General features: G+C 69.0%; 380 protein-coding genes, 2 tRNA genes and 2 riboswitches (2 of these 384 cut by a window edge). Of the genes, 208 read left to right on the top strand and 174 right to left on the bottom strand.

All coding sequences use genetic code 11. The annotated features are described in order from the left end of the window. On the top strand, positions 1-622 hold the 3' portion of the coding sequence (locus tag AC1RL8_RS06700) for a LysR family transcriptional regulator (RefSeq protein WP_492684294.1). It extends 287 nt beyond the left edge of the window; 622 of the gene's 909 nt are visible here — the last part of the coding sequence; its start codon lies off the left edge, out of view; its stop codon occupies positions 620-622. A gap of 16 nt (positions 623-638) precedes the next feature. Here the strand turns inward: AC1RL8_RS06700 and AC1RL8_RS06695 are convergent, their stop codons facing one another. From AC1RL8_RS06695 to AC1RL8_RS06685, 3 genes are all read right to left on the bottom strand, one after another. Next, positions 639-1,082, bottom strand: a complete 444-nt coding sequence (locus AC1RL8_RS06695) for a cupin domain-containing protein (protein ID WP_492684293.1) — start codon at positions 1,080-1,082, stop codon at positions 639-641. 51 nt (positions 1,083-1,133) lie between these two features. After that, on the bottom strand, positions 1,134-1,751 hold the full coding sequence (locus AC1RL8_RS06690) for a cysteine hydrolase family protein (RefSeq protein ID WP_492684292.1): 618 nt from the start codon (positions 1,749-1,751) through the stop codon (positions 1,134-1,136). 107 nt (positions 1,752-1,858) lie between these two features. Then, positions 1,859-3,067, bottom strand: a complete 1,209-nt coding sequence (locus AC1RL8_RS06685; RefSeq protein WP_492684291.1) for an AGE family epimerase/isomerase — start codon at positions 3,065-3,067, stop codon at positions 1,859-1,861. Between the two features lie 340 nt (positions 3,068-3,407). On the opposite strand from AC1RL8_RS06685, the gene AC1RL8_RS06680 reads away from it, so the two are divergent. From AC1RL8_RS06680 to AC1RL8_RS06645, 8 genes are all read left to right on the top strand, one after another. Beyond that, positions 3,408-4,178 (top strand): ABC transporter ATP-binding protein, encoded by a 771-nt coding sequence (locus AC1RL8_RS06680; RefSeq protein WP_062474077.1) that lies wholly within the window; start codon positions 3,408-3,410, stop codon positions 4,176-4,178. Then, positions 4,178-4,885: an ABC transporter ATP-binding protein gene (locus AC1RL8_RS06675; RefSeq protein WP_062474075.1), complete on the top strand. Its 708-nt coding sequence runs from the start codon at positions 4,178-4,180 to the stop codon at positions 4,883-4,885. The genes AC1RL8_RS06680 and AC1RL8_RS06675 overlap by 1 nt, the downstream gene beginning before the upstream one ends. Positions 4,886-4,922: 37 nt before the next feature. Beyond that, positions 4,923-6,122, top strand: a complete 1,200-nt coding sequence (locus tag AC1RL8_RS06670) for an ABC transporter substrate-binding protein (RefSeq protein WP_062474073.1) — start codon at positions 4,923-4,925, stop codon at positions 6,120-6,122. A gap of 31 nt (positions 6,123-6,153) precedes the next feature. Then, positions 6,154-7,350 (top strand): ABC transporter substrate-binding protein, encoded by a 1,197-nt coding sequence (locus AC1RL8_RS06665; protein ID WP_062474071.1) that lies wholly within the window; start codon positions 6,154-6,156, stop codon positions 7,348-7,350. Between the two features lie 45 nt (positions 7,351-7,395). After that, the gene (locus AC1RL8_RS06660; protein ID WP_062474069.1) at positions 7,396-8,271 is read left to right on the top strand and encodes a branched-chain amino acid ABC transporter permease; all 876 of its coding nucleotides are present in this window, start codon (positions 7,396-7,398) and stop codon (positions 8,269-8,271) included. 10 nt (positions 8,272-8,281) lie between these two features. Continuing rightward, complete coding sequence (locus AC1RL8_RS06655) at positions 8,282-9,268, top strand: branched-chain amino acid ABC transporter permease (protein ID WP_172438368.1); 987 nt, start codon at positions 8,282-8,284, stop codon at positions 9,266-9,268. A 107-nt stretch (positions 9,269-9,375) separates the two neighbouring features. Further along, positions 9,376-9,825: a cupin domain-containing protein gene (locus AC1RL8_RS06650; protein ID WP_492684290.1), complete on the top strand. Its 450-nt coding sequence runs from the start codon at positions 9,376-9,378 to the stop codon at positions 9,823-9,825. 30 nt (positions 9,826-9,855) lie between these two features. Next, positions 9,856-10,725, top strand: a complete 870-nt coding sequence (locus AC1RL8_RS06645) for a hypothetical protein (protein ID WP_492684289.1) — start codon at positions 9,856-9,858, stop codon at positions 10,723-10,725. A gap of 21 nt (positions 10,726-10,746) precedes the next feature. Here the strand turns inward: AC1RL8_RS06645 and AC1RL8_RS06640 are convergent, their stop codons facing one another. Both AC1RL8_RS06640 and AC1RL8_RS06635 read right to left on the bottom strand, forming a co-directional pair. After that, positions 10,747-11,838: a lipocalin-like domain-containing protein gene (locus AC1RL8_RS06640; protein WP_492684863.1), complete on the bottom strand. Its 1,092-nt coding sequence runs from the start codon at positions 11,836-11,838 to the stop codon at positions 10,747-10,749. Between the two features lie 8 nt (positions 11,839-11,846). After that, positions 11,847-12,926, bottom strand: a complete 1,080-nt coding sequence (locus AC1RL8_RS06635) for a PLP-dependent cysteine synthase family protein (RefSeq protein WP_070063094.1) — start codon at positions 12,924-12,926, stop codon at positions 11,847-11,849. A gap of 98 nt (positions 12,927-13,024) precedes the next feature. Here AC1RL8_RS06635 and AC1RL8_RS06630 point away from each other — a divergent pair, with 98 nt between their 5' ends. The 6 genes from AC1RL8_RS06630 to AC1RL8_RS06605 all read left to right on the top strand — a co-directional run bounded on the left by AC1RL8_RS06630 (position 13,025) and on the right by AC1RL8_RS06605 (position 30,825). Next, on the top strand, positions 13,025-15,532 hold the full coding sequence (locus AC1RL8_RS06630) for a penicillin acylase family protein (RefSeq protein ID WP_492684288.1): 2,508 nt from the start codon (positions 13,025-13,027) through the stop codon (positions 15,530-15,532). A 299-nt stretch (positions 15,533-15,831) separates the two neighbouring features. Continuing rightward, positions 15,832-16,464 (top strand): STN domain-containing protein, encoded by a 633-nt coding sequence (locus tag AC1RL8_RS06625; protein ID WP_492684287.1) that lies wholly within the window; start codon positions 15,832-15,834, stop codon positions 16,462-16,464. 3 nt (positions 16,465-16,467) lie between these two features. Then, positions 16,468-16,995 (top strand): RNA polymerase sigma factor, encoded by a 528-nt coding sequence (locus AC1RL8_RS06620; protein WP_492684286.1) that lies wholly within the window; start codon positions 16,468-16,470, stop codon positions 16,993-16,995. Positions 16,996-17,067: 72 nt separating this feature from the next. Next, positions 17,068-18,060: a FecR family protein gene (locus tag AC1RL8_RS06615; protein WP_492684285.1), complete on the top strand. Its 993-nt coding sequence runs from the start codon at positions 17,068-17,070 to the stop codon at positions 18,058-18,060. Between the two features lie 407 nt (positions 18,061-18,467). Then, entirely contained in the window at positions 18,468-30,158 is an 11,691-nt protein-coding gene (locus AC1RL8_RS06610) for a filamentous hemagglutinin family protein (protein ID WP_492684284.1), read from the top strand. Then, on the top strand, positions 30,145-30,825 hold the full coding sequence (locus AC1RL8_RS06605; RefSeq protein ID WP_492684283.1) for an RNA polymerase sigma factor: 681 nt from the start codon (positions 30,145-30,147) through the stop codon (positions 30,823-30,825). The genes AC1RL8_RS06610 and AC1RL8_RS06605 overlap by 14 nt, the downstream gene beginning before the upstream one ends. Positions 30,826-30,829: 4 nt before the next feature. On the opposite strand, the gene AC1RL8_RS06600 is transcribed toward AC1RL8_RS06605, so the two are convergent. Continuing rightward, positions 30,830-33,415 carry an FtsX-like permease family protein gene (locus AC1RL8_RS06600; protein ID WP_492684282.1) on the bottom strand — a complete coding sequence of 862 codons (2,586 nt, stop codon included), beginning with the start codon at positions 33,413-33,415 and terminating at the stop codon, positions 30,830-30,832. A 74-nt stretch (positions 33,416-33,489) separates the two neighbouring features. On the opposite strand from AC1RL8_RS06600, the gene AC1RL8_RS06595 reads away from it, so the two are divergent. Then, a complete protein-coding gene (locus tag AC1RL8_RS06595) occupies positions 33,490-34,920 on the top strand; it encodes a serine hydrolase domain-containing protein (RefSeq protein WP_492684281.1) in 1,431 nt (476 codons plus the stop codon). A 12-nt stretch (positions 34,921-34,932) separates the two neighbouring features. Here AC1RL8_RS06595 and AC1RL8_RS06590 read toward each other — a convergent pair whose 3' ends face one another. The 3 genes from AC1RL8_RS06590 to AC1RL8_RS06580 are packed head-to-tail and all read right to left on the bottom strand — an operon-like array spanning position 34,933 to position 37,037. After that, positions 34,933-35,832, bottom strand: coding sequence for an ADP-ribosylglycohydrolase family protein (locus AC1RL8_RS06590; protein ID WP_492684280.1), 900 nt, complete (start codon positions 35,830-35,832; stop codon positions 34,933-34,935). Next, positions 35,829-36,404, bottom strand: a complete 576-nt coding sequence (ybiA, locus tag AC1RL8_RS06585) for a riboflavin biosynthesis intermediates N-glycosidase (protein ID WP_492684279.1) — start codon at positions 36,402-36,404, stop codon at positions 35,829-35,831. Before ybiA ends, AC1RL8_RS06590 begins: the two co-directional genes overlap by 4 nt. Positions 36,405-36,416: 12 nt before the next feature. After that, positions 36,417-37,037 carry a DUF4291 domain-containing protein gene (locus tag AC1RL8_RS06580; protein ID WP_492684278.1) on the bottom strand — a complete coding sequence of 207 codons (621 nt, stop codon included), beginning with the start codon at positions 37,035-37,037 and terminating at the stop codon, positions 36,417-36,419. Between the two features lie 115 nt (positions 37,038-37,152). Between AC1RL8_RS06580 and AC1RL8_RS06575 the strand changes: the two genes are divergently transcribed. Further along, on the top strand, positions 37,153-37,869 hold the full coding sequence (locus AC1RL8_RS06575) for an NUDIX hydrolase (RefSeq protein ID WP_492684862.1): 717 nt from the start codon (positions 37,153-37,155) through the stop codon (positions 37,867-37,869). Between the two features lie 12 nt (positions 37,870-37,881). Here the strand turns inward: AC1RL8_RS06575 and AC1RL8_RS06570 are convergent, their stop codons facing one another. The 5 genes from AC1RL8_RS06570 to AC1RL8_RS06550 form a co-directional block, all read right to left on the bottom strand. Beyond that, positions 37,882-39,114, bottom strand: a complete 1,233-nt coding sequence (locus AC1RL8_RS06570; protein ID WP_095949052.1) for an RNA polymerase sigma factor — start codon at positions 39,112-39,114, stop codon at positions 37,882-37,884. After that, the gene (locus AC1RL8_RS06565) at positions 39,111-39,485 is read right to left on the bottom strand and encodes a YciI family protein (RefSeq protein WP_062478473.1); all 375 of its coding nucleotides are present in this window, start codon (positions 39,483-39,485) and stop codon (positions 39,111-39,113) included. Before AC1RL8_RS06565 ends, AC1RL8_RS06570 begins: the two co-directional genes overlap by 4 nt. A gap of 150 nt (positions 39,486-39,635) precedes the next feature. Then, entirely contained in the window at positions 39,636-40,997 is a 1,362-nt protein-coding gene (locus tag AC1RL8_RS06560; protein WP_492684277.1) for an NAD(P)H-dependent oxidoreductase, read from the bottom strand. Positions 40,998-41,002: 5 nt separating this feature from the next. Beyond that, positions 41,003-41,878, bottom strand: a complete 876-nt coding sequence (locus AC1RL8_RS06555) for a phytanoyl-CoA dioxygenase family protein (RefSeq protein ID WP_492684276.1) — start codon at positions 41,876-41,878, stop codon at positions 41,003-41,005. Next, complete coding sequence (locus AC1RL8_RS06550) at positions 41,875-42,579, bottom strand: GntR family transcriptional regulator (protein ID WP_492684275.1); 705 nt, start codon at positions 42,577-42,579, stop codon at positions 41,875-41,877. The genes AC1RL8_RS06555 and AC1RL8_RS06550 overlap by 4 nt, the downstream gene beginning before the upstream one ends. Positions 42,580-42,694: 115 nt before the next feature. On the opposite strand from AC1RL8_RS06550, the gene AC1RL8_RS06545 reads away from it, so the two are divergent. Then, complete coding sequence (locus AC1RL8_RS06545) at positions 42,695-43,651, top strand: threo-3-hydroxy-L-aspartate ammonia-lyase (RefSeq protein WP_492684274.1); 957 nt, start codon at positions 42,695-42,697, stop codon at positions 43,649-43,651. Between the two features lie 6 nt (positions 43,652-43,657). Here AC1RL8_RS06545 and AC1RL8_RS06540 read toward each other — a convergent pair whose 3' ends face one another. The 3 genes from AC1RL8_RS06540 to AC1RL8_RS06530 all read right to left on the bottom strand — a co-directional run bounded on the left by AC1RL8_RS06540 (position 43,658) and on the right by AC1RL8_RS06530 (position 46,285). Then, entirely contained in the window at positions 43,658-44,308 is a 651-nt protein-coding gene (locus tag AC1RL8_RS06540) for an ABC transporter ATP-binding protein (protein ID WP_492684273.1), read from the bottom strand. After that, a complete protein-coding gene (gene miaA, locus AC1RL8_RS06535; RefSeq protein ID WP_492684272.1) occupies positions 44,305-45,291 on the bottom strand; it encodes a tRNA (adenosine(37)-N6)-dimethylallyltransferase MiaA in 987 nt (328 codons plus the stop codon). The genes AC1RL8_RS06540 and miaA overlap by 4 nt, the downstream gene beginning before the upstream one ends. Positions 45,292-45,355: 64 nt before the next feature. After that, positions 45,356-46,285: an AraC family transcriptional regulator gene (locus AC1RL8_RS06530; RefSeq protein ID WP_390342784.1), complete on the bottom strand. Its 930-nt coding sequence runs from the start codon at positions 46,283-46,285 to the stop codon at positions 45,356-45,358. 204 nt (positions 46,286-46,489) lie between these two features. Here AC1RL8_RS06530 and AC1RL8_RS06525 point away from each other — a divergent pair, with 204 nt between their 5' ends. From AC1RL8_RS06525 to AC1RL8_RS06515, 3 genes are read left to right on the top strand one after another with little or no spacing between them, the layout of a single operon-like run. Beyond that, entirely contained in the window at positions 46,490-46,837 is a 348-nt protein-coding gene (locus tag AC1RL8_RS06525) for a c-type cytochrome (RefSeq protein ID WP_492684271.1), read from the top strand. A 37-nt stretch (positions 46,838-46,874) separates the two neighbouring features. Then, complete coding sequence (locus AC1RL8_RS06520; RefSeq protein ID WP_070063074.1) at positions 46,875-47,348, top strand: (2Fe-2S)-binding protein; 474 nt, start codon at positions 46,875-46,877, stop codon at positions 47,346-47,348. A 13-nt stretch (positions 47,349-47,361) separates the two neighbouring features. Further along, positions 47,362-49,626: a xanthine dehydrogenase family protein molybdopterin-binding subunit gene (locus AC1RL8_RS06515; protein ID WP_492684270.1), complete on the top strand. Its 2,265-nt coding sequence runs from the start codon at positions 47,362-47,364 to the stop codon at positions 49,624-49,626. Between the two features lie 31 nt (positions 49,627-49,657). Here the strand turns inward: AC1RL8_RS06515 and AC1RL8_RS06510 are convergent, their stop codons facing one another. Then, complete coding sequence (locus AC1RL8_RS06510; RefSeq protein WP_447745695.1) at positions 49,658-50,650, bottom strand: alpha/beta hydrolase; 993 nt, start codon at positions 50,648-50,650, stop codon at positions 49,658-49,660. Between the two features lie 215 nt (positions 50,651-50,865). Next, entirely contained in the window at positions 50,866-51,669 is an 804-nt protein-coding gene (locus AC1RL8_RS06505; RefSeq protein ID WP_492684269.1) for a helix-turn-helix transcriptional regulator, read from the bottom strand. 103 nt (positions 51,670-51,772) lie between these two features. Here AC1RL8_RS06505 and AC1RL8_RS06500 point away from each other — a divergent pair, with 103 nt between their 5' ends. Beyond that, positions 51,773-53,347, top strand: coding sequence for an MFS transporter (locus tag AC1RL8_RS06500; RefSeq protein ID WP_492684268.1), 1,575 nt, complete (start codon positions 51,773-51,775; stop codon positions 53,345-53,347). Here AC1RL8_RS06500 and mutL read toward each other — a convergent pair. After that, positions 53,331-55,226 (bottom strand): DNA mismatch repair endonuclease MutL, encoded by a 1,896-nt coding sequence (gene mutL / locus AC1RL8_RS06495; RefSeq protein ID WP_492684267.1) that lies wholly within the window; start codon positions 55,224-55,226, stop codon positions 53,331-53,333. The two genes, AC1RL8_RS06500 and mutL, sit on opposite strands and share 17 nt — an antisense overlap. A 248-nt stretch (positions 55,227-55,474) precedes the next feature. On the opposite strand from mutL, the gene AC1RL8_RS06490 reads away from it, so the two are divergent. The 3 genes from AC1RL8_RS06490 (at position 55,475) to AC1RL8_RS06480 (ending at position 59,807) form a co-directional block, all read left to right on the top strand. Further along, entirely contained in the window at positions 55,475-57,265 is a 1,791-nt protein-coding gene (locus AC1RL8_RS06490; RefSeq protein ID WP_153283101.1) for an IlvD/Edd family dehydratase, read from the top strand. 321 nt (positions 57,266-57,586) lie between these two features. Next, the gene (locus AC1RL8_RS06485) at positions 57,587-58,408 is read left to right on the top strand and encodes a fumarylacetoacetate hydrolase family protein (RefSeq protein ID WP_492684266.1); all 822 of its coding nucleotides are present in this window, start codon (positions 57,587-57,589) and stop codon (positions 58,406-58,408) included. Between the two features lie 46 nt (positions 58,409-58,454). Further along, complete coding sequence (locus AC1RL8_RS06480) at positions 58,455-59,807, top strand: MFS transporter (protein WP_492684265.1); 1,353 nt, start codon at positions 58,455-58,457, stop codon at positions 59,805-59,807. Positions 59,808-59,811: 4 nt separating this feature from the next. Here the strand turns inward: AC1RL8_RS06480 and AC1RL8_RS06475 are convergent, their stop codons facing one another. Both AC1RL8_RS06475 and AC1RL8_RS06470 read right to left on the bottom strand, forming a co-directional pair. Then, positions 59,812-60,750, bottom strand: a complete 939-nt coding sequence (locus AC1RL8_RS06475; RefSeq protein ID WP_062478516.1) for a LysR family transcriptional regulator — start codon at positions 60,748-60,750, stop codon at positions 59,812-59,814. Continuing rightward, positions 60,747-61,256, bottom strand: coding sequence for a GNAT family N-acetyltransferase (locus AC1RL8_RS06470; protein ID WP_492684264.1), 510 nt, complete (start codon positions 61,254-61,256; stop codon positions 60,747-60,749). Before AC1RL8_RS06470 ends, AC1RL8_RS06475 begins: the two co-directional genes overlap by 4 nt. Before the next feature lie 49 nt (positions 61,257-61,305). Here AC1RL8_RS06470 and AC1RL8_RS06465 point away from each other — a divergent pair, with 49 nt between their 5' ends. After that, the gene (locus tag AC1RL8_RS06465; protein WP_062478522.1) at positions 61,306-61,971 is read left to right on the top strand and encodes a DedA family protein; all 666 of its coding nucleotides are present in this window, start codon (positions 61,306-61,308) and stop codon (positions 61,969-61,971) included. Between the two features lie 72 nt (positions 61,972-62,043). Here the strand turns inward: AC1RL8_RS06465 and AC1RL8_RS06460 are convergent, their stop codons facing one another. Then, positions 62,044-62,334 (bottom strand): YMGG-like glycine zipper-containing protein, encoded by a 291-nt coding sequence (locus AC1RL8_RS06460; RefSeq protein ID WP_223301444.1) that lies wholly within the window; start codon positions 62,332-62,334, stop codon positions 62,044-62,046. A 129-nt stretch (positions 62,335-62,463) separates the two neighbouring features. After that, the gene (locus tag AC1RL8_RS06455) at positions 62,464-62,892 is read right to left on the bottom strand and encodes a helix-turn-helix domain-containing protein (protein WP_070063064.1); all 429 of its coding nucleotides are present in this window, start codon (positions 62,890-62,892) and stop codon (positions 62,464-62,466) included. 84 nt (positions 62,893-62,976) lie between these two features. Between AC1RL8_RS06455 and AC1RL8_RS06450 the strand changes: the two genes are divergently transcribed. Then, the gene (locus AC1RL8_RS06450) at positions 62,977-63,846 is read left to right on the top strand and encodes a class I SAM-dependent methyltransferase (protein WP_492684263.1); all 870 of its coding nucleotides are present in this window, start codon (positions 62,977-62,979) and stop codon (positions 63,844-63,846) included. Continuing rightward, positions 63,839-64,339 carry a DUF2938 domain-containing protein gene (locus tag AC1RL8_RS06445; protein WP_492684262.1) on the top strand — a complete coding sequence of 167 codons (501 nt, stop codon included), beginning with the start codon at positions 63,839-63,841 and terminating at the stop codon, positions 64,337-64,339. Before AC1RL8_RS06450 ends, AC1RL8_RS06445 begins: the two co-directional genes overlap by 8 nt. A gap of 1 nt (position 64,340) precedes the next feature. Here the strand turns inward: AC1RL8_RS06445 and AC1RL8_RS06440 are convergent, their stop codons facing one another. Both AC1RL8_RS06440 and tsaE read right to left on the bottom strand, forming a co-directional pair. Next, entirely contained in the window at positions 64,341-65,846 is a 1,506-nt protein-coding gene (locus tag AC1RL8_RS06440) for an N-acetylmuramoyl-L-alanine amidase (RefSeq protein WP_492684261.1), read from the bottom strand. Further along, positions 65,843-66,337: a tRNA (adenosine(37)-N6)-threonylcarbamoyltransferase complex ATPase subunit type 1 TsaE gene (gene tsaE / locus AC1RL8_RS06435; protein WP_492684260.1), complete on the bottom strand. Its 495-nt coding sequence runs from the start codon at positions 66,335-66,337 to the stop codon at positions 65,843-65,845. The genes AC1RL8_RS06440 and tsaE overlap by 4 nt, the downstream gene beginning before the upstream one ends. On the opposite strand from tsaE, the gene queG reads away from it, so the two are divergent. Continuing rightward, the gene (gene queG, locus AC1RL8_RS06430) at positions 66,323-67,405 is read left to right on the top strand and encodes a tRNA epoxyqueuosine(34) reductase QueG (protein WP_062473511.1); all 1,083 of its coding nucleotides are present in this window, start codon (positions 66,323-66,325) and stop codon (positions 67,403-67,405) included. The two genes, tsaE and queG, sit on opposite strands and share 15 nt — an antisense overlap. Here the strand turns inward: queG and arsC are convergent. The 10 genes from arsC to AC1RL8_RS06380 all read right to left on the bottom strand — a co-directional run bounded on the left by arsC (position 67,402) and on the right by AC1RL8_RS06380 (position 78,279). After that, positions 67,402-67,782, bottom strand: coding sequence for an arsenate reductase (glutaredoxin) (gene arsC, locus AC1RL8_RS06425; RefSeq protein WP_062473487.1), 381 nt, complete (start codon positions 67,780-67,782; stop codon positions 67,402-67,404). The two genes, queG and arsC, sit on opposite strands and share 4 nt — an antisense overlap. A 31-nt stretch (positions 67,783-67,813) precedes the next feature. Beyond that, a complete protein-coding gene (locus AC1RL8_RS06420; protein ID WP_492684259.1) occupies positions 67,814-68,515 on the bottom strand; it encodes a glutathione S-transferase family protein in 702 nt (233 codons plus the stop codon). Between the two features lie 50 nt (positions 68,516-68,565). Then, positions 68,566-69,078 carry a 6,7-dimethyl-8-ribityllumazine synthase gene (locus AC1RL8_RS06415; protein WP_492684258.1) on the bottom strand — a complete coding sequence of 171 codons (513 nt, stop codon included), beginning with the start codon at positions 69,076-69,078 and terminating at the stop codon, positions 68,566-68,568. Between the two features lie 113 nt (positions 69,079-69,191). After that, a riboswitch (FMN riboswitch) is annotated at positions 69,192-69,350 on the bottom strand. Positions 69,351-69,448: 98 nt separating this feature from the next. Then, complete coding sequence (locus AC1RL8_RS06410; protein ID WP_492684257.1) at positions 69,449-71,629, bottom strand: TonB-dependent siderophore receptor; 2,181 nt, start codon at positions 71,627-71,629, stop codon at positions 69,449-69,451. Between the two features lie 314 nt (positions 71,630-71,943). Further along, positions 71,944-73,038 carry a DNA glycosylase AlkZ-like family protein gene (locus AC1RL8_RS06405; RefSeq protein WP_492684256.1) on the bottom strand — a complete coding sequence of 365 codons (1,095 nt, stop codon included), beginning with the start codon at positions 73,036-73,038 and terminating at the stop codon, positions 71,944-71,946. A gap of 48 nt (positions 73,039-73,086) precedes the next feature. Then, entirely contained in the window at positions 73,087-73,965 is an 879-nt protein-coding gene (locus AC1RL8_RS06400) for a sugar phosphate isomerase/epimerase family protein (RefSeq protein WP_492684861.1), read from the bottom strand. A gap of 8 nt (positions 73,966-73,973) precedes the next feature. Next, positions 73,974-75,161 (bottom strand): dihydrodipicolinate synthase family protein, encoded by a 1,188-nt coding sequence (locus AC1RL8_RS06395; RefSeq protein WP_492684255.1) that lies wholly within the window; start codon positions 75,159-75,161, stop codon positions 73,974-73,976. Positions 75,162-75,177: 16 nt separating this feature from the next. Beyond that, positions 75,178-76,353: a Gfo/Idh/MocA family protein gene (locus AC1RL8_RS06390; protein WP_369629435.1), complete on the bottom strand. Its 1,176-nt coding sequence runs from the start codon at positions 76,351-76,353 to the stop codon at positions 75,178-75,180. Between the two features lie 130 nt (positions 76,354-76,483). After that, complete coding sequence (locus tag AC1RL8_RS06385) at positions 76,484-77,467, bottom strand: tripartite tricarboxylate transporter substrate binding protein (protein WP_492684254.1); 984 nt, start codon at positions 77,465-77,467, stop codon at positions 76,484-76,486. A gap of 155 nt (positions 77,468-77,622) precedes the next feature. Then, a complete protein-coding gene (locus tag AC1RL8_RS06380) occupies positions 77,623-78,279 on the bottom strand; it encodes a TetR/AcrR family transcriptional regulator (protein WP_095946946.1) in 657 nt (218 codons plus the stop codon). 95 nt (positions 78,280-78,374) lie between these two features. On the opposite strand from AC1RL8_RS06380, the gene AC1RL8_RS06375 reads away from it, so the two are divergent. Continuing rightward, positions 78,375-80,099 (top strand): thiamine pyrophosphate-binding protein, encoded by a 1,725-nt coding sequence (locus AC1RL8_RS06375; RefSeq protein ID WP_492684253.1) that lies wholly within the window; start codon positions 78,375-78,377, stop codon positions 80,097-80,099. Here the strand turns inward: AC1RL8_RS06375 and AC1RL8_RS06370 are convergent. Beyond that, on the bottom strand, positions 80,065-80,358 hold the full coding sequence (locus AC1RL8_RS06370; protein ID WP_492684252.1) for a hypothetical protein: 294 nt from the start codon (positions 80,356-80,358) through the stop codon (positions 80,065-80,067). The genes AC1RL8_RS06375 and AC1RL8_RS06370 overlap by 35 nt on opposite strands. Before the next feature lie 94 nt (positions 80,359-80,452). Between AC1RL8_RS06370 and AC1RL8_RS06365 the strand changes: the two genes are divergently transcribed. Further along, complete coding sequence (locus AC1RL8_RS06365; protein ID WP_492684251.1) at positions 80,453-81,232, top strand: helix-turn-helix domain-containing protein; 780 nt, start codon at positions 80,453-80,455, stop codon at positions 81,230-81,232. Positions 81,233-81,272: 40 nt separating this feature from the next. Here AC1RL8_RS06365 and AC1RL8_RS06360 read toward each other — a convergent pair whose 3' ends face one another. Next, the gene (locus AC1RL8_RS06360) at positions 81,273-81,716 is read right to left on the bottom strand and encodes an SWIB/MDM2 domain-containing protein (protein WP_062473465.1); all 444 of its coding nucleotides are present in this window, start codon (positions 81,714-81,716) and stop codon (positions 81,273-81,275) included. 155 nt (positions 81,717-81,871) lie between these two features. Further along, positions 81,872-82,801 (bottom strand): DMT family transporter, encoded by a 930-nt coding sequence (locus AC1RL8_RS06355; protein WP_492684250.1) that lies wholly within the window; start codon positions 82,799-82,801, stop codon positions 81,872-81,874. 35 nt (positions 82,802-82,836) lie between these two features. On the opposite strand from AC1RL8_RS06355, the gene AC1RL8_RS06350 reads away from it, so the two are divergent. Both AC1RL8_RS06350 and aceA read left to right on the top strand, forming a co-directional pair. Further along, complete coding sequence (locus tag AC1RL8_RS06350; protein ID WP_492684249.1) at positions 82,837-83,259, top strand: gamma-glutamylcyclotransferase family protein; 423 nt, start codon at positions 82,837-82,839, stop codon at positions 83,257-83,259. A 205-nt stretch (positions 83,260-83,464) separates the two neighbouring features. Continuing rightward, entirely contained in the window at positions 83,465-84,796 is a 1,332-nt protein-coding gene (aceA, locus tag AC1RL8_RS06345) for an isocitrate lyase (RefSeq protein WP_492684248.1), read from the top strand. 99 nt (positions 84,797-84,895) lie between these two features. On the opposite strand, the gene AC1RL8_RS06340 is transcribed toward aceA, so the two are convergent. Then, entirely contained in the window at positions 84,896-85,864 is a 969-nt protein-coding gene (locus AC1RL8_RS06340) for a GlxA family transcriptional regulator (protein ID WP_307589126.1), read from the bottom strand. Positions 85,865-85,985: 121 nt separating this feature from the next. Here AC1RL8_RS06340 and AC1RL8_RS06335 point away from each other — a divergent pair, with 121 nt between their 5' ends. The 11 genes from AC1RL8_RS06335 to AC1RL8_RS06285 all read left to right on the top strand — a co-directional run bounded on the left by AC1RL8_RS06335 (position 85,986) and on the right by AC1RL8_RS06285 (position 95,384). Next, positions 85,986-86,300 (top strand): putative quinol monooxygenase, encoded by a 315-nt coding sequence (locus AC1RL8_RS06335; RefSeq protein ID WP_492684247.1) that lies wholly within the window; start codon positions 85,986-85,988, stop codon positions 86,298-86,300. Positions 86,301-86,317: 17 nt separating this feature from the next. Next, positions 86,318-87,115 carry a thioesterase family protein gene (locus AC1RL8_RS06330; RefSeq protein ID WP_492684246.1) on the top strand — a complete coding sequence of 266 codons (798 nt, stop codon included), beginning with the start codon at positions 86,318-86,320 and terminating at the stop codon, positions 87,113-87,115. 216 nt (positions 87,116-87,331) lie between these two features. Next, positions 87,332-89,239, top strand: a complete 1,908-nt coding sequence (gene thrS, locus AC1RL8_RS06325; RefSeq protein WP_139702243.1) for a threonine--tRNA ligase — start codon at positions 87,332-87,334, stop codon at positions 89,237-89,239. Between the two features lie 101 nt (positions 89,240-89,340). After that, positions 89,341-89,964: a translation initiation factor IF-3 gene (gene infC, locus AC1RL8_RS06320; RefSeq protein ID WP_082818065.1), complete on the top strand. Its 624-nt coding sequence runs from the start codon at positions 89,341-89,343 to the stop codon at positions 89,962-89,964. A gap of 153 nt (positions 89,965-90,117) precedes the next feature. Beyond that, a complete protein-coding gene (gene rpmI, locus AC1RL8_RS06315) occupies positions 90,118-90,321 on the top strand; it encodes a 50S ribosomal protein L35 (protein WP_007832497.1) in 204 nt (67 codons plus the stop codon). 24 nt (positions 90,322-90,345) lie between these two features. After that, complete coding sequence (rplT, locus tag AC1RL8_RS06310) at positions 90,346-90,705, top strand: 50S ribosomal protein L20 (RefSeq protein WP_007832499.1); 360 nt, start codon at positions 90,346-90,348, stop codon at positions 90,703-90,705. A 112-nt stretch (positions 90,706-90,817) separates the two neighbouring features. Further along, positions 90,818-91,894, top strand: a complete 1,077-nt coding sequence (gene pheS, locus AC1RL8_RS06305; protein WP_056579739.1) for a phenylalanine--tRNA ligase subunit alpha — start codon at positions 90,818-90,820, stop codon at positions 91,892-91,894. 45 nt (positions 91,895-91,939) lie between these two features. Next, a complete protein-coding gene (pheT, locus tag AC1RL8_RS06300) occupies positions 91,940-94,381 on the top strand; it encodes a phenylalanine--tRNA ligase subunit beta (RefSeq protein WP_492684245.1) in 2,442 nt (813 codons plus the stop codon). 2 nt (positions 94,382-94,383) lie between these two features. Further along, positions 94,384-94,758, top strand: coding sequence for an integration host factor subunit alpha (locus tag AC1RL8_RS06295; protein ID WP_095747662.1), 375 nt, complete (start codon positions 94,384-94,386; stop codon positions 94,756-94,758). Positions 94,759-94,822: 64 nt separating this feature from the next. Then, positions 94,823-95,281, top strand: coding sequence for a MerR family transcriptional regulator (locus AC1RL8_RS06290; RefSeq protein ID WP_492684860.1), 459 nt, complete (start codon positions 94,823-94,825; stop codon positions 95,279-95,281). Between the two features lie 26 nt (positions 95,282-95,307). Beyond that, a tRNA-Pro gene (locus tag AC1RL8_RS06285) sits at positions 95,308-95,384 on the top strand. A 362-nt stretch (positions 95,385-95,746) separates the two neighbouring features. Here AC1RL8_RS06285 and AC1RL8_RS06280 read toward each other — a convergent pair. Next, positions 95,747-97,087: a M20 metallopeptidase family protein gene (locus AC1RL8_RS06280; RefSeq protein ID WP_492684244.1), complete on the bottom strand. Its 1,341-nt coding sequence runs from the start codon at positions 97,085-97,087 to the stop codon at positions 95,747-95,749. Positions 97,088-97,324: 237 nt separating this feature from the next. Between AC1RL8_RS06280 and AC1RL8_RS06275 the strand changes: the two genes are divergently transcribed. The 4 genes from AC1RL8_RS06275 to AC1RL8_RS06260 all read left to right on the top strand — a co-directional run bounded on the left by AC1RL8_RS06275 (position 97,325) and on the right by AC1RL8_RS06260 (position 101,361). Further along, positions 97,325-98,284 carry a Bug family tripartite tricarboxylate transporter substrate binding protein gene (locus AC1RL8_RS06275; protein WP_492684243.1) on the top strand — a complete coding sequence of 320 codons (960 nt, stop codon included), beginning with the start codon at positions 97,325-97,327 and terminating at the stop codon, positions 98,282-98,284. Next, a complete protein-coding gene (locus AC1RL8_RS06270; RefSeq protein ID WP_492684242.1) occupies positions 98,285-99,043 on the top strand; it encodes an SDR family NAD(P)-dependent oxidoreductase in 759 nt (252 codons plus the stop codon). It abuts the gene before it with no gap. A gap of 108 nt (positions 99,044-99,151) precedes the next feature. Next, positions 99,152-100,345 carry a CaiB/BaiF CoA transferase family protein gene (locus AC1RL8_RS06265; RefSeq protein WP_492684241.1) on the top strand — a complete coding sequence of 398 codons (1,194 nt, stop codon included), beginning with the start codon at positions 99,152-99,154 and terminating at the stop codon, positions 100,343-100,345. An 11-nt stretch (positions 100,346-100,356) separates the two neighbouring features. Then, positions 100,357-101,361, top strand: coding sequence for a Bug family tripartite tricarboxylate transporter substrate binding protein (locus tag AC1RL8_RS06260; RefSeq protein ID WP_492684240.1), 1,005 nt, complete (start codon positions 100,357-100,359; stop codon positions 101,359-101,361). A 105-nt stretch (positions 101,362-101,466) separates the two neighbouring features. On the opposite strand, the gene AC1RL8_RS06255 is transcribed toward AC1RL8_RS06260, so the two are convergent. Continuing rightward, the gene (locus tag AC1RL8_RS06255; RefSeq protein ID WP_492684239.1) at positions 101,467-102,429 is read right to left on the bottom strand and encodes a Bug family tripartite tricarboxylate transporter substrate binding protein; all 963 of its coding nucleotides are present in this window, start codon (positions 102,427-102,429) and stop codon (positions 101,467-101,469) included. Positions 102,430-102,566: 137 nt separating this feature from the next. Here AC1RL8_RS06255 and AC1RL8_RS06250 point away from each other — a divergent pair, with 137 nt between their 5' ends. Then, positions 102,567-103,448, top strand: coding sequence for an SMP-30/gluconolactonase/LRE family protein (locus tag AC1RL8_RS06250; RefSeq protein ID WP_492684238.1), 882 nt, complete (start codon positions 102,567-102,569; stop codon positions 103,446-103,448). Here AC1RL8_RS06250 and AC1RL8_RS06245 read toward each other — a convergent pair. Next, positions 103,445-104,353 carry a LysR family transcriptional regulator gene (locus AC1RL8_RS06245; RefSeq protein WP_369629385.1) on the bottom strand — a complete coding sequence of 303 codons (909 nt, stop codon included), beginning with the start codon at positions 104,351-104,353 and terminating at the stop codon, positions 103,445-103,447. The two genes, AC1RL8_RS06250 and AC1RL8_RS06245, sit on opposite strands and share 4 nt — an antisense overlap. A 102-nt stretch (positions 104,354-104,455) precedes the next feature. On the opposite strand from AC1RL8_RS06245, the gene AC1RL8_RS06240 reads away from it, so the two are divergent. From AC1RL8_RS06240 to AC1RL8_RS06195, 10 genes are read left to right on the top strand one after another with little or no spacing between them, the layout of a single operon-like run. Next, on the top strand, positions 104,456-105,547 hold the full coding sequence (locus tag AC1RL8_RS06240) for an LLM class flavin-dependent oxidoreductase (RefSeq protein ID WP_492684237.1): 1,092 nt from the start codon (positions 104,456-104,458) through the stop codon (positions 105,545-105,547). Positions 105,548-105,568: 21 nt separating this feature from the next. Beyond that, a complete protein-coding gene (locus AC1RL8_RS06235; RefSeq protein WP_492684236.1) occupies positions 105,569-106,507 on the top strand; it encodes a flavin reductase in 939 nt (312 codons plus the stop codon). Between the two features lie 28 nt (positions 106,508-106,535). Continuing rightward, entirely contained in the window at positions 106,536-107,696 is a 1,161-nt protein-coding gene (locus AC1RL8_RS06230) for an acyl-CoA dehydrogenase family protein (protein WP_492684235.1), read from the top strand. A 3-nt stretch (positions 107,697-107,699) separates the two neighbouring features. Continuing rightward, entirely contained in the window at positions 107,700-108,809 is a 1,110-nt protein-coding gene (locus AC1RL8_RS06225) for an acyl-CoA dehydrogenase family protein (protein ID WP_492684234.1), read from the top strand. Next, positions 108,806-109,573, top strand: a complete 768-nt coding sequence (locus tag AC1RL8_RS06220) for an enoyl-CoA hydratase/isomerase family protein (protein ID WP_492684233.1) — start codon at positions 108,806-108,808, stop codon at positions 109,571-109,573. The genes AC1RL8_RS06225 and AC1RL8_RS06220 overlap by 4 nt, the downstream gene beginning before the upstream one ends. Position 109,574: 1 nt before the next feature. Further along, a complete protein-coding gene (locus tag AC1RL8_RS06215) occupies positions 109,575-111,707 on the top strand; it encodes an acetate--CoA ligase family protein (RefSeq protein ID WP_492684232.1) in 2,133 nt (710 codons plus the stop codon). After that, entirely contained in the window at positions 111,704-112,462 is a 759-nt protein-coding gene (locus tag AC1RL8_RS06210) for an SDR family NAD(P)-dependent oxidoreductase (RefSeq protein ID WP_095745986.1), read from the top strand. Before AC1RL8_RS06215 ends, AC1RL8_RS06210 begins: the two co-directional genes overlap by 4 nt. Then, on the top strand, positions 112,459-112,839 hold the full coding sequence (locus tag AC1RL8_RS06205) for a VOC family protein (protein ID WP_492684231.1): 381 nt from the start codon (positions 112,459-112,461) through the stop codon (positions 112,837-112,839). Before AC1RL8_RS06210 ends, AC1RL8_RS06205 begins: the two co-directional genes overlap by 4 nt. Further along, entirely contained in the window at positions 112,836-113,381 is a 546-nt protein-coding gene (locus tag AC1RL8_RS06200; protein ID WP_062473409.1) for a nuclear transport factor 2 family protein, read from the top strand. Before AC1RL8_RS06205 ends, AC1RL8_RS06200 begins: the two co-directional genes overlap by 4 nt. Beyond that, complete coding sequence (locus AC1RL8_RS06195; protein ID WP_492684230.1) at positions 113,381-114,610, top strand: SDR family NAD(P)-dependent oxidoreductase; 1,230 nt, start codon at positions 113,381-113,383, stop codon at positions 114,608-114,610. Before AC1RL8_RS06200 ends, AC1RL8_RS06195 begins: the two co-directional genes overlap by 1 nt. Before the next feature lie 34 nt (positions 114,611-114,644). Here AC1RL8_RS06195 and AC1RL8_RS06190 read toward each other — a convergent pair whose 3' ends face one another. The 5 genes from AC1RL8_RS06190 to AC1RL8_RS06170 all read right to left on the bottom strand — a co-directional run bounded on the left by AC1RL8_RS06190 (position 114,645) and on the right by AC1RL8_RS06170 (position 119,906). Further along, positions 114,645-116,111 (bottom strand): amidohydrolase family protein, encoded by a 1,467-nt coding sequence (locus AC1RL8_RS06190; protein WP_492684229.1) that lies wholly within the window; start codon positions 116,109-116,111, stop codon positions 114,645-114,647. Between the two features lie 52 nt (positions 116,112-116,163). Beyond that, positions 116,164-116,925, bottom strand: a complete 762-nt coding sequence (locus AC1RL8_RS06185) for a sulfite exporter TauE/SafE family protein (protein ID WP_492684859.1) — start codon at positions 116,923-116,925, stop codon at positions 116,164-116,166. Positions 116,926-116,927: 2 nt separating this feature from the next. After that, the gene (locus AC1RL8_RS06180) at positions 116,928-118,178 is read right to left on the bottom strand and encodes an MFS transporter (protein WP_492684228.1); all 1,251 of its coding nucleotides are present in this window, start codon (positions 118,176-118,178) and stop codon (positions 116,928-116,930) included. An 83-nt stretch (positions 118,179-118,261) separates the two neighbouring features. After that, positions 118,262-119,149 carry a polysaccharide deacetylase family protein gene (locus tag AC1RL8_RS06175; protein ID WP_095745980.1) on the bottom strand — a complete coding sequence of 296 codons (888 nt, stop codon included), beginning with the start codon at positions 119,147-119,149 and terminating at the stop codon, positions 118,262-118,264. Positions 119,150-119,174: 25 nt separating this feature from the next. Then, positions 119,175-119,906 (bottom strand): fumarylacetoacetate hydrolase family protein, encoded by a 732-nt coding sequence (locus AC1RL8_RS06170; protein ID WP_492684227.1) that lies wholly within the window; start codon positions 119,904-119,906, stop codon positions 119,175-119,177. 122 nt (positions 119,907-120,028) lie between these two features. On the opposite strand from AC1RL8_RS06170, the gene AC1RL8_RS06165 reads away from it, so the two are divergent. Then, complete coding sequence (locus AC1RL8_RS06165) at positions 120,029-121,006, top strand: AraC family transcriptional regulator (protein ID WP_255221086.1); 978 nt, start codon at positions 120,029-120,031, stop codon at positions 121,004-121,006. 183 nt (positions 121,007-121,189) lie between these two features. Here the strand turns inward: AC1RL8_RS06165 and AC1RL8_RS06160 are convergent, their stop codons facing one another. From AC1RL8_RS06160 to AC1RL8_RS06130, 7 genes are all read right to left on the bottom strand, one after another. Continuing rightward, a complete protein-coding gene (locus tag AC1RL8_RS06160; protein WP_492684226.1) occupies positions 121,190-121,615 on the bottom strand; it encodes an acyl-CoA dehydrogenase family protein in 426 nt (141 codons plus the stop codon). 183 nt (positions 121,616-121,798) lie between these two features. Beyond that, entirely contained in the window at positions 121,799-123,094 is a 1,296-nt protein-coding gene (locus AC1RL8_RS06155; RefSeq protein ID WP_492684225.1) for a porin, read from the bottom strand. Positions 123,095-123,167: 73 nt separating this feature from the next. Further along, positions 123,168-124,781 (bottom strand): AMP-binding protein, encoded by a 1,614-nt coding sequence (locus AC1RL8_RS06150; protein ID WP_492684224.1) that lies wholly within the window; start codon positions 124,779-124,781, stop codon positions 123,168-123,170. 1 nt (position 124,782) lies between these two features. After that, a complete protein-coding gene (locus tag AC1RL8_RS06145; protein ID WP_492684223.1) occupies positions 124,783-125,781 on the bottom strand; it encodes a Bug family tripartite tricarboxylate transporter substrate binding protein in 999 nt (332 codons plus the stop codon). Beyond that, complete coding sequence (locus AC1RL8_RS06140; RefSeq protein WP_492684222.1) at positions 125,778-127,019, bottom strand: thiolase family protein; 1,242 nt, start codon at positions 127,017-127,019, stop codon at positions 125,778-125,780. The genes AC1RL8_RS06145 and AC1RL8_RS06140 overlap by 4 nt, the downstream gene beginning before the upstream one ends. Next, the gene (locus tag AC1RL8_RS06135; protein ID WP_492684221.1) at positions 127,016-128,008 is read right to left on the bottom strand and encodes a fumarylacetoacetate hydrolase family protein; all 993 of its coding nucleotides are present in this window, start codon (positions 128,006-128,008) and stop codon (positions 127,016-127,018) included. The genes AC1RL8_RS06140 and AC1RL8_RS06135 overlap by 4 nt, the downstream gene beginning before the upstream one ends. Positions 128,009-128,020: 12 nt before the next feature. Further along, entirely contained in the window at positions 128,021-128,821 is an 801-nt protein-coding gene (locus AC1RL8_RS06130; protein WP_492684220.1) for a cyclase family protein, read from the bottom strand. Positions 128,822-128,916: 95 nt separating this feature from the next. Between AC1RL8_RS06130 and AC1RL8_RS06125 the strand changes: the two genes are divergently transcribed. Further along, positions 128,917-129,603 (top strand): TetR/AcrR family transcriptional regulator, encoded by a 687-nt coding sequence (locus AC1RL8_RS06125; RefSeq protein ID WP_492684219.1) that lies wholly within the window; start codon positions 128,917-128,919, stop codon positions 129,601-129,603. A gap of 210 nt (positions 129,604-129,813) precedes the next feature. Here the strand turns inward: AC1RL8_RS06125 and AC1RL8_RS06120 are convergent, their stop codons facing one another. From AC1RL8_RS06120 to AC1RL8_RS06110, 3 genes are all read right to left on the bottom strand, one after another. Next, the gene (locus AC1RL8_RS06120; protein WP_492684218.1) at positions 129,814-130,173 is read right to left on the bottom strand and encodes a hypothetical protein; all 360 of its coding nucleotides are present in this window, start codon (positions 130,171-130,173) and stop codon (positions 129,814-129,816) included. A 1,115-nt stretch (positions 130,174-131,288) separates the two neighbouring features. Continuing rightward, the gene (locus AC1RL8_RS06115; RefSeq protein ID WP_492684217.1) at positions 131,289-131,813 is read right to left on the bottom strand and encodes a hypothetical protein; all 525 of its coding nucleotides are present in this window, start codon (positions 131,811-131,813) and stop codon (positions 131,289-131,291) included. 52 nt (positions 131,814-131,865) lie between these two features. Beyond that, positions 131,866-132,147 carry a DUF6959 family protein gene (locus AC1RL8_RS06110; RefSeq protein ID WP_492684216.1) on the bottom strand — a complete coding sequence of 94 codons (282 nt, stop codon included), beginning with the start codon at positions 132,145-132,147 and terminating at the stop codon, positions 131,866-131,868. A gap of 249 nt (positions 132,148-132,396) precedes the next feature. On the opposite strand from AC1RL8_RS06110, the gene AC1RL8_RS06105 reads away from it, so the two are divergent. Beyond that, entirely contained in the window at positions 132,397-132,717 is a 321-nt protein-coding gene (locus tag AC1RL8_RS06105) for a hypothetical protein (protein WP_492684215.1), read from the top strand. 595 nt (positions 132,718-133,312) lie between these two features. Next, positions 133,313-133,450 carry a hypothetical protein gene (locus AC1RL8_RS06100; RefSeq protein WP_493196446.1) on the top strand — a complete coding sequence of 46 codons (138 nt, stop codon included), beginning with the start codon at positions 133,313-133,315 and terminating at the stop codon, positions 133,448-133,450. Between the two features lie 174 nt (positions 133,451-133,624). On the opposite strand, the gene AC1RL8_RS06095 is transcribed toward AC1RL8_RS06100, so the two are convergent. From AC1RL8_RS06095 to AC1RL8_RS06085, 3 genes are all read right to left on the bottom strand, one after another. Continuing rightward, the gene (locus AC1RL8_RS06095) at positions 133,625-134,587 is read right to left on the bottom strand and encodes a homocysteine S-methyltransferase family protein (RefSeq protein WP_095745914.1); all 963 of its coding nucleotides are present in this window, start codon (positions 134,585-134,587) and stop codon (positions 133,625-133,627) included. A gap of 192 nt (positions 134,588-134,779) precedes the next feature. Further along, complete coding sequence (locus tag AC1RL8_RS06090; RefSeq protein WP_492684214.1) at positions 134,780-134,899, bottom strand: LuxR C-terminal-related transcriptional regulator; 120 nt, start codon at positions 134,897-134,899, stop codon at positions 134,780-134,782. Between the two features lie 137 nt (positions 134,900-135,036). Continuing rightward, positions 135,037-135,633 carry a TetR/AcrR family transcriptional regulator gene (locus AC1RL8_RS06085; protein WP_492684213.1) on the bottom strand — a complete coding sequence of 199 codons (597 nt, stop codon included), beginning with the start codon at positions 135,631-135,633 and terminating at the stop codon, positions 135,037-135,039. A gap of 136 nt (positions 135,634-135,769) precedes the next feature. Between AC1RL8_RS06085 and AC1RL8_RS06080 the strand changes: the two genes are divergently transcribed. Then, a complete protein-coding gene (locus AC1RL8_RS06080) occupies positions 135,770-136,711 on the top strand; it encodes a DMT family transporter (RefSeq protein WP_492684212.1) in 942 nt (313 codons plus the stop codon). A gap of 69 nt (positions 136,712-136,780) precedes the next feature. Here the strand turns inward: AC1RL8_RS06080 and AC1RL8_RS06075 are convergent, their stop codons facing one another. Genes AC1RL8_RS06075 through AC1RL8_RS06060 form a run of 4 tightly spaced genes read right to left on the bottom strand, consistent with a single transcriptional unit; the run spans position 136,781 to position 140,700 of the window. Continuing rightward, positions 136,781-137,914 carry a glycosyltransferase family protein gene (locus tag AC1RL8_RS06075; RefSeq protein ID WP_492684211.1) on the bottom strand — a complete coding sequence of 378 codons (1,134 nt, stop codon included), beginning with the start codon at positions 137,912-137,914 and terminating at the stop codon, positions 136,781-136,783. An 8-nt stretch (positions 137,915-137,922) separates the two neighbouring features. Further along, positions 137,923-138,684 carry a hypothetical protein gene (locus tag AC1RL8_RS06070; RefSeq protein WP_492684210.1) on the bottom strand — a complete coding sequence of 254 codons (762 nt, stop codon included), beginning with the start codon at positions 138,682-138,684 and terminating at the stop codon, positions 137,923-137,925. Then, positions 138,674-139,672 carry a hypothetical protein gene (locus AC1RL8_RS06065; RefSeq protein ID WP_492684209.1) on the bottom strand — a complete coding sequence of 333 codons (999 nt, stop codon included), beginning with the start codon at positions 139,670-139,672 and terminating at the stop codon, positions 138,674-138,676. The genes AC1RL8_RS06070 and AC1RL8_RS06065 overlap by 11 nt, the downstream gene beginning before the upstream one ends. Beyond that, positions 139,669-140,700: a glycosyltransferase family 2 protein gene (locus tag AC1RL8_RS06060; protein ID WP_082818004.1), complete on the bottom strand. Its 1,032-nt coding sequence runs from the start codon at positions 140,698-140,700 to the stop codon at positions 139,669-139,671. The genes AC1RL8_RS06065 and AC1RL8_RS06060 overlap by 4 nt, the downstream gene beginning before the upstream one ends. A 96-nt stretch (positions 140,701-140,796) precedes the next feature. Here AC1RL8_RS06060 and AC1RL8_RS06055 point away from each other — a divergent pair, with 96 nt between their 5' ends. Both AC1RL8_RS06055 and AC1RL8_RS06050 read left to right on the top strand, forming a co-directional pair. Next, positions 140,797-142,137, top strand: coding sequence for a UDP-glucose dehydrogenase family protein (locus AC1RL8_RS06055; protein ID WP_492684208.1), 1,341 nt, complete (start codon positions 140,797-140,799; stop codon positions 142,135-142,137). A 61-nt stretch (positions 142,138-142,198) separates the two neighbouring features. After that, entirely contained in the window at positions 142,199-143,221 is a 1,023-nt protein-coding gene (locus AC1RL8_RS06050) for a hypothetical protein (RefSeq protein WP_492684207.1), read from the top strand. A 134-nt stretch (positions 143,222-143,355) separates the two neighbouring features. Here AC1RL8_RS06050 and AC1RL8_RS06045 read toward each other — a convergent pair whose 3' ends face one another. After that, positions 143,356-144,006 carry a TetR/AcrR family transcriptional regulator gene (locus AC1RL8_RS06045; RefSeq protein WP_492684206.1) on the bottom strand — a complete coding sequence of 217 codons (651 nt, stop codon included), beginning with the start codon at positions 144,004-144,006 and terminating at the stop codon, positions 143,356-143,358. Positions 144,007-144,240: 234 nt separating this feature from the next. Here AC1RL8_RS06045 and AC1RL8_RS06040 point away from each other — a divergent pair, with 234 nt between their 5' ends. From AC1RL8_RS06040 to AC1RL8_RS06025, 4 genes are all read left to right on the top strand, one after another. Beyond that, on the top strand, positions 144,241-144,378 hold the full coding sequence (locus AC1RL8_RS06040; protein ID WP_493196435.1) for a hypothetical protein: 138 nt from the start codon (positions 144,241-144,243) through the stop codon (positions 144,376-144,378). Continuing rightward, complete coding sequence (locus AC1RL8_RS06035) at positions 144,375-145,487, top strand: DUF3800 domain-containing protein (protein ID WP_492684205.1); 1,113 nt, start codon at positions 144,375-144,377, stop codon at positions 145,485-145,487. The genes AC1RL8_RS06040 and AC1RL8_RS06035 overlap by 4 nt, the downstream gene beginning before the upstream one ends. Positions 145,488-145,583: 96 nt before the next feature. Beyond that, positions 145,584-147,560, top strand: a complete 1,977-nt coding sequence (gene mrdA / locus AC1RL8_RS06030) for a penicillin-binding protein 2 (protein WP_492684204.1) — start codon at positions 145,584-145,586, stop codon at positions 147,558-147,560. Positions 147,561-147,687: 127 nt separating this feature from the next. Next, entirely contained in the window at positions 147,688-150,075 is a 2,388-nt protein-coding gene (locus AC1RL8_RS06025) for a DNA polymerase II (protein WP_492684203.1), read from the top strand. Between the two features lie 13 nt (positions 150,076-150,088). Here AC1RL8_RS06025 and AC1RL8_RS06020 read toward each other — a convergent pair whose 3' ends face one another. The 4 genes from AC1RL8_RS06020 to AC1RL8_RS06005 all read right to left on the bottom strand — a co-directional run bounded on the left by AC1RL8_RS06020 (position 150,089) and on the right by AC1RL8_RS06005 (position 153,888). After that, entirely contained in the window at positions 150,089-150,652 is a 564-nt protein-coding gene (locus AC1RL8_RS06020; RefSeq protein WP_492684202.1) for a hypothetical protein, read from the bottom strand. Positions 150,653-150,725: 73 nt separating this feature from the next. Beyond that, positions 150,726-152,786 carry an elongation factor G gene (gene fusA / locus AC1RL8_RS06015; RefSeq protein ID WP_492684201.1) on the bottom strand — a complete coding sequence of 687 codons (2,061 nt, stop codon included), beginning with the start codon at positions 152,784-152,786 and terminating at the stop codon, positions 150,726-150,728. 134 nt (positions 152,787-152,920) lie between these two features. Continuing rightward, a complete protein-coding gene (locus AC1RL8_RS06010; protein ID WP_062471967.1) occupies positions 152,921-153,385 on the bottom strand; it encodes a hypothetical protein in 465 nt (154 codons plus the stop codon). Positions 153,386-153,678: 293 nt separating this feature from the next. Next, a complete protein-coding gene (locus tag AC1RL8_RS06005) occupies positions 153,679-153,888 on the bottom strand; it encodes a hypothetical protein (RefSeq protein ID WP_492684200.1) in 210 nt (69 codons plus the stop codon). Between the two features lie 179 nt (positions 153,889-154,067). Between AC1RL8_RS06005 and AC1RL8_RS06000 the strand changes: the two genes are divergently transcribed. Next, positions 154,068-154,472, top strand: coding sequence for an OsmC family protein (locus AC1RL8_RS06000; protein ID WP_492684199.1), 405 nt, complete (start codon positions 154,068-154,070; stop codon positions 154,470-154,472). A gap of 24 nt (positions 154,473-154,496) precedes the next feature. Here the strand turns inward: AC1RL8_RS06000 and AC1RL8_RS05995 are convergent, their stop codons facing one another. Continuing rightward, positions 154,497-155,177 (bottom strand): GNAT family N-acetyltransferase, encoded by a 681-nt coding sequence (locus tag AC1RL8_RS05995; protein ID WP_492684198.1) that lies wholly within the window; start codon positions 155,175-155,177, stop codon positions 154,497-154,499. A gap of 140 nt (positions 155,178-155,317) precedes the next feature. Further along, positions 155,318-155,716 (bottom strand): hypothetical protein, encoded by a 399-nt coding sequence (locus tag AC1RL8_RS05990; protein ID WP_062472018.1) that lies wholly within the window; start codon positions 155,714-155,716, stop codon positions 155,318-155,320. A gap of 1,080 nt (positions 155,717-156,796) precedes the next feature. Here AC1RL8_RS05990 and AC1RL8_RS05985 point away from each other — a divergent pair. From AC1RL8_RS05985 to AC1RL8_RS05965, 5 genes are read left to right on the top strand one after another with little or no spacing between them, the layout of a single operon-like run. Continuing rightward, positions 156,797-169,036, top strand: a complete 12,240-nt coding sequence (locus tag AC1RL8_RS05985) for a cadherin-like domain-containing protein (protein ID WP_492684197.1) — start codon at positions 156,797-156,799, stop codon at positions 169,034-169,036. Between the two features lie 55 nt (positions 169,037-169,091). Continuing rightward, a complete protein-coding gene (locus AC1RL8_RS05980) occupies positions 169,092-170,996 on the top strand; it encodes a TolC family protein (RefSeq protein WP_492684196.1) in 1,905 nt (634 codons plus the stop codon). Between the two features lie 14 nt (positions 170,997-171,010). Continuing rightward, a complete protein-coding gene (locus AC1RL8_RS05975) occupies positions 171,011-171,808 on the top strand; it encodes an efflux RND transporter periplasmic adaptor subunit (protein ID WP_369646535.1) in 798 nt (265 codons plus the stop codon). A gap of 28 nt (positions 171,809-171,836) precedes the next feature. Next, positions 171,837-173,189 carry an efflux RND transporter periplasmic adaptor subunit gene (locus tag AC1RL8_RS05970; protein WP_492684195.1) on the top strand — a complete coding sequence of 451 codons (1,353 nt, stop codon included), beginning with the start codon at positions 171,837-171,839 and terminating at the stop codon, positions 173,187-173,189. Beyond that, positions 173,183-175,306, top strand: coding sequence for a site-2 protease family protein (locus AC1RL8_RS05965; RefSeq protein WP_492684194.1), 2,124 nt, complete (start codon positions 173,183-173,185; stop codon positions 175,304-175,306). Before AC1RL8_RS05970 ends, AC1RL8_RS05965 begins: the two co-directional genes overlap by 7 nt. A 60-nt stretch (positions 175,307-175,366) precedes the next feature. Here the strand turns inward: AC1RL8_RS05965 and AC1RL8_RS05960 are convergent, their stop codons facing one another. Continuing rightward, entirely contained in the window at positions 175,367-175,501 is a 135-nt protein-coding gene (locus AC1RL8_RS05960) for a hypothetical protein (protein WP_260684871.1), read from the bottom strand. 149 nt (positions 175,502-175,650) lie between these two features. Between AC1RL8_RS05960 and AC1RL8_RS05955 the strand changes: the two genes are divergently transcribed. Beyond that, positions 175,651-176,148 carry an arsenate-mycothiol transferase ArsC gene (locus AC1RL8_RS05955; RefSeq protein WP_070061203.1) on the top strand — a complete coding sequence of 166 codons (498 nt, stop codon included), beginning with the start codon at positions 175,651-175,653 and terminating at the stop codon, positions 176,146-176,148. A gap of 6 nt (positions 176,149-176,154) precedes the next feature. On the opposite strand, the gene AC1RL8_RS05950 is transcribed toward AC1RL8_RS05955, so the two are convergent. Next, a complete protein-coding gene (locus tag AC1RL8_RS05950) occupies positions 176,155-176,475 on the bottom strand; it encodes a hypothetical protein (RefSeq protein ID WP_062482657.1) in 321 nt (106 codons plus the stop codon). A 266-nt stretch (positions 176,476-176,741) separates the two neighbouring features. Here AC1RL8_RS05950 and AC1RL8_RS05945 point away from each other — a divergent pair, with 266 nt between their 5' ends. Next, on the top strand, positions 176,742-176,999 hold the full coding sequence (locus tag AC1RL8_RS05945; RefSeq protein ID WP_062482654.1) for a hypothetical protein: 258 nt from the start codon (positions 176,742-176,744) through the stop codon (positions 176,997-176,999). A 235-nt stretch (positions 177,000-177,234) separates the two neighbouring features. On the opposite strand, the gene AC1RL8_RS05940 is transcribed toward AC1RL8_RS05945, so the two are convergent. Next, the gene (locus AC1RL8_RS05940) at positions 177,235-177,606 is read right to left on the bottom strand and encodes a hypothetical protein (RefSeq protein ID WP_095745878.1); all 372 of its coding nucleotides are present in this window, start codon (positions 177,604-177,606) and stop codon (positions 177,235-177,237) included. Positions 177,607-177,840: 234 nt separating this feature from the next. On the opposite strand from AC1RL8_RS05940, the gene AC1RL8_RS05935 reads away from it, so the two are divergent. From AC1RL8_RS05935 to AC1RL8_RS05870, 14 genes are all read left to right on the top strand, one after another. Then, positions 177,841-178,563 carry a secretin and TonB N-terminal domain-containing protein gene (locus AC1RL8_RS05935; protein ID WP_492684193.1) on the top strand — a complete coding sequence of 241 codons (723 nt, stop codon included), beginning with the start codon at positions 177,841-177,843 and terminating at the stop codon, positions 178,561-178,563. Positions 178,564-178,568: 5 nt separating this feature from the next. Next, complete coding sequence (locus tag AC1RL8_RS05930; RefSeq protein WP_095745876.1) at positions 178,569-179,129, top strand: RNA polymerase sigma factor; 561 nt, start codon at positions 178,569-178,571, stop codon at positions 179,127-179,129. Then, on the top strand, positions 179,116-180,117 hold the full coding sequence (locus tag AC1RL8_RS05925) for a FecR family protein (RefSeq protein ID WP_492684192.1): 1,002 nt from the start codon (positions 179,116-179,118) through the stop codon (positions 180,115-180,117). The genes AC1RL8_RS05930 and AC1RL8_RS05925 overlap by 14 nt, the downstream gene beginning before the upstream one ends. Positions 180,118-180,270: 153 nt before the next feature. Next, a complete protein-coding gene (locus AC1RL8_RS05920) occupies positions 180,271-193,923 on the top strand; it encodes a filamentous hemagglutinin family protein (RefSeq protein ID WP_492684191.1) in 13,653 nt (4,550 codons plus the stop codon). Positions 193,924-194,181: 258 nt separating this feature from the next. Next, positions 194,182-195,840 (top strand): ShlB/FhaC/HecB family hemolysin secretion/activation protein, encoded by a 1,659-nt coding sequence (locus AC1RL8_RS05915; protein ID WP_492684190.1) that lies wholly within the window; start codon positions 194,182-194,184, stop codon positions 195,838-195,840. Positions 195,841-195,920: 80 nt separating this feature from the next. Continuing rightward, positions 195,921-197,726 carry a DUF2341 domain-containing protein gene (locus AC1RL8_RS05910; RefSeq protein WP_492684189.1) on the top strand — a complete coding sequence of 602 codons (1,806 nt, stop codon included), beginning with the start codon at positions 195,921-195,923 and terminating at the stop codon, positions 197,724-197,726. Between the two features lie 12 nt (positions 197,727-197,738). Beyond that, complete coding sequence (locus tag AC1RL8_RS05905) at positions 197,739-198,152, top strand: ExbD/TolR family protein (RefSeq protein ID WP_062474100.1); 414 nt, start codon at positions 197,739-197,741, stop codon at positions 198,150-198,152. A gap of 10 nt (positions 198,153-198,162) precedes the next feature. After that, a complete protein-coding gene (locus AC1RL8_RS05900; protein ID WP_492684188.1) occupies positions 198,163-198,906 on the top strand; it encodes an energy transducer TonB in 744 nt (247 codons plus the stop codon). Then, positions 198,903-200,762, top strand: a complete 1,860-nt coding sequence (locus AC1RL8_RS05895; protein ID WP_492684187.1) for a putative porin — start codon at positions 198,903-198,905, stop codon at positions 200,760-200,762. Before AC1RL8_RS05900 ends, AC1RL8_RS05895 begins: the two co-directional genes overlap by 4 nt. A gap of 13 nt (positions 200,763-200,775) precedes the next feature. Continuing rightward, complete coding sequence (locus AC1RL8_RS05890; RefSeq protein WP_492684186.1) at positions 200,776-201,501, top strand: hypothetical protein; 726 nt, start codon at positions 200,776-200,778, stop codon at positions 201,499-201,501. Further along, complete coding sequence (locus tag AC1RL8_RS05885) at positions 201,498-202,445, top strand: peptidylprolyl isomerase (protein ID WP_390343087.1); 948 nt, start codon at positions 201,498-201,500, stop codon at positions 202,443-202,445. The genes AC1RL8_RS05890 and AC1RL8_RS05885 overlap by 4 nt, the downstream gene beginning before the upstream one ends. Before the next feature lie 35 nt (positions 202,446-202,480). Further along, a complete protein-coding gene (locus AC1RL8_RS05880) occupies positions 202,481-203,032 on the top strand; it encodes a YbjN domain-containing protein (protein ID WP_492684185.1) in 552 nt (183 codons plus the stop codon). Positions 203,033-203,043: 11 nt separating this feature from the next. Further along, the gene (locus tag AC1RL8_RS05875; RefSeq protein WP_070061194.1) at positions 203,044-203,328 is read left to right on the top strand and encodes a hypothetical protein; all 285 of its coding nucleotides are present in this window, start codon (positions 203,044-203,046) and stop codon (positions 203,326-203,328) included. Positions 203,329-203,396: 68 nt separating this feature from the next. After that, the gene (locus AC1RL8_RS05870; RefSeq protein WP_492684184.1) at positions 203,397-204,413 is read left to right on the top strand and encodes a phosphotransferase enzyme family protein; all 1,017 of its coding nucleotides are present in this window, start codon (positions 203,397-203,399) and stop codon (positions 204,411-204,413) included. A 9-nt stretch (positions 204,414-204,422) separates the two neighbouring features. On the opposite strand, the gene AC1RL8_RS05865 is transcribed toward AC1RL8_RS05870, so the two are convergent. Next, the gene (locus tag AC1RL8_RS05865; RefSeq protein WP_492684183.1) at positions 204,423-205,106 is read right to left on the bottom strand and encodes a class I SAM-dependent methyltransferase; all 684 of its coding nucleotides are present in this window, start codon (positions 205,104-205,106) and stop codon (positions 204,423-204,425) included. 110 nt (positions 205,107-205,216) lie between these two features. Between AC1RL8_RS05865 and AC1RL8_RS05860 the strand changes: the two genes are divergently transcribed. Continuing rightward, positions 205,217-205,672 (top strand): GNAT family N-acetyltransferase, encoded by a 456-nt coding sequence (locus tag AC1RL8_RS05860; protein WP_492684182.1) that lies wholly within the window; start codon positions 205,217-205,219, stop codon positions 205,670-205,672. Positions 205,673-205,714: 42 nt separating this feature from the next. On the opposite strand, the gene AC1RL8_RS05855 is transcribed toward AC1RL8_RS05860, so the two are convergent. Further along, positions 205,715-206,914, bottom strand: a complete 1,200-nt coding sequence (locus tag AC1RL8_RS05855) for an MFS transporter (protein WP_492684181.1) — start codon at positions 206,912-206,914, stop codon at positions 205,715-205,717. 419 nt (positions 206,915-207,333) lie between these two features. Here AC1RL8_RS05855 and AC1RL8_RS05850 point away from each other — a divergent pair, with 419 nt between their 5' ends. Together AC1RL8_RS05850 and AC1RL8_RS05845 are read left to right on the top strand one after the other, a co-directional pair. Beyond that, positions 207,334-208,743 carry a DUF2130 domain-containing protein gene (locus AC1RL8_RS05850; protein WP_095745864.1) on the top strand — a complete coding sequence of 470 codons (1,410 nt, stop codon included), beginning with the start codon at positions 207,334-207,336 and terminating at the stop codon, positions 208,741-208,743. Between the two features lie 29 nt (positions 208,744-208,772). After that, positions 208,773-209,180 (top strand): GNAT family N-acetyltransferase, encoded by a 408-nt coding sequence (locus AC1RL8_RS05845; RefSeq protein ID WP_492684180.1) that lies wholly within the window; start codon positions 208,773-208,775, stop codon positions 209,178-209,180. Positions 209,181-209,198: 18 nt separating this feature from the next. Here the strand turns inward: AC1RL8_RS05845 and AC1RL8_RS05840 are convergent, their stop codons facing one another. Then, positions 209,199-209,723 (bottom strand): Lrp/AsnC family transcriptional regulator, encoded by a 525-nt coding sequence (locus tag AC1RL8_RS05840; RefSeq protein WP_369629300.1) that lies wholly within the window; start codon positions 209,721-209,723, stop codon positions 209,199-209,201. A gap of 92 nt (positions 209,724-209,815) precedes the next feature. On the opposite strand from AC1RL8_RS05840, the gene AC1RL8_RS05835 reads away from it, so the two are divergent. Beyond that, positions 209,816-213,424 carry an indolepyruvate ferredoxin oxidoreductase family protein gene (locus tag AC1RL8_RS05835; protein ID WP_492684179.1) on the top strand — a complete coding sequence of 1,203 codons (3,609 nt, stop codon included), beginning with the start codon at positions 209,816-209,818 and terminating at the stop codon, positions 213,422-213,424. 86 nt (positions 213,425-213,510) lie between these two features. Beyond that, on the top strand, positions 213,511-213,867 hold the full coding sequence (locus AC1RL8_RS05830) for a hypothetical protein (protein ID WP_492684178.1): 357 nt from the start codon (positions 213,511-213,513) through the stop codon (positions 213,865-213,867). Here the strand turns inward: AC1RL8_RS05830 and AC1RL8_RS05825 are convergent. After that, positions 213,845-214,801 (bottom strand): LysR family transcriptional regulator, encoded by a 957-nt coding sequence (locus tag AC1RL8_RS05825; protein ID WP_369646554.1) that lies wholly within the window; start codon positions 214,799-214,801, stop codon positions 213,845-213,847. The genes AC1RL8_RS05830 and AC1RL8_RS05825 overlap by 23 nt on opposite strands. A gap of 134 nt (positions 214,802-214,935) precedes the next feature. On the opposite strand from AC1RL8_RS05825, the gene AC1RL8_RS05820 reads away from it, so the two are divergent. The 7 genes from AC1RL8_RS05820 to AC1RL8_RS05790 all read left to right on the top strand — a co-directional run bounded on the left by AC1RL8_RS05820 (position 214,936) and on the right by AC1RL8_RS05790 (position 222,123). Continuing rightward, on the top strand, positions 214,936-216,177 hold the full coding sequence (locus AC1RL8_RS05820) for a metal-dependent hydrolase family protein (RefSeq protein ID WP_492684177.1): 1,242 nt from the start codon (positions 214,936-214,938) through the stop codon (positions 216,175-216,177). 65 nt (positions 216,178-216,242) lie between these two features. Continuing rightward, positions 216,243-217,433, top strand: coding sequence for a M24 family metallopeptidase (locus AC1RL8_RS05815; protein ID WP_492684176.1), 1,191 nt, complete (start codon positions 216,243-216,245; stop codon positions 217,431-217,433). Positions 217,434-217,474: 41 nt separating this feature from the next. Further along, positions 217,475-218,449 carry a Bug family tripartite tricarboxylate transporter substrate binding protein gene (locus AC1RL8_RS05810; protein ID WP_487848537.1) on the top strand — a complete coding sequence of 325 codons (975 nt, stop codon included), beginning with the start codon at positions 217,475-217,477 and terminating at the stop codon, positions 218,447-218,449. Then, on the top strand, positions 218,446-218,904 hold the full coding sequence (locus AC1RL8_RS05805) for a GAF domain-containing protein (RefSeq protein ID WP_492684175.1): 459 nt from the start codon (positions 218,446-218,448) through the stop codon (positions 218,902-218,904). Before AC1RL8_RS05810 ends, AC1RL8_RS05805 begins: the two co-directional genes overlap by 4 nt. Beyond that, positions 218,901-219,881 carry a tripartite tricarboxylate transporter substrate binding protein gene (locus AC1RL8_RS05800; protein ID WP_492684174.1) on the top strand — a complete coding sequence of 327 codons (981 nt, stop codon included), beginning with the start codon at positions 218,901-218,903 and terminating at the stop codon, positions 219,879-219,881. Before AC1RL8_RS05805 ends, AC1RL8_RS05800 begins: the two co-directional genes overlap by 4 nt. Positions 219,882-220,284: 403 nt before the next feature. Further along, positions 220,285-221,337 carry an Lcl C-terminal domain-containing protein gene (locus tag AC1RL8_RS05795; RefSeq protein WP_492684173.1) on the top strand — a complete coding sequence of 351 codons (1,053 nt, stop codon included), beginning with the start codon at positions 220,285-220,287 and terminating at the stop codon, positions 221,335-221,337. Between the two features lie 225 nt (positions 221,338-221,562). Beyond that, positions 221,563-222,123, top strand: a complete 561-nt coding sequence (locus AC1RL8_RS05790) for a dihydrofolate reductase family protein (protein ID WP_492684172.1) — start codon at positions 221,563-221,565, stop codon at positions 222,121-222,123. 215 nt (positions 222,124-222,338) lie between these two features. On the opposite strand, the gene AC1RL8_RS05785 is transcribed toward AC1RL8_RS05790, so the two are convergent. Continuing rightward, entirely contained in the window at positions 222,339-223,136 is a 798-nt protein-coding gene (locus tag AC1RL8_RS05785) for an IclR family transcriptional regulator (RefSeq protein WP_240531139.1), read from the bottom strand. Between the two features lie 109 nt (positions 223,137-223,245). On the opposite strand from AC1RL8_RS05785, the gene AC1RL8_RS05780 reads away from it, so the two are divergent. From AC1RL8_RS05780 to AC1RL8_RS05695, 18 genes are all read left to right on the top strand, one after another. Then, the gene (locus AC1RL8_RS05780) at positions 223,246-224,403 is read left to right on the top strand and encodes an acyl-CoA dehydrogenase family protein (protein ID WP_492684171.1); all 1,158 of its coding nucleotides are present in this window, start codon (positions 223,246-223,248) and stop codon (positions 224,401-224,403) included. After that, positions 224,400-225,539 (top strand): acyl-CoA dehydrogenase family protein, encoded by a 1,140-nt coding sequence (locus AC1RL8_RS05775; RefSeq protein WP_492684170.1) that lies wholly within the window; start codon positions 224,400-224,402, stop codon positions 225,537-225,539. The genes AC1RL8_RS05780 and AC1RL8_RS05775 overlap by 4 nt, the downstream gene beginning before the upstream one ends. Before the next feature lie 33 nt (positions 225,540-225,572). After that, a complete protein-coding gene (locus AC1RL8_RS05770) occupies positions 225,573-226,541 on the top strand; it encodes a Bug family tripartite tricarboxylate transporter substrate binding protein (RefSeq protein ID WP_492684169.1) in 969 nt (322 codons plus the stop codon). Then, positions 226,541-227,758 carry a CaiB/BaiF CoA transferase family protein gene (locus tag AC1RL8_RS05765; RefSeq protein WP_492684168.1) on the top strand — a complete coding sequence of 406 codons (1,218 nt, stop codon included), beginning with the start codon at positions 226,541-226,543 and terminating at the stop codon, positions 227,756-227,758. Before AC1RL8_RS05770 ends, AC1RL8_RS05765 begins: the two co-directional genes overlap by 1 nt. A 210-nt stretch (positions 227,759-227,968) precedes the next feature. Beyond that, positions 227,969-228,115 carry a hypothetical protein gene (locus AC1RL8_RS05760; RefSeq protein WP_174254357.1) on the top strand — a complete coding sequence of 49 codons (147 nt, stop codon included), beginning with the start codon at positions 227,969-227,971 and terminating at the stop codon, positions 228,113-228,115. Positions 228,116-228,131: 16 nt separating this feature from the next. Beyond that, entirely contained in the window at positions 228,132-228,716 is a 585-nt protein-coding gene (locus tag AC1RL8_RS05755; protein ID WP_159271400.1) for an A24 family peptidase, read from the top strand. A gap of 33 nt (positions 228,717-228,749) precedes the next feature. After that, on the top strand, positions 228,750-229,589 hold the full coding sequence (gene cpaB / locus AC1RL8_RS05750; RefSeq protein WP_447745318.1) for a Flp pilus assembly protein CpaB: 840 nt from the start codon (positions 228,750-228,752) through the stop codon (positions 229,587-229,589). A gap of 88 nt (positions 229,590-229,677) precedes the next feature. Then, complete coding sequence (locus AC1RL8_RS05745; protein WP_492684858.1) at positions 229,678-231,141, top strand: type II and III secretion system protein family protein; 1,464 nt, start codon at positions 229,678-229,680, stop codon at positions 231,139-231,141. Between the two features lie 11 nt (positions 231,142-231,152). Beyond that, a complete protein-coding gene (locus AC1RL8_RS05740; protein ID WP_492684167.1) occupies positions 231,153-231,446 on the top strand; it encodes a hypothetical protein in 294 nt (97 codons plus the stop codon). A 134-nt stretch (positions 231,447-231,580) separates the two neighbouring features. Further along, positions 231,581-231,796 carry a Flp family type IVb pilin gene (locus AC1RL8_RS05735; protein ID WP_159271403.1) on the top strand — a complete coding sequence of 72 codons (216 nt, stop codon included), beginning with the start codon at positions 231,581-231,583 and terminating at the stop codon, positions 231,794-231,796. 109 nt (positions 231,797-231,905) lie between these two features. Continuing rightward, positions 231,906-232,082 (top strand): Flp family type IVb pilin, encoded by a 177-nt coding sequence (locus tag AC1RL8_RS05730; protein WP_159271404.1) that lies wholly within the window; start codon positions 231,906-231,908, stop codon positions 232,080-232,082. A gap of 45 nt (positions 232,083-232,127) precedes the next feature. Further along, complete coding sequence (locus AC1RL8_RS05725; RefSeq protein ID WP_307585242.1) at positions 232,128-233,399, top strand: pilus assembly protein TadG-related protein; 1,272 nt, start codon at positions 232,128-232,130, stop codon at positions 233,397-233,399. A 5-nt stretch (positions 233,400-233,404) separates the two neighbouring features. Beyond that, positions 233,405-233,863, top strand: a complete 459-nt coding sequence (locus AC1RL8_RS05720) for a TadE/TadG family type IV pilus assembly protein (protein WP_492684166.1) — start codon at positions 233,405-233,407, stop codon at positions 233,861-233,863. After that, positions 233,860-234,288 carry a TadE/TadG family type IV pilus assembly protein gene (locus AC1RL8_RS05715; protein WP_159271407.1) on the top strand — a complete coding sequence of 143 codons (429 nt, stop codon included), beginning with the start codon at positions 233,860-233,862 and terminating at the stop codon, positions 234,286-234,288. The genes AC1RL8_RS05720 and AC1RL8_RS05715 overlap by 4 nt, the downstream gene beginning before the upstream one ends. A 19-nt stretch (positions 234,289-234,307) precedes the next feature. Continuing rightward, entirely contained in the window at positions 234,308-235,459 is a 1,152-nt protein-coding gene (locus AC1RL8_RS05710) for a CpaE/TadZ family protein (RefSeq protein ID WP_492684165.1), read from the top strand. Between the two features lie 42 nt (positions 235,460-235,501). Beyond that, entirely contained in the window at positions 235,502-236,881 is a 1,380-nt protein-coding gene (locus AC1RL8_RS05705; RefSeq protein ID WP_492684164.1) for a TadA family conjugal transfer-associated ATPase, read from the top strand. A gap of 9 nt (positions 236,882-236,890) precedes the next feature. After that, positions 236,891-237,880 (top strand): type II secretion system F family protein, encoded by a 990-nt coding sequence (locus AC1RL8_RS05700; RefSeq protein WP_492684163.1) that lies wholly within the window; start codon positions 236,891-236,893, stop codon positions 237,878-237,880. 12 nt (positions 237,881-237,892) lie between these two features. After that, entirely contained in the window at positions 237,893-238,807 is a 915-nt protein-coding gene (locus tag AC1RL8_RS05695; RefSeq protein ID WP_159271410.1) for a type II secretion system F family protein, read from the top strand. Between the two features lie 48 nt (positions 238,808-238,855). Here the strand turns inward: AC1RL8_RS05695 and AC1RL8_RS05690 are convergent, their stop codons facing one another. From AC1RL8_RS05690 to AC1RL8_RS05670, 5 genes are all read right to left on the bottom strand, one after another. Then, on the bottom strand, positions 238,856-239,551 hold the full coding sequence (locus AC1RL8_RS05690) for a response regulator (protein WP_095745836.1): 696 nt from the start codon (positions 239,549-239,551) through the stop codon (positions 238,856-238,858). A gap of 32 nt (positions 239,552-239,583) precedes the next feature. Beyond that, positions 239,584-241,272, bottom strand: coding sequence for a sensor histidine kinase (locus AC1RL8_RS05685; RefSeq protein ID WP_492684162.1), 1,689 nt, complete (start codon positions 241,270-241,272; stop codon positions 239,584-239,586). Positions 241,273-241,619: 347 nt separating this feature from the next. After that, positions 241,620-242,771, bottom strand: coding sequence for a calcium:cation antiporter (locus AC1RL8_RS05680; protein WP_492684161.1), 1,152 nt, complete (start codon positions 242,769-242,771; stop codon positions 241,620-241,622). A gap of 8 nt (positions 242,772-242,779) precedes the next feature. Further along, positions 242,780-242,962 carry a hypothetical protein gene (locus AC1RL8_RS05675; RefSeq protein WP_139140231.1) on the bottom strand — a complete coding sequence of 61 codons (183 nt, stop codon included), beginning with the start codon at positions 242,960-242,962 and terminating at the stop codon, positions 242,780-242,782. After that, entirely contained in the window at positions 242,959-243,156 is a 198-nt protein-coding gene (locus AC1RL8_RS05670) for a hypothetical protein (protein WP_492684160.1), read from the bottom strand. Before AC1RL8_RS05670 ends, AC1RL8_RS05675 begins: the two co-directional genes overlap by 4 nt. A 596-nt stretch (positions 243,157-243,752) precedes the next feature. On the opposite strand from AC1RL8_RS05670, the gene AC1RL8_RS05665 reads away from it, so the two are divergent. From AC1RL8_RS05665 to AC1RL8_RS05650, 4 genes are read left to right on the top strand one after another with little or no spacing between them, the layout of a single operon-like run. Continuing rightward, on the top strand, positions 243,753-244,454 hold the full coding sequence (locus AC1RL8_RS05665) for a DUF3348 domain-containing protein (protein ID WP_492684159.1): 702 nt from the start codon (positions 243,753-243,755) through the stop codon (positions 244,452-244,454). Positions 244,455-244,478: 24 nt separating this feature from the next. Continuing rightward, positions 244,479-247,301, top strand: a complete 2,823-nt coding sequence (locus AC1RL8_RS05660; RefSeq protein ID WP_492684158.1) for a DUF802 domain-containing protein — start codon at positions 244,479-244,481, stop codon at positions 247,299-247,301. 1 nt (position 247,302) lies between these two features. Further along, on the top strand, positions 247,303-247,965 hold the full coding sequence (locus tag AC1RL8_RS05655) for an OmpA family protein (RefSeq protein ID WP_492684157.1): 663 nt from the start codon (positions 247,303-247,305) through the stop codon (positions 247,963-247,965). Further along, a complete protein-coding gene (locus AC1RL8_RS05650) occupies positions 247,958-248,614 on the top strand; it encodes a DUF2894 domain-containing protein (protein WP_492684156.1) in 657 nt (218 codons plus the stop codon). The genes AC1RL8_RS05655 and AC1RL8_RS05650 overlap by 8 nt, the downstream gene beginning before the upstream one ends. A gap of 4 nt (positions 248,615-248,618) precedes the next feature. Here AC1RL8_RS05650 and AC1RL8_RS05645 read toward each other — a convergent pair whose 3' ends face one another. The 6 genes from AC1RL8_RS05645 to alkB form a co-directional block, all read right to left on the bottom strand. Next, positions 248,619-249,014 carry a VOC family protein gene (locus tag AC1RL8_RS05645; RefSeq protein ID WP_492684155.1) on the bottom strand — a complete coding sequence of 132 codons (396 nt, stop codon included), beginning with the start codon at positions 249,012-249,014 and terminating at the stop codon, positions 248,619-248,621. A gap of 42 nt (positions 249,015-249,056) precedes the next feature. Beyond that, positions 249,057-249,434 carry a YkvA family protein gene (locus AC1RL8_RS05640; protein WP_492684857.1) on the bottom strand — a complete coding sequence of 126 codons (378 nt, stop codon included), beginning with the start codon at positions 249,432-249,434 and terminating at the stop codon, positions 249,057-249,059. Positions 249,435-249,448: 14 nt separating this feature from the next. After that, the gene (locus tag AC1RL8_RS05635; protein WP_492684154.1) at positions 249,449-249,784 is read right to left on the bottom strand and encodes a YnfA family protein; all 336 of its coding nucleotides are present in this window, start codon (positions 249,782-249,784) and stop codon (positions 249,449-249,451) included. Between the two features lie 29 nt (positions 249,785-249,813). Next, positions 249,814-251,496 carry an alpha/beta fold hydrolase gene (locus tag AC1RL8_RS05630; RefSeq protein ID WP_492684153.1) on the bottom strand — a complete coding sequence of 561 codons (1,683 nt, stop codon included), beginning with the start codon at positions 251,494-251,496 and terminating at the stop codon, positions 249,814-249,816. A 165-nt stretch (positions 251,497-251,661) separates the two neighbouring features. Then, entirely contained in the window at positions 251,662-253,479 is a 1,818-nt protein-coding gene (locus tag AC1RL8_RS05625; protein ID WP_492684152.1) for an ABC transporter ATP-binding protein, read from the bottom strand. A 7-nt stretch (positions 253,480-253,486) separates the two neighbouring features. Further along, positions 253,487-254,143, bottom strand: coding sequence for a DNA oxidative demethylase AlkB (alkB, locus tag AC1RL8_RS05620; protein WP_492684151.1), 657 nt, complete (start codon positions 254,141-254,143; stop codon positions 253,487-253,489). Between the two features lie 191 nt (positions 254,144-254,334). Between alkB and AC1RL8_RS05615 the strand changes: the two genes are divergently transcribed. The 14 genes from AC1RL8_RS05615 to AC1RL8_RS05550 all read left to right on the top strand — a co-directional run bounded on the left by AC1RL8_RS05615 (position 254,335) and on the right by AC1RL8_RS05550 (position 289,711). Continuing rightward, positions 254,335-255,003 carry an STN domain-containing protein gene (locus AC1RL8_RS05615; protein ID WP_492684150.1) on the top strand — a complete coding sequence of 223 codons (669 nt, stop codon included), beginning with the start codon at positions 254,335-254,337 and terminating at the stop codon, positions 255,001-255,003. Between the two features lie 7 nt (positions 255,004-255,010). Further along, positions 255,011-255,565, top strand: coding sequence for an RNA polymerase sigma factor (locus AC1RL8_RS05610; RefSeq protein WP_070061142.1), 555 nt, complete (start codon positions 255,011-255,013; stop codon positions 255,563-255,565). Continuing rightward, a complete protein-coding gene (locus AC1RL8_RS05605) occupies positions 255,565-256,575 on the top strand; it encodes a FecR family protein (protein ID WP_492684149.1) in 1,011 nt (336 codons plus the stop codon). Before AC1RL8_RS05610 ends, AC1RL8_RS05605 begins: the two co-directional genes overlap by 1 nt. Before the next feature lie 140 nt (positions 256,576-256,715). Beyond that, positions 256,716-269,225, top strand: a complete 12,510-nt coding sequence (locus AC1RL8_RS05600) for a filamentous hemagglutinin family protein (protein ID WP_492684148.1) — start codon at positions 256,716-256,718, stop codon at positions 269,223-269,225. A gap of 90 nt (positions 269,226-269,315) precedes the next feature. After that, entirely contained in the window at positions 269,316-270,062 is a 747-nt protein-coding gene (locus AC1RL8_RS05595) for a S1 family peptidase (protein WP_492684147.1), read from the top strand. 33 nt (positions 270,063-270,095) lie between these two features. Continuing rightward, positions 270,096-270,560 (top strand): YbaB/EbfC family DNA-binding protein, encoded by a 465-nt coding sequence (locus AC1RL8_RS05590; RefSeq protein ID WP_307585171.1) that lies wholly within the window; start codon positions 270,096-270,098, stop codon positions 270,558-270,560. 28 nt (positions 270,561-270,588) lie between these two features. After that, a complete protein-coding gene (locus tag AC1RL8_RS05585) occupies positions 270,589-271,920 on the top strand; it encodes a trypsin-like peptidase domain-containing protein (protein ID WP_240531137.1) in 1,332 nt (443 codons plus the stop codon). Between the two features lie 108 nt (positions 271,921-272,028). Then, entirely contained in the window at positions 272,029-272,751 is a 723-nt protein-coding gene (locus AC1RL8_RS05580; protein WP_492684145.1) for a TonB C-terminal domain-containing protein, read from the top strand. Between the two features lie 10 nt (positions 272,752-272,761). After that, on the top strand, positions 272,762-273,298 hold the full coding sequence (locus AC1RL8_RS05575) for an RNA polymerase sigma factor (protein WP_492684144.1): 537 nt from the start codon (positions 272,762-272,764) through the stop codon (positions 273,296-273,298). A 73-nt stretch (positions 273,299-273,371) separates the two neighbouring features. Further along, complete coding sequence (locus AC1RL8_RS05570; RefSeq protein WP_492684143.1) at positions 273,372-274,337, top strand: FecR family protein; 966 nt, start codon at positions 273,372-273,374, stop codon at positions 274,335-274,337. A gap of 139 nt (positions 274,338-274,476) precedes the next feature. Further along, positions 274,477-287,088, top strand: a complete 12,612-nt coding sequence (locus tag AC1RL8_RS05565) for a filamentous hemagglutinin family protein (RefSeq protein WP_492684142.1) — start codon at positions 274,477-274,479, stop codon at positions 287,086-287,088. Between the two features lie 13 nt (positions 287,089-287,101). Further along, entirely contained in the window at positions 287,102-287,659 is a 558-nt protein-coding gene (locus tag AC1RL8_RS05560) for an RNA polymerase sigma factor (protein WP_492684141.1), read from the top strand. Between the two features lie 60 nt (positions 287,660-287,719). Further along, positions 287,720-287,947: a hypothetical protein gene (locus AC1RL8_RS05555; RefSeq protein WP_070061133.1), complete on the top strand. Its 228-nt coding sequence runs from the start codon at positions 287,720-287,722 to the stop codon at positions 287,945-287,947. Between the two features lie 138 nt (positions 287,948-288,085). Beyond that, complete coding sequence (locus tag AC1RL8_RS05550; RefSeq protein ID WP_492684140.1) at positions 288,086-289,711, top strand: phospholipase D family protein; 1,626 nt, start codon at positions 288,086-288,088, stop codon at positions 289,709-289,711. Positions 289,712-289,723: 12 nt separating this feature from the next. Here the strand turns inward: AC1RL8_RS05550 and AC1RL8_RS05545 are convergent, their stop codons facing one another. From AC1RL8_RS05545 to AC1RL8_RS05530, 4 genes are all read right to left on the bottom strand, one after another. Beyond that, the gene (locus tag AC1RL8_RS05545) at positions 289,724-290,230 is read right to left on the bottom strand and encodes a murein hydrolase activator EnvC family protein (protein WP_062480281.1); all 507 of its coding nucleotides are present in this window, start codon (positions 290,228-290,230) and stop codon (positions 289,724-289,726) included. A 113-nt stretch (positions 290,231-290,343) separates the two neighbouring features. Next, positions 290,344-290,832: a CreA family protein gene (locus tag AC1RL8_RS05540; protein WP_492684139.1), complete on the bottom strand. Its 489-nt coding sequence runs from the start codon at positions 290,830-290,832 to the stop codon at positions 290,344-290,346. Positions 290,833-290,843: 11 nt separating this feature from the next. Next, complete coding sequence (locus tag AC1RL8_RS05535; protein WP_062480276.1) at positions 290,844-291,395, bottom strand: NUDIX hydrolase; 552 nt, start codon at positions 291,393-291,395, stop codon at positions 290,844-290,846. A gap of 20 nt (positions 291,396-291,415) precedes the next feature. Continuing rightward, entirely contained in the window at positions 291,416-292,117 is a 702-nt protein-coding gene (locus tag AC1RL8_RS05530; RefSeq protein WP_492684138.1) for a fumarylacetoacetate hydrolase family protein, read from the bottom strand. Between the two features lie 166 nt (positions 292,118-292,283). On the opposite strand from AC1RL8_RS05530, the gene AC1RL8_RS05525 reads away from it, so the two are divergent. From AC1RL8_RS05525 to pgeF, 3 genes are read left to right on the top strand one after another with little or no spacing between them, the layout of a single operon-like run. Then, positions 292,284-293,192, top strand: coding sequence for a tetratricopeptide repeat protein (locus tag AC1RL8_RS05525; RefSeq protein WP_492684137.1), 909 nt, complete (start codon positions 292,284-292,286; stop codon positions 293,190-293,192). A gap of 23 nt (positions 293,193-293,215) precedes the next feature. Then, a complete protein-coding gene (gene maiA, locus AC1RL8_RS05520; RefSeq protein WP_062480269.1) occupies positions 293,216-293,854 on the top strand; it encodes a maleylacetoacetate isomerase in 639 nt (212 codons plus the stop codon). A 14-nt stretch (positions 293,855-293,868) separates the two neighbouring features. Further along, the gene (gene pgeF / locus AC1RL8_RS05515; protein WP_492684136.1) at positions 293,869-294,621 is read left to right on the top strand and encodes a peptidoglycan editing factor PgeF; all 753 of its coding nucleotides are present in this window, start codon (positions 293,869-293,871) and stop codon (positions 294,619-294,621) included. Here the strand turns inward: pgeF and AC1RL8_RS05510 are convergent. After that, complete coding sequence (locus AC1RL8_RS05510) at positions 294,553-294,855, bottom strand: hypothetical protein (RefSeq protein WP_493196445.1); 303 nt, start codon at positions 294,853-294,855, stop codon at positions 294,553-294,555. The two genes, pgeF and AC1RL8_RS05510, sit on opposite strands and share 69 nt — an antisense overlap. A gap of 132 nt (positions 294,856-294,987) precedes the next feature. On the opposite strand from AC1RL8_RS05510, the gene phaC reads away from it, so the two are divergent. Further along, positions 294,988-296,760 carry a class I poly(R)-hydroxyalkanoic acid synthase gene (phaC, locus tag AC1RL8_RS05505; RefSeq protein WP_492684135.1) on the top strand — a complete coding sequence of 591 codons (1,773 nt, stop codon included), beginning with the start codon at positions 294,988-294,990 and terminating at the stop codon, positions 296,758-296,760. Between the two features lie 61 nt (positions 296,761-296,821). Continuing rightward, a complete protein-coding gene (locus AC1RL8_RS05500; protein WP_062480264.1) occupies positions 296,822-298,000 on the top strand; it encodes an acetyl-CoA C-acetyltransferase in 1,179 nt (392 codons plus the stop codon). Between the two features lie 106 nt (positions 298,001-298,106). On the opposite strand, the gene AC1RL8_RS05495 is transcribed toward AC1RL8_RS05500, so the two are convergent. Both AC1RL8_RS05495 and AC1RL8_RS05490 read right to left on the bottom strand, forming a co-directional pair. Beyond that, complete coding sequence (locus AC1RL8_RS05495; protein WP_307585140.1) at positions 298,107-298,292, bottom strand: hypothetical protein; 186 nt, start codon at positions 298,290-298,292, stop codon at positions 298,107-298,109. A gap of 532 nt (positions 298,293-298,824) precedes the next feature. After that, positions 298,825-299,736 carry a LysR family transcriptional regulator gene (locus AC1RL8_RS05490; RefSeq protein WP_159271438.1) on the bottom strand — a complete coding sequence of 304 codons (912 nt, stop codon included), beginning with the start codon at positions 299,734-299,736 and terminating at the stop codon, positions 298,825-298,827. A 149-nt stretch (positions 299,737-299,885) separates the two neighbouring features. Between AC1RL8_RS05490 and AC1RL8_RS05485 the strand changes: the two genes are divergently transcribed. Genes AC1RL8_RS05485 through AC1RL8_RS05465 form a run of 5 tightly spaced genes read left to right on the top strand, consistent with a single transcriptional unit; the run spans position 299,886 to position 304,923 of the window. Continuing rightward, positions 299,886-300,869, top strand: a complete 984-nt coding sequence (locus AC1RL8_RS05485) for a tripartite tricarboxylate transporter substrate binding protein (RefSeq protein WP_492684134.1) — start codon at positions 299,886-299,888, stop codon at positions 300,867-300,869. 35 nt (positions 300,870-300,904) lie between these two features. Continuing rightward, on the top strand, positions 300,905-301,795 hold the full coding sequence (locus AC1RL8_RS05480) for an HTD2 family dehydratase (RefSeq protein ID WP_492684133.1): 891 nt from the start codon (positions 300,905-300,907) through the stop codon (positions 301,793-301,795). A 24-nt stretch (positions 301,796-301,819) separates the two neighbouring features. Further along, positions 301,820-303,001 carry a CaiB/BaiF CoA transferase family protein gene (locus AC1RL8_RS05475; protein ID WP_492684132.1) on the top strand — a complete coding sequence of 394 codons (1,182 nt, stop codon included), beginning with the start codon at positions 301,820-301,822 and terminating at the stop codon, positions 302,999-303,001. After that, the gene (locus AC1RL8_RS05470; RefSeq protein WP_492684131.1) at positions 302,998-303,888 is read left to right on the top strand and encodes an HpcH/HpaI aldolase/citrate lyase family protein; all 891 of its coding nucleotides are present in this window, start codon (positions 302,998-303,000) and stop codon (positions 303,886-303,888) included. The genes AC1RL8_RS05475 and AC1RL8_RS05470 overlap by 4 nt, the downstream gene beginning before the upstream one ends. 30 nt (positions 303,889-303,918) lie before the next feature. Beyond that, a complete protein-coding gene (locus AC1RL8_RS05465) occupies positions 303,919-304,923 on the top strand; it encodes a tripartite tricarboxylate transporter substrate binding protein BugD (RefSeq protein ID WP_492684130.1) in 1,005 nt (334 codons plus the stop codon). Positions 304,924-304,950: 27 nt separating this feature from the next. Here the strand turns inward: AC1RL8_RS05465 and AC1RL8_RS05460 are convergent, their stop codons facing one another. The 3 genes from AC1RL8_RS05460 to AC1RL8_RS05450 all read right to left on the bottom strand — a co-directional run bounded on the left by AC1RL8_RS05460 (position 304,951) and on the right by AC1RL8_RS05450 (position 306,634). Then, on the bottom strand, positions 304,951-305,397 hold the full coding sequence (locus AC1RL8_RS05460) for a GNAT family N-acetyltransferase (protein WP_492684129.1): 447 nt from the start codon (positions 305,395-305,397) through the stop codon (positions 304,951-304,953). Beyond that, on the bottom strand, positions 305,394-305,906 hold the full coding sequence (locus tag AC1RL8_RS05455; RefSeq protein WP_492684128.1) for a CinA family protein: 513 nt from the start codon (positions 305,904-305,906) through the stop codon (positions 305,394-305,396). Before AC1RL8_RS05455 ends, AC1RL8_RS05460 begins: the two co-directional genes overlap by 4 nt. 80 nt (positions 305,907-305,986) lie before the next feature. Then, a complete protein-coding gene (locus tag AC1RL8_RS05450) occupies positions 305,987-306,634 on the bottom strand; it encodes a DJ-1/PfpI family protein (RefSeq protein ID WP_492684127.1) in 648 nt (215 codons plus the stop codon). A 204-nt stretch (positions 306,635-306,838) separates the two neighbouring features. On the opposite strand from AC1RL8_RS05450, the gene phbB reads away from it, so the two are divergent. Both phbB and AC1RL8_RS05440 read left to right on the top strand, forming a co-directional pair. Next, positions 306,839-307,576 (top strand): acetoacetyl-CoA reductase, encoded by a 738-nt coding sequence (gene phbB, locus AC1RL8_RS05445; RefSeq protein ID WP_062480872.1) that lies wholly within the window; start codon positions 306,839-306,841, stop codon positions 307,574-307,576. 157 nt (positions 307,577-307,733) lie between these two features. Continuing rightward, positions 307,734-309,077, top strand: a complete 1,344-nt coding sequence (locus AC1RL8_RS05440; protein ID WP_062480874.1) for a dicarboxylate/amino acid:cation symporter — start codon at positions 307,734-307,736, stop codon at positions 309,075-309,077. Positions 309,078-309,134: 57 nt separating this feature from the next. On the opposite strand, the gene AC1RL8_RS05435 is transcribed toward AC1RL8_RS05440, so the two are convergent. Beyond that, complete coding sequence (locus tag AC1RL8_RS05435) at positions 309,135-309,734, bottom strand: tetratricopeptide repeat protein (protein WP_492684126.1); 600 nt, start codon at positions 309,732-309,734, stop codon at positions 309,135-309,137. A gap of 105 nt (positions 309,735-309,839) precedes the next feature. Further along, positions 309,840-312,098: a catalase/peroxidase HPI gene (katG, locus tag AC1RL8_RS05430; protein ID WP_492684125.1), complete on the bottom strand. Its 2,259-nt coding sequence runs from the start codon at positions 312,096-312,098 to the stop codon at positions 309,840-309,842. A 183-nt stretch (positions 312,099-312,281) separates the two neighbouring features. Here katG and AC1RL8_RS05425 point away from each other — a divergent pair, with 183 nt between their 5' ends. Further along, positions 312,282-313,985: a cation:proton antiporter domain-containing protein gene (locus AC1RL8_RS05425; RefSeq protein WP_095745794.1), complete on the top strand. Its 1,704-nt coding sequence runs from the start codon at positions 312,282-312,284 to the stop codon at positions 313,983-313,985. Positions 313,986-313,989: 4 nt separating this feature from the next. Here the strand turns inward: AC1RL8_RS05425 and AC1RL8_RS05420 are convergent, their stop codons facing one another. Beyond that, the gene (locus AC1RL8_RS05420; RefSeq protein ID WP_070061115.1) at positions 313,990-314,397 is read right to left on the bottom strand and encodes a hypothetical protein; all 408 of its coding nucleotides are present in this window, start codon (positions 314,395-314,397) and stop codon (positions 313,990-313,992) included. A 151-nt stretch (positions 314,398-314,548) separates the two neighbouring features. On the opposite strand from AC1RL8_RS05420, the gene AC1RL8_RS05415 reads away from it, so the two are divergent. From AC1RL8_RS05415 to AC1RL8_RS05370, 10 genes are all read left to right on the top strand, one after another. After that, positions 314,549-314,770 carry a hypothetical protein gene (locus AC1RL8_RS05415; protein ID WP_062480886.1) on the top strand — a complete coding sequence of 74 codons (222 nt, stop codon included), beginning with the start codon at positions 314,549-314,551 and terminating at the stop codon, positions 314,768-314,770. Positions 314,771-314,851: 81 nt separating this feature from the next. After that, positions 314,852-315,134: riboswitch (cobalamin riboswitch) on the top strand. A gap of 131 nt (positions 315,135-315,265) precedes the next feature. Beyond that, positions 315,266-317,449 carry a TonB-dependent receptor gene (locus AC1RL8_RS05410; protein ID WP_492684124.1) on the top strand — a complete coding sequence of 728 codons (2,184 nt, stop codon included), beginning with the start codon at positions 315,266-315,268 and terminating at the stop codon, positions 317,447-317,449. Positions 317,450-317,459: 10 nt separating this feature from the next. Further along, the gene (locus AC1RL8_RS05405; protein ID WP_492684123.1) at positions 317,460-318,998 is read left to right on the top strand and encodes a PepSY domain-containing protein; all 1,539 of its coding nucleotides are present in this window, start codon (positions 317,460-317,462) and stop codon (positions 318,996-318,998) included. 73 nt (positions 318,999-319,071) lie between these two features. Continuing rightward, positions 319,072-319,749: an energy-coupling factor ABC transporter permease gene (locus AC1RL8_RS05400; protein ID WP_492684122.1), complete on the top strand. Its 678-nt coding sequence runs from the start codon at positions 319,072-319,074 to the stop codon at positions 319,747-319,749. A 112-nt stretch (positions 319,750-319,861) separates the two neighbouring features. Beyond that, positions 319,862-320,926, top strand: coding sequence for a cobalamin biosynthesis protein CobW (gene cobW, locus AC1RL8_RS05395; protein WP_070061111.1), 1,065 nt, complete (start codon positions 319,862-319,864; stop codon positions 320,924-320,926). A gap of 4 nt (positions 320,927-320,930) precedes the next feature. Continuing rightward, on the top strand, positions 320,931-324,743 hold the full coding sequence (cobN, locus tag AC1RL8_RS05390) for a cobaltochelatase subunit CobN (RefSeq protein WP_492684121.1): 3,813 nt from the start codon (positions 320,931-320,933) through the stop codon (positions 324,741-324,743). Next, on the top strand, positions 324,740-325,798 hold the full coding sequence (locus AC1RL8_RS05385; RefSeq protein ID WP_492684120.1) for a magnesium chelatase ATPase subunit I: 1,059 nt from the start codon (positions 324,740-324,742) through the stop codon (positions 325,796-325,798). The genes cobN and AC1RL8_RS05385 overlap by 4 nt, the downstream gene beginning before the upstream one ends. 191 nt (positions 325,799-325,989) lie before the next feature. After that, the gene (locus AC1RL8_RS05380) at positions 325,990-326,436 is read left to right on the top strand and encodes a vWA domain-containing protein (RefSeq protein ID WP_492684119.1); all 447 of its coding nucleotides are present in this window, start codon (positions 325,990-325,992) and stop codon (positions 326,434-326,436) included. Positions 326,437-326,569: 133 nt separating this feature from the next. Next, positions 326,570-326,977 (top strand): RidA family protein, encoded by a 408-nt coding sequence (locus AC1RL8_RS05375; RefSeq protein WP_492684118.1) that lies wholly within the window; start codon positions 326,570-326,572, stop codon positions 326,975-326,977. 90 nt (positions 326,978-327,067) lie between these two features. Beyond that, on the top strand, positions 327,068-327,364 hold the full coding sequence (locus AC1RL8_RS05370) for a DUF1090 family protein (protein ID WP_492684117.1): 297 nt from the start codon (positions 327,068-327,070) through the stop codon (positions 327,362-327,364). Positions 327,365-327,382: 18 nt separating this feature from the next. Here AC1RL8_RS05370 and AC1RL8_RS05365 read toward each other — a convergent pair whose 3' ends face one another. From AC1RL8_RS05365 to AC1RL8_RS05345, 5 genes are read right to left on the bottom strand one after another with little or no spacing between them, the layout of a single operon-like run. Next, the gene (locus tag AC1RL8_RS05365; RefSeq protein WP_492684116.1) at positions 327,383-327,937 is read right to left on the bottom strand and encodes an SET domain-containing protein; all 555 of its coding nucleotides are present in this window, start codon (positions 327,935-327,937) and stop codon (positions 327,383-327,385) included. Then, the gene (locus AC1RL8_RS05360; protein WP_492684115.1) at positions 327,934-328,800 is read right to left on the bottom strand and encodes a GNAT family N-acetyltransferase; all 867 of its coding nucleotides are present in this window, start codon (positions 328,798-328,800) and stop codon (positions 327,934-327,936) included. Before AC1RL8_RS05360 ends, AC1RL8_RS05365 begins: the two co-directional genes overlap by 4 nt. A gap of 13 nt (positions 328,801-328,813) precedes the next feature. Continuing rightward, positions 328,814-329,740 carry an ABC transporter substrate-binding protein gene (locus AC1RL8_RS05355; RefSeq protein WP_492684114.1) on the bottom strand — a complete coding sequence of 309 codons (927 nt, stop codon included), beginning with the start codon at positions 329,738-329,740 and terminating at the stop codon, positions 328,814-328,816. A gap of 22 nt (positions 329,741-329,762) precedes the next feature. Continuing rightward, positions 329,763-330,614: a PA4780 family RIO1-like protein kinase gene (locus tag AC1RL8_RS05350; protein ID WP_492684113.1), complete on the bottom strand. Its 852-nt coding sequence runs from the start codon at positions 330,612-330,614 to the stop codon at positions 329,763-329,765. Continuing rightward, positions 330,611-331,711, bottom strand: a complete 1,101-nt coding sequence (locus tag AC1RL8_RS05345) for a GNAT family N-acetyltransferase (RefSeq protein ID WP_492684112.1) — start codon at positions 331,709-331,711, stop codon at positions 330,611-330,613. The genes AC1RL8_RS05350 and AC1RL8_RS05345 overlap by 4 nt, the downstream gene beginning before the upstream one ends. Positions 331,712-332,059: 348 nt before the next feature. On the opposite strand from AC1RL8_RS05345, the gene AC1RL8_RS05340 reads away from it, so the two are divergent. Beyond that, positions 332,060-332,872 (top strand): ankyrin repeat domain-containing protein, encoded by an 813-nt coding sequence (locus tag AC1RL8_RS05340; RefSeq protein WP_492684111.1) that lies wholly within the window; start codon positions 332,060-332,062, stop codon positions 332,870-332,872. 3 nt (positions 332,873-332,875) lie between these two features. Here the strand turns inward: AC1RL8_RS05340 and pdxR are convergent, their stop codons facing one another. Next, positions 332,876-334,297, bottom strand: a complete 1,422-nt coding sequence (pdxR, locus tag AC1RL8_RS05335; RefSeq protein WP_492684110.1) for a MocR-like pyridoxine biosynthesis transcription factor PdxR — start codon at positions 334,295-334,297, stop codon at positions 332,876-332,878. 96 nt (positions 334,298-334,393) lie between these two features. Between pdxR and AC1RL8_RS05330 the strand changes: the two genes are divergently transcribed. The 5 genes from AC1RL8_RS05330 (at position 334,394) to AC1RL8_RS05310 (ending at position 337,506) form a co-directional block, all read left to right on the top strand. Then, positions 334,394-335,137 carry an NAD-dependent epimerase/dehydratase family protein gene (locus AC1RL8_RS05330; RefSeq protein ID WP_492684109.1) on the top strand — a complete coding sequence of 248 codons (744 nt, stop codon included), beginning with the start codon at positions 334,394-334,396 and terminating at the stop codon, positions 335,135-335,137. Further along, complete coding sequence (locus AC1RL8_RS05325; RefSeq protein WP_159276347.1) at positions 335,134-335,667, top strand: cupin domain-containing protein; 534 nt, start codon at positions 335,134-335,136, stop codon at positions 335,665-335,667. The genes AC1RL8_RS05330 and AC1RL8_RS05325 overlap by 4 nt, the downstream gene beginning before the upstream one ends. 62 nt (positions 335,668-335,729) lie before the next feature. After that, positions 335,730-336,065: an SMR family transporter gene (locus tag AC1RL8_RS05320; protein WP_062481473.1), complete on the top strand. Its 336-nt coding sequence runs from the start codon at positions 335,730-335,732 to the stop codon at positions 336,063-336,065. Positions 336,066-336,068: 3 nt separating this feature from the next. Then, a complete protein-coding gene (locus AC1RL8_RS05315; protein WP_492684108.1) occupies positions 336,069-336,878 on the top strand; it encodes an APH(3'') family aminoglycoside O-phosphotransferase in 810 nt (269 codons plus the stop codon). A 247-nt stretch (positions 336,879-337,125) separates the two neighbouring features. After that, positions 337,126-337,506, top strand: a complete 381-nt coding sequence (locus tag AC1RL8_RS05310) for a helicase SNF2 (protein ID WP_095947133.1) — start codon at positions 337,126-337,128, stop codon at positions 337,504-337,506. 126 nt (positions 337,507-337,632) lie between these two features. Here AC1RL8_RS05310 and AC1RL8_RS05305 read toward each other — a convergent pair whose 3' ends face one another. Both AC1RL8_RS05305 and AC1RL8_RS05300 read right to left on the bottom strand, forming a co-directional pair. Next, positions 337,633-338,022, bottom strand: a complete 390-nt coding sequence (locus AC1RL8_RS05305; RefSeq protein ID WP_062481469.1) for a DUF427 domain-containing protein — start codon at positions 338,020-338,022, stop codon at positions 337,633-337,635. 95 nt (positions 338,023-338,117) lie between these two features. Then, complete coding sequence (locus tag AC1RL8_RS05300) at positions 338,118-338,936, bottom strand: NAD(P)H-dependent oxidoreductase (protein ID WP_492684107.1); 819 nt, start codon at positions 338,934-338,936, stop codon at positions 338,118-338,120. A gap of 88 nt (positions 338,937-339,024) precedes the next feature. Here AC1RL8_RS05300 and AC1RL8_RS05295 point away from each other — a divergent pair, with 88 nt between their 5' ends. Together AC1RL8_RS05295 and AC1RL8_RS05290 are read left to right on the top strand one after the other, a co-directional pair. Then, positions 339,025-339,918: a LysR family transcriptional regulator gene (locus AC1RL8_RS05295; protein WP_492684106.1), complete on the top strand. Its 894-nt coding sequence runs from the start codon at positions 339,025-339,027 to the stop codon at positions 339,916-339,918. Between the two features lie 49 nt (positions 339,919-339,967). After that, positions 339,968-340,363 carry a hypothetical protein gene (locus AC1RL8_RS05290; RefSeq protein WP_260684859.1) on the top strand — a complete coding sequence of 132 codons (396 nt, stop codon included), beginning with the start codon at positions 339,968-339,970 and terminating at the stop codon, positions 340,361-340,363. A gap of 63 nt (positions 340,364-340,426) precedes the next feature. Here AC1RL8_RS05290 and AC1RL8_RS05285 read toward each other — a convergent pair whose 3' ends face one another. Continuing rightward, positions 340,427-341,848, bottom strand: a complete 1,422-nt coding sequence (locus AC1RL8_RS05285; protein WP_492684105.1) for an FAD-binding oxidoreductase — start codon at positions 341,846-341,848, stop codon at positions 340,427-340,429. Between the two features lie 103 nt (positions 341,849-341,951). Here AC1RL8_RS05285 and AC1RL8_RS05280 point away from each other — a divergent pair, with 103 nt between their 5' ends. After that, entirely contained in the window at positions 341,952-342,668 is a 717-nt protein-coding gene (locus AC1RL8_RS05280; protein ID WP_492684104.1) for a winged helix-turn-helix transcriptional regulator, read from the top strand. 18 nt (positions 342,669-342,686) lie between these two features. On the opposite strand, the gene AC1RL8_RS05275 is transcribed toward AC1RL8_RS05280, so the two are convergent. Then, positions 342,687-343,073: a VOC family protein gene (locus tag AC1RL8_RS05275; RefSeq protein WP_492684103.1), complete on the bottom strand. Its 387-nt coding sequence runs from the start codon at positions 343,071-343,073 to the stop codon at positions 342,687-342,689. A gap of 152 nt (positions 343,074-343,225) precedes the next feature. Beyond that, positions 343,226-343,927 (bottom strand): phytanoyl-CoA dioxygenase family protein, encoded by a 702-nt coding sequence (locus AC1RL8_RS05270; RefSeq protein WP_492684102.1) that lies wholly within the window; start codon positions 343,925-343,927, stop codon positions 343,226-343,228. 123 nt (positions 343,928-344,050) lie between these two features. On the opposite strand from AC1RL8_RS05270, the gene AC1RL8_RS05265 reads away from it, so the two are divergent. From AC1RL8_RS05265 to AC1RL8_RS05255, 3 genes are all read left to right on the top strand, one after another. Further along, positions 344,051-344,560 (top strand): hypothetical protein, encoded by a 510-nt coding sequence (locus AC1RL8_RS05265; protein ID WP_492684101.1) that lies wholly within the window; start codon positions 344,051-344,053, stop codon positions 344,558-344,560. 59 nt (positions 344,561-344,619) lie between these two features. After that, complete coding sequence (locus tag AC1RL8_RS05260; RefSeq protein ID WP_492684100.1) at positions 344,620-346,101, top strand: ankyrin repeat domain-containing protein; 1,482 nt, start codon at positions 344,620-344,622, stop codon at positions 346,099-346,101. Between the two features lie 80 nt (positions 346,102-346,181). Continuing rightward, positions 346,182-346,613 carry a VOC family protein gene (locus tag AC1RL8_RS05255; protein WP_447745094.1) on the top strand — a complete coding sequence of 144 codons (432 nt, stop codon included), beginning with the start codon at positions 346,182-346,184 and terminating at the stop codon, positions 346,611-346,613. 31 nt (positions 346,614-346,644) lie between these two features. On the opposite strand, the gene AC1RL8_RS05250 is transcribed toward AC1RL8_RS05255, so the two are convergent. The 17 genes from AC1RL8_RS05250 to AC1RL8_RS05170 all read right to left on the bottom strand — a co-directional run bounded on the left by AC1RL8_RS05250 (position 346,645) and on the right by AC1RL8_RS05170 (position 360,047). Beyond that, positions 346,645-348,756, bottom strand: coding sequence for a hypothetical protein (locus AC1RL8_RS05250; protein ID WP_447787658.1), 2,112 nt, complete (start codon positions 348,754-348,756; stop codon positions 346,645-346,647). A gap of 145 nt (positions 348,757-348,901) precedes the next feature. After that, the gene (locus AC1RL8_RS05245) at positions 348,902-351,409 is read right to left on the bottom strand and encodes a TonB-dependent siderophore receptor (RefSeq protein ID WP_492684099.1); all 2,508 of its coding nucleotides are present in this window, start codon (positions 351,407-351,409) and stop codon (positions 348,902-348,904) included. 130 nt (positions 351,410-351,539) lie between these two features. Continuing rightward, positions 351,540-352,535: a FecR domain-containing protein gene (locus AC1RL8_RS05240; protein WP_492684098.1), complete on the bottom strand. Its 996-nt coding sequence runs from the start codon at positions 352,533-352,535 to the stop codon at positions 351,540-351,542. After that, positions 352,532-353,056: a sigma-70 family RNA polymerase sigma factor gene (locus AC1RL8_RS05235; protein ID WP_070061085.1), complete on the bottom strand. Its 525-nt coding sequence runs from the start codon at positions 353,054-353,056 to the stop codon at positions 352,532-352,534. Before AC1RL8_RS05235 ends, AC1RL8_RS05240 begins: the two co-directional genes overlap by 4 nt. Before the next feature lie 73 nt (positions 353,057-353,129). Further along, positions 353,130-353,501 (bottom strand): VOC family protein, encoded by a 372-nt coding sequence (locus tag AC1RL8_RS05230; RefSeq protein WP_492684097.1) that lies wholly within the window; start codon positions 353,499-353,501, stop codon positions 353,130-353,132. Between the two features lie 57 nt (positions 353,502-353,558). Further along, positions 353,559-354,158, bottom strand: coding sequence for a hypothetical protein (locus AC1RL8_RS05225; RefSeq protein WP_492684096.1), 600 nt, complete (start codon positions 354,156-354,158; stop codon positions 353,559-353,561). A 19-nt stretch (positions 354,159-354,177) separates the two neighbouring features. After that, on the bottom strand, positions 354,178-354,387 hold the full coding sequence (locus AC1RL8_RS05220; RefSeq protein WP_070061083.1) for a DUF4287 domain-containing protein: 210 nt from the start codon (positions 354,385-354,387) through the stop codon (positions 354,178-354,180). Between the two features lie 55 nt (positions 354,388-354,442). After that, positions 354,443-354,859: a VOC family protein gene (locus AC1RL8_RS05215; protein ID WP_492684095.1), complete on the bottom strand. Its 417-nt coding sequence runs from the start codon at positions 354,857-354,859 to the stop codon at positions 354,443-354,445. 87 nt (positions 354,860-354,946) lie between these two features. Next, positions 354,947-355,597: a hypothetical protein gene (locus AC1RL8_RS05210; protein ID WP_492684094.1), complete on the bottom strand. Its 651-nt coding sequence runs from the start codon at positions 355,595-355,597 to the stop codon at positions 354,947-354,949. Positions 355,598-355,617: 20 nt separating this feature from the next. After that, positions 355,618-356,022: a hypothetical protein gene (locus tag AC1RL8_RS05205; protein ID WP_492684093.1), complete on the bottom strand. Its 405-nt coding sequence runs from the start codon at positions 356,020-356,022 to the stop codon at positions 355,618-355,620. Next, complete coding sequence (locus tag AC1RL8_RS05200; RefSeq protein WP_492684092.1) at positions 356,019-356,885, bottom strand: tetratricopeptide repeat protein; 867 nt, start codon at positions 356,883-356,885, stop codon at positions 356,019-356,021. The genes AC1RL8_RS05205 and AC1RL8_RS05200 overlap by 4 nt, the downstream gene beginning before the upstream one ends. Positions 356,886-357,252: 367 nt before the next feature. Then, positions 357,253-357,501: a DUF1272 domain-containing protein gene (locus AC1RL8_RS05195; RefSeq protein WP_390343294.1), complete on the bottom strand. Its 249-nt coding sequence runs from the start codon at positions 357,499-357,501 to the stop codon at positions 357,253-357,255. 66 nt (positions 357,502-357,567) lie between these two features. Continuing rightward, the gene (locus AC1RL8_RS05190; RefSeq protein ID WP_492684856.1) at positions 357,568-358,077 is read right to left on the bottom strand and encodes a GNAT family N-acetyltransferase; all 510 of its coding nucleotides are present in this window, start codon (positions 358,075-358,077) and stop codon (positions 357,568-357,570) included. Positions 358,078-358,143: 66 nt separating this feature from the next. Then, positions 358,144-358,593 carry a GNAT family N-acetyltransferase gene (locus AC1RL8_RS05185; protein ID WP_492684091.1) on the bottom strand — a complete coding sequence of 150 codons (450 nt, stop codon included), beginning with the start codon at positions 358,591-358,593 and terminating at the stop codon, positions 358,144-358,146. 20 nt (positions 358,594-358,613) lie between these two features. Next, positions 358,614-358,937, bottom strand: a complete 324-nt coding sequence (locus AC1RL8_RS05180) for a hypothetical protein (protein ID WP_492684090.1) — start codon at positions 358,935-358,937, stop codon at positions 358,614-358,616. 4 nt (positions 358,938-358,941) lie between these two features. Further along, positions 358,942-359,469, bottom strand: coding sequence for a P-loop nucleotide/nucleoside kinase family protein (locus tag AC1RL8_RS05175; protein ID WP_492684089.1), 528 nt, complete (start codon positions 359,467-359,469; stop codon positions 358,942-358,944). An 83-nt stretch (positions 359,470-359,552) separates the two neighbouring features. Continuing rightward, positions 359,553-360,047: an Lrp/AsnC family transcriptional regulator gene (locus tag AC1RL8_RS05170; protein ID WP_174250212.1), complete on the bottom strand. Its 495-nt coding sequence runs from the start codon at positions 360,045-360,047 to the stop codon at positions 359,553-359,555. Between the two features lie 65 nt (positions 360,048-360,112). Here AC1RL8_RS05170 and ilvB point away from each other — a divergent pair, with 65 nt between their 5' ends. Beyond that, complete coding sequence (gene ilvB, locus AC1RL8_RS05165) at positions 360,113-361,900, top strand: biosynthetic-type acetolactate synthase large subunit (protein WP_492684088.1); 1,788 nt, start codon at positions 360,113-360,115, stop codon at positions 361,898-361,900. Between the two features lie 111 nt (positions 361,901-362,011). Here ilvB and AC1RL8_RS05160 read toward each other — a convergent pair whose 3' ends face one another. The 10 genes from AC1RL8_RS05160 to aptA all read right to left on the bottom strand — a co-directional run bounded on the left by AC1RL8_RS05160 (position 362,012) and on the right by aptA (position 374,593). After that, entirely contained in the window at positions 362,012-363,370 is a 1,359-nt protein-coding gene (locus tag AC1RL8_RS05160) for an NHL repeat-containing protein (protein ID WP_492684087.1), read from the bottom strand. Between the two features lie 260 nt (positions 363,371-363,630). Further along, positions 363,631-365,352 (bottom strand): hypothetical protein, encoded by a 1,722-nt coding sequence (locus tag AC1RL8_RS05155; protein WP_492684086.1) that lies wholly within the window; start codon positions 365,350-365,352, stop codon positions 363,631-363,633. Positions 365,353-365,375: 23 nt separating this feature from the next. Further along, entirely contained in the window at positions 365,376-366,014 is a 639-nt protein-coding gene (locus AC1RL8_RS05150; RefSeq protein ID WP_492684085.1) for an FMN-binding negative transcriptional regulator, read from the bottom strand. Positions 366,015-366,024: 10 nt separating this feature from the next. Next, positions 366,025-367,014 carry an alpha/beta hydrolase fold domain-containing protein gene (locus AC1RL8_RS05145; protein WP_492684084.1) on the bottom strand — a complete coding sequence of 330 codons (990 nt, stop codon included), beginning with the start codon at positions 367,012-367,014 and terminating at the stop codon, positions 366,025-366,027. After that, on the bottom strand, positions 367,011-368,672 hold the full coding sequence (locus tag AC1RL8_RS05140) for an ABC transporter ATP-binding protein (protein WP_492684083.1): 1,662 nt from the start codon (positions 368,670-368,672) through the stop codon (positions 367,011-367,013). Before AC1RL8_RS05140 ends, AC1RL8_RS05145 begins: the two co-directional genes overlap by 4 nt. Continuing rightward, positions 368,669-369,484: an ABC transporter permease gene (locus AC1RL8_RS05135; protein ID WP_062473185.1), complete on the bottom strand. Its 816-nt coding sequence runs from the start codon at positions 369,482-369,484 to the stop codon at positions 368,669-368,671. Before AC1RL8_RS05135 ends, AC1RL8_RS05140 begins: the two co-directional genes overlap by 4 nt. Continuing rightward, a complete protein-coding gene (locus AC1RL8_RS05130; RefSeq protein ID WP_139706261.1) occupies positions 369,481-370,425 on the bottom strand; it encodes an ABC transporter permease in 945 nt (314 codons plus the stop codon). The genes AC1RL8_RS05135 and AC1RL8_RS05130 overlap by 4 nt, the downstream gene beginning before the upstream one ends. A gap of 15 nt (positions 370,426-370,440) precedes the next feature. Continuing rightward, complete coding sequence (locus tag AC1RL8_RS05125) at positions 370,441-372,045, bottom strand: ABC transporter substrate-binding protein (protein WP_492684082.1); 1,605 nt, start codon at positions 372,043-372,045, stop codon at positions 370,441-370,443. A 38-nt stretch (positions 372,046-372,083) separates the two neighbouring features. After that, positions 372,084-373,181 (bottom strand): C45 family autoproteolytic acyltransferase/hydrolase, encoded by a 1,098-nt coding sequence (locus AC1RL8_RS05120; protein WP_492684081.1) that lies wholly within the window; start codon positions 373,179-373,181, stop codon positions 372,084-372,086. Positions 373,182-373,234: 53 nt separating this feature from the next. Then, complete coding sequence (aptA, locus tag AC1RL8_RS05115) at positions 373,235-374,593, bottom strand: omega-aminotransferase AptA (RefSeq protein WP_492684080.1); 1,359 nt, start codon at positions 374,591-374,593, stop codon at positions 373,235-373,237. A gap of 164 nt (positions 374,594-374,757) precedes the next feature. On the opposite strand from aptA, the gene AC1RL8_RS05110 reads away from it, so the two are divergent. The 3 genes from AC1RL8_RS05110 to gabT are packed head-to-tail and all read left to right on the top strand — an operon-like array spanning position 374,758 to position 378,283. Next, positions 374,758-375,705: a GntR family transcriptional regulator gene (locus AC1RL8_RS05110; RefSeq protein ID WP_083259157.1), complete on the top strand. Its 948-nt coding sequence runs from the start codon at positions 374,758-374,760 to the stop codon at positions 375,703-375,705. A gap of 14 nt (positions 375,706-375,719) precedes the next feature. Continuing rightward, positions 375,720-376,958, top strand: coding sequence for a serine hydrolase domain-containing protein (locus tag AC1RL8_RS05105; protein WP_492684079.1), 1,239 nt, complete (start codon positions 375,720-375,722; stop codon positions 376,956-376,958). A 35-nt stretch (positions 376,959-376,993) separates the two neighbouring features. Next, positions 376,994-378,283 (top strand): 4-aminobutyrate--2-oxoglutarate transaminase, encoded by a 1,290-nt coding sequence (gabT, locus tag AC1RL8_RS05100; protein ID WP_062473195.1) that lies wholly within the window; start codon positions 376,994-376,996, stop codon positions 378,281-378,283. Positions 378,284-378,287: 4 nt separating this feature from the next. On the opposite strand, the gene AC1RL8_RS05095 is transcribed toward gabT, so the two are convergent. After that, on the bottom strand, positions 378,288-378,671 hold the full coding sequence (locus AC1RL8_RS05095) for a response regulator (protein WP_062473196.1): 384 nt from the start codon (positions 378,669-378,671) through the stop codon (positions 378,288-378,290). A 236-nt stretch (positions 378,672-378,907) separates the two neighbouring features. Between AC1RL8_RS05095 and AC1RL8_RS05090 the strand changes: the two genes are divergently transcribed. From AC1RL8_RS05090 to AC1RL8_RS05075, 4 genes are all read left to right on the top strand, one after another. After that, positions 378,908-379,705 (top strand): acetoacetate decarboxylase family protein, encoded by a 798-nt coding sequence (locus AC1RL8_RS05090; protein ID WP_492684078.1) that lies wholly within the window; start codon positions 378,908-378,910, stop codon positions 379,703-379,705. Between the two features lie 46 nt (positions 379,706-379,751). Continuing rightward, positions 379,752-380,567: a helix-turn-helix transcriptional regulator gene (locus AC1RL8_RS05085; protein WP_492684077.1), complete on the top strand. Its 816-nt coding sequence runs from the start codon at positions 379,752-379,754 to the stop codon at positions 380,565-380,567. 31 nt (positions 380,568-380,598) lie between these two features. Next, positions 380,599-381,594, top strand: a complete 996-nt coding sequence (gene dusA, locus AC1RL8_RS05080) for a tRNA dihydrouridine(20/20a) synthase DusA (RefSeq protein ID WP_070061066.1) — start codon at positions 380,599-380,601, stop codon at positions 381,592-381,594. A 164-nt stretch (positions 381,595-381,758) separates the two neighbouring features. After that, positions 381,759-382,544 (top strand): IclR family transcriptional regulator, encoded by a 786-nt coding sequence (locus tag AC1RL8_RS05075; protein ID WP_062473201.1) that lies wholly within the window; start codon positions 381,759-381,761, stop codon positions 382,542-382,544. Positions 382,545-382,683: 139 nt separating this feature from the next. Here AC1RL8_RS05075 and AC1RL8_RS05070 read toward each other — a convergent pair whose 3' ends face one another. Beyond that, complete coding sequence (locus AC1RL8_RS05070) at positions 382,684-383,331, bottom strand: GntR family transcriptional regulator (RefSeq protein ID WP_062473203.1); 648 nt, start codon at positions 383,329-383,331, stop codon at positions 382,684-382,686. 130 nt (positions 383,332-383,461) lie between these two features. Between AC1RL8_RS05070 and scpA the strand changes: the two genes are divergently transcribed. Genes scpA through AC1RL8_RS05035 form a run of 7 tightly spaced genes read left to right on the top strand, consistent with a single transcriptional unit; the run spans position 383,462 to position 392,348 of the window. Continuing rightward, a complete protein-coding gene (scpA, locus tag AC1RL8_RS05065) occupies positions 383,462-385,627 on the top strand; it encodes a methylmalonyl-CoA mutase (protein WP_307693159.1) in 2,166 nt (721 codons plus the stop codon). Positions 385,628-385,638: 11 nt separating this feature from the next. After that, positions 385,639-386,112, top strand: a complete 474-nt coding sequence (locus AC1RL8_RS05060; RefSeq protein ID WP_492684076.1) for a GNAT family N-acetyltransferase — start codon at positions 385,639-385,641, stop codon at positions 386,110-386,112. 44 nt (positions 386,113-386,156) lie between these two features. After that, positions 386,157-387,155: a methylmalonyl Co-A mutase-associated GTPase MeaB gene (meaB, locus tag AC1RL8_RS05055; RefSeq protein WP_447748775.1), complete on the top strand. Its 999-nt coding sequence runs from the start codon at positions 386,157-386,159 to the stop codon at positions 387,153-387,155. 59 nt (positions 387,156-387,214) lie between these two features. Beyond that, positions 387,215-388,759 (top strand): acyl-CoA carboxylase subunit beta, encoded by a 1,545-nt coding sequence (locus AC1RL8_RS05050; RefSeq protein ID WP_062473211.1) that lies wholly within the window; start codon positions 387,215-387,217, stop codon positions 388,757-388,759. 21 nt (positions 388,760-388,780) lie between these two features. Further along, entirely contained in the window at positions 388,781-390,829 is a 2,049-nt protein-coding gene (gene accC, locus AC1RL8_RS05045) for an acetyl-CoA carboxylase biotin carboxylase subunit (protein WP_492684075.1), read from the top strand. After that, on the top strand, positions 390,829-391,866 hold the full coding sequence (gene bioB, locus AC1RL8_RS05040; protein ID WP_070061063.1) for a biotin synthase BioB: 1,038 nt from the start codon (positions 390,829-390,831) through the stop codon (positions 391,864-391,866). Before accC ends, bioB begins: the two co-directional genes overlap by 1 nt. Continuing rightward, on the top strand, positions 391,863-392,348 hold the full coding sequence (locus AC1RL8_RS05035) for a VOC family protein (RefSeq protein ID WP_056580047.1): 486 nt from the start codon (positions 391,863-391,865) through the stop codon (positions 392,346-392,348). The genes bioB and AC1RL8_RS05035 overlap by 4 nt, the downstream gene beginning before the upstream one ends. Here the strand turns inward: AC1RL8_RS05035 and AC1RL8_RS05030 are convergent. Beyond that, positions 392,338-392,835, bottom strand: coding sequence for an Lrp/AsnC family transcriptional regulator (locus AC1RL8_RS05030; RefSeq protein WP_062473217.1), 498 nt, complete (start codon positions 392,833-392,835; stop codon positions 392,338-392,340). The genes AC1RL8_RS05035 and AC1RL8_RS05030 overlap by 11 nt on opposite strands. A 116-nt stretch (positions 392,836-392,951) precedes the next feature. On the opposite strand from AC1RL8_RS05030, the gene yedA reads away from it, so the two are divergent. Beyond that, entirely contained in the window at positions 392,952-393,869 is a 918-nt protein-coding gene (gene yedA, locus AC1RL8_RS05025) for a drug/metabolite exporter YedA (protein ID WP_492684074.1), read from the top strand. Between the two features lie 6 nt (positions 393,870-393,875). On the opposite strand, the gene AC1RL8_RS05020 is transcribed toward yedA, so the two are convergent. The 4 genes from AC1RL8_RS05020 to AC1RL8_RS05005 all read right to left on the bottom strand — a co-directional run bounded on the left by AC1RL8_RS05020 (position 393,876) and on the right by AC1RL8_RS05005 (position 397,972). Beyond that, complete coding sequence (locus tag AC1RL8_RS05020; protein ID WP_492684073.1) at positions 393,876-394,511, bottom strand: LysE family translocator; 636 nt, start codon at positions 394,509-394,511, stop codon at positions 393,876-393,878. Then, positions 394,508-395,140, bottom strand: coding sequence for an RnfABCDGE type electron transport complex subunit B (locus AC1RL8_RS05015; RefSeq protein WP_492684072.1), 633 nt, complete (start codon positions 395,138-395,140; stop codon positions 394,508-394,510). The genes AC1RL8_RS05020 and AC1RL8_RS05015 overlap by 4 nt, the downstream gene beginning before the upstream one ends. A 19-nt stretch (positions 395,141-395,159) precedes the next feature. Beyond that, on the bottom strand, positions 395,160-396,620 hold the full coding sequence (locus AC1RL8_RS05010) for a polyhydroxyalkanoate depolymerase (RefSeq protein ID WP_492684071.1): 1,461 nt from the start codon (positions 396,618-396,620) through the stop codon (positions 395,160-395,162). 155 nt (positions 396,621-396,775) lie between these two features. Then, complete coding sequence (locus AC1RL8_RS05005) at positions 396,776-397,972, bottom strand: amino acid aminotransferase (protein ID WP_369646673.1); 1,197 nt, start codon at positions 397,970-397,972, stop codon at positions 396,776-396,778. 105 nt (positions 397,973-398,077) lie between these two features. Between AC1RL8_RS05005 and uvrB the strand changes: the two genes are divergently transcribed. The 10 genes from uvrB (at position 398,078) to AC1RL8_RS04955 (ending at position 406,740) form a co-directional block, all read left to right on the top strand. After that, entirely contained in the window at positions 398,078-400,195 is a 2,118-nt protein-coding gene (gene uvrB / locus AC1RL8_RS05000) for an excinuclease ABC subunit UvrB (protein ID WP_062473228.1), read from the top strand. A gap of 238 nt (positions 400,196-400,433) precedes the next feature. Then, positions 400,434-400,970 carry a Fe-S cluster assembly transcriptional regulator IscR gene (gene iscR, locus AC1RL8_RS04995; protein WP_056580055.1) on the top strand — a complete coding sequence of 179 codons (537 nt, stop codon included), beginning with the start codon at positions 400,434-400,436 and terminating at the stop codon, positions 400,968-400,970. An 88-nt stretch (positions 400,971-401,058) separates the two neighbouring features. Beyond that, entirely contained in the window at positions 401,059-402,279 is a 1,221-nt protein-coding gene (locus AC1RL8_RS04990) for an IscS subfamily cysteine desulfurase (protein WP_492684070.1), read from the top strand. Positions 402,280-402,329: 50 nt separating this feature from the next. Further along, positions 402,330-402,752: a Fe-S cluster assembly scaffold IscU gene (gene iscU / locus AC1RL8_RS04985; protein ID WP_062473231.1), complete on the top strand. Its 423-nt coding sequence runs from the start codon at positions 402,330-402,332 to the stop codon at positions 402,750-402,752. Between the two features lies 1 nt (position 402,753). Then, positions 402,754-403,077, top strand: coding sequence for an iron-sulfur cluster assembly protein IscA (gene iscA, locus AC1RL8_RS04980; RefSeq protein WP_007828190.1), 324 nt, complete (start codon positions 402,754-402,756; stop codon positions 403,075-403,077). Positions 403,078-403,140: 63 nt separating this feature from the next. After that, the gene (hscB, locus tag AC1RL8_RS04975; RefSeq protein ID WP_492684069.1) at positions 403,141-403,659 is read left to right on the top strand and encodes a Fe-S protein assembly co-chaperone HscB; all 519 of its coding nucleotides are present in this window, start codon (positions 403,141-403,143) and stop codon (positions 403,657-403,659) included. 6 nt (positions 403,660-403,665) lie between these two features. Beyond that, positions 403,666-405,528: a Fe-S protein assembly chaperone HscA gene (gene hscA / locus AC1RL8_RS04970; protein ID WP_492684068.1), complete on the top strand. Its 1,863-nt coding sequence runs from the start codon at positions 403,666-403,668 to the stop codon at positions 405,526-405,528. 16 nt (positions 405,529-405,544) lie between these two features. Next, a complete protein-coding gene (gene fdx / locus AC1RL8_RS04965; protein ID WP_070061051.1) occupies positions 405,545-405,883 on the top strand; it encodes an ISC system 2Fe-2S type ferredoxin in 339 nt (112 codons plus the stop codon). Further along, a complete protein-coding gene (gene dnaQ, locus AC1RL8_RS04960) occupies positions 405,883-406,590 on the top strand; it encodes a DNA polymerase III subunit epsilon (protein WP_095745690.1) in 708 nt (235 codons plus the stop codon). The genes fdx and dnaQ overlap by 1 nt, the downstream gene beginning before the upstream one ends. A gap of 75 nt (positions 406,591-406,665) precedes the next feature. Further along, positions 406,666-406,740, top strand: a tRNA-Val gene (locus AC1RL8_RS04955). Between the two features lie 120 nt (positions 406,741-406,860). Here AC1RL8_RS04955 and gmd read toward each other — a convergent pair. The 19 genes from gmd to AC1RL8_RS04860 are packed head-to-tail and all read right to left on the bottom strand — an operon-like array spanning position 406,861 to position 438,220. Then, entirely contained in the window at positions 406,861-407,898 is a 1,038-nt protein-coding gene (gene gmd, locus AC1RL8_RS04950) for a GDP-mannose 4,6-dehydratase (protein ID WP_492684067.1), read from the bottom strand. Between the two features lie 35 nt (positions 407,899-407,933). After that, entirely contained in the window at positions 407,934-409,421 is a 1,488-nt protein-coding gene (locus AC1RL8_RS04945) for a mannose-1-phosphate guanylyltransferase/mannose-6-phosphate isomerase (protein WP_095947183.1), read from the bottom strand. Positions 409,422-409,481: 60 nt separating this feature from the next. Continuing rightward, positions 409,482-410,228 (bottom strand): LuxR C-terminal-related transcriptional regulator, encoded by a 747-nt coding sequence (locus AC1RL8_RS04940; protein WP_070061303.1) that lies wholly within the window; start codon positions 410,226-410,228, stop codon positions 409,482-409,484. 40 nt (positions 410,229-410,268) lie between these two features. Beyond that, entirely contained in the window at positions 410,269-411,378 is a 1,110-nt protein-coding gene (gene galE, locus AC1RL8_RS04935) for a UDP-glucose 4-epimerase GalE (RefSeq protein ID WP_492684066.1), read from the bottom strand. Then, the gene (locus tag AC1RL8_RS04930; protein WP_492684065.1) at positions 411,375-412,646 is read right to left on the bottom strand and encodes a glycosyltransferase WbuB; all 1,272 of its coding nucleotides are present in this window, start codon (positions 412,644-412,646) and stop codon (positions 411,375-411,377) included. Before AC1RL8_RS04930 ends, galE begins: the two co-directional genes overlap by 4 nt. Then, a complete protein-coding gene (locus tag AC1RL8_RS04925; RefSeq protein ID WP_492684064.1) occupies positions 412,643-413,911 on the bottom strand; it encodes a polysaccharide biosynthesis protein in 1,269 nt (422 codons plus the stop codon). The genes AC1RL8_RS04930 and AC1RL8_RS04925 overlap by 4 nt, the downstream gene beginning before the upstream one ends. Then, on the bottom strand, positions 413,908-414,864 hold the full coding sequence (locus AC1RL8_RS04920) for a hypothetical protein (RefSeq protein WP_492684063.1): 957 nt from the start codon (positions 414,862-414,864) through the stop codon (positions 413,908-413,910). The genes AC1RL8_RS04925 and AC1RL8_RS04920 overlap by 4 nt, the downstream gene beginning before the upstream one ends. A gap of 25 nt (positions 414,865-414,889) precedes the next feature. Continuing rightward, a complete protein-coding gene (locus AC1RL8_RS04915) occupies positions 414,890-415,843 on the bottom strand; it encodes a hypothetical protein (RefSeq protein ID WP_492684062.1) in 954 nt (317 codons plus the stop codon). Continuing rightward, positions 415,840-416,931 (bottom strand): glycosyltransferase, encoded by a 1,092-nt coding sequence (locus AC1RL8_RS04910; RefSeq protein ID WP_492684061.1) that lies wholly within the window; start codon positions 416,929-416,931, stop codon positions 415,840-415,842. Before AC1RL8_RS04910 ends, AC1RL8_RS04915 begins: the two co-directional genes overlap by 4 nt. Before the next feature lie 24 nt (positions 416,932-416,955). After that, a complete protein-coding gene (locus AC1RL8_RS04905) occupies positions 416,956-418,269 on the bottom strand; it encodes a hypothetical protein (RefSeq protein ID WP_492684060.1) in 1,314 nt (437 codons plus the stop codon). Between the two features lie 19 nt (positions 418,270-418,288). Next, positions 418,289-419,266, bottom strand: coding sequence for a GDP-L-fucose synthase family protein (locus AC1RL8_RS04900; protein ID WP_492684059.1), 978 nt, complete (start codon positions 419,264-419,266; stop codon positions 418,289-418,291). Between the two features lie 37 nt (positions 419,267-419,303). Next, complete coding sequence (locus AC1RL8_RS04895) at positions 419,304-419,984, bottom strand: sugar transferase (protein ID WP_159276456.1); 681 nt, start codon at positions 419,982-419,984, stop codon at positions 419,304-419,306. Beyond that, positions 419,981-422,260, bottom strand: coding sequence for a polysaccharide biosynthesis tyrosine autokinase (locus AC1RL8_RS04890; RefSeq protein WP_492684058.1), 2,280 nt, complete (start codon positions 422,258-422,260; stop codon positions 419,981-419,983). Before AC1RL8_RS04890 ends, AC1RL8_RS04895 begins: the two co-directional genes overlap by 4 nt. Before the next feature lie 43 nt (positions 422,261-422,303). Then, positions 422,304-423,482, bottom strand: a complete 1,179-nt coding sequence (locus tag AC1RL8_RS04885) for a polysaccharide biosynthesis/export family protein (RefSeq protein ID WP_062473261.1) — start codon at positions 423,480-423,482, stop codon at positions 422,304-422,306. A gap of 28 nt (positions 423,483-423,510) precedes the next feature. Further along, the gene (locus tag AC1RL8_RS04880; protein WP_492684057.1) at positions 423,511-424,434 is read right to left on the bottom strand and encodes a hypothetical protein; all 924 of its coding nucleotides are present in this window, start codon (positions 424,432-424,434) and stop codon (positions 423,511-423,513) included. Then, positions 424,427-425,248, bottom strand: a complete 822-nt coding sequence (locus AC1RL8_RS04875) for a serine aminopeptidase domain-containing protein (protein ID WP_062473265.1) — start codon at positions 425,246-425,248, stop codon at positions 424,427-424,429. The genes AC1RL8_RS04880 and AC1RL8_RS04875 overlap by 8 nt, the downstream gene beginning before the upstream one ends. After that, entirely contained in the window at positions 425,245-426,018 is a 774-nt protein-coding gene (locus AC1RL8_RS04870) for a 4'-phosphopantetheinyl transferase family protein (RefSeq protein WP_492684055.1), read from the bottom strand. Before AC1RL8_RS04870 ends, AC1RL8_RS04875 begins: the two co-directional genes overlap by 4 nt. A gap of 2 nt (positions 426,019-426,020) precedes the next feature. Then, positions 426,021-431,018, bottom strand: coding sequence for an amino acid adenylation domain-containing protein (locus tag AC1RL8_RS04865; RefSeq protein WP_492684054.1), 4,998 nt, complete (start codon positions 431,016-431,018; stop codon positions 426,021-426,023). Then, on the bottom strand, positions 431,015-438,220 hold the full coding sequence (locus AC1RL8_RS04860) for an amino acid adenylation domain-containing protein (RefSeq protein WP_492684053.1): 7,206 nt from the start codon (positions 438,218-438,220) through the stop codon (positions 431,015-431,017). The genes AC1RL8_RS04865 and AC1RL8_RS04860 overlap by 4 nt, the downstream gene beginning before the upstream one ends. 1,248 nt (positions 438,221-439,468) lie before the next feature. Here AC1RL8_RS04860 and AC1RL8_RS04855 point away from each other — a divergent pair. The 4 genes from AC1RL8_RS04855 (at position 439,469) to AC1RL8_RS04840 (ending at position 441,946) form a co-directional block, all read left to right on the top strand. After that, positions 439,469-439,591, top strand: coding sequence for a hypothetical protein (locus tag AC1RL8_RS04855; protein WP_062479916.1), 123 nt, complete (start codon positions 439,469-439,471; stop codon positions 439,589-439,591). Positions 439,592-439,626: 35 nt separating this feature from the next. Further along, positions 439,627-440,730 carry an NAD(P)/FAD-dependent oxidoreductase gene (locus tag AC1RL8_RS04850; protein WP_492684052.1) on the top strand — a complete coding sequence of 368 codons (1,104 nt, stop codon included), beginning with the start codon at positions 439,627-439,629 and terminating at the stop codon, positions 440,728-440,730. Between the two features lie 133 nt (positions 440,731-440,863). Further along, positions 440,864-441,160: a glycine zipper domain-containing protein gene (locus tag AC1RL8_RS04845; RefSeq protein ID WP_056580064.1), complete on the top strand. Its 297-nt coding sequence runs from the start codon at positions 440,864-440,866 to the stop codon at positions 441,158-441,160. 84 nt (positions 441,161-441,244) lie between these two features. Beyond that, a complete protein-coding gene (locus AC1RL8_RS04840) occupies positions 441,245-441,946 on the top strand; it encodes a phage holin family protein (RefSeq protein ID WP_492684051.1) in 702 nt (233 codons plus the stop codon). 28 nt (positions 441,947-441,974) lie between these two features. On the opposite strand, the gene AC1RL8_RS04835 is transcribed toward AC1RL8_RS04840, so the two are convergent. Further along, positions 441,975-443,054, bottom strand: coding sequence for a quinone-dependent dihydroorotate dehydrogenase (locus tag AC1RL8_RS04835; RefSeq protein WP_492684050.1), 1,080 nt, complete (start codon positions 443,052-443,054; stop codon positions 441,975-441,977). A 40-nt stretch (positions 443,055-443,094) separates the two neighbouring features. Here AC1RL8_RS04835 and rpiA point away from each other — a divergent pair, with 40 nt between their 5' ends. Then, entirely contained in the window at positions 443,095-443,799 is a 705-nt protein-coding gene (gene rpiA / locus AC1RL8_RS04830; protein WP_062479923.1) for a ribose-5-phosphate isomerase RpiA, read from the top strand. A gap of 40 nt (positions 443,800-443,839) precedes the next feature. On the opposite strand, the gene AC1RL8_RS04825 is transcribed toward rpiA, so the two are convergent. From AC1RL8_RS04825 to AC1RL8_RS04805, 5 genes are all read right to left on the bottom strand, one after another. Further along, on the bottom strand, positions 443,840-444,469 hold the full coding sequence (locus AC1RL8_RS04825; RefSeq protein WP_223301335.1) for a glutaredoxin family protein: 630 nt from the start codon (positions 444,467-444,469) through the stop codon (positions 443,840-443,842). A 59-nt stretch (positions 444,470-444,528) separates the two neighbouring features. Next, positions 444,529-446,577: a M3 family metallopeptidase gene (locus AC1RL8_RS04820; protein ID WP_492684049.1), complete on the bottom strand. Its 2,049-nt coding sequence runs from the start codon at positions 446,575-446,577 to the stop codon at positions 444,529-444,531. Between the two features lie 129 nt (positions 446,578-446,706). Then, positions 446,707-447,558 carry a bifunctional methylenetetrahydrofolate dehydrogenase/methenyltetrahydrofolate cyclohydrolase FolD gene (gene folD / locus AC1RL8_RS04815; RefSeq protein WP_062479931.1) on the bottom strand — a complete coding sequence of 284 codons (852 nt, stop codon included), beginning with the start codon at positions 447,556-447,558 and terminating at the stop codon, positions 446,707-446,709. Positions 447,559-447,638: 80 nt separating this feature from the next. Then, a complete protein-coding gene (locus AC1RL8_RS04810) occupies positions 447,639-448,274 on the bottom strand; it encodes a response regulator transcription factor (RefSeq protein WP_056580071.1) in 636 nt (211 codons plus the stop codon). Continuing rightward, the gene (locus AC1RL8_RS04805) at positions 448,271-450,811 is read right to left on the bottom strand and encodes a PAS domain-containing sensor histidine kinase (RefSeq protein ID WP_062479933.1); all 2,541 of its coding nucleotides are present in this window, start codon (positions 450,809-450,811) and stop codon (positions 448,271-448,273) included. Before AC1RL8_RS04805 ends, AC1RL8_RS04810 begins: the two co-directional genes overlap by 4 nt. Before the next feature lie 183 nt (positions 450,812-450,994). Here AC1RL8_RS04805 and aceE point away from each other — a divergent pair, with 183 nt between their 5' ends. Both aceE and aceF read left to right on the top strand, forming a co-directional pair. Beyond that, positions 450,995-453,724 (top strand): pyruvate dehydrogenase (acetyl-transferring), homodimeric type, encoded by a 2,730-nt coding sequence (gene aceE / locus AC1RL8_RS04800; RefSeq protein ID WP_492684048.1) that lies wholly within the window; start codon positions 450,995-450,997, stop codon positions 453,722-453,724. Positions 453,725-453,769: 45 nt separating this feature from the next. Continuing rightward, positions 453,770-454,935: the 5' portion of a dihydrolipoyllysine-residue acetyltransferase gene (gene aceF / locus AC1RL8_RS04795; RefSeq protein ID WP_492684047.1), read on the top strand. It continues 490 nt past the right edge of the window; 1,166 of the gene's 1,656 nt are visible here — the first part of the coding sequence; it begins with the start codon at positions 453,770-453,772; its stop codon lies off the right edge, out of view.

Below are 454,935 nucleotides of genomic sequence, written 5' to 3'. Positions count from 1 at the left end.
CAACGCGCCGATGTCCTTCGGGCTGGAGGAACTGGCACAGTGGCTGCCAGCCTTTCTCGACGCCCACCCGCAGGTCAAGGCCGACCTCGTGTGCAACGACCGCTTCGTCGACCTGATCGAAGAGGGCTTCGACGTGGGATTGCGACTGGCATATGCACTCTCGGACTCGACGCTGATCGTCAAGCGCCTCGCGAGCTTCGAGGAATGGTGGGTGGCATCGCCCGCCTACCTGCAGCGGCGCGGCACGCCGCGCACGCCCGCCGACCTGGCGGCGCACGACTGCCTCAACTATTCATTGGCCGCGAAGGCCGCCCAGCCCAGCTTCACCGCGTCGGACGGCAGCGTCCACACCGTGGATGTGGGCGGGCGGCTGCAGGCCAACAGCGGGCTCGTGCTGCGCAGCGCCGCGCTGGCCGGCACGGGGCTGGCGGCGTCGCCGGCCTTCCTCGTGCGCGACCCTGTGGCGCGCGGCGAGCTGGTGCGCGTGCTGCCCGAATTCCGCCAGCAGCCGCTCAACCTGTACGCGCTGTATCCGCAGAACCGGCACCTGTCGCCGAAGGTGCGGGCGTTTGTCGACTTTGCCGCTGCGCGCTACCTGCCCGCGGACGGGCAGGGCGACTGAGCGCAGCAGCCGCGCCTTACTTCGCCGCAGTCGGCACCAGGTCGAAACGGTCGCTCTGGTACTGGAACAACAGGCAGTTCGCGCCCGGTTCGCAGCCGCTGCGGTGCGGCAGCCGCGCCGGCAGCAGGTAGTACGAGCCGGCCGGGTACTGCACCTTCTTGCCGTCATCGAAGATCGCGTAGAACACGCCCGAGAGCACGACGGACGGGAGCGCCTGCGTGTGGCGATGGTGCGGGTTGTCGAAGCCGGCCGGGAATTCGACAAAAGCTTCGTACGGGCCATTGCCCGTCAGGTTGCCGCGCACGTTGGCGTAGCGGATGCCGCCCGCGAGGGCCTGCCATTGCAGCGTGTCGGCCGGTGCCGAGATCGGCGTGCGGGGTGCCGGCGTGGCGGCAGTGGCGAGGCCCGACGCGCTCAGGGCGCAGGACAGGGCGAGGAACAAGGCAGAAGAGCGTTTCATGGTCATGGATCGAAGAGGGTGGATTCGTGGGTGCATGTGAAGGGCAGGGCGTCAGCGGCCCGCTTCCAGCAGTTGCAGCACCTCGTCGGTCGAGCGCACCTCGGCCACCACATCCGACACGCCGCGCAGCGCCGCGCGATGCAGCTCGCGGTGGCCCAGCACGCCGCCTTCCTCCAGGTCGAGGTCGCGCGTCGCGCAGGCATCGCCCACGATGAGGCTCTGGTAGCCGCGCGGTGCGGCGTCGAAGGCCGTGGCCGACACGCACATGTGCGTCATGAGGCCCGTGAGGATCAGCGTCGTGATGCCGCGCGCCTGCAGTTCGGCCTCGAGCGTGGTGCCGGCGAAAGCACTCGGCGTGGCTTTGCGCAGCACCGTGTGCTGTGGGGCAGGGCGCAGTTCGTCGTGGATGTCGAAGGCGTGGCTGCCGTCCGCGAAGATTGGGCTGTCGGCGGGCGCCACGTGCTGCACATGGAACACCGGCACCGCATGCCGGTCGGCGGCATCGATCAGGCGCCGCGCCTGGCGCAGGGCGGCCAGGCCGTCGGGAATGGGCATGCGCCCGTCGAAGTACTCGTTCTGGAAATCGATCGCGACCAGCGCCGTGCTGGCGGGATCGAGGCGGTTCGTCGGCACAGCGCCGGTGAGGCTGCGAATGCTGGGGTGCTTCATGCGTTCTCTGCGTGAGTGAAAGAAGGCCTGAAGCGTAGGCAGCCCGCGGGCTGCGGGGTAGGGGCGCCGCCGCACAAGATTTGTGCGGATATTGAAGGGTGACGCGGCTATTTGACGCCGTGTCCCAGCGCCTTCAGCACGTCGTGGCACGCGCCCATCGTGTGGTAATCGGTCTTGCCGGCCGGGCTCTTCTCGTCACTGATCTTCGCGTTCTGCGGCGTGAGGATGCGATACCACGCACCGTGCGCGTGGTCGACGAAGTGGTCCCAGCTGTAGGCCCAGATCCGGTCGTACCAGTCCCAGTAGCCGGCGTCGCCCGTGCGCACCGCGAGCAGGGCGGCGGCGGCGAAGCTTTCGGCCTGCACCCAGAAGTACTTGTCGCCGTCGCACACCGCGCCGTCGGGCCCGAAGCCGTAGACCAGCCCGCCGTGCGCGGCGTCCCAGCCGCGCTGCATCGCGGTGTCGAAGAAGTGGCGCGCGCGCGGAACGATCCATTCGGTGCCCGGCGCGTCGGGGCCGAGGTGGCCCTCGAGCTGCAACAGCAGCTTGGCCCACTCGGTGAGGTGGCCGGTCTGGAAGCCCCAGGGCCGGAAGATGTTGGTCTTGTCGCCGCGGTTGTAGTCCCAGTCGACCGACCAGTCCTCGCGGTAGTGCTCCCACACCAGCCCGTCGGCGAGCGCGGCCTGCCGGCCCGTGATGCTTTCGGCCAGCGTGCGCGCGCGCTGAAGGTAGAAGGGCTCGCGCGTGGCGTCGTAGGCCGCGAGCATCGCCTCGCAGGCGTGCATGTTGGCGTTCTGGCCGCGGTAGGGGCCGACCTGCCAGCTCGGCGTCGCCTCGTCGGCGTACAGCTGGTGCGCCGGTTCCCAGAAATGCCGTTCCATCAGATCGCGGGTGTGCGCGAGGCCGGCGCGTGCTTCCTCGACGCCGGCCATCAGCGCATGCGCGTGCGCCAGCAGCACGAAGGCCAGGCCGTAGCAATGCTGCGTGCCGTCCTGCACGGTGGCTTGATGGCCATCCCAGTCGATCTGCCATGCATAGCCACCATTCGGCTGCGCATGCGCGGTCTGCAGGAACGCCAGGCCGTGGCGCACCGCCGCGAGGTCGTCGGGCCGGCCGAAGCGGCGCCACGCCATCGCGTGGTTGAACACGAAGCGCGTGCTGCTCACGAGGTGGCGCGTGCGGCGGTCGTACACGGTGCCATCGTCGGTGAAGAAATGGAAGAAGCCGCCCGAGGCATCGCGGCTGCGCGGCGCGTAGAACGCCAGCGTGTGGGCGATGTGGTCGGCAAGGAATTCGGGTGAGCGGAAGTTCGGCATGGCGGTGATGGATTCAATCCGGGTGAAAGCGCATCGTTGCAGCGCAGCGGGCACGCCAGTTTTTCACGAAGCGTGCATGCGTGCTCGACATCCTCATGATGGTGCGCGTGCATGCATCGCGCGTTTGCAGGTGTGCGTGCTGCGGTGCGCAATGTCGTCGGGACGACAGTCGCTCGCACAGAGGGGGCGCACTCTGTGAATGGTTGCAGTGCAGCATAGGCATTTGCCCCAGTATGCAATTGCATAGCAGCCACCAACAATCGGTCCGCGCTCGATGGTGGCGCATTGAGATGGACCGCATGACCGATTTCTTTTTTCCGCACACGGACGACGCCGCGAGATGAGCGACGTCATTCTTGAAACACGCCAGCTCACCAAGGAATTCAAGGGATTCACCGCGGTCAGCAAGGTCGACCTCTCGGTGAAGCGCGGTTCGATCCACGCGCTCATCGGCCCCAACGGTGCCGGCAAGACGACCTGCTTCAACCTGCTCACCAAATTCCTCGAGCCCACGGCCGGCACGATCCTGTTCAACGGCCACGACATCACGGGCGAACGCCCGGCGCAGATTGCGCGGCGCGGCGTGATCCGCTCGTTCCAGATCTCCGCCGTGTTCCCGCACCTCACGCTGCTCGAGAACGTGCGCCTGGGCCTTCAGCGCAAGCTCGGCACCTCGTACCACTTCTGGAAGAGCGAGAAGTCGCTCAAGCCGCTCGATGCGCGCGCCCGCGAACTGCTCGCCGAGGTGGGCCTCGAAGAACTGGCCGACGAACAGACCGTGAACCTGCCCTACGGCCGCAAGCGCGCGCTCGAGATCGCCACCACGCTGGCCATGGAGCCCGAGCTGATGCTGCTGGACGAACCCACGCAGGGCATGGGCCACGAAGACGTGCACCGCGTGGCCGAGCTCATCAAGCGCGTGTCGGCCGGACGCACCATCCTGATGGTCGAACACAACATGAGCGTGGTCTCGACCATCGCCGACACCATCACGGTGCTGCAGCGCGGCGCCGTGCTGGCCGAAGGCCCGTACGCCGAAGTCTCGAAGAACCCGCAGGTGATGGAGGCCTACATGGGCACCACCGACGGCGAAATGCAGGGGGCTCACTGATGACCGCTGCACTCGAAATCAAGGGCCTGCAGGCCTGGTACGGCGAATCGCACGTGCTGCACGGCGTCGACATGGTCGTGCAGCCGGGCGAAGTCGTCACGCTGCTGGGCCGCAATGGCGCGGGCCGCACGACGACGATGCGCGCCGTGATGGGGCTCACCGGCGCCCGCAAGGGCAGCATCAAGGTCAACGGCGTCGAGACCGTCTCGATGGCGACGCACCGCATCGCGCACCTGGGCATCGGCTACTGCCCCGAAGAGCGCGGCATCTTCGCCAGCCTCTCGTGCGAAGAAAACCTGATGCTGCCGCCCGAGCTCAAGGGCGCGGGGCAGGGCATGTCGGTCGACGAGATCTACGCCATGTTCCCCAACCTGGCCGAGCGCCGCCACAGCCAGGGCACGCGCCTGTCGGGTGGCGAGCAGCAGATGCTGGCCGTGGCGCGCATCCTGCGCACCGGCGCCAAGCTGCTGCTGCTCGACGAAATCTCCGAAGGCCTGGCGCCCGTCATCGTGCAGGCGCTGGCCCGCATGATCACCACGCTGCGCGCCAAGGGCTACACCATCGTCATGGTCGAGCAGAACTTCCGCTTCGCCGCGCCGCTGGCCGACCGTTTCTACGTGATGGAGCACGGCCGCATCGTCGAGAAGTTCGGCGCTGCCGAGCTCGAAGCCAAGATGCCCGTGCTGACCGAGCTGCTCGGCGTCTGAGTTCTTTCACCCCTTCTTGCTACTGCCGGAGACACCCATGAAAAATCAGCTCACCGCTTTCGCCCTGGCTTTCAGCGCACTGGCGCTCGCAGCGTCCGCCCAGGCGCAAGGCCAGGACAAGGTCAAGATCGGCTTCATCACCGACATGTCCAGCCTGTACGCCGACCTCGAAGGCAAGAACGGCGCGCTGGCGATCCAGATGGCCATCGACGACTTCGGCGGCAAGGCGGCCGGCAAGCCGGTCGAGCTGCTCACCGTCGACCACCAGAACAAGCCCGACATCGCCGCCTCGAAGGCGCGCGAGTGGATCGACACGCAAGGCCTGAGCATGGTCTTCGGCGGCACCAACTCGGGCGTGGGCCTGGCGCTGGCCAAGGTCGCGGCCGAGAAGAAGCGCGTGTACTTCAACAACGGCGCGGCCTCGTCGGCGCTCACCAACGAACAGTGCTCGCCCTACACCGTGCACTACGCCTACGACACCGTCGCGCTCGCCAAGGGCACCGGCGCCGCGGTGGTCGACGGCGGCGGCAAGACCTGGTTCTTCCTGACGGCCGACTACGCCTTCGGCCACGCGCTCGAAGCCGACACCTCCACCGTCGTGAAGGCCAAGGGCGGCACGATCGTCGGCGCGGTGCGCCATCCGCTCAATGCGTCCGACTTCTCGTCGTTCCTGCTGCAGGCGCAGAACTCCAAGGCGCAGATCCTGGGCCTGGCCAACGCGGGCGGCGACACCGTCAACAGCATCAAGGCGGCCAAGGAGTTCGGCATCGGCAAGACCATGAAGCTGGCCGGCCTGCTGATCTTTTTGAGCGACGTGCACAGCCTGGGCCTGAAGAACACCGAAGGCCTGCAGTTCACCACCAGCTGGTACTGGGACCTGAACGACGAGACCCGCAAGTTCGCCAAGCGCTTCTTCGACAAGACCAAGCGCATGCCCACCGAGATCCAGGCCGCCGACTACTCGGCCACCATGACCTACCTCAAGGCCGTGGACGCCGCCAAGACCGACGATGCCGACAAGGTCATGGCCGAGCTCAAGAAGATGAAGCTCAACGACTTCTTCGGCACCGGCCAGATCCGCCCCGACGGCCGCTACGTGCACGACATGTACCTGATGCAGGTCAAGTCGCCCGCCGAATCGAAGACGCCGTGGGACTACTACAAGCTCGTGAAGAAGCTGCCCGGCGACACGGTGTTCACCACCAAGGCCGAGTCCAAGTGCACGCTCTGGAAGTGACACCACCGAACACCCCACAGGAACAATATCCATGAAGACCACCACATTCGCTCTCTCCGCCGTTTTCGCCGCCGCCGCGCTGGCCGCCGGTGCCGCCCAGGCACAGGACAAGGTCAAGATCGGCTTCGTCACCGACATGTCGAGCCTGTACGCCGACGTCGAAGGCAAGAACGGCGCGCTGGCGATCCAGATGGCCATCGACGACTTCGGCGGCAAGGTCAACGGCATGCCCATCGAGCTGCTCACGGCCGACCACCAGAACAAGGCCGACATCGCCGCCTCCAAGGCGCGCGAGTGGATCGACACGCAGGGCCTGACCATGCTGTTCGGCGGCACCAGCTCCGGCACGGCCCTGGCCATGGCCAAGGTGGCTCAGGAGAAGAAGCGCGTCTTCGTCGTGAACGGCGCCGGCAGCTCGGCGCTCACCAACGAACAGTGCTCGCCCTACACCGTGCACTACGCCTACGACACCGTCGCGCTCGCCAAGGGCACCGGCGCGGCCGTGATCGGCCGTGGCGACAAGAGCTGGTACTTCCTGACCGCCGACTACGCCTTCGGCCAGGCCCTCGAAGCCGACGCGACCAAGGTCGTGAAGGAAAAGGGCGGCACCGTGCTGGGCTCGGTGAAGGCGCCGCTCAACACCTCCGACTTCTCGTCCTTCCTGCTGCAGGCGCAGAACTCCAAGGCGCAGGTGCTGGCGCTGGCCAATGCCGGCGGCGACACCATCAACAGCATCAAGGCCGCGAAAGAGTTCGGCATCACCAAGAGCATGAAGATGGTGGGCCTGCTGGTGTTCGTGACCGACGTGCACAGCCTGGGCCTGAAGAACACCGAAGGCCTGCTGCTCACCACCAGCTGGGACTGGAACCTGGACGACAAGACGCGCGCCTTCGGCAAGCGCTTCTTCGAGAAGACCAAGCGCATGCCCACCGACATCCAGGCCGCCGACTACTCGGCCACCATGACCTACCTGAAGGCCGTGCAGGCCGCCAAGACGGTCGATGCCGACAAGGTCATGGCCACGCTCAAGTCCACGCCCATCGACGACTTCTACGCCAAGGGCAGCATCCGCGCCGACGGCCGCTTCGTGCACGACATGTACCTGGTGCAGGTCAAGTCGCCGGCCGAATCCAAGCAGCCGTGGGACTACTACAAGGTGGTCCAGAAGTTGAAGGGCGAAGAAGTCTTCACGACCAAGGCCGAAAGCCGCTGCGCCCTCTGGAAGTGACCTCCCGCGGGCGCCCTTGCGGCGCCCGGGTTCGTTGAAACGCTTATGAACATTTCCCTTCCCGCCTTGTTGAGCCAGCTCCTTCTGGGGCTGGTCAACGGCTCGTTCTACGCCATCCTGAGCCTCGGGCTGGCGGTGATCTTCGGTTTGCTCAACGTCATCAACTTCGCGCACGGCGCGCTGTTCATGCTCGGGGCCGTCCTCACCTGGATGGCGATGGAGTACCTGGGCGTCAACTACTGGGTGATGCTGATCGCCGCGCCGGTCCTCATCGGCCTGTTCGGCGTGGTCATCGAACGATTGCTGCTGCGCTGGATCTACAAGCTCGACCACCTCTACGGCCTGCTGCTCACGCTGGGCCTCACGTTGCTGATCGAAGGCGTGTTCCGCTCGGTCTACGGCGTGTCGGGGCTGCCCTACGATGCGCCCGAGCTGCTGTCCAGCGCCACCGACCTGGGCTTCATGGTGCTGCCCAACTACCGCGCCTGGGTGGTCGTGGCGTCGCTGGTGATCTGCTTTGCGACCTGGTACGTGATCGAGAAGACGCGCCTGGGTGCCTACCTGCGCGCCGGCACCGAGAACCCGCGCCTGGTGGAAGCCTTCGGCGTCAACGTGCCGCTGATGATCACGCTGACCTACGCCTTCGGCTGTGCGCTCGCCGCCTTCGCCGGCGTGCTGGCCGCGCCGGTGATGCAGGTGTCGCCGCTGATGGGGCAGAACCTCATCATCGTGGTGTTCGCGGTGGTCGTGATCGGCGGCATGGGCTCCATCATGGGCGCCATCCTCACGGGCCTGGGCCTGGGCGTGATCGAGGGGCTCACCAAGGTTTTCTATCCCGAGGCTTCTTCGACGGTTGTGTTCGTGATCATGGTCATCGTGCTGCTCATCCGCCCCGCCGGCCTGTTCGGCAAAGAGAAATAAGGCGAGCGGCATGAACATGAAAAAAATCTCCACCGTCGTCTACGCGCTGCTGCTGGTCGCCCTGGTGCTCGCACCGTTCTTCGGCGCCTACCCGGTGTTCGTGATGAAGCTCATGTGCTTCGCGCTGTTCGCCGCGGCCTTCAACCTGCTGCTGGGCTACACCGGGCTGCTGTCCTTCGGCCACGCGGCCTTCCTGGGCGGCTCCGCGTACGTGGCGGGCCATGCGATCAAGGTCTGGGGCCTCACGCCCGAGCTGGGCCTGATCGCGGGCACGCTCACCGGCGCCTTGCTGGGCTGGCTGTTCGGCGTGCTGGCCATCCGCCGCCAGGGCATCTACTTCGCGATGATCACGCTGGCGCTCGCGCAGATGATGTTCTTCGTCGCGCTGCAGGCCAAGTTCACGGGCGGCGAAGACGGCCTGCAGGGCGTGCCGCGCGGCAAGCTCTTCGGCGTCGTCGACCTGTCGAACGACCTCACCATGTACTACGTGGCGCTGGTGATCGTGGTCGCGGCCTTCCTGCTGATCGTGCGCACCATCCACTCGCCGTTCGGGCAGGTGCTCAAGGGCATCAAGGAAAACGAGCCGCGCGCGCTCTCGCTGGGCTACGACGTGAGCCGCTTCAAGCTGCTGGCCTTCGTGATCTCGGCCGCGCTGTCGGGCCTGGCCGGTTCGCTCAAGACGCTGGTGCTGGGCTTTGCCACGCTGTCCGACGTGCACTGGACCGCCTCGGGCCAGGTCATCCTGATGACGCTGGTGGGCGGCCTGGGCACGCTGTCGGGTCCCATCGTGGGTTCGGCGGTGGTCGTGCTGCTCGAGAACAAGATCGGCGAACTCGGCAACTTCCTGGCGCGCATCACGACCGTCGACTGGTTCAACACGCTGGGCGAGTCGGTCACCATGGTCACGGGCCTGATCTTCGTGATCTGCGTGCTGGCCTTCCGCAAGGGCATCATGGGCGAGATCATCGCCTTCATCGAGCGCCGCCGCGCGAAGTAGCGATGCCGGTGGCGCGGCGGCGGGGAGGTTACCCTCCCTGCGGCGCCACCGCTTGTGCCCCCTGTGGCCGGGGCGCAGAATCCGGCTCCCACTTCGAGGAGCCGGCCATGGCCCTTCTTCCGTACTTTGTCCTCACGCCCGAGCGGCGCGAAACGCCCTTGAACGTGCTCGGCACGCAGGTGACGGTGCTGGCGTCGAATGCCTCGACGCAAAGCTACGGCGTCACCTTCCAGCGCGGCGACGAAGGCACGGGCCCGCCACCGCACAGCCATGACTGGGACGAATCGTTCTACGTGCTCGGCGGCGAGGTCGAATTCCTCTGCGACGGCCAGGCGCATCGGTGCCAGCCCGGCACGCTGGTGCACGTGCCGCGCGGCACGGTGCACGGCTTTCATTACGGCAAGGGCGGCGGCCAGATGCTCGAGATCACGGGGCAGGACGCGATGGCTGCGCAGATGTTCGCGGCGATCGATCGCGAGATTCCGGTCGGGCCGGCGCCCGACATTCCGAAGCTGCTGGCGTTGCTGGCGCGCAATGGGGTGACGGTCTCGGCGTGAGTCGCGGCCCTCATCGGCACTGACAAGCCGATGCTGTCCAAAACCACCGGTTCCCGTGGCGACGCCGCATGCAGCGCTCGGCACAATCATCCGCACCCGGCCGCACAGGCCTACACCGACAAGAAGATGGAGGAGACCCCCATGCGCAGACGGCTGCTCGCACTTTTCGTGGCGCTCGCGCTGACAGGGTGCATGACCCCACCGCCGCTGCCGCCGAACGGCGGCCAGCTCGCGAAGGGCGCGAAGGTCGGCCTGCTGGTGCGCATCCCCACCGCCTCTGCGGAACACATGCACGTGGGCACGACCGTCTTCAACAATTTCTCGACCACGTACCCGTTCCCCTGGAACCCCACGGCCAAGGTCTACGAGGCCTTCACGTCGGAGCTCGAAAAAGCCGGCTTCCAGGTGGTGCGCCTGACGAGCTTTGCCACGACCTCCGTCAACGCGCTGGCCGTCTTCAAGCACGATCGCTGGATCGCGAATCCTGCGCAAGCGTGGGCGACACGCAAGCTGAAGGACGACCAGATTGCCGCGGTGGTCCTCGTCGAGGCGACGCGAACGCAGGCGCGCATGGAGTGCACCGGCGGGCCCTGTGGCGAGAGCGTCATGCAGAACTCGGGCCTCTTCACGCGCGGCATGCTGGGGTCGACGCGGTACTACGCGGTGCCCGCGATCGAAGCCAAGGTCTTCGTCATGGACCCGCCGCTGAATCTCGCGGCCTACGAGCCGATGCTCGCCCAGCAGCGGCAACGGGTGCGGCAGCTCAAGGATTTCCAGGAACCGCGCGACCTCAAGCGGTTGAGCGCTGCCGAGTTCGCGCCCGTCGCTTCGGCGATCGACGACCACGTCCGCGCGTTGTCGCGCAACACGGCGCAGGCGCTGAGCAAGGGCGTGAAGTAACCCATCGCGCCGGGCTTCGGCTCACAGCCGCAGCGGCGCCGCGTACCCCGTCATCTCGAGGTACCCGCGCCCCACGCGCTGGCCCTGCTGCGCATCGCGCAGCTCGCTCAACCCTTCCCAGTACACGCCGCCCGTGGAGCCGCGGCTGTCCAGTTCCTGGTCGTCGAGCAGGGCCTGCACCTCGAAGCGGCCCGCGGGCGTGTCGATGCGCCAGTGCGTCGGGTAGCTCGCGCGCGTGCGCGGGCTGGTCCAGCTGCGCAGCGCGTCGAAGCGCACCTCGCCGGGCTGGAAGATGCGCGCCGCGCCGCCCTGCGGGCGGAACGAGCCGCCCGACCACAGCGCGCTGCCGTCGCGGCGGCGCAGGTGGAAGGCGGTGAGCGCGCTGCCGTCGTCGAGGTTCATGCCGATCCAGTCCCAGCCCACGGCCTCGGGGTGCATCAGCGCCTCGCTCCATTCGTGGTCGAGCCAGGCGGTGCCGGTGATCTCGAACGGCGCCTGGCCCTGCAAGGTGAGGCGGCCCTGCGCCTGCAGCTGCGGCTCGCTGTAGTAGTAGCTCGCCTGCTCGGGCTCGGGGCCTTTGCGCGACAGGCCTTCGCGGCCCTGCAGCAGCACGGGCTGCGACGGCGCGAAGCGCAGGTCGAGCGTGAATTCGCCGGCGGGGATGCGCGCGGTGTAGGCGCCGCTGCCGGCGTCGCGCACCAGCGACCAGTCGCGCAGCCGCACGTCGGTGTCGGCCTCGCTGGCCGAGGCCACGTCGAAGCCCGCGCGTGCGATGCGCTGGTCGTGCCGCAGCACGCGGCCTTCGAGGTCGGTGACGGCGGCGTGCGCGAACACCAGCTGCTTGGCGGCGAAGGCCGAGCGCATGGCCTGCGTGGCGTCGACGCGCGAGCGGAAGAAGGTCACCTGGAAACCGAATGCGCGGCCCGCAGCCGTCTGGCCGTGGCCGGTGATGTACCACCACTCGGTGCGCAGCTCGGGGTGGCTGCCGAAGTCGCGCGGAAACTGCAGCGCCTTCGCGGGCAGGGCCCAGCCGGCGTGCGGCGCGCCCGAGGCGGCGAGCGCGGCCAGCAGCAGGAGCTGCCGCCGCGCGATGAGGCCGCCGGGTGCGCGCATGGCCATCGTCAACCCGCCACCAGCGCGTCGATGCGTTGCTGCGCCGGCGCGATGTCGCCGAAGGCGTTGCGCACCCAGTCGGCGTCGTGGTAGCTCGGCAGGTAGCGTTCGCCCGCGTCGCACAGCAGCGACAGGATCGACCCCTGCTGGCCGGCCGCGCGCATCTCGTGCGCCACGGCCAGCATGCCGACGAAGTTGGTGCCGGTCGACGGGCCGACCTTGCGGCCCAGCAGCGCCGACAGCGCATGCATGGCGGCCACCGAGTCGAGGTTGGGCACTTCGAGCATGCGGTCGACCAGCGTGCGCACGAAGCTGGGCTCCACGCGCGGGCGACCGATGCCTTCGATGCGCGAGCCGGGCGCCGTGAGCGTGGCGTCGCCGCTGCGGTGGTAGGCCGAGAACACCGAGCCCTCGGGGTCGGCCACGCACACCTGCGTGTCGTGGCAGCGAAAGCGCAGGTAGCGCCCGATGGTGGCGCTGGTGCCGCCGGTGCCGGCGCCCACCACGATCCACGCGGGCACCGGATGCCGCTCGCGCGCCATCTGCTGGAACATGCTCTCGGCGATGTTGTTGTTGCCGCGCCAGTCGGTCGCGCGCTCGGCGTAGGTGAACTGGTCCATGTAGTGGCCGCCGGTGCGCTCGGCGAGCGCGCGGGCCTCGTCGTACACCTGCGCGGCGTGGTCCACGAAGTGGCAGCTCGCGCCGTAGAAGGCGATCTGCGCGACCTTCTCGGGCGAGGTGCTGCGCGGCATCACGGCGATGAAGGGCAGGCCCAGCAGCCGCGCGAAGTAGGCCTCGCTCACGGCGGTGGAGCCGCTGGAGGCCTCGACGATGGTCGTGCCTTCGCGCACCCAGCCGTTGCACAGCGCATACAGGAACAGCGAGCGCGCGAGCCGGTGCTTGAGGCTGCCGGTGGGGTGCGTCGATTCGTCCTTCAGGTACAGGTCGATGCCGTGCGCGGCCAGCGCGGGCAGCGGCAGCGGAATGAGGTGCGTGTCGGCACTGCGCTGGTAGTCGGCTTCGATGCGGCGGATCGCGCCGGCGAGCCAGCTGTCGCAGGAGGAGGTTGAAGGGGTGGTGGGCTGCATAGCGCGCCAGTCTACAAGTCATGCCTTGTAACCCGGCGGGTGACAGAAATCGGGATACTGCCCGCTGCCAATCCACAACAAGACCGGAGACGAACTGCATGAAGAGAATGAACCATCGGCTTTCCCTGGGCGCCGTGTCGCTGGCGGTCCTCGCCCTCGCAGGGTGTGCGTCCAATGCCCCGGGCGTGAACACGCCCACGCGACCCTCCTCATCCTTCGCGGTGCCCGGCCTCGAGAAGCCCGCCGAAGTGCTGGTCGACCGCTGGGGTGTGCCGCACCTGTACGCCGGCACGCTCTACGACGCCTTCGTGGCGCAGGGCTTCATCGCCGCGCGCGACCGGCTCTGGCAGATGGACCTGTGGCGCAAGCGCGGCCTGGGCGAGATGGCGAAGGACTTCGGCCCCGCCTGGGTCGAGAGCGACCGCGCCGCGCGCGCCGTGCTCTATCGCGGCGACATGTACCGCGAATGGCTGGCCTACGGCTCCGACGCCAAGCGCGTGGCCGAGGCCTTCACGGCCGGCGTCAACGCCTACGTGGCGCAGGTGCGTGCGCAGCCCGCGCTGCTGCCCACCGAGTTCGCGCTGCTGGGCTACCAGCCGGCCACGTGGTCGCCCGAGGACGTGGTGCGCATCCGTCACCACGGGCTCACGCTCAACTTCACGTCGGAGGTCGACCGCGCACGCGCCTTCTGCGCCGGCGCGCCGGGCGCCAAGGCCGACTGGCTGCGCCGCGAGCTCGATCCGCCGGTGACGCCGAAGGTGCCCGAGGGCTTCGATCCCTGCAGCCTTCCGGCGGCGGAGTTGCGCGCGGCCTACCTGCGGGCGACCGATGCGCCGCGCTTCACCAAGGAGAACACGCGCGTGGGCATGAACGCGGGCGCGTCTTCCGCGCCGGTCGCGCTGCTGCCGGGCAGTGCGGAGGCGATGGCCGCGAAGGCCGAGCAGGACGAAGCGGCGCAGGGCGACCCCACGGCCGCCTACGGCAGCAACAACTGGGTCATCGCGCCGAAGCTCACGTCCACGGGCCGGCCCATCCTGGCCAACGACCCGCACCGCGCGCACGGCGCGCCGAGCCTGCGCTACATGACGCACCTGAGCGCGCCCGGCATGGACGCCATCGGCGCCGGCGAGCCCTTCCTGCCGGGCCTGTCGATCGGCCACAACGGCACCATCGCCTTCGGCCTCACGCGCTTCTACATGGACCAGGAAGACCTGTACGTGTACGAGCTCAACCCGGGCAACCCCGAGGAGTACCGCTACCAGGGCCGCTGGGAGCCGATGACGCGCGTCACCGAGCGCATCGCGGTCAAGGGCGAGGCCGCGCCGCGCGAGGTGGTCAACACCTTCACGCGCCACGGCCCCGTGCTGGTCGCGGAGCCCGGCAAGCGCCGCGCCTTCGCCTTGCGCGCCGCCTGGCTGGAGCCCGGCATGGCGCCGTACTTCGGTTCGATGGATTACATGCGCGCGCGCAACTGGGACCAGTTCCGCGCCGCCATGAACCGCTGGGGCGCGCCGGGCGAGAACCAGGTGTATGCCGACAGCAGCGGCAACGTCGGCTGGATTCCGGGCGGCCTCACGCCGATTCGCCCGAACTGGGACGGCCTCCTGCCCGTGCCGGGCGACGGCCGCTATGAATGGTCGGGCTTTCGCAACGGCGACGAGCTGCCCTCGGAGTTCAACCCCGCGCGCGGCTACGTGGTCACGGCCAACGAGAACAACGTCCCGCCCGACCATCCGGCTGCGAAGAAGGGCGTGGGCTACGAGTGGAGCGATGCGGCCCGCGCGCGCCGGCTCAAGGAACTGTTCGCGGCCAAGGTGGCGGCGGGTTCGCGCTTCACCATCGAAGACTCGGAGCGCATGCAGAACGACATCGTCGCGACGCCGGCGCAGCGCGTGCTGAAGCTCTTGGCCGGCCAGCGCAGCGACGACGCCCAGACCGCGGCGGCGCTGCGCCTGTTGCAGGGCTGGGACGGCGCCATGGACCGCGACAGCGCAGCCGCCGCGCTGTACGAGGTGTGGAGCAGCAAGTTCCTGCGCCAGGCCGTGCTCAAGGCCGGGGCGGGCGATGCCGCTGCCGCACTGGCCGCACCCGGCGACAACACGCGCATGGTGCTGCTGCTGGAGAACCCGTCCGGCTGGGTGAGCAACGCGCAGCGCGACGCCTTGCTGTTGACGACCTTGCCCGCCGCCATGCAGGAGCTGTCCGCCAAGCTCGGGCCCGACCCGGCGGCGTGGAAGTGGGGCGCCTTGCACCGCGCCGAGTTCCGGCATCCGCTGGGCGGCGTGGTCGATGCGGCCACGCGCAAGAAGCTCGAGGTGGGCGACTGGCCGATGTCCGGCTCGTCGTTCACGCCGATGGCGGCCACCTACCGCGCGAACGACTACAAGCTGACCTCGGGCGCGTCGTTTCGCATGGTGCTCGACGTGGGCAACTGGGACGCTTCGCGCGTCATCAACACGCCGGGCCAGTCGGGCAACCCCGACAGCCCGAACTACCGCGACCTGGCGCCGCTGTGGCTCGAAGGCAAGTACGTGCCGCTGGTCTACAGCCGCGGCGCGGTCGAGAAAGAAACGGTGGAGCGGATCCAGCTGACGCCGGGGCGCTAGCAGGACCGGTCACGCAAGAGGGCGCTGCCCCGCGCCCCGCGGCGGCGCGCCCGGCCCTGCCGGTCGTCACGCGGTCGTCATTCGCCGATGTGATGCTTGCAGGAGTTGAAATACTGCCCACAAGCTTGCTGACACGATCCACTTCTTCCTTGTTGACTTCAGCGCATGGTGGTCGTGGGCGAGTGGTTGGACGGGGCTTGGGCCGGGGCAGGGACGACAGGCTCGTGCGGGCCTTTGTCTCTGGCCTCACGTGCACGGCAGTGTGCGTCTGCATCGCCTGGGGATCGACAGCGAAGGCCGTGGCCACAGGCACCGAGGTGCAGTCGGCAGATGCCGCCACCCGCGCGTCGCCCGAAGCGCAGATGCTCGACTTCGACCTGCCGGCGCAGCCCTTGGCGGCTGCCCTGGCGCAATACGCCGCGGTGTCGGGGCGATCGGTGATGTTCATCGACGAGTGGGTGGCGGGGCGAACGTCCGCCCCGGTGCGCGGGCGCCATACGCCGCATGCCGCCTTGCGGGCCTTGCTGGCCGGCACGGGTTTCACCGCGGATGACGTGGACACGCAGCTTTCCGGTGCCTTCATCCTGAAGCGCGTCACAGCGGCGCCCGGGGTGGCGTCGACTGGTGGCTCGCCACGCGGGTACGACGCCCTGGTCCAGGCCCGTGTCTGGGACGCGCTGTGCGCCGATCTGCGTACGGCCCCCGGCCACTACCGCGCGATCCTGCAACTGCAGGTGACCGCGTCGGGCCGCATCAGCCAGGCCCGCCTGGTGTCGTCTTCGGGAGACTCGGGGCGGGACGCCGCCATGCTCGCGGCATTGGCTCCTCTGAAGATGGACCATCCTCCGCCGGCGGACCTGGCGCTGCCGCTCACGCTGGCCATCCTCCCGCACGACGTGTTGCCCGGGCCCCGCTGTGCCACGGTGCACTGACGCATGACGGAGAACGTCATCCCGCTGCTGCGCAGCTTCCTGGTGCAACGCTACGAGCAGCTCAGGCAACGCCTGGCCGTGCGGCTGGGCAATCGCGAACTGGCGGAAGACGCCCTGCACGAAACCTGGCTGAAGCTGGAGCGCAGCCAGCCCATGGCGGGCCCCATTGCCACGCCCCAGGCGTACCTGCTGCGCATGGCGGTCAACCTGGCGATCGACGTCCGGCGCGCACAGAGCCAGGTCTTGCTGTCCGACGACATCGAGATGCTGATGAACGAGCTGCCGGACCCGACGCCCGGTCCCGCCGAGGTCGCCGAAGCCCGTTCGCAGCTGGAGGCGCTGGACGGCCTGCTGTCGCGCCTGCCGCCGCGCCGCCGCGAGATCCTGCTGCTGGTTCGCCTGGAGGGCTGGTCGCAGCGGGACGTGGCCACGCGGCTTGGCATTCCTGTGCGGACCGTCGAGTACGAACTGAAGGCCGCGCAGGATCTTCTGTTCTCGCGACTGGAACCGCGCCCTGGCAGGTCTTCATGACGGCACGAAGAAATAGTTTGCGGATTGCGGCGTCGGCAACCGTCTATCAAGTACGGGGCCCCTGAAACCCACATGACGACGCACCCTTCACCACCGACGCTTCCCGAGACGCTGCGCGAAGACGCGCGCGCGTGGGTGCGCAAGCTGCATTCGGGCGCCGCAACGCAGTGGGAGGCGCAGGCGTTCCGCCGCTGGCGCGACGCGAGTCCCTTGCATCAGGCGGCGTTCATCGAGGCCCGGCAGCAGTGGCGCGTGCTTCAACCCGCGCTGAACCGGCTGGTGCGCACCGACGCCGAAGCGGCGAGCCTTCACCGCGAGACCCTGCGCAAGCCCGCGGCGAGCCGTCGGGCCTTCCTGGGCGTGGCCGGCGCAGCCGCCGCGGCCGGTGTCGCGGGGGTGGCGGTCTATTCGCCCTTGGGGTTGTGGCCCACGGCCAACGAGTGGAATGCGGACTGGCGCACAGCCGCCGGCGAGCAGCGTGCGATCGCGTGGTCCGACCAGATCGACGTGACCTTGAACACCCGCACCAGCATCCGCCGGGTGGCCTCGGACGACCAGGCCGAGGGGCTGGAATTGCTGAACGGCGAAGCGGCGATCGAGATGCTGCCCAGTGCGCGCACCTTCAGCGTCGTGGCCGGCGCCGGCCGCAGCATTGGCGAATCGGCGCGCTTCGAGATCAGCCGCCTGGAAGGGCGGGTGTGCGTGACCTGCCTGGCGGGACGCGTGCGCATCGAGCATCCGGCCGGCGACCGTGTGCTGCTGGCACGCCAGCAAGCGGTCTACCGCGATCATTCCATCAGCGGCATCGCCGCCGCAGACCCCGAGGTGGCTTCTGCCTGGCGGCGCGGTGAACTCGTGTTCAAGCAGACTCCCTTGTCGGCGGTGCTGGACGAGATCAATCGCTACCGCCCCGGGCGTGTGGTCCTGATGGTGGATTCGCTGCGGGGGAAAACGGTCACCGCGACCTTCAAGCTCGACCGACTCGATCTGGCCTTGCTCCAGATGCAGCGCTCTTTCGGTTTGAACGCCCGGTCGCTCCCTGCCGGCGTGCTGGTCCTGAGCTAGCGTTGGCCACCGGGGTTGGGTGGTGACCCCGTCTCGATGTCGCGGCTTCCCATGGTTGGCGTGCGCAGCCACTGTGAAGCTTTCGTGACTTTGCCGAGGTGCAGCGCGTCCACGCTGTTGATCTGCAAGGACTTTCCGGACCGAGGCCGCAGCAGCAGGCGCGCGCCCACAACGAGGCCAAAAATATTCTTCTGGAATTCGACGTTTCCGTCCCGTCAAGAAACTGACGGCTCCTGTTGCCTTGGCTTTCGATCGCCATCGCAGGGGCTTCTTGAATGGGGCGTGCCTGCACGGCGCGCGCAGCCCCTTCGGCACAGGCTTTACTTCGGCGGGAACGAGAAATGACCATCAGTGGGTGCAACGAAAAGAAGCGACCAGCGCGTGCGGCGCAGCAGGTTTTCAGGAGGGTGCCCCTTGCGCGGGCCATCGCGGTGGCGCTGGCTGCCGGTGGGGTCCTCGGCAGCGCGCACGCCCAGCGGGCGTTCAGTCCGGCGTGGTTCGCCGACAAGGGTGCGGCGCAGGCGGGCGCGATCGCCACGGGCAAGCTGCCGAACGGCGCGCCGGCGTCCAGCCTGATCCACCCGACGCAACCGTCGTCGGCGGCGAGCCAGCAGCTGCAGACGTCCATCACCAACCTGAACCTGGCCGCGCGCGCGATCGCCGCGCAGCAGGCGCAGCAGACACAGAAGCGGGCCGAGGCGCTGGCCAGCGGCGAGTCCGCGCCGGACGGCCTGGCCGAAGGCGGCCTGAAGGTCGACACGAATTCGCTGACCGCCGGCTGGCTCAACGCCAGGGACCCCGTCCAGTCCGCAGCCAACGGCAGGACCACGGTCACCATCGAGCAGACCGCCGACAAGGCCATCCTGAACTGGGAGACCTTCAACGTCGGCAAGAACACGACGGTGAAGTTCGACCAGCGTGCAGGCACCCACGCCAAGACCGGCGCCAACGAGTGGATCGCGCTCAACCGCATCAACGACCCCAGCGGCCGACCCAGCCAGATCGCCGGCCGCATCGAGGCCGAGGGCAGCGTCTACCTCATCAATCGCAACGGCATCCTGTTCACCGGCAGCAGCCAGGTCAACGTGCGCAACCTGGTCGCCTCCAGCCTGAAGCTCAGCGACGAACAGTTCAAGGCCGGTCTCAACACGCGCCTGGGCGCGAAATCGGGTGACCCCGGTTACTGGAGCGGCCTCGAAGTGGGCGTCGGGATTCCCACCTTCGGCGAGAACTCCAAGCAGATGCCGGCCGATTCGAACGTGCAGTTCGCCGACATGGGCCCGGCCTTCGATCCGGGCAAGCCGCCGGGCGACGTCAAGGTGCTGGCCGGTGCGCAGATCACGGGCCAGGGGGGGCACGTGCTGATGTTCGCACCCAAGGTCAGCAATGCGGGCAGCATCCGCACGCCGAGCGGCCAGACGCTGCTGGGCGCCGGCGAAAACGTGTGGCTGGAAGCCAAGGAAATCAGCCCCACCGTGCGCGGCTTCGATGCCGTCACCTCGTCGGTGCGGCCCTGGCTCTTTCCGGCCAAGTTCCTGATCAATCCGCAGACAGCGCCCGCCTTCCAGCCCTATCTCATCGGGCGCATCGTGTCCGACATCCTGCCGCTGATGGAGCAGCGCGCGGCCCAGGTCGGCTACAGCGTGCACAACACCGGCATCGTCCAGGCCGACCACGGCGACATCACCATGGTGTCGCGCGAGATCCACCAGGGCGGCATCCTGCAAGCCAGCACCGCGCTGAACAACCGCACGGGCTCCATCCGCCTGCGCGCCTGGGGCCAGGGCGTGCACAACATCGACATCAACCTGGCGGCCGACGTCCCGCGCCTGACGGCCTGGTCGGGCGGCACGCTGACCCTGGGGCCGGACAGCATCACCCAGGTCGTCAACGACTGGCAGGACACCACGCGGATCGAAAGCGGATCGCTGGCCAACCGCTACCAGCCCGGGCGCATCGAGCTCTACGGCAAGACGATCGACGTGCAGACCCGTGCCCAGGTCACCGCCGCCGCGGGCCACATCGACATCCAGGCCCAGGCCAACCCGGCAGCCCTGCAACGCAACACCCAGGTGGGCGACGGCAGCCGCATCCTCATCGGTGAACACGCCACCGTCAGCACCGCGGGTCTGATGCAGATGCCGGTGGACATGGCCAGCAACTTCGTCGAGGCCGAACTGCGCATCAACGAACTGCGCGACTCCCACCTGCAGGCGAACACCTGGCTGTACGGCCGGAAGGTCATCGTGGATCGACGCAGGTCGGGTGCCTTCAAGGGGCTGATGGCGGGCGTCGAATGGGTCACCGACGAGTCCGGCAAGGCGCTCAAGGGCATCTGGGTCGGCACCCCGTTGGCGGACGTGACGGGCTGGGTGGGCAACGGCCTGGTGGGCTTGTCGGAGCTGGCGGCGCGAGGCGGCGACATCACCATCCAGTCCAATGGCTCGGTGATCACGCGGCCGGGCTCCATCCTGGATGTGTCCGGCGGCTCGGTGCGCTACAGCGACGGCTGGAACACGGAAACCTTGCTGCGCGGCGCGGACGGGCGCACCTACACGATGTCGTCCGCGCCGGCGGACATGACCTACACGGGCATCGCGGGCCAGTACCTGCACGCGCATGCGCGCTGGGGCGTCACGCAGACCTATGTCAATCCGATGTTGTCGGGGCGGCGCTGGGAGCCGGGCTACGAGGAAGGCCGCAATGCCGGTTCGATCGACATCCGTGCCGGCAGCGCCTTCATCCTGGAGGGTGAGTTCAGGGGCTCGGTGCAGCCCGGCGACCGGGTGCAGGAAGTGGCCGAGCTGCCTCGGGCCGGCCGCCTCACGGTGGGTTCCAACCGGGCGCAAGAGGGCATGTGGACCCTGGGCCAGGTCGTCATCAGCGACAAGCCCGCGTTGCTGCCGGCGGGCTTCAGCATCGACAGCCCGCTGGGCAAGGACGCCTTCCTGACCGAGCCCGAAGGGCAAGCCCCCGGTGCCGGCGCGGGTGTGGGCCGCACCACCTGGCTGTCCGCCGCGGGGCTGAGCCATTCAGGCCTGGGCGCCATCGAGTTGAACCTCAACACCGGCTTCGTGCTGGAAGACAGCGCGGTGGTGACTCTGCAGCCGGGGGCGCGCTTCACGGCCGCGGTCTACGACGGCCAGGGCATCCCCGGCAACTTCGACATCCAGGGCAAGCTCATCGCCCCGGGCGGCTCCATTGCCCTGAGCGCCGGCGGCAAGGCGGACAGCGTGCTGCGCCTGGGGGCGAACAGCCTGCTGAGCGTCGCGGGCCAGTGGGTCAACGACACCGGCCAAGGCGTCACGCTGGGCCGCGCCATCCACGGCGGCTCGATTGCACTGGGGACCCCGATGAAAGAGGGCCTGGGCACGGTGTACGGCAACGTGGAGGTGGCCGCCGGCGCGACGCTGGACGTGTCCGGCGGCGGCTGGCTGTCCGGTGTCACGGCGGGCGGAAAGGCCGGCAAGGTGAAGGCGGGCAACGGCGGGGCCATCAGCCTCACGGCGTTCGACAACACGGCGCTCGAGACGCTGGACCTGCGCGGCTGGGCCGGGGGCGATGCGTCCCGGCTCACGCTCACGGCGATCGGCGACGTGCAGGTGGGCGGCGCCGCGCCCGCGCCCGCGGCCGACGCAACGGGCGGCAAGGCATCGGGCGCGGCCAAGCCGTTGCACCTGCCGCAGACCCTGTACACCGAGCGCGGCTTCGGCACGATCGGCATCCGTTCGCTCGGCGGGGACGTCGTGGTCGCGGAAGGCGCACAGGTGCACATCCAGCCCACGAGCTGGGACATGCCCGCCGCGGTATCGACGCTGCGCACGCTGCCCAGCGGCAGCGCATTGGGCGAGGTGCTGGCCCCCAAGGCACTGGACGAACTGAGCGAACAGCGCCGCGCCGCGCGCGCGCCCGGCGGCCTGTCGCTGGCGACCGGCGCGACCGGCGGCGGCATCCGCATCGACGCGAACGCCAGCATCCAGACAGAAACCGGCGGCGCGATCTCGCTGGACGCGGACGGGTCCGGGCAGGCTTCCGTGGTGGTGGCGGGCCGCCTTCAGGCGCCGGCCGGGACGCTGAACATCCGCGCCAAGAACACCTTGACGCTGGCCGACGGGGCCGAGCTGCTGCTGCCCGGCGTGGCGCAGATCTTCCACGACCCGGCCATGCGCCTGCCCCAGGGCAAGGTGCTGCCGGGCGGCACGGTCACACTGAGCGCCGGCACGCTGGATGCGCAGGCCGGTGCGCTGATCGACGTGTCGGGCGCGCGGGGCACGGTGGCGTATTGGGACCGCGGCACGGGGGCGCTCGGCGCCCTGCGGCGCGTGGAGCAGGAACTGGGCAGCGACGGCGGCGCGGTCGTGATGGAGGCCGCCGCCGGCGGCGCCATGAATGCCAGGCTGCGCGCGCACGGCGGCAATGCCCAGGCAGCGGGCGGGTCCTTGTCCATCACGGACACCAGCGAGGCCGGGCGTGCGTCCGGGGACCTGGTGGCGCCGGACATCGGCTCCTTCCTCTACTACAAGAGCCCCACCGGCACGTACACCTTCAACGGAGAAAAGTACGCGCGGATCATCGGCACCAGCGGCAACCTCGACGTGCGCGACGAGTACGCCGGCGACGTCAAGATGAGCAGCGCCATGCGCACCGCGATCAACACCACGCTGCCGACGTCGGTGTCCAGCAGCAAGGGGCTCGTCCTCGACGCGGGCGCGGCGCTTGCCGCGGGACCGGGCGCCGACAGGGCGCCGTGGGAACACGACGCCACCATCGACAAGCGGGTGGTCGAACTGCTCAACAAGTACTTCTGGAGCGGCACCGGAACGGCGCTGAGCCACAAGATCCACATCGGCAACATCGCCACCTCGGACGGCACCCTGCATGTGTCGGCGAAGGCGCTGCAGGACACGGGCTTCTCGGCGGTCGACCTGCGTTCCACGCAAGTGGGCGTGCAGCTGGCCGGCGGCGTCGATCTGAGCGTCGCCGGTCGCCTGGGCATCACCGCCCCGGTCATCCAGAGCGACGGGCTGGGCGGCGTGGTGCGCTTGCATGCCCACCATCTGCAACTGAACCCACTGACAGGTGCGGTGGGCGCGGTCGGTGCGGTCGGCGCCACGCCCCGCAATGCGGGCGAACTGATCCTGTCGGCCACCCAGGCCATCGACATCGCAGGCAGGGGTGCGAAGGGCGAGTCCGCATCGCCCGTCGACGTCAAGCTGCGCGGCTTCGAACGCACGGTGCTGGACACCGGCGACCTGCGCTTCGTGGCAGGGGCCTACAGCGAAGGCGGCACCGACTACGACGACCCGCAGCTGCGGGCCACGCTCGACGTGGGGGGCGCGCTGGAGATCAAGGCCGCGCAGGTCTACCCGGCCACGGCCGTCACGGCGCGAATCAACTCGGACCACTCCATCACCGTGCGCGGCAACGGGAGCGCCGCGGCGCCTCTGTCGGCCGGCGGCAGCCTGACGCTGAACGCGCCCGTCATCGAGCAGGACGGCGTGCTGCGCGCGCCCTTCGGGCAGATCGCGCTGAATGCCGGCGAGCGCCTGACGCTGGGCACGAACAGCCTGACCTCGGTGTCCGGTGCGGGCCTGGACGTGCTCTACGGCAGCCTGCGCAACGCCGAGTACTGGCTGGACCCGGCCAACCCGCAGGGCCGCAATCGTGCCAATGCCGGCGATGCCAATTCCCTGGACGAAAACCGCTATCTGTCGTCCCTGCCGGAAAAGCGCGTGCTCCTGCAAGCGCCGGATGTGGCCATGGCCGCGGGCGCGGTGGTGGACATCGCGGGCGGCGGCGATCTGCATGCGTGGGAGCACGTGCCCGGCTCGGGCGGCTCGCACGACGTGCTGACGCTGCCCGGCATGTACGCCGTGCTGCCGGGCTACCAGGGCCTGTCGCCCGTGGCGGGCGGTGCAGCGGGCCAGAAGGTCTGGCTGGCCGGCGGTGGCCTGGGGGCCGGCTGGTACACGCTCCTGCCGGCACGCTATGCGCTGCTGCCCGGCGCCTTCGCGGTGCAGAGCACGGGCCAGGCCTTGCCGGCGTGGGCCGCGTCCCGCGGCGAGGTGGTGAGCCTGCGCGACGGCTCGACGATCGTGGCCGGACGGGAACAGAACACGATCAGCGGCGCGCGCGATGCCACGGCCTCGGGCTGGCGCGTGCTGCCCGCCAGCCTGGTGCGCAAGGTCAGTGAATACAACGAAGCGCGGGGCAACGCCTTCTTCTCGTCGGATGCGTTCAAGCTGACGCAATACCGCCTCACGGGGCAGGACGTCGTGACCCCGCGCCTGGCGCGCGATGGCGGCGCTGTGGTGTTCAAGGCCGACCGCGCGCTGACACTGGACGGCGAGCTGCGCGCGCAACCCGATGCGGGCGGGCGTGGCAGCCTGGTGGACATCGCCGCCGCGAAGATCGCCATCGTCGGCGCGGGGCAGGACAGCAGCGACCTGCGCGCCGACGGCTACCTGGTCGTGGATGCCGGCAGCCTGACGCGCTTCGGCGCGGGCAGCCTGCTGGTGGGCGGCACGCGCACGGGCAATGTGCGCGGCCTGCAGGTGGACGTGGCCGCCAGCGACGTGGTGCTGCGCAACACGGAAGGCACCGCGTTGAGCGGCCCGGAGGTGATCCTGGCCGCGGCGAATGCGGTGTCGATCGAGTCGGGCAGCGTGCTGCGCGCGCACGGCGCCGCGTCGGGCGACGAGGCGAACCTGGTGCTCAAGCCGCAGGTGGCGGCCGTGTGGAGCGACAACAACACGCCGAACGACACCAGCGACGACCACATCGTCACACCCTCCAAAGACTGGGGTGCGCTGGTGCGCGTGAGCAGCGGCCAGGCCGTGCGGGCGCTGCGCGAGAACGTGGACACCACGGTCGGCGGCCAGGTGCGCATCGGCGCCGGTGCGCTGCTGCAGGGCGGCGAGGCGCTGCTGCTCGACGCCACCAACAACACCGAGATGGCCGCGGGCGCGCAGTTGTCGGGCAAGGCCTTGTCGGTGGCCGCGAGCCGCATCGGCATCGGCGGCGGCAGCGGCGGCCTGGTGCTGGACGCCGACGCCCTGGCGCAGCTGTCGCGCGCGCAGTCATTGACGCTGCACAGCTACGGCAGCCTGGACTTCTATCGCTCGCTGGACATGCGCGGCCTGGCGCAGGTGGTGTTCGACGCCGCAGCCCTGCGGGGTCATGGCGCCGATGCCGTGCAGGTGCAGGCCTCCCACCTGACGCTGCAGAACACGGGCGCGTCGCTCGGCAGCGCGGGCACAGGCAGTGGTCGCCTCGCGCTGTCGGCAGACGAACTGGTGCTGGGCGCGGGCGACAAGACGATGTCCGGCTTCGACCAGGTGCTGCTGTCGGCCAGCCGGCGCATCGCCGGCGAAGGCACCGGGAGCCTGGACGCCGGGACGGCGGCGCTGACGCTGCGCACGCCGGTGCTGCAAGGGGTGTCCGGCGCTGACCAGACCCTGCGAACGCAGGGCCAACTGGTGTTGCAGCAAGACGCGCAACTGGATGCGCAAGAGATGGCGGCACTGGGCCGCGCCAGCCTGGGCGCGCGCCTCAACCTGTCGGGCCAGGGCGTGACCGTGGCGCTGCCGGTGCTCGCGCTGGGCGGCAGCATTGCGGTCGATGCCGGCACGGGCAACCTCACGGTTGCAGAGTCGGGCCGCCTGCACGCGGGGGGCCTGGAAAAAGTCTTCTTCGACGCGGCCCAGTACGTGGACGCGGGCCAGATCAGCCTGGCGACGCGGGGCGGCCTGATCGACCTGGCCCCGGGCAGCCTGCTGGACCTGTCCGCCCATCCGCGCGGTGGCGACGCCGGCCGCCTGACGGTGGATGCATCGGCCGGCGGGCGGGTCCACTTCGGTGGCACTGTGCAAGCGCAGGCCGGTGCCGGCGGCAACGGTGGCAACTTTGCGCTGGCCATCGATCGGCTGGACGATTTCGGCGCGCTGGCGCGAACGCTCAACGATGCGGGCTTCAGCCGCTCGCGCCAGTTCCGCGTCCGCCAGGGCGACCTCACGATCGCGGGCACCACGCGCGTGGCCGACTTCGAAGTCATCACCGACCGCGGCGTGATCTCTGTCGACGGCACGGCGCGCGTCGAGGCCAACGCGGCCTACGGCGGCAGCATCCGCCTGGTCGGCGGGGCGGGGCTGACGATGCAGCCTGGCGCGGTGCTGGCGGCCCATGCCACCGACGCCATCGATGGTCTGGGCAGCAGCCGCATCGACCTGGAAGCGGTCGACGGCCAACTGAACCTGGCCGGCGGCACGCTGGACCTGAGCGGCGGCGAAGGCGGCAAGCTGCGGCTGCGGGCGCAGCGCACTGCAGGCAACGACGGCCTGAACGTCACGGCGCTGAACGCCGCCGTGCAGGGCGCGCGCTCCGCGGTGCTCGAAGGCGTGCGCCGCCATGCCAGCACGGACGGCACGGTGGAATCCGTGGCCCCGCAGGCGATCGCCGAGGCCAATGCCTTTGCAGGCCACACCGGCATCCTGGCGAGGCTGGGTGGCAACGCCGCCGCCTACACCTTGGCGGCGGGCATCGAGATCACCAGCCCGGGCGACCTGACGCTGGGCCGCGACTGGAATCTGTTCGACAGCTTCGGTGCGGCGCACCGCGAAGGCACGCTCACGCTGCGCGCCGGCGGCAACCTGAACATCGATGGCCATCTGAGCGACGGCTTCGACGTGGCGGGCCGCGACAACGGCGCGGGCCGGGCGGCGCGGCTGCAGCAGGCCGCGTCGTGGAACCTGCGCCTGGTGGCGGGCGCGGACCTGGGGTCGGTCGATGCACTGGCCACGCGGCCATCGGGCGCGCTTGCAGCCGACACCGGCACGATCCGCGTGGGCACGGCCGGCACCGAGTCGGGCGCCGGCAAGCTGGTGCGCACCGGCAGCGGCGACCTGACGGTACGCGCCGGGCGCGACCTCGTGCTGGCGCACAAGGAGTCCGCGCTGTACACCGCAGGCCGGGCCGAGGCCGATCCCACCTTGGGCGGCGGCTTCGACACCGCCAGCGTCGATGCCCAGTACGGCACCGCAGGTGGCCACGTGGATGTCGCGGTCCAGGGCAGCGTGCGTGCGCCCACCGCGCAGGGCGCGCGCTCGGACCAGATCCTGACCGAATGGCTGTTCCGCCAGGGCCGCTATGGCGGAGATCTCAGCAGTCCCACCGGCTACTACGACGCGTACAACATGGGCGAGAGCTGGGCGCCGGTCATGTCCGCCCGGGGCCAGCAACCGAGCTGGTGGGTGAACCACGCCAGCTTCCAGCAGGGCCTGGGCGCGCTGGGCGGCGGCAACGTGAAGCTGTCGGCGGGCGGCGACCTGGTGAATCTGGTGGTGGCCTTGCCCAGCACCATGCGCGTGACGGGCGGGCGTTCCGCCGGCGATGCCGCGGCCTCCGTCGTGACGCGCAATGGCGGGCAGCTGCAGGTGAGCGCAGGCGGCGCCTTGAAGGCCGGCCAGTACTACGTGGGCCGCGGCGCCGGCGAGATCGACGCAGGCACGAGCGCCGCCGGCTATGTCATGACCGGCATCTCGAGCAGCTGGCCCAACACCGCCTATTCCTACGACATCGCGCCCGTGCTGGCGCTGTCGGACGCCACGCTCAAGCTGCAGACGCTGGGCGACCTGGTCCTGCAGACCGTGATCGACCCGATGCAGATACGCCGTGCCTACGTCGACCAGGCCGACCGGGACACCAGCGGCGCGTCCAGCCATGCGATGTTCATGAGCAGTCAGACAGAGCGCAGCGCCGTCAGCCTGGTGTCCACCGGCGGCAACGTGCGCCTGGTCAACCAGTCGGAATTCGTGGCAGGAAACGACACGGAGAACACCACCAGGCTGGTGAGCGGCATGACGGACACCAAGCTCCAGACGGACATGGTGGGCCTGTACCCGGCCAAGGTCAGCGTGTCGGCCCTGAGCGGCAACATCGACGTCGCGGGCCTGCTGGCGATGGCGCCGGCGAACAGCAGCGACCTGTCTTTGCTGGCCGCGAAAGACCTGCGCTTCCTGCGCGGCAGCAGCCTGCAGAACACGGGTGCCATCGTCATGACCCAGACCACGCTGGACAAGTGGCCGTCGATATTCCGGCCGTGGATGGGTTTCACGATCACGCTGGGCGGGGCATCGGCGTTCGGCGCGCCGCTGAAGTCGGTCTATGGCGGCTTCTCGGTGACGAACACGTTCCTGACCAACAGCCTCAATGGCATGGAGCTGTTCGACAACCCCGATGTGCTGCCGATGCAGGTGCATGACTTCACGCCCAGCCGCTTGTACGCGGCGACCGGTTCCATCAGCGACCTGAATCTGATCGCGTCGGAATCGGTGCACGTGCAGGCCGGTACCGACATCCGCAACTTCGAGCTCAGCGCGCGCAACCTGCGCCCCACCGACACCACCATGCTGGCGGCGGGCAACGACATCCTGGCTGTCGCCAACAGGCTCCTGTCGCACCGATATGCGCGATACAGCGGCGACGCGGCGGCCTACTACTACGACAGGGGCAGCCGCACCGCGCTGCAAGGGCCGGGATCCCTGCTGCTGCTGGCCGGGCGCGACATCCAGGGCAACAACCTGTCGCTGTACACCAATGCCAATCGCTATTGGGACTACGTGTCGGCAACGCCGCTCGGCGAAGAATCGAACGTCATCAAGGCCCTGCCCGCCGAGGGCGCCGGCATCACCCTGATGGCCGGCATGAACAAGGCCGCCAGCTACGACGCCTTCGAGCGGGCCTACCTGAACCCGGCCAACGTGGCCGCCATGCCGGACTATCTGAAGACCACCCTGGCCGACGGCACCGTGGCGCCGCTGTACCTGAGCGACGGGGTGGAAAACCGCGGCGACCTGGCCAAGTTGGCGCGCCGGGGCCTGGTGTCCTTCGTGGAAGGCATGCTCGGTGCCGACAAGGTCGCCAGCCTCACCGGCACTGCGGACGGCAAGCTGAGCCCGCAGCAGGCATGGGAGCAATACCGGCAACTGCCGCCCCTGGTGCGCGAGCAGTTCCTGCGCCAGGTCTTTGTCTACGAACTGCGCGAAGGAGGGCGCGACCAGAACGGGGGCGATGGGCAGAACGGCCCGATCAACGGCGGCTACCGCCGCGGTTCCGCGGCCATCGACACGCTGTTCCGCGGAGCGACGGCCGAAGGCCAGCCCGTTCGCTACGCCGCGGACCTGCCGGACAACTGGCGCAGCAGCTGGTCCGGCGTGGGCAGCATCGCCGCGACCCGGATGGCGGCGCGCACCCACCAGGGCGGCGACATCAACGTCTTCACTCCCGGCGGCGGCCTGCAGGTGGCGGGGCTGGGCGCCGTGGTGCCGGACGGATACGGCCTGGTCACGCTGGCCTCGCCGGGGCAGGTCAATGTGTTCACCGACCGGGACATCATCGTGAACCGTTCGCGCATCCTGTCCTTCGTCTCGCAGGCCGAGCCGCTGGGCAGCGACCAGGTGTTGTGGTCCAGCCAGGGCGACATCGACGCCGGCCGCGGCGCCAAGACCGTGCGCATCCCGCAGGCGCCGGAAGTCACGTCGGACGCGGACGGCAACATCACCGTGCAGGAAAAGCGCGACATGAGCGGCGCCGGCATCGGCACCGTGGGCGAAGGCGACGTGGACCTGGTCGCGCCCCGGGGCACCATCGATGCGGGCGATGCCGGCATCCGGGTCGCGAGCAACCTCAACATTGCCGCACTGCAGGTGCGCAACGCCGACAACATCCAGGTCAAGGGTGAAACGACCGGGCTGCCGGTGGTGGCCGCGGTGAACATCGGGGCACTGACCACCGCTAGCGCGGCGGCGTCGGCGGCGGCCATGGCGGCGCAGGAGTCCATGCGCCAGGAGCGGGCCGCGGCACGTCAGAACCTGCCCTCGGTCTTCACGGTGCGGGTGCTGGGCTTCGGCAACGACAGCCTGCCGCCGGGCGGTGCGGGTGCATCGTCGCCGCCACGCCCCGGTGCGCAGGCGGGCGCTGCGCCTCGGTACGACCCTGCCAACCCTGTGCAGGTCTTTGGGCACGGCAACCAGTTCGACGCATCGGTGATGTCGTTGCTGACCGACGCCGAGAAGAGCAGGTTGCGTCATGCCGGCAAGTAAGACGATGGCCGCGGCTGAGTTCGATCCCGGTCCTTGTTTTCAAGAGCCATACGCGGGTCACGGCGAGCCCACCAGCGTGGCGCTGCGGGCGTTCCTGACGGCGAACTACACGTACCTGCATCGCCGCTTGGCCCGCGATCTCGGCTGCTCCGACCAGGCCAGCGAGTGCCTGCACGACGCCTGGCTGCGCCTGGGCGAGATGACGGCATCGGAGCCCGTGCGCAGTCCCGGGGCCTATGTCTATCGAACGGCGCGCAACCTGGCCATGGATCGCCTGCGCAGCGATCGGTCCTGGCAGTACGTGGGCGAATGGGACACGGCCCTCGATCTCCTGGCCGATCACGCGCCCGGCCCCGATGCCATCGCCGAGGCGCGTTCGGCCGTGGAGGCCGTCGAGCAGGCGATGCAGCGGCTTTCGCATCGGCATCGCTCGGTGCTCGTGGCACTGCAGATCGAGGAGATGACCCGCCAGGACGTGGCAGACCGGCATTGCATCTCCCTGCGCCGGGTGGACACGGCGCTTCGCCAAGCCCTGGACTACTGCGCGCATGCGTCCGGTCACACCGTGCGGGCGGAAGGCGCTTCGCCCCGACGCGGACTTTCGCGGCGATGGCAGGAGAAAGTCGTCGCGCCGCTGCGCGCCGGCGCGCCGCGCGCGCAGACGTGAGGCGCTACCAGTCCTCTTTCACCGCCAACACCACATCGCGCCCCGCCGCGGCGCGCCCGGCCATCCACGCCGTGAACGTGCCGGCCGCCACCACGGCCGCGCACAGCGCCAGCAGCCGCACCCAGGGCACCAGCAGGTCCATGCTCCAGTGGAAGCTCTGCGGGTTCACCACCTTCACCAGCACCACCGACACGGCCAGCCCGAGCAGCAGCCCGGCCACCGCGCCGATGGCGGTCCAGGCCGCGCCTTCGCCGGCCACCACGGCCAGCACCTGCCGCCGCGTGAAGCCCAGGTGCGCGAGCAGCCCGAACTCCTTGCGCCGCGCCAGCACCTGCGCGCTGAAGCTGGCCGCGATGCCGAACAGGCCGATGGCGATGGCCACGGCCTGCAGCCAGTAGGTGACGGCAAAGCTGCGGTCGAAGATGCGCAGCGAGGTCGCGCGGATCTGGCCGACCGAGGCGAGCTCCACGGCGCCGTCGCGTGATGCGCGCGAGGCGAGGGCGCGAACGGCCGCCTGCACTTCCGTTTCGGACGCACCGGGCGCGAGCCACAGTGCGACGTCGCTCACGTCGTGCTCTCCGGTGATGCGCTCGAAGTCGCGCGCGTCCATCGCGATCGCGCCGAACTGCCGCGCGTAGTCGCGCCACACGCCGGCCACGAAGAACACCTGCGGCGTCGCCGTGCGCATCGCATCGGCCAGCGGCGAAAACGCCGTGCCCGGCTTCGCGCCGTACAGCTCGACCATCGGCTCGCTCACGTAGATGCCGGTCTGCCCGGGCGGCACCGGCAGCGCCTCGCCCACCAGCGGCAGCCCGCGCACCACGCCGCCTTCGAGGCTGCGCGCGATCAGCGTCACGGCGGGCTGCGCGGGGTCGAGCTGCAGCGACTGCGTGCGCAGCGTGCCGGTGCGCGCCACGCCGGGCAGTTGCGCCAGCGCCTGCACGAAGGCCGGCGCGAAGGTCGCGGTGTCGGTGCTGCTCGTGCCGCCGCTGTTGCCGCTGCCGCGCCCGCCCGAGGTGGCGCGCACGTACAGGTCGGCCGGCAGCACCACGTCGAGCCAGTGCGTGACCGACTCGCGAAAGCTCGCGACCATCACCGTGAGCGCCACCGCGAGGCTCAGGCTCGCGACCACGCCGCTCACCGCCACGGCCGCCGTGCCGCGCATGCGGCGCGCGCGCTCGACGGCAAGCATCGGCAGCACGCGCCGCGCAAACGCCGGTGCCACGCGGTCATACAGCAGCGCGATGAGCCAGGGCAGGGCGGTGATGCCGCCCACCAGCAGGCAGGCCACCGACAGGTACGCCGCCACCGGAATGCCGCCGATGGCCGGCAGGTTGGCCAGCGCCGCGCCCGCGCCGATGAGCCCGAGCGCGAGCCAGTGGTGGCGGCCCTGCGCGGGCGCCGCGCCCAGGCCCTTGAGCGTCTGCGCCTCGGGCAGCGCTTGCGCGGCGCGCGCGGGCCACCAGCCGCCCACCAGCGCGGCCACCACGCCGAGCCCGCCGTACAGCAGCGCGGCGCCACTGCTCCAGTGCAACCGGGGCGCCACGCCTTCGAAGTAGCCGCCGCCCAGGTCGCCGCCCAGCACGCGCAGTGCGAAGGCCGCGAGCGCGGTGCCGAGCGCCAGGCCGGCCGCGCTGCCGATCAGCCCGAGCACCAGCGACTCGGCCAGCACCAGCCGCAGCCGTCCGCGCGGCGTGAGGCCCAGCACGCCGAGCAGCGCGAACTGCTGCGCGCGCTTGGCCACGCTGAGCGCGAGCACCGAGAACACCAGGAACGCGCCCGTGAACAGCGCCACCAGCGCCAGCACCGTGAGGTTGACGCGGTAGGCGCGCGACAGGTTGCTCACGCGCTCGGCCGCATCGCCCGGCTCGGCGAACTTCAGGCCCGCCGGCCAATCGGGCGACTTCTCGAGCGCGGCCACGAAGGCCGCGCGGTCGGTGCCCGGCGCCAGCCGCAGGTCGATGCGGCTCAACTGGCCGAGCGGGCCGAACAGCTCCTGCGCAGCCGCGATGTCCATCACCGCCAGCGCCGCGCCGCCGGCCGTCACATGGCCAGAGACTGCGAGGCGCTGCCACGCGGCGCCGCTGCGCAGCTGCAGGCTCTCACCGGTCGCGGGCTGCAGCGGCAGCTGCAACGCCTGGCGCGCCGCCGCGTTGAGGAACACATGGCCGGGCGCGAACAGCGCGAAGCGGTCGGCACCGGCGGCCGACTGAGGCATCAGCGCGGGCGCGATGGTGGGCAGCGCGAGCGCATCGACGCCGATCACGCGCAGCGGCACCTGGCGCCCGTCGTGGGCCAGGGCCAGGCCCTGGAACTCGAGCACCGGGCTCGCCAGCGCCACCTCGGGCCGGCGCGCGAGCCGGCTGAACACGGCCTCGTCGAAGCTGCCCTGCGCGGCGCGCACCTCGAGGTCGGGCTGGCCGTTCACCGAGCGCACCGCGCTGGAGAACTCGTCGAGCGCCGACGCGTTGATGAGCTGCACCGAAAACGCCAGCGCCACGCCCAGCATCACGGCCAGCACGGCCGCCGCGTTGCGCCAGGGGTGGTGGCGCAGTTCCTGCCAGGAGAAAGTCGAAAGCAATGCACGCATGGGGTCATTGTGGCCGCCGTGGCAGGATGGCGGCTCTTTCGACGATGACGACTTCACGCCCGAGGATTCCGACGATGCGGCTTCTGCCCTCCGCCTGGTGCCGCCGCTGGCTGGCGCCCTGGCTTCTCGTGCCCTGGCTCGCGGGCGCGGCGAGCGCGCAACTCGCACCACCGTCCGCACCGCTCTCGCTCGCCAGCGACCCCGCCGTGCTGGCCCGCACCGCGCTCGGCGCCGAGCGCGGCACGCTGGTGGTCGGCGTGCTGCGCGGCGACAAGGCCGCCTACGGCATCGCCCACAACCCCGAGCCGCTGGTGGCGCGCGCCATTGCGCCGGCCAGCGCGGAGCAGCCGATGTTCGAGATCGGCTCCGTCACCAAGGTCTTCACCGGGCTGTTGCTCGCGCAGGCGGTGGAGCGCGGCGACGTGGCGCTCGACGACAGCGTGGGCAAGCTGCTGGCCGGTCATGCCGAGGGCGTGCCGCCCGCCGTGGCCGCGATCACGCTGCGGCAGCTCGTCACCCACACCGGCTGCCTGCCCGTGATGGCCGACGGCGTGACCGGCGGCGGCGCGCTGGCCGAGCAGTTCCGCAGCTTCGACCTGCCGATGTTCTGGGCCGCGCTCGCGCGCATCCACCTCACGGGCGTCGCGGCGCCGTGCGAGGCGCGCTACAGCAACTTCGGCATGGCGCTGCTCGGGCAGCTGCTGGCGCTGCGCTACGGCACCTCGTGGGGCGAGCTGGTGCGCGCGCGCATCACCGAGCCGCTGGGCATGAACGACACCGTGATCCCGCTCGGCGACAAGGCCTCGCGCATGGCGCCGCCGTTCGCGGGCGACCAGCGCCAGCGCCGCTTCGACATGCATGCCTACGCGCCCGCCAGCGCGCTGCGCTCGACCGCCGCCGACATGCTGGCCTTCAGCCGCGCCATCCTCGCCGGCGCGCACGGCCCGCTGGGCCCGGCCGCCGCGCGGCTGCTCACGCCGCTCGCGCGCTACGAGGGCGCCGAGATCGGTTATGCCGTGATGGTGCGCGGCCCCGAGACCGGCCGGCGCACCTACTACCACGCGGGCGTCACCGAGGGCTACCGCACGCTCTGGCTGCTGGCGCCCGACACCGGCGAGGCGCTCATCGTGCTCGCCAGCAACCAGCGCGCGCCGCTGCAGCCCGTGATGCTCGCCATCGGCAAGAGCCGCTACCCGGTGCCGACGACGGAAGTGCCGATCGATCCGAAGCGCCTGGCCGACTACGCGGGCGAGTTCCGCGTCGGCAAGGCGCAGGTGCTGGGCTTCACCGTGCGAGATGGGCGTTTGCTGGCGCGTGAATCGGGCAAGGGCTACAACGGGCTCACGCCCACGGGGCCTGATCGTTTTGCGGTGACGGCCATCGGCGCGCAGTTCGTGTTCCGGCGTGGGGATGGTGGCGAGGTGATCGGCGTCACGCTGACGCAGGGTGGCAGCCGGCTCGAAGGGCGGCGAGTTGGGGCCGCCGCTGCCGTGACGTCGGATTGAGCGCGGGCGCGTTCAGCGTTGCGCCAGCGCGAGCAGGTCGTTGGCTATCTGCGTGATCTCGTCGCGCATCACGAGCTGGCGCAGCCAACCGGAGGGAATGCCGTCCACGCCGTAGAAGGCGCCTGCGATCTGGCCGCAGATCGCCGCGGTGGTGTCGGCATCGTCACCCAGGTTGGCGGCCGCGAGTACCGCCTGCTCGAACGAGTCGGTGTGCGCGAAGCACCAGAGCGCTGCTTCGAGCGATTCGACGCAATAGCCCGAACCCTTGATGCGTTCGATCGGCTTCGAGGCGTAGTCGCCGCGTGCCAGCGCCGCGACTTTTTCGCTCAAAGGTGTCAGCGGCGCGGTGGCAAGGATCGCCGCCTTGCTTTCGCCTTGCAGCGCTGCGCGCAGTTGCAACGCGAAAAGCTGCGAGCACTCGATAGCCTCCTGCGCGCCGTGCGTGGTGCGTGTGCTTTCGCCGGCCTGCCGCCACGCCGCTTCGGTGCTCGCTGCGTAGAACATCGGCACCGGCGCGAGCCGCATCAGCGCGCCGTTGCCTGCCGTGCGCGGATCGGGGTCGCCCGCGAACGGATCGCCCGATGCGAGGTAGCGGGTGAGGGCGCCCGACACCGTGAAGCCGATGTCGAAGCAGCTTCCCGTGCTGCTCATGTAGCCCACGCTGCGCCAGTTGCAGTAGCGGTTCATCTGGTCGGTGGCATCGAAGCCCTGGCAATGGATCAGGCTCGCCGCGAGGCACAGCGCCATCGAGGTGTCGTCGGTCCATTCGCCGGGGATCAGGCCGAAAGGGCCGCCGCCGCGCATGTCGGTGACGGGCTCGAACGTGCCGCGCGTGCGGAACTCCAGCGTGGTGCCCACCGCATCGCCGCAGGCCAGCCCGAGCAGGCACCCTTGGTAGCGCGCCGCGTTCATGGGGCCGCCCTCAGTTCGTCGCGGGCCGCCATCAGCGCATAGCCCAGCAGGTTCAGGCCTTTCCAGGTGCGCGGGTCTTGCGCCGCCGCGTCCGTCGCAGCGAGGCCGATGCCCCAGATCGCATCGACAGGGCTCGCCTCGACCAGCACCTGCCCGCCGGTGCCGAGCAGGTACGCGCCGAGCGCCGCGTTCTGCGAGAACTTCGCAACGTTTCCGCGCGTCACGAGGTCGAAGCGCGCTTCGAGCCAGGCCGCTTCATCGAAGTTGCCGATCTGGCGCCCCAGCTTCTTCGCTTCGCCGGGCGTGCGCGCGGCGATGATCTTTTCGCAGGTGGCCGCGTCACCGAAGAGCCGCGCCTTGCCGGCCATCATGAAATGCTCGGCGGTACGGTAGGTGACGCCTTCGACAGTGAAGGGCGCCTCGTACCATTGGCTGAAGCAGCTCTTGCCGATGCTGCCGTCCTTCGGGACCTGGTGGCCCCAGAAGAACAGGCAGTCGATCTTGTGGCCTTGGGCGATGTGCGCGAGCAGGTCTTCGTTGCTGCGCAGCGCGTGGGGTCTGTTCGTCGTCATTCCTTGTGGTCCTCAGGATTCGAAGCCGAGCACATGCTCGACCGGCAATTGCAGCCCGGGGTTGTCGTTCTGCGCCATCGGGCGTTGAGCGTCCACGAAGGCGCGCATGTCGATCACCTCGAGCAGTTCTTCCTTCGCAAACGCGGCGAGCGTTCGGCCCCGCAGGCCCAGCTGAATGGCGCGGCGTTCCAGCTTGTTGCCTGCCGGTGCGTGGTCGGGGTCCCATTGCAGGCGAATTTCGGAACGGTTGACCGCCTCCTGCCACGCATCGCGATCAGGATAGCGCTCGGCATCGAAGGTCGAAGGGACGGCCTCGCGCACCACCCGTTCGAAGAACGCACGGCGCAGCCGCAGCCCGAGCGTGACCTCCTGGCCTTCCTTGGTGCCCCAGCCGGAGCGATACATCATCCAGAGGAAATTCGGTTTGATCCAGCTCATCCGTGAAAGGCTGAAGTCCGGTCCGTCGAGACGGCCGTGCCGGATCGCGTATTCGCCGATGGCGGGGCGGTAGGCCTGGTAGACGATGACGGACTGGGCATCGTGATGCGCCAGGATGTGCTTTCCGTCCTGCGGCCAGCGCTCGCGTTGGGCGAGATGGGGCTCGGTGGGAAGCGGCGTGGTCTGCTTGTTCATTGTTCTGGGTTCCTCTCGTTGTTGTTCTTCTTGCGATCTCATTGAGTTGCTCTGTACAACTAATGATGGGTTGTATAGTACAACTAATAAATCCGGAGTCAAGCTGATCGTGACCATGCCCGCCTCAACGTTCCCTGCCTTGACCTTTCCCCGCCCGTTGGTCACTGTCGATGTGGCGATGTTCACTGTGCTGGACGACGCATTGCAGGTCTTGTTGGTGAAACGAGCGGCCGACAGCAACGAGCCGTTTCCTGGCAAATGGGCATTGCCGGGCGGCTTCATCAACACCAATGAAGATGCTTCGTTGCTCGATTGCGCACTGCGCAAGCTGCGTGAGAAGACCGGCGTGGTCACGCCCTATCTCGAGCAGCTCGGGAGTTGGGGCGGGGCGCAGCGCGATCCGCGCGGGTGGTCGGCCACGCACTGCTTCTATGCACTCATTCCGGCGCAGGCCATGCAATTGCGCAGCGGCGCCAACGCCGCCGAGGTGGCGTGGTTCGAGGTCGATGCGGCCTTGCGCAAACGTCTGGCGTTCGACCACGGAGAACTGCTCGAGGCGGCCGTTGCACGTCTGCGCAGCAAGGTGGAGTACACCTCGCTGCCGGCCTTTCTTCTGGAAGAGCCTTTCACCTTGCCGTCGCTGCAGCACGCCTATGAGGTCGTGTTGGGCCGTGACATCGACAAGAGTGCCTTCCGCAAGCGGATGCTGGACGGTGGGTTCATGGAAGAGGCGGGCATGGTAGCGGGCAGCCTGGGCCGGCCCGCCATGGGCTACCGGCTGCGAGACCGTTCGCAGGCCGCGTTGTTTCCGCGCACTTTCAATGCGCGCTGAGCGCGCATTGCCTCAGGCCCGTTCCGACATCGCGTGCAGGTACGCCCGCACCGCGCCATTGCTGCTCAACCCGATCGCCCGGTCGTAGGCCTGCCGCGCTGCCACACGCGCGCCACCGGCCGCGAGCAGGTGGGCGCGTGCGGCCCAGAACGGCTGGTAGCTCGCCACTTCGTCCGACGGGATCGCATCGAGCGCGCGCAGCCCGGTCTCGGGCCCGCGCGCATTCGCCAGCGCACACGCCAGGCTGACCTGCGCGCCGATGCTGGGTCGCAGCGCGAGCAGGCCCTCGTACAGCGACACCAGCACTTCGGGCGGCACCGGTGCACCCGCACGGCGCTCGCAGTGGGCCGACTGGATCGCGGCCTCGAGCTGGTAGGGCCCGAGCGATTGCATGGCCGACGCGATGCGCAGATGGTGCTCGGCCTCGGCCAGCAGCGCGTGGTCCCAGCGCGTGATGTCCTGCTGGTCGAGCGGCACGTAGGCGCCGGCCTCGGTGCGCCGCGCCGCGGTGCGCGCCTCGCAGAACAGCATCAGCGCGAGCAGGCCCAGCGGCTCGGGCTCGGCGGGCAGCAGGCGGCACAGGATGCGGCCCAGGTCGATGGCCTCGGTCGTCAGGCCGCGGGGCAGGGCGTCGGCGCCGTCGACGTCGTCCCAGCCGGTGCCGTAGGCGGCGTAGATGCCGTCGAGCACGTCGCGCAACCGGTGCGGCAGGTCGCGTGCCTGCGGGTATTCGAAAGGAATGCCGGCCGCGCGGATGCGGGCCTTGGCGCGCACCAGCCGCTGGCCCAGCGCGGACGGCGAGGTGAGGAAGGCGCCGGCCATGCGCGCGGCATCGAGGCCGAGCACGGTCTGCAGCATGAGCGGCGCGCGCGCGGCGGCGTCGATGGCCGGGTGCGCGCAGACGAACAGCAGGCGCAGCCGCTCATCGGGCACGGTGGCGGCATCGGGGTCGGCCTCGTCCATCTCGCCGGCGAGCAGAAGCAGCGTCTGCGTGGCGTCGTCCTGCACGCGGCTGTGGCGCCAGGCGTCGAGCTTGCGGTGCCGCGCGACGCTCAGCAGCCAGGCGTCGGGCTGCACCGGCACGCCATCGGCGGGCCAGCGCTCGAGCGCGCGGGCGAAGGCGTCGGCCAGCGCGTCTTCGGAGGCCGCGATGTCGTGCGTGCGGGCAGACAGGATGGCCAGCAGCCGTCCGTACGACTCGCGTGCCGCGCGTTCGGCGGCGTGGTGTGCCGCCGGAGTGGTCACGTCTGGCTCGCGCCCGCCGCTGCGGTGGCGGTGAAGACCGGCCGCACTTCGACACCGCCGCTGGCGGCGCAGGGCGCACGCGCGGCCCATTCGAGCGCGGCGTCGAGGTCGGGCACGTCGACGACGAAGTAGCCGCCGAGCTGCTCCTTGGTGTCGGCGAAGGGGCCGTCCTGCACCTGGCGCTTGTCGCCGCGCACGCGCAGCGTGGTGCCGGTCATGGGCGGCAGCAGGCCGTGGCCGCCGAGCGAAATGCCCGACTGGCGCACCGCGTCGGCATACGCGACCCAGCTGGCGCGGTAGGCCTGCGACGAGGCGTCGTTGCGTTGTTCGAATTCGGCGGCGGGTTGGTAGAACATCAACATGTACTGCATGGTGTTTCTCCGTGAAGGAAAAGCTTGCCGAGCAAGAGCGCTCACCACAATGACGGCCCGCAACCGGTCATTTCGACACCGGACCGGTGCCGAGCAGAAGATTCTTGATCTGTTCGCTCTTTGGCGCAACGTGGGCGCCAGGCCCCGCGCTCAGGCCGCGTGGGCGCGCACCGCGGGCGTGAACAGCGTTTCCATTTCCTGGCGCAGCCGGTAGGCGGCGGTGGTGGTGTCCATCGCCACGTCGGCCCAGCTCAGGCTCTGGCCCTTCTTCACGGAGCGCACGAGCTTGACGTTGTGCGCCAGCCCGAGCGGCAGGCCGCCCAGGCGCAGCGAGCGCTCGGCCGGCAGCAGCTTGCCCCAGACGGTGTAGCCGCCTTCGCCGTCGAGCATCTCGCCCGCGGCGAGGTCGCGCTTGGCGGTGGCGACCACGTCGGCGTTCCAGCCGGTGGCCACGCCGGTGGGCTCGCCGCGCAGCGCCACGCTGGCGACCGACATGCCCACCTCGAGCCCGATCAGGTGCCAGCGCTTGTACAGCGTGAAGTAGCGCCCGCTCGGGTCGGTGTGGGCGTTGTATTCCTCGAAGCAGTTCTTGATGTAGTCGGTCTCGGCCTCGACCGTGACCCACACGCCCATGCGGATGTCGTACGGGATCTTGCGGCCGTCGGCCTCGAGCGACGAGATCACCTCGACCATGCCCTTGCGCTCCAGCACGCCGCCTTCGCTGCGCGGACGCGTGACGAAGGGAATGTCTTCCACGCTCGCGGGCGGGTAGAGCAGGCCGTCGGAGGGCACGCCCAGGCCGGTGGCGTTGGCCACGGCCGAGCTTTCGATCGATGGCTTGGAGCCGTCGAGAAAACTGTTGAACATCTTCGGGTTCAGCCCGCCGCGCTTCGCCTGCTCGGGCGTGAGGCCGTAGTTGCCCCACACGGTCTCGGGTGTCGATTCGGTGAAGTGCGGCAGCCACTTGTGGCCGCGCCCGGCCGCCACCACCGGAAAGCCGCAGGTGCGCGCCCAGTCGACCAGGTCGCAGATCAGCGCGGGCTGGTCCCCGAAGGCCAGCGAATACACCACGCCGGCCTGCTGCGCCTTGTGCGCGAGCAGCGGGCCGCAGAAGGCGTCGGCCTCGACCGTCACGTTGACCACGTGCTTGCCGTGCGCAAAGGCGTCCAGGCAATGGTCGACCGCGGCGACCGGGTTGCCGGTGCACTCCACCACGATGTCGATGCTGGGCTCGCGCGTCACGGCCTGCCAGTCGTCGGTGATCCAGGTGGCGCCGGTCTTCAGCGCCTCCTGCACCGCGCCGGCGTTGCTGCGCTCGGCCTGCCAGCCCACGCGCTCCAGGTTGACGCGCGCGGCGGCGGGCGAGAGGTCGGCAATGGCGACCAACTGCACGCCGGGCGTGCGCGGAATCTGCGCCAGGTACATGGCGCCGAACTTGCCGGCGCCGATCAGGCCGATGCGGATGGGGCGGCCTTCGGCGGCGCGTTGTTGCAAGCGGGTGTGCAGGCTCATGGCGGTCAAGCTTCCACGGTTTCGATCAGCTCGGGCGAGGTGCGCAGCGCGCTCTCGGGCAGGCCGTCTTTCCACGGCACCTCGACGGGGTAGGGCGTCAACAGGCAGTCGTCGGGCAGCACCTCGATGGGCGCGAAGTTTCTGTGCGCGATGTACTCGGGCCGCTGGTGGCGGCGGATGTGGTTGCTGACCGCGCACAGGCTCAGGTACACCGCCACGCGGTTGAAGGGCGAGAGGTTGCTGCCCGAGGCATGCACGAGGCAGCTGTGGAACAGGATCATCGAACCGGCCGGCCCCTTGGGCGAGACGATGCCGCCTTGCGTGCCGCCGGCGCGGTCGACCAGCTGGCGGATCAGGTCGTTGTCGACCGTCCACAGCGGGTAGCTGGTGGTCGTGAGGTCATGCCTGGCATCGACCACGCCCTTGCGGTGGCTGCCCGGAATGAACATCAGCGGGCCGTTGTGCTCGGTCACTTCGTCCAGAAAGATGGCCACGTTCATCGCGCGCTCGGTAGGCATCAGGTCGTCGTTGAGCCAGGTGCCGTAGTCCTGGTGCCACTGCCACACGTCGCCTTCGAAGGCCATCTTGCCGTTGATCTTGAACTGGTGCATGTAGACCGCCTCGTCGAACAGGTCCATCACCGGCTCGACCATGCGCGGGTGCCGCGCCAGCCGTGCGAAGGGCTCGCTGATGAGGTGCGCCGCGAAGTTCGTGCGCACGGCGTCGGAGCCTTTCTCGCGCACGTTGAAGGCCGCACGCTTGCTGTACAGGTCGGGCACCGCCTCGGTCAGCACCTTCGTCTCTTCGGGCGAGAAGTGGCCGGGGAAGAACAGGTAGCCGTCGCGCTCGAACTGCGTGCGTTGCTCGGGGGTCAGCTTCATGCCTTGTCTCCTTTTTTGGTGGGGGATGCGGATGCCCTGCGCGCCAGCTGCTGCGCGAGCCGCTCGGCCAGCGCGTCGCTGGCGCGCGAGACGTGCTCGTCGCTCAGGCGCGCGGCGCGTTCGACGTCGCCGGCGGCAATCGCGTCGGCAATGGCTTCGTGCTCGTCCCACAGCGACTCGCGCTGCGGTTCGGCCTGCAGCACCGCGCCCATCGCGCGGCGCAGGTGGCGCCAGTGCGGGTCGGCGCTCTGGCCGATCAGCGGGTTGCCCGAGGCGGCGTAGATGGCCTGGTGAAAGGCCACGTCGGCATCGATCATGGCTTCGACATTGCGCCCGCGCGCCGCGCGCCGGCCGCGTTCGATGAGCTTGGGGTCGATGCGAAAGCGCTGTTGCGCCGCCAGCCGCGCGGCCAGCACGTCGAGCGCGCCGCGCACCTGGTAGACCTTGCGCATCGCCTCGGCCTCCAGCGGCGCCACCAGCACGCCGCGACCGGGCGCGTCCTGCACGAAGCCGTCCTTCTTGAGCAGCCGCAGCGCCTGCAGCACCGGCTGGCGCGACACCGCGAGCCGCGCCGCGATGTCCTCCTGCGTGAGCCGCTCGCCCGGCGCGAGCGCACCGCTGCTGATGGCGCCGAGCAGGGCGCGGTAGACCTGGTCGACGAGGTCGGGGGCGACTTCGATGCTGAGCAACTGGGCGGGCATGACGGGCCTTTTCTGAACTCTGTATACAGAGTACGGACTTCGGCGGCAGGGCGCATCCCCGGGTTTTTACCCATCGGGGCTGCAAGGAACGGCGTGCCGCCGCTAAGCTCGACCCATGCAACTCCCTACCTACGACGACGTCATCGCCGCGGCCGCGCGGCTCGAAGGCCATGCCCACCGCACGCCGGTGCTGCAATCGACCACCGCCAACGCGCGCTGGGGCGCGCAGTTCTTCTTCAAGTGCGAGAACTTCCAGCGCATGGGCGCGTTCAAGTTCCGCGGCGCGTTCAATGCGTTGTCGAAGTTCGACGCGGCACAACGCAAGGGCGGCGTGATCGCCTTCTCGTCGGGCAACCACGCGCAGGCCATCGCGCTGTCGGCACGCCTGCTGTCGATGCCGGCCGTGATCGTCATGCCCAAGGACGCGCCCGCCGCCAAGGTCGCGGCCACCAAGGGCTACGGCGCCGAAGTGGTGATGTACGACCGCTTCACCGAAGACCGCGAGGCGCTGACCAAGCGGCTCGCGCAGGAGCGCGGCATGACGATGATTCCGCCCTACGACCACCCCGATGTGCTCACGGGGCAGGGCACGGCGGTGAAGGAACTCATCGAAGAGACCGGCCCGCTCGATCACCTCTTCGTGTGCCTCGGCGGCGGCGGGTTGCTGTCGGGCTCGGCGCTGTCGGCGCGTGCGCTGTCGCCCGCCTGCAAGGTCTACGGCGTGGAACCAGAAGCCGGCAACGACGGCCAGCAGTCGCTGCGCGCCGGGAAGATCGTGCACATCGAAACGCCCAAGACCATCGCCGACGGCGCGCAGACGCAGCATCTGGGCGAGTACACCTTCGGCATCATCAAAAGGGATGTCGACGACATCTTCACCGTCACCGACGAGCAGCTTGTCGAGGCGATGCGCTTCTTCGCCGAGCGCATGAAGATGGTGGTGGAGCCGACGGGGTGCCTCGCGTTCGCGGGCGCGATTGCTGCGGCGAAGGCCATCGAAGGCCAGCGCGTGGGCATCGTGATCAGCGGCGGGAACGTCGATCTGTCGCGCTACGCGTCGCTGATCGGCTGATTCTTCTCAGGCCCGGATACCGCTCACCGTCAGGTGCAACAACCGGTCCGCACGCGCCGCCGCGCTCTCCGAGTGCGTGACCAGCACCAGCGAGGCACCGTGCTCGCGCGTCTGGCCGATCAGCAGGTCCATCACCTTCGCGGCGGTGGACGGGTCGAGGTTGCCGGTGGGCTCGTCGGCGAGCAGCAGCGCGGGCCGGTGCACGAGCGCGCGGGCGATCGCCACGCGTTGCAACTGGCCGCCTGAGAGCGTCTGCGGCAACCGCGCGCCCATGCCGGGCAGGCCGACGGCCTCCAGCATGTGGGCCACGCGTGCGTCTTCGCGCGGGCGGCCCAAGAGCATCAGCGGCAGCGACACGTTCTGCGCCACGTCGAGGTGCGGCAGCACGTGGAAAGCCTGGAACACGAAGCCCACATGCTGGCGCCGCCACAGCGCGCGGGCCTCGCCGTCGAGCGCACCGATGTCGGTGCCGTCGTGCGACACGCTGCCTTCGTCCCAAGTGTCGAGGCCGGCCATGCAGTTGAGCAGGGTCGACTTGCCCACGCCCGATTCGCCGACGATGGCGACGAACTCGCCGGGCGCGACCTGCAGGCTCACGTGTTCGAAGACGGGCGCATCGCCGTAGTGCTTGCCGAGGTTGGAGAGGTGCAAGGTCATGCGGGCGCCGCCCCGCGTGCGATCCGCGCGATGTGCTGCACGGCGGCCTGCACCGCGTCGGGCGCGTCGCAGGCGATCACGGTGCGCTGCGGCATGCTGCGCAGCCAGGTGATCTGCCGCTTGGCGAGCTGGCGCGTGGCGGCGATGCCGCGCTCGCGCAGCTCGCCCAGCGCCTTGGCATCGGGCGGTGCGTCGCCGCAGGCGTCGAGCATCTCCCAGGCCTGGCGGTAGCCGACGCAGCGCATCGAGGGCAGGTCGGGCGACAGGTCGCCGCGCGCGCGCAGCGCCTTCACCTCGTCGAGAAAACCGGCCGCGAGCATCGCGTCGAAGCGTTCGGCGATGCGCCCGTGCAGCCAGGCGCGGTCCTCGGGTTCGAGCGACACGAGCACGCCGCCGTCGACGGCCTTGGCGGCCTTGGTGTCGCTGGCATGGAAGCTCGACAGCGGCTGGCCGCTGCTTTCCCACACCTCGAGCGCGCGCTGGATGCGCTGGCTGTCCTGCGGCGCGAGTCGCGCGGCCGTGACGGGGTCGACTTGCGCCAGCCGCGCGTGCATGGCGGGCCAGCCGAGCGCCGCGGCTTCGGCATCGAGGCGCGCGCGCACGGCGGGGTCGGCGGCGGGCATGGCGTCGATGCCGTCGAACAGCGCCTTGAAGTACAGCATGGTGCCTCCCACGAGCAGCGGCAGCGCGCCGCGCGCGCGGATGGCGTCGATGAGCCGCGTGGCGTCGGCCACGAAGGCGGCGGCGCTGTAGCTGTCGCGCGCGTCGAGGATGTCGATCAGGTGGTGCGGCACGGCGGCCTGCTCGGCGGCGGTGGGCTTGGCGGTGCCGATGTCCATGCCGCGGTAGACCAGCGCCGAGTCGACGCTGACGATCTCGACCGGCTGCAGCCGGGCCACGGCCAGGGCGACGGCGGTCTTGCCGGACGCGGTGGGGCCGGCGAGCGCGATGTAGCGCGGGGGAACAGGGGAAGCGGGGGGCATGCGTCGAGGGTAGCAAATGGCACGCGCCAGCCAGCAGCGCGGGGCTTGCCTGCGACGCCGTGCGTCAGGCGACGACGGTTGCGTCCCGCATCCGCCGGATGTCGCGCAGCGGCGGCGCACCGAACAGGCGCGCGTACTCGCGGCTGAACTGCGAGGCGCTTTCGTAGCCCACGCGCACGCCGGCGGTGCCGGCATCGATGTTCTGGTTCAGCATCAGCTGCCGCGCTTCCTGCAGGCGCAGCTGCTTCAGGTACTGCATCGGGCTCATGCCGGTCACGGCACGGAAGTGCTGGCGGTAGGTCGACGGGCTCATGTGCGCCGAAGCGGCCAGTTCGTCCGCCTGCACGGGCTTCCTGAAATTCATCTTGAGCCACGCCAGGCTCTGCGCCACCTGCTGGCTGGGCGAGCCGACGGTCATGAGGCGCTGCAGCTGCGGGCCGTGGCGCCCGGCGAGCAGGCGCACGACGATTTCCTTCTGCAGCAGCGGCGCGAGCTGGGGAACGAGCCGGGGCTCGGCCAGCAGCTCGACGAGCCGCGTGACGGTGCCCAGCAGCGTCGCGTCGAGCGCGCCCAGCGACAGGGCGCGCTGGTTGTGGGGTTCCCTGGACGGCGGCGGCAACGCCATCTCGGTCGCCACCTGCACGATGGCGCGCGGATCGAGCCGGATCATGAGGCCCAGGAAGGGTTGCGCCGCGCTGGCGCGGGTGACGTGCGCCACCACGGGCAGGTCGGCCGTGATCAGCAGCGACTGCCCGGCGCCGTATTCATAGATCTCGTCGCCGAGCGCCGCGCGCTTCTGTCCGCCGACGGTGATGCCCAGGCCGAAGCCGTAGATGCAATGCACGGGCTCGGTCGCGGCGCTGCGGCGGTGCAGCGAGAGTTCGGGAATGGCGGTGGCGTGGTCGCCGTCGTTTCGGGCAATGCGCCCGACGGCCGCGGCCAGGGCACCGAGGACGGCCGAATCGTCTGGCTGCGTCGGCTGTAGCACTTCCATCTGAATCCTTTCGGGTGCTTGCGCAAAGTCTAGCGGGCGCTTCTCATGCGCTTGGCGTTTTTGGCGCAGTCTCGTTGTTTCAGGCAAGAACGCGCGCGGATTGGGCAAGTGGCGGCGGGCGCTTCGTCGGACACTGGCCGCCGTGAAGTCCTGCCGCGCGCGGCGCGAGGACCGTGCTTCCCCTCCACGATGATGAAAAAAGAAATGACCCACGACGAACGACATCCGCATCGCATCACCGCCTCGCTCGTGGCCGCACTGGCCATCGGCGCGAGCATGGCCGGGTCCGCGCCCGTCTTTGCCAGCACCGCGCTGGCACAGAAGTACGCGTGCGTGGCCTGCCACCAAGCCGCCGTGAAGGTGGTGGGCCCCTCCTGGAAAGAGATCGGCGCGCGCTACGGCGACGGCAAGGGCACGGCCGCGCAGCTGGCCGCCAGCATGAAGGCCGGCAGCTCGGGCAAGTGGGGTGCGATGCCCATGCCCGCGCAAGCCCAGGTCCCCGACGCGGACCTGCAGGCGCTCGCGCAATGGGTGCTCGACGGCGCCAAGTGAATTCGACCCATCCCACCTACCCACGGAGAAAACCAACATGAGCGCGCTCCACGTCAACGGCCGTGACCACACGGTCGACGCCGACCCCGGCACCCCCATCCTCTGGGCCCTGCGCGACACGCTGGGCATGACCGGCACCAAGTTCGGCTGCGGCGCGGCGCTGTGCGGCGCCTGCACCGTGCACATGGACGGCCAGGCCATCCGCTCGTGCATCACGCCCATCGCGGCGGCCGAGGGCAAGAAGATCACCACCATCGAAGCCGTGACCGGCGGCAACGACCGCGTCGGCGCGGCCGTGCATGCCGCGTGGGTCAAGCACGACGTCGCGCAGTGCGGCTACTGCCAGAGCGGCCAGATCATGAGCGCGACCGCCTTCCTGCAGTCGCTGCCCAAGGGCAAGCAGCCCAGCACGGACGAGATCGACTCGGCCATGGCCGGCAACATCTGCCGCTGCGGCACCTACGCCCGCATCCGCGCCGCCGTGGCCGATGCGGCCAAGACCCTCGCCTGAAGGAGCCGACGACATGCTGCCCCACATCGACTACAACGACCTGCCGCGCGCGCTGCAGCGCCTGATGGCCCAGCCTGCGACCGATGACGCCGACGCGGCCGCCACGCTGCCGCGCCGCAGCTTCCTGAAGATGGCCGGCGCCGGCGGCCTCGTGCTCGGCGCCTTTCCGCACCTGGCCATGGCGCAGGCCGACGGCCCGGCCAAGGCCGGCGGTGCGCTCAAGCCGACGCAACAGCCCTCGGCCTTCGTGCAGATCGCGCCCAACGGCGAGGTCACGGTCACCATCAACCGCCTCGAGTTCGGCCAGGGCGTGCAGACCGGCCTGCCGATGATCCTGGCCGAGGAGCTCGACGCCGACTGGGCCCTGGTGCGCAGCCGCAACGGCACCAACGATGCCGCCTACGCCGACCCGCTGTTCGGCATGCACCTGACCGGCGGTTCCAACTCGATCAAGAACAGCTACACGCAGTACCGCGAACTGGGCGCGCGTGCGCGGGCCATGCTGCTGTCGGCCGCGGCGCAGCGCTGGAAGGTCGACGTGGCCACGCTGCGCACGCAGGCCGGCACCGTGATCGGCCCGGGCGGGCGCAAGGCGGGCTACGGCGAGCTGGCCGAAGCAGCCATGGCGCTGCCGGTGCCCGAGACGGTCACGCTGAAGAGCCCGAAAGACTTCCGAATCATCGGCCGCCCGACCACGCGCCTGGACGCACGCGCCAAGAGCAGCGGGCGACAAGACTTCGGCATCGACGTGAAGCAGCCCGGCCAGCTGACGGCCGTGGTGGCGCATCCGCCGGTGTTCGGCGCCCGCCTGGCCTCGGTGGACGACAGCGCGGCGCGCGCCGTCAAGGGCGTGAAGGCCGTGCTGCGCATTCCGCTGGACCGCGGCGCCGAGGGCGTGGCCGTGGTGGCCGACGGCTACTGGCCGGCCAAGCTGGGCCGCGACGCGCTCAAGCTGCAGTGGAACACCGATGCGGTGGAGAAGGTCGACAGCGACAAGCAACTGGCGCAGTACCGCGAACTGGCCGGCCGCCCCGGCAACCGCAAGTTCGACGCCGACATGGCGCCGTTGGCCGGCGCGCCGCACAAGCTCGAGGCCGAGTTCGTGTTTCCCTACCTGGCCCACGCGCCCATGGAGCCGGAGAACTGCACCGTGAAGCTGTCGGACGGCCGCGCCGAGCTGTGGGTCGGCACCCAGTCCGCCGACCTCGACGGCCAGGCCGCGGCACGCACGTTGAAGCTCGACCCCGCGCAGGTGAAGGTGAACGTGCAGATGGCGGGCGGCGGCTTCGGCCGGCGCTTCGTGGGCTCGAGCGACTTCGTGGTCGAGGCCTGCGAGATCGCCAAGGCCGCGCGCACCGCCGGCCTGAAAGACGCCCCCGTGCGCCTGCTGTGGAGCCGCGAGGACGATATCAAGGGTGGCTACTACCGTCCCATGCACCTGCACCGCGCGCGCATCGGTTTCGACGAACGCGGCAAGATCCTCGCGTGGGACCACGTGATCGTGGGCCAGTCCATCACCGCGGGCACGGTGTTCGCCGGCTCCATGGTGAAGGACGGCATCGACGCCACCGCGGTGGAGGGCATGCGCGATCCGTACCCCGTGCCGATGCGCCTCACGGTGCACCACCCGCAGGTCAACGTGCCGGTGCTGTGGTGGCGCAGCGTGGGCTCCACGCACACTGCCTTCGTGATGGAGACGCTGATCGACGAGATCGCCCGCACGACCAAGCAGGACCCGGTGGCCTACCGCATGAGCCTCTTCGGCGACAAGCACCCGCGCCACCGCGCCGCGCTGCAATTGGCGGTCGACAAGAGCGGCTACGGCAAGAAGAAGCTGGCCGAAGGCCGCGCCTGGGGCGTGGCCGTGCACGAGTCCTTCGAATCGGTGGTGGCCTATGTGGTCGAAGCGTCGGTGAAGGACGGCCAGCCCGTGCTGCACCGCGTGACCTCGGGCGTGCACTGCAACCTGGCGGTGAACCCGCGCAGCGTGGAAGCGCAGGTGCAGGGCGCGGCGGTGATGGGGCTGTCGACCTGCCTGCAGGGCAGCGCCATCACGCTGAAGGACGGCGTCGTGCAGCAGGGCAACTTCGGCGACTTCAGCGTGGCGCGCATCACGCAGGTGCCCGAGTTCGACGTGCACATCGTGCCCAGTGCCGATGCGCCCAAGGGGATGGGGGAACCCGGCCTGCCGCCGCTGGCGCCTGCCTTCGCCAACGCCGTGGCGCGGCTGACGGGCAAGCCCTTGCGCCAGCTGCCGTTCGACCTGGCCTCGGCCTGACGCGGGAGCGGAACCGCCTGAAAAAGGCGGGCTAGATGGCGGCGGGGGCGGGCGTGTGCGCCTCGCCACGCACCTCTTGTGGCGACAGCGCCGCGGAAGGCAAGGAAGGCGGTGCAGGCCGCGGTGACACCAGCCGCGGCTGCGGCCGGCTGTCTGCCACGGTGCTGCTGTCCTCGGGCTTCATGCGAAACAGCTGCGACAGCGCGGCGCGGTACTGCGTCGCGCCCACCGAGTTGGTGTTGTGGTGCGAGCCGCCCTCGACCAGCACGAACATCTTGGGCACCGTGGCCGCGTCGTACAGCTTGCGCCCGAGCGTCGGGTTGATCAGGCTGTCGGCGGTGCCGTGCACCACGAGCAGCGGCGCGCCGATGTCCTTGACGGTGCGAATCGCCTCGAAGCGCTGCGTGATGAACGGGCCGAAGGGCAGCCAGCCCCACTTGAAGCTGCTGGCCACGTCGGCGATGGAGGTGAAGGTGCTCTCGACGATGGTGCCGCTCTCGTCGTTCACCGTGGCCGCCAGGTCGATGCCGATGGCGCCGCCCAGCGAGTGGCCGAAGATGTAACGGTGCTGGCGCGGATGGCGTGCGGCCAGCCAGGTCCAAGCGGCGCGGGCGTCTTCGCGGGCCGAGGCTTCCGAGGGCAGGCCCTTGGAGCTCTTGCCGAAGCCGCGGTAGTCGATGGCCAGCACCGAGAAGCCCAGCTCGTGCATGCGCTGGATGCGCGGCGCCGAGCCGGCCACGTTGTAGCGCGCACCATGCAGGTACAGCAGCACGGGGGTCTCGGTGGTTTCGGGGGCGCCGCCGAGCCACAGGCCGTGCAGGCGCGCCGGTTCACCGGTGATGGACGACTGGAAGTCGATCCAGACATCCTGCATGCCTTCGGTCATCTGGGCCGAATTGCCCCAGCTGCGGTCGCTGGGCTGGAAGATCCATTCGCGCTGGCGTTCGTCGAGGGTCGAACAGCCGGCTGCCAGGAGGGCACAGAGCGAAAAGATGGACGCGAGGAGGGGCCAGCGTTTGATCATGGGGTGGAGGGACAGCGAAAGTCGGCCGAAAGTTCATCTGCTTGCTTTCTGAAACGCGTCGGCATCGCGTGTCAGCTCCCCCTGTGCAGCGCTCGCCGGCGCCTGGCACGAGACCATGCAACGTGCGTGCCCGCACCGTGGATGACGCCACAAAACCCTCGAAAACCCTCGAAATGGGCGCTGACGGCGCTTATCTGCCGTACAGGCCCCCGTGTTCAGCCCGGCGCCGGCTGCACGAAATACACCACCATCCGCAGGTGCCGGTGCGTGTCGACCACCAAGGTTTCGTGGTGAAACTCCAACGGTCCGCTGTCGGCCATCTGTACGCATCCGAGCCCGCGCCGGGCGGGCGCGCTGTCGGGGGTGTCCCACCAGCGGCGGAAGTCGGGCGAGAGCGCTTTCAGGTCCGCGACCAGGCCCCGCATGGCCGGATCGTCGGGCGCGATGGCGAAGTCGTATCGGAATTGCGCCAGCAGCCCGGGCGCATCGTCGCGCCAGGCGGGCAGGCGCGGGCGCAGTTCGGGGTCGGCGAACACTATGCGAAGGAGGTTGCGCGCCTCGCGCTCGCGCGCGCTGAAGCCGAAGAGCGCGTCGGCCGCGGCGTTCCAGGCCACCACGTCCCAGCGCAGGTTGAACACGTAGGCGGGGCGGGTGGGCAGCTCGTCCATGAGCTGCTGGATGCGGGGCGTGACCGACGCCTGCTGATGGGCCTCCGGCGGCGGCGGGCGCTTGTGGGCCAGCAGGAACAGGTGGCTGCACTCGGCGTCGTCCAGCTTCAGGGCATGGGCCACGCCGAGCAGGAATTTCTGTGACACCTGGATCTCGCGCCCCTGCTCGAACCAGGTGTACCAGGTGAGCCCCACGCCGGCCATCACCGCGACCTCTTCGCGCCGCAGGCCGGGCGTGCGGCGCCGCCCCTGCGAGGGCAGGCCCACATCGGCGGGCGTGAGCTTGCGGCGGTGCCGGGTCAGGAACTCCGACAGCTCGTTCTTGGTGCGGCTGAGGCTGCGTTCGATCAAGCCTGTTGTCTCCAGTAATAGGATAAATGCTTAAATTGTAATGTGATGATCTTGTCCTGAAGATGGGGCTTCCGCAACCCGAACGCGCACCCGGAGGCCTCTTTTGACAGCACCTTGCGATTCACTTTCTCTTTCCCACAGCCCTCCCGCTGCGAGGCGCGAAGGCCGCGCAGGCGCCCGCGAATGGACGGGGCTCGCGCTGCTGGCGCTGCCGACCTTGCTGCTCGGGCTCGACCTCACGCTGCTGCACCTAGCCCTGCCCGCGCTGGCCCTGGACCTGCGCCCCACGAGCGCGCAGGCGCTGTGGATCGTCGATGCCTACGGCTTCATGATCGCCGGCTTTCTCGTCACGATGGGCACGCTGGGCGACCGCATCGGGCGGCGCAAGCTGCTCATGGTGGGGGCGGCGGCGTTCGGCGTGGCGTCGGTGATCGCGGCCTGTTCGACCAGCGCCAACCAGCTGATCGCCGCGCGTGCCGTGCTCGGCGTGGCGGGCGCGACGCTGATGCCGTCGACGCTGGCGCTGATCAGCAACATGTTCCTGCACCCGCACCAGCGCGCGCTGGCGATCGGGCTGTGGGCGACCATGTTCGCGCTCGGCATGGCGGCCGGGCCCGTGGTGGGGGGCCTGCTGCTCGCGCACCACGGGTGGGGCGCGGCCTTTCTGGTCGCGCTGCCGGTGGTCGGGCTGCTGCTGGTGGCGGCGCCGTTCCTGCTGCCGGAGTACCGCGCGCCGCAGCAGGGGCGGCTCGATCTGCCCAGCGTCGCGCTGTCGCTGCTGGCCTTGCTGCCGGTGGTCTACGGCATCAAGCAGGTCGCGAAGGACGGGATCGGTGTCGGGGCCGTGCTGGCGCTCGTCGGCGGGCTGGCGTTCGCGCTGGGGTTCGTCCGGCGGCAACGGCGGCTGCGCCATCCGCTGATCGATCTCGACCTGTTCGCCAGCCGGGCCTTCAGCGTCGCGCTCGTGGTGTTGCTGGTGGGGCTGGTCGGTGTCGGCGGCACGATGCTGCTGGTGACCCAGTATCTGCAGCTGGTGGCGGGTCTGTCACCGCTCGCCGCCGGGCTGTGGATGGGCCCGCCGGCGCTCGCGATGCTGGTGACCGGCATCACCGCGCCGCTGCTCGCGCGGCGCATCCGGCCGGGCCATGTGATGGCGGGGGCGCTGGGGTTGTCGGTCGTGGGCTACCTGGTGCTGAGCCAGCTCGATCGCACGCCGCATGGCATCGCACTGGTGACGGCCGCGTTCTCGCTCGTGTACCTCGGCTTGGGCACGATTGCCGCGCTGGGCACCGACCTGGTCGTGGGCGCCGCGCCACCCGAGAAGGCGGGGTCGGCCTCGGCCTTGTCCGAAACGGTGCAGGAGCTGGGCCTCGCCGTGGGCATCGCCACGCTGGGCAGCCTGACGACGGCGGTGTATCGCACACGGATGGGCGACCCGATCGATGGCATGGCGGTGAACCTTCAACGCGCGGTATCGGACAGCCTGGCCGGCGCCACCGCGGTGGCACGCGAACTGCCTGCGGGCGTGCTGGAGCAGGCGCAAGCCGCCTTCCTCGCGGGACTGAATGCAGCCGCAGCCACCAGCGCCGTCAGCATTGCGATCCTGGCGGTGCTGGCCGCCGTCACGCTGCGGCATGTCGGCGTGGCCGCCGACGACGGGCTCAGCGCCCGCGCATGAACAGCGAATCGAGCTCGCGGATCGACAGCTGGCGCCAGGTCGGCCGGCCGTGGTTGCACTGGTCGGAGCGCTCGGTGGCTTCCATCTGGCGCAGCAGGCCGTTCATCTCGTCGATGGTGAGCTTGCGGTTGGCCCGCACCGCGCCGTGGCAGGCCATGGTCGACAGCAGCTCGTTCTGTGCGCGCTGCACCACGGTGCTTGCGTCGTGCTGGCCCAGCTCGGCGAGCACGCTGCGCGCCAGCTCCACCGGGTCGCCGTCGGCCAGCGTGCCGGGCACGGCGCGCACCGCCAGCGTGCGGGCCGAGAAGGGCGTGATCTCCAGCCCCAGCGTGGGCAGCACCTCGGCGCAGGCCTCGGCCGTGGCCACTTCCTGCGGCGTGGCGGCGAAGGTGGCCGGGATCAGGAGCGGCTGGCTCGTGATGGCCGCGCCGTCGAGTTGGGTCTTGAGCCGCTCGTAGACGATGCGCTCGTGCGCCGCGTGCATGTCGACGATCACCAGGCCCTGGCTGTTCTCGGCCAGGATGTAGATGCCCTGCAGCTGGGCCAGCGCGCGGCCCAGCGGCCAGGCGTCCTGGTTCATGACCGGCGCTGGCATGGGGGCCAGGGCCTCGCTGTCGGGCAGTCCGACCGGTGCGCGGAACGACATCGCCGGCGCCTCGGTCTGCCACTGCGACGGGGCCGTGACCGGCGCATGCCCCTGTTCCTCGGTGCGCCGCGGCCACATCGCCTCGAAGTCGCCGGCACCGCGCTCGCGCGCCTGGAACGGGATCGCGGGCTGCGACCAGCTGGCGCTCGGCGGCAGCGGGGTCTGCTTGAAGAAGGGCTGCGGCGGCACATCGGCCGGTGCCAGGGCATCGCCGGCGCGCGGCGCGGCCAGGGCGTCCTCGATGGCGTGGCGCACCGCCTGGTGCACCTCGCGCCCGTCGCGAAAGCGCACCTCGATCTTGGTCGGGTGCACGTTGACGTCGACGCGCGCGGGGTCGATCTCCAGGTACAGCACGTACACCGGCTGGCGCTGGCCGTGCAGCACGTCTTCGTAGGCGCTGCGCACCGCGTGCGACAGCACCTTGTCGCGCACGAAGCGGCCGTTGACGTAGAAGAACTGCTGGTCGTTGCGCGAGCGCGCCGCGTCGGGAATGCCGGCACGGCCGACCACGCGCACCGGGCCGCCTTCGCGCAGCACGGAGACGCTCTGCGACACGAAGTCGTCGCTCAGCGCATCGGCCAGCCGCTGCTCGGGCGTGGCGGCGGCGCGCCATTGTTCGATCAACTTGCCGTCGTGCCAGACCGAGAAGCCCACCTCGGGCCGTGCCAGCGCATGGCGGCGCACGGCCTCGATGCAGTGGGCCAGCTCGGTGGCGTCGGTCTTCAGGAACTTGCGCCGCGCGGGCGTGGCAAAGAACAGCTCGCGCACCTCGACCGTGGTGCCCACGGAGCGTGCCACCGGCCGCAATTCGCCCGTGCCGCCGTCGAGCACGAAGGCGCTGTCGGCGCCGGTGAAGCGCGAGAGGATGCTGAGCTCGGCAATCGCGTTGATGGCCGCGAGCGCCTCGCCGCGAAAGCCCATGGTGCCGACCGTTTCCAGGTCGCTCAGGCTCGCGATCTTGCTGGTGGCGTGGCGGCGCAGCGCCACCGTGAGTTCCTCGCGCGGAATGCCCAGGCCGTCGTCTTCCACCGAGATCAGCCGCACGCCGCCCGAGGCCAGCCGCACGGTGATCTGGCGCGCGCCGGCGTCCAGCGCGTTGTCGAGCAGTTCGCGCACCACCGAGGCGGGGCGCTCGACCATTTCACCGGCGGCGATCTGGCTGATCAGCTCGTCGGGGAGTTCACGGATCGGGCGGCGTTCGGCGGGGGGGAGGGAGGAGGGTAGGGCACTCACCGGAAACATTCTAAAAGCGGGGCGCATGTCGGGCGGTTGGCGGGGTATCGGGGTGTATTTGGCGCGCTTATACCGATCCTCAACCGATCTCATTGGCTTTGGCGAAGGCGAAAACCTAAGCTCCCTCTCGCCAACGTATTCGCACAACAAGAACGCACCGGAGACACCCAATACACCGCCATGGCCCGCCGCCATGCCGCGCAGGGGGCCGCCGCGCGCGTTCGCCGACCACCCTGAAAGCCGACGCCATGACGACACCCCGCCCCCTGCGCTCCGCCGCCTGGTTCAACAACCCCGAACACAGCGAACTCTCGGTCCTGCACCTGGCCTGGTTCCTGAACTACGGCCTCACCCGCGAAGAGCTGCAATCGGGCAAGCCGATCATCGGCATCGCGCAAAGCGGCTCCGACCTCACGCCCTGCAACCGCCACCACCGCGAGCTGTCGCTGCGCGTGCGCGAAGGCATCCGCGAGATGGGCGGCATCGCGATGGAATTCCCGATGCACCCGATCCAGGAGAACGGCCGCCGCCCCACGGCCGCGCTCGACCGCAACCTGGCCTACCTGGGGCTCGTCGAGATCCTCACCGGCTACCCGATCGACGGCGTGGTGCTGACCACCGGCTGCGACAAGACCACGCCCGCCGCGCTGATGGCCGCGGCCACCGCCAACATCCCCGCCATCGTGCTGTCGGGCGGCCCGATGCTCAACGGCTGGCACGAAGGCCAGCGCACCGGCACCGGCACCACGTTGTTCAAGGCGCGCGAGCTGTTCGCCAAGGGCAGCATCGACTTCCCCGGCTACATCGACCTCGTGGGCTCCACCGTGCCCTCGGCCGGCCACTGCAACGTGATGGGCACGGCCTCGACCATGAACGCCCTGGCCGAAGCGCTGGGCATGAGCCTGCCCGGCTGCGCGGCCATTCCCGCGCCGTACCGCGAGCGCGGCCAGATGGCCTACGAAACCGGCCGCCGCATCGTCGACATGGTGCGCGAAGACCTGAAACCCTCGGACATCCTCACGCGCTCGGCCTTCGAGAACGCGATCGTCGTCAACTCGGCCATCGGCGGCTCGACCAACGCGCCCATCCACCTCATCGCCATCGCCAAGCACGCGGGCGTCGAACTGAACATCCAGGACTGGGAAACGGTCGGCCTCGACGTGCCGCTGCTGCTCGACATGCAGCCCGCCGGCAAGTACCTCGGCGAGGAGTTCTACCGCGCGGGCGGCGTGCCCGCGGTGGTCGCCGAGCTGCACCGCCACGGCCTGATCCGCACCGACGCGCGCACCGTCAACGGCCACACCCTGGCCGTCAACTGCGCCGACGCGCCCGTGAAAGACGCCGACGTGATCCGCCCCTTCGATCAGCCGCTGCGCGAGAACGCCGGCTTCCTCGTGATGTCGGGCAACCTGTTCGACAGCGCGATCATGAAGACCAGCGTCATCTCCGACGAGTTCCGCGCGCGCTACCTCAGCAAGGCCGGCGACCTCGACGCCTTCGTGGGCCGCGCCATCGTGTTCGACGGCCCGGAAGATTTCGAAGCCCGCATCGAAGACCCGTCGCTGGACATCGACGCGAGCTGCATCCTGTTCATGCGCGGCGTCGGCCCCATCGGGCACCCGGGATCGTCGGAAGTGGTCAACATGCGCGCGCCGTCGCATCTGCTCAAGAGCGGCGTGTCGGCCTTGCCCTGCATCGGCGACGGCCGGCAGTCGGGCACCTCGGGCTCGCCGTCGATCCTCAACGCCTCGCCCGAAGCCGCCGCAGGCGCGGGCCTGGCGCTGCTGCAGACCGGCGACAAGGTGCGCGTGGATTTGAAGGAGCGCACCGTCAACATGCTCGTCGACGACGCCGTGCTGCAAGCGCGCGCCCGTGACCTCGAAGCGAAGGGCGGCTACCCGATTCCCGCGAGCCAGACGCCATGGCAGGAGATCCAGCGCGCGATGGTGGACACGCTCTCTGAAGGCATGGTGCTGAAGCCGGCGACCAAATACCAGCGGGTGGCACAGACGGCGGGGATTCCGCGTCGGAATCACTGAGGACGGTTGCTGTTCAGGGCGCGATCCCGCCGACGGGTGCCTTGCTCCGCGAATGTCCTCCGGCCTTCGGCCTCCCCCTTGATTTCGCTGCGCAAGGCACCCATCGACGTGATCGTCGAGCCGAGCGGTTGTTGACCGGCGCGCACCAGCGATGTGTCCCGTGCTCAGGACACTGGGTGCTTCCCGCAGCGAAATCAAGGAGGAGGGGCGAAGCCCCGGGGGACATTCGCGGAGGGAAGTACCCGGTGGCCTGAGCACACGCCCTGAATGAACCCGCCCCCGCACCCAGAATTTTTTAAATCAGAAGAGAAGGAGTCAGACATGAAGTGGATGAGCGTTCAAACGCCGCAGGGCCCCCGCGTGGGCTACATCAAGGACGGCGCACTGCAGCCCGTCAATGTGAGCCGTATGCAGGAGATCGTCGAAGGGAAAGCCTGGAGCGATGCAAGCAATCCGATCCCGCTCGCCGACGTCAAGCCCACGCTGCCGTTCGCACCGAGAAACATCATCTGCATCGGCGCCAACTACCGCGACCATTGCATCGAGACCGGCCTGGCCATCCCCGAGAAGCCCGTCGTGTTCGCGAAGTTCAGCAACACGCTGGCCGCCGATGGCGACGCGATCACCTGGCCCGAAGGCTTCACCGAGAAGGTCGACTGGGAAGCCGAACTCGGCGTCGTCATCGGCCAGCGTGCACAGGGCGTGAGCGAGGTGGACGCGCTCTCGCATGTGTTCGGCTACGTCGCCGCCAACGACGTGAGCGCGCGCGACGTGCAACTGGGCGAGGCGCAATGGGTGCGCGGCAAGTCGCTCGACGGCTTCTGCCCGCTTGCGCCCACCGTCGTCACGCGCGACGAAGTGACCGACGTGCAATCGCTGGGCATCCGCTGCCTCGTCAACGGCGAGGCCGTGCAGTCGTCCAACACCAGCGAAATGATCTTCTCGGTCGCGTTTCTCATCGCGTACCTCTCGCGCGCCATCACGCTCGAACCCGGCGACCTGATCCTCACCGGCACGCCCGCCGGCGTCGGGCTGGGCCTGAAGCCGCCACGCTTCCTCAAGCGCGGCGACGTGGTCTCGGTCGAGATCGACGGGCTGGGTTCGGTGACGAACCCGGTCCACGGCGCGGTCGCACGCGGCTAGCCTCGGCGGCTTTCAGACAGACATACCTATTCAGGAGACAACAACAATGACAACCACGAGTCCCTACGGCGAGCTGGTCACAGGCGCCATCCACAAGGCGCGCTGGCGCCTGCTGCCCATGCTGATCGTCATGTACATCATGTCGATTCTTGATCGCGTGAACGTCGGCTTCGCCAAGCAGGCGCTGCAGATCGACACCGGCCTGAGCAACGGCGCCTTCGCGCTCGGCGCCGGCATCTTCTTCGTGAGCTACGCGATCTTCGAAGTGCCGAGCAACGTGATCCTGTCGCGCGTGGGCCCGCGCATCTGGCTGTGCCGGATCATGGTCACCTGGGGGCTCGTGGCCTCGGCCATGATGTTCGCGACCACCGAGACCTCCTTCTACGTGCTGCGCTTCCTGCTCGGCATCGCGGAGGCGGGCTTCTACCCCGGCGTGCTGCTCACGCTGACCTACTGGTTTCCCGCCAAGGTGCGTGCGCAGGCCAACGGCATCCTGCTGTTCGGCTTTGCGGGCGCGCTCGTCATCGGCGGGCCGATCTCCGGTGCGCTGCTCGACATGAACGGCATCGGCGGCCTGAAGGGCTGGGAGTGGATGTTCCTCATCGAGGGCCTGATGGCCGTGGTGGTGGGCATCGTGGCCTTCTTCGTCATCGTCGACCGGCCGCACAACGCGCCCTGGCTCACGACCGCGCAGCAGAACGCACTGCAGGCCGTGCTCGACCAGGAAGCGGCGGAGAAGTCGGCCGACAGCCCGCAGACCGTGTGGCAGACGCTGTGCAATCCGCGGGTCATGTTCTTTGCGCTGAACTTCTTCATCGTGCAGATCGCCGCCTACGGCCTCATCTTCTATCTCCCGACCCAGGTGGGGCAGATCCTGGGCCAGAAGATCGGCCTGCTGGTCGGCTTCGTCACCAGCATCCCGTGGCTGTTGGCGCTGTTCGTCGTGTACTTCGTCACGCGCTGGTCCGACCGCCACCACGACCGCCGCCGCGTCACCGTGGCCATGCTGTACACGATCTTCGGCGTGTGCGTGTGCCTGTCGGCGCACGGCTCACCGATCTTCGCGATCGCGGCGCTGTCCATCGGTGCGTCGACCTACCTGTCGGGCACGCCGATCTTCTATGCCTTCCTGTCGGAGCGGCTGTCGGGCCTGGGCATTGCCACGGGCATCGCGCTGGTCAACTCCATCGGCAACCTGGGCGGCTTCGTGGCGCCCAACCTGCGGACCTACGTGGAGCAGAACCACGGCGGCTCGGCCGCGGGGCTGTACACGCTGGGCAGCGCGGCGCTGCTGGCTGCGCTGATGCTGGCGCTCATGCCGAAGGGCTGGCGCGTGGCGAAGAAGGGCGGGGCTGCGGCGGCGCCGGCGGCCGTGCTCGACGGCCGGGCGCGCGCCTAGCCGTTCAGAAGGCCTGTCGCCAGACGCGCGACAGGGCCTGCCACGCGCAGTCCACCTCCGGCCGCTTGAGCGCGCCGGCCAGGCAGACAAAGCGCAGGTCGCAGCCGATGCTCACGCGGTCGGCAATGACCAGGCCGTCGCGCTGGCTGGCCTGCAGCGCCAGTGCATCGCGCGCCAGCGAAATGCCCACGCCGGCGCGCACCAGCGCCAGCATCGACATCTCCTGGTCGGCCTGCGCGGCCTTCTTCAGCACCAGCTTGTGGGCCTGCAGCACCGGCGCCAGCAGCCGCGAATGCGAGGAGGTCGCCGGTGCCAGCACCCACGGCAGGTAGGCCAGCTCGGGCCAGTCGCGGCCCAGCACCTGGGGCGCCCAGCCGCTCGGGCCGATCACCTGGTAGTTGAAGCGCGCCAGCACCTGCGAATGGAACAGTTCACCGTCGTGGCGCCGTGAGGCGGCGCTGGCCTGCGGCAGGTCGGTGGCCTCGGGGTCGCCGAGGTAGAAGCCGATGTCCAGCTCCTTGTTCAGCAGTTGGGCGAGCACGTCGCCGCTCGTGCCCTGGTGCAGCTCGGTCTCGAGCTCAGGCGCCAGCGCCACCAGCTCGGTGAGGAAGGGGCTGAGCCGAGTGAAGTCGGGGTCGAGGATGGTGCCGATGCGCAGCGAGCCACGCACGCCGCCCTTGAGCCGCTCGGCGGCCACCGCGAAATCGTTCAGGCTCTCGAGCGCATGCTCCGCGTGGTTGAGCAGCGCCGCGCCGTCGCGCGTGAGCAGCAGGCCGGTGGGCGTGCGCTGGAACAGCTCCAGCTCGACCAGCGCGCCCAGTTCCTTGAGCTGCAGGCTCACGGCCGGCTGCGTGAGGAACAGGCGCTGCGCGCCGCGCGACACCGAGCCTTCGCGGGCCACGGCCACGAAGGCCTGCAGGAGCCGGGGCTCGATCTTCTTCATGCCGCGCCGGGGAAAGGCTGCAGCTGCTTGTACATGACGAAGGCGTCCACGAAGCCCAGCTGCGGATGCCTGAATGCGCCCGGCAGCGTGCCGACGATGGCGAAGCCCATGTGCTGCCACAGTCGCACCGCGCGCTCGTTGGTGGAGACGACGAAGTTGAACTGCATCGCCAGGAAGCCCATGCGCAGGGCCTGCTGCTGCGAGTGTTCGCACAGCGCCGAAGCCACGCCCAGGCCGCGCGCCGCCTCGGACACCACATACCCGCAGTTGCTCACGTGCGCGCCCTGGCCGGGCTGGTTGGGCCGGATCACATAGGTGCCGAGCACGGCGCCTTCGTCGCTGCAGGCCACGAAGACCTGGGTGGGCACCTTCGTCCACGAGTGGCGGGCCTGTTCTTCCGTCACATCGGGCGGGTAGGTGTAGGTGTCGCCGCGGCGGAACGTCGGTTCGAGAACGGCCCAGATGGCGGGCCAGTCGGCATCGAGGGCTTCGCGGATCTGGATCATGGGGTGATTCGGAAAAGGTGCGACATGCCAACAAGGATAATCCGCGCCCATGGAAATCATCAGCTTTCTCGTCGACTTCATCCTTCACGTCGACAAACACCTCGAGGCCTTCGTGGTCGCCTATGGCCCCTGGGTCTATGCGCTGCTGTTCCTGATCGTGTTCGTCGAGACCGGCGCGGTGGTCATGCCGTTCCTGCCGGGCGACTCGCTGCTCTTCATCGTCGGCGCGCTGTGCGGCGTGGGGCTCATGAGTTTTCCGCTGGCCTGCGGCATCCTGATCGCGGCGGCCATCCTGGGCGACCAGTGCAACTACTCGATCGGGCGCTACTTCGGACCCAAGGTGTTCCAGTGGGAGAACTCGCGCTTCTTCAACCGCAAGGCCTTCGACCAGGCCCACAGCTTCTACGAACGCTACGGCGGCATCACCATCGTGCTCGCGCGCTTCATGCCGTTCATTCGCACCTTCGCGCCCTTCGTGGCTGGCGTGGCCGAGATGAACCGCGCGAAGTTCACGGCCTACAACGTGGGCGGCGCGCTCATCTGGGTGCTGGGCATCGCCACCGCGGGCTACTTCTTTGGCAACCTGCCGTTCGTGCGCCAGCACCTGGACAAGATCATCTGGGCGCTGATCTTCGTGCCCGGCCTGCTGGCCATCTTCGGCGCGTGGCGCGCCTCGAAGGCCGAGAAGGCGCGGGCGGCGGCATCGCAGGCCTGAGCCGTTCCCGGCTCGCCCCAGAAAAAAACGCGCCGGAGGGCGCGTTTTTTCGTTGAGGGTTGGAAGGATCAATCAGTAGCGCGGCCCGTTGTCCGGGTAGTAGCCACTGCCGCGCGGGTAGCGTTGCTGGTTGTAGTAGTTGCGCTCGTCGACGTTGCGGCCCACCTGGTTGCCGATGATGCCGCCGATGGCCGCGCCGCCGAGCGTGCTGCCCGTGTTGCCGCCGATCGCATGGCCCACCGCTGCGCCGCCGAGTGCGCCAATGCCGGTGCCGAGGTTCTGGTTCGGACCGCTCGCACAACCTGCCAGCGTCATGACCGAAGTGGCAGCTGCAGCGGCGATCCAGAGACGTGTCTTCAACATGAGGTCCACCTTTCGAGAGTGATGGCTCATCATGGTCAAAAGTATGCATTTCGCGGTGTAGGAGCCTGCCGCGCTTGCCTGTGCGCAGGGGCGCGTGTTGCGGAACGCAACGCCTGAAAGCACGTGTGGCTAGGGGGTTCGCGGCTTCGGCGTCTTCTTCTTCGGGGCTTCCAGCGCGCCCGACGACGCGGCCCGCAGGATGCGGCGGAAGGTGGGGCATTCCATGTGGCTGGGCGCGGGGCAGACCGCCGCATGCCGCAGGCCGTCGCGCATCGCCGTGAGCTGGCGGATCGTGCGATCGAGGTCCTGCGCCTTGTCCGCGAGCACCTGCCGGTCGATGCGCGGCTTGCCTTCGGGCGAGAACATGTGGCCGATTTCCTCCAGCGAGAAACCGGCGGCGCGCCCCAGCGCGATGAGCGCCAGCCGCTCCAGCACCTCGGGCGCGAACACGCGGCGCAGGCCGTGCCGGCCGGTCGAGGCGATCAGCCCTTTTTCTTCATAGAAGCGCAGCGTCGAGGCGGGAACGCCGGCGCGTTGCGCGACTTCCGAAATGTCCATGTGCCGGCCCCTCTTGACTTCAAGTCGACTTGAATTGGCACAGTCTAGCCTTCGCCGCTTGAAGGCACCTGAAGGAAAACGATCATGGACGACACATCTCCCGCCAATGCTGAACAGGCCGCCCTGTGGAACGGCCACGCCGGCAGCGCCTGGGTCCGGACGCAGGCCGTGCTCGACGCGATGTTCCAGCCGCTCGAAGCGCGGTTGAGCGACGCGGTGCGCGCCGTGGGCGCCCACCGCGTGCTCGACGTGGGTTGCGGCACCGGCCGCACGACGCTCGCCGTGGCGCGGCAACTCGGCCCGACCGGGCAGTGCCTCGGCGTCGATATCTCGGCGCCGATGATCGAGGCGGCGAAGGCCCGCGCGGCGCGCGAGGTGCTTCCATCGGCCCGCTTCGTCTGCGCCGACGTGCAGGGCCACGCCTTCGAGCCCGCCGCGTTCGACACGGTGATCTCGCGCCTGGGCGTGATGTTCTTCGACGACCCGGTGCGGGCCTTCACGAACCTGCGACGCGCCGCGACCGACGGCGCGGCCCTGCGCTGCATCGCCTGGCGCGGCGGGGCCGACAACCCGTTCATGACCACGGCCGAACGCGCTGCCGCGCCGCTGCTGCCCGGCCTGCCGCCGCGCCAGCCGAACGCACCGGGCCAGTTCGCGTTTGCCGATCGCGCGCGGGTCGCGGGCATCCTCGCGGCGAGCGGATGGGGCGAGGTCGACATCCAGCCCTTCGAGGTCGAGTGCGCGTTCCCCGCGACGGCGCTGGCCGACTACTTCACGCGGCTCGGGCCGGTCGGCCTGGTCTTGCAGGAGGTGGACGCCGCGACGCGCGCGCAGGTCGTCGAGACGCTGCATGCCGCCTTCGCGCCCTATGTGCAGGGCGACGACGTGCGCTTTGTCGCGGCCTGCTGGATGATCGCGGCGCGCGCACCGGGGCAGGAGCGTGGCCATGTCTGAGGCCGTCGAATGCGCGTTGCGCACGCTGTGGATCGGCGCCGGCGCGACCGTGGTGATGGACCTGTGGGCCGTGCTGCGCCAGCGCCTGTTCGGCATTCCCGCGCTGGACTACGCGCTCGTGGGCCGCTGGCTCGTGCACCTGACGCGCGGGCGCTTCTTTCACGACCCCATCGGCAAGTCGCCGCGCGTGGCGGGCGAGGGCGTCATCGGCTGGAGCGCGCACTACCTGCTCGGCATCGGGTTCGCGGCCGTGCTGCTCGCGGGCTGGGGATTGGCATGGGCGCGCCAGCCGACGCTGGTGCCTGCGTTGATCGTCGGCATCGGCACCGTGCTCGTGCCGTTCTGCGTGATGCAGCCGGCGATGGGGGCGGGCTTTGCGGCGCGCCGCACGCCGCGCCCTGCGATGGCGCGGTTCCAGAGCCTGATCACGCACAGCGTCTTCGGCGTCGGTCTTTACCTGGCCGCGTGGGTCGCCCGCGTGGCGGGCTCCTAGCCTAGAGCTGCCGGCTGCGCGCGAGCGGCGGGTTCTGCGCGAAGTAGCGCTGGATGCCGCGCATCAGCGCGTCGGCCAGGTTCTCCTGGTAGTCGGCGCGGCGCAGGTTGGCTTCTTCCTCGGGGTTGCTGATGAAGGCGGTTTCGACCAGCACGCTCGGGATGTCGGGCGCCTTCAGCACCGCGAAGCCGGCCTGCTCGACCTGTGCCTTGTGCAGCCGCGCACCGATGCCCTTGATCTCGCCGAGCATCGCGCCGCCGAGCTTCAGGCTGTCGTTGATCTGCGCGGTGGTGCTCATGTCGAGCAGTGCGCGCTGCACCTGGGCTTCGTGGTTGCCCACGTTCACGCCGCCGACCTTGTCGGCGTCGTTTTCCTTGTTGGCCAGCCAGCGCGCGGCGCTGCTGGAGGCGCCGCTCTGGCTCAGCGCGAACACGCTGGCACCGCGCGCGGCGGGCGTGGTGAAGGCGTCGGCGTGGATGCTCACGAACAGGTCGGCCTGCACGCGCCGCGCCTTCTGCACGCGCACGCCCAGCGGCACGAAGAAGTCGGCGTCGCGCGTGAGAAAGGCGCGCATCGGGCTGCCGTTGACGCTGGCCGCGTTGATGCGCTCGCGCAGGCGGTGCGCCACCTGCAGCACGATGTCTTTCTCGCGCGTGCCGTTCGGGCCGATGGCGCCGGGGTCTTCACCGCCGTGGCCGGGGTCGAGCGCCACGATGATGATGCGGTCGGTGCGGCTGGCCGTGGCGCGCGGCGGCGGGCCGGGCGGCGTCACGGGCCGGGCCGGGGGCGCCGCGGCCACGACGGGCGGCGGTGCCGGCGGCAGCGGCATGCCGCCGGGCGGCAGGGCCGGTGCGGGGCCGGAGGGCGCGGGGCGCGCGGCCTGCTGCGCCATCAGGTCGCCCAGCGGGTCACCGGGCGGCATGGCGGGACGCACGGGCGCGGGGGCCGTCGACGGTGCGGCGGGCGTGGGCGGGGCGGTGGCGACGACAGGGCCGTTGCTGGGGGCGGTGGTGCTGCCGCTGCCGTTCTTGGGCGCATCGCGCAGCCGTTCGGCGATCAGCGCTTCCATCGGGTCGATGGCCTGCTCGGGGTACAGGTCGAGCACCAGCCGGTGCTTGTAGGCGGCCACGGGCGCCAGCGAGAACACCTGCGGGCGCACGGTCTGCTTCAGGTCGAACACGATGCGCACCACCTTCGGTGCGTTCTGCCCGATGCGCAGGCCGTTGATGTACGGGTCGCCGGGCTTGATCTTGCCGACCAGGTCGCGCAGCTCGGTGTTCAGGTCGATGCCCTCGATGTCCACGGCCAGCCGGGGCGGGCTGCCGACCACGAGCTGCTGCGAGTTGAGGCGGGCGTCGGACTCGATGGTCACGCGGGTGTAGTCGGCGGCGGGCCACACGCGCACGGCGAGGATGCTGGCGCCGCGCGCGATCTGGTGCACGCCCAGCATCAGCGCGATGCTGCCGCCCTGCAGCAGCACGCGCCGTTTCAGGCCGGTCGCCTTCATGCGGCCAGGCACGCCAGCAGATCGCTGCCGCGAGGGGTGTTCGCCAAGAGGGTCACGCTGCGGGTGTCGTTGGTCATTGCTTCTATTTTAATAGCTAGGTCGGCAGGTGGGGTGCGCCCCGCGGCGTTTTCCGGCCACTCGGCCAGCTTGAGGCCCGGGCCCGCGAAGATGTCGCGGAAGCCCGCGTCGTCCCATTCGCGCGGGTCGGCGAAACGGTAGAAATCGAAGTGGTAGATGGCCAGCCCGTCGGGCGCCTCGTGCGGCTCGACCACCGCGTAGGTGGGGCTCTTGATGCGCCCGGTGATGCCCAGCGCGCGCAGCAGGTGGCGCACGAAGGTGGTCTTGCCGGCGCCCAGGTCGCCCTGCAGCGCGATGAAAGCGTCGCGCAACGCGGGCGATGCGGCGAGCGCGCGCGCCAGCGCGTCGGTGTCGTCTTCGCCCTGCCAGCGCAGGGTGCGCGTTTCTACAATCGGCAAGTGATCGTCAGCCATCCACTCGTTGCTCGTATTCAGGCCTTGGCCCGGGAACTCGGATTCTCCCAAATCGGAATCGCGGGCGTCGATCTGTCGAGCGCCGAAGACGGTCTGATGCAATGGCTGGCCCATGGGTTCCATGGAGAAATGCAATACATGGCAACGCACGGCACGCGCCGCGCGCGGCCCGCGGAGCTGGTGCCGGGCACGGTGAGCGTGATCACCGCGCGCATGGACTACCTGCCGCGCGACACCGACGCCGAGTGGCAGGCCATCGAGTTCGACCGGCTGCGCCGGCCCGGCGAGGCCATCGTGTCGCTGTACGCGCGGGGCCGCGACTATCACAAGGTGCTGCGCAACCGCCTGGCCAAACTGGCCGAGAAGATCGCCGAAGAGGTCGGCCCCTTCGGCCACCGCGCCTTCACCGATTCGGCGCCGGTGCTCGAGGCCGAGCTGGCCTCGCGCAGTGGCCAGGGCTGGCGCGGCAAGCACACGCTGGTGCTCGACCGCGACGCGGGCTCGATGTTCTTCCTGGGCGAAATCTACGTCGACATGGCGCTGCCGCCGAGCGAGCCCGTCAGCGCGCACTGCGGCAGCTGCAGCGCCTGCATCGACGTGTGCCCGACGCGCGCCATCGTCGCGCCGCAGCGGCTCGATGCGCGCCGCTGCATCTCGTACCTCACGATCGAGCACGCCGGCGCCATTCCGGTGGAACTGCGCCCGCTCATGGCCAACCGCATCTACGGCTGCGACGACTGCCAGCTGATCTGCCCCTGGAACAAGTTCGCGAAGAAGAGCACGCTGCCCGACTTCGACGCGCGCGAGGGGCTCACGGGCCGCACGCTGGCCGAGCTGTTCGCGTGGAGCGAGGAAGACTTCTTGCGCCGCACCGAAGGCAGCCCGATCCGCCGCATCGGCCACGAGCGCTGGCTGCGCAACATCGCGGTGGCGCTGGGCAATGCGGTGCGCTCAGGCGAGGGCGGCGCGAAGGAAGCGCTGGCCACGCGCGCCGGACATCCGAGCGAACTGGTGCGCGAGCATGTCGCGTGGGGGCTGGCGCAGCAGCCCGAAGATCAACCGATTTAAGCGGGAAGAATCTCGCGCACGCGCTCCCAAGGCCGGCACATGAGCGTGCCACGTGGCGACACGACGATGGGCCGTTGCAGCAGGATCGGGTGCTCGACGATCGCGTCGAACAGCTGGTCGTCGGTCAGTTTCTCGTCCGCCAGCTTCAGTTCTTCGTAAGGCGCTTCCTTCGTGCGCAGCAGGTCGCGCGCCGTCAGGCCCATGGCCTTCGCCAGCTCGCGCAGTTTCTTCTTCGAAGGCGGCGTTTCCAGGTAAAGGACGATCTCGGGCTCCACGCCGCTTTCGCGGATCAAGCCCAGCACGTTGCGCGACGTGCTGCAGTTGGGCTTGTGGTAGATCGTCATCGGGTAGGCGGTGGTCGGTGTGCGTGCGGTCATGGCGTCGATTATGAGAAGAGAAGAACGGGCCTCAGCTTGTCTCTTCGTCCGCATCCATCGAGAACGGAAAGCGCGCCGCCCAGAACGCCGCCAGCCGCGGGTCGGCGTCCACGCGCCGCACCACGCGCGCCATGCGCGGCGCCACGCGGTAGAAGCGCCGGCGGGTCGGCGTCCAGCGCGACACCACGGTCACGTACAGGTCGAGCATGCTGAGCTTGTCGCCGAGCAGGTAGGGCGCGGGTTCGTCGATCTGCGCGTCCATGAGGTGCCAGCAGTGCGCGATGCGCGCGGCCGTGCGCTCGAGCACCACGGCCTGCGCGGCGGCATCGGCCGCGAGACGCGACGGCTCGTCGCGCACCCAGAACATCGAATAGATCGAGGCCGGCAGGTAGACCATCCAGCGCAGGTACTGCGCGCGGCGCGGGTCGCCGGGCGCGGGGCAGAGCCCGGCCTCGGGGTAGCGGTCGCCCAGCCAGATGAGGATGGCCGCGCTCTCGGTCATGACTTCGCCCGAGGGCAGCACGAGCGCGGGCACCTGCTGCATCGGGTTGACGTCGGTCAGCCGCTCGCGTTCGGACTCGCCTTTCCAGGGGGCGATGTCGATCGTGTCGACCTGCGCGCCGATCAGCGTCAGCGCGGCGTGGATGGGCGTGGCGCCCGAGCCGGGCGCCCCATAGAGGGTGTAGCGGTCGGCTGCTGCTGCTGCGACCGCCGGGGCGGATGGAGAGGCCATCCGCGCAGGTTACTGCAGGCGTGCGCCTCTTGCCAACCCGCTCAGGCGGCTCAGGCGGCCAGCAGCGCGTCGACCTTGTCCAGCGCCTCGAGCGTCTTGAAGCAGGCCTCGGCCACTTCCGTGCCCTTGATTGCGAAGTGGCGGTGGAAGTACTTGCGGTGCTCCACGTGCTCGTGGAAGTGGTGCGGCGTGAGCACGGCCGAGAAGATCGGCACGTCGGTCTCCAGCTGCAGCGACATCAGCGTGCTGACGACGGTGTTGGCGACGAACTCGTGGCGGTAGATGCCGCCGTCCACCACCAGCGCGCAGCCGATGATGGCCGCGTACTTGCCCGAGTTGGCCAGGCGCTTGGCGTGCAGCGGAATCTCGAAGGCGCCGGGCACATCGAAGATGTCGATGAGCTCACGCGCCACGCCGAGCCGCGCCATCTCTTCGAGAAAGGCGTCGCGTGCCTGGTGGACGATGTCGGCATGCCATTGCGCCTCGACGAATGCGATGCGCTGGCCGCGCGGCGAACCCGACGCGGTGACGGCAGAAAGGGGAAGGTCGTTGATCTGACTCATGGTGTGCCTCTTGAAAGCAGGTTTCCTGAATCAGGGCGCACGAAACCACAGGCCCGCTCGCGCGCCGGTTTGCCCAAAAAGAGCAAAGCAAGGCGCGCGGGCATGCCCGCATTTCGCGCTCTCTTTCATCCGGACTGTGACCGTCGGCTTCGGAATCGCACCGAAATCTGCTGACCCTCGAACCTGTGGCAGGTCCGAGGCGCTCGCGGGCTTGTGCAACTTTCGTTGCCATCACCGCCGGTGGGGAATTGCACCCCGCCCTGAGAACGCTTGCCGTCCGGCGAACCGGACGACGGCGCGATTCTAGAAGCCCCGTGCAGCGCGGGGTTGTCACCCGCGCGCCAGACCTTCGCCCGCGCGGGGATTTTCTTCAGAAGCGGTACGTGGCGCTCGCGGTCAGGGTACGGCGCTGGCCGTAGAAGCAGTCGCCGCGCGCCAGGCAGGTGGTGATCTGCACCTTGTCGGTCAGGTTGGCCACGTTGAGCGCCAGGCGCAGCGGGCCGTTGTCCCACGCGAACATCGCGTCGAACAGCGTGACCGCGGGCACGGGGTTGTTGTCCATGCCGTCGTACGACTTGCCCAGGTAGCGCACGCCGCCGCCGGCCGAGAAGCCGTGCAGGCCGCCGATCGAGAAGCGCTTCGTCACCCAGGCCGAGGCCGTGTGCTTGGGCACGCCCGAGATGCGCTTGCCCAGGTCGGAGCCGTTGCTCTTCGACACGCGCGCGTCGGTGTAGGCGTACGAGGCGATCCAGTCCCAGTCGCGCGCGATGCTGCCCTTGTACTCGAGCTCCAGGCCCTTCACGTGCACTTCGCCGAGCTGCACGCTGTTGAGCGGGTTGGTGGGGTCGGTGGTCTTGCGGTTGGTGTCGCGCAGGTCGTACACCGCCGCCATGAACGAGGTGCGCTGGCCCGCGGGCTCCCACTTCACGCCGGCTTCCCACTGCTTGCCGCGCTGGGGCTTGAAGGGGTTGTTCGACGTGTCGACGCCGCCCAGCGGCAGGAACGATTCGGCATAGCTCAGGTACGGCGCCCAGCCGCCGTCGGCCAGGTAGACCAGCCCGGCGCGCTTGGTGGTGGCCTTGTCGTCGGCCGCCGCGGCGGGGCGGCCTTCGGTGTCGGTGGTGGCCTTGTCGTGGCGCAGGCCCAGCAGGCCGATCCAGCGGCCGTACTTGACCTGGTCCTGCACGTACAGGCCCGCCTGCTTCTGCACCACTTCGGGCGCGCGCGTGTAGCTGGTGGGGGCCGTGTAGTTGCCGTACACCGGCGCGTACACGTCGAGCGCGCCCGCACGGCCGCGGCCCGAGAGTTTGGAGGTGGTGTTGCGCTGGAAGTCGGCGCCCAGCAGCAGCGTGTGCTCGACCTCGCCGGTCTTGAAGTGCGCCTCGGCCTGGTTGTCGAGCAGCAGCATCTTGCCGCCGTTGATGTCGCTGCTCAGGTCGCGCTCGATGGTGCGCTGGTCGGCGTTGAACACCGGGCGCGCCGGACGGCCCGTGAGGCGGTTGGCCGTGAAGCTGGTGTACGAGGTGTTGTACCAGACCTTGCTCTCGGTCGAGCGCAGGTTCTGGCGCACCGTCCAGGTGTCGTTGAGGCGGTGGCTGAACAGGTAGCCCAGCGAGGTGCTGCGCGTGTCGAAGCGGTCGAAGCCCGGCTCGCCGGTGAAGGTCGAGGTCGGGATGCGGCCGTACAGCGAGGGCAGCAGCGTGCCCTGCCACGGGAAGAAGCCGATCAGCGAGCCGCTCTTGTCCTTCTGGTAGGACGCCTGCAGCGTGAGCGAGGTGTCGGCGTTCGGACGCCAGGTGAGCGAGGGCGCGATCGCGATGCGGTCGTCCGACACGTGGTCGACCTGCGTGCCGCTGTCGCGGTTCACGGCCACGAGGCGGTACATCCACTTGCTCTCGGGGTCGAGCGAGCCGGTGAAATCGGCGGCGATCTGCTTGCGCGCGTTGTTGCCCAGTTGCAGCTGCACCTCGCGCTGCGTCTCGGCCTGCGGACGCTTCGACACGAGGTTGAGCACGCCGCCGATGCCGCCCTGGCCGTACAGCACCGACGAGGGGCCGCGCAGCAGCTCCACGCGCTCCAGCATGTACGGGTCGGGCCGGCTGGCGTTGTAGGTGCCGTAAGTGCGCTGCAGGCCGTCGAGGTACTGCACGGCGTCGCCGCCGCGGGCCTTGAACGAATCCACGCGGCTGTCGAAGTAGCTCGACACCACGCCGGCCGTGTAGTTGGTGGTCTCGCGCAGGGTGAGCGCGCCCTGGGCTTCGATCTGGTCGCGCGTGACGACCGAGATGGCCTGCGGCGTCTCGATCAGCGGCGTGTCGGTCTTGGTGGCGGTGCTGCCGCGCCTGGCGACGAAGCCCGTCACGGGGCCGGTGGCGGTCTCGCCGGCATCGCCCGAGACGGTCACGGTGGGCAGCGCCTGCCGCGCTTCGGCAGCGGCGGTTTCTTGCGCGTGGGCATGTGCGCTGGCGGCGAGCGCCACGGCGGTGATCGCGAGCGTGGCATAGCCCCGCCGCGTGCGCGGCGTTCCGGGGCGGCGATTCTTGAGTGTCATGTGCAGCTTCTCCTGTGTCCTGCGTCGGATGTGTCTAGGGCGGGGGAGTGGCTGCGGCGCGGTCAGGCGCGCCATGGCTTCTCGGGTGCGATCGAAAAAAACGGAAACGAACGAGCGCGTGCCGTGGCGCATTCCGAAAGGAAAGCGCATCCGGCTGGTGTTGTGTGTCTACGGCGTCGTGGGGGCAGTGGCCGGGGGCGACGACGGGATGTGTCGTCGCTCGGGCTGCTGCGTCTTCGTTCCTTCGAAGACGGCTGGCGGGCTCGCGGCGGGCGCGGGCGGCTGGCTGAGGCGCGCGATTATAAAAGGCCGCGTCAGCGGCCTGCGAGGAACTGCGTCATGCGGTGCAGTTCCTCATCGAGGCCCGCGCGGAAGGCCGCGCCGTGCGGCTTCTTCGCGTCGGCATAACCGAAGGCCGGCTGGAGGCGGCCTTCGGGCGCACTCACGTTGGCCCAGCCGATCACGCGGTCGTGCCACAGCATCGGCAGCGCGTAGTAGCCGAACTGCCGTTTCGGCGCGGGCGTGTAGGCCTCGAACTTGTACGTCCAGCCCCACAGCAGCTCGAAGCGGCGGCGGTCCCACACCACCGGGTCGAAGGGCGCGAGCAGTCGCACCGCATCGTCGGGCGCATGGCGGCGCGAGGCGGGGTTCTCGTCGGCGGGCCAGTACCACGTCGTGCCGTCGATGCGGCAACTGGCCAGCTCCTCGCGCGCCAGCCGCAGCGCCGCCTGGGTCTGCGCGGCCAGGTGCGGCGCGCCATAGCCGAGCAGGCGCACGAGGTACGTCAGGCTCGTGGCCGGCAGCGGCGCGTACTTGCGCACCACCAGTTCGATGAGCGCCGCCGCACGCTGCGCGCGCCCGGCGGGGCTGTCGTCGGCGGGCGGATGGCTCACCGCTTCGTAGACCCGCGTGCCGCTGTCGCGCCGCACCACGCGCAGCAGGCCGCGGTAATGCATGCCGTCGAGCAGGTGCGTGGTGGCGTTGCTGGAACCGCCCCAGTAGTTCTGGATGCGGCCGTGCGCAAAGTGCTGCTCGACCTGGCGCGGATGCACCGGCCCGTGTTCGCGCACATAGGCCAGCACGTCGGCAGCCTTGCGGCGCGTGTCGGCGTCCCAGGCTTTCTTGGCCTCGCGCGGATGCATCAGCGCCAGGTGTTCGCGCGGCAGGAAGCCGTAGTTGACGAAGCAGTCTTCCTCGATCGCGAGCCGCGCGTAGCGGCTTTCGAGATCGCCTGCGCGGTAGTCCTTCACGCGGTGGCGCAGCGTGAGGTCTTGCGCACGCGCGGGCGCGCGGATCGGGTCGGCCTGCACGAAGCCGAGCTTGCGGATGGCGGCGGGGAGCGTCGTCGGCGTGAAGAGGGTGCGCGCGACGGCGTAGCGGCGCAGGTCGTCGAGGGTCGGGTCAGCCATGGGGCGGATTGCAGCACAAGCGGCTGCCTTTCGCTTCGGCCGGATCGATCAGACCGCGCTGCGGTGTCGCTCGATGCAGACGTCGAGCGTCTCGGCGCCGGGGCGCTGCCACCAGTCCAGGTTCGAGAAGATCTCGACCTCGCTGAAACCCGCAAAGCCTGCATCCTCGACCCAGCCGCGGATATTCTTCAGCTCGACCACGCCATCACCCATCATCCCGCGATCGGAGAGCAGGTCGCGCGTCGGCGTGAGCCAGTCGCAGACGTGGTACGCCAGCAGCCGTTCGCGGCCGGCGCGGGCGATCTGCTGCTGCAACTTCGGGTCCCACCACACGTGATAGATGTCGAGCGCCACGCCGAGCATGCCGGTCTTGCCCGCATCGAGTTCGTCGCACAGGTCGAGCGCATGCTCGAGCGTGTTGATGCACGCGCGGTCGGCCGCCTGCATCGGGTGCAGGGGTTCGATGGCCAGTGGCATGCCGACCTCGCGCGCGTAGTCGAGCGATGCAGCGATGCCGTCGCGCACCTCGCTGCGCGCGCGGGCGATGTCCTTGTATGCGGCCTTGCCATCGAGCGCGCCGGGCAGGGCGCCGACCACGAGCACGAGGCAAGGCGCATCGAGCGTCTTCGCCTCGTCGATGGCGCGGCGGTTGTCGTCGAGTGCGGCCTTCAGGCCGGCCGCGTCGGGCGCCGGAAAGAAGCCGCCCCGGCAGTAGCCCGAGAGGCCGATGCCGTGCGCCTTCAACTGCCTGGCCACCTTGTCGAGCCCGACGGCCGCAACCTGGTCTCGCCATGGACTGATGGCGCGGATGCCGCGTTCGGCGCACTGGTCGATGAGGCGGTCCAGCGGCACCTCGGCGCCCGATTGCTTGCGGATGGTCGCCGTGTTGATCGACAGCCAGTCGTGGTTCTGCGAGAAATCGCGCATGGTCGCCATCAGCCTTCCACGCCGTGCAGCGCCAGCAGCGTCTTCATGCGCCGCACCGCGAGTTCCGGCTGCTCCAGCAGGTTGGCTGCATCCGCGAGACGGAACAGCTCCGCGAAGTGCTGCAGCGAGCGCGTGCTCTGCTGCCCGCCCACCATCGTGAAGTGCTTCTGGTGGCCGTTGAGCCAGGCCATGAAGACCACACCCGTCTTGTAGAAGCGCGTGGGCGCCGCGAAGATGTGGCGCGACAGCGGCACCGTGGGGCCGAGGATCGCGTGGAACTTCTCGGTGTTGCCTTGCGCGAGTGCGCCGAGCGCGGCACTGGCCGCAGGCGCGATGGCGTCGAAGATGCCCAGCAGCGCATCGCTCTTGCCATGCGTCGGCTCGCTGCCGAAGTCGTCGCCGGCGATCAGTTCGGCGTAGTTGAAGTCGTCGCCCGTGTACATGCGCACACCCTTCGGCAGGCGGCGGCGCATCGCGATTTCCTTGTCCTTGTCGAGCAGGGAAATCTTGATGCCATCGACCTTCTCTGGATGCGCCGCGATGATGGCCACGGCGGTGTCCATCGCCGCATCGACATCCTTCGTGCCCCAGTAGCCCGCCAGCGCCGGGTCGAACATGTCGCCCAGCCAGTGCAGCACCACGGGCTGCTTCGCCTGGCGCAGGATGCGGTCGTACACGCGCTCGTAGTCGGCGGGGCTCTTCGCCACGCGGGCCAGCGCGCGGCTGGCCATCACGATCAGCTTGCCGCCGAGCGCCTCGATGGCGGCCATCTGTTCTTCGTAGCCGCGGATCACGTCGTCGACGCTCTTCACGTCGTCGATGTTCAGGTGGTCGGTGCCGCAGCCCGAGGCGACGAGCGCGCCGGGCATGTCCTTCGCGGCATCGAGCGAGCGGCGGATCAGCTCGAGCGAGGTGGGCCAGTCGAGGCCCATGCCGCGCTGCGCGGTGTCCATCGCCTCGGCCACGCCCAGGCCCAGCGAGAACAGGTGGCGGCGGTAGGCGATGGTGGTGTCCCAATCGACCGCGCATTGCAGCCACGGGTCGACGGCCGCGAGCGGGTCGGCCACGACGTGGGCGGCGGAATAGGCGATGCGGTTGAACTTCACGCCCGCGTCGGGCTTCACCGGCGCGGTGCCGCGCAGGGCGTAGGGCGCGAGCGCGCCGCTCGCGGTGGGAAGGGTCAGCGACAGGGCCATGGCTTTGTCTTCTTCCTCAGACCTTCAGCGTGGGCACGTCGATCCAGCGGCGCTCCTGCCAGGACGCGAGCGCGGCCTCGACCAGCTGCACGCCCTTGGCGCCTTCGGGCAGCGTCCACTTGTAGGGCGCGTCTTCCACCACGTGGCGAATGAAGTGTTCCCACTGGATCTTGAAGCCGTTGTCGTAGACCTGCGAGTCCGGAATTTCCTGCCACTGGTCGAAGAAGTTCATGGTCTGCTTCTCGTCGGGGTTCCACACCGGGCGCGGCGTGGCCACACGCGACTGGGCACGGCAGCTCGACAGGCCCGCCACGGCCGAGCCGTCGGTGCCGTCGACGTGGAAGGTCACGAGGTCGTCGCGGCGCACGCGCGTGGCCCAGCTCATGTTGAGTTGCGCGATCACCGGCTCGCCGTTGTGGCCCGTGAGTTCGCAGGTGGCGTAGGCCGCGTCGTCGGCGGTGGCCTCGTAGGGCTTGCCGGCTTCGTCCCAGCGCGTGGGGATGTGCGTGGCGCCGATGCACGACACCGACTTCACCTCGCCGAACAGGTTGTCCAGCACGTAGCGCCAGTGGCACATCATGTCCAGGATCATGCCGCCGCCATCTTCCTTGCGGTAGTTCCAGCTCGGGCGCTGGATGGGCTGCAGGTCGCCCTCGAACACCCAGTAGCCGAACTCCAGGCGCACGCTGAGCATGCGGCCGAAAAAGCCCGCGCGGCGCAGCATGTCGAGCTTGCGCAGGCCGGGCAGGAAGAGCTTGTCCTGCACGGCGCCGTGCTTCAGGCCCGTGGCCTTGCCGGCTTCGTCGGCCAGGCGGGCGATCTCGACGGCCTCGTTGAGGTTGGTGGCGATCGGCTTCTCGCAGTACACGTGCTTGCCGGCGCGGATGGCCTTGGCCAGCAGCGTGGGGCGCATCTGCGTGGTGCCGGCGTCGAAGAAGACGGTGTCGTCCTTGTTCGCGAGCGCCTGGTCGAGGTCGGTGCCCCAGCGCGGGATGTTGTGGGCCTTGGCGAGTGCTTCCATCTTCTCGGCGTTGCGGCCGATGAGGATCGGGTCGGGCATGACCTTGTCGCCATTCGACAGCGTGACGCCGCCTTGCGCGCGGATCGCGCAGATGGAGCGGATCAGGTGCTGGTTCATGCCCATGCGTCCGGTGACGCCGTGCATGATGATTCCGAGACGTTGGGTGGCCATCGTGGGTTCCTTGGGGAGATGCAGGGGAAAAGAGAAAGGGGCTTCGATCGGCGTGGCGCGTGGCAACGCCGGGGGCAGGCCGGGCTGCCCCGCGTGCACGACGCGGCGCGAGACCTCGGCGTGTCTGCTGTTACTGCTGGACCGCGAGGCCGGCGGCCTTCACGAGCTGCGCGTTGCTGGTGATCTCGTCCTTGATGTAGGCGTCGAACTGCTCGGGCTTGAGCGTCCAGGCATCGGCGCCCAGCTTGAGGAAACGCTCCTTCACCTCGGGCGTGGCCAGGGCCTTGACCACTTCGTCGTGCAGGCGGTTGACGATGTCGCGCGGGGTCTTGGCGGGCGCCATCATGCCGATCCAGAAGTTGAACTCGGAGCCGGGCACGCCGGCCTCGGTGGTGGTGGGCACGTCGGGCAGGGCGGCGGCGCGCTTGGGCGAGCCCACGGCCAGTGCGAGCAGCTGGCCTTCCTTGATCTGGCCGATGACGGGTGCGATGGGCGAGAAGTAGTAGTCGACGCGACCCGACAGCACTTCCGTCACGGCCTCGCCCGATCCCTTGAAGGGAATGTTGGTGGCATCGATCTTCGCGGCCATCTTGAACTTCTCGGCGTTCAGGTGCGTGGCGCTGCCCTGGCCGGCCGAGGCGAAGTTCATGCTGCCGGGCTTGGCGCGCGCGGCGGCCAGCAGCTGCGGCAGGGTCTTGATGTTCTTGCTGGGCGAGATGACCAGCGCGTTGGGCAGCGACGAGATCGGCGTGACGCCCGCGAAGTCGTGCACCGTGTCGAAGGGCAGCTTGGCGAAGGTCGACGGGCTCACCGTGTGTGACGACGAATGGATCATGACCGTGTAGCCGTCGGGCGCGGCGGTGGCCACCGCCTGCTGGCCGATGGTGCCGCTGGCGCCGCCGCGGTTCTCGATGATCAGTGCCTGGCCCATGCTGGTGCCCATCTTGTCGGCGATGGCGCGGGCAATGATGTCCGTCGTGCTGCCGGCGGCGAAGGGAACGATCACGCGGATCGGCTTGGTGGGGTAGCCGTTCTGCGCGGCCGTCAGGCCCGGCAGCAGGGCGGCCAGGCAGGTCAGCGAGGCCAGGAGGGTGGTGCGTGCAAGTTGCTTCAAGGTTGTCTCCGCGCGGTCGGGCCGCAGTTCTTGAGTCATCAATTCACCAGTGGGTGAATTATTGAATTGTAGGAACGGCTGCGCCGCAGCGTCAACCGACGCTGCTTGGTGAAAACCCGGAGGCGTGGAAAAGGGCGCCTGCAGTGCCCGAAGGCTCAGTGCAGGACGTAGCCCAGCACGAGATCGGTCATGTGCGAGAGGCGTTGCGCCATCGCCTTGGGCGCACGCAGGTCACGCCCGAAGATGGCCGACAGCGTGTGGTTGTTCGAGAGGTAGAAGTAGCACAGCGAGGCGATCGAGATGTACAGCTGCACCGGGTCGACGCCGGCGCGAAAGAGGTTGTCCTTCTTGCCGCGCTCCAGCACGGTGTCAAGCAGCTGCACCAGCGGCGAGTTCATCTCCTGGATGCGGTCGGAGCGCTTCAGGTGCGCCGCGCCGTGCAGGTTCTCGCTATTGAGCAGCGTGATGAACTCGGGATGCTCCAGGTAGTAGTGCCAGGTGAAGGACACCAGCTGGCGGATCGCCTCGACGGGCTCGATCTCGTCCAGGTGCAGGCGCTGCTCGGCGGCGCGGATGTCGGCGTACACGCGCTCCAGCACGGCCAGGAACAGGTCGTCCTTGCTGCCGAAGTAGTAGTAGATGAGGCGCTTGTTCAGGCCTGCGCGCTCGGCGATGCTGTCCATGCGCGCACCGGCCAGGCCGCGTGCGGCGAACTCGTCGCGCGCCGACGCGAGGATGGCCAGCTGCGAGCGGTCGGCGTCGCGCGAGCGCGGCTCGAGCGTTTCGGGCAAAGAGTCCTTGGGGGCCTTCATGACGCGAATTTAACCAATTGGGGAATTAAGACAAGGCGTGGAAGGCAGGCACACATAATCGCCGGAGACATTTGCAACTGAGGTTCGAACTTTCCATGAGTACATCACAACCCGCGGGCCACCTGATCGTCGAGTGCCTGGTCGAACAAGGCATGCAACTCGCCTTCGGCGTGCCGGGCGAGAGCTTCCTGGCGGTGCTCGACGGCTTCCACGCGTACCGCGATCGCGCACGCTTCGTGGTGAACCGGCAGGAGGGCGGCGCGGCCTTCATGGCCGAGGCGCACGGCAAGCTCACGGGGCGCCCGGGCGTGTGCTTTGTGACGCGCGGGCCGGGCGCGACCAATGCCTCGATCGGCGTGCACAACGCGTTCCAGGACTCGACGCCGATGGTGCTGTTCGTGGGCGACGTCGGCAGCGACTTCCGCGACCGCGAGGCCTTCCAGGAGGTGGACTACGCCAGCTTCTTCGGGCCGAGCACCAAGGGTTTCGCCAAGCGCGTGGAGCGCATCGATGACGCCGACCGCATTCCCGAGTACATCGCGCGCGCCTTCGCCACCGCGATGAACGGCCGGCCGGGCCCGGTGGTGCTGGTGCTGCCCGAGGACATGCTGCGCACCGAGACGGCGGCACGGCCGCTGGCGCGCGTGGAGGCGGTCCAGCCGTGGAGCGACCCGGGCGCGCTGCGCACGCTGCGCGAGCTGCTGCTGAAGTCGCAGCGCCCGCTGCTGATCGCCGGCGGTGGCGGCTGGACGCCGCAGGCTGCGCAGGCGCTGCAGCGCTTCGCCGAGAACTGGCGCCTGCCGGTCGCGAACGCCTTCCGCTTCCAGGACACCTTCGACAACCACCACCCGCAGTACGCGGGCGACGTGGGCATCGCGATCAACCCGAAGCTCGCGCAGCACGTGAAGGATGCCGACCTGGTGCTGGCCATCGGCCCGCGCCTGGGCGAGATGACGACGGGCGGCTACACGCTGCTCGAAGCGCCGAAGGCGAAGCAGACGCTGGTCCACATCCATGCGAGCGCCGAGGAGCTGAACCGCGTCTACCAGGCCGACCTGGCGATCAACGCCGGCATGAGCGCCGCGGCGCGCAGCCTCGAGGTGCTGAGCGCGCCGCCCTCGCTGCCATGGGAAGCCTGGACGCAGCAGCTGCACGCGGACTACGAAGCCTGGCTGCAGCCGCAGGCGCTCGCCGGCATGCCGGCCGAGACGCCGCGCGGCGCGGTCGACATGGCGGCCGTGGTGGCGCTGCTGCAGAAGCACCTGCCGGCGGATGCGGCCATCACCAACGGCGCCGGCAACTTCGCGAGCTGGGTGCACCGCTACTTCCGCTACCACGGGCTCGCCAAGGGCGCCAAGACGCAGCTGGCACCCACCAGCGGCGCGATGGGCTACGGCGTGCCGGCGGGCATTGCCGCGAGCATCGCCACCGGGCGCGTGGCCTTCACCATCGCGGGCGACGGCGACTTCCTGATGAACGGGCAGGAGCTGGCCACGGCCTCGCAGCACGGCGGCAAGAGCATCGTCGTGCTGCTCAACAACGGCATGTTCGGCACGATCCGCATGCACCAGGAGCGCGAGTACCCCGAGCGCACCAGCGGCACCGCGCTGCGCAACCCCGACTTCTGCGCCCTGGTGCGCGCCTACGGCTACGCGGCCGAGCGCGTCACCGAGACGGCGCAGTTCGAAGCGGCGCTGCTGCGTGCGCTGGCGGCCGACACGGGCACGCTGATCGAGATCCCGCTCGACCCCGAAGTGATCACCACGCGCGGCACGCTGGCGTCGATCACGCGCGCGGCGAAGCAGCAGGTGCAGGGCTGAGCGTCACGCGATGGCGGGCCACCTCGTCGCGCAGCGCGGGCGAGCGCAGTTCGAAGACGTCGAACAGGCCGAGCGCGTCGAGCGTGGGAATCAGCGCCGCGAGGTCGTCGCGGGCGACGCGGCGTTCGTCGGCCGTGGCGGTCGGGTCTTCGAGCACGCGCGCATTGGCGAGGAAGGCGCCGACCGAGCCCTTGCGCACGGTGTGGCCGTCGATGACGGTGAAGTCCTGTCCGTCGGGAATGATGTCTTGCGCTTTCATGGGGATTCCTTGGTGGAGATGCCTTCGATGCTAGGCAGCGGGGCGGTCCCCGGCTTGTGGCGCGGGGCCAATCGATACCGCGTGCGGGCCAGTCATGGCGGCTGAATCGCCCGCCACGCTCTGGCGCTACGCGCACGAGGCGCCGCGCGTCACGGGCTATCACGCGCACGAGACCGGCCAGCTGTTCGCGCTGCGCGAAGGCCTGCAGGTCATCGAGACGCCCGCGGGGCGCTGGGTGCAGCCGCCGGGATGGATCGGCTGGATCGCGCCGCGCTGCGCCCATGCCGCGCAGAGCTTCGGGGCCACGGCGGGATGGCACCTGCACATCGATGCGTCGGTGGCGCAGGCCTTGCCGGAGGGGCCGCATGTCTTTGCCGCCACGCCGCTGGTGCGGGAGTTGGTGGCGCGGCTGATGTCGCTGGAGTCATCCGACGCACTGCTGGAGCCCCGCCGCGCGCGATTGGTGGGGGTGCTGGTCGACGAGTTGGCGGCCGGCGGGCGCGAGTCGCTGCACCTGCCCATGCCGCAGGACCCACGGCTGGTGGCGATGGCGCGTGCGCTGGCAGACGAACCGGCGCTGCCCGACAGCATCGACGACTGGGCCGATCGCATCGGCATGGCCCGTCGCACGCTCACACGCCGCTTCGCTGCCGAGACCGGTTGGAGCTTCGCGCAGTGGCGCCAGCAAGCGCGTTTGTTGAAGGCGGTGGAGTTGCTGAGCCTGGGCGAGTCGGTGACGGCGGTGGCGTTGACGGTGGGCTACAGCTCGGTGAGCGCCTTCATCGAGGTCTTCCGCAAGCACTTCGGCTGCACGCCCGCGCGCTTCTTCGAGGCGGGCGAGGGCTTGCTGCAGGCGAAAAAAAAGCCCGCATAACGCGGGCTTTTTGACTCAGGAGCACGAGGCCCCCGAACGCTTACTTGACGTGCTTGCCAATCAGCGCAGCCAGTTCGAACATCGAAACTTGGGCCTTGCCGAAGATTTCCTTCAGCTTGGCGTCGGCGTTGATGTTGCGCTTGTTGGCCTTGTCTTGCAGGTTGTTCTTCTTGATGTAGTCCCACAGCTTGCTCACCACAGCGGTGCGCGGCAGAGGCGTCGAACCGACCACAGCGGCCAGTGCCGGGCTGGGGGTCAGGGCCTTCATGAACGCAGCGTTGGGGGTGCGCTTCTTGGCGGGAGCGGCCTTCTTTGCAGGAGCCTTCTTCGCCGGTGCAGCCTTCTTTGCAGGAGCAGCCTTCTTGGCGGGCGCCGCTGCCTTCTTGGCCGGTGCGGCCTTCTTTGCAGGAGCCGCAGCCTTCTTTGCGGGAGCGGCCTTCTTTGCCGGAGCTTTCTTGGCCGGAGCCTTCTTTGCAGTTGCCATGGTTGATTTCCTTTTTTGGTTGAACGTTCACCAATGAAAAACTTGCGTCTCCAGTGGCAATGCGGATGCTAAATGAGAAAAAACGCGTTTCCAAGGGAAAAAGCGCTTTTTTCATTGGGAGCTGTTGTTTTTTCAGAGGGGAGAAGGGACGTTGTTCACGTTCGTCGCCCCGGCCACGTCGCCAGCACCACGCCCACGAGGGCGATCGCGAAGGCAAGCAGCTGCGGCGAAGTGAGGTTTTCCCCGAGCACGAGCACGCCCACGAGGGCCGCGCTGACGGGCAGCAGCACAGTGAAGACACCCGCTTGTGCCGCTGGTACGTGGCGAAGTCCGGTCATCCACAGCCACACGGTCCAGATGCTGGCGGCCAGTGCGTAGGCGACCAGCAGCGCCCAGGTGCCGAAGCGCACGGCGGTGAAGTCGAACTGCAGCGCGAACCAGATGCCGAAGGGCATCGACAGCACGAAGCCCCACAGGTTGATGAGCGACGCGATGCGCTTGGGCCCCAGCTTGCCGGTGAGCGACTTGCCGATCACCGCGTAGGCGGCCTCGCAGAGCACCGCGCAGAACACGAGCAGGTTGCCCAGCCAGGGCATCGACGGCGCACCGGCCGCGCTGCCGGTGGCGGTCGGTGCATGCGTCGGCGTGAACGCGAGCAGGCCGATGCCCAGCGCCGCGCAGGCAATGGCCAGCCCGATGCGCGCCGTGATGCGCTCGCGCAGGAAGAGCCAGCTGGCCACCGCGACCACGGCGGGGATCGACGCCATGATCACGCCCGCCGACACGGCGCTCGTGAGGCTCACGCCGAACAGCATGCAGATCGAGAACAGGAAGTTGCCGAGGAAGGACTCCAGGAAGACGAGCCCGCGCGTGCGTGCGCTCATGGGCGGCTCGTCGGGCGTGGGCTGGAGCCAATGCGGCATGGCGAGCGCCGCGATGCCGAAGCGCAACCAGGCCAGCAGCAGCACCGGGAAGGCGGCCACCAGTGGCTTGGAGAGGGCGACGTAGATGCCGACGAGCGACATGCTCAAGGCCAGGCAGCCGTAGGCCACGAGGCGGCCGGAGGTGGATGCGGCGGGGTTCAATAGACTGGGCGCTGGTTGTTGATCGGATGGATTCGATGATGCCCCACGTTCTTGTCTACGGCACGCTGCGGCGCGGCGGGCGCAACGACATCGCGCGCTACCGGCCGGCGCCGGTGTTCGTCGGCGAGGCCGTCATCGCGGGCACGCTGTACGACCTGGGCGCGTACCCGGGCGTGGTGCTCGGCGGTGCGGGGCGTGTGAAGGGCGAGGTCTACCGCATCGCGCCGGAGGTCGAGCGCGAACTCGACCGGCTTGAGGAAGTGGCCGACGACGATTCGGGCGAGTACATCCGGCGCCGCGTGCGCGTGGCGGTGGGAACGCAATCGATCGACTGCCTGGTCTACGAGATCCATCCGACGCGCATCGCGGGCCGTCGCGTGATCGACGGCGGCGACTGGATCGCGCATGCGGCGGACATCGCGGCGGAAGCGCGTTCGTTTTCACAACCGAAAGAGTGATTCCGCATCGCGAAAACTCGAACTGCTGCGCCGCAATATTTTTTCTCGATATGAGAAAAATAATTTCTCATTGAGAAATATCTCTGTAAGTTGTTGATTTTGTTGGTTCAAAAATATGTCTTCTATAAGACATAAGAGTCCGCAATCGGATTACAGTAACCCCACGGCCGCAACGCCAACCTTCAATCAACCTCACGGAGTGACCATGCCCCAGACCCTGAACGAACAACTGAGCCGCGAACAGCAAATTGCCGCCCTCGAAAAGGACTGGGCCACCAACCCGCGCTGGAAGGGCGTGAAGCGCGGCTACAGCGCAGCCGACGTGGTTCGCCTGCGTGGTTCGCTCCCCATCGAGCACACGCTGGCCAAGCGCGGCGCTGAAAAGCTCTGGGACAAGATCAACGGCGGTGCCAAGAAGGGCTACGTGAACGCCTTCGGCGCGATCTCTGCCGGCCAGGCCATGCAGCAAGCCAAGGCTGGCCTCGAAGCCGTGTACCTGTCGGGCTGGCAAGTCGCCGCCGACGGCAACACCTCGGAAACGATGTACCCCGACCAGTCGCTGTACGCCTACGACTCGGTGCCGACGATGGTCCGTCGCATCAACAACACCTTCAAGCGCGCCGACGAGATCCAGTGGGGCCGCGGCATCAACCCGGGCGACAAGGAGTTCATCGACTACTTCCTGCCGGTCGTGGCCGACGCAGAAGCCGGCTTCGGCGGCGTGCTGAACGCTTTCGAACTGATGAAGAACATGATCGCGTCGGGCGCTGCCGGTGTGCACTTCGAAGACCAGTTGGCCGCCGTCAAGAAGTGCGGCCACATGGGCGGCAAGGTGCTCGTGCCGACGCAGGAAGCCTGCGAGAAGCTGATCTCGGCACGCTTCGCCGCCGACGTCATGGGCGTGTCGACCATCGTTCTGGCTCGCACCGACGCGGAAGCCGCGAACCTGATCACGTCGGACCACGACGCCAACGACAAGCCTTTCCTGACGGGCGAGCGCACGCAAGAAGGCTTCTACCGCGTCAAGAACGGCCTGGAGCAAGCCATCAGCCGCGGCGTCGCCTACGCACCGTATGCCGACCTGGTGTGGTGCGAAACCGGCGTGCCGGACATCGGCTTTGCCCGTGAATTCGCGCAAGCCGTGCACGCCGCCTGCCCCGGCAAGCTGCTGTCGTACAACTGCTCGCCGTCGTTCAACTGGAAGAAGAACCTGGACGACAAGCAGATCGCCTCGTTCCAGGAAGACCTCTCGGCGCTGGGCTACAAGTACCAGTTCATCACGCTGGCCGGCATCCACATCAACTGGTTCAACACCTTCCAGTTCGCCCACGCGTATGCCAACGGCGAAGGCATGAAGCACTACGTGAACATGGTGCAGGAACCCGAGTTCGCCGCACGCGACAAGGGCTACACCTTCGTGTCGCACCAGCAGGAAGTCGGCGCCGGCTACTTCGACGACGTGACCACCGTGATCCAGGGCGGCTCGTCCAGCGTGAAGGCGCTGACCGGTTCGACCGAAGAAGAACAGTTCCACTGAGCTGCCTTCGCTGATCGCTGAGTGACGGCGCGTTGCGCTGTCGCCCCCCAAAGCCCGGCCTCGTGCCGGGCTTTTTCGTGGGCGCCCGACGGGCCAGGCTCAGGTTTCGAGCCGCACCTCGCGCACGCCGCGCCCCAGCCGCTGGCGCAGCAGCGTGCGCAAGGTGACGCCGTCTGCGTAGCCGACCATGCCCGCGATCTGCTCGAGGCTCTTGTTGCTGGTCTTGAGCAGGTGCACGGCGCGTTCGACGCGCAGGTCCTGCACGTACGACAGCGGGCTCTTGCCCAGCACCTGCTGCATGCGCCGGGCCAGCGTGCGCTTGCTGGTGCCCGCGGCCTGCGCCGCTTCGTCGAGCGAGAAACCCTCGGCCAGCCGGCCGCGCGCCCAGCGTTCGAAGCGCTCCACCAGCGGGTCGGCGTGCGAGAGGTGGTCGGAGATCACGTAGGCCGACTGCGAGGGGCGCGAGTCCACGATCAGATAGCGCGCGACCAGCGCCGCGAGTTCGGGGCTGGCCTGGCGCACCAGCCACAGCGCCATGTCGACGTGGCTCAGCGCCGCGCCCGCCGTGACGAGCGGCCCCGAGCTGACCAGCATGCGCGAATCGTCGAGCAGCACCGCCGGATAGCGCTGCCGGAAGAGGGTGGCCAGCCACCAGGTGGTGGTCGCCTTGTGGCCCGCGAGCACGCCGGCTTCCGCCAGCACGAAAGTGCCGATGCACGCGGCGGCGATGCAGCCGCCGTCTTCGGCGCGCGCGCGCAGTGCCGCGCAGGCATCGCGGACGTCGGCGCGTTGCAGGGCGGGCTCCAGCGTCTCGGGCATCTTGCAGCCGAGCGCCGGGACGATGAGCCAGTCGGTGGCGGCGCCGGTGTCGGCCAGCGTGTGCGTCACCGGCACGGTGAAGCCCTGGGCGGTGCGCACGCGCTTGCGGGTGCCCACGATGGTGACGTCGAAAGGTGCCACGTCGAGCTGCAGCATGGCGGCGAGTTCGTTCGCGGTGGTGAAGACATCGAGCACCGTGGCCAGGCCGGAGTCGAACACGCCGTCGAGGGCGAGGACATCGAGTTTCATGGCAATAACGATACCAAAGATGTCAAAAAAGCCAATGGCCCAGAGGGCGGGGCTTGCCTAGAGTCCATGCCAGCGCCGCGCAATCCCGTGCGCCGTTGTTGTCCACCCCAGGAGATGTCCCATGATCAAGTTCGCACTGTTCGCCCGCCTCGAGGCCAAGCCCGGCAAGGAAGCCGCCGTCCAGCAATTCCTCGAGGCCGGCCTGGCCATGGCGCGCGAGGAAAAGACCACGCCGATCTGGTTTGCGCTGCGGCTGTCGCCCAGCACCTTCGGCGTGTTCGATGCGTTCGAGGACGAAGCCGGTCGCCAGGCGCACCTGAGCGGCCCGATTGCCCAGGCCCTGATGGCGCAGGCGCCCGAGCTGTTCGCCGGACCGCCCTCGATCGGGCCGATCGAGGTGCTGGGCCTCAAGAACGTGGCGGCCGCGGCGTCGTGAGCGTGCAGGCGCAGCCCATGACGACGCCCGTCGGCGACCCGGTGTTCGTCAGCGACGGCGAACGCTTCGTGCCCACCGAGGCGGCCATCGGCCCGTGGTCCGCCGATGCCCTGCAGGGCAGCGCGACTGCTGTCTTGCTCGTGCGCGCGCTCCAGGCGCACGAGGTGAGCCGCAGCCGCGAGGTGGCGCGGTTGAGCTTCGATTTCTGGCGCCCGGCAAGCCGGGCACCGATCACGCTCGAATTCACGCTGCTGCGCGACGGCGCCAAGGCGCGCACGGTGGCGTTCGACATGCTCCAGGACGGCAAGTCGGTGTTGCGGTGTACCGCCTTGCTGCTGCGCAGCGGGCAGACGCCCGCGCTGCCGGCCGCCGGCGCCTTCGCCGCCGCGACATTCGCACCGCCGGAAGAGGGCGTGCCCATTCCCGTGACGGCGTCCCGCATGAGCCCGTTCTTTGCCGGCGTGGATGTGCGCATGGCGCGCGGGCAGATCCTCGAGCCCGGCCCGGCCGCCGCATGGTTGCGCCTGGGCCGGCCGCTGGTCGACGCCGAGGCCGCATCGCCGCTGGCCCAGGTGGCCTCGGCGGCCGATCTCGTGGCGGGCATCTCGCAATGGGCCCATCCGGCGCGGCTGGGTTTCGTCAATGCCGACCTGACGATCAACCTGCGGAGGGCGCCGCGCGGCGACTGGGTGCTGGTCGACGCCCTCACGCTTGTGGGCCCGATGGGCACGGGCTATGCCGTCGGGCAGCTGCACGATCGCGACGGGCCGGTCGGGCAGTGCGTTTCCAGCCTCCTGTTCGAGGCGCGCGGCTGAAGCGGGCAGCGGCTAGAATCGCCCACTCTGCACTCAACAAGAGCGAGAAAGGCACCTTGGTTATGACACCGCGAACTACCCCGCAAGGATTCAGCGGCTTTTTCTTCTTCGAAGGAAAGGGCCGGTAGCCCCGCGCTCGCTGGTTTTTCCAGCGCATCAACCAAGCAAAGCGCGGCATCCACCGCGCTTTTTTGTTTTTCTCCCCGAGGTTTTCACATGATCCAGATCACGCTCCCCGACAACTCGCGCCGCGAGTTCCCCGGCCCGGTTTCGGTGGCCGAAGTGGCCCAGTCCATCGGTCCCGGCCTCGCCAAGATGACGGTGGCCGGCAAGATCGACGGCAAGCTCGTCGATGCCAGCGACATCATCGACCGCGATGCCAGGCTGCAGATCATCACGCCCAAGGACGACGAGGGCCTGGAGATCATTCGCCACTCGACGGCCCACCTGGTCGGCCATGCGGTGAAGCAGCTGTACCCGACGGCCAAGATGGTGATCGGGCCGGTGATCGACGAAGGCTTCTACTACGACATCTCGTTCGAGCGCCCGTTCACGCCCGAGGACATGGCCGCCATCGAGGCGCGCATGCGCGAGCTGATCGCGCAGGACTACGACGTGATCAAGAAGATGACGCCGCGCGCGGAAGTCATCGAGGTCTTCAAGTCGCGCGGCGAGGACTACAAGCTGCGCCTGGTCGAAGACATGCCCGACGAGCAGGCCATGGGCCTGTACTACCACCAGGAATACGTCGACATGTGCCGCGGCCCGCACGTGCCAAACACGCGCTTCCTGAAGGTCTTCAAGCTCACGAAGCTGGCCGGCGCCTACTGGCGCGGCGACGCCAAGAACGAGCAGCTGCAGCGCATCTACGGCACGGCCTGGGCCGACAAGAAGCAGCTGGACCAGTACATCCAGCGCATCGAGGAAGCCGAGAAGCGCGACCACCGCAAGCTGGGCAAGGAACTCGACCTGTTCCACATCGACGAAGTGGCGCCGGGCGTGGTGTTCTGGCACCCGAAGGGCTGGGCGGTCTGGCAGCAGGTCGAGCAGTACATGCGCGGCATCTACCGCGACACGGGCTACTGGGAAGTGAAGGGCCCACAGATCCTGGACAAGAGCCTGTGGGAGAAAACGGGCCACTGGCAGAACTACCGTGACAACATGTTCACGACGGAGTCGGAGAAGCGCGAGTACGCGCTCAAGCCGATGAACTGCCCGGGCCACGTGCTGATCTTCAAGAGCGACCTGCGCAGCTACCGCGACCTGCCGCTGCGCTATGGCGAGTTCGGCCAGTGCCACCGCAACGAACCCAGCGGCGCGCTGCACGGCATCATGCGCGTGCGCGGCTTCACGCAGGACGACGGCCACATCTTCTGCACGGAAGACCAGATCCTCGACGAATGCATCGCCTACACGGCGCAGCTGCAGAAGGTCTATGCCGACTTCGGCTTCACGGACATCCTCTACAAGGTCGCGACGCGGCCCGAGAATCGCGTCGGCTCCGACGAACTGTGGGACAAGGCTGAGCACGCGGTGATGGAATCGCTGCGCCGCTCGGGCGTGGACTTCGTCATCTCGCCCGGCGACGGCGCCTTCTACGGCCCGAAGATCGAGTACACGCTGCGCGACGCCATCGGCCGCCACTGGCAGTGCGGCACGATGCAGGTCGACTTCAACACGGCCGAGCGCCTGGGCGGGGAGTACGTCACGGAATCGAGCGGTCGTGCCCACCCGGTGATGCTGCACCGCGCCATTGTCGGCAGCCTCGAGCGCTTCATCGGCATGCTCATCGAACACCACTCCGGCGCCATGCCCGCATGGCTCGCTCCGGTGCAGGTGGCGGTGCTCAATATCAGCGAAGGACAGGCCGACTACGCTGCGCAAGTTGCGAAAACGCTGCAAAATCAAGGGCTTAGGGTCCAGCTCGACCTGCACAACGAAAAGATTACGTATAAAATACGGAAGCATTCGTTGCAAAAGCTCCCTTACATCCTCGTCGTGGGTGACAAGGAAAAGGAAGCAGGTGCCGTCGCAGTGCGCGCCCGGGGCAATCAAGACCTCGGTGCAATGTCCCTCGAATCGTTCACGCAACGGCTCGTCCAGGACGTTGCTGACAAGCGTTGATTTGTCTCTGAAACACCCCATATGTTTCTCTGCCATCTCGTGCCGCCTGTCCGCGAAGACTGAGCGGCGATCGCTACAGATTTTGTAGCAAACTTTGAAGGATTCTGACCATCGCTACTGCATTTCGCGACCGCCGCCACCGCGAGGAACGCCAACACCGCCTGAACCGGGAAATCATGGCCCCGGAAGTCCGCCTAGTCGGCCCGGAAAACGAGCCATTGGGTGTCATGAGCCTTTCCGAAGCCTTGCGCCTTGCGGGTGAGGCCGACGTGGATCTGGTGGAGGTCGTTGCTGCGGCAAATCCGCCCGTGTGCCGCCTGATCGAGTACGGAAAATTCAAGTACCACGAGCAGAAGAAGGCAGCCGAGGCGAAGTCGAAGCAGAAGGTCATCGAGGTCAAGGAAATCAAGTTCCGGCCCGGTACCGACGATGGCGACTACAACATCAAGATGCGCAACATCAGGCGCTTTCTTGAAGAGGGCGACAAATGCAAGATCACGCTGCGCTTCCGCGGCCGCGAGATCACGCACCAGGAGCTCGGTCTGGCACTCTTGCAGCGCATTCGCGACGAGCTGGGCGACACGATCATGGTCGAGCAGTTCCCGAAGCTGGAAGGCCGTCAGATGATCATGATGATCGCTCCAGGCCGCAAGAAGGTTGGCGGCGCGGCGCCGAAGCCGGCAGCAGATGCTGCGCCGGCAGCAGCGCCCACGGCAACCGCCTGAGGCATTTGCAGTAGACGGGTTTTGAAGGGATTTCGCCCTGGCCCGCATTTCGCAAGAAGTGCAGGCGGGGGCGAGATAAAGAAGTGTCTCGGGGCCAACAAGTCCGTGGAGTATCCGCGGCGCCTCACGAGCACAAACTAAAGGAGCATTCACATGCCCAAAATGAAGACCAAGAGCAGCGCGAAAAAACGTTTCCGCGTTCGTCCCGGTGGCACCGTCAAGCGCGGTCAAGCCTTCAAGCGTCACATCTTGACGAAGAAGACCACCAAGAACAAGCGTCACCTGCGTGGTGCAGTCGCAGTGCATGAGACCAACATGGTTTCTGTCGCCGCCATGCTGCCCGGTCGTGGCATTTAACTCAGACGAACAAGGAGTACACACATGCCTCGCGTCAAACGTGGTGTAACGGCTCGCGCCCGCCACAAAAAAGTTCTCGCACTCGCCAAGGGTTTTCGCGGTCGCCGCGGTAATGTCTTCCGCGTCGCCAAACAGGCGGTGATGAAGGCTGGGCAATACGCCTACCGTGACCGCCGTACCAAGAAGCGCGTGTTCCGTCAGCTGTGGATCGCGCGTATCAACGCCGCCTCGCGTGAACTGGGCCTGACCTACAGCCAGTTCGCCAACGGCATCCGCAAGGCCGGTATCGAGATCGACCGCAAGATGCTTGCGGACATCGCCGTGCACGACAAGGCCGCTTTTGCCGGCATCGTGGAGCAGGTCAAGGCCAAGCTGGCTGCTTGATTTTGCATAGCAGGTTGCCGTCTCCAGACGGCTTCTTGCGCCCACGGCTCAAGGGCTGGCGCTTGAAAAGGCTCCAGCTCTTTTTTATTTCCCCTCGAAGATTTTTGTTGCTATGAACGAGTTGGACTCCCTGGTCGACACCGCACGCGCCGCCTTCGCCGAAGCGAAAACGCCCGCAGAGCTCGAAAACGCCAAGGCCCAGTTCCTTGGCAAGTCGGGCCGCATCACCGAGCTGATGAAGGGCATGGCCGCGCTGAGTGTCGAAGAGAAGAAGTCCCGCGGCGCCGCGATCAACGTCGGCAAGCAGGCCATCGAGGCTGCACTGACCGATCGCCGCCAGCAACTCGCCGATGAAGAACTCTCGCTGCAGCTGCGCGCCGAAGCGCTCGACGTGAGCCTGCCCGGCCGCCATCGCGCCGGCGGCGGACTGCACCCCGTGAGCCGCACGCTGGAGCGCATCGAAGAGATCTTCTCGAGCATGGGCTTCGACGTGGCCGACGGCCCCGAGATCGAGAGCGACTGGCACAGCTTCACCTCGCTCAACAACCCGCCGAACCACCCGGCGCGTTCGATGCAGGACACCTTCTACGTCGACCTCAAGGGCGACGACGGCATTCCCTACAACCTGCGTCCGCACACCAGCCCGATGCAGGTGCGCTACGCCCACCAGCACACCAAGAAGTACGCGGCCGAGTTCGCCGCTGCTGCTGCCGACACCACCGGCACCGTGAAGGCGCCCGAGATCCGCGTGATCGCGCCCGGCCGCACCTACCGTGTCGACAGCGACGCCACCCATTCGCCCATGTTCCACCAGTGCGAAGGCCTGTGGCTCGGCGAGAACGTCAGCTTCAAGGACCTGAAGGTTGTCTTCACCGACTTCTGCCGCACTTTCTTCGAGCGCGACGACCTCGTGCTGCGCTTCCGCCCCAGCTTCTTCCCGTTCACCGAGCCGAGCGCCGAGATCGACATCCAGTTCGCGAGCGGCCCGCTGGCCGGCCGCTGGCTCGAAGTCGCCGGCTCGGGCCAGGTGCACCCGAACGTCGTGCGCAACATGGGCCTCGACCCCGAGCGCTACATCGGCTTCGCCTTCGGCATGGGCCCCGACCGGCTCACCATGCTGCGCTACGGCGTGAACGACCTGCGCCTGTTCTTCGACGGCGACCTGCGTTTTCTCTCGCAGTTCCAGTAAGCACGCCCCCTCCACAGATAGAAAAACCAGATCGAGATCGAAGAGATGCAATTCCCGGAATCCTGGCTGCGCGAGTTCTGCAACCCGCCCCTCGACAGCGCCGCACTGGCCGAAACGCTCACCATGGGTGGCTTCGAGGTCGAAGAGCGCCGTCCGGTGGCCCCGCCTTTCACGCGCATCGTGGTCGGCGAAATCAAGGAAGCCGAGCAGCACCCGAATGCCGATCGCCTGCGCGTGTGCCAGGTCGACGTGGGGCAGGGCGCTTTGCTGAACATCGTGTGCGGCGCGCCCAATGCGCGCGTCGGCATCAAGGTGCCGTGCGCCCTCGTCGGCGCCGAACTGCCGCCGGGTGAAGACGGCAAGCCCTTCCTCATCAAGCTGGGCAAGCTGCGCGGCGTCGAGAGCCAGGGCATGCTGTGCTCGGCGCGCGAGCTGAAGCTGAGCGAAGACCACGGTGGCCTGCTCGAACTCGACGCCGATGCGCCCATCGGCGCCGACGTGCGCGACGTGCTCAAGCTCGACGACGCGCTGCTCACGCTCAAGCTCACGCCGAACCTGGCGCACGGCCTCAGCGTGTACGGCGTGGCGCGCGAACTCGCCGCACTCACCGGCGCACCGCTGAAGACGCCGGCCATCGCGGCCGTGGCTACGTCGTTCTCCGATGTGCTGCCCGTCAAGGTCGAGGCGCCCGACCTGTGCGGCCGTTTCTCGGGCCGCATCGTGCGCGGCGTGAACACCAAGGTCGCGACGCCCGCGTGGATGGTCGAGCGCCTCGCGCGCTGCGGCCAGCGCAGCGTGACGCCGCTGGTCGACATCTCGAACTACGTGATGTTCGAGTACGGTCAGCCCAGCCACATCTTCGACCTCGACAAGATCCACGGCGGCCTCACGGTGCGTTGGGGCAAGGCGGGCGAACAGCTCAAGCTGCTCAACGGCACGACGATCACCGTCGACGAGAAGGTCGGCGTCATCGCCGACGACCGCGAAGTCGAATCGCTCGCCGGCATCATGGGCGGCGACGCCACCTCGGTGACCGACGACACGCGCAACATCTACGTCGAGGCCGCGTTCTGGTGGCCCGAGGCCGTGCAGGGCCGTTCGCGTCGCTTCAACTTCTCGACCGACGCCGGCCACCGCTACGAGCGCGGCGTCGACCCGAGCCGCACCGTGCAGATCATCGAGCGCATCACGCAACTGGTCGTCGAGATCTGCGGCGGCGAAGCCGGCAAGATGGACGACCAGACTTTGCGCCTGCCCGAGGCCGCGCCCGTCACGCTGCGCGTGGCCCGTGCCGCGCGCGTCATCGGCATGCCGCTGACGCAGGCGCAATGTGCCGACGCCCTCCATCGCCTCGGTTTCGCGATCACCGAAGGCGAAGGCACGCTGACCGTCACGCCGCCGCCGCACCGCTTCGACCTGCTGATCGAGGAAGACCTCATCGAAGAAGTGGCGCGCCTGATCGGCTTCAACAACCTGCCGACCACCGCGCCGCTCGCGCCCATCACGGCCCGCGTGCGGCCCGAGGCGCAGCGCAGCCGCTTCGCCGTGCGCCGCAGTGTTGCAGCACTGGGTTACCAGGAAACCATCAACTTCAGCTTTGTCGAAGCGCACTGGGAGCAGGACCTCGCGGGCAACGCCAACCCGGTCAAGCTGCTGAACCCCATCGCCAGCCAGATGAGCGTGATGCGCTCGTCGCTGCTCGGTTCGCTGCTGCAGGTGCTCAAGTTCAACCTCGACCGCAAGGCGCCGCGCGTGCGCGTGTTCGAGCTGGGCCGCGTGTTCCTGCGCGACGACAGCGTCGTCACCACCGACAGCACCGTGCGCGGCGTGAACCAGCCCATGCGCGTGGCGGGCCTGGCCTGGGGCGATGCCGAGGCGTCGCGCTGGGACGGCAAGCCGCAGCGCGCCGACTTCTACGACGTCAAGGGCGATGTCGAAGCGCTGCTCGCGCCGCGCGTGCCGACCTTCGAAGCGGCCGAGCACCCCGCGCTGCACCCCGGCCGTTCGGCCCGCGTGCTGCTCGACGGCCAAGCCATCGGCTTCATCGGCGAACTGCATCCGCGCTGGCGCCAGAAGTGGGACTTCACCCAGGCGCCCGTGCTGTTCGAACTCGACCTCGACGCCGTCACGGCGCGGCCCGTGCCCGTGGCGCAGCCGGTGCCCAAGCACCAGGCCGTCGAACGTGACATCGCGGTGGTCGTGGCCGAAGCGGTGTCGCACGACGCGCTGATGCAGGCCATCCGCGCGGGCGCGTCCGCCTCGGGCCTGCTGCGCGATGCGACGCTGTTCGACATCTACCGTCCGCAGCCGTTGCGCGAAGGCGCCGTGGCAGCGCCGGGTGCGCTGGCACCGGGCGAGAAGAGCATGGCCGTGCGCCTGACCTTTCAGAGCGATGCCGCCACGCTGACGGACGAGCAGGTCGAACCCGCTGTCCGTGCAATCGTCGAACAACTGGGCGCCACCCTGGGCGGCCGCTTGAGAGGATGAAGATGAACGCCGCCGAATTCACGCTCGAAGCCCTCGAAACGCCGGCGCTCACCAAGGCGCACTTGGCCGACCTGTTGTTCGAGCAGATCGGCCTGAACAAGCGTGAGTCGAAGGACATGGTGGAGGCGTTCTTCGAGCTCGTGGCCAGTAGCCTGATCGAAGGCACGGACGTGAAGATCTCGGGCTTCGGCAACTTCCAGATCCGCGTGAAGGCGCCGCGTCCCGGGCGCAACCCGCGCACAGGCGAAGCCATTCCGATCGGCGAGCGCCGCGTGGCCACCTTCCATGCGAGTGCGAAGCTCAAGGAGCAGATCCAGGGCAGCGTCGAGCCGCAGGGCGGCACTTCCGAAGTCGAGTGGAGCCTGGGCGCGGAATAGTGCTTGGTGCTGTGCGGCCGCGTAGAGTAATCTATGAGGTTTCCCGCGCACAGTCTTGATTTCAATGGAGAAAACGCTCCCGCCGATTCCCGTCAAACGCTACTTCACCATCGGTGAGGTTGGCGAGCTCTGCGGTGTGAAGCCGCACGTGCTGCGCTATTGGGAGCAGGAGTTCACGCAGCTTCGCCCGATGAAGCGGCGCGGCAACCGCCGCTATTACCAGCACCACGAGGTGCTGATGATCCGCCGCATCCGCGACCTGCTCTACGACCAGGGCTTCACCATCAGCGGTGCGCGCAACAAGCTGCAGGAACTCACGCAGGGCGAGCGCGACCGTCGCAAGGCGGGCGAAGTGCCGCTCGAAGGCCTGGAGGCCATCGAGATCGGCCAGGAAGAATTCGACGCCGCCGTGCACGAGGAACCGGGGCCCACGGCGGCCGCGCAGAGCGTCGATCTGTCGCAGTTGTTGCACCTTCGCCGCGAACTCTTTGAAATTCGTGAGCTTCTGACTGTCGGACACTGAATTTAGCCCGCTATAATCGAGAGCTTCGGTGTGTGGCGCAGCCTGGTAGCGCACTTGCATGGGGTGCAAGGGGTCGAAGGTTCGAATCCTTTCACACCGACCAAAATTGACAGGGGTTAGCAGCGTAGTAGTTGCTAACCCCTTCGTCATTTCTGCTGCCCATGCACCTAGAGGCCCCCTCAATCGTGGCGCTTCGACCTCGCTGAGAGGTCAGCACGGCCGCCAGAGCGCGAAGACATTTCCCAAAGAGATGGACCGGCCACTGGGGCTAGGCTAAGGGCCCGGCGCTCGCTCGGCGAATCGGAGTGTCGCCAACAGAAACACACATCAAGCCGCTGCTCACTTGAGCGGCGGCTTTTTCTTTATGCGTCCAGTGGAGGCGCGTCTCCTGATGCGCAAATCCTTCCGCGAGTTGTGGGCGAAGTTCCAAGGGCATGTGCCGCGCGGCTTGGACCATCCGATTCATCAGGGCGTGCCTGTCCTTGCACGTGTCATTTGCGCCAGGGTGGCACTGGTCAAGGCTCTCACCCCGATGCGCATCGCGGACTCATCGACGGTGAACAACGGCGAATGATTGGTCGGGCCGGCCCGATCGGGGTACGGCGAGGCGTTCAAAATCCAGAACACCACCGGAACGCCCGTGCCGCCGAAGGCGCCAAAGTCCTCCGATCCCATTGATGGCAAGATCTCCGCGACCTTGTCTTTTCCTGCTGCAGCCTTCAATGCATCGACGAGCGCCAGCGTGGTCGGTGCATCGTTGACAAGCACGCCGTAGCCCTCGCCGGTATCGATGCGCACATTGGCCTTGACGCCGTAGCTGGCCGCGATGTGCTCGGCTTTCATGCGAATCTGCTCGTGGGCGACCTTCTGGTTCTGCGCCGACAGCGCGCGTACCGTGCCCGAGAGTTCTGCGGTCTCGGGCAGGATGTTGAAGCGGTTGCCGCTTTGCAGCATGCCGACCGTCACCACGGTGGCGCCTCCATCGATCGTCGGGTTGGTGCGGTGGCTGACGATGTTCTGCAAGCCCAGGGCAATTTCCGCCGCCGCCAACATGGGAGAGTTGGCCGCCCATGGCGCGGCGCCGTGCCCGCCAGCGCCGTTGAGCTTGATGTTGAACACATCGATGCTGGCCAGCATGGCGCCAGGTCGATAGGAGATGGAGCCCTTGGGCGCCTGTGCGCCGATGTGCTGGCCCAATACGACATCGACCTTGGGATTGTCCAGAACGCCGGCCTTGACCATCGCCAGCGCACCGCTGGGATCTTCGGCGCCGGGGCCGATCTCTTCGGCCGGCTGGAACAGAAAGACCACCGTGCCGGGCAGATCCTCTCGCAGGGCCGACAGGGCTTGAGCCGCGCCCAGCAACATGGCCACATGGGTGTCGTGGCCGCAGACATGCGACACCGAAACTTCCTGGCCACGCCACAGGGCCTTGGCCGTTGAACGGAACGGCAGGTCGTTGCGCTCCTCGACAGGCAGGGCGTCCATGTCGGCGCGCAATGCAACCACCGGGCCGGGCTTGCCGCCACGCAATACGGCCTTGATGCCAGTCTTGGCAATGCCGGTCTGGACTTCGACACCTGGGATCTTGCCCAATGCTGCGGCAATGTACTTGGCCGTCTCGACTTCGGCGTACGCAAGTTCTGGGTGCTGATGGAGATGACGACGCCACGCGATGACGTCGGGCTCGGCCGCATCGGACAAGGCAAGCGCGCGCTCAAGCAAGGGCTGCGGTGTCGCCGCGCAAGCGGTGGCCATTTGAATGCCGATTGCCGCTGCACACAGGAGTGGTTTCAGGACGTTCACGATGTCGCTTTTCCTTCTGATGGATGTGAGGCTGTGAAATCTTGCGAAGATGAAGCTGCGTTTCGTCTCCGTGCAGCGCCGGTGGCTTCCTCCGAGGGCGGTTCACTGTAGGTGGACACCTCTCGGACGTTCCTCCCGAAACTACAAAGCACCTTTTCATCCCTTGATGCATGCCGCCGAGCCCGCGCTCCTAAACTGAGGAAAGCCATCTCGGCACCCCATTCAGGAGACATCGCCATGCAATCCCGGAAGCGCCTCGGCGGCTTTCTGCTCGGCCTCGTCCTCGCCGTCGGCACGGCGCAGGCCCAGCAACCCCTTCGCATCGTCGTGCCCTTCGCGGCCGGCGGCGGCACCGACCAGTACGCGCGGCTGCTGGCCGCTGAACTCACCAAGCGCGGCACCCAGACCATCGTCGACAACAAGCCCGGCGCCAGTGGCATCGTGGCGGCCGACAACGTCGCGCGTTCCAAACCGGATGGCACCACGGTGCTCATGAGCTCGCTGAGCATCCTGGCCAGCAACACGGTGATGTACGACAAGCTGCCTTACGACCCGGTGAAGAGCTTCGCGCCCGTCACGCAGATCGCTTACCAGCCGACCATCATCGTGGGGCGCTCGGACCTGCCCTACAAGAACATCAAGGAAATGGTGGCCTATGCCAAGGCCCATCCGGACAAGATCAACCGCGGCTCGCCAGGCGCGTCCATCCTGACCAACCTGGCGCCGCTGGCCTTCGAGGGCATGGCCGGCATTCGCACGACGCACATTCCGTTCAATGGCGATTCGCCCGGCTTGCAGGCGCTGCTGGGCAGCCAGATCGACATTCAGGGGACCTCCATCACCGGCCCGCTGCAGCACGTCAAGGCGGGCAAGATGCGTGTGCTGGGCGTCATGGATGCCAAGCGCCTGCCTCAGGTGCCCGATGCGCCCACGTTCAAGGAGCAGGGCTACGACATCGAGGCCCTGCTGTGGTACGCGCTGTCCGCGCCAGCCGCCACGCCCACAGACACCATCGACAAGCTCAATCGCGCCGTCACCCAGGTGCTGGTCGATCCGGATTTCATTGCACGTTCGCAGGCGATCGGCATGGAGCCGCGAGGCGGCACGCCGCAGGCGCTGGCCGCCTATGTGAAGGCCGAGACCGAGCGCTGGGTTCCATTGCTTCAGCGCCTGGATCTGCCCAAGCAGGGGCATTGAATGCGTCCGTTGTTCGATGACACGGTGGCCCTGGTCAGCGGGGCGAGCCAGGGCATCGGCTTCGCCATTGCGACCCGCCTGCTGGAGGCCGGCTGTCGCGTCGCGTTGACCGATATCGACGCCGACAAAACGCGCGAGGCCGCCGCGCGCACGGGACATGCGGCGGACCGCGTGCGCCCGTACGCGCTGGACGTGCGCGACGCCGCGCAATGCGAGGCCGTGGTCGCCGACCTGCAGCAAGCCTGGGGCCCCGCGGGCGTGCTCGTGAACAACGCGGGCGTCGGCGGCCGCAGCGCGGCGTTCGATGCGCAGTCGCTCTCGGATGACATCGACCACGTGATGGCGGTGAACGTCAAGGGCGTGCTCAACCTCACCGTGGCATGCACCGACGGCCTGCGCAAGACGCGGGGTGCCGTCGTTAACGTGGCGTCCATCACCTCGCTCGTGGCGACCTCGGCCCACATGGCCTATGGCGCGTCGAAAGGGGCGGTCGGTCAGCTCACGAAATTCCTGGCGCGCGACTTCGGACCGCACGGCGTGCGCGTGAATGCCGTCGCCCCCGGACTGGTCATGACGCCGATGACCGCCCACATCGCCGATGACACCGAGCGTCACGAGCGGATGGTGCGCCGCACGTTCCTGCGCCGCGTGGGCGATCCGCAGGACATCGCGGGCCCCGTGGTGTTCCTGGCCTCGGAGCAGGCGCGTTACGTCACCGGAACCATCCTGCCGGTCGACGGCGGCTACACCGCCAACTGATGGAAGCCGCGCGGCTGCGCCGTGCGCGGTCGTCCGGCGATCGCCTGGGCGAACAGGCGAACCGCATCGAAGACAAGACCCGAGAACCATCGAATGAACCCAACTTTCATGCAACCCCTTGCCGGCGTGCGCGTGCTGGACCTGTCAAGGGTCATGGCCGGCCCTCTGTGCGGCATGGCGCTGGCCGACCTGGGCGCCGACGTGATCAAGGTCGAACACCCTGAGCGCGGCGACGACACGCGCGACTGGGGCGTGCGCATCGGCAGCCACAACACGTCCTACTTCAACAGCTGCAACCGCAACAAGCGCTCCATCTGCGTGGACCTGCAGGACAAGGAGGGCCAGAACATCGTGCGTCAACTCGCCGCGCAGTGCGACGTGGTCATCCAGAACTTCAAGTACGGCGGGGCGCAGAAGATGGGCCTGGGCTACGAAGACCTGCGCAAGCTCAACCCGAAGCTCATCTACTGCTCGATCTCGGGCTACTCGGTGTTGAGCGAGGAAAAAGCGCGACCGGGCTACGACCTCGTGATCCAGGGCGAGACCGGCCTGATGGCCATGAACGGCGAAGAAGGCCAGGGCCCGCTGAAGTTCGGCATTGCCGCGGTCGACATGTTCACCGGCATGTACTCGGCACAGGCCATCCTGGCCGTGCTCTACGAACGCACGCGCACCGGCGAGGGCCGCCACATCCAGATGTCGCTGTACGACAGCGGGATGATGATCACCTCGTACTACGGGCTCACCGCCTGGCTGAACAAGGGCGACCCCGCCAAGTTCGGCAACTCGCACCCGTCGATCGTGCCCTACGGCGTGTTCGAGGCAGCGGACGGTCCGGTGGTGATCGCGGTCGGCAACAACGGCCAGTTCAGGAAGTTCTGCGACGAGGTGATTTTTTGCCCCGAGCTGCCGGTCGATCCGAAGTTCGCCACCAACACCGCACGTTCGAAGCACCGGCACGAGTTGCTGCCGCTCCTGCTCGCGAAGATCGGGCAGTTCTCGCGCGCCGATCTCATCGCACGCATGAACACGGCGGGCATTCCCTGCGGGGAGGTGCTCGGTCTCTACGACGCGCTGCAGTCCGACCGAACGGCGCAGACACAGGTCTGGCACCGCTTCGAAGACACGCAGGCGGGGCCGCAGGCCGTCCATGCGCCGCCCTACATCATCGACGGCGCACGCGCGGGCGTGCGCCACCACCCGCCGCACCTGGGGGAGCACACGGCCGACGTGCTGCGTGAGCTGCTCGACATGGGCGACGGCCAACTTGAATCCCTGAGCCAAAGAAGCGTCATCAAATGAAATTGCATCGCATGCGAGAAACCGAACCCGCCGCCCCGCGCCGGCTCCTGCTGAAGTCGTGCCTCGCGGCCGCCGCAGCGCCCTGGCTGGCGTCGCTGTCCGCCGGCGCCAACGCGGCGAGCCGCTGGCCCGAAAAAACCGTTCGCATGGTCGTGGCCTTTCCGGCCGGCGGCCCGACCGATGCGACCGCGCGCCTGGTCGCGCAGAAGCTGGCCGGCGCGCTCGGCCAGCCCGTCATCGTGGACAACCGTCCCGGCGCCTCGGGGTCCATCGGCACCACGTCGCTGATCAAGTCGGCGCCCGACGGCTACACGGTGTCGATGTTCGGCATGCCCGCGCTGGTGGCGCCGATCGTCTACAGGAACAACCAGTACGACGTGCGCAAGGACTTCACCTGCGTAGCGTCGGTCTACGATTTGCCGCTGGTCTTGATGATCAACCCGCTGGTGCTGCCGGGCGTGAACGATCTCAAGGGCTTCATCGCGGCCGCCAAGGCGCAGCCGGTCAACTATTCCACCGCGGGGTCGGGCAGCATCGGCCACCTAGCGATGGAGCAGCTCAAGGACATGGGCGGCTTTCCGATGCAGCACGTGGGCTACAAGGGCAGTGCGCCGGCCATCACCGATCTGCTGGGTGGGCAGATCGGCGCCATGTTCGTCGACCTGGTCGCGGCCATGCCGCACATCCGCAGCGGACGCCTCAAGGCGCTGGCGCTCGGCTCCGCCGATGCCCGGGCCTTCCTGCCCGAGGTGGCGTCCATCGCGCAGCAAGGCTTCGCTGGCTTCAATGTGAGCAGCTGGAGCGGCCTGATCGTGCCGAACGGCACGCCGGCCGGCGTGGTGACCCGGCTCGACTCGGAACTGCGCCGCATCCTGGCCGAAGCGGACACGAAGCGCGGGCTCGAAAACATCGGCGCGCTCAGCGCCTACCAGCCGCCCGAAGTCATGAAGCGCCGGATGGCCAGCGAGTTCGAGCGGTGGAACAAGGTGGCGTCGGAGAAGGACATCTCGATCTGATTTTGGGTTGGCACCCTCGGGTGCCGGCGCCATCGCAGCAACGCCCCGGAACCCGAAGCCCTTCGAGGCTTGAGTTCCGGGGCGTTGTGCATGGGGCTCTGAGGATCAGTGCGATTGCTTCGGCAGATTCAAACTGCGCAGGATCGGAAGCCAGCGGTCCGCCTCGACCTTGATGAACCGGGCCAGCTCTTCGGGCGTGCCGCCGCGGGGCTCCATGCCGATGGCGCGGGCGCGGGCCACGAAGTCGGGGTCGGCGATCACCTGGTTCACGGCCTTGTTCAGCCGGTCGATCGCCGGCTTGGGCGTGCCGGTAGGCACCGAGAGGGAGTACCAGAGCGTGGCTTCCATGTCGAAGCCCTGTTCCTTGAACGTGGGGGCGTCGGGCACCTGCGGCAGGCGCCGCGAATCCATCACGCCGAGCACGCGCAACTTGCCCGACTTCACATAGGGCAGCGATCCCGTGATGGACGTGCCGTGGATGTCGATCTGGTTGCCCAGCAGCGCCTGCAGCGCGGGGGCGTCTCCGTTGAAAGGAATGTGCAAGGTGCTGAAGCCTTGTTCCTTTTCGAAAGCGATGGGTGCCAGGTTGGTCAGGATGGCCGCGCCGGGCGAACCGCGGTTGATCTTGCCGGGGTTCTGCCTGGCGTAGGCCACCATTTCCTTGATGTTCTTGTAGGGCAGGTCGGTGCGACCCACGACGATGGCGGGTTGGTAAGCGATCTGCGTGACGGGCGCGAAGTCCTTCACCGGGTCGTAGGGCAGCTTCTCGTAGAGCACGCTGTTGTTCGCGAGCGTGCCCAGCGACGACACGAGCACGGTCTGCCCATCCGGTTTGGCACGGGCCACGTAGTCGGCGGCAAGGATGCCGCTGGCGCCGGGCTTGTTCTCGATGATGACGTTCAGCCCTTGCTTGCCGAGTTCCTGGGCCAGGATGCGGCAGTACTGGTCGGTGCCGCCGCCGGCCGCAAAGGGCACGACGAGGCGGGTCACCTGTTGGGCAAGGGTGAGGGCCGGGGCGAGGGCGCAGGCACCCAGCGCCAACCCCATGACGAGTTTTCGATAGCTCATTCTTGTCTCCTGTTCTGGTTCGAATCGAACGCTGGATTCAGTCTAGGGCGCAGCTCCCAGCAGTGATCTGCAAGGAATGAAAAGCAGCTTTGCGGGATGCGCCGACAGGGGCGCCGGCCCGCCCGCACACTTGCCCGATGACCGTGAAGATCACCCGGGTCGGGACGACCAAAGATCAACTGGGCGAGAGCCCCTGCTGGGATGCCGATGCACAGGCGCTGAGCTGGATCGACGCGCTGGCCGGCACGCTGTGGCGGTTGAACCCCGAGGCCGGGCTGCCCGAGGCGCACCCGTTGCCTGCGCCCGTGGGGTCGATCGCGCCGTGCCGCAGCGAGGCTGTCGTGGTGGCGCTGCGCCACACCTTTGCGCGCTATGACTTCGTCACGCGCACGCTGGCGCACTTGGCCCGCATTCCCGTGGACCATCCGAACGTCCGCTTCAACGATGGCAAGTGCGATCCGGCGGGCAACTTCCTGGCGGGCACCATGCACGTCGATCGCCGGGCCGGCGAGGCGGTGAAGGGCGGGCTCTACCGGCTGCGCCCCGACCTTCGCGTGGAGCACCTGGCCGACGACATCGGTTTTGCCAACGGGCCTTGCTTCAGCCCCGACGGCCGCGTGCTGTACCTGGCCGACAGCCTGGAGCGAACCATTTGGGTTTATGACTACGACCCGGATGGCCCCTTGCGCAACAAGCGCCTGTTTGCAAAGACGCACGCCTTCGACTCCGGGCCTGATGGCGCGACGGTCGATGCACAAGGGTTCCTCTGGACAGTACTGACCCGCGCCGCCAAGCTGGCGCGCTATGCCCCGGACGGCACGCTGGAGCGCTTGGTCGAGTTGCCGGTGAGCTATCCCACGAGCATCTGCTTCGGCGGGCCCCGCCTAGAGCACATGTACCTGACCAGCATTTCACGCAGCGCGCGGCTGGAGGGCAACCAGGCGCAGGATGGCGGGCTGTTCGTGATCACCGGCCTGCCCGCCGCGGGGCGTCTGCCCCATCATTTCGCAGACGTCTAGCGGGTCTCGCTTCTGAGTGCGTCTGCCACGTAGTCCACGAAGGCGCGCACCTTCAGCGGCAGCACGCGGCTCTGCCGGAAGACGGCGAAGACGCCGTTGGAAAACGCCCGCACGGCAAAGCGGTATTCGGGCAGCAGCCGCACCAGCGTGCCGTCGCGCAGGTCGTCGCGCACGGTGGCCTCGGACAGCAGCGCCACGCCCATGCCACCGATGGCGGCCAGCCGCAGCAGCTCGCCGTTGTTGGCACTCAGCACGCCCTGGATGGCCAACTCCTGCTGTTCACCTGCCGGATCGATGTACTTCCAGGTGATGACCTCGCGCTCACGCCGGTAGGTGAGGCAGCGCACCTGCGGCAGGTCGCTGGGATGGCGGATGCGCGAGTAGGTCTTCACGAAGGCTGGGCTGGCCACCAGCACCTCGTCGCTGGACTGCAGCCGCTTGATGACAAAGCCCGAATCGTTGGACTCTCCGGTGCGAATGTCGACGTCGAAATCGTGTTCCACCAGGTTGATCGGATGCTCGGAGAGTTCGAGCTCGACACGGATGTCGGGGTAGAGCTCCGCGAAGCGCGGCAGCAGCGGTGCGAGCACGCGCAGGCCGATGTGCGTGCGCGAATGCACGCGCAGCCGGCCTTCGGGCCGCTGGCGCGCGTTGTGCACGGCCTGCTCGGCCTCGCTCATGAGCTCCAGCATCGCCTCGGCCCGCTCCAGGAAGGCCTGGCCTGCTTCCGTCACCTTGAGGTTGCGGCTGGTGCGGTCCACCAGTTGTACGCCCAGTTCTTCTTCCAGTGCACTGATGCGCCGCGAGATGGTCGCGGGCGAGAGGCTGAGGCTGCGGGCCGCGGCCGAGAGGCTGCCCTTTCTCTGGGTGGCCACAAAGATGCGCAGCGAGTCGAGGGCCTTCATTTCGAAAGACGCAAAGAAGCTGTGCGTTCGCTGGTGATCCACGCAGGCGTTGAGTTCCTACGATGGACCTCGATCAACACCAGCCAACCAGGAGCAACAGCGATGGATTTCGGAATCTTCATTTTGATGCAGCAGCGGAACAAGCATAAGACCTCCCACCAGATCCTGCGCGACGCCATCGAGCAGACGCGTCTGGCGGACGAACTGGGTTTCGGGGCCGCGTGGTACGCCGAGCACCACTTCAGCAACTACGGCATGTGCTCGTCGCCGTTGACCATGATCGCGCACTGCGCCGCGGTCACCCGCAACATCCGGCTGGGAACCGGCATTGTCGTCGCTCCGCTGTACACGCCGGCCCGCCTGATCGCCGATGTGGCGATGGTCGACCAGTTGTCGAACGGCCGTTTGAACCTGGGCATCGGCTCGGGCTACCAGCAGTTCGAGTTCGAGCGTTTCGGCGTGTCGCTCGAATCCGCCAAGGGCCGCACCTTCGAGATGCTCGACATGCTCGAGGCGGGCCTGCGGGAGCCGAAGTTCAGCTACGACGGTGCGTACTACCAGCAGCCGATGAGCGCCATCAGCCAGCGCGCGGTGCAGCGCCCCATGCCGCCGATGTGGATCACCAGCGTCGACCCCGCCTTCCTGTCGCGCGCCGTGAAGTCCGACCACCACGTGTTCGTCTCCGGCGGCGACGGCGGCTTGGAGAAGCTGGCGGGCACCCGCGCGCTCATCGACAAGGTGGCCACGGCGGAGGGCAAGGACCCGGCCGGCGTGCAGGTCGGCTTGCTGCGCGCGGCCTATGCCAGCAACAACAAGGACGAGGTGGAAAGCTATCTCGAGTGCGCCCGCTACCAGCGCCGCATCGCCGTGAGCCTGAAGCGGCGCACCGCGCAGATCGCCGACGACTACCAGGTCGAGGAAGGCATCGTCGAGGGCGAGCCCACGCTGGACGAGATGCGCGCGCTGCTGCCCGTGGGCGACATCGACACGGTGATCGAGCGCGTGGTCAACGAGATCCGCACGCTCAAGCCCGTGCACTACTGCTTCCAGACGCAGATGGGCGATTTCGATCACGCCACGATGCTGCGCCAGCTCGAGGTCTGGGGCAAGGTCATCATTCCGACGGTGCAGCAGGAGATCGCCAACGATCCGCCGCATCGGCCCGCGGTCCAGAGCGAACTCGCTGCGGCCTGAGGCCCAGCGCCAGGAGACGCCATGTCCGAAGTCGCTGAAGAAAGCACCCGCGGCGCCATCGAGCCTGCCCAGTTCCGTCAGCTGCTCGGGTGCTTTCCGACCGGCGTGGCGGTCATCACCACCTGCACGCCGGACGGCCAGCCGGCCGGCCTGACCTGCAACTCCTTCAGTTCGGTCTCGCTGGACCCGCCACTGGTGCTGTTCAGCCTGCGCAATGCGAGCCGATTGCTGGGCACGTTCCAGGCGGCAGACGGCTTTGTCATCAACATCCTCTCCGAGCAGCAGGATGCGCTGTCGGGCCGGTTCGCATCGAGCAAGATCGAGGACAAGTTCGAGGGCGTGCCGTGGCGCACCGGCGCGCTGGGCATGCCGCTGATCGACGATTGCCTGGCGAGCTTCGAATGCCGCGTGCATGCGGCTCACGAAGCCGGCGACCACACCATCTTCATCGGCGAGGTCCGGCACCTGAGCGCCGGAGCAACCGACCAGGCGCTGGTGTTCTACAAGGGCGCCTACATGAAGCTGGCCGAGTCGCTGCGCAAGCTGGTCGTGGAAGGGCGGCTGGGAGACGCCGACATCGACGAGGCCTATCGCACGCTCTATGGCACGTTGCTGCGCCTGGCCAGCGAACGCGCCACCGAGGCTGAGCTGGACGCCGTGCATGAAGCCGCCGGCGCCATCGAGGCGCACCCCGACGACGCACCGCTCAAAGAGCGCATTGCCTCCGCCAGCGCGTTCTTCTCGTCGATTGCCGCGGCGGGCCACAACGAAGCGCTCACGCTGATGGCGCAGACCATGACCAGCGTGCTGCGCGAACGCATGACGCATGTGCTCTCGGTGCGCCCGCGGCCCGACCTGTTTCCGCTGCGCCGCAAGGTGGCGCACACCCTGCGCCAGCGCGACGCCGCCGGTGCCACCGCCGCCCTGGACGAGCTGATCACGCAGCTGCGCAAGGGTTGAGCCTTTCCGAAATTCCACAGGAGACAAGATGTCCATCGACTACGCCGGCTTCCGGCGCGAACTCGAATCGTTCGTGCGCAGCGCCTGCCCGCCTGAGATCCGCGCCGTCGTCGCGGCCGGCCAGAAGATCACGAAGCGCGAATACCAGGCCTGGCAGAAGATCCTCAACGCCCAGGGCTGGGGTGCGCCGAGCTGGCCGCGCGAAGCCGGCGGCACGGGCTGGGACATCCGCCAGCGCCTCATCTTCGAGGAGGTGATGGCCGAGAACGACTGTCCGCCCCTGTACCACCACGGGCTGGGCCACATCGGTCCGGTGATCATCCGCTTCGGCACACCCGAGCAGAAGGCGCGGTTCCTGCCGCGCATCCTCGACGGCTCGGACTGGTGGTGCCAGGGCTATTCGGAGCCCGGCTCGGGCTCCGACCTGGCCTCGCTGTCCACCAGTGCGCGCCTGGACGGCGACGAGTGGGTCGTCAACGGCCAGAAGATCTGGACCTCGCATGCCCACGAGGCCAGCATGATCTACATGCTGGTGCGCACGTCGAAGGAGGCGAAGAAGCAGGGAGGCATCTCGTTGCTGCTGGTGCCCATGGACACCCCGGGCATCACCGTGCGCCCGATCCAGACCATCGACGGCTGGCATCACCTGAACGAGGTGTTCTTCGACGAGGTGCGCGTGCGCGCCGACAACCTCGTCGGCGAAGTCGGCAAGGGCTGGACCTGCGCCAAATTCCTGCTCGAGCGTGAACGCCTTCCGCCGGCCAACGTGGCGCGGCTGGAACTCATGCGCCGCCAGGTCACGCAATTGGTCGAGGAGGCGAGCCGTACTGCCGCGGGGCTGCGCGACTTCAGCGGCCTGCACCACAAGCTGCTGCTGTGCGAGGCCGACGTGAAGGGCGCGCGCGTGATGATGGCGCAGGCCACCGACGACCTGATCCACCAGCGCCCGCTGGGCGTGCAGCCCTCGGTCATCAAGATGACCTGCGCCGACGTCGCGCAGCGCCTGACGACCATCGCCCTCGATGCGGTCGGTCCCGATGCCGCGCATCGCTTTCTCGCCGAGGTGGGGGACGACGTGCCCGACGCCACCTGGATCCAGAACTACATGTTCACGCGCGCCCGCACCATCGCCGGCGGCACCTCCGAGGTGCAGCGCAACGTGGTCGCCAACGAACTCCTGGGAGCCTGAGCCATGTCCACCTCTTTCCCGTCGCTCTTTCCCGGCATGCTGCTGGACGCGGCGAGCCGCTATGCCGAAGACCACATCGCCGTCGCGATCGACGGTGACCCCGTGCGCGAACTGGGCTGGACGGCCACCCTCGTGCCCGAGGAGGCCGGCGGTGTCGGCGGCAGCCTGAGCGATCTCGCGTCCATCGTGGAGGGGCTCGCCACGCATGGCCTTCAACTGCCGGTGGTCGAGACCTGCGCCGTGGTGCCGCTGCTGCTGCAGGCCGCGGGTGCCGAAACGGCCCGGCGCTGGCTGGAAGCCGTGGCCGAGGGCAGCGTGCAGATGGCACCCTTGACCGCCTTGTCTGCCACGCCCGACGTCCATGCGGTAAAGGCGAGGCACCTCGACATCGGCTATGAGCTGAGCGGCGCCGTGCAGGGCGTCGATGCAACGCTGCCTGCCACGCATTACCTCGTGCCGGCACAGGTCGATGGCGAGGACGCCATCTTCCTGGTCGATGCCGAACGCATCGGCGCACCGAAGGCCCGATACCGGACGATGGAGGGCCGCCTGGGCGCGGACTTCATCCTGACGCAGCTGCCCGTGCCCGAGAGCGCTTGCATCGCGCGTGGCGCTGCTGCACGCGATGCGCGCGCCAAGGCCACCGATGCCGCCTTGCTGCTCACGGCCGCCGACACGGTGGCCGCGCTGGCCACCCTCATCCGCCAGACGGTCACCCACCTGAAGGAGCGGCGCCAGTTCGGCGTGGCGCTCTCGAGCTTCCAGGTGCTGCGCCATCGCGTGGCCGACATGTACGTGAAGTACCTGGGCGCCAAGGGCCTGGTGATCCATTGCTTCAACGAATACGAGCAGGACGCGCCCGATCTGCGCCGCACCTTGCGCCTGGCCAAGGTGTCGCTGGCCGAGTCGGCGCGCGCCTGCGCGGAAGCGGCGATCCAGATGCACGGCGGCATGGGCGTGAGCGAAGAGGTGCTGGCCACGCGCACGGCGCAGCGCCTCATTGCCTCCGAGTTCCGCTATGGCGACCGGCTCCTGCATGTCGCCCAACTGCTGGCGCCACAGGCGTGTGCACCGCAAGTTTCTTTTTCCAACCAAACCGGGAGTGTGCGATGAGCATCAATCTGGAAGTTTCCGACTACATCGCCGTCGTCCGGCTCGATAAACCGCCGGTCAACGCGCTGGACCGCGCCACGCGCCGCCGCCTCATCGAAATCTTCGATGAGGTCTCCGAGCGCTCCGACGTGCGCGTGGCGATCCTCACGGGCACGGGCACGGGCAAATTCTTCTGCTCCGGCGCGGACCTGAAGGACCGCCCCAATGCCGACAAGGCCGGTGACTTCCTCGACCACAACCGCTGGACGCGCGAGACGGGCAATGCCATCCGCGAATGCGCCAAGCCCGTGATCGCGGCCGTCAACGGCCCCGCGCTGGGCGCGGGCTTCGGCCTCATGGCCGCGTGCGACATCTTCCTGGCGAGCGAGGACGCCACCTTCGCGATGCCCGAGATCAACGTCGGGCTCGCGGGCGGTGTCTCGATGCTGCGGACCATGGTCGGGCGCTCGTTCACGCGCCGCATGTTCTTCACCGGCATGAAGGTGCCGGCCGCCGAGCTGTACCGCCGCGGCGTGATCGACGAAGTGGTGCCCGCCGAGCAGCTGATGCCGCTGGCGCTGGAGATCGCGCAGGAGATCGCCTCCAAGGCGCCGCTGGCCATCGCCTATGCCAAGCAGGCCGCCAACATGATGGACCTGATGCCGCAGCGCGACGGCTACCGCTTCGAGCAGAACTTCACCATGGCGCTGGCCCGCACCGAGGACGCGCAGGAAGCCCGCACGGCCTTCCTCGAGAAGCGCAAACCTGTCTACAAGGGGCGCTGAGATGCCGGTCGTGGAAGTGGGGCGCGGCATGGACGCGCTGTTCAAGCCGCGCTCGATCGCCATCTTCGGGGCGTCGGACGACGTCACCAAGATCGGCGGCCGGCCCCTGCAGTTCCTGCAGAAGTACGGCTATGCGGGCGACATCTATCCGATCAACCGCAAGGCGGGTCTCGTGCAGTCGCTGCCGGCCTATGCAACCCTGGACGACGTGCCCGAAGTGCCCGAGCTGGCCGTGGTCGCCGTGCCGCCGGCGGGCGTGCTCGATGCGGTGAAGGACTGCGCCCGGCGCGGTGTGAAAGCCGCGGTCATCCTGTCGGCCGGGTTTTCCGAAATGGGCGAGGAGGGCAGCCGCCTGCAGGCGCAGATCGGCGACGTGGCCCGCGCCACTGGCCTGCGCGTGGTCGGCCCCAACTGCCTGGGCGCGATCGGCGTGCCCGACAAGAGCATCGCCACCTTCTCGGTGGCGCTGGAGTCGTCCTTTCCCGTGGCCGGCTCGGTGGGCATCGTCTCGCAGAGCGGCAACCTGGGCAGCTTCACCCTGCGCCTGGCCGGCGAGCGCGGCCTGGGCGTCAGCCGCATGCTGACCACGGGCAACGAATGCGACGTGGACATCGCCGATGCCATCGCCTCGCTGGCGGCCGACCCCGGTACGCGCGTGATCCTTTGCTGCATGGAAACCTGCCGCGACGGCGCCAAGCTGACGCAGGCCATGGCCATGGCCCGGGAGGCGGGCAAGCCGCTGGTGGTGTTGAAGGTCGGCGTCTCGGAGGCCGGCAGCGAGGCTGCGGCCTCGCACACCGGCGCTCTGGCCTGTTCCGACGCCGTGTTCGACGCCGTGCTGCGCAACGGTGGCGCCATCCGCGTGCCCCGCATCGAGCAGCTGCTCGAAGTCGGCCATGCGCTGTCGGTCGTCGGTCCGGCGCATGTGCCCGGCGGCCACCGCGTGGCCGTGCTCACGGCCTCCGGCGGCTTCGGCGTGCTGCTGGCCGATGCGGCCAGCGCGCAAGGCCTGGCGCTGCCCAAGCTCGCCGCGCAGACGCAGGAACGCATCCTGTCGGTCGTGCCCTTCGCCGCGCCCTCCAATCCGGTGGACATGACGGCGCAGGTGTCGAGCCGTCCCGAGGTGCTGGCCCGGATGCTCGATGCGGTGGCGCGCGACGACAGCTGCGACGCGCTGATCCTGCAGTCGGCCAATGCCTTCCATGTGCCCCGGCTGCGCGATGTGTTTCTTGCCGCGCTGGAACAGGTGCGCAAGGACCATCCTTCGCGCCTGATCCTCCTGTGTGCTCGTGCGCCGCAGGACGTGCGGGCCACGCTCAACGCCATGGGTTTCCCCGTGGTCGAAGGCATCGACGCGGCCTGCGCGACCCTGGCGGCCCTGATGCGCTTCGGAGCGCGCGACGCCGCACGGGCTGTAGCGCCGGCCATCGAGCGCGCGCCGTTGGCCGCACAGGCCTTCGCCACCGAAGCGAGCGCCAAGGCCGTGCTGGCCGAAGCCGGCCTGCCCGTGCCGCGGGAGGCGATTGCCGCCAACCGCGACGAGGCGCTCGCCGCGGCGCGCGCGATGGGCTTTCCGCTGGTGCTCAAGATCGTCTCGCCCGACATCGCCCACAAGACCGAGGTCGGCGGCGTGTTCGTCGGTGTGCGGTCCGAAGCGCAACTACTCAAGGAGTACGACCAGCTGCTCGCGCGCGTGGCGCAGAAGGCGCCCGCGGCCCGCATCGCCGGCGTGCTCGTCGCGCAGATGGTGCAGGGCGGCGTCGAGCTGATTCTGGGTACCAAGAAGGACCCCATGTTCGGCCCGATGGTGATGGTCGGCCTGGGCGGCATCTTTGCCGAGATCTTCAAGGACGTGGCGCTGCAGCCGGCGCCCGTGGACGAGGCGCAGGCCACTGCCATGCTGCAGTCGCTCAAGGCCTTCCCGCTGCTCAACGGCGCGCGCGGCCGGCCGAAGGCCGATGTGCCGGCGGCGGCGAAGGCCATCGCGGCGCTGTCGCGATTTGCCGTGCGCCACGCCGACAGCGTGTCCGAGATCGATATCAACCCCTTGGTGGTGCTGGACCAGGGGCGCGGCGCGCATGCGCTGGACGCCTTGCTGGTGCCCGAGCCACCCCTCACGAAAGCCCAACCATGACGATGTCTCTTTCAGGCCGAGCGGCCTTCATCAGCGGCGCCGGCCACGGCATCGGTCGCGCCACCGCCCGCGCCATGGCCCGCCTGGGCGCCACGGTCGGCATCAACGACCTCAAGCCCGAATTCGTGGAGGAGGCCGTGGCCGAGATCCGCGCGCTGGGCGGCCAGGCCATCGGGCTGCCCTGCGATGTGTCGACGCGCGAAGGCATGCGCGAGGCCGTGGCGCAGTTCGTGCGCGACGCGGGACGGCTGGACATCATGGTCAACAACGCCGCCTGGGTGCGCTACCAGCCGCTCGCCGAGATCACGCCCGAGGTCATGGACCGCATGGTGGAGATCGGCTTCAAGTCGGTGATCTGGGGCATCCAGGCCGCCGCGGAGGTCATGGACCCGCAGCGCGGCGGCTCGATCATCAACGTGGCCTCCATCGCGGCCTTCAAGTCGCCCATGCGGTCGGTGGTCTACAGCGGCATCAAGGCCGGCGTGCTGGGCATCACCCGGGCATCGGCGGCCGACCTGGGCGCGCGCAACATCCGCGTGAACGCGGTCGCGCCCGGTGCCGTGCCCACCGAGGGCACGGCCAAGCATCGCAACGCCGAACTCGACGCCCGGCGCATCGGGCGCACACCGCTGGGCCGCCTGGGCACGGTGGAGGACATCGCCGATGCCATCTGCTTCCTGGCCGGCGACGGCTCGCGCTTCTTCAATGCGGATGTGCTGCGCCTGGACGGCGGCGCTTCGGAGACCTCGCTGTGAGCGGCGCCGTTGCATCGCCCAAGCGCGTGCAGAACGTGTTCGTCGTGGCGAAGGAGCCGGCCCGCCTGCATGCCTTCTACGAAGGTGCGCTCGGCCTGGCGATGAAGTTTCGCGATGGCGACCGCTGGATCCAGTACGGCGTGGGCAACACCAACGTGGCCCTGGCCTGCCTTGAAGAAGCGGCGCCCGCCACCAGCGGGCTGGTGATGGTGCTGGAGGTGGACGACTTCGAGGGCGCGCAGGAACGCATCGTTGCCGCCGGCGGGCAGGTCCTGGGCCTGCGCGACATGGGCGACCACGGGGCCGTGCTGTCGCTGCGCGATCCCGAGGGCAACCTGGTGCAGCTCTTTCGGCGCGCCGCGCCCACTGCTGCATGAGTACACCCGAGCCGATGCCGGCGGCCTTGCAGTCGCTGCTGGACCGCGAGGCGATCCGCGACTGCCTGCTGCGCTATTGCCGCGGCATCGACCGCTGCGACGAGGCCGCCTTGCGTTCGGCTTACTGGGAGGACGCCACGGACTGCCACGGCGCGTGGAACGGCAGCGCCGCCGGCTTCATCGCGCAGGCGCTGCCCAGGTTGCGGCAAGGCGGACGCCGCGTCCACCAGATCACCAACGTGCTGATCGAACTGCATGGCGAGGTGGCTGCGGTGGAAAGCAGCTTCTTCGCGCTGCAGGCCACGGCCACACGGCCGGACCTCGAGACTTTCCTTTGCGGGCGTTACGTGGACCGTTTCGAACGTCGTGGCGGCGAGTGGCGCGTGGCCGCGCGCACCGTGGTCTACGACTGGATCGAAGAGCGCACACGGCCCGAGCTGACGCAGGACGACGCCACGCTGTTCGGCGCGCGCCAGCCGGTCGGCAGGGCAGCGCCGCTCGACGCCGTGTACGCGCTGTTGCGCGACGTGCGCGGCACCTGATGCCCACCGTTCTGCTCACCGGCGCCGCTGCAGGCATCGGCCGCGCCACGGCGTTGGCCCTGGCGCGCGAAGGATGGCGCTGCGTTCTGGTCGACGCCGATGCGCAGGCGCTGCAGCGCCTCGGAGCTGCGTGGCCGGCCGATGCCGAACCACCGATGCACCTCGTGGCCGACCTGACGGATGCAGCCCGGATCGAGCGCCTGGGGCACGAGATTCCGCCGCTCGATGCATTGATCAACAACGCGGGCCTGTCGGCCGGTGGCGCAGAGGCCACGTCGGGCCATGACGACGGCTCGGCGGCTCGCCTTCTCGCGCTCAACCTGGCCGCGCCGGCGCGCATGGTGCAGGCCTGTGCGCCGCACCTGCGCCCCGGGGCGCGCATCGTCAACGTGGCGTCTGGCGCAGGCCTGCGCGCCATTCCGTGGCGCGGTCTCTACAGCCCCAGCAAGGCCGGCCTGATCGGGCAGAGCCGCGCGTTGGCGCAAGCCCGGCCCGACTGGACGGTGACCACGCTGGCACCGGGCTTCGTGCGAACCGAACTCGTGCAGCGCCTGATCGATGGCGGTCGGCTGAATCCGGCGCAGGCGGTGTCGAAGATCCCCATGGGCCGGATGGCCGAGCCCGAGGACATGGCGCACGCGTTGTGCTTCCTGGCCAGTCCCGGCGCGCGCGTGCTCACCGGACAACTGCTGGTGCTCGACGGCGGCTCGTCCGTGTGCGGAGGAAGCCAGCCGCTGCCGGCCGGCGCGCATCTGCTGCTTCCGTTCGATGCGCCCTTGCGCCCGCATCTCGAGTCCGTGCGCGAGCCGGCCTGGCATGCGGCACTGGGCGTGTGGGTGCGTGCGTATGCAGGCCACCTCGAGCGCGCGGGCTATCCCGCGGTCATCGACGCGCGCGCGCTGGAGGCACAACCCGGCATGCGGCTCGATGCCGTGCTCGATGCGGCTCGCTGCTTTCGGTCGAGCCACGCCGCGCTGGCCAGCCTCACGCTGCTGCTGCCTGCGTCCGAGCCGGGGCTCGATTGGCCACTGGCCGGCGACGCCGATGCGGCGCGGATGCTGGTGGCCACGCTGGCCGCCGAATGGGGCGCGCACGGGCTGCGCATCAACGCGCTGGAGCTGACGCACGGCCTGGCGCCACAGGCCTGCCTGCCGCTGCTCGACTACGTGGCCGGCCCGCGCGCGCAGTTTCTGACCGGGCAGGTGCTGAGGCTCGGCGCCGGGCATTGAGTTCCTGCGCCGCGTGCGAATGGTCGCAAGAGCTTCAGGCCTTCAGGGCCTCGCTCGCCGCGGCGCGAATCCGGTCCGCCGATTGCCGCGCGCGCCGCATGATGCCGCGCGTGTCGTAGGCCAGCAACCGCCCGTTGCGCTTCACGATCCGCCCGTCGACCATCACGGTGTCGACGTTGGCCGCACTGCCGCTTTGCACGATGGCGGTCTCGACGTTGCCGACCGGGCCCATGTTCAGGTCCTGCGTGCGCACCAGGATGAGGTCGGCGCGCTTGCCTTCGGTGATCGAGCCGGTGACGTCGCCCAGCCCCATCGCGATGGCGCCGTTGAGGGTCGCCATCTCGATCGCCTCGGGCACGCCGACCGCCTTCGACTGCGCGCTGGGCGTGCCGGCCCACGGCACGCCCAGGTTCCAGGTGAAGCGCATGGCCTCGAACATGTCCGGTGGTGCGATGGAGGTCGCATCGCTCGACAACGAAATGGTCAGGCCCGCGTTGCGCATCGCGAAGAGCGCGGCGCGTGCATCGCCGGTGCTGCTGAGCCGCAGCTCGGAGTGCGTGGCAAAGGACAGCGGCGTTTTCGTGCGCGCCATCGCCGCCAGGTCGGCGGTGCTGGCGGGCACGTAGTGCGCGAGCATGAAATCCGGGCCCAGGTAGCCGCGCCGTTCGTAGTCGACCGCATCGACGTTGTTCGGTGCCTCCTGCGGCGCGTGAATCGCGACGGGCAAGCCGCTGGCCTTGGCGGCCTTCATCTCTTCGTGGAACACGGCGTCGGTGCTTTGCTGCGGGCCGCGCAAGTTCAGTCCCAGGTGCACCAGCCCGTCGAAGGGCGAGCGCTCGCCGAACCACTCGCGTCGCACGCGGGCCAGGTCGTCGTAGCGGTTGAGTTCGCCGGCGGGCATCTTGTCGACGTGGCCGTAGGCGTAGCGGGCGCGCAGCAGCGCGTGCTGGTGCGCACGCAGTTCGGCATCGGCATGGGCGGGGGAGCGGGTGTTGTGCGACCAGTTGTGCACGGTGGTCGTGCCGCCGTTCGCCAGCTCGGCGCAGCCCAGCATCACGCTGTTGTAGAAGTCGTCAGGCGTGTACAGGGTCGAGGTCGCGTTCTTGGCGGGGTAGTACGAGAAGCCGCCGTCGCGTGCGGTGAAGCTGCGGCCGATGGCGCTCCACATGTGATAGTGCGAATTGACGAAGCCCGGCATGACGATCATGTCCGTTGCATCGATGATCTCCGCGCCAGCCGGTGCGCTCAGGCCGCGCCCGATCTTCTCGATCACGCCGTTGCGGACCCATATGTCGGCGCGCGGCAGCACGCCTTTGGCGCGGTCGACCGTGATGACCGCGCCGTTGCGGATCAGGTAGCTGCCGCGCCGGATGGCGGGCGATGCGGGCGCACGCGCTTTGCGGGCCGACACCGACGCCGAGCCGACGAGCGCCGGCGCACCGGTGGCGGCGACCATCAAGGCGCCGACAAAACGGGTGAAGTCTCTCTTGGTTGTTTTCATGGGTCGACCGAGTGATTGAAGTGACGGAAAGAAGAAAGAAACGAAAGCCCGTTCAATACGCCTTGAGAAGAAAGGCCGCCGTCATCGCCAGCCCCGTCAGCACGACGAAGCCGCGCACCACCTCGGGCTTCAGCCGCCGTGCCGCCATGCCGCCGGCATAGCCACCCACCGTGGCACCGAGTGCCATCCACAGCGCGTGCGTCCAGACGATCGCGCCGCTGGCCGCGTAGATCGCCACGGCGATCAGCGTCAGGATCGCGGAGACGAAGTTCTTGATGCCGTTCATGCGGCCCATGTCCGTGTGCCCCAGCGCGCCGAGCACGGCGAGCAGCAGGATGCCGAGGCCGCCGTTGAAGTAGCCGCCATAGACGGCGACCGCGGCGATGCCCAGGTCGGCGAGCCACCGGCCTCGTGGCTTGTGGTTGTTGTCGGCGGCGGCGAGCCTTCGGCGCACCAGGCCGGGCCCGATCGCGAAGAGCAGCGTCGCGGCCAGCAGAAGCCACGGCACGATGCGGGCAAAGGCATGGTTCGACGTCGACAGCAGCAGCGCCGCACCGCCCGCGCCGCCGAGTACCGACAGCACGCCCAACCGCAGGAGCGAAGGCGACATCGGCCCAGACAGTTCCTTGCGCAATGCCCAGGCGCCGGCCAGGTAGCCCGGCAGCAACGCGGCGGTCCCGGTGGCGTTGGCCGACACCAGCGGCACGCCGACCATCGCCAGTGCCGGCAGGGTCAGAAAACTGCCGCCGCCCGCCACGGCATTGAGTGCGCCGGCCAGGGCCGCGGCGCCGCCGAGCAGCGCCCAGTCGAGCAGCATCACGGCTTGCGTGCCGGCAGTGACATGCGGTCGGTGTGCAGCAGCAGCGTGAGCAGCACGCCGACAGCCGCCAGCAGCGTGATCTGCACCAGCCCGGCCGTGCTCCAGCCGAAGCGCGAGGCGATGCCGCCGATGATGAAGCCCGCGACCGCACCCGCGCCGTACAGCGTGGTGACGAACACGCCGGTGGCGCGGCTCGTGAGCGAGGCATGCACCGCCTTGATGTGATACCCCGCCAGGTTCACGTACAGCACGCCGCTCACCACGAAGCCCCACGCGAAGGAGAGCGCCGACTGCACCACCATGTCGGTGGGGCCCGAGAACATCAGGAAGCCCAGCAGGCCGGTGCCCACGAAGCTCGCCGAGAGCACGAGCTTGGGATGGAAGCGGTCGCCGAGCCAGCCGCCGAAGATCGATGCGAACACGCCGAAGCCGAAGGTGCTCATCACGCGGCCGGTGTCCGACGGCGTGTAGTGCAGGTGCTCGCGCAGGAAGGTCGGGTACATGCCCAGGTAGCCATAGATGCAGAGCCCACCGATGACGCTCATGCCAGTCAGCAGGGCCGTGTTGCGGTTCCACAGGGTGGTGGCGCCGCGCTGGTCGGCGCGCCCGCCGGTGGCCGCCACGTTCTCGGTCATGCGCTTGCTCACGGTGAGTGCGATCACCGCCATGGCCGCGAAGCCCGCGACGCCGAACACGATGAGCGGCAGGCGCCAATCGCGCTCGACGCCGATCAGGTGGCCGCCGAGCAGCGGCCCCAGGATCGCGCCGATGCCGAAAGAGAAGTTGATGGCGCCCACGGCGGTGGCCCGGTAGCGCGCGAAGTAGCTCGCGGCAATGGCGATCACCACCGTCAGTTGCATCGCTTCGCCGATGCCGGTGACGGCCCGGTAGACGATCATGTCGGCGAAGCCGTACGAATAGGCCGCCAGCAGCGTGCCCAGCGAGAAGATCGCAATGCCGATCTGCAACACCGTCTTGCGCGACAGCCGCGCCAGCAGGTAGCCCGTGGGAACGCCAGCCACGGCCATGCCCAGCGTGAAGATGGTGGACAGCAAACCGGTGTCTGCCAGGCTGAAGCCGAACTCCTTGCGCACGTCCACGGCGATGAGTGGAAAGATCTGCCGGTCCATCGCGTTGAGCGCGTACGAGGCGAGCAGCACCAGGAACATGCCGATCTCCAGCGCGGTGATGGGCGCCTCGCGGCGCGCGCCACCGGCCGGTGAAATGACCGAGGTTGAGGAATGCACGTGTCGTCTCCTTCTCGTCGAGCGAGAAATCTGTTTGTTGTTCGTTCGTTGCCCAGAGTCGCCGGCGCTGTGCCGGCGAAGGTTCACGCGGCGGTGCTAGCGGGGCTTGCCGCGCCGTACCAGTCGAGGATCTGCTCGCCGGTCATGAAGGCCACGCCGTCATGCGTCTGGATGTGCGCCAGCGCTTCTCGGAAGTAGCGCAGGCGGTGCGGCGCGCCCATGATGTAGGGGTGCACCACCAGCGCCATGACGCGGGCCGAGTCTTTCGCGTCGGCGTAGAGCTGTTCGAACTGGTCGATGGCGCGGTCGCGGTACTCGCTGGCCTTGTGGTGCTGGATCAGCATCATTGCCACGTCGTTGCATTCCTGCGTGTAGGGCACGTTCACGATCGCGCCGCCGTCGCGCGTCTTCAGTCGCACCGGCTGGTCGTCGAGCACCCAGTCGCACACGTACTCGTAGCCCTGCTCGGCCAGGATGTCGGGCGTGTGCCAGGTCTCGGTGAGCCCCGGACCGAGCCAGCCGCGCGGGCGCTTGCCGGTGTAGGCGCGAATGGCCTCGGTGGTCTTGGCGATGTCCTCGACCTCGTCGGGGACCTTTTGCATGTTGCGCTGCCCGAAGCCGTGGCCGATGAACTCCCACTGGCGTTCCTTCGCGGCCTTGGCGATGGGCTCGTAGGCGCCGATGGCCGAACCGTTGATGGCGAGCGTGGCGTTGATGCCGAGTGCGTCGATCACTTCGAGCATGCGCCAGAAGCCGACGCGGTTGCCGTACTCGTGCCAGGCCCAGTTCGGGATGTCGGGCATCGGCGAACCGCCGGCCGGTGGCGTCAGCACGGTGCGGGGCATGGTCTCGTCGATGTTCCATTCCTCGACGTTGACGATCACCCAGACGGCCAGTCGTTTGCCGCCGGGCAACTTCAGTGCGGGGCGATCCGCGATGGACGAGTACGAGATGCGTTCGAGTGGTTTCATGGTGTCTCCGTGTGCTGTTGCGGGCTCAGACGATCTCGACCTGCAGGGGCGCGAGCCCGTCGATGCGGCCGGTGAGCTTGTCGCCGCGCTGCACCGGGCCGACCCCTTCGGGCGTCCCGGTGAAGATCAGGTCGCCGGGCAGCAGGCGGTATTGCTTGGACAGCTCGCTGACGATCTCGTGGACATTCCAGATCATCTTTTCGAGCACCGAGTCTTGCCGCACCGCGCCGTTGACCGAGAGGTTGAGTGTTCCCGAGCGGATGTGCCCGACCTTCGCCACCGGATGGATCGGGCCGCAGGGCGCCGAGTGGTCGAAAGACTTGCCCTGTTCCCACGGCAGGCCGCGCTTGTTGCATTCGCGCTGGCGGTCACGCCGGGTCATGTCCAGGCCCGCAGCGTAGCCAAAGACGTGGTCCAGCGCGGTGTCGGGCGACACGTTCGACGCATGGCTGCCGATGGCCACGACGAGTTCGAACTCGAACTGGAAGTCGTCCGTCAGCGTGGGGTAGGGTACGCGCCCGTCGGTCACCACCGAGTCGGACGGCTTCTGGAAGAAGAACGGCGGATCGCGCTCGTCGCCTTCCTTCATCTCCCGGATGTGGGCCAGGTAGTTGCGGCCCACGCAGTAGACGCGGCGCACCGGAAAGCGTTGGTCGCTGTCCACGATGTCGATGGAAACGGGCAGGACTTGAAGGGCGTCGGTATTTGCGGGGACATCGGTCGCTTGCGCGAGTTCGGCCGTCGGGTGGGGGGACATGGGTTTGTCTCTCTGGAAGGTTTGGAAAGGAGTGGCTAGAGTCTAGGAACGAGGCCTCCTCACCTCAACGCGCAGGCTTGCGCAAAGATATGCAATCCTTGCGATCTTGAGATCAGCTCTTCATGCCACCCACGCCTTCCCCCGACGAATTCGTGCCGCCGCCCCGCGCCGGTGCCGCGCGTGCCGCCATCAGCAACTACACGATGGCGGCGCGGGCACAGCGCGCCTATTTCGGCATTCATGACCAGAGCAACTGCCTGCCGAATCCGGTGCCGCACCGGCACGAGTACTTCCAGATCTACGTCAACACGCGGGGAGAGACCACACACTACATCGGCGGCAACCAGCGCGCCATCGGCGCCGGCACGGTGAGCTTCGTGCTGCCGTTTCTGGTGCACTACATCCCGAACGCGGCCGACGGCGTGTTCCATGTGATCAACATCAGCAAGGACTACCTGCTGCCGTCGCTGGACCTCGACGTGTTCGAGCTGTCGGAGGTGCCGTTGTCACGCGCGCCCGAGCTCGCGCCTTTCCGGTTCCAGCATTGCCTGGATTTCCGCTTCGACGAAACCGAGACCCACCAGCTCCAAGCGCTGTGCGAACACATGGCACAGGAAGCGCAGCGGCCGCCGGGCGAAGACACCGCCAGCCACCTGCTGATTCGCAGCCATCTGCTTCACCTGATCGGCATGGTATGGCGCCGCTACGGCGAGGAGTTTCGCAACTGCGAGGCGCAGGGGATGGCCCTGCAGTCGTACCGGCCGGCGGTGCTGCGCTGCATCCGCTACATCAGCCGCAACCTCGCGCAGGAGCTGACGCTGGGCGATGCGGCGCATGCGAGCCATGTGTCGCCCACGCATCTGGCCCACCTGCTGAAGAGCGAAACGGGCAAGACCTTCCTGGAGCTGGTGACCGAACGCCGGATCGAGCGCGCCAAGACGCTGCTGGTCTTTACCGGCGCCTCTGCGGCGGAGATCGGCGAAAGCACCGGTTTCGGAGAGCCGACGCAGTTCGCGCGCCGTTTCGGGCAGATCGTGGGGGCGACGCCTTCTGCGTACCGGCGGCAATTTCAGCGAGGAGGGAATCGGACGTGGGACTGACGGCGCGATGCTCCCAGTAAGCAATCAGGCTCTCGAGCTTGACGTCGGTGGCTGCAAGTCCGACGTTGGCATTCGTTGCATGGCAGTCCTTCGCATACGGCGGCTCCAGACGGGTTGCCGACACTCAACCTGGCCCACCTGAGTGTCCGCTTCCACTTGTGTTGCAGCCCCAGCCTGGCTTCTTCAAAACGAGCGCGGCAGACCGAGCAGATGTTCCGCGACATACGCGAGGATCAGGTTGGTCGAGATCGGCGCCACCTGGTAGAGCCGGGTCTCCCGGAATTTGCGTTCGACGTCGTACTCGTTGGCAAAGCCGAAACCGCCATGAAACTGCAGGCACGCATTGGCGGCCTCCCAGCTGGCCTTGGCGGCCAGGTACTTCGCCATGTTCGCTTCCGCGCCGCAAGGCTGTCGGGCGTCGAAAAGCTCGCAGGCACGCCAACGCATGAGGTCGGCGGCTTCCACTTCGATGTGGCTCTCGGCAATCGGGAACTGCACGCCCTGGTTCTGGCCGATCGGACGGCCGAACACGACACGGTCCTTCGCATCATCGCCACGCTCGTGCTGTTGTACGCGATGCGCAATCGAGCACGCTAGACAGTGATGCATCGCTCCTTCTAGATCCTTGCCGTTGCACCGCATACGCCTTGTGAGTCAAAGAGCGTTGCCCTTCCAGGGTGGAGGAGGCGGCCCCTGTGCGTGCCTTCCCTTTGCCCGGCAAGCGCGCAGCGCTGCAGCACGCGGGAGCTCAGAGCCGACCACCGGAAAGGTCCGCAGCGCGAGTCAGTGCCCTCAGAAGGCGTGCCGAATGCCCATGTCGTAGCCGGTGGTGCTCGAGGGGACATAAGGTGCGCTGATTCCGGCAATGCCGTTCGCAAACCTCACCCCGCCTCCGGGACTGATGGCCATCGCCGCATTCACGGACCCGTTCCACTTCATCTTGGTTCGCGCAACAGTGGCATAGAGCGCGGTGCGCTTTGACAGGTTGTACACATAGCCGACGGCGAACTTCTCGATCCTGGCATCGTTGTCTTGCAGCCATGTCGCGGGATTCAAAGCATTCACCGTACGGGGAGAGGCGTAGTTCACGCGCGAATAGGACGCACGGATCAATCCAGGCCCGACCGGGGCCGTGATGCCGATCAAGCCGCCGGTGTACTTTCCATTGCTCTCGTTCCTGAAGGGATACGGAATGCCGCCGATATTGGCTACGTTCATCTTGCTGCGCTCATCCCTGATCTGCGACAACTGGCCGAACAATTTGACGACATCGAAATCGTAGGAGACCCCGGCGTTGAGGATCTTCAAACGGTCCTTGTCGAATCCGCTGAGATCGTCCTTGGTGTCTTCCTGGTAGGCGATGGCCAGGTTGAGCGGGCCACGTTGATAGCCGAACCGCCCCCCGACGTTTCGCCCTCCCTTGCTCGGACTGTGGCTCACGCCACTCTGCTTCAGGTTCTCATGCAGCGAGTACATGACCTGGCCGTAGAACCCGCCAAGATGGCCCGGCAGGAAATAGCCGACGCTGTTGGAGGCGCGAACGTAGTTGTCAAAGGGCATCAGGTTCGCGGGCGACTTTCCGTGGCTGGTGGTGAGCCCCGTGCCGATCGGATTCCATAGGTTCGCGCCGACCCCGACCGTGCCGAAGGGATCGAAGACCGTCAGATTCCAATAGGTCGGCACATAGTCCCGGCCGAGGCGCACTTCGCCGAACGGTCCCGACAGGCTGACCGTCGAGCGGCGGTCGAAAACGCCAAGCCCCTGGGCTCCGTCGTCCGGTGTGAGTGTGGATTCCAGCCAGAAGCCTGTAGCAAGCCCGCCGCCCAGATCCTCCTGTCCGCGAATGCCCAAGAGAGAAGGGGTGTGCGCGCCCGACGCGAGCTTCGTGGCGCCTTGCGAGATGGATGCCGGCGCTGCCAGGGACCACCAAGGCAGGCCTGCGGGCAGCACGCTCTTGGTCTGGTAGTGGCTCACCGAGATGTCGATGACGCCGAAGAGCGTCACAGAAGACTGCGCCCAGCTCGAAGGCCCGATGAACAGCGATGCAAGTGAGATGGGAAGAAAAAGCTTACGCCCGTGGTTGTGCATGAATGTCTCCTTCGTTGTTGTTGATTGCGCAGGGGAAAAACGGCCTGCCGCCGCCTGCGCCCAGGTCTTGTGTCTAGGCTGAGGGCGCCTCGAACACGGTCGCGACCGCCCCGTCGCGCAGCCATTCCTCCAGAACCCGCGCCAACGGCTTTTCCGACGCGGTCTTGGGGATCGCTTCGATGGCCATCAGCCGCCCGGGAAGGGCGTTCTTCGACAGCGTCTCGCGCAAACGCGCATGGAGCACCGAAAGGTCCAGGTCGGCGTGATGGGGGACGACGGCTGCGACGACATCGCGTTCACCAGGCGCCCCCGAGGCCGCTGCCGTGCCGAACACAAACGCATCGCGGACCAGTCCGGTGTCCGCGATGGCTTTCTCGATCTGCGCCGGGTCGATGAATTCGCCGTTGCGGCGAATGCCATGGCCGCGGCGGTGCTCGAAGTAGAGCCAGCCGTGCGCATCGGCGCGCACGATGTCGCCGGTCCAGAGCCAACCATCCTTGCCTTTGGTCTGCGAGGCCTGCGGGTCTTCGAAGTACGCGATGTCGAAGGGCGCGCCACTGACCGGCCGGAACGCCAGTTCGCCCGGCGTGCCCGCAGGCGCATCGCTGCCGTCTTCGGCAACGATGCGGACGGAGAACGCCGGGTGTGGGCGGCCGATGCTGCCGATCGGTCCTTTCCCGAAGGGGTTGACCGTCAGCCCGCCTTCGGCGGTGCCGTAGAACTCCAGAACATGGACGCCGAAGCGCTGCTCGAAGTCACGCCAGATGGCCTGCGGCATGCCCGCGGCGACGACGAAGCGCACGACATGATCCCGGTCGCTGGGCGACGGCGGCTCGCAATAGACAGCGGTGGTCATGCCGCCCAGCAGGGTGAAGGCGGTGCACTGGTGCCGACGCACGATCTCCCACAACCGCGACTTGGTGAAGCGGCGCGACATGACGCAGGCGATCCCGAGCCTCAGGGCTGCACCCAGCGTGACCAACTGGGCATTGGCATGCGTCAGCGACAGGCCGGAGTAGAGGCGATCGTCGTCGGTGTAGCCGAAGGCGGACGCCGCAAGTGCCGCCGTGTCGACGAAGCGGCGGTGGGTGATCACGATCCCCTTGGGCTCTCCGGTCGTGCCGGAGGTGAAGAGAATCTGCATGGGGTCATCGGGATCGACGGGCGTGAAGTGTGCCGAGGGGAGGTCTGCCTGTGTGTGACGGGCCAGCAGTTGCGCGTAGTCCAGCGCTTCGCAGGCGCGCGGCGCATCTGCCGCAAGTTCGCCCGAGACCACACGCACGACCCAGCGAAGGTGGGTGGCGCGCGATCGAATCTGCGCGACCGCAGCGGCGGCATAGTCCGCGGCGATCACACCCACGCAGTGCGTGCGATCGATCAGTGCGGCGAGCCTGTCTCCTTGCGCCCGCGCATCGATCGGTACCAGCACCACCCCGAGGTGCGCGGCCGCCACCATGGCTTCGACGAACTCGGGGTGGTTCGCCATCACCAGCGCGACGGCGTCGCCACGTCGGATGCCCTGGCCTTGCAGGGCCCGGGCCAGCGCCAGGCCGTTCTCGTGCAGTTGCAGGAAGCTGCGGTGCTGCTCGGGCAAGGCCGGGCCCGCCTCGAACGTGAGGGCGATCGCATGGGGACGCGTGCGCGCATGGTGGCCGACGAGATCGGCCAGGTTCTTGAAGTCCGTCATGTCAGTCCGCCTTGATGCCCGTCTTGTCGATCAGGGCCTTCCATTGCGCTGTCTCTTGCGCCGTCAGCGCAGCCAGTTCAGCCGGCGTCGAGCCCTCGGGTGTCAGGCCGAGTTGCAGCAGATGGCTTCGGAATGCGTCGCTCTTCAGGATCTGCTGCACTTCGGCGTTGAGTCGCACGATGACCGGCGCGGGCGTGCCCGCCGGTGCCCACAGGGCGTTCCAGCCGCTCAGCTCGAATCCGGGCAGGGTCTCCCGGACCGTCGGCACTTGCGGCAGGACGGAGAGTCGCGTGGGGGTGGTCACCGCCAAGGCCTTGACGCGGCCGCCGCGAACGAGTGCCAGCGCCGAGGCCTGGGGCTCGAGCCGGACCTGCACGCGCCCCGCCATCAGCTCGGTGTTGGCATTGGCGCCACTGCGGTAGGGCACATGCAGCAGATCGATGCCGCACTGCGCCTTGATCAGCTCCATGCCCAGGTGGAATGCGCTGCCGTTGCCCGTGGAGGCATAGGCCAGCTTGCCGGGCTCGCGCTTGGCCAGGGCAATCAGCGACGGGAGATCGGAGGCCGGCAGGCCGCTGTGAGCGAGCAGCACATACCCGCCGCGCGCGACCAGGCTGATCGGCGCCATGTCCCTGGCCGGGTTGTAGGGAAGCCGCGGGTAGAGGTGCGGGTTCATCGTCGCCACCTGGTTCATGGCGTAGAGCAGCGTGTGCCCGTCGGCGGGCGCCTTGAGCGCCTTGTCGGTGCCGATGATCCCCGAGGCCCCCGGCATGCCTTCCACATAGACGGGGTTCGACAGGCGTGTCGACAAAGCTTCGGCGATCAGACGAGCCACGATCTCGGGTGCGCTGCCGGTGGTTGCGGGCACGATGACCTGGATCGGTTTGGACGGCCAGGCCGCGGTGGCGGCCCTGGCAGCGTTGCCGGCAAGGCCGGACAAGCCCAAGGCGAGCGATCGCCCGAGGAGAGTGCGTCTGGAATACATGGTGGCGTGCTTCATGTGCGTTGTGCAGCCCGTTCAAGAATGGTGATGGTCGCGGCCGCTTCCTCATGGCCCAGGAAGCCGCCGCCGTTCTCGGCAAGGGCCAGGCGCGCATTGGCCACCTGTCGCCCGCCGGCCTCGCCGCGCAGTTGCAGGACGAGTTCATGGATCTGCATCAGTCCGGTGGCGCCGATGGGATGCCCCTTCGACTCCAGTCCCCCCGAGGGGTTGACCGGCCGGTGGCCGCCCAGTGCGGTGTGGCCATGCTCCGCGAGCCATCCACCCTGGCCGGGCTCGCACAAGCCCAGGTGTTCGCACTGGACGATTTCTCCGAAGGCCGTGGCGTCATGGACCTCGCTCACGTCGATGTCCTCAGGCCCGACGCCGGCATCAGCGTAGGCGCGCAGTGCCGCGCGGCGGCTGATGGGCGTCTCGCTTCCGCCGGCGCGTGCCGACCCGCTGGCCAGAACACTGGCCCGCACGCGCACCGCACGCTTCGCATCGAAGCGCTCCAGGGCGTCCTCGCGCACGATCAACGCCGCAGCCGCGCCATCGCCGATCGGCGCGCACATCGGCAGAGTCAGGGGCCAGGTGATGGCGCGCGCCGCGAGCACCTCGTCGACCGACATCGCGACGCGATGCTGGGCCAACGGGTTGTGCACGGAGTGGCTGTGGTTCTTGGCGGCCACATGGGCCAGTTGCCGTTGCGTGGTGCCGTGGCGCGCCATGTGCGCGCGGGCCAGGGCCGCATAGATGTCCATGAAGACGCTGCGTTGCTGTGCGACGGGGGCTTGTGTGGGGTCCTCACCAGCTTGTTGTGCGAGAAAGCGCAGCAGTGCCTCAGGCCTTTCGGCGTCATGGGCGCCATCGAAGATGGAAAAGGTGCGGGCCTTGTCCGGGTGCGACAGCTTCTCCGCTCCCACCGCCAATGCGACGTCACACAGTCCGGCGCGCAGATGGGCGCAGGCGAGGTAGAAGGCGGTCGACGCACTGGCACATGCGTTCTCGACGTTGATGATCGGAATGCCATCCAATCCTGCCTCGCGCAGCGCCACCTGACCACCGATCATGTGCTGTCCCTGCAGGAGCGACTGGCCGACGTTGGCGAAGAACGCGGCACCCACCTGATCGGTCGCCGCGCCGGCGTCGGCCAGGGCGAGATCGATGGCCTGGCGGGCCAACGTGCGCAGCGCAACGTCCGCGAAGCGGCCCGTGGGCGTGCTGCCCACGCCCACGATGTACAGCGGAACCGTCATCTCAGGCCTTCGCTGCCGCGGCGGGGCGCTGCCGTGCGGCGGATCCGGTTGCGCAGCGTGCCGATGCCCTGCGCCTCGAGTTCGATGACATCGCCATCGCGCAGCAGCCGGCCGGTCTCCACGCCGCAGCCACCTTCGAAGGTGCCCGAGGCGAAGAGTTCGCCAGGGTGCAGCGTGCACGAGCGACTGGCATAGCTCACGATGTCCTCGAAGGTCAGCTGCATGTCGGCGGTGCTGCGGGTGGTCTGGACGAGGCCATTGAGTCTCGACTGCACCTGCAGCTGGTAGAGGTCGGGGATCTCGTCGAGCGTGGCGATGCAAGGGCCGATGGCGTAGGCGCCATCGAAGTCCTTGCTCTTGCCGGCCGGGCTGCCTTCAGCCACTTGCGTATCCCGCGCGGTGAAGTCGTTGAACAGCGTGACCCCGAAGATGTGGTCGCGTGCTCGCGACACGGGGATGTCCTTGCCACCCACGCCGATGACGGCGGCCAGTTCGAGTTCGTAGTCCAGCGATTCGGCGAAACCCGGCCAGGCGATCTCGGCATCCGGCCCGGTCATGTTGAGCGGATTGCCGGTGTAGAAGCGAGGCACGGTGAACCAGTTCGGGGGCAACTCGAGCGAGCCATCGGCTTGTGCGGCGGCCATGGCGGCCTCCGGGTCGGCTGTTCGGGCGGCCAGTTGCTCGGCGCGTCGCCGCAGGAAGAACCTGGGGTGCTCGATCATGGTTCCCCAGTCCCGGATCAGCGGCGGATTGGGCAGCGGGGGAAGCAACGCGGCGCCGGCCAGGGACTCTGCTGCGCCGCCGTGCTTGACGACCTGCGCACGCGCAAGGTCCCAGGATGCAGGGCCTGCGCGCAGGAAAGCCAACGCCGAGCCGAAGGCCTCTTCGCCGGGGTGGCGGGCAGTGAGGTCCAGCACGCCGTCGGCACCGATGAGGGCGCCAAGGTGAGGTGCCTCAAAGCTCTCTCGGGTGAAGGTCACGATACGCATCGAAGTCGCTCCTCAGTTGGACAGGAAGGCCACGGCACGGGCGGGGGCGGCGCTGGCGCGTGCCAGCTTCAACGGGAAGAAGCCGACGTGGAAGCCGCGAAGCGGCAAGGCGCCGAGGTTGCACAGTTGCTGGACGATGAAGGCCTCCTTCTCGCGGATCGCCTTGTGGCCATCCCACAGTTGCTGCTTGTCGCCCGTGTCCCTGAAGGCCTGGGCCATCACGGCGAAGGGACGGTCCCAGCCGACCGCATCGGTGCCGAGCACAGTGGCGCCTTGCTCCGACAGGAACAGCGTGCCTTCGCGGCTCATCCCCGGGTACTGAAAGAAGGCCGACTCGCCCAGGCGATATCGCTCCTGTCCGGTTCGGATCAGCACGGCGTCCCCGGGACGGATGGGCTCGCCCACTGCGGACAACGCCTGGCGAAGCGCATCGACCGGGATGGCCTGCCCAGGCTGCGCCCAAGGGCGCACATCGAGCACCTTGCCGGGGCAGAAGAGCTCGTTCAGTTCGACTTGGTCGATGGTGCGTGAGGTTCGCCCCTCGCAGGTCGATCCGCTGTGCAGCGGCGCGTCCACGTGCGTGCCGCAATGCGACGACATGTCGTTGAGCACCTCCGAGCCCCAACCCTCGCCGTCGGGCAGGTCGTCGTGGCTGCAGCCGAAGAAGTGGCAGAAGCGGTCGCGGCCGTCCGGCGTCGCCGGGTGGGAGTAGTCCACCCGGGGCGCCACGACGCCCGCAGCGGCGGCCATGGCGGGAGGAAGCAGATCGCGGTCGTGCGGGTCCAGCGTCGAGGACAGATCGATCAATCTCATGAAGTCTCCTTTAAGTCATACGTGCGTATAAATATACAACTGTATGATTTCAAGGATTGGCTGTCAACGAACTTCAATACCTCGCCACTTCCCTCATGCCCAAGCCCACCGCAGCGAAAACCGCCGTCTCTTCGAAGCGGCAGGCGCTTTCCGACACCACCGCAAACCAGATCCTCGACGCCGCCGAGGCCCTGTTTGCTGCACATGGCTACGGGGGCACCAGCATGCGAGCGATCGCGGAGCGGGCCAACGCCAACCTGGGAGCCTTCCACTACTACTGGGGATCGAAGCAGGCGCTGTGCAAGGCCGTGCTGGAGCGCCGCCTGGGGCCGGTGATGAAGGAGCGCAAGGAGCGCCTGGATGCATTCGAGGGTCGGAAGGTCCCGTTGCGAGACATCCTGCGGGCGTCCATGGCGCCCTCACTGCTTGTCGCGGGAGCCAGTGTCCAGGAGCGCGAGTCGTTCCGCGCGTTCTACGGCCGCATGTTGATGGACCCTGCCGATGAAGTGCATGCGCTGACAGCATCCATCGTGGACGATTTCGCGCGCCGCTTCGTGGATGTCGTAAGCCACGAGCTTCCTCACTTGAGCAGCGAAGAGTTCTACTGGCGCGTCATCTTCGTCTACGGCGCATTCTTCTATGCGCACAGCACGCACACGCGGGTGCAGGCGCTGTGGCCCGAGAAGTTGCAGCAGACCAGCATGGAGGCCGGTGTCGACTACCTGGTGAACTTCATCGAGGCGGGCCTCAAGGCAAAGCCGGCGCCCAGGTCCGCGGGTTGACGGGCCACCTGACAGACAAGCGTCTGGTTGGGGGGGGCAGCACTGAGATACGTGATTCGAATGTTCCGGTCGCGCTGGCGGCCATGGCACTGCTCGTCCGAAACAAGAGGCCGGAGCGCCAATAACAGGACCCCTCACGAACACCGGCCGCAGTGATCGAGATCGAAAGCGACCCGATCAAATGACGCTCAGGAAATGCGACTTCGTTCTCTACGCCGCGTCTTCCGGCATGCCATCAGCACCAAATGCGACACCGCGCTCTTCCAGCTTCTCGCGCGCGGCGTGGTGCACCACGCCGCGTTTGCGCGTGTCGGACTCCAGCAGCCTGCGCAACGTGGCCTGGCTGACATTGGCATTGCGCACCACTTCCATGCGGACGCCCCAGAACTTGTCATTCGCAAAACGATCCAGGATCTCTTCGTCTGCATCCGGGTTCATGGCCGCCACGGCGCGTATGGCCTGATTGGGATCAGTCAAGAAGGGCTCGAGCTCAACCGCATTGGCCGCACCACTGGCAGCGGTGTAACGAAGCGCCTCTGCAGCTTTCTGTTCAGTTGTCTTTTTGACCATTGCACTCTCAAAGTGATGAAGCTCACCGAGCTTCTCATGCGCAATGGTTGATGCATCCGAATTTCGGCTGCCCGGGTCGGATATGCGGCCATGGATCCCGCAAGAATCCTCGCGACCTGTGGGGGACGAAACGACTTTTCTCCAGCTTTCGGCTCAAGCCGGCGACGGGCGCGCAGCCAGTGCCAAATGGGGCGGCAGGGATGCCGCCAGCATCGGGCCATGAGGCATGCCGGGAAAGGCGAGGTACTGCGCACGCACGCCTGCGCGGTCGAGTCGCCCCGCCAGGTCCCGGCCAGCCTGCGGTGGCACGGCGGCACGCTGGTGTCGCAGGCGTTCGGCGCGCGCCGCGCTGACTCTGCAGGAGGTGGCGCGGCAGGACTCTCGCCTTCGGTCGAGGCGCCCTGCATGAACAACAGCATGGTCTCGCGCCCCGCCGGCAGGGGGCGGGGTGTTCGGCCTCGCGCAGGATGAAGCCGTCCTGCCACCACAACGAGGGGCCGCCGCCGCGTAGCGCGAGAAGAACTGCGGTCGGCGCAACAACGCGTGCAGCGCGAACAAACCACCGTACGAGTGTCCCGCACAGCGTGCGGCGTCGCGGATCCAGCGGTGCGCGCGTCGCCAGGGCCGGCACCGCTTGGGCGACGATGAAGTCGAGAAAATGATCGGCGCCGCCGCCTGGTCGGCCAGGTTCCTCATCGTCCCAGGTCGGACCGTCCGCGCGCACCGACGGCGTGTAGTCATAGGCGCGCATCGCCACGTCGAAACGCAGATCGCTGTCGGGGCCGATGGCCAGGATCTTCGGCGCGTCGCCGCGAGCGCTCAGTGCATCGAGTTGTGCATTGCCGAGCGAGCAGGCGGCAGTTGCTGCGATCGCACAGGGAATTTCAGGTCAAAGGGAGTTCCAATGCGGTCTACGACAGGCCGTTCTACGGACTTGCCTGTCGGGATCGTCCTTCAAGCAGACATCGGCGGCCCCGAGTCCGGCGGCGGAAATCGCTGCAAAGCAGTCGGTCGACCTCTCGCATCGCAGGACCGCATCGGGCCCAAAGCAGTAGTTCGCGGTCCTCTGAAGCAGTCGCTCCGCTTTCTCTCACCCCTACGCAACCGCAGCCCCACTACCTTCGGCCCAGAGCCCACCAAGGCTTCTTCGTAGGGGTTTTCTGCGCCGAAGAAGGGCCCGGCGAGTTGCTGGGACCGCTCCTCAGACGCTCGCGCTCAAGAAGTTCTCGACTGAAGGCAATCATTGCGTCGCAGCGTTCCTCGAGTGCCGAAAAAGCGGATTTCAACCTAAGTAAGTGGGTAATGCGAATATTGCCGTCTATGAACGGATATGCCTCTTGGTTGAGCGCGATCCAAACCTTCCGTTCGTCTGACGACTCGACGATCCAACGCTCCAGAGTCCGCCCGATACGCGCACCATTGTCGTTTGTCCGCCAAGTCCAAAGATCTAGCAGCACCGCTACGTCTTCAGCGCGATATGTGGCGGGCAGATCAGCCCAGAGCAACTCCGCCAGATCCGAATCATCTCCATATTCATCGAGCAGGCGAATCACCGTGTCATCGCTGCCCTGATGGTTGGCTAAGCGTAATGCAGCCACCTCATCTAGAGTTGCTTGGATCAAGGTGGTACGGGTGTGCATGAAACTATGGTGCGCCCGCAAGTAAATGTCTGGTTCTGGCCGGATGGCGTCGTCAGCCGTTCGAGGTATCAGTGAACGGTAGTTTGATCGCGTGGGCTGCGAGCACTGTTTTGTAGTGGTTCAGAAGGCTCTCAAGATGATCTGCAACATCGGCGAGATCTGCAGCAGCCTCTTCGTCGAGGAGATAGGCACTGCGTTGGACGCGACGAACCGACTGCTGAAGTCCGTGAAGCGTATCGCCTTGAACTAAGCAGCCGGGAAAGTGACGGTCCGGGTGCCGTAGAACTGCGGCGTTGCTCGTATCGGAATAGATTTCGACCTGCTCTTTTCTCATGATCTAGTGTGTGCCGGGAAGGTCAGCTTCTGGCCGACTGTAGCCGGTCTCGCTGCCGTCGCGAAGAAGACCGAAGCCGTCATAGATCACCCTCCAAAACAGATGTCGCTCAAGTGCAAGGGCGCTGGGATCGATCTCTCGAATCCGGAGTTTTGCTGACTACACTCGACCCTGGCGAGGAGGAGCGCCAAAGCTATGAGACTGATTCAACGCGTGCTGTGCGTTTGCTTGCTAATGGCCATGAGCAGCGTGAGCGCCGACGACGACCCTGTTGTTGGTGAAGCGGGTACCGTGACATGCGAGCAATGGGTATCGGCTCGAGCGTGGGGCTACAAGAACGTGCGAGTCTCAGAGGTAGAACGTGGGGTTTACGGCTGGGTCCAGGGTTATCTTGCGGCTATCAATCTGATGAGCCGGAAAGGCCCGCGGGTGCTTGTCCCAGATACTGATGTGATCGCTGCGTTCGTGGATGCCACGTGTAAATGGGACCCAAAGTCGCAGATCACCGAGATCACTGCGCAGTTGGCTGTGAAGATGGAGCTGCCTGCCAGCCGCAGCAAGGAGAAGTAGCAGCTGAGATCCAGCAATTCATGGCCGCGTGCGTGTAGGTGCGCCGTGAAGCAAATCGGAGCCGATCAAGGGCCCATTTGCCTCACGGCGACCACGCTGTGAGACCTCGCCTTGCCGTGAGAAGCTGGGCCTTCACAACCCGATCAGGCCACCATATTTGGGTTTTTCTTTGTTTGACTTAGCGCCCAAGGGCCGTCCGTGAAAAGCCAACCAGTAGAAAAGCTGAGGGGGCGCGACGAACGGCCGCTTGTGGCCGATAGTACCTATTCGTCTCGCAGGCGCCAACGACGGCAACCGCTGCATAGCCGTCCTTCGGGTATGTTCCCTTCAAACGGGTGTCAACGCCCACCTAGGCACCCTCACCACGCGAGTAGAGGAGATCGGCGACCCCGCGCTGAAACTCCAGATCAAGCGCGAACTGGGCATGGTCATTGCAAAGGTTTACACCAGACTCATGGCTCCGGTGATTCGAGCACATCCCTAACTTGATCCCGATTCCCCGCCCGATATCGAGACGTTCGGCAACAAGGGCTAATACGCAAAGCCGTCCCTAAAAAACTCGGCCTGCGTGCCTTTCAGTCAGGCCGGTGGCGCCTTGCTGTTCCACTTACTGTCCAAGCTGTACGAGCACATCGTCGTGCGCATCGATCAGAGAACGGCCACCGTCGATACCGGCAACGGCCACTCGTGGCGGGTGCCGCTCTACATGCTGCGGCATGTGCTCGACATCTGAGCGCCACGTTCACACGGCTCCCGGCGTCAAGAGGGGGCTGAGCCCGCGCCTACGTTGATTTCACGAGGCGTGATGCATCGGCGCGTGGCGCGACCGGCCGACGATCCCGATCGCAGACGCAGGGGCCGTCTGAATCGCCGGATGGGCGGGCGGGTGCAAACCCTGGGTGAACGGCTAGACCACGCCCCGGAACAAGGGCAGGCAGGCCATTGCAAGCTGTTTGACGTGGCGGTCGTCGGTGCCGCAGCAACCGCCCATGACATTGAGGCGCTTCAACCGGTGCATCTTGAGCGCGGCATAGGCCTGCCCCAACTCCACCGGGTCGCCCGCATCCAGTTCGGGCGCCTCGTTCAACTCGGCATGGCTCATCCTGGAGGCGTTCGCGCGCAGACCGCGAATCCGCCCAGCCCACGGCGCGTCGCCATGCACCACCTGCTGGAAGTGGCTGGGGTGGGCGCAGTTGATCATGAAGTAGGCCGGATAACCCGCGGTGGCACCGTCCACCTGCTGGATGGCGTCCGCCAGGGACTGCCCCGTCGGCAGTCTGCCATCGGTCTCCACCGTGAAGGAAATGACGACGGGCATGCTTGCCTGCTTCGCGGCCAGCGCGATCCCCGACGCCTCTTCGACATAGTTCATGGTGATGGCGGTCACCAGGTCGGCCGCGGTGCCGGCGAAGGTCTCGACCTGCGCACGATGGTAGTCCTGCGCTTCGCGCACCGACATGGCACGGTCAGGGACATAGCCGTCGCCGCGAGGTCCAAGGCATCCGCTGATGACGATCGGCGTCCGGCGGGTCTGGTAGGCATCGCGGATGTCCTCCAGCAGACCCACCAGCTGCCGGTCGACCGCCGCGAGCTCCTCGGGGCCGTAGCCCAGCCTGTTCCCCCAGTCTGGATTGGACCGCCAGGTTGCCGTTTCCAGAATCAGCCCGACGTCGAAGCTTCTGGCCAGCGCCGCGTAGGTCCGGAAATACTTCCGCAGCACTCTTTCGCCTTCCGGCGTCCGGAGCAGGTGAAAGGCGGCAAAGTCGGGAAGTTCCTGCCCCTCCAGAAAGATCAGGGTGGTCTCGATGCCGCCGTCGGTCATGAAGAAATCATCGCCGAGCTGCGGCAATGCGCTCCTGTAGGTTGCCATCGCTGACTCCTCTCATTCGGGTGTCCGAATGGCCGCAGCCGCCAAGGTGCCGGGCCCGCGAAGCGGATGATGACAGTGAGCGCCTCGCGGGCCAAGTGCCTGGCCGGCGGCGCGCCTTTTTCCCCCTTCAGGCTTCGGCTGTCGATCAGCTGCCGGTGGCGGTCACTCGAAGCCTGACGCAGGGGCTGGAGTTCACGGAGTGATCTTTCCGGATCGGATGGCCATGCGAACAGCTTCGGCTGTCGTCGTGGCCCCCAAGCGTCGGCGGACACGCCGCAGGTGATTCTCGATGTTGCGTTCGGAAAGGCCCATGCTGGATGCAGGCTTCCGCCGGCCGCTTTCCGGCAGCCATCCAGCGCATGACCGTTTGTTCGCGCGGAGTCAGGCGATGCTCGAACCGCTGAGCCTTTCCGGTCGACGCCTGCACCCGGCGGCTCCGTGCAACGGCGTCAGCTCGTTCGGCGCTTCACATTCGGAACCAAGGCCTTGATCACCGCGTCGGCCATCCGATGAAGAGAAGGCGCATTCTGATAAACGCGCTCCATCACTGCCAGGCCTCGGGTGAATGTGATGACAACCTGCGCGGTTTCCTTGGGGGACAGCGAAAGCTGTGTCGACATGTCTCCCTTCGACATGGCGGCTGACACGACGACCTGGAGTTCATCGAGCAACTGACGCAGCCGCTCCTGGATGCGCGGGCCTGCACCATCGACCTCCGTTGCCGTCTTCGTGGTGAGACAGCCCCGAGGCGGTACGCCTTGCGTCATGTTGGCGATCGCGACCTTGAAGAAGGCGCGCAACGCCGCCTCTGCGCGCGGTTTGTCGAGGGCTGTGTGCGCGTTGTCCAGGAACCTGGTGGCGTACGCCTCGAAGGCCAGCAAGAACAGCTCCTCCTTGCCGCCATAGGCGTGATAGAGCGAACCGCGCTGCACATCGGCGGCCTCTGCCAGATCGGCCATGGACGTGGCCCGCCAGCCTTTTTGCCAGAACACGTCCAGCACGGCGTCCAACACCTTGGCCTCATCGAACTGCCTGACTCCTGCCATGAGAAATCCTCGCGCTTTCTATTTTTGACAATATCGTCAAACTTGACAATACTGTCAATGATAATCCGTCCGCCACGCAGGCGATGCCCGCGGCGCCAGGCAAGACACTGGCATCGTTCTGAAGGAATCCCACTCGATGACTCGGCTTTCTGCCTCACCGCCAATTTCCCAACTCGGCATCGATCGTCGATGGGTGGGTGTGCTGTTCGGACTCGCTTCGGCCCTGATCTGGGGCGCCTTTCCGGTCGTGACTCGCTTCGGGCTGACTCACACGGCATTGGACGTCTACGACATCACGTGCATCCGGTACACGGTCTCGGGCGTGATGCTGCTGCCGTTTCTCGTACGACGAGGTCTCATGGGGCTGAGCTGGACCGCCATCGCGCTCATGACCGCCGGCATTGGCGCGCCCTACATGCTGGTGGTCGCCTTCGGCCTCGGCATGGCGCCGGTGGAGCAGTTCGCCGTGGTCACGCCTGGCAGCATGATCCTGTTCTCGGCGCTCATCAGTGCCTGGGGACTCGGCGCCAGGCTCTCGCGCAGGGAGACGGCGGGCATTGCGCTGATCATCCTCGGGGTCGCGCTGGTCGGCTTCCACAATTTCAGCGCCGTCCGCTCCTCGCCGTGGGCCTACCTGATCTTCCTTCTGGGCGGGCTGCTGTGGGCCATCTACACGGTTTCGTCCAAGCAGTTCTCTGCATCGGCGCTGCACGCCACCGCCATCGTTTCGGTGTTCTCGATGATCATCTACCTGCCCGCCTACCTCGCGACGCGCGGGCTGCACCTGTTGCAAGCGCCGCTGGGCGACATCGGTGTGCAGGCGTTCTATCAGGGGGTCATGGTCTCCACGGTGGCGTTGTTCTTTTTCAGCAAGTCGGTGCAGATTCTGGGCGCAGCCGTCGGTGCCACGTTCGCTGCACTCGTTCCCGGCGCAGCGACGCTGCTCGCCCTGCTGATTCTTGACGAGCGGCCCAGCGCCACAGCCATTGCCGGGCTGGTCATCGTCACAGGCGGCATGGCGGCGATGCTGATACAGCAACGTCGATCCTCGTCCCCCGTTGAATCCAGAGGAACTTGAGTCCCTGAACCCGGCAACTTCCGTCGAGAAGTTTCTGCATCGAAGGGCACAGCTTCCTCCGTGCTTCATTCATCGAACAGGCGGCGCAGCCGCGAGGCCGTGGAGCAGCACCGTCCAGTGCTGCAGTCGGGCCATGGCGGCCTCGCGGCCTTTCTGCGCCGCTTGCGGACCGCTGCCGTCGTCGGCCAGCGCGATCAGTTCGTGGGCAGCCGTCGTCACGGCCCGCGCGAAATCCTCGGTGCGGCCCTGCCACACCACGATGCGATGGTGCAGGCCCAATTGCGCGGCGCGCTGCGCATTGATCGCCTGCTCGGGCTGGTCGGTCAGGAGCAGCAGGATCGGCTTGCGGTACACCGCCGCGACCGACAGCGCCGCCATGCCGGGCGCGGAGACGATGAAGGCGCTGCGCGCGGCCCGCTCGATCCAGTGCTCGTCCTGCGCGTGCCAGCCCGCGCGCTGCGCATAGCCTTCGCCGACGAGGTGCGCCGGCGTGCGCGCCTCGGCCAGCCCGCGCTCCAGGCCGTCGGCCAGTGCGGCTTCCTTGAAATGCGGGTTGAGGTACACGGCGGCCTGCGGCGCGAAGTCGTCGTGCGAGTCCGTGTCGGCGCCCACGATGGCCACCGGCGTGGCGAGCCGGTGGCCGCCGCGTCCGTCGGCCTGCGGCTCGCCGTAGGCGAAATCGTGCGCGATGCGCGCGCGGCTGCGGTCGATCTGCCACGCGACGATGCGGCCGAAGATGTTCGCAATCCACGCCGGCATGCGCCCGTTGAAGTTGGTCTGCAGCGCATGCCGCAGGCTCGCGCCGTACACATGCACCACCTTGCGCCGCCAGACCGGCATCCAGCCCATGAACAGCAGCGCGGGGTGGAAGGAATCGTTCACCACCAGGTCCGCATCGCGGAACCACGCACGCAGCCGAAGGATGTCGCGCAGCATGCGCTCCGGGCGGAACACGTAGTGCGCCACGTTGCGGTCGGTTTCGCGGCGCAGCATGTTCTGCTCGCGGTCGAACTGCACCGCGTAGTGGCGCGAGAGCACTGGCGCCTCGATGCCGAAGCCGGCAAGAAAGCGCGCGCCTTCATCGGAGGTGGTGAGCACCTGCACGCTGGCGCCCGCGGCGCGCAGCGAATGCGTGAGCAGCTGCGCGCGCATCAGGTGGCCGCGCGCGTCCGCAGTCGCGAGGTAGACGATGCGCGGCGGCATCGACGGACTCAGGCCGCCACCGGCCGCGCACGGCCGGGGCGCAGGCGCAAGGCCACGCCCGCGAGGTACATGCCCAGCGCGCCGGTGATGCCGAAGCCGCGCTCGGTGTCGCGCACCTCGCGCATCAGCTGTGCGAGCCTTGCTTCTTCGTGCGACGCCACGCAGCGCTGCAGCGTGTGACTGCACAGGCGGATGTGGCGGTCTTCGTCGGCCAGCACGCGTGTGAGCAACGGGTGCAGCGCGTGCCGCGGGCCGATCAGCGCGCAGTGGCGCTGCAGGATGCGCGAGGCCATCTGCTCGGCGGCGAGGCCGATCGCATACGCCGGCACGAGGCCACCGTGCGCGAAGTACGGTGCATGGCGCTGGATGAGGCGCTGCCAGCGCGCGAGCTTGCGCTGGCTCAGCCAGTCGGGCTTCGGCGCCGCTTCCGGCGATGCAGCTGCCTGCGCCGCGCCGCCGCGCGCGACGATGGCGTCGGCGAAGAGCCGCGCATGCAGTTGCTCGTCGGCCAGGTGCTGGTCGAGCTGGCGCGTGAGCCACTCGGGCGCGTTGGTGCGCAGCTCGCGCTGCAGCGCCTGCTCGGACGATTCCTCGCCGATCAGATACAGGCGCAGCAACATCACTTCACCGGCGCGGCTCGCATGCATCTGGCGCAATGCGGCGCGTTTGATGTGGTGCACCAGCCGGGCCTGCAGCGCCGGCCAGCCACGCAGTTGCGGCGGCGAGAGGCAGTCGAATGCCGCGTTCGCCGGGGCGGTGTCAGCGGTCATCGGCTTTTTTGGCCACCGGGGTCTGCGGCTGCAGTTGCTGCCAACCGAGCACGAGGCCGATGAAACTGCCTTGGAGGAAGGCGCGCGCCGATGCGTCGGCACCGGCGAACTCGCGCTGCTGGCCGTCGTAGCGCACGTAGCCCTTGCCGCCCGCGGCACCGAGCACCAGCTTCTCGTGCTTGTGGAAGCCGCGCTGCATCAGCGGCAGCAGCAGCGACTGGGACTCGAGGCCATAGAGGAACAGGTCGCGCTGCACCACCTGGCGCGGAATCTGTCCGCTCAGCGCCTGCAGCTCGAGCGACCAGTCGCCTTGCCGCATCGCCTCGGACAGCTCGCTGCCCTTGGCCCCCGGCGCGTGGAAATGCGCGCGGGCCACCGACTTGGAGGCACGGCTCAACCCCAGCCCGACAGTGATGTCCGCATCGGTGGCGCCGCCTTTGCGGTTGTCCCGCACCTGCACGAATTCGTTGGCGAGCCGCGCGGCGATCGAGGGCCTGGAGAGTGTCTCGGCGATTTGCGCCGGCGTGAGCACCACGCGCTCGGCACCGCCCTCGATCACCACGACCTGGTACGGGTCAATGCGGATGTCGCTGAACTCGCCGCCGACGGGCGAGTGCGCATGGCTGCTCACCGACCACTCGTTGCCCGAGCGGCTCAGCAGCGCATGGAAGGTCAGCGGCACGCGCTGGCCACTGTGGCGCGACTGGCCGGTGCCTTGCAGCAGCACGTCGCCCACGATGGTCTTGCGGCCGTAGCTGCGCGGGTTCGCAAAGCGCAGGGTGTGCGCTGCGCTGTCGAGTGTGGCGCGTGTGTCGGCATCGTCGAGCGCGAGGCGGTTGCACTCGTTCGCAGGGCCTGCGAGCGCGGAGAAGGGGCAGCCGCTGTCGGACTTGAAGTTGAAGACGCCGCGCCCGGTGAAGTCGGCGGCGCCCGCCGCGGCACAGGCGCCGGCCAGCACGAGAAGGCTGAAGATGCTTTTCTTGTTCATGTCGGGCGATGGTACGAAAGCGCCTGCGCATCCGCGTTCGTGCGGCCCGTCGTGTGCAGGCCGATGCCGCGCGCGAAGGCGCCCAGCATGTCGATGGCCGAGAAGCCCACGATCAGTGCCACGCCTGCGAGCCAGCGCAGGCCGCGCAGGGGAGGCAGGTCCTGGTGGTTGAGCGCGCGCACGCTGAAACCCAGCCGCGTGAACAGCACGCACAACGGCCCGATCGGCCCGCTCTTCGCAAGCCACTGCCAGCGCGCCGACACATAGCTGCGCAAGAGATGCGGCGTGAGCGAATACGTGTCCTGCCCGCGCATCCAGCGCAGCTTGAGCGCTTCGGCGCGCGTGTCGGGCAGGCGGTGCTCGGTGTGGGCCGCGGCCGCGTAGTGGATGGGAACGTTGGCCGCCTTCAGTCGCATGCCCAGCACCTGGCAGTGCGCTCGGTAGACGCCGTCGAGCGCCTGGTAGCTGTGCTGCTCGAACACGTCGCGGCGAAAGGCCACGTTGTTCGCGTAGAAGTTGCTCGTCGCGCCCGCGTGGTCGGCGTTGGGGAAGTACATGAAGTCGATGGTCGTGAGCGCGGTGCCCACGATGCTGGCCGCATAGCTCGTGCGGCCGGCTACCACCGCGGGCGCATCGGCGCCGCGCGTGAAGGGCGTGAGCATCTGCAGCAGCCAGTCGTCGTCGGGCAGGCAATCGGCATCGGCGAACACCACGTGATCGCAGCGCGCCGCATCGGTGGCCGCGAAGCCGACGTTCTTGGCGTCGTAGTAGCCGGTGGCGGCATCGATGCGCACGAAGTCGATAGGGCGGCCCGCCAGCGCCGTGACGGCCTCGCACGACGCTGCGCTCAGTCCGTCGTGCGTGATGACCACCTGAGCCAGGGCCGTGAGCGGCAGCTTCTGCTTGGCCAACAGGGCGACCAGGCGCTGCAGGCTGGTGCTTGCGGCGGCCTCGGCATCCGCTCCGCCGCGCAGGTTGTTGGTCTCCAGGACCAGCGCGCAACGCGCGGCAACGTGATCGGGCATCATCGAATTTTCCTGTCGGGACATTGTTTTGAAGGCTTGCATCCTGCTTTTATCTCACAACCGCCGCGGCTGCCAGTGCCTGAAGGGAGGGGCTTGCGCATGAAGCTCGCCATCTTCGGCGCCGGTTATGTGGGCCTCAGCTTCGCCGCCTGCATGGCTGAAGCGGGGCACGAGGTGCTGTGCGCGGACGCCGATGCCGGCCGCATCGAAGGGCTGCAGCAGGGCCGGATGCCGCTGCACGAGCCGGGGCTGGAGGCGCTGGTGGCCGCAGGCCTCTCGACGGGGAAGCTGCGCTTCACGGCCGACGAGCGCGCGGCGAGCCTGCATGGCGACGCGCTCTTCATCGTGGTCAACACGCCGGCCGATGCGCAAGGCGATGTCGACCTGCGGCATGTGATGGCCGTGGCCCGCAGCATCGGGCAGCACCGGGACCGCGACGCCGTGGTCGTCTGCAAGTCGACCGCGCCGGTCGGCACCGCGGAGCAGGTCGAGGCTGTGCTTCACGCGGCGCTTTCGCAGCGCGGTGCGGCCCATCGCGTCGCGGTGGCCGTGAACCCCGAGTTCCTGCGCGAGGGCTCGGCCGTGCGCGATTGCCGCCAGCCCGACCGCGTGGTGATCGGTGCGACCGACCCCGCGGCCATCGACCTGCTGACTCGGCTCTACGAGCCCTTCGTGCGCGACCCGGCGAAGCAGCTGCTGGTGATGGACCGGCGCTCCGCCGAGCTCACCAAGTACGCCGCTAACGCGATGCTCGCGACCCGCATCAGCTTCATGAACGAGATGGCGCGTGTGGCCGAGCATGCGGGCGCCGACATCGAGATGGTGCGCCGGGGCATCGGCTCGGACCGACGCATCGGCCCCGACTTCCTGCAGTCCGGTGCGGGCTACGGCGGTTCGTGCCTGGCGAAGGATGTGCGGGCGCTGCGGCATGCGGCCGATCGCGAGGGGCAGCCGCTGCGCCTCCTCGCGGCCGTCGAGGCCGCGAACCATGAGCAGAAGGGGCGCCTCTTCGAGCTGATGACGCACCACTTCGAAGGCCGCATCGCGAACAAGACCATCGCGCTTTGGGGCCTGGCCTTCAAGCCCGACACCGACGACATGCGCGATGCGCCGAGCCTCGTGTTGCTGGAGCGCCTGTGGGCGGCGGGCGCGCACGTGCAGGTGCACGACCCGGCGGCCATGCCGAACGCACGCGCCATCGTCGGCGAGCGCGCCGATGTGCGCTGGTGCGAAACGCCCGAAGACGCCTTGCAGGGTGCCGACGTGCTGGCGCTCGTGACCGAATGGCCCGTGTTCCGTCGCCCCGACATGGCGCGCATCGCCAGCACATTGAAGGCGCTCGCGATCTTCGACGGCCGCAATCTCTACGACGCCGCCGAAGTCGAAGCCGCCGGCATCGCGTACTACGGCATCGGGCGCGGCCGGTCAGTGCGGCGCTGAATCGTCGTCAGCAGCATGCCGGTCACTCGCCGGCTCTTGATCCATTGAAAACGTCAACCCCATGTCGGAACGCATCGAACTGAAGCTTGATTGGACAAGAAAACAGGTCCGGCAACTGGCCGCAAACGGCGAGGTGTCCATCCTGCAATTTGCCGCCGCACAGGAGGTGCCGCCTTCGCTGCTGGAAATCCTGAACGAAGATCTCTTCAGGCATCGGCCGGACATCACATGGCGGATGTATGGAAGCTACGCGCGTGTGTGCGATCTTTCTTGTCTGAGGCTCATGCCCCATGTCGAAAGGTTGAGCCTTGACTGCCTCACCCGGATCAGCAACACGCATGCCGTAGAGGCCTTGCCGAAGCTGAAGGAGTTCGTCTTTGATGTGTACGAGGCAGATTCACTGGGTGTGTTGAACGCAGTGCCCACAGACCTGCAAAGACTCCGAATCGGCAAGACGAAAACGAAGAAGACCGATCTTTTCGGGCTGGAGCGCTTTTCCCATCTGAGGCAACTCGTGGTTGCCGGCCACACGCGTGGCCTTGAGGTGGTTGGAAAGCTGTCGACATTGAATGAGGTGTCCCTCATGGGGATGCCTCTGTCGAACCTGGTCTTTCTACGGCATCTTCCCCACCTGCATACGCTTCAACTGGGATTCGGAAGCGCGCAGAACCTGGACACGCTTGCGGGCCTGAACGCCCTGAGACACCTGGCACTGCTGCGGATCAAGGATTTGTCGGACCTGTCGGTCGTCAGCCAACTGGAGACGCTGCAAAGGTTGACCGCGCAAGATCAGCCACACCTTGCCAGCTTGCCCTCGTTGGCTGCGCTCGAGGATCTGGCGCTGATCGTCCTCTACAACGTGGGGCTGAAGGACCTGAGGTGGGCGGCCTCTGCACCGGCGCTCGAAAGCCTGGCCATGTTTCAGATGCCAACGCTGATGCACGGTGACATCCAGAGTCTCCTGCGTCAGCCCGGCCCTCTGAGGCGCCTGATGGTGGGATTGAAAAGCGCCCGCGAGCACAAGCTCGCGCGGCAGGCGATCGAGGATTCAGGCCTGTGGGACGATGGCGGATGGTGGCGGTGACATCGCGACCCTTGGTGTGGTCGTCGCATTGAACTGCGAGGTGACGTCTGTACTCATCAATTCGGAGACGGCCTGCATGAGCATGGCCGCACTGACCGGCTTGGGCAGCCCCACTCGCATATTCGGGCCAGCGCTCATTCCTGGCGCGCGTGGCTTTGGCGCACGGCTTGCAGATACCCGTCCAATGCCAGCAGGACCTCCTGAACCATGACGTCCGCGCTCGGCAACACGGCGCTCACCAGCAGCGTCTGCTTCACCAGCGCATCGACGACGGTGTAGGCGCCGAAGGCCACGCGCGCATCGTGCAGCCCTTCGGGCCAGTCCACCGCGCTCGTCAGTGCCTTGCCGAAGAGGTTGACGTTGTGCTGGTACAGGCGGTTGTAGACGAGCTGCGGCGAGACGCGGCGCTCGATGGAGCTCAGCACCCGCCAGCGTCCGCCGCCCTCGAGCATCGTGTGCACCTGGGTCTGCGCCAGCAGGCGCGTGATCTCGCGCAGCGTGCGTTGGCCTTCCGCCTGGACGACGTCGTCCACCGCGCTCGACAGCGCGGTCGAAAGCTTGCGCACCCAGGTGCGCACGGTCATGGCCGCGACCGCTTCCTTGCCGGGGAAGTACTGGTAGACGCTGCCGACGCTGACGCCGGCCACGTTGGCGATGTCGCGCATCGACGTCTTCTCGTAGCCCTTTTCCAGCAGCAGGAGCACGAAGGCGTCTTGTATCGCGATGGACGTCATCCATGCGCGTGACTGGGAGGGCTTGCGTCGGGGTTTGAGGGCGGTCGTCATGGCTGAAAAGCGAACACCGGGACGGCGCACGCAAGGAGGAGGGCCTCGTTGCAGAGGGAAATCAAGGCCTCGGGGCGCGTCCCGAAAACTGAACATGCCTGCCCGGTCGATTTCCTAGACTTCTTCCAACCCAAGGCAGCCGGTGGCCGCGAGCCCCGAACCTCACTTCAACCCAAGGCCAACGCGCGCACTCGTCATTCTTGCATGTCACCTCCTGCGTCCTACAAAGCACCCTTGCGCGAACTGCGCTTCGTCCTGAACGATCTGCTCGGCATCGACGGAGAACTGAAGGCGCTTCGTCCCGCCGACGTCCCGCACCACCTCGCGAGGGCGAAGGGAGACCTGACGCGAGGCGTTCGCCCCGCACCATGACCACCATCTACATCGACGAAAGCGGCCACAGCGGTGACATGGTCGACAGCGGCACGGGCTACGACTTCAAGCGGCAACCCTACTTTGCATTGGCGGGCGTGGGGCTGCAGGACGAAGAGGAGTGGGATGCATGCCTCCAGGCGTTGCGCGATCGCCATCGCATTCCTTCGGACGAACCCGGTGCCCGATCGCTGGCATCCAGGCCGGAGTTCTCCGCGGCCGTGATCCACGCATTGCTCGACCGGCGGGCTCCGCTTTTCGTCGAGCTGGTCGACAAGCGCTACTTCATCTGCAGCTGCATCACGTCGTTCCAGCTGCTGCCGTCCTGCCTCGGCTACCCCGAGTCGATGCGGCTCGACTTCCTCAGGAACGCCGTCGCGGATTTCCTGCACGTCCATGCCGATGCGCAGGTGCTGGACAGCTTCGTCGCGTCCTGCCTGACGCCCGAGGCCGGAACACTTCACGCATCGTTTGCCAGCCTGCGCGAGCTGGCCGTGCAAGCCGCCGAGGAGGAGGAAGAGGCTGCGGCGCAGGTCGCCAAAGGGTTCGGTCGCATCGTCGAAGCGGCGAACACGGAGTACCACGCGCTGAGTGGCGCCCAGCATCAGCCCTGGCTGGAGTTTCTTCCGCCTCCCGAGCTCAACACGTCGTCGACGCAGGCCTGGACGTTGCCGAACCTGACGTCGTTCATGCGCATCTACGCCCGGATCCACCTCTACTACCGGCACTGCCTGGCCGATGTCCGACTGGTGCACGACCAGAATTTCGAGGTGCAGCGCATCCTGGGGCAGGGAAAGTCCGCCGCCGAAGGGCCGGACCGTGCGATGGAACTGCTGTGCACGTCCCCCTCCGACCACCGCTTCGAAGAAGTGGCCGCCCTCGACTTCAGGCAGTCGCACGAAGCTGCCGGCGTGCAGATGGCCGAGGTGGTGGCGGGCGCCACGATGCGGTTCTTTCGTGACCTGCACGCAGGCACAGGCGTGTGTCCCGAACTGCGCAAGGCCATGATGCGGCTGATCTCCGAAGGGGATGAGCGCACGGGGTACGGCCTCAAGCAGGTGGTGCCGACCCGCCAGGTTCGCATCGGTGCCGAAGAGGCTTGGGCCTGAGCGGACGATCGCGTTTCGTCGACTGCCGACGCGGAACCTTCGGGCGGGCAGGGCCTCCTATCTGGCTTCTCCGCTTCTTTCCCCCCGTTTCGCCCGATGAATGAAATCCGCAATGCCGCCGCCGAGCTCGCTCTTTTTCGCCGCCGCGTGGTGGTGGTCGGTTGCGCGGTGCTGTTCGGATTCGGACTGATCGGCGCGCGGCTGGTCTATCTGCAGGTGGTGCGCCATGAAACGCTGGCGGACCGGGCCGAGAGCAATCGCACCGCGATCGTCCCCGTGGTTCCCAACCGCGGGCAGATCCTGGACCGCAACGGCGTGGTGCTGGCGTCCAACTACGCGGCCTACACGCTGGAGATCACGCCCTCGAAGGTGGGCGACATCGCCACCGTCATCGACGAGCTGGGCGAGCTGCTCGAAGTGACGCCCAAGGACCGCCGCCGCTTCCAGCGCCTGCGCGAGGATTCGCGCAGCTTCGACTCCCTGCCCATCCGCACCCGCCTGAGCGATGAAGAGGTGGCGCGCTTCGCGGCGCAGCGCTACCGATTTCCCGGCGTGGAAATCCGGGCGCGGCTGTTTCGCACCTACCCGCACGGCGAGGTGGGCGCGCACGTGATCGGCTACATCGGGCGCATCAACCAGCGCGAAAAGACCGCGATGGACGACTGGGAGGAAGACGAGCGCGCCAACTACCGGGGCACCGACTACATCGGCAAGGTCGGCATCGAGCAGAGCTACGAAAAGGCGCTGCACGGCCAGACCGGCGTGGAGCAGATGGAAACCTCGGCCGGCGGGCACGCGGTGCGCCGCCTGTCCCGTCACCCCGCCAGGCCGGGTCAGACCGTGATGCTGTCGCTCGACATCAAGCTGCAGAAGCTCGTGGAAGACATGTTCGGCGAGCGCCGGGGCGCGCTCGTGGCCATCGATCCGAAGACCGGGGAGGTGCTGGCCTTCGTGAGCAAGCCCACCTTCGATCCCAACCTGTTCGTCGAGGGCATCGACACGGAGAACTGGAAGGCGCTGACCGAGTCGCCCGACAACCCGTTGCTCAACCGCGCGCTGCGCGGCACCTACCCGCCGGGCTCCACCTACAAGCCCTTCATGGCGATGGCGGCGCTGCAGACCGGCAAGCGCAGCGCCGAGAAGGTGGAGAACGACCCGGGCTTCTACAACTTCGGCGGGCGCACCTTCCGCAGCCACCGGGGCGGGCTGGGTGGTGTCGACATGCACCGCGCCATCCAGTTCTCGAGCAACACGTATTTCTATTCGCTGGCCGCCGAGATGGGCGTGGACCTGATCCACGACTTCATGGCGCCCCTGGGCTTCGGGCAGTTCACCGGCATCGACCTGCAGGGCGAGTCGCGCGGCGTGCTGCCCAGCCGGGCGTGGAAGCGCGCGGCCTACCGGCGCGTCGACATGAAGACCTGGCACCCGGGCGAGACGATTTCACTGGGCATCGGCCAGGGCTACAACAGCTTCACGATGCTGCAGCTGGCCTCGGCCAACGCCACGCTGGCCAACGGCGGCGTGCGCTACCAGCCGCACCTGGTGCGGGCCATCCGCGACACGTCGACCGGCGAGGTGGTGCGGCAGGTCCAGCCCCCGGCCCAGGACTTGGGCTATGCGCGCAAGCACGTCGAGGTGGTGCGCGACGCGATGGTGGCGGTCACCAAGGGCGGCACCGGCACGCGCGTGTTTGCGGGCGCCGCGTACACCTCGGCCGGCAAGACCGGCACCTCGCAGGCCGTGGGCCTGAGCCCGAAGGCGCGCGCGAGCGGCAAGGCCCTGGAGGCGCGCCAGCGCGACCACGCGCTGTACATGGCATTCGCCCCGGCCGAGGACCCGACCATCGCGGTGGCCGCGATCGTCGAGAACGCGGGCTTCGGCGCGGCGCACGCGGCGCCGATCGTGCGGCGCGTGTTCGACTACTGGATTGCGGGGCAGTACCCCAACGACGCCGACATGGCGGCGGTCCAGGTGGGGAAGGCCGGCGCGCCCATCGGCCAGCCGCTGGTGGCCAGCGAGGTGCCGGTGCTGGACGATGGTGCGCAGGGGGATGAGGCCGGGGTGCTCTGAGGGGGCGGGGCGGATGCGCCCCCTTGCGGATGGCAAGCCACCATGCCGGCTGCAGCTCGCACGCGGCCGGGCGAGAATCTCCTGATCCCCAGTCCGCCTTCTCCCTCGACCCGATCTTCGAACGCCCGTGACCTCCACCGACCTCCAGGGCTTCATCCTCACCCGCCACTGGCGTGATGCACCCACCGGCACGGAGATCGAGTACTGGCTGGCCACCGAAGCCGGGCCGAGGAAAGTGGTGCTGACCTCCCGCAGCAGCGTCGCTTTCGTCGCCGCCCGGCACAGGGCGGCGGTGGAAGTCCACCTCGCGGCCATGCCGGGCGTGCAGTTGCGGGAGCTGGAACTCCAGAATTTCCAGCAGGAAGTCGTCCTCGGCATCTATGCGACGCACTTCCGCCAGATCGGCCGGTTGGCGCGCGCCCTGCAGGCGCAGGGCATCCCCTTGCTCGAAGCCGATGTGCGCCCGCACGACCGCTACCTGATGGAGCGCTTCATCACCGCTGGCGTTCGGGTGGAAGGAGGGCGGGCGGAGCACAGCACGCTCGTCGACTGCAAGCTCAGCCCAGCGCCTGAATTCCGGCCGGTACTCAAGGTCGTGTCGCTGGACATCGAGACGAGCCAGCACGAAGGGCTCTATTCCATCGCGCTGGACGGCACGCCGGAGCGCGTCGTCTTCATGCTTGGCGAGCCGCCGCCCGAGCCGGGCGACCCCATGGACTTCGCGCTCGTCTACTGCCCGACCCGCAAGGCGATGATCGAGCAACTCAACGACTGGTTCGAGCGCAACGACCCCGACGTCCTCATCGGCTGGAACGTGGTCCAGTTCGACCTGCGCGTGCTGCAGAAAACCGCCAACGACTGCGGCGTGCCGCTGCTGCTGGGGCGGGAGTGCCGACCCATCGAATGGCGCACGCACCCGGGCAAGCAGGGCTACCTGTTCGCGCCCACGCCGGGCCGGATCGTCCTCGATGGCATCGAGGCGCTCAGGGCCGCAGTGTGGAGCTTTCCGTCCTTCAGCCTCGAGAACGTCTCGCAGACGCTGCTGGGCGAAGGCAAGGCCATCGGCGACGAGTACGACAAGATGGCGGAGATCGAGCGGCGCTACCAGCACGACAAGCCCGCGCTCGCGCTGTACAACATCCGCGACTGCGAGTTGGTCCTGCGCATCTTCGACAAGGCGAAGCTGCTGCAGTTCATGATGGAGCGCGCCCAGGTCACCGGCCTGCAGGCCGACCACTTCGGCGGCTCCATTGCCGCGTTCAGCCACCACTACCTGCCGCGGATGCATCGCCTGGGCTACGTGGCGCCGAACGTGGGCGAGATCGCGAGCAAGGCCTACCCGGGCGGCTACGTGATGGACTCGAAGCCGGGCTTCTACGACTCCGTCGTGGTGCTGGACTACAAGAGCCTCTACCCCTCGATCATCCGCACCTTCCTGGTCGATCCGGTGGGCCTCGTCGAGGGCTCGAATGCTGCCGATCCGACCGGGCTCATCCACGGACCGCAGGAGACCGTCTTCTCGCGCGACAGGCACTGCCTGCCGCAGATCGTGACCACGCTCTGGCACGCGCGGGACGAGGCCAAGCGGGCGAAGAACGAGCCGCTGTCGCAGGCGCTGAAGCTGCTCATGAACTCCTTCGCCGGCGTGCTGGGTGCGTCCGAGTGCCGCTTCTTCAACCCGAAGCTGGTGTCCGCCGTGACCCTGCGCGGGCACGAGATGATGAAGCTCACGCGCGAGTTCGTGGAGCAGCGGGGCTACGAGGCGATCTATGGCGACACCGACTCGATCTTCATCTGGCTCCGGCGCACCCACACCAACGAGGAGGCGCACGCCGTCGCGGCGCGCCTGGCGGCCGACATCAACGACTGGTGGGCGCGCGCGCTGCGCGAGGAGCAGGGCCTGCAGAGCTTTCTCGAGATCGAGGTCGACACGCACTACAAGAAGTTCTTCATGCCCACCATTCGCGGCTCGGAGGTGGGCAGCAAGAAGCGCTATGCCGGTCTCAGCGTGGATGCCGCGGGCAAGGAGGAGATGGTGTATCGCGGCCTGGAGATGGCGCGCAGCGACTGGACCCCGCTGGCGCGCCAGTTTCAGGAGGGCCTGCTGTCACGCATCTTCCAGGGCGAGCCCTACAAGGCCTTCGTGACCGACTACGCGAAGGCGACGCTGGCGGGTGCCAAGGACGACCTGCTCATCTACCGCAAGCGGCTGCGCCACCGGCTCGACGACTACCTGGTCAACGTGCCGCCGCAGGTGCGGGCCGCGCGCATCGCCGACGAGCACAACGCCCGGGTCGGCCGGACCCAGCAGTATCAGAAGGGCGGCTGGACCCAGTACGTCATGACCCGCAACGGGCCGGAGCCGCTGGAAACCCGCCATTCGCGCATCGACTACGAGCACTACCTCACCCGGCAATTGCAGCCGATCGCCGACGCCATTCTTCAGCCCATGGGAGACAGCTTCGCGGCCTTGACGACGTCGCAGCGCGAGCTCTTCGAGCCAGGATCGCCGTGAAGCGACCGCAGGATCAGGTGCCGGGCCGCGGGTCCTTGTCCGTGATGGACAGGTCGACCGGCACCCGCGTCTCGTGCCGGAGGTTCCCGGGCATCTCGAACACCACCGTGAGGTGCCCCTTGACGCGCTCGAAGGGCTTGTCCAGCTTCACGTAGAAGCCTCGCTGGCTGCTCAGGGCGTTGTCGTAGGTCCAGAGCGAAAAGTCCTGCAGCGACGATGCACCGCTGTCGTCCTTCAGGCGCAGCTTCTCGTTCTTCTCGTTGGTCAGCGCGTAGTCCTTGATCCGGTAGGTGGCAGCGTCGGCGATGTCGTCGTTCGTGTTGACGATGTGGCCGTTGCGCTTGTATTCGTCGACCTTGGCCTTGGGCAGCGGGTAGTAGGTCAGCACGTCGAACGCGCTCGCCGGTTTTTTCCGGATCAGGGTCTGGTCGGAATTGATGACCATCACGTGGGCACCGAGTTGCGTGAGCAGCGCCCGCGCCTGGTCCGGGGTGTACGGCTGGCGCGGTGCGGCGTGGGACTGGGAGGCGGGCAGTGCGAACAGTGTGGACAGGACCAGCGGCAGCAGTTTCTTCATCGGGGAGCCCGTGCAGGATGATTGGCGGATGCCGGCCATTAGGCCATGGCAGCGTCATGCCCCCGGTGCACTCCTAGTCGTCGTCGCGCACCCGGTACTGCCCCATCAGCGTGCGCTGCACGGTCGGCGGCACGGCCTCGTAGTGCGACAGCGCGATGGTGTAGCGCCCCTGGCCACTGGTCATCGCATTGAGCCGCGACTGGTAGTTGGCCAGCTCGACCTCGGGCACCTGTCCGCCGATGGCCACCGTGCCGGCCCCCAGGCCCGACGTGCCGGTGACCAGGCCGCGCCGCGACGACAGGTCGCTCGTGACGTCGCCCACGGCATGCTCGGGCACGGCGATCTCGATCTGGACGATCGGCTCGAGCACGGCCGGTTGCGCCTCGCGGATCGCCGCCATGAAGGCCTTGCGGCCGGCGGTCGCGAAGGCGATGTCCTTGCTGTCCACGCTGTGGTGCTTGCCGTCGTACACCACCACGCGCACGTCGACCACGGGGTAGCCGGCGATCGCGCCGTAGGCCAGCACCTCGCGCACGCCTTTCTCGACCGCGGGGATGAACTGGTTCGGAATGGCGCCGCCCCGGACTTCGTCGGCGAACTCGAAACCCGCGCCGCGCGCCAGCGGTTCGATGCGCAGGAAGACTTCGGCGAACTGGCCGGCGCCGCCGGTCTGCTTCTTGTGGCGGTGGTGGCCCTCGGCCGGCGCGGTCACGGTCTCGCGGTAGGCGATGCGCGGCGGCCGCGTCTGGACTTCGAAGCGGTACACCTCGCGCAGGCGCTCGAGCACGAGGCGCAGGTGCAGCTCGCCGAGGCCGTAGAGCACCGTCTCGTTGGTCGCGGCCACATGCTCGATGCGCAGGCACGGGTCTTCGGCTGCGAGCTTGCCCAGGATTTCCCAGGCGCGCTGCTCGTCGCCATGGCGCTTGGGCTCCACGGCCAGGCCGTACACGGGCACCGGGAACGGCAGCGGCGCGAGGTGCACATGGCTGTCTTCGGCCGCGTCGTGCAGCACGGCATCGAAATGGATCTCGTCGACCTTGGCCACCGCCACGATGTCGCCGGGCACCGCGTGCGACACCTCGACATGGTCCTTGCCCTGGAGCATGAACAGATGCCCGACCTTGAAGGGCTTGCGGCCGTCGCCGATGTAGAGCTGGCTGTCGCGCGTGACCGTGCCCTGGTGCACGCGGAAGATGCCCATCTTGCCGACATAGGGGTCGATCGTGACCTTGAACACATGCGCCAGCACGTGCAGCGACGGGTCGGGCCGGGCCTGCATGGGCTGGGCCTGCGCGCCTTCGCCGACGAGGAACTCCGGCGGGTTGGCCTCGGTCGGGTCGGGCAGGAGCTTCACGATCACGTCCAGCAGCTCGGCCACGCCGGCGCCACTGCGCGACGAAGTGAAGCACACCGGAATCAGGTGGCCTTCGCGCAGCGCCTGCTCCAGCGGCGCGTGCAGCTCCGACGGGTCGACGTCGCCTTCCTCGAGGTAGCGGTCGACGAAGGCCGCGTCGACCTCGACCACCTGTTCCACCAGCGCGCGGTGCGCCGCTTCGACGGGCCCGAAGTCGGAGCGTCCGAAGCGGTTGAAGAAGCAGTCGATCACCTGCCGGTTCACCCCGTCGGGCACGTTCAGCGGCAGGCATTCGCGGCCGAAGGTGGCCTGGATGTCGGCCAGCAGGCCCGACAGCGAGACGCCCTGCGAGTCGATCTTGTTGACGACGATCATGCGGGCCAGGTGGCGCGAGGCCGCGTACTCCATCATGCGCACCGCCATCGGCTCGATGCCGGTGGCGGCATTGATGACCACCGCCACCGTCTCGACCGCCTCCAGCGCCGGCAGGCTCTGGCCGAGAAAGTCGGGGCCGCCGGGCGTGTCGATGAGGTGGATGCGCGTGGCGGCGTGCGTGAGGTGCATCACCGAGGCGTTGAGCGAATGCAGCATGCGGCGCTCGAGCGGGTCGTGGTCGCTGACGGTGCTGCCGCGCTCGACGCTGCCGCACGCGCCGACGGCGCCCGCCTTGAACAACAGGGCCTCGGCCAGGGAGGTTTTGCCGGCGGCCGCCGGGCCCACCAGCGCCAGCGTTCGCACTGCTTCCATTTCGGCCGCGAGGCCGTTCGATCGGCTTGGCATGGCGGGACTCCTTTGCGCGTCCGCAAGGCCGGCCCGGCGGCCCGCAAGGGCTCGGGTGCTGCGCATCGACGCCGGGCCAGCGTACGGGATTGACCGTGCCGATGCAAGCTGGGGAGGGCGCGCCGGCCGGCCGCTCAGGGCTCCTGCGGCGCGGTGCCCTCGGATGGCGGCCGGTCGGCGGGCAACCTGCCCAGCCGCGACGAGGTCGCGCGCTCCGTGCGGATCTTGCGCAACGTGTTCGTCAACGCCTGCGGGCTCGTGTTGAGCTGCCTCGCCGCCTTGGCCGGGCGCATGCCCTCGACCAGCACCAGCCGCGCGGCGGCAAGGGACGGGGTGGCCTGCAGGTGCAGCAGCTCGGCCACCTGCCAGAACTCGGCCGAGGTGAAGGTGCCGAGGTCCGGCGGCAACGAGCGCGAAGGGACGGCCTGGCGTTTCTCGAAAACGCAGTGGGGGGCCGGGTCCATCTGCCCGACCCGCGCGACCAGCGCCTCGAGGTAGGCCTGCGTGGCGGGGGTGTTGGAAACCCAGTTCGAATGGATGACCAGCTTCGTCCCGTCGTCGGGGAACGTGTGCTCCCAGCTGACCCTCAACTCCGTCATGGCTGACTGCGGAACGAGCGCATCGTGGGGCGGCTCGTTTCCATGTGATTTTTTTGCATTCGTGCAGTATGTCGCGACAACTCGCGCATTCTTTTGTCGATGTCGCCAGTGTGACCGATGAAGGTGGGTTTTATCCCGGGTTTTCGGTGTAGGCGAATGGAAAGACGGGCCGCCTCGCGATGATGTGGCACGCGATGTCCACCGGTCACCGGAGGCGAGCCAAGAAGGGCGCACGAACACGCGCCGCGCGCGACCGGCGCGGCGAGGGCTGTCTTCCTTGCGGTCTGCCCGCCCTAGGCCGATGCGGCCGATGGCTGAGCGGATGCGGCCTGCGGTTGTTCCTGCGAGGTGCGAATCGGCGCGGGCGGTCCGCAGTCGTCAGGCATCTTGCGCGAGGTGCCTCTCACGAGGTGGCGGGGCACGTGGTGTGTCTTGATGAAAAGCGCCAGCGCCTCGCTGCGCGCGGGCTCGGAGACCGGTAGAAACATGTGCAAAGCGCTCATGGTGTCGTTCCGTCGATGCCAGGCAGGAAGGCGGCGCACCCGCTTGTGCCGGGTGGCTGGCGACCCCTGGCATGGCCGCCCGGCGAGCATTATGAGCGTCTGGATCAACCCCGTTGGCGCTGATGTTTTCGGGCGTTCGGCCGCGCCAGAATGCTTGCTTGTCAACAGGAGCACACCCCATGGGCCACACCGCAACGATCGTCTCCACCGACGTCAATTTCAACCACCGCATCCAGGTCGGCAAGTTCCAGCTCGTGGCGGACGAGCCGGCGTCGCTGGGCGGGCAGGGCGCGGGGCCGGCGCCCTACGACTACTACCTGGCCGCGCTGTCCGCCTGCACCGCGATCACGCTGCGGATGTACGCCCAGCGCAAGGGCTGGGAGCTGGGCGAGTTCAAGGCCGAGCTGAGCTTCACGAAAGACGCGGACGGCAAGGCGCACATCCACCGCGTGCTGCATGCTAGCGGCCCGCTGACCGATGCGCAGTGGAGCCGGCTGCTCGAGGTGGTGGCCAACACGCCCGTCACGAAGACGATGCGCGAAGGCGCCGAGATCACGAGCGAGCGTGGGGTGGCGGCGGCCTGATCCGGGCCGCAGGCGCGGCGCCGCTCAGCGCCGGGAGATCACGCGAACCACCGGTTCGCTGTGCACGCGAAAACCCATGCGTTCATAGATGCGCCGCGCGCCCGCGTTGCCCTGCATCACATGCAGCACGGGCATTTCGCCACGCTGCATCTGCTGCGCCACCAGGCGCGTGACGAGGCGCTTCGCGTAGCCCTTGCCCTGCGCATCGGGGTGCGTGCAGACGCCGCTGATCTCGCGCAGCGTGCCGGCGGCCATGCGCTCGCCGGCCATTGCGACGAGGCGGCCGTCGGCGTCGAAGCAGCCGACGTACTCGCCGAGTTCGATGGTGCGCGTGGAGAAGGGGCCGGGGCGGGTGAGGTCGGCCAGGGCCAGCACTTGTTCTACATCTGCTGCGCCGAGCCGGACCACATCAGGAAGCGTATCGGCCACGGGCGCTGGCGCGTCCCAGATCATCTTCACGATGACCGATTCCATGTCGACCTGCCAGGTGGACGGCGCGGGGCCCGACCAGCCGATGGCATAGAAGTGCTCGTCCGGCGTGCAGTAGGGCAGCAGCGCGTCGAGGTCGGGGTGCGGTGCGTCGGCAAAGCCGACGATGGGGGAGAAGCCTGTGGCGTACCGGCGGGAGGTCGCTGTGCCGCTGGCATAGGGCGCATGCGGGCCTGAAAGGGCGTGCCAGGTGAGGTTCGTAAGGAGGTCTGTCATGGGACTGGATTCTTTCGGTCTGACAGGGACCGTTGGTGCGCCGTCCGCTGTAGTGGGAGCGGCGCCTCCCCGTCGGTGACGAGGAGGTGTGTCGCGTCGCACGGCGAGGGCAAGCTCGCCGGCGTCAGCGACTCAGTGCATCAGCACTTCATGGCCGTGGCTTGTGCGGCGAAGGCGTCGGAAGCAGCCTTGCATGCAGCGCCGAGTTGGGCGGCGTTGGCGCCGTAGCTGGCCCAGGTGGCCTTGGTCTGCTCGAGGCTGCCCTTGAGCGCGTCGGCGGCGGCACCGCTTTGCTTGCCCACGCAGGCGCTCACCTTGTCCAGGTACTCCTGGCATTCCTTGGGCACGTCGGCCGATGCCGTCGTGGTGGCTGCAGGCGCGGCAGCAGCCGGTGCGCTGGCGGCCGGTGCGGGTGCCGGCGTGGCCGGTGCGGTGGCAGCAGGTGCTGCGGGAGCGGCCGGCGCTGCGGGCGTGGACTCTTGCTTCGAGCAAGCGGTGATGGCGGCAGCCACGAAGATGAGTGCGAGCAGTTTGTTCATTTTTTCTTACATGAGCGAGTTGGATGATGTGCCACGCCTTGTGTCCTCCGGCGCGCAGTGAGCACACCAGGAACGCAAGATTCGGGGCCGGAACAGTATCACCGCGCCCTGTGCAACAGACCCTCGCGAAGGCAGGAATCGTGGGGCTGCAGATGCTCCAAAAACGTAACAATCATCTTGAATCGTTAAATATTGCCGGGTTAAGCAGTCGAAGGTGCGCAGGCGTACGCAGGGGGCGCGATGGCCCGTCGAACCGGGGGCTCGACCGGCCTCGCATCTGCAAGCGGATGTTGTTGATTCTTTCGAATTACATCAAAGCGAGGAGACCGCGCGAAGCTTCCCGGATGCGCGGTGCGGGCCGTTTCGAAAGCCAGCCGAGCGGCCTTGCCGTGCCCTTCGGCCGTCGCGCACATGGTTACAACCCCATGCCGCGGACCCGCCCGTCGTGGTGCGCGGCCGCAGGCAAGCAATGGCCGGATGGGGTCCGGTTCCCGGTGATCGAATTGCCTCCAGACTCTTGGTTTGTGCATTGCATCAATTAATTTTTATGGCGAAGGTTTTCATTGCCGATTGCGCTCCTCATATTTTTTGCAGTTGTGAATCGGCCTCGATGAATTGAGACGTTGTTCCATATATCGCAAATAGCGAATGCCTTGTCGCCAAGGAAGAGGGAATTCCCGCCCCTGTTTTCCACGGAATTCCGTAGTTGAAAACCGGCAATGGATCAGACGCTTCGAGCGGACGAGGTCGGAAAGGCGCCAGGTGCTTGGCTGTCGAGGGAAGATCGCCTTGCACAGAGGGGAATACGGCAATGGATATGCCTCTCATATGAGCCGGTGAATGAATCACGATACGTGGTAACAATTAATTTCAAAATACGGGGGAAAGCAAGGAAAGACGTGACCTTTGTGTTTTTTTGACGTGGTTGGCGCGAAACGAGAGAACGTTAATAGTGGACACATTTGCATATTTGTCGTCACACTTTGAGCCATGCCAAGGTCTCAATCGCCCCAATTCCTTCGCCCACGCGCGCATCGATTTGCGCTGGAAAGCCGGCAGCTATTTGATGGCGCCGCTTTTGTGGAGGCGGCCGCGGCGGCACCGGCGGACGCGCCGCAGGGCCCGCACGGGGATGCGCCGCATGTCGCCGACGCAGCGGCGCCCGTTGCCGTGCCGCACGGGCGCGAAAGCACGCCCGAAGCGGACGCGCGATCCGCGCCTCGCCCGGCCCCGGCCTCGTCCGGCGAGGTCTACGTCGTCGACAAGAACGTTGCCAATTGGCAGCAGCTCTCGGCCTCGGTGCCGCAGGGCGCCGGCCTGATCCTGCTGGACACGGGCTCGTCCGGCGTCGAGCAACTGCGCCAGGCGCTCGAGGGGCGCAGCGGCCTCACGGCGCTGCACATCCTCAGCCACGGCAGCGCTGGCGAGATCACGCTGGGCAACGAAACCCTCGACGTCGCCGGCCTGGCGCGCTCGGCCGGCGCCTGGCAGGCGATCGGCGCGAGCCTGGGTGCGGACGGCGACATCCTGCTCTACGGGTGCGACGTGGGCGCCGACGGGCAACGCTTCGCGCAGGCCCTGGGCCGCGCCACGGGCGCCGACGTCGCGGCGTCGAGCGACGCCACCGGCGCCGCCTCGCGCCAGGGCGACTGGTCGCTCGAAGTCGCAACGGGCTTCATCGAGACGCGCGCCTTCGCCGCCGCCGACTACGACGGCCTGCTGGCCGCGCCCACCGTGTCGACGACCACGCCGCGCCTCACGGTCAGCGAACCCAGCGCGCTCAACGCGCCGGGCGCCGACCGCGCCACGCTCAGCGGCTGGACGCTCACCGACGATGGCGCGGGCAATGTCACGGTCGACGTGACCGTCGAGAACCCCGCGCTGGGCGCGCTGTCCAGCGCCAGCATGGCGGGCGTCACCACCGTGCCCGGCGGCTACCGCTTCGTCGGCAGCGTGGCCGATGCCAACGCCTGGATCAACCAGCTGGTGTTCACCGCCGCCGACACCGAACTGGGCAACGCCACGGCCACCACGCGCATCCTGGTGTCGATCACCGATTCGGAAACGCCGGCGCTCACCGCCAACCGCGCGCTCGACGTGACGATCACGCCGTCGAACGACCCGACCACGGTGGCCGACGCGGCGCAGACGGTCTCCGAGGGCGGCACCACGCCGCTGACCGGCGCCACCCTCAATGCCATCGACCCCGAGGTGACGATCGGCTCGCAGAACACCGGCCAGATCGTCTACGGCATCGCGACCAACACCACGCACGGCTACCTCACGCTCAACGGCGAGCGCATCGGCGTGGGCTCGGTCTTCACGCAGGCCGACGTGCTCGCGGGCCGCGTCGCCTACGTGCACACGGCCACCGGCGCGGACCAGAACCTGGACGACAGCTTCGTCATCGTGGTCAACGACGGCGCCACGCCGCTGGCCGGCTCCGACCACGCCACCATCACGCTGAACGTCACGCCGCTGAACCAGCCGCCCGTGGTCTCGGGCGGGGGCAGCGTGTTCGAAGGGCAGCCGCCCAACGCCATCGACCCCGGCGGCAACCCGGCCTCGGTCGTGGGCAACTTCATCGTCGCCGACGGCGGCGGCGACGACGCCAGCGGCGACCTCACGGTGCGGCTGACCAGCCTGCCCACCGACGGCACGCTGTACTTCACCGGGACCGTGCTGATCGGCGGCGTGCCCCAGAACGTCACCAACCGCGCCATCACGCAGGCCGACATCGATGCCGGCTTCGTGTTCGGCTACGACGACCGCGGCGGCCTCACCTACGGCAACAACGGCCAGCGCGACAACAACGGGCAGAGCTACCCGTTCACCGACGGCTTCGGCGTCACGGTGAGCGACGCCGGCGGCGGCACGGGCACACCGTCGTCCACCTCGGGCACCATCGCCATCAACGTGCGCCCGGCCAACGACGACCCGGTGCTCGACCCCGGCAGCACGCTCGAGGCGAGCGTCGATCCGGCGGGCGGCGGCTACACCGTGACGCTCACGCCCGGCATGCTCGGCGCGACCGACGTCGATTCGAGCGACGACAACCTGACCTTTGCCGTCACCTCGATGAACGGCCTGAACCAGGGCTACCTGCTGCTCGACGGAAAGATCCTGCCGCCGGGCGGCACCTTCACCATGGAGGACGTGCGTTCGGGCCGCGTGCAGTACGTGCAGACGCAGGGCGCGGCGGCGGGCGACACCGACACCTTCAGCTTCCAGGTGGTCGACAACACGCTTGGGCCCACCTGGGACGCCAACGGCAACACCGTGATCCGCGAGGGCGCCGACCGCAACCCCGACGGCACGCTGAAGACCTACGAGTTCACGATCAACCTCGTCGAAACCCCGGCGGGCAACGGCGATCCGCTGCAGACCATCGACGGCACCGTCACCACCTCGGGCTCGAACCACGCGGGCACCGACCAGAACGGCGCCACGCGCGGCACGCTCAGCGAAGGCGGCTCGGTGGTGCTGGGCGGCACCGGCTCCGACTTCAACACCGTGCCGGGCCTGAGCTACGTGGTCGAAGGCGTGCCGCCGTCGCAAGTGATCTACACCGTCACCGACTACACCGGCACCACCGGGCCCGTGCGCAACGGCGTGCTGCAGCGCTTCGACGGTGCGGCCTGGGTCGACATCGACACCTACGAAACCTTCACGCAGGAAGACCTGAACGCCGGGCGCATCCGCTTCCAGCACGACGGCGACGTGGAAGACTTCGAATCGGCCGTGTCGCTCTCGGTGACGGCCGGCGTCGCCGTGGGCGGCGTGCGCAACGTCTGGAACACCAGCTTCTCGTTCTTCATCACGCCGGTCAACGACGTGCCCGTGGCCACCGGCTCGTCGAACACGGTCATCCGCGAAGGCGAGACCGCCTACCTCACGACCGGCCAGATCCGCGTCGTCGATGCGGACGATGCCGCCAGCGAAAGCTACCTCGAAGGCTCGGCCACGCTGCTCAACGGCGACCCGAACTACGCCTTCAACAACGCCGGCAGCGGGCCGGGCGCGATGCAGTTCGAGTTCGACAGCCTGCCCACCGGCGGCCAGCTGCAGTACTGGAACGGCGCCGCCTGGGTGGCCGTGGCCGTGGGGCAGCGCATCGACGCCTCGCTCATCACCGGCAGCGCCGGCACCACCGGCCTGCGCTTCGTGAGCGACGGTTCCGAGGTGCGCACCACCCAGTTCAACGTGCATGCCGTGGACCGCTGGGGTGCCGCGTCGAACCCCGTCACCGTCGGCATCCAGATCACCAACGTCAACGACGCACCGGTGATCGCGCCCGACCCGACGCAGCCCGACCCGCCCGGCACCGCCAACCAGCCGCTGACCGTGGCCGAGGGCGGGCGCGGCCAGATCACGCCGGGCATGCTCAGGGCCTTCGACCCCGACAGCACGCTCACGCAGCTGCAGTACACGATCACCTCCGTCACCACGCACGGGCGCATCATGTACTCGACCGACGGCGTCAACTTCGTGGCGCTGGGCGTGGGCTCCTCGTTCACGCAGGCCGACGTGAACGCCGGGCGCATCTACTACTTCAATTCGGGCGACGAATCCGACGGCCACACCGAAGCCAACGGCGATCCGCCGAGCGACCGCTTCACCTTCACGCTCAGCGACGGCGACAAGGAACAGACCGGCGGCCAGTTCTGGATCTACGTCACGCCGCTGAACGACGCGCCCACGGTGACCGCGCCGGCCGGGCCCATCGACATCGACAGCAGCAACCCGGCGCACAACCCCGTGCCCGGCTTCAACGTCGGCGACACCGACCTGGACGCGGTGATCCAGGGCGAGACCGACTTCGTCCAGGTGACGGTGCGGCTGCTGGACGCCAACGGCAACCCGTTGAATGCCGCGGCCTACGCGGGCGCCACCATCGGCTCGACCTCGATGGGCGGCGTGACCGTCGACGCCGACAAGAACGGCAACGGCGACTTCCTCACGCTGCGCGGCACGCGCGCCCAGGTGAACGCCGCGCTCGCCGGCCTCACGCTCACCTTCGACACCGACCGCGACCAGGCCTACCGGCTGCAGGTGATCGTGGACGACCGCCTGCGCGACACCGCCACCGGCGTGCTGCAGCCCGGCGCCAACGGCGGCCCGCAGAACGAGCCGGGCGTGCCGGGCGGGCCGAACATCGCGATCCCGACCACCGAGTACGACTGGTACGCCGACACGGTGCCCACCACCGGCGACATCACGGGCAACATCGCGGCCGCCTCGGTGCTGGTGCGCGCGTCGAGCGAGAACGACCCGGGCGTGCTGGTCGTGCCGCCCGTGCACACCGTCTATGAAGACCAGCCGACGTACATCGGCGCGGGCTTCGTGGTGTCCGACCCCGAATCGGCCGCCTTCGGCACGCCCATCACGCTGCGGCTGACCGTGCCCAACGGCACGCTGGGCATCGGCGGCACCGGCGGGCAGACGAGTTTCACGCTGCCCAGCGGGCGCGTCGTGACCATCGCCGGCGACAACACCGGCGCGCTCACGCTCACCGGGCGCGCCAGCGACATCCAGGAACTGATCACCAGCGGCGCCGCCACGGGCCTGACCTACCGCAGCGCCACCCACGTCAACCACGACCTCAACGGCGCCGACGCCGGCGACGTGACGCTCACCGTCTCCTTCGACGACACCGGCTCGCAGATCGGCGGCGACACCGGCGGCGGCAGCGTGTCGAACAACCCGCCCGACATGACGATGGCGCTGACCATCGTGGCGGTCAACGACGCGCCGACGGCCGGGCTCACGCCGGGCACCAACCCGAACACGCCGCTGTACCTGACGGGCGGCAGCACGCCGTCGGCCGTGCCGGGCTTTGTCGTGCGCGACCTGGACATCGACGGCGACGGCGGCGGCATCGCGCCCGGCGAAGCCGACTTCCTGCAGGTCACCGTGCGCATCACCAACGGCACGGGCGCGCCGCTGGGCGCGGCGCAGTACACGGACGGCGGCAGCGACGCCATCACCATCACCTCGAGCAATGCAGCCGGCTCGGGCGTGACCATCGACAGCACCTACGACGGCACCGGCAGCGCGCTCGTCATCCGCGGCACGCGCGCGCAGGTGCAGGCCTACCTCGATGGCCTGCAGGTGGCGCTGGGCGGCAGCCTGGCCAACACCGACCAGACCTACCGCGTGCAGGTCATCGTGGACGACCGCCTGCGCGAGAACAGCAGCGGCGCGCTGGCGGGCGGCGCCAACGGCGGCCAGAACAACAACGCGAACGGCGGCACCGTGGCGGTGCCCACCACCAACGTCAACCCCTACGCGCTGATCCCCGCGGGGCTGACGGCCAACGTGGCCTCGGCCTACCGCACGCTGTTCCCGTCGTCGATCAACGACCCGGCCCACATCGCGGCCGGCAACCCGACGGTGGACGAGGGCAACGGCAGCGTCACGCTGACCGGCCTCACGGTCACCGACCAGGACGCGGCCGCCACCGACGTGCTGACGGCCACGGTGTCGGTGCCCCCCGGCTTCGTCATCAACGGCGTGGGCGGCAGCGGCGGCACAGTCGGCCCCTTGGGCGGCGCCAGCATCACCATCACCGGCACGCTGGCGCAGATCAACAGCCGCATCAACGCCATCTCGATCGCGCTGCCCGACGCCCCCGGCGCCGCGCTGCCGGCCGACTGGAACGGCGCCTTCACCGTGACCGTGGTGGTCAACGACGAGGGGCACACCGGCGGGCGTCCGGGCAGCCTGGCGCCCGGCGACAACAGCACGACCGGCACCTTCGCCTACGCGGACGGGGTCGGCAACCGCCTGGTCACCACGCGCACCTTCGTCTTCACGGTGGCGCCGGTCAACGATGCGCCGGTGGTGGTGGGCGGCACCACGCAGACGCTGCCGAACGTCACCGAAGACGTGGGCAACAACGCGGCCGGCACCCCCGTGGGCACCCTGTTCGGCTCGCACTTCGACGACGCCGCCGACCTGATCGACAACAGCGGCAACGGTGGCACCGGCGGCAGTTCGTCCGACACCTTCTTCGGCGTCGCGATCACGGGCCACGTCCCGGACCCCGCGCAGGGGGCCTGGCAGTACTCGCTGGACAACGGCACCACCTGGCTTCCCGTCGGCGCACGCACCGACAGCACGGCCCTGGTGCTGGCCGCCGACGCGCAGCTGCGCTTCGTGCCGGCGGCCAACTTCCACGGCACGCCCACCACGCTGACCGTGCGGCTGGTCGAGACCGACACCAACAACGACAGCGCCACGGCCGATCCCACCTCGGGCTCGACGGTCAACGTGGCGGGTGCCAACAACGGCGGCACCACCGTCTACAGCGCCGGCACCATCGTGCTCAGCACCACGGTGATCAACGTGAACGACCGGCCGACGGCGACCGATGCGAGCGTGCCCGCCGGCGTCGAGGACGTGACGGGTGCCGGTGTGCGCGTCGACACGCTGCTGGGCGGCGGCTACGGCGACGCGACCGACAACCAGACGTCCATCAGCGGCGGCGGCGATGCATCGACCTCGTTCGGCGGCATCGCCATCGTGGGCAACAACGCCAACGCCGCGCAGGGTGTGTGGGAGTACAGCCTGAACGGCACCGACTGGCTCGCCGTGCCGACGGGCGCCTCCGACACCAGCGCCTTGCTGCTGCCCACCAGCGCGCAGCTGCGCTTCGTGCCTGCGGCCGATTTCAACGGCACGCCCGGCGGGCTGGTCGTGCGCGTGTCCGATGCGCCGGTGGCGGCGGGCAGCGGCGACATCAGCGCCAGCGTCAACGACGACACCAGCCAGTGGTCGGTGCTGCGCAACGTGTCGACCACCATCGCGCCGCGCAACGACGCGCCCGTGATCGGCGGCACCACCGGCGCGACCGCGGTGGAGAACAACCAGACCGGCACCGGCGTCAGCATTCCGCCCGTGGCGCTGGTCAGCGGCGGCACGGTCGGCGACCTCGACCTGGCGACCACGCCCGGCCTGGCCGCCGGCGTGTTCGGCACGGGCTCGCTCACCGTGAGCCTGGACGGCTACCAGCCGGGCGACCAGCTGTTCGTCAACGGCGTGCTGCCCCCGGGCGTCACCGTCTCGGGCGGCAACGGCGCGCCACTGGTGGTGCAGTTCGACGCCGACACCACCGTGGCCGAGGTGCGGGCGGTGCTCGACCAGCTGTCCTACCGCAGCAGCAGCGACAACCCGACGGCGTTCGGCACCGACAACGAGCGCGTCTACACCATCGTGCTCAACGACGGCAACAACGTGCAGCCCGGCGGCAACGCGGGCGGCCCGCAGCCGCTGAACAGCAACGTGCTCACAGGCACGCTCACGATCACGGCCGTGAACGACCCGCCGACCGCGGTCGACGACACGCACAGCATCGACGAAGACACGCCCTCGGTGGGCAGCAACGTCATCAGCGGGCGCATTCCCGGCGAGGCCGACCACGACCCCGACAGCACCACGCTCACGGTCACCGGCATCCGCACCGGCCCCGAGGTCGGCGCCGGCACGGCCGGCACGCTGGGCAGCCCGCTGACCGGCACCCACGGCAGCATCGTGCTGAACGCCGACGGCAGCTACACCTACACGCTGGACAACAGCGACCCGCGCGTGCAGGCGCTGATCGCCGGCGAGACGCTCACCGACCTCTTCACCTACGCCATCTCCGACGGCGCGGGCGGCACCGACATCGCGCAGATCACCATCACGATCCGCGGCGCCAGCAACGACGTGCCGGGCATCACGGTGACCGACGCCAACGGCAACGCGACCGGCCAGGTGACGGTGCACGAGTCGGGCCTGACGAGCGTGGGCGACATCAGCGAGACGGCGGGCGCCGGCTTCAATATCGCGGCGGCCGACGGCGTGGCGAGCATCAACGTCGGCGGCACGGTGGTGACGCTGGCGCAGCTGCAGGCACTCACGCCGGGCGCACCGATCACGATCAACACGCCCGACGGCCAGATCCGCCTCACGGGCTTCAGCGGCACCACGCTGTCCAACGGCGTCGTGATCGACGGCACGGTCAGCTACACCTACACGCTGACCTCGGCGCAGAACCACAGCGCGGGCGAAGTGACCGAGGCGGTGGCGCTGAGCGTGACCGACCGCGACGGCGACGTGGCCAGCGGCACGCTCACGGTGCTGATCGTGAACGACGTGCCCACCGCGAACCCCGACACGAACAGCGTCACGGAAGACACCGCGCCGAACCCCGTGAGCGGCAACGTGAAGACCAACGACCGCGAGGGCGCGGACACCGCCGTGCCGGTGACGGGCGTGAGCTTCGGCGGCACGGCCGGCACGGTCGGCAGCGCGCTGGACACGGAATACGGTTCCATCGTGCTGAACGCCGACGGCAGCTACAGCTACACGCTGGACAACAGCGACCCGCGCGTCAACGCGCTGAAAGACGGCGAGACGCTCACGGACACGGTGAGCTACACCCTCACCGATGCGGACGGCGACACCTCGACCACCACACTGACGATCACCATCCACGGCCGCTCCGACGCCAGCCCCGAGATCGTGCCGGTGGACGGCAACGGCGCGGCCACGGGCCAGACCGAGGTCCACGAGCGCGGGCTGGTCGATGGCCCGGGCGGCCCCGATGCGCGCGAGAACGGCAGCGGCGTCGTCACGGTGTCGGCGGCCGACGGCCTGCGGACCGTCACCGTGGGCGGGCGCACGCTGACGCTGGCCGAGCTGGCCAACCTGGGCATCACGCCTGTCGTCATCACGACGCCGCTGGGCACGATCACGCTGACGGGCTTCACGGCCACCACCTCGGTGGGTGGCGTGCCCACGGCGGGCAACCTGGCCTACACCTACACGCTGCGCGCGCAGGTGCCGCAGCCGGGCGCGACCGAGAGCACCGAAGCCATCGCCCTGCAGGTGACCGACGCCGGCGGCGCCACGGCCACGGGCACGCTCACCGTGCGCATCGTGGACGACGTGCCGCAGGCCACCGACGACACGGCCGCCATCACCGAAGACGCCGCGCCGAACACGGTGTCGGGCAACGTGGCGAGCAACGACACCATCGGCGCGGACGACCGCAACGTGGCGCCGGTGACGGGCGTGAGCTTCGGCGGCGCGGCCGGCACGGTGGGCGCGTCGATCACCACGACCTACGGTTCGATCGTGCTGAACGCCGACGGCAGCTACACCTACACGCTGAACAACGCCGACGCGCGCGTGCAGGCGCTGTCGGTCGGCGAGACGCTGACCGAGCAGGTGCGCTACACGATCACCGATGCCGACGGCGACACCAGCACCGCCACGCTCACGATCACCATCCGCGGCGCCAACGACCTGCCGGGCATCGCCGTCACCGATGCCAACGGCGCGGCGACCGGGCAGGTCACGGTGTTCGAGTCGGGCCTGGTGAGCATCACCGACACGGGCGAGCGCGCCGCCAGCAGCTTCAACATCACCGCGCCGGACGGCGTGGCCAGCATCAACGTCGGCGGCACGGTGGTGACGCTGGCGCAGCTGCAGGCGCTCACGCCGGGCGCGCCGGTCACGATCACCACGCCCGACGGGCAGATCCAGCTGACGGGCTTCAGCGGCACCACGCTGCCCAACGGCATCGTGACCGGCGGCGCGGTCAGCTACACCTACACGCTGGGCGCCCCGCAGAGCCATCGCTCCGGCGGCGTGCTGACCGAGGTGACCGAGCAGATCGCGCTGTCGGTGACCGACCGCGACGGCGACGTGGCCAACGGCACGCTCACCGTGCTCATCGTCAACGACACGCCGCAGGCCACCGACGACACGGCCGCCATTACCGAGGACGCGGTGCCCGACACCGTGAGCGGCAACGTGAAGGCCAACGACCGCGACGGCGCGGACAACGGCAACGGCGTGCCGGTGACGGGCGTGAGCTTCGGCGGCGCGGCCGGCACGGTGGGCGTGTCGCTCACGACCACGTACGGCGCCATCGTGCTGAACGCCGACGGCAGCTACACCTACACGCTGGACAACGACAACGCCGCCGTCAACGCGCTCAAGACCAACGAGCAGCTGACCGAGACGGTGCGCTACACGATCACCGATGCCGACGGCGACACCAGCACCGCCACGCTGACGATCACCATCCACGGCCGCCTGGACGGCGACCCGGCCATCGGCGCGGTGGACGGCAACGGCGCAGCCACGGGACAGGCCGAGGTGCACGAGCGCGGGCTGGTCGACGGCCCGGCCGGCCCCGACACCCGCGAGCGCACCACCGGCACGATCGTGGTCTCGGCGAGCGACGGCATGCGCAGCGTCACCGTGGGCGGGCGCACGCTGACGCTGGCGGAGCTGGCGAACCTGGGCACGACGCCGGTCACCATCGACACGCCGCGCGGCACGCTGGTGCTCACCGGCTTCACGCCCACCAGTTCGGTGGGCGGCGTGCCGACGACGGGCGAGCTGGCCTACACCTACACGCTGGACGGGCAGGTGGCGCAGCCGAACGCCACCGAGAGCACGGAAGACATCGCGCTGCTCGTGACCGACGCCGGCGGCGACACGGCCACGGGCACGCTCACCGTGCGCATCGTGGACGACGTGCCCGAGGCCGTGAACGACACCCATGCCATCACCGAGGACGGCGTGCCGAACACGGTGGGCGGCGACGTGAAGGCCAACGACATCGTCGGTGCCGACGACGCCAACGGCGTGCCGGTGACGGGCGTGAGCTTCGGCGGCGTGGCCGGCGCTGTGGGCGTGCCGATCACCACCACCTACGGGCGCATCGTGCTGAACGCCGACGGCAGCTACACCTACACGCTGAACAACGCCGACCCGCGCGTGCAGGCGCTGGTCGTGGGCGACACGCTGACCGAGGTGGTGAGCTACACGCTCACCGACGCGGACGGCGACACCAGCACCGCCACGCTGACCCTCACCATCCACGGCGCCAACGACGGCGTGACGCTGGTGATCGGCGACAACAACGGCCCCGACACCACCGGGCAGGCCACCGTGCACGAGCGCGGCCTGGTCGAGCCGGGCGACGCGAGCGAGACGGTCTCGGGCAGCTTCTTCGTCACCGCGCCCGACGGCCTGGGCAGCATCGCGGTGCACGGCACCACGCTCACGCCGGCGCAGCTGGCCGCGCTCGGCACCAGCCCGGTCACCATCGCCACCGACCGCGGGCGCATCACGCTCATCGGCTTCGACGCGGCCACGGGCACCGTGCGCTACACCTACGTGCTGGGCGCCGCGCAGAGCCACGCGGGCGGGCAGGTCACCGACGACATCGCGCTGCAGGTGACCGACCGCGACGGCGACACCACGCAGGGCACGCTGCGCGTGCTGGTGATCGACGACGTGCCCACGGCACGCAACGACGCCACCGCGATCGGCACCGCGCGGCCCGGCGCCACGGCCACCGGCAACGTGTTCGGCGGCAGCGGCATGGGCGCGAACGACGTGGCCGACCGCCTCGGCGCGGACGGCACGCCGACGCCGGTCACGGGCGTTTCCTTCGAGGGCGTGGCCGGAACCATCGGCGGATCGACGGCGGGCCGCTACGGCAACCTGCGGCTGAACGCCGACGGCAGCTACAGCTATTCGGTGAACGCCAGCAACGTGCGCGTGGCCTCGCTGGGCGACGGCCAGACGCTGACCGAGGTGTTCGACTACGTCATCACCGACGCCGACGGCAGCACCAGCACGGCGAAGCTGGTCGTCACGATCAACGGCACCTCGCAGCACCGGCCGCTCACGGGCGACCAGGTGTTCCCGGCCGACTTCGGCGACCCCAGCCGCCGCATCGACCAGTCGATGACGCCGGCACTGTTCGTGCAGATCGCGGTGCAGGAATCGCAGCGCCTGAGCCAGATGCTGTCGGGCGCGATCGCCGCGCGCGCGCTGGGCGGCGACCGCCTCTTCGGCGAGGACCGTCCCACCGACCTGTGGGGCGAGCCGCAGGGCGTGGACTACGACGAGCACGTGAGCCGCGACGGCGTGGCCTTCTCGCTGCGCATGGTGCGCGACGTGGAGCAGACGCTCGCGCTGCGCGGCGTCACGGCCGGCAAGCTGGTCGACGGCGCGAGCCCGCTGTTCGGCGACTTCGACAGCTTCTCGGTGCCGCAACAGCCGCCGCCCGAAGCGCCCACACGCGAAGGTGGGCGCATCGTGGTGCCGCGCGCCGATGCGGCGCATCCGTCCACCGAGGCGGCGCAGGCCGATGTGGCACCGGCAGCCGGTGCCGCCGCGCCGGTGGCCACCGACACGGCGCGCTCGTTCTCCAGCCGCGTGGCCGCGGCCGCCGCGGAGCGCGACGCGGTGCGCGAGCTGCTGCGGCATCCGCAGCGCGCCACGCCCACCGTGCGCGTGCCCACGAGTTGATCGACGCAGAGAAAAACGCCGGAGCCATCGAACCATGTCCTATCCATCGAGCACCATGACCGACATTCACAAGCAACCCGCGTCGACCTTCCGTTTCCCCCTGTCGTGGACTGCCGCCGCGGCCGCGCTGATGCTGGCCGGCTGCAGCATGACGCCCGTGCAGCTCACGCGCGACGAGATCGTGGTGCGCGTGCGCCACGACCAGAAGCAGCTCTACAAGGACCAGGCCGCGGTCGCCACGCCCATGACGTATTCCGAGGTGCTGGCGCGCGCGCTCAAGTACAACGCCGACTACCGCCTGAAGCTCATGGAGTCGGCCCTGGCGCGCGGCCTGCTCGACGTGTCGGCCGCCGACATGCTGCCCAAGCTGGTGGCGGATGCCGGCTACAACGACCGCAGCAACGATTCGGGCGGCACCAGCATCGGCATCGAAGACCGCGTGGTGAGCCTGCGGCCCTCGACCTCGGAGCAGCGCTCGCATTACTTCGGGCGCGCCACGCTGTCGTGGAACGCGCTCGACTTCGGCATCAGCTACTTCCGCGCCAAGCAGGCGGCCGACGAGGTCAACATCTCGGAAGAGCGCCGCCGCAAGATCCTGCAGAACATCGCGCAGGACGTGCGCAGCGCCTACTGGCGCGCCATCGGCGCGCAGCAGCTCATCGGCGACGCCGACCGGCTGGCCGTGCGCATCGAGGACGCGCTGAAGAAATCGCGCGAGGCCGAGCGCGCCGGCGTGCTGCCGCCCGCGCAAGGCCTGGCCTACCAGCGTGCGCTGCTCGACGCGATGTCGCTGGTCAACGCCAAGCGCCAGGAGATGCAGTTCGCCAAGCGCGAGCTGGCCGCGCTCATGAGCCTGCCGCCGGGCGTCGACTTCACGCTGGTCGAAGGGCCGCAGGACGGCCGCGCGCCGGTCACGCTGGACATCGACAAGTTGGAGGTCGCCGCGCTGGAAAACCGCGCCGAGCTGCGCGAGGAAGACTACAAGGCGCGCATCGGCATCGCCGAGACCAAGAAGCAGATCGCCTCGCTGTTCCCCAGCCTGAACCTGTATGCCGGGGCGCGCTACGACTCCAACTCCTTCCTCTACAACAGCAACTGGAGCGACGCGGGCGTGAGCCTGTCGATGGACCTGTTCCGGCTGGCGGCCATCCCGGCCATCAACCGCACCAACGACGCGCGCAAGAAGACCGACGAAGCCCGCCGCCTGGCGCTGACCATGGCGGTGGTCACGCAGGTGCGCGTGTCGGCCGAGCGCTACAAGCTGGCGGTGGTCGACCAGGAGCTGGCGGCCGAATCCAGCCGCGTCGACCAGCGCATGGCCAGCGTGGCGCGCGCCGGTGCCAGCAACCAGCTCGAGAGCGAACTCGAGGCACTGCGCGTCGATGCGCGCGCGCTGGTGTCGCGCTTCCAGCTCGCCACGGCCTATGCGGCCACGCAGACCTCGTACGGCCGGGTGCTCAACTCGGTCGGCATCGACCTGATGCCGGCCACCGTGGCCAGCACTGACATCAAGACCGTCGCCAAGGCCATCGAGCAGAGCATGGCCGAAGGCGAGAAGGCGGTGTTCCTCGAAGCGGCGCTGATCCCGGTGCGCAACCGGCCGGTGAGCGTGCGCGTGCGCGACCTGCCGTCGGGCGTGAGCGAAGCGGCGGTGCGCAGCGCGGTCGAGCGCATCGTCACGCGCAACGAGCTGGTGTCGTCGGGGTCGGCCGATGCACTGGTGCTCACGCTGGCCTTCCAGCGCAACGTGCCGCAGCAGCGCGGCACCACGCGCGCCCAGTGGCGGCTCACGCTGGCCGAACCGGGCGGGCGCGAGCTGCTGTCGCAGAACTACGCGAGCTACGTGCCGGCCGTGACGACCGAAAGCGCCGTGAGCGCCTTCGCCGAGGCGGCGACGCTGTCGGTGATCACGGACGTGCGGCGCCTTGCGCGCACGGGCGCCACGGTGACGCAGAAGTGAAAGCGAGCCCGCCCTTGAAACCGTCGTCCTTCTCCGCGCTTCGCATCGGCGTGCTCCTGGCGTGCGCACTGGGCGGTGCGCTGCAGGCCGGTGCTCAACCGGCACCCGCGCCGCGCAGCGCCCCGGCGGGTGCGCCGGGCAACCTGGCGCCGGTGCGCTTTCTCGTGGTGGCCGCGCAGGAAAGCGTGCTCTCGGCCTCGGCCCCGGGCCGCTTCGCGAAGGTGCCGGTGAGCCTGGGCGACACGGTGCGCGCGGGCCAGGTGCTGGCCGCCTACGAATGCGACGAGATCCAGGCGCGCCGCGCCGCCGCACGGGCCGAGCACGAGGCCGCCAAGGTGCAGTACGTGGGCAAGCTGAAGCTGCAGGGCCTGCAGTCGGCGGCCGAGATCGAGGTCGAGCTGGCGGCGGCCAACGTGAACAAGGCGCAGAGCCAGGTCCGCATCTTCGACGCGCAGATCGCGCAGTGCAATTTCGTGGCGCCGTTCGCCGGCAAGGTGGCGCGCGTGCATGTGAAGGTGGGGCAGGGCGTGAACCCCGGCGCGCCGGTGGTCGAGCTGGTCGGCAACGGCCCGCTGAAGGCGCGCATGAACGTGCCCTCGCAATGGCTTGCGTGGCTGAAGACCGGCCAGCGCCTGGACGCCACGGTCGACGAGACCGGCGCCGCCGTGGTGCTGAAGGTCACGCGCGTGTCGGGCCGCGTGGACGCGGTGAGCCAGACCATCGAGATCGAGGCCGAGCTCGCGGGCGACGCGGCCGGCCAGGTGCTGCCGGGCATGAGCGGGCAGGTGCGCGCGCCGGTCGGCAGGGGATGAGCGCCGCGCGCGGCAAGGGCGGGGCGTCGTGACCGATCTCGCGTTCCATGCGCTGGCCGCGAAGGTGCGCGCGGCGCAGCGCCCGGCCGACCTGGCCTTCCTGATCTGCAACGAGACCCACGCGATCGCGCCTTACCGGCAGGCCGCGCTGGTCGGCTTCTTCGGCGCGCGCCGCACGCGGCTGGTGGCGCATTCGGGGCTGGCCGATGTGGAGTCCGACTCGCCCTATGCGCTGTGGCTGGCCTCGGTGGCCGACCACCTGAAGGCGCGGCTGGACGAACTGCCGGCCGCCGCGCGCGTGCTGGCGCTGTCGCCCGGCATGCTGCCGCCGGCGCTCGCCGCGTCATGGGCCGACTGGCTGCCCGACCAGGTGTGGGTGCTGCCCATGGCCGACCCCGACGGCCGCGCGCGCGCCGCGCTGTTCCTGGCGCGCGAGGCGCCGTGGCCCACCGAGTTCGATGCCAAGGCGCCCGAGTTCTTGCTGCTACAGGCCGCCGCGATGTACGGCCATGCGTGGTGGGCGCTGACCGGGCGCCGCCGCTCCATCGGCACGCTGCTGCAGGAAGCCTGGGCGTGCAAGCCGCTGCGCTGGGCGCTGGCGCTGCTGCCGCTCGCACTGCTGGTGCCGGTGCGCGAGTACGCGTTGCTGCAGGCCGAGGTGATCTCCACGCGCAGCCAGGTGATCGCCTCGCCGCGCGACGGCGTGATCCGCCGCATGACCGTGCCGCCCAACACGCCGGTGGTGGCCGACCAGACCATCGCCGAGCTCGACGACACCACGCTGGACAACCGCCTGGCCGTGGCGCGCGCGGCGCTGTCGACCGCGCGGCTGGAGCTGCACCAGGCCTCGCAGCGGGCCATCGAGTCGCAGTCGGCCAAGGCCGAGCTGAGCCTGGCCGAAGGCAAGCTGCGCGAACGCGAGGTGGAGGTGGGTGCGCTGCAGCGCGAAGTGGCGCAGCTGCAGATCAAGGCGCCGGCGGCGGGCGTGTTCGTGTACTCCGACCCCGACGACTGGGCCGGCCGTCCGGTGCAGACCGGCGAGCGCGTCGGGCTGCTGGCCGACCCGGCCGTGCTCGGCGTGCAGGCCTGGGCGCCGGTGAGCGAGGCGGTCAACCTGGCGCCGGGCGCGCCCATGACCTTGTTCCTGCGCGTGGCGCCGCTGGACCCGGTGTCGGCCCGGCTCGACCACGCCGGCTACCAGGCGGTCGAGGCGCCCAACGGCGTGGCCAGCTACCAGCTGCGCGGCCACCTGAGCGAGCCCTCGGGCGTGGCGCGCATCGGCCTGCGCGGCACGGCGCGCGTGTCGGGCGAGTGGACCGTGCTCGGCTACCTGCTGCTGCGCCGGCCGTTCGCGGCGGCGCGGGAGTGGTGCGGATGCTGAGCGGCACGGCGCCCGCAGGCCGTGGCGCCCCTGCGGGTGCTGCAGCGCCACCGCCGTGGCCGACGCTGCGCGAGGAGCTGCAGATCCATCCGGCCGGCGCCAACGGCGACGGCTCGCCGGCCTGGCACGTGTGCGACCCGGTGCGCAACCTGTTCTTTCGCATCGGCTGGCTGGAGTTCGAGATCCTGCAGCGCTGGCCGATGGCCGATGCCGCGCGCATCGCGCAGGCGATCGAACGCGACACCCCGCTGGCGCCCGACGCCGACGACGTGGCGCGCTTCCAGGGCTTTCTCGAACAGCACCAGCTGCTGCGCACCGTGCGCCGCAAGCCGCCGATGCCGGCCTGGCGATGGCTGCTCAACAACTACCTGTTCGTGCGCATTCCGCTGGTGCGGCCGGCACGGCTGCTCGAGAAGATGCTGCCCTGGGTCGAGTGGCTCTACAGCCGCTGGTTCGTGGCGCTCAGCGTGCTTGCCGCCGGCGTCGGCGTGCTGCTGGCCACGCGGCAATGGGACACGGTGGCGGCCCAGTTGCGCGGCGCCATCAGCTGGGAGGGCGTGCTGGGTTTTGCCGGCGCGCTCGTGGTGTCGAAGCTGCTGCACGAGATGGGGCACGCGCTCATGTCCACGCGCCACGGCGTGCGCGTGGGGCACATGGGCGTCGCGCTGCTCGTGATGTGGCCGATGGCCTACACCGACACCGGCGAGAGCTGGAAGCTGGCGCGCTCGCAACACCGCCTGGCCATCGCGTCGGCCGGCATCTGCGCCGAGCTGGTGCTGGCCGCGTGGTCGACGCTGCTGTGGGCCTTCATGCCCGACGGCGACCTGCGCAACGCGCTGTTCTTTCTGGCCACCACGGCCTGGGTGCTCACGCTCGCGGTGAACGCCAGCCCCTTCATGCGCTTCGACGGCTACTACATGCTGACCGACGCGCTGGATTTTCCCGGCCTGCACGAGCGTGCCGGCCAGCAGGCCAAGCGCGCGCTGCGGCGCTGGCTGCTGGGCTTCGACGATCCGTCGCCCGAGACGCTGACGCCGGGCTTCCGGCGCTTTCTCATCGCCTTCGCGTTCGCCACCTGGGTCTACCGGTTGGTGCTGTTCATCGGCATCGCGGTCGTCGTCTACCACGCGTTCTTCAAGGCGCTGGGTGTGTTCCTTTTCATCGTCGAGATGGGCGTGTTCGTGGTGCGGCCGGTGATGGCCGAGCTGCGCGTGTGGCATGCGCGGCGCGGCGAGATCAGGCCGCGGCGGCGCATCGTGGCGGTGCTGCTGTTCGCACTCGTGGCGGCGGTGCTGCTGGTGCCGTGGCACGGCGGCATCTCGGCGCCGGGCGTGATCCGGGCCGGCGTCGAGCAGCCCGTGTTCTCGCCCTACGCGGCGCGGCTGGCGGCGATGGAAGCGAACGACGGTGCGGCCGTGGCGGCGGGGCAGTCGCTGGTCACGCTCGAAGCGCCCGGCCAGACCGAGGAGCGCGAGAAGGCGCGCGTGATGTCCAGCGCCTACGCGCGCGCGGCGCGCGGCGCCATGGGCCTGGAAGAACGCCCGGCGGCGCAGCAGGTGCTGGCCGAGCAGCAGGCCAGCCGCTGGGACACCGAACGCCGCGCGCGCGACGCCGAGCTGCTGCGCCTGCGGCTGGTGGCGGCGCACGGCGGCACGCTGCGCGACGTCGATCCGCTGCTGCAGTCCGGCACGTGGGTGGCGCCGTCGCAACTGATGGCGATGGTGGTCGACGGGCGGCGCTGGCGCGTGGAGGCGCTGGTGCCCGAGCACGACCGCCAGCGCCTGGCGGCCGGCAGCCGCGCGGTGATCCTCGTGAAGGGCCGCACGCGCAAGCTCGAAGGGCAGGTGCGCGCCATCGACAACAGCCCGGTGCGCCGGCTGCCGCACCTGCTGCTGGCGCAGGACCACGGCGGCCCGATCGCGCTCAACCCGACCGCGCAGAAGAAAGACCTGCGTCCGGCCGAAGCCTGGTTCCGCGTGACGGTGGAGGGAGAGGACGATGCGCCGGTCGATGGCGTGCGCGAGGTGCGCGCGCATTTCGAAGGCACCCGCGAGAGCCTGGCCCGCCGCTGGGTCCATGCGGCGACCTCGGTGCTGATCGAGCAGTCGGGGTTCTGAACAAGCGCGCCCGCTTGCGCCGGCCGGCCACGTGCCGGCAGGCGATGCCCGCGGTCTGCCTTACAGCCGGGTGTGCTCGGAGCGCGGCAGGCGGTCCTGGTCGGAACGCAGGACTGCCAGCATGCTCATGAGCGTCACGCCCGCGGCAAGACCGACCAGGAAAGCAAGCACAACGAGGGAAGGGTCGGTTGTCATGCGGTTCTAACGCCGACCCATCCCGCAAGGTTTACGAGTGTTTACACTTATTTGTCATGTCTGCAGGTCCGGGGTAAACAGGCGTCTGCAAAAGGGTCCCTGTGCTTCGGCACCCACCTGCCACACGGCGTGGCTATAGTCGTTCGACCATGCAGAAACGGATCGAGGTTGTCTTTGTCTCGCGGCGCAATTCGCTGCGCAGCGTGCTGGCCGAGGCCTGTCTTGCCCACCTCGATGCGAAGCGCTTTTCGGTGCGCTCGTGCGGGCAGCCGGGGCGGCTGGCGGCGGACGTGCACCCCGCGGCCGTCGAGGCACTGGGCAGCGCCGGCATGGCCTTGCCGACCTCGCCGCCGCGCAGCTGGGACCTGCTGGCGCGCGCGGGATCGCACAACGCCGATGTCGTCATCACGCTAGACCCCTCGCTCGAACCGCTGCAGCCGCGCTGGCCCGGCCAGCCCGATGCGGCGCTGTGGCCTTACCCCGACGTGGCCGGCGCCAACACCGGCCCGGACGACGCGGCGCATGGCGCGCTGCAGGTGCTGTATTCGCTGCGCCGCCGGCTCGAATTGCTGGTCAACCTGCCGCTCGTGGGCGCCGACCGCAGCGCGCTGCGCTCCGACATCCGGGACATGGCGCACATGCGCTGACGCGCGCTAGGGCGCGGCGAGCCGCAGCACGAAGGTCTTGGTGTGCGGGTCGGTGAGAAACACCTGCGCCACCTGCCAGGCCTGCGCATGCGCGTCGCGCCAGGCGGTGGCGTACTTGATGTCCAGGCGGGTCATGGGCGGTTCGTCGAGCCGCTCGAGCCGGCGCCAGAGCCGGTAGCAGTGCGCGACCTGCCGGGGCGAGCCGAGCAGTTCCTCGAGTTTGATGCGGTAGGTGAATGCCGCCACCATCACGTCGCGCACCGTGACGTTGCGGCCCTCGACTTCGATGGTGTAGAGGTGCTCGGCGGAGTGGATCTCGTCCTTCATGCGGCGGCGCGGAAATCGGGGCGGACGGTGTCGACCTGCGGGGCAGGCCGGTCGGGAGGATGCGCAGAAAGAGGGAGACGGATCACGGCCGCTCCATCCTAGATGGCACGCTGTTTCGGCGCGAGTGCCGAAAGTCATGCGGATGTTCACACATGGTGTCCCTTTGCGCGAAGCGCGTGAAATTGTTATTAAACGAAATTAAATGCTAATACCTAGGAACTATGTCCTAGGGCGGCGCCGGCAGTAGCCCTAAGCTCCTCACTGACATGAGCGCCACACAGCAACATCTTTTCGTCGAACTTTCCGACGGTTGGTCCAGCGAGATCGACATCCGCCAGACCACCGGCGGCCGCTATGCCGGCGTGGCCGAACTCCGCCTGCGCGGGCTCAAGCGCGGCGTGCTCGTCTTCATGCAGCAACCCTCGCTGGACGCCGCGGTCGCGCGCGTGCGCCTGCGGGCCAGCCAGTTCGCCCGCGAGCGCCTGTCGCTCGCCGAAGCCCGGACCGGCGCACGGGCGAGCTGACCGGGTTCATCCGCTCCCCGCGGTTGAAGTTTTTCTATCCCGGCCATCGGGATTGCCAAACCCGCTGCGCCCGCAAGCGGCGCACCATCGAGGCTCACGGATCTCACCGATGGAGCACACGACATGTTGAAGACCTTCAGGAAAGCCGTGGGCGTCGCCATTTCGCTGGCCGGGTTCGTGGTGCTGGTGACCCAGCAACTCTGAACGCCCGGCCTCTTTTCCCGCATGCCGCCGCTCAGGGCCGGGGCGGCAGCAGCGGCGAGGTGTACACCGCCGGCGGCGGACGCTGCGGATACACCGAGGTGCCGAAGGTGTTGCCCATGCGATGCCCGGTCGCCGCGCGATTGAACAAGCCCAGCTGATTGCCCGGCCGCTGCGTGATCGCTTCCGAGGCCAGCCCGGGCGCCGCGTCGTCCGGCCCGCGTGCCGGCATCGTGGGTGCGAGCTTGCGGGTCAGGCAGTCGTAGGCGGGCGTGCGCTCGCCGTTCACCACCACTTCGACGCAGCTGCCGTCGGCCTCGCCGCCACCGGAGGGCGGCGTCTGCGCCGCCGCGCCAGTGCCGATCACCGAGAGCATCACGCCGAACAGCCACACACCGACGCGCATCGTTGCACCCCAGGAAAAAAGAAGAAGAAACGCCGTGCCGCGATCACGGCCAACCGGGCAGTCTGGGCCCCGTGCAAGTCAGGAAGAAGACGGAATCTCGCGAGGTCGGAAGTGTGAACGAAACGTCACATGTCGGTCATGCGCGGTCGCTAGTCTCGCCCGCACGCTCACCCGGGCCGCACGGCGGACGGCCGCTTTCCAGATCCTTCGTTGCTGCTGTTGATCCTCCGTCACATGACACGTACTTCCGCATCGGGCGGTGGCCTGACACTGTCCTGGTGCCTCGTCGTGGCGCTGGTGATGTGCGCCGCCCACGCCGCGGCAGCCGACGACATGGCGAGCGACGCGCCGGCGCTGCATTTCGATCTGCCGGCGCAGCCGCTGGCACGCTCCCTCGCCGTCTTCGGCCACCTCACCGGTCACTCGGTGCTCGTCACCAGCCGCCTGACCGACGGCCGCGAGGCGTCGCCGGTGCAGGGCGACTTCGCGCCGCGCGACGCGCTGCAGCGGATGCTCGTGGGCACCGGGCTGGTGGCGCGCTACACCGGCGCCAGCGCGTTCACGCTCGTGCCGACACAGTCGGCGACCGCCGTCCCCGACGAACGCGCGCCGGCGGGCGCCGCCCCGGCCGGCAATGCCCCCGCCTTGCAGGCTTACGCGGCTGTCCTGCAGGGCGCGGTCACGCGCGTGCTGTGCATCGCGCAGCCCGACGCCTTCGGCCGCTACCGGCTCGCGGTCCAGTTGTGGATCGACCCGGCGGGCGCTGTCACCGAGGCCCGCCTGCTCGAGGGCAGCGGCGTGCCGGCGCGCGATGCCACGGTGCTTGCCAGCCTGCGCACGCTCGGCCTGGACACGCCGCCGCCGGCCGCGCTGCCGCAGCCCGTCACGCTGCTGCTGACCCCGCGCCCCGACCCGGCGCGCGACTGCCGGCCGTACCTGCGCGCGCGCGCAGGCTGAGTCGCATGTCCGAATCGATCAAGGCCTCGCTGCGCGCGCTGTTCCTGGCGCGCTACGCGCAGTTCCGCAAGCACCTGCACCACCGGCTCGGGTCGGAAGACCTCGCCAACGACGCGCTGCAGGAGGCCTACCTGCGCGTGGAGAACTCGACCGTGCGCAGCGCCGTGCGCTACCCCTCGGCCTACCTGTTCCGCATTGCGCTCAACGTCGCGGAAGACCAGCGCAAGAGCAATTCGCGGCTGCTGAGCGTGGGCGAGGTCGAGGCGCTGTACGACATGGCCGACGAGGCCGCCGACCCCGCGCGCGGCGCCGAGGCGCGCAACGAACTCGAGGCGCTCGAGCGCGCGCTGGCCGAGCTGCCGCGCCGCCGCCGCGCCATCGTGCTGGCCGCGCGCGTCGACGAGATGCCGCACAAGGACATCGCGGCGCGCTACGGCGTGTCGGCGCGCACCGTCGAGAAGGAACTGCGCGCCGGCCTGGAACATTGCTGCGAGCGGCTCGGGCGGGATTTCATCCAGCGCTTCGGTCCTGGCGCCGGAAAACAGTCTCCCCATGATGACCGCTGAAGAATCCCAGGCGACCGAGGCCATGAAGCAGACCCTGCAACGCGAAGCGCAAGCCTGGGTGGTGCGGCTCGGCTCGCAACAGGCCACGGAAGACGACGCCCAGGCCTTCCGGCGCTGGTGCGCGCGCAGCCGCGACCACGCGCAGGCCTTCGTGCAGGCGCGCCAGGTGTGGCAGGCCATGGCGCCGGCCGCGCAGCGCGTGCGCCAGCAGGAAGCGCGCGAGGTGGCCCGCCGCCTGCCGGTGCCCGGCCGCCGCGCCTTCCTGGGCGGCGCGGTCGCGGCGTCGGTCGCCTACCTCGCGGTGTCGCCGCCGCTGGCGCTGTGGCCCTCGGTCGCCGAGTGGGGCGACGACTACCGCACCGCCACCGGCGAGCAGCGCGAGGTCGCCATGGGCGACGGCGTGGTGCTGCAGATGAACACGCAGACGCGCATCAACCTGCGCCGCGGCGCAGCGTCGGAGCTTGGAGGCGACGCGATCGAGCTGGTGTCCGGCGAGGCCGAGGTGCTGGCCGGCGGTCCGGCCTCGGCGCGCGTCACGGTCGCGGCGGGCGGCGGCACGGTGTCGGCCGTGCGCGCGCGCTTCAACATCCGCCACCTCGACGGCGAGGTCTGCGTGACCTGCCTCGCGGGCCAGGTCGACGTGGCGCAAGGCACGCAGCAGGCGCGGCTCGACGCAGGCCGGCAGCTGCGCTACGGCCCCGCGGGGCTCGGTGTCGTCACCGGCGTGGACACCGGCCCCGTCGTCGCCTGGCGCCGCCGCCAACTGGTGTTCGACCAGGTGCCGCTGTCGCAGGTGGTGGCCGAGGTCAACCGCTACCGCCACGGCCGGCTCATCCTCACGAACGAGGCGCTGGGCCGCAGCCGCGTGCAGGCCAGCTTCTCCATCGACCGGCTGGACGACGTGGCCTTCCTCGTGCGCGACGTGTATGGCGCCGAACTCACGCAGCTGCCCGGCGGCATCGTGCTGCTGGGCGCCGCCAGCGCCTGAAGTGCGTTGCAGCGTGCCGATCCGCGTGTTCGTGAAGATTTCGTGACATGGTGCAGTCGCGCCGGACCTTCGCTGTCATAGCTCGGTAGTCCACGGGCCCTTGCGCTTCGTGGCCCCGATCGAGCAACGAAACACGAACCCATGGAAGTCCGCATGCAACGCAGCAGCCGCCGCACGGTGTCCCGGCGCAATCCGCCGAACGCGTCCTCTTCTTCTTATTCGTCTGCCGCATTCGCGCAGGTCCGGTTCACGCCGCTGGTGCGCGCCATCGCGCTGCTGCTGGCCGGCGGCGCCGCGTTCGATGGCGCGCAGGCGCAGCAGGCGTTCAGCGGCGCGTGGATGGCGCAGAAGAACATGACGCAGAGCACCGCGCTCGCCACCGGCCGCCTGCCCAACGGCCTGCCCGCCGCGATGCTCGCGGGGCCGCAGGCGCAGCAGCAGCGTGCCAATGAACAGCTGCAGCAGTCCCTCGGCAACCTGAACCTGGCGGCGCGTGCCATCGCGGCGCAGCAGTCGGCGCAGGCCGCGGCGCGCGCCGCCGCGCAGCACGATCCGTCGGTGCCCGACGGCCTGGCCGAAGGCGGCCTGAAGGTCGACACGAACGCGCTCACCGCCGGCTGGCACAACGCACGTCCGCTCACGCCCGATTCGCAGCGCCTGGCCGCAGGCCGCACCGTGGTCACGGTCGAGCAGACGGCCGACAAGGCGATCCTCAACTGGGAGACCTTCAACGTCGGGCGCAACACCACCGTGAAGTTCGACCAGCAGGCCAGCTGGTCGGTGCTCAACCGCGTGAACGATCCGAAGGCGCGGCCCTCGCAGATCCAGGGGCAGATCCAGGCCGACGGCACGGTGATGGTCGTGAACCGCAACGGCATCGTGTTCAGCGGCAGCAGCCAGGTCGACACGCGCAACCTCGTGGCCGCGGCCGTGGGCATGAGCGACGCGCAGTTCAAGCGGGGCCTGTACAGCGAAACGCGCGGCAGCACCCAGGTGCCGGTGCTGGCCAACGACCTGGTGCTCCACGCCACCGGCGCCACGCACGGCGCGGCCACCGCCGACGTGGTGGTGGAGCCCGGCGCGCGCATCGCCACGCGCCGGCCCACCAGCGTGACCGAGGGTGGCGGCTACGTGCTGCTGGCCGGGCGCGAGGCGCACAACCACGGCAGCATCACGACCGCCAACGGCCAGACCGTGCTGGCCGCCGGCGACGCCTTCGTGATCCGCAAGGGCATGGGCACCGACGGCAACAGCGACTCGAGCACGCGCGGCAACGAGGTCGATCCGCTGCGCCTGGCCGGCAGCGCCGCGGGCCGCGTGCGCAACACCGGCCTGATCGCCGCGCCGACCGGCGACGTGACCCTGGTCGGCAAGACCGTGGAGCAGCAGGGCGTGCTGCTGTCCAGCAGCTCGGTCAACACGCGCGGCACGCTGCACCTGCGGGCGGTGGGCGAAGCCGGCGAGGCGCGCGTCACGCTGGCGCCGCAGAGCACCAGCGCGATCGTGCTGGAGAACGACGGCGCGACCGCGCTCGACGTGCAGCGCGACACCCTGCTGAAGGACTCGATGCGCCTGAGCGACGGCGGCTACAACCGCCGCGACCAGTCGCTGGTGAAGATCGACTCGGCCGGCGACATCGACTTCGACGGCGGCTCGCTCACCCTGGCCACCGGCGGCCAGGTGCAGGCGCGCGCCGAGCGCCGCACGCGCGTGGCCAGCGGTGCCGCCATCGACGTGGCGGGCGCGGTCGGCGTCGGCGTGGCCATGGCATCGAACAACGTGAAGATCAACGTGCAGGGCAACGAGCAGCGCGATGCGCCGCTCAACCGCGACGGCAAGCGCCTGAACAACCTGGACATGTGGATCGACCGCCGCGACCTCGTGCGCGTGGCGGCCGGCGTCAACGGCTACGCCGGCGAGCGCTGGTACACCGGCGGCGGGCTGCTGGAGGTCGGCGGCTACCTCAACACCGACGGCCACACGGTGGGCGAATGGGCCGCGTCGGGCGGCACGGTGGCCTTCTCGGGCGGCGAGCTGGTCACGCAGCGCGGCTCGCGCATCAACGTGGCCGGCGGCACGCTCGACGTGCAGACCGGCCGGCTGCAGCAGAGCTGGCTCAAGGGCCCCGACGGGCGCCTGTACAACCTGTCGACCGCGCCGGCCGACATCGTCTACACCGGCCTGTACCGCGGTTTCGAGGACGAACACGCGCGCTGGGGCAAGACCACCACCGGCTACTTCTACAACCCGCTGATCGCGCCCCGCGAGCGGCTGGAGAACGGCTACACCGTGGGCCGCGATGCCGGCCAGGTGCAGGTCGGCACGCGCGCCGCGGTGCTCGAAGGCGACATCGACGCCACCGTGTTCCAGGGCGAGCGCCAGCAGCGCAAGCGCGATGCGGGACTGGACAGCTACCGCCAGCTGCAGACGGCAGCACCGCTGGCCGGGCGCCTGGTCATCGGCGGTGTGGCGCCGGTCTACGATGCCGCCACCGGCCTGCTGCGCGACAACCCTTCTGCGCGGGTCGACCGCGTCACCTTCGCCGAGGCGCCGATCTCGCCCGCCGCGCTGGCCGATGCACTGGCCGCCGGCGAGGCGCTGCCGAAGGAGCTCGCGGGCCACGTGCGCATCGACAGCCGGTGGCTGCAGCGCCAGCGCCTGGGTGGCGTCGTCGCCTATGCGAACGACACGGTGGCGGTGACGTCCGCGCTCGCGGTCGCGCCCGGCGGCAGCATCGCGCTGCACGCGCCCACGGTGGCGGTGGACGCCGACCTCGTCGCGCGCGGCGGCAGCATCGCGCTGGGCGATCTGGTCAGCCGCTTCGCCAGCGCCAACGGCGGCAGCTGGGTCGACATCTCCATCGCCGACGTGCTGCCGGTCGGCTACGCGCCGCGCGTGGCGGTGGGCGAGGGCGTGCGGCTGGATGCGCGTGGCCTCTGGAGCCACATCGCGCAGTCGCCCGATCGCATCGAGGGCCTGCCTTACGTGGATGGCGGGCAGGTGACGCTGCGCAGCACCGGCGATGTGGTGCTCGGTGCGCGCAGCCTCGTCGATGTGTCGGGCGGCGCGGCCCTGCTGGCCGGCAACGAACTGCGCGGCGGCCGCGGCGGCGACGTGACGCTGATGGCGGCCCAGCCCGGCAACGAAGGCGCGGGCCCGGGCACGCTGCGCATGGACGGCGAGGTGCGCGGCCACGGCGTGAAGGGCGGCGGCAAGCTGACGCTGGCCAACGGCGCGGCCATCGGCATCGGCGAGCTGCCTGCGGGCGGCGACGGACAGCTCACGGCGGGGCGCAGCAGCACCGTGCACCTGCGGCTGGCCGGCGACTACGTGATCGCGGCCGGCAGCGAGATTCCGATGGACTTCGCCGTCACGGTGTCGCGCGCGCTGCCGGGCGAGGCGCTCAAGGAGAGCGTGCAACCCGGCGTCAGCAACGCGCGCACCGTCATCACCGGCGCCGACTGGGTGGTGCCGCCGGGCACGCAGGCGTTCCTGCTCGACGGCAAGGGCTACGAGCCGGGCCAGACGGTGCCGGCCGGCAGCGTGCTGGCGGCCATCACCCTGCTGGCCCAGGGCTACGTGCTGCCCAGGGACGTTTTCCCCTCGGGCCTGCCGATCCCGCCCAAGACCACGTCGTACAAGGCCGGCACGGTGGCCGCCGCCGACACCGTGATGCCCGCGGGCACGCCGATCGTCGCCGGCACCGCGCTGCCGCGCGCGGTCGCGGTGCAGCCGCTGCTGCGCCTGGACACCGACCTGTTCCACAGCGGCTTCGCGCAGTACACGGTGCGCGGCCAGGACGGCGTGGCCGTGGCCGACGGCGCGCGCGTGGACGTGCGCATGCCGGTGCAGCGCTTCGACCCCGTCGCCGGCGCGCTCGCGCCCACCGGCGCCGACCCGTCCACCGCGCTGCCGCTGTGGATGCCGCCGGTGTACCAGGACGATCCGGTGAAGCAGAAGCTCACCCAGCGCGCCGGCGCCGACCTGACGCTGGAGGCCGGCACGCGCTACCAGCGCGCGCCGCTGGTGGTGGGCGAGGGCGCCCACATCGCGCTCGATCCCGGCCGCACGCTCACGCTGCGCGGCAACGACCAGATCACGGTCGATGGCACGCTCTCGGCCTGGGGCGGACGCGTCTCGCTGCTGCCGGGCGAGCACGGCATGGGCAACGCGCGCAACCTGGCCGACGGCATGCCCAACGCACGCTCGTACTGGATCGGCGAGCACGCGCTGATCGACGTCGCCGCGCGCCCCGTGGTGGCCACTGACGCGCGCGGCCACCGCTACGGCCAGGTGGCCAACGGCGGCACCATCGAGATCGGCGCGCGCCACGTGCTCGATGCCACGCAGGCGGACGCGGCCGATGCCTTCGTGGTGCTGCGCCCCGGCGCGCGGCTGGAGGCCTCGGGCACGTCGGCAACGCTCGACCTGCCAGGCCGCGGCGCGACCGAGGTCGCCAGCCACGGTGGCACCATCGCGCTGAGTTCCTTCCGCGGCCTGTTCCTGGACGGCGACATGCGCGCTGCCGCGGGCGGCGCAGGCGCGGCCGGCGGCATGCTGGTGCTGAACCTGGACACGCCCATCTACGGCACGGTGGCGCGCTACAACCTGAAGGGCGAGAACGTCGACGACGCGGTGCGCGTGCCGCGCGAGATGCTGCTGGCGCAGGTGCAGGGCCGCAGCGCGGTGGCCGATGCCGCCGGCCTGCGCCCCGGCCAGGCGCACGGCGCGCTGGCCTACGGCATGGCGCGCATCGGCGTCGACCGCATCCACGACGGCGGCTTCGACAACCTGTCGCTGCTCAGCCACGGCATGCTGTCCTTCGACGGCAGTGTCGATCTCTCGCTGGGCCAGAGCCTGCGCCTGACCACCACCGCGCTGGCCCTGGCAGAGGCGTCCGCGCCCGATGCGCGCGTGGCACTGGCTGCGCCCTACATCCGCCTGGCCGCCAGCGGGCGCACCCAGATCGACGACTACATCCTGCCCAACCCGGTGCTCGGCTCGCGCAACGCGGGCGGGGGGGCCGGCACGCTGGGCGTGCCGCTGGTGTCGGCCGGCAGTTCGCTGCGGCTGGACGCGCAGCTCATCGACCTGGCGGGCATGGTGCAGCAGGGCGTGCGCGGCACCATCGTGCGCAACGTGCCCGAGGAGCTGGTCGTGGAGCGCAACGCCTTCGACCGCACGCTGCTGCGCAGCAGCGGCGACCTGCGCTTCTCGAACAACGCCAGGTTCTACGTGCCGGGCGACCTCACGCTGGCGGCGGCGCAGATCTATCCGGCCACCGGCGACAGCGGGCTGGTGCAGGTCGGCCAGCGCAACGTCATCGACAAGTGGGGCACCCGCCAGGCCGAGATGGACATGAACCGCCGGCTGGTGATCGAGCGCGTGGGCGACACGCCGGCCATGCCGCAGTCGGCCTTCGGTTCGCTCACCTTCCACGCCGCCCACATCGAGCAGCGCGGCGTGCTGCGCGCGCCGCTGGGCGGCATCGCGCTGGGCAGCGTCTTCGGCGACACCTCCACCAGCACCGTGCAGCTGCATGCGGGCAGCCTGACCTCGGTCAGCGCCGACGGGCTGCTGATGCCCTACGGCGGCACGCAGGACGGGCTGACCTATCTCTTCAACGGCAAGGACGTGGCCTACCGCGTGCCCGGCGTCGGCCCGGCCATCACGCTGTCCGGCCACGCGGTGGACGTGCGCGAGGGCGCGGTGCTCGACATGTCCGGCGGCGGCACGCTCACCGGCACCGCCTTCCTGGCCGGGCGCGGCGGCTCCACCGACGCGCGCATGCATCCGCTGGTGCAGGTGGGCGCGCAGCGCAAGGGCTTCGTGCTGCCCGGCCTGGCAACCAACCCGGTCTATGCCATCGTGCCGGGCGTGCAGCCGCTGCAGGCGCCGCTCGGCGCAGAGAAGGGCGCGAGCGATCCGGCAGTGGGCCGGCAGATCACCATCGGCGCCGGCGTGCCCGGCCTGCCGCCGGGCCGCTACACGCTGATGCCGTCCACCTACGCGCTGCTGCCCGGCGCCTTCCGCGTCGAGCTCAACGGGCTGGCCGCGCAGGTCGGCGCGCCGGGCAGCGCGACGGCGATGCGCAACGGCTCCTACACCGCGCCCGCGCAATTGGGCGTGGCCGGCACCGGCATCCACGACGCGCTGCCGCTGCAGGCGGTGTTCACGCCGGGCGACGTGCTGCGCACCTACGCGCAGTACAACGAGACCGGCTATGCCGACTTCGCCGTGGCGCAGGCGCTGCGCGACGGCGTGCCGCGCCCGCTGCTGGAGCGCGACGCCAAGGCGCTGCGCTTCCAGTTCGGCCTGAAGGGCACGGCGGGCGAGATGCCCGGCGAACCTGCGCTGCGCTTCGCCGGCACCGCGCGCTACACCACGGTGGGCGACGGCATGGGCGGCACGGCGCTGGTGCTCGGCGGAACGGCGCGCTCCTTCGAGGTGCTGGGCGACGGCGCCGCGCCCACGCCGGACTTCAAGGGCACCTCGCTGCATGCGCGCGACCTCAACGCCATCGGCGCCGCGCAGTTGGCCATCGGCGGCGCGCCGGCGGGCACCTTCGTGCAGGACGCCACCGCGGCCGACCGGCTGAGGGACGCCAACCGCCTGGGCTTCAGCGGCGCCGCCGAGGGCATCGTGCTGCGCGAGGGCGCGGTGCTGCGCGCGGGCGAGGTGTTCCTGGTCACCGACCGCCGCGACTCGGGCATCACCGTCGAGTCCGGTGCCGGCATCGACACGCTGGGCCGCGGGCCGGCGGCCTGGGACTCGCGCCGTGGCTACATCTACGAGCCGGGCTTGCGCAGCGTGCTGGCGGTGTCCAACGGCTGGATCGACATCCAGCCGCCGTCTGCATCGAGCGGCGGCCAAACGGGCCCCGGTCGCATCGATATCGGCGTGTGCGCCCCCAGCGGCAACTGCAGCGCCGGCGCGCGGCTGTATTCCGAAGGCACCATCACCGCCGCCACCGACCAGGCCTTCACGCTGGGCGAAAGCACGCGCTACGGCACGCGCAACCTGGTGCTGGCGCTGGGCGGCATCAACGTCGGCGGCGAACGCGCGCTGGGCGATGCCGCCGCGCGCGGCGCGCTGCCGCCGGGCCTGACGCTGAACCAGTCCGTGCTCGACCGCCTGCTGCGCGGCGACACCAGCACCGGCGCACCCGCGCTGGAGAACCTGGTGTTCACCGTGCGCGACGCGGTCAACTTCTTCGGCTCCACGCAGCTGTCGACCATCGACCCCGCCACCGGCCAGTCGACGATCTCGCGCCTGATGCTGACCACGCCCGCGATCTACGGCTGGGGCGACACCGACAGCGTGGCGCGCATCCACACCGACGTGCTGGTGTGGAACGGCACCCGCACGCCGCCCGGCCTGGTGGCCACCGGCGGCGCGGGCACCGGCAGCGGCCGGCTGCAGATCGACGCCCGGCGCATCGAACTGGGCGCCGCGCGCGACATGCGCGTGGACACCGTGCACGACATGGACCGGCTGGTGCTGGGCTTCGGCGAGGTGCAACTCAACGCCAGCGAGCAGGTCACGGCGCGGCAGAAGGGATCGCTCTCGGTCTACCAGTCGCAGGGCGCGTGGGACGAGGCGGCCAAGGGCTATGTGCGCACGGGCGGCGCGCTGCGCATCGACACGCCGCTGCTGACCGGCGAGGCCGGCTCGGTGATGCGCTACACCGCCGGCGGCGACGTGCGCGTGGCCGCGCCGCAAGGCATGCAGCCGGCCACGATGACCGATGCCGACGCGTCGCGCGCGCTGGGCGCCGAGATCGCCATCGACGGACGCAGCGTGGCGCTCGATACCGCCGTGGTGCTGCCCAGCGGCAAGCTGGTGCTGCGCGCCGACGGCGATGTGCAGCTGCACGACGGCGCGCGGCTGGACCTGGCCGGGCGGCGCCTGCGCTTCTTCGACGTCGACAAGTACAGCTGGGGTGGCGACGTGGAGATCGAAAGCCGCACGGGCAACGTGCGCCAGGTCGCGGGCGCGCAGATCGACCTGTCGGCGCAGAACAACCGCGCCGGCCGGCTGGCCGTCACCGCGCTCGGTGCGGGCGCCGGCAGTGTCGAGCTGCTGGGCCGCATCGCGGGCGGCAGCAGCGGCGAGTACGACGCGGGCGGCACGGCGGTGCCCTACGCGGCGGGGCGCATCGACGTGCGCGCGCAGCGCCTGGCCGACTTCGCCGGCCTGAACCGCCGCCTGACCGACGGCGGCGTGGTCGGCGAGCGCAGCTTCCAGCTCAAGCAGGGCGACCTGGTGGTGGGCGACGAGCTGAAGGCGCGCGAGATCAACCTCTCGGTCGACGGCGGCCACCTCACCGTGGCCGGCACCGTGGACGCCGGCGGCGTGCAGGTCGGCAGCATCCGGCTGGCGGCGCGCGACGGCGTCACCCTCGGCGGCAACGCGCTGCTCGATGCGCACGGCACGCGGCTGCGCGTGGACAGCTACGGCCAGGCCATCGAGGCGCCCAACCGCGCCACCATCGAGATCGACAGCGGCCAGGGCCGCCTCGTGCTGGAGAGCGGCGCGCGCATGGACCTGCGCGCCGGCACCGACGGCACGCCGCGCGCCTTCGGCACGGTGGAGCTCAACGCGCCGCGCCTGGGCGGCGCGCGCGGCAACGACATCGACATCGACGCCGGCGGCACGCAGCGCATCGAGGGCGCGCGCACGATCACCGTCAACGGCTTCTTCCGCTACGACGACGCGCCCACGGGCACCGACCCGGACATCAGCGGGCGGCCCTACCAGCGCATCGACCAGGCCTACCTGCAGGCCAAGCACGAGGACAGCACGGCCTTCATGCGCAACGTGCTGGCCAACGGCGCGCTGGTCGACGGCCGGCTGGCCGGCCTGCGCGCCTACGGCGATGCCTTCCACCTGCGCCCCGGCGTGCAGATCGTGAGCCGGACGCCCGACGGCGACCTGCAGATCGACGGCGACCTCGACCTTTCGGCCTTCCGCTACGACAGCCTCAACGCGCGCACGCAGCGCACCGGCGTCTACGGCTCGGGCGAGGCCGGCGCGCTGGTGATGCGCGCGGGCGGCAATCTGAAGATCCACGGCAGCATCAACGACGGCTTCGACACCTCGGCGCTGCCGGCCACGCGCGACGACGACGGCTGGGTGCTGCTGAAGGGGCGCGTGCCCTTCGGCGGCGACGTGGTCGTGCCCCGCGGCGGCGCGGTCACGCTGGCCGAGAACACCTTCCTGCAGCCCGGGCGCGCGCTCAACTTCCAGGCGCCGCTCAAGGCCATGAGCCTGGCCGCCGGCACCGTGCTGCCGGTGCGCGCGGTGCTCACCGAGGGCTACACGCTGCCCGCGGGCACGGTGCTCGGCGGCGCGGTGCGCGATGCGTCCGGCCAGGTCCTTCATGCGGCCGGCACCGTGCTGGCGCAGCCGCTCGTGCTGGGCGCGAACATGCAGCTGGACCCCGGCGTGCGGCTGGCGGGCGCGGCCAAGGTCGGCCCGATGCTGTGGCCGGTCGGCGTGCCGCTGCCGTTCCCCGACGGCGCCGTGCTGGACGTCAACCAGCCGCCGTTCTACCGCTACAACGGCCCGGTGCTGGCGCGCGAGGTGCCGCTGCAGCGCGGCGCCGTCATCCCGGCCGAGACGGTGGTCGTGCTGCCTGGCGGCGCGGCGTCGGTGCGGCTGCGCCTGGCCGATGGCGACGGCAACCAGGGCCGCAACTTCGCCATCGCGCCGATGCTGGCCGAGGGCTCGCAGTCGTGGTCGATGCGCCTGGTGGCCGGCGCCGACACGCAGGCCGCCGACAGCCGCGCGCTGCAGCCGCGCGGGCCGCAGCGCGACCTGCTGCTGGCCGACACGCACTACGGCAACGCCTTCACGAAGCAGCTGGTCTCCGGCGGCAAGGTGTGGTCCTGGAACCAGCAGGCGGAGGACGAAGGCCTGGGCGGGAAGGGCGTGATCCTCACGCCGGAGGAAGTGTCCTGGGGCATGTGCGACATCGGTTATTGCGACCTGGTCTCCGAGACCCCCGAGGTCTGGGACTTCAAGTCCTACCCCGTGCGCCAGCCGCTGTTCAGCGTGGTGCGCACCGGCACCGGCGACCTGGACCTGCTGGCCGGCAACGACTTCACGCAGCGCTCGCCCTACGGCATCTACACCGCCGGCACCCGCGCCGCGGCGCGCGCGGACGACGCCGACTTCCACCTGCCGCGCGCCAAGGGCCCGCAAGGCACGGTGCTCAACGGCGGCTACGACATCTTCGAGCAGTTCGTCGACAGCCAGAGCCTGTACCGCGCCTGGTACCCCGACCACGGCGGCAACCTGCGCATGCGCGTGCAGGGCGATGCGCGCGGCGACACCATCGGCGTGCGCGGCAACATGCGCCGCACCACCGACGAACTGGGCGTGTTCCGCAAGCAGATGCCCAGCGCCATGCTCGGCAACTGGCTGTGGCGCCAGGGCACCGGCAGCGTGGTGCCGGGCGCCGAGGGCGTGCCCACCGCGTGGTGGATCAACTTCGGCAGCTACGTCGCGGGCCACGAAGGCACGACCTACGACCTCGGCGGCCTCTGGCCCTACCTAGTCGGCTTCACCGGCATCGGCACGCTGGGCGGCGGCAACCTGGTGTTCGAGACCGGCGGCAACGCCGGGATGATGGAGCAGATGGGCGACCACAGCGCCACCTACGTGGCGCGCAGCCAGGGCCTGCATCTCGCCGTGGGCAGCACCGGCCGCGTGACGCGCGCGGGCGAGCTGCTGCTGACCGGCGGCGGCGACCTGGACGTGCGCATCGGCGGCACGCTGAACCCGGCGCCCGAGGTGCGCGCAGTGCCCGCCAGCACCACCTGGCAGGCCGGCAGCCTCCAGCGCTACGACCGCATGCGGCTGGACCTGAACGGGGTCTTCGCCAACCTGCGCGGCGCGCTGCGGCTGGAAAGCGGCGCGGTGGGCGGCATCGAGCTGGACTTCGGCACGCCCGGCCCGAAGGACTCGCGCGCGCTCAGCCCCTACGTCGCGGGCTCGTCGATCGCCTCGGGCGGCCCGGTGCTGATCCCCGGCGATGCCGGCGTGCGGCTCGACGCGCGCGGCGATCTGGTGCTGGGCGGCGTGGCCGATCCGGGGCGCGTGCCCACGCTCACGCACGGCACGCCCTTCAGCGCCAACGGCACGCAGCACCCGGGCGAGGGCTGGACCTGGTTCTCGCTGTGGACGCCGTCGACCGCGATCGACCTCTTCAGCGCCGGCGGCAACCTCACGCCGACGCTGGGCTGGACCGACCTGGGCGATCGCACCAACCACCAGGCGACCGATGGCCGCTTCGTCTACCCGGCGGTGCTGCGCGCGCTGGCGGCCAGCGGCAGCCTGTACTACGGCAGCGCGAGCTCGGGCGTGCGCGACGAGTCGAGCAACGGGCCGGTGCTGTCGCCCTGGAGCCTCACGCTGGCGCCGTCGCCGGTCGGCCCGCAGTACGCGGTGAAGCGCACCGCGCAGCTGGAGCTGCTGGCGCGCGATTCGATCCATGCGGCGGGCTACACCGTCACGCCCTCGGGCGCCGATCCGTCGCGGCTGGTGGACCCGTTCCAGCCGGGCTTCGCCGCGCTGGGCGGCGAACTCTGGTACGGCCGCGAGCTGATCCACAACACGGCCGCCGACGCGCTGCTGCCCTCCATTGCACTGGACGGCCAGAATTCGTGGCTGCGCTTTCCGCTGTTCACGCTCACCTCGCCCAGCGTGGCCGACGTGGCGCCGGCGGGCCAGCCGCCGTCGCGCTTCTATGCGCTGGAGGGCGACATCGTGGGCCTGCGCACCGGCTCGATCGTCTACCGCGGCTCCAACACCGGCGTGGCGACGCCGAACGGGCTCTGGTACGAAGGCGCCGGCCCGGTGGCGATCCGCGCCGGGCGCGACATCGTCGGTGCCGGCACCGCGCTGGGCGAGGTCGATCTGGTGCCGTCGGAGGGCGCGGGCTGGCGCGGGCGCGACTTCCCCGGCCGGCCGGAACTGCCGCCGCAGCCGCAGACGCTGAACGCCGCCTCGGCGCGCGGCAACCTGATCGTGCACCGCCACGCCGACGACGTGTCGTTGGTGGAGGCCGGGCGCGACATCCGCAACAGCAGCTTCCACATCGCCGGCCCCGGCGAGCTGGTACTGAGCGCCGGGCGCGAGCTGTACATGGCCGACAAGGGCGAGCTCAAGAGCCTGGGCGCCATCGTCAACGTGAAGCCGGGCGACCGCAGCAGCGGCGCCGGCATCTCGGTGGCGGTGGGCGTGGGCCGCGACGGGCCGGACTGGGCCGGCTTTGCCGCGCGCTACCTCGACCCCAGGCGCCGCGCCGCCAGCGGCCAGCCCTTCGCCGACCAGCCCGGCACCGCGCTGTACAGCTACGGCGGCGAACTCACGCTGGCCGGCTGGCTGTCGCAGCAGTTCGGCTACGGCGGCGACGAGGCCGGCGCCGATGCCTACCTGAAGCGCAAGCAGGCCGAGATCGACGGCCAGCGCAGCGAAGGCGGCGGCAGCACGCGCCGCGACCTGGTGCGCGAGTTCGGCCTGGCCGAAGGTCTGCACCTGGTGAACTGGCTGCGCGATCGCTTCGGCGGGCGCAACAGCCAGGGCCGCCACTTCGACGCCGCCACCATGGACGCGCAGGCCTTCTTCGCCGCGCTGCCGCCCGAGCAGCAGCAGGTGTACCTGCGCAACGTGTACTTCGCCGAGCTGCGCGCCGGCGGGCGCGAGTACAACGAAGAGGGCGGTCCGCGCCGGGGCAGCTACCTGCGCGGGCGCGAGGCCATCGCCACGCTGTTCCCCGCGCAGGGCGCCGACGGCGGCGCGCGCCGCTACCAGGGCGACCTGACCATGTTCAGCAGCGCCAACTACTACGCGAGCAGCTCGGACCCGTTCACCAAGCGCCCGCAGGCCGGCAAGAGCTACCTGCGGCGCGACGCCTGGACGGCCGCCGGCCGGCCCAGCGACATCGGCGTGTACGACGCGCTCGATGCCGGCATCCACACCAACTTCGGCGGCAACGTGAACATCCTCGTGCCGGGCGGGCGCACGCTGGTGGGGGTGGACGGCGGCTTCGTGCCGGGCGAGGGCTCGGGCGTGCTGACGCAGGGCGCGGGCGAGGTGCAGATCTACTCGCTGGACAGCATCCTGCTGGGCCAGAGCCGCATCTTCACCACCTTCGGCGGCGGCATCCTGGCCTGGTCGGCGCAGGGCGACATCAACGCCGGGCGCGGCTCGAAGTCGACCGTGGTCTACACGCCGCAGCGGCGCCTGTACGACGACGCCGGCAACGTCAGCCTGTCGCCGACCACGCCCAACACCGGCGCCGGCATCGCCACGCTGAACCCGATCCCCGAGGTGCCGCCGGGCGACATCGACCTGATCGCGCCGCTGGGCACCATCGACGCCGGCGAGGCGGGCATCCGCGTGTCGGGCAACGTGAACCTGGCGGCGCTGCGCGTGGCCAATGCCGAGAACATCCAGGTGCAGGGCAAGTCCACCGGCGTCCCGGTGGTGGCGGCGGTGAACGTGGGCGCGCTCACCAACGCCAGCGCCGCCGCCTCGCAGGCCGCCACCGCGGCGCAGGACGCCGTGCAGCGCGACCGCGCGGCGCAGCGCCAGGCGCTGCCCTCGGTGTTCACCGTGCGCGTGCTCGGCTTCGGCAACGAGCCCGCGGGCGGCGAGGGCGGCGCCGGTGCCGGCCGCGAGCGCAGCGGCGCGGCCTACGACCCCAAGGGCGTGGTGCAGGTGCTCGGCGCGGGCGCGCTCACGACCGCGCAGATGCAATCGCTCACGCCGGGCGAGCAGCGGGGGCTGAAACGCTGAGCGGCTGAACCTTTGCGCTACCCGCGCAGGCGGAAAAAACACAAGGGCCTCCCATGCGGAGGCCCTTCTTCTTATGTGCGCGAAACCCGCCGCGCCGGACCTCGTGCCGATTTCTTGATGAAGTTTTCGTGACAAACGACAGTCGCCGCGCACGCCGTGCGTCTAGGTATCGGTACGCAGCAGCGACATGAAGGCTCTCCACCATGAGCCGCTGCCACGCGAGCTTCATCCTTGAGAACCGAGCTGTAAATGCATGACATGAAGAAGAACGCCCCACCGACCTGCTGGAGAGCGGTGTGGCTGGCGGTGATGGCGATCGGTGCCCCGGCGGCAGCGTTCGCACAAGCACCTGCCGCTGTCTCCACGCCGGCGCCGACCTCGGCGCCCACACCGGCTGCGGGCGCGCCCGCAGCCGCCGAACCGGCCCGCAAGGTCGACATCGCCGAATACATCGTGCGCGGCAACACCGTGCTGGACGCCCGCGCCATCGAGAAGGCGGTCACGCCCTTCCTCGGCCCCGAGCGCACGCTCAAGGACGTGGAGGGCGCGCGCGACGCGCTGCTCGCGGCCTACCAGGCGGCGGGCTACCAGTCGGTGTACGTCGACCTGCCCGAACAGCAGGTCACGCAGGGCGTGGTGTTCCTGCAGGTCAACGAGACCCGCGTGGGCCGCGTGCGCGTGGTGGGCGCCGAGTACAACTCGCCGCTCGACGTGCGCGACCAGGTGCCGGCGCTGAAGGAGGGCGGCGTGCCCGACTTCAACAAGGCCCAGGCCGAGCTCACCGCGCTCAACCGCAGCCCCAAGCGCCAGGTGATGCCGCTGGTGCGCCCCGGCACCATGCCGGGCACGATGGACGTCGACCTGAAGGTCGAGGACCAGAGCCCGTGGCGCGCCAGCGTGGGCCTGAACAACGACTACAGCGCCGACACGCGCAAGCTGCGCGCCAGCGCCTCGCTGGGCCACGACAACCTCTGGCAGATGGGCCACAGCGCCTCCATCAGCTTCTTCGGCGCGCCGCAGGACCTGAACCAGACGCAGGTGTTCTCGGCCTCGTACAACGCGCCGCTCAAGGGCACGAACTGGAGCCTCGAGGCCAACGCCTTCGTGTCCGACAGCAACGTGGCCACCGTGGGCGGTACCACCGTGCTGGGCAAGGGCCACTCGATCGGGCTGAAGGCCACCTACACGGTGCCCAACACCGGCAACTGGTGGCATGCCTTCAGCGTGGGCGTCGACTTCAAGAACAACAAGGAAGCGCTGACGCTCAAGGGCAGCGGCGACACCGTGCCGCTCAAGTACGCGCCGATCACGCTGTCGTACTCGGGCTTCCGCCAGACCGACAAGAGCCAGTACGGCGTGGGCGTGTCGCTGGTGGCGGGCACCAGCAGCTCGTTCAAGTACGGCAGCGACTGGGCGGCCTTCGACTACAAGCGCTACAAGGCCTCGCCCAGCTTCATGGTGCTCAAGACCGACCTCAACGGCGCGCACAGCTTCGAGGGCGGCACGCAGGTGGCCTTCCGCGTCAACGCGCAGATGACCGATTCGCCGCTCGTCTCGAGCGAGCAGATCGCCGCGGGCGGCATGAACTCGGTGCGCGGCTACCTCTCGGCCGAGGCCACCGGCGACTACGGCGTGGTCGGCTCGGTCGAGTTGCGCAGCAAGCCGCTCGCCTTCCTGGGCAGCACCGTCGAGAACTGGCGCGTGTACGCCTTTGCCGACGCCGCGCGGCTGCGCCTGAAGAGCCCGCTGCCCGAGCAGGCCGACCGCTTCTCGCTGTATTCGGTGGGCGTGGGCACGACCTTCAAGGTGGGCACGTATTTCTCGGGCCGCGTCGACATCGGCTATCCGCTGGTCGACGGGCCGCGCACCAAGAAGCACGACACGCAGGTGAATTTCAGCATCACCGCGAGCTACTGACCGAACGAACGACCGACGGCAACAGCCATTCCTCTTTTCGATTTTTTTCTCATTCCACGAGCTTTCCGGAGAACCCTGTCATGCGACGACTTCTTTTCATCGCGCTCACGCTGCTGAGCACGCTCCTGCCGGGCCTGGCCCATGCCTGGTGGCAGGCCGAATGGGCCTACCGCAAACCCGTCACCATCGACGGCGGCCCGCAGGCCGGCGCCATCGGCAGCGATGCCGGCCGCGTGCCGGTGCTGGTGCGCCTGCACACGGGCAACTTCAAGTTCGAGGGCGTGAGCGAGACCGGCGCCGACCTGCGCTTTGTCGCGGGCGACGACAAGACCGTGCTCAACCACCAGATCGAGCAGTTCGATCCGCTCCTGGGCATCGCGCTGATCTGGGTCGACGTGCCCAACGTCTCGGCCGGCACGCCGCAAAAGCTGTGGATGTACTACGGCAACCCCAAGGCCCCGGCCTCGGGTAACGGCCAGCGCAGCTTCGACCCCGACTACACGCTGGTCTACCACTTCGCCGAAGGCGCGGTGCCGCCGCGCGACACCACCGCCTACGGCAACAACGGCCAGACCGCGGCAGTGCCGGTGGAAGGCACGGTCATCGGCAAGGGCGCCCAGCTCGGCAACGGCGCGCTGATGCTGCCCGCCACGCCCTCGCTGGCCGTGACGGCCGGCGGCACGCTGACCTTCTCGGCCTGGATCAAGCCCGACTCGCTCGGCGCGCGCCAGGCGATCTATGCGCGCCGCGACGGCGCCGGCGAGCTCGTGGTCGGCATCGACCAGGGCGTGCCCTTCGTGCAGGTCAACGGCCAGCGCAGCACGCCGGGCCAGCCGGTGCAGGCCGGCCAGTGGGCGCACCTCGCGGTGAAGGCCGAGGGTGACAGCGTCGCGCTGTATGTGGGCGGCCGTCCGGCCGTGTCGCTGGCGGCGAAGCTGCCCGCGCTGAACACCGCTGCCGCGCTCGGCGCGGATGCACCCGCTGCCCCCGCCACGCCGGGTGCCGCACCCGTCGCCGGCTTCGCTCCGTTCACCGGCGCGATCGATGAAGTGCGCCTGTCGAAGGTCGCACGCCCCGACGCGCTGCTGCTGGCCGATGCCGTGTCGCAAGGCGCCGAGTCGCGCCTGGCCGCTTTCGGCCCCGACGAGCAGCAGGCCGGCAAGAGCCACTTCGGCTTCATCCTGGCCGCGATGCCGCTGGACGCGTGGATCGTGGTCGGCCTGCTGGGCCTGATGATGGCGCTGTCGTGGGCCATCATGATCGGCAAGGGCCGCAACTTCGGCGCCACCTCGCGCGCCAACGCCACCTTCATCGAGCACTTCCGCGAAGCCGCCGGCGCGCCGCTGGACCGCCTGGCCACCAACAACACGGTGCCGCAGGAAGTGCGTGCCGATTCCTCGCTGTGGCGCCTGTACGAAGTGGCCATCGAGGAGATGCGCCGCCGCCATGACCGCGGCTACGACCTGAACGCCGTGTCGGCCTCCACCATCGGCGCCATCCGCGCCGCGATGGACGGCGTGATGGTGCGCGAGACCGAGCGCATGTCCAAGCGCATGAACTGGCTGTCGACCACCATCGAAGGCGCGCCGTACGTGGGCCTGTTCGGCACCGTGATCGGCATCATGCTGGTGTTCGTGGTGGCGGCCATGGCCGGCGCCGTGGACATCAACTCGGTGGCGCCCGGCATGGCCGCCGCGTTGCTGTGTACCGCCGCCGGCCTGGGCGTCGCGATCCCCGCGCTGTTCGGCTACAACTGGCTGGCCTCGCGCTCGGACGCCATCGGCGCCGACATGGCCGTGTTCGTCGACGAGTTCGTCACGCGCCTGGCCGAAGAGCAGGGCGAGGGCCGCTCGCTGCCGGTGGCCGTGCAGGCGCGCCGCGCCTGAGGACCGCGCACCATGGCAAACACAGCCGCGAAGTTCGCCGTGCGCAAGCGCACGGGCGGCATCAACATCACGCCCTTCGTCGACGTGCTGCTGGTGGTGCTGGTGATCTTCATCCTCACCAGCAACGCCAGCATCCCGGGCATCAAGGTCGACCTGCCCAAGGCCAGTGCCTCGGTGGCGCTGGAAAAGCCCAAGACCAAGGCCATCACGATCGACAACGCGGGCAACGTGTTCCTGGACGCCTACCCGGTCACGCTGCCCGAGCTCGAGGAGCGCCTGCGCACCGAGAAGGCGCTGTCGCCCGACTTTCCCGTGATCGTGCGCGGCGATGCCAGCGTGCAGTACGCGAAGGTGGTCGACGTGCTCGACCTGCTGCGCCGCATCGAGCTGAACCAGATCGGCCTCGTGACCGGCAAGCAGAAGTGAGGACCGGAGCGTGAACCCTCGCGACCCGATTTCTTTTGCCTCGCCCGCGCCGCGCTCCAGCGGCACGGGTGGAACGGCCGTGCTGTGGCGCCGTTGGGGCGGGGTGGTCATCGGCCTGGCGATCGTCGTGGCGCTGGCGCTGCTCGTGTGGCGGCTGCTGTCCGACACCGCGAGCCAGAAGCGTGTGGTGGCCGACGCGCCCACGCTGATGCTGCCGCCGCCCCCGCCACCGCCGCCCGAACCCGAGAAGCTGCCCGAGCCCGAGCCGGAAAAGATCAAGCCCGAAGTGGTCGAGCCCGAGCCCAAGCCGGTCGAGCCGCTGGAAGCGCCGAAGGACGACGCGCCGCCCAGCCCCTCGAAAGACCTGGGCGACCCGGTGACCATGGACAGCGCCGGCCAGGCCGGCAACGACGCCTTCGGCATCCAGGCCGGCAGCGGCGGCGGCATGAGCGGCACCGGCGGTGGCGGCGGCCTGGGCAGCGGCTCGTATGCGCGCTACGTGTCGAGCATGTTGCAGCAGGCGCTGTCGCGCGATCCGCGCACGCGCCAGCTGGTGTTCGACGACATCCAGATCGACCTGTGGCTCGGCGCCGACGGCAAGACCACGCGCGCCCAGCTGGTGCGCGGCACCGGCACCGAGGACATCGACGAGGCCGTGCTGGCGCTGGTGCGCGGGCTCGACCGCGTCGACGAACGTCCGCCGGCCTCGATGCGCTTTCCGATGCGCGTGTCGATGAAAGGCCGCCGGCCATGACTTTCCACACCTGTACGGCCGACGCCCGGCCCGACTCCTTTCCTCCAGTGAACGAAGCGATGAACACCCTGCACAACACCCTCCCGCGCCGGGGCGCGATGCCGGCCCTGCGCCAGTGCGCGCTCGCGGCGGCCGTGGCCTCCGCCTTCGTGCTGTCGGCCGGCACCGCCATGGCCCAGACCGCCGCCGCGCCCGCGGGCGAATCCGCCATGGTCAAGCTGATCCGCGGCCTCATTCAAAGCGGCACGCTCGCCAAGGACGTGGGCGAAGCGCTGCTGGCCCAGGCCCAGACCGAGGCCATCGCCGCGCAGCAGGCACAGCGCCAGGCGGCCGTGTCGGCCACCGCCGCATCGGCCACCGTCGCGGGCGGCATGCGCCTCGAAGCGGGCGACGTGCGCGTGCCCTACATCTCGCAGACCGTGCGCGACCAGATCCGCGATGAGGTCAAGGCGCAGGTCATGGCCCAGGCCAAGGACGAAGGCTGGGCCGCACCCAACGAGACGCCCGAGTGGAGCAAGCGCATCCGCTTCGAAGGCGACGTGCGCGTGCGCAACGAGTCGCGCAGCTACGCCGGCAACAACAGCGACATCGAGATCAACTGGCCCTCGCTCAACCAGGGCAGCGGCTACGACGTCAACCCGAACACCAACCTGTCGCTGCCGTCGATCCTGAACACGCGCCAGGACCGCCGCAACCTGTTCCGTGCCCGCGCACGCGTGGGCCTGCTGGCCGACCTGTCGGAGAACACCAAGGCCGGCGTGCGCCTGGCTTCGGGCAGCGACGAGAGCCCCGTCTCCACCACCACCACGCTGGGCGGCGGCCTGGGCAAGAAGAGCGTGTGGCTCGACCAGATGTGGATCTCGCACAAGCCGACCGACTGGCTCACCGTGACCGGCGGTCGCTTCGGCAACCCCTTCATGTCGACCGACCTGCTGTATTCGAGCGACCTGAACTTCGACGGCATTGCCGCGCAGTTCGACAAGAAGCTCGCTTCGAACCGCGACCTGTCGCTGTTCGGCACGTTGGGCCTCATCCCGCTCGAGTACTCGGCGGACGGTTCGCCCACGCGCAGCCAGCGCAAGATGAAGAGCGAGAACAAGTGGCTGCTCGGCGCGCAGGTGGGCGCCGACTGGAAGATCAACGAAGACAACCGCGTGCGCGGCGCGCTGGCGTACTACAACTTCCGCAACGTCAGCGGCCAGGTCTCCGAGCCCTGCGCGCTGTATGCGGGCGCCGACGGCTGCAGCACCGACTGGTCGCGCCCGGCCTTCATGCAGAAGGGCAACACGCTCATGCTGCTGCGCGACATCTCGCTCGACCCGCTCAACCCGGCCGGCACGCCGCAGCCGCAGTACGTGGGCCTGGCCTCCAAGTTCCGCCTGATCGACCTGAACCTGCGCTGGGACACCCAGGTGGCCGGCAACAACCTGCGCCTGGACGCCAACTTCGTGCGCAACACCGCCTACGACGCCAACGACATCTGGAAGCGCGGCGGCATCCGCGGCGCCATCGTGAACAACTTCGGCCCGACCGGCGGCACCACCCAGTCCGACTTCAAGAGCGGCGGCAACGCCTACATGCTGCAGGCCACCTACGGCAAGCCGGCACCGGCCGCGCGCGGCGACTGGAACGTGCTCGCGGGCTACAAGCGCATCGAGCCCGACGCCATGCCCGACGGCTACAACGATTCGAGCTTCCACGGCGGCGGCACCAACGCGCGCGGCTACTTCCTGGGCGGCTCGTACGCGATCGACAAGAACATGTGGTTCACCGGCCGCTGGATCTCGACCAAGGAGGTCTACGGCCCGCCGCTGTCGATCGACACCCTGCAGCTCGAATTCAATGCGCGTTTCTAAGAAGGAGTCCGCCGTGTCCCGAACGATCTTCCCGGCGCTGGCCCTGGCCGCGCTGGCCGCCACGGCCGGCGTCGCGCAGGCCCAGCAGCCGCAGGGCCAGAGCATGGAGGAGCGGCTGCGCGCGCAGCTGCGCGCCACCACCACCCAGCTGCAGCAGGCGCAGAACGAGCTGGCCGCGCTCAAGGCCGGCCAGCCCGCGGGCAAGGCGCCCGCGGCACCCGGCGCGCCGCCGCCTGCGTCCGAGCTCGAAACGCTGAAGAAGGAACTGGCCGCCAGCCAGGCCCAGCTCGCGTCCGAGCGCCACGCGCGCGGCCAGGCCAGCGCCGGCAACGCGCAGCTGCGCGAGCAGGCCCAGGCCGCGAGCGAGAAGGCGGGCGCGCAGATCGCGCAGTTCCGCGGCGCGTACGACGAGCTGCTGAAGATGGCGCGCGCCTCCGAGGCCGAACGCCAGCGCCTGGCCGGCGAGGCCGCGCTGCAGCGCACCGCGCTCACGCAGTGCGAGGCCAAGAACACGCAGCTGTATGCCGTCGGGCAGGAAGTGCTGCGCGCCTACGAAACCATGGACGTGGGCAGCGTGCTCGCCTCGCGCCAGCCCTTCGCGGCGCAAAGCCGCGTCAAGTACGAACAGATCGCGCAGCAGTACGGCGACAAGCTCTACGAGAGCCGCTTCGACGTGCGCGCCGTGAGCGCGCCGGCGCCTGCGGCCGCTGCCTCCGCCACGGAAGGAAAGCCCCAATGAACCCCGCACAAGCCACTCCCGCAGCCGGGCTCGGCCGCCGCCTGCGCGCGGCAGCCGGCGTGCTGCTCGTCTCGTCGGTCGGCGTGGCCGCCGCGCAGCAACCCGCCGCGCCCGGCCCCGCCGTGGTCGCGCGCATCGGCGAAGTGACCATCGGCCAGGACGAGATCGAGAAGCTGCTGCAGACCCTGCCCGAGACCGAACGCGCCGCAGTCAAGGCCGACCGCGCGAGCCTCGACGGCTGGCTGCGCCAGCGCCTCGTGAGCGAAGCGCTGCTGCGCGACGCCCGCGCCAAGGGCTGGGCCGACCGGCCCGACGTGAAGGCCAAGATCGACGCCGCCACGCGCGAGATCACCGCGCGCATCGTCGCCACCAGCTACCTCGAATCCGTGAGCCAGGTGCCCGCGGGCTTCCCGTCGGACGCCGAGGTGAAGGCCGCCTACGACCAGGGCAAGACCGGCTTCAACCTGCCGGCCGCCTACCGCGTGGCGCAGATCTACCTGGCCACGCCCGAGCGCGACCCGGCCGCCATCGCCAAGGTGCGCGACGAAGCCAACCGCCTCGCCAAGCAGGCCCGCAGCGGCGACTTCGCCGCCGTGGCGCGCGCCAGCTCGCAGGACCGCCGTAGCGCCGAGCGTGGCGGCGAGGTCGACACGCTGCCGCTCGCGCGCATCCTGCCCGAGCTGCGCGACACCGTGGCCAAGCTCAAGCAGGGCCAGGTCAGCGAGCCGGTGCAGGCCGAGGCCGGCTTTCACATCGTCAAGCTGCTCGACACCCAGCCCGCGCGCACCGCCACCCTCGAGGAGATGAAGCCGCAACTGCAGGCCGCACTGCGCCAGCAGCGGCAGCAGCAACTCGTGCAGGCCTACATGGCCCAGCTGGCGCCGCCGGCGCAACTGAGCATCGACAGCGCCGCGCTCGACGCCGCGCTCAAGAAAACCAACTGAACCCATTCCCCCTTTTCAGAAAGAAGAAGCACACCATGAACACCACCGCCACGACCCCGCAAGCCGACGACCAGGCCGCCACGCCGGTGCCTTTCGACATGCTCGACGCCGTCACGCCCGACCAGGTGTCGGACGCCATCAAGGCCGCCGGCGGCGCCGTCACCGCCATCGAACAGGATGGCGTGGTGCGCCTGCACAGCGCCAGCCACGGCATCGGCTTCCAGGTGCTGTGGGGCAATGCCATCACCACCACCCAGTACACCGACTTCACCCTGAGCTGCCCGCTGCGCGTGCAGGGCGGCACGTTGCCCGAGGCCGTGCTCGCCGCCTGGCACCGCAGCAAGCGCTTTGCGCGCGTGGCGCAGCACGGCGACTTCGTCGTGCTCGAGATGGACGTGGTCGTGGCCGGCGGCGTCAGCCCCGCCTACCTGGCCTTCGCCGTGCGTCTGTGGATGCAGATGATGGGCGAGTTCTTCCTGCACCTGCGCAACTACGGCCCCGCCGCCGAGACGCGCGGCGATGCGGCGAATGCCGACGCTGCTGCAGCTGCCACCGCCGCCGTCCAGGGTGTGCCCGCCGCCGCGTGATGCCACTGCCCATGCGCGCCGCATCCGGCCTGTCCGTGGACGACCACCACCATCCCTCGCACGACTCGCCCACGGGCCGCGCCATCCAGGCCGCGGCGCGCCAGGCCCAACGCGCGCGCCGCGCCGAGACCGTGCGGCTGCGCCAGCGCGCCGCGCTGCTCGAGCTGCTGGTGCAGACCATGGCAGAGCTGCACATCTCGATGGCCGAGCTCAATGCGGCGCGCAAGGCGCTGGCGCCTGCTTGGCGCCAGGTGGGAGACGGGGGCGCCTCGCTCGATCGCGATCTGGAGCGTTGACGCAAGGCGGCGGGGCTGCGGAGGGTAGGGCAGAATCGCCCGCCCCACGCTCCCGAAAGGCCGCACCCGTGACGACGCCCGCCCGCTCTGCCCAGATCGCACAGACCACGCCCACGGGCGCCGCCATCGCGGAGAAGGTGGCGCAGGCCTACGACTTCGGCGAGGTCCGGTCGTGCGAGCTGCTGCGGCGCAGCTTCAATCATGTCTACGGCCTGCAGTTTGCCGACGGCCGCCACGCCGTCGCGCGCCTGAGCGCTGACCGCCCGCGCGGCGCCCCCAACGTCGGCTACGAAACGGCACTGCTCGTGCACCTGAAGGCCAGGGGTGTGCCGGTGGCCGGTGCATTGGTGGCACGCGATGGCGCACATGCTGTCGCGATGGACCTGCCCGAGGGCGAGCGTCCGCTGATCCTGTTCGAGCACCTCGACGGCGATGTGCCCGGCGACGTGCTGCCCGACGTCGAAGCCACCGGCCGCGGCCTGGCACTGCTGCACGAAGCCGCGCAGGACTACCACGGCCCCGCCAGCCGCTACACCCTGGAACTGCCCGACCTGCTGCACGCGTCGCTGGAGCGCCTGCAAGCCGCGCCCACCATGACCGACGCGCTGCGCCCGGAGTTCAGCGCCATCGCGCGCGCGCTCGAAGCCCGCATCACCGCGATGCCGGCCCTGACGCGCGTTCACGGGCACGGCGATTGCCACGGCATGAACAACTTCGTGACGGAGGGTCTTGACGGCGTGCGCGTCGCCTCGTTCTTCGACTTCGACGATGCAGGCCCCGGCTGGTTGGCCTACGACCTGTGCGTGTACCTGTGGGCGATGCACCCGCGCACCGTGGGCGGATCACTCGACGCGACGTCGCTGGCGCGTTGGCGCAGCTACCTGGGCGGCTACCGCAGCGCGCGTCCGTTGCCTTCGGCGGACGTCGATGCCATCGCCGCCTTCATGGCCGTGCGGCAGTTCTGGCTCATGGGCGAACACGCGGGCCGCATCGCGGTGTGGGGCACGCAGTCGATGCCGACGAGCTGGCTGCGCACGCAGGTGAAGATGTTGACGGCGTGGGCGGAGTTGCAGACGCCGGAGTGAGGCTTCGGCTCAGGCTTGCGCGACCCAGCCTCTGAATGCCATGCCTGCATAGAACAGGCGGACGTTGGTGAAACCCGTCTCTTCCAGCAGTGCCTCTTCCTGCGCAGGGCTGAGCAGCGTCAGCGTCGAACCGATCGCGGAGGCCGCCTTGCGTGCGTTGTCCGGATCGACGCCGGAAGCCGCCGCGAAAGCGACGTAGCGTGAGAGCCACAGCTCTCGCTCCCCATCTGCCTGGGGAAAGCTGAGATGCGCCATGACGAACGGCGCACCGGGCTTCAGGCGGCGACGAATTTCCATCAACGTCGACCTGCGTTCATCGAGCGTCAGGAAGTGCATCGTCAACAGGCAGGTCGCTGCATCGAACGGACCTTCGGGTGCGGTGTCGGTGTAGCCGTGGTGCAGCGCGACCCGCTCGGCGAGCGGGCCGAGCGTTTCCGCGGCGAGGTCGAGCATGGGCTGCGACGGATCGACGCCGACGAAATGCCATCGGGGATGCGCCTGCGCGAGCACCTTCAACTCCATGCCACCACCGGCGCCGATGACCAGCACGTGGGCCGCATCCGGTGCGCGCTCGGCGACGAGCAGGGCTGCCATCGTCTGCAGGTCGTGCAGGCCTGGCACCAGGCGTGCGGTCTTCTCGGCGTAGTTGTTGGTGGTGGACGACGTGCTGAAGGCGGCGGTGGGCTGGGACATTTCCACAGTCTATGTGGGCGTCGCGCGCTTCGCAGGCGCAGGGCTGCGGGAGAATCCAGTCAGAAGCGGGCCTCGCCCGAACCCGACGTCATTTTGCGGAGACCGCCTGCATGCCCATCCCGTCCCTCAGCGTCCGTCGTGCGGTGTCCGACGACGCCGCACGCATCGATGCGCTCTACGGCCAACTGGTCGCAGACGCGGCGCGCTGCGTGCTGCCCGAACGCCTGCAGGCGTTGTCCGAAGACCCGAGGACGGCGCTTCTTGTTGCGGAGATCGATGGCCAGGTGTGCGCCACGGTGCTGGTCTCGCTGTGCGAAGACGTGATGTACGGGCGACAGCCGTTCGCTGTCGTGGAGAACGTCGTCGTCGACGTGGCCGCTCGCAATCGAGGGGTTGGGGCCGCGCTGATGCGGGAGGTCGAGGCGTTCTGCGCGGCGAGCGATTGCTCGAAGATCATGTTGCTGAGTTCGGTGGATCGCACGGATGCCCATCGGTTCTTCGAGCGCTGCGGCTTCGATGCCTCGATCAAGCGCGGGCTCGTCAAATATCGACGGTCCTTTGCTTGAAATCCCGGCCCGGAGCAGGCCTTCGGTCGACCTGCCACAGCCTCAGACCAGCGTCGAAGCCCGCCCCGCCCGCGACACCCTCGCAAGCCGCCACGTCATCCCGATCCCCACAACCGTCGCGATCAACCCCACCAGGAACACACTCGAGTGACCGTAGTGGTCGGCAATCAGCCCCGCCATCGGGCCTGTGACGCCGTACGCCAGATCCTGGAACGCCGCAAAACCGCCGATGGCCGTTCCGCGCAGGTGGGCGGGCACGCGCTTGACGGCCTCCAGTCCCATGGCGGGGAAGACCATCGAGCACCCCATGCCGGTCAGCAGTGCGCCCACCATCGCCGCGACGGGATGGGGCGCCAGCCACAGCAGCGCTTGACCCACGGCTTCGATCGCGAGGGAGACCAGCGCGACCTTGGTGCCGCCGATGCGGTCGGGCAAGCGACCCGCCAGCAGGCGCACCAGGACGAAGCCCAGGCCAAAGCAGGTCAGCCCATAGCCGGCACCCTGCCAGCCATGGGCCAGGAAGTACAAGGGAAAGAACGCGCCCAAGGCGGCAAAGCCAACGCCTTGCAGGCCCACGACCGCGCCTTGCTTCCAGATGAGTCCCAGCACATCGGAGAAGGGCGCGCGGCGCCCCTGTGCGGACATGGCGGGCGCGATGGACCACAGCATTGCGCCGCTGACCAGCGGCAAGGCGATGCTGCCCGCCATCAGGCCGGCGAAACCGAGCCGCTCCAGCAGCCAGAGGCCCAGCGGGCCGCCCACCGCGAAAGCGCCATACATGCCGGTGCCGACGAGCGCCATGACCTGCCCCGAACGCGCGGGGCCCATCGCCGCCATGGCCCAGCCCAGCATGCCGACGAGCGCGAAGCTTTCGCCGAGGCCCAGCACGAGACGCCCCACCAGAAGAACCAGGTACGCGCCGACGCCATGGCCCAGCATGGGCAGCGAGGAGGCCCAGCACAGGAGCGAAGCCGCCGCATAAAGGACAAGGCCCCGGAACATGGCGACCTTGCCGCCGTGTTCGTCAGCGAGCCGGCCCGCCCAGCCGCGACTGAGGATGGTGGACAGGAAAGCAATGCCGACGCCCAAGCCGGACGCGACATTGCCCATGCCCAATGTCTGTGACACGTGGAGCGTCACAGCCGGCATCGACATCGCGACAGACAGGTAAGCGAGAAAAAGCGCGAGGGTCATCCAGACCAACGTGCGCAGGGAAGAAGAATTTGTTTGGACGTTCGTCATCGAGCGCCGCTCCTTGAGTTTTCAAAGGCGGCACCAGCCGGTCGAATGGGCGGGACGATGAGCACCGAAGCGACCCACGCGCACCGCCAGTCGGCATGCGGGTGCCACTGGTGATGCGTTGGTTGACGTAAACGCTTACGGCGGGATGGAGCTCTGAACAGGTCAGAGTCGATTTTTGCAGCGGCGATTCTAGCAACGTGATCTCGAGACGGGATCGTTCGTTCGCAGACGTCGGCCTCGGCCTCGGTCTTCAAGCGCCTGCCACTCGCCGGCGCTCCCTGTCCGGCTACAGTCGGATGGCTCCATGTCCCTGACCCTATGAACAGCATCACTTCCCGCGATCCCGCCCGAACGGCGCGGCGCTTCGCTGCACTCCCTCTCTTGTCGACGCCCACCCTGACGATGGAGCGCACATAGCCATGCACGAAATCATCTGCCCCCATTGCAGCAAGGCATTCAAGATCGATGAAGCCGGCTACGCGGACATCCTGAAGCAGGTGCGCGACGGTGATTTCGAGAAGCAGCTGCACGAGCGGCTGGAACTGGCCGAGCGGGACAAGCGCGCCGCCGTCGAACTCGCGCAGACCCGGGCCGCCGGCGAACTGCAGAAGGCTGCCGCCGCCAAGGACGGCGAGATCCAGGAACTCAAGGCGAAGCTCGAGGCCGGCGACGTGGCGCGCAAACTCGCCGTGAGCGAAGCCCTGGGCGCCGTGGAGCGGGAGCGCGACGCGCTCGCGAACGAGCTTGAAAAGGCCAAGCAGGACAAGCTGGCCGCCACCGCGCTCGCCGAGGCACGGCACGTGGGCGAGCTGCAGAAGAGCGCGGCCGCGAAGGACGTGGAAATCCAGGAACTGAAGGCCCGGCTCGACGCCATCGAGGTGGCGAAGAAGCTCGCGATCAGCGAGGCCGTCAGCGTGGTCGAGAAGGAGCGGGACCAGTGGAAGAGCGGCCTCGAGCGGGCGGAGCTCGAGAAGCAGCTCGCCGAGAAATCGCTCAAGGACAAGTACGAAACGCAGATCAAGGACCGCGACGACGCGATCGAGCGGCTGCGGGACATGAAGGCGCGCCTGTCGACCAAGATGGTCGGCGAGACCCTGGAGCAGCACTGCGAAACCGAGTTCAACCGCATCCGGTCGATGGCGTTTCCCCGCGCCTACTTCGAGAAGGACAACGACGCGCGTACGGGCAGCAAGGGCGACTACATCTTCCGCGACGCGGACGAGGCCGGCACCGAGATCGTCTCGATCATGTTCGAGATGAAGAACGAGAACGACCGCACGGCCACGAAGAACAGGAACGAAGATTTCCTGAAAGAACTCGACAAGGACCGCACCGAGAAGGGCTGCGAGTACGCGGTGCTGGTGTCGCTGCTCGAGCCCGACAACGAGCTCTACAACACCGGGATCGTCGATGTGTTCCATCGCTACCCGAAGATGTATGTCGTGCGCCCGCAGTTCTTCCTGCCCATCATCACGCTGCTGCGCAATGCGGCGATGAACTCGCTCAAGTACAAGTCGGAGCTGGCGCTGGTCAAGGCGCAGAACATCGACATCACGAAGTTCGAGACCGAGCTGGAAACCTTCAAGGCCGCCTTCGGCAGGAACTATGACCTGGCCCACGGCCACTTCCAGAAGGCGATCGCGGAGATCGACAAGTCGATCGATCACCTGCAGAAGACGAAGGAAGCGCTGCTCGGCACCGACCGCAACCTGCGCCTTGCGAACGACAAGGCACAGGACGTGACGATCAAGAAGCTGACGCGCGGCAACCCGACGATGGCGGCCAAGTTCGCCGAACTCAAGAAGCTCGGGTCTTCCGAGACGGAATGACGCTGGCGCAGGCGCTACCCAGGAAACACATGAACAACATCACCATCGACTACCGTCAGGACGTGCCCCTGGACCCGGCCGACGTCGCCCGCGTCTTCGACCGCTCCGGCATCAAGCGCCCCACGAACGACCTCGCCCGGATCGCGCGGATGTTCGCCGCGCCCAGCCTCCTGCTGTCGGCATGGGTCGACAACGAGCTGGTGGGGCTGTCGCGGTCGCTGACCGACCACGCGTACTGCTGCTACCTGTCGGACCTGGCGGTGGACAAGAAGTACCAGGGCCATGGCATCGGCCGGGAACTCGTGCAGCGCACGCAGGCGATCATCGGCGACGAGGTGTCGCTGATCCTGCTCTCGGCACCCGACGCGATGTCTTACTACCCGGCGCTCGGCTTCGAGTTGGCGCAGAACGCGTACGTCATCCGGCGCAAGCGCTAGAGGCCACTGCGCCACGCCTCACGGCGACCGCCGTGACCCCGCCAGCCCGGCCTTCGCATCCAGCAGGTGCCCGAGCGGCAGCGCCGTCTCCGACTTGATCTCGCGCAGCACGATGCTCGAGCGCACGTGCGTCACGCCGGGCAGGCTGAACAGCACCTCGTGCAGGAAGCGCTCGTAGTGCTTCATGTCGGGCACGGTCACGTTGAGGATGTAGTCCGCGGGCCCGGTCGCCGACACGCAGCGGATGATCTGCGGGCTTGCGGCCACGACTTCTTCGAAGCGTTGCACCATCGCCTCGCTGTGGCGGTCGAGGTTCACCTCGGCCACGGCCGACACGTGCAGGCCCACGTGCTCGGGATCGACGAGCGCGGTGTAGCCGCGGATGACACCGGCCGCCTCCATGTCCTTGATGCGCTTCCAGCAGGGCGTGGGCGACAGGCCGACGGCCTCGGAAATCTGCTGCACGGTCTGCCGGCCGTCATGCTGCAGTGCAGAAAGAATCTTGAGGCAATGCTCGTCAAGAGAAACAGAACCGACGTTCATCGTGGTTTTCGAGTGAATTCTTCTTCAAACAAGGGTCTGCGCCAGTGTATTGAAGAAACACTTACTTGGGGGGGCGCAGAACAATTCCGGGCATGAACGCCCCACTTGAAGCGACCGCACTCCGACGGCCCGACTACCAACTTTCCGACAACCTCTGGGCCGATGCCGGCTCGGTCTTCCTCACCGGCACGCAGGCGCTGATCCGCATCCTGGCGATGCAGGGCCAGCGCGACGCGGCGCGCGGCCTGCACACGCAGGGCTTCGTGAGCGGCTACCGCGGCTCGCCGCTGGGCATGGTCGACCAGGCCATCTGGAAGGCCGGCGAGCGTTTCAAGAAGACCGGCATCCGCTTCGTTCCTGCAGTGAACGAGGAACTCGCGGCCACGCAGGTGCTGGGCACGCAGCGTGTCGAATCCGACCCCGAGCGCACCGTCGATGGCGTGTACGCCATGTGGTACGGCAAGGGCCCGGGCGTGGACCGCGCGGGCGATGCGCTCAAGCACGGCAATGCGTATGGCTCGTCGCCGCGCGGCGGCGTGCTGGTGGTGGCGGGCGACGACCACGGCTGCGTGTCGTCGTCGATGCCGCACCAGAGCGACCACGCCTTCATGGCCTGGCGCATGCCCGTGATGCAGCCCGCCAGCGTGGCCGAGTACCTGGAGTTCGGCCTGTACGGCTACGAGCTGTCGCGCTATTCGGGCGCGTGGGTCGGCATGGCGGCGCTGTCCGAGATCGTCGAGAGCGCGGGCACGGTGGACCTCGATGCGGTGAACGGGCGCGTGGCCGCCTGGGAAGACGCCGACGCCGTGCGCGCCGCCACCGGCCACGCCGCGCCGCCCGACGGCCTGCACTACCGCTGGCCCGACCTGCCATCGCTGCGCATCGAGTCGCGGTTGGAAGACAAGCTCGCGGCCGTCGCCGCCTTCACCCAACGCAACAGCATCGACCGCCACGTCATCGTGAGCCCGCACGCCAAGGTGGGCATCGTTACCTGTGGCAAGGCGCACCACGACCTGATGGAGGTGCTGCGCCGGCTCGAACTCTCGCCCGATCAGCTCGCGCGCGCCGGTGTGCGGCTGTACAAGGTGGGCCTGAGCTTTCCGGTCGAGCAGACGCGCCTCAAGGAGTTCGCGCGCGGGCTCGGCGAGATCCTCATCGTGGAAGAGAAGGGCGCGGTGGTAGAGACGCAGCTGCGCGACATCTTCTACAACGCACCGCCCGAGGCGCGCCCCGTGCTCGTGGGCAAGCACGACCACGCGGGCCAGCCGCTGGTGTCGGCGCTCGGCGAGCTGCGGCCTTCGCGCCTCATCGAACTGGTCGCGCACTGGCTGGCCGCGCACTTTCCCGAGAACCACGACCTGGGCGATCACCTGCAGCACGTGCGCGACTTCACGCCGCCCGAGCTGCTGGCCAACGCGAGCGATGCGGTCAAGCGCCTGCCGTACTTCTGCGCCGGCTGCCCGCACAACACCAGCACCAAGGTGCCCGATGGCTCGACGGCGCGCGCGGGCATCGGCTGCCACTTCATGGCCAACTGGATGGACCGCAGCACGGCGGGCCTGATCCAGATGGGCGGCGAGGGCGTCGACTGGATCTCGCACGCGATGTTCACCAAGACGCCGCACGTGTTCCAGAACCTGGGCGACGGCACCTACTACCACTCGGGCTACCTCGCGATCCGCCAGGCCGTCGCGGCCAAGGCCACGCTCACCTACAAGATCCTGTTCAACGACGCGGTCGCGATGACCGGTGGCCAGCCGGTCGACGGCGTCATCAGCGTCGACGCCATTGCGCGGCAAGTGGAGTCGGAAGGCGTCACCAAGGTGGTGGTGGTGAGCGATGCCATCCATCACTACGACGCCATCAAGAACAAGTTTCCGGCGGGCACCGAATTTCACGACCGCGCCGCACTCGACGAGGTGCAGCGCCGCCTGCGCGAGATGCCCGGCGTGACCGTGCTCATCTACGAGCAGACCTGCGCCGCCGAGAAGCGCCGCCGCCGCAAGAAGGGCGAGCTGGCCGATCCGCCCAAGCGCCTGTTCATCAACGAGGCCGTGTGCGAAGGCTGCGGCGACTGCACCGTGCAGAGCAACTGCGTGGCCGTGCTGCCGCACGAGACGCCGATGGGCCGCAAGCGCAAGATCGACCAGACCAGCTGCAACAAGGACTACTCCTGCGCCAAGGGCTTCTGCCCCAGCTTCGTGGGCGTCAGCGGCGGCAAGCTGCGCCGCAAGAGCGGGGCGCTGGCGGCCGGGCGCGATGCCTTCCTGCACCGCGTGGGCGCGCTCGCGCATCCCGCGCCGCATGCATGGACCGGCCCCTACGACCTGCTGGTGACCGGCGTGGGCGGCACCGGCGTGGTGACGGTGGGCGCGGTCATCGCGATGGCCGCGCACCTCGAGGCCAAGTCGGCCAGCGTGCTCGACTTCATGGGCTTCGCGCAGAAGGGCGGTTCGGTGCTGAGCTTCGTGCGGCTGGCCGACACGCCGGAGCGGTTGAATCAGGTGCGCATCGACACGCAGCAGGCCGACGCCATCCTCGCGTGCGACGTGGTGGTGGGCGCCTCGGCCGATGCGCTGCAGACCGTGCGGCACGGGCGCACGCGCGTGCTCGCGAACATCCACGAGATCCCGGTGGCCGAGTCGCTGCGCAACCCCGATGCCGACCTGCATGTCGACCTGTTGCTCGAGAAGATGCGCTTCGTCGCGGGCGAGGAACAGGTCGAGACCTTCGATGCGCAGAGCCTGGCCGAAGAGTTTCTGGGCGACACGCTGGCCGCGAACATCGTGGCGACCGGCTATGCGTGGCAGCGCGGCCTGGTGCCGCTGAGCCTAGAGGCGCTCATGCATGCGATCGAACTCAACGGCGTGGCCGTGGCGGCCAACCAGTCGGCGTTCTCGCTGGGGCGGCTCGCGGCCGGCGACCCGGCGGCGCTCGATCAGTTGCGCGCGGCACCGGTCGAGGCGGCGGCGCACCAGGTCGACGACCGCCCGCTGGAAACGCTGCTCGCCGATGCGCGTCGCCATCTCACCGGCTACCAGAACGCTGCATGGGCCGCGCGCTTCGAGCAGCGCATTCGCGCACTGCAGGCGGTCGAGTCCGCCTTGCCGGGCGGCGACGTGAGCCTGCCGTTTACGCGCAACGCGGCGCGCAGCCTCTTGAAGCTCATGAGCTACAAGGACGAGTACGAGGTCGCGCGCCTGTACACCGACGGCGCGTTCCTGCAGAAGCTGAAGGACCAGTTCGAAGGCGACCTGAAGCTCGAGTTCCACATGGCGCCGCCACTGCTCTCGCGCCCCGCGCACGGACAGGCGCCCGCCAAGGTGCGCCTCGGTGGATGGATGTTGCCGGCGATGAAGTGGCTGGCCCACGGCAAGCGCCTGCGCGGCACGCCCTTCGACCTGTTCGGCCACACGGCGGAGCGCCGCACCGAACGCGCACTGATCGATCACTTCGACCGCCTGCTGCAGGAGATGGCCACCGCGCTGACCCCCGACAACCAGCCGACCGCCGCACGCATCGCGGCGCTGCCGCTGTCGGTGCGCGGCTTCGGCCACGTGAAGCTGGCGAACCTGGATTCGGCGCGCCTGCGCGAGGCCGAGCTGCTGCACCGCTTTGCGCCGTCGCGCTACGCGAAGCCGGTGGACGCGCCTGGCGCCGGGCAGATTCGGGGCATCGCCATCGTGGCCAGCGCGCGGTAGCGGGCGCGGGTGGCGAGCGTGAGTTGCTCGGCTACGATCCTTGCCGAAGCACTCACGCCCGCCACACCCCGACGATCACAGGACCCATGCGCGCCTTTCTCTACTACGCCCTGATGCTCCTGCTCGGATATGCCTGGTACAGGTACGGACAGAAGCTGCTGCGCAAGGGCTATCGCGATGAGAAGGGCGAACTCACCCAGGGGCTCGTAGGGCCCGTCGGATTCCTGCTGACCGCTGGCGTGACCTGCTACCTCTTCTTCGCCATGCTGCGCGCCCTGGTGCGGGGCGAGGTGCCCTGCGTCGGAAAGGGCTGCGTGGGGCAGGTCTACACGCTGGCGGCGCATGCGGGCGACTACTGGGCCAACCTGTTCTTCCTGGCGTGGTGCGTGCTGGGATTGGCCTATGCGATGTATGTGACGCTCAGGATCTGGTTCCGGGCTTAGCCCGCGCAGTGCGCGCAGCCGGCTCCCGCGCCAGCATCTCGACGACCAAAGCAATGAACCACTGGTGCAGTGCCGAGGTCTCGTGCCGCTCGTGCCAGACCAGCTCGACGGTGCGCGCCGGCGCCGCCAGCGGTGGCGCCACGCGCTTCAGGCCTGTCATGCGCATCGTCTCCAGGCCCTCGGACCAGGGAAGCACGGCGATCAGGTCGGAGCGGCGCACGGCCTCGTAGGCTGCGGAGTAGTGGCTCACCGTAGAGACCAGGTTGCGCTGCAGGCCGCGGCTTTGCAGCACGCGGTCGTAGATGCCACCGACACGGCCCGCCAGGCTCACGTCGAGGTGGCGCGCGGCCAGGAATTTCTTCAGCGGAATCTTGTCGAGCTTGGCCAGCGGGTGGTCGTTGTGCATGAAGCAGGCAAAGTCGACCGACCACAGTCGGCGTGAGCGCATGAAACCGGGGCGCTGCACGTCGTCGTTGTAGGCGCCGATGGCGAAGTCGGCGCGGTTGTCGTCCAGCGACTGCCCGAAGTCCACGACCGTGCCGGGGTGGGTGTGCAGCCGCATCCCTGGCGCAAGTTCGCCGAGCCGCTCGAGCAGGCGGGGGGCGACGATGCAGGCCACGTAGTCGGTCATCGAGACCGTCAGGCGGGCGTCGCTTTGCGAGGCATCGAAGCTCTCGCCCTCGAGCGTGCCCCGGATGGTGCGCAATGAGCGGGCCAGCGGCGCCCACAACTCCGTGGCGCGCCGCGTCGGGCGGATGCCCGCGCCGTTGCGCACGAACAAAGGGTCGCCGTAGGTCTCGCGCAGCCGGCGCAACGCGTTGCTGACCGTGGGCTGCGTCAGCGACAGCTTGGACGCGGCGCGCGTCACGTTGCCTTCGTTCATGAGGGCTTCGAAGACCTTCAGCAGGTTGAGATCGGCGTTGCGGTAGTTCATGGACAGGGGAGGCTGAAACCATTCACATGGTCAATGGAATGGATTCAGCATATAAATTTTTCGGAATTGTGACGCGATCCTACGATCCCGTCATTCCTCACCGCCCATGCCCTCGGAACCCGGCAAACAGACCCATGACTCAGATCCTCGTCAAGAACGCCCGCCTGCTCGATCCGCTGAAGCCCGAGCTGCAGGACCGCCACGACATCCTGATCGAGGGCGACACCATCCGCGAGGTGTCCGACCGGCCGATCGTGGCGCGCGATGCGCGGGTCATCGACGCCGCCGGCAAGACCGTGATGCCCGGCCTGATCGACCTGCATGTGCACGTGGTGGCCGTCGACCTGAACCTGCAGCGCCAGGCGCTGATGCCCAATGTGTTGGCGACGCTGCGCAGCCTGCCGATCCTGCGCGGCATGCTGCGCCGCGGCTTCACGACCGTTCGCGACGCCGCCGGCGCGGGCGATGCCTTCAAGCAGGCGGTGCAGTCGGGGCTGGCGCAGGGGCCGCGCCTGTTCGTCTCGGGCCGCGCGCTGAGCCAGACCGGCGGCCATGGCGACGGCCGCGCGCGCTCCGACTATCTGGTGGCCAACGCCGTGTGCCCCAACTGCGCCCGCGTGGGCATGCTCGCCCGTGTGGCCGATGGCGTGGACGCCGTGCGTAAGGCTGCGCGCGAAGAACTGCAGATGGGCGCGGACCAGATCAAGATCATGGCCGGCGGCGGCGTGGCGTCGCCTACCGACCCGGTCGATGCGCTGGGCTACAGCGAAGACGAGATCCGCGCCATCGTCGGCGAAGCGGCAGCCCGCAACACCTACGTGCTGGCCCACGCCTACACCCCGGCCGCGATCCAGCGCGTGGTGCGCTGCGGCGTGCGCACGATCGAGCACGGCAATCTGGTCGATGCACCCACCGCCGCGCTCATGGCCGCGCACGGCGCCTATGTGGTGCCCACGCTGGTGACCTACGACGCGCTCGCCAACGAAGGCGCGGCGCTGGGGCTGCCGCCCGCCAGCGTGGCCAAGGTGGAAGACGTGCGCGGCGCCGGGCTGCGCTCGCTCGAGGTCTACAAGTCGGCCGGCGTGAAGATGGGCTTCGGCACCGACCTGCTGGGCGAGTCGCACCGCCTGCAGAGCGACGAGTTCCGCCTGCGTGCCCAGGTGCTGTCGCCGGCCGAGATCATCGCCAGCGCCACGCTGATCGGCGCCGAGGTGCTGGGCATGAGCGACCGGCTCGGCCGGCTGATCCCGGGCGCGCTGGCCGACCTGTTGCTGGTCGATGGCGACCCGATGCGTAACCTCGATTGCCTGTTGGGGCAGGGCGAGCGCATTCCCCTGGTGATGAAGGCCGGCGTGGTCGAGTTCGACGCGCTGTAGCCCGCCCCCCCGAGCTGTTCAGACAACCCGCCGGATGCCTCCGGCCCTCTTCAAGGAAACGACACATGCCCAAGCTGACGCAAGCCGTCTGGCGGTACCGCCACGACCAGATGGTCCGGTTGATGGACGAACTCGCCGTCGATGCGCTGGTGTTCACCACCGCGGATTTCTTTCAGTTCGCGACCAACTTCCACACCGACGTGCAGCCCTGGGAACGGCCGATCTTCGCGGTCGTGCCGCGCCAGGGCGAGGGCTTCCTGGTCATGAACGAACTGTCGACGAACCACATGCGCTTCTCGATGGAAGCCCACAAGGTGTGGATCACGGACGTGACGTTTTATGCCGAGCATCCGATGGTGAGCAACCGCCTGCCGCTCGTGTCGCAGCTCCCCGAGATCCTCGCCGAGCGCCTGAGCCGCGCCGGCCTGCGCCGCTCGCGCATCGCGCTGGATGCCGGCAGCGGCGTGATGGCGGCCGTGCAGCGCCTGCTGCCCGACCTGAACGTGCGCGTCGCCACCGCGGAAGTGCGCAGCCTGCGCTGGCAGAAGCACGCCGAGGAACTGGCCGTCATGCAGGCCATGGCCGGGCTGACGGACTGGCTGCAGGACCGCTACCGCGACGCGATCAAGCCCGGCCGCCTGGTGCAGGAGATGGACTGCGCCATGGCCAGCCTGTTCGTGCAGGAGGCTGCCGAGCGCTTTCCCGGCGAGCAGTTCGAGGTCGTGCGCTGCTGGACGCTCAGCGGCCCGGCATCGGCCTCGCCGCACGGCGACGGTGCCTCCTGCGGCGCGCGCATCCGCGAAGGCGACGTGCTGGTCAACATCGTGATTCCCCGGCTCAACGGCCTGACGATCGAGAACGAGCGCACCTGGTTTTGCGGGCGCCCCGACGACCAGAAGAAGGCGCTGTGGACGGCCGCGCGCGACGCGACCGATGCGGCCATCGGCGCGGCCGTGACAGGCCGGCCCGTGTGCGCGATCGACGCCGCGGCGCAGGCCGTGATCGAACGCGCCGGCTTTGCCGACTGCATCCGTCACCGCACGGGCCACGCCATCGGCATCGTGCACCACGAGTACCCGGAGGACATGGCCTTCAGCCAGCGTCCGCTGCGCGACAACGAGGTCTATTCGGCCGAGCCCGGCCTGTACGTCTACGGCGTGGGCGGCTTTCGCATCGACGACACGGTCGTGGTGGGCGCGACGCCGCGCGTGCTCACCGCCACGCCCAAGTCGCTCGACTACGCCACCGTCGGTTGATACCGCTCACACCTTTCGCAACCACCGACCTTGACTTCATCATGACCACCCGTCGCACCATGCTTTCCGCGTTGGCCGTTGCCGCCTCGCTGCTCGCCGCACCCGCCTTCGCGCAGGGCTTTCCCTCCAAACCGATCAAGGTGGTGGTTCCGCAGCCGGCCGGCTCGGGGCCGGACACCTTGGCGCGCACGCTGGCCGACGTGCTCGCCAAGAGCATCGGGCAGAGCGTCGTGGTGGAGAACCGCCCCGGCGCCAACGGCACGCTGGCCGCGGCCTACGTGCTCTCGCAGCCCGCGGACGGCTACACGCTGTTCCTGGCCGGCGTCTCGAACATGTCGTGGAACCCGCACCTGTACAAGTCGCTGGGGCACCAGCCGGCGCGCGACTTCACCGGCGTCGCTGTCATCGCGAACACCCCGTTCGTGACGGTCGTGTCGCCGAGCCTGGGCGTGAAGACGCTGCCCGAGCTCATCAAGATGGCCAAGGCAGAGCCGCAGCGGCTCAGCTTTGCATCCGCCGGCATCGGCAACTCCACCCATCTTGCGAGCGAGCTGCTGAAGTCGCGCACCGGCATCCAGATGCAGCACGTGCCCATCAGCGGCGCCGGTGGCCCCAACGCGCTGACCAGCGTGATGGCGGGCGACACGCCAGTGATGACGACCGTCCCCGTCGGCGTGGTGCCGCTGGTCAAGAGCGGCAAGCTCGTGCCGCTGGCGGTCACCGGCGAACGGCGGTTGCCACAGCTGCCCGACGTGCCCACGTTCAAGGAGCTGGGCATCGACATGGAAGTGCCCGGCTGGTACTCCCTGGTGGCGCGCGCAGGCGCACCCGGCGACGCGGTCGCGCGGCTCAACACCGAGATCAACAAGGCGCTGGACACGCCCGAGATGAAGGAGCGCCTGGCCGGCCAGATGCTGATCGGCGTCAAGTCGACGCCAGCCGATGTCTTGAAGTTCACGCAGCGCGAGTCGGCCGCCTGGGGGCCCATCATCGATCGGCTGGGCATTGCGCAGTGAGTGACACGGCGCAGGTTTCTTTCGAGGCGCTGGACCACGCGCTGCGGCGGTTTCCGGGGCACCGGCTGTTCACCGTGCTGGCGATCGACCCCGGCCTTGCTGCGTCCCGGCGCCTGTACACGAGCGACCCGGCGGCGTATCCGTGCGGCGGTACCAAGCCACTGCACCATGACAACGACTTCTTTCGCGAGGTGGTGCAGGGCGGCCGGGCGCGCATCTGCGTTGATCAGGAAGACTGCCGTCGCGCGTTCCCGGACCATGCGCTGATCGACGCGCTGGGCTGCCGGTCTGCCATCAATGTGCCGATCCGGCACGACGGCCGCACGATCGGTTCCCTGAACCTCCTGCATCAGGAACACTGGTACCAGCCCGACATGGTGCCCGCGTTGATGCGCGTCGCCGAACAAGCCGCATCCTTGCTTCTTCCGCTCCGATACGTTGAGATGCCTGCATGACGATCCATCGCCGAACCTTCGTGCTGAATGCTGCCGCATCTCTTGCCACCGCGGCGCGCGCGGCCGGCCCGGGCTATCCCAACAAGCCGATCACCATCGTGTTTCCCTATGCGGCCGGCGGTGCCACAGACGCCATGACGCGCCAGATCGCCGACCTCATGGCCAAGGCGCTCGGCCAGCCGGTCATCGTCGACGCGAAGCCGGGCGCCGGTGGATCGATGGCGCTGCAGCAGGCCGTGCGCGCCAACCCGGACGGGCACACGCTGGTGCTCGTGGCCAGCGGAACGATGGCCGTCAACCCCTACCTGTACGACCTGAAATACAAGCCGGTGGAAGACCTCGCGCCGATCACGATCCTGGTCGACATTCCCTTCGTGGTCGTGACGCGGCCGGACTTTCCCGCGCGCACCCTCAAGGAATTCATCGCGCATGCGAAGGCGAATCCGGGGAAGGTGTCGTTCGCGAATGCCGGCGTGGGCACGCAGGCCCACCTCACGCAGATGATGTTCATGAAGGCGGCCGGCATCTCGGCCAACGTCGTTCCCTACAAGGGCGGCACCGGCGCCATCGCCGACCTGCTCGGCGGCCACATCGACGCCATGATCGACAACGCCGCCGCGCAGGTGGCGAACGTGCGGGCCGGCAAGGTGCGCGCGCTGTTCGTCACCACGCGCGAACGCAGCGAATCGCTGCCCGGCGTGCCCACGGCGCAGGAGGCCGGCTTGCCCGGCTTCGTGACCTCGGGATGGTTCGGACTGGCCGCGCCCAAGGGCACGCCGCAGGCCATCGTCGACAGGCTCAACGCGGTGATCGTGCAGGGCATGGAACGGCCCGAGGCGCGCAAGAGGTTGATCGATGCGGGGTGGATGCCCATCGGCAGCTCGCCCGGCGAGGCGGCGGAGCGGGCTCGGTCGGATCTGGCGCGGTTCGGGCAGGTGGCGCGGCAGATGCGGCAGGTGGAACTGAAGAAGGAGTGAGGGGCGCCATGGCCTCGTGAGCGGGGGCTGCAAGGACGGATGGCCGGCACTCGAAGGACCCGTGCGACTGGGTACCATCGGCCACGACCGGTCGTTCGCCGGGGGACGGTTGAGCCGACGATGTTGAAGATGCTCGCAGCAGCTGAAGGACGTTTGCTTGGGTAGCACGCGAATCCCTTTCCACACCACCACGATCCGCGCGCCCGCAGTGGCGGTTCGCGCGGCAGCCGCAGCGGTCGTCCTGCTGGGGCTGGCCGCCGCGCCCGCCGCTGCGCAGTCGCCACCGGCCACGGCCGGACCGACCACAGTGAAGGTGCCACCCACCGGCGCGCGCACGTGCCTGGGCTTGCAGCAAGACGGCAGATCCGCCCCTCAGTCGTGCACGGACGCGGGACCGCTGGCCTTGATCCCCAAGCAGGACGGCATGTTGCGCGCGGGCCCACCCGACTACGAGGCGGTGGCCGGCCAACCCTTGACCTCCTGTGTGCGCGACCGGGTGTCCGGGCTGGTCTGGGAGGGCAAGCCCGACAGCGGCAAGCTGGCGTGGATGAGGACACAGGCCGGTCCGCCGGGCACCGGCAAGCTGATCGACAGCTACGGTCCGCACAACGAGCCAGCGCCCGGCAGCCGGGCCAACACCGACGCCTATTCCTACTACGGCGATGGCCGGCCGGGCGATGCCATGGCCTATGTGGCGCAGGTGAACGCGATGCGCCTGTGCGGCTTCACCGATTGGCGCCTGCCCACGGTGGCCGAGCTGTACGGCCTGATCGATCTGGGGGAGCTGATCAACGAACGGGCGGGGCGGTGGCCCGCCGAACAGGCCGCCGTCGATGCGCGATGGCTGCCGAACACCGTGCCGGGCCACTACCTGAGCTCCGAGCCGGACGACCAGACCCGCATCTGGTGCGTGAGCTTCAAGCTCGGGTTCGTCTACAGCTGCAACCGCAGGATGGAGAGAAGGCCGCAGCCGTTGTTCATTCGCCTGGTGCGCGGCCCCGAAGTGCCGGAGACGGGACGCTGGCGCGAAGTGTCCGACGAGCGCGGCGTGCCCGGCGGCGTGGTCGAAGACCGCCACACCGGCCTGGCGTGGCGCCGCTGCGACGAGCCGCAGGTATGGAACGGCCAGCGCTGCACCGGAACGGCCGGGCGCTACCGCTATGTGCAAGCCCTGCAGCACGCCAGCACACAACCGGGTTGGCGCCTGCCCACCATCAAGGAAGTGAACAGCCTCGCCGAGCGCTGGTTCAAGAAGCTCGACATCCCCGCCGCCGATTTCCCGGCGTCCGGCACGCAGCCGCTGCGCGAAGGGTATCGGTCCTCCACCGTCTGCACCGCGGGCCCCGCGACGCGGGAGGCCCGTGCATGGATCGGCGGATGGGTGCTGGGGGGTGGGGGCGATGTCTCTTGCGAGGCGCAGCCCATGCCCCTCGGGGTCCGGCTCGTGCGCGAGTGACGTGCGATGCGCATCTGTCGCGACGCCATGCCGTGAAGATGTGGCACCGGGTCAAGGACCGCAAGCTCTAGCCCCGCTGCCCGTCGTTCCTGGCGTTTCTGTGCTGCCTCTTTGGCGAGGCATCGGCTACCGTCTGACGCGGCCTGCTTGCGGTCACGAACGGTCATTCACGGTGCCGCCCCGCGCTCCGAAAGCAGCAGGCCGCCCAACCCGGAGGAGACTCGCATGGGACTTCTGACCTTCAGCCTCAACGTCACCCTGGACGGCTGCGTCGACCACCAGGAGGGCATCGCCGACGACGAGACGCACGCCTTCTTCACCCGCCTCATGGACGAGGGTGGGGCGATGCTGTGGGGCCGCACCACCTACGAGATGATGGAGAGCTACTGGCCGGTGGTCGCCCGCGGCGATGTGGAGGCGCCGCCGTCGGTGCGCGAATGGGCGGCCAAGCTGGAGATCAAGCCGAAGTACGTCGTGTCGTCGACGCGAACGGACTTTCCGTGGAGCCACAGCCGCCACCTCGCCGGCGACTTGCGCTCGGGCGTGCAAAAGCTCAAGGACGCGACCCCGGCCGGCGTGCTCCTCGGTAGCGGCAAGCTCGCGACCGCACTGGACCGGCTGGATCTGATCGACGAGTACAGGTTCCTCGTTCACCCCAGGATCGCCGGCCACGGCCCGACCCTGTACGAGGGCGGGCTGCCTCACACGCGACGGCTGGAGCTGGTCTCGGCGAACCCGCTCGGCAACGGCGCGGTCGCCATGCATTACCGGCGCGCACGCGGCTGACAGTCAGCCACGCCCCCGGGCCAACGGAAACAGCACGGTCGTCACCGAGCAGTGCTCCAGCGCGAGGATCACCCACACATTACGGACCGCGCCCAGCGCAAAGAAGGTGGTCTGCTCGCGAAATGGCTGGGTGTAGGCCGCGCAAAAGGTCAGGGCGAAGCGAGGGGGGAAGAAGTTCTCGGGTACTTTCGCACGGTCCCGCAATCCACGCCCCCTCACCGCAACCCCGACTGCCGATCCGCCGCCTCCACCAGCTGCATCAACCCCGGCCCGATGGTGTCCAACAGCTGCGCCTTCTTCCAGCGAAACCCTGGCACCGCGCAGTTGAACAGCAGCCGGCGCGGCCCGTAGCGGATGCGCGCCGCGGCGCCCGCGGCAAGCACGCCAAAACCTGAATCCCCAAGGTTGATGGCGAAGCCGCGCTTGCCGTAGTGCGCCACGCTCTCGCGCACGCCTTCGAGGCAACGCGCGTGCTCGTCGGGCCGCTCGTGCTTCACGCGGGCCAGGAACTCCTGGCGCTCACCCGCAGGCAACTGCGCCAGCCACGCACGGCCCATGGCGGTTTCGACGATGCCGCGCACCGCGCCCACGCCGGGGCGCTTGAGGGTGCCGCCCTCGTGGGCACAGGTTTCCAGGTAGACCACGTCGAGGTCGCTGGTCACGCCGACCGACACCGCGCCCTCGACGCGGTCGGCCAGTTGCTGCATGGCCGGGCGCAGCAGGGCCAGCATCGGCGTGTTGATGACGTAGGGGTAGCACAGCGCCACGGCAGCGGGGCCGATGAAGTAGCGGTCCAGGCGTTCGTCGTGGTCCAGGAAACCCATGGTCAGCAAGGTGCGGCACAGGCGCGAGACGGTGGGGCGCGACAGGCCCAGCTTGGCGGCGAACTCGCTGTTGGCGTGCGCGCGCGGGTCGCCCACGAAGGTCTGCAGGATGAGCAGGCCCTTGGCCAGGGTGCCGGCGATGTACGGGTCTTCGTCCCGCACGCGGCGCAGGTCGTCGGAATGCTTCATGGGCTGGCGGCGATTCTGGACAGGGCGGGGCATGGGAGTGAATCGCAGTTTCAATGATTGAAATTCAGTGCCGGCAATTGTGGACCTGCTTCCTACAGTCGCGGCCACCATGATCCGAGACACTCCCCACTTCGAGGCCCTGCGGGCCGACATCCGCGCCTTCGTTCGCGAACGCTGGCATCCGCTGGAAGAGCAAGTCAGCCGCGACAACGACATCCCGCCCGACGTGGTCGACGAGCTGCGGCGCAAGGGCTACTTCGGCTGGAGCATTCCCGAGGCGTACGGCGGCCTGGGCCTCACGACCGAAGAGCTGGTGCTGTGCGCCATGGAGCTGTCGCAGTCGTCGGTGGCGCTGCGCGCCCGCGTGGGCACCAACACGGGCATCGGCTCCGAAGCGCTGGTGGCCGACGGCACCGAAGCGCAGAAGCAGCGCTGGCTGCCGCGCATGGCCACAGGCGAACTCACCGGCTGCCTGGCGCTGACGGAGCCCGAGGCGGGATCAGAGGCCAGCAATGTGCAGACCACCGCGCGCCGCGAGGGCGACCACTACGTGCTCAACGGCAGCAAGCGCTTCATCACCAACGCGCCGGTGGCCGATGTGTTCACCGTCATCGCCCGCACCGAAGACGGCTCGAAGGGCAGCAAGGGGGTGTCGGCGTTCCTGGTCGAGCGCGGGCCGGGCCTGACGACGGGCGCGCCCTATCGCATGATGGGCCAGGCCGGCTCGTTCGTGTCGGACGTGCACTTCGACGAATGCCGCGTGCATGCCGACCAGCTCATCGGCGGGCGCGAAGGCATGGGCTTCCAGACGGTGATGAAGGTGCTCAACAAGCAGCGCCTGCATCTGGCAGCGCTGTGCACGGGCCCGGCCATCCGCATGCTGGACCTGGCCATGGCGCACACGAGCGGCCGCCATCAGTTCGGCCAGGCGGTGGCCGACTTCCAGCTGGTGCAGGCCATGATCGCCGACAGCCGCACCGAGATCTACGCGGCGCGTTCGATGATCCTCGAGGCGGCGCGGGCGCGCGATCGCGGCGAAGACGTGGCCATGTCGGCCTCCATGTGCAAGTACTTCGCGTCCGAGATGTGCGGCCGCGTGGCCGACCGCGCGGTGCAGATGTTTGGCGGCTCGGGCTACGTGGCCGACTTCAGCCCCATCGAGCGCTACTACCGCGACGTGCGCCTGTTCCGCCTGTACGAGGGCACGAGCCAGATCCACCAGCTCAACATCGCCAAGCTGGCATTGCGAGAGGCGGGTGCGCGATGAACGTGCGCACCGACCTCGTCGCAGGGGTGCGCGACTTCGTCGAGCGGCATTGCATCCCGCTCGAATCGAATGCCCACGTGCACGACCCGCGGGCGATGGACGCGGCGCTGTCGCAGCTGCGCCCGGTCGCGCGCGAGCTGGGCCTGTACCTGCCGCAGATGCCGGTGGAGGAGGGCGGGCTGGGCCTGTCGTGGGTCGAGCGCGCGGCGGTGTTCGAGGAGGCCGGCCGCAGCTACCTGGGCCCGGCCGCGCTCAACTGTGCCGCGCCCGACCAGCCCAACATGATCAGCCTGCTGCGCCAGGGCACGCCCGCGCAGCGGCAGCGCTACCTGCGGCCCTTGGCCGAGGGCCGCATCCGCTCGTGCTTCGCGATGACCGAGCCGGCGCCCGGCGCGGGCTCCGACCCGTCGATGCTGCGCACCACCGCGCGGCGCGAGGGTGATGGCTGGGTCATCGACGGCCACAAGTGGTTCATCACCGGCGCGGTGGGCGCGGCCTTCTGCATCGTGCTGGCGCAGACGAAAGAGGGGCCCACGCAGTTCATCGTGGACATGGACCACCCGGGCCTTTCGCTGGTGCGCGCCATCAAGGCCATCGACCCCTTCGCCGTCGGCGGGCACGGCGAGCTGTGCTTCACCGCCTGCCGCGTGGGCGCCGACGCGGTGCTGGGCGAGGTGGGTTCGGGCTTCGTGGCGGCGCAGCAGCGGCTGGAGCCCGCGCGGCTGTCGCACTGCCTGCGGCTCATGGGCCGCGCGCGGCGCGGGCTCGAGATCGCGCAGGCCTATGTGAGCGAGCGCACGTCCTTCGGTGATCGGCTGGCCGACCTGCAGCAGGTCCAGGCGATGGTGGCCGACTGCCGCATCGACCTGCATGCCAGCCGGCTCATGAGCCTGGACTGCGCGCGCCGCATGGACGAGGGGCTGTCGGTGAAGACCGAGTCGGCGATGACGAAGGTCTTCGTGTCCGAGGCCCTGAACCGCGTGGCCGACCGCGCGGCGCAGATGTGCGGTGCGCTGGGCATGTCGGAAGACGCACCCATCGCCCTCATCGTGCGCGAGCTGCGGCCGTTTCGCATCTACGACGGCGCCTCCGAGCTGCACCGCGCCACGCTCGGGCGCCGCTTCCTCACGCACTGACACGTTGAAACACAGAGAAACTGGAGACTGACGATGACGTCCTTGATCAAGAAAATTTCGCACCTGGCTGCCGGCCTTGCATTCGGCCTGGCCGGCTCGCTGGCGATGGCTGCCTTCCCCGATCGCCCCGTGAAGCTGGTCGTGCCTTTCCCCGCCGGCGGCAGCACCGATCTGGTGGCGCGCGAGGTGGCGCTGGCGCTGGGCCATGCGCTGGGCCAGCCGGTCATCGTGGAGAACAAGCCCGGCGCCGGCAGCCTCATCGGCTCGGAGCTCGTGGCCAAGTCCGCGCCCGACGGCTACACGCTGCTCATGGCGGGCCTGACCAACATCTTCCTGCCCTACGTGCACAAGGGGCTCACCTGGAACCCGGTGGACGACTTCGTGCCCGTGGGCCTGGTGGCCGACCTGCCGAACGTGATCGCGGTCAACGCGAAGACGCCGTACCAGAAGCTGCCCGAGCTCATCGCCGCCGACAAGGCCAAGCCGGGCCAGCTCGCCTTCGGCTCCGCGGGCCCGAGCACGCCGTCGCACCTAGTGTGCGAAATGATCAACCACCAGGCCGGCATCAAGATGCAGCACGTGCCCTACAAGGGGAATGCGCCGGCGGTGAACGACCTGATCGCCGGCCACATCCCGGTGATGTGCAACAACCTCGGCGGCACGCTGCCCTACATGAGCAGCGGGCAGATCCGCATCCTGGCGCAGACCGGCCGCACGCGCTCGCCCTCGGCGCCCGACGTGCCCACCTTCGCCGAACTGGGCCTGCAGGGCTTCGACAGCGGCCTGTGGGTCGGCATCGTCGCGCCCAAAGGCACGTCCGATGCCGTCATGCGTCCGCTGCGGGCGGCATTGGCCAAGGCCTTGCCCGCGGTGAAGGACAAGCTGGCCAAGCTGGGCGCGGCCGCGCTCGATCCGTCGCTGTCCGCCTACGGCCAGCGCATCGCCGCCGACCGCAAGCTGTGGGACCCGGTGCTCAAGCGCGTCGACCTGAAGGGCAACTGATGGGCCAGCCTGCCGACCACGCACCCCTGCACGGCGTGCGCATTCTCGACATGGCGACCGTGCTCGCTGCGCCGTTCTCGGCCACGCTGTGCGGCGACATGGGCGCCGACGTCGTCAAGCTCGAGCTGCCGGGCGGCGGTGATCCGCTGCGCGGGCTCACGCCGGTGCACGAGGGCCATCCGCTGTTCTGGAAGACCGCGAACCGCGGCAAGAAGGGCATCTCGCTCGACGTGCGCAAGCCCGAGGGCCGCGCGCTGTTCCTGCAGCTCATCGCCGGCTTCGATGTGCTGGTGGAAAACTTCCGCACCGGCACGCTGGACGGCTGGGGCCTGGACATCGCCACGCTGCACGCGGCCAACCCGCGCCTCATCGTGCTGCGCCTCACGGGCTTCGGCCAGACCGGCCCGTATGCGCGCCGGCCGGGCTTTGCGCGCATCTTCGAAGCGATGAGCGGGTTCACGCACCTGACCGGCGAGCCCGATGGTCCGCCGCAGCACATGAACTACCCGCTGGGCGACGTGGTGGCGGGCCTCTTCGGCGCCTTTGCCATCAGCACTGCATTGGCAGAGCGCAACGCGCTGCCGCTCGCGCAGCAACGGGGCGCCGAGATCGACCTGTCGGCCACCGAGGCGATGTCGCGCCTGCTCGATCCGCTGGCGGCCGAGCACCGCATCGGCGGCGTGGTGCGCGAACGAACCGGCTCGCGCGCCACCTACACCGCGCCGTCCAACGTGTTCCGCGCGCTCGACGGCGTGTGGTTCACGCTGGTGGGCACGGGCGGGCCGATCTTCGCGCGCATCTGCCGCGCCATCGGCCGCGAAGACTTGCTCACCGACGCCCGCTTTGCCGACAACGCCGCGCGCATCCGCCACCTCGAGGCGCTGGACCGCATCCTGGCCGACTGGTGCGGCAGTCTTCCATTCGCGGAACTGGCCGTGCGGCTGGACCGCGAAGACGTGCCCTACAGCAAGGTGTATTCGATCGCCGACCTGCGGGCCGACCCGCACATGCAGGCACGCGGCGCCTTCATCGACGTGCCCGACGAACAGTTCGGCACCGTGCCGGCACCGGCGGCGGTGCCGCGCTTCGTGGGGCGCGAAGGCGTACGGCCAGCCGCCACCGGGCCCCGCACGGGGCAGCACAACGCCCAGGTGTATGGCGCGCTGGGCCTGAGCGAGGCGCAGCTCGAGGCACTGCGCGACGCGCAGGTGATCTGAAGCGCGCCTGCGCTTTCGCCTGCCCTGCGGGGTAGGCGTTTTGTCATGCCTGTCCCCGTGCCGTCGCGGGACACCTGACTCCCCCAGAAAAGGGCGCTCCGCTCATGTGCGAAAGCGGTGCGGTTCCTACAGTCATCCCCATGCCGAACGCTTCTTCCCACGCCGGGAAGGCCAGCGGTTTCGGCCGGCCACGATCACCGGGGAAACCGCATGGAACCGCTCGAAGTTCTGCCGAGAACCGCCCTGAGTCTGCTGCGCGAAGACGCCGGCATGTCGTTCATGGAGTTCGCGCTGATCGGTGCACTGGTGATGGTCGTCGTCCTTCTGCTGGTGCTCGCCCTGCGGCGCAGTGCCTGAACACGGGGAGCCCGCCATGCAGGAATTCAACGCTGTTCTCGAACTGCTCGCGATGCTGGCGACCGACATCCGCATGCTGGCGCTCTTCGCGCTGCTCGGCGTGGCGGCTGTGAGCGACTGGCGCTTCTATCGCATTCCCAACTGGCTGACCTTCGGCGGCGCGTGCTTCGCCCTCATCTACGGAACGATGGCGGCACGCACGCCGTCGTCGGGCGCGCTGAGTGCATTCGGTGGCCTGGGCGTGGGCTTCGTCGTGATGCTGCCGTTCTATGCGCTCGGGATCATGGGCGCGGGCGACGTCAAGCTGATGGCCATGACCGGAGCCTTCCTGGGGCCCCAGCAGACGCTGATGGCCTTGCTCTTCACTTTCATCGCGGGCGGCGTCGCGGCGCTGGCTTTCGCGATCCATCGCCGCCGCCTCGCTCACATGCTCGGCAACGTCAAGACCGCGGCGCAGGGGATGCTCATTTCCGGCATCGCAGGCGTGCGGCCCGACGGGCGCCTGCAGGCAGGCCAGTCCGTGGGCAAGTTGCCCTACGGCGTCTGCATCGCGGCGGGCACGGTGGTCCAAGTGCTGGCGCACCAGCTGGGCTTTGTCTAGCTCCTACATGTTTCACCCCTGGCGGAGGTTCGTATGAAGAACATCAAGGCGATCGGGCTGATCTTTCTGGCCCTGCTGTTCGGGCTGGCGGCCGCGGTCTACGCGACCGGCTGGATCTCCCGACAAAGCGGCATCGCGTCCAACAAGGTCGTGGTGGCCGCCGTCGACATCGACCTGGGCAGCCGCGTCAACGCGCAGATGCTGTCCACGGTCGACTGGCCCAGCGGCTCGGTGCCGAACGGCTCCTTCAGCGACATCAAGGCGCTGAACGACCGCGTGGTGAAGGTCGGCGTGCTGCGCGGCGAGGCGCTCATGGAGGGCAAGCTGGCGCCGGTGGGCACGCAGGGCGGGCTGTCGGCAGTGATCGCCAGCGGCAAGCGGGCCATGACGGTGCGTGTCAATGACGTCGTCGGCGTGGCGGGCTTCGCGCTGCCGGGCAACTACGTCGACGTGATGGTCAATGCCCAGCAGGACAAAGGGCGTGGCGAAGACGCGCTGCAGATCAGCAAGACCGTGCTCGAGAAGGTGCTGGTGCTGGCGGTGGCCCAGGAGGCCAACCGCGACGACACCAAGCCGAAGGTCGTGAGCGCGGTGACGCTCGAGCTCTCGCTCGAAGACTCCGAGAAGCTCGACCTGGCACGCAGCGTGGGCACCCTGTCGCTCGTGCTGCGCAACCAGATGGACAAGACCACGGTCGCCACCCTGGGCATCACCAAGGGGCAGCTGTTCGGCGAGAAGAAGGACATCGTGCCGGTCTCCACCGCGGCGGCCCCGGCCCGCCCGCGGGTGCGGCAGGCAGGCCCCGTCACGCCGCGAGCCTCCGAGTGCGTGGAAGTGATCCAGCACGCAGGCCGCTCGCTCACCTGTTTCTGATCGTCGTCAGGAGGAACACCAAGTGCGCCCACTCACAACAACCATCGCCCGTCTGCTGGCGACCCTCGCGACAGTGGCGACCCCCGCCATGGCCGCGGAGGTCGTGGCAGCCGCCCCCACCACGGCCGCCGCCATGCCTGCGCCTGCTGCAGCTGCTGCAACGGTTGCGGCAGCACCCGCGGCCCCGGCCAGCCGGCGCTGCACCGCCATCATTCCGGACTCCGACCCGACCTATGCCGTGCTCGGCAAGTCGGTGGTCATTCCGTTGAAGGCGCGCGTGGTGCGTATCGTGGTCAGCGGCCAGCCCCAGAACCAGGCGGCCGCGCCGGTGGCGGCTGCGCAGGGTGCGGCAGCCATGGCGGCGCCCCCCCAGCCCCGCAGCGATGGCGTCGGTGACATCGAGGTCACGCTGCTGAGCCCGACCGACCTGTTCTTCCGCGGCCGCCAGGCCGGCTCGATGAACGTGGTGCTGCAAAGCGCCGACGGCACCTGCTACATCAAGGACGTGATCGTCACCATCGATCCCGGGGCGCTGCAGGCCAAGCTGGCCGAGCTGATGCCGGAAGAGCGCCGCATCCGCGTGCGCAGCGCCGAGCGCTCCATCGTGCTCACCGGCGAGATCAGCGACGCGCTGAAGCTGGACGATGTGATGAACCTGGCCGCGGCCTACGGCGCCGACGGCAAGAAGGTGGTGAACCTGCTGCGCGTGGGGACGCCCCAGCAGGTGATGCTCGAGGTGAAGATCGCCGAGGTGAGCAAGACGCTGCTCGACCGGCTGGGTTCGCGCGTGGGCTACTCGCGCACGAGCGGCGGCGGCCTGCACAACTACTCGCTGATCTCCAATTTCCTGAGCACGGGCGGCGGCCTGGTCGAGGCGCTGCGCATCGGCCGCGGCGTGGTGACCATCGACGGCCAGAAGGACGACGGCCTGGTGCGCATCCTGGCCGAGCCCAACATCATGGCCATCAGCGGCCAGCAGGCCAGCTTCCTGTCGGGCGGCAAGATCTTCATTCCGGTGGCGCAAACCGGGGGCAACGGCACCGGGAGCACCATCACGCTGGAAGAAAAAGAGTTCGGCATCGGCGTGAAGTTCATGCCGACGGTGCTCAACGGTGACCGCATCAATCTCAAGATGGTGTCGGAGGTGTCGGACCTGTCGCAGACCGGCTCGCCCTTCACCACGGTCGGGGGCGTGACGTCCGTCGTGCCTTCGCTCACGGTGCGGCGCGCCGACACCACGGTGCAGCTCAACGACGGACAGAGCTTCGTCATCGCCGGGCTCATCAAGAGCAACGCGACCGAGGCGATCAAGCGCTATCCGGGCCTGGGCGAAGTGCCGGTGATGGGGGCGCTGTTCCGCAGCACCGAGTTCCAGAACGAGCAGACCGAGCTGATGTTCGTCATCACGCCGCGCCTGGTGCGCCCGCTGGCCCAGTCGCCGCGCGTGCCGACCGACAACCACGTGCTTCCCAGCCGCGCCGAGGTCTACCTCAACGGCGCCCTCGAAAGCAGCACCCCGGCCCCGGCCGCCCCGGCCAGCGAAACCCCGTGAGGAGCCCCGCCATGTTCATCCGATCGACACCCCTTTTGCTCGCATGCCTCCTGGCTGCAGGCTGCTCGAGCGTCACGCCCCACTACGACGCGCGCTTCGGCGAAGCCGTGCGCGATGCCAGAAAGAAGATGACGCTGAACCCGAACGCCGGCAAGAACGGCGACCCGGTCACGGGCATGGACGGCCGCGCGTCGCGCGAGGCGATGGTGCAGTACCAGGAGTCCTACAAGACGCCGCCGCCGGCGGTCAACGTCATCAACATCGGCGGGCAGATCGGTGGCCAGGGCGGCGGCTCGGGGAAATGAAAGACCGCGATCTTGCGGACCCGTTTTGCAACAGCTTCCTCATGGAAAGGAGAACGCCACGACACGCATGACATTCGACTCCCTTGTTTTTTCAACCTGATTTTCTGTAGTCCACACCTTGAAAGGAAATAGCCATGAACAAGTTTTTCCAGACCATCGGTCAATCCGCGAGCGGCTTGCTGCGCGACGAAGAAGGCGCTCAGGTCGTCGAGTACGCACTGATCATCGCGGTCGTTTCGATCGCCCTGGTTGTCGCGTTGAAGGGACTCACGTCCAACGGTGGCAGCTTCGGGACCTTCATCAGTCGGGTCGCACTTTGCCTGACCTCGACGAACGGCGGCTGCGTCTGAAGCGTGTTGGGAGGGCGGAAGAAGGCGGGCTTTTCCTCGAGGCACGCTTTCTTCCGCAATTCCCGATGCCTTGCGCGACTTCCCAGCACAACGAAACGAGGTCATCACCATGTTCAAGTCATTGCTGACAGACGAGGACGGCGCCCAGGTGGTCGAGTACGCCTTGATCATTGCCGTCATTTCCATCGCGCTGGTGATCGCGCTGCAACCGGGGACGCTCACGGCGAGCATCGACGCCGTGCTCACCCGCGTGGCCGATTGCTTCGCCGGAAACAATTGCGTGTGACGCGCCCGTTGTCCTCTTTTTCATCGTCCAGACCGAGGTCCGATCATGAAAGCCCGCCGCTCCCCCCGCCGCCAGCGTGGCGCGATGATCATCACGGCCGCGCTGTTCCTGCTGTTCCTGCTCGGCTTCATGGGCATCGCACTCGACTTCGGCCGCCTCTTCGTCGCTCGCACCGAGCTGCAGACAGCGGTGGACAGCTGTGCGCTGGCCGCCGCGGCTGAGCTCAACGGAGAGAGCACGGCCATCAACCGGGCGCGCAGCTCGGGACAGACCGCCGGCAACGCCAACAACGTGAACCTGCAGTCGGCCACCTGGAGCGGTCAAGGCAAGCTCACCACGGCCGATATCACGTTCCGAGACGCGTCCTACGCGGCCACCACCGCGTCCGCCAATGCACGCTATGCGCAGTGCACCCACACCCAACCCAACATCAAGATGTGGCTGATGCAGGCCGTGGGCGCCTTCTCGGGCGATACCGCCGGCAACCCCGCGACGCGCAGCGTGGCGGCGAGCGCAGTCGCCACCCGCGCGAGCGCACAGACCGCATGCCCCATTCCGGTCGCAGCGAAGCCGAAGCCGGGCGGCACGGCGCCGAACTACGGCTTTGCCGTCGGCGAATGGGTGACGCTCATCATGGCGCAGAACGCGGCCACGGGCGGCCAGATCGGCTGGGCCAACCTCGACGGCAGCAACAGCGCCTCGGAAACCGAAGCCGAGCTCAACGGTCGCTGTGGCGCCAAGGTGGGCGACACGGTCGGCACCCCCGGCGTGCAGACCTCGGTGGCCGACACCTGGAACTACCGCTTCGGCATCTACAAGAACAGCGGCGATCCGAGCGTGAATCGACCCGACTACACCGGCTATGCCTACACCTCGCTCAACTGGCCCGCGCAGTTCAATGCCTATGCCGGCGCGCCGGGCGGTGGCGCAGACCCGACCGCCCAGAACTTCGTGACCAAGCGAGCCGCTTTCGCGTCCTGCGCCGACACCGGCACCAAGGTGAAGGGCGCGGACAGCTGCGAGTCGATCACCGGGCTGTCGCTCAACAGTTTCCAGAAGCTGGCCACGCCAGGCAACGTGGCCGGAGGCCACATGCAGTACGGCATGGACCGTCGCTTCGTCACGGTGCCGGTCATCGACGGCGGCAACCACGTGATCGACTACCTCTGCATGCTGATGCTGCAGCCGCTGAGCATTCCGATGACCGACACGCAACTGGAATTCCTCGGCAATGCGGGAGCCGCCGGCAGCCCTTGCACCACGAGTGGGCTGGCCGGTGGATCGGCAGGCCCGTTGGTTCCGGTCCTGGTGAGGTGAACATCATGAAAAAGTCCCATCGCACCCAGCATGGCGCCGCGCTGATCGAGCTGGCGCTCATCACGCCGCTGCTGCTGCTGCTGACCTTCATCACCACAGAGTTCGGGCGTGCCATGTACGAATACAACACGGTCACCAAGTCGGCCCGTGACGCGGTGCGCTATCTCTCGGTCCAGACGCCCGGCACGAACATCACCCAGGCGCGCAACCTGGTCGTGTACGGCAACACCGCCGGCACCGGCGCGCCGTTGGCGCGCGGCCTGAGCCTGGCGAACGTGCCGGCCGCCAACTGCTGCACCTGGCAATCGGCGGGGGCGGACCCGATCATCAACACGGTCACGGTGCGCATCACCGGCTACACCTTCCACTCGCTGTTTCCATCGGTGTTCGGCGTGAATTTCGCCGACGCCAACGGCAACATCGTCTTCAGCGACATCGCCGCCACCATGAGGGCGCCATCATGAAACACCACGCCAAGGGCGCGACCACTCTCGAGTTCGCGCTGGGTCTGCTGATCTTCCTGATGCTGGTGTTGGGCATCGTGGACTTCTCCCGAATGCTGTTCACCTGGAACGCTGCCAACGAGGCGACGCGCGCCGGCGCGCGCTATGCCGTGGTGTGCGACGACACCACGCAGCAGGCCTTGGTGCTCGCCAGGATGCGGGCCTTGTTGCCGCAGGTGCAGACGGTGAGCGTGGCCTGGGTTCCCTCGGGCTGCACGGCGAGCACCTGCCAGGGTGTCACCGTGAGCATCACCGGCCTCAACTACCAATGGATCTCCCCGATCGTGGGGGCCGCCGCGCCGCTCATCCCGATGCCGGGGTTCTCCACCTTCCTTCCGCGCGAGGTCATGCGGCAAGACCCGCACAGCGCGGCCATCTGTTCCTGACAGCACACCGGACACGACCATGAAGATCGCCATCGTTTCCCCCAATCCGAACCACCTGCAGGACATGCGCAAGGTGCTGGAGCCGCGCGGCCATGCCGTGTCGCTCTTCGAAGGCGGCAAGAGCCGGATGCAGGCGGTCGTCGAGAAGGTCGCGCCCGACCTGCTGCTGGTCGACGGCATGTGCTGCGACCCGCAGGAGCTCTCGCTGGTGGAGGCCCTGACCTTGCGGCATCCGACGGTGGCGGTGGTGCTGCTGTGCGCGATGCAGACGCCCGAGTTCCTGATCCACGCGATGCGCGCGGGCGTGCGCGAGGTGCTGCCGTCGCCCGCCGACACCGCCGCGCTCGAGGCCGCGGTCGATCGCATCGCGCTCAAGATGGCCGGTTCGCAGGCGCGCAGCCCCGGGCGGGTGGTGGCGTTCATGCCCTGCAAGGGCGGCAGCGGCGCGACCTTTCTTGCGACCAACGTCGCGCACCAGCTGTCGCGCGAGCGCTCGGTGCTGCTGATCGACCTGAACCTGCAGTTCGGCGATGCGCTGTCGTATGTGAGCGACCTGCGCCCGACCGCGACGATGGCCGACGTGGCGCGCGACATCGGGCGCCTCGACGCCTCGCTGCTGGCGGCGAGCGTGGTGCGCGTATCGCCGAGCTACAGCATCCTGCCCGCGCCCGAGGACCTGGCGCGCGCGATGGATGTCAAGGCTGAGCACATCGACGCCATCCTGCAGGTGGCGCTCGCGCAGTACGACTTCGTGATCTTCGACCTCGGCACGCGCATCGACACGCTCACGCTGCGCGTGCTCGACCGCGCGGAGCGCATCTTTCCCGTGATGCAGACCAGCCTGCCGCACATTCGCAACGTGACGCGCCTGATGCAGGTGTTCAAGTCGCTCGGCTACGCCACCGGCAAGGTCGAGCTGCTGGTGAACCGCAGCACCGGCGGCGGCGAGATCGGGCTGTCGGACATGCGCCGGTCGTTGCCCGGCGCGACGTTCACGACGGTGCCGGACGGCGGCAAGGACGTCGACGCCTCTATCAACCGCGGCGTGCCGCTGGCGGAGATGTCGCGCGGCAGCGCGCTCGCCAAGCGCCTCGACGAGATCGCCCACACGCTCAGCCCGCGGCCGGAGGCGACGCCCGGCTTCATGGGGCGGCTGTTCCGCCGTGCCTGAGACAGGGCGGATTCCCATCAATACCCAGGCGGAGGTGCCAACATGTCATTCAGGGACCAACTCAATGCGATCGACAGCGATGCCGGCGCGCGCTCGGCGGGGCCAGCGGGGCCGGTCCTCGAGCTGACCACGTCGCCTTTCGCCTCGGACACCTACAAGCTGCTGAAGGAGCGCATGCACCTGAAGCTGCTGGACCGCTTCGACCTGGCGGCGCTCGAAACCCTCCAGCCCGACGCCCTGCGGCAGGAAATCTCGACCATGGTCGGGCGGCTGCTGCAGGAAGAGCCCGAGGCGCTCAACGACATCGAGCGGCGCACGCTGATCCGCGACATCCAGCACGAGATGCTGGGCTTCGGCCCCATCGAGCTGCTGATGGCCGACCCGACTGTGTCGGACATCCTGGTCAACTCGCCCACCAGCATCTACGTGGAGCGGCGCGGCCGGCTGGAGCTGACCAACGTGAGCTTCACCGACGAGAAGCACCTGCTGCGCATCATCGACAAGATCGTCTCGCTGGTCGGGCGCCGCATCGACGAGTCCAGCCCGATGGTCGATGCGCGGCTGCCCGACGGTTCACGGGTCAACGCCGTCATTGCGCCGGTGGCGCTGGACGGGCCGATGATGTCGATCCGCCGTTTCGCGAAGATCCCGCTGCGCATGAACAACCTCGTGAACGATCTCAAGTCGCTCACGCCGCCGATGGCGCAGATGCTCGAAGGCCTGGCCCAGGCCAAGGTCAACATGCTGATCTCGGGCGGCACCGGGGCAGGGAAGACCACGCTGCTGAACATTCTCTCGGGCTTCATCCCGGAGTCCGAACGCATCATCACCATCGAGGATGCGGCCGAACTCCAGCTGCAGCAGCCGCACGTCGCGCGCATGGAGACGCGGCCGACGAACATCGAAGGCAAGGGCGAGATCACGCAGCGTGCGCTGGTGCGCAACGCGCTGCGCATGCGGCCCGACCGCATCGTGATCGGCGAGGTGCGCGGCGCCGAGGCGGTCGACATGCTGCAGGCGATGAACACCGGCCACGAGGGCTCGCTCACCACCATCCACGCCAACTCGCCGCGCGATGCGCTGGCGCGGCTGGAAAACATGATCGGCATGGCGAACCTGAACCTGCCGCACCGCACGGTGCGCCAGCAGATCGCCTCGGCGATCACGGTGGTCGTCCAGGTGTTGCGGCTGATCGACGGGCGGCGCAAGGTCACCAGCATCCAGGAGATCACCGGCATGGAGGGCGAGATCGTCACCATGCAGGAGATCTTCACCTTCCACCAGACGGGCATGGGTCCCGACGGCCAGGTGCGCGGCCATTTCCACGCGACCGGCGTCCGACCGAAATTCATGGAGCGGTTGCAGGCGTACGGCGTGCTGCTGCCCGACACCATCTTCGATCCCGAAAAGCACTACGAATAGGAGCGCGCCATGTTCGACAACCTGGGTGGTGACACGCTGATCACGGTCGCGGTGCTGGTCTTCGTGACCGCGCTGCTCATGATCGAGGGGTTCTACCTGCTGTGGCGGTCCTACAAGGGGCCCGATGCGCGCAAGATCGAGAAGCGGCTGCAGGCGATGTCCGCCGCGGTCGACCGCACGCCGCAGGCCCATCTCGCGAAGGAGCGCATGCTCAGCGACGTGCCCTGGATGCAGCGCCAGTTGCTGGCGCTGCCGCGGGCGCACCGGCTGGACCGTTTCATCTTGCAGGCGGGGCTGGACTGGACGGTGTCGAGCTTCCTGCTGGCCTGCGGTGTGCTCGGCGTGTTCGCGTTCTGCGCCGTGTGGCTGGCGCACCAGCCCGTGTGGCTGGCGCTGCTGGCCGGGGCCGTGGCGGCAGTGCTTCCGGTCCTGTACCTGCAGCATCAGCGCAGCCAGCGGCTGGAGCGCCTCGAAAAGCAGCTGCCGGACGCGCTGGACCTGGTGACGCGCGCCCTGCGCGCGGGCCATTCCTTTGCCAGCGGCGTGCAGATGATCGGCGAGGAAATGCCTGAGCCGATCGCCAGCGAGTTCCGCCTGGTGGCCGACGAGGTGAATTTCGGCGTCTCGCTGCAGCAGGCGCTGACCAACCTCAGCGAGCGCGTGCCGCTCACCGACCTGCGCTACTTCGTGGTGTCGGTGCTGATCCAGCGCGATTCGGGCGGCAACCTGACCGAGGTGCTGGGCAACCTGAGCCGGCTCATCCGGGACCGCTTCAAGCTGCTCGCGCGGGTGCGGGTGCTGTCGTCCGAGGGGCGGCTGTCGGCCTGGATCCTGGGCGTCATGCCGTTCGCCCTGGCGGCGCTCATGAACATCTTCAATCCCGAATTCATGGCGCCGCTGTGGACCGACCCGATCGGCCAGACGGTGCTGCAATACATGCTGGTGCTGATGCTGGTGGGCATCGTGCTCCTGCGCAAGATCGTGAAGATCCACGTCTGAAGGAGAAGCGCCATGGCCATGCTGTTTCCCATCCTGGTGTTCCTGTCCGTGTCGCTGGCCGTCATCGGCCTGGCGGTGTGGTTGTCCCCGACGCGCGCCGCGCAGCGGCTGCAGGCGGTGGCGCAGCCGGCCGGCAAGTCGTCCTGGACCGAGACCGCCGTCAAGCTGGTCGGTCCGTTCGCGCAGCTGTCGTCGCCGACCGGCGACGCCGATCTGTCGCCGCTGCGCGTGCGTTTCCTGAACGCCGGCATCCGCCACCCGGATGCGTACCTCCTCTATTTCGGCCTGAAGACGCTGCTGCCGCTGGGCTTCGCGGCGCTCGCGTTCCTCGTGCTGCGCGCGGCAGGGTCGGAGGGTGGCATGACGATGCTGCTGTGGCTCGCGCTGGCGGCGCTGGCCGGCTGCTACCTGCCCAACCTGGTGCTGCGCCTGCGCATCCGCGCGCGGCGCCGCGAGATCTTCGAGAACTTTCCCGATGCCGCCGACCTCATGCTGGTGTGCGTGGAGGCGGGGCTCGGGCTGGACGCCGGGCTGGCCAAGGTCACCGAGGAAATCCAGATCAAGAGCCAGGCGCTCGCGCAGGAGCTGCACTGGACCAACCTGGAAATGCGCGCCGGCGGCACGCGCGAGAAGTCGTTGCGCAACCTGGCGCTGCGCACCGGCGTGGAAGAGATAGGCACCTTCGCCACCATGCTGACCCAGGCGGACCGCTTCGGCACCAGCATCGGGGAGTCGCTGCGCGTGTTCTCGGACGACCTGCGCCACAAGCGCCAGGTGCGCGCCGAGGAGCTGGCGGCGAAGGTGCCGACCAAGATGCTGCTGCCGCTGGTGCTGTGCATCTTCCCGTGCATCTCGCTCGTGATCCTGACGCCGGCGGCGATCCGCGTGATCCGGATGATCGGGCCGATGCTGGCCGGGCAGCTGTGAGAGGGCGCGCGCACGCGGCGCGCCGCGTGCGCCGTTGCAGCGGACGGATCAGGCCGCCAGCGTGTCGAGCTGGTGCTTGATCGCGTAGATGTACAGCTCGAGCCGGTTCGTGACGCCCAGCTTCTGGTAGATCGCGCACAGGTGGTTGCGCAGCGTGTGTTCGGTGACGAAGGCACGCTCGGCCAGCGCCTTGTTGGAGGCGCCGCAGCCCGTCGCGACGATGCGGATGATCTCGCGCTCCTTGTGCGTCAGCGTGGCCTGGCGCGCCGTGTCGGGGTCGGCCTTCGGCGGCTTCCTGGCCGACGTGAGTTCGGAGAAGACACGGCCCATGGTCTGCGCGTCGACGCACAGCTCGCCACGGAACACGCGCTCGATGGCGTCGAGCAGCTGCTGCGCCGAGGCGTCCTTGCCCACCACGCCGCGCGCGCCGCGCAGTATGGCCAGGTCGAGCGTGCGTTGCTCTTTCTCGGCCGTCAGCACCATCACGCGCGACACCTCGTTGGTCAGCAGCCGGGGCAGGATGTCCAGCGCGCTGTGGCCGTCCAGGTCGAGGTCGAGCACGATGACATCGGGCGCGAGGCTTTGCGCCGTGGCCACCGCCTCGTCGCAACAGCTGGCCGTGCCGACCACCTTCATGCGCGGCTGTTCGCCGTCGATCAGCTTCGACAGGCCCCACAGCATGGTCTTGTGGTCGTCCACGAGCAGCACGGCAATGGGATGGTCGGGATGGTCGAGGGTTTGCATGACGGACTCCTTCCTGTGTGTGCGGCGAGCGGTCAGATCGGGATTTCGATCCGCACCGCCGTGCCGCCATTCGCGCATCGGTCGACATGCGCCTGGCCGCCCAGGGCCGCGGCGCGCTCGGTGAGGGAGCGGGGGTGGAAGGCGGTGAAGCTTTCCTGGCAGGCGTCGTTCTCGATGCACAACGCCAGCTGGCCGTTCTTGCAGTCGATGCGCACGCTGCCGTGGCGCGCATGGGTGTGCTTGCAGATGTTGTTCAGCCCTTCGCTCACCATCTGCAGCAGCTCCGCGGTGACCCGGTCGTCCAGGTGCAGCGGGCCGTCGACGGCCATCACGATGTCGATGTCGATGCCGTACAGGCCCTTGATCCGCGCGGCCTGGCGTTCCAGGTGGGGCCGCACGAGCCCGCCGGGATCGTCGTTCGCACCGTGCCTGACTTCGCCCGCGTAGCGGCGCAGGTCGGCGATCACGCCGTCGGCCACGTCCGCGAGCTTGTCCAGGTCTTCGCGCAGCGGGTTATCGGCGGCGGCCCGCTTGCGCAGCGCGCACAGGCCCATGCGCAAGCCGATGTAGGGCTGGATGGCGGTGTCGTGCAGGTCGAGCGCGATCTTCAGGCGCTCCGTCGACGCGGCTTCCGAGGCCATGCGATCGAGCACCTCGATGGTCTCGATGACCGGGAAGATCTGTTCCATGAGGTGGGCGAGGAACAGCGCGTCGGACTTGCCCAGCCGCCCGTCGCGCGACGAGATGAACACCCGGCCTTCGCCCAGGCGCATCGGCAGCGGCGCGCTGATGAAGGCCCGCGCCTCCAGCAGGGCGGCGATGGTGGTGCAGTGCGCAGCGCCTGCTTCGTCGGCGCTGCGCCAGGCGGTCGTGCCGGCTTCGAAGACACGGTGCTGCGCGCGCAGGTGGTTCAGCGGCCAGGGCAGGCGGTTGCTGAGCACGACGCTGTCGGGCGTCAGGGCCATGAGCGGCGATTCCGCGAGGCGGCCGATGGTCTCGATGCTCACCTGCTCGCAGGTGTCGTCCTCGCGCAGTGTGCGCAGCAGCCAGGTGCCGGTGGCGCGGTCGCGCGTCAGCAGGATGCAGTGGCTGGCCTTGAAGAAGGCCAGCGTGCGCTCCATCGTACGGGCGATGGTGCGTCCGGCGCCGAAGCGCGGGTTCGACAGCTGGCTCACTTCGCCCAGGAGGGCAAGGCGCCGTTGCAGCGCCAGCTTGGAGCCGCCCCAGTACACGATCATGTGCCCCAGCGCCAGCAGGAAGGCGGTGCGCATCAGCAGCTGCGGCGTGTCGTCCGTGCCCGTGGCCAGGCCGCAGGCTGCGAAGGAGGCGACCGAGGCGATCGTCACGCGGGCGCCTTCCTCGAAGCCCCAGCGGAACGAGGAGGTGAGGATGGCGAAGAAGTAGAAAAGGAAGAACAGGCTGTGGGTGCCGTCGGTCACCGCCATGATCAGCGTGAACCACAGCACGTCGGACCAGTGGATGGTTCGGCCCTGGAAGTAGGGCCGCCCCATCGCCGTGCAGACGTGGATCAGCAGGCTGTGAAGGATGTAACCGAAGAAGGCCAGCCAGACCGCTGCGGGGACCTGCTGCCGGCTATCGGCGGCGTCGACCGTGATCGCCAGCAGAGCCGAGATCGACAGCACGAGCCGCATGCGTCCCACCATGAGCGCATCCGCCGCCAGGCTGGCGTCGATGCTGGGGGCGGAGCCGTGCGCTCGCATGGGGATGCATCCGGTGCATGGACCATGTCAGGCACCGCGGGAAATCGCGGTACGGACGGGAGCGCTCGGCAGTGACAGTTTGGAATACATTTTTCTTGCCTGAGACCACAACGTGTGACGAGTTCACATTACTACTTTGGTGTTCAGATGCAATTGAAATCTCGTTCCATTAACGTTTGGTAACTATATTTGCATTGGATTGCATGCGGATAAATGAGGCCGCTGCAGAGGGCGGCGAGAGGGCGTGGTGCCGGTTGGGGAGGCCTAGGAGAGGGCAAGGTACCTCAACGGGGCGTTCGCCTGCCTTGGCGAAGGCGCAGGCCGCGGGGTAACCCGGTTGCGCGGCCTCAGGGCAGGAACAGCAGCATCCCGTAGACCGCAAACAGCATCAGGTGCATGAACCCCTGGATCGGCGAGGTGCGCTGCCCGTTGAAGCTCAGCAGGCTCAGCACCGCCGTCACCGCAAACAGCAGGGTTTCGGCGCCCGAGATGCCCATGAGCACCTGCTTGCCCGTGACCAGCCCGATGACCAGCACGGCCGGCACCGTGAGCCCCACGGTGGAGACGAAGGCGCCCAGGCAAAGGTTGATGGCGCGCTGCATCTCGTTGTTCATCGCGGCGCGCACGGCGGTGATCGACTCGGGCGTGAACACGATGATGGCGATGAGCACGCCGCCCACGGCCGCGGGCACGCCGGCCGCGGCAATGCCGTAGTCGGTGACCACCGCGAGGTAGTGCGCGAGCAGCACGATGGGCAGGATCATCGCGAGCAACAGCAGCGAGCGAACGACCACGGCGCGTTTGTCCAGGCGGGCGTGATCGGCTTGCGTGGCAGGCGAGGGTGCGGTCGCCCGCACTGACATCCGCCCCGGCGCCGGCTGGATGAAGAAGCGCTGGTGGCTGCGCATCTGCATCCAGAGAAACGCGCCGTACAGCACGGCCGTGAGCACCGACATGCCGATCGCCTGCACCGGCGTGAACTCGCCCGCGCCCGAGCTGTGGTTGGGCAGCACCAGCGCAGTGCCGGTCAGCAGCACGATCATCGACAGGTAGGCGCCGGCGCCCTGCGCGTTGTATTCCTGGTCGCCGTGGCGGGCTGCGCCCGCGATCAGGCAGATGCCGATGACGAGGTTCAGGATGATCATCATCACGGCGAAGATCGAGTCGCGCCCGATGGTCGGAAACTCGCCCGGGCCCAGCAGCACCGAGGCGATGAGGATCACCTCGATCGACACGATCGAGAGCGTCAGGATCAGCGTGCCGTACGGCTCGCCCAGCTGGTGCGCCAGGTGGTCCGCCTCGTGCACCACGCCGAACGAGGCGGCCAGGATGGTGACGAACAGCGCCAGGAAGACGCAGCCGGCCACCACGGGGCTGATCGGCGCGGCCAGCCAGCGGTCGCCGAAGGCGACGAAGAGCCCGACCACGAGCCAGGCGGCGGCGATCAGGGCCCAGGTGGCGGGCGGAACGAGGCGGGCGGGGGAGGGTGTTGTTGTCATGGGCGTTGTCACTCCGACATCAAGAGGGAAGCCAGGGCCAGGAGGCCGCTGCCAGCGAGGCTCAGCCCGCTGGCAGCCCACAGGGCCTTCACGTCGCGTAGCTCGCAGCCTTCGCGGCGCGCATGCCAGGCGGCATAGGCCAGGGCCACCGCCATGGTCAGCGCGGGCCAGTGCAGATCAAGACCGTTCATCGCGCGGCTCCCGATGCGGTGCACGCGCGCGGGCATTCGGCGCGGTAGGACAGCCGGGTCGCGCCCGTGCGCACGTGCAGGCGCACGGCGCCGAGCGTCAGCCGGAAGGCATCCGGCACGGTGGTGCGAGGAAGGCGGAAACGGGAGAAGAAGCGTTGCGCGGCGAGGCGCCAGGAAGGGAGCAGTGCGGCCATGTCGAAACTTCGCGAGAAGTCAGGAAAGGGCCGTCCCTTGCAAGGTGAAGGTGCAAGACCGAGGTCGTCCTCGGCCCGGTTCGCGCAGGGCGCGCGAACAAAAAAATGATAGCAGGGAAATCGGGGGCGACGCCCTCAGCCCCCGCGTGCGCGCACCTGGGCCGCGTGCAGGAGGCGGGCGCTGTCCACCTTCTGCTTGGACAGGAGCCGCATCCTGTTGCAGTTGGAACAGCGGTACAGGCGCAGCCAGGGCAACAGGCGCATCCACCCTCTGCGCGGCTGGCGGTCCATGTCAGCAAGGTGGCAGGGGCAGGCGGAAACCGAATGAGTCGACGACATTTGTCAGAGTGACCATGCTGTCCAGATCCCACCCTGACCAAGCTCTGCGGCTCTTCGGCTACTGGGAATTGAAAGTATTCATTCTTACGACAAATGTAAACAAGCGCACTCACCTGATTTAGGTATTCGCGCCCCGATTTCCTCGGTTTCGGTCACACCCCGTTTCACTTCTCCCGCGCTTCCTGTGCACCAGTTCACAGAGGGAAAGCCGCCAGTTGACCGGTGTAAACTGCCCGGTTTTCTCCCTCTCTCGCGGTATGGTGCAAGTGTCACGGCGCACAGGCTTCACCGGCTCGGCGCTCACTCGCTTGCTCGCTCAATTGAGCGACATCGACGTTCCCGAATCCAGGCAAGCCCTCGCGGATCGTTTGAGTCAGTGGTTCAGTTGGACCGACGCCATCTCCTTGTCTGCAGCTTTGGATTCCGATCTGGGCGTCGCCGTGTCCGGCGCCCGGGCGTCCGAGGGCGCCGAGGAGGCGCAGGAGTGCGCGCGCCTGAAGGCCGCGCTGGCCAAGGGCAATGCCGACGGCGGCGTGGCCTCGGTACTGCCGGGCGCGAACGACGACTTCCCGCCGTACCGCCGCCGCTACTTCGCGCGGCAGCAGGCCATGGAAACAGCCATCGAACCGCTGCGCGCGCGCCTGCGGGCCCGGCTCGCGACCCGCTCGCCCGAGCTGGCCCGGCTGGCCGCGGTGGACGCCATCCTGGAACAGGTGGTGGGCGCCCGCGAACGCAGCCTGCTGGCGAGCGTGCCCACGCTGCTGGAGAAACATTTCAAGCGTTTGCGCGAGGCCCATCAGGCCGCGCAGGACGCCAATCCCGACAACCCCCAGCCGCCAGCGACCGCCGCCGGCTGGCTGGACGTGTTCGGCCGTGACATGCAAAGCGTGCTGCGGGCTGAACTGGACATTCGCATGCAACCGGTCGAAGGCCTGCTAGAAGCCCTTCGCGATCGCTAGCCCCATAAGAGACAACAAGCTTCCATGAACAGATTTTTCCATTACGCCGTCTTCCTCGTGGGCCTGGCCGTCGTGTGCTGGGTCGGTGCCAGCTATGTCGGCCACAACCCGCTGGCCCTGGTGATCACGGCGCTGATCGGCGCGTTCTACCTGATGGGGGCACTGGAGCTGCACCGCTTCCACCAGGCCACCGGCACGCTGTCGCATGCGGTGAACGACCTGTCGGCGCCGCCGGCGAGCCTCGGCGATTGGCTCGCCGGCCTGCACCCTTCGCTGCGCAACGCGGTGCGCCTGCGCATCGAAGGCGAGCGCGTCGGCCTGCCGGGCCCGGCGCTCACGCCGTACCTCGCGGGCCTGCTGGTGCTGCTGGGCATGCTGGGCACCTTCCTGGGCATGGTGGTCACGCTCAACGGCACGGGGCTGGCGCTCGAAAGCGCGACCGACGTGCAGGCCATCCGCAACTCGCTGTCGGCACCCGTGCGCGGCCTGGGCCTGGCCTTCGGCACCTCGGTGGCGGGCGTGGCCGCGTCGGCCATGCTGGGCCTGGCCTCGGCGCTGTGCCGGCGCGAACGCCTGCTGGCCGGGCAGGCGCTCGACACGCTCATTGCCACGTCGCTGCGCGGCCATTCGCTGGCGCACCGCCGCGAAGAGTCGTTCAAGCTGATGCAGCAACAGGCCCACGCGATGCCCGCGCTGGTCGACCAGCTGCAGGCCATGGTGGCCGCGATGGACCGCCAGAGCCAGTCGATCAACGAACGCCTCGTCGCCAGCCAGGACACCTTCCACCAGAAGACCGAAGCCGCCTACACGGGGCTCGCCGCCTCGGTCGACCGCTCGCTCAAAGACAGCCTGGCCGACAGCGCCCGCATCGCCGGCGAAACCATCCAGCCCGTGGCGAAGGTCATGCCCGAGCTGGTCGGCCAGCTGCAGACCATGATGGCCGCGATGGAGCGCCAGACCCAGGCGCAGAACGACCGCCTCGTGGCCAGCCAGGACAGCTTCCACCAGAAGGCCGAGGCTGCCTACACGGGGCTCGCCGCCTCGGTCGACCGCTCGCTGAAGGACAGCCTGGCCGACAGCGCCCGCATTGCGGGTGAAACCATCCAGCCGGTGGCGAAGGTGATGCCCGAGCTGGTCGGCCAGCTGCAGACCATGATGGCCGCGCTGGAGCGCCAGGGCCAGGCACAGAACGAGCGCCTCGTCGCCAGCCAGGACAGCTTCCACCAGAAGGCCGAAGCCGCCTACAGCGGCCTGGCCGCATCCGTCGATCGCTCGCTGAAGGACAGCCTCACCGACACCGCCCGCATCGCCGGCGCGACGATCCAACCCGTGGTCGAGGCGGCCATGCTCGGCATCGCACGCGAAGCGGCGTCGCTGCAGGGCGGCATGGCGCAGGCCGTCGAACGGCAGCTCGAAGGCCTCACGGGCCGCTTCGAGGCCTCGACCGCCGGCGTGGCCGACACCTGGAAGGCTGCGCTGGCCGAACACGAGCGCGCGAGCGGGGCGCTGTCGAGCGACCTGCGCGGCACGCTCGAACGCTTTGCCGAAACCTTCGAGCAGCGCTCGGCCGCGCTGGTCGACGGCGTGTCGGCCCGCCTCGAAAGCACCGTGGGCAGCGTGTCCGACACCTGGGGCAGCGCGCTCGCGCAGCACCAGCGCGTCAGCGAAAAACTGTCCGGTGATTCGCACCAGGCGCTCGCCGCCGCGGCCGCCACCTTCGAACAGCATTCGGTGGCGCTGCTGCGCACCGTGGGCGAGGCCCACACCAGCCTGCAGACCGAACTGGCGGCGCGCGATGCGCAGCGCCTGTCGGCCTGGAGCCAGTCGCTCGAAGCCATGGCCGCGTCGTTGCAGAAGGAATGGCAGCAGGCCGGCGCGCACACGCTGAGCCAGCAACAGCAGCTGAGCGACACGCTGGCGCAGGCCGCGCGCGACGTGTCGGCGCAGGCCGAGGCGCACGCCAAGCAGACCGTCGCCGAAGTCGCGCAGCTGCTGCAGGCCGCGTCGGACGCGCCCCGCGCCGCCGCCTCGCTGCTCGACACCGTGCGCGAGGCGCACGCCAACCTGCAGACCGAGCTCGCCACGCGCGATGCGCAGCGCCTCGCGGCCTGGAGCGGCTCGCTCGAAACCATGGCCGCCTCGCTGCAGAAGGAATGGCAGCAGGCCGGCGCGCACAGCCTGAGCCAGCAGCAGCAGATGAGCGAGACGCTGGCGCAGACCGTGCGCGACATGTCGGCGCAGGCCGAGGCCAACGCCAAGCAGACCGTGGCCGAAGTCGCGCAGCTGCTGCAGGTGGCGGCCGAAGCCCCGAAGGCCGCGGCCGACGTGATCGCCGAGCTGCGCCAGAAGCTGTCCGACGGCATGGCGCGCGACAACGACATGCTCGAAGAGCGCAGCCGCATCCTCGGCACGCTCGAGACCTTGCTGGGCGCGGTGAACCACGCCTCGACCGAACAGCGCAGCGCCATCGACGCGCTCGTCACGGCCTCGGCCGACATGATGGAACGCGTGGGCAGCCGCTTCACCGAGAAGGTCGAGAGCGAGACCGAGAAGATGGCCGGCATCGCCGCGCAGATCACCGGCGGCGCGGTCGAGGTGGCGAGCCTGGGCGAGGCCTTCGGCTTTGCCGTGCAGCGCTTCGGCGAATCGAACGACAAGCTGGTGGCGCACCTGCAGCGCATCGAAGGCGCGCTGGGCAAGTCGCTGGCGCGCAGCGACGAGCAGCTGGCCTACTACGTGGCGCAGGCGCGCGAGGTGATCGACCTGAGCATCATGTCGCAAAAGCAGATCGTCGAAGACCTGCAGCAGTTCGCCAGCCGCCAGACCGCCGTGACCAGCGAGGCCTGAGATGGTGCGCGACGAGATCGACCTCGACGCCGGCCTGGAGCCGACCGTCCCCGTGTGGGCGGTGTTCGGCGACCTGATGGCGGGCATGCTGGGTGCGTTCGTGCTGATCCTGGTGTGCGTGCTCGGCATGCAGCTGGACCTGGCGAGCCGCCTTGAAACCGAGGTGCAGCAGCGCCGCGCCGAAGCGCAGCGCCGCGAGGCGCTCGAACAGGCGCTGGCCGGCCCGCTTGCCGCGGGCCGCGTGACGCTCAACAACGGCCGCATCGGCATCAGCGGCAGTGTGCTCTTTGCCTTCAATTCCGCCGACCTGCAACCCGGCGGCCGGCAACTGCTGAAAAGTCTGGCCGGCCCGCTGGGCGCCTACCTGAAGGCGCGCGACGAGATCCTGATGGTGAGCGGCTTCACCGACGACCGGCAGATGCGCGACGGCGCGCGCCTGTTCGCCGACAACTGGGAGCTGTCGGCCCAGCGCGCGCTCACCGTGACGCGCGCGCTGATCGAAGAGGGCGTGCCTTCGTCGTCGGTGTTCGCCGCCGCCTTCGGTGCCGAGCAGGCCGTGGCCTCGAACGGCGACGCCGAAGGCCGCGCGAAGAACCGGCGCGTGGAAATGGCGCCGACGCCCCGACCCAAGAACGCACCCGACGCTGCGAAGCCCCGTGAGTAACGACACCGCACCGGACGATCAGGTCGACGCGATCACGGCGCTCGACGCCTGGCGCGCGCGCGGCGATGACCGCTTCGACCCGGTGCGCTTCCGCTTCATCGAGGCGATGGCGCAGCGCGCGGCGGCGCACGAGGGCGAGGCACGGCGCCTGCTGGACGCGCGACTGGCCAGCCTCATGGCGACCTACCGCGCTGATCTGGAGAAGGTCGCACCCGAGGCCGAAGCGCCGGCCGAGGCGCCGTTGCACACCGCGCTCGCCGAGCTGATGAACCACATCGCCCAGCTCGCGCCGCTGCCGCCGCCGCCCGACGCGGAGGCGACCGACGGTGACACCGTGCCCAGCCTCTCGACCGCGCCTGAGCTCAAGACGCTGAGCTACTTCCGCGGCACCTGGTCCAAGCTCGCCGCCGACCAGCGCGTGACGCAGTCGCTCGCCAAGGTGCCGAAGAACGCCGGCCCGCTCAACACGCACCACCTGGTGCAGCGCGCGCTCACGCTGATGCGCGACCTGTCGCCGCAGTACCTGCAGCGCTTCATGGCGCACGTCGATGCGCTGCTGTGGGTCGAGCAGGTGAACGCCGCCGCCGAGGCCGCGCGCGTGGCGCGCACCGAGAGCCCGCGCAAGAGTTCGCGCAGCCGCGCGAGCTAGAAGCTCAGCCCGCCGCGTCGTGGCACACGACGCACAGCTTGTTGCCGTCCGGGTCGCGGAAGTACGCGCCGTAGTAGTCGGGGTGGTAGTGCGCGCGCAGCCCCGGCGGGCCTTCGCAGCTGCCGCCGTGCGCGAGCGCGATGCGGTGCACCGCGTCGACCATCGCCCGCGTGCCGGCGGTGAACGCCGCCATCTGGCCGTTGCCCGCGTCGTGCGGCCGGCCGTCGTGGGGCTTGCAGATCACGAAGAAGGGCCGTGCGCACCCCGCGCTGTGCCAGCCCGCCCAGGGCTTTGCCGGCTCGCAGAAGCGGCGCTCCAGGCCGAGGCCGTCCATCACCGCGTCGTAGAAGGCCAGCGCGCGGTCGAAATCGGAGACGCTGAAGAAGACATGGGAAAACACATCGGCTCCTTGTGAAGAGGATGAACTTCCAGCGGATTGTCGTCAGCGCGACCAGAGCCACCAAGCCAATCCGGCCGCCACCAACACCCAGATGCCGATGACCAGAGCCATGCCGGCCTTGCTCTTCGGCTTGCTGCCCGTGCGCGTCATCCATTCCTCGGCCCGCGCGCGGCTGCGCACGATGACCTCGGGCGGCAGCAGGCGCACCGCGAGCCAGATCAGGGCGGGCAGCAGCAGCACGTCGTCGAGGTAGCCGAGCACGGGAATGAAGTCGGGAATCAGATCGATGGGGCTCAGCGCATAGGCCACCGTGAACCAGCACAGCGCCTTCGGCAGCCATGGCGTGGCAGGGTCGCGGCAGGCGAACCAGAGGGTGACGGCGTCGCGCTTGATGCGGCGCGCCCAGTCGCGCAGGTTCATCGCAGCCACGCGCCTCAAGCCGCGCTGCGCGGCCCGAACATGATGATGCCCATGCCGACGAAGCACACGGCCACGCCGACCCAGTCGCTGGTGGACGGCGTCACCTTGTCCACGGCCCACAGCCACAGGATGGCCACGCCGATGTAGACCCCGCCGTAGGCCGCATACACGCGGCCCGCGGCGGTCGGGTGCAGCGAAAGCAGCCACGCGAAGAGCGCCAGGCTCAGCGCCGCGGGCACCAGCAGCCAGGCCGACTGGCCCTGCTTGAGCCACAGGTAGGGCAGGTAGCAGCCGACGATTTCCGCGAGCGCGGTCGCGATGAAGAGGCCGAGGGTCTTGAGCAGGTCCATGCCGCCATTGTGGCGGCCGACCGTTGATGTCAGGGCTGTCGTCCGGGCCCGGTGCCCGGGCGCGACGAAGGCTCCCACACATCGGGCGTGGTGGCGACCAGCGACTTGAAGTCTTTCCACGGCCGCGCGCCCGGCACCGTGCGCCCGCCGACGATCACCACCTTGGCGTAGGCCACCATGCGCTCGCGCAGGTAGCGGCGCTCGGACTCGGGCCAGGTCTCGATGGCGTGCGGGCCGCGCGACAGCACGATCTCCTTCACGCCGCGGATGCGGTTGTAGGCGGCCACGGTGCCTTCGAGCGATTCGGCGCGGTCCCACAGGCCCTTGCCGAAGAAGGCGGCGGGCCAGCGGTCCATGCCCGCGAGCGTGGCGGAGTTCGGATAGAACAGGATGTGGTGCTCCGCCGCCATGCCGCCCAGGAACAGGTTGCGGTCGGCCAGGTCGGGCGCGTCGGGCAGGTAGCCCGCGCCGCTGGCGAACGACGACAGCAGGATGGCCCCGCGGATGTTGCGCCAGCCGCGCGCCGGCGTGCAGTTGGGCACGGGCATGTCGAAGCTGCAGGCGGCCACGTAGTTGCGCGTCATGGCCCAGGCGGTCGACATCGAGCCGCGCGAGTAGCCGCCCAGCACCAGCGGAATCTCGCTGGCCTTCTGGCCCGCCAGCAGCCGGCCGCGCGCGGCATTGCCTTCGAGCAGCTGGCCCGAAGCCGTGAGCACCCGCAGGCCCTGGCCGTGCTCGAGCTGCGCGAGCACGCGGAACACGTCCTCGCCTTGCTCCAGCGTGTTGGTGTCGCTCACGCCGCCCGACAGGCCTTCGCCGCGCCGGTCGTAGGCCAGCACGTCGAAGCCGGCCTGGTTCAGCGCGTGCAGGTTCTCGCGCCACCAGCGCTGGCCCATGGCCTCGGTGGTGCCGTTGGGGAAAGACACCGGCACGGCCTTGCCGCTGGCGCCCTCGATGCGGTAGGCCACCTCGTCCGGGTGCTGGAGGGCCGTGAGCTGCCCGCCACCGCCCGCCGCCATGACGGCGAGGGCACGCACCTTGCGGCCGCGCCCGTCGTCCACGCCCGCGCCTTCGAGGTACCAGCCGCGCAGTTTGATCGGGTCGGCGAGCTTCAGGTCGAGCCGCTCGAAGGTGTCGCGCGGCACGGTGAACTCGACGATGTGGGTGCGCGCGTCGGCCTCGGCAATGCCTTCGCGGTAGGGCGCCTTCGCGAAGAAGGCGGGGCGGCGGATCTGCTTCAGGTCGACCGTCGCGCTGTCGGCATCGATGCGCCCGGCCGGATCGACCGCGCCGGTCACGCGCGTGGCGCGCGCCTTGTTGGGCGGCAGCCAGCGCTGCATCTGTGCGTTCACGCGCTCGAAGCAGGCCGGCTCGGCCTTGCAGGTGCGCCAGCGCGCCTTGAGCTGGTCGTCGGTGAATGCACCGACGTGGTAGTCGCCGCCTGCATAGTTGGTGGGCACGGGGTAGGCGCTCATGAGCACCGGCACGCACACGCGCGGACCGCCGGCGTTCACCGCGGTGCCGGCCTGCGGCAGCAGGTAGCCGCCCACCCGCGCGTTGCGGTCGGCGCCGACCCAGGCCATGCAGTCGGTGGGCGGCGGCTTGCTGGCGGCGGCCTGGCGCTGTTCGGCCGTGGTGCCGGTGGTGCAGGCGGACAGGCCCAGCAAGGCACCGAGCAGGGCGAGCGGAAGGGTGGCGCGGGAGGAACGCATGGGGCGGGAAACGCTCGCGGAATGAAGAACCATGTGATTTGAACGCAGCCGAGGCGCAAAAAGGGACCGCGCAGGACCAAGCGTGAACAAATGGATGCCGATACTGTTGCAGAAGGCATGCCAGCGCGGCGGGTGTGAACGCCGCGTTCTGGCGCAGGAGGGTTCCTACTGCTTGTGACCGGACGCGGCCTCCCGAAGCATCGGCTGGCGCGCCATCACCTCGTCGCGCGGGCCGTGGTCGCGCACATGGCCGGCTTCCATGAGGATCACCGTGTCGAAGCGTTCGAGCAGGCTCAGCCGGTGCACCGAGGCGATCACGCAGGCCTGCGGAAACGCCGCCGCGATGCGCCCCAGCACGCGCGCCTCGGTGGCGGCGTCGAGCGCGCTGGTCGGCTCGTCGAGCAGCAGCAATGAACTGCCTTCGGCTGCGAGCACGCCGCGCGCCAGGCACAGCCGCTGGCGCTGGCCGCCCGACAGGTTGAAACCGCGTTCCGAGATGGCGCTGTCGAGGTCGCCGTGCGTGGCCTTCAGCACCTCGTCGAAGGTGCTGGTGTGCAGCGCGGCGCGCAGGCGCGCGTCGTCGCAGGGACGACCGAAGGCCAGGTTCTCGCGCACGCTGGCCTCGAACAGCTCGGTCTCCTGCGGGATCAGCGTGGCGAGCTGGCGCAGCCGGGCCCAGTCGGTCCGCTCGCCGTCGAGCGAGAGCGTGCCGCCGTGCGGCGCATACAGGCCGGCCAGCACGCGCAGCAGCGTGCTCTTGCCGCCGCCGCTGGGCCCCACGAGCGCCACGCGCTGGCCCCGGCGCAACGTGAGCGCCACGTCGTGCAGGCCGCTGCGCGTGGGCGCGGCCGGGTCGTCCGCGACGGCACCGCGCGGGGCGTAGCGCCATTGCAGCTGCGCGACCTGCAGCTGCGTCCACGGCGCCTGGGCGTCGATGCGTTCGTGCGCCGGCACCTCCTCGGGCGGGGCCTCGAGCGTGGGGCTCGTCGGCGCGTGCCAGATCGGTTCGGCGCTGCTGTAGTCGGTGTGCATGCGCGCAAAGAAACTGAAGTTGGCCGCCACCGAGGTGACCACGCCCGCCGCCTGCTGCGCGTACTGGTAGATCATGAACACCGCGCCCAGCATCACGGCCTGGCCCGGCGCGCGCGCCTGCCACACATAGATCACGACCAGGCCCCAGGTCAGCGCCAGCCCCATCAGGTCGACCGCGAACCACTTGCCCTCGTTGAGCACCACGGTGCGCTTCAGCGGCAGCGACACGGCCGCCATGCGGCGGCGCAGCAACAGGCGCGACGCGCCCTGCAGCCGCAGGCCGATCACCGTCGAGGCGTTGCCCAGGAAGTCGAGCAGCGCGGCCACGTAGCGCCGGTCGGCGTCGTTCTCGGCGCGCGCGAGCTTCATGAGCGCGCGGTCGATGCGCACGATCACCACGCCGATCAGCACATAGCCCGCGAGCGCGGTCACGCCGCTGGTGCGCGACAGCAGCGCCAGCGCCACCAGCGGCCCGACGAAGTTGACGGCGTTGGTGAGCCAGATGAACTGGTTCTGCGCGAAGTCGGCGAGCGCGCGGCTGGCCTGGTGCACGCGGTGCTGCAGCTCGCCCGAGTGGTGGCTGTCGTGCCAGGCGAGCGGCGCGGCGGCGATGCGCGCATAGAGCTGGTCGGCCAGCGTCTCGCGCACCTTCAGGCCCACGTTGCGCTCGAGGATGCGGCCGGGCCCGTGCAGCGCCCACGCGCCGACGTACACCCCCGCGAGCGTGGCGATCCAGCGGCCCGCCGCAGGCAGGTCGCCGCGCTGCAGTGCGTTGATGGCCTGGCCGGCGAGGTAGGGCAGCGTGAGGCGGATGAGCTGCGAGCTCGCGAGCAGCGCGGTGGCGGCCAGCAGCTGCGCACGCGCACCGGCCGCGAAGTGCCACAGCGCGGCGTAGAGCGCGCGGATGGCGCGGCCGGGGGATTCGGTGGTGGAGGTGGTCGAACTCGTCATGCGTGCATCAACCTGCCTTGCGGAAGGTGAGGTTGATGCGCTGCGCGCCGAGCCGCGCCTGCAGCGGATGCGGTGCGTCCTTGAGCGGCAGCACGCCATGAAAGCGCAGCCGGTCCACGCCGCCCCACACCACCACGTCGCCGTGCACCAGCGGAATGCGGGTGGTCTTGTCGGCGCGCGCGAGCCCGCCGAACTGGAACACCGCCGGCATGCCCAGCGACACCGACACGATCGGCGCGCCGTGGTCGCGCTCGTCGCGGTCCTGGTGCAGCGAGAGCCGGCTGCCCGGCTGGTAGCGGTTGACCAGGCAGGCGTCGGGCGCAAAGCCGTCGAAGCCGGCCAGCGCCGCCGCGTCGCGCGCCAGCTGCGCAAAGGCCTCGGGTATCGCGGGCCAGGGCGCGCCGCTGTCGGGATCGACCGCGCTGTAGCGGTAGCCGCGCCGGTCGCTGGTCCAGCCGAGCGCGCCGCAGTTGGTCAGCGCGACCGACATGGTGAAGCCGCCCGGCGTGACCAGGTGGCGAAACGGCGCGCGTGCCGCCACGTCGTCGATGGCGTCGAGCAGCGCCTCGGCGCGCGGCAATGCAAAGCCCGGCAGCACGAAGGCGGCCGGGCCGATCGGCTCGCGCGCGGCGCGCGGCGGGGCGTCGAAGAGGTCGAACGTCATGGGGGCATTGTCGCCAGCGGCAGGGGCGCTTCGGACCGTGGCGGTGGCTGCGATGCATTCAAGCTGTCACAAAGCGTCACTAGCATTCCGAGCACCAAAGCAGTACGCGGCACCGGCCCGGCGCCTGCGATTCCTCCTTCGTCACAGGACCCGGCATGTCTCGCGTTGCTCGGTCACGGTGGGTGTGTGTCTTGACCCTGATCCTCGGAATTCTGTCCCTCGCGGCCGTGTCGCATGCCGGCGGACCTGCGCCTTCGCCCGATGCGGCGGGGCGCATCGCCTTCGACCTGCCGGCCCAGCCGCTGGCCACCGCCGTGCAGGTCTACGCGCAGGCGACGGGGCAGTCCGTGTTCTTCGACGGGCAGCTCACCGCCGGCCTCGAATCCGCCGCGTTGCACGGCCTGTTCACTCCGCGCGAGGCGCTGCAGCGCCTGCTGGCCGGCACGCGGCTGGCCGCGCGCCACACCGACGCGCGCACCTTCACGCTGGTCGAGGCCGAGGTGGCGGCGCCCGTGGTTGCGACGGCGCCGGCCACGCCCGCCGTCCCCGCCATGTCCCCGCGTGACGCGCGCGTGGTGCAGCAGGCGCTGGAGCGCACGCTGTGCCGCTGGCCGCATGCGCGCCCGGGCACCTACCGCGCGCTCGTGCAGCTGTGGGTCGGGCCCGGCGGCCATGTGCGGCGCACGCGGCTGCTCAGTTCCACCGGCCTGGCGCAGCGCGACGCCGCGCTCGAAGCCGCGATGAACACGCTGGTGCTCGACCGTCCGCCCGAAGGCGAGGCCGACCAGCCGCTGACCGTGCTGCTGCTGCCGCGCACCGGCGACCGCCCCGACGTCTGCGACGCAGCGGTTTCTCCCTGAGCACGCCGTGGAACAGGACACCCCCGGCTTCCTGCGCAGCCTGCTGACCAGCCGCTACATCGACTTCCGCAACCGGCTGCGCCGCCGCCTGGGCTCGGAAGAGCAGGCCGACGACGTGCTGCACGAGACCTGGCTGCGCGTGCAGCGCATGAGCGACCCCGGCCCGGTGCAAAGCCCCATGGCCTACCTGCTGCGCATCGCGTCGAACGTGGCGGAAGACCGGCGCATCTCCCACGGGCGGCTGCTCGACTTCGTGGAGGTCGAGGAGCTGCTGCATTTCTCGGACGACAGCCACGACCCGGCCCGCGTCTCGGAGGCGCGCAGCGAGGTGCAGGCGCTGGAGCGCGCGCTCGAGGAGCTGCCGCGCCGCCGCCGCGACATCTTCATCGCCTCGCGCGTGGACGAGACGCCGCATGCCGACCTGGCGCGGCGCTACGGCGTGTCGGTGCGCATCGTCGAGCGCGAAGTGAAGGCTGCGCTGGTGCATTGCGCGGGTCGTTTGGGGCGCGATGTGATCCAGCGGTTCGGTCCCGGGGCCGGAAAACAGTCTGAGAAGACATGATGGCCGCATCCACTCCAATCGATCGCGACCGCGCCGCGCTGGAAACGCAGGCGCACGACTGGCTCGTGCGCCTGACCTCCGGCCGCGCCACCACCGGCGACGCGCAGGATTTCCGCCGCTGGTGCGCCCGCAGCCCGCAGCATGCGCAGGCCATGGCCGAGGCGACGCGGCTGTGGGACCTGACCCGGCCCGCTGCCGAAGCGGTGGCACGGCGCATGCCCGCGATGGACACACCGCCGCGCGCGGCCATCGCCATGTCGCGCCCGCCGATGTTCGGCCGCCGCCAGTTCCTCGGCGCCGCGCTCGCGGCCGGTGCCGCCGCCTTCGTGGTGGTGCGCCCGCCGGCCGGCCTGTGGCCCGCGCTGTCCGACATGACGGCCGACTACCGCACCGGCACCGGCGAGCAGCGCCGCGTGGTGCTGGCCGACGCGGCGGCGGTGGTCGAGATGAACACGCAGACCAGCCTCAACCTCGCGCGCGGCGCCGAGGGCGAGCCGCCCGTGCTCGACATGCTCGGCGGCGAGGCGCAGGTGCAGCTCGACGCGGCGCGCCGCGCGCCCTTCACCATGACCGTGGGCGGCGCGCGCCTCGTGGCCGCGTCGGCCAGCCGCTTCAATGTGCGCGCCACCGGCGGCGAGGTGTGCGTGACCTGCTTCGCGGGCTCGGTCGAGCTGCGCGACGGCGAGCGCGTGCTGGTGGCGGGCGAGGCGCAGCAGATCCGCTACGGCGGCCGGCGCGAGGCCGAGGTGGCGCGCGCGCCCGACCTCGCGGCGGTGGCCGCCTGGCGCGAGCGCGTGTTGGTGTTCGACGACACGCCGCTCGCGGCCGTGGTCGACGAGATCAACCGCTACCGGCCGGGCCGCCTGATCGTCACGCGCGCCGAACTCGGCCGCCGCAAGGTGCAGGCGCGGCTGCGGCTGGACGAGCTGCCGCATGTCGAGACGCTGATCGCCGTGAGCTACGGCGCGAAGCTCACCAGCCTGCCCGCCGGCATCGTGCTGCTCGGATAGCCGCGCTGTGTGACGTGGCTGTGAAAAAAGCGGCGCGTCGTCTTCGTTCGCAAATTCTCCCGAACTTTTGCAGCGCGCGTGTCGGTCGCATCCGGTGAGCCCGGTCTCTTCTCCAGAACGGTTTTTCTCTGGGGTATGACATGAGCAACAAGACATTCCGCCGCGCGCCGGTCGCGCACGCCGCCGCCCTCGCGCTGGCCATGGCGGGCCTGGCGGGCAATGCACAGGCGCAGCGCGCCTTCAGCGCCGCGTGGATGGCGCAGAAGAACGTGGCGCAGGGCACCGCCGTGGTCACGGGCTACCTGCCCAACGGCACGCCGGCCTCGATGCTGACCAACCCGCTGGCGCAGCAGCAGAAGGCCAACGAGCAGCTGCGTCAGTCGCTCGGCAACCTGGGCCTCGCGGCGCAGGCGATTGCCGCGCAGCAGGCCGCGCAGGCCGCCGCACGCGCCGCCGCGCTGAACGAACCCTCGGTGCCCGACGGCCTGGCCGAGGGCGGCCTGAAGGTCGACACGAATTCGCTCAGCGCCGGCTGGCTCAACGCCCGCGCGCTCAACCGCGATTCGCAGAAGCAGGTCGACGGCCGCACCGTCGTCACCGTGGAGCAGACGGCAGACAAGGCCATCCTGAACTGGGAGACCTTCAACGTCGGGCGCAACACCACGGTCGATTTCAAGCAGCAGGCCGACTGGGCCGTGCTCAACCGCGTGAACGACTCGAAGGCGCGGCCTTCGCAGATCCAGGGCCAGATCAAGGCCGACGGCACGGTGCTCATCGCCAACCGCAACGGCATCGTGTTCAGCGGCACCAGCCAGACCGACACGCGCAACCTGGTGGCGGCGGCCGCCCACATCGGCGACGACCAGTTCAAGGCGCGCGGCATCTACTCGAACGACACCGCGCCGAGCTTCACCACGCGCAAGGAAGACCAGGGCAAGGTCGAGGTGCAGGCCGGCGCACGGCTGACCACCAAGGAGCCCGGCTCCGTCACGCAGGGCGGCGGCTACGTGCTGCTGCTGGGCAAGGAGGTGGCCAACGCCGGCGAGATCGCCGCGCGCAAGGGCCAGGCGCAGCTCGCGGCGGGCGACAGCTTCGTGATCCGCAAGGGCATGGGCACGGAGGCCAATGCCTTCTCGACCACGCGCGGCAACGAGATCGCGCCGCAGTTCGCGGCCGACAGCACGGCGGGCACGGTGCGCAACACCGGCCTCATCGTGGCGCGCGAAGGCGACATCACGCTGGCCGGCCGCGACGTGCGCCAGGACGGCGTGGCGCTGGCCACCTCCACCGTCGCCGTGCGCGGCACGGTGCACCTGCTGAACTCGGCCGCCGACACGCGCGGCAACGTGGCCGTCGGCAAGGGCGCGGTCACGGCCGTGCTGATCGAGGACGACGGCAAGGCCAGCGCGCTCGACAGCCAGCGCGACGCGCTCATCAAGGAATCGGCCGCGCAGGACGCCGCGCGCGCGCTCGTGCCGCCCGCGCTCTTCGACAACCTCTCGCGGCTGTCGGACCGCCGCGACCAGTCGCGCATCGAGATCGTCTCGGGCGGCGACATCCGCTTCGAGGGCGAGTCGCTCACGCTGGCCACCGGCGGGCAGATCGCGGCCAGCGCCACGCGCCGCAGCTTCGTGGCCGACAAGGCGCGCCTCGATGTGTCGGGTGCGGTGGGCGTGAACGTGACGATGGAATCGAACAACGTCAAGGTCAACGTGCAGGGCAACGAGATGCGCGACGCCCCGCGCAACCGCGAGAGCGGCAAGCTCTTCAACAACGACGTGTGGATCGACCGGCGCAAGCTCGTGCGCGTGGCGCCCGGCGTGGGCGGCTACGAGGGCGAGCGCTGGTACGCGGCGGGCGGCCTGCTGGAGGTCGGCGGCTACCTGGGCAACCAGGGCCACGGCATCGGCGAATGGGCCGCGCAGGGCGGCACCGTGGTGCTGGGCGGCAGCGAGGTGGTCACGCAGGCGGGCTCGAAGGTCAACCTGTCGGGCGGTTCGCTCAACGTGCAGACCGGCAAGATCTACCAGACCTGGCTCAAGGGCAGCGACGGGCGGCTGTACAACCTGAACAGCGCGCCGTCGGACCTGCTGTACGACGGCGTCTACAAGGGCTTCGAGGCCGAGCACGTGCGCTGGGGCAAGGCGAACACCGACTATTTCTACAACCCGCTGATCGGGCCGCAGCGCAAGCTGGAGAACGGCTATACCGTCGGGCGCGACGCCGGCCGGCTGGTGGTGAGCGCGCCCACGGCGGTGCTCGAAGGCGACATCGTGGCCGAGGTGTTCAACGGTGCGCAGCAGACGCGCGCCCGCGACGCCGCGCTGGACGACGGCTACCGCCAGTCGCAGAGCGCGGTGGCGCGCGGCGGCGTGCTGGCGGTGGGGCGCTACGGCGCACTGGGCCGCATCGACCTGTTCGACACCGACGTGCGCTTCGGCGACGTGGCACCGGTCACGCAGCAGATGGCCGCAGCCGACGCGCTGGCCGACGAGCGCATCGGCACGCTGTGGCTCGACGCGGCGCACCTGAATGCGCAGCGCCTGTCGGTGCTCGACATCGGCACGCGCGGCAGCGTGGCCGTCGAGAAAGCGCTCACGCTGGCCGACGGCGGGCGCATGAACGTGCTCGGCGCGTTCATCGACATCGGCGCCGACGTCACGGTGCGCGGCGGCGCGCTGGAAGCCGGCAATGTCTTCACGTCGCCGGTGGCGGGCGCCCAGCCGCGCGCGCTGGTGAAGGACGCCGATTCGTCGCTCACCGTGCGCGACGGCGTCACGCTCGACCTGCGCGGACGTCGCGTCGACATCGGCACGGCGCCTGAAGACTCGGCCACGCTCGCGGTCATCGACGGCGGCACGGTGCGCCTCGAATCGACGCACGGCGTGACGGTCGGGCAGGGCAGCCTGATCGACGTGTCGTCGGGTGCGGCGCTGCTGGCCAAGGGCAAGCAGAAGGGCGGCAAGGGCGGCAACGTGACGCTGGTGGCCGACTCGGCCGCGTCGCCCACCGATGCGAAGGGGCGCCTGTCGCTCGGCGGCGAGATCCGCGGCCATGGCGTGAACGGCGGCGGCACGCTGAAGATCGAAACGGGCCACGCGCTGCTCATCGGCCCCGACCCGGCGTTGTCGGACGCGACGCAGCTCGTGCTCGACGCGTCGCGCCTGCAGTCGGGCTTTTCCACCTACGACTTCAACGGCCACGCGGGCCTCACGGTCGCGCCGGGCGCGCAGCTCGACGTGCTCATGCCGGTCTATCGCATCGCGCCCGGGGCCGGTGCCGACCATGAAGGCGGCATCGGGTTGCAACTCTGGACGCCGCCGCTGCTGCAACAGGACTCGGTGAACCGCCAGGTCGTGCAGCGCCAGGGCGCCGACCTCGTGCTGCGTTCGCAGCGCCGCATCACCGAAGGCGGCAACCTCGCCATCGGCGCGGGCGCGGTGGTGACGGTCGATCCGGGCCGCTCGATCCAGCTGCTCGGCGGCGGCCTGAGCAGCTTCGTGGTCGATGGCCGGCTCAACGCCTGGGGCGGGCGCATCGCCATCGACATCGAGGCGCCGGCCTTCAACTCGCCGCTGAGCACTTCGCTGCAGCCGCACAACCGCTCGGTGTGGATCGGCGAGGGCGCGGTGCTCGACGTGGCGGCGCGCGCGCAGACCGGTGTCGATGACGACGGCCGCCACTACGGCACGGTGCGCAACGGCGGCACCATCTCCATCGGCGGCGCGCTCGACTGGGAAGCCAAGGGCGCGGCCAACGCACCCGACCTCGCGATCGTGATCCGCCCCGGCGCGCTGCTCGATGCCTCGGGCAGCCATGCGCGCATCGACGTGCCGGCGGCCGGCGGCCTGTGGCGCGAGCTCGACGTGGCCAGCGACGGCGGCAGCATCGTGCTCAAGTCGGCGCACAGCCTGTACCTGGACGGCACGCTGCGTGCCCACGCGGGCGGCGCGAATGCGGCGGGCGGCACGCTCGCGGTGGCGCTCGAAGCGCCGGTGTTCTCGAAGATCTACACCGTCGACGACGCCGTGCGGCAGGCGCGCGAGCTGGTGATCTCGCAGACGCAGCAGCCCAGCGGATTGCCGGACACCCTCAAGCCGGGCCATGCCGATGCGGCACTGGCCTACGGCAAGGGGCGCCTGAGCGCGGACCAGGTGCGGGACGGCGGCTTCGGCAACCTCTCGCTGCTGGTCAACGGCCTGCTGAGCTTCGACGGCCACGTCGACCTCACGACCGCGCAGAGCCTGCGCCTGTACGCCGGCAGCTTCGCGCTGGCCGACAGTGCGGCGACCGATTCGAACGTGCGGCTTGCCTCGTCCTACCTGCGGCTGGCCGGCGTGACCGGTGCGCCCAAGCAGGACAACGAGGTGATCTACACCACCACCTGGCGCCACGGTGCATCGACCCGCGCGAGCGAGGCCACCTTCACGGCCGAGGCCGACCACATCGACATCCGCGACCGCGTGGGCTTCGGCGCGCACGGCGAGATCGCCATGAAGACCGGCCCCGCGCAGGTGGTGGACCGCCGCGGCTTCGACGCCGTGCACATGACCAGCCGCGGCGACCTGCGCCTGCTGGGTGGCACGCCCACGCTCGGCCTGCTGGGCGCGACCACGACCGAGCTGGCGACGCTGGGCGACCTCACGCTCACCGCCGCGCAGATCTACCCCGCCACCGGCGCCAACGCGCAGATCCGTGCGGGCTACGACGAGGGCCGCGTGCTCGACATCCGTCGCCAGGTCGAGGGCGACGTGGCGATGCCGCAGTCGGCATTCGGCACGCTCGCGCTCGGCGGCGGCACGGTGCGCCAGGGCGGCATCGTGCGCGCGCCGCTGGGCAACCTCATCGTGGGACAGGACGGGCGCAGCACCTTCGAGGCGCGCGCCAGCGTGGTCGACCTGCTGCCGGGCAGCATCACCTCGGTCAGCGGCGCCGGCCTGCTCATGCCCTACGGCGGCACGACCGACGGCATCGGCTACAGCGTGGCCGGCGCGCCCATCGACAAGCGCGCCATCGGCAGCAGCGGCATCCTGCTCACGGGCGACAGCGTGCTCGGGCACCAGGGCGCGCTGCTCGACCTGTCGGGCGGCGGCGAGCTCACGGGCGCGGGCTTCGTGAGCGGTCGCGGCGGCTCGGTGGACGTGCTGCGCACGCCGCTGGCCAATGCCAATCCGGCCAACACCTTCAGCAAGGCGGGCAACGGCGTGTACGCCATCGTGCCGGGCTTCCAGGGCGGCTACGCGCCGGTGTCGCCCGACGTGGGCGCGGGCGAGCCGGTCATCGGCCGGCAGGTCACGCTCGATCACGACGTGGGCGGGCTCAAGGCCGGCACCTACACGCTGCTGCCTTCGACCTACGCGCTGCTGCCCGGTGCCTTCCGCGTGGAAGTGGGGGCGCAAAGCGCGCTGCCCGCGACGCCGCTGCCGGCCGGCTACGGCTCGTACGTGGCGAGCGGCTACCTCGGCGTGGCGAACACGGCGGTGAAGTCGTCGCTGGCCAGCCAGCTGGTCGTCACGCCGGCGGCGCTGGTGAAGCAGCACGCCAGCTACAACGAGATGGGCTACGACGCCTTCGTGGTGGCCGATGCGGCACGCCGCGGCGGCGTGCGCGGCGAGATCGCGGCCGATGCCCGCAATCTGCTGCTGGACTACTTCTATTCCAAGCCGAAGGACGGCGTGTCGATGCTGCAGTTCGACGGCCAGGCGCTGTTCAACCCGGCGGTCGGCAGCGCGGGCTTCGGCGGCACGCTGTCGGCGAAGGGCATCGCCATCGAGGTGACGGCGCCAGGCGCGCAGCGCACGGCCGGGTTCACGGGCGCGTCGCTGCAGGCCGACCAGCTCAACGCCTTCGGCGCGCCACGGATGATCCTGGGCGGCCAGATCGATCTGCCGTATGCCGACAACTACGCAACCTTCAAGTCGAACACCGGCCATGTCGTCGTGCGCAGCGGCGCGACCTTGCGCGGCGCGGAAATCTTCCTCGTGGCCGGCGGCTACGGCGACGGCATCCAGGTGGAGCAGGGCGCGTCGCTGAACACGCTGGGCGCCGGTGCGCCGGCCTACGATTCCACCGACGGCGTGGTGTTCTCGGCGGGCCTTGGCGGGGTGCTGGGCCTGTCGAACGGCTGGATCAACCTGCTGCCGCCCGTCGCCGGGGGGATACCCGCCATGGTCCAGATCGGCGCGTGCCCCAGCGGCGCCTGCACCGGCCACACCACGCTGTACGGCGAGGGCACGCTGGCCGTGGCCACCAACCGCTCGTTCACGATGGCCGACAACGTGCGCTATGGCGCGAAGAACCTGCTGCTGGCGGTGTCCTCGGTCAACCTGGGCAGCGACGCGGCGCTGCAGCAGGCCTCCGCCAACGGCCAGCTGCCGTCGGGCCTGTCGATGAACCAGGTCATCCTGGCGAACCTGCTGGCCGGCAACAAGGGCGAAGGCGTGCCCGCGGTCGAGACGCTGGTGCTGAACGCGCGCGAGTCGGTGAACATCTACGGCGCGGTGTCGCTGGACACGCTCGACCCCGCCACCGGCGTGTCGTCCATCGAGCGGCTGGTGCTGGGCACGCCCGCCATCTACGGCTACGGCGGCGCGGGCGACACCGCGAAGATCACGACCGGCGAATTCATCTGGACCGGCCTCACGCCGCGCCCGCCCGGCAACGACGAGATCTTTCCCGGTGGGAACGCACCGGGCGGCGCCATCGGCAGCCTGCTGGGCCACGGCACGCTCGACGTGTCGGCCGCGCGCATCGTGCTGGGCCACGCGCCCAACACGCAACCCGACGCGGGCTACTCGGCGGACCGACTCGCACTGGGCTTCGGCACGGTCAACCTGAACGCGAGCGAGCGCATCACCGCCAACGGCAAGGGCACGCTGGGCGTGTACCACCAGCAGGGCGCGTACGTGACGGGCAAGGGCTACGACCACACGGGCGGCCAGCTGAACCTGCGCACCCCGCTGCTCACCGGCGAGGCCGGCTCGAACAACCGCATCACGGCGGGCGGCGACATCGTGGTGAGCGCACCGGCAGGCGCGCAGCCCGCCGGTGACGCGGCGCTGGGCGCGCAACTGGCGCTCACCGGTCGCAACATCACCATCGACGGCACGGTCGGCCTGCCCTCGGGCAAGCTGCAGCTCACGGCCAGCGGCGACGTGACGTTGGGCGCCAATTCGCGCATCGACCTCGCGGGCCGCGCCGTGAAGTTCTTCGAGCAGACGCGCTACAGCCGCGGCGGCGACCTGGAGGTGACGAGCTCGGCCGGCAACATCGTGCAGGCGGCGGGTTCGGTGATCGACCTGTCGGCCACGCACAACCGCGGCGGCACGCTGCAGGCGACGGCGCTGGGCGCCGGCGCGGGCCGCATCGACCTGGGCGGGCGCATCCTCGGCACCGCGAGCGGCACGTACGACGCGGGCGGCACCATCGTGCCCTACGACGCGGCCGAGATCAGCCTGCGCGGCCAGACCGTGGCCGACTTCGCGGGCCTGAACACGCGCCTCAACGAAGGCGGCGTGACCGGCGCGCGCCGCTTCCAGATCAAGCAGGGCGACCTCGCCATTGGCGACGAAGTGAAGGCGCGCGTGGTCGAGGTCACGCTCGACGGCGGCAGCCTCACGGTGAACGGCCGCATCGACGCCAGCGGCTTCCAGGTGGGCGCGATCCGCCTCGCGGCCAAGGGCGACCTCACGGTGAACGGCACGCTCGACGCGCACGCCACCGGCCTGCGCGTGGACAGCTACGGCAAGATCATCGACAGCCCGAACAGGGCCATCGTCGACCTCACGAGCACGCACGGCACGCTGACGCTGGGCGGCGGCGCGGCCATCGACCTGCGCGCCGGCACGGCCGTGGGCGCGACGCAGGGCAACGACGGCGCATCGCGCGGCACGCTCGCACTGAACGCGCCGCGGCGCGGCGACAACGACGTGGCGGTGAACGTCGCCGGCACGCCCGCGATCCAGGGCGCGAAGACCATCGCGGTCAACGCCTTCCGCACCTACAGCGACGCACCGCTGGCGAGCGCGCCCGACGTCACGGGCCACGTGCCGCAGCTCATCACGCAGAAGTACCTCGACGAGATCGACGGCCACAGCAGCGCCTTCATCGACAAGGCGCTGGCCAACACCTCGCTGTCGGCGCGCCTGGCGGGCCTGGGCAGCTACCACCTGCGCCCCGGCGTGGAAATCGTCAGCAGCACCGGCGAGGGCGACCTCAGCGTGGTCGGCGACATCGACCTCTCGGGCTACCGCTACGGCCCCGGCGCGAACCGCACCGACCCGGCGCGGCGCGGCTTTGGCGAGCCCGGCGTGCTGGTGATCCGCGCGGGCGGCAACCTCAACGTGTACGGCAGCATCAACGACGGCTTCGCGCCGCCGCCGGCCACGCCCGACGACAAGGGCTGGTACCTCACCGAGCAGCGCACGAAGTTCGGCACGCCGTTCACGCCCGACGGCGGCGACATCGTCGTGCCGATCGACGGCGTGGTGCTCGACAAGGGCACCGTGTTCCCGAAAGACGCGCTGCTGAACTACGACGTGCCCGCCGAAGCCATGGCGCTGCCGGCCGGCACGGTGCTGCCCGTGACCGTGACCTTGGGCGCGGCCTACACGCTGCCCGCCGGCACGGTGCTGCGCGCCAACGTCTACAACGCCGACGGCAGCGTGCGCCTGAAGGCCGGCACGGTGCTGGGCGAGGCCGTGGTGCTGGACAGCGGCATGAAGCTGGGCGCAGGCACCGCGCTGCGCGCCGAGGCCAGCGTGCAGGCGATGGTGTGGCCCAAGGGCGTGCGCCTGCCGGTCGCGATGAAGGCCGACGGCACCATCGCGCTGGCGCGCGGTGCGGTGATTCCGTCGCTGACCGATGTGCAGCTGCCGAACGACGCGGCCGTCAATCTGCGGCCCGAAGTCGATGGCGTGCAGGGCCGCAACTGGGCCGTGGCGCCGATGCTGGGGCAGGGCGCGACGAGCTGGAGCCTGCAGCTCACGGCCGGCGCCGACCTAGACTCGGCCGACCGCCGCGCGGTCGACCCGGCCAAGCACGGCGCGCTCATCCTGGCCGACAGCCACGCGATGTACAACGTCAAGCTCACGCCGGGTGGCAGCGGCTTCCTGTGGGGTCCGAACGGGCCCATGTGGGGCCACGACGAGGGAACGCCGATGGACCCGCTGGATTTCGAGGCGGGCTACTGCGACTGGGGCGGTGAGGGCACCTGCGTGGTCGACCCGGCGCGCCTTTCCTACTTCTGGGGCCCCAACGGCGACGACTGGGACCCGAGCTTCGTCGAGGGCACGCCGGTGCTGCCCGAATACGTCACGATCTGCGAGTGGGGGCCGGGCATCTGCACGACGGTCATCAACCCCGTCAAGGACGTCACCAAGTACACGCCGCTGTCGCCGATGTTCAGCGTGCTGCGCACCGGCACGGGCGACCTGGGCCTGGCGGCGGCGGGCAACTTCGTCATGGAGTCGCCGTTCGGCGTCTACACGGCCGGCACGCGCTCGGCGCCGCTGCTCGACGCCAACGGCCTCGACCCCTTCAACCTCGCACGCGGCAAGGCCGTCGGCGGCTCGGTGATCGGCCCGCAGACGGCGGACTACAGCGCCGCGCTCGCGGCCTACCAGGCCTGGTACCCCGAGCAGGGCGGCAACCTCGACATCACGGTGGGCGGCAATGTCGTCGGCGACGTCTGGGGTCATTTCGGGGGCGAGCGCGGACAGGCGCCGAGCGCCGCGGTGGGCAGCTGGCTGTGGCGCCAGGGCTCGGGCACGGCCCTGGCCGGCAGCGACCGCATCGCGACGTCGTGGTGGATCAACTTCGGCGCCTACGCACTGCCGGCCGGTGCGCAGGTCAGCACCGACAGCAGCCCCGAGCCCTTCCTGGTGGGCTTCACCGGCATGGGCACGCTGGGCGGCGGCAACCTCACGCTGCGCGCGGGCGGCGACGCGGGCCTCACCACGCGGCTGGGCAACGGCCAGGTCTGGCAGCGCAGCGAGGCCATCGTGGCGGCGGTCGGCAGCACGGGCCGCGTCGATGCGAACGGGCAACTGACGCTCACCGGCGGCGGCGACCTGCAGCTGCGCATCGGCGGCGTGGTCAATCCGAACCTGGCCGCGGCGCAGTACGGCAGCTCTGGCACCAATACGCAGTACCAGGACCTCAACGGCGCCCTGGTCAACCTGCGCGGCGCGGCCACCGTGTCGGCCTCCGCCATCGGCGGCGTCGAGGTGCGCTACCGCAAGTACGCGTTCTCGCTGCCGGGCCAGGAGGGCGATGTGAAGGACACGCGCCCCATCGACCCCTTCACCCCGACCATCGGCGTCGGCAATGCCGGCATCGTGCTCGTGCCGGGCGACTCGGCGATGTACCTGGACACGCCGGGCGACCTAGTGCTCACCAGCGTGGCCGACGCGGGCCGCGCGCGGGTGCCGAACAGCTCGGCATTCAAGTTCGGCGGCACCGAGTACGGCATCGGCCAGGGCTGGTTCACGCTGTGGACCGACCGCACCGCGATCAACCTGTTCAGCGCGGGCGGCAACCTCACGCCCGGCACCGACCTGGCGAACCGGGAGGCCGCCGGCCGGTACCTGGGCAGCATCAACATGAGCGACAACGTCACGGTCTACCCGTCGATCCTGCGCGCGACGGCGGCCTCGGGCAGCCTGTACTTCGGCTTCTCGGCCACGCCCGCCACGCAGGCGCCCGGCCGCGCGCTGGTGCTCGCGCCGTCGCCATCAGGGGCGCTCGAGTTCCTGGCGGGCAACTCGCTGTTCGGCGGCGGCTATCCGGTGGGGATGTCGGGCGCGGTCACGCCGCTGCCCACGCCCTGGGCGCCCGCCTTCGTGGGCTACAACTCGCGCCAGCAGCCGGTGGTCTACAACACCAGCCCGGAGGGCTCGATGGTCGGATCGCCCGGCGTGCCGAACTACGGGGTGGTCGACAACCACCCTCTGTTCGCCTTCGGACCGGACACGCTGGGCCCCCGCGCGCTGCACGCAGCCGATGCGCCGCCCTCGCTGTTCTATGCCGTGCGCGGCGACATCCTGGGCCTGGCCAGCGGCACGGCGCGCAAGGTGCAGGCCAGCGGCGAGCCCGCGCCCGAGACCTGGTACCGCTCGGCCGCGCCGGCGCGCATCCGCGCCGGGCGCGACATCGTCGGCACCGAGGCGCTGATCGTGAACAACGACCCGCGCGACGTGTCGCTGGTGCAGGCCGGGCGCGACATCCTGTATGCGAACCTGCAGGTGGCGGGCCCCGGCACGCTGGAGGTGTCGGCCGGCCGCCATATCACGCAGGACGACCGCGCCAGCGTGGTGAGCCGTGGTGCGCTGGCCGAGGGCGACACGCGCCCCGGCGCAAGCATCGCGATGATGGCCGGCATGGGCCCGATGGGCGTGGGCGGGCCGGACTTCTCGGCCATCGCCGACCGCTACCTCGACCCCGCGAAGCGCGCCGAGTCGGGCCCCGGCCAGTCGCTGGCGAGCCAGCCGGGCCGCGTGGTGAAGACCTACGACGCCGAGCTGGCCGCATGGCTCAAGGAACGCTACGGCTTCGTCGCCACCAGCGCCGACGTGAAGGACCCGGGCAGCGCGCTCGCGTACTTCAAGGCGCTGGCGCCCGAGCAGCAGCGCGTGTTCCTGCGCGGCGTGTACTTCGCCGAGCTGCGCGCCGGGGGCCGCGAGTACAACGACGTGGACGGCCCGCGCTACGGCAGCTACCTGCGCGGGCGCGGCATGATCGCCACGCTGTTCCCCGACCTCGACGCGGCGGGCCAGGAGATCGTGCGCACCGGCGACATCATCCTGTACGGCCCCTCGGGCGTGCACACCGACTTCGGCGGCGACATCCAGATGCTCGCGCCGGGCGGGCAGATCGTGGTGGGCGTGCAGGGCGCGGTGCCGCCGGGCAGTGCGGGCGTGATCACGCAGGGCATGGGCCACATCCAGCTGTTCAGCGAAGGCAGCCTGCTGCTGGGCCTGTCGCGCGTGATGACCACCTTTGGCGGCGACGTGCTGGCCTGGTCGGAGCAGGGCGACATCAACGCCGGCCGGGGTTCCAAGACCACGCTGGTCTACACGCCGCCCAAGCGCGTGTACGACAACATCGGCAACGTGAAGCTGTCGTCGCAGGTGCCCAGCTCGGGCGCCGGCCTGGCCACCTTGGCGCCCATCGCCGAAGTGCCGGCGGGCGACATGGACCTGATCGCGCCGCTGGGCACCATCGACGCGGGCGAGGCGGGCATCCGCGTGTCGGGCAACGTGAACCTCGCGGCCCTGCAGGTGGTGAACGCGGCCAACATCCAGGTCAAGGGCGAGTCGGCCGGCCTGCCGGTGGTGGCTTCGGTGAATGTGGGCGCGCTCACCAACGCCAGCGCGGCGGCCTCGCAGGCCGTGGGCGCGGCGCAGGAGGCGATGCAGCGCGAACGCGCGGCGGCGCGCCAGGCGCTGCCGTCGGTGTTCTCGGTGCGCGTGCTGGGCTTCGGCAACGAGGCCGCCGACGGCGCCGCCGCGCCGTCCGATGCGGGCCGCGCTGCGGCGCGCCCGGTGGGCTACGACGCGCACAGCCCGGTGCAGGTGCTGGGGCGCGGGCCGCTGGGCGATGCGCAGAAGACCAAGCTCACGGCGCAGGAGCGGCGTTTGCTGGGGCAGTGAGAGGGAAGGGCGGCAGATGAAATTTTTGTGACAAACGACATTCCGGGGCGCGCAGTTCCGTCTTTGTCTCAGAGCTTTCGTGACTGTCCGATGCCCCCTCTGCTGTTGTCTTCTGCCGGCCCCCGCCCGTGGGCGTCGTTCCTGCTGGCCACGGCGTTCGCCGCCCTGGCCGGTGCGGCGCATGGCGCGCCGCCCGAGGCCAATGCCAGTGGCGTGTTCCTCAACACCGCCGGCGACGTGCTGACCGCGCGCCATGCGGTGGCGGACTGCCGTTCGCTGTTCGCCCTCAAGGACGCGCAGGTGGCGCAGGCCCGGGTGATCGCCGAGAGCGCCGAGCTCGACGTCGCGGTGCTGCGCACCACCCTCACGCCGTACCTGCACGCCACGCTCGCGGCGGACGCGCGCACGCCGGCCCCGGGCAGCGTGGGCGTGTTCACCGAGGCTTATGCGGTGCTGCAGCGCATGCCCGATCGCGCGGCGTTGCTCAGCAACGCCATGACCGTGCCTGGCGTGGAAGGCCTGCAGCTGCTGTCGGGCGTGCAACCCGGCGCCAGCGGCAGCGCGGTGCTGGGCGCCGATGGCCTGCTGCTCGGCGTGGTGGTCGAGCGTGTCGCCGCCGCGCCGCATGCGTCGGGCATGGTGCTCAGCCGCGCGGCCTCGGCCGCGGGCGTGGCGGGCGGCGTGACGCGGGTGCGCGCGGTGCCGGCGGCGCGCCTGCGCGACTTCCTGGATGCCCACGGCGTCGCCTACACGCACAGCCGCGAACCGCAGCTCGGCCCGCAGCAATCGCCCGCTGCGCGGGCCTCGACCCTGTCGGTCGGCGTGCTGTGCGGCTGAGCGTCCTTCTTCGACTTTTTCATTGGAACTCCCATGACCTTTTCTTTCGGCAAGACCCGCGGCTGGCGCCGCCTGCGCCTGGCGCTCGGCGGGCTCGGCCTCGGGCTGTCCGCCGCCGCCGCGCCCCTGGCCGCGTCGGCGCAGGCCCAGCCGCAGGTGCCGCAGCACTGGATCAGCTACGCCAACCTCGCCAGCAACCAGCTGCAGTCGTCGCTCAGCGACCCGGCCAGCGACACCGTGGTGCGGCTGCACACCTGGATGCAGGAACGCATGCTGAAAGAAGGCCAGCCCGTGCCGCCCGCGCCGGTGGTGGTGCGCGTGTGGGTCGCGGGCAGCGGCAAGGTCGAGCGCGTGGCCTTCGATTCGCTGGGCGACGCGCAGGCCGACACCGACCTGCGCGCGCTGCTCACCGCGCAGCCGCTGGCCGAACCGCCGCCGCGCGACATGCGCCAGCCGATGGTGCTGCAACTCACGCTCAGCTTTGTCGCGCGCACCTGACCGATCGCGCCGCCGCCGCCTGATCTGTGTGGCGCTGCTGGGCCTTGCGGCTGCAGTACCGCTGCACGCCGCCATGCCGTGGCCCGTGCCGGGGCTCGCGGCGCTGGTGAAGGCCTTCGGGCCGGCCGTGGTCCACATCGGCGTGGAGCGGCCGTCGGTGCCGGCGCGCCGCTTCAGCGACCGCTGGCTGCTGCGCGCACCGCCGGCCGAGGCCGATGAAAGCAGCCTGGGCAGCGGCTTCCTCGTGAGCGCCGACGGGCTGATCCTCACCAACGCGCACGTGGTCGCGCACGGCACGCAGATCCGCGTGAAGCTGCCCGACCGGCGCGAGTTCCGGGCGCGGCTCATCGGCCTCGACGCACTGGCCGACGTGGCCTTGCTGAAGATCGACGCAACCGGCTTGCCCACGGTGCGCATCGGCGATCCGGCGGACGTGGAGCCCGGCGACGGCGTGGCGGCCATCGGCTCGCCCTACGGCTTCGGCAACTCGGTGACGGCCGGCATCGTCAGCGCCAAGGGGCGGCTGCTGCCGGGCGCCGAGTCGATGCAGTTCCTGCAGACCGACGTGCCGATCAACCCGGGCAACTCGGGCGGGCCGCTGTTCAACCTGCGCGGCGAGGTGATCGGCATCAACTCGCGCATCTACAGCCGCAGCGGCGGCTACCAGGGGCTGTCGTTCGCCATTCCCATCGACGCCGCCATGCGCATCAAGGACCAGCTGCTGGCCACCGGCACCGTCACGCGCGGGCGCATCGGCGTGTCCGTGCAGGAGGTGGGGCAGGCGCTGGCCGACACCTTCCGCCTGCCGCGCCCGGCCGGCGCGCTGGTCACCGACGTCGAGCCGCGCGGCGCGGCGGCGCGCGGCGGGCTGAAGACCGGCGACGTGATCCTGTCGGTGCAGGGCCGCGAGGTGGTGCAGGCGGCCGACGCGCTGGGCTTCATCGCCGAGCAGGTGCCGGGGCAGCGCGCGCGCCTCATGGTGTGGCGCGACCGCGCCGAGCACGTGGTCGAGGTGAAGGTGGAGGGCTACGACACGCCGCGCCTGCAAGGCGATGCGGCGGCAGCGGCCTCGGTGCCCTCGCGCCTGGGCTTCGCGGTGCGCCCGCTGGCGCCGGCCGAGCGGCAGTTCCTGCGCGTGGAGGGCGGGCTGCTGGTGCAGCGCGTGAACGTGGCGGCGTCGCGCGCGGGCGTGCAGCCGGGCGACGTCATCCTGGCGCTCAACGGCCAGCCGATCGACAGCGCCGAAGCCCTGGCCCAGGCGCTGGAAGGGGCCGACGGCACGGCGGCGTTGCTGGTGCAGCGCGCGGGGGCGAGGATCTTCGTGCCGATCTGCGCGCAGGCCGGGTCGCCGAAGTGCTGAGAAGGGCGTCGCGCTGACCGGCCGCGTCATTCGAGCGTCACGAAGCGAACCTAGCATCCGCTTCGACATGCCCCCCGGGCGGCGGCTTTCGCCGGGCGTATCGAACTCATGCGGCATGCACCTCCTTCCTTTCCTCTCGTCTCCCTGGTCGGCATCGCGCTGGTCGCCTGCATGACCGGGCCGTGGATGAGCGCCCGCGCGCAGTCCGACGCGGCGCCGCTTCGGCCGCAGGCCGCGCGCATCGCCTTCGACATTGCGGCCCAGCCGCTGGCCGCCGCGCTGGAGCAGTACGGCCGCGCGACCGGGCTGCCCGTGTTCTTCGATGCCGAACGCGTGGCCGGACGTCACGCCGCGCCCGTGCATGGCCTGTTCGATGCGCAGGCCGCCCTCGATGCGCTGCTCGCGGGCACGGGCCTGGTCGCCGACGACGCCGGCGTGGGGGCCACGACCGCCTTCGTGCTCCGGCTCGCGCCGGGCGTGCCCGCGCCGGCACGCCCGGCTGATGCGGTGCAGGCCGCGCCCGCCACCGCGCACCGCGGCTACGACGGGCTGGTCCAGACCCGCGTCTGGGAAGCCCTGTGCGCCCACCCGCGCGCAGCACCGGGCGGCTACCGCGCGGCGATGCGCTTCGTGATCGACGGCACCGGCCGCATCGCCCATGCCTTCCTGCTGCACACCAGCGGCGAGCGCGCGCGCGACGACGCCATCCTCGACACGCTGCGGCAGTTGCGCATCGACCGCGCGCCGCCGCCGGACATGGCGCAGCCGCTCACGATGCTGATCCTGCCGCGCTCGCAGACGCCGGGGCTCGAGTGCCCGGTGCGGCACTGACGCCACCGCCATGCCCGAGAACGCGCTGCCCGCGTTGCGCGACTTCCTGGTCGCGCGCTACGACGAGCTCAAGCAGCGGCTCGCGCGGCGGCTGGGCAACGCCGAGCGCGCCGGCGACGCGCTGCAGGACACCTGGCTGCGTCTGGAAAGCCGCGACGACATCGACGGCGTGCACGACCCCGCCGCCTACCTGCTGCGCGTGGCCGTCAACCTGGCCTACGACCAGGTCGCGAAGCAGGGGCGCCTGGCCACGTCCGACGAGATCGAGGCGCTGCTCGACGAAACGCCCGACCCCGCGCCGGGGCCCGCGCAGATCGCGCAGGACCGCGCGGAGCTGGCCGCGCTGCGCGCGCTCATCGAGCGGCTGCCGCCACGGCGCCGGCAGGTGCTGGTGATGGTGCGCTGGCAGCACCTGCCGCAGCGCGAGGTGGCGGCGCGGCTCGGCATCTCGCTGCGCACGGTGGAAAAGGAACTCAAGGAAGCGCATGACCACATCGCCGCCCGCATGGGTCGAACGCCCGAAGCAAAGGAGCCGCATGAAAAATAAAGTGCGGTTCACCGCGTCGAGAGCCGTCTCATGGGTATGCGACATCTTTCAGCGCGCACGGGTTGAAGCCCCGATGACCCCGCCCGATGCACACGCCCAGGCCTTGCGCGAAGCGCAGGCCTGGCTGCGCCGGCTGTCGTCCGGCGCGGCCACGCAGCACGACGTCGAGGGCTTTCGCCGCTGGCGCGATGGCAACCCCCAGCACCAGCCCGCGCTGGCGCAGGCCCGGCGCCTGTGGCAAGCGCTCGACCCGGCCATCGGCGGCATGCCGGCCGAAGTCCAGCGACCTCCCGTGTCGTCGGCGCGGCCGGTGGCTGCGCGCCGCGCGTTCCTCGGCGCGGCGGTGGGCGCGGCCGGGGCCGCGGGCGTGGCGGTGGTCTCTCCGCCGCTGGGCCTGTGGCCGTCGCTCGGCGAGTGGAACGCCGACTACCGCACGGCCACCGGCGAGCAGCGCGCGGTGCAGGTGGCCGAGGGCGTCGACTTGGTGCTCAACACGCAGACCAGCGTGCAGCGCCGCAGCGTCGAGGGCCGCGTCGTCGGCATCGACTTGATCGCGGGCGAGGCGGCGGTCGATCTGGCGGCCGGGCCGCAGCCCTTCGGTGTGGTGGCGGGCGCGGCCCGCAGCGAGGCGCAGGCCGGTCGCTTCGAGGTGCGCTACCTCGCGGGCCGGGGCTGCGTGACCTGCCTCGAAGGGCGCGTGCGCGTCACGCACGCGAAGGGCACGCGCGAACTGCAGGCCGGCGAGCAGGTGCAGTACGACGCGGCTTCGCTCGGGCCGGTGGCGGCTGTGGCCACCCGCGAAGCCTCGGCCTGGCGCAGCGGCGTGCTGGTGTTCCGGCAGACGCCGCTGGCGCACGTGATCGAGGAGATCAACCGCTACCGGCCGGGTCGCGTGGTGCTGCTGGCGCAGCGCCTGGCCGGGCGCGAAGTCAGCGGGCGTTTCGCCATCGCTTCGCTCGACACGGTGCTGGTGCAGATCCAGCGCTCGTACGACCTCGAGGCGCGCGCACTGCCGGGCGGCGTGCTGCTCCTTAGCTGATGAATGTGACAGCCTGATTGGCCCTCGCGTGCGCTCAGGATTGGTCCAGAAACTTAGCGGTTTTGTTTGCGTCTGTCGGTCTGTCCAGTAAGGGGCACGGATTCCGTGCCGGTGCATTTCATTCTTTACCGGGCGTCAGATGAACACACACGAGGGACACCGCAGCCGCCGCCAGGGCGCTGCCGTGCAGGCGAGGAGCTTCCGGATTTCGCCGCTGGCACAGGCCATGGCGCTGGCACTGGCCGCCGGAGCGGCTGCCGCGCCGGCCCATGCGCAGCGCGCCTTCAGCCCGACCTGGTTCAACGCCAAGGGCGCGGCGCAGGCCACCGCCACGGCCACCGGCCTGATGCCCAACGGGTCGCCGGCGGCGCAGCTCACGAGTCCGCTCGCGCAGCAGCAGCGCGCCAGCGAGCAGCTGCAGCAGTCCATCGGCAACCTGAACCTGGCGGCACGCGGCATCGCGGCGCAGCAGGCGGCACAGGCGGCCGCGCGGCGCGCCGCGCAGAACGACCCCTCGGTGCCCGACGGCCTGGCCGAAGGCGGCCTGAAGGTCGACACGAATTCGCTGACTGCCGGCTGGTCGAACGCGCGCGCACTGACCGGTGATTCGCAGCGGCAGGTCGACGGCCGCACGGTCGTCACCGTCGAGCAGACGGCCGACAAGGCCATCCTGAACTGGGAGACCTTCAACGTCGGCAAGAACACCACGGTGGCTTTCGCGCAGCAGAAAGACTGGGCGGTGCTCAACAGGGTGAACGACCCGCAGGCGCGGCCGAGCCAGATCCAGGGCCGCATCAAGGCCGACGGCACGGTGATGGTGCTCAACCGCAACGGCATCGTGTTCAGCGGCAGCAGCCAGGTCGACACGCGCAACCTCGTGGCCGCGGCGGCGCAGATCGACGACGCGCAGTTCCAGGCCCACGGCGTGTACGCCAACGGCAGCGCGCCCAACTTCAAGAACGCGCAAGGCCGCGTCGAGGTGCAGGCCGGTGCCAGGCTTTCCACGCCCGCACCCGCTTCGGCCACGCAGGGCGGCGGCTATGTGCTGCTGCTGGGCGCCGAGGTGCACAACGCCGGCGAGATCGCCACGCCCGGCGGGCAGACGATGCTGGCGGCGGGCGACCACTTCACCATCCGCAAGGGCGTGGGCACCGACGGCAACCTGGGCTCGACCACGCGCGGCAACGAAGTCGCGGTCACGCTGGACACGAACAGCCCGGCGGGCACGGTGCGCAACACCGGGCTGATCCAGGCGACCACCGGCGACGTCACGCTGGCCGGGCGCGAGGTGGTGCAGGGCGGCGTCATCCTGTCCAGCACCTCGGTCAACACCCGCGGCACGGTGCATCTGAACGCGACCGGCGCCGCGGGCCAGGTCAGGTTCGGCGAAGGCAGCACCACGGCCATCGTGCTCGACACCGGTGGCGCGACCGCGCTCGACAGCCAGCGCGCCGGGCTCATGGCGCCGGCGGTCCAGCTGGGCACCGGCGCCATCGTGCTGGCGGGCAGCGACCGCCGCGACCTGTCGCGCGTCGAAGTCGCCAGCGGCGGCACGGTCGAGTTCCAGGCCGGCTCGCTCACGCTGGCCACCGGCGGCCAGGTGGTGGTCGACGCGAAGCAGCGCAGCCTCGTGCGCGAGGGTGCGCGCATCGACGTGTCGGGCGCGGTGGGCGTGAAGCTCGCGATGGAATCCAACAACATCAAGATCAACGTGCAGGGCAACGAGCAGCGCGATGCGCCGCTCAACCGCGACAGCAAGAACCTCAACAACAACGACCTGTGGATCGACCGGCGCTCGCTGGTCTTCGTGCCCGGCGGCACCGGCGGTTACCAGGGCGAACGCTGGTACACCGGCGGCGGCCTGCTCGAGGTGGGCGGCTACCTCGGCACGCAGGCGCACGGCGTGGGCGAGTGGATGGCGCAGGGCGGGGTGGTGGGCTTCAGCGGCGGCGAGCTGGTCACGCAGCGCGGCGCGAGCATCAACATCTCGGGCGGCACGCTCGACGTGCTCACGGGCAAGCTCAACCAGAGCTGGCTCAAGGGCGCCGACGGGCGGCTCTACGAAGTGTCGAAGGCGCCGGGCGACCTGCGCTACACGGGCGTCTACAAGGGCTTCGAAGACGAGCACGCGCGCTGGGGCAAGAAGACGACGGGCTTCTTCTACAACCCGCTGATCGGCCCGCAGACGCGGCTGGAAAGCGGCTACACCGTGGGCCGCGACGCCGGCCTGCTCATCGTCGGCACCCAGGCCGCGGTGCTCGAAGGCGCGATCGTCGGCGAGACCTTCCAGGGCGAGCGCCAGACGCAGGCGCGGCAGGCCGGGCTCGATGGCTACCAGCAGTCGACCGGCGCGGTGGCGCAGCGCGGGCAGCTCGTCGTGGGCCGCTACGACGCCTACTACGACAAGACGGCCGGTGCGATCCACCGGCGGCTCGATGCAGCGGGCATCAAGAACGTGGTGCTCGGCGACACGGCCGAAGGCATTGCGGCGGGGCTCGACCTCTCGACGGTGTTGCCCGCCGAGCGCCGCGACACGCTGGTGCTCGATGCGGCGCAGCTCAGCGGCTTTCGCCTGGGCGCGGTGCGCATCGCGGCCACCGACAGCATCGCGGTCGACAAGGCGCTGCAGGTCGGCGATGGCGGCCACCTCGTGCTGTACAGCCCGAACGTGAAGGTCAATGCCGACCTCGTCGCGCGCGGCGGTGGCATCCAGCTGGGCAACGTGCTCGAACAGGTCAGCCTCAACTACCTGAAGGACACGAGCACGCTCACCGCGCCCGACGGCGGCACGACCTCGGTGGTGCTCGCAGGCGGCGCGACGCTCGACACCCGCGGCCTGTGGACCAATCTGCCGAAGAACCCCGCCGACGCGGGCGGCGTGGCCTACCGCAACGGCGGCAGCGTGTCCGTGCGCAGCACCGGCGACGTGGTGCTGGGCACCGGCAGCGTCATCGACGTGTCGTCCGGCGCGGCGCTGTTGTCGAAGGCCAAACAGCAAGGCGGCAAGGGCGGCAGCGTCACGCTCGAGGCGGATGGCTTCAACACGGGCAGCGGCCATGTCGCGCTCGACGGCGCGGTGCTGCGCGGCCACGGCGTGGACGGTGGCGGCACGCTGACCGTGCAGACGATGCGCGTCGCCATCGGCGACACCTCGGGCACGGCGCAGGCCGACACGTTGATGCTCGACGCCGGCTTCTTCGACAAGGGCTTCAGCCGCTACGCGCTCATCGGCAACCACGGCCTCACCGTGGCCGACGGTGCGCGGATCGACGTGACGATGCCGGTGTACCGCTTCGGCGCCCACGCGCAGGACATCGCCACCGGCAGCCGTCCGGCCGACGCGCTCGAGGTGTGGACGCCGCCGCTCTACCAGGAAGACGCGACCCAGGCCGTGCTCACGCAGCGCAAGGGCGCGAGCCTGTCGCTGCAGGCCGGCACGACGACCACGCTCGCCCAGGAGCTGCCGACGGTGCAGGCCGTGGTGGGCAAGGGCGCGGCGATCCATGTCGACCCGGGCCAGGCCATCGAGGTGCGCAGCGCCGGCCAGCTCACGGTGGACGGCACGCTGCGCGCGAACGGCGGGCGCATCGTGCTGAAGACGGTGGACATCACCGACCTCGAATCGGACATTGCCAATGCAAGGGCCCATGCCCGCTCGATCTGGATCGGCGGGCAGGCGGTGCTCGATGCGTCGGCGCACGCGGCCACTGCCACGGACACCACCGGCAAGCGCTACGGCCTGGTGCGCGACGGCGGCAGCATCGTGGTCGGCGGCGAGATCGATCCGGTGGGAAGCAAGGCCACCGCGTCGCAGAACTTCGTCGTGGTGCGCCCGGGCGCGCTGCTCGATGCCTCGGGCACGCACGCGGTGCTCGACGTGCCCGGAATGGGCGCCACCGATGTCGCCAGCAACGGCGGCAGCATCTCGCTCGCGTCGTACAACGGGCTGCAGTTGGACGGCACACTGCGCGCCGTCGCGGGCGGCGAGCGTGCGGCCGGCGGCGCGTTGGCCGTGGTGCTCGGCACGCCCGGTCTGCGTCTGCACCTGGACCCGCTGCAGCAGGCGGAAGACCGCGTGCGCCGGCACCGCGTGCTGGTGCTGGGTGTGGAACAGGGCGCACCGCTTGCGCCCGACACCCTGCAAGCCGGCGTCGACGACGGGGCCCTCGCCTACGGTCAGGGCCGGCTGGGCACCGACACGGTCCGGCGCGGCGGCTTCGATACCCTCTCGCTGTTTGCAGGCTCCACGCTCGCCTTCGAAGACGGCGTCGACCTGCGCATGCGGCAGGGCCTGCAGATCTACGCCGGCGGCCTCGCGCTCGGCACGAACGCGCCCGACGACGCGCACGTGGCACTGTCGGCCGCGCACGTGCGGCTGGCCGGCGCGATGCCGTCGTTCTCGCGCGAAGTCCTGAGGGCGCCCGTCGCCGAAGGCGGTGTGGTGCGCGTGCCGTCCGGCGCCCGCCTCGATGTGGCCGGCGACCTGATCGACATCCGCGACGGCATGGGCTTCGGCGTCAACGGCAAGGTCCCCGTGCTCGACAGCGCGAGCGAGTCGCCCGTGGTCGACCTGGCCGCCTTCGGCCATGTCACGCTGGCCAGCAGTGGCGATCTGCGCTTTCTGCAAGGCCGGCAAGACGTCGGCGTTTCCACGAGCCTCGTCGTGCCCGGCAGCCTGACCCTGCGCGCCGCGCAGATCTACCCGGCCACCGGCGTGGTGGCGCTGGTGTCCGCGGGCCTGGCGCCGGACGGCACCTACCGGCCCGACACGGCGCTGCGCATCGAGGGCACCGGCGCGAGCCCGCAGGTGCCGTACTCGGCCTTCGGCGACCTGTCGCTGCGCGCCGGCGTCATCGAGCAGGGCGGTGTGGTGCGGGTGCCGCTCGGGCAGCTGACGCTCGGCGATGCGCTCACCACGCAGGTCAGGCTGCTGCCCGGCAGCCTCACGTCCGTGAGCGGCGAGGGGCTGGACATGCCCTATGGCGGCACGGTCGACGGCATCAACTACCTGTACGACGGCAAGCAGGTCAAGCTCACCGGCGTGGGCGCGGGCGACACCTACAAGCGCAACCAGACGATCGGCCTCACGTTCATGGGGGCCAGCGTGCAAGGCCAGGAAGGCGCCACGCTCGACCTGTCGGGCGGCGGCAACCTCAGGGGCGCGGGCTTCGTGAGCGGACGCGGCGGCTCGACCGACGCGCGCTTCAGCCCGCTGATGCAGGTCGGCGCCCGCGGCGGCTTCACGCTGCCGGGGCTCGCGACCAACCCTGTGTATGCCATCGTGCCCGGCGTGCAGCCGGCGGTGGCGCCCACGGGTGCCGAGAAGGGCGCGGTCGATCCGCTGGTCGGCCAGCACATCACTATCGGCGCCGGCGTGCCGGGCCTGCCCGCGGGCACCTACACGCTGATGCCCTCGACCTATGCGCTGCAGCAGGGTGCCTTCCGCGTGGAGCTGAACGGCGCGGCCGGCCTGGGCGCGCCCACCGGCACGCTGGCGATGCGCAACGGTTCGTGGCTCACGGCCGCGCAGCTGGGCGTGGGCCGCACCGGCATCGGCGACACGCTGTTCCGTCAGGCGATCGTGACTTCGGGCGAGGTGCTGCGCAGCTACTCGCAATACAACGAGATGGGCTACGGCGACTTCGTGCGCGCCGACGCGCTGCGCGTGGGCGTGCCGCGCGCCATGCTGCCGGCGGACGCGCGCAACCTGCACCTGAAGCTCGCGCCCGGCGCGGGCGCCGAGGCCTTGCGCTTCGACGGCACGGCGCGCTTCCAGGTGGGCGAGGGCGGGCGGGGCGGTTCCGTGGTGGCCACGAGCAGCGAGGAGCAGCTCGGTCTCGAGATCGTCGCGGCCGGCGCGCCGGCGACGGCGGGCTTCCAGGGCGTCACGCTCGATGCGGGCGCGCTCAGTGGCATGGGCGCGTCGCGCCTGGTCATCGGCGGGTTGCAGGGCGCCGACTATGGGCAGAGCGGCAACGTCATCCAGACCGGCGACGGCGGGCAGAGCGTGGTGCTTCGCCAGGGGGCGGTGCTGTCCGCACCCGAGGTGTTCCTGGCCGCGGTGGGCGCGACCGAGGGCACGCCGCTCGGCGTGGTGGTCGAGCAGGGCGCGCGCATCCACACCCTGGGCCGTGGCAAGGCCGCCTACGATGCCGGCGACGGCTTCGTCTACGCCGCGACCGGCCAGATGCTGATGGTCTCCAACGGCCGGGTGAGCACGCTGCCGGTGCCGCAGACCCAGGCCACCTCGGACAACCGCAGCCTGCAGATCGGCGTGTGTGCCAGCGCGTCGTGCAGCGGGCAGACCGAGCTGTATTCCGAAGGCACCATCGCCATGGTGACGCCCGACCGCTTCGAGATGAACGAGGCGGTGCGCTACGGCACGCGCCACCTCACGCTGGCGGTGCGCGGCATCAACGTGGGCGACAGCGCCGCGCTGGCCGCCGCCGCGCAGAACCACACGCTGCCGCCGGGACTGGCCATGAGCCAGGCCCTGCTCGACCGCCTGCTGCGCGGCGACCGGCAGTACGGCGCGCCCGCGCTCGAAACGCTGGAACTGAGCGCCAGCGGTGGCGTCAACTTCTTCGGCACCGCGGCGCTGGACACCATCGACCCCGCCACCGGCAAGGCGACGATGGCGCAGCTGGTGCTGGCCACGCCTGCCATCTACGGCCAGGGCGGCGCGGACGACGTGGCCACCATCCGCACCGGCCGCCTGGTGTGGCAGGGCGCGACCACGGCGCCGTCGGCCGTGGTGCGTGGTGGCGCGGGCACCGGCAGCGGCACGCTGAACATCGAGGCCGAGCACATCGAGTTCGGCTACGGCCCCCACAGCCAGCCGAGCGGCCTGGAAGACGCGGGTCGCCTGGTGCTGGGCTTTGCCGACGTGAACCTCAAGGCGTCCGAGCGCGTGAGCGCCAACCACAAGGGCAGTCTCTCGGTCTACCAGTCGCAGGGCGCGTACGAAGCGGGCAAGGGCTACGCGTACAGCGGCGGCAACCTGCGCATCGTGGCGCCGCTGCTGACGGGCGAGGCGGGCTCGGTGAACCGCATCACGGCGGGCGGCACGCTGCGCGTGGCCGCACCCGCGGGCGCGTCGGCGGCGGCCACCGGCGATGCCGCGCTGGGCGCCGAGCTGAGCCTGCGCGGGCGCGAGTTGACGCTGGACACCGCCGTGGCGCTGCCCAGCGGCAAGCTCACGCTGAGCGCCGAACGCGACCTCGTGCTGACCGACCGCGCGGTGCTCGACCTGTCGGGCCGCGAGGTGGTGTTCAACGACCTGAGCAGGTACAGCGCCGGCGGTGACGTGGTGCTCGAAAGCCTGCACGGCAACCTGCGGCAGGCGGCGGGGTCGGTGATCGACATCTCGGCGCAGAACAACCGCGCCGGCACGCTGAAGGCGATGGCGCTCGACGATGCCGCCGGCACGGTCGACCTGCAGGGCCGCATCCTCGGCGCGAGCAGCGGCCACTACGACGCGGGCGGCACGCGGGTGCCGTTCGCGGCAGGCAGCGTGGACGTGCGCGCGCGGCAGCTCGGCGATGCCGAATTCGCGGCGCTCAACCAGCGGCTCAACGATGGCGGCGTGTTCGGCGCGCGCAGCTTCCAGCTGCGCCAGGGCGACCTCGCCATCGGCGACGGCCTGAAGGCCGGCGAGGTGAACGTGTCGCTCGACAACGGCAGCCTCACCGTCACCGGCACCATCGACGCGAGCGGCGAGCGCGTGGGCCGCATCAGCCTGGCTGCGAAGCACAACCTCACGCTGGCCGGCAGCGCGGTGCTCGATGCGCACGGCCGCACGCTGCGCGTGGACAGCCACGGCCAGATCATCGATTCGCCGAACCGCGCGATGGTCGAACTCACGTCGAACGACGGGCAGCTCACGCTGGCCTCGGGTTCGCGCATCGACCTGCGCCACGGCACCGACGCCCAGGTGGGCGGCGAACCGGGCCAGAACGACGGCAGGGCGCGCGGCACGCTGGAGCTCAACGCGGGCCGCACCGGCGAGACCGTGGGTGACATCCGCATCGACGCCAGCGGCAGCATCGCCATCGAGGGCGCGCGCTCCATCGCGGTGAACGGCATGTGGCGCTACGACGATGCCCGCTTCGGCACCGACGCCGCAGCCACCGGCCGGCCCTACCAGGTCATCGACCAGGCGTACCTCGACGCCAAGCACCTGCAGAGCACCGTCTTCATCGACAACGCGCTGGCCAACGGCGCGCTGATGAACGGCAAGCTCGCAGGCCTGAACAACGCGCGCTATGCCGACGCCTTTCATCTGCGCCCCGGCGTGGAGATCGTGAGCAAGACACCCGACGGCGACCTGGTGGTGCAGGGCGACATCGACCTGTCGGGCTACCGCTATGCGAGCGCCAACCCGCACACACCAAAGACCGGCGTGTACGGCTCGGGCGAGGTGGGCACGCTGGCCCTTCGCGCGGGCGGCAACCTCGACATCTTCGGCAGCATCAACGACGGCTTCGCGCCGCCGCCCGCCACGCCGGACGACGGCGGCTGGCTGCTGCTGCCGGGCGTCAACCTGCTGCGCGGCGACACCGTGCTGCCGCGCGGCGGCGTGGTGCTGGCCGACGGCACGACCTTCGAGGGGGGCGCCGGCACGCTCAACTACGACCTGCCGATCAAGTCGACGCTCTTCGTGGCCGGGCAGGTGATGCCGGTGGCCAGCGTGCTGGCCAAGGCGCTCGAACTGAAGGTGGGCACGGTGCTGAGCGCCGACGTGCGAAACGCTTCGGGCGCGCTGCTGTTCGCGGCGGGCAGCATCGTGAGCGGCGCCAACGTGACGCTGCCGGTGGGCACGCGCCTGGGGGCCGGCATGCGCCTGCCGTCGGCAGCCACGCTGTCGGGCGTGGTGTGGCCCAAGGGCGTGCTGCTGCCCGGCGATGGCAAGAAGTTCGTGCTCAACGGCGCCCTCACGCTGCCGCTGGGCGCGCTGCTCCCGGCCGCGACCAACATCAAGCTGCCCGGCGGCGTGACTTCGGTGAACCTGCGCCCGGACGGCGCCGGCAGGCTGTGGGCCGCGGCGGCGATGCTGCCCGAAGGTTCGCAGTCGTGGTCGGTGCGGCTGGTGGCCGGCGCGGACCTGGGCGCGGCCGACAACCGCATCGTGCAGGTGCATCCGGCGGCGGGCCGGGGCGACCTGCGGCTGGCGGACAGCCACTACGGCATGTTCGGCAAGCTGAAGCCCGGCGGCGAGGTGTGGAGCGTGGAAGGGTCCATCAACTTCGTGGGCGACGAGAGCATGGCTGGCAAGCCCATCGATTTCGCGGACATCCAGTACCCGGAGCTTTGCGTGGACCTTCCCAGCTATTGCGTCATCACCGCCCCGGAGTACAGCTACCTGCCGGGCAGCACGCGCTTCAGCGTGGTGCGCACTGGCGCGGCCGATCTCGACCTGCTGGCCGCTGGCAACCTGCGCATGGATTCGCTGTTCGGCGTGTACACCGCCGGCGCCTCGTCGCAGGCCACGCGGGCCGGCGACCCCTACAACCTGCCGCGCGCGGTGGGCGCCAAGGGCACGGTGCTCAACGACGCGAGCGGTGGCTACGAGAAGTTCGTCGATGGCGGCACGCAGAACCTGGCACGCGCCTGGTACCCCGCCTCCGGCGGCAACCTGACGCTCAAGGCCGGCGGCGACCTGACCGGCGACACGATGCTGGTCGCCGGGGGCAGCGGCTATGGGCGGCCGAATCCTGCCGACAAGGGCTTCAGCAGCGGCGCCATCGGCAACTGGCTGTGGCGCGAGGGCACGGGCGACAGCTTCGGCGGCGCGCAGGACCAGCCCACGGCGTGGTGGATCAACTTCGGCTCGTATGTCGGCACGACCGGGGCGGCCGACAAGTTGCTCGGCTTCACCGGCTTCGGCACGCTGGGCGGCGGCGACCTGCGCGTGGACGTGGGCGGCAACGCGGGGCTGCAGGGACGGCGCGGCGCCAAGACAGATTCGTACGCCGACAACCGGCGCAGCCAGGGCCTGGTGCTGGCGGTGGGCGGCACCGGCCGTGTGCTGGCCGACGGCAGCCTGAGCCTGACGGGCGGTGGCGACGTGCTCGTGCGCGTGGGAGGCGCCTTCAATCCGCTCCACACGCCCTACGTCGAGGGTGCCGGTGGCGACTCCGACGCCGGGCTCAACGGGGCCATCGTCAACCTTCGGGGCGACGTGCAGCTGCAGGCAGGCACCCTCGGCAGCCTGCCCCGGGTCTATGGGCTCTCCGAGCGGGCGCAGTCGCCCCGCGAGACCCGCGCCTACGACCTTTACACGGCAACCCGCGGCATGGCGCAAGGCGGCATCGTGTTGGCCCCGGGCGATGCGAACTACACGCTCGCCACGCGTGGCGACCTGGTGGTCAAGGGGGTGATCGATCCGACGCGCGTCGACCTCCCCAATGCCACGCCGTTCAGCGCCAACGGCCTGGAAGGACGGGGCCAGAGCTGGTTCACCCTGTGGACACCGCACACGGCCATCCGCCTCTTCGGCGCAGGCGGCAACCTGGTGCCGGTGACGGGTGGCGCGGGCGTGCCCGTGACCGACTCGGCCTTCGTGTACCCCTCGATCCTGAGTGCGGTGGCCGCCAGTGGCAGCCTGTTCTATGGCGATGCGGCGACCTTCGACAACACCGGCACGGGCACGCCGCTGGTGCTGGCGCCCTCGGCCCACGGCATGCTGGAGTTCCTGGCCAGCGACTCGATCTATGCGGGAGGCAACACCGTGAGCCAGTCGGGCGCGGCGGCCTCTGCGCTGGCGACGCCGTTGCGTCCGGCCTTCCAGGGCACGACCGGCGATGGCACGGTGCTGGACAACCTGTCGGGCGGCAATCGCCTGGATGGCGGCGGTGTGCGTCCGCTGTTCGCCTTCGGCCCCAACACGGTGTCGGGTGAAGCGGTGGGCACGCAGCCGGCGCGGTTCTACGCCGTGCACGGCGACCTGGTCGGCGTGAGCAGCGGGCGCATCCTGCGCTTCGCGCCGGACGACGCGACGCGTGCCGGCCAGACCTGGTACGAGGGCGCGCAACCGGTGTGGATGATGGCCGGGCGAGACATCGTCGCGAGCGGCACGCCCGTCGGCCAGGCCGAGGATTCGGGCGGCATTGCGCAGACCTACTTCGCGAGCAGCGGCAACCTGTTCGCGCACCAGAAGCCGGGCGGCATCTCGGTGGTCTCGGCAGGCCGCGACATCCTGTTCAGCACCTTCAACGTGGCTGGCCCCGGCACGCTGGAGATCACGGCCGGGCGCGACATCCGCATGGAGAACAGGGCCTCGGTCAGCAGCCTCGGCGCGGTGGTGCCGGGCGACAGCCGGCCCGGTGCGGGCATCGCGATGTTGGCCGGCGTGGGCGCCCACGGGCCCGACTACGCGGGCTTCGCGCTGCGTTACCTCGACCCGGCCCACCTGATGCAGAGCGGCCAGCCGCTGGCCGACCAGGCCGGCAAGGTGGTGAAGAACTACAACCGCCAGCTCACGCTGGGCGACTGGCTGCGCGCCGAGCATGGCTACAGCGGCGACGACAACGGCGCGGCGGCCTGGATGGCGCAGCGGCAAGCCCGTCTCGACGCGGACACCGGCACGCCGCGCCGCGTGCTCGCCAACGACTACCGGCAGGCGAGCCAGCTGTACCTGGTGAACTGGCTCGAAGCCTCGCAGGGCTACAGCGGCAAGGGCGGTGCACAGGAGGCGCTCGCCTTCTTCAACGCACTGCCGCCGGAACAGCAGCGCAGCTACCTGCGCGGCGTGTACTTCGCGGAACTGAAGGAGGGCGGCCGCGAATACAACGACGAGGCCGGCGTGCGCTACGGCAGCTACCTGCGCGGGCGCAACGCCATCGCGTCGCTGTTCCCGGGAACGAGCTACAGGGGTGACATCACGATGTTCGGCGCGGCCGGCATCAACACGCTGTTCGGCGGCGACATCGCGCTGCTCACGCCGGGCGGACGCCAGGTGTTCGGCATCGAGGGCGCAGCGCCCCAGGCCGTGGGCACGCTGATTCCGGGCGTCATCACGCAGGGTGCGGGCGACATTTCTCTGTACGCGCTGGGCAGCATCCTGCTGGGCCAGAGCCGGATCATGACCACCTTCGGCGGCAGCGTGCTGGGCTGGTCGGCCGAAGGCGACATCAACGCCGGTCGCGGCTCGAAGACGACGGTGGTCTACACGCCGCCCAAGCGCGTGTACGACCGCTGGGGCAACGTGGGGCTGTCGTCGGACGTGCCGAGCACGGGCGCGGGCATCGCCACGCTGAACCCGATTCCCGAGGTGCCGGCCGGCGACATCGACTTGATCGCGCCGCTGGGCACCATCGATGCGGGCGAAGCGGGCATCCGCGTGTCGGGCAACGTGAACCTGGCGGCGCTGCAGATCGTGAATGCCGACAACATGGCGGTGCAGGGCAAGAGCGCCGGGCTGCCGGTGGTGGCGTCGGTGAACGTCGGCGCGCTGACCAATGCCAGCGCGGCGGCCTCGCAGGCCACGGCGGCGGCGCAGGACGTGATGCAGCGCGAGCGCGCGGCGGCGCGCCAGAGCCTGCCGTCGGTGTTCTCGGTGCGCGTGCTGGGCTTCGGCAACGAGCCCGCGTCCGGCGCGCCCGAGGCCCCGGAGGTGCGGCGCAGGCCGGCGGAGCAGGCGAGCTACGACCCGTCGGGCTTCGTCCAGATGGTGGGGCACGGTGCGCTCACCGACGCGCAACTGACGCGCCTGAACGAGCCCGAACGACGCGGCCTGCCGCGCGGCCGCTAGGCGGCGACGCACCATGTCGCACGCCTGCCTGCTGCCCCGCGGCGATGCCGCGGGGACCGCCCCTGCGCCGCCGGACGTCCAGCAACTCCTGGTGGCGCACTACGCGCAGCTGCACCGGCGGCTGTCGCTGCACCTGGGGTGTGCCGACGCCGCCACCGAAAGCCTGCACGATGCCTGGCTGCGTCTGGGCGAGGCCGCCTTCGCGGACACCTTGCAGAACCCCGTGGCCTACATCTTCCGCGTGGCCTGCAATGCGGCGATGGACCGCCTGCGCGCCGAGCGCCCCTGGCAGTACGCCGGCGAGGCGGAGGACACGCTCGCGCAGGTGGCCGATCACGCGCCGGGGCCCGAGCTGATCGCCGAGGCGCGCTCCGACCTGAAGGCGGTCGAACGCGCGATGCAGGGGCTGCCGCACCGCCATCAGGACATCTTCGTGGCCCTGCGCGTGCACGAGCTGACGCGGCACGAGGTGGCCGTGCGGCACGGGCTGTCGCTGCGGCGGGTGGATTCCACGCTGCGCCAGGCGCTGCAGCGGCTGCCGACCGGTCGCCGCTCGGACATGCATGCCTGAGTCGTTGCTTTTGTATGCAATGTTTGCAAATGAAAACTAAAGGCCTATGATGAATTCATCATGGACTCCGCCAGACTCGACCTTCACGTGCCAGGTGGCTGGACGGGATGGTTCGAACTCACGCGCACCCCGAAGGGCACCTACGCCGGCATCGCGGCGCTGAGCCTGGACGGCATTCCGCGCTGCGCGCTGGTCATCACCCAGCAGTTGTCGTGGGACTCGGCCGTGGCGCGCGCGAACGTGCGCGCGGAGCACTTCGTGCGGCAGTGGTCCGAGCGCGCGCACTGACGAAGGCATCGGCTGCGCGCTCGCGCCGCGCGTGGTAGAAACCGCCACCCGTGGGCGCGGTCGTGCACCGCGCCGCGCGGCAGCGGCGTTTTTTCTCCTTCGCTCCCGTGCCCTTGCCCTCCCTCTTTTCTGTCGTTCATGCGCAACCTGTCCCCCCGGGCTGACGTGCCGCGCGCCCGGTGGTTCGCCTGGCTGCTGTGCAGCCTGGCGATGCTCGTGCTCGCCGGTTGCGCCGGCCTGCCGACCGAGGTGGTGCGCAAGCCCTCGAGTGCCATCACCGACGGCGCGGACACCGCGCTGGGCCGCCTCGTGCGGGCCGCCGCGCCGCCGGGCGAGCCGCTCAGCGGCTTTCGCCTGCTGCCGATGCCGCAGTTCTCGCTGCACGCGCGCATCGAGCTGGCGCGCCGCGCGCAGCGCTCCATCGACGTGCAGTACTACCTCGTGCAGAACGACGAGACCGGCCGCTACCTGCTGCGCACGCTGCGCGACGCGGCCGACCGCGGCGTGCGCGTGCGCCTGCTGGTGGACGACCTGTACACGGCGGGCGCCGACCCGCTGTTCACCAGCTTTGCGTCGCACCCGAACGTCAAGGTGCGCCTGTTCAACCCGTTCCCGGCCGGGCGTTCACGCTTCGGCACGCGCTGGGCGTGGTCGATCCTGGACTTCGACCGCGTGCACCGCCGCATGCACAACAAGCTGTTCGTGGTCGACAACACGATGGCGGTCATGGGCGGGCGCAACATCGCCAACGAGTATTTCTTGCGCGACGGCGGCTCCAACTTCATCGACATCGACACGCTGGTGGCCGGCGCCGTGGTGCCCCGGCTGTCCTCGCTGTTCGACATGTACTGGAACAGCCAATACGTCTACCCCATCGAGTCGCTGGTGCCGCGCGGCAACGAGTCGGCGCAGGCGCTGCGCGAGCGCTTCGACCGGCTCACCACGGGCCCCGAGACGCTGCACCCCGAAGAGCCCGAATCGACCGACCTGCTGGGCCACAACCCGCTGGCCAAGGACCTCAACGCCGGCAAGCTCGCGCTGAGCTGGGCGCGCGCCGAGGCGTATGCCGACGCGCCCGCCAAGGCGCTGGCGCCCACCGACGAAGGGCGCGGGCTGCCGGCCGACCAGGCCGCCGACAGCGTGCTCTACAACGTGCAGCGCTACCTGCGCGGCGCACAGCACGGGGTGCTGCTGACCACGCCCTACCTGATCCCCGGGCGGGGCGGCATGGAGACGATGCAGATCGTGCGCGGCAACGGCGTGGGCTACACCATCGTCACCAACTCGCTGGCGGCCACCGACGAGTCGCTGGTGCACATCGGCTACCGGCGCTATCGCGCGCAGATGCTGCGGCTGGGCGTGGAGCTGTACGAGCTGAGCCCCAAGCGCGTGGAGCAGACCAAGCGCTTCGGCATCTACGGCTCGGCCAGCGGGCGGCTGCACGGCAAGTCGGCGGTGATCGACGGGCAGGTGGTGTTCGTCGGCTCGATGAACTTCGATCCGCGCTCGGCGCTGCACAACACGGAGATCGGCCTGTTCATCTTCAGCCCGCAGATCGCGCAGCAGCTGACGAGCCTGATCGGTTTCATGCGGCTGGACGGCGCCTACCAGCTGCAGCTGGGGCCGCGCGGCGGCATCGAGTGGGTGAACCCGGCGTCGGGCGACGGGGCGGACACCATCCTGCACACCGAACCCGAGACCCATTTCTGGGCCCGCTGGCGGCTGGAGCTGCTGGCGCCCCTGGTGCCCGAAAGCCTGCTGTAACGGCTTTTACGTTTACTGCTGCAAACGGCCGTTGAGGTACGGCTCGGGATCGACGGCGGTGCCGTTCTTGCGGATCTCGAAATGCAGCTTCACGCGGTCGGATTCGCTGTTGCCCATTTCGGCGATCTTCTGGCCCTGGCGCACCACGGCGCCTTCCTTCACGAGGATGGTCTTCGCGTGGGCGTAGGCCGTGAGGAAGGTTTCGTTGTGTTTCACGATGACCATGTTGCCGTAGGAGCGCAGCTCGCCGCCCACGTACACCACGCGGCCATCGGCCGAGGCCACGATGGGGTCGCCCAGGTTGCCCGCGATGTCCAGGCCCTTGTTGCGCACGCCGTCGAAGCGGCCCACGGTGGTGCCGGCGGCGGGGCGGATGAAGAGCGCCTGGCGCGGTGGCGGCGGCGTAGCGCCTGGAACAGGCTGCTGCGGCGGCGTGGGGCCGGGCGTGGTGCAGGCGGCAATGCCCCCGGCCACGAGCAGCGTGGCGGCGGTTCGGAAAACAAAAGTCTGAAGGTGCATGACGCTGTTGGAACGGATTCGTTGCGGAGGGTTCCGTCGAAGGCCGACATCTCGGTGTCGGCCGCTCGGACGATGCTAGCAAACTCGCATCGCCGAGCTGTTCAGCAGCCCCTTCACTTGAGCGGGATCGGCGTGCCGCGATCGACCGGCACGGCCGTGATGCTGTTCTTGGGCGAGCCGTCGATCAGCAGGTCGGAGTAGGTCAGGTAGACCAGCGTGTTGCGTTTGGGATCGACCATGCGCACCACGCGCAGGCGCTTGAAGAGCACCGACAGGCGTTCGCTGTAGACCTCTTCGCGCTTGGGCAGCGGCTGCGTGATGCTCACCGGGCCGACCTGGCGGCAGGCGATGGAGGCCTCGGCCTTGTCCTCGGCCACGCCGAAGGCGCCGGCGATGCCGCCGGTTCGCGCGCGCGAGACATAGCAGGTGACGCCGCTGACCTTGGGGTCGTCGTAGGCCTCGACCACGATCTTGTGGTCCGGGCCGATGAGCTTGAAGGCGGTGTCGACCTCGCCGACCGTGTCGGCCTTGGCTGCCGAAGCTGCGAGTGCGAAGCCGAGGCTGGCGCCACAGAGGAGGGTGGCGCGCAGGGTCTTGAGCATGGGGAAATTTTTCAAACGATGCTGAGTTCGTGGACGCGGTCGAAGCTGCCGCGCTTGCGGTCTTCGAAGTAATGTTCGAGCGCCTGGCGCACGGTGCGAAAGGCGATCTCGTCCCAGGGAATCTCGTCCTCGGTGAACAGGCGCGCCTCGATCGTCTCGTGGCCCGGGTCGAAGCGGTCGTCGAGCAGGCGGGCGCGGTAGAACATGTGGACCTGGCCCACGCGCACCACGCTGATCACGGCGAACAGGCCCTCGATCTCGAAGTTCGCGCCGGCCTCCTCGTCGGTCTCGCGGGCCGCGCCCTCGGCGGTGGTTTCCTCGAGCTCCATGAAGCCCGCGGGCAGCGTCCACTTGCCCCAGCGCGGCTCGATGTTGCGCTTGCACAGCAGCACCTTGTCGCCCAGCACGGGGATGGTGCCCACCACGTTCAGCGGGTTCTCGTAATGGATCGTGTGGCAGGCCGGGCACACCGCGCGCTGCTTGGTGTCGCCGTCGTCCGGCACGCGGTAGACCACCGCCGTGCCGCAGTTCTTGCAATGCTTGATGGGTACGCGAAGGAGCATGAAGAGGGACCGCGCGGGCGTCAGACGATCTTGACGGTCAGCGCGGGCAGGCCTGCGACCTGGCCCACCAGCGTGTCGCCGGCCACCACGGCCGCGACGCCCTCGGGCGTGCCCGTGAAGATCAGGTCGCCGGGCTGCAGCTCCCAGGCCGCCGACAGGTGCTCGATGGTCTCGGCCACGTTCCAGATCAGCTTGCTCACGGTGCTGCGCTGGCGGTCTTCGCCATTCACCTGCAGCGAGATCTCGGCCTGCTCGGCGTTGCCGGCCTGTGCCACGGGCACGATCGGGCCGATGGGCGCGCTCTGCTCGAAGCTCTTGCCGATGTCCCAGGGGCGGCCCTGCTTCTTCATGTCGTTCTGCAGGTCGCGGCGCGTCATGTCCAGGCCCACGGCGTAGCCGTAGATGTGCTTGTGGGCGTCGGCCGCTTTGATGTTCTTGCCGCCGGTGCCGATGGCCACCACGAGCTCGATCTCGTGGTGCAGGTTCTTCGTGAGCGTGGGGTAGGCCATGGTGCCGGTCTGGCCCGCTTCGACCGTCACCAGCGCATCGGCCGGCTTCATGAAGAAGAAGGGCGGCTCGCGGCCGGTGAAACCCATTTCCTTGGCGTGATCTTCGTAGTTGCGGCCCACGCAGTAGATGCGGTGCACCGGGAAGCGTGCGGGCTGACCGGCCACCGGCACCGAAACGGTGGCCGGCGGGGCGAAAACAAACTCGGAAGCCATGGGAAGGTGTCCTTTTTCAGCGAAGCGGGAGGGGAGACCGGCAGTGTGCCAGAGGCGGCACGGGCTTGCCGGCACGCCGGACTCGGGATTTTGCGGCGGCCCACAATAGGCGCTTCTGCGCGTTTCCCCGACCCCTTTCCCGACCTCTTTTCTCCCTCGCTCCACCATGCCCATCCGACTCGGCAAAGCCGGCAAGGCCACCGCCTTCAACGAACTCGGCCGCGAACGCGACGAGGCCGGCGACCAGGACGGCGCCCTGGCCGCCTACGCGCAGGCCAGCGCCATCCATCCGTACTGGTCGGCGCCCTGGTACAACGCCGGGCTCATCCACAAGTACCGCGGCGACTGGGCCGCGTCGTTGCAGGCCAACGCCCGCGCCGTGCAGTGCGAGCCGGGCAACGAAGGCGCGCTGTGGAACCTGGGCATCGCGGCCACCGCGCTGGGCGACTGGCCCACGGCGCGGCGCGCATGGCGCCAGTACGGCATCGGCATCCCGGACGGTGAAGGGCCGGTCGACTATTTCGTCGGCCTCACGCCGATCCGCGTGCACGGCGACGAGGCCAGCGAGGTGGTCTGGGCCGACCGCATCGACCCGGCGCGCGCGATCCTGCGCAACGTGCCGACGCCCGCCAGCGGCCACCGCTACGGCGACCTGGTGCTGCACGACGGCGCCGCCAACGGCTACCGCCGCCGCGGCGAGCGCGAGGTGCCGGTGTTCGACGCGCTCGCGCTGATCGCGCCGTCGGACCATGCGACCTACGAAGTCTTCGTCGAAGACGTGCAGGCCGAGGCGATCGATGCGCTGGTGCGCCGCTTCGAGGAAGCGGGCCTCAGCGCCGAGAACTGGACCAGCAGCATGCAGGTGCTGTGCAAGGCCTGTTCCGAAGGGCGCCCCGACGACCAGCACAACCACGCGCCCGGCGAACCACCCGCGGCCGAAGGGCCGTGGCACCTGGGCATCGCCGCGCGCGAAGAAGCCGCGGCGCGCGGCCTGCTCGATGCGTGGCAGCAAGAACACCCCGAAGCCCGGCTGCGCGATTTCCGCTGCGCATTGCCGGCCACACCACGCTCCTGAGAGGGCGCTATCCTCGAGAAATCATGAAGCTGCATAACTATTTCCGCTCCTCCGCCTCGTTCCGCGTGCGCATCGCCCTGAACCTCAAGGGCCTGGACTACGACTACGTGCCCGTGCACATCGCACGCGGCGAACACCGCACCGGCCCGTACTCGGCGATCTCGGCCGACATGCTCGTGCCGCTGCTCGAGGACGAAGGCGAGCGCTTCTCGCAGTCGATGGCCATCATCGAATACCTGGACGAAACGCACCCCGAGCCGGCGCTGCTGCCCAGCGACCCGGTGGGCCGCGCCCACGTGCGCGCGCTGGCGCAGTCGATCGCCTGCGAGATCCACCCGCTGAACAACCTGCGCGTGCTCAAGTACCTCGTGAAGGAACTGAAGGTCGACGACGAAGCCAAGAACACCTGGTACCGCCACTGGGTGCGCGACGGCCTGCTGTCGTTCGAGCGCCAGCTCGCGCAGCACCCGGGCGGCACCTATTGCTGGGGCGACACGCCCACCATCGCCGACTGCTGCCTCGTGCCGCAGATCTTCAACGGCCGCCGCTTCGACTGCGACTTCAGCGGCCTGCCGCGCACCATGGCCGCCTTCGACGCCTGCATGAAGCTCGACGCCTTCCAGCGCGCGCAGCCTTCGCAGTCGCCCGACGCGGAACCCTGAGCCGGCGCGTCGCGATGAATCCGCAATGGCTGGTGCCCGAATGGCCCGCGCCGCCGAACGTGCGCGCGCTGTGCACCACGCGCGACGGCGGGGTGTCGACCGGGCGCTATGACAGCCTGAACCTCGGCGACCACGTGGCCGACGACGCCGCGCTCGTCGCCGAGAACCGCCGGCGGTTGCAGCAGGCGATCGGCACGCGGCCGGTGTTCCTGCAGCAGGTGCATGGCACGGGGCTCGTGTCGCTCGACGAGGCCGTGCCCGACGGCACCGTCGCCGATGCCTGCACGGCCACGACCTCCGCGCGCGCCTGCACGGTCATGGTGGCCGACTGCCTGCCCGTGCTCTTCACCGACGAACTCGGCCACCGCGTGGCCGCTGCGCATGCGGGCTGGCGCGGGCTGGCCGGCGGCGTGCTCGAGCAGATCGTGCGCGCCTTCGCGCAGGACGAAGGCGCGCCGCGCCTGTTGGCCTGGCTCGGCCCCTGCATCGGCCCGAAGGCCTTCGAGGTGGGGGCGGAGGTCAAGGCCGCCTTCGAGGCGCAGTCGCCCGAGGCGGTGTCGTGCTTCACGCCCGCGGCGGCCGAAGGCAAGTGGCTGGCCGACCTGCCCGCGCTCGCGCGGCAGCGGCTGCGTGCGGTGGGTGTCGAGTCGCTCCATGGCAACGACAGCGGCGATGCGTGGTGCACCGTCGCACAGCCGTCACGGTTCTTTTCGCACCGGCGCGACGGCGTCAGCGGGCGGTTCGCTGCGCTGGTCTGGAAGGTCTGAAGCCGCAGCCTCCGCGGCGGCGCGGCGCGCGGCCTCCTGGGCCTGCGCCTCGCGTTCCTTGATCGCCCGCCGGCGCGCCGGCGTGGCCATCAGGTAGATCACCAGCGCCACCGGCGCGAGGCCGTAAAGAAGAAATGTGAAGATGGCGCCCAGCACCGTGCCCGTGGTGTTGGTGGCTTCGGCTACCGCCATCATCACGGCCACATAGAGCCAGCCGATCACGATCAAATGGATGAACACAGGCGCAGACGTTTTGTTTCAAGGGATTAGTGAAAGCGCGGCGTTGTGAGTGCCTTGCGAATGCAGCATACTCAAAACACGCAAGCCATCCGTTCGTATCGACCCAGGCCACGGCCAGGAGACATGATGAAGCAACAAGACACGGGGGCCGATGCGTTCGCGCCCTTTCAAAAAGCCCTCACGCAGGGCTGGACCCAGGCCATGGAGGCTTTCCAGAAAGCTGCAGGTCCAGGAGGTTCCGCCGCTTTCGACGTCGGCGGCACGCCGCTATGGCAATTGCCACAAATGGCGCAATTCCCGGGCGCAGCCGCCATGCCCGAGCTGCCCAAGTTCTCCATCGATCCCGAGCAGCTGCAGTCCATCCAGCAGCAGTACCTGAGCGACGCCACCGACCTGTGGCGCCGCGGCTTCGGTGCCCGCCCAGAGGGCGACAAGCGCTTTGCCGCCGAGGCCTGGGGCAGCAACCCGCTGGCGGCCTTCTCGGCCGCCGTGTATCTGCTCAACGGCCGCACCATGATGCGCATGGCCGAGGCCATCGACGCCGACGACAAGACCAAGGCGCGCCTGCGCTTCGCGGTCGAGCAGTGGATGGCCGCGGCCTCGCCCAGCAACTCGCTCGCCTTCAACGCCGAGGCGCAGAAGAAAGCCATCGACACGCAGGGCGAGAGCATCGCCAAGGGCATCCAGAACCTGCTGCATGACATGAAGCAGGGCCACGTCAGCATGACCGACGAGAGCGCCTTTGAAGTGGGGCGCAACGTGGCCACCACCGAAGGCGCCGTGGTGTTCGAGAACGACTATTTCCAGCTGCTCGAATACAAGCCGCTCACCGCCAAGGTGTACGAGCGGCCGTTCCTGCTGGTGCCGCCGTGCATCAACAAGTTCTACATCCTCGACCTGCAGCCCGACAACTCGCTCATCCGCTATGCGAACGAGCAGGGCCACCGCGTGTTCGTGGTGAGCTGGCGCAACCCCGACGAGTCGCTGGCCCAGGCCACCTGGGACGACTACATCGAGAACGCCGCCATCAAGGCCATCCATACCGTGCAGGAGATCAGCGGCAGCAAGCAGATCAACACGCTGGGTTTCTGCGTGGGCGGCACCATCCTGAGCACCGCGCTGGCCGTGCTCGCGGCGCGCGGCGAGAAGCCGGCCGCGTCGGTCACGCTGCTGACCACCTTCCTCGATTTCAGCGACACCGGCATCCTGGACATCTTCGTGGACGAGCCCATGGTGCAGTACCGCGAGATGCAACTGGGCAAGGGCGGCCTGCTGCCGGGCGGCGACCTGGCCTCGACCTTCAGCTTCCTGCGCCCGAACGACCTGGTGTGGAACTACGTGGTCGGCAACTACCTCAAGGGCGAGACGCCGCCGGCCTTCGACCTGCTGTACTGGAACAGCGACGCCACCAACCTGCCGGGCCCGTTCTACGCCTGGTACCTGCGCAACACGTACCACGAGAACAAGCTGGCCAAGCCGAATGCGCTCACCGTGTGCGGCGAGAAGATCGACCTGGGCAAGATCGACATCCCGGCCTACATCTACGGCTCGCGCGAAGATCACATCGTGCCCATCGGCGGCGCCTACACCTCCACGCAACTGCTCACGGGCAAGAAGCGCTTCGTGATGGGGGCCTCGGGCCACATCGCCGGCGTGATCAACCCGCCCGCCAAGAACAAGCGCAGCCACTGGCTGCGCGAGGACGGCAAGTTTCCCAAGACCCAGCCCGAATGGCTGGCCGGCGCGCAGGAGCAGCCGGGCAGCTGGTGGACCGACTGGGCACAATGGCTCAAGGGCCACGCGGGCAAGCAGATCCCCGCGCCCAAGGGCTACGGCAACGGCAAGGCCTACAAGGCCATCGAACCGGCGCCGGGACGCTACGTGAAGGCCAAGGCCTGAACGGGCGCCAGCTCCCGCAAGATCGCAACCGATTTCAAATCACCTCAACGGAGAGAACCTCATGGAAGACATCGTCATCGTTTCGGCTGCGCGTACGGCGGTCGGCAAATTCGGCGGCTCGCTCGCCGGCATTCCCGCCACCGAGCTGGGCGCCCTCGTGATCAAGGAAGTGATCGCGCGCGCCAACCTCACGGCCGACCAGGTAGGCGAGGCCATCATGGGCCAGGTGCTCGCGGCCGGCGCCGGCCAGAACCCCGCACGCCAGGCCTGGCTCAAGGGCGGCGGCACCAAGGAAACGCCGGCGCTCACCATCAACGCCGTGTGCGGCTCGGGCCTGAAGGCCGTGATGCTGGCGGCGCAGGCCGTGGCCACGGGTGACTCCGAAATCGTGATCGCCGGCGGCCAGGAAAACATGAGCATGGCGCCGCACGTGCTGCCCAACTCGCGCAACGGCCAGCGCATGGGCGACTGGAAGCTGGTCGACACCATGATCGTCGACGGCCTGTGGGACGTGTACAACCAGTACCACATGGGCATCACGGCCGAGAACGTGGCCAAGAAGTACAACATCGACCGCGCTTCGCAGGACGAACTGGCCCTGGCCAGTCAGACCAAGGCCGCCGCCGCGCAGGACGCCGGCAAGTTCAAGGACGAAATCGTCGGCGTGAGCATTCCGCAGAAGAAGGGCGACCCCATCGTCTTCAACCAGGACGAGTTCATCAACCGCAAGACCAACGCCGAAGTGCTGGCTGGCCTGCGCCCCGCCTTCGACAAGGCCGGCGGCGTGACCGCGGGCAATGCCTCGGGCCTGAACGACGGCGCCGCCGCCGTGATGGTCATGACGGCCAAGAAGGCCGCCGCCCTGGGCCTGAAGCCGCTGGGCCGCATCGCCAGCTACGCCACCGCCGGCCTGGACCCGACCATCATGGGCATGGGCCCCGTGCCGGCATCGCAGAAGGCGCTGCAGCGCGCCGGCTGGAAGGCCGCCGACCTCGACCTGCTCGAGATCAACGAAGCCTTCGCCGCACAGGCCTGCGCCGTGAACCGTGAAATGGGCTGGGACGTGAACAAGGTGAACGTGAACGGCGGCGCCATCGCCATCGGCCACCCCATCGGCGCGTCGGGCTGCCGCATCCTGGTGACGCTGCTGCATGAAATGCAACGCCAGAACGCCAAGAAGGGCATCGCCTCGCTGTGCATCGGCGGCGGCATGGGCGTGGCGCTGACGATCGAGCGCTGAGCCTGATCACCGGGTGAACCGGTACGGGGAGGGGAGGCAGGGGCTCGCAAGGGCTGCTGCCTCCTCTCCCTTTTTTGTGCGCGCTGTAGCGGCGCTCGCCTGCGGCTTACTTCGATCGGTCCGAAGCCACGAGGTCCCAGGCCAGGCCCGCGAGCCAGCCGATGCCCACCAGCCACGCGCCGGCGTGCACCGTGTCGATGTCGGCGGGTGCCAGCCAGTGAACCAGCAAGGCAATCAGCAGCCCGGCGACGGCGCCGAGGCAGGACCAAGGGGAGCTGAGCGCTTCGAGCATGTCAGGGCGACTGTAGCGGCCCTCTTTCGCGCCTCGCATCGACCCGATTCGGCGTAATGAGAACCTTTGGATTCATTTGGGCGACGGTCACCCGACTGGCTGACGCTCTTGTTCACCGCTCAAAAATTGAGCAAAGTGTGGAATCCCTTTGTAAAACAACAACTTGCATCCGTTTTACAAAGCTCCACCCGAGTTACCCCCAAAGTTGCCCACAGAAAGTGGGGATTGCAGCGGACTTCTTCACAACCCGCCGCAAGTCGTTGGTTTCAAAGGGCAGCCTAGCACAGGCAACCCCCTGTTTTTTCGCTTGACTTTCCTGTTTTAGAGCCATTTTTGGACCCATCGGCCGCCAGACTTGTGCACTGCAAAAATTTTAAGCAGACTAACTATTCCCTTTATAAAACAACGACTTGCAATCGCTTTACAACGCTGCCCCTGACTTACCCCCAAAGTTGTGCACAGAAAATGGGGAAGACATCGGGTTTCTCACAAGCCGCCTGCAAGTGCCTGTTTTTGGCCGGAAAACGAGCCGTCAGCCGGTTTCGGCTTGTGCGTCGGCGTAGTGCTTGCACAAGGTCTCGACCAGCGCCTGGGCGTACACGGGCAGGGCGGCGCGGTCGCGCACGAGCAGGTAGCGCTCGCGCACGCACCAGGGGTCGCTGAGCTCGACCAGCGCGAGCCCCATGCTCTCCTGGTTGCGCCGCGCGGCCGACTCCGGCACCACGCCGATGCCCACGCCGCTGCCGATCATCCGGCACATGGCGTCGAAGCTGCCGAGCTGGATGCGCAGCTTCTGGCGCTTGCCCAGGTGGTCGGTGATCTGCCCCAGGAAGGCCTGCAGCGTGCTGCCCTGCTGCATGCCGATGGCGTCTTCGTCGAGCGTTTCGGCGAAGGAGATGCGGCGGCGCCGCGCAAAGCGGTGCTGGCGCGAGGTGACGAGCACCAGCCGGTCGGTGCTGAAGTGGATGGTGTCCAGGCCCAGTGTGTCCATCTGGCCCGCGACGATGCCGATGTCGGCGCGCCCGTCGCGCACGCCGCGCGGGATCTGAGCATTCGGTTTTTCCTGAAGGTCGACGTTGATGCGCGGGTTGGCGGCCAGGAAGCCGGGCAGGATCTCGGGCAGGAAATCGGTCACCGCCGTGGTGTTGGCGAACACGCGCAGGTGGCCGCGCAGGCCGCCGCCGTACTCGAGCAGGTCGGCGCGCAGCTGGTCGGCCTGGTGCAGCACCAGCCGGGCGTGGTGCAAAAAGGCCTCGCCCGGCGGCAGCAGGCGCACGCCGCGGGCCTCGCGCTGCAGCAGCTGCAGGCCGGCCTGGGTCTCGAGCGCCTTGATGCGCGCGCTGGCCGCGGCCAGCGACAGGTGCTGGCGCTCGGCCGCCCGCGTGAGGTTGCCGAGTTCGGCCGTGGCCACGAACAGGCGCAGGTCGGTGAGGTCGAAGAGCATGGGGCGATGGTAGTCAAGCCTTCGGAATTTCAGAAGCCTGGCTTCCGAAATCGCAGATTGCGCCGACGGGGCGGGCAGAAGACCATGCGGCCATGGAGACACAACACAAGCAACCAACCAGCGGATTAAGAGTCCGCTGTTCTATTCCGATGAGATTCCGCGCCCGCGCGCTGATTGCCTTCGGCCTCGCCGCCACCGCCTTGCTGGCCGCCAACCCGGCCACCGCCCAGACCTACCCCTCGCGCCCCATCACGCTCGTCGTGCCCCAGGCCGCGGGCGGCACCAACGACATCGTCGGCCGCCTCGTCGGCCAGAAGCTCGGCGAGGTGCTGAACAACGCCAGCGTCGTGGTCGACAACCGCCCCGGCGCGGGCGGCAACATCGGCACGCAGCTGGTCGCCAAGGGCCCGAAGGACGGCTACACGCTGCTCATGACGATCAGCAGCAGCCAGGCCATCAACCCCGCGCTGTACAAGAACCCGGGCTTCGACCCCGAGAAAGACTTCAAGCCCGTCGGCCTGGTCGGCGCCGTGCCCAACGTGCTGCTGGTGAACCCGTCGTTTCCCGGGAAGAACTTCGCCGAATTCCTGAAGCTGGCGCGCGCGAAGGGCGCCAACTACCAGTACGCCTCGGCCGGCAACGGCACGCTCAACCACCTGCTGGGCGAAATGCTCAACAGCATGGGCGGCATCTCGATGCAGCACGTGCCGTACAAGGGCGTGGCGCCCGCGCTCAACGACGTGCTGGGCGGGCAGTTGCCGATCGTGTTCGCGAGCTTGCCTTCGGCGCTGGCGCACATCAAGGCCGGCAAGCTGCGCGCGCTGGCCGTGAGCGGCGAGAAGCGCTCGCCCGTGTTGCCCGACGTGCCCGCCATCGCCGAGCAGGTGCCGGGCTACAACGGCACGCTGTGGATCGGCCTGTTCGCGCCCGCGGGCGTGCCGGCCGACGTGCTCGCCACCCTGCAGGACGCCACGCGCAAGGCGCTCGCGGCCAAGGACCTGCGCGACAAGCTTGACCAGCAGGGCGTGGAGATCGCCGCGCCCACCTCGCCCGATCAGTTCTCGGCGCTGCTGCATGCCGACCTCGCCAAGTGGGCGCGCATCGTCAAGGCCTCGGGCGCCGCGGTCGACTGACCTCGCCACTCATCTTTCTTCCCGACACACACGACATGACTTCTCCCCTGATCGACGCCGAAGCCCTCGCACACCTGCAGGCCTGGCAGGGCCGCACCGAAACGCTGCGCGACGACCTCACGGCCACGCCCGTGCGCGGGCTGTCCGCCACGCTCGACCGCGACGACCCGTTGCCCGAGGCGGGCACGCGCCTGCCTGCGCTGTGGCACTGGCTCTACTTCCTGCCGCACCACCGCCAGTCGGAGATCGGCGAAGACGGCCATGCCAAGCGCGGCGGTTTCCTGCCGCCCGTGCCGCTGCCGCGCCGCATGTGGGCCGGCGGCCGGCTGACCTGGGAGCCGGGCAATCTGCTGCTGGTGGGCGATGCGGTCGAGCGCACGTCGACCATCGCCTCGGTCACGCACAAGGCCGGCCGCACGGGTGAGCTGGTGTTCGTGCTGGTGCGCCACGAAGTGCGTAACGCGCGCGGGCTCGCGCTGACCGAAGAGCACGACATCGTCTACCGCGCCGCCGCCGCACCCGGCGAGCCTGCGCCGCCGCCCACGCCCGCAGCGAAAGACGCCACCTTCAGCCGCGACCTCGTGCCCGACGACGTGCTGCTGTTCCGCTACTCGGCGCTGACCTTCAACGGCCACCGCATCCACTACGACCGTCGCTACGTGACGCAGGTCGAGGGCTACCCGGGCCTCATCGTGCACGGGCCGCTGATCGCGACGCTGCTGGTCGACCTGCTGCGCCGCAACGCGCCGGCCGATGCGCAGCTCGCGCGCTTCGAGTTCCGTGCCGTGCGCCCGACCTTCGACATCGCGCCGTTCCGTGTGCACGGCAAGCCCGCCGAAGGCAGCACCGACGGCAAGACCTTCAGCCTGTGGGGCGAAGACGCCGACGGCTGGCTCACGATGCAGGCCACGGCCGTGCTCGCCTGACGCAAGGAAAGAAAGAAGAAGCCCATGACCAGACCCCTGGACGGCATCACCGTCATCTCGCTCGAACATGCCATCGCGGCGCCGTTCTGCACCCGCCAGCTCGCCGACCTCGGCGCGCGCGTCATCAAGGTCGAGCGCCCCGGCGGCGGTGACTTTGCGCGCGCCTACGACGAGCGCGTGAACGGCGAGGCCTCGCACTTCGTGTGGGTCAACCGCTCGAAGGAAAGCCTCACGCTCGACCTGAAGCAACCCGCCGCGCTCGCCGTGCTGCAGGAGCTGGTGGCCGGTGCCGACGTGCTGGTGCAGAACCTCGCGCCCGGCGCCGCCGCGCGCATGGGCCTGAGCGCGCAGGTGCTGCAGGAGAAGCACCCCGCGCTCATCGTCTGCGACATCTCGGGCTACGGCGAAGACGGCCCGTACCGCGACAAGAAGGCCTACGACCTGCTCATTCAGAGCGAGGCCGGTTTTCTTTCGGTGACGGGCACGCCCGACGACCCGTGCAAGTCGGGCAACTCCATCGCCGACATCGCGGCGGGCATGTACGCCTACACCGGCATCCTCGCGGCGCTGATGCAGCGCGGCAAGACGGGCAAGGGCTCGCACATCGACGTGTCGATGCTCGAATCGCTCGCCGAGTGGATGGGCTACCCGATGTACTACGCCTACGACGGCGCACCGCCGCCGCCGCGCAGCGCCGCCTCGCACGCCACCATCTATCCCTACGGCCCGTTCCCCGCCGGCGACGGCGGCACCGTGATGCTCGGCCTGCAGAACGAGCGCGAGTGGCGCGCCTTCTGCGACAAGGTGCTGCTGCGCCCCGAGCTCGCGAGCGACCCGCGCTTCGACAGCAATGCCCGGCGCAACGAACACCGCGAGGCGCTGCGCACGCTCATCGTCGACACCTTCGGAGCGCTCAGTGCGGCGCAGGTGCTCGAACGGCTCGACACCGCGCAGATCGCCAACGCGCGCATGAACGACATGGCCGGGCTGTGGGCGCACCCGCAGCTGCAGGCGCGCGAGCGCTGGCGCCAGGTGGGTTCGCCGGCCGGCGACATTCCGGCGCTGCTGCCGGCCGGTCGCCAGAGTGCGTTCGACTACCGCATGGACCCGGTGCCCGCGGTCGGCCAGCACACCGACGCGATCTTGCGCAGCCTGGGCCGCGGCGACGACGCGATTGCAGCGCTGCGCGCGGCCGGCGCGGTATGAGCGGACCCGCCAATCAAGCGCTCGCTCTTGCGCGCGCCTTTCTCTTCGTGCCCGCCGACCGGCCCGAGCGCCACGCGCGCGCATTGGCGACGGGTGCGGGCGGCGTGATCATCGACCTCGAAGATGCCGTGGCGCCCGCGCGCAAGGCCGAGTCGCGCGACGCGCTCGCTGCCTCGCTGGCGGCGTTGCCCGCCGGAGGGCGAGGGCGGCTGCTCGTGCGCGTGAACGCCAGCGGCACGCCGTGGCATGACGATGACTGCGCGCGCGCGGCCGGCTGGATCGCCGATGGCCTGATCGCCGGCATCGTGCTGCCCAAGGCCGAGCACGCCGACGAACTGCATCGGCTGGCCGCCACGGCCGGACCGAAGGCCGTGCTGGTGCCGCTCATCGAATCGGCCGCGGGGCTCGCGGCGCTCGATGCCATCGCGGGGGCGCCGCAGGTGCTGCGACTGGCCTTCGGCCACCTCGATTTCCAGGCCGACCTCGGCATGGCCTGCGCCGCCGACGAGGCCGAGCTGGTGCCCGTGCGCCTCGCGCTCGTGCTGGCCTCGCGCCGCGCGGGGCTGGCCACGCCCATCGACGGCGTGTCGCCCGACTGGCGCGACGCCCAGCGGCTCGCCGCCGACACCGCGCGTGCCCGGCGTGGCGGCTTCGGCGCCAAGCTGTGCATCCACCCCGAGCAGGTCGCCCCCGTGCAGGCCGCGCTCGGGCCCACGGCCGACGAGGTGGTCTGGGCGCACCGCGTCACCGAGGCCGTGCGCGCGGCCGGCGGCGGCGTCGTGAGCCTCGACGGCCGCATGGTCGACGGGCCCGTGGTGCGGCTGGCCGAACGCTGGCTCGCGTTGGCCCCGCAGCACGGCCCGGGCGATTCATCCGTGACGCACTGATCCACAGACAAACCACAAGGAGACAAAGAAGTGAACGCAACGAAGACCTGGAAACTGAAAGCCCTCATCGCGGCATCGGCGGGCGCCTGCCTGCTCGCCGCCGCATCGCCCGCCGCCGCGCAGGCCGCGTGGCCCGACAAGCCCATCGTGATGGTCGTGCCGTACTCAGCCGGCGGCCCCACCGACGTGGTGGCGCGCATGCTTGCCGTGCCCATGGGCAAGTCGCTGGGGCAGACCGTGGTGGTCGAGAACACGGTGGGCGCGGGCGGCACCATCGCGCCGACCCGCGTGGCCAAGGCCGCGCCCAACGGCTACACCATCCTCATCCACCACATGGGCATGGCCACCGCGCCCGCGCTGTACAAGAAGCTCAACTACGACCCGCTGAAAGACTTCGAGTACGTCGGCCAGGTCATGGACGTGCCGATGACCCTGCTGTCGCGCAAGGACTTCCCGGCCAACAACCTCAAGGAGCTGCTGGCCTACGTGAAGGCCAACAAGGACAAGGTCTCGCTTGCCAACGCCGGCATCGGCGCCGTCTCGCAGCTGTGCGGCATGCTCTTCGCGCACCAGATCGGCGTGCAGCTGACGACAGTGCCCTACAAGGGCGCAGGCCCGGCGCTCAACGACCTCATGGGCGGGCAGGTCGACCTGCTGTGCGACCAGACCACGCAGACCGCGCCCGTCATCAAGGACGGCCAGCGCGTGAAGGTGTTCGGCGTGACCACGCCCAAGCGCCTGTCGAGCATGCCCGACATTCCCACGCTCGACGAGCAGGGCCTCAAGGGCTTCGACGTGAAGGTGTGGCACGGCGTGTATGCGCCCAAGGGCACGCCGCCGGCCGTGATCGAGAAGCTCAACGTGGCCCTGCGCGCCGCGCTGCAGGACGACAACGTGAAGAAGCGCTTCGCCGAGCTGAGCACCGAGGCCGTGCCGATGGAGAAGGTCACGCCCGAGGCGCTGCGCAGCCACCTGGCGGCGGAGATCGAGAAGTGGGGGAAGGTGATCCGGGCTGCGGGGGTGCAGGCGGATTGAGAAGCGCGCGGCGCCCGGGGTTCTCGCTCAGTGGGGGCGCTCCATGAAATGCCGTTCCGGTGTTGAAGCGGTCACCCGAAAGCCGAGCCGCTCATAGAAAAGGCGTGCGGGGTTCGACGCCAGCACCCGCAGCCGGACCGGAAGCTGCTCACGCGAAGCCAGGCTGACGATGTGCGCCACGACCGCGCTTCCGATGCCCTGGTTCTGGCGTAAGGGGACGATGTACATCTCTTCGATCTGGACGTGCGTGTCGTGCTGCTCGAACGCGACAGCGCCCACGCGCATGCCGTCGAGGTCCAGTGCGAAGAAGGCGCCGGCGCGCGCCTGTTCGGCAAGATGGGCCCGGACGCCCGCCGCGTTCCAGCTGCCCCATACCTGTTCAACGTACCCGCGCATCGTGGCCTCACAGAGCTCGAACAGGAAATCTGCATCCTCGATGCCCACACGCCGAAAGACCGGCGTGGCTTTGCTCATGCCTGCAAGGTCTCGTCGAACAACTTCAGCAACAGCCGCGCGAACACATCCATGTTCCATGGCCGGTCGGTCGCGCCGGTTTCGATCGTGCGGCTGACCACGAGGCCGTCCGCGCCGGTCACGGCGATGCAGACATGCCCCGGCGCATCGCCGTACGGACTGCCCGATGGCCCCGCCGCGCCGCTCTCGCAGAGGCCCCACTTCGAACGATGGGCGTCGCGGATGCGGCCCGAGATGAAGCGCGCATAGGGCTCGGTCTCGCCGCGCATGTCGCCCATGTCCTCGGGCGTGAGGCCGAGCAGGGCCTTGCCGGCACGCCGCGAGTAGATGACCGCGCCGCCCAGGAAGTAGGCCGAGGCGCCCGGCAGGGCGAGCAGGGCGGCCGAGACCAGGCCGCCGGCCGACGATTCGGCCACCGCCACCGTCTGGCGCCGCTCGCGCAGCGTCGCCCCCACGCGGGCGGCGAGCACGGAAAGCGGTTCGAGGTCGGTGAGGTCGGGCGTGGACATGGAGGTCGAAAGAAGTAAGAAAGAAGAAATGACCGACCGTTCGATCGATCAAGGGAACGCGTGAACGAATGAACGAACGGTCAGGCGAGGCCCGCGCGCGAGCCCGGCCGCCGCACATACGACGGCGCGCGCTCATGGCTCGAGGTGTGGCCGTACACCGTGTCGGCCGGGTAATACTCGGCCTGCAGCTGCACCTTGGCCGCGGCTTCCTCGCCCGCCACATGGGCAATGAAGGCGAGCATCAGGTCGGTGCCGGCCGACACGCCGGCCGAGGTCCAGACGTGGCCGTCCTGCACGAAGCGCTGCTCCACCACCTTCACGTCGCCGAGCGCGCGCAGGCGGTCGAGCGATCCCCAGTGCGTGGTCGCGGTGCGGCCCGAGAGCAGGCCGGCCGCATGCAGCACGAAGGCGCCGGTGCACACCGACAGCAGCGCCTTGCAGCCCGGTGCCTGCGCGGCCAGGAACTGCACCATGGCGGGGTTGTCGACCTCGCGCCGCGTGCCCATGCCGCCGGGCACGAGCACGAAATCGAGCGGCGGGCAGTCGGCGAACGACACATGCGGGTTCACCGACAGGCCCTTGGCGCAGACCACGGGCTCGCGCGTCTGCGCCACCACGAGGCAACGGGCAGGGCCGCCGGCCAGCTTGCTCCACATGGTGAGCATTTCCCAGGGACCGACGAAATCGAGCTCCTCGACCTCGGGGAAGACGACGATTGCGAAATTCATGCGTGCGAACTCCTGGTGGGGTGGCCGGCAGGGGCCCTGTCACGGGTGCGAAGCCGCAAGCATATAGAGTGCCGCCGAGGTGATGTCCGTGACAGCTGGTTGCAAGCTTGGCTCAGTGTTCTCCCTCAGAGTTGTGTGGCCTGAAAATGGCTAGAGTGAAGGCGGCCGTTCAGGCTTTTTGCTAGCTTCAATCAAGGAAATCTCATGAGCAAGAAAGTTGCATATGTCACCGGAGGCATGGGTGGCATCGGAACAGCCATCTGCCAGCGTCTCTACAAGGACGGGTTCACCGTGGTCGCAGGTTGCGGCCCCACGCGGGACTACGCCAAGTGGCTGGCCGAACAGAAAGCCGAAGGCTTCGAGTTCCACGCGTCGGTCGGCAATGTCGGCGACTGGCAATCCACCGTCGAGGCCTTCTCCGCCGCCAAGGCGGCCCACGGGGCGATTGACGTGCTCGTCAACAACGCCGGCATCACGCGGGACCGCATGTTCCTCAAGATGACCCCCGAGGACTGGAGCGCGGTGATCGAAACCAACCTCAACAGCATGTTCAACGTCACCAAGCAGGTGGTGGGCGACATGGTCGAAAAGGGCTGGGGCCGCATCATCAACATCAGCTCGGTCAACGGCGCCAAGGGCCAGGCCGGCCAGACCAACTACTCGGCGGCCAAGGCCGGCATGCACGGCTTCACGATGGCGCTGGCGCAGGAGCTGGCCAACAAGGGCGTCACCGTGAACACGGTGAGCCCGGGCTACATCGGCACCGACATGGTCAAGGCCATCCGCCAGGAAGTGCTCGACAAGATCGTGGCCACGATCCCGGTCAAGCGCCTGGGCGAGCCGAGCGAAATCGCTTCCATCATCGCGTGGCTCGCCACCGACGAAGGCGGCTACAGCACCGGGGCCGACTTCTCGGTCAACGGCGGCCTCCACATGCACTGAGCATGCGCGCCACGCCCTGAAAACAAAAACCCGCTTCGGCGGGTTTTTTCATTTGGGCCGGAACCACCCCCACAGGACACACGACTTCAACCATCGAAAGCAACCCGGCACGAACCCTTTCTTCTGCGTTTTCCCTTCATCTTTTCAGGAGGCAGTCATGGCACATACAACAAGCACAGTACCCAGGAAGCTCCCCCTTTACCGTTCCCTGTACGTGCAGGTGATCACCGCGGTGATCGTCGGCGTGCTCCTGGGGTACTTCTACCCCTCGCTCGGCGAGTCGATGAAGCCCTTGGGCGACGGCTTCATCAAGCTCATCAAGATGATCATCGCGCCGATCATCTTCTGCACGGTGGTGGTCGGCATCGCCGGCATGGAAGACATGAAGAAGGTCGGCAAGACCGGCGGGCTGGCGCTCCTGTACTTCGAGATCGTGAGCAGCATCGCGCTGGTGGTCGGCCTCGTGCTGGTGAACCTGCTCAAGCCGGGTGCGGGCATGAACATCGACGCCTCCACGCTCGACACCAAGGCCATCGCGGCCTACACCGGCCCCGGCAAGATGACCGGCACGGTCGACTTTCTGCTCAACGTGATTCCCTCCACCGTGGTCGATGCCTTCGCCAAGGGCGAGATCCTGCAGGTGCTCTTGATCGCAGTGCTGTTCGGCTTTGCGCTGCACCGCTTCGGCGGGCGCGGCACGCTGGTGTTCGACGTGATCGAGAAGGGCTCGCACGTGCTGTTCGTGATCGTCAACTACATCATGAAGCTCGCGCCCATCGGCGCCTTCGGTGCGATGGCCTTCACCATCGGCAAGTACGGGCTGGGCAGCCTGCTGTCGCTGGGCAAGCTCATGGGCACCTTCTACCTGACCTGTCTGCTGTTCATCTTCGTGGTGCTGGGGCTCATTGCGCGTTTTCACGGCTTCAGCATCTGGAAGTTCATCAAGTACATCAAGGAAGAGCTGCTGATCGTGCTGGGCACCTCGTCCAGCGAATCGGTGCTGCCGCGCATGATGGAGAAGATGGAGAACCTGGGCGCCCACAAGACCTGCGTGGGGCTGGTGATTCCCACCGGCTACTCGTTCAACCTGGACGGCACCTCGATCTACCTGACGATGGCGGCGGTGTTCATCGCGCAGGCCACCAACACGCCGATGACGCTCACGCAGGAGATCACGCTGCTGGCCGTGCTGCTGCTCACCTCGAAGGGGGCAGCCGGCGTCACGGGCAGCGGCTTCATCGTGCTGGCGGCCACGCTGTCGGCGGTGGGGCATGTGCCGGTGGCGGGGCTGGCGCTCATCCTGGGCATCGACCGCTTCATGTCGGAGGCGCGCGCGCTCACCAACCTGATCGGCAACGGCGTGGCCACCATCGTGGTCGCCAAGTGGACCAACGAACTGGACACGGAGCGGCTGCAGGCCGGGCTCAACAACGAGAGCTGGGTCGAGTCGCAGGAGCCCGAGGAGCTGGTGAACGCGCGCGAATCGAAGATGGCGCAGTAGCGGGCGCAGGGCGCCGGCCCGCGCGTTTCGGTGCGGTGCGGCGCGTTTCGGTGCGCTTCAGTGCACCAGGGCCACCGCGAGCAGCGGCTGCGCCCTGGCGTCGAGCTCGCGTTCGTACAGCGGGGCGGCCTTGGCGTAGGCGCCCTGGGCGCGATGGGCCGCGGCCAGGTTCTGCCGGCTGTACAGCACGGCGTGTGCGTCGGGGCGCCGCTGCTTCTCGTGGATCGCCAGGGCGCGTTCGTACAGCGCAATGGCCTGGTCGAAGGCCTCGCGGCGGTAGTGCAGGCCGGCCAGCGCGCTCAGCGTGAACGCCACCATCGGGCTGTCCGGTCCGGCGGTCTTTTCCTGGATGGCGAGCGCGGCCGTGTACGACTGCGCGGCCCGGGTCAGCTGCCCCTGCCGCTGGTGGACATGGGCCAGCAGCACGAGGCTGAGGGCCGCGTCGGCGGACTCGGCCCCGCCCGTGCGTTGCGCCGTCTGCAGCACCTGCTGCGCCAGCTCGAGCGTGCCGACGTCGTAGCAGTTGGCGTTGATGCGTTGCACGAGTTCCTGGCGCAGCGCGCGCCATTCGGGGTTGCCGTCCTGCGCGTACAGCGCGCCGAACTGCGAGGCCGCCAGGACGACGCCGGCGGCAAGCCATGCCTTCGCGAATTTCATGGGGCCGAATCTAGTGCCCCGGCCTGAAAACCGAATACCTCGTTCATGGGAGTCCGCGCCCGCGGGGCAGGGCCCCCGGGGCGCGGACGGCGCAGGCGCCCCGCCTCAGGCGAGATCGAAGCGGTCCAGGTTCATCACCTTGGTCCAGGCGGCCACGAAGTCGTCGATGAACTTCTGCTGGCTGTCGGAAGCGCCGTAGACCTCGGCGATGGCGCGCAGCTGCGCGTTGGAGCCGAACACCAGGTCGACGCGCGTGCCGGTCCACTTGAGGGTGCCGGTCTTGCGGTCGCGGCCTTCGTACTCTTCCTTGGCGTCCGACACCGCCTTCCACTCCGTGCCCATGTCGAGCAGGTTGACGAAGTAGTCGTTGCTCAGCGTGCCGGGCGTCTTCGTGAAGACGCCGTGGCGCGTCTGGCCGACGTTGGTGTCGAGCACGCGCAGGCCACCGACCAGCACCGTCATCTCGGGCGCCGTGAGCGTGAGCAGCTGCGCCTTGTCGATCAGCAGCGCTTCGCTGGGCACGCTGTAGCGGCCCTTCAGGTAGTTGCGGAAGCCGTCGGCCGCGGGCTCCAGCGGCTCGAACGAGGGCACGTCGGTCTGTTCCTGCGAGGCGTCGGCACGGCCCGGCGAGAAGGGCACCTTCACTTCACGCCCGCCATTGCGCGCGGCCTGTTCCACGCCCGCACCGCCGGCCAGCACGATCAGGTCGGCCAGCGAGATCTTCTTGCCGCCGGTCTGTGCCGCGTTGAACTCGCTCTGGATGCCTTCGAGCACCTTCAGCACCTGGGCCAGCTGCGCGGGCTGGTTGACGGCCCAGTCCTTCTGCGGTGCGAGCCGCACGCGGGCGCCGTTGGCACCGCCGCGCATGTCGGAGCCGCGGAAGGTGGAGGCCGAGGCCCACGCCGTCGACACCAGCTGCGCAGGCGTGAGGCCCGAGTCCAGCACCTTCTTCGTCAGCGCCGCGACGTCGTTGGCGTCGACCAGCGGGTGGTCGACGGCCGGGATCGGGTCTTGCCAGATGAGCTCCTCGGCCGGCACCTCGGGCCCGAGGTAGCGGGCGCGCGGGCCCATGTCGCGGTGCGTGAGCTTGAACCAGGCGCGCGCGAAGGCGTCGGCGAGCTGGTCGGGGTTGGCCAGGAAGCGGCGCGAGATCTTTTCGTAGGCCGGGTCCAGGCGCAGCGACAGGTCGGTCGTGAGCATGGTCGGCGCGTGGCGCTTGGAACCGTCATGCGCGTCGGGGATGGTGCCGGCACCGGCGCCGCCCTTGGCGACCCACTGGTGCGCGCCGGCGGGGCTCTTGGTCAGCTCCCATTCGAAGCCGAACAGGTTCTCGAAGAAGTTGTTGCTCCACTTCGTGGGCGTGGTGGTCCACGTCACTTCGAGGCCGCTGGTGATGGTGTCGCCGCCCTTGCCGGTGCCGAAGCTGTTCTTCCAGCCGAAGCCCTGGTCTTCGAGGCCGGCGGCTTCGGGTTCCTTGCCGACGTTCGAGGCCGGCCCCGCGCCGTGCGTCTTGCCGAAGGTGTGGCCGCCGGCGATGAGCGCCACGGTTTCCTCGTCGTTCATGGCCATGCGGGCGAAGGTGTCGCGGATGTCGTGGGCCGCGGCGATCGGGTCGGGGTTGCCGTCCGGGCCCTCGGGGTTCACGTAGATCAGGCCCATCTGCACGGCGCCCAGCGGGTTCTCGAGGTTGCGGCTGTGCGGCACCTTGCTGTCGTCGTCCTTCACGAGCACGCCGCGGTCTTTCTCGACGCCGGGCGAGCCCTGTGCGTAGCGCACGTCACCGCCCAGCCAGGTCTTCTCGCGGCCCCAGTACACGTCCTGGTCGGGCTCCCACACGTCGGGGCGGCCACCGCCGAAGCCAAAGGTCTTGAAGCCCATGGTTTCGAGCGCGACGTTGCCGGTGAGGATCAGCAGGTCGGCCCAGGAAATCTTCTGGCCGTACTTCTGCTTGATCGGCCACAGCAGGCGGCGCGCCTTGTCCAGGCTCACGTTGTCGGGCCAGCTGTTGAGCGGCGCAAAGCGCTGCTGCCCGCGGCCGGCGCCGCCGCGGCCGTCGCCGATGCGGTAGGTGCCGGCGCTGTGCCAGGCCATGCGGATGAAGAGCGGGCCGTAGTGGCCGAAGTCGGCGGGCCACCAGTCTTGCGAGTCGGTCATCAGTGCGGCGAGGTCTTTCTTCACCGCGGCGAGGTCCAGGCTCTGGAAGGCCTTGGCGTAGTCGAAACCGGCGCCCAGGGGATCGGATTTGGAGGAGTGCTGGTGCAGCAGGTCCAGGCGCAGCTGCTCGGGCCACCAGTCGCGGTTCGTGGTGCCGGCGCCGGTGGCCTGGCTGAACGGGCACTTCGCTTCGGTTTTCTCGTTGCTCATGGGGAGGCTCCTGTTGTTGGGGGGACGGGGGGACCGCTCAAATTCTGGATGAGAAAGGTGTCGATGCGAATAGAAGTGCTTTATGCCTACGATAGTTCGCGTCGCTTCCGTAGGGGTGTAGACGCAGGCCCGTAGAAGCCTGCGGGCTTCAAAGGTTGGGGGCCGTTCCTGCAAAATGGACCGATGCCCCACAGCGTCTCCCTCATCAATACGATTGCCGCCGGCCTGGGGTTGGCGCTGGTGTTCGGCTTTCTCGCGGCGCGGCTGCGATTGCCGGCGCTGGTGGGGTACCTCCTGGCGGGCGTGATCATCGGCCCGTTCACGCCCGGCTTCGTGGCCGATGCCGGCATTGCCGCGCAGCTGGCCGAGATCGGCGTGATGCTGCTGATGTTCGGCGTGGGCCTGCATTTTTCGCTGGCCGACCTGCTCGCGGTGCGCAAGATCGCGTTGCCCGGCGCCATCGCGCAGATCGCGGTCGCCACGCTGCTCGGCGGCGGCCTCGCCATGTGGTGGGGCTGGAGCTGGGGCACGGCGCTGGTGTTCGGGCTGGCGCTGTCGGTGGCGAGCACGGTGGTGCTGCTGCGCGCGCTCGAGAGCCTGGGCATCCTCGATTCGTTCACCGGCCGCATCGCGGTGGGCTGGCTGGTGGTCGAAGACCTCGCGATGGTGCTGGTGCTCGTGCTGCTGCCGCCGCTGGCGGGTGCGCTGGGCAGCACCAAGGTCGACACCAGCGGCGACCCCGTCTGGCAGACGCTGGGCCTCACCTTGCTGCAGGTCGGCGGCTTCGTGGTGCTGATGCTGGTGGTGGGGCGGCGCGTGTTCCCGTGGATCCTCTGGCAGGTCACGCGCACCGGCTCGCGCGAGCTGTTCACGCTGTGCGTGGTGGCGGCGGCCGTGAGCATCGCCTTTGCGTCGGCGGCGCTGTTCGGCGTGTCGTTCGCGCTGGGCGCTTTCTTCGCTGGCATGGTGATGCGCGAGTCGCAGTTCAGCCACCGCGCGGCGCAGGAGTCGCTGCCGCTGCGCGATGCGTTTGCCGTGCTGTTCTTCGTGTCGGTCGGCATGCTGTTCGACCCCTCGGTGCTGCTGGAGCGCCCGCTGCAGGTGCTGGCCGTGGTGCTGGTGATCGTGCTGGGCAAGTCGCTCGCGGCCTGCGCGCTGGTGCTGGTGTTCCGCTACCCGCTGGCCACCGCGCTCACGGTGAGCGCGAGCCTGGCGCAGATCGGCGAGTTCTCGTTCATCCTGGCCGGGCTGGGCGTGTCGCTCGGCCTGCTGCCGGTGGAAGGGCAGAGCCTGGTGCTCGCGGGCGCGCTGATCTCCATCGCCACCAACCCGCTGTGGTTCAGTCTCATCGCGCCGCTGCAGAAATGGCTGCACGCGCATTCGAAGTTCGCACGCGAACTCGACGCGCGCAGCGACCCGCTGGCCGAGCTGCCCATGACCACCGAGGCCAAGTACCTGTCGCGCCAGGTGGTGCTGGTCGGCTACGGCCGGGTGGGCCGGCGCATCGCCGCCGAGCTCGAGACGAACGACATCCCCTACGTGGTGGCCGAGCAGAACCGCGAGCTGGTCGAGAAGCTGCGCGAGGCCGGCATCCCCGCCGTGTGGGGCGACGCGGCCGACCCGGCGGTGCTGATCCAGGCGCACGTGGCGCGCGCCCGCGTGCTCGTCGTGGCCACGCCCGACGCCATGAACGTGCGCCAGATGATCGAAACCGCGCGCACGCTGAACCCCACCATCCAGACCGTGGTGCGCAGCCATAACGAGCAGGAAGCCCGCCTGCTGGCCGCCGAAACCGACGCGAAGGTGTTCCTGGGCGAACAGGAACTCGCCCAGGCCATGGCCCGCGATGTGGTGCAGCGCGCCGCCGCGATGGCGGTGCCGGCTTGACGATTCAAAGGTCCTCGATCACCAGCGTGCGATAACGCTCGGCGATCGAGTAGGGCACGGTACGCACCAGTTCCATCACGCGCTCGGCGATGGCGCCGTCCTTGGTGCGGATCAGCAGGCCCGTGTGGCCTTCGTGGGCCAGCTGGATGAAGGCGCGCACCGTGTCGCCGTCGGTGCCGGCGGAGGGCAGGGGGCTGTGCGAGGCATGCACGGTCGGCGCGATTTCCGCCAGGACGGTTTCGGCCGGTATCAGGTAGACCTCGTCGCCGCTCACGATGCCTTTCGCGATCAGCCCGTGGCCGATGCGGCTGGCATCTTCGACGCTCGGAAACATCACCAGGGAGTAACCGGTCGGGTAGAACGCGCCACCGAAGGCGGCGCGCATGTTGGGTTCAAGCGTGAAATGTTTCATGCTGACTCCTTGTTCTGATGCAACTCCCCACCCCTAACATTAGGCCGCGCGGCGTCCATGCACTGTAGGAGAAGCCCTAGTACTGACAACCGCGCCGGCCCCTTGCCCGTTCAAAGGCGGGTTCATTCCCTGTTTCATTTCTCTGACCGTCATGCCTTCGCCGAGAGACATCGCACTCACCGTCCACGAACTGGAAGAAGGGGAGTTCTACTGGGTGCTGATGGAGGCCGTGGACGGCTCGCCCGGCGACTCCACCCATGTGTACGTGCCGCTCGAAGCCGCCCACGAGCCCTACGCCACGTATTCGAATGCGCTGGTGGCCGGCGTGGCGGTGCTGCGGCGGCTCTTCGGGCCCGACGGCAAGCCCGTCTGACGGGGCCCGCAAGGGCGCTGCCGCAGGGCGCTCCCTATAATCCCGGCGGTTGGAAACATTGGTTCACACCGGTGTCGTCCAACACCCCACGGTTCGAAGGTGCCCTGCACGACCAGTCACAGGATTGGCGGCGGGGTTAAACGGGAAGCAGGTGCGAGGCGTCGTTTTTTCGAACGACCCTTCCATTCCTGCGCTGCCCCCGCAACGGTCAGCGGACATCGACACCCTCAGGCCCCGGCGATTCTTCGCCCGGGCAGCCACTGCGCTTCGGCGTGGGAAGGCGAGGGCTTCGGCGCCGAGGTGCATGCATTGCATCCCGACGCACTCCGCGAGCCCGGATACCGGCCTTCGCAACCGCCTTCGGATGCTGCGGGAGTGCGTGTCCGGGCCTGCCGCTTTTCCCTCGCGCGAAACGGCACCGCCCCTCGTCTCTTCTCCCTCGGCGTCCGCGATCGGTCAGGAGCCTGCGGGGACGCGGGCTGGAGGAGAAGTCGGATGAATCGCATTGCATCGCCGCCGCGCGATCGCTCGGGCCCGCCCCTGCAACGGGCGCGCCTTTCGGGTCTTTCAGGTCTTTCACTGGGGCTCGGCCTCGCTTGCGGGCCAGTTCTCGCCCAGTCGGGCGACACGGCCGGTCGCCCCAGCCTCACCCCCGTGCAGGTCGAGGCCAGCCGCCACACGCCGCTGGCCCTGGACGAGCCCACGCAGACCGGCAGCCGCCTGGGCCTCACACCGCTCGAAACGCCGGCCAGCATCGAGGTGCTCACTGGCGACGCGATCCGCGCGCGCGGCGACGTCTCGGTGGTCGAGGCCGCGAGCCGCGCCACCGGCATCACGGGATCGCCCGCGCCGGGCAATGGCGGCTCGTCGCTGTCGGCACGCGGCTTCAACGGCCACGGCTCGGTGATGCAGCTGTACGACGGCACGCGCCTGTACGTGGGTGCGGGCACCGTCACCTTCCCGTTCGACACCTGGTCGACCGACCGCATCGAGGTGCTGCGCGGCGCCGCGTCGGTGATGTTCGGTGAAGGCGCCATCGGCGGCGCGATCAACGTGGTGCCCAAGAAGCCCACGCGCGGCCCGATTCGCAACGAGGCGCTCGTGACCGTGGGCTCCGACGCCACGCGCCAGGTCGCCTTCGGCAGCGGCGGGGCGATCAACGACATGCTCTCGTACCGCTTCGACATCAGCCACCGAAAAACCGACGGCTTCATGTTGCGCGGCGAGGCCGAGAGCCTGGCGGTGGGCGGCGCGGTGCGGCTCGATGTGTCGCCGCGGCTGCAGTTCACGCTCTCGCACGACGAGGGCCGCCAGACGCCGCAGCGCTATTTCGGCGTGCCGCTCGTCAACGGCCGCGTGAGCAGCCTGAACCGCGAACAGAACTACAACCTCGACGACGCCGAGGTCAAGTACCGCGACCGCTGGACCCGCCTCGATGCGCAGTGGACCCCCAACGACGCCCTCACCGTGCGCAACCAGCTCTATCGCCTGGACAGCAAGCGCCATTGGCGCGACAGCGAAACCTACACCTACAGCGCCACCACGAACCGCGTGACGCGCGGCGACTACCTGGAGATCGGCCACGACCAGGAGCAGATCGGCAACCGCACCGACGCCACCTTCAAGCACGCGCTGTTCGGCCTGAAGAACCAGGTGCTGGTGGGCTTCGACGCCAATCGCATCGACTTCCTGAATTCGAGCGACACGCCCTACGGCGGGCGCTCGGTGGTCGATGCCTTCGTCTTCAACCCCGGCTACTACGTCTCGCCCACGCCCTACCTGCCGCGCTACAAGACCAAGACCAGCACTTACGCCTTCTTCGCCGAAGACAAGCTGGCCTTCGACGAACACTGGTCGGTGGTCGGCAGCCTGCGCTGGGACCGCGCGAAGATCGTGCGCACCGATCCGCAGAACCGCGCCCCGCGCCTGGACAAGACCTTCGAGTACGCCACCGGCCGCCTGGGCGTGGTCTACGCGCCCGACGCCGCGCAGTCGTTCTATGCGCAGGTCGCGCGCGCGGCCGATCCGCTCACCGGGCTCATCAGCACCTCGACCACGCAGGTGCCGTTCGAGCTCAGCGTCGGCAAGCAGGTCGAGGTGGGCTACAAGCGCCAGCTGGCCGAGGGCCGCGGCGCCTGGAGCGTGGCCGCCTACCGCATCGAGAAGACCAAGCTGCTGTCGCGCGACGCGAACGACCCGACCGTCGTGCAGCAGATCGGCAAGCAGTCGTCCGAAGGCATCGAGGCCACGCTCGACCTGGCGCTCACTTCCACGCTGCGCCTCGAAGCCAACGCCGCGCGGCTGCGCGCGCGCTACGACGACTTCAATGAAGCGGTCGGCAAGTCGCTGGTCTCGCGCGCGGGCAACACGCCCGCCGGCGTGCCCGAGGTGGCGGCCAACCTGTGGCTGCACTGGCGCTTCCTGCCGCAGTGGGAGGCCGAGCTGGGCGTGCGCCACGTCGGCGCGCGGCAGGTCGATGCGGCCAACACGCGCCGCATCGGCTCCTACACCGTGGCCGACGCGGGCGTGAGCTGGCAGGCGAACCCGTCGCTCAAGCTCGCGCTGCGCGCCTACAACCTGGCCGACCGCAAGTACCCGGTGTCGTTCTCGAACGGAGGCAACCAGTGGCTGCTGGGCCGGCCGCGCTCGTTCGAGCTGTCGGCGTTCGTGACTTTCTGAGCATGGCCGCATGAGCACCGCATGGCAACGCACATGGCCTCCGCTGCGGCGGGCGCTGTACTGGACGCACCGATGGCTGGGCATCGGCGGCTGCCTGCTGTTCGTCATGTGGTTCGTCTCGGGCGTGGTCATGATGTACGTGGGGTACCCGAACCTCACGGACGAAGAGCGGCTCGCGGGGCTCGCTCCGGTGCGCTTCGAACAGGCGGTGGTCGCGCCGGCTGGCGCGCTCGAGGCGCTGCCGCCCGCGGTGCGCACGCAGCCGCCCCGGCGCATGGCGCTGGAGATGCAGGCCGGCACCGACGCCCAGCCCGTGTGGCGCATCGTCGATGCGCGCGGCGGTCGGCATGCCGTTTCTGCGCGCGATGGCCGTGTGCTCGGCCCGGTCGATGCGGCGCAGGCCGAGGCCATCGCGCGCGACTTCTCCGCACAGCCCGGCGCACGCTGGGCCGAGACGCTGGAGCGCGACCAGTGGACCGTGCCGCAGGGCCTGAACCCGCTGCGCCCGCTGCACCGCATCGAAACCGGCGACGCGGCGGGCACCGAGCTGTACGTGTCCTCGCGCACCGGCGAGGTGGTGCGCGACACCACGCGCACCGAGCGCTTCTGGAACTGGCTGGGCGCCGTGCCGCACTGGATCTACTTCACGCCGCTGCGCGCCGACCCGCCGCTGTGGCACGACGTGGTCGTGTGGCTGTCGGCCGCCTGCATCGTCTCGGCCGTGACGGGCATCGTCATCGGCATCCTGCGCATCCGGCTGCGGCGGCGCTTTCGCAGCGGCGCGGTCACGCCGTACACCGGCTGGATGGCCTGGCACCACATCGCCGGGCTCATCGGCGGCTTCTTCGTGCTGACCTGGATCGTGAGCGGCTGGCTGTCGATGAACCCCAACGGCTGGTTCCAGCGCGCGCCGGCCGATGCGGCCGCGATGGCGCGCTACACGGGCACCGGCGCATCGCCGTTCCCCTGGCCGCCGGCTGTGGTGCCGGCAGGCGAGGGCGCTGCTGCACCGCGTGAGGCGCTTCTGATGTGGTTCGACGGGAAGCCGCTGCTGCAACTGCGTGATGCGCAGGCCCGCGTGCAGGTGATTGATGCAGCGACCGGCGCGCCGGCCGTCATCGCTCGCGACGACATCATGCGCGCCGCCGCCCGGCTGCGCCCCGGCGCCGCGATCACGCAGGCCGCCTTGCAAACGCACGAAGACTTCCACTGGTACGGCCACCACCGCACGCGCGTGCTGCCCGTGTGGCGGCTCGAGTTCGACGATGCCGCGCGCAGCTGGCTCTACATCGACCCGACGAGCGGCCAGGTGGCCGGCAGCAACGACCGCAACGCGCGGTTGCGCCGCTGGCTCTTCAATGCCGCGCACAGCCTCGACTTTCCCTGGCTCATCCAGTACCGGCCCGCCTGGGATCTGGTGATGTGGTTCCTGTCGGTCATCGGCGTCGTCGCTTCGGCGAGCGGCGTGGTGATCGGCTGGCGGCGGCTGCGGCGCAAGCCACAGCCGTCGCCTGTTCAGCGGGGGCTGCAAGGCTCCCGGGTTTCATGACGGGGACTTGCGCAAGCCAGTCCATCCCCCAACAATCAACTTTCGCACTTCGGTGCATTTCAGGAGGTGCGCGATGCACATCGAACCCGGACTCGTCGACGGATCCAAGATCTTCCTCAGCTATGCCACGGGGGCGGCTGCACTGGCTTACACAGGCAAGGTCGCCTTCGACACCTTGCGCAAGGACGGCCCCATCGGCCTGCTGCTGCGCTCGGTCTTCACCGTGATGCTGGTGTTCTGCTTCTTCGAGGTGTTCCCGCACCATCCCGTGGGCGTGTCCGAGGTGCACCTGATCCTGGGCACCACGCTGATGCTCCTCTTCGGGCTCGCGCCCGCGGCCATCGGCCTGGCCGGCGGCTTGCTCATCCAGAGCCTGTTCTTCGCACCGCCTGACCTGCCGCAGTACGGCATGAACGTCACGACCTTGCTGGTGCCGCTGTTCGCCACCGCCGCGCTGGCACGCCGCATCATTCCCGCGAACATGGCCTACGTGGACATCAGCTACCAGCAGGCTTTCAAGCTGTCGGTGGCCTACCAGGGCGGCATCGTGGTGTGGGTGGGCTTCTGGGCCCTCTACGGCCGTGGCACGGGCCTCGAGAACCTCAGCCAGATCGCCAGCTTCGGCGCGGCCTACATGACGGTCGTGCTGGTCGAGCCGCTGGTCGACCTGGGCGTGCTGGCCGCGGCCAAGGCCTGGCGCCGTCTGCAGGGCACGGCCCTGGTCGAGCGCCGCTTGTACAGCGCCGTCTGATTCGCGCCGGCAGCCCCTCGTTGAAGAGGGCGTGCCGTTCGCCGGCGCGTGCGCCACGCACGCGCCGCGCCCGATTCCCCGTGCGCCTTCGGCGCCTGAAAGCATCCATTCCATGACACAAAGCAACGCCAAGATCCCCGTCACCATCGTCACGGGCTTCCTCGGCAGCGGCAAGACCACGCTGCTGCGTCACATCCTCGGCAATGCCGAGGGCCGCCGCATCGCGGTGGTGGTCAACGAGTTCGGCGAACTCGGCATCGACGGCGACATCCTGCGCGGTTGCGGCATCGGCTGCGACGACGAGGGCAACGAGCGCGAAGGCGCGCTGTACGAACTGGCCAACGGCTGCGTCTGCTGCACCGTGCAGGAAGAGTTCCTGCCCGTGATGCTGCAGCTGGCCGAGCGCCGCGACCAGATCGATGCCGTGCTCATCGAGACCTCGGGCCTGGCGCTGCCCAAGCCGCTGGTGCAGGCCTTCCAGTGGCCCGACATCGCGAACATCTTCACCGTCGATTCGGTGGTCACCGTGGTCGACGGCCCGGCCGCCGCCTCGGGCCAGTTCGCCGCGAACCCCGCGCAGGTCGACGTGCAGCGCCGCGCCGATCCCAACCTCGACCACGAATCGCCGCTGCACGAGCTGTTCGAAGACCAGCTCTCGGCCGCCGACCTCGTGGTGCTCAACAAGACCGACCTCATGGACGCCGCCGCGCGCGCGCAGGTCGAGGCGCTGGTGCGCGAAGAGCTGCCGCCCGAGGTGAAGATCGTCGGTGCCACCGAAGGCAAGCTGCCGCTCGCGCTGCTGCTGGGCCAGGGCCGCGCCGCGGAAAGCACCATCCACCTGCGCGAGAGCCACCACGACCACGAGGAAGACCACGACCACGACGAGTTCGACTCGCTCGTGATCGAGCTGCCGCCCGTGGACCGCGATGGCCTCATCGCCGTGCTGACTGCACTGGTCGAGCAGCACACCATCTACCGCGTGAAGGGCTTCGTCGCCGTGCCGCACAAGCCGATGCGCCTGCTGGTGCAGGGCGTGGGCCGTCGCTTCGACCACCACTTCGACCGCCGCTGGCGCGACGGCGAGGCGCAGCGCACGCGGCTCGTGTTCATCGGCGAAGACCTGGACGAAGGCGCGTTGCGCAAGGCACTGGAAGGCGTGGCGGCCGTTCCCGCCTGACCGCATGCACCTGCTGAGCACCCAGCCCGGCCGCTTCGTCGAGGACGATCCGAGCGTCGTCACCCGGCTCGACCAGACGCCGGGCGACATCGTGGTGCTCAGCTCGGCCGACACCACGCTCGCGCTGCTCGCCGCCGCGCGCACGGCGCTGGCGGCCACCGACCCCGGCTACCCCTCGCTGCGGCTGGCCAACCTCATGCACCTGCGCCAGCCCGCGTCGCTCGACCTGTACGTCGACGAGGTGTTGCGGCATGCGCGCGTGGTGGTGGTCGATCACCTGGGGGCCGAGTCGGCCTGGGCCTACGGTCTGCAGCAGCTCGAAAAGCTTGCGAAGCGCCAGGGCCAGCAGCTCGCGATGTTCTCGGGCGACCTGCAGGAAGACGAGGACCTGCTCGCGCGCGGCACCGCGGCGCGCGGCGTGAGCCGGCAGCTGTGGCAGTACCTGCGCTCGGGCGGCGCGGGCAACGCGGCGCAGTTCCTGCGCGCGGTGGCCTTCCACGGCCTGGGCCACGGCGAGGCGCCCTTGCCGCCGCGCAGCCTGCCGCAGGTCGCGCTGCATGTGCCGGGCGGCGTGGACGCGACGCACACGGTCGCGGGCATCGACGACCTGCGCGCCGGCTGGCATGCGGATGCGCCCGTGGTGGCACTGGTGTTCTATCGCTCGCACCTGCTGTCGGGCAACACCGAGGCCTTCGATGCGCTGGCCGCCGCGCTGCATGCGCAAGGACTGAACCCGCTGCCCGTGGCGCTCGATTCGCTGAAAGACCCGCTGTGCCTGTCCGCACTGCGCGCGCTGTGCATCGAACACGAAGTGCAGCTCGTGCTCAACACCACCGCCTTCGCCGCCTTGGGGCAGGGTGCCTCGGACGAAAGCGGTGAGCCTCTGGCACTCGCGGACGATGCCCCCGTGTTGCAGGTGATCGTGAGCGGCGGCAACCGCGAAGACTGGCTGGCTGACAGCCAGGGCCTGCGCCCGCGCGACATCGCGATGCAGATCGCGCTGCCCGAGATGGACGGGCGCATCGTCACGCGCGCCGTGAGCTTCAAGGGCCTGTCGCACCGCTGCGAACTCACGCAGACCGAAGTGGTCGGCTACCGGCCCGAGCCCGACCGCATCGCCTTCGTGGCCGAACTCGCGCGCCGCTGGTGCAGCCTGCGCAGACTGCGCGCGGATGAAAAACGCGTCGCGCTCATCCTGGCGAACTATCCCGGCAGCGAAGGCCGCATCGGCAGCGGCGTGGGGCTGGACACGCCGGCCTCGGTGATGGCCATCCTGCGTACGATGCAGGCCGAGGGCTACACGCTCGATGCGCTGCCCGCGGACGGCGACGCGCTGATGCGCACGCTGCAGGAGGGCATCGCCAACGATCCTGCCCAATGGGCTGCGCGGCCCGCGTGGCAGAGCTACGCGCTCGCCGACTACCGAGCCCGCCTGGCGGCGCTGCCCGAGGGCATGGCCGCCGCCATCGACGCGCAATGGGGCCCGCCCGAAAACGACCCGATGCTGCGCCAGGGCCGCTTCATGATCGCCGGGCTGCGGCTGGGCCGCGTGTTCGTGGGCATCCAGCCGGCGCGCGCGCTGGGACCGCTGGACCTGGCCGACTACGCGAGTTACCACGACGCCGAGCTGGTGCCGCCGCACAGCTACCTCGCGTTCTACTTCTGGCTGCGCGACGTGTTCGCCATCGACGCGGTCGTCCACGTCGGCAAGCACGGCAACCTCGAATGGCTACCGGGCAAGAGCCTGGCGCTCGCGGCCACCTGCTGGCCCGACGCGATCCTCGGGCCGTTGCCCAACGTGTATCCCTTCATCGTCAACGACCCCGGCGAGGGCGCGCAGGCCAAGCGCCGCACGCAGGCCGTGATCGTCGACCACCTGATGCCACCGCTCACGCGCGCCGAGAACCACGGCCCGCTGCAGGACCTGGAGCGCCAGGTCGACGAGTACTACGACGCGCTGCTGGTCGACGCGCGCCGTGCCAAGGTGCTGCGCGCGCAGATCCTCGCGACCGTGCGCGCGCAGCACCTCGTCGAAGAGCTGGGCATGCCGGGTGCGGAAGACGATGCCGTGCTGGCGCGCGTCGATGCGTACCTGTGCGAGCTGAAAGAAACCCAGATCCGCGACGGCCTGCATGTGTTCGGCGATTCGCCGCGCGATCGGCTGCGGCGCGACACGCTGCTCGCGCTCGCGCGCTACCCGGCCGGCGACGGCGCGGGTGAGAACGCCGGCCTGCTGGGCGCGCTCGCGGCCGACCTGCTGCCGGGCGAAGCCTTCGACCCGCTCGACATCGACGCGGCGCGGCCCTGGCAGGGCGCGCGGCCGGCATTGCTGGCGGCCGTGAGCGACGAGGCCTGGCGCCACCAGGGCGACACGCGCGAGCGGCTGGAGCTGTTGGCGCAGCAGCTGCTCGAAGCGGACGCTTGTCCGCCCGATCTGCCGCATACCGCCGCCGTGATGGGCCGCATCGCGCACCGCCTCGCGCCCGCGCTCGATGCGTGCGGCGCAGAAGAGTTGCGTCAGTTGTCGCGTGCACTGCAAGGCCGCTTCGTGCCGCCGGGCCCCAGCGGTTCGCCTTCGCGCGGCCGGCCCGACGTGCTGCCGACCGGGCGCAACTTCTACGCGGTCGACACGCGCGCCATCCCCACGCCCACGGCCTGGATGCTCGGGCTCAAGTCCGCCGCGCAGCTGGTCGAACGCCATCTGCAGGAACACGGCGACTACCCGGTCGCGCTGGGCCTGTCGGTCTGGGGCACAGCCACCATGCGCACCGGCGGCGACGACCTGGCGCAGGCCTTCGCGCTCATCGGCGTGCGGCCCAAATGGGCAGCGGGCAGCCAGCGCGTGGTCGATTTCGAGGTGCTGCCCACCGTGGGCCTCGGGCGTCCGCGCATCGATGTCACGCTGCGCATCTCGGGCTTCTTCCGCGACGCCTTTCCCAATGCCGTGCAGATGTTCGACGCCGCCGTGCAGGCCGTGGCCGCGCAGGAGGACGAAGACGCCGAGCGCAACCCGATCCGTGCACGCATCCTGCGCGAGGCCGCGGCGCTCGAAGCACAAGGCGTGGCACCCGGCGAGGCACGCACGCAGGCCGGCTGGCGCGTGTTCGGCTCCGCGCCCGGCAGCTACGGCTCCGGCCTGCAGCCGCTGTTCGACCACGGCGACTGGCAGAGCGACGACGACCTGTCGAAGGCCTACGTCGGCGGCAGCGCCCATGCCTACGGTCAGGGCAGCGACGGCGTGCCGGCGGGCGATGCGCTGGTGCGCCGGTTGCGCGCCATGAACGTCGTGCTGCAGAACCAGGACAGCCGCGAGCACGACCTGCTCGACTCCAACGACTACTACCAGTTCCAGGGCGGCATGGCCGCCGCCGTGCGCCACCTGAGCGGGCAGCAGCCGGCGATGTACCACGGCGACCACGGCAACCCGCAGGCCCCGCGCGTGCGCACGCTGAAGGAAGAAATCAGCCGCGTGATCCGCGCGCGCGTGGTCAACCCCAAGTGGATCGACGGCGTGAAGCGCCACGGCTACAAGGGCGCCTTCGAGATGGCCGCCACGGTCGACTACCTGTTCGGCTTCGACGCCACCGCGCGCGTGGTGGGCGACCACCAGTACGCGATGGTGGCCGACGCCTACGTGCTCGACGAGGCCACCCGCGACTTCGTGAACGCGCACAATCCGCGCGCGCTGCAGGACATGCTCAACCGCCTGCTTGAAGCCATGCAGCGCGGCCTCTGGCAGTCGCCCGGCGACTACAAGCACCAATTGGAAAACCTGCTGCTCGACCACGAGCAGCAGATGGAAGGAAGCCCCCGATGACCACAGCCGCCCCGATGCCGGTGCCGTTCCCCTTTGCCGCGATCGCCGGCCAGCCGCAACTGCGCCAGGCGCTCTTGCTGGCCGCGGTCGATCCCGCGCTGGGCGGCGTGCTCATCGAAGGCCCGCGCGGCACCGCCAAGACCACGGCCGCGCGCGCGCTCGCCGAATTGCTGCCCGGCGCGCCCTTCGTCACGCTGCCGCTGGGCGCGAGCCTCGAAAGCCTCGTGGGCACGCTCGACCTCGGGCAGGCGCTGGCCGGCCACGAACTGAAGTTTGCGCCCGGCCTGTTGGCGCGCGCCCACGGCGGCGTGCTGTACGTCGACGAGATCAACCTGCTGCCCGACGCGCTCATCGACTCGCTGCTTGATGCAGCAGCCAGCGGCGTCAATGTGGTGGAGCGCGATGGCATCTCGCACCGGCATGCCGCGCGCTTCGTGCTGGTGGGCACGATGAACCCGGAAGAGGGCACGCTGCGCCCGCAGCTGCTCGACCGCTTCGGCCTGTGCGTGCGGTTGCGCAACCTGCAGGACGCGGCCGAGCGCCAGGCCATCGTGCGTGCGCGGCTGGCCTTCGATGCCGATCCGCAAGGCTTTCGCGCGGCGCATGCGAAGGAGGAGGCCGAACTCGCGGCGGCGCTGGTGCGTGCGCGCGCGCGCGTGGCGGACGCGGCGGCCTTGCCGTATGGCGATGCGGTGCACGAAGCCGTCGGCGCACTGTGCATCGCGGCTGGCGTGGACGGCCTGCGCGCCGACCTCGTGATGCTGCGCTCGGCGCGTGCGCTCGCGGCGTGGGAAGGCGCTGCATCGATCACCGACGACCATGTGCAGCGCGTGGCCGAGGCGGTGCTGCTGCACCGGCGCCACCCGGCGGCTGATGCGGCGGTGGCGCCTCCCATGGCGCCACCCGCACCTCATCGCAACCCGGGTGACACGCCTGCACGCGATGCCGGCGATGGCGACTGGGGCGCGATGCCGCCCGAGCCTGTCGGCATCGAGCGCGTGAAGCCGCTGCGTCCGCTGATCTCTGCTCCCCAGGCCGCCCCAAAAAAAGCCTGAGCCTCCGGGACGCCGCACCCGCTGGCGCACGCCAGGGTGACCGGAGGCAGGGCACGCAACGGGACGCCTGGCACGGCGCCGCCGCGCCCGGCACGGCCTTCGACTGGCCGCGCACGCTCGTCGCCCGCGGCGCGGACCGGCTGCAGGCCGCGCACCTGCGCCACCGCCCGCAGGAGGCGCGCAGCGGCGCGTTGCATTGCTTCCTGCTCGACTGTTCGGCCTCGATGCGCCACGACGGCCAGCTCGCGCGCGCCAAGGGCCAGCTGCTCGCGCTGATGCAGGAGGCCTACCAGCGGCGCGACCATGTGGCGCTGCTGTGCTTTGCCGGCGACGTGGTCGAGCTGCGCCTGCCGCCGCGCCGCGCCAGCGCCTGGAACGACGACTGGATTGCGCCCATCGCGGCCGGTGGCGGCACGCCATTGGCGCTGGGCGTGCTGCGCGCGCAGCAGCTGCTGGCAAAGCACGAGAGCCGCCAGCGCTGGCTCTGGCTGCTGACGGACGGCCGCAGCAACGAAAGCCCCGCGCGCCCGGCCGCGGCGGATGTCGCCTGCGTGATGGACTTCGAACGCGCCCGCACGCCGCTGCACCGGGCGCGGCAGCTGGCCGCGCAGTGGGACGCGCGCTACCTCAGCGCCTGAATCACAGGATCGTGGGGCGCGCCCCGGCGCTCGTGGATCGACTTGGGGCGCGAAGGGACATCCGCCGCACGGCGCACCGCTGCAGGCGGCGCCCTCGATACTGCGTCGCTCCCAACGAAACCCAGGAAACCCCATGTCCGTCACTCCCCGCCGCGTGGTGCGCGAAGGCGCGTTCAAGCACATCATTGCCGACGGTGTGCAGGTCGGCGACACGATCTATCTCTCGGGCCAGGTGAGCGTGGACGGCGAGGGCCGCACCCTCGGCGCCGGCGACATCGCGGCGCAGGTGCGGCAGGCCTACGCCAACGTGCGCAGCGTGCTCGCATCCTTCGGCGCCTCGATGGCCGACGTGGTGGACGAAACCCTGTTCGTGACCGACATCGACGGCTTCCTCGGCCAGGCCGACGCACTGTTCGCCTTGCGCGCCGAGATGTTCGGCGGCGAGCCGCAGGTGTCGCAGACGCTGGTGCAGGTGGCGCGGCTCGGCAGCCCCGACTGGTTGATCGAGATCAAGTGCATCGCCAGAACAGCTGCAGCCTGAAGGGCTGAAGGCCTGTTCAGCCAAGCAGTTCGGGTACCGTATGGCATGCGTCCGAAACCCCCTCTCCTGGCCCTTGCGTTGACCCTGGCCATGCCCGCCGCCTTTGCACAAACCGAGGCGTCCGCGCAGCCGTTGAGTGCCGAAGACTGCAAGGCACAGGAAGCGGTGCTGGAGCGCGACATGGCCCTGGCCCGTTCGCGTGGCCAGATGCTGCGCCGGCGTGAGCTGGCCGACACCCTGAGCGCGCTGCACCTGCGCTGCCAGGCGCTCGCGCCGGTGAGCCGCGAAGCGCGCATCGAAAAGCTGGAGCACGAGATCCGCACGCTGCGCACCGAGCTCGAACGCGCGGAGGCGCAACTGCGCAGCGTGAAGAGCGAGTCGCCCTGAGCCCTCGCGGCTATTGCTTCACCAGGGCAGCTCGCTGAGCGGCCTGCGCGGGTCTGAAACAGCCGGCGCCACATCGGCAGGGGTGGCCGGCCCGTCTTTCTCCGACACGGCCTCCACCGGCGCCAGCATCGTCCCGCGGCAGCCCGGCGAGCCGCAATGGCAGGGGTACTTCGATGGCGGCGAGCCGTCGTCGGCCGTGAGCGAGTAGTCGATGAAGAGCTCGTCGCCGGCCTCCACCGCTTCCATCGTCTGGAAGCGCAGCACCATCTCGCCCGCCTCGTCGTACTCCTCGACCGCCTCGCAGTTCGGCTCGCAGGAATGGTTCAGGTGGCGCGTGGCGTTCCCGCCCTTGGCACCGTCAATGGTCTCGCCGGTCGTCAGCGTGAACAGGTAGGTGAGCTGGTCGTCCCAGAGCTTGGAGGCGACTTCCTGTTTGGTGTAGCGGCGGCCTTCGTACAGGCCCAGGAAGGCTTCGGCCGGCAGGTCGCGCGTGGCGAAGGCGCCCAGGCCATGCACGCCGCTGGGGCCCACGCGGATGAAGGGGGTGGACGAGGTTCGCTTGGGGGACTTCATGAACGGGCGGGGCGCGAGGAATCGGAAGAAAAGGTGGGCTGGGGCTGGAGTGTCGCGGCCATCTCGATCTGGCGTATGACAACGGTGGCGCCGCGTGCGGCCATCGCGCGGTGCAGCGCGCTGCCCTCGGGCTCGTCGACCAGCCGCCAGCGCGCGCCGGGGCGTGCCTGCGCGAGCGCATCGAGCAGTGCGTGGGCCGAGGCGTCGTCAGGCGCGGCGGCGTCCAGCAGCATGTGCAGCGGCAAGGCTGGCGGCAGCAAGATGGCGTAGCCGCCCGTGGCCGCGCCGAGGGCTGCGGCGCCGTCGTGCGCGAGCGCACCTTGCACGGTCGGCCACTCGCGGCGCCAGGTGGGGCGCGAGACAGCGGTGCAGGCCGCGTGCAGGTCGGCGAGCGCGTCGGTATCGGGCACTGTCGAAGCTGCATCGGCACGAGGCTCGAAGCTGCCCTCGAGCACCTCGAGCGTGCGGGTTTCGACGAAACCCGCCTGCCGGTACAGCTGCCGCGCCGGGTTCTGCTCGATCACTTCGAGCTGCACCTGCGCGATGCCGGCTGCCGACAGGTCGCGCAGCTGTGCCTCGATGAGCTGCTTCGCCAGCCCCCGGCGCCGTTGTGCGCCCGCGATGCCGAAGCCCGCGAGATACGCACGCGAACCGCGCCGGCCAACGAGCGAGAGGCCGCAAGCCTCGCCGTCGACGACGATCACGCGCGAGAGCGCCAGGTCGGCTTCGGCGCGCCGCACATGCCGCTCGAACATCGCGCGGTCGAACGCGATCGGCACGAAGTAGTCTTCGTACGAGCGGTTCCACAGGGCGGTGAGTTCGTCGATGCCGAAGTTCGCGGCGGGAACGATGTTGAAGTTCATGGCGTGCCGAAGATCAGTTGCGCGGCGCATCCAGCGACGCAAGGCAGTTCACGATGGCGTCGGCCGCCTCGTCGAGCCGGGGGCCGGGCCGCATCATCAGGTCGAAGCGCGCCGAGGCAAAGCTGCAGACGCGCCCGCGCTGGATGGCCGACATGGCCGACCAGCCGGGGCGCCCCGCCATGGCCGAGATTTCGCCGAGGGCCGAGACCATCAGCACGTCGGGGTTGGCGCGCACCACGAACTCGGGGTTCATCTTGGGGAAGGGGCCGAGCGAGCCTGGCACCGCGTTGGCCAGGCCCAGGCGCGCCAGGGTCTCGCCGATGAAGGAGCTTTCGCTCGCCGCCGCCACGCCGCCGTGCACCTCGAAGTACACGCGCCGCCCCTGCCAGTTCAGCGGCACGCGGGCGCGCGCCGCGTTCAGCCGGGCGTCGAGGCTGCGCCAGAAGGCCTCGCCCGCACCCGGCTTGCCGGTGGCACGGGCCACGGTTTCCATCACGCGGCGCATGTCGGCATGGGTCTTGGCGTCGAGCGCCAGCACCTTGATGCCCAGGCGCTCCAGCGCCTCGGCGGCGCGGCTGCGCGGGCGCAGCAGCACGAGGTCGGGCTTGAGCGCGACGATGCGCTCGATGTTCGCGTCGTCCATGCCGCCCACCTGCGGCAGGCCCTTCACCGCCGCCGGCCAGTTGGCGTGGCGGTCGATGCCCACGAGCCGGTCGCAGGCGTCGAGCGCGCAGACCGTCTCGGTGAGCGAGGGCATCAACGACACGATGCGTTTTGCGGGCGCTTGCAGCTCGAGCACCCGGCCACGGTCGTCTTCCAGCCGGATGGCGCCCGCGTGTGCGGCCGGGCCGATTCCCAGTGCCACGAAGGCCGCGGCCCGGGCGATGTGGCGGAAGGCGGTCGAAAAGGGTGGGCGCTGGGGCAGGGCGTTGGAAGTCATCGGGGCGGGCGGAGTCAGCCCGCTATTGTCGCGGCGCTTGCATCCGCAGCTGGCGCGCCGCTTCTTCCGCGCGCGCGTCGTCCACTTCGCGCAGCACATTGCTGAGGTCGACGGGGCCGGTCTCGCGCACGAAGGTGCCCGTGAGCTCGGTCTCGGGGCGCAGCAGGCCGCGCTCGTAGAGCTGCCAGATCTCGTCGCCGTAGTGCGTCTGCAGCAGCGCGGGCGCGTACTGCCCGAAGAAGTTGCGCAGGTTCTCCACGTCGCGCAGCAGCATGCGCTTGGCGTGGTTGTTGCCGGCCGCGTCCACGGCCTGCGGCAGGTCGATGATCACTGGGCCGTCTTCGGCCAGCAGCACGTTGAACTCCGACAGGTCGCCGTGCACGATGCCCGTGCAGAGCATGCGCATCACTTCCTTGAGGAGGCTCGCGTGGTGGCGCAGCGCGTCGTCGGGCGAGAAGGCCACGTCGTTCAGGCGCGGGGCGGCGTCGCCGTTCGCGTCGGTCACCAGGTCCATGAGCAGCACGCCTTCGAGGAAGTTGTGCGGCGTGGGCACGCGCACGCCGGCCGCGGCCAGGCGGTAGAGCGCATCGACCTCGGCGCTTTGCCAGATGGCCTCGGTCACCTTGCGGCCGAAGCGCGTGCCCTTGGCCATGGCGCGCGCCTCGCGGGTGTTCTTCACGCGCCGGTTCTCGGTGTAGTCGACGGCCTGGCGGAAGCTGCGCTTGTCGGCTTCCTTGTAGATCTTGGCGCAGCGCGTTTCTTCGCCGCAGCGCACGACGTAGACCATGGCTTCCTTGCCGCTCATGAGCTGGCGCACGACGCTGTCGATCAGCCCTTCGTCGACGAGGGATTGCAGTCTGGGGGGTGTCTTCATGCGCGCGCCTCCGGCACAGCCAGGGGGCGGGTCGAGAGGAAGGCCCTCAGGCTTTCCGTGCCGATCTGGTAGACCCCATCATGCCTGTGCGCGGCAAAGCCCAGCTGGCGGTTGATGGCGAGCATGGGCGCATTGGCCTCCGCGTTCTGCGTGACGGCGATCACCACCTCGGGATGCCGCTCGCGCACCAGCTGCAGCATGATCGCCTTCACGCCCTTGGCCAGTCCCTTGCCGCGCCAGGCGCGGGCCACGCCCGTGAGGCGCTGGAACATGCGGTCGGGGTACAGCTGGTTCCAGCTGGCGTCGCACACGGCGGCCACCTCGTCGTTGGCGTCGCGCAGCAGCACGAGAAAGTGCTCGCCTCCGCGCCGGTCGATCTCGGCGTACCAGGCGTGGAAGCCTTCCAGCTCGAAGCGCAGGGGCGCGCGTTCCAGCGCGCTGGTGGGCGCGTCTTCGAGCAGCGCGGACAGCGGCGCCATCAGCGTGGCCAGCCGATCGAAGGGCACGCGGCCCGCGTGGATCTCCAGGCGCAGCCCGTGCGCGGGCGCGAGGGCGTCGGCGCGCCAGCGTGCGAGCGCCGCCCAGTCGAGGCTGTCGAAGGCCATACGGTTCTCGATGCTGCGGTGCTTTTCGGTCGCGCCGATGGCCGCGAGGAACGCCCGGCCTTCCGGCAAGTGGGCCTTGAAGGTCGCGGTGGTGGGGGCGCGCGTCTCCATCAGCGCCAGAAGCCGGTGCAGCAAGGTGCTGGCCACGCCCTGGCGCTGGTGCGATCGCAGCACGCCGCCCCACACGTCGATGAAAGGCGCGAAGGTCGCGTAGTCGGGCGAGCCTTCGCGGCGCACGCCCATGTTGAGGCTGCCGACGATGCGCCCCTGTGCGTCCCGCGCGAAGGCGCGGTGCACCACATGCAGCGGCGTGTGCTGGCGCACGTCCTGCTGAGTGTGGGCGTCGTCGGGCTGCGGCTCGCCCGGAAAGTCTTCGTCGTGGCGCTGGCGCCAGTAGGCCAGGGCCTGCGCCCACTCTTCAGCGGACGCCCGCTGTGGATCGAAAGAAGAAGTCGTGAACTGCCGCGCATCGGCGGCACGGGTTTCAAGCATGGTGAGCCTTGATTCGAAAAGGGAACGGACCGCGCGCGGCACTCATGTGCCGGCGTGGCGTTGTCTGAATCGGACGGCGTGTCGCGGCAGGACACCGCGAGGGTCGAACGGGCTGGCTGGTGGTGCCTTCAGCGGCACCGGGTGCGCGAAGAGCGCTTCAGCAGCAGTTCGGATGCGACCCGACGAACCGTACGGGGGAGGGAGAGTGAATAGCAGTGTCTTCCATCGCGCACCTCCAGTCCGGTTTGTTGATCGAGGCGTCGAATGTAGCGAGGTTCGCGCGGTCTGTGAAGTGCCAGGCAATGCAAGAAGGCTGCGGCAGAATGGGCCGATCCACAGGGAGATGCGATGAATCCGAAGAAGATCTTCGACGCGGCGCGCGAAGCCGATGTCGACACGGTGCGCGCCTGCATCGCAGCCGGGGCCGACCTGGCCGCCGTGAACAAGCAGGGCTTCACCGCGCTGCAGTGCGCCGCGATGGGCACGAACGAATCCGAGCTCGAACCGATCCTCGCCGTGCTGCAACTGCTGCTCGACGCCGGCAGCCCCCTCGAATACACCGGCACCGACGGCCGCACCGCGCTGTACCTCACGGCCGAGTTCTCGCCGACCACGGAGCCGGTGCAACTGCTCATCGACGCGGGCGCCAACCCCGACGTGAGCGACAGCCACGGCAACCACATCACGGAGAACGCGATGGAGGAAGAGGTCGCGCAGCTGCTGTCGCGCATCACCGGCCACGCGCTGCCCGAGCCGCCACCGCCCGAGCCCGATCCGGTGAAGATGAGCGCCGCGCAATGGCGCGCCGCCGAGGCACGCATCGCCGACGTGTTCGCCGCGCTGACGCAGGCGGGCCTGGTCGCGCTGCAGGACGCGGGCGACACGCAGTCCGACGGCTTCTCCGATTGCTCCGAAGCGTTCCGCGAACGCGGCGGCAAGAAGGCCGGCGTGCACGGCTTCTGCTTCTACACGCGGCAGGACCAGAACCGCGCCAAGCGCACCAGCCAGCTCTCGCTCGCGTTCTGGGGCGCGCCCGAGGGCGGCGATGCGGACATGCAGCGCGTCGGCGAACTGGTGGTCGGCCAGTTCCGCGGCGCGGGCTTCGAGGTGCGCTGGAACGGCGCGTCGTCGATGCGGCCCGAAGTCGATCTGCGCGCGTAAGACTCAGCCCAACGCCGCGCGCAGCCGGGTCGCGAGCTGGCGCGCCTGGGTGGGCGAGGCGACGTTGGTGAAGCCCATCAGCAGCCCCTGGCCTTCAACTGCAGTGGTGCCCCGGGCCGACAGCGGCTGGCAGTTCAGGCCGGCCGCCTGCGCGCGGCGGGCCAGCACCACGTCGCTGTCGCGGTGCCCTTCGAAGCGCGCGATCAGGTGCATGCCGCCGGCCTGCAGGTCGATGCGCACGCCGTCGCCGAAGGCCTTGTGCAAGGCCTCGACCAGCAGGGCGCGGCGGCGCGCGTAGAGCAGGCGCATCTTCTTCAGGTGGCGCGAGAAATGGCCGTCGCGCATGAAGTCGGCCACTGTGGCCTGCGTGATCTGCGGGCAGCCGTTGGACGCGATGCGCGCCGCGTCCTCGAAGCGTTCACGCAGCGATTCGGGCACCACCAGGTAGCCCAGCGCGAGGCCCGGGTAGAGCACCTTCGAGAAGCTGCCTGCGTACAGCACGCGGTCGTGCCCGTCGAGGCTCTTGAGCGCGGGCAGCGGCGCGCCGGCGTAGCGGTACTCGCCGTCGTAGTCGTCCTCGACGATCCAGGCCTTGGCGCGCGAAGCCCAGTCGAGCAGCTGCAGCCGGCGCGCCAGCGACATCGACACGCCCAGCGGCGCCTGGTGCGAGGGCGTGACGACCGCCATGCGCGCCTTCGGCGAGCGGCGCACGCCCCGCGCGACCACCAGGCCTTCGCCGTCCACCGGCACCGGCACCACGCGGTGGCCGTCGCTGTGCAGCACGTCGCGCGTGGGCGCATACCCCGGGTCTTCGATCCACACGCGGTCGTCCCGGGCGAGCAGCGTGCGCGCCACCAGCGCCAGCGACGTGCGGTAGCCACCGGTGACGAAGACCTGCGCCGGCTGGCAGTCCACGCCGCGCGACACCCGCAGGTAGGCCGCGATGGCCTCGCGCAGCGGCGCATGGCCTGCGGGGTCGCCGTAGAACAGGTCGGCCGCGCCCATGGCGCGCGCACGGCGGGCCATCAGCCGCGCCCAGAGCTTGCGCGGAAAGGCGTCGAGTGCCGGGATGCCGAGCTGCAGCGGTGGCGGGGCGGTGGGGCCGGCCAGTGCCGGCGCATCCGCGACGGGGCGTGAGCCGGCGCGCACCGGCCGCTGCACCGGCAGCGACGGCGACACCACCGTGCCCGCCTGTCCCTGTGCGCAGAAATAGCCTTCGCCCGCGAGCTGGCTGTAGGCCGCTTCCACCGTGCCGCGCGCCACGCCCAGCTCGCTGGCCAGGCTGCGCGCCGAGGCCACGCGGTCGCCGGGGCGAAGCACGCCGTGCTCGATCGCCGTGCGAAAGCGCTCATAGACCTGGCGATGCAGCGGGGTCGCGGTCGAGCGGTCGATGCCGGGGAGGGCGTTGTCTGGCGGTTCGATCATGGCCCAGTCATTTTGACGATTCTTGGTTCTTTCGTCTGGTGCATCACGATCCTAAGCTCGTGCCTTCCAACAGCCAGCAGGAAAGAAGGACACGCAATGGGCGAGAAGGTATTCGTGGCGGGCGCGACCGGGGCCGTGGGCTCGGCGCTGATCCCGCTGCTGGTCGAGGCCGGCCACACGGTGTACGGCGGCACCCGCCGCGCCGAGCGTGCGGCGGCGCTGGAGGCACGCGGTGCCACGCCGGTCGTCGTCGATGTGTTCGACGCGCAGGCCTTGCGCGACGCGCTGGTGCGCATCGCGCCCACGGTCGTCATCCACCAGCTCACCGATCTGCCCCGGGACCTGGACCCGGCGCTGATGGCCGAGGCGGTGGTACGCAATGCGCGCGTGCGCATCGAGGGCACGCGGCACCTCGTGGCGGCGACGCTGGCGGCCGGTGCGAAGCAGCTGATTGCGCAAAGCATCGCCTGGGCCTACGCGCCCGGACCGACGCCGCACACCGAGGACGATCCGCTCGACCTCGGGGCCGAAGGCGGACGCCGCATCAGCATCGACGGCGTGGCGGCGCTGGAGCGCAGCGTGCTGGGGGCCGTCGGCCTCACGGGCACGGTGCTGCGCTATGGGCAGCTGCATGGGCCGGGCACCGCGAACGCGGCACCGAAGGGCGCGAGCCCGGTGCATGTCGAGGCCGCGGCCTGGGCGGCACTGCTCGCGATGCGGCATGCGCGCGGCGGCATCTTCAACATCGCGGAGGACAGCGCCGAGGTCAGCAGCGAGAAGGCAAGGCGCGAACTGGGGTGGCATGCGGCATTCCGGCTGTCACAGGAGGTCGCGTCATGAAGGCCGCACGCTGGCATCGCACGCCGTCGATCGGCGCGGGCCTCGCAGGGCTGTCGCTGGTGCTCGCCGCCGGCTGGGCGCTGATGCCGCGCACCGGCCAGCAGGAGGCCGTGCAGTGGTTCGCCGACGTGTGCAGTTCGGTGGCGCGGCCGATGTTCGCGTCTGCGCCCGTGCCCGCAGGCTCGGAGGCCACGGCGCGGCCCGCGACGCAGGTCAAGGTGCTGTCGTGCGAGGCGCTACCGCACGTGCCCGGCAAGTCGGTGACGACGGTGCTGGTCGACTTTCCACCGCTGGCCTACTCGCCCGCGCACCGGCACCCGGGCTCGGTGACCGCGATCATTGTCGAAGGCACCATCCGCTCGCAGCTGGGCGGCGGCCCGGTGGGCACCTTCAAGAGCGGCGAAACTTTCTTCGAGCCGCCCAACACGCTGCACATGTTCGCGGAGAACCCCGACCCGGTGAAGCCCGCGAAGCTCATGGCGGTGTTCGTCACCGACAGCAATTGCGGCCCGCTGCTGCTGCCGCCCTGAGCGGCCCCGGATCGCGCAAGGGCTCCGGCGCCTGCAGCGCCGCGCGCGTTTAGAGTCCGGCGATGACCCTGACCTATGCATACCTCGCTGTCGCGATCGTCGTCGAAGTGCTCGCGACCAGCTTCCTCAAGGCCTCGGACAGCTTCACCCAGCTCTGGCCCAGCGTGGCCACGGTGGTGGGCTACGCGGTGTCGTTCTACTTTCTCTCGCTCGCGCTGCGCGTGCTGCCCACCGGCATCGCCTACGCGATCTGGTCGGGCGTGGGCATCGTGCTGATCTCGGTGGTGAGCTGGCTCTGGTTCGGCCAGACGCTCGATGCACCGGCCATCGTCGGGCTCGGGCTGATCATCGCGGGCGTGGTGGTGGTCAACGTGTTCTCGAAGTCGGTGGGGCACTGAGGCATGGGCACTGTCGAACAGCTGCTGCCCCGGTTGCCCGCCGGCACGACATGGACGCCAGCCAGCGAGGGCGAGTCGGGCGATGCGGTGTTCCGCCGCAGCGATGGCGCGGCCTTCGCGAAGGTGTCGCTCGGTGCGGGCGCCGCGCAGCTCGACGAAGAGCGTCGTCGCACCGAATGGCTCGTGCCGTACGGCGTCGGCTCCGCGCGCGTGCTCGACTGGCGCGCGACGCCCGAAGGCGCCTGCCTGGTCACGGCCGCGGTGCCGGGCGTGCCGGCCAGCGACCTGCCGGCGGCCGAGCTGCTGCGTGCCTGGCCGTCGATGGCGCGGCGCCTGCGCGCGCTGCACGAGATCCCGGCGGGCAAGTGCCCCTTCGCGCGCCCGCTGTCAGCCATGTTCGACCGCGCCGCCGATGTCGTCGCACGCGGCGCGGTGAACCCGGAGTTCCTCGACCCCGACCAGCAGCAGGTACCGCCGCCGCACCTGTTGGCGCGATTGCACGCCGACCTGCCGCACCGGCTCGCACAGGAAGCGCAAGACCTCGTGGTGTGCCACGGCGATGCCTGCCTGCCGAACTTCCTGGTCGATCCGCAGACGCTGCAATGCACGGGCCTCATCGACGTGGGGCGGCTGGGCACGGCGGACCGGTATGTCGACCTGTCGCTGCTGCTGGGCAATGCGCGCGAGAGCTGGCGCGATGCGGCCGACGCGCGCGCCGCGCATGCCTTGCTTTTCGCGCAGTTGGGCATCGACACGCCCGACGACGGCCGGCTCGAGTTCTATCTTCGGCTCGACCCGCTGACCTGGGGGTGATGGCGGCGCCGGCGCGCCGCATTGTTTCCTTTTCGGGAACGCCGTGGTTCTTTTTGCTGCGGGTTTTTACCTAGATCACGCCGCACAATTCATCTCACGGACCGGCCCCCAAAAGCCGGTCCGGATGAACAGGCCCCGAGCGAGTTGGCCGCCCTTCAAGAAGAGGGACGGTGACCCACCCCAGACCGGTTCAAACCATCCAAGCCAACACTTGTACTACTGAACTGAATTGAAGAAGGAAACCGCCATGAACGCCTCGAAGATCCTCTCCGCCGTTGCTGTTGCCCTGATGGCTGTCGCCGGTGCCGCCCACGCTGAAACCTACGAAGGCGTGCATCGCCTGACCTCGGCCGCCAGCCGCGCCGACGTCGCCGCACAAGCCGTCGTGGCCGCGCACAGCGCCGACCCCTATGCCACCGGCGCCGAGGCAGGCCCCGCCCAGGTGTTCGTGTCGACCGTGAGCCGTGACGCCGTGCGCGCCCAGGCCGTGGTGGCCGCCCGCAGCGAGAACCCCTACAGCGAGGCCGTGACCTCCCGCGTGGCCCCGGTGCTGGCCAGCGGCCTGGACCGCGCCAGCGTGCGCGCCGAGGCCCGTGCCGCCGCTCGCGGCGAGGCACTGCCGCTGTAATCGATCGGTCTGACAGGCAGGCACGCGCACTCGGCCCCACGGGGCGGGTGTCGGCGGGCCAGGGAAAGAAAAACCGGCCTTGCGAAAGCAAGGGCCGGTTTTTTCACGAATGGGGTGGGGCGGTCGTCAGAAGCAGCGTTCTTCGATCGTGCCCACGCGGTCCGGATAGAAGGCCACGTAGTCCTTGATCGGCGCGACCGATTCATAGGGTGACTCGTAGGTCCACACGGCATTCACCGAGCGCTCGCCGCCGGCTGGAATGCTGTAGTAGGCGCACTCGCCCTTGTACGGGCAATAGGTCGCATGCGTGGTGCGCTCCAGCAGCGACATGCGCACGTCCTTGCGCGGAAGGTAATGCACCGTGCCGAAATGCGACTCTCGCAAGGTCAGCGCCTCGCGCGAGCTGGCAATGACATGGCCTCCCACCGACACCACCACGCGCAACGGATTCGGCGTGATGGTGATCGCATGGTCGGGGCCCGGAATCTTGACGGTGCGTTCTGGCGTGGCGAACATGGACAAGCTCCTTCGGACGAATCGGCGGATGCGCATCTTGCTGCGTTGTCGCGACGATTTGAAGTCTCCCGCGAATCCACCTGTTCCCGGCGTGGTTAAAGGCGGCCGGGCTCGAAAACCAAAGTTTCAGATTCGCTGTTTTTGCGGTGCACACCGAAGCCCGCGCGGCCCGGCGCGATGTGTTCGTGCAGCGTGAGCGCCGGAATTTCGTAGTCGCCGCCGTTCTGCGGGCGGAACGCAATCGGGTCGGTGGTCCACAGCGTGTCGAGCCGCTCGCCCAGCCCGCCGGTGATGCGCGCATAGGCTGCGGCATCGACCTTGCCCGTGCGGTGCACCACGAAGGGTGGCAGCACGTCGAAGCCGGGGTAGTAGAGGATGCCGTGATGAATGGGGAACAGCAGGTCGTCCATCGGCCCGTTGATGCCGCGCGGGGCGTAGTGCGAGGCCCAGCCGCCGGTCGTCACCACCAGCATCGCGCGCTTGCCGGCCAGCGTGCCTTCGCCGAAGCGGTCGCCCCAGTGTGTATCGGAATGTTCGCCCACGCCGTAGGCAAAGCCGTAGGCGTAGATGCGCTCGATCCAGCCCTTGAGGATGGCGGGCATCGAGTACCACCACAGCGGGAATTGCAGGATCACCGCGTCGGCCCACAGCAGCTTCTCCTGCTCGGCGGCGATGTCGGCGGTCTGCGTGCCGCCTTCGAAGGCGCGCAGCGAATCGAGCACGGGGTCGAAGGGCGCGGTGGTGTCGCGCGCGGGAAAGTCGTCGGCGTCGAGCGCGGGCTTCCAGCGCATCGCGTACAGGTCGGACACGCGCACGGAATGACCGGCGCTCGTGAGGCGTTCGATCATGAAGCGATGGAGCGAGCCGTTCAGCGAGGCGGCTTCGGGATGGGCAAGGACCAGCAGGATGTTCACGGTGTCAAAGGGTTCGAGTGAAGATGCCCTCAGGTTAGGGATCGCCGCGCTATATTGGAAATGAATAGTTTGAATGCCAGGTATCGCCATGAACAATTTCAGCCGCATCGACCTCAACCTGCTGGTCACGCTCGACACCTTGCTGGCCGAGCGCAACGTGACCCGCGCGGCCGAGCGCCTGAACCTCTCGCAGCCCTCGGTGAGCGTGCAGCTGGCCAAGCTGCGCGAGCTCTTCGACGACCCGCTGCTCGTGCCCGCGCAGCGCGGCATGCGGCCCACCGCGCGCGCCGACGAACTGCGCGAGCCGCTGCGCGAAGCCCTCGCATCGCTGGGCCGCGCGGTGGCGCCCAGCCAGCCCTTCGACCCGGCCAAGGCGACCACCACCTGGCGCGTGGCCGCGGCCGACTACGCCGAGTCGGCCATCCTGCTGCCTGCGCTGGCCGGCCTGCGCGTGGCCGCGCCCCACACCCGGCTGGCCGTGGTCGAGGCCGTGCCGACGCGCATGGCGCGCCAGCTCGAGCAGGCGGAGATCGACCTGTTCTTCCACACCAGCGTGGGCGCGCCGCCCGGTCTGCACCGGCGCGTGCTGTTCCACGAGCGCTACGTGCTGGCCGGGCGGGTAGGGCACCCGCGCCTGAAGCGCCGTCCCACGCTCGCGCAGTTCTGCGCGCTGGAGCATGTGGTGGTGTCGCTCAGCGGCGGTGGCTTTGCCGGCCCCACCGACGAGGCGCTGGCGGCGCAGGGCCTCACGCGGCGCGTGGCGCTGTCGGTGCCGCACTTCCTTTTCATGATGTCCGTGCTCGCCAGCACCGACATGGTCGCCATGCTGCCCGAGCGCCTGGCGCGCGGCGCGCCGGGGCTGCGCGTGGTGGAGGCGCCGCTGGAGGTGCCGGGCTACGAGATGGCGATGCTGTGGCACGAGCGGCGGCATCGCGACCCGGGGCATCGGTGGCTGCGCGAGCAGATCGCCCGCAGCTTGTAGCGCCGGCTGGCGAGCCCGCCAGCCCCTTCGCCGGCATCGGCTTTCCGCCATGACGACGCAGAGCTTGCCGCTGCGGGCGTACAGTCGAAGCGTGGGCCTGTCGGGGCTCTCTCTGCACGAATGGAGGTCGAAGATGGCCCAGCACGCAATTACCGCGGTTCACTTCAAGGACGGAAAGGTGGACCTCGTCGCCATTCACCCGGTCGTGGAGAAGGAGTTCGGTTCGACGGAATTCGCCCTTGGCACGGCACAGCGCGTCAGTGTCGGCGAATGCGTCAAGCTCCTTGCGGCCGGCGAGGAGGTGTGCCTGGCCCGGCGCACTGAAAACCACGGCTGGGAAGTCATTTGCGACGCCCGGCTCTTGCCGGGCGGGACCGCTTTCGCCGGCGTCGACATCCTGGACCGTCCCACCGATGCCTTGCTGCAGCTTCCTGCGTGGGACTAGGTCACCGGGTGCCCGCGCCGGATGCAGCTGTGAAGGGCCGCCAACAAGTCGCCGACGATCGATTCAGCCGGAGACGCTCTTTGTGTGACGGAAGAAGTTCTCGGGGTCGTACCTGCGCTTGAGCGCCGCGAGTTTGTCCAAGTTGGACCGGCCGTACGCGGCTTCGATGCGGTCCTGACCCTCTTCCTCCGTCAGGAAGTTGATGTAGGCCCCGCCTGTCGAGCAGGCGCGCGTCGCTTCGAAGCAGTCCCTCGCCCACTGGATGTGGATGTCGTCGTCCCCCGGCTGCTCCCAGGAGCCCGCGATGTTCAGCACATAGGCCGCGTCCCGGTTGCCCGCCGGCGAATGCCCGGCAGGCAGCTCGCCCAGCGCACCCTGTATCTGGAACAGGAGGATGGCCGAATAGGGCGACTGAATCCGGCCCGCATGCGTCACGGCGAGGTCGATGGTCCGCTGATCGATGCCTGGCAGGTAGTGCGACTTCCAGTAGTAGCGCCGTCCCTTGGGCTGCGTGGCATCGAGCAGGCTCTGCATCTGCGTGTAGGGCCGGCGCGTCACGATGTCGGCCACCGGCTGGCCAAGCCTGCGCAGCGGTGCGATCAATGCCTCTCCCTCTTCGACCTTGCCGGTGTAGCAGACGAAGATGGCCACGATCGGCTTGCCGTGCACTTCCTTCGGGAGCCAGGGGGCCGGCGGCGCGATCCGCAGAACCGCCACGCTGGTCAGTTCGCGCGGGGCCTCTGCGCTGAACGCACGGTAGGCGTCGAGAACCTGCCGGGCGTCGTCGCCGCTCCATGCGATCGCACCGCCCAGGATTTCGGGGCCGACGGGAAAGAGCCGGTACTCGAAGGAGGTGACGATGCCGAAGTTGCCGCTGCCACCACGCAGTGCCCAGAACAGGTCCTCGTTCTCGTCCGCAGACGCACGCAGGACCTCGCCGCCGGCCGTCACGACCTCCATCGAGACCACGTTGTCGCAGGTCCAGCCGTGGCGACGCGTGAGGTAGCCGAATCCGCCGCCGACGGTGAGGCCTGCAATCCCGGTGGCAGACACAAAGCCGAGCACGGCGGCGAGCCCGTGCAGCTGTGTCTCGCGGTCGACGTCGCCCAGCGTGCAGCCCGCCTGCGCGCGCGCCGTGCGACGCGCTGGATCGACCCAGACACCTCTGAGCAGTGACATGTCGATCATGAGGCCGCCCTCGCAGACCGCGAGCCCTGCGATGTTGTGGCCGCCGCCGCGCACGGAACTCAGAAGCCCGTGCTGGCGCGCGAACCGGACGGCCTGCACGACATCGACCGTGCCGGTGCAGCGCGCCACCAGGCCCGGGCGGCGATCGATCATCGCGTTCCAGACCTTGCGCGACTCCTCGTAGGCCGGGTCCTCCGCGGTCAGCACCTGGCCTTTGAACGTGGCCTTGAACGACTGCAGGATCTCCGGCGAAAGGTCCACGGTCCCGCCGTCCATGCGTGTGAGTTGAGTCGTCATGAGTCGTCTCCGTGATGAGTGATGAAGTCGGAGGCAGCTTGCGCGTGACCATGCGCCCGAACAAGTCCAGAATCTGAAGCGTTGCCGCTCTGGAGACGAGGCGATGGAAAACACCTACGGTCAGTTCTGCACCGTCGCCAGGGGGGCCGAGGTGTTGTGCGAGCGATGGACGCCGCTGGTCGTGCGCGAGTTGCTGTGCGGCAGCAAGCGCTTCAACGACCTGCATCGCGGCGTGCCGCGAATGTCCACCAGCCTGCTGGCGCAGCGGCTTCATCGCCTCGAGGAATTCGGTGTCGTGCGCCGCAACACCGTCGGCAAGGTGTGGGAATACAGCCTCACCGAGGCCGGCGAGGAACTTCGACCCATCGTCATGGCGCTGGGCCATTGGGGTGCGCAGTGGATCGGCAGCCGCCTGCGCGACGACGAACTGGATGCGGGCCTGCTCATGTGGGACATGCGCCGGTTCGCGTGCATCCAGGAGTTCCCGCCCCGGCCTGTGATCATCCACTTCCAGCTGCGCGACGCACGGACGCGCGAGCGCACGTGGTGGCTCGTGGTGGAGGACGGCGTGGCCGATCTGTGCCGCGAGGACCCGGGGCGCGAGCTGACGCTCGTGGTGGATGCCTCCGTGCGCGCCTTGACCGAAGTGTGGACGGGCGATCGCACGCCTGCGCAGGCGCTTCAGTCGCGCGAGATCCGTGTCGATGGGGCGAGGTGCGACGCGCAAGACCTGTGGCGGTGGCTGGGCACCAGCGTGTTCGCCTCGACACGGCGCGCCGCGGGACGGAAGTTGCCGGACGGCCAATCTCTGGCGCCGTAGCTGCTCACGGCGAGCCGGCTACGCCGGTGCAAGGTCCTCGTGGATGCACAGAAAGTTGCCTTCCGTGTCCTTGAACCAGGCCGCCTTTTCCGAGCCGAGCACGCAGACATGGTCGACCGTCTTCAGGTCGGGAAAGTCGTAGTCCTCGAACACCACGCCGGCGCACTTGAGCTTGTCGATGCTGGCGGCGATGTCCGGCACCTGGAAGCTGATCGCCGTGTGGTCGGCCTTGGTGCCCTCGGGTTTGGGGAACAGCGCCAGCGTGCTGCCGCCCACCGTGTAGACGAACTTGCCGTCGGGCCGCAAGCCCCCCGCCTTCAAGCCCAGGCAGCCCTCGTAGAAGGCACGCGCGCGGTCCATGTCCTTCACGGGAAGCATGGTCGTGACAGACGATTCGGACAGCATGGTGGGTCCTTTCGCACAGTTCGGCGCAGCGGGTGCCGCTTGGCGGCATGGTCTTGGCTGGCCGGGCGGTGGTCAGCTTACGCCTGCGGCGGGTGCGATGCCAGTGCGGTGGGTAACCTGTTTGGTGATGCGAGGCCCTTCGCGAACTCGCCTTAGGTGTTCAGGAAGCAGCGCGTCGTCGCCATCATCCGCACGTTCTTCGTCGAGTTGACGGAGGGCGTGTGCAAGAGGCGCAGGTCCATCAGGAAGACGTCACCGGCGCGTCCTGACATCTCGACGAGGCCGATGCCCAGTGGGTGAAGGCTTTGCGCCAGGTCGCCGGTCGTCTTCAGAAGCTGCCGCAGCTCGGAGGCCGCAACGCGCCCCGGTGTGCCGACGCGATGCGACCCGGCCAACGCCAGCGTCGCGCCGCCGCCGGGTGCCACGTCGTCGATCAGGAAGAAGGCCTGGATTCCCGGCAGCGGGTCTTGCGGTCGGGTCGAGAGGTCGACATGCCAGGTCAAACCAGTGAGGGTCGAGGCGCCTTGAAGGGGCGGGGACAGCAGCAGCTGCGTGTCCTGGATGGCGGTTGGAGCGCGCCCGCCCAGGCGGGTGACGCAGTCGATCAGCGTCGGCGTCACCAGCGCTTCGTGCACGCCGGGCACGTTGACGAGCGCCGACAGCTTGCCGATCTGCTGGAAGACGGGGAGTTTGTGCAGCGCGCTGGGCAGGCTCTTTCCACCGGACAAGGCTTTCAGGCGTTTGATCTCGTCGAGCAGTTTCTGCCGCAGGCCCGCGATCTGCTTTTGCGGATGGAAGCCTTCCAACCGCACATAGCCTTTGTCGGTGAAGAAGTCGGTGTGAGAGGGAGTCATGGCTTGAAGCGGCCGCGCAGTCCGCTAATGAACGTCGCGCGGCGTGGAAGCAAGAATACAAGAGCGGCTGCACAGGGCGAGCATGGCTAACATCGGCCGAAAGCAGATCAAGGAGGACGCAGGATGACCGTGGTTGCAGAGACTTTGCGGATGGCGACGCTGCAGCGGCTCGGGGCGTCCGCGCCCTTGGTGCAATTGGCGATGGGCGAGTGCCTTCAGGAAGTGTTTCGCACGGTCTGCCTAGGGCCAGCGTTCCTGGCGTACCACGGCGCCCGCGCACCCGACGGGCCGCCATGGGTTCCGCTGTGGGATCGCGGCAGCCGGGTGACGGGCCTGCGCGCGCATCCGGGTGGCCTGGAGTTCGTCGAGTTCAGCGTGGAAGACCCTCGCGCGTTCGAGCGGATCGCGTTGACCGAGCAAGGCTTCTGGGTGACCCGCTTCGACGCGCTGTATGAAAACGATGTGCCCGAGGGCGTCCTGCATGAGGCCGCACGGCGGGTCGGGTTCCGGTATCTGGATCAGCACCTGGCTGCGAGGGAAGAGGCCGAGGAGCGATTGAGCACCTTCAGCGATCACCGCCTGTGGCTGCAAGGCCTCGTGGCGGACATCGATCGACAGGCCAGCGAGGCCTGACCGCAGTGTTCACACGAAACCCATCCTTTCATTGGTGCATCGTCCTCGCATCAGCTCTCATGCTCCACATGCCCGCGCATCCGGCCGAGGTCGAACCCGCTCGCGACACGACGTCCGCACAAGCGCAGATCCCGTTCTTCGATGCCGTGGAGCGCGGTCGCCTGGGCGAGGTCGAGGCATTTCTTGCGCAGGGCTTTGATGCCAACGATGTGCAGGGCTACGGTTTCAATGTGGGCGACTCGCCACTGATGAAGGCCGCACAGCAAGGCAATGCGCAGATGGTGAAGTTCCTGCTGCGTCGCCATGCCGATGTGAACTACCGCAACGCCAACGACGGCGAGACGGCGCTGCTGCGCGCAGCCAAGTTCGCGGGCTCCGGCGGCATCAGCGACACGCACGCCATCGACTTCCGCCAGACCCTGGCGCTGTTGCTGAAGGCGGGCGCGAACCCCGACACGCCCGATCGCAACGGCAGCCTTCCGTTGTTCTTCGCGCCCACGACCTGGGTCATCCAGGCGCTGCTGGCCGCCGGCGCCGACCCCAACGCCGCGAGCTCGAACCCGCCGCTGATCGAGCATGCGCACGACCCGGCGCGCGTGCGGCTGCTGCTGGCCGCCGGCGCGCGGCCGGATGTGCGCGATGCGCAGGGCGTGTCGGCCCTGGCGATGGCAGCGGAGAAGGGCAGCCTGGCAAGCGTCCGGCAGCTCCTGGCGGTCATGGCGCCGGATGCGGTGCGGGGCACCGATGCCGATGGGCACAACGCGCTCGATGCGGCGGCCAGGGGTGGCGATGCGGGGATCGTTCGCCTGCTGCTGGCGCGGGGCCTGCCGGAGACCGAGCGCGCCATGCGCGCAGCGGCGACGCAGGGGCATCTGCAGGCAGCCCGCCTGTTGCACCGGGCCATGGACCCGCCGCGGTGGCCGTCCCTCGAAGCAGGGGCGCCGGCCGAGGCGCGGGTCTATCTGCTGATCCTGCAGCAGAAGCCGCAGGAGGCCCTGGCCGCCTACCGCGCCTTCGAGGCGCTCGCTTGCGGACGCATGACGCCCTTGGCGTCGGCGGTGGATGCCGGCAACGTGGAGGCCGTGCGCGCCTTGCTGGCCCTGGGCGTCGACGTGAACCACCAGACCCCCGCGCCGCTGCGCAGCGAGCTGGTGCCGCAGCCGCAGACCTCGTCGGGGCTGCCCCGCCTAGTCCATGTGCTGCCGCCTCCTTGCGACAACGCTTCGCTCGCGCCGCAGGCGGGTTCGCCGACGTTGCCACAGGCCACGCAGCCTGTCGGCCGGTTGCCGTTCGCACCCGCGCCCGGCACTGGAAGCGCCTTGCCGCCAGCGGGGTTCTGGACAGACAACGCCCTGATGCGCGCGGTGGCGCGGGACCACATCGAGATCGCGCGGTTGCTGGTGGCGGCCGGTGCCGATCCGGCGCTGCGCAGCCACTACCCGCCGCACGCATCGGCGCAGACATGGCTGCAGGCGCACCCGCCATCGCATGGCGCGTCGCTGGCCGCATGGAAGAAATTGCTGAAGCTGAGTCGGCCCTGAGATGCAAACCCTGTCGCTCGATATCCGAGGTTGGCTTTGGTAGATTCCGCCACTCCGATCTCCACTGACAGGAGCGCTTCATGAGTACACAAAAAGAACTGCATCGCGGCCGCCTGATCGACCACATCGGACTGGTCGTTCGCGATCTGGCGGCCAGCAAGGCTTTCTACAGTGCCGTCTTCGAGGTGCTGAACATCCCGATGGGCGGCTCCGACGAACACAACTTCTGGGCCGATGAACTCTTCGTCTCGGCGCCCGGCAGCGAGGAAGTGCAGGGCGCGCTGACCGGACGCCACCACATCGCGTTCCAGGCGCAAGACCGGGCCATGGTGGATGCGTTCTACAAGGCTGCGTTGGCGCACGGCGGGCGGGACAACGGCCCGCCAGGTGAGCGCCCCTACCACCCGGGCTACTACGCGGCGTTCGTGCTGGACCCGGACGGCAACAACATCGAGGCTGTGTTTCACGGCGTGGCCGATCGCAGTGCGGCTTCGGTGCGGATCAGGTTCTGATCGCTCCCGGTACGTCGTCCCGAAGCCATCGCTAGTAGAGGTAAACCGCCCCCCGATTGACGGCGCTGTTGTCCGCCTGATCGCCACCGATGCCGGTTGCGGCGCTGCTTTCTCCTCGCGCCCCCACCGCGATCGTCCGGCCGTCTGCCGTGATGTCGATGGCCTCGCCGAACAGATCGCCGCTTCCCGTGTTGGATGCCTTCAGATACTTCGCATGGGCGAACTGCGCGCCGGCCAGGCGATACACGTGGACCGCGCCGGACCCGGGGGCCGCGCCTTGCGTCGTGTCGGCATCGACTCCCGTTCCACTGCTCGAATCACCGCGCGCGGCGATCGCCAGGGCGGTGCCGTCCTGCGTGAGCGCCAGGCCGAACCCGCCGAACATGGCGTCCGGCGTGAGCTGGGGCGCCGGGATCGTCTGGGCGAGGGCGTAGGTGCCCGCGTTGCGCCGGAACACATGGGCGACGCCAGCGCGAGACACGCCCGCAACCGACGCATTGCGCGTGCCGATGATCACCGTGTTGCCATCGCCCGAGATGGCGGTGCTGGCGCCGAACAGATCGTGGAGGGTGGGCACCGGTGCCTTGAGGTAGGCCCGCTTGGTCCATGTGCCCGTGCCGGTGTCGTAGCCATAGACGAATGCCGCGCCGGCATTGGACACGCTGGTGTCGGTTTCATCGGTGAGCGAGCCGCTGGGCTCGTACTGCGCGCCCACCACGATCGTGCTGCCATCGGCCGAGATCTTTGCTTGCACGCCGAACAGCGAACCCGGCTGCGCATGCTCGGGTTCGATGGTGGCTTCCCGGGCCCAGGTGCCGCCCGTCTTGCGGTACACGTGAAAGCTTCCACCCCTGGCGCTGAAGTACTCCGAGACCACGACCACCGTGCCGTCCCGCGAGATGCCGAGGAACGCGCCGAAGTTGCCTATGAAACGCGGCGCTGGCGGGTTCCACTCGTCGGCCTGCGTCCAGCCCGAGGGGGTTCTCGAGAACACCTTCACCAGGCCCTGGTCGCCAAACGCCCCATCGTGGCCAGGCATGCCCACGAGCAAGGTGCCGTCGTCCGAGACGACCGGGTTGGGAACGCTCCCCACCTGGAAGCCCAGCGTTTGCACCCACTGCCACTGGCCCGCGCTGCGCGTGAACAGCTCCAGGGTGGCCCCATCGCCCACGGCCATGGCACTGCCGTCCGGGGACAGGGCAAGGCCTCGGCCGAAGGCGTGGGCGCCGGTGGACGTCGACTTGAAATAGCCGATCGCCCGGTTGCCATCCGGCGTGACCGGCAGCGACCAGGGGCTGCAGCCATTGGCATTGCAGGCCTGCAGCGCATGGCGCCATGCGGCCGGTGGCTGGGTCAGCGCCAGTTCCTGCCGCGCGTAGGTGGTGCTGCCGAGGTTGTCCGCCACCACCGTGAAGCTGCCTGTCGCGCCCGGGTCTTCACCCAGCCGGTAGTAGGTGGCGTTGGCGACGGCCGGCCAGCTGAACAGGAACGACTTGGGCGCATAGCCCACGCTGGGCGCGGCGGGAATCGGCGGCGGCTGCAACGACGGGTCGGCGGCGCACTGGGCCACCACCGAGGTGACGGCCGCGTTGACCGTGCCGCTGGCGCCGGTGAGCTTGCACAGCAGCCCGGCCGGTTGCGTGTGCACGGTCACGTCGTACGTCGCGCCTTCGGGCACGACCTGCGCGAACGCGAAGTGGCCATCGGCCGTGAGGCTCAACGGGTCCGCACCGTTGTTGCGCAGCACCAGTGTTCCGCCCGCCAGGCCCGAGAGCGTGCCGCCCACCGTGTGCGTGATGGCCGCGCAGATCACGCGCACGTCGGTGACGGCGGCCGAGGCCGTGCCCTGGCCCGCGCTCACCGCGCAGGTCTGCCCCTGCGGTTGCCGGGCGATGCTCACTGCGTAGGGATTGCCGGCCGTCACCGGCTCGGTGAAGCGGAAGGCGCCGTCGGCCTCGAGGGTGAGATCGTCCTTGCCGTTGTTGCGCAGCACCAGCGTGCCGTTCAATCCCGAGACGCTGCCGCCGATGGGGTAGCTCGCGGCTGGCGCATCGGGCTGCACAGGCACCACAGGCACCCAGCCGATGCCGCCACCCCCGCCGTTGCCTCCGCCCCCGCATGCCGCCAGCACCAGCGCGGCCATCCATGCCGCATGCCTCGCAGCAAGGCGCTGCAGACCCCTCGATTGAATCACTCGCCCACCTCGTCTCGTTTGGTGACGAGATGCTATGCAGCGAGGCGGGCGCTGGAAATCCCAAGAAACTGGTAGACCCGAAGAGGCACGCGGCTCACAGCCTGGGCGTGTACTTCACCGTGAACAGCACATTGCGCGGATCGCCGTAGTTGTTGTTCCCGTTGGCCTCGCTGTAGGCCGGGATGTAGTAGCGCTTGTCGAAGATGTTGTTGATGTTGACGGCCAGCGCCACCTCCGGCGTCAGCTGGTAGGCCAGGCGCGCGCTCCACACGGCGAAGCCGGGCACCTTGTACGTGCGGTCGTAGCCCAGCGTGTGGCGCTGGATGCTGAAGCCGCCGCCCACGCTGAGCCGGCTCCAGTCGCCCGGTAGCTGGTAGTTGGTCCACACGCGCAGCATGTGCTTGGGCGTCCACTGGCTGAAGATCTTGCCCTTGTTGTCCGGGTCTTCGAGGAACTTGGTGGTGTTGTAGGTGTAGCCCGCCGTGAGCTGCAGCCGCGGCGCGACCTCGCCGCTGACTTCGGCCTCGAAGCCCTGGCTGCGCACCTTGCCCGACGACTTGGAGCAGTACCAGCCATCGCACGCAAAGCCGCCATCGCGGTCGGTCACGGCGCGGTTGGTGTGGTTGTAGCGGAACACGGCCAGCGAGGTGTTCAGGCGGCCGTCCATCAGCTCGCCCTTGAGGCCCACCTCGTAGTTGCTGCCGATGATGGGCTTGAGCCCGTCGCCCGAGACGGTGCGCTCGGTCTGCGGCTCGAACACGTCGGTGTAGCTCGCGTAGGCCGACCATTGCTTGTTGAGCGCGAACACGAGACCGACATAGGGCGTCACTTCGCCCGACGTGCTGACGGTGCTCGTGAAGCCCGCAGACTGGCTCGAATAGAGGTAGTCGTACCAGCTCAGGCGCGCGCCGACGATGGCCGTGAGCGGCTCGGCCAGTTGCGCCCGCCAGCTGCCGTAGATGCCCTTTTGCCGCACGTCGTAGTGCGTGTGGCTCTTTCCGCCGCCGGCGGCCATGATGGTGTCGTAGTTCTGCGCCGGGCGGTTGTGGTCGATGGCGAAGATGTTGCCGCCGCCGCTGAACCGGCGCGCATACCGGTCGGTCGACTCGAACTTCGAATAGTTGGCGCCGATGGTCAGGTCGTGCTGCATCGACAGCGCGTCGAAGCGCCCGCGCAGGTAGACGTCGAAGCCGAGCTTGCGCGAATCGAAGCGGGTGTCCCAGTCGGCGAAGTTCAGCCCGCTGCCGTCGGCTTGCACGTCGCCGTGCATGCGCTGGTGCTGCGCGCTGTTCTTCTCGTTCATGCCGAGCGCGGAGAACTTCAGCTTCCACTTGTCGTTGAAGCGGTGCTCGGCGTCGACATACACCGTGGTCTGCTCGATGTCGCTGTGGTTCCACAGGGCACCCGTGAACACGGAGCGCGGCAGGCCGATGTCGGTGCCGTCCGGGTAACGCGGAAAACCGCGCAGCATCGGACGCCCCTTGGCGTGCGAGTGGCTCACGCCGAAGCCGACGGTGGTGTCGGGCGAGATGTCGTAGTCGATGGCGCCGTAGAGCGAGCGCGTCTTGCGCCACACGTAGTCGGTGAACGAGTGGCTGCGGTCTTCGTCGACCACCACGCGGCCGCGCAGCGTGCCTTCGGCATTGAGCGGACCGCCGGCGTCGATCTGCGCGCCGTAGTGGTCCCACGAGCCCGCCTTGCCGGTGAGCGTGAGCGTCTTCTCGGGCTGGCCGCGCTTGCGCACGAGGTTGATCGCGCCGCCCGGGCTGCCCGTGCCTTGCAACAGGCCCGAGGCGCCGCGCAGCACCTCCACGCGGTCGAAGAACACCGTGTCTTCGGTGGCCCAGTTGCCCAGCGAGTACATGTTGCGCGGCACGGGCACGCCGTCGTACTGCCAGGCGTCGATCTGGAAGCCGCGCGACGTGAGGACCATGCCCGGCCCCACGCCCTTGACGCCCACCACGCCCGTGACGTTGTTGACCGCGTCGCGCAGGTCGACGAGGCCCTGGTCGTCCATGCGCTGGCGCGTGATCACGCTGACCGATTGCGGAATGTCCTTGAGCGCCTGCTCCCCCTTGCCGAGGGTCAGCGCGCGCGCCGTGTACGAGCGCGTGCCTTCGGTGGTGGCGCTGCGTTCGGCCTCGGCCGTGACTGTGACCGGTGCGAGCGTGGTGCTGCCGTCGGCGCCGGTGTCTGCAGGGCCGCCGATGCTCGAGCGGCGCAGCGCATACGCGCCGCCCGCGCCACCCGCCGCCTCGAGGCCCGAGCCGGCCAGCAGCCGCGCGAAGCCTTCGTCCACGGCGTGCTGGCCCTGCAGGCCGGGCGAGCGTTTGCCCTGCGCGAGGGCAGGCGGAATCGTGATGCTCACGCCGGCAGAGGCAGCGAAGCTCGACAGGGCCTCGTCGAGCGGGCCGGGTGCGATGTTGTAGGCCTTGCGTGCTTCGGCTTGTGCGGCCGGTGCGTTGGGCACGCCCGGCGTCTGCGCGGCGACCGTCCCGGCGGCGGCGCACGCCATGGCGAACAACGCGCCGTGCACGGCGAGCGACAGCGCACGCAACGAGACGGCGTCGGAATCAAGGGGGGACGGTCGGCGACGGGCCATGGATTTCTCTCTCTCCTGCAAGGGGTGTGAAGTTGCTGTTCCTCAAGGCTTCACACGCGAGGAAAGAAAAGGGGACAGGCCGCGACAGAAAAAATCGCAGCGGCCGAAATCGCCGCCGGCACCCGATGCCTCAACTGCCCGGCGCCACCACCGTGACCCAGTAGCGCGTGCGAAAGAGCACGTCCACCGGCAAGGCCTGCGGCAGGCTGTCGAGCACCGGGCCGGTGTCGCGCAGCTGGAACATGCCCGACACGCGCAGGTCGGCCGCAGCCGGATCGCAGCGCAGCACGCCGGGCCGGTAGCGGCCCAGCTCGGCGAGGAAGTCGTGCAGCCGCATGTTCCTGGCGCGCAGGACACCGCGCGACCAATCGTCGGCATCGGCGTCTGCCGCCGTGATCTCGCCGATGGCCGCCGAAGAAAACATGGCCTGCTCGCCGGCACGCACCACCGCCGTCAGGCTGCGCGCGTGGTCGGGGCGAACCTCGACCGCGCCGTCGAGCACCGTCAGATGGCTGCGATCGCCTTCGTGCTGCCGGACCACGAAGCGCGTGCCCAGCGCACGCAGGCGCCCCTGCGCGGTCTCGACGATGAAGGGGCGGTAGGAGGCGTCGGAGGAGGGCACGGCATCGGGCGCCGTGTCGATGAGTATTTCGCCCGCATGCAGCCGCACGAGGCGCTGCGTCGTGCCGTAGGCCACGTCGATGGCCGTTGCGGTGTTGAGCTGAAGGCGCGTGCCGTCGGCCAGGCGCAGTTCGCGGCGTTCGCCCGTGGCGGTGCGGTGGTCGGCCAGCCATTCGCGTGCCGGCGATGCGCGCCAGGCCAGCCAACCGGCAGGCGCTGCGGTCAGCAGCACGGCGAGCGCCTTGACCGCTGTGCGGCGGTCGCTGCGCACCGCTCGGCCCAGCACCGGCATCGACAGCGCGCCCGGCAGCCTGCCGAACTTGCCGCTGACCTGCTCGGCGCGCTGCCAGGCCGCTTCGTGCGCGGGGTCGGCCGCCCGCCAGCGCGCCCATTGCGTGCGATCGGCCGCCGTGGCCTCGCCCGACTGCAGCAGGACGAACCATTGCGCCGCCTGCAGGGCGACGGCCTTGTCGACCCCGACCGCCATCGTGCGTTGCACCGTCACGCGACCAGCAGGATGCAGCGGGCCATGGCCTCGGCCATGTAGCGCTTGACCGTGCGCTCGCTCACGCCCAGCTTCGCGGCGATCTCCGCATAGCCCAGCCCTTCGAGCTGTGCCATCAGGAAGGCCTGGCGCACCGGCGGCGCCAGGCCGTCGAGCATGGCGTCGATCTCTTGCAGGGTTTCGAGAATGATCGCCTGCTGCTCGGGCGAGGGCGCCAGCGGTTCGGGCAACGCGCTCAAGGCCTCGAGGTAGGCCTGTTCCAGCGAACGCCGGCGGTACAGGTTGGCCAGCAGCCGCTTGGCAACGACCGTCAGGTAGGCGCGTGGCTCCCGCAATTGCCAGTCGCACTGCTTCTCGGGCGTGTGGTCTGGCGCGGTGAGGATGCGCAGGAAGGTGTCTTGTGCGAGGTCTGCCGCATCGAAGGCATTGCCGAGCTTCCTGCGCAACCAGCCCTGCAGCCACCCGTGGTGCTCGCTATAGAGGGTGTGGATGTGCGGGTGCAGAGCGGGATCGGCGGCCATGGCGGACGTAGTGCGGTGGCCAAGCCATCCAAATAAGAATTATTCTCATTGTATGACGACTGTGCACCAATGGCTACGTTCGGGGCAGCTGCACCAGTTGAAGCTCGTTGCCGGCGGGGTCGCGCAATGTGGCGAGGATGCCGCCCCAGGACTGCGGCTCGGGGAGGCCGCTGAAGGCGACGCCGAGTGACGAGAGTTCTGTGTACTTCGACTGGATATCTTCCACGTCGAAAGACAGGCCTGTGAAGCGGCCTACCAGGGCCAGGTCTTCTGGCGGGGCATCTGCTTCGACACTCTCGACCACCAGGCTCATGGGTCCTGCGTCGAACACGCAAAAGCCCTGGTCGCGTCCGTCGGCCTTCAGAGGCAGGCCGAGGATGTCTTCGTAGAAGCGGGCGGCGAGGGCGAGGTCCTGGACGAAGATGCGGGCGGTGTGAAGCTGCATGGGCTCTCCTGGCCAAGGGGGAGGCGCGTACTGCCGAATGGCGACCGTTCGAGACGCTCACTTGCCCTCGGGTGATGGTGCCACGAAGGTGGCAATCGATGCCAAACCTCGTGCGTCCAGGTCCGTGCATTCGGTCCACCGACGACTTTCCGGATCGGTTCGGTCTCGGGTAGACATTGCAAGCGCGACGATCGGACCTCCAAGCGCGCTCGCGACGGCATTCGCTTTGGGGCTTGTCCCGAGAACACCAGAGATATAGAAGAAGCGGCGCTCACCCGTTCTGAGTTCGATATCAGCGGCGTGACTGCTGGAGGCCATTGTCGCGAGGCGATAGGTGCCGGGCGAGAGCACCACGGCGGTGTACGCGCCCGACGGGAGCCTCGCCGCCGCAGTGCCATTGATGGCAGCAACAACCTCGGTGCTGTCATGCGGTGCCCTCAGCAGATAAAGAATGGACTTATCGGGAGCGGCGTCGATCCAGGTGATTTCCTGGGGCTTCTTGAAACTGGCGGTATTGGCGCACCCCGTGAGAAGCGCGAGCGAAGCGGCTAAGGCGACAAGGACGCGCGGTGTTTGAGCGGCCGGTGCACGCGCACTGCTCGATGAAAGAAAACGCATCGTCGTCCAGCCGCGCCGCCATGAGCCGAAGGTATGCATGCTTGGCCTGCGGCGGGTATTACTTCTTCGCAAGAAACGCCGCAACCAAGGCATTCGCATGCCCATGACCCATCTGGTGCTGGGTCTTGAGCTGGCTCACGAGCTCCATATGCTTGAGGGGGCCCGCAGCCTGAAGAATGTCCATCCAATGCGCGATCGGCTGGCCGTAGGTCTTCTCGATGGAGGGGAAGTACGAGGCGGGTCCTTTTACCTTGGCGGTCTCGGTCATGGGCAGTTCTTTCGCGGGTGAAGAGTGAGGTTCGTGAAAGGGAGCAAGGCCATTCTTACAGCTGCCAGCTCCTGTTGCTGGCATTGGGCTGGATCAGGTCCCACATGTTCCCGCACAGGTCCTTGAAGACAGCCACGACCCCGTGCGGCTGCTCCTCCGGCGGGCGAACGAACTCGACGCCTGCGGCCTTGTACTTTTCGTAGTCACGCCAGAAGTCGTCCGTGTACAGGAACAGGAACACGCGGCCGCCGGCCTGGTCGCCGATGGCGCGTTGCTGTTCTGGCGTTGACGCTTGCGCCAGGAGAAGGCACGCCCCTTGTCCGCCCTGCGGCCTGACCACGACCCAGCGCTTTCCCTGTGCAGGCACGGGAGTGTCTTCGACGAGTTCGAAGCCGAGTGTGCCGACGAAGAATTCGAGTGCCTTGTCGTAGTCGGGGACCACGAGGGACACCAGGCCGAGTGATTGATGCATGGGGTGCGATCGCAAAAATCAGCGATGGTAAATCGCCGAGCCACCGCGCATGATGCCCGACCTCGCATGGTGGATCAGGATCGAAACCTAGTTGGCAGACGCGGTGGCCGCATTCGCTGCCGAAAAACAGGAGATGCCGAATTCGACGCCTACCTTGATATTCGTGCGCATCTCTGCCTGCGGGAATCGACCCGTTCGCATCACCCATCCCCTGAGCAAGAGGTCATCGACGCCGATATAGATATCGATTCGACGAAAGCCCCGGTGTATGGCGGCCACCCGATGACACCTCACACCATCGATGCATGCAAATTTGCGAAAGCGCGGCCGGGCGAGGGTCGAAAACAGGTCATCACCTTCTTCGCGGAACAGGAGAGACCAGATCGTGAAGGCCGATCCCCTGGATACGCCGGTCGCGCCCGCAACAGCCATGAGGAGCGATTCCTCTTGCTCCAGTTCCGCGGGCGAGCTGTAGTCCTGGCTCCAGTAGTACGGCTTTCCCGCATCCAAGCCAACTTGAGAGCGTGAGATCAAGTGCCGTTTCGGCCTGTAGGGATGCGGGCTGCTGAAGCGAAATTTGAAGTCTGCAGGGCGCCGAAAAGCTGTCTCGAATGACATCGGCGAAGACTTCGGCCGATCCAGCTCTTGGACGAAGCCCGAATCGGCATAGGAGTCCATGGCGCGGTATCGCGAAGCCACTTCTTCGAGAAGGTCTCGGGCGCTGGAGAAGCTTGTCATTGGGGAGCGTCGTTCGCGGGTCAAGTTGCAAAGGCGCCTGGGGAGAGTGCCGGACGCCAGTGGACGTTGTCCGCATACTTTCGACAGTGCTTGAAGCAGAGAAAGATTTCTACGACGGCGCGGGCCTGAAACCATTCATCGGCCATCAGCCTCAGTTCCCCAGCGCCGAAGGAGAGCACGGTGCCGTCGGGAAATATCGGGTTTGGTTTGTCATGGAATGCACGCACCATGGTCGAGGATGAAGCGTCGAAGCATTCAACCATGCAGGTGGCGCCGCCGCCGGCCACTTGAAGATAGTTGCCCTGATCGTCGGTCAGCGAGGCATACGAATGCCGACCGTAGCTGCGAAGCGCGAGCAGCCTGCTTTCCAACACACGGTCGGAAGGTGTGGTCAGGGCCGCGAAATTCTGACCTTCAAATTTCATGGTTCGGCTCTTGGCCCATTCGGCAACTTACCGCTCGCAGCGATTTGTTCCGTTACGTAGTCGAGGCGCACGAAGCCTTCGCGCTCCTGAAAAGAAACGGTTTCTGCATGCATCAGCTCACCATAGGTCTGCATGAGAGTGCACGCTTCGATGAATCGCGACGTACTCAAGTAGGCTTGAATGGCGGTCCGGTAGATGGCGTAGTCCCCGTTTGTCTTCGCGCCTCCGTAAGACAGTTTGAGGTCGGCGCGGGCTTGCCAGATGGGGTCGTCCGCTAGCTGCGGCGCATCGTCTTGCTCTTGCAACCATCTGAGTTGCTTTGTCGCACGCTGGCCAAATGATGGCGGTGCAATGATCGCCTTGACCGCAACGACACGTGCTTCGTCTATTCGGCCCTGCCGAACGTACTGTGCCCACAGGAGGCAGAGCGCATCCGTGTACTCAGGGAGCACGTCAAGTGCCTGCTCCAAGAGCGCGACGGCGTCATCTACAGCTTGCGACTGAACCCTCTGCTTTGCCTCGAAGAAAAGCGCGCGTGGAGAACGCGCATCCTCTTCAAGCGAGGGCGGTTCGGGGTATTCGTCCTCCGCGTCTTTGAATGCATCCAAAAAGGAGGACAGCGATGAATACGTCGGCTGAATCTGCCACGAATCGTGCCATGTCTCGACCACAAGCGGCTCGCGTGCTTCCAACCCGATGGGCCAGTAGAGGCCAAATGAATCGCCGTTGCCGAGTGCTCCCTCTGTAAAGGGGCGGAATCCCAACGGCGGATAGGGCGTTTTGTAGCCCCATTCGCAGTCAACGCTTATCCCTGAAACTTGCGGAGGAAGAAACATGAAATTGAGGGACGATGGTTGCTTCAAGTTGGCTGCATCGGGGTCCACTGTGGCGTGGCTTTGACTGTCTGCTTGTGGTCGTCAGTTGCCGATGGAAGGGTCACTCCATTCTGGTCGAAGCCCTAGCGCAAACTCATCTCGCACCTTCTTCAGCGACGGCTCCCACCCCGTGGTGGCCTCGACCTCGCCAACGCACCCCCAGCAGTCGCCGCCGCAGTCCACTGACAGAGGGTCGTCCTTTCGTTCAAGCAAACGCCCACAAATCTGGCATTTCATAGGCCGGTTGTGGTCAGTCGTGTGGTCAGTGCGCATGTGCTTTGGAATTCAGGTGCGAGCGTGCGTCTCTGGCCGTGACCAATCGAATCGTCAGCGGGACATGCCTGACGACGGCCCTTCACGAAGCCGCCGCGCACCCCTCAGGCTTGAACACCCGCGTTGTCGAACCCGGAAACTTCTCAAGCTTGGCCGCTGGCCGCGATGGGCGAGGGACCAACTCTCCGCCGCAGTTCGGGCACGTACCCGCAAGGCGTTGATTCGCGCAATCACTGCAGAACGTGCACTCGAAAGAACAGATACGGGCATCGGCCGAATCCGGCGGCAAGTCTCGGTCGCAGCATTCACACCCGGGGCGCATTTGGAGCATGGCGAAACCTCAGAGAGCGTTTTGTCAGTTGAGCTTAAACGAAGGCAAGGCGGCCGATGGCGGAATTCAGTCCGTCGAGCCAACGGGCCCGAGTGCAAGGCTCATCGGCTGCACCATCAGATGCGAGTGTTCCCGCAGCGGCTCCAACGCACCATCGGGCCGGAAGCCGCACGCCGTGTACAGGCGCATCGCGGGCGTGTCCGCGACAGTGACACCCAGGCCCACGCGCTTCATCCCTGCGCGCGCAGCCCAGGAAACCGCCGCTTCGAGTAAAGCGCGACCGGCTCCCATTCCTCGCGATGCAGGATCAACCCACATCTGGAAAAGGTCGGCGACAGCCGGCTCATCGTTGGACAACTTGCACCAGATGAGACCGCAGGCGTCGTTGCGGTTGAACGCGAAAAGCACGCGATCTTTCCCGGACGAAGTCGCCGCGGCAATGCGGGCGGACCACATCGCATCGGTTCTCGTGGCCTCCGCCTCGTACGTGCTTCCGAAGGCGTCCGGGGAGTCGAGCAAGGCCCGCAGGCGCAGGTCTCGATAGGTCTTCCATTCATCGGGTTTCGCTGGTTGCACCGAGATCAAGTCATCACCTTCGGGTTAGGAGTCATGTGTGGGCCGAACGCTGCCTCTCGGCCTGCTTCATCGATGTGAGCCAATCGGGTGGCGAACCAGAAAGCAATGCGTGTCGTTGGCGCTCTCGTGAACGAACCCGTGGCGCCCGTACAGCGCGCCAACTGGGTTCCACTTCAGATGCTCCAGCCGCACTGCCTGTTTGTCGTGGTCCGCTTGGGCCAGAAGCTGGCGAAGCACCGCTGAACCGATGCCGGCGCGCTGGAAATCCGGCAAGACGTAGAACTCACCGATGCGGCGGTGACCGTCGACCTCCCATGTGGCGATCGTGCCGACCGGTGTGCCGCCCTTGAGGATGACCGACCACGGGCGTTCCTCCCATCGGCTCCGGTGCAGGTTCCGCTGGAAATCGTCGTCCCATCCCCATCGCGGTGCCACGTAGGGGCCCAGCGCCTGTCGCTTGGCATCGAACGCAAATTCGAAATCCGAGTCGAGGGCGGCGCGCAAGGTGGGGGTCATGGGCGGTCGTTCATTCTGGTTCACCACCGGGTGTTGCGACGCATGCGGTCCAGGCGGCTGCTCATGATCCACGCAACCACCGGCCCGATCACCATGCCAGCCAGGCAGCTCCACACAACGACATGGCTCTTGAGTTCCAGCAGCCACGTGAGCATCGGGTACTGAGCGGCCACGGCGTCTGGGAAGCTCCACCAATAGGAAGAGCCGCGACTGGAGCCCGTACGATGCTTGGTGCCGTCGAGCCAGTAGGCGGCCAACGGTGCAAGGCCCAGATACGCAAACATCGCGGCCCAGGGGCCGAGCACGATGGCGCCCAGGAAGGCGTCGATGAAACGGGAGCGCATCGATTTACCGCTCACGCACGCGCCGCCAGATCAGGTCCGCCGCCTCGCTCGAACTCACCAGCGCCGAGTCGATGACCAGGCGGCTCGTGCCCCAGGCCTCGTAGTCATGCCGAAGCACAGCCTCCCAGCTCGGCAACGCAAAGCCCGCAATGTCGGCCTCCCGGTTCTCCACGCGCCTGCGATGCTCAACGACGTCAGAGCACACGACCTCGATCTCCACCAGATGCGACGAGGTCTCCGCCGCCACGGCCCGCCACGCCTCACGCGTGACCGGCAGCGGGTTGACGCAATCAGCAACCACGGACATGCCGAGCGCAAGGTTGGACCGAGCCAGCGCGTAGGCCACGACGTAGCCCGCCGGGCCCAAGTCGTCAGTGCGCCCGCTTGCGGTTTTCAGTGCATGCTCGATGGCGTCGATGCGCAGGTATACCGAGGGGACGCGCGCCACGAGTTCGCGCGCGATGGTGGTCTTGCCTGTGCCTGGCAGTCCGCTCAGGACGATCAGGGCTCGATGTTCCGAAGTCGATCTCATGGAAGGGGAAGGGGATGGCGTCTGCGAAGGGCCGTGCGTCGGCGATCGTACCCACCATTCATTCATGCGGGCCCGTCGCCTCGTCAGATCAGCGGCACCGTCGCTTCCTTCAGCACCCGCAGCACGAAGTGCGACTTGCTGTGGCGAATGCCGGGAATCTTGTAGAGCTTCTCGCGCAGCAGCCGCTCGTAGTCGCGCGTGTCGCGCACGGCGATGCGGATGTAGTAGTCGTAGTCGCCCGACACGAGGTAGGCCTCCTGGATCTCGGGAATGGTGGCGAGGGTGCGGCCGAAGTCGTACAGGGTTTCGTCGGTGTGGCTCTCGAGGGTGACCTGCACGATGACCGAGTCGTGGTAGCCCAGCTTGGCCGGGTCGACGTCGACGGTGTAGCGCTTGATGACGCCCGAGGCCTCGAGTTTCTTGATGCGCGTCCAGCAGCTGGTGGGCGACAGGCCGACCTCGTTGCCGATCTCCTGCAGGGTCTTGCGCGAGTCGAGCAGCAGCACCCGCAGGATCGCCAGATCGGTCTTGTCGAAAGATCCTTCGTTGTCTGTCGATGTTTGGCGATTGGTTTTCATGTTTCGAGCTTAAACAGCCAAAAGAAAGAAGCAAATTCTGCCTCAAGAGCGGAAGAATTGACGGCATGCGACTGCTCGACCTTCCCCCCACATCCTCGCCCTCCCTCTCGCCGGCCATGCCCGAGACCCCACCCCGCGTGCGCAACGGCGCCGAAGCGCTGCTCGACACGCTGGTCGAGTGCGGCGTCGACACGATCTTCGGCTACCCCGGCGGCGCGGCGCTGCCGCTGTACGACGCGCTGCACGGCGAACCCCGGCTGCGCCATGTGCTGGTGCGCCACGAACAGGCGGCGGTGCATGCGGCCGAGGGCTACGCGCGCAGCACGGGCCGCGTCGGCGTGGTGCTGGTCACCTCGGGGCCGGGCGTGGGCAACACGATCACGGGGCTGCTCGACGCGATGAGCGATTCGGTGCCGGTGCTGTGCATCAGCGGGCAGGTGTCGACGGCGGTGATCGGCACGCAGGCTTTCCAGGAAAGCGATGCGCTGGGCATGTCGCGCCCGGTGACCAAGTGGAACCGGCAGGTGCGCGCCGCTGACGACGTGCCCGCGCTGGTGCGCCGCGCGCTCGACATCGCCACCACCGGCCGCCCCGGCCCGGTGCTGCTCGACGTGCCGAAGGACATCCAGCTGATGCGCCTCACGCACGGCGCCGCGCCGGCCCCGCTGCGCGCGCTGCGCACGGGCCGCGCGCCGCTGCCGCCGCGGGCGATGCTGCAGCGCGCCGCCGACCTGATCTCGACCGCGCGCCGGCCGGTGCTCTACGGCGGCGGCGGGCTCATCAACTCGGGGCCGGCGGCCTGCGAGGCCTTCACGCAACTCGTCCACCGGCTGCACGCGCCGTGCACGCTCACGCTGATGGGGCTGGGCGCGTTCCCCGCGTCCGACCCGAAGTTCGTCGGCATGCTGGGCATGCACGGCATGCTCGAAGCCAACCTCGCGATGCACGAGGCCGACCTGGTGGTGTGCGTGGGCGCGCGCTTCGACGACCGCGTGACGGGCAAGCTCGACGAGTTCTGTCCGCACGCCCGCAAGATCCACATCGACATCGACCCCGGCAGCATCAACAAGGTGGTGCACGTCGACGTGCCGATGGTGGGCGACTGCGGTGCCATCGTCGAAGCGCTGCTGGGCCTGCTGCCCGAAGCGTTTGCGCCCGAGCGGCTGGCGCCGTGGTGGGCGCGCATCGAGCGCTGGCGCGCCGAAGACTGCCTGGCCTTCACGCCGTCAACCGAAGAGATCCTGCCGCAGCAACTCATGTCGTCGCTGCAGCGGGCCATCGCGGGCCGCGACGCGATCGTCTCGACCGATGTGGGCCAGCACCAGATGTGGGCCGCGCAGTACCTGCGCTTCGACAGGCCGCGCCACTGGCTCACCTCGGGCGGCGCCGGCACCATGGGCTACGGGCTGCCCGCGGCCATCGGCGCGCAGATCGGCCACCCCGACGCGCTCACGGTGTGCGTGAGCGGCGACGCCTCGGTGCTGATGAACATCCAGGAGCTGTCGACTGCCATGCAGCACGGCACTGCGGTGAAGCTGGTGCTGAGCAACAACGGCTACATGGGCATGGTGCGCCAGTGGCAGGAGCTGAATCACGGCAACCGACTGAGCCACAGCTGGAACGAGGCGCTGCCCGACTTCGTGGCGTTGGCGAAGGCTTTTGGTTGGGGGGCGCGGCGGGTGTCGGACCCGGCGGAGCTGGAAGAGGCGCTGGCCGAATGCCTGGAGAGCGAAGGGCCGTTCTTTCTCGACGTGCAAGTGGCCGCGCAGGAGAACTGCTTCCCGATGATGCCGTCGGGGTGCGGGCACCACCGGGTGATGCTGGCGAAGGACAGGTGGTATGAGGGGGAGTGAGGGCAGGGGCCTGACAACATCGCGCGGCCTCCATCGCCGCTCACCGCCGCAGACGGCGGCTGACGCGGCGACGCGCTCGGCGCACGTCGCCGCAGCGCGCCTCAGGGCGCCTCAGGGCGCCCGAACCGGCGTGACCTTGCGGATCAAATGGCCGAAGGTGTCGGCGACATACAGCGTGCCCGCTGCATTGATCGTGAGCCCTTGCGGCTGATTGAACCTGGCAGCATCGCCGATGCCGTCTTGGCTACCCGGCGTACCCTTTTGGCCGGCGAGCGTGGAGACCACCCCTGTCGGTGTGATCCTGCGCAACAGGCTGTTCCCGAAATCGGCCACGTAGACATTGCCGTCCGCGTCGACAGTGACGCCGCGGGGATTGGAGAAAGTCGCGGAGTTGCCGGGGCCATCGGTGGCGCCGGGCGTCCCCGTCCCTGCAAGTGTCGTGACCACCCCGGCGGGGGTGATCTTGCGAATTCGATGGTTCTCGGAGTCGGCGACGTAGAGGTTGCCTGACGCATCGATGGCAATGTTGTAGCCGCGCCCGAATTTCGCGGCGGGTCCCGTGCCATCGGCAAAGCCCCGCGGGCTGCTGCCGGCAAGTGTGGTGACATTGAGGGCCGGGTCGATCTTGCGAACGACGCCGCCGCCATACTCCAGAACGTACAGATTGCCGGCAGCATCCACGGCCACCGAGATGGGCGCGTTGAAGGTGGCGGCGGTTCCGTTGCCATCGGTCGTGGTGTTCGTGCCATTGATGCCCGCCACCGTGGTCACATCGCCCGTCGGCGTGATCTTGAAGATTCGATGGCTTTGGGCGTCCGCGATGAAGACGGTGTCGTTCGCATCCACGGTGAGGTTGGTGGGGTCTGCGAACGGCGGGTTGGGGCCGTCGCCGGCAAACGTAGTGACGTCGGCCTCGGGCGAAATCTTGCGCACGAAACTGTTTCCCCAGTCGCCGATGAGCAGACCACCATCCTTTGTGAAGGCGATGCCGGAAGGCAGCAAGAACGATGCAGCCGTACCCTTGCCGTTGACGGCGCCCTGGGTGCCGTCGCCGGCGAACGTCTCGACCTTGGCGGCGGCGGCCGAGCAGGCCACCGTCACGTCGCTCACGTCGGCCGAGGCCTTGCCGGTGTCCTTGGTGACGGTACAGACCTGCCACAGGGGTTGCGTACGGATGCTGACCTTGTAGTCCGAGCCCTCGACCAGGGTCGTTGCAAAGGTGAACTTGCCATCGGCCGACAGCTGGAGGTCGTCGCCGGCATTGTTTTGCAGCACCAGGCGGCCTTCAAGGCCGGTGACCGTGCCGCCGATGGAATGCTTCACGACGGGCGGCACTGTCGCCGGAGGGGGCGGTGCGACCATCGGCAGAAAAGTACCGCCACCTCCACCCCCGCCGCACGATGCCACCAACATGACCGCACCGGCCACGGCGCCGATTCGCGCGACCGAACTTGCTTGACTGAAAAGCATCTTGACTCCTCTTTATGGTTGTATGACTCAACAAAAAGAAGCCCCCTGCCGACGGGCGTGCAGGGGGTTTCTAAATGTCAATCATTGTTAAAAAGAGTGTCTGTCGATATCCCCAGAACTTGGTATTTTTCGCGGTCGGCCCTCTCATCTGGGGGACCTGACAACGTCGCGCGGCCTTCATCGCTGCTCACCTTCACCCCGACCCTCTCCCGCAAGCGGGAGAGGGAGTCATTCATTCGGGAGCCCTACGGGAGCCCCCTTCACGAATGCCCGTCCACCCGCATCTGGAACAGGAAGTAGGGCGGAATGCACGCCCCGCGTCCTTCGGGCTGGCCTTCGGCCTGCGCGCAGATGTAGTCCTCGCGGCAAGGCTGTTGCGCCGAGCAGCTGCGCAGGTTGCCGGGCCGCGTGTGCTTGCTCAGGCAATCGCCGAAGGGTTGCTTGGCGGCCAGGCACTGGTTGAAGTCGCTGAGGATGGCGATGCCGCCGCAGGTGCCGTTCGGGTCTTTCGGATCGCAGCGGCCCGAGCACATGCCGCCGGGAAAGCCGACCGAGGTTTTCTCGCAGACCGAATCCGCGCCTTCGCAGGTCGTGGCGGCGGTGCGTGGCAGCTTCTGTGCGCGGTCGCGCCATGGGTCGGCCGAGGCGGTGATGCGCGTGGGCTCGCAGCTGGCGCCGACGGTGGCTTTGTCGGGCGCGGCGTTCGCGTCGTCCGGCGAGGCCAGCGGGCGGAACGGGTCGGGCACGGGCGTCGTCAGCGCGGCCTTCACAAAGCGTTCGCGCCGCGCCAGTTCATCCTGTAGGTGCGGCGAATGCGGCAGCGCGAGCGCGTTGCCGGTCGTGAAGGTGCGCGAGGCGCCGCGCCGGTCCACGCCCAGCAGGTGAAAGCCCGCGACCGCGCGGCTCTGGTGGCAGCCCGCGCAGCTCAGGTCGTCGAGCCGGCGCAGCACGGCCTGCGGTGACTGCAGCGTGCGGCTGCCGGGCACGGGCTGCCAGTCGCCGGGCGCGAACAGTTGTTCGAAGGGGCGGTTCGCCAGGCGTTCGAGGCCGCGCGGCGCAACCGAGACCGACTCGGTCGCCAGGAAGCGATCGGGGATGCGCACGGTGGCGCTGTCGAGCGCGCGCAGCGTGTCGGGCTGTTGCAGCCACTGCAGCAGCGCCTTGCGCAGCGGGGCATCGGCCTTGAGCTTCACGACATCGGGCGTGTTCTCGAGCGGGCCCGCGTCGAAGCGCTGCGTGCCCGTGTTCCAGCGGAAGGCGCGCAGCAGGTACTCGGCATGGCCGCCGAGGTCGGGCCGCACGGCCGAGGGCCAGCGCACGCTCTGCAGGTTGGTCGTCACCTGCGCGATGCGGGCCTGCGCGAGCCGCGGCGGCGCGAGCGGGCCGTCGGCCGACACGAGCCAGCGGCCGAGGGCCTCATCTTTCATCGAGGCTTGCGGTGGTTGCCAGCGGCGTGCGGCGCTGGCGCAACTGCCGTCGGCATCGGGCGCATCGCCGCGCAGCTCGACGGCGACGGTCATCGGCAGGCGCGACTGCATCGCGGCCGAGCGGTAGGCGAGCCGGTACACGAGCCGCGTCTCGCCGCAGGCACCGGGCTGGAAGGGGCGGCGGTCCATGCGGTTGGCCACGCCGACCAGTTCGAAGAAGGCGTCGGGGCTGGCAAGCCAGCGTGCGTCGAAGATCCGGTGCGGGTAGCGCGCAATGCCGACGCCGGCCTGCGGGTCGCGGCGCTGCAGGGCGGCGAGGCTGGTCTTCAGCGGGTCGGCGATCGATTGCCAGGCGGGTGAGCGTGCGAGCGCCTGGTTGGTGGCGATGCCGCTGGCCGCAGAGGGCACGTCGAACCAGCGGCCGAAACCGGCGCCGGCTTTCTCGGCGGCCTGCAGCGCGACGGGCGAGGTGACGAGCAGCACCGGGTCGGCTGCGTGGGCGAAGGAGGATGCGAGCGCGAGGCCGGCGGTCAGAAGGTGAAGTAGGCGTGGCACGCGGACGATTGTGCCGCCGCGATTCAGCCCGCCACCGTCAACGCCATCTGCTGCCGCATGAGCCCGGCCACGGCCACGCCCTGGGGATCGCCCAGCCGCTCGAGTGCGGCGATCACGCCCTTGCGATCCTCTTCCGAGCGGTCCTGGTTGAGCTTGAACTTGCCTTCGAGCACGCGCACGGGAATCTCGACCGCCGCGATCATGTCCAGGCGCGGCGCCACGAAGTCGAAGGGCATGGCGTCGAAGTCCCAGTTGCCGCCCAGCGGCGTGTCGTACAGCGCGACGGTGCGGCGCAGCACGGCATGGATGGCCGTGCGTTCCTCGATCACGCGGGGCGTGCCGCGCGCGTGGATCGCGGTGTAGTTCCACGTCGGGAAGGTGCTCTGCTTCACGTACCAGCTGGGCGTGACGAAGGCATGCGGGCCCTGGAAGATGGCGAGCACTTCGGCGCCCGCGCGCAGTTCGTCGAACTGCGGGTTCTTCTTCGACAGGTGCGTGGTGAGCAGGCCGGGGCCGTCGTCCTGCGTGTCGAGCAGAAAGGGCAGGTGCGTGGCGCTGGCGCCCGACGATCCCACGGTGATGAGCGTGCCGAAGCTCCACGCGCGGATGCCGGCGTGCAGCGTCGCGAGGTCGTCCTCGATGTACGGCTTGGGCGTGTACATGGCGAGGGCTTCAGCGCGCGGCCAGCGCGTGCATCCAGCGCGCGGCGTCGTCGAAGGCGCGGCCCGCCACGTCGGCGATGGACACGGCTTCGAGAAAGCCGTGGATGGTGCCGGGGTAGAGCACGTCGGTCACGGCCACGCCGGCCTCGCGCAGGCGCGCGGCCATGAGCACGCTGTCGTCGTGCAGCGGGTCGCACTCGGTGATCGCCAGGCACGCGGGCGGCAGGCCCTCGAGCCGCGCCGTGAGGCTGGCCAGGCGCGGGTCGCGAAAGTCTTCGGGCCGGCGCAGGTACAGGCCGTAGAACCACACCATCATGTGCAGCGACAGGCCGTACTCGCCCGCGCCATAGCGCACCACCGATTCGCGGTACAGCTCGGTGCTGTAGGCGCCGTAGTTCAGCAGCATGCCCAGCGGCAGCGCTTCGCCCGCGTCGCGCAGCACGAGGCAGGCACCCACCGACAGGTTCGCGCCTGCCGAGTCGCCGCCGATGAAGAGCTGCGCGGGGTCGATGTCGAGCGCGCCCGCGTTCGCCGCGAGCCAGCGCATCACGTCGACGCATTCGTCGTGCGGCTGCGGAAACTGCGCCTCGGGCGCTCGCGTGTAGTCGATGCCGATGACGGCGATGCCCGCGCGGCCCGCGTACTCGCGCATCACGCGGTCGTGGGTGTCGAGGCTGAACAGCACGAAGCCGCCGCCGTGGATGTAGACCAGCGCGCCCTGCAGCCTGCGGTGCTGCGGGTAGTGCACGCGGATGCGCACGTTGCTGTGGCGCGTGGGCACCTGCTGTTCGACCGTGCGTGCCATCGCGGGGCCGCCTTCGGTCCACGGTGCGCGCACCTTCTCGGCATTGGCGCGGCCTTCGGCGATCGGGATGGTGTGGCGCTTCGGGTAGCGGCCGCCCTCGGCCGCCATGAGGCGCATGAACTCGACGATCTGCGGATCGAGCGGGGGCGGGGCGGTGGGGTTCAACCAGGTGGCGGGCAAAGGAGCGGCAGTCACGCAAACACTTTCTCGGGAGGGCGGGAGACAGATTCGGCCAGCGACGCGAGCGGCCGGGGCGTGGCCGCCAGCAGCGCCTGCGTGTACGCATGGCTCGGCCGGTCGAACACGGCGTCGCGCGGGCCTTGCTCGACGATGCGGCCGCGCTCCATCACAACGACGCGGTCGGCGATCTGCTCGACGGCCGCGAGGTCGTGGCTGATGAACAGGCACGCAAAGCCGTGGTGCGCCTGCAGGCTCTGAAAGAGCCGCAGCACCTGCGCCTGGATGGTCATGTCGAGCGCGGACACGGGCTCGTCGGCCACCACGAAGGCGGGCCGGCGCACCAGCGCGCGCGCAATCGCCACGCGCTGGCGCTGGCCGCCCGAGAGCTCGTGCGGGTAGCGCGCGCCCAGGCCGTCCAGGCCGACTTCGTCGAGCGTTTCGTGCACGCGCTTCACGCGCGCGGCGGCATCGAGCGCGGGCAGGTGGCGCAGCGGCTCGGCCACGATCTCCTGCACGCGCATGCGCGGGTCGAGCGACGAGAATGGGTCCTGGAACACCAGCTGGCAGGCGAGCCGGAAGCGGTGCAGCGCGGCGCGGTCGGCGCTGCGCACGTCGTCGCCGCGAAACAGGATCTGCCCCGCGTGCGACGGCGCGAGCCGCAGGATGGCGCGGCCCAACGTGGTCTTGCCCGAGCCGCTGCCGCCCACCAGCGCGACCATCTCGCCGGGGTGGATGTCCAGGTCGAGCTGGTCGATGATCTGCACCGGCGCATGGCGCTTGAAGAAGCCGGCGCGTGGGCCGGGGTAGCTCACGCACAGGCCGCGCACCTGCACCAGCGGTTGCTGTGGGGCAGAAGGCACCGGCTTCGCGGCCTGGCGGCGCGGCAGGGCGTCGACCAGCTTGCGCGTGTAGGGCTGCTTCGGGTCGACGAGGATGGCGGGCACGTTGCCCGTCTCCACCAGCTTGCCTTTCTCGAGCACGATGGCGCGCTGCGCATAGCGCCCGACGAGCCCGAGGTTGTGCGTGATGAGCAGCACGGCCGTGCCCTGGTCCTTCGCGAGGCCGACCATGAGGTCGAGCACTTCGCGCTGGCTCAGCGTGTCGAGCGCGGTGGTCGGCTCGTCGGCGATCAGCAGGCGGGGCTGGAGCAGCATCACGCTGGCCAGCATGATGCGCTGGCGCATGCCGCCAGAGAACTCGTGCGGGTAGGCGTGCAGGCAACGCTCGGGGTCGGCGATCTGCACGCGGCGCAGCATGTCGAGGCAGCGTGCGCGAATCTCGGTGGCTGACAGCTTCGTGTGCATGCGCAGGCCTTCGGCCATCTGCTCGCCGATGCGGTGCACCGGGTTGAGCGAGACCATCGGCTCCTGGAACACCATGCCGATGCCGGGCCCGCGGATGGGGCGCATGGCCTTCACGTCGCGCGTGCTCAGGTCTTCGCCGTCGAACACGATCTGTCCGCCGCTTTGCGCGATGCCGGGCGGCAGCAGCTGCAGGATGGCGCGCGCGGCCATGGTCTTGCCGCTGCCCGATTCGCCCACCACGGCAAGGAACTCGCCGGGGCGCACGTCGAACGAGAGGTCGTGCACCAGCGTCTGGGCGCCGCCGTGCAGGTCGATCTTCAGGTGCCGCACCGAGAGCACGGGCGCTGCGGAAGTAGAGGGACGGGTCATGACTTCTCCGTGCGCGGGTCGAGCCGGTCGCGCAGCGATTCGCCCAGGAGGTTGATGCCCAGCAGCGTGAGCGCGATGCACAGGCCCGGCACCAGGCACAGCCACACGGCCGAGGCCATGTAGGGGCGTGCGCTGGAGAGCATGTTGCCCCAGGTGGGCGCGGGCGGCGGCACGCCCAGGCCGAGGAAGCTCAGGGCGCTTTCCGACAGCAGCACCCAGCCGAACATGCTGGTGGCCAGCACGGCGACGGGCGCCACGCAGTTGGGCAGGATGTGGCGCCACATGGTGTAGATCTCGCCGTTGCCGATCATGCGCGAGGCCTCGACGTACTCGCGCTCGCGCAGCGACAGCACGGTGCCGCGCACCACGCGCACCACCGAGGGCGCGTAGGCCATGCTCAGCGCGAGCACGATGCCCCACTGGTTGGCGCCCACGATCACCATCACGCCCAGCGCCAGCAGCAGGCCCGGAAAGGCCAGCAGCGTGTCGTTGAAGGCCATGAGCACGCGGTCGGTCCAGCCGCGCACGAAGCCGGCAAGCACGCCCACCACGAGGCCGACGGCGGTGGCCAGTGCCACCGTGAGCAGCGCGATGAGGCAGCTGGTGGAGGCCGCGCGCATGGCGCGGCTGGCCACGTCGCGCCCGAACTCGTCGGTGCCCAGCCAGTGCGCGGCCGAGGGCGGCTGCAGCTTGCCGCGCAGGTCGATGCCCAGCGGGTTGTAGGGCGTCCACAGCGCGGCCACCAGTGCCAGGACCAGCAGCACGCCGATGAGCACGCCGCCCACGAGGGTATGGGTCTTGATCTTTTTCACTGCACCGACACCCGGGGATCGAAGAGGGGATAGCACATGTCCACGATCAGGTTGATGACCACGTAGATGCAGGCCGTGAACAGCAGGCAGCCCTGCAGCACCGGGTAGTCGCGCGCGAAGATTGAATCGATCATCAGGCGGCCCAGGCCGGGCAGGGTGAACACCGTTTCGAGCACCGCGATGCCGCTCAGCAGATGGCCCAGGATGAGGCCGATCATGGTGAGCGTGGGGTTGAAGGCGTTGGGCAGCACGTGGCGGCGCAGCACCTGCGACTCGGGCACGCCCTTGGCGCGCGCGTGCGTCACGTACTCGAGCCGCAGCACCTCGATGGTGCTGGCGCGCGACATGCGCGTGAGCACGCCGGTCTCGACCAGCACCAGCGTGACGATCGGCAAGATGACGTACAGCAGGCCCTGCGAGAAGTCTTCCGACATGGGCACGTAGCCCACCACCGGCAGCCAGTGCAGGTACTGGCCGAAGAACATCAACAGCAGCAGGCCGAGCCAGAAGCTCGGCACCGACAGCATCAGCGTGGCCGCGCCGATGATGGCGAGGTCGGTCGGCCGGTCCTTGCGCCAGGCGGCGACGAGGCCGGCGGGCACGGCGATCAGCGAGGCCAGCGCCACGGCGGTGAGCACGATGACGGCGCTCACGTGAAAGCGCTCCCAGATCAGCGGCAGCACGGCCAGGCCGTTGGTGGTCGACACGCCCAGGTCGCCGGTGAGCGCGTGGCGCAGCCACACGACGTACTGGGTGACCAGGGGCTGGTCCAGCCCCATCTGCTGGCGGGCGAGTTCGAGCTGCGCGGGGTCGGCGCCTTCGCCGAGCATGAGCTGCACCGGGTCGCCCGGAATCAGCCGCATGAGCGTGAAGACGGCAATCGACACCAGCAGCAGCGTCGGGATCGTCATGGCGATCCGGCGCAAGAGGTAGGCAAGCATGGCGGCGGCGCCCCGTCAGCCGCGCGCGTCGAGCCGGACGTTCCAGAACCGGGGCTTGGCCGGCGCCCAGCCCTTGAAGCCGGTCACGCTCTTGCGCATGGCGGTGGCGTCGCTGGCGTTGAAGAGCACGACCATCGGCACGTCCTGCAGCATCTGCTTGTGCAGCTCGTCGAACAGCACCTGGCGGCGCGCCTTGTCGCGCGAGACCATGCTTTCGGTGAGCCGGGTCTGCGCGGCGGCGCTGTCCCACACCTTGCGCGGCTGCGTGGCCTTGTCGCCCGACACCATCTCGTAGTTGAGCGAGGGGTCGATGCGCGCCGAGTAGATGAAGGCCATGCTCTGGTACTGGCCCTTGGTGTAACGGTCGAGCTGCGTGGCCCAGTCGAGCACTTCGAGTTCGATGTTGATGCCGGCCTCGGAGGCCATGGCCTGCACCAGCACGGCGGCCGAGTACAGCGCCTCGTAGCGCTTGTTGGCGACGAGCTTGATCGGCTGGCCGCGGTAGCCGGCCTCGGCCAGCAGCTTCTTCGCACCGGCGATGTCGCGCTTGTAGCCGCCGGCCTGCACGGCGCTGTAGAACGGGCTGGACGAAGGAACGACCGAGTTGTTGACGGCCGACAGGCCCTCGGTGACCGACTTGGCGATCTCGGGCGTGTCCAGCGCCAGTGCCAGGGCGCGGCGGATGCGCACGTCCTTCAGCAGCGGGTCGGTGGTCTGCAGCAGCAGCGCCACCATGGTCATCACCGGCGTGGTGTCGACGCGCACGTCGCTGCGTCCGCGCATCTCGACCACGTCGGCCGGGCTGGGGCTGATGAAGGCGTCGATGCCGCCGCTGTACAGCGCCGCCTTGGCCGCGGCCGAGTCGGGAATGACGACGAAGCGCAGGTTCTCGATCTCGGCCTTCTTGCCGCCCGTGAGGCCGTCGCGCGCCTCGGTGCGCGAGGTGTAGCCGTCGAAGCGCGTGAGCTCGATGTACTGGCCGCGCTTCCACTCCTTGATCTTGTAGGGGCCGGTGCCCACGGGCTCCTTCCACTGGCCGTCGGCGCCGAGCGAGCTGCGGTGCAGGATGGCGGCGCCGCCGCAGTCGGGGCGCGCCATCATCGTGAGAAACAGCGCGCTCGGGCGCTCGATCTTGAACACCACGGTCTTCGGCGTGGGCGCTTCCACCGCGAGCACCTTGGTCATGCCCTTGCCGTCGAACTCGGGCAGGCAGCGCCAGCCGCTGGTGGGCTTGAGGTAGCGCTGCCAGCTCCACACCACGTCGTCGGCGGTGAGCACCGCGCCGTTCTGGAACTTCACGCCGTCGCGCAGGGTGAAGGTGTAGGTCAGGCCGTCGGCCGAGGTGTCGACCTTGCTCGCGAGCATCGGGCCGACCGAGGTGTCTTCGCGCAGCGCGACCAGGCCTTCGACGACATGGATGAGCACGTTGTCGGTGTTGTCGTCGCGGTTGCCGCCGGGGTCGGTGGAGCGGATGTCGGAGTTGATCTGGATCCGCATCGTCTGGCCGGCCGGGGCCGGGGCCTGGGCGAAGGCCGCGCTGGCGGCGAGGCCGAGGCCGAGGGCCAGTGCGGCGGCGGTGCGCGCAGCGGGAGGGAGGGACGGGGGCGTGGGCAGGTTCATGGCAACACTCCTGGCGAAAGCTGGGCGGGGCGGGCGGATCAGAGGGAATACTCGGTGAAGCGGTGCGCCTTGAAGGGCGCCGGCGCGATGCGCATCTTTCGTGCCGCCGGGTCTATGACGATGGTCGCCACGGTGGCCGACGAGGCTCCGCCGGGGCCCGCGCTCGGGCTGCGGCACACGGCGCGCGGCGCGCCGAAGCGGTCTTGCAGCGCATCGAGAACGTCCTGCTCGGTGAGCAAACCTGCCGCGCGCTTGTTGTGCAGCGCCTCGGTCACGCGGCGGTCGCGGTAGAGCGAATCGGGCGTGGTCTCCAGGCTGCGGTCGACCACGCGCGCCAGTGCCGCCGGGGTCTTGAAGTGGTTGGCGTGCACCAGGATGCCGCCTTCGGGCTGCTGCCAGAACACCTGCTCGGGGCAGGTCTCCAGGCTCACGGCCTCGCCCTCGGCGTGCGTGATGATCATGTTGTTGGAGATCGAGCGCGCGCTGCGGCACACCACGCCCAGCGCGTTGGCGTACAGCGTCGACTGCAGGATGCCGCGGCGGATCAGCGCCAGCGGCACGCCCTGCTGCTTGCCGTCGTTGTCGGCCTTGATGAAGTTGCCGGTGACGGCGATGCCCGCGCTATTGAGCCCCGCGCGCGCCAGCGTGCCGGCCTCGGCGAAGGTGAGCATGGCCGGGCCTTCGTCCGGCTGGATGCGCAGCACCACGCCGAGTTCGAGGCTCTCGACGCGCCAGTCCCAGTTCTGCGCGTGGATGAGCTTGCCGTCGCGCGCGGCCGAGGGCATGACGACCACGCCGGTGCAGCCGTCGGGCGGCTCGGTGGCTTCGAGCTGCTGGAAGGCGTAGAGCATTTCGCTGCGCGCGTTGAGCGCCACGATGTCCTCGGCCGGCACGCCCGCGCCTTCGGCCACGCCCTCGATCTCGCGCAGCATGCCGGCGTCGAAGGCCTCGACCATCGGCATGAAGCGGCGTGCCAGCGCGCGCGTGCGCTCCCAGCTCAGGCCCACGCGCTCGAAGGCGGCGCGGTAGGTGCGCAGGCTCAGGTCGATGCGGTCGCCGGCGGCGCGGCCGTACTGGCGCCCGCGCTGCTGCGCGTCGCCTTCGATGTCGTACAGGGGGAACGATTCGATGTCCATGGTGTGTCTTGTCTCCGGGGCTTGTCTTGTCTGTGCGGTGCGGCCTGAGGTGCTCAGGCTGCGGTGTCGGTGGCTTGTGCGGTCTGCGCGATGGCGGCGCGCAGGCTGTCGACGATCTGGTCGATGTGCCGGCGCTCCAGCGTGAACGGCGGCGACAGCGCAATGGTGTCGCCCACCGAGCGCACCAGCACGCCGCTTTCGTCCAGGCAATGTTGCGCCACCGCCTGCGCATGCGTGCCGGGGCCCGAGGCCCAGCCCTGCAGCTCGATGCCGGCCAGCAGGCCGACATTGCGCACGTCGATCACGCCCGGCAGGCCGCGCAGGCTGTGCAGGCCGTCTTCGAAATAGGGCGACAGCTCGGCGGCGCGGGCTATGAGGCCGTCTTCGGTGTAGGCGTCGAGCGTGGCCATGGCGGCGGCGCAGGCCAGCGGATGGCCCGAGTAGGTGTAGCCGTGCGAGAGCTCGACCGCGCTCACGCTGCCGTGCATGAAGGCGTCGTGCACCGCGCCGCGCATGAGCACCGCGCCCATCGGCACCGCGCCGTTGGTCAGGCCCTTGGCGGTGGTGATCAGGTCGGGCGTCACGCCGAACAGGTCGGACGCGAAGTTGCTGCCCACGCGCCCGAAGCCGGTGATGACCTCGTCGAAGATCAGCAGGATGCCGTGCCTGTCGCAGATCTCGCGCAGGCGCTTCAGGTAGCCGCGCGGCGGCGGCAGCACGCCGGTGGAGCCGGCCACGGGCTCGACGATCACGGCGGCGATGGTCGAGGCGTCGTGCAGCGAAACCAGTGCTTCGAGCGCGTCGGCCTTGTCGATGCCGTGCGGCGGCTCGCCGCGCGAGAAGGCGTTGCGCGCCAGGTCGAGTGTGTGCGGCAGGTGGTCCACGCCGTTGAGCAGCGGCCCGAAGGTGCTGCGCTGGCGCCCGATGCCGCCCACCGAGATGCCGCCGAAGCCCACGCCGTGGTACGAGCGCTCGCGCCCGATGAGCCGGTAGCGGCCCGCGTCGCCGCGCGCCCGGTGGTAGGCCACCGCGATCTTCAGCGCGGTGTCGACCGACTCCGAGCCCGAGTTGGTGAAGAACACGTGGTCCATGCCGGCCGGCGCCATCTGCGTGAGGCGCTGCGCCAGCATGAAGGCGGCGGGGTGGCCGATCTGGAAGTTGGAGGCGTAGTCGAGCACGTCGATCTGCGCCTTCATCGCCGCGCTGACCCGCGGATTGCGGTGCCCGGCGTTCACGCACCACAGGCCGGCGATGGCGTCGAGCACGCGGCGGCCGTCGGCCAGGTCGTAGTACAGGCCCTCGCTGCCGACGATGAGGCGCGGCGCCTGCTTGAACTTGCGGTTGGGCGTGAAGGGCATCCAGAACGCGTCGAGCGAACCGGGTGGCGTTGTCAGGGTATCGGCGGAAGCCACGGTGTTTTTCTCCTTGGGAAACGACCCGTCGTCCGGGTCGGCGTGGGGCCGATCTTGAAATCCAAATTGTATTTTTGGCGCGAGATGTACATGGTTTTTTGGGGCCAAAAATACAAAAGACCCGCGATGATCGGCACCCAGCCCGTGTTTCCGGAGACCCATGGATGGCCCCGCAGCAGCAGATGCAGACGCAGATGGACAACAAGTCGGTCCCGCCGCTCACCCAGCGCGTGAGCCGCTACATCCTCGACCAGGCCCTGGCCGGCGGCTACGAAAACGGCCGCCACATGACCGAGACCGACCTGGCCGGCCGGCTCGGCATTTCGCGCACGCCGGTGCGCGCCGCGCTGCGCCTCTTGCACGAGCGTGAGTTGCTGGCGCATGTGCCCAACCGCGGCTACACGCTGGTGGCCGACCGCGAGGCGCTCGACCGCGCACGCCGCGAGATGCCGGAAGACGAGGAGAAGACGCTTTATTACCGCGTGCTGCGCGACCGCCTCGCGGGCAAGCTGCCGACGCGCGTCAACGAACTCGAGCTGGCCCAGACCTACGGCGTGCCGCGCCCGCTGCTGCGCAATGTGATGACCACGCTGCTGCAGGACGGCGTGCTGCGCGGGCGCCACTACCAGCGCTGGGAGTTCACCGAAACCCTCGACTCGGTCGAGAGCGAGCGCGAGAGCTACCGCTTCCGGCTGGTGGTGGAATGCGCGGCGCTGCGCGAGCCGGGCTTTCGCATCGAGCATGAGCGGCTGCTGGCTTGCCGCGAACAGCAGCAGACCCTGCTGACGCACGCCTCGCGCCATTCGTGGATGGAGTTCTTCGAGGCCAACGCACAGTTCCACGAGCTGCTGGCCAGCGCCTCGGGCAACCGCTTCATCCTCGATGCGGTGAAGCAGCAGAACCGGCTGCGCCGCATCTCCGACTTGTCGGACTACCCGCTCGTGAACATCGACCTGCTGCGCAAGTCGTGCCGCGAGCACCTGCAGATCCTCGATGCGGTCGAGGAGAACAAGCTCGAAGTCGCCGCGAAGCACATGCACGCCCACCTGAGCCGTGCCAGCGACATCCTGGAGCGCCGTGTGATGGGCGACCTGGATGCGCTCGGCGAATGAGCCACCGCACCCTTATGACCACCCAAGAAACGACGGCTCCCGATGCCGCGCTGGCCGACGGCTGGCGCGATGGTTTTCCCACGGCCGGCATCGCGGTGCAGCGCCCGCGCGAACGCCCGATCTTCCAGGCCCCAGAGAACCGGTGGGCCTTCTCGCACCTGCGCGAGCTGCAACCGACGCGCAACGTGTCGCGCGGCACCGGCCCGGTGTCGGTGCTGCCGCGCGCCGAGCGGCCGGAGCTCGACACGCTGGCCTTCACCTTGCCCGCCGACGGCTCGCGCACCGACTGGCGCAGCGCGCTCGCGGCGATCTGCGCCGACGGCGCGGTCGTGCTGCACCGCGGGCGCATCGTGTACGAGCGCTACTTCGGCGCGCTCGACGAACACGGGCAGCACATGGCGATGTCGGTCACCAAGTCGGTCGTCGGCACGGTCGGCGCGATGCTCGCGGCCGAGGGTTCGCTCGACGAACACGCGCAGGTGCGGCACTACATCCCCGAGCTGGCGACGAGCGCCTTCGGCCACGCCACCGTGCGCCAGGTGATGGACATGACGACGGGCATCGACTACTCGGAGGACTACACCGACCCCGACGCCGGCGTGTGGAAGCACGCGCGCGCGGGCCAGCTGCTGCCGCGCCCCGCGGGCTACGCGGGCGCCGAGGGCTACCGCCAGTTCCTGCAGACCGTGCAGGGGCAGGGCACGCACGGCGAGGCCTTTGCCTATCGCACCGTCAACACCGACGTGCTGGGCTGGCTCATCAGCCGCGTGGCGGGCCAGCCGCTGGCGCGGGTGCTGGGTGAGCGCATCTGGTCGCGCCTGGGCGCCGAGCAGGACGCGGCCTTTGCCGTGGACGGCCAGGGCGCCGAGTTCGCAGGCGGCGGCCTGTGCACCGGCCTGCGCGACCTCGCGCGGCTGGGCGAGATGATGCGGCTGGGCGGCGCCTTCAACGGCGCGCAGATCGTGCCCGAGGCCGTGGTGGCCGACATCCGCCGCGGCGCCGATCCGGCGCGCTTCGCGCTCGCGGGCTACACGCGGCTGGCTGGCTGGAGCTACAGAAACATGTGGTGGGTGGCGCACGACGCGCGCCGCACCTTCACCGCGCAAGGCATCCACGGCCAGGCGCTGCACATCGACCCCGAGGCCGAGATGGTGGTGGCGCGCTTCGCCTCGCACCCGCTGGCCGCCAACGCGCACCTGCCGACCTCGATGCCCGCCCTTCGCGCGCTGGCCGAGCACCTGATGCGCGGCTGATTTCCTCTCCTCCCCTTCTTCATTTCTCTTTCTTCATGCTCACCCAAGTCACGACCAACGCGAGCCTGCAGGCCCGCAAGAACGCCGCCTGCGCGCAGGGCATCGGCACGCTCACGCCGCACTTCACCGCTCGCGCCGACAACGCCGAGCTGTGGGACGTGGAAGGCCGGCGCTTTGTCGACTTTGCCAGCGGCATCGCCACGCTCGCCACCGGTCATCGCCACCCGCGCATCGTGGCCGCCGTGCGCGCGCAGCTCGACGACTTTCACCACACCTGCTTCCACGTCACGCCCTACGAGGAATACGTGGCGCTGTGCGAGCAGCTGAACCGCCTCGTGCCCGGCCCCAGCGCCAAGAAGAGCGCGCTCTTCACGACCGGTGCCGAGGCCATCGAGAACGCGATGAAGGTGGCGCGCGCCGCCACGGGCCGCAGCGGCGTGGTGGCGTTCTCGGGTGCGTTTCACGGCCGCACCTTCATGGGCATGGCGCTCACCGGCAAGGTCGCGCCGTACAAGGCGGGCTTCGGCCCGATGCCGGGCGACGTGTGGCATGTGCCGTTTCCGGCCGCGCCGCTGGGCGTGACGGTGGACGACAGCATCGCGGCACTCGACCGGCTGTTCAAGACCGACGTCGATCCGCAGCGCGTGGCGGCGATCGTCATCGAGCTGGTGCAGGGCGAGGGCGGCTTCTACGTGGCGCCGCCCGCACTCATGGAACACCTGCGCGCGGAATGTGACCGTCACGGCATCCTGCTGGTCGTCGACGAAATCCAGACCGGCTTCGGGCGCACCGGTAAGCTGTTCGCGCTGGAGCACTACGGCATCGAGGCCGACCTGGTGACGACCGCCAAGAGTCTGGCCGGCGGCTTTCCGCTGTCGGCGCTCACCGGGCGTGCCGAACTCATGGACGCCACGCGCGTCGGCAGCCTGGGCGGCACCTACGCGGGCAATCCACTGGCGGTGGCGGCGGCGCTGGAGACGATGCGCGTGATCGAGGACGAAGGGCTGGTCGCACGCGCCCGCATGCTCGGCGAGCGATTGACGGCGTGCCTCGCGGCGTTGCGCACCGAGGTGCCGCGCATCTGCGACGTGCGCGGCCTCGGCGCGATGGTGGCGGTGGAGTTTCGCGATCCGCACAGCGGCGAGCCCGATGCCGAGTTCACGAAGCGTGTGCATGCGGCGGGGCTCGAACGCGGCCTGCTGCTGCTGACCTGCGGCGTGCATGGCAACGTGGTGCGCTTCCTGTTCCCGCTCACCATTCCTGAGGCGGTGTTTGAAGAAGGGCTGGGGCTGCTGGCCGAGTCGATTCGGGCGGCCAACGTCTGAACGCTCAGCGGCGCGGCGCAATGCCGAGCGTGCGGCAGAAGTCGTAGAAGTCTTCGAGCTGCAGCGACTTGTCGAACACCGCATCGACGCCCGCCGACAGCGCGCCTTCACGCACCTCGGAGGTCGCGTGGTTCATGAACACCACGGTGCGCTGCGCGGGCGACTTGCGTTCCCTCAGGTGGTTGGCCACGGTCAGGCCGTTGCCTTGCGCGAGGAACACGTCGATCACGGCGGCGTCCCAGGCGTCGGGGTTGGCGTCGAGCCAGTCGATGGCTTCGTCGCTGCTGCTGGCGGTGGCGACGACTTCGCATCCGGAGAATTCCCTCAGTCCATCGGTCAGGGTGGTGGCGATCAGGGGGTTGTCTTCTATGAGGTAGATGCGGGTCATCGGTGCGTAGCCTGGAAATGAAATGCGTCGGCTCGTCTGCGCTTGTGGCGCGGGTCTGCCGGGCCGGTCCATTGTCACGAGGCGAGGGCGGGGCGGAGTCGGACAACGCCGCCACATGGCGTCCCCCGCGCACGCGAAAGCGCTGTTTGTGCATTGCATCACTGGCGTACAAGACGCAGGCGCGGGGCGTGCCTATCTTGCGGGGCTTCTTTGACTCCGTCACGACAGGTTGTTTGATGTCGCCTTCTTCTTCGTCTTCCTTCGCGCCACCTTTCACCGCCTCGGGCCGCAGCGCGCTCGTGCAGGCGCCGCCGTGGCACTACGCCGGCTGGCTGGTCAACGTGGGCTTCTCGTTCGATGCCGCACGCGGCGCGGCGCTGGTGCCGCCGGAGGTCGGCGTGGCCACGGGTAATGGCTGCGTGCATTTCGCCGACTGGCAATCGTGCGGCGACGACGGGCGCGAAATGCTCGACCCGGTGTACGCGCAGTACCGCGAGACCATCGTGGTGCTCGAGATCGAACCGGTGCGCGGCGACACGTCGCGCCGCTGCTTCTACTGCCCGCTCATCTACGTCGACCAGGACATCTCGATGCTGCGCGGCTGGCTGCAAGGCTGGCCCAAGAAGATCGGCCAGACCTGGCTGACGCGCAGCCTGCCGCTGATCCATCCGGCCGCCGCGCCGATGGCGGCCGGCAGCCGGCTCGGCGCGAGCCTCAGCGTGAAGGAGCGGCGGCTGGTGGATGCCACGGTCACACTGTCGGGCGAGGCGAGCGGGCCGCTCGGCTTTCTCGCTGCACCCACTATCGGCGCCATCGGCTGGCCCGACCTGACGCAAGCCGGCGGCGTGGCGGTGCCGCGCTACCTGCGTGCCGACATCATCGACCGTGTCGAAACGGGCTGGGTGCGGGGCGAAGCCACGCTGCGCTTTCACGAGCATCCCGTGGAGGAACTCGCGCTGCTCGGCCCCGTGCAGGCGACGCAGGCCAGCGCGGGCTGGATGGGCCTCACGGTGCGCGGCGCGATCGCGGTGTGAGGAGGGCGCTGCCTCCTGCGGGTGGCTGCGCTACCCTCGGCGGGCCATGACGCTTCCCGCCCCGACGACCTCGCACGTGATCGGCCTGCCGCTGGCCGACGGTACGCCGGTCGAGGTGATGTTCGCGGGCGATCCTAAGGCGCACTTCTCGCTGCACTGGCATGCGGAGTGGAGCGTGGGCGCGATCGTCGAAGGCCGCTGCGAGTTCGTCTGCGCCGGCGCGCCTCGCACCGCACAGGCCGGCGAGCTGGTGCTGATGCCGCCGTTCGCGCTGCACACGGCCGGCGTGAGTGCGCAGGGTTTTCGCATGGTGATGCTGTACGTGCCGCACGCCTGGGTGGCGGCGCGAATGGGGTGGCCAATTGGTCGGCGCGGGTCGCTGCGGCAGGAGGTCTGGCGCGACGAGGCGAGCGTCGACGCGCTCGCGCAGGCGGCATCGGCGAAGGACGGTGCGCGCATCGGCGCGCTGCTCGACGGCATCTTCCGCACGCAGACGACCGACCCGCTCGTGGCAGTCGCGCGGGCGACGGGGGATGCGCGCGTCGAGGCGGTGTGCGACCTGCTCGCGACCGAGGACGCCTGCCGCATCGAACCCACGTCGCTCGCCGAACGGCTCGGCGTGTCGCGCGAGCACTTCCATCGCCTGTTCCGCGCGGCGGTCGGCATGGCGCCGGCGCAGTACGCGCGGCTGGCGCGCATCGCCCGCGCCAAGGTGCTGCTGCGCGAAGGCCATGCGCCGGCCGAGGTGGCCGCGCAATGCGGCTTTGCCGACCAGGCGCATTTCTCGCGCTGGTTCCGCCGCTGCTTCGGCGTGACGCCGGGGAACTACCGGGCAGGCGGCTCGCCAAAAACCGTCGCGTGAGAAACTACGCCCCCGAGCGAGCGTCCCGCGTATGAACGACAAGTCCTTGAATCTGAAAGAAAAAATCATCTCCGTCGCGCCCATGATGGACTGGACCGACAGGCACTGCCGCGTCTTCCACCGCCTCATGACGCGCCACGCGCTGCTCTACACGGAGATGGTGACCACCGGCGCGCTGATCCACGGCGACGTGCCGCGCCACCTGCGCTTTCACGAAGAAGAACACCCCGTCGCGTTGCAGCTCGGCGGCAGTGAGCCGCACGACCTCGCCCATTGCGCGAAGCTCGGCGAAGAGTGGGGCTACGACGAGATCAACCTGAACTGCGGCTGCCCGAGCGAGCGCGTGCAGCGCGGCGCGTTCGGGGCCTGCCTCATGAACGAGCCGCAGCTGGTGGCCGATTGTGTGAAGGCGATGGTCGACGTGGTCGATGTGCCGGTCACGGTGAAGCACCGCATCGGCATCGACAAGATCGAGAGCTACGAGTTCGTGCGCGACTTCGTCGGCGCGGTGAGTGAGGCCGGTTGCGGCACGTTCATCGTGCATGCGCGCAACGCCTGGCTGCAGGGCCTGAGCCCGAAGCAGAACCGCGAGATTCCGCCGCTGCGCTATGCGCTGGTGCACCGCCTGAAGCACGACTTTCCGGCGCTGCAGTTTTCGATCAACGGCGGCATCGCCACCAACGCGCAGGTGCACGAGCACCTGCGGCTGCTCGACGGCGCCATGATCGGCCGCGAGGCGTATCACAACCCCTGGTGGCTGGCCGAATGGGACGCCGAGTTCTACGGCGACGCCCCGCAGACGCTCACGCGCGAGGACATCGAGGCGCGGATGTGCGACTACATGGTCCGCGAGGCGGCCGAACACGGCACCAATTGGTGGTCGATCGCGCGCCACATGCTGGGCCTGCGCAACGGCCTGCCCGGCGCACGCCGCTGGCGCCAGGTCTGGAGCGACCACCGCCTGAAGACCCGCCCGCCGCACGAAGTGATGGCGCTGGCGCACGAACCTGCCGCCCAGGCCGCCTGAATTCCGGCCTCGCCGCCCCGACTTTGTAGACAGTCAACACAATTGAGCGAAGTTGACGCTCGATGGAACACAGTTTCATGACAATGCAACAACAAGTGTGAGCGAAGCACCTGTTTTTGCTCAAGAATAAGGCGGTCAGGGAAACAAGAAAAAGGTTCTGTCTTATGAGTGAAGCTGCAGGCAGCAAGGAAGAAGTCAGTGCGCTTGCCAGGGGGTTGTCGCTGCTGAAGGTCATCGGGATGGCGGCAGCGCCCGTCGGAAACCGGGAGCTGGCCGACACCACCGGCATTCCGAAGGCCACGGTGTCGCGCCTCACGGCGACGTTGGTGGGGGCGGGGTATCTGCGGCAGTCGCAAGACAGCGAGCGTTTCAGCCTGGGGCCGGTGTTGCTCGACATGAGCAGCCGCTACCTGCGCAATTTCGATCTGAGGGCGCTGGCGCGTCCCCATCTGAGCAACCTGGCCGAACTGTCGGGCGCCAGCATCCACATGGCGGTGCGCGACGACCTGGACATGCTGGTCATCGATTCGCTGCGCCCGCGCTCGGCACTCATCAGCTCCCGCATCGATGTCGGCTCGCGCATGTCCATCGCCACCTCCGCCTCCGGCCGCGCCTACATCGGCGCCTTGCCCGGGCCCGAGCAGTCGGCATTGCTGGAGCAGATCCGCCTCGAAACCGGCGAGAACTGGCACGCCATCGAGCCGCGCCTCATCGCCAGCCTCGAAGAGCACGCTCGCCTGGGCTACTGCACCTCCTTCGGCGAATGGAACCCCCAGATCCACGCCCTGGGCTTCGCGCTCGAAGGCCCGCGCGGCGAACGCTACGGCGTGAGCTGCGGCGGTCCTGCTTACCTGCTGCCGAGGGAGGCCATGCTGAGCCGTGTCGCCCCGCGCATGCTGGAAATCGCCCAGCGCATCGCGACAGAGGCCGGCACCCTCACGCTAGGCTGAAAAAGCGAATAGACCGCGCCCGAAGGGCGCCGGTCACCTTCGTGAGACGCCGCGGAACCGGCTCTGCCGGGCCGCAGGCGTCGCCCCCGGAAGGGGGTTGGCGAAGCGACACGAAGTGCGCGCAGCCTGGGGGAGAGCCCTATACAGCGGCTTCCAGGCCGTTGAGGAAGTGCTCGCGCATGCGCGCCATGGCCGTGGCCGCGTCGCGCGCCTCGATGGCCGCCATCACCGCGCGGTGCTCCGCGAGCGACTCGCCAATGCGCCCCGCCTTCAGCAGCGAGTTGTGGCGATTGAGCTTCATCACCTTGCGCAGGTCGGCCACCATCTGGTCGCGCCACTTGTTGTTGGCAATGGCCAGCAGGCTCATGTGGAAGCGCTCGTTCACCGCAAAGAAGTGCTCGCGGTCTTCCTTGCCGGGGGCGGCGGCCGCTTCCAGCTCGGCGTGCAGCGCCTTCAGCTCGGCGCGCTGGGCATCGGTGGCGCGCTCGGCCACCACGCCGGCGGCGTCGCTTTCCAGCAGCGAGAGCAGGTGGTACACGTCGGCCAGGTCCTGCTCCGACACCTCGGTGACGTAGGCCCCGCGCCGTACCTTCATCGTCACCAGCCCTTCGGCGGCCAGCACTTTCAGCGCCTCGCGCAGGGGCGTGCGGCTGATGCCGTATTCCTCGGCCAGCTTGAGCTCGTCGATCCAGCTGCCCGGCTCCAGCTCGCGGCGGAAGATCCGCTGGCGCAGGAGCTCGGCCACCTCTTCATAGAGGGCGCGGGGGGTCAGGGTGACGGCGGACATGGGCTGAACTGTACTTCAAAATCGCGTTTGAATTAATAATTACAGATGGGTTAGACTTGTGAACGGCTTGCAAATCCGTGCAAGCGACCTTGCGAATCCCGTCAGACCACCGCCCGGAGCGGCGCCTTCCATGAGCAGCAGCACACCCGAACCCACCTACAAGCCGGCCGATCTCGACGCCTGGGCCAAGTCCGCCGCCAAGTCGGCGCCCGGCGGCGACGTGAATGCGCTGAACTGGATCACGCCCGACGGCATCAGCGTGAAGCCGCTGTACACCGCGGCCGACCTGCAAGGCCTGAAGTACACCGACACGCTGCCGGGCTTCGAGCCCTACCTGCGCGGCCCGCAGGCCACCATGTATGCGGTGCGCCCCTGGACCATCCGCCAGTACGCCGGCTTCTCCACCGCCGAAGAATCGAACGCGTTCTACCGCAAGGCGCTGGCCGCCGGCGGCCAGGGCGTGAGCGTGGCCTTCGACCTGGCCACCCACCGCGGCTACGACAGCGACCATCCGCGCGTGACCGGCGACGTCGGCAAGGCCGGCGTGGCGATCGACTCGGTCGAGGACATGAAGATCCTGTTCGACCAGATCCCGCTGGACAAGGTGAGTGTCTCGATGACGATGAACGGCGCCGTGCTGCCGGTGCTGGCGGGCTACGTGGTCGCGGCCGAAGAGCAGGGCGTGGCGCAAGACCAGCTGAGCGGAACCATCCAGAACGACATCCTCAAGGAGTTCATGGTCCGCAACACGTACATCTTTCCGCCGGCGCCGAGCATGCGGATCATTGGCGACATCATCGAGTACACGGCGCAGAAGATGCCGAAGTTCAACTCGATCTCGATCAGCGGCTATCACATGCAGGAAGCCGGCGCCAACCAGGCGCTGGAGCTCGCGTTCACGCTGGCCGACGGCAAGGAGTACGTGAAGACCGCGCTGGCCAAGGGCCTGGACGTCGACGGCTTTGCCGGGCGCCTGAGCTTCTTCTGGGCCATCGGCATGAACTTCTACCTCGAGGTGGCCAAGATGCGCGCGGCGCGCCTCTTGTGGTGCCGCATCATGAAGGAGTTCAACCCCAAGAACCCCAAGAGCCTGATGCTGCGCACGCACTGCCAGACCTCGGGCTGGTCGCTCACCGAGCAGGACCCGTACAACAACGTGGTGCGCACCACCATCGAGGCGATGGCTGCGGTGTTCGGCGGCACGCAGTCGCTGCACACCAACGCGCTCGACGAAGCCATTGCGCTGCCCACCGAGTTCAGCGCCCGCATCGCGCGCAACACGCAGCTCATCATCCAGGAAGAGACGCACATCACGAACGTGATCGACCCCTGGGCCGGCAGCTACATGATGGAGAAGCTCACGCAGGACATGGCCGACGCCGCCTGGACCATCATCGAAGAGGTCGAGGCGATGGGCGGCATGACCAAGGCCGTCGACAGCGGCTGGGCCAAGCTCAAGATCGAGGCCGCCGCCGCCGAGAAGCAGGCGCGCATCGACTCGGGCAAGGACGTGATCGTCGGCGTCAACAAGTACAAGCTCAAGAACGAAGACGCGATCGACAGCCTGTCGATCGACAACGTGAAGGTGCGCGAGCAGCAGGTGGCGCGCCTGCAGAGCATCCGCGCCTCGCGCGACAACGCCAAGGTGCAGGCCGCGCTGGACGCGCTCACCGATGCCGCCGAGAACAACACCGGCAACCTGTTGGCGCTGAGCATCGACGCGGTGCGCGCCCGCGCCACCGTCGGCGAGATTTCCGACGCCCTCGAAAAATCATTCGGCCGCCATCGCGCCGACACGCAGAAGGTGACCGGTGTGTACGCTGCCGCCTACGACTCGGCCGAAGGCTGGGAAAACCTCAAGACCGAGATCAACGCGTTCGCCGAAGCGCAAGGCCGCCGCCCGCGCGTGATGATTTCCAAGCTGGGCCAGGACGGGCATGACCGTGGCGCGAAGGTCGTCGCCACCGCGTTCGCCGACCTGGGCTTCGACGTCGACATGGGCCCGCTGTTCCAGACGCCCGAAGAGTGCGCGCGCCAGGCCATCGAGAACGACGTGCATGCCGTGGGCGTGAGCACGCTCGCCGCCGGCCACAAGACGCTGGTGCCGGCCATCATCGAAGAGCTGCGCAAGCAGGGCGCGGACGACATCATCGTCTTCGTCGGCGGCGTGATTCCGCGCCAGGACTACGACTTCCTGTACGAAGCCGGCGTCAAGGGCATCTACGGCCCGGGCACGCCCATCCCGGCCAGCGCCAAGGACGTGCTGGAGCAGATCCGCGCGGCCGTCGCAGTCTGAGACGAAGCGACGTGGGCGATCTCTTGTCGCGGCTGTCGCTGCAGCCCGTGGATTCCAGCGATTTCGAAGACATGCTGGCCGTGCGCATCGATGCGATGCGCCCGAGCCTGGAGCGCGTCGGCCGTTTCGACCTCACGCGCTCGCGCGAGCGCCTGTCGGCCGGTTTCGTGGTGCCGTACATGCACCACATCGTGCTCGACGGTGAGCAGCGCCTGGGCTTCATCACGCTCAAGCCCGAGGACGCGGATGCGCTGCGCCTCGATCACCTGTACCTGCGCACCGGCTTCCAGGGGCGCGGCATCGGCGAATGGGCGCTGCGCTGGGCCAAGGCGCAGGCGCGCGAACAGAAGCTGGACATCAAGCTCACCGCGCTCGTGCAGAGCGACGCCAACCGCTTCTACCAGCGGCACGGCTTCGTGCTGGAAGGCGAGGAGGGCGTCGACCTGCACTACCGCTGGCGCGTGGCGTCGGAGGCCGTGTGCTGAACACCGTCGGCGCGCTCGAACGCGCGCTGGCCGATGCGCCGGGCATGGCACAGCGGCGTGCCATCGCCAAGGCGATCACGCTGCTCGAATCGACGCGCGCCGACCACCGCGCGCAGGCCGACGAGCTGCTCACGGCGCTGCTGCCGCGCACCGGCGCGTCGTTTCGTCTCGGCATCTCGGGCGTGCCCGGCGTGGGCAAGTCGACCTTCATCGAAACGCTGGGCCTGCTGCTGATCGGCAAGGGCCACCGCGTGGCGGTGCTCACCATCGACCCGTCGTCCACCGTCTCGGGCGGCTCCATCCTCGGCGACAAGACGCGCATGGAGCGCCTGTCGGTGCACGAGCGCGCCTACATCCGGCCCAGCCCGTCCAGCGGCACGCTCGGCGGCGTGGCCGAGAAGACGCGCGAGGCCATGCTGGTCTGCGAGGCCGCGGGCTACGACATCGTGATCGTCGAGACCGTGGGCGTGGGCCAGAGCGAAACGGCCGTGGCCGGCATGACCGACATGTTCGTGCTGCTGCAGCTGCCCAACGCGGGTGACGACCTGCAGGCGATCAAGAAGGGCGTGATGGAGCTGGCCGACCTGGTCGCCATCAACAAGGCCGACATCGACCGCGACGCCGCCACGCGCGCGCAGGCCCAGATCACCTCGGCGCTGCGCCTGTTCGGCCACCAGGGCAACCCCGACCATGCGCACGCGGTGCACGACGCGCACAGCGGCGTGGAGCGCCGCTTCTGGCTGCCCAAGGTGCTGCAGCTCAGCGCGCTCGCGGGCACCGGCGTCGACGCCTTCTGGGACGCCGTGCTCGAATTCAAGGCGCTGCAGACCGCCAACGGCAAGCTCGCCAAGCGCCGCGAAAAGCAGGCCACCGCGTGGATGTGGGAACGCATCGACGCCGGGCTCAAGCAGGCGTTTCGCCAGCACGCGCAGGTGCGCGAGCTGTTGCCGCAACTCACGCAGCAGGTGGCCCAGGGCAGCCTGCCGGCCTCGACGGCGGCGCGCCAGCTGCTCGCCGCGGCAGCCATCACTGCCCGGGTGTGACACCCCGGCCCCCCCAAGACTCTCCCAGCAATCCAGAACCACAGCTTCGGAAGCACACCATGCAAGAACTGATCGAACAACTCGAAAAGAAGCGCGCCCAGGCGCGACTCGGCGGCGGGCAGAAGCGCATCGACGCGCAGCACGCCAAGGGCAAGCTCACGGCGCGCGAGCGCATCGAGCTGCTGCTCGACGACGGCACGTTTGAAGAGTGGGACATGTTCGTCGAGCACCGCTCGGTCGACTTCGGCATGGCCGAGCAGAAGATCCCCGGCGACGGCGTGGTCACGGGCTACGGCATGATCAACGGCCGCCTCGTGTTCGTGTTCAGCCAGGACTTCACGGTCTTCGGCGGCGCGCTCAGCGAAGCCCACGCCGAGAAGATCTGCAAGGTGATGGACCAGGCCATGAAGGTCGGCGCACCGGTCATCGGCCTGAACGATTCGGGCGGCGCCCGCATCCAGGAAGGCGTGGCCTCGCTGGGCGGCTATGCCGACGTGTTCCAGCGCAACGTGATGGCCTCGGGCGTGGTGCCGCAGATCAGCATGATCATGGGCCCGTGCGCCGGCGGCGCGGTGTACTCGCCCGCCATGACCGACTTCATCTTCATGGTGAAGGACAGCAGCTACATGTTCGTCACCGGCCCCGAAGTGGTGAAGACCGTGACGCACGAGAGCGTGACGGCCGAGGAACTGGGCGGCGCCATCACCCACACCACGCGCAGCGGCGTGGCCGACATGGCGTTCGAGAACGACGTCGAGGCGCTGATGATGCTGCGCCGCCTGTACAACTACCTGCCGCTGAACAACCGCGAGAAGCCGCCGGTGCGCCTGGGCAACGACGGCCAGGGCGACCCGGCCGACCGGCCCGACTACTCGCTGGACACGCTGGTGCCCGACAACCCGAACAAGCCCTACGACATCAAGGAGCTGATCCTGAAGGTGGTGGACGACGGCGACTTCTTCGAGCTGCAGCCCGACTACGCGAAGAACATCGTGATCGGCTTCGCGCGCATGGAAGGCCAGACGGTCGGCATCGTGGCCAACCAGCCGCTGGTGCTGGCGGGCTGCCTGGACATCAAGAGCAGCATCAAGGCGGCGCGCTTCGTGCGCTTTTGCGATGCTTTCAACATCCCCGTCATCACCTTCGTCGACGTGCCCGGCTTCATGCCCGGCACCGGCCAGGAGTACGGCGGCATCATCAAGCACGGCGCCAAGCTGCTGTACGCGTACGCGGAGTGCACGGTGCCCAAGATCACCGTCATCACGCGCAAGGCCTACGGCGGCGCGTATGACGTGATGGCCTCCAAGCACCTGCGCGGCGACGTCAACCTGGCCTGGCCGCGCGCCGAGATCGCGGTGATGGGCGCCAAGGGCGCGGTGGAGATCATCTTCCGCGAGGACAAGAACGACCCCGAGAAGCTCGCGGCCCGCGAGGCCGAGTACAAGGCCCGCTTTGCCAACCCGTACGTGGCCGGCGCGCGCGGCTACATCGACGACGTGATCCTGCCGCACGAGACGCGCAAGCGCATCTGCCGCTCGCTCGTGATGCTGCGCGAGAAGAAGCTCGAGAACCCGTGGCGCAAGCACGGAAACATTCCGCTCTGAGCCGCACGGAGAAAGAAGAACATGTTCAAGAAGATCCTGATTGCGAACCGCGGCGAAATCGCTTGCCGTGTGATCCAGACCGCCAAGAAGATGGGCATCCTGACGGTGGCCGTCTACTCCGACGCCGACAAGGAAGCCCGCCACGTCGAGCTGGCCGACGAGGCCGTGCACATCGGCGCCGCGCCCAGCCGTGAGAGTTACCTGCAGGCCGACCGCATCATCGCGGCCTGCAAGAAGACCGGCGCCGAGGCCGTGCACCCGGGCTACGGCTTCCTGTCGGAGAACGAAGCCTTTGCGCGCAAGGTCGAGGAAGAGGGCATTGCCTTCATCGGCCCGAAGCACTATTCGATCGCGGCCATGGGCGACAAGATCGCCTCGAAGAAGCTCGCGAACGAAGCCCAGGTCAACACCATCCCCGGCTGGAACGACGCCATCGAGACGGCCGAGCGCGCCGTCGAGATTGCCAAGGACATCGGCTACCCGGTGATGATCAAGGCCTCGGCCGGCGGCGGCGGCAAGGGCCTGCGCGTGGCCTTCAACGACAAGGAAGCCTTCGAAGGCTTCACCTCGTGCCGCAACGAGGCGCGTAACAGCTTCGGCGACGACCGCGTGTTCATCGAGAAGTTCGTCGAGGAGCCGCGCCACATCGAGATCCAGGTGCTGGGCGACTCGCACGGCAACGTCATCTACCTGAACGAGCGCGAGTGCTCCATTCAGCGCCGCCACCAGAAGGTGATCGAGGAGGCGCCGTCGCCCTTCATCACCGATGCCACGCGCAAGGCGATGGGCGAGCAGGCCGTGGCACTGGCCAAGGCCGTGAAGTACCAGAGCGCGGGCACGGTGGAGTTCGTGGTTGGCAAGGACCAGAGCTTCTACTTCCTGGAGATGAATACGCGCCTGCAGGTGGAGCACCCGGTGACGGAGTGCATCACCGGCCTGGACCTGGTCGAGCTGATGATCCGCGTGGCGGCCGGCGAGAAGCTGCCGCTGGCGCAGGCCGACGTGAAGCGCGACGGCTGGGCCATCGAGTGCCGCATCAACGCCGAAGACCCGTTCCGCAACTTCCTGCCCTCGACGGGCCGCCTGGTGAAGTTCCAGCCGCCGGCTGAGAACATGTTCGCGAGCGACACGGGCCACCTGCACGGCGTGCGCGTGGACACCGGCGTGTACGACGGCGGCGAGATCCCGATGTACTACGACTCGATGATCGCCAAGCTCATCGTGCACGGCAAGGACCGCAACGAGGCCATCGCGCTCATGCGCGAGGCGCTCAACGGCTTCGTGATCCGCGGCATCAGCAGCAACATCCCGTTCCAGGCGGCGCTGCTGGCGCATCCGAAGTTCGTGGTGGGCGATTTCAACACCGGCTTCATTGCCGAGCACTACGGCAAGGGCTTCCACGCGGAAGACGTGCCGCACGCCGATCCGGCGTTCCTGGTGGCGCTGGCCGCCTTCGTCAACCGCCGCTACCGCGCGCGCGCCTCGGGCATCAGCGGGCAGCTCGCGGGCCACGGCGTGAAGGTGGGCGAGCAGTTCGTGGTGGTCGAGCTGGGCCCCGAGGGCAAGCACGTGCACCACGCGGTGTCGGTGAGTGACTTCCAGGACAAGACCGGCGCCAGCGTCGTCACGGTGGGCGACAAGCGCTACCAGATCGAGAGCGACTTCGCGCTGGGCGCGGTGCGTGTGCAGGGCACGACCAACGGCAAGCCCTTCACGGCGCAGGTGGAGCGCGGCGCGGGCAAGAACCCGCTGGCGCTGCGCGTGTCGCACGACGGCACGCAGATCGAGACCATGGTGCTGTCGCCACTGGGCGCGCGCCTGCTCGAACTGATGCCCTACAAGGCGCCGCCCGACCTGAGCAAGTTCCTGATGTCGCCGATGCCGGGCCTGCTGGTCGAGGTGTCGGTGCAGCCGGGGCAGCAGGTCCAGGCCGGCGAGAAGCTGGCCGTGATCGAGGCCATGAAGATGGAAAACGTGCTGTTCGCCACGCAGGACGGCGTGGTGGGCAAGATCTCGGCGGCCAAGGGCGAATCGCTCGCCGTCGACCAAATCATTCTGGAGTTCAACTGATGGGTGCCAACGACCTGCAACAAGCGGCAATCACGCTGCACCGCCCGGCCAAGGCCGTGGCGACGCCCCAGGGCCCCTGGTCCGTGGAGGCCATCCAGGCGCTGCTCGACAAGCCTTTCATGGAACTGCTGTTCGAGGCGCAGACCGTGCACCGCCGGCATTTCCCCGAGGGCGACATCGAGCTGGCCACGCTGCTGTCGGTGAAGACCGGCGGCTGCCCCGAGAACTGCGGCTACTGCCCGCAGTCGGCCGAGTTCGACACCGGCGTGAAGGCGCAAAAGCTCATGGAGGTCGACGAGGTGGTGCGCGCCGCGCAGGCCGCCAAGGACGCCGGCGCCACGCGCTTTTGCATGGGCGCCGCCTGGCGCGCGCCCAAGGACCGCGACGTCGAAAAGGTGGCGGTGCTGGTCGAGGCCGTGAAGGGCCTGGGCCTGCAGACCTGCGCCACGCTGGGCATGCTGGAGCCGCACCACGCGCAGCAGCTCAAGGCCGCCGGCCTGGACTACTACAACCACAACCTGGACACCGCGCCCGAGTACTACACCGACGTGGTCGACACGCGCACCTACCAGGACCGCCTGGACACGCTGGCGGCCGTGCGCGGCGCCGGCATCAGCGTGTGCTGCGGCGGCATCGTGGGCATGGGCGAGCAGCCGGTGCACCGCGCCGGGCTGATCGCGCAGCTCGCCAACATGGACCCGTACCCGGAGTCGGTGCCGATCAACAGCCTGGTGCGCGTGCCCGGCACGCCGCTGGCCGACTCGGAGCCGGTCGATCCCTTCGACTTCGTGCGCATGATCGCCGTGGCGCGCATCACCATGCCAACGGCGCGCGTGCGCCTGTCGGCCGGCCGCCAGCAGATGGGCGAGGCGGTGCAGGCCCTGTGCTTCATGGCCGGCGCCAATTCGATCTTCTACGGCGACAAGCTGCTGGTCACCGGCAACCCCGACGTCGATGCCGACGTGCAGCTGCTGCGCAAGCTCGGCCTGCGTTCGCATCGCACGCAGGAGCAGGCGGAAGAAGGCGGCTGCGCATGACGACGCCGCGTCCCTTCAAGGTGCTGGGCATCCAGCAGATCGCCATCGGCGGCCCCGACAAGCTGCGGCTGCAGAAGCTGTGGGTCGACATGCTGGGGCTCGAGGTGACGGGCACCTTCCGCAGCGAGCGCGAGAACGTCGACGAGGACATCTGTTCGATGGGCAGCGGCCCGTTCAAGGTCGAGGTCGACCTGATGCAGCCGCTGGACCCCGAGAAGAAACCGGCGGTGCACACCACGCCGCTCAATCACGTCGGCCTGTGGATCGACGACCTGCCCAAGGCCGTCGAATGGCTCACGGCGCAGGGCGTGCGCTTTGCGCCGGGCGGCATCCGCAAGGGCGCGGCCGGTTTCGACATCTGCTTTTTGCACCCCAAGGCCAACGACGAGTTCCCGATCTCGGGCGAGGGCGTGCTGGTCGAGATGGTGCAGGCGCCGCCCGAGGTGGTGACGGCCTTCAACGCGCTCGCCGCTACGCGCTGAGTGCCTTGCGCACCGGCGGCTTCACGTCGGCGCGCTGCGGCGGCAGCATCGGCTGGTGCTCGCGCGCCGGGTTCAAAATGATCGAGGTCGCGGTCTCGGTCAGGATGCAGAACTTGGCGAGCACCGCATCGAGGTGCGGCACGTCGATCACCGCGATTTCGAGGATCCAGCTGTCCTCGCCGGTCACGTTGTAGGCATTGACGCATTCGGGCGTCTCCTGCACCAGTTTCACCACGAGGTCGTAGTCGGCGCGCCCGACGCGAATGATTCCGCGGATGCCGTAGCCCAGCCGCGTGAGGTTCACGGTGGCGCGGTAGCCGGTGATGACGCCGGCGGCTTCCAGCTTTTTCACGCGCTCGGTCACGGCCGGCTGGCTCAGGTGCACGCGGCGGCCCAGCTCGGCCATGCTCAGGCGCGCGTCGGCCTGCAGTTCGGCCAGGATGCGGGTGTCGTGGGCGTCCAGCGTGGGGGTCAAGGTGAAGTCCATGGAAGTCCTTTAATTCGACGGTGCGGTGCGAGCAGAACCATGAATTTCGCATGGCTGCCGGCGGGTGGCTTTCATACCATGACGGACACCTGATACCAATAAGAGACACCCTCGCCATGTCGACACTCGCACCAACTGCGCAGGCCGCGCCTGCTTCTTCGCGCCCCCGGCTGACGCCGCTGCTGTGGCTGTGCCTGGCCGCCACCTGGGTGGTCTGGGGCTCGACCTACCTGGCCATCAAGTACGCGCTGATCAGCTTTCCGCCGTTCCTGCAGATGGGCTCGCGCTTCCTGGTCGCGGGCGTGCTGCTGGCGGCGTGGATGCGCTGGCGCGGCACGCCCTGGCCGACGCGCCTGCAGTGGCGCAATGCGCTGGTCGTCGGGGCGCTGATGCTCGGCGGCGGCATGGGTGGCACGGCGCTGGCCGAGGTGTCGATCGGCTCGGGGCTGGTGGTGGCGTTCATTGCCGTCATTCCGTTGTTGATCGCGCTCTTGAACCTGATCTGGGGCGTGAAGCCGGCCCGGCTCGAAGCGGCCGGCATTGCGCTCGGGCTGGTCGGCGTGCTGATGCTCACGCAGGGCAGCGGCTTCAAGGCCTCGCCCGAAGGGCTGATCGCGATCTGCGTGGCCTGCATCTGTTGGTCGCTCGGCAGCGTGCTGAGCCAGCGCAGGCTGCCGCTGGCGCCCGGCGCGATGGGCTTCGCGAGCGAGATGCTGTGCGGCGGCGTGGTGCTGATGGTGCTGGCCGCGGTGTCGGGCGAAACGATGCGCTGGCCGCCGCAGCCGGTGGCGCTGGGGGCGTGGGTCTACCTCGTGGTGTTCGGCTCGCTGATCGCGTTCAACGCCTACATGGTGCTGCTCGCGCAGGCGCCGGCCGGGCTGGCGGCGAGCTACACCTTCGTCAATCCGGTGATCGCGATGCTGCTGGGCGTGTGGATCGCCCACGAGACGGTCACGCGCTTCGAGTGGTACGCCGTGGGCGTGGTGCTGGCGGGCGTGCTGCTGTTGCTCTTCAAGCGCCCGCAGAAGGGCTGACCGAGCTCAGGCGGGGCGGCGCCAGAAGGCGAGGGTGGCGGCCAGCAGCCACATGCCGACCGCGCAGCTGCGGTTGAGCATCGTGAGGCCGCGGCGCGAGAGCCAGCGCACGGCCTGCGTGCCGGCGCCGGCATAGGCCAGCATCACGCAGGTGTCGAGCGCCACGAAGATCGCGCCCAGCACCAGGTACTGCATGCCCTGGGGCTTGGCGGTGTCGATGAACTGGGGCAGGAAGGCGGCGAAGAACAGCACCGTCTTCGGGTTGGACAGCGCCACCATCAGGCTGCGCACGAGCGCGATGCGACCGTGCGGACGGACCTCGATGGCCGACTTGGCCAGCGCGGTGCCCAGGTCGGTCGCTTCGCTGCGCCACAGCTTGATGCCGAGCCAGACCAGGTAGGCCACGCCCGCGACACGGATCGCGTTGAAGAGCCATTCCGAGGCCGCGAGCAGCGAGCCCAGCCCGAGCGCCACGACCGCGATCAGCGAGACGCTGCCCAGCGAGGCGCCCGCGATGCCCCAACTGGCGCGGCGCATGCCGCCGTCGATGCCGTTGGACAGCGCCAGCAGCATGGTCGGGCCGGGGATCACCGCCAGGGCGAGCGAGGCGACGGCATAGATCAGTAGGGTGTCGAGGGTCATGGTTTCGTTGCTCCTTGGCGCTGTTCGGCGGCGGCGCGGGCACGCGCCAGGGCGGCTTCGACGATGGAGCGCTTGCGCGTATCGGCGGCTTGCGGTTCGGTGGCAGCGGGCGCCGGTTCGGCTTCGCGTTTTGCCGTGTCGCGATGTTGGGCGTGCAGCTTGTAGCGCTGCAGGGCGGCCTGCGCCTGTGCCTGCGACCACGCCTGCCAGCCGCTGCGGCCGGGCGTTTCGACTTCGAGCGAGATGCAATCGACCGGGCAGACCGGAATGCACAGCTCGCAGCCCGTGCAGTGCGCCTCGATCACCGTGTGCATGCGCTTGTGGATGCCGATGATCGCGTCGGTCGGGCAAGCGTCGAGGCAGAGCGTGCAGCCGATGCACCACGCCTCGTCGATGACCGCCATGGCGCGCGGGCCTTCGGTGCCGAACTGCGGATCGAGCGGCCGCGCGGCGCGGCCCGTGAGCAGCGCGAGGCGCTCGATGCCCTCGGCACCGCCGGGCGGGCACTGGTTGATGTCGGCCTCGCCGTCGGCGATGGCCTGCGCGTAGCCTGCGCAATCCGGGTAGCCGCACCGTGTGCACTGCGTTTGAGGCAGTGCGTCGTTGATGCGTGCGGCCAGCCCGTTCACGGTGGGTGATGCGCGCGGCTCAGCGCGCGGCGCTGGCGCGCGGCTTCTTTGCCGCTGCGGCCGGCTTCTTGGCGGCCGGCGCAGCCTTCACGGCGACCGCCTTCTTGGCGGCGACCGGCGTCTTGCGGGCTGCAGCGGTAGCCACGACCTTCAGCTTCTGGCCGGGCTTGATGCGGTCTTCGGCCGGCAGCTCTTCGCGCGCACCGGCGCGGCGCTGGGGCTCGTCGCTGGCGGCGATGAAGTTGCGCACCTTCGGGTAGACCAGATCGCGCCAGCGGCGGCCGCTGAAGATGCCGTAGTGGCCCGCGCCCTTGACCTCGTAGTGCTCGCGCTTGGCGTCGGCGATGCCGGTGCACAGGCTGTGCGCGGCCTGGGTCTGGCCCGAGCCGGAGATGTCGTCGAGTTCGCCTTCGACGGTGAGCAGGGCGGTGGCGTGGATGTCCTGCGGACGCACGCGCTCCACCTGGCCGGCGGGGCTCTTCACGTCCCAGGTGCCGTTGACCAGGTCGAAGTCCTGGAACACCGTGCGGATGGTCTCCAGGTAGTAATCCGCGTCCATGTCGAGCACGGCGTTGTACTCGTCGTAGAACTTGCGATGGGCTTCGGCGCTGGCGTCGTCACCCTTGATCAGGTCCTTGAAGTAGTCGTAGTGGCTGCTGGCGTGGCGGTCGGGGTTCATGGCCACGAAGCCCGTGTGCTGCAGGAAGCCCGGGTAGACCTTGCGGCCCGCGCCCGGGAAGCCTTGCGGCACGCGGTAGATCACGTTGTTCTCGAACCACTCGAAGCTCTTGTTGGTCGCGAGGTTGTTCACGGCCGTGGGCGATTTGCGCGCGTCGATCGGGCCGCCCATCATGGTCATCGTGAGGGGCAGCGGCTCGCCGCGGCTGGCCATGAGCGAAACGGCCGCCAGCACCGGCACGGTGGGCTGGCACACGCTCACGACGTGGCAGTTGCCGTACTCGGCCTGCAGGCGGCGGATGAACTCCTGCACGTAGTTGATGTAGTCGTCCAGGTGGAACTCGCCGTCGGACAGCGGCACCAGGCGCGCGTTCTTCCAGTCGGTGATGTAGACCTTGTGGTCCTGCAGCATGGTGCGCACGGTGTCGCGCAGCAGCGTGGCGTAGTGGCCCGACAGCGGCGCCACGATCAGCACCACGGGCTGGCTCTTGAGCGTCTTGAGGATGTGCGGTTCGTCGGTGAAGCGCTTGAAGCGGCGCAGTTCGCAGAAGGGCTTGTCGAGCTCGACGGCCTCCTGGATCACGACCTCTTCGCCGTCGACCTTGACGGACTTGATGTTGAACTCGGGCTTCTCGTAGTCCTTGCCCAGCCGGTACAGCAGGTCATAGCCGGCGGCCATGCGCTGTGCCATCGGCAGTTGGCTCCAGACGGCGCCGGGGCCGTAGAGCTTGGAGGCGGCCTGGGCGAAGTCCGAGAAGGGCTCCATCAGGGAACGCTGGGCTTCGTAGAGTTGATAGAGCATCGCGGATCTTTGAGTGGATGTTGCAGTGCAATATATCAGTGCATTTGCCGCGGCGCAGGGGGCCGAACCCTAGCCCGAAGCGGGCTGGATTCGCCTTCTTTGGCCGAATGTGAACGAATCGTCAAAAAGTCGATTCACTCACACCCGGTTGTCACCTAGATGACCTTCGCAATCGACGCGCAGACGTAGTCGATGTTCTTGCTGTTGAGCGCGGCGACGCACATGCGGCCGGTGTCGGTGCCGTACACGCCGAACTCGTTGCGCAGGCGCACCATCTGGTCCTTGGTCAGGCCCGAGTAGCTGAACATGCCGATCTGGGTGGTGATGAAGCTCATGTCTTCCTTCACGCCGGCGGCCTTCAGGCCGTCGACCAGCTTCTGGCGCATGGCCTTGATGCGCACGCGCATCTCGCCCAGTTCCTTTTCCCACAGGGCGCGCAGCTCGGGGGTGCCGAGCACCGCGGCCACCACGGCGCCACCGTGGATCGGTGGGTTGCTGTAGTTGGTGCGGATGGCGATCTTGAGTTGCGACAGCACGCGGCCGGCTTCTTCCTTGTTCTCGCACAGCACCGACAGGGCGCCGACGCGCTCGCCGTACAGGCTGAAGCTCTTGGAGAACGAGGTCGACACGAAGAAGGTCAGGCCGGCATCGACGAACTTGGCGACCGCCGCGCCGTCTTCCTTCAGGCCGTAGCCGAAGCCCTGGTAGGCCATGTCGAGGAAGGGCACGAGGCCCTTGGCCTTGACGGCGGCGACGACCTGGTCCCACTGCGCGGGGGTGATGTCGTAGCCGGTCGGGTTGTGGCAGCAGGCGTGCAGCACGACGATGGTGCCGGCCGGTGCCGCGTTCAGGGCGGCCAGCATGCCGTCGAAGTTGATGCCGCGCTGGGCGGCGTCGTAGTAGGGGTAGCTCTCGACCGTGAAGCCGGCGTTGGTGAACAGCGCGCGGTGGTTTTCCCAGCTCGGGTCGCTGATCAGCACGGTGGCGTTGGGGTTGAGCTTCTTGAGGAAGTCGGCGCCGACCTTCAGGCCGCCGGTGCCGCCGATGGCCTGGATGGTGGCCACGCGGCCGGAGGTGACGGGCTCGCTCTCGGGGCCGAAGACCAGGCCCTTGACGGCGTTGTCGTAGGCCACGATGCCGTCGATCGGCAGGTAGCCGCGGGCCGAGGGGGCCTTCATCATGTTCTGCTCTGCGGCCTGCACGCACTGGAGCAGGGGCAGCTTGCCGTTGTCGTCGTAATACACGCCGACGCCGAGATTGACCTTGAGGGGGTTGGTGTCGGCTGCAAATTGCTCGTTGAGGCCGAGGATCGGGTCGCGCGGCGCCATTTCGACCGCGGTGAACATAGACATGGAAAGGTCCTTTGGGATGAAAGCTTCGCTGGCAACCGGAGGAGGCTTTATCCTTTCCGGTTGCCTTGAATTTTACCGGCGCCACGCCACCTGTCGGGAACAGCCATGCCAGAGAACACCGAAGCCATAGCAGACCTGAAGAAACTCGACCCCATCGGGCCGGCGAAGCAGGGCGAATTCATCCGCTACCCCGATTCGCCGTTCGAGCTGTTCCAGCCCTATCCGCCGGCGGGTGACCAGCCCGCGGCCATCGACGGCCTGGTGGCCGGGGTGCTCGACGGCGAGGTGTTCCAGACCCTGCTGGGCGTGACGGGTTCGGGCAAGACCTTCACCATGGCCAACGTGATCGCCCGCCTGGGCCGTCCGGCCATCGTGTTCGCGCCCAACAAGACACTGGCGGCGCAGCTGTACAGCGAATTCCGCGAGTTCTTCCCGAAGAACGCCGTCGAGTACTTCGTGAGCTACTACGACTACTACCAGCCCGAGGCGTACGTGCCGCAGCGCGATCTGTTCATCGAGAAGGACTCCTCGATCAACGAGCACATCGAGCAGATGCGCCTGTCGGCCACCAAGAGTGTGCTGGAGCGGCGCGACACGGTCATCGTGGCCACGGTGAGCGCCATCTACGGCATCGGCACGCCCGAGGACTACATGGAGATGCGGCTGATTGCCCGCGTCGGCGACAAGGTTGGTCAGCGCGATCTGATCTCGCGGCTCATTCGCATGCAGTACACGCGCAACGAGCAGGACTTTGCGCGGGGCACGTTCCGGGTGCGCGGCGACACCATCGACGTGTTTCCGGCCGAGCACAGCGAGCTGGCGATCCGCTTCGAGCTGTTCGACGACGAGATCGAGTCGCTGCAGCTGTTCGACCCGCTCACCGGGCGCATCCGCCAGAAGGTGCCGCGCTTCACCGTGTACCCGTCGAGCCACTACGTGACGCCGCGCGACAAGGTGTTGGCGGCGGTCGAAACCATCAAGATCGAGCTGGCCGGCCGGCTCAAGGAGCTGACCGGCTCCGGCAAGCTGGTCGAGGCGCAGCGGCTGGAGCAGCGCACGCGCTTCGACCTGGAAATGTTGGCCGAGATCGGCCACTGCAAGGGCATCGAGAACTACACGCGGCACCTCTCGGGCGCGGAGCCTGGCGACCCGCCGGCGACGCTCACCGACTACATGCCGAAGGACTCGTTGATGTTCCTCGACGAGAGCCATCAGATGATGGGCCAGCTCAGCGCCATGTACAACGGCGACCGGGCGCGCAAGGTCACGCTGGTCGAGTACGGCTTTCGCTTGCCGAGCGCGCTGGACAACCGGCCGCTCAAGCTCGAGGAGTTCGAAAAGCGGGTGCGCCAGTGCATCTTCGTGTCGGCCACGCCGGCGCAGTACGAGAAGGACCACGCCGGCAACGTCGTCGAGCAGCTGGTGCGGCCGACCGGGCTGATCGACCCCGAGGTCGAGGTGCGTCCCGCCACGCACCAGGTGGACGACGTGCTGGGCGAGATCCGCATCCGGGTCGACAAGAACGAGCGCGTGCTGATCACCACGCTGACCAAGCGCATGGCCGAGCAGCTCACCGACTACCTGGGCGACAACGGCGTGAAGGTGCGCTACCTGCACAGCGACGTCGACACGGTCGAGCGGGTCGAGATCCTGCGCGACCTGCGTCTGGGCACCTTCGACGTGCTGGTGGGCATCAACCTGCTGCGCGAGGGGTTGGACATTCCCGAGGTGTCGCTGGTGGCGATCCTCGATGCCGACAAGGAAGGCTTCCTGCGCGCGGAGCGTTCGCTGATCCAGACCATCGGCCGCGCGGCGCGCAACCTGAACGGCAAGGCCATTCTTTATGCCGACCGGATGACCGAGTCGATGAAGAAGGCCATGGGCGAGACCGAGCGCCGCCGCAACCGGCAGATCGCCCACAACGAGGCGAACGGCATCACGCCGCGCAGCATCGTGAAGCAGGTGCGCGACCTGATCGACGGCGTCTACAGCGAGAAGACCGGCAAGGAAATGGCCAAGCTCGACCTGGAACGCGCCAAGGTCGAGGACATGAGCGAGAAGGACATCGCCCGGGAAATCAAGCGGCTCGAGAAGCAGATGCTGGAGCACGCCCGCAACCTCGAGTTCGAAAAAGCGGCCCGGGTGCGCGACCAGCTGGCGCTGCTGCGCGAGCAGGCGTTCGGGGCGTCGGGCGGCGACAACATCGCCGGTTTGGCGTCCTGATTTCAGCTAGGTCATAAGTTCGCTTTCTTCAAGCGAGCCGCGCTGGGGTTTACCCGAGCAGATCTCAGGGGCTTCTGCTATACTTGACCGAAATACTCAACAACAAAGAACTTCGCGATGAAGGACCGACTCCTACCGGCTGGTTCACCAGCGTCGGGGTCGGGCAGGGCGGAGACGAAGTCACCGCGGCCCAAGGCTGTGGTGTCATTTCAACGGTAAGCACTTGAAGGAGCTTGCGATGCGTCTCACTACCAAAGGCCGTTTTGCGGTCACAGCAATGATCGATCTGGCGTTGCGTCAGAACACCGGTCCGGTCACGCTGGCTGCGATCAGCCAGCGGCAGCAGATTTCGTTGTCGTACCTCGAACAGCTGTTCGGCAAACTGCGCCGCCACGAGCTGGTCGAATCGACCCGCGGCCCCGGCGGCGGCTACAGCCTCGGACGCAAGGCGGCGGACATCACGGTCGCCGACATCATCGTGTCCGTCGACGAGCCGATCGATGCCACCCAGTGCGGCGGCAAGGAAAACTGCCTCGGTGAGCAGGGTCGCTGCATGACGCACGAACTCTGGGCCTCGCTGAACCAGCGCATGGTCGAGTTCCTCGACTCCGTCACGCTGCAGAAGCTGGTCGACGACCAGATCGCCAAGGGCGTGCAGATCGAGAACAAGCCGGTCGTCAAGCGCGCCATCTCGGCCCAGCCGGTGGTCAAGCCCATCCGCGTGAACGCACCGAATTCGGTCTTCGCCCTCGGCAACGTCTTCGCGAAGTCCTGACCCCGATGAGTCCGGCGATGCCTGCGGGCATCGCCCTGAGTTTGCCCTGATCCCAGAACACAACCCCCCACGCCAGCCCGAGCCAGCCATGGACGTCACTCCTCATTTCCCGATCTATCTCGATTACGGCGCCACCACGCCGGTCGACCCGCGTGTGGTCGACGCCATGATTCCCTGGTTGCGCGAACATTTCGGCAACCCGGCATCGCGCAGCCACGCCTGGGGCTGGGAAGCCGAAGAGGCGGTCGAGAAGGCGCGCGGCCAGGTGGCCGACCTGATCAACGCCGACCCGCGTGAGATCGTCTGGTCGTCGGGCGCCACCGAGTCGATCAACCTGGCGCTCAAGGGCGCGGCCCACTTCTACAAGGGCAAGGGCAAGCACCTGATCACCCTGAAGACCGAGCACAAGGCCGTGCTCGACACCATGCGCGAGCTCGAGCGCCAAGGCTTCGAAGTGACCTACCTCGACGTCGAGGAAAACGGCCTTGTCGATCTCGAGAAGTTCAAGGCGGCCATCCGCCCCGACACCATCCTGGCCAGCGTGCTCTTCGTGAACAACGAAATCGGCGTGATCCAGGACGTGGTCGCGCTGGGCAACGCCTGCCGCGAAAAGGGCGTGATCTTCCACGTCGACTCGGCCCAGGCCACCGGCAAGATCGAGATCGACATCACGAAGCTGCCCATCGACCTGATGAGCCTGGCGTCGCACAAGACCTACGGCCCCAAGGGCATCGGCGCGCTGTACGTGCGCCGCAAGCCGCGCATCCGCCTCGAAGCGCAGATGCACGGCGGTGGCCATGAGCGCGGCATGCGCTCGGGCACGCTGCCCACGCACCAGATCGTCGGCATGGGCGAGGCCTACCGCATCGCCAAGCTCGAGATGAAGGACGACATCGCCCATGCGGCGCGTCTGCAGAAGCGCCTGCTCGACGGCCTGAAGGATGTCGAACAGGTCTTCATCAACGGCGACCTCGAGCGCCGCGTGCCGCACAACCTGAACATGAGCTTCAACTACGTCGAAGGCGAGTCGCTGATCATGGGCATCAAGGGCCTGGCGGTGTCGTCGGGTTCGGCCTGCACCTCGGCCAGCCTGGAGCCCAGCTATGTGCTGCGCGCCCTGGGCCGCAGCGACGAGCTGGCCCACAGCAGCCTGCGCATGACCATCGGCCGTTTCACGACCGAAGAAGAAATCGACTACGCCATCTCGACCATCAAGCACAACGTCGCCAAGCTGCGCGAGCTGAGCCCCCTGTGGGAGATGTTCCAGGACGGCGTCGACATCAGCACGATCCAGTGGTCGGCCCACTGACCCAGGCCAGCCCAAGGCTCCACGATTGAACAAAGTTTGAGAGGTACACCATGGCATATTCTTCCAAGGTCATCGACCACTACGAAAATCCCCGCAACGTCGGCTCCTTCGAAAAGGGCGACGACTCGGTAGGCACCGGCATGGTCGGCGCACCGGCTTGCGGCGACGTGATGAAGCTGCAGATCAAGGTCAACCCCGAAACCGGCGTGATCGAAGACGCGCGCTTCAAGACCTACGGCTGCGGCTCGGCCATCGCTTCGTCGTCGCTCGTGACCGAATGGGTCAAGGGCAAGACGCTCGACGAAGCGGCAGCCCTCAAGAACGCGCAGATCGCCGAAGAACTGGCGCTGCCGCCAGTCAAGATCCACTGCTCGATCCTCGCGGAAGACGCCATCAAGGCGGCCGTGAGCGACTACAAGGCCAAGCACGGCGCCAAGACCCCCGAGTCGACCGCCGAAGCTGCTGTTCACTGAGATGGCCGTCACGCTGACCGAAGCCGCTGCGCGCCACGTCACCCGCTACCTCGGCAAACGGGGCAAGGGCGTGGGCGTGCGGCTGGGCGTGAAGACCACCGGCTGCTCGGGCCTGGCCTACAAGCTCGAGTATGTCGACGAGTTCACGCCTGAAGACGTGGTGTTCGAAGACCACGGCGTGAAGGTGCTGGTCGACCCGAAGAGCCTGGCCTACATCGACGGCACGCAGCTCGACTTCGTGCGCGAAGGCCTGAACGAGGGCTTCAAGTTCATCAACCCGAACGAACGCGACCGCTGCGGCTGCGGCGAAAGTTTTCGCATCTGATGCGTCGTCGCTGACCGCGACCACAGCCGCCACCATGTCATGTGCTGGCGGTTTTTTCTTGCCATGAATCTGAACGACACCGACTTCCAACTGTTCGCCGTCCCGGCGACCTTCGCGCAGGACCGCGCCGTGCTCGACGCGCGCTGGAAGGAGCTGCAGCGCGAGGCGCACCCGGACCGCTTTGCCGCGCAGGGCGCCGCCGCGCAGCGTGTGGCCATGCAGTGGTCGGTGCGCATCAACGAGGCCTACCAGCGGCTCAAGGACCCGATCCGTCGCGCGAGCTATCTCTGCGAACTCAACGGCGCACCGCTGAATGCGGAGAACAACACGGCGATGCCCGGCGCCTTTCTGATGCAGCAGATGGAGTGGCGCGAAGCGCTCGACGACGCCCGCGACATCGCTGCCGTCGAGGTGCTGCAGGAGGACGTCGAAACCACGCGCGCCCGCGCACTCTCGTCGCTCGACTGGCTGATCGACGAAAAGGGCGACTACCCCGGCGCCGTGCAGCAGGTGAGAGCCCTCATGTTCATTGAGCGCTTCAGCCAGGACGTCGAAACAAAACTCGATCAGTTGGGACAATAAGCCCTTATGGCTCTTCTTCAGATTTCCGAACCCGGCCAGGCGCCCGACCCGCACCAGCGCCGCATCGCCGTGGGCATCGACCTTGGCACCACGCATTCGCTGGTGGCCTCGGTGCGCAACGGCGTGGCCGAATGCCTGCCCGACGACCAGGGCCGCGTGCTGCTGCCCTCGGCCGTGCGCTACCTCGACGGCGACCGCCGCCAGATCGGCTTCGAGGCCGTGGCCGCGCGTGCACAAGACCCCGCCAACACCATCACCTCGGTCAAGCGGCTCATGGGCCGCGGCCTGGCCGACATCGCGAACCGCGACGCCATGTCGTACCGCATCGGCGGTGATGACGGCGGCATGGTCAAGGTGCAGACCTCGGCCGGCGAGAAGTCGCCCGTCGAGATCAGCGCCGAGATCCTGGCCACGCTGCGCTACCGCGCCGAAGACACCTTCGACGACGAGCTCTATGGCGCCGTCATCACCGTGCCGGCGTACTTCGACGAAGGCCAGCGCCAGGCGACCAAGGACGCGGCGCAGCTGGCGGGATTGAACGTGCTGCGCCTTATCAGCGAGCCGACCGCAGCCGCCATTGCCTACGGTCTGGACAACGCGAGCGAAGGCGTCTACGCGGTCTACGACCTGGGCGGCGGCACCTTCGACATCTCGATCCTGCGGCTCACGCAGGGCGTGTTCGAAGTGATTGCCACGGGCGGCGATTCGGCCCTCGGCGGCGACGACTACGACCACGCCATCGCCGATTTCGTGCTCGCGCAGACCGGCCGCCAGGCCGGCAGCGACAATGACCGCGCCGCACTGCTCGTGGCCGCGCGTGCGGCGAAAGAAGCATTGACCGATGCCGAGTCGACCCTCTTCAGCGCCGCGCTGGCGGGCGGCAAGGCCGAGTTCACGCTGACGCGCGCGCAGTTCTTTGCCGCCACGCAGGCGCTCACCGACCGCACCCTCGCGGCCGTGCGCAAGGCGCTGCGCGATGCGAAGCTCAAGCCCGAGGAATTGCAGGGCATCGTGCTCGTCGGCGGCTCCACGCGCATGCCGCAGATCCGCAGCGCCGTGGCCGCCTATTTCGGCCGCGAGCCGCTGATCAACCTGAACCCCGACGAGGTCGTCGCGCTCGGCGCAGCCATCCAGGCCAACCAGCTCGCCGGCAACAACGGCGCGGGCGAACTGCTGCTGCTCGACGTGATCCCGCTGTCGCTCGGCATCGAGACCATGGGCGGCCTGGTCGAGCGCATCGTGCCGCGCAACCAGACCATCCCCACCGCGATGGCGCAGGACTTCACGACCTACCAGGACGGCCAGACCGCGTTGGCGCTGCACGTGGTGCAGGGCGAGCGCGACCTCGTGTCCGACTGCCGCAGCCTCGCGCGCTTCACGCTGCGCGGCATCCCGCCGATGGCGGCCGGCGCGGCGCGCATCCGCGTGACCTTCACCGTCGACGCCGACGGCCTGCTGAGCGTGAGCGCCAAGGAGCAGGGCAGCGGCGTCGAGGCCAGCGTGGCGGTCAAGCCGTCGTACGGCCTGTCGGACGACCAGATCGCGACGATGTTGCAGGAAAGCTTCTCCACCGCCCAGCAGGACATGCAGGCCCGTGCGCTGGTGGAATCGCGCGTCGATGCCGACCGCATGTTGTTGGCCACGCAGAGCGCGCTCGATGCCGACGGCGACCTGCTGAGCGCCGAAGAGCGCGCCGCCATCGACGCCTCGATGGCGCGGCTGCGCGAAACCGCCAAGAGCAGCAACGAAGCTGCCGCGATCGAAGCCGCCACGAAGGCGCTGGCCAACGACACCGAAGCCTTCGCCGCCCAGCGCATGAACGCGGGCATTGCACGCGCGCTCGCGGGCCGCAAGGTCGAATCCCTGTAGACAGAACAAATCCTTCATGCCCACGATCAAGATCTACCCGCATCCCGAGTACTGCCCCCAAGGCGCCGAGATCACCGCGCCCGCCGGCACCTCGATCTGCGAGGCCCTGCTCGACCACGACATCAACATCGAGCACGCCTGCGAGATGAGCTGCGCCTGCACCACCTGCCACGTGATCGTGCGCGCGGGCTTCGACTCGCTGAACGAAGCGGAAGAGGGCGAAGAAGATTTGCTCGACCGCGCCTGGGGCCTGGAGCCGCAATCGCGCCTGAGTTGCCAGTCGATCCTGGCGCAGGAGAATGTGACGATCGAGATTCCGAAGTACTCGATCAACCACGCCAAGGAAAACCACTGATGTCGCGCCAGATCGTTCTCGATACGGAAACCACGGGGCTCTCTGCCGAAAACGGCGACCGCATCATCGAGCTGGGCTGCGTGGAGCTGTTCGCGCGCAAGCTCACCGGCAACGACCTGCACATCTACTTCAACCCCGAGCGCGAGAGCCATGAGGACGCGCTCAAGGTCCACGGGCTGACCACCGACTTCCTGCGCGACAAGCCGAAGTTCGCCACGCTGGGCAAGGACATCATCGAGTACCTGCGCGACGCCGAGCTGATCATCCACAACGCGGCCTTCGACGTCGGCTTTCTCAACAAGGAATTCGAGCGCGCCGGCCTGCCGCCGCTCAAGACCTTCGTGAGCGAAGTGACCGACACGCTGGCCATGGCCAAGCTGGTCTACCCGGGCAAGCGCAATTCGCTCGACGCGCTGTGCGACCGCTTCGGTGTCGACCGCTCGAACCGCACCTTCCACGGCGCCAAGCTCGACGCGCAGCTGCTCGCCGACGTCTACATCAACCTCACGCGCGGGCAGGACGCACTGCTGATCGACGTGGCCTCGAACGAGCCCGCGCAGGGCACGACGGTCGTGGCCATCGACCTGAGCCAGTTCGAGCTGCCGGTGATCGCGGCGGCCGAGCACGAACTCAGCGCGCACGAGGCCGTGTTGTCGCAACTCGACAAATCCAGCGGCGGAAAAACTTTATTTCGCCAAAACAGCTGAAAAGCTATGGCATAATCTGAGGCTTCGCACAACGCGATACGTGTTCAAGACACTGAACTCAAAAGCAGTGTCTCAGGGCGGTTAGCTCAGGGGTAGAGCACAGCATTCACACTGCTGGGGTCGGAGGTTCGAAGCCTCCACCGCCCACCATTTCAGACCTACGACAGACGGCACCATCAGGTGCCGTTTTCGTTTCAGGCGGCACCTTCGGGTGCCGTTTTTGTTGGTCCCGCGCAAATCCTGATGCCATTCAGGACGGGTCTGCCGCGCTCAGAAGGAGCGGCCTTCGCGGTTGCGCCGCAGATCGGCCTCCACCATCATCGCGCACAGCTCCTCCAGCGTCGTCCGGGGCTCCCAGCCCAGCGTCTTCCTGGCATGCGACGCATCGCCGATGAGCAGTTCCACTTCGGCGGGCCGATAGAACTTCGGATCGATCCTCACGAGGACCTTGCCGCTCTCGCGGTCGATGGCGACCTCTTCCTGCGCCGACCCTTCGAACCGGAGTTCGTAGCCCGCGGCCCTGAACGCCATGTCGACGAAATCCCGCACGGTTTCCGTGCGGTTGGTGGCGAGCACATAGTTGTCCGGCTTGTCGGCCTGCAGCATGCGCCACATGCCATCGACGTATTCCTTCGCATAGCCCCAGTCGCGCTTGGCATCCATGTTGCCCAGCGTGAGCACATCGAGCTTGCCGAGCCGGATCTTGGCCGCCGCGTCGGTGACCTTGCGCGTCACGAATTCGCGGCCGCGCAACGGGCTCTCGTGGTTGAAGAGGATGCCGCAGCAACCGAAGAGCCCGTAGCTCTCCCGGTAGTTCATCGTCATCCAGTGGGCGAAGAGCTTGGAGACGCCGTACGGGCTGCGGGGATAGAAGGGCGTGTCTTCCTTTTGCGGAATGGCCTGGACGTTGCCGAACATCTCCGACGTCGAGGCCTGGTAGTACCGGATCCCGCGGTCCGTGAGGCGGATCGCGTCGAGCAGGTGGAGGGTGCCCAGTCCGTTGATGTTCGTGGTGGCTTCGGGCTGGTTGAAGCTCGCACCCACGTAGCTCTGCGCCGCCAGGTTGTAGACCTCGTCGGGCTGCGCATCGCGAATGAGCGTGATCGAACTGCCCAGGTCCGTCAGGTCGTACTCCACGAGATGAAGCTCCGGATGGTCCTGGATGCCGAGCGACTCGATGCGCCAGAAGTTCACCGAACTGGTTCGGCGGAAGGTTCCGTAGACGGTGTAGCCCTTGCCCAGCAGCAGCTCGGCCAGGTACGCCCCGTCCTGTCCGGTAATGCCAGTGACGACAGCACGTTTTTTCATGGCTTCAATGAGGTGAGAGGAAGGGAAGGGACGGGTCAGGCCGGCGCATCGACGCCGCGTTCAGCCGCGGGCTGCAGGGCCGCTTGCAGCGCGAGCGCCTCGCGCTTCTCGGCCGCGGGGCAGCGGCCGTAGGTGTCGTCGAAGCGCACGATGTCGTCTTCGCCGAGGTAGCTGCCGGTCTGCACCTCGATCACTTCCAGCATCGTCTTGCCGGGGTTCTCCAGCCGGTGGATGGTGCCCGAGGGCAGGTAGATCGACTCGTTCTCCCGCACCAGCAGCACTTCGCCGCCGCGCGTGGCCTTGGCCGTGCCCTTGACGACGATCCAGTGCTCGGCGCGGTGGTGGTGCATCTGCAGCGACAGCTTGCCGCCGGGCTTGACGGTCAGGTGCTTCACCTGGAAGCGCTCGCCGGTGTCGATGCTGTCGTAGGCGCCCCAGGGCCGCACCACGCGGCGATGCTCGGTGGCCTCGACCGTGCCCTCGCGCGCCAGCATGCGCACCACCTCGGCCACCTGTTCGGCGCAGTCCGCGCCCGCGACCAGCACCGCGTCCGGCGTGTCCACGATGATCAGGTCCTCGGTGCCGAGCGCCACCACCGGCCGGTGCGGCGCATGGACGAAGGTGTTGCGCGAGTTCAGCACGCTGCCCGCGCCGCTCACGCGGTTGCCCGCCTCGTCGGCTGGGTGCAACTGGGCCACGGCGTTCCAGCTGCCCACGTCGCTCCAGGCGCCCTCGAAGCGCACCACCGCGACGTCGGCGTGCTTTTCGAGCACCGCGTAGTCGATGCTGTCGCTGCGGCAGCCTTCGAAGGCCTCGCGGTCCAGCCGCACGAAGCTGCCGTCGACCGACACCGCGGCGGTCGCGCGTTCGCAGGTGGCGAGGATGTCGGGCGCATGCGTGCGCAGGGCCGCGACCAGCGTGCGCGCCTGGACCAGGAAGATGCCCGCGTTCCAGCAGTAGTTGCCCTGCAGGATCAGCGTTTGCGCCACCGCCGCTGTCGGCTTCTCGACGAAGCGCGCCACCGCGTGGCTGGGACCATGGCCCGTGGCCCCGGCCGCCTCGATGTACCCGTAGGCCGTGCTCGGAAAACTGGGCGCGATGCCGAAGGTGACGATCTTGCCCGCCAGGGCTGCTTCGACGCCGCTGCGCATCGTGGCTTCGAACAGCGCCACGTCGGGAATGTGGTGGTCCGCGGGCGCAAACAGCAGCAGGTCGTCGGGCTCGGCCAGCAGGGCCGCCGCGGCCATCGCTGCGGCCGTGTTGCGGGGCACGGGCTCGAGGATCTGGCGGCCCTGTGCGTGCGCGTTCTCGATCGCCTCGCGCACCAGGAAGCGATGCTCTTCCGACGCGACGCAGGTGATCGTCCGATTCAGGGTCGCGAGCCGTTCGAGCGTGAGGTGCAGCAGGCTCTTGTTGCCCACGATCGGTGCGAACTGCTTGGGAAAGGCCTTGCGCGACAGCGGCCACAACCGCGTGCCGCTGCCGCCGCACAGGACCACTGGATGAATGGTGGGGGTGTTCATGGTGACCAGCCTTTGTGTGTGCAGTGGGTGATGAACCGGATCGCTTCGAGGGCGTGCCGCTCAGATCAGGCCCGTGTGAACGGCGAGGTTCACCGCCTGGGCGCGCGAATGCACATGCAGCTTCTTGTAGATGCTCTTGATGTGCACGTTGACCGTCTGGCCGGTGATGCCGAGCTTGGCGCCGATCTCCGCCGAGACGTAGCCCGACGCCACGTGGCGAAGGACCTGGCTCTCGCGCGGTGTCAGCGTCGTGTCGCGCGGCGGCGATGCGTCGTCGGCGGGCTGCGGCTCGCGGGGCTGGTGGTTCAGGCGGTGCAGCAGGCGCCGCGCGAGCCGCGGCGTGATGACGGCGCCGCCGTTCACCACGTGCAGCACGGCGTCGGCAAAGCTCTGCAGCCAGGCGTTCTTCAGCAGGTAGCCCGTGGCGCCCAGCTCGAAGGCGCGCAGCACGTGGGCATCGTCCTCGAGCGCGGAGATCACGATGATCTCGCCGTTGCCATGGTGACGGCGCGCCTCGGCGATCAGCTCGAAGCCCATGCCGTCGCTGAGGCGCAGGTCGACCATCAGCACATCGAACGCATGCGTGGCCAGCAGCTTGCGCCCCTCGCGGATGCTGTCGGCCTGGCCTTCGAGCTGGATGCGAAGGTCCGACAGCAACTCCTGGGCGATCACCCGGCGCATGTACTCGTCGTCGTCGATGAGCAGCACGCGCACCGGCGATTTTTCCTGGCCTGTCATGAAGTCCGGCCACAGCCTCGCGGCGGGCGCGCACACGGGGGCGGACGGGCCCGGGCGGCGCGGCGCCATCACGGCGGGGGTGGGGTCGCCAGAGGGTGTGAGCGTGTTTTCAGCCATGTTCTTGCCCCGGTTGAAGTGAGTGAGGGACGGCGGTCGGTGCGGCGCCGTCGGCGGTGCGGACCGGGAAGCCCGGCATCGGTTCGTCGAAGCCGCGCGGGTTCGCCAGCTGCCAGCGCCAGCTGTCGGCGCACATCTGGTCCAGGCTGCGCTGCGCGCGCCAGCCGAGCCTGTCCTGGGCGTGCTGCACGTCCGCCCAGTAGGCCGGGGCATCGCCGGGACGGCGCGGACCGATGTGCACCGCGATGCGGTGCCCGCATGCGCGTTCGAAGGCCGCGATCACGTCGAGCACCGATGCGCCGTGCCCCGTGCCCAGGTTCACCGTGAGCAGGCCCCGATGCAGCGTCGCGTACCGCAGGGCCGCCACATGGCCTTCGGCCACGTCCATCACGTGCACGTAGTCGCGCACACCGGTGCCGTCGTGCGTCTCGTAGTCGTTGCCGTGCACGACGACGTGCCCGCGCTCGCCCACCGCGACCTGCGAGACATACGGCACCAGGTTGTCGGGCGGCCCCTGGGGGTGTTCGCCCAGCAGGCCGCTCTCGTGCGCGCCGATGGGGTTGAAGAAACGCAGGCATGCGATGCCCCAGCGTGGATCGGAGCGGGCGAGGTCCGCGAGCATGCGCTCCACCATCACCTTGGAGCGCCCGTAGGGGTTGACGGCCGCGTACGACGCGCTTTCCCGTATCGGCGAGCGCGGGATGTCGCCGTAGACCGTGGCCGAGGACGAGAAGATCAGCGTGCGCACGCCGGCGCGCTCCATGGCCCGCGCCAGCGCGAGGCTGCCCGCCACGTTGACGTCGTAGTAGCCGAGCGGGTCGCTCACCGAGCGGCTCACCGCCTTCAGCCCCGCCAGATGCAGCACCGCGTCGACCCCGTGCTCGGCGAACACGCGGTCGAGCACCGCCGCGTCGCGCACGTCGCCGCGCACCAGCTGCGGCTGCACGCCGCAGATGCGTGCCACGCGCTCCAGCGAACGCGGGTCGCTGTTGACCAGCGTGTCCAGCACCACCGGCAGGTAGCCGGCCGCGATCAACGCCACGCAGGCGTGGCTTCCGACGAAGCCGGCGCCACCCGTCACGAGAATCTTTGAGTGGGTCATGGTTGGGACTCGCGCAGTGGGGATGGCGTGGCCGTGCCTCGGTCCGCCACGCAGCGAAGCAGCTCTTGTTCGAGGCGCGACAAGATGGCGTCCTGGTCGAGCTCCGTCTGCGCGAACGCGCGGCCCGCCGCACCGAGCGCCTGGCACAGGCCCGGCGAGCACGCGAGCTGCGCGATCGCGTCGGCCAGCACGGCCGCATCGCCCGGGGGCACCACGAAGCCACGGTCCGCGACCACGCGGGCGAGTTCGGTGCCGGGGTGCGCCGTGGCGATCACGGCCTTGCCGCTCGCGAACATGCCGGCCAGCTTCGAGGGCATCACGAGGTCGGCGGCATCGGCGCGCTGCGGCAGCACGTGGATGTCGGCCATGCCCAGCAATTCGTTGAGCCGTTCGGCGGGCTGCAGTTCGAGAAAGTGCACGCGGTCCAGGCCGGCGCAGGCCGACATCAGCGGGCCGCGACTCGGGCCGTTGCCGCAGATCACGAAGTGAATGTTTTGCCGGTCGGCGAGCAGGCCCGCCGCCTCGGCCAGCAGCTCGATGCCCTGCTTGGCGCCCAGGCTGCCCGCATAGAGCACGACCACGGCATCGGGCGCAATGCCCAGCTCGGCCCGGTAGCCATCGACTGCGCGGGGAGCGGGGCGGATCGCCGAGACGTCCACCCAGTTCGGAAAGAGAACCAGCCGGCCTTCGCCGATGCCCTTGCTCCTGGCCTTGTCGACCATGGCCACCGAGATGGTCGAGACGCGCTCGAACCTTGCCAGCAGCCATCGCTCGAGCGACAGCGCGACGCGCCGCACGCCCGCGCCGCGCACGAGGCCCAGGCCGAACGCCGCATCGACTTCGAAGTCCTGGATGTGCAGCCACGACCTGATGCCGAGCAGCTTCGCGAAGCACAGCACCGCGGGCGCGCAGAAAAGCGGCGGCTCCACGACGAACACCAGGTCGGGCTTCCAGCGCGCCTGCGCCAGCAGCAGCGGCATGCTCGACAGCATGAACGAGCACAGGTGCGCCACGCGCGCCAGCGCACGCGGTTGCGAAGGCACCCAGGTGGGCGCGCGCCAGACCGTGAGGCCGTTGTGCCCGGTGGTCTTGCGATAGGCCCAGGCCGAATGGCCCTCGAACACCGCCCAGTGCGGGAAGAAGGGCGGCGCCGCGATCACGCGCACGTCATGGCCCCGGGCCTGGAGCCAGTCGGCCATCTCGCCCGAGTACTTGCCGATGCCGGCCAGTTCGGGCGCGAAGTTCATCGAGTACAGCAGGATCTTCACGGCGACCTCCCCAGGGCCGGGCGCAGCAGGCGCACGATCGGAAAGAAGCCGAACAGCGCGCGCATGCGCAGCTCGTACAGCACGAAGTCGGTGACGAAGGCGATGAAGAAGACGTAGTGCGGCTTGTCGGGAAAGAGCGAGATCACGACGCCATACGAGGCCAGCCGCAGCGCGAACTCCAGCAGCGTCCACCACCCGAGCGAGCCCATCGTGGCGTTCAGCGCGAGCATCGTTTCGTGGTGGACCGTGTAGGTCCTCAGAAGGAAGTACGGCGCGATGCACACGAAGATGTCGCGGGCCTCGGGGCCGAGCTTCAGCAGCGGCGCGGCCACCGCCATCAGGCCCGCCAGCCCCACGAAGAGCACGCAGCCGAGCAGGAACGAATGCCGCGCCAGCCGCAGCTTCTCGATCGTCAGGTTGGCCGCGTTGGCGTCCAGCATCGCCGGCGTCTTCGTGACGAGAAAGGCCTGCACGAACTGCGAAGGTGCCTCCGCAAGCAGAAAGGCCAGCTTGAACGCGCCCACGTAGCCCAGCGGCATGAAGAGCGCCACGAGCAGCAGGTCCGACTTGCGCAGCAGGAAGGTCAGCAGCGCATACACCGTGGCGCTGGCCTGCGACGCGAGCGCCAGCACGGGCGGCCCGGCCGGCGGCGCCGCGCCGTTCGCCGGCAGGAAGATGGCCGCGCCCACGAGCACCAAGGCCAGCAGATTGATGGCGAGCAGGTGCGCCACGCCGATCTCCAGGCCGAGCGCAGCGAGCGTCGCCACGCCCAGCACCAGCACGGTCGCGCGCACGCCCGACTCCAGGTTGAGCAGGCCCGCATGGCCCAGGCCCCGGCTGTACGACAGGCGCAGGCTGTTGAAGGCGAAGACCGCGAGCGACAGCACGATCAGCACGAAGGGCGCGCCGGCCACCGGCAGGCGCTGCGCGCCCACGACGCCGGCCGCGAGCAGCGCGGCCAGCGGCAGCCCGATCGCCAGCGTGCGCACCAGATCGCCGCGGGTCACGCGGGGCGGCACGCTCGCGGCATTGCGCGAGAACAGCAGCGAACTGCCCAGCGTGCCCACGACCAGCGCCACTTCCAGCACCGACTGGTAGACGGAGTACTCACCGAAGCGCGCGGGCGCCACCTGCGCCGCGATCAGGAAGATCGCCAGGAAACCCGACAGGTACACATACAGCCGCGACGCGAGCGCTCCCAGCCCCAGGCGCTGCGCCAGGCGGATGCCGGGCAGGGCGAACGAGGTGCCGGCGGCGGGCTTCATGGCGTGCTCCCGTCCGCGGGGTGCTTCGGTGTTGGCGCATCCGCGAAGCCCAAGGTGTCGGCCATGCGGCGCGCGCGCGAGGCGATCCGGTGCGCGTTGTTCTTGGCCCGGCGCGCCATCTGCAGTGCCCAGGTCAGCGCCGCGACCGTGTACACGCGGCGATGCAGCGCGGGCTGCATCGCCAGCTTGGCGGCGCCCTGGAAGTGCAGCGCGAGCACGCGCACCGAGTCGCCTGCCGGCGTTTGCAGGCAGGGCTGGCCGTCGATGAAGGCCAGGCGCTTGGCGCCGCCGCGCACGCGGAACTCGCGCACGAAGTGGTTGGTGCCGCCGTTGACGTTGTGGTCGATCACCTGGCCGTCGAACACCCGGTTGATCGGCACCGTGTTGCCGCTGGCCTGCGCCCACAGGTACAGCAGCGTCATGTCGGACACCCCGCCGCGCACGCTGCGGGTCGCGAAGCGCTCGGCGATGTCGCGCAGCTGGTGCAGGCCCGTGGGCGTGCTGTACATGCGCAGGAGGCAGGCGACGAAGTCCTGCAGGCCGGCCGCCGTCCAGTAGCTCACGTGCGGCGAGATCTGGCAGGGGTTCCAGCCGTCCGTGGGAAGGATGCTGGAGCCGGAGAAGTCGGCGTGGCCCACCAGGCGCGCGATGTGGGCGCCGACGCCGTTGAACAGCAGCACGTCGCTGTCGATCAGCACGAAGGCACGGCAGTCGGGGTGCGCTGCGAGGTGGTTCGCCAGGAGGAAGTAGCGCCGGAAGCAGATCTTCTCGAACGCCGGCGTGTTGCTCGACAGGTGCACGTAGGCCTGGCAGAAGCGTTCGTATGCCGGTCCGGCGTCGGTGTCCGACAGGACGACCAGCTGCTCCTGCGCCATGGCCGCGGATTCGCAGCACAGGCGCAGGGCCGTGTTCTGGCGGTCTTCCACAACGATGAAGGGGAGGGCGTGGTCCATGGTCGGGCAAGCGGGTTGGTACGGGTCAGGGCCGCGCCGCGGTGGCGCTGCGCACCAGCGCGACGTGGGCGGGGAGAAAGTGGAAGTCGGCGTCCAGCGGCATGTCGAGCGTGAGCATTCCGCCCCGCGCGCTCGCGTCGCCGATCCAGCTGCGCAGCTGCGCGGCCGAGAAGCGCGGCGCACTCGGCTGGGCCCAGGAGGCGCCCAGCGGCGTCAGCACATGCAGCCGGAGTTCGGAGGGCGGCGAGGCCAGTCGTGCGGTGGGCTGCAGGTACTCGCCCGCCATGAGGTTCTGGCACGGCGCGCTCTTGAGGCTGAAGCGCGCCGCCCCCTCGCCGGCGTTGAAGGCCAGCCACCGGGTGGGGGCGCCGCTGCGCGCGGCCGCGCAGAACCGGTCCCAGTCGCGCGTCGTCATGCCCGTCGTGTTGTAGACGCCGTCGAACCACCAGCCCGTGGCGAGCGCGCCGTAGTGCTGCGACCAGCTGTCGATCACGGCCGACCAGGCGGCGATGAAGCGCGTCGGCGGTGGCTGCTGCTCGGAGACATCGCCCAGGCACTCCATCAGGTAGGCATCCCCTTGCGGCGCGCGGAAGGGCAGGTAGAGGATCAGCGCGATGCCGTGGCGCCGCAGCGCGCGGCCGATCTCCATCGGCAGGTCGCGCGGTGAACGGTGCGCGGCGCTGCGCGGGCACAGCGCTTCGAGGGCGGCGTTCGGCGCGATGAACTGGCCGTTGTTCTGCCCGAGCGTGAGGATGAGATGGCTGGCGCGCATCCCGGCAAGTTCAGCGGCGAAGGCCTCGACGTCGAAGCGCCCGATGCCGGCGATGGACTGCTTGTCGGGCAGGTAATGCACCATCACGCCGAAGCCAGGGACGCCCTGCGTTTCGGGCAATGCGGCGACAGCGGGCCGCACCCACGCGGCCAGCCCGAGCGCCAGCACCGCGAGCGCGCGAAGCAGGGAGCGTGCACGGTTGGTCATGGCGTGGCCCTCGCCAGCGACGCGTCGCCGCGCTTCAGCCTGAGGTAACTCGCGGCCACCGCGCCCGGCGTGCAGGCCCGCGAGAGCGACCATGCGGGGCGCGTGCGCTGGTGGGCGGCCAGGTAGCGCTCGATGCCGCCGAGGCCGACGAATTCGTTGCCGATGAAGAACGCGTAGCCCGCGAAGAGCTCCCGGTGCACCGGAAGGTCCGAGAGCAGCAGCGGCACGCCCAGCGTGGCCGCCTCGGCGGCCGACAGGTTGAAGCCCTCGAAGGTGGACAGCGAGATGAAGGCCGTCGCACCCCGGTACAGCCGCAGGAGCTCGTCCCGCGACACCAGCCCGCGGTGTCGCACGCAGCCGCGGAACGCGGGCGCCATGGCCGAGATCATGCGTTCGACCTCCTTGGCGCCGTTGCCGGTGATGTCGAGGTAGTCGACCAGGCCCTGGCGCTTCATGCGCACGAAGAGCTTCAGGATGCCCTCGAAGTTCTTGTGCGGGTAGTAGTGGTAGGCCGCGATCAGGTAGCGCCCGTCGGGTGCTGCCGTGCGGTCGGCGTTCGCGGCGACGGCGCCCGCATCCACGGGATTGAAGATCACCGCCGGGTGCTCGCAGCGCCTGAAGTGCCGCTCGAAATCTTCCTGGCTGCTGCGGCTGATGAAGACCACGTCGGCGGCGCTGCGTGCGACGCGGTGCAGGTTCCAGTCGAGCCAGAGGCGCTTGCGCGCGCTGAAGTACTGCGGGTACGACTTGTACTGCACGTCGTGCACCACCACGATCGAATCCCGGTGGCGGCCGAAGGGCGCCAGCAGCGAGAACGGCAGGAAGTAGTTCGGGAACAGCGAGTACACGCGCTCCCCGCGCAGCCACCCGCGCACCAGGTGGACGTTGTAGAGCAGCGTGTCGAGGATGAAGCGGCTGATCTTCAGCCGCCGTGCGGCCGCGTACAGGTGCGGATGGCGCTCGCTGACCGGCTGCACCTCGTGGCCCGGCGCGTCGCGCATGCTCTCGAGCAGCACCTCGGACACGTTCAGCACCCCGCCCGCCGACGCGTTGAGCCGGATCGTGTCGTAGAAGAGGTAGGTGGCCATGGTCGCTCCTGCGTGCGTGCGTTCTCATGCGGTCGGCAGGCTGGCGCGCGCCGGGCGGGGGGCCGGCCTGCGGAACCACGCAGCGAGGCTGCCGGCGACGACGGCCGCGACCAGCCCCGAGACCGCGAACGGTCCCCAGCCCAGGATCGGCCCGCGCAGGAACGGCACGTAGGCCGCCAGCAGCACCAGCGCGCACAGGTAGCCGGCCGTCAGCGTGCGTTGCGGATCGATGGCCTTGTCGACGAGGCGAAAGAGCGCCGAGACCGCGAAGCCCAGCAGGGCCGGGCCTGCCAGCCCGAAGTCGAAGTAGGCGGTGGTGAAGGGCGGCAGCGACAGGTTGCTCTGCGAGAAGTTGCCCAGCACGGCCGGCCAGCCGAGTGGGTCGTAGCCCGGGAACATCTTCAGTTCGCGCGGCAGGATGAAGGAGAAGGCCGAGAGCAGGTAGCGCCCGTAGCCGAGGTCGGGCGAGGGCGCACGCTCCAGGATGCCCGCGACGACGAACATCGCGTCGAAGTCCTGGCTGAACGGGTACGACGCCAGCTCCGCGCCCCACATGGCGTCGCGCGAAATCAGGTTCAGCACCGGGCCCAGGCCCGCGATGGCGCCGAAGATCACGGCGGCGAGCGTCCACCGGTGGCGCCGCCCCAGGGCATGGATGAGCAGCGGCAGCAGCCCGATCAGGATGACTTGGCGTGCCGTGTTGACCGGGTTGGCGGCGATGGCGGCCAGCGCGAAGGCGAGGCCCGCGACGCACCAGGTCCACAGCGTGCGCTGGCGCGTGGCGTGGATCGCGAGCGCCACGCAGCACAGCAGCACCATGAGCTTGGGCAGCGTGGAATAGACGATGTACTGGACCGGCGCGGCCTCCTCTTCGGAAATCACGCCGCGCGCCGTGAAGTTCATGTCGGGGCGCAGGAAGAGCATGGCGAACGCCACCTCCAGGCAGGCCAGCAGCAGGAAGGGGTGGGCGACGCCGGCACTGAGCGCGCGCTGCGCCGGCCGGGGCGCGGTAGACGGCTCGGGCAGGCCCAGCCGTGCGGCCTCCACGCCGGCCATGTACAGCAGCACGAGCATCAGCCCCTGCGTGTGCGCAGCCTGCCCGACGATGCCGACCTCCCAGAAGTCGGTGTCGGTCGCGATCTGCATCGCCGGCGCCAGCGAGAAGTAGATGAGAACCGCCGTGTAGTGGATCAGCAGGAACACGCTGTCGCCGGCGGTGCCCAGCATCGACAGCTGCACCACCGTCAGCACGAACACCACCCCGTAGCCCCAGACAGGATCGATCAGCCCGCACAGCGCGGCGCAGACGATGCCGGACCAGAAGACGAGGGTTCTCATGGCGAGGTCCGTTTCTGCTTCAGGCGTGCTCGGCCTCGGCGGCGGTCCGGCGCGCCGTCTGGTAGTCCGCATAGGTGCGACGCAGCCCTTCGGCCAGCGGCACGGTGGCGTGCCACCCGAAGCTGGCCGCGCGCGACACGTCCAGCAGCTTTCGCGGGGCGCCGTCGGGCTGGGCCAGGTCGTAGTGGATGCTGCCCTCGTAGCCCACCACCTCGCGGATGTGCTCCACCAGTTCGGCGATCGAGACGTCCTCGCCCGTGCCGAGGTTGATGTGGCCGCGCATCGGGTCGGTGTGCTGGTCGTAGGCGGCGCGCGACAGGTTCATCACGTCCAGGCAGCCTTCGACCATGTCGTCCACGTACAGGAACTCGCGCCGCGCCCGGCCGCTGCCCCAGATCAGCACGCTCGGCGTGCGGCTGATCTTGGCCAGGTGAAAGCGCTGGATCAGCGCCGGCACCACGTGGCTGTTCTCCAGGTGGTAGTTGTCGCCGGGCCCGTAGAGGTTGCTCGGCATCACGCTGCGGAAGTCGACGCCGTGCGTGGCGCCGTACTGCCGGTTGTAGCTCTCGCACAGCTTGATGCCCGCGATCTTGGCGATCGCGTAGGGCTCGTTGGTGGGCTCGAGCTTGCCGGTGAGCAGGGCCTCTTCGCGGATCGGCTGTTCGGCCAGCCGCGGGTAGATGCAGCTGGAGCCGAGGAACAGCAGCCGCTTGACGCCGGCGAGAAAGGCCTGGTGCGTGAGGTTCGCCGCGATCAGCAGGTTCTCGTAGATGAACTGCGCGGGGCAGGTCATGTTGGCGTGGATGCCGCCGACCTTGGCCGCCGCCACATAGACCTGGTCGATGCGCTCGGTCGCGAAGAAGCGCGCGACGGCGGCCTGGTCGAGCAGGTCGAGCTCGGCGTGGCTGCGCGTCACGACCTCGTGGCCGAGCTCGCCCAGGCGCCTCGTGAGCGTCTGGCCGACCATTCCGCGATGACCTGCAACATAGATTCGCATGGCGTTCTTTCAGTGAAGGAAGAGGGGGCTTCGGGTCTCAGCGCGAACCGCGCGCCCCGAGCACGACGCGGAAGGTCTTCAGCAGGATCACGACATCCCGCAGCAGGGACAGCGTGGCGACGTACTCGGCGTCCATGGCCGCGCGGCGGCGGTAGCTCACCTCGTTGCGTCCGCTGATCTGCCACAGGCCCGTGATGCCCGGGCGCACCGCGCAGTAGTACGCCCAGTACGGGCCGTAGAGTTCCTTCTGCGCAAACATGCAGGGGCGCGGGCCGACCATGCTCATGTCGCCCTTGAGCACGTTCCAGAACTGCGGAAACTCGTCGATGCTGTAGCGGCGCAGGAAGGCGCCGAAGCGGGTGATCCGCGGGTCGTGCTCGAGCTTCTGGAACTTCTCCCATTCGCGCCGCGCCGCGTCGTTCTCGCGCAGGTGCCGGGCCAGCAGGGCATCGGCGTCGGGTGCCATGGTGCGGAACTTGTAGAAGCGGAAGATCCGGCCGTCCCTGCCGTAGCGCGGCTGCACATAGATGGCCGGGCCGCCCGAGGTCAGCAGCACGCCGAGGGCGATCAGCGCGTAGGCCCAGCCCAGGAACAGGAAGAAGGCGCCCGCCAGGAGGATGTCCATGGCGCGCTTGGCGGCCTGCAGGAGCCGCGAGCCGCCCACCGGCACGGGGCGCGCGGCGGTGCGGTGCGGCGTGCGTGAAAGGTGCGTGCTCATGATGTCGCGCGCTCCGGTTCGGCGCGGGGGGTGTGCCCCAGCGCGGGCGGATAGATGTTCGGCGGCAGGCCGTAGGGCCCGTAGTCGTAGCCGTAGGCGTTGTGGCGTTGCCGTGCGTCCTGCGCGTTGAGCACCACGCCGTGGAACGCCGCGCCCACATGCGCCAGCCGCTTGGCACTCTCCACCAGGTCGCCCAGTTCGCTGTCGCCGGCGCGGGCCACGAGCATCAGGGTGCCTACGTCCGGTGACATCGCCACGGTCTCGGTCGCCAGCAGGATCGGCGGCGCATCGATGACCACGGCGTCGTAGAGCGCCGAGAGGGTCTCCAGCAACCGCGTGAACGCAGTGGAACCCATCATCGTGGCCGGATCGAGCGGCAGCTTGCCGGTGGTGATCACGTCCAGGTGCGGCAGCACCTGCGCATGCACCGCTTGCGCGAGCGTGGCGGTGCCGGCGATCAGCTCCGACAGGCCGGTGGTCGCCTTGAGCCCGAACTGGCTCGCCAGCTTGCCGCGGCGCATGTCGGCGTCGATCAGCAGCACGCGCCTGCCGGAGGCCGCCAGCACGGCCGAGAAGTTCGCCGACAGGAAGGTCTTGCCCGCGCCCGGCGTGGCGCTGGTCAGCAGGATGCGGTTGTTCTGCGCGCCCGCCATCAGGAAGCCCAGCGCGGTGCGCAGCCTGCGCACGCCTTCGAGCGCCGGGTCGTCCGGGTGCGAGGCCGCCAGCAGCTTCACGCCGGGCTTGCCCTGGCGGATGGCGCGGTCGAGCGTGCCCTGCCGCGTGCTGAGTGCGATCGTGCTGTAGACGTTCAGGCCGGTGCGCATCTCGATCTCGTCGGGGGTGGCGACCGTGTTCTTGAGCACCTTGCGAAGCACCGACGTGACCGCGCCCAGGAACAGCCCCACGACCAGCGCCAGCGCCATCACGATCACCGCCTTGGGCCGCACCGGCTTCTCGGGCGACAGTGCCTGGTCGAGCACGCGCACGTTGCCGATGCGGCCTTCGCGGGCCAGGCGCATCTGCAGCGAGCTGTTCAGGAGCGATGAATAGAGCTCGGTGTTGACCTTGATGTCGCGCTGCATGCGCAGCGAGTTCTGCTGCAGCATCGGCATGCGGCGGATGCGGTTGTCCACGCCGCCCAGCTCCTTGCGCAACGAGGCGATCTGCGCGTCGAGCGTGATCAGCATCGGGTGCTGGCTGGTGAAGCGGCTCGCCAGGTCCAGGCGCTTCTGGCGCGCGTCGAGCAGCTTGGCCTGCAGGTCGACGTTCTGCGACAGCGCGTTGCGCGCCTCGTCGTCCAGGCTGATGGTTCCGTTCTGGTTGCGGTACTCGTTGTAGGCCTCTTCCGACTGTTCCAGCTGCTGCTTGAACTTGGGCAGCTCGGTGCCCAGGAAGTTCAGCGTGCGCTCGGCCTGCGCGGTTTTCTGGTCGATGTTCTGGCGCATGTACAGGCGCGCCACTTCGTTGAGCAGGTTCGCCAGGTGCTCGCGATCGTCGGTCTGCCAGCTCACGTCGATCACGCTGGACTGCTTGCCTTTCTCGATCACGCGCAGCTCGCGCTGCAGCTCGAGCATGGTGAGCTGCGTGGAATGCCGCGTCAGCTCGAAGGCGCCGCCGGGCCGGGCGTCGATCGAGGCCACCAGCAGATGGACCGTTCCGCCCGGCACCGAGCTGTCCTGCGGCTCGCCGACCCGGCCATGCAGCGGGGTGTCGAGGTCGGGGTGCGTCAGCGTGTAGGCGCCGTCCTTGCCGGCGGTCAGCAGGAACTTCTTGCCCTCGAGGGCCGGCGGCACGTCCATCTGCGCGACCGCGATCCGCTCGGTGCCCGACACATAGCCGCGCATGCCGAGGAAGCCCGGCCTGGACAGCGTCTTCGAATGCCGTGCGATGAAGGCGCCCACGACCGGGATGTAGTGCGGCCGGGCCTTGATGAACAGCTTGGTGTTCTCGATCGCCTGGCCGAGCACCATGCGCGACTTCAGGATCTCGGCCTCGCCCGAGGTCGGCGTCTTCACGCCCACGCCGTTGACCGCGGCATCGCCCGCGCCGCCGGGCGAACGTTCGGCATCCTCGAGCTGGATCAGCACGTTCGCTTCGTACACGCGCGGCCCGAAGAGCGCGTAGCCCGCGCCCAGCACCAACACCGCGGCGGTGACCGAGGCGATCAGCCATCGGTTGTCCAGCATCAGGTCGACGTATTCCTTGAACCGCGAGTGCGGGCGCTCGGGTTCCGGGCTGTACGGTGCGGGAAGCGGGGGGTACCAACGCGCATTCATGGGCTTCACCTTCTTTGTCGTGTTCGGGCCGGGGCTGCGCGGCCTACCTGCTGCGGGCGGTGTCGCGCGCGAGGTTGATCACCTGGGCGGCGGGAAGGATCAGGTTGGCGACCCGGTTCCACGAGACCAGCGGCACGCGGTCGACGTAGACCACGTCGCGCGGCCGCAGCTCGAAGCGGTCGGCCAGTGCGAGCGCGGCCGGGTTCTTCGCGTTCAGGCTGAAGATCTGCGGCGTGTCGGGCGTCTGCGGCGAGTTGCGGATCACGTAGATCTGCCCGGGGTCGGCCGTGAGCAGGTCGGGCCCGCCCGCGTCGCCGAGGGCCTCGTTCAGGCTCATGCGGCCGTTGCGCATCAGCAGTGCCGAGGGCCGCAGGATCTCGCCCATCACGTAGATGCGGCTGTCGTCCCGGCTGCCGACGTACACGATGTCGCCGTTGCGCAGCGGGATGTTGTTGGCGTCGGCGCCGAAGCGCTTGAGCTGCATCAGGTCGATGACCACCGTGCGGTCGCCGCGCGTGAGCGTCACATGCGAACGGTCGCCCCCGGCGGTGATGCTGCCCGCGCGGTTGAGCGCCTCGGACAGCGTCATCGGGATGTCCGTGAAGATCTGCAGCCCCGGCGTGCGGACCTCGCCCTCGACATAGGCGCGCTGACTGCGGAACGACTGGATGCGCACGCTCACCAGCGGTGCCTTGATGATGCTGCCGATGCGCTTGGCGATCAGCTCGGACGCACCACTTTCCGTGAGGCCCTGCAGCCGGGTGCGGCCGATGTAGGGAAAGCTGATCTCGCCTGCGGCATCGACGATGAAGCCCGGCGCCACGGTGACGCCGGTCGGGTCGCTCTGCTGCGCGATCACCGCGCCCAGGTTGGGCTGCAGCTCGGGGTTGTTGTAGACGGTGATGCCCACCACGTCCCCCGGCCCGATGGTGTAGGGCGCGGGCCGGCCGAACAGCGCCTTCACGTCGGGCGGGATGCCCGTGTTGCCGGCGAGTTGCGCGCGGACCAGCTCCGGCGTGATGGCCGCGATCCGGCCGCCGGCCGTGCCGTCGGCCGACTGCAGCGGGCCCGGCGTGCCGAAGCCGGGTGCGCAGCCGCACAAGCCGAGCGACAGCAGCAGCGCCATGGCACGCGACCGGAAGCGGCCACCGGGAAGGGCGCGGGCGCCCTCGGTGGCGAGGAGGCGCTCGCCGCGCGGGTTCGCTGGGGTTGCGGATGTCATGGCAATCTCCTTGGCTTCGGTTGTTGTTTCAGGGCGCGGCGAGCGTGGCCGGGATCGCGCGCGGGGTGCCTGTCGCCGGACGGTCCTGCCGCTGCGGGCTGCCGGTGGCCAGACAGTGCTCGACGACCCAGTCGCCGACGGACTGCAGGAAGAGCTGCTGGCCCTTCACCGTGCAGACGGTGTGGTCCACGTCCCGCATGAACTCGTACTGCAGGCCCTGCATGAACGGTTCGCGGCGCAGGGCGCCGAGCTGGTCGCGGTCGCGGTCGCAGACATGCAGCGATCCCGAATACAGAAGCTGCACCGCCACCTCGCGTTCGACCAGCCGCTTCATCGTGGCTTCGAACCAGATCGCGTTGACGTTGGGCGGCCGCCGGTCCACGAAGTAGCCCGGCAGCGGCTTGCCCACCGTGCTGCCCGGCAGATGGCGCAGCACCCAGCGCCGCGCCTTGCCGGGGAACGACGGGTGCAGCGGCGCGGCGAGCGCGCGGCGCACCGTGAGCTCCCAGCGCGTGCGCCGCTGGGGGAAGGCAAAGCCGTCGAACAGCGAGAGCGCCACCATGCGCGCGTCCACCGCGGCGGCCGACATGGCGTGCTCCACGCCCGAGCACATGGCCACGGTCGCGAACTGGCCGATGCCCTGCATGCGTTGCACGAGGTCCATGGCGGCCTGCAGGCTGTGCACGGCGCGCGTCTGCAGGTCGGGCCCGGTGTCCAGCGCCTCGCTGTCGCCGATGCCGCCCAGGTCGAAGCGCAGGCTGCCCACGCCGCGCGCGGCCAAGAGGTGCGCCAGCTTCACGTTGATGCGGCGCGGCCCCACGCGGTGGTTCGCGCCCATGTTGAACATCAGGCAGGCGACCGGCGCCGGCACGCGCTGCGCGGGGAGTGTGAGCATGCCCATCAGTGCGTTGCCGGGGCCGAAGCACACCGGGGTCTGCGTCAGGTCATTCATGGATCGCTCCCTGCAGGCGGTTGAGCGCATCGGCCGGCACCATCGCGCTGTGGGGAAAGGGGTCGGACGTCCAGTCCAGCGGGTGGCTCAGGTAGGCCAGGCGCACCGGCATGTGGCGCGACTGCTGCTCGGCCGCCCATTGCGCGGTGGACGTGTCGTCGGGCGGGGCCAGCACCAGGGTGTCGTGCAGGGCCGTGAGCGGCAGCGACTGCGGCGTGAGGGCGCGCAGCTGCGCCTGCAGCGCCGGCGAGAGACGCACGCCCAGCGCCTCCTCGGGCAGCGCATCCGGTTCCCGCGCGAGGTTGCGGCGCCAGGACAGGTCGGGAATGCAGAAGGTCGTGTCGATCGCCTCGACGTGGCGCTCGCGCAGCAGGCGCGCGTAGCCCGGCCCGTCGATCACCGGCTCCCAGAGCACCAGCCGCGCCGGGTCGCAGCGCCCGTTGCGCGCGGCCAGCACGGCCAGGGTGGCGCCCAGCCGCGCGCCGATCCACACGATGGCGGCATGGGGTGCGTGCCGCCGCAGCTCCTCGTGCGCCGCGCACAGGTCGCGGCGCCAGCCGTCGAGTTCGCCCTCGCTCTCGTCGCCCGGCGAGTCGCCGGAGCCGTAGAAGTCGAAGCGCAGCGTGGCGATGCCGGCGCGCGCGAGGCGTTCGGCCAGCACCTTGAAGAAGCGGTGGGTGCGCAGGCCCTCCTGCCCGAAAGGCGGGCACAGGAGCACCGCGGTGGGCTCGCCCCGGTGGTCGTCGGCGGCGTGGAACGCGCCGAAGACCTGGCGCGAGGCCGGCCCGAACATGAGCGGCGTGAAGAGGGTCATGCGACACCCCCTGCGCATCGCGCCTCGCTCATGCCCTTGCGCGGATTCAGGGGGCGCATGCGGCGGCCTTCGGGGTCGGCCTGCGAGGGCCGGGCGCGGGCTTCGGTATGGCGCCATTCGGCGAGCGAGCCCACGCTGTCCGCCCGCGCGGGCGCGGGCCCCAGCGCCAGCACCAGGATGCGTCCGGCCACCGGCAGCTCGACGCTGCGGCTGTCCGGGGCCAGGCCCACGTCGAAACTCTGCGGCGACACCAGCAGGCCCACGCCGATGGCCTTCAGGCAGGCTTCCTTGCGGGTCCAGCAGGTCAGGAAGGCGCGGTCGCGTTCGTCGGCGGGCAGGGCGGCCAGCGCCTCCTGTTCGCGCCGCGTGAAATGCGCCGCCGCCAGGTCGGCCGCGTCCGGCATCGGGCGCAGCAGCTCGACGTCGGCGCCCAGCGGGCCGCGCCCGCCGATGGCGATCAATGCCAGGCCCTGGCTGTGGCTCAGCGAGAACTGGGTGCGCGGGTGGCCCGCGAGCGACGGCTTGCCGAAGGCGCCGGTGGCCAGCGTCAGCGCGTCGGGGGCCAGGCCCGTGTACGCGCACAGCGCCTGGCGCAGCGCGACATGGGCCGCCACGAAGCGCTGCCGGTCGACGGGAAAGCGCAGGTTCTCGGCGCGTGCGCGCTCTTCCTCCGACAGCACCTGGGCGGGCAGGGTGTCGGTGAAGCTGTCCAGCTCGACGTACCGGCAGACCGGTGCGTCGATGGACAGTGCGTTGGCGGCGCCGGTCATGGTCACCCCTTGCGCAGCCAGCTGCCGAGTGCGCCGAGCAGCCCGCCGCGCTGTGCATGCGCGGCCGTGCCGGCGGCCAGGTCGGCGAGGTCCGAGGGCACGCCGTGCGGTGTGCCATGCGCCGAGGACGCGATCTGCCCGAGGTTCTCGAACAGGTAGCGGCGCGGCTCCACGCGGTGCCCCAGCGTCTGCGCCGCCTGCTGTACGGCGCGCAGCACCAGCAGCGAGTCGCCGCCGAGGTCGAAGAAGTTGTCGCTGGCGCGGATCTCGTCGACGTCGATGCCGATCACGTCGGCCCAGATCTGGGCCAGCTGGGCGTGCTCGGGGCTGAGCAGTCCGCGCTTCGCCTCGCGCGCGTCGCCGTTGAGGGGATCGGCCGGCGCACTCTTGTCCGCCTCGTCGGCCACCAGCTTGCGCAGATAGCGTGCGCTGGCCGAGCCTTCGGCGCTGGCGATCTCGGCGAGCGTGGCATTGGGGTGGTCGGCGACGCGGCCCAGCACCTCGAGATAACGCTCGCGCAACTGAGCGCCGGTCTCGCGCAGGTACACGTCGGCGTTGTAGAGCAGCGCGCCTTCCAGGCCGTGCGGCTTGTCCATCAGCCACACGCCGACGTCGTCGGTGGCGCCGTGCTGCATCACATGCACCTGGCGGGTCTGCAGGCTGCCGACGGTGCGCGCGCGCTCGCGGGCATCCTGGAACGAGAACATCGCCTGGTAGGGCCCCGAGGCCTTGATCTGTCCCGCATAGCCGGGCTCGGCCATCAGGCGCTCGAACGGCACCTGCTGGTGGTTCATCATCGACAGCAGCTCCTGCTTCACGTAGCGCATGAACTCGGGCAGCGGCAGCGCCATGTCGACCGCGAGCGAGACCGGCAGCACGTTGTTGAAGAAGCCCATGACGTCTTCCGTCTCGGCCTGCTGGCGCCCGCGCACCGGGTTCGCGATGACGATGGCGTCGTTGCCGGTCGCCTGGGCCATGGTCAGCGCGTAGATGCCGAAGGTCAGCATGCTGAGCGTCACGTCCATGTCGCGCGCCACCTCGCGCAGCCGCTGCGTGCTCTGCAGGTCGATGTGGATCCAGTGCGCACCGCCCTGGCCGCTCTTGCCCGCGCGGCGCGGCATGTCGGTGCGGGGCGGGCGCACGGCCCTGGCGCTGGCGAGCCGGCCGCGCCAGAACGCGAGCTGCTCCTCGCAGGCGGGCTCGGTCAGCCACTTCTCGAGCCACTCGGCGTAGTCGCCGTGGGTGGTGGCGAGCGCGGGCAGGTTGTGGGGCCGGCCGCGTTCGGCGGCGTCGTAGAACGCGCCCAGCTCGCGCTGCATCAGGTCGAAGGACCAGCCGTCCCAGATCAGGTGATGCGGCACGAACAGGAAGACGTGCTCGTTGTCGTCGAGCTGGAACAGGGTCGCGCGCATCATCGGCGCGCTGTGGATGTCGAGCGGCCGGTCGGCCAGCTCCTGCATCTGCTCGGCCAGCTCGGCCTCGCGCTGGTCCGCGGGCAGGCCGCGCAGGTCGACCAGCGGCAGGGCGAACTCCACCGACGCTGCGATCGATTGAATGGGCCGCCCCGTGTCCTCGTCGAAGCCGATGCTTGTGCGCAGCGACGGCTGGCGGCGGATCATTTCGCGCAGCGCACCTTCGAAGCGCGCGGCGTCGAGCTTGCCGGTGAGCCGCTGCGCCGAGGGCGCGTTGTAGACCGAACGGCCCGTGTACAGCTGCTCCATGAAGCGAATGCGTTCCTGCGAGGGCGTGAGCGGCGCGCTGCGGCGATCGGGGTGGCAGGCAATGGGCGCCTGCAGGCCGACGCCCGCGCCCTGCAGCGCCTCGATGACCGCGGTCAGCTTCTCGGCCGTGGGCGCCTCGAACAGCGCGCGCAGCGGCAGCGTGACCTGGAACTCGCGGCTCAGCAGCGTGGTGAGCCGCGCGGCCAGCAGCGAGTGGCCGCCCATGGTGAAGAAGTTGTCGTGCATGTCCAGGCCCGGCAGGCTCAGCACCTTCTCCATGACCGCGAGCACCTTGCGCTCGTGCGCGTTGCGCGGACCGGCGCCGCGCCGCACTTCGTTGCGCGCCACCGCCTGCGGCGGCGGCAGCGAGACGCGGTCGACCTTGCCGTTGGCCAGCGTGGGCAGGGCGTCGAGCGTCACCACGTGCTGCGGCAGCATGAAGGCCGGCAGGTGCTTGCGCAGGTGCACCATCAGCGCATCGAGGTCGAAGCCGCCCTCGGGCGCCAGCGCCAGGTAGGCCACCAGGCGCACGTCGCCGGGGTTGTCCTCGCGGGCCACGACCACGCTGCGCGAGACGCCGGCCACTTCGCAGCAGCGCACCTCGATCTCGCCGGGCTCGATGCGGTAGCCGCGCACCTTGACCTGGAAGTCGAGCCGCCCGAGGTGGTCGAGCAGCCCGTCGTTGCGCCAGCGGCCGCGGTCGCCGGAGCGGTAGACCTTCTTCGTGGCGCCGAAGATGCGCACCGTGACGAAGCGCTCGGCGGTCAGCGCGGGGCGGTCGAGGTAGCCCAGCGAGACGCCTTCGCCCGCGATGCAGATTTCGCCGGGCACGCCGATCGGGCAGGGCTGCAGGTCGGCATCGAGAATCCAGATCTCGGTGTTGTCGACGGGCCTGCCGATCGAGATGCCGCGCGAGGCGATCTCTTCGGGACGCACATGCCAGGCCGTGGAATACACCGTCGTCTCGGTCGGGCCGTAGCCGTTCCACAGGCCTTCCATGCGCTCGCACAGCGCCAGCGCCATGCTCGGGCGCAGCGCCTCGCCGCCGGTCCAGCCGCGAAAGCCGGGCGTGCCGCCGGCCCACTGGGCATCGAGCAGCAGCTGCCACATGCCGGGCGTGGCCTGCAGCAGCGTGATCTGTTCGTCGTCGAGCGCCCGCGACAGGCGGTTGCCGTCCATGGCGACCTCGCGCTGCACCATCACGAGTTCGGCGCCCGCCGCCAGCGGCAGCAGCAGGTCGGGCACGGCCATGTCGAAGGACAGCGTGGTGACGGCGGCGATGCGGTCGGACGGGCCGATGCCCGATTCGCGCTGCATCCACTGCAGCAGGTGCGCCACGCCCCGGTGGTGCGCAATGACGCCCTTGGGCAGGCCGGTCGAGCCGGAGGTGTAGATCACATAGGCCGCGTCTTCGGAGCCCGGGTCGTCGCTGCTCGGGGGCAGCGCTTCGCCCGACAGCTGGCGCCAGGCGGTGTCGCGATCGATCTCGAAGACGCGCTGGTCGGCGTCGGCGCGCCAGTCGCGCGGCGCCACCGCGATGTCGGACGAGGTCAGCATCAGGCTGAGGGTGGCGTCGCTGGCGTAGTGGTCCAGCCGCGCCTGCGGAAATGAGGTGTCCATCGGCACGTAGGACGCCCCCGCCTTGAGGATGCCCAGCATGGCGACGACCATCTCCAGGCTGCGTTCGAGGCACAGCCCCACGCGCTGGCCGCGGCCCACGCCGCGCGCGCGCAACGCACGCGCCAGTCGATTGGACAGCGCATCGAGCTCGCCATAGCTGCAACTGCGCGCGCCGTCGCGCACCGCCGGGCGGTGCGGCTGCTGCGGCACGCGCGCCACGAAGCCGGCATGCGCCAGCGGCGCGCCGCGCAGCGGCACGCGTGCGGGCTGCAGCGCCAGCAGCGCACGCGCGGCGCCGGCGGACAGCACGTCGAGCCCGCCGATGGTGTCGTCGGGCTTGTGCGCGGCCGACTGCAGCACGCACTCGAACATGTCGAGCCAGCGCTGCACGCTCACGTCGTCGAACAGGTCGGTGTTGTATTGCGCCTCGACCTGCAGGCTGCCGGCGTGCGGGCGCAGGTTCACGAAGAGTTCGAAGTTCTCGTAGCGGCGGGCGATGGTGTCCTGCACCACGTCGAGCGTGGTGAAGGCCTGCGCGCTGCTCGCCACGTCGGGGTCGACGTTGAAGGTCACGCTCACCAGCGGCAGCCGGCTCGGGTCGCGCTCGAGCGACAGCTGGCCCAGCAGCGCGCCATAGGTCAGGGCCTGGTGATCGAACGCGTTGAGCACGGCGGTGCTGCATTCGTCCATCAGCGCGTCGAAGCGCATGGCCGGATGCGCGGCGATGCGCAGCGGCAGCAGGTTCACGCAATGGCCGACCAGGCCGGGCACGTCGTGCGCGAGCTGGCCCGAGGTCGGGATGCCGACCACGATGTCTTCCTGGCCCGTGAGGCGGTGCAGCGTCGCGACGAAGCCGCTGAGCAGGCCCGTGAACAGGCTGACGCCGGCCTTGGTGCTCGCGATGCGCACGGCGCCCACCACGCGCCGGTCGAGCAGGCGCTCGGCGCGGCGCGAGTTGAAGGTGCGCGCGGCGGGGCGGGGGCGGTCCAGCGGCAGGTCGAGCACGGGCTGCGTGTTGCCGGCAAAGCGCTCCAGCCAGTAGTCGATGTGCGCCTGCATGTCGGGGCTCGCGGCCGCGACGGCTTCCTCGGCGGCGAAGTCGGAGAAGAGCGGAGCGGCCTTGAGCTTGAGCCCGATGCCGGTTTCCTCGGCATAGAGGTGGCCCAGCTGCTCGGTGATGACCGCCCACGACCAGCCGTCGCAGACCACGTGGTGCGCCGACATCACGAGCTCGTGCTCGTCATCGCCCAGGCGGTACAGCACCGCCCGGAACAGCGGCCCGTGTTCGAGCGAGAACGGCGTGCAGACCGCCTCGTCGTGGGCCGCGTGCAGCGCCTGCGCGAGGGCTTCGGGCGCCAGCCCGCCCAGGTCGTGGCGCACCAGCTGGTTCCCGGCCGGGGGGCTGACCAGCATGAAGGTGCCGTCCGGCGAGATGGTGGCGCGCAGCGCCTGGTGGCGCTCGAGCAGCCGGTCGGTGGCGCGCGCCAAGGCGTCGCCGTCCAGCGCGCCGCGCAGGCGCAGCACGACCGACTCGTTGTAGGCCATCGAGGCCTCGGGGCTCAGCGTGGCGCCGAGCCAGATTTCGCGCTGCGACTCGGTGGTCGCGATGATGCATTCGACGAGGCCACCGCTCGCGGTGGGCTTGAGTGCGGCGTTCATGCTGCGGCCTTTCCGTTGATGAGGCGCTCGTGCAAGGCGGCGTCTTCGGGTACGTACCAGTACGGCTGGCCGTCGCTGTCGCGGGCCAGCACGCTGCCGTCCTCGACGGGCTTGCGCGCGTCGAAGCGGGTGGGGGCGGGAGCGCGGCGCGGAAGGAAGCCGGATTCCTGCATCTCGGCGACCGATTCCTTGAAGGCGCGCTGCAGGAAGGCGATGTCCTCGGCGCTGTGCGCGCTCGTGAGGAAGCACGGGAAGTTGTCCAGGATGTGCACGCCGCGGCTGCGCATCATGGCGAACAGCAGGTCCTGCAGCGGCTGGTCTTCGAGCCAGCTCACGCGCCACAGCGACGCGAAATGGCGGATCTCGATCGGCGCGCCGACCTCCTGGCACCAGCCCGAGAGCTCCGTGGCCATGGCGGTCGTGCTCGCGGTGAGCCCGGCCTGCAGCGCGGGCCCGGCCTCCTTCAGGTGCGTGAGCGAGGCCTTGGCCGCGGCGAGTGCGAGCGGATGGCGCACGAAGGTGCCGGCGAAGTAGGTCACGCCCACGCCCGGGATCGAGTCGTCGCCGTACTGCCAGGCGCCGCCGTCGAGCGCATCCATGAACTCGCGCTTGCCGGCGATCACGCCGACCGGAAAGCCGCCACCGATCACCTTGCCGTAGGTGGCCAGGTCGGCGCGCACGCCGAACAGTTCCTGCGCGCCGCCCAGCGCGCTGCGAAAGCCGGTGATGACCTCGTCGAAGATGAGGCAGCAGCCGTTCTTCGCGGTGACGTCGCGCACGTCGTGCAGGAACTCGCGCGGCTGGAAGTCGGGGCGGCGGCTTTGCACCGGCTCGACCAGCACGGCCGCCAGGTCTGCGGCGTTGTCGCGGATGAAGGCCAGCGCCTCGGGCGTGCCGTAGTCGAGCACGCGGATGTCGCCGAACATGCCGCTCATCACGCCCGGTGCGGCCGACAGGCCCTTGCCGCCCTTGCCGGCGCGCACCAGCACTTCGTCGAAGGTGCCGTGGTAGGAGCCCGTGAAGGCCACCACCGTGCTGCGCCCGGTGACGGTGCGCGCGATGCGCAGCGCCGCCATCACGGCCTCGGAGCCGGTGTTGCACAGGCCGGCGCGCTCGCTGCCCGTGAGTTCGCAGATGAGGCGCGTCACGTCGGCCGCGAGCGGATGCTGCGGCCCGATCTCGTAGCCCGCATCGAGCTGGGCCCGCACGGCGTCCTGCACGAAGTCGGGTTGCCAGCCGAACAGGTTCAGCCCGAAGCCGTTGAGCGCGTCGACGTACTCGTTGCCGTCGAGGTCCCACAGCCTGGAACCTTTGGAACGTTCGATCACGATCTGGTAGGTGATCTCCTTGGTCAGCGGACGGAAGCCGTTGACCACGCGCGGATCGGCCATGTGGGCGCGGTTGTCCTCGGTGAAGCGCTTGCTCTTTGGCGTGCGCTCGACATAGCGCCGCACGAAGGTGGCGAGCCGTGCCTTCTGCCGCGCGCTGGGTTCGGCGGTGCGCTGGGTGTGGATGCGGGCGATGGCGCCGAAGGCCTTGTTGACGTCGTAGCGAAGCGGCGCTTCGGCGGGCGGCTGCGGCTGCGCGGCGGGTGCGGCCTCGGCCGACACGGGCATCGCTGCGACCGCCACCGGCGCGGCGGCGCCGGACAGGAGTGCAAGCTGCTGGCGCATCAGCTCCATCTGCTGCGCGATCACCTGGTTCAGCAGGCCGGTGGGCTGCGCAAGCCCTTGCGGCGGCGTTGGCATCGACACCTGCACAACGGATGTCGCAGGCATGGTGGGCGTGACGGGCACAGCCACCGGCTCGGCATCGGGCGGCAGGCTCTGCAGCAGGTACGCGGCCAGTGCGTCGAAGCTGCGGTAGTTCTCCATCAGCTGGCGAAAGCTCAGCTCGACCTTGAAGCGCTTCTTGATCTGCGTGGCGGCCTGGGTCAGCGTGAGCGAGTCCATCCCGATCTCGCCGAACGGGGCCTGGCCCTCGGCCTGGGCCATGTCGATGCCCGAGATGTCTTCGAACAGGGCCCGCAATCGGCTGTCGACCGACGCCGCGCGCGACGCCTCGGGCGGCGGGGAAGAAGGCGGAGGAAGGTCAGGCGAGGGCGCTGCAGCGGTCACGATCGGCTCCAATGAAACAGGCAGGGCGGGCGCAAGGGCCGGCGACACCGGCGCGGTGGGCGCGATGTCGACCCAGAGACGCTTGCGTTCGAACGGGTAGGTGGGCAGGCACACGCGCCGGGCGCCGGCGCGCGGTGCGAGCAGGGCGAGATCGACTTCGGCGCCGCAGGTCCACAGGCGTGCGGCGGCCAGGCGCAAGGTCCGGGTCTCGTCGGCGGGCTCGCCGTGCAGCAGCGACACCGCCACGGCGCCGGCCTTCGACGCCGGAGCAAGCCCTGGCAGGCGGTGCTGGCGCACCAGTGCGGCCAGCGTGTTGCGGGGGCCGACCTCCACGAACACCGGATGGGTGGTATCTCCGGCGGCGCTCTGCAACGCCGGCGAGAAGCGCACGGTGCCGCGCAGGTGCTGCGCCCAGTAGGCCGGGCTCGTGGCCTGTGCGTCTTCGAGCAGGCGGCCGGTGAACGTGGAGTAGATCGGGATCTGCGGTGCGTGCAGCGCCACCTGGCTCACGAGCGTCTCGAAGGGCGCCACCGCGGCGTCCATCATGGCGGAGTGAAAGGCGTGCGAGGTCTGCAGCAGCCGGCAGGCGACGCCCTCGGCTTCGAGCGCGGCCTGGAGTTCGGCGATGGCCTCGGTGGGGCCGGCGGCCACGCAGGCGCCGGGGGCGTTCTCCGCGGCGAGTGAGACCTGGGGCGAGGACGCGAGCCGCGAGGCCAGCGCCTCCGCGCCCAGGCGCACCGACAGCATCGTCCCGGTGGGCTGGGCCTGCATGAGCGCGCCGCGGCGGGCAATGAGCCGGGCCGCATCTTCCAGGCGCATGACGCCGGCGATCACGGCCGCGACGAATTCCCCCACGCTGTGGCCGATCAGCGCGTGCGGGCGCAGGCTCAGCGACAGCAGCCGCCGTGCGAGCGCGTACTCGAGCGTGAAGAGCGCCGGCTGCGTGACGGCCGTCGGCGCGAGCGCCTGCGGGTCGTCTGCGAACAGGCGCTCGCGCAGGTCGAAGTCCAATGCGCCTTCGAAGGCGCGCAGGCAGTTGTCGAACGCGGCCGCGAACACCGGGTCGCCCGCATGCAGCGCGCGGCCCATGCCCGGGTACTGCGCGCCCTGGCCCGGGAACATCAGCACGGGCTGCGGTGCGCGCTCGGCGATCCGGTCGCTCACGCGCCACGCCGTGTTCTCCGAGCGCAGCGCCTCGATGGCCTGCGCCGCATCGCCGGCCACCACGGCGCGGCGGAAGGCGTGGGCCTTGCGGCCGACGCACAGGGTGAACGCCGCGTCGCCCAGGCAAAGCCCGGGCTGTTCCTCCAGGTGCGTGGCCAGCTGCTGCGTCGCGACCGCGAGCGCGGCCTCCGAGCGGGCCGACAGCGCCAGCACATGGACGCCCGGCTGCGTGGCGCGCGCCTGCCGCGCCGGCGCCTCCTCGAGCACGACGTGCGCGTTGGTGCCCCCGACGCCGAACGAGCTGACGCCCGCGCGGCGCGGCAGGTCGGCCCGCGGCCACGGCTGCAGCTGGTTGCTGACGTGGAACGGCGTGCGCGCGAAGTCGATCGCCGGGTTCGGTGCCGTGAAATGCGCGGTGGGCGGAATCAGTTCGTGGTGCAGCGACAGTGCCGTCTTGATGAGGCCGGCGGCGCCCGCGGCCGTGACCATGTGGCCCACGTTGCTCTTGAGCGAGCCGAGCGTGCAGTAGCCCCGCGCGTCGGTGTGCTCGGCGTACGCGACGGCCAGCGCCTCGACCTCGACGGGGTCGCCCATCGGCGTGGCGGTGCCATGCGCCTCCACGTAGGAAATGCTGCGTGCGTCCACGTCCGCCGCGGCCAGCGCGGCGCGGATCACCGCCGCCTGGCCGTCCACGCTGGGCGCGGTGAAGCTGGCCTTGGCGCCGCCGTCGTTGTTGACGCAGGCGCTGCGCAGCACGGCATAGACGGTGTCGCCGTCGGCCTGCGCATCGGACAGCCGCTTGAGCAGCACCACGGCGGCGCCGTCGCTGAACACGGTGCCCTTGGCCTGCGCGTCGAAGCTGCGCGTGTGGCCGTCGGGCGAGAGCATCGAGCCCTCGTTGTAGAGGTAGCCGCTGCGCGGCGGGCAGGTGACCGAGGCGCCGCCCGCCAGCGCCATGTAGCACTGGCCCGTGCGCAGCGCATGGAAGGCCTGGGCCACCGCGACCAGCGAGGTCGAGCATGCGGTGTTGACGCTCACCGCCGGCCCGCGCAGGTTGAGCCGGTTGGCCACGCGGGTGGTGATGTAGTCCTTCTCGTTGGCCAGCATCACCTGGAATTCGCCGACGGCCTCCACGAGGTCGGGCCGCGAGGCGACGTGGCGCTGGAAGTAGGTCGCGTTGTACGTGCCCGCGTACACGCCCACCGGGCCCGGCGCTTCGTCGGGCACGTAGCCCGCGCGCTCCAGGCACTCCCAGCAGATCTCGAGGAACACGCGGTGCTGCGGGTCCATGAGTGCGGCTTCCTTCGGGCCGATGCCGAAGAAGGCGGCATCGAAGCCCTCGATGCCGTCGATCACGCCGCGCGCCCGCACGTAGGCCGGGTCGCGGCGCAGCGACTCGCTGACGCCGGCGTCCAGGCTGGCGTCGTCGAAGAAGCTGATGGTGTCGCGCCCGGCGACGAGGTTGTCCCAGAACTGCTCCACATCGCCCGCGCCGGGGAAGCGACCGGCGGTGGCGATGAGAGCGATGGGCTCGGGGACGCTGGCGGCGTCCTCGCGCACGGGCACGGGGTGTGGCGCCTGTGGCGCCTCGCCAGCGGACTGCAGTTGCGCCGCGATGGCGCCCGGCGTCGGGTGGCGAAAGAAGAGGTTGGTCGACAGCGGCGGCGCGCCTTCGCGCTGCAGGTCCGCCAGCACCTGCAGCACCAGCAGCGAGCTGCCGCCCAGGTCGAAGAAGTTGTCGTGACGCCCGGCCTTGTCGATGCCCAGGGCGCGCGCGAAGGCGTCGCAGACCTGCTGCTCGAGCGCGTCGCGCGCGGCCTCGAAAGGCTGCGCGAGTTCGGGGCGCTCGGCGGCCGGCTCGGGCAGGGCGTTGCGGTCGAGCTTGCCGTTGGGCGTGACGGGGAGTTGCGCGAGCCACACCTGCGCCGACGGCAGCATCACCGCGGGCAGGCGGGCCGCCAGGTGCGCGCGCAGCGTGTCCCACGCCAGCTTCTGGGCGCGCGCGACCAGGTAGGCGACCAGGCGCAGCTGGCCGTCGCGACCGGGCCGCGCGACCACCGCGCAGGACTGCACCGCGGGGTGCGCGAGGATCGCCGCCTCGACCTCACCGGTCTCGATGCGGTGGCCGTGGATCTTGACCTGGCCGTCGATGCGGCCGATGAACTCGAGGGTGCCGTCGGGCAGCCAGCGGGCGAGGTCGCCGGTGCGGTAGAGCCGCTCGCCCGGCGCGCCGAAGGGGTCGGGCACGAAGCGCGCGGCCGTGAGTTCGGGCTGCCCCAGGTAACCGCGCGCCAGGCCGTGTCCGCCGATGCACAGCTCGCCCACGAGTCCGCTGGGCAGCAGCTCGAGCGTCGGGCTCAGCACGCGCAGCACGGTGTCCTTGATCGGGCGCCCGAGCGGTACCGAGCGCGGGCCCGCTGCGATCGCGGCGCGCTCGATGCGGTGGGTGGTCGCGAAGGTCGTGCACTCGGTCGGCCCGTAGCCGTTGCTGAGCGTGAGCCCGGGGAGCGCGTCGAGTGCGCGCCGCACATGGGGTACCGACAGCGCCTCGCCGCCCGTGAACAGGTGCGCCAGGCCCGCGAGATGCTGCGGATCGCCGTCGACCACGGCGTTGAAGAGCGAGGCCGTGAGCCAGGCGGTGTGGACCCCGTGGCGGGCGATGGTGCGCGCGAGGCCGGCGCCGGTGGGTACCCGTTCGCCGTGGATCACGCAGCGCCCGCCGTTGAGCAACGGTCCCCAGACTTCGAGCGTCGAGGCGTCGAAGGCGAGTGGTGCCGCATGCAGCATCGCGCGCCCGGGTGCGAGTTCGATGTAGTCGACATCGACGACGAGCCGCAGGATGGCGCGATGGCCGATCTCGATGCCCTTGGGTACGCCGGTCGAGCCCGAGGTGTACATGAGGTACGCCAGCGATTCGCCGTCGAAGGCCGGCGGTGTCCACGGCGCGGGGTCCGCGCCGTCTTCAGGCGCGTCGATCCGCACAGTGGTGCAGTGGGCCGGCACGAGAGAGGCCAGTGCCTCGATCGTCACGACCCGGGTCACGCCGGCCTGGTCGAACATCGCGGCGACGCGTTCGGGCGGAAAGTCGGTGGGTACCGGCACGTAGGCCGCGTCCGCCTTGAGGATGCCGAGCATGGCGACGATGGCGGCCATCGACCGCTCGAACACCATCCCTACGGGGTCGCCTGCGTGCACGCCCGACTGCTGCAGGCGCTGTGCGAGCCGGTCGCTGCGCGCGTCGAGCTCGGCGTAGGTCATCGTGTCGTCGCCTTCCACCAGCGCCACCGCGTCGGGCGTGGCCGCGGCCCGGCGGCGGAACACGGCGGGCACGGTGAGCGACAGGTCGGGCGCGGCGGGCGGCGTGGCCCAGGCGGCGAGCTGGTCGCGGCGGTCGGCGTCGGGCAGGGCGCGGATGTTGTGGAGCGCTGCACCGGGATGCGCCAGCAGATCGGCGGCGGTGTCGGCGATGGCTGCGAGCAGGCGGCTGGCGCAGGGCGCGTCCATCAGGCTCGCGTCGACGTCCAGGTGCAGGCTGGCGGGGAGTTCTGTCCGGGCTTCGAGCCGCAGGGGCGGCAGGGTGTTGGCGGTGTGCGGCGTGGTCCGCCGGTCGAGGTCGAGCTGGGTCAGCCACGCGCTGGCGGTGCCGGGCAGCGACGTCGGCATGCCTTGAGGCCCCGGCAGGGCCGTGCCCAGCCAGCGCGATTGCAGCAGCAACCAGGCACCCACGAAGAGCGTGTCGGGCAGGTACCCCGTGGTGCCCAGCGACGCTTGCCAGCGCTGCGCGAACCCGGCTTCGAGGACCAGCGAGACGCCGAGCCGTTCGCCTGCCGCTGCGCGCGCGGGCGGCGACACGAACAGATCGCCCAGCGCGGCCTGCGAAGCCACGGCGGCCTCCGGCGACGAAGCAATGTGGGTTTCCATGCAATTACCCGGCTGCAGACTGTGAATGGAAAATTCAATTGAAGGAATCGAATTGATTTCAATTGGATTTGGTTCTTGGTTTGTCGCGATCCTATGAACTTGGTGAGCCTTCTGTTTGGCTCTTTTCCCCATGTTTACATTTGGATATAAATATTTCCGAATCGAACTACCTAAGCCATGACATTTGAGGTACCAAGGCCATTTGTGGTGGGCGTTTTGTCACCCCTGTAGGAAGCCATGATGGAACGTCGATTCAAAAAAATGGCCATTCTTCTTCGCTATGTCTGCAGACCTGCGAGTCTGAATTTCGGCATCAATTCGATGAAAATTTCTAAAGTCAGACAAGTTTTGACGATTGACAAGAAACTTTTCGCGAATTGAGACAGTTGGAAGGAATCGGCATTCGAGCGTTGAGCACTCAGAATGGGGTAGATATTTTTCTTCCGTGGAATGGATTTTTTGTCTTTTGGGTAATTCGAGGGTGAATTTGAAAATTCTCAAAGGGCCTAAAAGATCTAATGAAAAATGTTACTTGCCATCTGATTTTTGGTGCCTGGGTTGCAATTTTTTCGTGATTCTTGGCGATCATTGAAATTAAAATGATGTCCATTGTTTTAATGAAATAGAGAGCAATGGGGGTCGAGGTACTTTCCCCTCTGTCAGCGCACGGAGCGCGGGGATGCATTGCGACAATCGCCGGCGAATTTCGGAAAGGCAGTCGCGCCATGGGTACCGGCATTGATCCCGGCTGATTTCTGTCGCGCCGGCCGGAAGGCCCGAACCGGGTCCGGGCATCGATGCAGCGGGCCCGTCATTTCGTCCGCAATTCACCGCCGGACCGCGGCGCGAATGCTTTGCGGGCACGGGTTTTTCAGGCCGGACGGACGGCGTTTTTCTCGACGCGACCGGCGGATCGTGGGGGCCGCGTCAGGTACCCGGTCCCAGGCAGGCGCTTTGTCACGCTCGCATGCACGCCGGGCAGGGCGCATGGCTCCCTCACCAAAGGGCGCTTCGCTCATGTGCGAAGGCACGGCGATGCCTAGACTGGCCCTGCCATGCATCGCGAACGGTGATCCTCCCTGTGTGGTGTGGGAGGGGCGAGGACACAGCAGCGTGCGTGGCCCTGTTGCTGGAGTGCCTGGGCGAAGGCCTGTTGTCGGTGCGCACCGACGACGCCTTCCGCCACGGGCCGCTTGCAGGCGCGTGAGAACGCGCTAGAACGAAGAGATGGAACGAAGGAGTGCAGCCATGGCCACCCAACCCGATCTTCCGTCTCCGATCACGCCCGACCTGCCGGTCGAGCCCGACGAAGGGCCGGAGCACGCGCCCGACGAGCCCACCGACCCCGAGCCGCCGCCGAGCGCGAGGTAGGCCGAACGCCCCTCGCGCCGCGCTAAGCTCGCGCGATGGATGAAGTCGATTGCGCCGTCATCGGCGCTGGCGTGGTGGGGCTGGCCGTGGCGCGCGCATTGGCGCTCGCGGGCCGGGAGGTGCTGGTGCTGGAGTCCGAAGGGGCGATCGGCACGGGAACGAGTTCGCGCAACAGCGAGGTGATCCACGCGGGCATCTACTACCCGCAGGGTTCGCTGAAGGCGACGCTGTGCGTGGAAGGACGCGACGCGCTGTACAGCTACGCGCAGGCGCGCGGCGTGCCGCACAGCCGCTGCGGCAAGCTCATCGTGGCGACCTCGGCCGAACAGGTGGGGCAGCTCGACGTGATCCGCGCCAAGGCCGCGGCCAACGGCGTGGACGACCTGGTGCTGCTCACCGCGCAGCAAGCCAACGCGATGGAGCCGCAGTTGCATTGCGTCGCGGCGCTGCATTCGCCGAGCACGGGCATCGTCGACAGCCACGCGCTGATGCTGGGCCTGCTCGGCGATCTCGAGAACGCGGGCGGCATGCTGGCACTGAAGTCGCCCATCGAACGGGCCGAATGCGCGGACGGCGCCGTCGTGCTGATCGCCGCCGATGGCACGGCCCTGCGTTGCCGCACCGTGGTCAATGCCGCGGGGCTGGGCGCGCCGGCGCTGGCGCGCCGCTTCGAAGGCATGCCGGCGTCGGTGGTGCCGCGCGAGTACTTCGCCAAGGGCAGCTACTTCACGCTCGCGGGCCGCGCGCCGTTCGGCCGGCTCATCTATCCCGTGCCGGAGCCGGGCGGGCTCGGCGTGCACCTGACGCTCGACCTCGGCGGGCAGGCCAAGTTCGGGCCCGATGTGCAGTGGGTCGAGGCGGCCGACGATCTCGTGGTCGATCCCGCACGCGGCGAGCGTTTCTACGACGAGGTGCGCAGGTACTGGCCGGCGTTACCCGACGGTGCGTTGATCCCCGGCTATGCGGGCATGCGTCCGAAGATCTCGGGGCCGGACGCGCCCGCGGCCGATTTCGTGATCGCGGGGCCCGCCTCGCATGGGGTGCCGGGGCTGGTCCATCTCTTCGGCATCGAGTCGCCGGGACTCACCAGTTGCCTGGCCATCGGACGGCATGTCGCGGACCTGCTCGCCGAGGCCTGATGCATGCACTCGGGCACAACTGAGCACATCTGTCGCGCATGAGGGGCTTTCGAGCCTGTAACATGACAGCACGCCATATGCTGGCGTGAAGCCGCCGGCGCGGTGCCGGTGTCATCACGGAGGAAAGATTCCAATGAGTGCATCCAACAATCTTGAAGCAGCAGCCGAAGACATCGCAAGCGACGTGCGCGGCGTGCTGGCCAGCAAGGACCTGGATTCGGTTCCCCACATCAAGGCGCTGCGCCAACGCATCGACACCAAGCTCGCCATCGCGCGCGAGCTGGCTTCCGAAAAGAGCAAGCTGGCCGCCAAGAAGGCGCGCCAGGCGGCCACCGCCACCAACACCTACGCCCACGACGAACCTTGGCAGGTTGCCGGCGCCGCACTGGCCGTCGGCGTGCTGGTGGGCCTGTTGCTTGGCCGCCGCTGAGCGTCACTGCACCGGCCTGAGCGCACACCGCCGTCCCTTCGTTCGCCGTCGCCACGCTGTGGCCGGTGAGGGCGGAGGCGGCGCATGAGACTGCTGTCCCTGTTCGGGCTCGATGCCCGCATCCGCCGGTTGCGCATCGCCGCCGCCGAAGGTGCGCTGGCGGCCGAGGACCGGGTGCAGTTGCTGCGCATGGCCTGGGAGGACGAGAAGCAGCGCCTGAAGCTGACCCTCGTCCTGGTCGTCGCCGTGCTGGGGCTGACCACCGTCGCGGTGGCGCTGCTGTCGATGGCGGTGGTCGTGCATTGCTGGGACACGCCGTACCGCGTCACCGCCGCCTGGGTGGTGGCCGGTGTCTGGGTGGTGCTGTGGCTGGCGGCCGTCATCGGCCTGATGCGCAGCCTGAGCAATGCCTCCAACAGCTTCGTTCCGACCTTTCAGGAGTTCGAGCGCGACTGGGCCTGGGTCCAGGACCGTTTCAACCTCGGCAAGGACCCGGAGCTGGACGACGAAGCGCCGCGCCCGCCGCGTCCCGCCACGCGCGAAGAGCTGCTGGCCCGCATGGACCGCCAGCGCGAGCGCATCGCCACCCTGCAGGGCGGTCGCGAGACGCAGCCGGCCTCGGGCGAGCCTGCGAACGAGTCGGCTGCGGCCACGGCGTTGCGCATTGCGCGCGAGCACCCGGTGGCTGCCGGGGTGGTCGCTGCCGCCGCCGTGGCGGTGATCCGCCCGAAGCGGCTGTTGCGCTGGGCCACGGTCATTGCGCCGGTGCTCTGGCGCATGCGCTGAGCCACCGGCAGCAAAGAGAAGAACCGGCTCAGGCCTTGCGGCGATCCTGCTGCAACGCCTGGGCCGTTTCGCGGACCAGCCCGGGGCCGCGATAGATCAGGCCGGTGTAGATCTGCACCACGTCCGCGCCCGCGGCGATCTTGGCCTTGGCATCCGCTGCACTCAGGATGCCGCCCACCCCGATGATCGGAAAGTCTTTGCCCAGTGCCGCGCGCAGTTGCGCGATCACGCGGTTGCTGGCTTCGCGCACCGGCGCGCCCGAGAGGCCTCCGGCTTCCTGCGCGTGCGGCAGGCCGGCCACCGCGTCGCGTGCGAGCGTGGTGTTGGTGGCGATCACGCCGTCCATGCCGTGGCGCTGCAGCGTGGCGGCGATCACCGCGACCTGGGCGTCGTCGAGGTCGGGTGCAATCTTCACGAACAGCGGCGCGCGCTTGCCGTGGCGCGTGGCCAGCGCTTCACGCCGCTCGGCCACGGCGCCCAGCAGGGCGTCGAGCGCTTCGTCGCTCTGCAGCGAGCGCAGGTTGGCCGTGTTGGGGCTGGAGATGTTGATCGTCACGTAGTCCGCGTGCGGATAGACGCCGTCCAGGCAGGCCAGGTAGTCGTCCACCGCGCGCTCGATCGGCGTGGCTGCGTTCTTGCCGATGTTCAGGCCCAGCAGCATGGGCGACTTGCTGCCACCGGCCTGCTTGCGGAAACGGGCCTTCTGCACGTTGGCCAGGAAGGCGTCGAGCCCTTCGTTGTTGAAGCCGAGCCGGTTGATCAGTGCATCGCGCTGCGGCAGGCGGAACATGCGCGGCTTCGGGTTGCCGGGCTGGCCCTTGGGCGTGACCGTGCCGACCTCGACGAAACCGAAGCCCATGGCCGCGAAGGCGTCGATGCAGCGCGCGTTCTTGTCCAGCCCGGCGGCCAGGCCGACGCGGTTGGGGAAATTCAGGCCTGCCAGCTGGATCGGGTCTTCGACGCGCGTCGCCGCGTAGGCGCAGGCCAGCGGCGTGTTTTGCGTGCGGGCCAGCCCGTCGAGGGTGATTTCATGGGCGTGCTCGGGGTCGAAACCGAACAGAAAAGGGCGGGCCAGGCCATAGAGCGAAGAGGGCAACAGCAGGGGCATCGGATAATTCTCGACTTCAATGAGCCAAGGATTCTCCGCGATGACCGCACCCGCCTCCCCAACCCCTCTTTCCCAGGATGAACTCAAGGCCCAGGTCGGCCTTGCCGCGCTGGCCTACGTGGTCAAGGGCGAGATCGTCGGCGTGGGCACCGGCTCCACGGTCAACAAGTTCATCGACGCGCTGGCCACGATCAAGGACGAGATCAAGGGCGCCGTCTCCAGTTCGGTCGCGTCCACCGAGCGCCTGCGCGCACTGGGCATCCCGGTGTTCGACAGCAACGAGGTGGAAGAACTGGCCGTCTACATCGATGGCGCCGACGAGATCGACCACCGGGGCTTCATGGTGAAGGGCGGCGGCGCGGCGCTCACGCGCGAGAAGATCGTCGCGGCGCAGTCCAAGCGCTTCGTCTGCATCGCAGACGCCTCCAAGCTGGTCGAGACGCTCGGCGCCTTTCCGCTGCCGGTGGAAGTGATCCCGATGGCCGCGCGCCGCGTGATGCGCCAGTTCGCCGGCCTGGGCGGCATCGCCCAGGTGCGCGAGAAAGACGGCCTGCCGCTGGTGACCGACAACGGCCAGCACATCGTCGACGTGACCGGCCTGCGGATCACCGACCCGCGCGCCTTCGAATCCGAAGTGAGCCAGTGGCCCGGCGTGGTGACGGTGGGGGTATTCGCCCACCAGAAGGCCGACGTGTGCCTGCTGGGCACGGCGTCGGGCGTGAAGACGTTGCAGTTCGCCGGCTGAACGGCGGCGATGCAACACGGGGGCGAGGTCCCCGTCGTCTCTAGAACTTGATGCCGGCCGGGTTGTTCGGGCCCGGTGCGTTCGAGGGCGGTGCCGGCGCGGGGTTCGGCGGCTGCAGGGGCGTGTCGGTCGCACGGGGCGCGGCAGCCGCCGGTGCCTGCTGCGCAACGAGCGGACGCGCTGCGGGCGGCCGATAGCCTGCGGGCAGGCTGTTGCTCTTGGGATAGCCGGCCGCGTCGAGGTAGCGCGACCATTCCACGTCCGAGAAGCCCTTGAGCTGCTGCGACCCGACGGTCAGCAGCGGCAGCGCGTTCTGTCCGCTCAGGCGCTGCAGGGCGTCGACGTCCTCGTTGCTCTTGATGGTGCGTTCCTCGAAGGGAATGCCGCGTGTGGTGAGCAGCGTGCGCGCCTCGTTGCAGGGGCCGCAGCCCTCGCCGCTGTACAGCGTGACGGGGTAGCGCTGTGCCACCTGGCGCAGTTCGTAGGGAAGCCCGCTGTTCGTCGGCGCGTTGACGCCAGCGGGCTGGGGCCCGCCCGTCGGCGCGTTGGTGACGACGGGGGGCTGGTCCGAGAACGTGACCTTGCCGTTCTTGTCGACCTGGCGGTAGACCGCCTGTGCCAGCACGCTGGCGGTCGACAGCACGAGGACCAGGCCGATCAGGCCGCGCATCGGGAGTTTGTAAAAAGTCGGATACATATCTCCCGAGTATCGCAAGCTTCAGCGCCGTATCAAGCGGGCTGGGCCTGAGCCATGCCCTGATGTCGCAGCAGCGCATCAAGCTGCGGCTCGCGGCCCCGGAAGGCCTTGAACGAATCCATGGCGCTGCGGCTGCCACCGGCCTCCAGGATGGCCTGGCGGTATCTGCGGCCAGTTTCGATGTTGGGCTCGCCGTCGGCGCCCACGGTTTCCTCGAAGGCCGCGTAGGCGTCGGCGCTCAGCACCTCGGCCCACTTGTAGCTGTAGTAGCCGGCCGCGTAGCCGCCCGAGAAGATGTGGCTGAAGGTGTTCGGCGTGCGGCTGAACGGCGGCGAGGGCATCACGGCCACTTCGGCGCGCACCTGGCCGAGCAGCGCCATCACGGCGCCCGGCTGGGCGGCGGCGGCCTGGTGCTCGGTGTGCAGCAGCATGTCGAACAGCGAGAACTCGATCTGGCGCAGCGTCTGCAGCCCGCTCTGGAAGTTCTTGGCGGCGGTCATCTTGTCGAAGAGCGCGCGCGGCAGCGGCTCGCCGGTGTCGACGTGGGCCGTCATGTGGGCGAGCACGTCCCATTCCCAGCAGAAGTTCTCCATGAACTGGCTCGGCAGCTCGACCGCGTCCCACTCGACGCCGCTGATGCCTGACACGTCGCGCTCGTTCACCTGCGTGAGCATGTGGTGCAGGCCGTGGCCGAACTCGTGGAAGAGGGTGGTCACGTCGTCGTGCGTGAGCAGCGGCGGCTTGCCGTCGACGCCGCTGGCGAAGTTGCACACCAGCTGCGCCACGGGCGTCTGCAGCACGCCATCGTCGGGGCGCAGCCAGCGGGCGCGCACGTCGTCCATCCAGGCACCGCCGCGCTTGGCGGCGCGGGCGGAGGGGTCGAGGTAGAACTGGCCGACCTTCTGGCCGGCCCGCTCGATGCGGTAGAACTCGACGCTCGGGTGCCAGGTGGGGGCGCTGTCGCGGCGGATCGACACCTCGAACAGCGTCTCGACGATCTTGAACAGGCCCGCCATCACCTTGGGCGCTGGGAAGTACTGCTTCACCTCCTGCTCGCTGAAGGCGTAGCGCGCTTCCTTGAGCTTCTCGCCGACGTAGGTCCAGTCCCAGGCCTGCGGGTCGACGAGGTTCAGCTGTTCGGCCGCGAAGGCGCGCAGGTCGGCCAGGTCGCGCTCGCCGTAGGGCTTGGCCTTGGCGGCGAGGTCGCGCAGGAACTTGACGACCTGCTCGGGCGATTCGGCCATCTTGGGCACGACCGAGAGTTCGCCGAAGTTCTTGTAGCCCAGCAGCTTCGATTCTTCCTCGCGCAGCGCGAGGATCTCGGTGATGAGCGCGGTGTTGTCGAACTTCGGATCGCCGAGTTCGCTGGCGCGCGTCACGTAGGCGCGGTAAAGGGTTTCGCGCAGTGCGCTGCTCTTGGCGAACTGCATCACCGGCAGGTAGCACGGCATCTTGAGCGTGAGCTTGTAGCCCTTCTTGCCTTCGGCCTCGGCGGCCGCGCGCGCGGCGCTCACCACGTCTTCGGGCACACCGTCGAGTTCACCGAGCTGCGCGTAGTGCGCGAAGGCGTCGGTGGCGTCGAGGGCGTTCTCGCTGAACTTCTGGCTCAGCTCGGCCTGGCGTTCCTGGATGTCGGCAAAGCGCTGCTTGGCCTCGCCCTGCAGTTCGGCGCCGCCGAGCACGAAGTTGCGCACGGCGTTCTTGTGCGCCTGGCGCTGCTCGGGATTGAGCGTGGTCGGGTCGATGGCCTTGTACTTGGCATACAGGCGCTCGTCGGAACCCAGGCGGGTCCAGAAGGCGGTGACGCGCGGCATGGCCTCGTTGTAGGCGGCGCGCAGCTCGGGCGTGTCGGCCACGGCGTTGAGATGGCCGACAGCGCCCCAGGCGCGGCTGAAGCGTTCGGAGGCCACGTCGAGCACCTTGGAGATCGCGATCCAGTCGGCCGGGAATTCGGGCGCCGTCACCGTCTGCAGCGCGGCCTCGGCATCGGCCAGCAGCGCGTCGACCGCGGGCGACACGTGTTCGGGCTTGATGCGGTCGAACAGGGGGAGGTCGGTGAAGTCGAGGAGCGGATTGGTCATGTGAAAGATCCTGGGCGAGCGTAGCGAAGCCATTTCGGGAACCACCGCGGAACCGGCTTTGCCGGGCCGCCGGTGGTGCCCCTTGAGGGGGAGGCGGCTACACGCAGTGAGCCAACAACGGAGTGGTTCTTATCTTGCGGCGCGTTCGGCCGCTTCAAGGGTGTTGACCAGAAGCATCGCGCGCGTCATCGGGCCGACGCCGCCGGGCACGGGGGTGATCCAGCCGGCCACTTCCTTCACGCCGTCGAAATCGACGTCGCCGGCCAGCTTGCCGTCGGCCTTGCGGTTCATGCCCACGTCGATGACGACGGCGCCGGGCTTCACCATGTCGGCGGTCAGCAGGTCGAGCTTGCCCACGGCGGCGACGACCACGTCGGCCTGGCGCGTGAGGGCGCCCAGGTCTTTCGTGGCGCTGTGGCAGATGGTGACGGTGGCGCTCTTGGCCAGCAGCATCATGGCCATCGGCTTGCCGACGATGTTGCTGCGGCCGATGACCACGGCGTGCTTGCCGCGCAGGTCGTAGCCGATCGATTCGAGCATCTTCATGCAGCCGTGCGGCGTGCAGGGCCAGAAGCCCGGAGCGCCGGTCATCAGCGCGCCGGCGCTGGCCACGTGGAAGCCGTCGACGTCCTTGGCGGGCGAGATGGTCTCGATGACCTTCTGGCTGTCCATGTGCTTGGGCAGCGGCAATTGAACGAGGATGCCGTGCACCTTGGGGTCGTCGTTGAGGGCACGGATGCGCGCCAACAGATCGGCCTCGCTCAGGTCGGCGGGGTAGGTCTCGAGCGTGGCCGAGAGGCCGGTCTCGGTGCTGTCGTTGACCTTGTGCTTGGTGTAGACCTGGCTCGCCGGATCGCTGCCCACCAGGATGATGGACAGGGCCGGGTTCACGCCGCGGGCCTTCAGCGCAGCGGTGCGGCCGGACACCTCGGCGCGGATGGTTTTGGCGAGGGCGTTGCCGTCGATCAGTTGGGCGGTCATCGGTTTTGATTTTCCAAGTAAAAACGCCCGCTTGCGCAGGCGTGGGGAAGGTGCGTGGCTATCGGAGGGATAGCGGCAGCTCAGGAGGCCTTGGCGGCTGGGGCCGCCTGCCCGAGCGCGATCTTGAGCAGATCGGCCACGGTGTTGGCGTTGAGCTTTTCCATGATGTTGGCGCGGTGCGCCTCCACCGTCTTGATGCTGATGCCCAGGTCGTCGGCGATCTGCTTGTTCAGGCGGCCGGCGACGATGCGCTCGAGCACCTGCGCCTCGCGGCCGGTGAGCTTGGACAGCAGCGCGTCGCGGCTGGCCGACTGCTGGTGCTGCGTGAAGGCGCCGCGTGCGTGCTCGAGCATGCGCTCGACCAGCGACACGAGCTCTTCGTCGTTGAAGGGCTTCTGGATGAAATCCATCGCGCCCTTCTTCATGCTGTCGACCGCCATCGGCACGTCGCCGTGGCCGGTGATGACCACGATCGGCAACGGAGAACGCCGTTCGATCAGTCGATCCTGCAATTCGAGGCCGGTCATGCCGGCCATGCGGATATCGACGATCAGACAGGCGACTTCGCGCGGGTCGTATCGGGAGAGAAAGGATTCGGCGGACTCGAAACAGCGGACTCTGTAGTCCTTGCCTTCGAGCAGCCATTGCAGCGAATCGCGTACGGCTTCGTCGTCATCGACGACATAGACCGTGCCCTTCTTCGGAATCAAACTCATGCAGGTACCTTTGCCTCGTCGCTTGCTACGGAACTGATAGCGTCCAACACCGGAATCCAGAAGGAAAAACGGCATCCGATCACATCCGGGCCATTGTAGATGTTCTCCGCCTGCATCCGGCCGCGGTGCGACTCGACGATGGTGCGGCACAGGTTGAGCCCAATGCCCATGCCCTCGGGCTTGGTGGAGAAGAAGGCCTCGTAGAGCCGGTCCATGACCTCGGGCGAGAGGCCCTTGCCCGTGTCCTGCACCGAGAACTCGATGGCATTGTGCCCCTCGATCACCTTGGGCAGCACGCGCAGCTCGACGCTGCGGCGCGCCAGCGGGCGGTCGGCGATGTCGATGGATTCGGCCGCGTTCTTCAGCAGGTTGACCATCACCTGCTCGATGAGGATCGGGTCGACGCGCACCACCGGCAGCCGCGCGGCCACGTAGTGGTTCAGGCGCACGTTGCGCCGGCGCAGCTCGATGCCCGCGAGTTCGACCGCCTCGCTCACCATCGTGGCGACGTCGGCCGGCGTGCGGTTGGGTTCGCTGCGTTTCACGAAGGAGCGGATGCGCTGGATGATCTGGCCCGCGCGCTGCGCCTGCTTCGAGGTTTTCTCGAGTGCGGCGAGCAGGGCGTCGTTGTCGATCGTCTGGCCCTTGATGCGCGACATCATCCCGTTGCAGTAGTTGGCGATGGCCGTCAGCGGCTGGTTGAGCTCGTGCGCCACGCTGGAGGCCATTTCGCCCATGGTGATCAGGCGGCTTGCGGCCTGGGCCTTGTCGGCCTGCGCGGCGGCCTGCTCTTCGGCGTCGCGGCGCGGCGTGATGTCGGTGGCGATCACCAGCTGCGCCAGGCGGCCGTCGACCCAGGTCAGGTAGCGCGAGCGCACCTCGAGCCACTTGCCCAGGTGCGGCACGAAGATCTCGTTGTTCGCGGTCTGGGCGGCGGTGAGCGTGTCGATGGGCAGGCCGGCGTAGGGGTCGACGTCGTCCAGGCCTTCGTCGTGCGCGTTCGACGGCGGCACGCCGGCTTGCGCCACCATGCCCAAGTGGCCCACGGTGTCGGAGCCGAACCACAGGCGGTACAGCTTGTTGGCGAACAGCAGCTCCTCGCTGCCGATGGGCGCCACCGACACGGCGGCGTCGAGCGCTTCGAGCACGGTGGTGAAGCGTTCGTACGAGGCGGACAGCTGCTCGCGGATGCGCGTCGGCTCGGTGATGTCGGTCATCGACGTCATCCAGCCGGTCTGGTGGCCGCGCGCGTCGATCAGCGGCGACACGTACAGGCGCGCATTGAACACGCTGCCGTTCTTGCGCTTCACGCGCACCTGGAAGCCGCCGGGCAGGGCGCGGCCGTGCAGTTCTTCTTCGAGGCGCTCGTTCATCACCTCGCGGTCGGATTCGAGCCAGTAGGGGAAGGGCGGCGTCTGGCCGACGAGTTCGTCTTCGCTCCAGCCCGTCATGGCGCAGAACGCGGCGTTCACGTAGGTGATGCGGCCTTGCAGGTCGAGCACGCGCATGCCGGTCAGCATGGAGTTTTCCATCGCGCGGCGGAAGTTGGTTTCGGCCACCAGTCGCTGCTGCGCCTGCAGGCGGCGGCGCGTGTGGCGCCAGGTGCCGATCAGCATCCAGCTGGTCATCACGCTGAGGGCGCACACGAGCCAGAAGAGGCCGTTGCCCACCACGCCCTGCGAGGTGCGGTAGGCCTGCGCGCGCAGCATCAGCGCATTGCCCACGGGCGACACCGGCACTTCGTATTCGTTGGTGGCTTCGGTCCAGGGCAGCAGGCGGGTGCCGCTGTTCTTCAGCGGCGTGGTGTTGCCGGCGATGACGTTGCCCTTGGCGTCGAGCAGCGACACGGCATAGCGCGCCTGCACTTCGGAGGGCATGCCGTAGCGCAGCAGGCCGTCGATGGAGAACTCGCCGAGCACGACGCCCGCGAACAGGCCCTGGTCGAACAGCGGGATGTGCAGCTGCAGCATCGCGGCGGGCTCGCCGCCGGCCACGGGCTGCGAATACACCGGCTGGCGCAACTCGCGCGCCAGCGCGTAGTTGCTTTCGATGTCGCCGGGGCGCAGCACGTCGCCGATCAGGTGCTGTTGCGCCGGATGCACGCTGGGTGCGGCATAGCCGGCCTTGAAGCGACGGCGGTCATCGATCCAGCTGATGGTCTGCAGCTCGGGGAACTGGCTCACCAGCGACTCGGCGCGGCTGGTGAACTCGACCGGATCGATCTCGCGGTTGGAGGCATCGCGCGCGATGCGCATCAGCTGTTCCTGCCGCTCCAGCAAACGCAGGCGCATGCGCTGTTGCGCGTACTCGACATCGCGTCGCACCGACTCCTGCTCGCGCTCGACTTCTTCGGAGCGCAGGTACCAGAACGCCGACACGATGGCCGCGAGAAACAGCAGCACGGCCGCCATCGGCGCGAGCATCGCGACGGCGTCCTGCAGCACGGGTGTCTGCTTGCGCCACCACGTGCGCCACCAGGACAGCGGCGAGGCTTTGACGGCACTGCGGGCGACCGCGAGCGGGGAGGAAAGGGGCATGGGCGGAGTTTAGGTGATGGCCCTCCCGGGCAAGAGGCCCTGCCGGGGACGTGCCTCCTTGATATTTCATAATAAGAAATCAACAAGCACTATTTGAAATAGGGAAACTTCTATGCGAAACTCCGGCGCGCTCGGTGCCCAGCGCACTAAATTACAGCCACAGCCCTAAAAGGAGAGACAAGCATGTCGGCAAATCCCGAGAACCTGTTCGGCTCGGCCGCAAACGATGCGGACGCCCAGGAGACGCGTGAATGGATGGATGCACTGTCTTCCGTCATCCAGAGCGAAGGGCCCGAGCGGGCGCACTTCCTGCTCGAACAACTGCTCGAACATGCGCGCCAGAACAGCGTCGACATGCCGTTCTCGGCCAACACCGGCTACGTGAACACCATCGAGCCGGGCGTGGAAGCCCGCAGCCCCGGCAACCTCGAGATCGAACAGCGCCTGCGCGCCTACATGCGCTGGAACGCCATGGCCATGGTGGTCAAGGCCAACCGCATCCACCCGCCCGAAGGCGGTGACCTGGGCGGCCACATCGGCTCCTTCGCCTCTCTGGCCAGCATGTTCGGCGCCGGTTTCAACCACTTCTGGCACGCCGAGAGCGAAAACCACGGCGGCGACCTGCTGTACATCCAGGGCCACGTGTCGCCTGGCATCTATGCCCGCGCCTACCTCGAAGGCCGCCTCTCCGAAGACCAGCTGCTCAACTTCCGTCAGGAAGTCGACGGCAAGGGCCTTTCGAGCTACCCGCACCCGAAGCTGATGCCCGAGTTCTGGCAGTTCCCCACGGTGTCGATGGGCCTGGGCCCGCTGATGGCGATCTACCAGGCGCGCTTCCTGAAGTACCTGCACGCCCGCGGCATCGCCAACACCGAGAGCCGCAAGGTCTGGGTGTTCTGCGGCGACGGCGAAATGGATGAAGTCGAATCGCTCGGCGCCATCGGCCTGGCCGCGCGCGAGAACCTCGACAACCTGATCTTCGTCATCAACTGCAACCTGCAGCGCCTGGACGGCCCGGTGCGCGGCAACGGCAAGATCATCCAGGAGCTCGAAGGCGAGTTCCGCGGCGCCAACTGGAACGTCATCAAGCTCATCTGGGGCAAGGGCTGGGATGCCCTGCTCGAGAAGGACCATGACGGCGCGCTGCGCAAGATCATGATGGAGTGCAACGACGGCGACTACCAGTCGTTCAAGGCCAACGACGGCGCCTATGTGCGCAAGAACTTCTTCGGCCGCGACCCGCGCACGCTGAAGATGGTCGAACACCTGACCGACGACGAGGTCTGGAACCTGCAGCGCGGCGGCCACGACTCGCAGAAGGTGTATGCCGCCTTCCACGCCGCCCAGAACCACAAGGGCCAGCCGTCGGTGCTGCTCGTCAAGACCGTCAAGGGCTTCGGCATGGGCAAGATCGGCGAAGGCAAGAACACGGTTCACCAGACCAAGAAGCTCGGCGACGAGGACATCAAGGCCTTCCGCGACCGCTTCAACATCCCGATTCCCGACAGCCAGATCGCCGAGCTGCCGTTCTACAAGCCGGCCGACGACACGCCGGAAATGCGCTACCTGCACGAGCGCCGCAAGGCCCTGGGCGGTTACCTGCCGCACCGCCGGGTGAAGGCCGACGAGAGCTTCACGGTGCCCTCGCTCGACACCTTCAAGGCGGTGATGGAGCCCACGGCCGAAGGCCGCGAGATCTCGACCACGCAAGCCTACGTGCGCTTCCTCACGCAGCTGCTGCGCGACAAGGCCCTGGGCCCGCGCGTCGTGCCCATCCTGGTGGACGAGGCCCGCACCTTCGGCATGGAAGGCCTGTTCCGCCAGATCGGCATCTACAACCCGCACGGTCAGCAGTACACCCCGGTCGACAAGGACCAGGTCATGTACTACAAGGAAGACAAGGCCGGCCAGATCCTGCAAGAGGGCATCAACGAAGCCGGCGGCATGTCCAGCTGGATCGCGGCGGCCACGTCGTACAGCACGAACAACCGCATCATGGTGCCGTTCTACGTGTACTACTCGATGTTCGGCTTCCAGCGCATCGGCGACCTGGCCTGGGCGGCCGGCGACATGCAGGCCCGCGGCTTCCTGCTGGGCGGCACCTCGGGACGCACCACGCTGAACGGCGAAGGCCTGCAGCACGAAGACGGTCACAGCCACATCCTGGCCAACACCATCCCGAACTGCGTGAGCTACGACCCGACCTTCGCGCACGAAGTCGGCGTGATCCTGCACCACGGCCTCAAGCGCATGGTCGAGAAGCAGGACAACGTCTACTACTACCTGACGCTGCTCAACGAGAACTACGCGATGCCCGGCCTGCAGCCCGGCACCGAAGAGCAGATCATCAAGGGCATGTACCTGTCCAAGCAGGGCCCGGTGGTCAAGGCCGCCAAGGGCGCCAAGGAAGCACCGACCGTGCAACTGCTGGGCAGCGGCACCATCCTGCGCGAGAGCTTTGCTGCGCAAGAACTGCTCGAGAAGGAATGGGGCGTGTCGGCTTCGGTGTGGAGCTGCCCGAGCTTCAACGAGCTGACCCGCGACGGCCAGGACGCCGACCGCTGGAACCTGCTGCACCCCGACCAGACGCCGCGCGTGCCCTTCGTGGCCGAGCAGCTCGGTGCCTCGACCGGCCCGGTGATCGCCTCGACCGACTACATGAAGGCCTACGCCGAGCAGATCCGTCCCTTCGTGCCGAAGGGCCGCAACTACAAGGTGCTGGGCACCGACGGTTTCGGTCGCAGCGACTTCCGCGCCAAGCTGCGCGAACACTTTGAGATCAATCGTCACTACATCGTGGTGGCTGCGCTCAAGGCGCTGAGCGAAGATGGCACCGTGCCGGTGGCCAAGGTGGTGGAAGCGATCAAGAAGTACGGCATCAATGTCGACAAGGTCAACCCGCTTTACGCTTGAACATCAACAACCAACGAACGGCGCCTGACGGCGGGAGACAACGATATGGCAGCAGTGGAAGTGAAGGTGCCGGACATCGGCGATTTCGATGAAGTCGCGGTGATCGAGGTGCTCGTGAAGGTGGGCGACACGGTCAAGGCCGAACAGTCGCTCATCACGGTCGAATCGGACAAGGCGTCGATGGAAATCCCGTCGTCCACGGCCGGTGTGGTCAAGGAAATCAAGGTCGCCGTGGGCGACAAGGTCAAGGAAGGCTCGGTGGTGCTGGTGGTCGAGGCCGAGGGCGCGGCTGCCGCCGCCCCGGCGCCGGCCGCTGCGCCTGCTGCGGCGGCACCCGCTGCGGCGGTTGCAGCGCCTGCGCCCGCCGCAGCCGCACCGGCAGCCTCGGGCCCGGTCGACGTCAAGGTGCCGGACATCGGCGACTTCAAGGACGTCGCGGTCATCGAGCTGCTGGTGAAGGTGGGTGACACCATCGCCGCCGAGCAGTCGCTGATCACGGTGGAGTCGGACAAGGCCTCGATGGAAATCCCGTCGTCGGCCGCCGGCGTGCTGAAGGAACTCAAGGTCAAGGTCGGCGACACCGTCAACATCGGCGATCTGATCGCGGTGCTCGAAGGCGCCGCAGGTGCCGCGGCACCAGCACCCGCGCCGGCACAGGCTGCGGCTGCCGCGCCCGCCGCAGCAACCGCCAGCGCACCTGCGCCGGCCGCCGCAGCACCTGCTGCAGCCGCCCCGGCCCACCAGCCGACGTCGGCCCCCACCGGCAGCCTGCCGCACGCCTCGCCCTCGGTGCGCAAGTTCGCGCGCGAACTCGGCGTGCCGCTCGAAGAGGTCAAGGGTTCCGGTCTCAAGGGCCGCATCACGCAGGAAGACGTCCAGAACTTCACCAAGGCCGTGATGAGCGGCCAGGCCAGCACCAAGGCCTCGGCGGCCAAGGCGCCGGCCGGTGGTGGTGGCGACGGCGCGGCGCTGGGCCTCATTCCGTGGCCCAAGGTCGACTTCGCGAAGTTCGGTACCGTCGAGCGCAAGGACCTGTCGCGCATCAAGAAGCTCAGCGGCGCGAACCTGCACCGCAACTGGGTGATGATTCCGCACGTCACCAACAACGACGAAGCCGACATCACCGAGCTCGAGGCCTTCCGCGTCTCCACCAACAAGGAGAACGAGAAGTCGGGCATCAAGGTCACGATGCTCGCCTTCGTGATCAAGGC

The organism is Variovorax sp. GW822-FHT04E09 (assembly GCF_058800845.1).
This window is presented reverse-complemented; position numbering and strand designations above follow the sequence as displayed.

Excerpts from the sequence above, each read along its gene's own strand:
- AC1RL8_RS06695 (WP_492684293.1), bottom strand. The coding sequence starts at position 1,082 with ATGAAACGCTCTTCTGCCTTGTTCCTCGCCCTGTCCTGCGCCCTGAGC.
- AC1RL8_RS06690 (WP_492684292.1), bottom strand. The coding sequence starts at position 1,751 with ATGAAGCACCCCAGCATTCGCAGCCTCACCGGCGCTGTGCCGACGAAC.
- AC1RL8_RS06685 (WP_492684291.1), bottom strand. The coding sequence starts at position 3,067 with ATGCCGAACTTCCGCTCACCCGAATTCCTTGCCGACCACATCGCCCAC.
- AC1RL8_RS06680 (WP_062474077.1), top strand. The coding sequence starts at position 3,408 with ATGAGCGACGTCATTCTTGAAACACGCCAGCTCACCAAGGAATTCAAG.
- AC1RL8_RS06675 (WP_062474075.1), top strand. The coding sequence starts at position 4,178 with ATGACCGCTGCACTCGAAATCAAGGGCCTGCAGGCCTGGTACGGCGAA.
- AC1RL8_RS06670 (WP_062474073.1), top strand. The coding sequence starts at position 4,923 with ATGAAAAATCAGCTCACCGCTTTCGCCCTGGCTTTCAGCGCACTGGCG.
- AC1RL8_RS06665 (WP_062474071.1), top strand. The coding sequence starts at position 6,154 with ATGAAGACCACCACATTCGCTCTCTCCGCCGTTTTCGCCGCCGCCGCG.
- AC1RL8_RS06660 (WP_062474069.1), top strand. The coding sequence starts at position 7,396 with ATGAACATTTCCCTTCCCGCCTTGTTGAGCCAGCTCCTTCTGGGGCTG.
- AC1RL8_RS06655 (WP_172438368.1), top strand. The coding sequence starts at position 8,282 with ATGAACATGAAAAAAATCTCCACCGTCGTCTACGCGCTGCTGCTGGTC.
- AC1RL8_RS06650 (WP_492684290.1), top strand. The coding sequence starts at position 9,376 with ATGGCCCTTCTTCCGTACTTTGTCCTCACGCCCGAGCGGCGCGAAACG.
- AC1RL8_RS06645 (WP_492684289.1), top strand. The coding sequence starts at position 9,856 with ATGCTGTCCAAAACCACCGGTTCCCGTGGCGACGCCGCATGCAGCGCT.
- AC1RL8_RS06640 (WP_492684863.1), bottom strand. The coding sequence starts at position 11,838 with ATGCGCGCACCCGGCGGCCTCATCGCGCGGCGGCAGCTCCTGCTGCTG.
- AC1RL8_RS06635 (WP_070063094.1), bottom strand. The coding sequence starts at position 12,926 with ATGCAGCCCACCACCCCTTCAACCTCCTCCTGCGACAGCTGGCTCGCC.
- AC1RL8_RS06630 (WP_492684288.1), top strand. The coding sequence starts at position 13,025 with ATGAAGAGAATGAACCATCGGCTTTCCCTGGGCGCCGTGTCGCTGGCG.
- AC1RL8_RS06620 (WP_492684286.1), top strand. The coding sequence starts at position 16,468 with ATGACGGAGAACGTCATCCCGCTGCTGCGCAGCTTCCTGGTGCAACGC.
- AC1RL8_RS06615 (WP_492684285.1), top strand. The coding sequence starts at position 17,068 with ATGACGACGCACCCTTCACCACCGACGCTTCCCGAGACGCTGCGCGAA.
- AC1RL8_RS06605 (WP_492684283.1), top strand. The coding sequence starts at position 30,145 with ATGCCGGCAAGTAAGACGATGGCCGCGGCTGAGTTCGATCCCGGTCCT.
- AC1RL8_RS06600 (WP_492684282.1), bottom strand. The coding sequence starts at position 33,415 with ATGCGTGCATTGCTTTCGACTTTCTCCTGGCAGGAACTGCGCCACCAC.
- AC1RL8_RS06595 (WP_492684281.1), top strand. The coding sequence starts at position 33,490 with ATGCGGCTTCTGCCCTCCGCCTGGTGCCGCCGCTGGCTGGCGCCCTGG.
- AC1RL8_RS06590 (WP_492684280.1), bottom strand. The coding sequence starts at position 35,832 with ATGAACGCGGCGCGCTACCAAGGGTGCCTGCTCGGGCTGGCCTGCGGC.
- ybiA (WP_492684279.1), bottom strand. The coding sequence starts at position 36,404 with ATGACGACGAACAGACCCCACGCGCTGCGCAGCAACGAAGACCTGCTC.
- AC1RL8_RS06580 (WP_492684278.1), bottom strand. The coding sequence starts at position 37,037 with ATGAACAAGCAGACCACGCCGCTTCCCACCGAGCCCCATCTCGCCCAA.
- AC1RL8_RS06575 (WP_492684862.1), top strand. The coding sequence starts at position 37,153 with ATGCCCGCCTCAACGTTCCCTGCCTTGACCTTTCCCCGCCCGTTGGTC.
- AC1RL8_RS06565 (WP_062478473.1), bottom strand. The coding sequence starts at position 39,485 with ATGCAGTACATGTTGATGTTCTACCAACCCGCCGCCGAATTCGAACAA.
- AC1RL8_RS06560 (WP_492684277.1), bottom strand. The coding sequence starts at position 40,997 with ATGAGCCTGCACACCCGCTTGCAACAACGCGCCGCCGAAGGCCGCCCC.
- AC1RL8_RS06555 (WP_492684276.1), bottom strand. The coding sequence starts at position 41,878 with ATGAAGCTGACCCCCGAGCAACGCACGCAGTTCGAGCGCGACGGCTAC.
- AC1RL8_RS06550 (WP_492684275.1), bottom strand. The coding sequence starts at position 42,579 with ATGCCCGCCCAGTTGCTCAGCATCGAAGTCGCCCCCGACCTCGTCGAC.
- AC1RL8_RS06545 (WP_492684274.1), top strand. The coding sequence starts at position 42,695 with ATGCAACTCCCTACCTACGACGACGTCATCGCCGCGGCCGCGCGGCTC.
- AC1RL8_RS06540 (WP_492684273.1), bottom strand. The coding sequence starts at position 44,308 with ATGACCTTGCACCTCTCCAACCTCGGCAAGCACTACGGCGATGCGCCC.
- miaA (WP_492684272.1), bottom strand. The coding sequence starts at position 45,291 with ATGCCCCCCGCTTCCCCTGTTCCCCCGCGCTACATCGCGCTCGCCGGC.
- AC1RL8_RS06530 (WP_390342784.1), bottom strand. The coding sequence starts at position 46,285 with ATGGAAGTGCTACAGCCGACGCAGCCAGACGATTCGGCCGTCCTCGGT.
- AC1RL8_RS06525 (WP_492684271.1), top strand. The coding sequence starts at position 46,490 with ATGACCCACGACGAACGACATCCGCATCGCATCACCGCCTCGCTCGTG.
- AC1RL8_RS06520 (WP_070063074.1), top strand. The coding sequence starts at position 46,875 with ATGAGCGCGCTCCACGTCAACGGCCGTGACCACACGGTCGACGCCGAC.
- AC1RL8_RS06515 (WP_492684270.1), top strand. The coding sequence starts at position 47,362 with ATGCTGCCCCACATCGACTACAACGACCTGCCGCGCGCGCTGCAGCGC.
- AC1RL8_RS06510 (WP_447745695.1), bottom strand. The coding sequence starts at position 50,650 with ATGATCAAACGCTGGCCCCTCCTCGCGTCCATCTTTTCGCTCTGTGCC.
- AC1RL8_RS06490 (WP_153283101.1), top strand. The coding sequence starts at position 55,475 with ATGACGACACCCCGCCCCCTGCGCTCCGCCGCCTGGTTCAACAACCCC.
- AC1RL8_RS06485 (WP_492684266.1), top strand. The coding sequence starts at position 57,587 with ATGAAGTGGATGAGCGTTCAAACGCCGCAGGGCCCCCGCGTGGGCTAC.
- AC1RL8_RS06480 (WP_492684265.1), top strand. The coding sequence starts at position 58,455 with ATGACAACCACGAGTCCCTACGGCGAGCTGGTCACAGGCGCCATCCAC.
- AC1RL8_RS06475 (WP_062478516.1), bottom strand. The coding sequence starts at position 60,750 with ATGAAGAAGATCGAGCCCCGGCTCCTGCAGGCCTTCGTGGCCGTGGCC.
- AC1RL8_RS06470 (WP_492684264.1), bottom strand. The coding sequence starts at position 61,256 with ATGATCCAGATCCGCGAAGCCCTCGATGCCGACTGGCCCGCCATCTGG.
- AC1RL8_RS06465 (WP_062478522.1), top strand. The coding sequence starts at position 61,306 with ATGGAAATCATCAGCTTTCTCGTCGACTTCATCCTTCACGTCGACAAA.
- AC1RL8_RS06460 (WP_223301444.1), bottom strand. The coding sequence starts at position 62,334 with ATGTTGAAGACACGTCTCTGGATCGCCGCTGCAGCTGCCACTTCGGTC.
- AC1RL8_RS06455 (WP_070063064.1), bottom strand. The coding sequence starts at position 62,892 with ATGGACATTTCGGAAGTCGCGCAACGCGCCGGCGTTCCCGCCTCGACG.
- AC1RL8_RS06450 (WP_492684263.1), top strand. The coding sequence starts at position 62,977 with ATGGACGACACATCTCCCGCCAATGCTGAACAGGCCGCCCTGTGGAAC.
- AC1RL8_RS06445 (WP_492684262.1), top strand. The coding sequence starts at position 63,839 with ATGTCTGAGGCCGTCGAATGCGCGTTGCGCACGCTGTGGATCGGCGCC.
- AC1RL8_RS06440 (WP_492684261.1), bottom strand. The coding sequence starts at position 65,846 with ATGAAGGCGACCGGCCTGAAACGGCGCGTGCTGCTGCAGGGCGGCAGC.
- tsaE (WP_492684260.1), bottom strand. The coding sequence starts at position 66,337 with ATGGCTGACGATCACTTGCCGATTGTAGAAACGCGCACCCTGCGCTGG.
- arsC (WP_062473487.1), bottom strand. The coding sequence starts at position 67,782 with ATGACCGCACGCACACCGACCACCGCCTACCCGATGACGATCTACCAC.
- AC1RL8_RS06420 (WP_492684259.1), bottom strand. The coding sequence starts at position 68,515 with ATGGCCTCTCCATCCGCCCCGGCGGTCGCAGCAGCAGCAGCCGACCGC.
- AC1RL8_RS06415 (WP_492684258.1), bottom strand. The coding sequence starts at position 69,078 with ATGAGTCAGATCAACGACCTTCCCCTTTCTGCCGTCACCGCGTCGGGT.
- AC1RL8_RS06410 (WP_492684257.1), bottom strand. The coding sequence starts at position 71,629 with ATGACACTCAAGAATCGCCGCCCCGGAACGCCGCGCACGCGGCGGGGC.
- AC1RL8_RS06405 (WP_492684256.1), bottom strand. The coding sequence starts at position 73,038 with ATGGCTGACCCGACCCTCGACGACCTGCGCCGCTACGCCGTCGCGCGC.
- AC1RL8_RS06400 (WP_492684861.1), bottom strand. The coding sequence starts at position 73,965 with ATGCGCGATTTCTCGCAGAACCACGACTGGCTGTCGATCAACACGGCG.
- AC1RL8_RS06395 (WP_492684255.1), bottom strand. The coding sequence starts at position 75,161 with ATGGCCCTGTCGCTGACCCTTCCCACCGCGAGCGGCGCGCTCGCGCCC.
- AC1RL8_RS06390 (WP_369629435.1), bottom strand. The coding sequence starts at position 76,353 with ATGGCCACCCAACGTCTCGGAATCATCATGCACGGCGTCACCGGACGC.
- AC1RL8_RS06380 (WP_095946946.1), bottom strand. The coding sequence starts at position 78,279 with ATGAAGGCCCCCAAGGACTCTTTGCCCGAAACGCTCGAGCCGCGCTCG.
- AC1RL8_RS06375 (WP_492684253.1), top strand. The coding sequence starts at position 78,375 with ATGAGTACATCACAACCCGCGGGCCACCTGATCGTCGAGTGCCTGGTC.
- AC1RL8_RS06370 (WP_492684252.1), bottom strand. The coding sequence starts at position 80,358 with ATGAAAGCGCAAGACATCATTCCCGACGGACAGGACTTCACCGTCATC.
- AC1RL8_RS06365 (WP_492684251.1), top strand. The coding sequence starts at position 80,453 with ATGGCGGCTGAATCGCCCGCCACGCTCTGGCGCTACGCGCACGAGGCG.
- AC1RL8_RS06360 (WP_062473465.1), bottom strand. The coding sequence starts at position 81,716 with ATGGCAACTGCAAAGAAGGCTCCGGCCAAGAAAGCTCCGGCAAAGAAG.
- AC1RL8_RS06350 (WP_492684249.1), top strand. The coding sequence starts at position 82,837 with ATGATGCCCCACGTTCTTGTCTACGGCACGCTGCGGCGCGGCGGGCGC.
- aceA (WP_492684248.1), top strand. The coding sequence starts at position 83,465 with ATGCCCCAGACCCTGAACGAACAACTGAGCCGCGAACAGCAAATTGCC.
- AC1RL8_RS06340 (WP_307589126.1), bottom strand. The coding sequence starts at position 85,864 with ATGAAACTCGATGTCCTCGCCCTCGACGGCGTGTTCGACTCCGGCCTG.
- AC1RL8_RS06335 (WP_492684247.1), top strand. The coding sequence starts at position 85,986 with ATGATCAAGTTCGCACTGTTCGCCCGCCTCGAGGCCAAGCCCGGCAAG.
- AC1RL8_RS06330 (WP_492684246.1), top strand. The coding sequence starts at position 86,318 with ATGACGACGCCCGTCGGCGACCCGGTGTTCGTCAGCGACGGCGAACGC.
- thrS (WP_139702243.1), top strand. The coding sequence starts at position 87,332 with ATGATCCAGATCACGCTCCCCGACAACTCGCGCCGCGAGTTCCCCGGC.
- rpmI (WP_007832497.1), top strand. The coding sequence starts at position 90,118 with ATGCCCAAAATGAAGACCAAGAGCAGCGCGAAAAAACGTTTCCGCGTT.
- rplT (WP_007832499.1), top strand. The coding sequence starts at position 90,346 with ATGCCTCGCGTCAAACGTGGTGTAACGGCTCGCGCCCGCCACAAAAAA.
- pheS (WP_056579739.1), top strand. The coding sequence starts at position 90,818 with ATGAACGAGTTGGACTCCCTGGTCGACACCGCACGCGCCGCCTTCGCC.
- pheT (WP_492684245.1), top strand. The coding sequence starts at position 91,940 with ATGCAATTCCCGGAATCCTGGCTGCGCGAGTTCTGCAACCCGCCCCTC.
- AC1RL8_RS06295 (WP_095747662.1), top strand. The coding sequence starts at position 94,384 with ATGAACGCCGCCGAATTCACGCTCGAAGCCCTCGAAACGCCGGCGCTC.
- AC1RL8_RS06290 (WP_492684860.1), top strand. The coding sequence starts at position 94,823 with ATGGAGAAAACGCTCCCGCCGATTCCCGTCAAACGCTACTTCACCATC.
- AC1RL8_RS06275 (WP_492684243.1), top strand. The coding sequence starts at position 97,325 with ATGCAATCCCGGAAGCGCCTCGGCGGCTTTCTGCTCGGCCTCGTCCTC.
- AC1RL8_RS06270 (WP_492684242.1), top strand. The coding sequence starts at position 98,285 with ATGCGTCCGTTGTTCGATGACACGGTGGCCCTGGTCAGCGGGGCGAGC.
- AC1RL8_RS06265 (WP_492684241.1), top strand. The coding sequence starts at position 99,152 with ATGCAACCCCTTGCCGGCGTGCGCGTGCTGGACCTGTCAAGGGTCATG.
- AC1RL8_RS06260 (WP_492684240.1), top strand. The coding sequence starts at position 100,357 with ATGCGAGAAACCGAACCCGCCGCCCCGCGCCGGCTCCTGCTGAAGTCG.
- AC1RL8_RS06255 (WP_492684239.1), bottom strand. The coding sequence starts at position 102,429 with ATGAGCTATCGAAAACTCGTCATGGGGTTGGCGCTGGGTGCCTGCGCC.
- AC1RL8_RS06250 (WP_492684238.1), top strand. The coding sequence starts at position 102,567 with ATGACCGTGAAGATCACCCGGGTCGGGACGACCAAAGATCAACTGGGC.
- AC1RL8_RS06245 (WP_369629385.1), bottom strand. The coding sequence starts at position 104,353 with ATGAAGGCCCTCGACTCGCTGCGCATCTTTGTGGCCACCCAGAGAAAG.
- AC1RL8_RS06240 (WP_492684237.1), top strand. The coding sequence starts at position 104,456 with ATGGATTTCGGAATCTTCATTTTGATGCAGCAGCGGAACAAGCATAAG.
- AC1RL8_RS06235 (WP_492684236.1), top strand. The coding sequence starts at position 105,569 with ATGTCCGAAGTCGCTGAAGAAAGCACCCGCGGCGCCATCGAGCCTGCC.
- AC1RL8_RS06230 (WP_492684235.1), top strand. The coding sequence starts at position 106,536 with ATGTCCATCGACTACGCCGGCTTCCGGCGCGAACTCGAATCGTTCGTG.
- AC1RL8_RS06225 (WP_492684234.1), top strand. The coding sequence starts at position 107,700 with ATGTCCACCTCTTTCCCGTCGCTCTTTCCCGGCATGCTGCTGGACGCG.
- AC1RL8_RS06220 (WP_492684233.1), top strand. The coding sequence starts at position 108,806 with ATGAGCATCAATCTGGAAGTTTCCGACTACATCGCCGTCGTCCGGCTC.
- AC1RL8_RS06215 (WP_492684232.1), top strand. The coding sequence starts at position 109,575 with ATGCCGGTCGTGGAAGTGGGGCGCGGCATGGACGCGCTGTTCAAGCCG.
- AC1RL8_RS06210 (WP_095745986.1), top strand. The coding sequence starts at position 111,704 with ATGACGATGTCTCTTTCAGGCCGAGCGGCCTTCATCAGCGGCGCCGGC.
- AC1RL8_RS06200 (WP_062473409.1), top strand. The coding sequence starts at position 112,836 with ATGAGTACACCCGAGCCGATGCCGGCGGCCTTGCAGTCGCTGCTGGAC.
- AC1RL8_RS06195 (WP_492684230.1), top strand. The coding sequence starts at position 113,381 with ATGCCCACCGTTCTGCTCACCGGCGCCGCTGCAGGCATCGGCCGCGCC.
- AC1RL8_RS06190 (WP_492684229.1), bottom strand. The coding sequence starts at position 116,111 with ATGAAAACAACCAAGAGAGACTTCACCCGTTTTGTCGGCGCCTTGATG.
- AC1RL8_RS06175 (WP_095745980.1), bottom strand. The coding sequence starts at position 119,149 with ATGAAACCACTCGAACGCATCTCGTACTCGTCCATCGCGGATCGCCCC.
- AC1RL8_RS06170 (WP_492684227.1), bottom strand. The coding sequence starts at position 119,906 with ATGTCCCCCCACCCGACGGCCGAACTCGCGCAAGCGACCGATGTCCCC.
- AC1RL8_RS06165 (WP_255221086.1), top strand. The coding sequence starts at position 120,029 with ATGCCACCCACGCCTTCCCCCGACGAATTCGTGCCGCCGCCCCGCGCC.
- AC1RL8_RS06160 (WP_492684226.1), bottom strand. The coding sequence starts at position 121,615 with ATGCATCACTGTCTAGCGTGCTCGATTGCGCATCGCGTACAACAGCAC.
- AC1RL8_RS06155 (WP_492684225.1), bottom strand. The coding sequence starts at position 123,094 with ATGCACAACCACGGGCGTAAGCTTTTTCTTCCCATCTCACTTGCATCG.
- AC1RL8_RS06150 (WP_492684224.1), bottom strand. The coding sequence starts at position 124,781 with ATGACGGACTTCAAGAACCTGGCCGATCTCGTCGGCCACCATGCGCGC.
- AC1RL8_RS06145 (WP_492684223.1), bottom strand. The coding sequence starts at position 125,781 with ATGAAGCACGCCACCATGTATTCCAGACGCACTCTCCTCGGGCGATCG.
- AC1RL8_RS06140 (WP_492684222.1), bottom strand. The coding sequence starts at position 127,019 with ATGACGGTTCCGCTGTACATCGTGGGCGTGGGCAGCACGCCCACGGGC.
- AC1RL8_RS06135 (WP_492684221.1), bottom strand. The coding sequence starts at position 128,008 with ATGCGTATCGTGACCTTCACCCGAGAGAGCTTTGAGGCACCTCACCTT.
- AC1RL8_RS06130 (WP_492684220.1), bottom strand. The coding sequence starts at position 128,821 with ATGAGATTGATCGATCTGTCCTCGACGCTGGACCCGCACGACCGCGAT.
- AC1RL8_RS06125 (WP_492684219.1), top strand. The coding sequence starts at position 128,917 with ATGCCCAAGCCCACCGCAGCGAAAACCGCCGTCTCTTCGAAGCGGCAG.
- AC1RL8_RS06120 (WP_492684218.1), bottom strand. The coding sequence starts at position 130,173 with ATGGTCAAAAAGACAACTGAACAGAAAGCTGCAGAGGCGCTTCGTTAC.
- AC1RL8_RS06115 (WP_492684217.1), bottom strand. The coding sequence starts at position 131,813 with ATGCACACCCGTACCACCTTGATCCAAGCAACTCTAGATGAGGTGGCT.
- AC1RL8_RS06110 (WP_492684216.1), bottom strand. The coding sequence starts at position 132,147 with ATGAGAAAAGAGCAGGTCGAAATCTATTCCGATACGAGCAACGCCGCA.
- AC1RL8_RS06095 (WP_095745914.1), bottom strand. The coding sequence starts at position 134,587 with ATGGCAACCTACAGGAGCGCATTGCCGCAGCTCGGCGATGATTTCTTC.
- AC1RL8_RS06090 (WP_492684214.1), bottom strand. The coding sequence starts at position 134,899 with ATGGGCCTTTCCGAACGCAACATCGAGAATCACCTGCGGCGTGTCCGC.
- AC1RL8_RS06085 (WP_492684213.1), bottom strand. The coding sequence starts at position 135,633 with ATGGCAGGAGTCAGGCAGTTCGATGAGGCCAAGGTGTTGGACGCCGTG.
- AC1RL8_RS06080 (WP_492684212.1), top strand. The coding sequence starts at position 135,770 with ATGACTCGGCTTTCTGCCTCACCGCCAATTTCCCAACTCGGCATCGAT.
- AC1RL8_RS06075 (WP_492684211.1), bottom strand. The coding sequence starts at position 137,914 with ATGCCGCCGCGCATCGTCTACCTCGCGACTGCGGACGCGCGCGGCCAC.
- AC1RL8_RS06070 (WP_492684210.1), bottom strand. The coding sequence starts at position 138,684 with ATGACCGCTGACACCGCCCCGGCGAACGCGGCATTCGACTGCCTCTCG.
- AC1RL8_RS06065 (WP_492684209.1), bottom strand. The coding sequence starts at position 139,672 with ATGAACAAGAAAAGCATCTTCAGCCTTCTCGTGCTGGCCGGCGCCTGT.
- AC1RL8_RS06060 (WP_082818004.1), bottom strand. The coding sequence starts at position 140,700 with ATGATGCCCGATCACGTTGCCGCGCGTTGCGCGCTGGTCCTGGAGACC.
- AC1RL8_RS06055 (WP_492684208.1), top strand. The coding sequence starts at position 140,797 with ATGAAGCTCGCCATCTTCGGCGCCGGTTATGTGGGCCTCAGCTTCGCC.
- AC1RL8_RS06050 (WP_492684207.1), top strand. The coding sequence starts at position 142,199 with ATGTCGGAACGCATCGAACTGAAGCTTGATTGGACAAGAAAACAGGTC.
- AC1RL8_RS06045 (WP_492684206.1), bottom strand. The coding sequence starts at position 144,006 with ATGACGACCGCCCTCAAACCCCGACGCAAGCCCTCCCAGTCACGCGCA.
- AC1RL8_RS06035 (WP_492684205.1), top strand. The coding sequence starts at position 144,375 with ATGACCACCATCTACATCGACGAAAGCGGCCACAGCGGTGACATGGTC.
- mrdA (WP_492684204.1), top strand. The coding sequence starts at position 145,584 with ATGAATGAAATCCGCAATGCCGCCGCCGAGCTCGCTCTTTTTCGCCGC.
- AC1RL8_RS06020 (WP_492684202.1), bottom strand. The coding sequence starts at position 150,652 with ATGAAGAAACTGCTGCCGCTGGTCCTGTCCACACTGTTCGCACTGCCC.
- fusA (WP_492684201.1), bottom strand. The coding sequence starts at position 152,786 with ATGCCAAGCCGATCGAACGGCCTCGCGGCCGAAATGGAAGCAGTGCGA.
- AC1RL8_RS06010 (WP_062471967.1), bottom strand. The coding sequence starts at position 153,385 with ATGACGGAGTTGAGGGTCAGCTGGGAGCACACGTTCCCCGACGACGGG.
- AC1RL8_RS06005 (WP_492684200.1), bottom strand. The coding sequence starts at position 153,888 with ATGAGCGCTTTGCACATGTTTCTACCGGTCTCCGAGCCCGCGCGCAGC.
- AC1RL8_RS06000 (WP_492684199.1), top strand. The coding sequence starts at position 154,068 with ATGGGCCACACCGCAACGATCGTCTCCACCGACGTCAATTTCAACCAC.
- AC1RL8_RS05995 (WP_492684198.1), bottom strand. The coding sequence starts at position 155,177 with ATGACAGACCTCCTTACGAACCTCACCTGGCACGCCCTTTCAGGCCCG.
- AC1RL8_RS05990 (WP_062472018.1), bottom strand. The coding sequence starts at position 155,716 with ATGAACAAACTGCTCGCACTCATCTTCGTGGCTGCCGCCATCACCGCT.
- AC1RL8_RS05980 (WP_492684196.1), top strand. The coding sequence starts at position 169,092 with ATGACCGACATTCACAAGCAACCCGCGTCGACCTTCCGTTTCCCCCTG.
- AC1RL8_RS05965 (WP_492684194.1), top strand. The coding sequence starts at position 173,183 with ATGCTGAGCGGCACGGCGCCCGCAGGCCGTGGCGCCCCTGCGGGTGCT.
- AC1RL8_RS05960 (WP_260684871.1), bottom strand. The coding sequence starts at position 175,501 with ATGACAACCGACCCTTCCCTCGTTGTGCTTGCTTTCCTGGTCGGTCTT.
- AC1RL8_RS05955 (WP_070061203.1), top strand. The coding sequence starts at position 175,651 with ATGCAGAAACGGATCGAGGTTGTCTTTGTCTCGCGGCGCAATTCGCTG.
- AC1RL8_RS05950 (WP_062482657.1), bottom strand. The coding sequence starts at position 176,475 with ATGAAGGACGAGATCCACTCCGCCGAGCACCTCTACACCATCGAAGTC.
- AC1RL8_RS05945 (WP_062482654.1), top strand. The coding sequence starts at position 176,742 with ATGAGCGCCACACAGCAACATCTTTTCGTCGAACTTTCCGACGGTTGG.
- AC1RL8_RS05940 (WP_095745878.1), bottom strand. The coding sequence starts at position 177,606 with ATGCGCGTCGGTGTGTGGCTGTTCGGCGTGATGCTCTCGGTGATCGGC.
- AC1RL8_RS05935 (WP_492684193.1), top strand. The coding sequence starts at position 177,841 with ATGACACGTACTTCCGCATCGGGCGGTGGCCTGACACTGTCCTGGTGC.
- AC1RL8_RS05930 (WP_095745876.1), top strand. The coding sequence starts at position 178,569 with ATGTCCGAATCGATCAAGGCCTCGCTGCGCGCGCTGTTCCTGGCGCGC.
- AC1RL8_RS05925 (WP_492684192.1), top strand. The coding sequence starts at position 179,116 with ATGATGACCGCTGAAGAATCCCAGGCGACCGAGGCCATGAAGCAGACC.
- AC1RL8_RS05920 (WP_492684191.1), top strand. The coding sequence starts at position 180,271 with ATGCAACGCAGCAGCCGCCGCACGGTGTCCCGGCGCAATCCGCCGAAC.
- AC1RL8_RS05915 (WP_492684190.1), top strand. The coding sequence starts at position 194,182 with ATGAAGAAGAACGCCCCACCGACCTGCTGGAGAGCGGTGTGGCTGGCG.
- AC1RL8_RS05910 (WP_492684189.1), top strand. The coding sequence starts at position 195,921 with ATGCGACGACTTCTTTTCATCGCGCTCACGCTGCTGAGCACGCTCCTG.
- AC1RL8_RS05905 (WP_062474100.1), top strand. The coding sequence starts at position 197,739 with ATGGCAAACACAGCCGCGAAGTTCGCCGTGCGCAAGCGCACGGGCGGC.
- AC1RL8_RS05895 (WP_492684187.1), top strand. The coding sequence starts at position 198,903 with ATGACTTTCCACACCTGTACGGCCGACGCCCGGCCCGACTCCTTTCCT.
- AC1RL8_RS05885 (WP_390343087.1), top strand. The coding sequence starts at position 201,498 with ATGAACCCCGCACAAGCCACTCCCGCAGCCGGGCTCGGCCGCCGCCTG.
- AC1RL8_RS05880 (WP_492684185.1), top strand. The coding sequence starts at position 202,481 with ATGAACACCACCGCCACGACCCCGCAAGCCGACGACCAGGCCGCCACG.
- AC1RL8_RS05875 (WP_070061194.1), top strand. The coding sequence starts at position 203,044 with ATGCGCGCCGCATCCGGCCTGTCCGTGGACGACCACCACCATCCCTCG.
- AC1RL8_RS05865 (WP_492684183.1), bottom strand. The coding sequence starts at position 205,106 with ATGTCCCAGCCCACCGCCGCCTTCAGCACGTCGTCCACCACCAACAAC.
- AC1RL8_RS05860 (WP_492684182.1), top strand. The coding sequence starts at position 205,217 with ATGCCCATCCCGTCCCTCAGCGTCCGTCGTGCGGTGTCCGACGACGCC.
- AC1RL8_RS05855 (WP_492684181.1), bottom strand. The coding sequence starts at position 206,914 with ATGACGAACGTCCAAACAAATTCTTCTTCCCTGCGCACGTTGGTCTGG.
- AC1RL8_RS05850 (WP_095745864.1), top strand. The coding sequence starts at position 207,334 with ATGCACGAAATCATCTGCCCCCATTGCAGCAAGGCATTCAAGATCGAT.
- AC1RL8_RS05845 (WP_492684180.1), top strand. The coding sequence starts at position 208,773 with ATGAACAACATCACCATCGACTACCGTCAGGACGTGCCCCTGGACCCG.
- AC1RL8_RS05840 (WP_369629300.1), bottom strand. The coding sequence starts at position 209,723 with ATGAACGTCGGTTCTGTTTCTCTTGACGAGCATTGCCTCAAGATTCTT.
- AC1RL8_RS05835 (WP_492684179.1), top strand. The coding sequence starts at position 209,816 with ATGAACGCCCCACTTGAAGCGACCGCACTCCGACGGCCCGACTACCAA.
- AC1RL8_RS05830 (WP_492684178.1), top strand. The coding sequence starts at position 213,511 with ATGCGCGCCTTTCTCTACTACGCCCTGATGCTCCTGCTCGGATATGCC.
- AC1RL8_RS05825 (WP_369646554.1), bottom strand. The coding sequence starts at position 214,801 with ATGAACTACCGCAACGCCGATCTCAACCTGCTGAAGGTCTTCGAAGCC.
- AC1RL8_RS05820 (WP_492684177.1), top strand. The coding sequence starts at position 214,936 with ATGACTCAGATCCTCGTCAAGAACGCCCGCCTGCTCGATCCGCTGAAG.
- AC1RL8_RS05815 (WP_492684176.1), top strand. The coding sequence starts at position 216,243 with ATGCCCAAGCTGACGCAAGCCGTCTGGCGGTACCGCCACGACCAGATG.
- AC1RL8_RS05810 (WP_487848537.1), top strand. The coding sequence starts at position 217,475 with ATGACCACCCGTCGCACCATGCTTTCCGCGTTGGCCGTTGCCGCCTCG.
- AC1RL8_RS05800 (WP_492684174.1), top strand. The coding sequence starts at position 218,901 with ATGACGATCCATCGCCGAACCTTCGTGCTGAATGCTGCCGCATCTCTT.
- AC1RL8_RS05790 (WP_492684172.1), top strand. The coding sequence starts at position 221,563 with ATGGGACTTCTGACCTTCAGCCTCAACGTCACCCTGGACGGCTGCGTC.
- AC1RL8_RS05785 (WP_240531139.1), bottom strand. The coding sequence starts at position 223,136 with ATGAAGCATTCCGACGACCTGCGCCGCGTGCGGGACGAAGACCCGTAC.
- AC1RL8_RS05780 (WP_492684171.1), top strand. The coding sequence starts at position 223,246 with ATGATCCGAGACACTCCCCACTTCGAGGCCCTGCGGGCCGACATCCGC.
- AC1RL8_RS05775 (WP_492684170.1), top strand. The coding sequence starts at position 224,400 with ATGAACGTGCGCACCGACCTCGTCGCAGGGGTGCGCGACTTCGTCGAG.
- AC1RL8_RS05770 (WP_492684169.1), top strand. The coding sequence starts at position 225,573 with ATGACGTCCTTGATCAAGAAAATTTCGCACCTGGCTGCCGGCCTTGCA.
- AC1RL8_RS05765 (WP_492684168.1), top strand. The coding sequence starts at position 226,541 with ATGGGCCAGCCTGCCGACCACGCACCCCTGCACGGCGTGCGCATTCTC.
- AC1RL8_RS05760 (WP_174254357.1), top strand. The coding sequence starts at position 227,969 with ATGGAACCGCTCGAAGTTCTGCCGAGAACCGCCCTGAGTCTGCTGCGC.
- AC1RL8_RS05755 (WP_159271400.1), top strand. The coding sequence starts at position 228,132 with ATGCAGGAATTCAACGCTGTTCTCGAACTGCTCGCGATGCTGGCGACC.
- cpaB (WP_447745318.1), top strand. The coding sequence starts at position 228,750 with ATGAAGAACATCAAGGCGATCGGGCTGATCTTTCTGGCCCTGCTGTTC.
- AC1RL8_RS05745 (WP_492684858.1), top strand. The coding sequence starts at position 229,678 with ATGGCCGCGGAGGTCGTGGCAGCCGCCCCCACCACGGCCGCCGCCATG.
- AC1RL8_RS05740 (WP_492684167.1), top strand. The coding sequence starts at position 231,153 with ATGTTCATCCGATCGACACCCCTTTTGCTCGCATGCCTCCTGGCTGCA.
- AC1RL8_RS05735 (WP_159271403.1), top strand. The coding sequence starts at position 231,581 with ATGAACAAGTTTTTCCAGACCATCGGTCAATCCGCGAGCGGCTTGCTG.
- AC1RL8_RS05730 (WP_159271404.1), top strand. The coding sequence starts at position 231,906 with ATGTTCAAGTCATTGCTGACAGACGAGGACGGCGCCCAGGTGGTCGAG.
- AC1RL8_RS05725 (WP_307585242.1), top strand. The coding sequence starts at position 232,128 with ATGAAAGCCCGCCGCTCCCCCCGCCGCCAGCGTGGCGCGATGATCATC.
- AC1RL8_RS05720 (WP_492684166.1), top strand. The coding sequence starts at position 233,405 with ATGAAAAAGTCCCATCGCACCCAGCATGGCGCCGCGCTGATCGAGCTG.
- AC1RL8_RS05715 (WP_159271407.1), top strand. The coding sequence starts at position 233,860 with ATGAAACACCACGCCAAGGGCGCGACCACTCTCGAGTTCGCGCTGGGT.
- AC1RL8_RS05710 (WP_492684165.1), top strand. The coding sequence starts at position 234,308 with ATGAAGATCGCCATCGTTTCCCCCAATCCGAACCACCTGCAGGACATG.
- AC1RL8_RS05705 (WP_492684164.1), top strand. The coding sequence starts at position 235,502 with ATGTCATTCAGGGACCAACTCAATGCGATCGACAGCGATGCCGGCGCG.
- AC1RL8_RS05700 (WP_492684163.1), top strand. The coding sequence starts at position 236,891 with ATGTTCGACAACCTGGGTGGTGACACGCTGATCACGGTCGCGGTGCTG.
- AC1RL8_RS05695 (WP_159271410.1), top strand. The coding sequence starts at position 237,893 with ATGGCCATGCTGTTTCCCATCCTGGTGTTCCTGTCCGTGTCGCTGGCC.
- AC1RL8_RS05690 (WP_095745836.1), bottom strand. The coding sequence starts at position 239,551 with ATGCAAACCCTCGACCATCCCGACCATCCCATTGCCGTGCTGCTCGTG.
- AC1RL8_RS05685 (WP_492684162.1), bottom strand. The coding sequence starts at position 241,272 with ATGCGAGCGCACGGCTCCGCCCCCAGCATCGACGCCAGCCTGGCGGCG.
- AC1RL8_RS05680 (WP_492684161.1), bottom strand. The coding sequence starts at position 242,771 with ATGACAACAACACCCTCCCCCGCCCGCCTCGTTCCGCCCGCCACCTGG.
- AC1RL8_RS05675 (WP_139140231.1), bottom strand. The coding sequence starts at position 242,962 with ATGAACGGTCTTGATCTGCACTGGCCCGCGCTGACCATGGCGGTGGCC.
- AC1RL8_RS05670 (WP_492684160.1), bottom strand. The coding sequence starts at position 243,156 with ATGGCCGCACTGCTCCCTTCCTGGCGCCTCGCCGCGCAACGCTTCTTC.
- AC1RL8_RS05665 (WP_492684159.1), top strand. The coding sequence starts at position 243,753 with ATGGTGCAAGTGTCACGGCGCACAGGCTTCACCGGCTCGGCGCTCACT.
- AC1RL8_RS05660 (WP_492684158.1), top strand. The coding sequence starts at position 244,479 with ATGAACAGATTTTTCCATTACGCCGTCTTCCTCGTGGGCCTGGCCGTC.
- AC1RL8_RS05655 (WP_492684157.1), top strand. The coding sequence starts at position 247,303 with ATGGTGCGCGACGAGATCGACCTCGACGCCGGCCTGGAGCCGACCGTC.
- AC1RL8_RS05640 (WP_492684857.1), bottom strand. The coding sequence starts at position 249,434 with ATGAACCTGCGCGACTGGGCGCGCCGCATCAAGCGCGACGCCGTCACC.
- AC1RL8_RS05635 (WP_492684154.1), bottom strand. The coding sequence starts at position 249,784 with ATGGACCTGCTCAAGACCCTCGGCCTCTTCATCGCGACCGCGCTCGCG.
- AC1RL8_RS05630 (WP_492684153.1), bottom strand. The coding sequence starts at position 251,496 with ATGCGTTCCTCCCGCGCCACCCTTCCGCTCGCCCTGCTCGGTGCCTTG.
- AC1RL8_RS05625 (WP_492684152.1), bottom strand. The coding sequence starts at position 253,479 with ATGACGAGTTCGACCACCTCCACCACCGAATCCCCCGGCCGCGCCATC.
- alkB (WP_492684151.1), bottom strand. The coding sequence starts at position 254,143 with ATGACGTTCGACCTCTTCGACGCCCCGCCGCGCGCCGCGCGCGAGCCG.
- AC1RL8_RS05605 (WP_492684149.1), top strand. The coding sequence starts at position 255,565 with ATGGCCGCATCCACTCCAATCGATCGCGACCGCGCCGCGCTGGAAACG.
- AC1RL8_RS05600 (WP_492684148.1), top strand. The coding sequence starts at position 256,716 with ATGAGCAACAAGACATTCCGCCGCGCGCCGGTCGCGCACGCCGCCGCC.
- AC1RL8_RS05595 (WP_492684147.1), top strand. The coding sequence starts at position 269,316 with ATGCCCCCTCTGCTGTTGTCTTCTGCCGGCCCCCGCCCGTGGGCGTCG.
- AC1RL8_RS05590 (WP_307585171.1), top strand. The coding sequence starts at position 270,096 with ATGACCTTTTCTTTCGGCAAGACCCGCGGCTGGCGCCGCCTGCGCCTG.
- AC1RL8_RS05580 (WP_492684145.1), top strand. The coding sequence starts at position 272,029 with ATGCGGCATGCACCTCCTTCCTTTCCTCTCGTCTCCCTGGTCGGCATC.
- AC1RL8_RS05575 (WP_492684144.1), top strand. The coding sequence starts at position 272,762 with ATGCCCGAGAACGCGCTGCCCGCGTTGCGCGACTTCCTGGTCGCGCGC.
- AC1RL8_RS05570 (WP_492684143.1), top strand. The coding sequence starts at position 273,372 with ATGACCCCGCCCGATGCACACGCCCAGGCCTTGCGCGAAGCGCAGGCC.
- AC1RL8_RS05565 (WP_492684142.1), top strand. The coding sequence starts at position 274,477 with ATGAACACACACGAGGGACACCGCAGCCGCCGCCAGGGCGCTGCCGTG.
- AC1RL8_RS05560 (WP_492684141.1), top strand. The coding sequence starts at position 287,102 with ATGTCGCACGCCTGCCTGCTGCCCCGCGGCGATGCCGCGGGGACCGCC.
- AC1RL8_RS05555 (WP_070061133.1), top strand. The coding sequence starts at position 287,720 with ATGGACTCCGCCAGACTCGACCTTCACGTGCCAGGTGGCTGGACGGGA.
- AC1RL8_RS05550 (WP_492684140.1), top strand. The coding sequence starts at position 288,086 with ATGCGCAACCTGTCCCCCCGGGCTGACGTGCCGCGCGCCCGGTGGTTC.
- AC1RL8_RS05545 (WP_062480281.1), bottom strand. The coding sequence starts at position 290,230 with ATGCACCTTCAGACTTTTGTTTTCCGAACCGCCGCCACGCTGCTCGTG.
- AC1RL8_RS05540 (WP_492684139.1), bottom strand. The coding sequence starts at position 290,832 with ATGCTCAAGACCCTGCGCGCCACCCTCCTCTGTGGCGCCAGCCTCGGC.
- AC1RL8_RS05535 (WP_062480276.1), bottom strand. The coding sequence starts at position 291,395 with ATGCTCCTTCGCGTACCCATCAAGCATTGCAAGAACTGCGGCACGGCG.
- AC1RL8_RS05530 (WP_492684138.1), bottom strand. The coding sequence starts at position 292,117 with ATGGCTTCCGAGTTTGTTTTCGCCCCGCCGGCCACCGTTTCGGTGCCG.
- AC1RL8_RS05525 (WP_492684137.1), top strand. The coding sequence starts at position 292,284 with ATGCCCATCCGACTCGGCAAAGCCGGCAAGGCCACCGCCTTCAACGAA.
- maiA (WP_062480269.1), top strand. The coding sequence starts at position 293,216 with ATGAAGCTGCATAACTATTTCCGCTCCTCCGCCTCGTTCCGCGTGCGC.
- pgeF (WP_492684136.1), top strand. The coding sequence starts at position 293,869 with ATGAATCCGCAATGGCTGGTGCCCGAATGGCCCGCGCCGCCGAACGTG.
- phaC (WP_492684135.1), top strand. The coding sequence starts at position 294,988 with ATGAAGCAACAAGACACGGGGGCCGATGCGTTCGCGCCCTTTCAAAAA.
- AC1RL8_RS05500 (WP_062480264.1), top strand. The coding sequence starts at position 296,822 with ATGGAAGACATCGTCATCGTTTCGGCTGCGCGTACGGCGGTCGGCAAA.
- AC1RL8_RS05495 (WP_307585140.1), bottom strand. The coding sequence starts at position 298,292 with ATGCTCGAAGCGCTCAGCTCCCCTTGGTCCTGCCTCGGCGCCGTCGCC.
- AC1RL8_RS05490 (WP_159271438.1), bottom strand. The coding sequence starts at position 299,736 with ATGCTCTTCGACCTCACCGACCTGCGCCTGTTCGTGGCCACGGCCGAA.
- AC1RL8_RS05485 (WP_492684134.1), top strand. The coding sequence starts at position 299,886 with ATGAGATTCCGCGCCCGCGCGCTGATTGCCTTCGGCCTCGCCGCCACC.
- AC1RL8_RS05480 (WP_492684133.1), top strand. The coding sequence starts at position 300,905 with ATGACTTCTCCCCTGATCGACGCCGAAGCCCTCGCACACCTGCAGGCC.
- AC1RL8_RS05475 (WP_492684132.1), top strand. The coding sequence starts at position 301,820 with ATGACCAGACCCCTGGACGGCATCACCGTCATCTCGCTCGAACATGCC.
- AC1RL8_RS05470 (WP_492684131.1), top strand. The coding sequence starts at position 302,998 with ATGAGCGGACCCGCCAATCAAGCGCTCGCTCTTGCGCGCGCCTTTCTC.
- AC1RL8_RS05460 (WP_492684129.1), bottom strand. The coding sequence starts at position 305,397 with ATGAGCAAAGCCACGCCGGTCTTTCGGCGTGTGGGCATCGAGGATGCA.
- AC1RL8_RS05455 (WP_492684128.1), bottom strand. The coding sequence starts at position 305,906 with ATGTCCACGCCCGACCTCACCGACCTCGAACCGCTTTCCGTGCTCGCC.
- AC1RL8_RS05450 (WP_492684127.1), bottom strand. The coding sequence starts at position 306,634 with ATGAATTTCGCAATCGTCGTCTTCCCCGAGGTCGAGGAGCTCGATTTC.
- phbB (WP_062480872.1), top strand. The coding sequence starts at position 306,839 with ATGAGCAAGAAAGTTGCATATGTCACCGGAGGCATGGGTGGCATCGGA.
- AC1RL8_RS05440 (WP_062480874.1), top strand. The coding sequence starts at position 307,734 with ATGGCACATACAACAAGCACAGTACCCAGGAAGCTCCCCCTTTACCGT.
- AC1RL8_RS05435 (WP_492684126.1), bottom strand. The coding sequence starts at position 309,734 with ATGAAATTCGCGAAGGCATGGCTTGCCGCCGGCGTCGTCCTGGCGGCC.
- katG (WP_492684125.1), bottom strand. The coding sequence starts at position 312,098 with ATGAGCAACGAGAAAACCGAAGCGAAGTGCCCGTTCAGCCAGGCCACC.
- AC1RL8_RS05425 (WP_095745794.1), top strand. The coding sequence starts at position 312,282 with ATGCCCCACAGCGTCTCCCTCATCAATACGATTGCCGCCGGCCTGGGG.
- AC1RL8_RS05420 (WP_070061115.1), bottom strand. The coding sequence starts at position 314,397 with ATGAAACATTTCACGCTTGAACCCAACATGCGCGCCGCCTTCGGTGGC.
- AC1RL8_RS05415 (WP_062480886.1), top strand. The coding sequence starts at position 314,549 with ATGCCTTCGCCGAGAGACATCGCACTCACCGTCCACGAACTGGAAGAA.
- AC1RL8_RS05410 (WP_492684124.1), top strand. The coding sequence starts at position 315,266 with ATGAATCGCATTGCATCGCCGCCGCGCGATCGCTCGGGCCCGCCCCTG.
- AC1RL8_RS05405 (WP_492684123.1), top strand. The coding sequence starts at position 317,460 with ATGAGCACCGCATGGCAACGCACATGGCCTCCGCTGCGGCGGGCGCTG.
- AC1RL8_RS05400 (WP_492684122.1), top strand. The coding sequence starts at position 319,072 with ATGCACATCGAACCCGGACTCGTCGACGGATCCAAGATCTTCCTCAGC.
- cobW (WP_070061111.1), top strand. The coding sequence starts at position 319,862 with ATGACACAAAGCAACGCCAAGATCCCCGTCACCATCGTCACGGGCTTC.
- cobN (WP_492684121.1), top strand. The coding sequence starts at position 320,931 with ATGCACCTGCTGAGCACCCAGCCCGGCCGCTTCGTCGAGGACGATCCG.
- AC1RL8_RS05385 (WP_492684120.1), top strand. The coding sequence starts at position 324,740 with ATGACCACAGCCGCCCCGATGCCGGTGCCGTTCCCCTTTGCCGCGATC.
- AC1RL8_RS05375 (WP_492684118.1), top strand. The coding sequence starts at position 326,570 with ATGTCCGTCACTCCCCGCCGCGTGGTGCGCGAAGGCGCGTTCAAGCAC.
- AC1RL8_RS05370 (WP_492684117.1), top strand. The coding sequence starts at position 327,068 with ATGCCCGCCGCCTTTGCACAAACCGAGGCGTCCGCGCAGCCGTTGAGT.
- AC1RL8_RS05365 (WP_492684116.1), bottom strand. The coding sequence starts at position 327,937 with ATGAAGTCCCCCAAGCGAACCTCGTCCACCCCCTTCATCCGCGTGGGC.
- AC1RL8_RS05360 (WP_492684115.1), bottom strand. The coding sequence starts at position 328,800 with ATGAACTTCAACATCGTTCCCGCCGCGAACTTCGGCATCGACGAACTC.
- AC1RL8_RS05355 (WP_492684114.1), bottom strand. The coding sequence starts at position 329,740 with ATGACTTCCAACGCCCTGCCCCAGCGCCCACCCTTTTCGACCGCCTTC.
- AC1RL8_RS05350 (WP_492684113.1), bottom strand. The coding sequence starts at position 330,614 with ATGAAGACACCCCCCAGACTGCAATCCCTCGTCGACGAAGGGCTGATC.
- AC1RL8_RS05345 (WP_492684112.1), bottom strand. The coding sequence starts at position 331,711 with ATGCTTGAAACCCGTGCCGCCGATGCGCGGCAGTTCACGACTTCTTCT.
- AC1RL8_RS05340 (WP_492684111.1), top strand. The coding sequence starts at position 332,060 with ATGAATCCGAAGAAGATCTTCGACGCGGCGCGCGAAGCCGATGTCGAC.
- pdxR (WP_492684110.1), bottom strand. The coding sequence starts at position 334,297 with ATGATCGAACCGCCAGACAACGCCCTCCCCGGCATCGACCGCTCGACC.
- AC1RL8_RS05330 (WP_492684109.1), top strand. The coding sequence starts at position 334,394 with ATGGGCGAGAAGGTATTCGTGGCGGGCGCGACCGGGGCCGTGGGCTCG.
- AC1RL8_RS05325 (WP_159276347.1), top strand. The coding sequence starts at position 335,134 with ATGAAGGCCGCACGCTGGCATCGCACGCCGTCGATCGGCGCGGGCCTC.
- AC1RL8_RS05320 (WP_062481473.1), top strand. The coding sequence starts at position 335,730 with ATGACCCTGACCTATGCATACCTCGCTGTCGCGATCGTCGTCGAAGTG.
- AC1RL8_RS05315 (WP_492684108.1), top strand. The coding sequence starts at position 336,069 with ATGGGCACTGTCGAACAGCTGCTGCCCCGGTTGCCCGCCGGCACGACA.
- AC1RL8_RS05310 (WP_095947133.1), top strand. The coding sequence starts at position 337,126 with ATGAACGCCTCGAAGATCCTCTCCGCCGTTGCTGTTGCCCTGATGGCT.
- AC1RL8_RS05305 (WP_062481469.1), bottom strand. The coding sequence starts at position 338,022 with ATGTTCGCCACGCCAGAACGCACCGTCAAGATTCCGGGCCCCGACCAT.
- AC1RL8_RS05295 (WP_492684106.1), top strand. The coding sequence starts at position 339,025 with ATGAACAATTTCAGCCGCATCGACCTCAACCTGCTGGTCACGCTCGAC.
- AC1RL8_RS05290 (WP_260684859.1), top strand. The coding sequence starts at position 339,968 with ATGACGACGCAGAGCTTGCCGCTGCGGGCGTACAGTCGAAGCGTGGGC.
- AC1RL8_RS05285 (WP_492684105.1), bottom strand. The coding sequence starts at position 341,848 with ATGACGACTCAACTCACACGCATGGACGGCGGGACCGTGGACCTTTCG.
- AC1RL8_RS05280 (WP_492684104.1), top strand. The coding sequence starts at position 341,952 with ATGGAAAACACCTACGGTCAGTTCTGCACCGTCGCCAGGGGGGCCGAG.
- AC1RL8_RS05275 (WP_492684103.1), bottom strand. The coding sequence starts at position 343,073 with ATGCTGTCCGAATCGTCTGTCACGACCATGCTTCCCGTGAAGGACATG.
- AC1RL8_RS05270 (WP_492684102.1), bottom strand. The coding sequence starts at position 343,927 with ATGACTCCCTCTCACACCGACTTCTTCACCGACAAAGGCTATGTGCGG.
- AC1RL8_RS05265 (WP_492684101.1), top strand. The coding sequence starts at position 344,051 with ATGACCGTGGTTGCAGAGACTTTGCGGATGGCGACGCTGCAGCGGCTC.
- AC1RL8_RS05260 (WP_492684100.1), top strand. The coding sequence starts at position 344,620 with ATGCTCCACATGCCCGCGCATCCGGCCGAGGTCGAACCCGCTCGCGAC.
- AC1RL8_RS05255 (WP_447745094.1), top strand. The coding sequence starts at position 346,182 with ATGAGTACACAAAAAGAACTGCATCGCGGCCGCCTGATCGACCACATC.
- AC1RL8_RS05250 (WP_447787658.1), bottom strand. The coding sequence starts at position 348,756 with ATGGCCGCGCTGGTGCTGGCGGCATGCGGGGGCGGAGGCAACGGCGGG.
- AC1RL8_RS05245 (WP_492684099.1), bottom strand. The coding sequence starts at position 351,409 with ATGGCCCGTCGCCGACCGTCCCCCCTTGATTCCGACGCCGTCTCGTTG.
- AC1RL8_RS05235 (WP_070061085.1), bottom strand. The coding sequence starts at position 353,056 with ATGGCCGCCGATCCCGCTCTGCACCCGCACATCCACACCCTCTATAGC.
- AC1RL8_RS05230 (WP_492684097.1), bottom strand. The coding sequence starts at position 353,501 with ATGCAGCTTCACACCGCCCGCATCTTCGTCCAGGACCTCGCCCTCGCC.
- AC1RL8_RS05225 (WP_492684096.1), bottom strand. The coding sequence starts at position 354,158 with ATGCATACCTTCGGCTCATGGCGGCGCGGCTGGACGACGATGCGTTTT.
- AC1RL8_RS05220 (WP_070061083.1), bottom strand. The coding sequence starts at position 354,387 with ATGACCGAGACCGCCAAGGTAAAAGGACCCGCCTCGTACTTCCCCTCC.
- AC1RL8_RS05215 (WP_492684095.1), bottom strand. The coding sequence starts at position 354,859 with ATGCATCAATCACTCGGCCTGGTGTCCCTCGTGGTCCCCGACTACGAC.
- AC1RL8_RS05210 (WP_492684094.1), bottom strand. The coding sequence starts at position 355,597 with ATGACAAGCTTCTCCAGCGCCCGAGACCTTCTCGAAGAAGTGGCTTCG.
- AC1RL8_RS05205 (WP_492684093.1), bottom strand. The coding sequence starts at position 356,022 with ATGAAATTTGAAGGTCAGAATTTCGCGGCCCTGACCACACCTTCCGAC.
- AC1RL8_RS05195 (WP_390343294.1), bottom strand. The coding sequence starts at position 357,501 with ATGCTCCAAATGCGCCCCGGGTGTGAATGCTGCGACCGAGACTTGCCG.
- AC1RL8_RS05185 (WP_492684091.1), bottom strand. The coding sequence starts at position 358,593 with ATGACCCCCACCTTGCGCGCCGCCCTCGACTCGGATTTCGAATTTGCG.
- AC1RL8_RS05180 (WP_492684090.1), bottom strand. The coding sequence starts at position 358,937 with ATGCGCTCCCGTTTCATCGACGCCTTCCTGGGCGCCATCGTGCTCGGC.
- AC1RL8_RS05175 (WP_492684089.1), bottom strand. The coding sequence starts at position 359,469 with ATGAGATCGACTTCGGAACATCGAGCCCTGATCGTCCTGAGCGGACTG.
- AC1RL8_RS05170 (WP_174250212.1), bottom strand. The coding sequence starts at position 360,047 with ATGAAAACCAATCGCCAAACATCGACAGACAACGAAGGATCTTTCGAC.
- ilvB (WP_492684088.1), top strand. The coding sequence starts at position 360,113 with ATGCGACTGCTCGACCTTCCCCCCACATCCTCGCCCTCCCTCTCGCCG.
- AC1RL8_RS05160 (WP_492684087.1), bottom strand. The coding sequence starts at position 363,370 with ATGCTTTTCAGTCAAGCAAGTTCGGTCGCGCGAATCGGCGCCGTGGCC.
- AC1RL8_RS05150 (WP_492684085.1), bottom strand. The coding sequence starts at position 366,014 with ATGTACACGCCCAAGCCGTACATCGAGGACGACCTCGCGACGCTGCAC.
- AC1RL8_RS05140 (WP_492684083.1), bottom strand. The coding sequence starts at position 368,672 with ATGACCCGTCCCTCTACTTCCGCAGCGCCCGTGCTCTCGGTGCGGCAC.
- AC1RL8_RS05130 (WP_139706261.1), bottom strand. The coding sequence starts at position 370,425 with ATGCTTGCCTACCTCTTGCGCCGGATCGCCATGACGATCCCGACGCTG.
- AC1RL8_RS05125 (WP_492684082.1), bottom strand. The coding sequence starts at position 372,045 with ATGAACCTGCCCACGCCCCCGTCCCTCCCTCCCGCTGCGCGCACCGCC.
- AC1RL8_RS05120 (WP_492684081.1), bottom strand. The coding sequence starts at position 373,181 with ATGGACATCGAATCGTTCCCCCTGTACGACATCGAAGGCGACGCGCAG.
- AC1RL8_RS05110 (WP_083259157.1), top strand. The coding sequence starts at position 374,758 with ATGGCCCCGCAGCAGCAGATGCAGACGCAGATGGACAACAAGTCGGTC.
- AC1RL8_RS05105 (WP_492684079.1), top strand. The coding sequence starts at position 375,720 with ATGACCACCCAAGAAACGACGGCTCCCGATGCCGCGCTGGCCGACGGC.
- gabT (WP_062473195.1), top strand. The coding sequence starts at position 376,994 with ATGCTCACCCAAGTCACGACCAACGCGAGCCTGCAGGCCCGCAAGAAC.
- AC1RL8_RS05095 (WP_062473196.1), bottom strand. The coding sequence starts at position 378,671 with ATGACCCGCATCTACCTCATAGAAGACAACCCCCTGATCGCCACCACC.
- AC1RL8_RS05090 (WP_492684078.1), top strand. The coding sequence starts at position 378,908 with ATGTCGCCTTCTTCTTCGTCTTCCTTCGCGCCACCTTTCACCGCCTCG.
- AC1RL8_RS05085 (WP_492684077.1), top strand. The coding sequence starts at position 379,752 with ATGACGCTTCCCGCCCCGACGACCTCGCACGTGATCGGCCTGCCGCTG.
- dusA (WP_070061066.1), top strand. The coding sequence starts at position 380,599 with ATGAACGACAAGTCCTTGAATCTGAAAGAAAAAATCATCTCCGTCGCG.
- AC1RL8_RS05075 (WP_062473201.1), top strand. The coding sequence starts at position 381,759 with ATGAGTGAAGCTGCAGGCAGCAAGGAAGAAGTCAGTGCGCTTGCCAGG.
- AC1RL8_RS05070 (WP_062473203.1), bottom strand. The coding sequence starts at position 383,331 with ATGTCCGCCGTCACCCTGACCCCCCGCGCCCTCTATGAAGAGGTGGCC.
- scpA (WP_307693159.1), top strand. The coding sequence starts at position 383,462 with ATGAGCAGCAGCACACCCGAACCCACCTACAAGCCGGCCGATCTCGAC.
- meaB (WP_447748775.1), top strand. The coding sequence starts at position 386,157 with ATGGCACAGCGGCGTGCCATCGCCAAGGCGATCACGCTGCTCGAATCG.
- AC1RL8_RS05050 (WP_062473211.1), top strand. The coding sequence starts at position 387,215 with ATGCAAGAACTGATCGAACAACTCGAAAAGAAGCGCGCCCAGGCGCGA.
- accC (WP_492684075.1), top strand. The coding sequence starts at position 388,781 with ATGTTCAAGAAGATCCTGATTGCGAACCGCGGCGAAATCGCTTGCCGT.
- bioB (WP_070061063.1), top strand. The coding sequence starts at position 390,829 with ATGGGTGCCAACGACCTGCAACAAGCGGCAATCACGCTGCACCGCCCG.
- AC1RL8_RS05035 (WP_056580047.1), top strand. The coding sequence starts at position 391,863 with ATGACGACGCCGCGTCCCTTCAAGGTGCTGGGCATCCAGCAGATCGCC.
- AC1RL8_RS05030 (WP_062473217.1), bottom strand. The coding sequence starts at position 392,835 with ATGGACTTCACCTTGACCCCCACGCTGGACGCCCACGACACCCGCATC.
- yedA (WP_492684074.1), top strand. The coding sequence starts at position 392,952 with ATGTCGACACTCGCACCAACTGCGCAGGCCGCGCCTGCTTCTTCGCGC.
- AC1RL8_RS05020 (WP_492684073.1), bottom strand. The coding sequence starts at position 394,511 with ATGACCCTCGACACCCTACTGATCTATGCCGTCGCCTCGCTCGCCCTG.
- AC1RL8_RS05010 (WP_492684071.1), bottom strand. The coding sequence starts at position 396,620 with ATGCTCTATCAACTCTACGAAGCCCAGCGTTCCCTGATGGAGCCCTTC.
- AC1RL8_RS05005 (WP_369646673.1), bottom strand. The coding sequence starts at position 397,972 with ATGTCTATGTTCACCGCGGTCGAAATGGCGCCGCGCGACCCGATCCTC.
- uvrB (WP_062473228.1), top strand. The coding sequence starts at position 398,078 with ATGCCAGAGAACACCGAAGCCATAGCAGACCTGAAGAAACTCGACCCC.
- iscR (WP_056580055.1), top strand. The coding sequence starts at position 400,434 with ATGCGTCTCACTACCAAAGGCCGTTTTGCGGTCACAGCAATGATCGAT.
- AC1RL8_RS04990 (WP_492684070.1), top strand. The coding sequence starts at position 401,059 with ATGGACGTCACTCCTCATTTCCCGATCTATCTCGATTACGGCGCCACC.
- iscU (WP_062473231.1), top strand. The coding sequence starts at position 402,330 with ATGGCATATTCTTCCAAGGTCATCGACCACTACGAAAATCCCCGCAAC.
- iscA (WP_007828190.1), top strand. The coding sequence starts at position 402,754 with ATGGCCGTCACGCTGACCGAAGCCGCTGCGCGCCACGTCACCCGCTAC.
- hscB (WP_492684069.1), top strand. The coding sequence starts at position 403,141 with ATGAATCTGAACGACACCGACTTCCAACTGTTCGCCGTCCCGGCGACC.
- hscA (WP_492684068.1), top strand. The coding sequence starts at position 403,666 with ATGGCTCTTCTTCAGATTTCCGAACCCGGCCAGGCGCCCGACCCGCAC.
- fdx (WP_070061051.1), top strand. The coding sequence starts at position 405,545 with ATGCCCACGATCAAGATCTACCCGCATCCCGAGTACTGCCCCCAAGGC.
- dnaQ (WP_095745690.1), top strand. The coding sequence starts at position 405,883 with ATGTCGCGCCAGATCGTTCTCGATACGGAAACCACGGGGCTCTCTGCC.
- gmd (WP_492684067.1), bottom strand. The coding sequence starts at position 407,898 with ATGAAAAAACGTGCTGTCGTCACTGGCATTACCGGACAGGACGGGGCG.
- AC1RL8_RS04945 (WP_095947183.1), bottom strand. The coding sequence starts at position 409,421 with ATGAACACCCCCACCATTCATCCAGTGGTCCTGTGCGGCGGCAGCGGC.
- AC1RL8_RS04940 (WP_070061303.1), bottom strand. The coding sequence starts at position 410,228 with ATGGCGCCGCGCCGCCCGGGCCCGTCCGCCCCCGTGTGCGCGCCCGCC.
- galE (WP_492684066.1), bottom strand. The coding sequence starts at position 411,378 with ATGACCCACTCAAAGATTCTCGTGACGGGTGGCGCCGGCTTCGTCGGA.
- AC1RL8_RS04925 (WP_492684064.1), bottom strand. The coding sequence starts at position 413,911 with ATGAAGCCCGCCGCCGGCACCTCGTTCGCCCTGCCCGGCATCCGCCTG.
- AC1RL8_RS04920 (WP_492684063.1), bottom strand. The coding sequence starts at position 414,864 with ATGGACCACGCCCTCCCCTTCATCGTTGTGGAAGACCGCCAGAACACG.
- AC1RL8_RS04915 (WP_492684062.1), bottom strand. The coding sequence starts at position 415,843 with ATGACCAACCGTGCACGCTCCCTGCTTCGCGCGCTCGCGGTGCTGGCG.
- AC1RL8_RS04910 (WP_492684061.1), bottom strand. The coding sequence starts at position 416,931 with ATGGCCACCTACCTCTTCTACGACACGATCCGGCTCAACGCGTCGGCG.
- AC1RL8_RS04905 (WP_492684060.1), bottom strand. The coding sequence starts at position 418,269 with ATGAGAACCCTCGTCTTCTGGTCCGGCATCGTCTGCGCCGCGCTGTGC.
- AC1RL8_RS04900 (WP_492684059.1), bottom strand. The coding sequence starts at position 419,266 with ATGCGAATCTATGTTGCAGGTCATCGCGGAATGGTCGGCCAGACGCTC.
- AC1RL8_RS04895 (WP_159276456.1), bottom strand. The coding sequence starts at position 419,984 with ATGAGCACGCACCTTTCACGCACGCCGCACCGCACCGCCGCGCGCCCC.
- AC1RL8_RS04890 (WP_492684058.1), bottom strand. The coding sequence starts at position 422,260 with ATGAATGCGCGTTGGTACCCCCCGCTTCCCGCACCGTACAGCCCGGAA.
- AC1RL8_RS04885 (WP_062473261.1), bottom strand. The coding sequence starts at position 423,482 with ATGACATCCGCAACCCCAGCGAACCCGCGCGGCGAGCGCCTCCTCGCC.
- AC1RL8_RS04880 (WP_492684057.1), bottom strand. The coding sequence starts at position 424,434 with ATGAATGACCTGACGCAGACCCCGGTGTGCTTCGGCCCCGGCAACGCA.
- AC1RL8_RS04875 (WP_062473265.1), bottom strand. The coding sequence starts at position 425,248 with ATGACCCTCTTCACGCCGCTCATGTTCGGGCCGGCCTCGCGCCAGGTC.
- AC1RL8_RS04870 (WP_492684055.1), bottom strand. The coding sequence starts at position 426,018 with ATGACCGGCGCCGCCAACGCACTGTCCATCGACGCACCGGTCTGCCGG.
- AC1RL8_RS04865 (WP_492684054.1), bottom strand. The coding sequence starts at position 431,018 with ATGAACGCCGCACTCAAGCCCACCGCGAGCGGTGGCCTCGTCGAATGC.
- AC1RL8_RS04860 (WP_492684053.1), bottom strand. The coding sequence starts at position 438,220 with ATGGAAACCCACATTGCTTCGTCGCCGGAGGCCGCCGTGGCTTCGCAG.
- AC1RL8_RS04855 (WP_062479916.1), top strand. The coding sequence starts at position 439,469 with ATGGCCACCCAACCCGATCTTCCGTCTCCGATCACGCCCGACCTGCCG.
- AC1RL8_RS04850 (WP_492684052.1), top strand. The coding sequence starts at position 439,627 with ATGGATGAAGTCGATTGCGCCGTCATCGGCGCTGGCGTGGTGGGGCTG.
- AC1RL8_RS04845 (WP_056580064.1), top strand. The coding sequence starts at position 440,864 with ATGAGTGCATCCAACAATCTTGAAGCAGCAGCCGAAGACATCGCAAGC.
- AC1RL8_RS04840 (WP_492684051.1), top strand. The coding sequence starts at position 441,245 with ATGAGACTGCTGTCCCTGTTCGGGCTCGATGCCCGCATCCGCCGGTTG.
- AC1RL8_RS04835 (WP_492684050.1), bottom strand. The coding sequence starts at position 443,054 with ATGCCCCTGCTGTTGCCCTCTTCGCTCTATGGCCTGGCCCGCCCTTTT.
- rpiA (WP_062479923.1), top strand. The coding sequence starts at position 443,095 with ATGACCGCACCCGCCTCCCCAACCCCTCTTTCCCAGGATGAACTCAAG.
- AC1RL8_RS04825 (WP_223301335.1), bottom strand. The coding sequence starts at position 444,469 with ATGCGCGGCCTGATCGGCCTGGTCCTCGTGCTGTCGACCGCCAGCGTG.
- AC1RL8_RS04820 (WP_492684049.1), bottom strand. The coding sequence starts at position 446,577 with ATGACCAATCCGCTCCTCGACTTCACCGACCTCCCCCTGTTCGACCGC.
- folD (WP_062479931.1), bottom strand. The coding sequence starts at position 447,558 with ATGACCGCCCAACTGATCGACGGCAACGCCCTCGCCAAAACCATCCGC.
- AC1RL8_RS04810 (WP_056580071.1), bottom strand. The coding sequence starts at position 448,274 with ATGAGTTTGATTCCGAAGAAGGGCACGGTCTATGTCGTCGATGACGAC.
- AC1RL8_RS04805 (WP_062479933.1), bottom strand. The coding sequence starts at position 450,811 with ATGCCCCTTTCCTCCCCGCTCGCGGTCGCCCGCAGTGCCGTCAAAGCC.
- aceE (WP_492684048.1), top strand. The coding sequence starts at position 450,995 with ATGTCGGCAAATCCCGAGAACCTGTTCGGCTCGGCCGCAAACGATGCG.